The organism is Enterobacter sp. DVT3837 (assembly GCF_056238685.1).
In genome coordinates this window covers 1554977-2016349 of sequence record NZ_JBWDLA010000001.1, presented here as the reverse complement: position 1 = coordinate 2016349, position 461373 = coordinate 1554977, and the positions used below count along the sequence as shown (strand labels likewise).

At 54.0% G+C, this 461373-nt stretch carries 439 protein-coding genes, 11 tRNA genes, 10 rRNA genes, 2 pseudogenes and 1 riboswitch (1 of these 463 running past the window's edge); of the genes and pseudogenes, 163 read left to right on the top strand and 299 right to left on the bottom strand.

Translation table 11 applies throughout. The features are described 5' to 3' along the window. From lptB to npr, 6 genes are all read left to right on the top strand, one after another. Positions 1–600, top strand: the 3' portion of a protein-coding gene (lptB, locus tag AC0XWG_RS09850) for an LPS export ABC transporter ATP-binding protein (protein WP_025756692.1). Its footprint begins 126 nt before the window's first position; 600 of the gene's 726 nt are visible here — the last part of the coding sequence; the start codon falls outside the window, past its left edge; it ends in the stop codon at positions 598–600. Positions 601–647: 47 nt separating this feature from the next. Next, positions 648–2081, top strand: a complete 1434-nt coding sequence (gene rpoN, locus AC0XWG_RS09845) for an RNA polymerase factor sigma-54 (protein WP_128348191.1) — start codon at positions 648–650, stop codon at positions 2079–2081. A gap of 22 nt (positions 2082–2103) precedes the next feature. Beyond that, a complete protein-coding gene (gene hpf / locus AC0XWG_RS09840; protein ID WP_008501444.1) occupies positions 2104–2391 on the top strand; it encodes a ribosome hibernation promoting factor in 288 nt (95 codons plus the stop codon). 82 nt (positions 2392–2473) lie between these two features. Continuing rightward, positions 2474–2965, top strand: coding sequence for a PTS IIA-like nitrogen regulatory protein PtsN (gene ptsN / locus AC0XWG_RS09835; RefSeq protein ID WP_008501443.1), 492 nt, complete (start codon positions 2474–2476; stop codon positions 2963–2965). A 45-nt stretch (positions 2966–3010) separates the two neighbouring features. Next, a complete protein-coding gene (gene rapZ, locus AC0XWG_RS09830; protein WP_028017025.1) occupies positions 3011–3865 on the top strand; it encodes an RNase adapter RapZ in 855 nt (284 codons plus the stop codon). After that, positions 3862–4134, top strand: coding sequence for a PTS phosphocarrier protein NPr (gene npr / locus AC0XWG_RS09825; protein ID WP_003861872.1), 273 nt, complete (start codon positions 3862–3864; stop codon positions 4132–4134). The genes rapZ and npr overlap by 4 nt, the downstream gene beginning before the upstream one ends. Before the next feature lie 39 nt (positions 4135–4173). Here npr and mtgA read toward each other — a convergent pair whose 3' ends face one another. The 5 genes from mtgA to lptF all read right to left on the bottom strand — a co-directional run bounded on the left by mtgA (position 4174) and on the right by lptF (position 10433). After that, entirely contained in the window at positions 4174–4899 is a 726-nt protein-coding gene (gene mtgA / locus AC0XWG_RS09820; protein WP_128348192.1) for a monofunctional biosynthetic peptidoglycan transglycosylase, read from the bottom strand. Then, on the bottom strand, positions 4896–5549 hold the full coding sequence (gene elbB / locus AC0XWG_RS09815) for an isoprenoid biosynthesis glyoxalase ElbB (protein ID WP_128348193.1): 654 nt from the start codon (positions 5547–5549) through the stop codon (positions 4896–4898). The genes mtgA and elbB overlap by 4 nt, the downstream gene beginning before the upstream one ends. 232 nt (positions 5550–5781) lie before the next feature. Next, positions 5782–8115: an aerobic respiration two-component sensor histidine kinase ArcB gene (arcB, locus tag AC0XWG_RS09810; protein ID WP_028017022.1), complete on the bottom strand. Its 2334-nt coding sequence runs from the start codon at positions 8113–8115 to the stop codon at positions 5782–5784. Positions 8116–8250: 135 nt separating this feature from the next. Further along, positions 8251–9333, bottom strand: coding sequence for an LPS export ABC transporter permease LptG (lptG, locus tag AC0XWG_RS09805; protein WP_028017021.1), 1083 nt, complete (start codon positions 9331–9333; stop codon positions 8251–8253). Next, entirely contained in the window at positions 9333–10433 is a 1101-nt protein-coding gene (gene lptF / locus AC0XWG_RS09800) for an LPS export ABC transporter permease LptF (protein WP_028017020.1), read from the bottom strand. The genes lptG and lptF overlap by 1 nt, the downstream gene beginning before the upstream one ends. A gap of 267 nt (positions 10434–10700) precedes the next feature. Between lptF and pepA the strand changes: the two genes are divergently transcribed. From pepA to ahr, 5 genes are all read left to right on the top strand, one after another. Continuing rightward, positions 10701–12212, top strand: coding sequence for a leucyl aminopeptidase (gene pepA, locus AC0XWG_RS09795; protein ID WP_028017019.1), 1512 nt, complete (start codon positions 10701–10703; stop codon positions 12210–12212). Between the two features lie 86 nt (positions 12213–12298). Then, entirely contained in the window at positions 12299–12742 is a 444-nt protein-coding gene (holC, locus tag AC0XWG_RS09790) for a DNA polymerase III subunit chi (RefSeq protein ID WP_128348194.1), read from the top strand. After that, positions 12742–15597, top strand: coding sequence for a valine--tRNA ligase (locus AC0XWG_RS09785; RefSeq protein ID WP_108091088.1), 2856 nt, complete (start codon positions 12742–12744; stop codon positions 15595–15597). The genes holC and AC0XWG_RS09785 overlap by 1 nt, the downstream gene beginning before the upstream one ends. Before the next feature lie 123 nt (positions 15598–15720). Beyond that, positions 15721–16224, top strand: coding sequence for a GNAT family N-acetyltransferase (locus AC0XWG_RS09780; protein WP_028017017.1), 504 nt, complete (start codon positions 15721–15723; stop codon positions 16222–16224). An 83-nt stretch (positions 16225–16307) separates the two neighbouring features. Beyond that, the gene (gene ahr / locus AC0XWG_RS09775) at positions 16308–17327 is read left to right on the top strand and encodes an NADPH-dependent aldehyde reductase Ahr (protein ID WP_128348196.1); all 1020 of its coding nucleotides are present in this window, start codon (positions 16308–16310) and stop codon (positions 17325–17327) included. Positions 17328–17390: 63 nt separating this feature from the next. Here the strand turns inward: ahr and AC0XWG_RS09770 are convergent, their stop codons facing one another. Beyond that, positions 17391–19028 carry a dihydroxyacetone kinase subunit DhaK gene (locus tag AC0XWG_RS09770; RefSeq protein WP_128348197.1) on the bottom strand — a complete coding sequence of 546 codons (1638 nt, stop codon included), beginning with the start codon at positions 19026–19028 and terminating at the stop codon, positions 17391–17393. Between the two features lie 137 nt (positions 19029–19165). Here AC0XWG_RS09770 and AC0XWG_RS09765 point away from each other — a divergent pair, with 137 nt between their 5' ends. Then, positions 19166–20668 carry a helicase HerA-like C-terminal domain-containing protein gene (locus tag AC0XWG_RS09765; RefSeq protein WP_128348198.1) on the top strand — a complete coding sequence of 501 codons (1503 nt, stop codon included), beginning with the start codon at positions 19166–19168 and terminating at the stop codon, positions 20666–20668. Here the strand turns inward: AC0XWG_RS09765 and mnmL are convergent. Further along, a complete protein-coding gene (gene mnmL / locus AC0XWG_RS09760; RefSeq protein WP_134708514.1) occupies positions 20648–21589 on the bottom strand; it encodes a tRNA modification radical SAM protein MnmL/YtqA in 942 nt (313 codons plus the stop codon). The genes AC0XWG_RS09765 and mnmL overlap by 21 nt on opposite strands. 686 nt (positions 21590–22275) lie before the next feature. Here mnmL and gltB point away from each other — a divergent pair. Both gltB and gltD read left to right on the top strand, forming a co-directional pair. Next, positions 22276–26736, top strand: coding sequence for a glutamate synthase large subunit (gltB, locus tag AC0XWG_RS09755; RefSeq protein WP_128348199.1), 4461 nt, complete (start codon positions 22276–22278; stop codon positions 26734–26736). Between the two features lie 9 nt (positions 26737–26745). Next, the gene (gene gltD / locus AC0XWG_RS09750; RefSeq protein ID WP_023309377.1) at positions 26746–28164 is read left to right on the top strand and encodes a glutamate synthase subunit GltD; all 1419 of its coding nucleotides are present in this window, start codon (positions 26746–26748) and stop codon (positions 28162–28164) included. Between the two features lie 29 nt (positions 28165–28193). Here gltD and sspB read toward each other — a convergent pair whose 3' ends face one another. From sspB to zapE, 5 genes are all read right to left on the bottom strand, one after another. Next, a complete protein-coding gene (gene sspB, locus AC0XWG_RS09745; protein ID WP_024906337.1) occupies positions 28194–28691 on the bottom strand; it encodes a ClpXP protease specificity-enhancing factor in 498 nt (165 codons plus the stop codon). A 5-nt stretch (positions 28692–28696) separates the two neighbouring features. Next, positions 28697–29335 (bottom strand): stringent starvation protein SspA, encoded by a 639-nt coding sequence (gene sspA / locus AC0XWG_RS09740; protein WP_028017010.1) that lies wholly within the window; start codon positions 29333–29335, stop codon positions 28697–28699. Between the two features lie 309 nt (positions 29336–29644). Further along, positions 29645–30037, bottom strand: coding sequence for a 30S ribosomal protein S9 (rpsI, locus tag AC0XWG_RS09735; protein ID WP_003860436.1), 393 nt, complete (start codon positions 30035–30037; stop codon positions 29645–29647). 15 nt (positions 30038–30052) lie between these two features. Beyond that, positions 30053–30481: a 50S ribosomal protein L13 gene (gene rplM / locus AC0XWG_RS09730; RefSeq protein ID WP_003860434.1), complete on the bottom strand. Its 429-nt coding sequence runs from the start codon at positions 30479–30481 to the stop codon at positions 30053–30055. A 287-nt stretch (positions 30482–30768) separates the two neighbouring features. Beyond that, entirely contained in the window at positions 30769–31893 is a 1125-nt protein-coding gene (gene zapE / locus AC0XWG_RS09725; protein WP_049007554.1) for a cell division protein ZapE, read from the bottom strand. A gap of 189 nt (positions 31894–32082) precedes the next feature. On the opposite strand from zapE, the gene zapG reads away from it, so the two are divergent. From zapG to degS, 3 genes are all read left to right on the top strand, one after another. Then, positions 32083–32481 (top strand): Z-ring associated protein ZapG, encoded by a 399-nt coding sequence (gene zapG, locus AC0XWG_RS09720; protein WP_008502832.1) that lies wholly within the window; start codon positions 32083–32085, stop codon positions 32479–32481. 171 nt (positions 32482–32652) lie between these two features. Continuing rightward, positions 32653–34020 carry a serine endoprotease DegQ gene (gene degQ / locus AC0XWG_RS09715; RefSeq protein WP_128348201.1) on the top strand — a complete coding sequence of 456 codons (1368 nt, stop codon included), beginning with the start codon at positions 32653–32655 and terminating at the stop codon, positions 34018–34020. 92 nt (positions 34021–34112) lie between these two features. Next, complete coding sequence (degS, locus tag AC0XWG_RS09710) at positions 34113–35180, top strand: outer membrane-stress sensor serine endopeptidase DegS (protein WP_028017007.1); 1068 nt, start codon at positions 34113–34115, stop codon at positions 35178–35180. A 90-nt stretch (positions 35181–35270) separates the two neighbouring features. On the opposite strand, the gene mdh is transcribed toward degS, so the two are convergent. Then, a complete protein-coding gene (gene mdh, locus AC0XWG_RS09705; RefSeq protein WP_028017006.1) occupies positions 35271–36209 on the bottom strand; it encodes a malate dehydrogenase in 939 nt (312 codons plus the stop codon). Positions 36210–36606: 397 nt separating this feature from the next. Here mdh and argR point away from each other — a divergent pair, with 397 nt between their 5' ends. From argR to yhcN (AC0XWG_RS09690), 3 genes are all read left to right on the top strand, one after another. Next, positions 36607–37077: a transcriptional regulator ArgR gene (argR, locus tag AC0XWG_RS09700; RefSeq protein WP_003860428.1), complete on the top strand. Its 471-nt coding sequence runs from the start codon at positions 36607–36609 to the stop codon at positions 37075–37077. Positions 37078–37451: 374 nt separating this feature from the next. Continuing rightward, positions 37452–37715, top strand: coding sequence for a peroxide/acid stress response protein YhcN (gene yhcN, locus AC0XWG_RS09695; protein WP_032666799.1), 264 nt, complete (start codon positions 37452–37454; stop codon positions 37713–37715). 110 nt (positions 37716–37825) lie between these two features. Beyond that, positions 37826–38092 (top strand): peroxide/acid stress response protein YhcN, encoded by a 267-nt coding sequence (yhcN, locus tag AC0XWG_RS09690; protein WP_024906332.1) that lies wholly within the window; start codon positions 37826–37828, stop codon positions 38090–38092. A gap of 66 nt (positions 38093–38158) precedes the next feature. Here yhcN (AC0XWG_RS09690) and AC0XWG_RS09685 read toward each other — a convergent pair whose 3' ends face one another. From AC0XWG_RS09685 to aaeX, 5 genes are all read right to left on the bottom strand, one after another. Further along, on the bottom strand, positions 38159–38431 hold the full coding sequence (locus AC0XWG_RS09685) for a barstar family protein (protein ID WP_008502839.1): 273 nt from the start codon (positions 38429–38431) through the stop codon (positions 38159–38161). A 45-nt stretch (positions 38432–38476) separates the two neighbouring features. Further along, positions 38477–39931, bottom strand: coding sequence for an NAD-dependent succinate-semialdehyde dehydrogenase (locus tag AC0XWG_RS09680; protein ID WP_028017003.1), 1455 nt, complete (start codon positions 39929–39931; stop codon positions 38477–38479). Positions 39932–40021: 90 nt separating this feature from the next. Continuing rightward, positions 40022–41989, bottom strand: a complete 1968-nt coding sequence (aaeB, locus tag AC0XWG_RS09675; RefSeq protein ID WP_108091095.1) for a p-hydroxybenzoic acid efflux pump subunit AaeB — start codon at positions 41987–41989, stop codon at positions 40022–40024. A gap of 5 nt (positions 41990–41994) precedes the next feature. Beyond that, positions 41995–42927, bottom strand: a complete 933-nt coding sequence (gene aaeA / locus AC0XWG_RS09670; protein ID WP_028017001.1) for a p-hydroxybenzoic acid efflux pump subunit AaeA — start codon at positions 42925–42927, stop codon at positions 41995–41997. Between the two features lie 7 nt (positions 42928–42934). After that, positions 42935–43138 (bottom strand): p-hydroxybenzoic acid efflux pump operon protein AaeX, encoded by a 204-nt coding sequence (aaeX, locus tag AC0XWG_RS09665; RefSeq protein ID WP_003860416.1) that lies wholly within the window; start codon positions 43136–43138, stop codon positions 42935–42937. Positions 43139–43317: 179 nt separating this feature from the next. Between aaeX and aaeR the strand changes: the two genes are divergently transcribed. Together aaeR and AC0XWG_RS09655 are read left to right on the top strand one after the other, a co-directional pair. After that, positions 43318–44244: an HTH-type transcriptional activator AaeR gene (gene aaeR, locus AC0XWG_RS09660; protein ID WP_028017000.1), complete on the top strand. Its 927-nt coding sequence runs from the start codon at positions 43318–43320 to the stop codon at positions 44242–44244. A gap of 219 nt (positions 44245–44463) precedes the next feature. After that, positions 44464–45078: a YagU family protein gene (locus AC0XWG_RS09655; protein ID WP_049007549.1), complete on the top strand. Its 615-nt coding sequence runs from the start codon at positions 44464–44466 to the stop codon at positions 45076–45078. A gap of 47 nt (positions 45079–45125) precedes the next feature. Here the strand turns inward: AC0XWG_RS09655 and tldD are convergent, their stop codons facing one another. The 8 genes from tldD to csrD all read right to left on the bottom strand — a co-directional run bounded on the left by tldD (position 45126) and on the right by csrD (position 57395). Beyond that, a complete protein-coding gene (tldD, locus tag AC0XWG_RS09650; RefSeq protein WP_028016998.1) occupies positions 45126–46571 on the bottom strand; it encodes a metalloprotease TldD in 1446 nt (481 codons plus the stop codon). Between the two features lie 84 nt (positions 46572–46655). Continuing rightward, the gene (yhdP, locus tag AC0XWG_RS09645; protein WP_475680547.1) at positions 46656–50459 is read right to left on the bottom strand and encodes an AsmA2 domain-containing protein YhdP; all 3804 of its coding nucleotides are present in this window, start codon (positions 50457–50459) and stop codon (positions 46656–46658) included. A gap of 41 nt (positions 50460–50500) precedes the next feature. Next, positions 50501–51970: a ribonuclease G gene (gene rng / locus AC0XWG_RS09640; RefSeq protein WP_049007546.1), complete on the bottom strand. Its 1470-nt coding sequence runs from the start codon at positions 51968–51970 to the stop codon at positions 50501–50503. Beyond that, on the bottom strand, positions 51960–52553 hold the full coding sequence (locus AC0XWG_RS09635) for a Maf family protein (RefSeq protein WP_028016995.1): 594 nt from the start codon (positions 52551–52553) through the stop codon (positions 51960–51962). Before AC0XWG_RS09635 ends, rng begins: the two co-directional genes overlap by 11 nt. A 9-nt stretch (positions 52554–52562) precedes the next feature. Continuing rightward, positions 52563–53051, bottom strand: a complete 489-nt coding sequence (mreD, locus tag AC0XWG_RS09630; RefSeq protein WP_028016994.1) for a rod shape-determining protein MreD — start codon at positions 53049–53051, stop codon at positions 52563–52565. Then, on the bottom strand, positions 53051–54067 hold the full coding sequence (gene mreC / locus AC0XWG_RS09625; protein WP_023309400.1) for a rod shape-determining protein MreC: 1017 nt from the start codon (positions 54065–54067) through the stop codon (positions 53051–53053). The genes mreD and mreC overlap by 1 nt, the downstream gene beginning before the upstream one ends. A 61-nt stretch (positions 54068–54128) precedes the next feature. Then, positions 54129–55172: a rod shape-determining protein MreB gene (gene mreB, locus AC0XWG_RS09620; RefSeq protein ID WP_000913396.1), complete on the bottom strand. Its 1044-nt coding sequence runs from the start codon at positions 55170–55172 to the stop codon at positions 54129–54131. 282 nt (positions 55173–55454) lie between these two features. After that, positions 55455–57395 (bottom strand): RNase E specificity factor CsrD, encoded by a 1941-nt coding sequence (gene csrD / locus AC0XWG_RS09615; protein WP_129324203.1) that lies wholly within the window; start codon positions 57393–57395, stop codon positions 55455–55457. A gap of 182 nt (positions 57396–57577) precedes the next feature. Here csrD and acuI point away from each other — a divergent pair, with 182 nt between their 5' ends. The 13 genes from acuI (at position 57578) to AC0XWG_RS09550 (ending at position 69679) form a co-directional block, all read left to right on the top strand. Further along, on the top strand, positions 57578–58552 hold the full coding sequence (gene acuI, locus AC0XWG_RS09610) for an acrylyl-CoA reductase (NADPH) (RefSeq protein ID WP_475680546.1): 975 nt from the start codon (positions 57578–57580) through the stop codon (positions 58550–58552). Between the two features lie 77 nt (positions 58553–58629). Continuing rightward, the gene (gene msrP / locus AC0XWG_RS09605; protein WP_028016991.1) at positions 58630–59631 is read left to right on the top strand and encodes a protein-methionine-sulfoxide reductase catalytic subunit MsrP; all 1002 of its coding nucleotides are present in this window, start codon (positions 58630–58632) and stop codon (positions 59629–59631) included. After that, positions 59632–60231 carry a protein-methionine-sulfoxide reductase heme-binding subunit MsrQ gene (gene msrQ, locus AC0XWG_RS09600; RefSeq protein ID WP_407221073.1) on the top strand — a complete coding sequence of 200 codons (600 nt, stop codon included), beginning with the start codon at positions 59632–59634 and terminating at the stop codon, positions 60229–60231. Between the two features lie 234 nt (positions 60232–60465). Continuing rightward, positions 60466–60918, top strand: coding sequence for a type II 3-dehydroquinate dehydratase (aroQ, locus tag AC0XWG_RS09595; protein WP_028016989.1), 453 nt, complete (start codon positions 60466–60468; stop codon positions 60916–60918). Positions 60919–60939: 21 nt separating this feature from the next. Then, entirely contained in the window at positions 60940–61401 is a 462-nt protein-coding gene (gene accB, locus AC0XWG_RS09590; RefSeq protein WP_010436174.1) for an acetyl-CoA carboxylase biotin carboxyl carrier protein, read from the top strand. A gap of 10 nt (positions 61402–61411) precedes the next feature. After that, on the top strand, positions 61412–62761 hold the full coding sequence (gene accC / locus AC0XWG_RS09585) for an acetyl-CoA carboxylase biotin carboxylase subunit (protein ID WP_023333644.1): 1350 nt from the start codon (positions 61412–61414) through the stop codon (positions 62759–62761). Positions 62762–62869: 108 nt separating this feature from the next. Next, entirely contained in the window at positions 62870–63112 is a 243-nt protein-coding gene (locus tag AC0XWG_RS09580; protein WP_028016988.1) for a YhdT family protein, read from the top strand. Next, positions 63102–64553, top strand: a complete 1452-nt coding sequence (panF, locus tag AC0XWG_RS09575; protein ID WP_028016987.1) for a sodium/pantothenate symporter — start codon at positions 63102–63104, stop codon at positions 64551–64553. The genes AC0XWG_RS09580 and panF overlap by 11 nt, the downstream gene beginning before the upstream one ends. Before the next feature lie 11 nt (positions 64554–64564). Beyond that, entirely contained in the window at positions 64565–65446 is an 882-nt protein-coding gene (gene prmA / locus AC0XWG_RS09570; RefSeq protein ID WP_028016986.1) for a 50S ribosomal protein L11 methyltransferase, read from the top strand. A gap of 382 nt (positions 65447–65828) precedes the next feature. Next, a complete protein-coding gene (dusB, locus tag AC0XWG_RS09565; protein WP_014885445.1) occupies positions 65829–66794 on the top strand; it encodes a tRNA dihydrouridine synthase DusB in 966 nt (321 codons plus the stop codon). A gap of 23 nt (positions 66795–66817) precedes the next feature. Continuing rightward, positions 66818–67114 carry a DNA-binding transcriptional regulator Fis gene (gene fis / locus AC0XWG_RS09560; protein ID WP_000462905.1) on the top strand — a complete coding sequence of 99 codons (297 nt, stop codon included), beginning with the start codon at positions 66818–66820 and terminating at the stop codon, positions 67112–67114. A 179-nt stretch (positions 67115–67293) separates the two neighbouring features. Further along, positions 67294–67458, top strand: a complete 165-nt coding sequence (locus tag AC0XWG_RS09555; RefSeq protein WP_028016985.1) for a DUF2556 family protein — start codon at positions 67294–67296, stop codon at positions 67456–67458. A gap of 139 nt (positions 67459–67597) precedes the next feature. Next, positions 67598–69679, top strand: coding sequence for a putative bifunctional diguanylate cyclase/phosphodiesterase (locus AC0XWG_RS09550; protein WP_475680545.1), 2082 nt, complete (start codon positions 67598–67600; stop codon positions 69677–69679). Here AC0XWG_RS09550 and envR read toward each other — a convergent pair. Then, on the bottom strand, positions 69595–70311 hold the full coding sequence (envR, locus tag AC0XWG_RS09545) for an acrEF/envCD operon transcriptional regulator (protein WP_028016983.1): 717 nt from the start codon (positions 70309–70311) through the stop codon (positions 69595–69597). The genes AC0XWG_RS09550 and envR overlap by 85 nt on opposite strands. 386 nt (positions 70312–70697) lie before the next feature. Here envR and AC0XWG_RS09540 point away from each other — a divergent pair, with 386 nt between their 5' ends. From AC0XWG_RS09540 to AC0XWG_RS09510, 7 genes are all read left to right on the top strand, one after another. Next, positions 70698–71837, top strand: coding sequence for an efflux RND transporter periplasmic adaptor subunit (locus AC0XWG_RS09540; protein ID WP_475680544.1), 1140 nt, complete (start codon positions 70698–70700; stop codon positions 71835–71837). Positions 71838–71848: 11 nt separating this feature from the next. Continuing rightward, positions 71849–74962, top strand: a complete 3114-nt coding sequence (locus tag AC0XWG_RS09535) for an efflux RND transporter permease subunit (protein WP_475680543.1) — start codon at positions 71849–71851, stop codon at positions 74960–74962. Between the two features lie 303 nt (positions 74963–75265). Beyond that, complete coding sequence (locus AC0XWG_RS09530; protein WP_008502867.1) at positions 75266–75487, top strand: lipoprotein; 222 nt, start codon at positions 75266–75268, stop codon at positions 75485–75487. A 474-nt stretch (positions 75488–75961) separates the two neighbouring features. After that, positions 75962–76987 (top strand): amino acid ABC transporter substrate-binding protein, encoded by a 1026-nt coding sequence (locus AC0XWG_RS09525; RefSeq protein WP_049007526.1) that lies wholly within the window; start codon positions 75962–75964, stop codon positions 76985–76987. Positions 76988–77054: 67 nt separating this feature from the next. Further along, positions 77055–78236 carry an amino acid ABC transporter permease gene (locus tag AC0XWG_RS09520; protein WP_028018576.1) on the top strand — a complete coding sequence of 394 codons (1182 nt, stop codon included), beginning with the start codon at positions 77055–77057 and terminating at the stop codon, positions 78234–78236. Between the two features lie 9 nt (positions 78237–78245). After that, positions 78246–79349, top strand: coding sequence for an amino acid ABC transporter permease (locus AC0XWG_RS09515; protein ID WP_028018575.1), 1104 nt, complete (start codon positions 78246–78248; stop codon positions 79347–79349). 7 nt (positions 79350–79356) lie between these two features. Next, a complete protein-coding gene (locus AC0XWG_RS09510; protein WP_028018574.1) occupies positions 79357–80115 on the top strand; it encodes an amino acid ABC transporter ATP-binding protein in 759 nt (252 codons plus the stop codon). Positions 80116–80221: 106 nt separating this feature from the next. Here AC0XWG_RS09510 and rrf (AC0XWG_RS09505) read toward each other — a convergent pair. From rrf (AC0XWG_RS09505) to AC0XWG_RS09480, 6 genes are all read right to left on the bottom strand, one after another. Beyond that, a 5S ribosomal RNA gene (gene rrf, locus AC0XWG_RS09505) occupies positions 80222–80337 on the bottom strand. A gap of 43 nt (positions 80338–80380) precedes the next feature. Further along, positions 80381–80456, bottom strand: a tRNA-Thr gene (locus AC0XWG_RS09500). A gap of 14 nt (positions 80457–80470) precedes the next feature. After that, positions 80471–80586: ribosomal RNA gene (gene rrf, locus AC0XWG_RS09495) — 5S ribosomal RNA — on the bottom strand. A 70-nt stretch (positions 80587–80656) separates the two neighbouring features. Continuing rightward, positions 80657–83561, bottom strand: a 23S ribosomal RNA gene (locus AC0XWG_RS09490). Positions 83562–83753: 192 nt separating this feature from the next. Continuing rightward, positions 83754–83829: transfer RNA gene (locus AC0XWG_RS09485), tRNA-Glu, on the bottom strand. 85 nt (positions 83830–83914) lie between these two features. Next, a 16S ribosomal RNA gene (locus AC0XWG_RS09480) occupies positions 83915–85454 on the bottom strand. The 16S, 23S and 5S rRNA genes sit together here with 2 tRNA genes alongside, the layout of an rRNA operon. Before the next feature lie 476 nt (positions 85455–85930). Here AC0XWG_RS09480 and AC0XWG_RS09475 point away from each other — a divergent pair. Next, positions 85931–86485 (top strand): gamma carbonic anhydrase family protein, encoded by a 555-nt coding sequence (locus AC0XWG_RS09475; protein WP_028018478.1) that lies wholly within the window; start codon positions 85931–85933, stop codon positions 86483–86485. On the opposite strand, the gene AC0XWG_RS09470 is transcribed toward AC0XWG_RS09475, so the two are convergent. The 6 genes from AC0XWG_RS09470 to dprA are packed head-to-tail and all read right to left on the bottom strand — an operon-like array spanning position 86461 to position 90244. Continuing rightward, complete coding sequence (locus AC0XWG_RS09470) at positions 86461–86709, bottom strand: DUF1488 family protein (protein ID WP_028018479.1); 249 nt, start codon at positions 86707–86709, stop codon at positions 86461–86463. The two genes, AC0XWG_RS09475 and AC0XWG_RS09470, sit on opposite strands and share 25 nt — an antisense overlap. Beyond that, the gene (gene aroE, locus AC0XWG_RS09465; RefSeq protein WP_475680542.1) at positions 86706–87524 is read right to left on the bottom strand and encodes a shikimate dehydrogenase; all 819 of its coding nucleotides are present in this window, start codon (positions 87522–87524) and stop codon (positions 86706–86708) included. The genes AC0XWG_RS09470 and aroE overlap by 4 nt, the downstream gene beginning before the upstream one ends. 4 nt (positions 87525–87528) lie before the next feature. Continuing rightward, positions 87529–88101, bottom strand: a complete 573-nt coding sequence (tsaC, locus tag AC0XWG_RS09460) for an L-threonylcarbamoyladenylate synthase type 1 TsaC (RefSeq protein ID WP_028018481.1) — start codon at positions 88099–88101, stop codon at positions 87529–87531. Further along, positions 88094–88648: a DNA topoisomerase family protein gene (locus tag AC0XWG_RS09455; RefSeq protein ID WP_108091105.1), complete on the bottom strand. Its 555-nt coding sequence runs from the start codon at positions 88646–88648 to the stop codon at positions 88094–88096. Before AC0XWG_RS09455 ends, tsaC begins: the two co-directional genes overlap by 8 nt. Before the next feature lie 26 nt (positions 88649–88674). Continuing rightward, the gene (smg, locus tag AC0XWG_RS09450) at positions 88675–89148 is read right to left on the bottom strand and encodes a DUF494 family protein Smg (RefSeq protein ID WP_008503477.1); all 474 of its coding nucleotides are present in this window, start codon (positions 89146–89148) and stop codon (positions 88675–88677) included. Further along, the gene (gene dprA / locus AC0XWG_RS09445; protein WP_134708765.1) at positions 89120–90244 is read right to left on the bottom strand and encodes a DNA-protecting protein DprA; all 1125 of its coding nucleotides are present in this window, start codon (positions 90242–90244) and stop codon (positions 89120–89122) included. The genes smg and dprA overlap by 29 nt, the downstream gene beginning before the upstream one ends. A 127-nt stretch (positions 90245–90371) precedes the next feature. Here dprA and def point away from each other — a divergent pair, with 127 nt between their 5' ends. The 5 genes from def to mscL all read left to right on the top strand — a co-directional run bounded on the left by def (position 90372) and on the right by mscL (position 95147). Next, positions 90372–90881, top strand: a complete 510-nt coding sequence (gene def, locus AC0XWG_RS09440; RefSeq protein ID WP_475680541.1) for a peptide deformylase — start codon at positions 90372–90374, stop codon at positions 90879–90881. Between the two features lie 23 nt (positions 90882–90904). Next, positions 90905–91852: a methionyl-tRNA formyltransferase gene (gene fmt, locus AC0XWG_RS09435; protein WP_128348920.1), complete on the top strand. Its 948-nt coding sequence runs from the start codon at positions 90905–90907 to the stop codon at positions 91850–91852. 52 nt (positions 91853–91904) lie between these two features. Then, positions 91905–93191, top strand: a complete 1287-nt coding sequence (gene rsmB, locus AC0XWG_RS09430; protein ID WP_475680540.1) for a 16S rRNA (cytosine(967)-C(5))-methyltransferase RsmB — start codon at positions 91905–91907, stop codon at positions 93189–93191. 22 nt (positions 93192–93213) lie between these two features. Beyond that, a complete protein-coding gene (trkA, locus tag AC0XWG_RS09425) occupies positions 93214–94590 on the top strand; it encodes a Trk system potassium transporter TrkA (protein ID WP_013099016.1) in 1377 nt (458 codons plus the stop codon). Positions 94591–94736: 146 nt separating this feature from the next. Further along, a complete protein-coding gene (gene mscL / locus AC0XWG_RS09420) occupies positions 94737–95147 on the top strand; it encodes a large-conductance mechanosensitive channel protein MscL (RefSeq protein WP_028018487.1) in 411 nt (136 codons plus the stop codon). On the opposite strand, the gene AC0XWG_RS09415 is transcribed toward mscL, so the two are convergent. The 31 genes from AC0XWG_RS09415 to rpsJ form a co-directional block, all read right to left on the bottom strand. After that, on the bottom strand, positions 95148–95363 hold the full coding sequence (locus AC0XWG_RS09415) for an alternative ribosome-rescue factor A (RefSeq protein ID WP_028018488.1): 216 nt from the start codon (positions 95361–95363) through the stop codon (positions 95148–95150). It abuts the gene before it with no gap. Positions 95364–95420: 57 nt separating this feature from the next. Next, the gene (gene zntR / locus AC0XWG_RS09410) at positions 95421–95846 is read right to left on the bottom strand and encodes a Zn(2+)-responsive transcriptional regulator (protein ID WP_028018489.1); all 426 of its coding nucleotides are present in this window, start codon (positions 95844–95846) and stop codon (positions 95421–95423) included. Positions 95847–95848: 2 nt separating this feature from the next. After that, positions 95849–96217, bottom strand: coding sequence for a DnaJ family domain-containing protein (locus AC0XWG_RS09405; RefSeq protein WP_049006555.1), 369 nt, complete (start codon positions 96215–96217; stop codon positions 95849–95851). A gap of 107 nt (positions 96218–96324) precedes the next feature. Continuing rightward, positions 96325–96708, bottom strand: a complete 384-nt coding sequence (gene rplQ, locus AC0XWG_RS09400) for a 50S ribosomal protein L17 (RefSeq protein WP_001216368.1) — start codon at positions 96706–96708, stop codon at positions 96325–96327. 40 nt (positions 96709–96748) lie between these two features. Further along, positions 96749–97738 carry a DNA-directed RNA polymerase subunit alpha gene (locus AC0XWG_RS09395; protein ID WP_002919219.1) on the bottom strand — a complete coding sequence of 330 codons (990 nt, stop codon included), beginning with the start codon at positions 97736–97738 and terminating at the stop codon, positions 96749–96751. Between the two features lie 25 nt (positions 97739–97763). After that, the gene (gene rpsD, locus AC0XWG_RS09390; RefSeq protein WP_004868345.1) at positions 97764–98384 is read right to left on the bottom strand and encodes a 30S ribosomal protein S4; all 621 of its coding nucleotides are present in this window, start codon (positions 98382–98384) and stop codon (positions 97764–97766) included. A gap of 32 nt (positions 98385–98416) precedes the next feature. After that, a complete protein-coding gene (gene rpsK, locus AC0XWG_RS09385) occupies positions 98417–98806 on the bottom strand; it encodes a 30S ribosomal protein S11 (RefSeq protein WP_003863312.1) in 390 nt (129 codons plus the stop codon). A gap of 16 nt (positions 98807–98822) precedes the next feature. After that, complete coding sequence (rpsM, locus tag AC0XWG_RS09380; protein ID WP_003863308.1) at positions 98823–99179, bottom strand: 30S ribosomal protein S13; 357 nt, start codon at positions 99177–99179, stop codon at positions 98823–98825. Positions 99180–99325: 146 nt separating this feature from the next. Beyond that, entirely contained in the window at positions 99326–99442 is a 117-nt protein-coding gene (rpmJ, locus tag AC0XWG_RS09375) for a 50S ribosomal protein L36 (RefSeq protein ID WP_000868187.1), read from the bottom strand. Positions 99443–99473: 31 nt separating this feature from the next. Continuing rightward, positions 99474–100805, bottom strand: coding sequence for a preprotein translocase subunit SecY (gene secY / locus AC0XWG_RS09370; protein WP_003863305.1), 1332 nt, complete (start codon positions 100803–100805; stop codon positions 99474–99476). Between the two features lie 7 nt (positions 100806–100812). Beyond that, positions 100813–101247 (bottom strand): 50S ribosomal protein L15, encoded by a 435-nt coding sequence (gene rplO / locus AC0XWG_RS09365; protein WP_003863304.1) that lies wholly within the window; start codon positions 101245–101247, stop codon positions 100813–100815. A gap of 3 nt (positions 101248–101250) precedes the next feature. Further along, positions 101251–101430 carry a 50S ribosomal protein L30 gene (gene rpmD, locus AC0XWG_RS09360; protein WP_003863301.1) on the bottom strand — a complete coding sequence of 60 codons (180 nt, stop codon included), beginning with the start codon at positions 101428–101430 and terminating at the stop codon, positions 101251–101253. 6 nt (positions 101431–101436) lie between these two features. After that, positions 101437–101937: a 30S ribosomal protein S5 gene (gene rpsE, locus AC0XWG_RS09355; protein WP_003863299.1), complete on the bottom strand. Its 501-nt coding sequence runs from the start codon at positions 101935–101937 to the stop codon at positions 101437–101439. Positions 101938–101951: 14 nt separating this feature from the next. Beyond that, positions 101952–102305: a 50S ribosomal protein L18 gene (gene rplR / locus AC0XWG_RS09350; protein ID WP_013099023.1), complete on the bottom strand. Its 354-nt coding sequence runs from the start codon at positions 102303–102305 to the stop codon at positions 101952–101954. Between the two features lie 9 nt (positions 102306–102314). Beyond that, on the bottom strand, positions 102315–102848 hold the full coding sequence (gene rplF / locus AC0XWG_RS09345) for a 50S ribosomal protein L6 (protein WP_003863296.1): 534 nt from the start codon (positions 102846–102848) through the stop codon (positions 102315–102317). Between the two features lie 12 nt (positions 102849–102860). After that, positions 102861–103253, bottom strand: a complete 393-nt coding sequence (gene rpsH / locus AC0XWG_RS09340; RefSeq protein WP_006178918.1) for a 30S ribosomal protein S8 — start codon at positions 103251–103253, stop codon at positions 102861–102863. A 30-nt stretch (positions 103254–103283) separates the two neighbouring features. After that, a complete protein-coding gene (gene rpsN / locus AC0XWG_RS09335) occupies positions 103284–103589 on the bottom strand; it encodes a 30S ribosomal protein S14 (RefSeq protein ID WP_003863291.1) in 306 nt (101 codons plus the stop codon). A 14-nt stretch (positions 103590–103603) separates the two neighbouring features. Further along, the gene (gene rplE / locus AC0XWG_RS09330; RefSeq protein WP_001096202.1) at positions 103604–104143 is read right to left on the bottom strand and encodes a 50S ribosomal protein L5; all 540 of its coding nucleotides are present in this window, start codon (positions 104141–104143) and stop codon (positions 103604–103606) included. Between the two features lie 14 nt (positions 104144–104157). Further along, positions 104158–104472, bottom strand: a complete 315-nt coding sequence (rplX, locus tag AC0XWG_RS09325) for a 50S ribosomal protein L24 (RefSeq protein ID WP_003863287.1) — start codon at positions 104470–104472, stop codon at positions 104158–104160. 10 nt (positions 104473–104482) lie between these two features. Continuing rightward, positions 104483–104854, bottom strand: coding sequence for a 50S ribosomal protein L14 (gene rplN / locus AC0XWG_RS09320; protein WP_002919748.1), 372 nt, complete (start codon positions 104852–104854; stop codon positions 104483–104485). A 166-nt stretch (positions 104855–105020) separates the two neighbouring features. Continuing rightward, on the bottom strand, positions 105021–105275 hold the full coding sequence (gene rpsQ / locus AC0XWG_RS09315) for a 30S ribosomal protein S17 (protein WP_008503489.1): 255 nt from the start codon (positions 105273–105275) through the stop codon (positions 105021–105023). Continuing rightward, positions 105275–105466 carry a 50S ribosomal protein L29 gene (gene rpmC, locus AC0XWG_RS09310; protein ID WP_003863282.1) on the bottom strand — a complete coding sequence of 64 codons (192 nt, stop codon included), beginning with the start codon at positions 105464–105466 and terminating at the stop codon, positions 105275–105277. The genes rpsQ and rpmC overlap by 1 nt, the downstream gene beginning before the upstream one ends. After that, positions 105466–105876 (bottom strand): 50S ribosomal protein L16, encoded by a 411-nt coding sequence (gene rplP / locus AC0XWG_RS09305; RefSeq protein ID WP_002919759.1) that lies wholly within the window; start codon positions 105874–105876, stop codon positions 105466–105468. The genes rpmC and rplP overlap by 1 nt, the downstream gene beginning before the upstream one ends. 12 nt (positions 105877–105888) lie before the next feature. Next, the gene (rpsC, locus tag AC0XWG_RS09300; RefSeq protein WP_000529945.1) at positions 105889–106590 is read right to left on the bottom strand and encodes a 30S ribosomal protein S3; all 702 of its coding nucleotides are present in this window, start codon (positions 106588–106590) and stop codon (positions 105889–105891) included. A 17-nt stretch (positions 106591–106607) separates the two neighbouring features. Then, positions 106608–106940 (bottom strand): 50S ribosomal protein L22, encoded by a 333-nt coding sequence (rplV, locus tag AC0XWG_RS09295; RefSeq protein ID WP_002919773.1) that lies wholly within the window; start codon positions 106938–106940, stop codon positions 106608–106610. A gap of 14 nt (positions 106941–106954) precedes the next feature. Next, positions 106955–107233, bottom strand: coding sequence for a 30S ribosomal protein S19 (rpsS, locus tag AC0XWG_RS09290; RefSeq protein WP_001138117.1), 279 nt, complete (start codon positions 107231–107233; stop codon positions 106955–106957). Between the two features lie 16 nt (positions 107234–107249). Next, the gene (gene rplB / locus AC0XWG_RS09285) at positions 107250–108071 is read right to left on the bottom strand and encodes a 50S ribosomal protein L2 (RefSeq protein WP_000301859.1); all 822 of its coding nucleotides are present in this window, start codon (positions 108069–108071) and stop codon (positions 107250–107252) included. Positions 108072–108088: 17 nt separating this feature from the next. Then, a complete protein-coding gene (rplW, locus tag AC0XWG_RS09280) occupies positions 108089–108391 on the bottom strand; it encodes a 50S ribosomal protein L23 (RefSeq protein WP_000617546.1) in 303 nt (100 codons plus the stop codon). Next, complete coding sequence (gene rplD, locus AC0XWG_RS09275; RefSeq protein WP_000424395.1) at positions 108388–108993, bottom strand: 50S ribosomal protein L4; 606 nt, start codon at positions 108991–108993, stop codon at positions 108388–108390. Before rplD ends, rplW begins: the two co-directional genes overlap by 4 nt. A 10-nt stretch (positions 108994–109003) precedes the next feature. Continuing rightward, positions 109004–109633 (bottom strand): 50S ribosomal protein L3, encoded by a 630-nt coding sequence (gene rplC / locus AC0XWG_RS09270; protein WP_003863274.1) that lies wholly within the window; start codon positions 109631–109633, stop codon positions 109004–109006. A gap of 32 nt (positions 109634–109665) precedes the next feature. Beyond that, positions 109666–109977 carry a 30S ribosomal protein S10 gene (gene rpsJ / locus AC0XWG_RS09265; RefSeq protein ID WP_001181005.1) on the bottom strand — a complete coding sequence of 104 codons (312 nt, stop codon included), beginning with the start codon at positions 109975–109977 and terminating at the stop codon, positions 109666–109668. Positions 109978–110357: 380 nt separating this feature from the next. Between rpsJ and AC0XWG_RS09260 the strand changes: the two genes are divergently transcribed. Beyond that, entirely contained in the window at positions 110358–110831 is a 474-nt protein-coding gene (locus AC0XWG_RS09260; RefSeq protein WP_049006574.1) for a prepilin peptidase, read from the top strand. Here AC0XWG_RS09260 and bfr read toward each other — a convergent pair. The 11 genes from bfr to fkpA form a co-directional block, all read right to left on the bottom strand. Continuing rightward, positions 110815–111291, bottom strand: a complete 477-nt coding sequence (bfr, locus tag AC0XWG_RS09255; RefSeq protein ID WP_008503492.1) for a bacterioferritin — start codon at positions 111289–111291, stop codon at positions 110815–110817. The genes AC0XWG_RS09260 and bfr overlap by 17 nt on opposite strands. Before the next feature lie 72 nt (positions 111292–111363). Continuing rightward, positions 111364–111558: a bacterioferritin-associated ferredoxin gene (gene bfd, locus AC0XWG_RS09250; RefSeq protein ID WP_008503493.1), complete on the bottom strand. Its 195-nt coding sequence runs from the start codon at positions 111556–111558 to the stop codon at positions 111364–111366. Between the two features lie 179 nt (positions 111559–111737). Next, positions 111738–112922 carry an elongation factor Tu gene (gene tuf / locus AC0XWG_RS09245; protein WP_023326212.1) on the bottom strand — a complete coding sequence of 395 codons (1185 nt, stop codon included), beginning with the start codon at positions 112920–112922 and terminating at the stop codon, positions 111738–111740. A 69-nt stretch (positions 112923–112991) separates the two neighbouring features. Beyond that, positions 112992–115106 carry an elongation factor G gene (gene fusA, locus AC0XWG_RS09240; RefSeq protein ID WP_028017992.1) on the bottom strand — a complete coding sequence of 705 codons (2115 nt, stop codon included), beginning with the start codon at positions 115104–115106 and terminating at the stop codon, positions 112992–112994. A gap of 95 nt (positions 115107–115201) precedes the next feature. Next, positions 115202–115672, bottom strand: coding sequence for a 30S ribosomal protein S7 (rpsG, locus tag AC0XWG_RS09235; protein WP_004106370.1), 471 nt, complete (start codon positions 115670–115672; stop codon positions 115202–115204). A gap of 96 nt (positions 115673–115768) precedes the next feature. Next, positions 115769–116143: a 30S ribosomal protein S12 gene (gene rpsL / locus AC0XWG_RS09230; protein WP_000246815.1), complete on the bottom strand. Its 375-nt coding sequence runs from the start codon at positions 116141–116143 to the stop codon at positions 115769–115771. A 124-nt stretch (positions 116144–116267) separates the two neighbouring features. Beyond that, on the bottom strand, positions 116268–116555 hold the full coding sequence (tusB, locus tag AC0XWG_RS09225) for a sulfurtransferase complex subunit TusB (protein WP_128348342.1): 288 nt from the start codon (positions 116553–116555) through the stop codon (positions 116268–116270). Between the two features lie 7 nt (positions 116556–116562). After that, the gene (tusC, locus tag AC0XWG_RS09220) at positions 116563–116922 is read right to left on the bottom strand and encodes a sulfurtransferase complex subunit TusC (protein ID WP_028017994.1); all 360 of its coding nucleotides are present in this window, start codon (positions 116920–116922) and stop codon (positions 116563–116565) included. Then, entirely contained in the window at positions 116922–117308 is a 387-nt protein-coding gene (gene tusD / locus AC0XWG_RS09215; protein WP_028017995.1) for a sulfurtransferase complex subunit TusD, read from the bottom strand. The genes tusC and tusD overlap by 1 nt, the downstream gene beginning before the upstream one ends. Further along, the gene (locus AC0XWG_RS09210; RefSeq protein WP_003861697.1) at positions 117308–118030 is read right to left on the bottom strand and encodes a helix-turn-helix transcriptional regulator; all 723 of its coding nucleotides are present in this window, start codon (positions 118028–118030) and stop codon (positions 117308–117310) included. The genes tusD and AC0XWG_RS09210 overlap by 1 nt, the downstream gene beginning before the upstream one ends. A gap of 167 nt (positions 118031–118197) precedes the next feature. Then, positions 118198–119016 carry an FKBP-type peptidyl-prolyl cis-trans isomerase gene (fkpA, locus tag AC0XWG_RS09205; protein WP_028017996.1) on the bottom strand — a complete coding sequence of 273 codons (819 nt, stop codon included), beginning with the start codon at positions 119014–119016 and terminating at the stop codon, positions 118198–118200. A gap of 238 nt (positions 119017–119254) precedes the next feature. On the opposite strand from fkpA, the gene AC0XWG_RS09200 reads away from it, so the two are divergent. Next, positions 119255–119473: a protein SlyX gene (locus AC0XWG_RS09200; RefSeq protein WP_008503009.1), complete on the top strand. Its 219-nt coding sequence runs from the start codon at positions 119255–119257 to the stop codon at positions 119471–119473. A gap of 52 nt (positions 119474–119525) precedes the next feature. Here the strand turns inward: AC0XWG_RS09200 and slyD are convergent, their stop codons facing one another. The 4 genes from slyD to kefG all read right to left on the bottom strand — a co-directional run bounded on the left by slyD (position 119526) and on the right by kefG (position 122781). Beyond that, positions 119526–120116 carry a peptidylprolyl isomerase gene (gene slyD / locus AC0XWG_RS09195; RefSeq protein WP_014833521.1) on the bottom strand — a complete coding sequence of 197 codons (591 nt, stop codon included), beginning with the start codon at positions 120114–120116 and terminating at the stop codon, positions 119526–119528. Positions 120117–120210: 94 nt separating this feature from the next. Further along, positions 120211–120411: a YheV family putative zinc ribbon protein gene (locus AC0XWG_RS09190; RefSeq protein WP_128348344.1), complete on the bottom strand. Its 201-nt coding sequence runs from the start codon at positions 120409–120411 to the stop codon at positions 120211–120213. A gap of 13 nt (positions 120412–120424) precedes the next feature. Then, positions 120425–122230, bottom strand: a complete 1806-nt coding sequence (kefB, locus tag AC0XWG_RS09185) for a glutathione-regulated potassium-efflux system protein KefB (protein WP_475680539.1) — start codon at positions 122228–122230, stop codon at positions 120425–120427. Continuing rightward, positions 122230–122781: a glutathione-regulated potassium-efflux system ancillary protein KefG gene (kefG, locus tag AC0XWG_RS09180; RefSeq protein ID WP_014833523.1), complete on the bottom strand. Its 552-nt coding sequence runs from the start codon at positions 122779–122781 to the stop codon at positions 122230–122232. The genes kefB and kefG overlap by 1 nt, the downstream gene beginning before the upstream one ends. Before the next feature lie 138 nt (positions 122782–122919). On the opposite strand from kefG, the gene AC0XWG_RS09175 reads away from it, so the two are divergent. The 4 genes from AC0XWG_RS09175 to AC0XWG_RS09160 are packed head-to-tail and all read left to right on the top strand — an operon-like array spanning position 122920 to position 126984. After that, positions 122920–124824, top strand: coding sequence for an ABC transporter ATP-binding protein (locus tag AC0XWG_RS09175; RefSeq protein ID WP_049007349.1), 1905 nt, complete (start codon positions 122920–122922; stop codon positions 124822–124824). Between the two features lie 22 nt (positions 124825–124846). Continuing rightward, positions 124847–125869, top strand: a complete 1023-nt coding sequence (locus AC0XWG_RS09170; RefSeq protein WP_028017999.1) for a hydrolase — start codon at positions 124847–124849, stop codon at positions 125867–125869. Next, entirely contained in the window at positions 125866–126084 is a 219-nt protein-coding gene (locus AC0XWG_RS09165; RefSeq protein ID WP_008503016.1) for a YheU family protein, read from the top strand. The genes AC0XWG_RS09170 and AC0XWG_RS09165 overlap by 4 nt, the downstream gene beginning before the upstream one ends. 30 nt (positions 126085–126114) lie before the next feature. Beyond that, a complete protein-coding gene (locus AC0XWG_RS09160) occupies positions 126115–126984 on the top strand; it encodes a phosphoribulokinase (protein WP_028018000.1) in 870 nt (289 codons plus the stop codon). Between the two features lie 66 nt (positions 126985–127050). On the opposite strand, the gene AC0XWG_RS09155 is transcribed toward AC0XWG_RS09160, so the two are convergent. Then, a complete protein-coding gene (locus AC0XWG_RS09155) occupies positions 127051–127455 on the bottom strand; it encodes an OsmC family protein (protein WP_028018001.1) in 405 nt (134 codons plus the stop codon). Between the two features lie 311 nt (positions 127456–127766). Here AC0XWG_RS09155 and crp point away from each other — a divergent pair, with 311 nt between their 5' ends. Next, the gene (gene crp, locus AC0XWG_RS09150) at positions 127767–128399 is read left to right on the top strand and encodes a cAMP-activated global transcriptional regulator CRP (RefSeq protein ID WP_000242758.1); all 633 of its coding nucleotides are present in this window, start codon (positions 127767–127769) and stop codon (positions 128397–128399) included. 57 nt (positions 128400–128456) lie between these two features. After that, a complete protein-coding gene (locus AC0XWG_RS09145) occupies positions 128457–130544 on the top strand; it encodes a YccS/YhfK family putative transporter (protein WP_257247867.1) in 2088 nt (695 codons plus the stop codon). On the opposite strand, the gene argD is transcribed toward AC0XWG_RS09145, so the two are convergent. The 4 genes from argD to ppiA all read right to left on the bottom strand — a co-directional run bounded on the left by argD (position 130541) and on the right by ppiA (position 133703). Beyond that, positions 130541–131761 carry a bifunctional acetylornithine/succinyldiaminopimelate transaminase gene (gene argD, locus AC0XWG_RS09140; protein ID WP_028018003.1) on the bottom strand — a complete coding sequence of 407 codons (1221 nt, stop codon included), beginning with the start codon at positions 131759–131761 and terminating at the stop codon, positions 130541–130543. The two genes, AC0XWG_RS09145 and argD, sit on opposite strands and share 4 nt — an antisense overlap. A gap of 86 nt (positions 131762–131847) precedes the next feature. Continuing rightward, positions 131848–132411, bottom strand: coding sequence for an aminodeoxychorismate synthase component 2 (gene pabA, locus AC0XWG_RS09135; protein ID WP_128348347.1), 564 nt, complete (start codon positions 132409–132411; stop codon positions 131848–131850). Positions 132412–132441: 30 nt separating this feature from the next. Then, positions 132442–133026 (bottom strand): putative adenosine monophosphate-protein transferase Fic, encoded by a 585-nt coding sequence (locus AC0XWG_RS09130; protein ID WP_128348348.1) that lies wholly within the window; start codon positions 133024–133026, stop codon positions 132442–132444. 104 nt (positions 133027–133130) lie between these two features. Continuing rightward, a complete protein-coding gene (gene ppiA / locus AC0XWG_RS09125) occupies positions 133131–133703 on the bottom strand; it encodes a peptidylprolyl isomerase A (RefSeq protein ID WP_023309471.1) in 573 nt (190 codons plus the stop codon). A gap of 277 nt (positions 133704–133980) precedes the next feature. Between ppiA and tsgA the strand changes: the two genes are divergently transcribed. Then, positions 133981–135165, top strand: coding sequence for an MFS transporter TsgA (gene tsgA / locus AC0XWG_RS09120; RefSeq protein ID WP_475680538.1), 1185 nt, complete (start codon positions 133981–133983; stop codon positions 135163–135165). 17 nt (positions 135166–135182) lie between these two features. Here tsgA and AC0XWG_RS09115 read toward each other — a convergent pair whose 3' ends face one another. Next, entirely contained in the window at positions 135183–136484 is a 1302-nt protein-coding gene (locus AC0XWG_RS09115) for a cytosine deaminase (protein WP_049007356.1), read from the bottom strand. 239 nt (positions 136485–136723) lie between these two features. On the opposite strand from AC0XWG_RS09115, the gene nirB reads away from it, so the two are divergent. The 4 genes from nirB to AC0XWG_RS09095 all read left to right on the top strand — a co-directional run bounded on the left by nirB (position 136724) and on the right by AC0XWG_RS09095 (position 141386). Further along, positions 136724–139267 carry a nitrite reductase large subunit NirB gene (nirB, locus tag AC0XWG_RS09110; RefSeq protein WP_028018008.1) on the top strand — a complete coding sequence of 848 codons (2544 nt, stop codon included), beginning with the start codon at positions 136724–136726 and terminating at the stop codon, positions 139265–139267. Further along, positions 139264–139590: a nitrite reductase small subunit NirD gene (gene nirD, locus AC0XWG_RS09105; RefSeq protein WP_475680537.1), complete on the top strand. Its 327-nt coding sequence runs from the start codon at positions 139264–139266 to the stop codon at positions 139588–139590. The genes nirB and nirD overlap by 4 nt, the downstream gene beginning before the upstream one ends. Positions 139591–139699: 109 nt before the next feature. Then, positions 139700–141073 carry a siroheme synthase CysG gene (gene cysG / locus AC0XWG_RS09100; protein WP_475680536.1) on the top strand — a complete coding sequence of 458 codons (1374 nt, stop codon included), beginning with the start codon at positions 139700–139702 and terminating at the stop codon, positions 141071–141073. Between the two features lie 142 nt (positions 141074–141215). Beyond that, positions 141216–141386 carry a YhfL family protein gene (locus tag AC0XWG_RS09095; RefSeq protein WP_028018011.1) on the top strand — a complete coding sequence of 57 codons (171 nt, stop codon included), beginning with the start codon at positions 141216–141218 and terminating at the stop codon, positions 141384–141386. Between the two features lie 143 nt (positions 141387–141529). Here AC0XWG_RS09095 and trpS read toward each other — a convergent pair whose 3' ends face one another. The 12 genes from trpS to AC0XWG_RS09035 form a co-directional block, all read right to left on the bottom strand. After that, on the bottom strand, positions 141530–142534 hold the full coding sequence (trpS, locus tag AC0XWG_RS09090; RefSeq protein WP_028018012.1) for a tryptophan--tRNA ligase: 1005 nt from the start codon (positions 142532–142534) through the stop codon (positions 141530–141532). Continuing rightward, positions 142527–143288 (bottom strand): phosphoglycolate phosphatase, encoded by a 762-nt coding sequence (gene gph / locus AC0XWG_RS09085; RefSeq protein ID WP_028018013.1) that lies wholly within the window; start codon positions 143286–143288, stop codon positions 142527–142529. Before gph ends, trpS begins: the two co-directional genes overlap by 8 nt. Next, positions 143281–143958, bottom strand: coding sequence for a ribulose-phosphate 3-epimerase (rpe, locus tag AC0XWG_RS09080; protein WP_008503032.1), 678 nt, complete (start codon positions 143956–143958; stop codon positions 143281–143283). Before rpe ends, gph begins: the two co-directional genes overlap by 8 nt. 41 nt (positions 143959–143999) lie before the next feature. Next, a complete protein-coding gene (dam, locus tag AC0XWG_RS09075; RefSeq protein WP_108091118.1) occupies positions 144000–144812 on the bottom strand; it encodes an adenine-specific DNA-methyltransferase in 813 nt (270 codons plus the stop codon). A gap of 67 nt (positions 144813–144879) precedes the next feature. Then, positions 144880–146187: a cell division protein DamX gene (gene damX / locus AC0XWG_RS09070; RefSeq protein WP_475680535.1), complete on the bottom strand. Its 1308-nt coding sequence runs from the start codon at positions 146185–146187 to the stop codon at positions 144880–144882. A 92-nt stretch (positions 146188–146279) separates the two neighbouring features. Beyond that, the gene (aroB, locus tag AC0XWG_RS09065) at positions 146280–147368 is read right to left on the bottom strand and encodes a 3-dehydroquinate synthase (protein WP_028018016.1); all 1089 of its coding nucleotides are present in this window, start codon (positions 147366–147368) and stop codon (positions 146280–146282) included. Positions 147369–147425: 57 nt separating this feature from the next. Continuing rightward, positions 147426–147947: a shikimate kinase AroK gene (aroK, locus tag AC0XWG_RS09060; RefSeq protein ID WP_003861630.1), complete on the bottom strand. Its 522-nt coding sequence runs from the start codon at positions 147945–147947 to the stop codon at positions 147426–147428. Positions 147948–148233: 286 nt separating this feature from the next. Continuing rightward, complete coding sequence (gene hofQ / locus AC0XWG_RS09055; RefSeq protein ID WP_475680769.1) at positions 148234–149457, bottom strand: DNA uptake porin HofQ; 1224 nt, start codon at positions 149455–149457, stop codon at positions 148234–148236. Beyond that, positions 149384–149788, bottom strand: a complete 405-nt coding sequence (locus AC0XWG_RS09050) for a HofP DNA utilization family protein (RefSeq protein WP_049007364.1) — start codon at positions 149786–149788, stop codon at positions 149384–149386. The genes hofQ and AC0XWG_RS09050 overlap by 74 nt, the downstream gene beginning before the upstream one ends. After that, complete coding sequence (locus tag AC0XWG_RS09045; RefSeq protein ID WP_028018019.1) at positions 149778–150239, bottom strand: HofO family protein; 462 nt, start codon at positions 150237–150239, stop codon at positions 149778–149780. Before AC0XWG_RS09045 ends, AC0XWG_RS09050 begins: the two co-directional genes overlap by 11 nt. A 3-nt stretch (positions 150240–150242) precedes the next feature. After that, positions 150243–150737 (bottom strand): PilN domain-containing protein, encoded by a 495-nt coding sequence (locus tag AC0XWG_RS09040; RefSeq protein WP_475680534.1) that lies wholly within the window; start codon positions 150735–150737, stop codon positions 150243–150245. Beyond that, complete coding sequence (locus AC0XWG_RS09035) at positions 150734–151510, bottom strand: type IV pilus biogenesis protein PilM (protein ID WP_475680533.1); 777 nt, start codon at positions 151508–151510, stop codon at positions 150734–150736. Before AC0XWG_RS09035 ends, AC0XWG_RS09040 begins: the two co-directional genes overlap by 4 nt. Before the next feature lie 120 nt (positions 151511–151630). On the opposite strand from AC0XWG_RS09035, the gene mrcA reads away from it, so the two are divergent. After that, positions 151631–154183 carry a peptidoglycan glycosyltransferase/peptidoglycan DD-transpeptidase MrcA gene (gene mrcA, locus AC0XWG_RS09030; protein WP_164881346.1) on the top strand — a complete coding sequence of 851 codons (2553 nt, stop codon included), beginning with the start codon at positions 151631–151633 and terminating at the stop codon, positions 154181–154183. A 77-nt stretch (positions 154184–154260) separates the two neighbouring features. Here mrcA and nudE read toward each other — a convergent pair whose 3' ends face one another. Further along, positions 154261–154821 (bottom strand): ADP compounds hydrolase NudE, encoded by a 561-nt coding sequence (nudE, locus tag AC0XWG_RS09025; RefSeq protein ID WP_108091125.1) that lies wholly within the window; start codon positions 154819–154821, stop codon positions 154261–154263. 325 nt (positions 154822–155146) lie between these two features. Here nudE and AC0XWG_RS09020 point away from each other — a divergent pair, with 325 nt between their 5' ends. The 5 genes from AC0XWG_RS09020 to pckA all read left to right on the top strand — a co-directional run bounded on the left by AC0XWG_RS09020 (position 155147) and on the right by pckA (position 161284). Then, positions 155147–157282 carry an intracellular growth attenuator family protein gene (locus AC0XWG_RS09020; RefSeq protein WP_108091126.1) on the top strand — a complete coding sequence of 712 codons (2136 nt, stop codon included), beginning with the start codon at positions 155147–155149 and terminating at the stop codon, positions 157280–157282. Positions 157283–157348: 66 nt separating this feature from the next. Next, positions 157349–158032 (top strand): GMP/IMP nucleotidase, encoded by a 684-nt coding sequence (gene yrfG, locus AC0XWG_RS09015; RefSeq protein ID WP_028018025.1) that lies wholly within the window; start codon positions 157349–157351, stop codon positions 158030–158032. Further along, complete coding sequence (gene hslR / locus AC0XWG_RS09010; RefSeq protein WP_028018026.1) at positions 158029–158430, top strand: ribosome-associated heat shock protein Hsp15; 402 nt, start codon at positions 158029–158031, stop codon at positions 158428–158430. The genes yrfG and hslR overlap by 4 nt, the downstream gene beginning before the upstream one ends. Positions 158431–158453: 23 nt before the next feature. Next, entirely contained in the window at positions 158454–159332 is an 879-nt protein-coding gene (gene hslO, locus AC0XWG_RS09005) for an Hsp33 family molecular chaperone HslO (protein WP_023309492.1), read from the top strand. Positions 159333–159664: 332 nt separating this feature from the next. Next, positions 159665–161284 carry a phosphoenolpyruvate carboxykinase (ATP) gene (gene pckA, locus AC0XWG_RS09000; protein WP_028018027.1) on the top strand — a complete coding sequence of 540 codons (1620 nt, stop codon included), beginning with the start codon at positions 159665–159667 and terminating at the stop codon, positions 161282–161284. A 98-nt stretch (positions 161285–161382) separates the two neighbouring features. Here pckA and envZ read toward each other — a convergent pair whose 3' ends face one another. Together envZ and ompR are read right to left on the bottom strand one after the other, a co-directional pair. Then, a complete protein-coding gene (gene envZ, locus AC0XWG_RS08995) occupies positions 161383–162729 on the bottom strand; it encodes a two-component system sensor histidine kinase EnvZ (protein ID WP_023309494.1) in 1347 nt (448 codons plus the stop codon). Beyond that, a complete protein-coding gene (gene ompR / locus AC0XWG_RS08990) occupies positions 162726–163445 on the bottom strand; it encodes an osmolarity response regulator transcription factor OmpR (RefSeq protein ID WP_001157751.1) in 720 nt (239 codons plus the stop codon). The genes envZ and ompR overlap by 4 nt, the downstream gene beginning before the upstream one ends. Positions 163446–163673: 228 nt before the next feature. Here ompR and greB point away from each other — a divergent pair, with 228 nt between their 5' ends. The 5 genes from greB to feoC all read left to right on the top strand — a co-directional run bounded on the left by greB (position 163674) and on the right by feoC (position 169653). After that, complete coding sequence (gene greB / locus AC0XWG_RS08985) at positions 163674–164147, top strand: transcription elongation factor GreB (RefSeq protein ID WP_028018028.1); 474 nt, start codon at positions 163674–163676, stop codon at positions 164145–164147. 86 nt (positions 164148–164233) lie between these two features. Continuing rightward, positions 164234–166564 carry a Tex family protein gene (locus AC0XWG_RS08980; RefSeq protein ID WP_128348358.1) on the top strand — a complete coding sequence of 777 codons (2331 nt, stop codon included), beginning with the start codon at positions 164234–164236 and terminating at the stop codon, positions 166562–166564. A gap of 265 nt (positions 166565–166829) precedes the next feature. Further along, complete coding sequence (feoA, locus tag AC0XWG_RS08975; RefSeq protein ID WP_010436417.1) at positions 166830–167057, top strand: ferrous iron transporter A; 228 nt, start codon at positions 166830–166832, stop codon at positions 167055–167057. Positions 167058–167087: 30 nt separating this feature from the next. Then, positions 167088–169406 carry a Fe(2+) transporter permease subunit FeoB gene (gene feoB / locus AC0XWG_RS08970; RefSeq protein ID WP_128348359.1) on the top strand — a complete coding sequence of 773 codons (2319 nt, stop codon included), beginning with the start codon at positions 167088–167090 and terminating at the stop codon, positions 169404–169406. A 10-nt stretch (positions 169407–169416) separates the two neighbouring features. After that, positions 169417–169653, top strand: coding sequence for a [Fe-S]-dependent transcriptional repressor FeoC (feoC, locus tag AC0XWG_RS08965; RefSeq protein WP_028018031.1), 237 nt, complete (start codon positions 169417–169419; stop codon positions 169651–169653). 33 nt (positions 169654–169686) lie between these two features. Here the strand turns inward: feoC and AC0XWG_RS08960 are convergent, their stop codons facing one another. After that, complete coding sequence (locus AC0XWG_RS08960; RefSeq protein WP_128348360.1) at positions 169687–169956, bottom strand: YdgH/BhsA/McbA-like domain containing protein; 270 nt, start codon at positions 169954–169956, stop codon at positions 169687–169689. 111 nt (positions 169957–170067) lie between these two features. After that, positions 170068–170841, bottom strand: a complete 774-nt coding sequence (bioH, locus tag AC0XWG_RS08955) for a pimeloyl-ACP methyl ester esterase BioH (protein WP_028018033.1) — start codon at positions 170839–170841, stop codon at positions 170068–170070. Between the two features lie 37 nt (positions 170842–170878). Here bioH and gntX point away from each other — a divergent pair, with 37 nt between their 5' ends. The 3 genes from gntX (at position 170879) to gntT (ending at position 173823) form a co-directional block, all read left to right on the top strand. Then, complete coding sequence (gene gntX / locus AC0XWG_RS08950) at positions 170879–171562, top strand: DNA utilization protein GntX (RefSeq protein WP_128348361.1); 684 nt, start codon at positions 170879–170881, stop codon at positions 171560–171562. Between the two features lie 61 nt (positions 171563–171623). Then, on the top strand, positions 171624–172199 hold the full coding sequence (gene nfuA / locus AC0XWG_RS08945; protein ID WP_028018035.1) for a Fe-S biogenesis protein NfuA: 576 nt from the start codon (positions 171624–171626) through the stop codon (positions 172197–172199). 307 nt (positions 172200–172506) lie between these two features. Then, a complete protein-coding gene (gntT, locus tag AC0XWG_RS08940) occupies positions 172507–173823 on the top strand; it encodes a gluconate transporter (protein WP_014171973.1) in 1317 nt (438 codons plus the stop codon). Positions 173824–173859: 36 nt separating this feature from the next. Here gntT and malQ read toward each other — a convergent pair whose 3' ends face one another. Further along, positions 173860–175941, bottom strand: a complete 2082-nt coding sequence (malQ, locus tag AC0XWG_RS08935; RefSeq protein WP_028018036.1) for a 4-alpha-glucanotransferase — start codon at positions 175939–175941, stop codon at positions 173860–173862. A 9-nt stretch (positions 175942–175950) separates the two neighbouring features. Then, entirely contained in the window at positions 175951–178344 is a 2394-nt protein-coding gene (gene malP / locus AC0XWG_RS08930; RefSeq protein ID WP_028018037.1) for a maltodextrin phosphorylase, read from the bottom strand. 586 nt (positions 178345–178930) lie between these two features. Here malP and malT point away from each other — a divergent pair. Further along, the gene (gene malT, locus AC0XWG_RS08925) at positions 178931–181636 is read left to right on the top strand and encodes an HTH-type transcriptional regulator MalT (RefSeq protein ID WP_028018038.1); all 2706 of its coding nucleotides are present in this window, start codon (positions 178931–178933) and stop codon (positions 181634–181636) included. An 82-nt stretch (positions 181637–181718) separates the two neighbouring features. On the opposite strand, the gene AC0XWG_RS08920 is transcribed toward malT, so the two are convergent. From AC0XWG_RS08920 to glpE, 3 genes are read right to left on the bottom strand one after another with little or no spacing between them, the layout of a single operon-like run. After that, positions 181719–182477 carry a DeoR/GlpR family transcriptional regulator gene (locus AC0XWG_RS08920; RefSeq protein ID WP_008503060.1) on the bottom strand — a complete coding sequence of 253 codons (759 nt, stop codon included), beginning with the start codon at positions 182475–182477 and terminating at the stop codon, positions 181719–181721. A 16-nt stretch (positions 182478–182493) separates the two neighbouring features. Beyond that, positions 182494–183324 (bottom strand): rhomboid family intramembrane serine protease GlpG, encoded by an 831-nt coding sequence (gene glpG / locus AC0XWG_RS08915; RefSeq protein ID WP_028018039.1) that lies wholly within the window; start codon positions 183322–183324, stop codon positions 182494–182496. Between the two features lie 47 nt (positions 183325–183371). Then, a complete protein-coding gene (glpE, locus tag AC0XWG_RS08910) occupies positions 183372–183704 on the bottom strand; it encodes a thiosulfate sulfurtransferase GlpE (protein ID WP_014885552.1) in 333 nt (110 codons plus the stop codon). A gap of 188 nt (positions 183705–183892) precedes the next feature. On the opposite strand from glpE, the gene glpD reads away from it, so the two are divergent. After that, positions 183893–185401 carry a glycerol-3-phosphate dehydrogenase gene (gene glpD / locus AC0XWG_RS08905; RefSeq protein WP_028018040.1) on the top strand — a complete coding sequence of 503 codons (1509 nt, stop codon included), beginning with the start codon at positions 183893–183895 and terminating at the stop codon, positions 185399–185401. 88 nt (positions 185402–185489) lie between these two features. Here the strand turns inward: glpD and glgP are convergent, their stop codons facing one another. From glgP to asd, 6 genes are all read right to left on the bottom strand, one after another. Then, entirely contained in the window at positions 185490–187937 is a 2448-nt protein-coding gene (gene glgP / locus AC0XWG_RS08900) for a glycogen phosphorylase (RefSeq protein WP_049005380.1), read from the bottom strand. Between the two features lie 18 nt (positions 187938–187955). Beyond that, positions 187956–189389, bottom strand: a complete 1434-nt coding sequence (glgA, locus tag AC0XWG_RS08895) for a glycogen synthase GlgA (protein ID WP_028018042.1) — start codon at positions 189387–189389, stop codon at positions 187956–187958. Next, positions 189389–190684 carry a glucose-1-phosphate adenylyltransferase gene (gene glgC / locus AC0XWG_RS08890; protein ID WP_049005379.1) on the bottom strand — a complete coding sequence of 432 codons (1296 nt, stop codon included), beginning with the start codon at positions 190682–190684 and terminating at the stop codon, positions 189389–189391. The genes glgA and glgC overlap by 1 nt, the downstream gene beginning before the upstream one ends. Before the next feature lie 17 nt (positions 190685–190701). Next, the gene (gene glgX, locus AC0XWG_RS08885; protein WP_475680532.1) at positions 190702–192675 is read right to left on the bottom strand and encodes a glycogen debranching protein GlgX; all 1974 of its coding nucleotides are present in this window, start codon (positions 192673–192675) and stop codon (positions 190702–190704) included. Continuing rightward, positions 192672–194858, bottom strand: coding sequence for a 1,4-alpha-glucan branching enzyme (glgB, locus tag AC0XWG_RS08880; RefSeq protein ID WP_134708534.1), 2187 nt, complete (start codon positions 194856–194858; stop codon positions 192672–192674). The genes glgX and glgB overlap by 4 nt, the downstream gene beginning before the upstream one ends. 230 nt (positions 194859–195088) lie before the next feature. Beyond that, a complete protein-coding gene (asd, locus tag AC0XWG_RS08875) occupies positions 195089–196192 on the bottom strand; it encodes an aspartate-semialdehyde dehydrogenase (protein ID WP_028018046.1) in 1104 nt (367 codons plus the stop codon). 177 nt (positions 196193–196369) lie between these two features. Here asd and yhgN point away from each other — a divergent pair, with 177 nt between their 5' ends. Further along, entirely contained in the window at positions 196370–196963 is a 594-nt protein-coding gene (gene yhgN / locus AC0XWG_RS08870) for an NAAT family transporter YhgN (protein ID WP_025759646.1), read from the top strand. Between the two features lie 63 nt (positions 196964–197026). Here the strand turns inward: yhgN and tusA are convergent, their stop codons facing one another. Next, positions 197027–197269 (bottom strand): sulfurtransferase TusA, encoded by a 243-nt coding sequence (gene tusA / locus AC0XWG_RS08865; RefSeq protein ID WP_028018047.1) that lies wholly within the window; start codon positions 197267–197269, stop codon positions 197027–197029. Positions 197270–197436: 167 nt separating this feature from the next. Here tusA and AC0XWG_RS08860 point away from each other — a divergent pair, with 167 nt between their 5' ends. Together AC0XWG_RS08860 and AC0XWG_RS08855 are read left to right on the top strand one after the other, a co-directional pair. Continuing rightward, a complete protein-coding gene (locus tag AC0XWG_RS08860) occupies positions 197437–198102 on the top strand; it encodes a 7-cyano-7-deazaguanine/7-aminomethyl-7-deazaguanine transporter (RefSeq protein ID WP_028018048.1) in 666 nt (221 codons plus the stop codon). A 72-nt stretch (positions 198103–198174) separates the two neighbouring features. After that, positions 198175–198732 carry a DcrB family lipoprotein gene (locus AC0XWG_RS08855; RefSeq protein WP_028018049.1) on the top strand — a complete coding sequence of 186 codons (558 nt, stop codon included), beginning with the start codon at positions 198175–198177 and terminating at the stop codon, positions 198730–198732. 4 nt (positions 198733–198736) lie between these two features. Here the strand turns inward: AC0XWG_RS08855 and AC0XWG_RS08850 are convergent. Next, positions 198737–199989: pseudogene (locus AC0XWG_RS08850) on the bottom strand (MFS transporter). A gap of 109 nt (positions 199990–200098) precedes the next feature. Between AC0XWG_RS08850 and AC0XWG_RS08845 the strand changes: the two are divergent. Then, entirely contained in the window at positions 200099–201148 is a 1050-nt protein-coding gene (locus AC0XWG_RS08845) for an AI-2E family transporter (protein WP_108091139.1), read from the top strand. A 104-nt stretch (positions 201149–201252) separates the two neighbouring features. Next, the gene (gene acpT / locus AC0XWG_RS08840) at positions 201253–201855 is read left to right on the top strand and encodes a 4'-phosphopantetheinyl transferase AcpT (RefSeq protein ID WP_128348367.1); all 603 of its coding nucleotides are present in this window, start codon (positions 201253–201255) and stop codon (positions 201853–201855) included. Here the strand turns inward: acpT and arnF are convergent. The 8 genes from arnF to AC0XWG_RS08800 form a co-directional block, all read right to left on the bottom strand. Beyond that, positions 201806–202210 carry a 4-amino-4-deoxy-L-arabinose-phosphoundecaprenol flippase subunit ArnF gene (gene arnF / locus AC0XWG_RS08835; protein WP_128348368.1) on the bottom strand — a complete coding sequence of 135 codons (405 nt, stop codon included), beginning with the start codon at positions 202208–202210 and terminating at the stop codon, positions 201806–201808. The two genes, acpT and arnF, sit on opposite strands and share 50 nt — an antisense overlap. Further along, entirely contained in the window at positions 202207–202542 is a 336-nt protein-coding gene (gene arnE / locus AC0XWG_RS08830; protein WP_049005370.1) for a 4-amino-4-deoxy-L-arabinose-phosphoundecaprenol flippase subunit ArnE, read from the bottom strand. Before arnE ends, arnF begins: the two co-directional genes overlap by 4 nt. Next, positions 202542–204197, bottom strand: a complete 1656-nt coding sequence (gene arnT, locus AC0XWG_RS08825; RefSeq protein WP_028018055.1) for a lipid IV(A) 4-amino-4-deoxy-L-arabinosyltransferase — start codon at positions 204195–204197, stop codon at positions 202542–202544. Before arnT ends, arnE begins: the two co-directional genes overlap by 1 nt. After that, entirely contained in the window at positions 204194–205096 is a 903-nt protein-coding gene (gene arnD / locus AC0XWG_RS08820) for a 4-deoxy-4-formamido-L-arabinose-phosphoundecaprenol deformylase (RefSeq protein ID WP_028018056.1), read from the bottom strand. Before arnD ends, arnT begins: the two co-directional genes overlap by 4 nt. Then, positions 205093–207075 carry a bifunctional UDP-4-amino-4-deoxy-L-arabinose formyltransferase/UDP-glucuronic acid oxidase ArnA gene (gene arnA / locus AC0XWG_RS08815; RefSeq protein WP_134708531.1) on the bottom strand — a complete coding sequence of 661 codons (1983 nt, stop codon included), beginning with the start codon at positions 207073–207075 and terminating at the stop codon, positions 205093–205095. Before arnA ends, arnD begins: the two co-directional genes overlap by 4 nt. Further along, a complete protein-coding gene (gene arnC, locus AC0XWG_RS08810; RefSeq protein WP_028018058.1) occupies positions 207072–208055 on the bottom strand; it encodes an undecaprenyl-phosphate 4-deoxy-4-formamido-L-arabinose transferase in 984 nt (327 codons plus the stop codon). Before arnC ends, arnA begins: the two co-directional genes overlap by 4 nt. A 1-nt stretch (position 208056) precedes the next feature. Beyond that, a complete protein-coding gene (arnB, locus tag AC0XWG_RS08805; RefSeq protein WP_028018059.1) occupies positions 208057–209196 on the bottom strand; it encodes a UDP-4-amino-4-deoxy-L-arabinose aminotransferase in 1140 nt (379 codons plus the stop codon). Positions 209197–209646: 450 nt separating this feature from the next. Further along, the gene (locus AC0XWG_RS08800; RefSeq protein WP_028018060.1) at positions 209647–210153 is read right to left on the bottom strand and encodes a phenolic acid decarboxylase; all 507 of its coding nucleotides are present in this window, start codon (positions 210151–210153) and stop codon (positions 209647–209649) included. A 99-nt stretch (positions 210154–210252) separates the two neighbouring features. Here AC0XWG_RS08800 and AC0XWG_RS08795 point away from each other — a divergent pair, with 99 nt between their 5' ends. Continuing rightward, entirely contained in the window at positions 210253–211134 is an 882-nt protein-coding gene (locus tag AC0XWG_RS08795) for a LysR family transcriptional regulator (RefSeq protein WP_128348369.1), read from the top strand. Positions 211135–211166: 32 nt separating this feature from the next. Next, positions 211167–211961, top strand: coding sequence for an SDR family NAD(P)-dependent oxidoreductase (locus AC0XWG_RS08790; RefSeq protein ID WP_028018062.1), 795 nt, complete (start codon positions 211167–211169; stop codon positions 211959–211961). A 5-nt stretch (positions 211962–211966) separates the two neighbouring features. On the opposite strand, the gene AC0XWG_RS08785 is transcribed toward AC0XWG_RS08790, so the two are convergent. Then, positions 211967–212494, bottom strand: coding sequence for an NlpC/P60 family protein (locus AC0XWG_RS08785; RefSeq protein ID WP_049005363.1), 528 nt, complete (start codon positions 212492–212494; stop codon positions 211967–211969). A gap of 239 nt (positions 212495–212733) precedes the next feature. Here AC0XWG_RS08785 and AC0XWG_RS08780 point away from each other — a divergent pair, with 239 nt between their 5' ends. Further along, positions 212734–213393, top strand: coding sequence for an HAD family hydrolase (locus AC0XWG_RS08780; RefSeq protein WP_028018064.1), 660 nt, complete (start codon positions 212734–212736; stop codon positions 213391–213393). A gap of 44 nt (positions 213394–213437) precedes the next feature. Here the strand turns inward: AC0XWG_RS08780 and AC0XWG_RS08775 are convergent, their stop codons facing one another. The 3 genes from AC0XWG_RS08775 to AC0XWG_RS08765 all read right to left on the bottom strand — a co-directional run bounded on the left by AC0XWG_RS08775 (position 213438) and on the right by AC0XWG_RS08765 (position 216233). Then, positions 213438–214463, bottom strand: coding sequence for a TerC/Alx family metal homeostasis membrane protein (locus AC0XWG_RS08775; protein WP_028018065.1), 1026 nt, complete (start codon positions 214461–214463; stop codon positions 213438–213440). A gap of 68 nt (positions 214464–214531) precedes the next feature. Beyond that, positions 214532–214930, bottom strand: coding sequence for a potassium channel family protein (locus AC0XWG_RS08770; protein WP_108091141.1), 399 nt, complete (start codon positions 214928–214930; stop codon positions 214532–214534). 109 nt (positions 214931–215039) lie between these two features. After that, entirely contained in the window at positions 215040–216233 is a 1194-nt protein-coding gene (locus AC0XWG_RS08765) for a BaiN/RdsA family NAD(P)/FAD-dependent oxidoreductase (protein ID WP_128348370.1), read from the bottom strand. Positions 216234–216461: 228 nt separating this feature from the next. Between AC0XWG_RS08765 and pitA the strand changes: the two genes are divergently transcribed. Both pitA and AC0XWG_RS08755 read left to right on the top strand, forming a co-directional pair. Then, positions 216462–217961, top strand: a complete 1500-nt coding sequence (pitA, locus tag AC0XWG_RS08760) for an inorganic phosphate transporter PitA (RefSeq protein WP_028018333.1) — start codon at positions 216462–216464, stop codon at positions 217959–217961. Positions 217962–218045: 84 nt separating this feature from the next. Next, positions 218046–218453, top strand: a complete 408-nt coding sequence (locus AC0XWG_RS08755; protein WP_128348371.1) for a hypothetical protein — start codon at positions 218046–218048, stop codon at positions 218451–218453. 43 nt (positions 218454–218496) lie between these two features. Here AC0XWG_RS08755 and uspB read toward each other — a convergent pair whose 3' ends face one another. Further along, complete coding sequence (gene uspB / locus AC0XWG_RS08750; protein WP_028018336.1) at positions 218497–218832, bottom strand: universal stress protein UspB; 336 nt, start codon at positions 218830–218832, stop codon at positions 218497–218499. Positions 218833–219114: 282 nt separating this feature from the next. On the opposite strand from uspB, the gene uspA reads away from it, so the two are divergent. Next, complete coding sequence (gene uspA / locus AC0XWG_RS08745; RefSeq protein WP_003861223.1) at positions 219115–219552, top strand: universal stress protein UspA; 438 nt, start codon at positions 219115–219117, stop codon at positions 219550–219552. Between the two features lie 39 nt (positions 219553–219591). On the opposite strand, the gene rsmJ is transcribed toward uspA, so the two are convergent. Continuing rightward, complete coding sequence (gene rsmJ, locus AC0XWG_RS08740) at positions 219592–220344, bottom strand: 16S rRNA (guanine(1516)-N(2))-methyltransferase RsmJ (RefSeq protein ID WP_475680531.1); 753 nt, start codon at positions 220342–220344, stop codon at positions 219592–219594. A gap of 7 nt (positions 220345–220351) precedes the next feature. Beyond that, the gene (prlC, locus tag AC0XWG_RS08735; RefSeq protein WP_108091143.1) at positions 220352–222394 is read right to left on the bottom strand and encodes an oligopeptidase A; all 2043 of its coding nucleotides are present in this window, start codon (positions 222392–222394) and stop codon (positions 220352–220354) included. Positions 222395–222571: 177 nt separating this feature from the next. On the opposite strand from prlC, the gene AC0XWG_RS08730 reads away from it, so the two are divergent. From AC0XWG_RS08730 to AC0XWG_RS08720, 3 genes are all read left to right on the top strand, one after another. Next, positions 222572–223414, top strand: coding sequence for a 23S rRNA (adenine(2030)-N(6))-methyltransferase RlmJ (locus tag AC0XWG_RS08730; RefSeq protein ID WP_028018339.1), 843 nt, complete (start codon positions 222572–222574; stop codon positions 223412–223414). A 71-nt stretch (positions 223415–223485) separates the two neighbouring features. Then, positions 223486–224838 (top strand): glutathione-disulfide reductase, encoded by a 1353-nt coding sequence (gorA, locus tag AC0XWG_RS08725; RefSeq protein WP_128348372.1) that lies wholly within the window; start codon positions 223486–223488, stop codon positions 224836–224838. Positions 224839–225019: 181 nt separating this feature from the next. Then, positions 225020–226669 carry an alpha,alpha-trehalase gene (locus tag AC0XWG_RS08720; RefSeq protein WP_475680768.1) on the top strand — a complete coding sequence of 550 codons (1650 nt, stop codon included), beginning with the start codon at positions 225020–225022 and terminating at the stop codon, positions 226667–226669. Here the strand turns inward: AC0XWG_RS08720 and AC0XWG_RS08715 are convergent, their stop codons facing one another. Then, positions 226670–228259, bottom strand: coding sequence for an STY4199 family HEPN domain-containing protein (locus tag AC0XWG_RS08715; RefSeq protein WP_128348373.1), 1590 nt, complete (start codon positions 228257–228259; stop codon positions 226670–226672). Positions 228260–228407: 148 nt separating this feature from the next. Between AC0XWG_RS08715 and AC0XWG_RS08710 the strand changes: the two genes are divergently transcribed. The 3 genes from AC0XWG_RS08710 (at position 228408) to AC0XWG_RS08700 (ending at position 230134) form a co-directional block, all read left to right on the top strand. Beyond that, the gene (locus AC0XWG_RS08710; RefSeq protein WP_475680530.1) at positions 228408–228914 is read left to right on the top strand and encodes a GNAT family N-acetyltransferase; all 507 of its coding nucleotides are present in this window, start codon (positions 228408–228410) and stop codon (positions 228912–228914) included. A 28-nt stretch (positions 228915–228942) separates the two neighbouring features. Beyond that, a protein-coding gene (locus AC0XWG_RS08705; protein WP_223216367.1) for an IS1 family transposase occupies positions 228943–229640 on the top strand; the annotation gives its coding sequence in 2 pieces (ribosomal slippage) (positions 228943–229192 and positions 229192–229640; 699 coding nt in all). A gap of 155 nt (positions 229641–229795) precedes the next feature. Beyond that, positions 229796–230134 carry a lysozyme gene (locus AC0XWG_RS08700; RefSeq protein WP_049005586.1) on the top strand — a complete coding sequence of 113 codons (339 nt, stop codon included), beginning with the start codon at positions 229796–229798 and terminating at the stop codon, positions 230132–230134. Here the strand turns inward: AC0XWG_RS08700 and AC0XWG_RS08695 are convergent. Together AC0XWG_RS08695 and AC0XWG_RS08690 are read right to left on the bottom strand one after the other, a co-directional pair. Continuing rightward, entirely contained in the window at positions 230113–230715 is a 603-nt protein-coding gene (locus tag AC0XWG_RS08695; RefSeq protein ID WP_028018345.1) for a response regulator transcription factor, read from the bottom strand. The two genes, AC0XWG_RS08700 and AC0XWG_RS08695, sit on opposite strands and share 22 nt — an antisense overlap. A 172-nt stretch (positions 230716–230887) precedes the next feature. Next, the gene (locus AC0XWG_RS08690; RefSeq protein WP_128348375.1) at positions 230888–231646 is read right to left on the bottom strand and encodes an SDR family NAD(P)-dependent oxidoreductase; all 759 of its coding nucleotides are present in this window, start codon (positions 231644–231646) and stop codon (positions 230888–230890) included. Positions 231647–231765: 119 nt separating this feature from the next. Between AC0XWG_RS08690 and AC0XWG_RS08685 the strand changes: the two genes are divergently transcribed. From AC0XWG_RS08685 to AC0XWG_RS08675, 3 genes are all read left to right on the top strand, one after another. Then, complete coding sequence (locus AC0XWG_RS08685) at positions 231766–232665, top strand: LysR family transcriptional regulator (RefSeq protein ID WP_128348376.1); 900 nt, start codon at positions 231766–231768, stop codon at positions 232663–232665. A 50-nt stretch (positions 232666–232715) separates the two neighbouring features. Beyond that, entirely contained in the window at positions 232716–233741 is a 1026-nt protein-coding gene (yhjD, locus tag AC0XWG_RS08680; protein WP_128348377.1) for an inner membrane protein YhjD, read from the top strand. 261 nt (positions 233742–234002) lie between these two features. Beyond that, a complete protein-coding gene (locus AC0XWG_RS08675) occupies positions 234003–235325 on the top strand; it encodes an MFS transporter (protein ID WP_128348378.1) in 1323 nt (440 codons plus the stop codon). Positions 235326–235418: 93 nt separating this feature from the next. Here AC0XWG_RS08675 and AC0XWG_RS08670 read toward each other — a convergent pair whose 3' ends face one another. Both AC0XWG_RS08670 and pdeH read right to left on the bottom strand, forming a co-directional pair. Continuing rightward, entirely contained in the window at positions 235419–237461 is a 2043-nt protein-coding gene (locus tag AC0XWG_RS08670; RefSeq protein ID WP_028018350.1) for an AsmA family protein, read from the bottom strand. A 65-nt stretch (positions 237462–237526) separates the two neighbouring features. Then, positions 237527–238300 (bottom strand): cyclic-guanylate-specific phosphodiesterase, encoded by a 774-nt coding sequence (pdeH, locus tag AC0XWG_RS08665; protein ID WP_028018351.1) that lies wholly within the window; start codon positions 238298–238300, stop codon positions 237527–237529. Between the two features lie 229 nt (positions 238301–238529). Between pdeH and kdgK the strand changes: the two genes are divergently transcribed. Then, on the top strand, positions 238530–239459 hold the full coding sequence (kdgK, locus tag AC0XWG_RS08660; protein ID WP_108091151.1) for a 2-dehydro-3-deoxygluconokinase: 930 nt from the start codon (positions 238530–238532) through the stop codon (positions 239457–239459). A gap of 54 nt (positions 239460–239513) precedes the next feature. Here the strand turns inward: kdgK and AC0XWG_RS08655 are convergent, their stop codons facing one another. From AC0XWG_RS08655 to bcsR, 9 genes and pseudogenes are all read right to left on the bottom strand, one after another. Then, complete coding sequence (locus AC0XWG_RS08655; RefSeq protein WP_028018353.1) at positions 239514–241007, bottom strand: M16 family metallopeptidase; 1494 nt, start codon at positions 241005–241007, stop codon at positions 239514–239516. 227 nt (positions 241008–241234) lie between these two features. Then, the gene (locus tag AC0XWG_RS08650; protein ID WP_475680529.1) at positions 241235–242521 is read right to left on the bottom strand and encodes a dicarboxylate/amino acid:cation symporter; all 1287 of its coding nucleotides are present in this window, start codon (positions 242519–242521) and stop codon (positions 241235–241237) included. Between the two features lie 159 nt (positions 242522–242680). Next, on the bottom strand, positions 242681–244687 hold the full coding sequence (hmsP, locus tag AC0XWG_RS08645) for a biofilm formation regulator HmsP (protein ID WP_028018355.1): 2007 nt from the start codon (positions 244685–244687) through the stop codon (positions 242681–242683). A gap of 119 nt (positions 244688–244806) precedes the next feature. Continuing rightward, a complete protein-coding gene (gene bcsC / locus AC0XWG_RS08640) occupies positions 244807–248304 on the bottom strand; it encodes a cellulose synthase complex outer membrane protein BcsC (RefSeq protein ID WP_475680528.1) in 3498 nt (1165 codons plus the stop codon). Further along, positions 248286–249392 carry a cellulose synthase complex periplasmic endoglucanase BcsZ gene (gene bcsZ / locus AC0XWG_RS08635; RefSeq protein ID WP_475680767.1) on the bottom strand — a complete coding sequence of 369 codons (1107 nt, stop codon included), beginning with the start codon at positions 249390–249392 and terminating at the stop codon, positions 248286–248288. Before bcsZ ends, bcsC begins: the two co-directional genes overlap by 19 nt. Before the next feature lie 6 nt (positions 249393–249398). Continuing rightward, positions 249399–251819, bottom strand: a complete 2421-nt coding sequence (gene bcsB, locus AC0XWG_RS08630; protein ID WP_257247747.1) for a cellulose biosynthesis cyclic di-GMP-binding regulatory protein BcsB — start codon at positions 251817–251819, stop codon at positions 249399–249401. 10 nt (positions 251820–251829) lie between these two features. After that, positions 251830–254445 carry a UDP-forming cellulose synthase catalytic subunit gene (gene bcsA / locus AC0XWG_RS08625; RefSeq protein WP_257247748.1) on the bottom strand — a complete coding sequence of 872 codons (2616 nt, stop codon included), beginning with the start codon at positions 254443–254445 and terminating at the stop codon, positions 251830–251832. Then, positions 254442–255192, bottom strand: a pseudogene (gene bcsQ / locus AC0XWG_RS08620) (cellulose biosynthesis protein BcsQ). The gene bcsA and the pseudogene bcsQ overlap by 4 nt, the downstream one beginning before the upstream one ends. An 11-nt stretch (positions 255193–255203) precedes the next feature. Then, complete coding sequence (gene bcsR, locus AC0XWG_RS08615; RefSeq protein WP_008503237.1) at positions 255204–255392, bottom strand: cellulose biosynthesis protein BcsR; 189 nt, start codon at positions 255390–255392, stop codon at positions 255204–255206. A gap of 172 nt (positions 255393–255564) precedes the next feature. Here bcsR and bcsE point away from each other — a divergent pair, with 172 nt between their 5' ends. The 3 genes from bcsE to bcsG are packed head-to-tail and all read left to right on the top strand — an operon-like array spanning position 255565 to position 258990. Then, the gene (gene bcsE / locus AC0XWG_RS08610; RefSeq protein WP_475680527.1) at positions 255565–257127 is read left to right on the top strand and encodes a cellulose biosynthesis c-di-GMP-binding protein BcsE; all 1563 of its coding nucleotides are present in this window, start codon (positions 255565–255567) and stop codon (positions 257125–257127) included. Beyond that, positions 257121–257318 (top strand): cellulose biosynthesis protein BcsF, encoded by a 198-nt coding sequence (bcsF, locus tag AC0XWG_RS08605; protein ID WP_028018362.1) that lies wholly within the window; start codon positions 257121–257123, stop codon positions 257316–257318. The genes bcsE and bcsF overlap by 7 nt, the downstream gene beginning before the upstream one ends. Continuing rightward, complete coding sequence (gene bcsG, locus AC0XWG_RS08600; protein WP_128348977.1) at positions 257311–258990, top strand: cellulose biosynthesis protein BcsG; 1680 nt, start codon at positions 257311–257313, stop codon at positions 258988–258990. The genes bcsF and bcsG overlap by 8 nt, the downstream gene beginning before the upstream one ends. A 50-nt stretch (positions 258991–259040) precedes the next feature. Here bcsG and AC0XWG_RS08595 read toward each other — a convergent pair whose 3' ends face one another. From AC0XWG_RS08595 to pepQ, 11 genes are all read right to left on the bottom strand, one after another. Next, the gene (locus AC0XWG_RS08595; RefSeq protein ID WP_475680526.1) at positions 259041–260033 is read right to left on the bottom strand and encodes a family 8 glycosyl hydrolase; all 993 of its coding nucleotides are present in this window, start codon (positions 260031–260033) and stop codon (positions 259041–259043) included. Positions 260034–260040: 7 nt separating this feature from the next. Next, the gene (gene birA / locus AC0XWG_RS08590; protein WP_028018365.1) at positions 260041–261012 is read right to left on the bottom strand and encodes a bifunctional biotin--[acetyl-CoA-carboxylase] ligase/biotin operon repressor BirA; all 972 of its coding nucleotides are present in this window, start codon (positions 261010–261012) and stop codon (positions 260041–260043) included. Next, on the bottom strand, positions 261009–262037 hold the full coding sequence (gene murB / locus AC0XWG_RS08585; protein ID WP_128348979.1) for a UDP-N-acetylmuramate dehydrogenase: 1029 nt from the start codon (positions 262035–262037) through the stop codon (positions 261009–261011). The genes birA and murB overlap by 4 nt, the downstream gene beginning before the upstream one ends. A gap of 124 nt (positions 262038–262161) precedes the next feature. Next, positions 262162–262277, bottom strand: a 5S ribosomal RNA gene (gene rrf, locus AC0XWG_RS08580). 70 nt (positions 262278–262347) lie between these two features. Continuing rightward, a 23S ribosomal RNA gene (locus AC0XWG_RS08575) occupies positions 262348–265252 on the bottom strand. Between the two features lie 192 nt (positions 265253–265444). Beyond that, positions 265445–265520: transfer RNA gene (locus tag AC0XWG_RS08570), tRNA-Glu, on the bottom strand. Positions 265521–265605: 85 nt separating this feature from the next. Next, positions 265606–267145 (bottom strand): 16S ribosomal RNA (locus AC0XWG_RS08565). 355 nt (positions 267146–267500) lie between these two features. Then, positions 267501–268046, bottom strand: a complete 546-nt coding sequence (gene hemG, locus AC0XWG_RS08560) for a menaquinone-dependent protoporphyrinogen IX dehydrogenase (RefSeq protein WP_028018162.1) — start codon at positions 268044–268046, stop codon at positions 267501–267503. Positions 268047–268056: 10 nt separating this feature from the next. Next, entirely contained in the window at positions 268057–269508 is a 1452-nt protein-coding gene (gene trkH, locus AC0XWG_RS08555) for a Trk system potassium transporter TrkH (RefSeq protein ID WP_023309600.1), read from the bottom strand. 41 nt (positions 269509–269549) lie between these two features. After that, positions 269550–270164 (bottom strand): IMPACT family protein, encoded by a 615-nt coding sequence (locus AC0XWG_RS08550; protein WP_028018163.1) that lies wholly within the window; start codon positions 270162–270164, stop codon positions 269550–269552. Further along, on the bottom strand, positions 270164–271495 hold the full coding sequence (gene pepQ / locus AC0XWG_RS08545; RefSeq protein WP_475680766.1) for a Xaa-Pro dipeptidase: 1332 nt from the start codon (positions 271493–271495) through the stop codon (positions 270164–270166). Before pepQ ends, AC0XWG_RS08550 begins: the two co-directional genes overlap by 1 nt. Before the next feature lie 190 nt (positions 271496–271685). On the opposite strand from pepQ, the gene fadB reads away from it, so the two are divergent. Beyond that, complete coding sequence (fadB, locus tag AC0XWG_RS08540) at positions 271686–273875, top strand: fatty acid oxidation complex subunit alpha FadB (RefSeq protein WP_028018165.1); 2190 nt, start codon at positions 271686–271688, stop codon at positions 273873–273875. 9 nt (positions 273876–273884) lie between these two features. Further along, entirely contained in the window at positions 273885–275048 is a 1164-nt protein-coding gene (fadA, locus tag AC0XWG_RS08535; RefSeq protein WP_475680525.1) for an acetyl-CoA C-acyltransferase FadA, read from the top strand. A gap of 182 nt (positions 275049–275230) precedes the next feature. Here the strand turns inward: fadA and fre are convergent, their stop codons facing one another. Both fre and ubiD read right to left on the bottom strand, forming a co-directional pair. Further along, positions 275231–275932: an NAD(P)H-flavin reductase gene (fre, locus tag AC0XWG_RS08530; RefSeq protein WP_008501516.1), complete on the bottom strand. Its 702-nt coding sequence runs from the start codon at positions 275930–275932 to the stop codon at positions 275231–275233. A gap of 43 nt (positions 275933–275975) precedes the next feature. Beyond that, positions 275976–277469 (bottom strand): 4-hydroxy-3-polyprenylbenzoate decarboxylase, encoded by a 1494-nt coding sequence (ubiD, locus tag AC0XWG_RS08525; protein ID WP_164881352.1) that lies wholly within the window; start codon positions 277467–277469, stop codon positions 275976–275978. A 170-nt stretch (positions 277470–277639) separates the two neighbouring features. Here ubiD and rfaH point away from each other — a divergent pair, with 170 nt between their 5' ends. Beyond that, entirely contained in the window at positions 277640–278131 is a 492-nt protein-coding gene (gene rfaH, locus AC0XWG_RS08520; RefSeq protein WP_028018168.1) for a transcription/translation regulatory transformer protein RfaH, read from the top strand. Here rfaH and tatD read toward each other — a convergent pair. The 9 genes from tatD to udp all read right to left on the bottom strand — a co-directional run bounded on the left by tatD (position 278128) and on the right by udp (position 286042). Further along, the gene (gene tatD / locus AC0XWG_RS08515; protein WP_128348546.1) at positions 278128–278910 is read right to left on the bottom strand and encodes a 3'-5' ssDNA/RNA exonuclease TatD; all 783 of its coding nucleotides are present in this window, start codon (positions 278908–278910) and stop codon (positions 278128–278130) included. The genes rfaH and tatD overlap by 4 nt on opposite strands. A 41-nt stretch (positions 278911–278951) precedes the next feature. Next, positions 278952–279722, bottom strand: coding sequence for a Sec-independent protein translocase subunit TatC (tatC, locus tag AC0XWG_RS08510; protein ID WP_028018170.1), 771 nt, complete (start codon positions 279720–279722; stop codon positions 278952–278954). Between the two features lie 2 nt (positions 279723–279724). Then, the gene (gene tatB, locus AC0XWG_RS08505) at positions 279725–280267 is read right to left on the bottom strand and encodes a Sec-independent protein translocase protein TatB (RefSeq protein WP_028018171.1); all 543 of its coding nucleotides are present in this window, start codon (positions 280265–280267) and stop codon (positions 279725–279727) included. A 3-nt stretch (positions 280268–280270) separates the two neighbouring features. Continuing rightward, a complete protein-coding gene (tatA, locus tag AC0XWG_RS08500; RefSeq protein WP_028018172.1) occupies positions 280271–280525 on the bottom strand; it encodes a Sec-independent protein translocase subunit TatA in 255 nt (84 codons plus the stop codon). 76 nt (positions 280526–280601) lie between these two features. Next, a complete protein-coding gene (gene ubiB, locus AC0XWG_RS08495) occupies positions 280602–282242 on the bottom strand; it encodes a ubiquinone biosynthesis regulatory protein kinase UbiB (RefSeq protein WP_028018173.1) in 1641 nt (546 codons plus the stop codon). After that, the gene (gene ubiJ / locus AC0XWG_RS08490) at positions 282239–282844 is read right to left on the bottom strand and encodes a ubiquinone biosynthesis protein UbiJ (protein ID WP_028018174.1); all 606 of its coding nucleotides are present in this window, start codon (positions 282842–282844) and stop codon (positions 282239–282241) included. Before ubiJ ends, ubiB begins: the two co-directional genes overlap by 4 nt. A gap of 13 nt (positions 282845–282857) precedes the next feature. Beyond that, positions 282858–283613 (bottom strand): bifunctional demethylmenaquinone methyltransferase/2-methoxy-6-polyprenyl-1,4-benzoquinol methylase UbiE, encoded by a 756-nt coding sequence (gene ubiE, locus AC0XWG_RS08485; protein ID WP_008501525.1) that lies wholly within the window; start codon positions 283611–283613, stop codon positions 282858–282860. Between the two features lie 66 nt (positions 283614–283679). Next, complete coding sequence (gene rmuC / locus AC0XWG_RS08480; protein ID WP_475680524.1) at positions 283680–285137, bottom strand: DNA recombination protein RmuC; 1458 nt, start codon at positions 285135–285137, stop codon at positions 283680–283682. A gap of 143 nt (positions 285138–285280) precedes the next feature. Further along, a complete protein-coding gene (udp, locus tag AC0XWG_RS08475; RefSeq protein WP_003860792.1) occupies positions 285281–286042 on the bottom strand; it encodes a uridine phosphorylase in 762 nt (253 codons plus the stop codon). A 255-nt stretch (positions 286043–286297) separates the two neighbouring features. Here udp and AC0XWG_RS08470 point away from each other — a divergent pair, with 255 nt between their 5' ends. Beyond that, positions 286298–287104, top strand: a complete 807-nt coding sequence (locus AC0XWG_RS08470) for a dienelactone hydrolase family protein (protein WP_028018176.1) — start codon at positions 286298–286300, stop codon at positions 287102–287104. 47 nt (positions 287105–287151) lie between these two features. On the opposite strand, the gene metE is transcribed toward AC0XWG_RS08470, so the two are convergent. Further along, positions 287152–289413 (bottom strand): 5-methyltetrahydropteroyltriglutamate--homocysteine S-methyltransferase, encoded by a 2262-nt coding sequence (metE, locus tag AC0XWG_RS08465; RefSeq protein WP_475680523.1) that lies wholly within the window; start codon positions 289411–289413, stop codon positions 287152–287154. A 116-nt stretch (positions 289414–289529) separates the two neighbouring features. Here metE and metR point away from each other — a divergent pair, with 116 nt between their 5' ends. Beyond that, the gene (gene metR, locus AC0XWG_RS08460; RefSeq protein ID WP_028018178.1) at positions 289530–290483 is read left to right on the top strand and encodes an HTH-type transcriptional regulator MetR; all 954 of its coding nucleotides are present in this window, start codon (positions 289530–289532) and stop codon (positions 290481–290483) included. On the opposite strand, the gene AC0XWG_RS08455 is transcribed toward metR, so the two are convergent. The 3 genes from AC0XWG_RS08455 to pldB form a co-directional block, all read right to left on the bottom strand. After that, positions 290371–291270 carry a carboxylate/amino acid/amine transporter gene (locus AC0XWG_RS08455; protein WP_032666884.1) on the bottom strand — a complete coding sequence of 300 codons (900 nt, stop codon included), beginning with the start codon at positions 291268–291270 and terminating at the stop codon, positions 290371–290373. The genes metR and AC0XWG_RS08455 overlap by 113 nt on opposite strands. Before the next feature lie 82 nt (positions 291271–291352). After that, on the bottom strand, positions 291353–292153 hold the full coding sequence (yigL, locus tag AC0XWG_RS08450; RefSeq protein ID WP_028018179.1) for a sugar/pyridoxal phosphate phosphatase YigL: 801 nt from the start codon (positions 292151–292153) through the stop codon (positions 291353–291355). Between the two features lie 26 nt (positions 292154–292179). Then, a complete protein-coding gene (gene pldB, locus AC0XWG_RS08445) occupies positions 292180–293172 on the bottom strand; it encodes a lysophospholipase L2 (protein ID WP_028018180.1) in 993 nt (330 codons plus the stop codon). A 109-nt stretch (positions 293173–293281) separates the two neighbouring features. Between pldB and rhtB the strand changes: the two genes are divergently transcribed. Next, positions 293282–293902: a homoserine/homoserine lactone efflux protein gene (rhtB, locus tag AC0XWG_RS08440; protein ID WP_028018181.1), complete on the top strand. Its 621-nt coding sequence runs from the start codon at positions 293282–293284 to the stop codon at positions 293900–293902. Here the strand turns inward: rhtB and rhtC are convergent. The 3 genes from rhtC to pldA all read right to left on the bottom strand — a co-directional run bounded on the left by rhtC (position 293899) and on the right by pldA (position 297370). After that, positions 293899–294519, bottom strand: coding sequence for a threonine export protein RhtC (rhtC, locus tag AC0XWG_RS08435; RefSeq protein ID WP_010426287.1), 621 nt, complete (start codon positions 294517–294519; stop codon positions 293899–293901). The two genes, rhtB and rhtC, sit on opposite strands and share 4 nt — an antisense overlap. A gap of 61 nt (positions 294520–294580) precedes the next feature. Next, positions 294581–296410 (bottom strand): ATP-dependent DNA helicase RecQ, encoded by a 1830-nt coding sequence (gene recQ / locus AC0XWG_RS08430; protein WP_028018182.1) that lies wholly within the window; start codon positions 296408–296410, stop codon positions 294581–294583. A gap of 90 nt (positions 296411–296500) precedes the next feature. Further along, the gene (pldA, locus tag AC0XWG_RS08425) at positions 296501–297370 is read right to left on the bottom strand and encodes a phospholipase A (RefSeq protein ID WP_028018183.1); all 870 of its coding nucleotides are present in this window, start codon (positions 297368–297370) and stop codon (positions 296501–296503) included. A 163-nt stretch (positions 297371–297533) separates the two neighbouring features. On the opposite strand from pldA, the gene yigI reads away from it, so the two are divergent. Together yigI and rarD are read left to right on the top strand one after the other, a co-directional pair. After that, positions 297534–298001 carry an acyl-CoA thioesterase YigI gene (yigI, locus tag AC0XWG_RS08420; protein WP_028018184.1) on the top strand — a complete coding sequence of 156 codons (468 nt, stop codon included), beginning with the start codon at positions 297534–297536 and terminating at the stop codon, positions 297999–298001. Positions 298002–298052: 51 nt separating this feature from the next. Next, the gene (gene rarD, locus AC0XWG_RS08415; RefSeq protein WP_028018185.1) at positions 298053–298949 is read left to right on the top strand and encodes an EamA family transporter RarD; all 897 of its coding nucleotides are present in this window, start codon (positions 298053–298055) and stop codon (positions 298947–298949) included. Between the two features lie 43 nt (positions 298950–298992). Here the strand turns inward: rarD and corA are convergent, their stop codons facing one another. The 8 genes from corA to lptM all read right to left on the bottom strand — a co-directional run bounded on the left by corA (position 298993) and on the right by lptM (position 305925). Next, entirely contained in the window at positions 298993–299943 is a 951-nt protein-coding gene (gene corA / locus AC0XWG_RS08410; protein WP_008501540.1) for a magnesium/cobalt transporter CorA, read from the bottom strand. A 151-nt stretch (positions 299944–300094) separates the two neighbouring features. Next, positions 300095–300151: a YsgD/CorL family protein gene (gene ysgD / locus AC0XWG_RS08405; RefSeq protein ID WP_212743980.1), complete on the bottom strand. Its 57-nt coding sequence runs from the start codon at positions 300149–300151 to the stop codon at positions 300095–300097. A gap of 149 nt (positions 300152–300300) precedes the next feature. Next, positions 300301–302463, bottom strand: a complete 2163-nt coding sequence (uvrD, locus tag AC0XWG_RS08400; protein ID WP_049005108.1) for a DNA helicase II — start codon at positions 302461–302463, stop codon at positions 300301–300303. A 79-nt stretch (positions 302464–302542) separates the two neighbouring features. Then, the gene (gene yigB / locus AC0XWG_RS08395; protein WP_028018187.1) at positions 302543–303259 is read right to left on the bottom strand and encodes a 5-amino-6-(5-phospho-D-ribitylamino)uracil phosphatase YigB; all 717 of its coding nucleotides are present in this window, start codon (positions 303257–303259) and stop codon (positions 302543–302545) included. Continuing rightward, entirely contained in the window at positions 303259–304161 is a 903-nt protein-coding gene (xerC, locus tag AC0XWG_RS08390; RefSeq protein ID WP_028018188.1) for a tyrosine recombinase XerC, read from the bottom strand. Before xerC ends, yigB begins: the two co-directional genes overlap by 1 nt. Then, entirely contained in the window at positions 304158–304865 is a 708-nt protein-coding gene (locus AC0XWG_RS08385) for a DUF484 domain-containing protein (protein ID WP_028018189.1), read from the bottom strand. The genes xerC and AC0XWG_RS08385 overlap by 4 nt, the downstream gene beginning before the upstream one ends. Continuing rightward, positions 304862–305686, bottom strand: a complete 825-nt coding sequence (gene dapF, locus AC0XWG_RS08380; protein WP_108091171.1) for a diaminopimelate epimerase — start codon at positions 305684–305686, stop codon at positions 304862–304864. The genes AC0XWG_RS08385 and dapF overlap by 4 nt, the downstream gene beginning before the upstream one ends. A gap of 35 nt (positions 305687–305721) precedes the next feature. Continuing rightward, positions 305722–305925 (bottom strand): LPS translocon maturation chaperone LptM, encoded by a 204-nt coding sequence (gene lptM / locus AC0XWG_RS08375; RefSeq protein WP_028018191.1) that lies wholly within the window; start codon positions 305923–305925, stop codon positions 305722–305724. Positions 305926–306060: 135 nt separating this feature from the next. On the opposite strand from lptM, the gene cyaY reads away from it, so the two are divergent. After that, positions 306061–306381: an iron donor protein CyaY gene (gene cyaY, locus AC0XWG_RS08370; protein WP_028018192.1), complete on the top strand. Its 321-nt coding sequence runs from the start codon at positions 306061–306063 to the stop codon at positions 306379–306381. 42 nt (positions 306382–306423) lie between these two features. Here the strand turns inward: cyaY and cyaA are convergent, their stop codons facing one another. Beyond that, a complete protein-coding gene (cyaA, locus tag AC0XWG_RS08365) occupies positions 306424–308967 on the bottom strand; it encodes a class I adenylate cyclase (RefSeq protein WP_028018193.1) in 2544 nt (847 codons plus the stop codon). A 350-nt stretch (positions 308968–309317) separates the two neighbouring features. Between cyaA and hemC the strand changes: the two genes are divergently transcribed. The 5 genes from hemC (at position 309318) to AC0XWG_RS08340 (ending at position 314792) form a co-directional block, all read left to right on the top strand. Further along, the gene (gene hemC, locus AC0XWG_RS08360; protein WP_134708730.1) at positions 309318–310259 is read left to right on the top strand and encodes a hydroxymethylbilane synthase; all 942 of its coding nucleotides are present in this window, start codon (positions 309318–309320) and stop codon (positions 310257–310259) included. Next, positions 310256–310996: a uroporphyrinogen-III synthase gene (gene hemD, locus AC0XWG_RS08355; protein ID WP_108091174.1), complete on the top strand. Its 741-nt coding sequence runs from the start codon at positions 310256–310258 to the stop codon at positions 310994–310996. Before hemC ends, hemD begins: the two co-directional genes overlap by 4 nt. 20 nt (positions 310997–311016) lie before the next feature. Further along, entirely contained in the window at positions 311017–312207 is a 1191-nt protein-coding gene (hemX, locus tag AC0XWG_RS08350) for a uroporphyrinogen-III C-methyltransferase (protein ID WP_128348555.1), read from the top strand. A gap of 2 nt (positions 312208–312209) precedes the next feature. Continuing rightward, positions 312210–313409, top strand: coding sequence for a protoheme IX biogenesis protein HemY (hemY, locus tag AC0XWG_RS08345; RefSeq protein ID WP_028018197.1), 1200 nt, complete (start codon positions 312210–312212; stop codon positions 313407–313409). Positions 313410–313580: 171 nt separating this feature from the next. Beyond that, a complete protein-coding gene (locus AC0XWG_RS08340; protein ID WP_128348556.1) occupies positions 313581–314792 on the top strand; it encodes an MFS transporter in 1212 nt (403 codons plus the stop codon). Between the two features lie 505 nt (positions 314793–315297). On the opposite strand, the gene AC0XWG_RS08335 is transcribed toward AC0XWG_RS08340, so the two are convergent. The 17 genes from AC0XWG_RS08335 to trxA all read right to left on the bottom strand — a co-directional run bounded on the left by AC0XWG_RS08335 (position 315298) and on the right by trxA (position 330457). Then, positions 315298–315374 (bottom strand) — tRNA-Pro (locus AC0XWG_RS08335). A gap of 45 nt (positions 315375–315419) precedes the next feature. Then, positions 315420–315505 (bottom strand) — tRNA-Leu (locus AC0XWG_RS08330). A 21-nt stretch (positions 315506–315526) separates the two neighbouring features. Beyond that, positions 315527–315602: transfer RNA gene (locus AC0XWG_RS08325), tRNA-His, on the bottom strand. A gap of 67 nt (positions 315603–315669) precedes the next feature. Further along, positions 315670–315746 (bottom strand) — tRNA-Arg (locus AC0XWG_RS08320). Between the two features lie 102 nt (positions 315747–315848). Next, on the bottom strand, positions 315849–317234 hold the full coding sequence (thrP, locus tag AC0XWG_RS08315; RefSeq protein ID WP_128348557.1) for a bifunctional threonine/serine APC transporter ThrP: 1386 nt from the start codon (positions 317232–317234) through the stop codon (positions 315849–315851). Between the two features lie 197 nt (positions 317235–317431). Continuing rightward, complete coding sequence (gene wecG, locus AC0XWG_RS08310) at positions 317432–318172, bottom strand: lipopolysaccharide N-acetylmannosaminouronosyltransferase (RefSeq protein WP_028018200.1); 741 nt, start codon at positions 318170–318172, stop codon at positions 317432–317434. Positions 318173–318184: 12 nt separating this feature from the next. Further along, positions 318185–319537: an ECA oligosaccharide polymerase gene (gene wzyE, locus AC0XWG_RS08305; RefSeq protein WP_128348558.1), complete on the bottom strand. Its 1353-nt coding sequence runs from the start codon at positions 319535–319537 to the stop codon at positions 318185–318187. After that, complete coding sequence (locus tag AC0XWG_RS08300; protein ID WP_128348559.1) at positions 319534–320613, bottom strand: TDP-N-acetylfucosamine:lipid II N-acetylfucosaminyltransferase; 1080 nt, start codon at positions 320611–320613, stop codon at positions 319534–319536. Before AC0XWG_RS08300 ends, wzyE begins: the two co-directional genes overlap by 4 nt. Continuing rightward, positions 320610–321860: a lipid III flippase WzxE gene (wzxE, locus tag AC0XWG_RS08295; protein WP_128348560.1), complete on the bottom strand. Its 1251-nt coding sequence runs from the start codon at positions 321858–321860 to the stop codon at positions 320610–320612. The genes AC0XWG_RS08300 and wzxE overlap by 4 nt, the downstream gene beginning before the upstream one ends. Position 321861: 1 nt before the next feature. Further along, positions 321862–322992 (bottom strand): dTDP-4-amino-4,6-dideoxygalactose transaminase, encoded by a 1131-nt coding sequence (gene rffA, locus AC0XWG_RS08290; protein WP_128348561.1) that lies wholly within the window; start codon positions 322990–322992, stop codon positions 321862–321864. Positions 322993–322996: 4 nt separating this feature from the next. Beyond that, on the bottom strand, positions 322997–323674 hold the full coding sequence (gene rffC / locus AC0XWG_RS08285) for a dTDP-4-amino-4,6-dideoxy-D-galactose acyltransferase (RefSeq protein WP_028018205.1): 678 nt from the start codon (positions 323672–323674) through the stop codon (positions 322997–322999). Continuing rightward, positions 323671–324933: a UDP-N-acetyl-D-mannosamine dehydrogenase gene (gene wecC, locus AC0XWG_RS08280; RefSeq protein WP_128348562.1), complete on the bottom strand. Its 1263-nt coding sequence runs from the start codon at positions 324931–324933 to the stop codon at positions 323671–323673. Before wecC ends, rffC begins: the two co-directional genes overlap by 4 nt. Next, complete coding sequence (wecB, locus tag AC0XWG_RS08275) at positions 324930–326060, bottom strand: non-hydrolyzing UDP-N-acetylglucosamine 2-epimerase (RefSeq protein WP_028018207.1); 1131 nt, start codon at positions 326058–326060, stop codon at positions 324930–324932. Before wecB ends, wecC begins: the two co-directional genes overlap by 4 nt. A 56-nt stretch (positions 326061–326116) precedes the next feature. Then, on the bottom strand, positions 326117–327163 hold the full coding sequence (gene wzzE, locus AC0XWG_RS08270; RefSeq protein WP_108091181.1) for an ECA polysaccharide chain length modulation protein: 1047 nt from the start codon (positions 327161–327163) through the stop codon (positions 326117–326119). Positions 327164–327176: 13 nt separating this feature from the next. Beyond that, positions 327177–328280 carry a UDP-N-acetylglucosamine--undecaprenyl-phosphate N-acetylglucosaminephosphotransferase gene (gene wecA, locus AC0XWG_RS08265; RefSeq protein WP_128348563.1) on the bottom strand — a complete coding sequence of 368 codons (1104 nt, stop codon included), beginning with the start codon at positions 328278–328280 and terminating at the stop codon, positions 327177–327179. A gap of 242 nt (positions 328281–328522) precedes the next feature. Next, positions 328523–329782: a transcription termination factor Rho gene (rho, locus tag AC0XWG_RS08260; RefSeq protein ID WP_001054528.1), complete on the bottom strand. Its 1260-nt coding sequence runs from the start codon at positions 329780–329782 to the stop codon at positions 328523–328525. A gap of 345 nt (positions 329783–330127) precedes the next feature. Next, positions 330128–330457, bottom strand: coding sequence for a thioredoxin TrxA (gene trxA, locus AC0XWG_RS08255; RefSeq protein ID WP_006179218.1), 330 nt, complete (start codon positions 330455–330457; stop codon positions 330128–330130). A 144-nt stretch (positions 330458–330601) separates the two neighbouring features. Between trxA and rhlB the strand changes: the two genes are divergently transcribed. Both rhlB and gppA read left to right on the top strand, forming a co-directional pair. Beyond that, the gene (gene rhlB, locus AC0XWG_RS08250; protein WP_028018210.1) at positions 330602–331867 is read left to right on the top strand and encodes an ATP-dependent RNA helicase RhlB; all 1266 of its coding nucleotides are present in this window, start codon (positions 330602–330604) and stop codon (positions 331865–331867) included. 6 nt (positions 331868–331873) lie between these two features. Beyond that, positions 331874–333358 carry a guanosine-5'-triphosphate,3'-diphosphate diphosphatase gene (gppA, locus tag AC0XWG_RS08245; RefSeq protein ID WP_108091182.1) on the top strand — a complete coding sequence of 495 codons (1485 nt, stop codon included), beginning with the start codon at positions 331874–331876 and terminating at the stop codon, positions 333356–333358. 51 nt (positions 333359–333409) lie between these two features. Here the strand turns inward: gppA and rep are convergent, their stop codons facing one another. Beyond that, positions 333410–335434 carry a DNA helicase Rep gene (gene rep, locus AC0XWG_RS08240; RefSeq protein WP_028018212.1) on the bottom strand — a complete coding sequence of 675 codons (2025 nt, stop codon included), beginning with the start codon at positions 335432–335434 and terminating at the stop codon, positions 333410–333412. A 112-nt stretch (positions 335435–335546) separates the two neighbouring features. Here rep and ppiC (AC0XWG_RS08235) point away from each other — a divergent pair, with 112 nt between their 5' ends. Beyond that, complete coding sequence (gene ppiC / locus AC0XWG_RS08235) at positions 335547–335828, top strand: peptidylprolyl isomerase PpiC (RefSeq protein WP_049008154.1); 282 nt, start codon at positions 335547–335549, stop codon at positions 335826–335828. A gap of 50 nt (positions 335829–335878) precedes the next feature. Next, on the top strand, positions 335879–336160 hold the full coding sequence (gene ppiC, locus AC0XWG_RS08230; protein ID WP_023309650.1) for a peptidylprolyl isomerase PpiC: 282 nt from the start codon (positions 335879–335881) through the stop codon (positions 336158–336160). 85 nt (positions 336161–336245) lie between these two features. On the opposite strand, the gene ilvC is transcribed toward ppiC (AC0XWG_RS08230), so the two are convergent. Then, complete coding sequence (gene ilvC / locus AC0XWG_RS08225) at positions 336246–337721, bottom strand: ketol-acid reductoisomerase (protein ID WP_021242831.1); 1476 nt, start codon at positions 337719–337721, stop codon at positions 336246–336248. A gap of 152 nt (positions 337722–337873) precedes the next feature. Here ilvC and ilvY point away from each other — a divergent pair, with 152 nt between their 5' ends. Beyond that, positions 337874–338764: an HTH-type transcriptional activator IlvY gene (ilvY, locus tag AC0XWG_RS08220; RefSeq protein WP_028018214.1), complete on the top strand. Its 891-nt coding sequence runs from the start codon at positions 337874–337876 to the stop codon at positions 338762–338764. Here the strand turns inward: ilvY and ilvA are convergent. The 7 genes from ilvA to ilvL form a co-directional block, all read right to left on the bottom strand. Further along, the gene (gene ilvA, locus AC0XWG_RS08215; protein ID WP_128348564.1) at positions 338761–340305 is read right to left on the bottom strand and encodes a threonine ammonia-lyase, biosynthetic; all 1545 of its coding nucleotides are present in this window, start codon (positions 340303–340305) and stop codon (positions 338761–338763) included. The two genes, ilvY and ilvA, sit on opposite strands and share 4 nt — an antisense overlap. 2 nt (positions 340306–340307) lie before the next feature. Next, complete coding sequence (ilvD, locus tag AC0XWG_RS08210; protein WP_257247764.1) at positions 340308–342158, bottom strand: dihydroxy-acid dehydratase; 1851 nt, start codon at positions 342156–342158, stop codon at positions 340308–340310. Positions 342159–342219: 61 nt separating this feature from the next. Beyond that, entirely contained in the window at positions 342220–343149 is a 930-nt protein-coding gene (gene ilvE, locus AC0XWG_RS08205; RefSeq protein ID WP_023309654.1) for a branched-chain-amino-acid transaminase, read from the bottom strand. Between the two features lie 18 nt (positions 343150–343167). After that, positions 343168–343431, bottom strand: a complete 264-nt coding sequence (gene ilvM, locus AC0XWG_RS08200) for an acetolactate synthase 2 small subunit (protein ID WP_028018217.1) — start codon at positions 343429–343431, stop codon at positions 343168–343170. Further along, the gene (gene ilvG / locus AC0XWG_RS08195) at positions 343428–345074 is read right to left on the bottom strand and encodes an acetolactate synthase 2 catalytic subunit (RefSeq protein WP_049008149.1); all 1647 of its coding nucleotides are present in this window, start codon (positions 345072–345074) and stop codon (positions 343428–343430) included. Before ilvG ends, ilvM begins: the two co-directional genes overlap by 4 nt. Positions 345075–345076: 2 nt before the next feature. Further along, positions 345077–345127, bottom strand: a complete 51-nt coding sequence (gene ilvX, locus AC0XWG_RS08190; RefSeq protein WP_108091188.1) for a peptide IlvX — start codon at positions 345125–345127, stop codon at positions 345077–345079. Between the two features lie 86 nt (positions 345128–345213). After that, positions 345214–345312 (bottom strand): ilv operon leader peptide, encoded by a 99-nt coding sequence (gene ilvL, locus AC0XWG_RS08185; RefSeq protein WP_001311244.1) that lies wholly within the window; start codon positions 345310–345312, stop codon positions 345214–345216. 340 nt (positions 345313–345652) lie between these two features. On the opposite strand from ilvL, the gene AC0XWG_RS08180 reads away from it, so the two are divergent. Beyond that, entirely contained in the window at positions 345653–347173 is a 1521-nt protein-coding gene (locus AC0XWG_RS08180; protein ID WP_128348566.1) for a YifB family Mg chelatase-like AAA ATPase, read from the top strand. Positions 347174–347198: 25 nt separating this feature from the next. Here AC0XWG_RS08180 and AC0XWG_RS08175 read toward each other — a convergent pair whose 3' ends face one another. Then, complete coding sequence (locus tag AC0XWG_RS08175) at positions 347199–347537, bottom strand: MaoP family protein (RefSeq protein ID WP_008501577.1); 339 nt, start codon at positions 347535–347537, stop codon at positions 347199–347201. Between the two features lie 118 nt (positions 347538–347655). On the opposite strand from AC0XWG_RS08175, the gene hdfR reads away from it, so the two are divergent. Beyond that, positions 347656–348477, top strand: a complete 822-nt coding sequence (gene hdfR, locus AC0XWG_RS08170) for an HTH-type transcriptional regulator HdfR (protein WP_028018220.1) — start codon at positions 347656–347658, stop codon at positions 348475–348477. A 98-nt stretch (positions 348478–348575) separates the two neighbouring features. Here the strand turns inward: hdfR and AC0XWG_RS08165 are convergent. The 9 genes from AC0XWG_RS08165 to btuB all read right to left on the bottom strand — a co-directional run bounded on the left by AC0XWG_RS08165 (position 348576) and on the right by btuB (position 356947). Beyond that, positions 348576–348651 (bottom strand) — tRNA-Trp (locus AC0XWG_RS08165). A gap of 53 nt (positions 348652–348704) precedes the next feature. Beyond that, a tRNA-Asp gene (locus AC0XWG_RS08160) sits at positions 348705–348781 on the bottom strand. A 55-nt stretch (positions 348782–348836) separates the two neighbouring features. Further along, positions 348837–348952 (bottom strand): 5S ribosomal RNA (gene rrf / locus AC0XWG_RS08155). Positions 348953–349022: 70 nt separating this feature from the next. After that, a 23S ribosomal RNA gene (locus tag AC0XWG_RS08150) occupies positions 349023–351927 on the bottom strand. A gap of 180 nt (positions 351928–352107) precedes the next feature. Then, positions 352108–352183 (bottom strand) — tRNA-Ala (locus AC0XWG_RS08145). Positions 352184–352225: 42 nt separating this feature from the next. After that, a tRNA-Ile gene (locus AC0XWG_RS08140) sits at positions 352226–352302 on the bottom strand. A 69-nt stretch (positions 352303–352371) separates the two neighbouring features. After that, a 16S ribosomal RNA gene (locus AC0XWG_RS08135) occupies positions 352372–353911 on the bottom strand. Between the two features lie 386 nt (positions 353912–354297). Further along, positions 354298–355149, bottom strand: a complete 852-nt coding sequence (murI, locus tag AC0XWG_RS08130) for a glutamate racemase (protein WP_028018084.1) — start codon at positions 355147–355149, stop codon at positions 354298–354300. Then, positions 355094–356947, bottom strand: a complete 1854-nt coding sequence (gene btuB / locus AC0XWG_RS08125) for a TonB-dependent vitamin B12 receptor BtuB (RefSeq protein WP_475680522.1) — start codon at positions 356945–356947, stop codon at positions 355094–355096. Before btuB ends, murI begins: the two co-directional genes overlap by 56 nt. A 66-nt stretch (positions 356948–357013) precedes the next feature. Beyond that, a riboswitch (cobalamin riboswitch) is annotated at positions 357014–357189 on the bottom strand. A 104-nt stretch (positions 357190–357293) separates the two neighbouring features. On the opposite strand from btuB, the gene trmA reads away from it, so the two are divergent. Then, positions 357294–358394, top strand: coding sequence for a tRNA (uridine(54)-C5)-methyltransferase TrmA (gene trmA, locus AC0XWG_RS08120; RefSeq protein ID WP_049004893.1), 1101 nt, complete (start codon positions 357294–357296; stop codon positions 358392–358394). A 55-nt stretch (positions 358395–358449) separates the two neighbouring features. Here trmA and AC0XWG_RS08115 read toward each other — a convergent pair whose 3' ends face one another. Beyond that, positions 358450–358809 carry a YijD family membrane protein gene (locus AC0XWG_RS08115; RefSeq protein WP_008501783.1) on the bottom strand — a complete coding sequence of 120 codons (360 nt, stop codon included), beginning with the start codon at positions 358807–358809 and terminating at the stop codon, positions 358450–358452. Between the two features lie 9 nt (positions 358810–358818). Continuing rightward, a complete protein-coding gene (fabR, locus tag AC0XWG_RS08110; RefSeq protein ID WP_028018088.1) occupies positions 358819–359457 on the bottom strand; it encodes an HTH-type transcriptional repressor FabR in 639 nt (212 codons plus the stop codon). Positions 359458–359653: 196 nt separating this feature from the next. Between fabR and sthA the strand changes: the two genes are divergently transcribed. Continuing rightward, entirely contained in the window at positions 359654–361054 is a 1401-nt protein-coding gene (gene sthA, locus AC0XWG_RS08105; RefSeq protein ID WP_028018089.1) for a Si-specific NAD(P)(+) transhydrogenase, read from the top strand. On the opposite strand, the gene oxyR is transcribed toward sthA, so the two are convergent. The 4 genes from oxyR to argC all read right to left on the bottom strand — a co-directional run bounded on the left by oxyR (position 361028) and on the right by argC (position 365493). After that, positions 361028–361954: a DNA-binding transcriptional regulator OxyR gene (oxyR, locus tag AC0XWG_RS08100; protein ID WP_028018090.1), complete on the bottom strand. Its 927-nt coding sequence runs from the start codon at positions 361952–361954 to the stop codon at positions 361028–361030. The two genes, sthA and oxyR, sit on opposite strands and share 27 nt — an antisense overlap. A gap of 303 nt (positions 361955–362257) precedes the next feature. Next, the gene (gene argH / locus AC0XWG_RS08095) at positions 362258–363631 is read right to left on the bottom strand and encodes an argininosuccinate lyase (RefSeq protein WP_108091190.1); all 1374 of its coding nucleotides are present in this window, start codon (positions 363629–363631) and stop codon (positions 362258–362260) included. 74 nt (positions 363632–363705) lie between these two features. Next, a complete protein-coding gene (gene argB, locus AC0XWG_RS08090; protein WP_128348451.1) occupies positions 363706–364482 on the bottom strand; it encodes an acetylglutamate kinase in 777 nt (258 codons plus the stop codon). Positions 364483–364488: 6 nt separating this feature from the next. After that, the gene (argC, locus tag AC0XWG_RS08085; protein ID WP_128348450.1) at positions 364489–365493 is read right to left on the bottom strand and encodes an N-acetyl-gamma-glutamyl-phosphate reductase; all 1005 of its coding nucleotides are present in this window, start codon (positions 365491–365493) and stop codon (positions 364489–364491) included. Positions 365494–365581: 88 nt separating this feature from the next. On the opposite strand from argC, the gene argE reads away from it, so the two are divergent. From argE to AC0XWG_RS08070, 3 genes are all read left to right on the top strand, one after another. Continuing rightward, positions 365582–366733 carry an acetylornithine deacetylase gene (gene argE, locus AC0XWG_RS08080; RefSeq protein ID WP_128348449.1) on the top strand — a complete coding sequence of 384 codons (1152 nt, stop codon included), beginning with the start codon at positions 365582–365584 and terminating at the stop codon, positions 366731–366733. 246 nt (positions 366734–366979) lie between these two features. Further along, the gene (ppc, locus tag AC0XWG_RS08075) at positions 366980–369631 is read left to right on the top strand and encodes a phosphoenolpyruvate carboxylase (protein ID WP_128348448.1); all 2652 of its coding nucleotides are present in this window, start codon (positions 366980–366982) and stop codon (positions 369629–369631) included. Between the two features lie 54 nt (positions 369632–369685). Continuing rightward, on the top strand, positions 369686–370534 hold the full coding sequence (locus tag AC0XWG_RS08070) for a helix-turn-helix transcriptional regulator (RefSeq protein ID WP_128348455.1): 849 nt from the start codon (positions 369686–369688) through the stop codon (positions 370532–370534). On the opposite strand, the gene AC0XWG_RS08065 is transcribed toward AC0XWG_RS08070, so the two are convergent. The 5 genes from AC0XWG_RS08065 to AC0XWG_RS08045 are packed head-to-tail and all read right to left on the bottom strand — an operon-like array spanning position 370521 to position 375482. Then, positions 370521–370877, bottom strand: coding sequence for a PTS fructose-like transporter subunit IIB (locus AC0XWG_RS08065; RefSeq protein WP_108091193.1), 357 nt, complete (start codon positions 370875–370877; stop codon positions 370521–370523). The genes AC0XWG_RS08070 and AC0XWG_RS08065 overlap by 14 nt on opposite strands. Before the next feature lie 2 nt (positions 370878–370879). Beyond that, a complete protein-coding gene (locus AC0XWG_RS08060) occupies positions 370880–371755 on the bottom strand; it encodes a [formate-C-acetyltransferase]-activating enzyme (protein ID WP_128348447.1) in 876 nt (291 codons plus the stop codon). Then, positions 371721–374015, bottom strand: a complete 2295-nt coding sequence (locus tag AC0XWG_RS08055) for a formate C-acetyltransferase (RefSeq protein WP_128348446.1) — start codon at positions 374013–374015, stop codon at positions 371721–371723. Before AC0XWG_RS08055 ends, AC0XWG_RS08060 begins: the two co-directional genes overlap by 35 nt. 52 nt (positions 374016–374067) lie before the next feature. Then, positions 374068–374388: a PTS fructose-like transporter subunit IIB gene (locus AC0XWG_RS08050; protein WP_028018100.1), complete on the bottom strand. Its 321-nt coding sequence runs from the start codon at positions 374386–374388 to the stop codon at positions 374068–374070. A 14-nt stretch (positions 374389–374402) separates the two neighbouring features. After that, positions 374403–375482, bottom strand: a complete 1080-nt coding sequence (locus AC0XWG_RS08045) for a PTS fructose transporter subunit EIIC (protein WP_128348445.1) — start codon at positions 375480–375482, stop codon at positions 374403–374405. 306 nt (positions 375483–375788) lie between these two features. Here AC0XWG_RS08045 and ptsP point away from each other — a divergent pair, with 306 nt between their 5' ends. Genes ptsP through gldA form a run of 3 tightly spaced genes read left to right on the top strand, consistent with a single transcriptional unit; the run spans position 375789 to position 380083 of the window. Next, positions 375789–378290 carry a phosphoenolpyruvate--protein phosphotransferase gene (gene ptsP / locus AC0XWG_RS08040; RefSeq protein ID WP_128348444.1) on the top strand — a complete coding sequence of 834 codons (2502 nt, stop codon included), beginning with the start codon at positions 375789–375791 and terminating at the stop codon, positions 378288–378290. A gap of 14 nt (positions 378291–378304) precedes the next feature. Beyond that, positions 378305–378967 carry a fructose-6-phosphate aldolase gene (gene fsa / locus AC0XWG_RS08035; RefSeq protein WP_128348443.1) on the top strand — a complete coding sequence of 221 codons (663 nt, stop codon included), beginning with the start codon at positions 378305–378307 and terminating at the stop codon, positions 378965–378967. A gap of 12 nt (positions 378968–378979) precedes the next feature. After that, a complete protein-coding gene (gene gldA / locus AC0XWG_RS08030; RefSeq protein ID WP_128348442.1) occupies positions 378980–380083 on the top strand; it encodes a bifunctional L-1,2-propanediol dehydrogenase/glycerol dehydrogenase in 1104 nt (367 codons plus the stop codon). A gap of 52 nt (positions 380084–380135) precedes the next feature. Here the strand turns inward: gldA and katG are convergent, their stop codons facing one another. The 4 genes from katG to metB form a co-directional block, all read right to left on the bottom strand. Beyond that, positions 380136–382307 carry a catalase/peroxidase HPI gene (katG, locus tag AC0XWG_RS08025; RefSeq protein ID WP_108091199.1) on the bottom strand — a complete coding sequence of 724 codons (2172 nt, stop codon included), beginning with the start codon at positions 382305–382307 and terminating at the stop codon, positions 380136–380138. A gap of 207 nt (positions 382308–382514) precedes the next feature. Continuing rightward, positions 382515–383405 carry a methylenetetrahydrofolate reductase gene (gene metF, locus AC0XWG_RS08020; RefSeq protein WP_028018106.1) on the bottom strand — a complete coding sequence of 297 codons (891 nt, stop codon included), beginning with the start codon at positions 383403–383405 and terminating at the stop codon, positions 382515–382517. A gap of 203 nt (positions 383406–383608) precedes the next feature. Further along, entirely contained in the window at positions 383609–386041 is a 2433-nt protein-coding gene (locus AC0XWG_RS08015) for a bifunctional aspartate kinase/homoserine dehydrogenase II (RefSeq protein ID WP_475680521.1), read from the bottom strand. Between the two features lie 2 nt (positions 386042–386043). Beyond that, entirely contained in the window at positions 386044–387204 is a 1161-nt protein-coding gene (metB, locus tag AC0XWG_RS08010; RefSeq protein WP_049004901.1) for a cystathionine gamma-synthase, read from the bottom strand. A gap of 276 nt (positions 387205–387480) precedes the next feature. Between metB and metJ the strand changes: the two genes are divergently transcribed. Next, on the top strand, positions 387481–387798 hold the full coding sequence (metJ, locus tag AC0XWG_RS08005; RefSeq protein ID WP_003862042.1) for a met regulon transcriptional regulator MetJ: 318 nt from the start codon (positions 387481–387483) through the stop codon (positions 387796–387798). Positions 387799–387846: 48 nt separating this feature from the next. Here metJ and rpmE read toward each other — a convergent pair whose 3' ends face one another. Further along, positions 387847–388059: a 50S ribosomal protein L31 gene (gene rpmE / locus AC0XWG_RS08000; protein WP_003862040.1), complete on the bottom strand. Its 213-nt coding sequence runs from the start codon at positions 388057–388059 to the stop codon at positions 387847–387849. Positions 388060–388259: 200 nt separating this feature from the next. Between rpmE and priA the strand changes: the two genes are divergently transcribed. From priA to rraA, 7 genes are all read left to right on the top strand, one after another. Next, on the top strand, positions 388260–390455 hold the full coding sequence (gene priA, locus AC0XWG_RS07995) for a primosomal protein N' (RefSeq protein WP_475680520.1): 2196 nt from the start codon (positions 388260–388262) through the stop codon (positions 390453–390455). 119 nt (positions 390456–390574) lie between these two features. Next, positions 390575–391600, top strand: a complete 1026-nt coding sequence (gene cytR, locus AC0XWG_RS07990; RefSeq protein ID WP_316943014.1) for a DNA-binding transcriptional regulator CytR — start codon at positions 390575–390577, stop codon at positions 391598–391600. Between the two features lie 93 nt (positions 391601–391693). Beyond that, positions 391694–392686: a cell division protein FtsN gene (gene ftsN, locus AC0XWG_RS07985; protein ID WP_475680519.1), complete on the top strand. Its 993-nt coding sequence runs from the start codon at positions 391694–391696 to the stop codon at positions 392684–392686. A 94-nt stretch (positions 392687–392780) separates the two neighbouring features. Further along, complete coding sequence (gene hslV, locus AC0XWG_RS07980; RefSeq protein WP_014172194.1) at positions 392781–393311, top strand: ATP-dependent protease subunit HslV; 531 nt, start codon at positions 392781–392783, stop codon at positions 393309–393311. A gap of 9 nt (positions 393312–393320) precedes the next feature. Continuing rightward, positions 393321–394655: an HslU--HslV peptidase ATPase subunit gene (hslU, locus tag AC0XWG_RS07975; protein ID WP_475680518.1), complete on the top strand. Its 1335-nt coding sequence runs from the start codon at positions 393321–393323 to the stop codon at positions 394653–394655. A 62-nt stretch (positions 394656–394717) separates the two neighbouring features. Then, a complete protein-coding gene (gene menA, locus AC0XWG_RS07970; protein ID WP_152546600.1) occupies positions 394718–395644 on the top strand; it encodes a 1,4-dihydroxy-2-naphthoate polyprenyltransferase in 927 nt (308 codons plus the stop codon). A gap of 92 nt (positions 395645–395736) precedes the next feature. After that, positions 395737–396222: a ribonuclease E activity regulator RraA gene (gene rraA, locus AC0XWG_RS07965; protein WP_014172197.1), complete on the top strand. Its 486-nt coding sequence runs from the start codon at positions 395737–395739 to the stop codon at positions 396220–396222. Positions 396223–396789: 567 nt separating this feature from the next. Here rraA and zapB read toward each other — a convergent pair. Continuing rightward, a complete protein-coding gene (zapB, locus tag AC0XWG_RS07960) occupies positions 396790–397029 on the bottom strand; it encodes a septal ring assembly protein ZapB (RefSeq protein ID WP_010436935.1) in 240 nt (79 codons plus the stop codon). A gap of 398 nt (positions 397030–397427) precedes the next feature. Between zapB and AC0XWG_RS07955 the strand changes: the two genes are divergently transcribed. The 4 genes from AC0XWG_RS07955 (at position 397428) to fpr (ending at position 401756) form a co-directional block, all read left to right on the top strand. Beyond that, positions 397428–398273: an MIP/aquaporin family protein gene (locus tag AC0XWG_RS07955; protein WP_014885705.1), complete on the top strand. Its 846-nt coding sequence runs from the start codon at positions 397428–397430 to the stop codon at positions 398271–398273. Positions 398274–398294: 21 nt separating this feature from the next. Then, a complete protein-coding gene (glpK, locus tag AC0XWG_RS07950) occupies positions 398295–399803 on the top strand; it encodes a glycerol kinase GlpK (protein ID WP_028018115.1) in 1509 nt (502 codons plus the stop codon). A gap of 99 nt (positions 399804–399902) precedes the next feature. Then, positions 399903–400913, top strand: a complete 1011-nt coding sequence (gene glpX, locus AC0XWG_RS07945; RefSeq protein WP_028018116.1) for a class II fructose-bisphosphatase — start codon at positions 399903–399905, stop codon at positions 400911–400913. A gap of 96 nt (positions 400914–401009) precedes the next feature. Beyond that, a complete protein-coding gene (fpr, locus tag AC0XWG_RS07940) occupies positions 401010–401756 on the top strand; it encodes a ferredoxin--NADP(+) reductase (RefSeq protein ID WP_128348437.1) in 747 nt (248 codons plus the stop codon). On the opposite strand, the gene AC0XWG_RS07935 is transcribed toward fpr, so the two are convergent. Beyond that, positions 401757–402176 carry a DUF805 domain-containing protein gene (locus AC0XWG_RS07935; protein WP_023309691.1) on the bottom strand — a complete coding sequence of 140 codons (420 nt, stop codon included), beginning with the start codon at positions 402174–402176 and terminating at the stop codon, positions 401757–401759. 112 nt (positions 402177–402288) lie between these two features. Between AC0XWG_RS07935 and AC0XWG_RS07930 the strand changes: the two genes are divergently transcribed. Together AC0XWG_RS07930 and tpiA are read left to right on the top strand one after the other, a co-directional pair. Beyond that, the gene (locus AC0XWG_RS07930; protein WP_028018118.1) at positions 402289–402885 is read left to right on the top strand and encodes a DUF1454 family protein; all 597 of its coding nucleotides are present in this window, start codon (positions 402289–402291) and stop codon (positions 402883–402885) included. A gap of 111 nt (positions 402886–402996) precedes the next feature. After that, on the top strand, positions 402997–403764 hold the full coding sequence (gene tpiA, locus AC0XWG_RS07925) for a triose-phosphate isomerase (RefSeq protein ID WP_014172206.1): 768 nt from the start codon (positions 402997–402999) through the stop codon (positions 403762–403764). A gap of 44 nt (positions 403765–403808) precedes the next feature. Here the strand turns inward: tpiA and AC0XWG_RS07920 are convergent, their stop codons facing one another. The 9 genes from AC0XWG_RS07920 to AC0XWG_RS07880 all read right to left on the bottom strand — a co-directional run bounded on the left by AC0XWG_RS07920 (position 403809) and on the right by AC0XWG_RS07880 (position 411928). Beyond that, on the bottom strand, positions 403809–405113 hold the full coding sequence (locus AC0XWG_RS07920) for an SLC13 family permease (RefSeq protein ID WP_475680517.1): 1305 nt from the start codon (positions 405111–405113) through the stop codon (positions 403809–403811). Positions 405114–405186: 73 nt separating this feature from the next. After that, positions 405187–405930, bottom strand: a complete 744-nt coding sequence (locus tag AC0XWG_RS07915) for a CDP-diacylglycerol diphosphatase (protein ID WP_028018121.1) — start codon at positions 405928–405930, stop codon at positions 405187–405189. A 111-nt stretch (positions 405931–406041) separates the two neighbouring features. Beyond that, positions 406042–407031: a sulfate ABC transporter substrate-binding protein gene (locus AC0XWG_RS07910; protein WP_134708693.1), complete on the bottom strand. Its 990-nt coding sequence runs from the start codon at positions 407029–407031 to the stop codon at positions 406042–406044. Between the two features lie 134 nt (positions 407032–407165). Continuing rightward, positions 407166–408128, bottom strand: a complete 963-nt coding sequence (gene pfkA, locus AC0XWG_RS07905; protein WP_028018123.1) for a 6-phosphofructokinase — start codon at positions 408126–408128, stop codon at positions 407166–407168. Between the two features lie 174 nt (positions 408129–408302). Further along, positions 408303–409196 carry a CDF family cation-efflux transporter FieF gene (gene fieF, locus AC0XWG_RS07900; RefSeq protein ID WP_028018124.1) on the bottom strand — a complete coding sequence of 298 codons (894 nt, stop codon included), beginning with the start codon at positions 409194–409196 and terminating at the stop codon, positions 408303–408305. 244 nt (positions 409197–409440) lie between these two features. Next, on the bottom strand, positions 409441–410073 hold the full coding sequence (locus tag AC0XWG_RS07895; RefSeq protein WP_000720167.1) for a type VI secretion system-associated protein TagO: 633 nt from the start codon (positions 410071–410073) through the stop codon (positions 409441–409443). A gap of 11 nt (positions 410074–410084) precedes the next feature. Further along, positions 410085–410417, bottom strand: a complete 333-nt coding sequence (locus tag AC0XWG_RS07890) for a TFIIB-type zinc ribbon-containing protein (protein ID WP_001229865.1) — start codon at positions 410415–410417, stop codon at positions 410085–410087. A gap of 101 nt (positions 410418–410518) precedes the next feature. Continuing rightward, the gene (locus AC0XWG_RS07885; RefSeq protein WP_223814694.1) at positions 410519–410755 is read right to left on the bottom strand and encodes an Ogr/Delta-like zinc finger protein; all 237 of its coding nucleotides are present in this window, start codon (positions 410753–410755) and stop codon (positions 410519–410521) included. 54 nt (positions 410756–410809) lie between these two features. Then, on the bottom strand, positions 410810–411928 hold the full coding sequence (locus AC0XWG_RS07880; RefSeq protein ID WP_475680516.1) for a phage late control D family protein: 1119 nt from the start codon (positions 411926–411928) through the stop codon (positions 410810–410812). 157 nt (positions 411929–412085) lie between these two features. Here AC0XWG_RS07880 and AC0XWG_RS07875 point away from each other — a divergent pair, with 157 nt between their 5' ends. Genes AC0XWG_RS07875 through AC0XWG_RS07850 form a run of 6 tightly spaced genes read left to right on the top strand, consistent with a single transcriptional unit; the run spans position 412086 to position 417913 of the window. Next, positions 412086–413279 carry a phage tail sheath subtilisin-like domain-containing protein gene (locus AC0XWG_RS07875; protein WP_023063444.1) on the top strand — a complete coding sequence of 398 codons (1194 nt, stop codon included), beginning with the start codon at positions 412086–412088 and terminating at the stop codon, positions 413277–413279. A 12-nt stretch (positions 413280–413291) separates the two neighbouring features. Further along, positions 413292–413807, top strand: a complete 516-nt coding sequence (locus tag AC0XWG_RS07870; RefSeq protein ID WP_001207579.1) for a phage major tail tube protein — start codon at positions 413292–413294, stop codon at positions 413805–413807. A 14-nt stretch (positions 413808–413821) separates the two neighbouring features. After that, on the top strand, positions 413822–414157 hold the full coding sequence (locus AC0XWG_RS07865; protein ID WP_000047593.1) for a hypothetical protein: 336 nt from the start codon (positions 413822–413824) through the stop codon (positions 414155–414157). A gap of 8 nt (positions 414158–414165) precedes the next feature. Then, positions 414166–414282, top strand: coding sequence for a GpE family phage tail protein (locus tag AC0XWG_RS07860; protein ID WP_000763324.1), 117 nt, complete (start codon positions 414166–414168; stop codon positions 414280–414282). Next, entirely contained in the window at positions 414283–417453 is a 3171-nt protein-coding gene (locus tag AC0XWG_RS07855) for a phage tail tape measure protein (protein ID WP_475680515.1), read from the top strand. Between the two features lie 10 nt (positions 417454–417463). Beyond that, complete coding sequence (locus AC0XWG_RS07850; protein ID WP_000979934.1) at positions 417464–417913, top strand: phage tail protein; 450 nt, start codon at positions 417464–417466, stop codon at positions 417911–417913. Between the two features lie 137 nt (positions 417914–418050). Here the strand turns inward: AC0XWG_RS07850 and AC0XWG_RS07845 are convergent, their stop codons facing one another. The 16 genes from AC0XWG_RS07845 to AC0XWG_RS07770 form a co-directional block, all read right to left on the bottom strand. Then, positions 418051–418647, bottom strand: a complete 597-nt coding sequence (locus AC0XWG_RS07845) for a tail fiber assembly protein (protein ID WP_440698213.1) — start codon at positions 418645–418647, stop codon at positions 418051–418053. Beyond that, positions 418647–420038 (bottom strand): phage tail-collar fiber domain-containing protein, encoded by a 1392-nt coding sequence (locus AC0XWG_RS07840; RefSeq protein WP_475680514.1) that lies wholly within the window; start codon positions 420036–420038, stop codon positions 418647–418649. Before AC0XWG_RS07840 ends, AC0XWG_RS07845 begins: the two co-directional genes overlap by 1 nt. Continuing rightward, a complete protein-coding gene (locus AC0XWG_RS07835; protein ID WP_440698215.1) occupies positions 420028–420642 on the bottom strand; it encodes a phage tail protein I in 615 nt (204 codons plus the stop codon). The genes AC0XWG_RS07840 and AC0XWG_RS07835 overlap by 11 nt, the downstream gene beginning before the upstream one ends. Next, a complete protein-coding gene (locus tag AC0XWG_RS07830) occupies positions 420635–421546 on the bottom strand; it encodes a baseplate assembly protein (protein ID WP_016246759.1) in 912 nt (303 codons plus the stop codon). Before AC0XWG_RS07830 ends, AC0XWG_RS07835 begins: the two co-directional genes overlap by 8 nt. Next, entirely contained in the window at positions 421543–421905 is a 363-nt protein-coding gene (locus AC0XWG_RS07825) for a GPW/gp25 family protein (RefSeq protein ID WP_000108899.1), read from the bottom strand. Before AC0XWG_RS07825 ends, AC0XWG_RS07830 begins: the two co-directional genes overlap by 4 nt. Then, on the bottom strand, positions 421902–422531 hold the full coding sequence (locus AC0XWG_RS07820) for a phage baseplate assembly protein V (RefSeq protein WP_063408226.1): 630 nt from the start codon (positions 422529–422531) through the stop codon (positions 421902–421904). Before AC0XWG_RS07820 ends, AC0XWG_RS07825 begins: the two co-directional genes overlap by 4 nt. Positions 422532–422688: 157 nt before the next feature. After that, complete coding sequence (locus AC0XWG_RS07815; RefSeq protein ID WP_048275552.1) at positions 422689–423333, bottom strand: phage virion morphogenesis protein; 645 nt, start codon at positions 423331–423333, stop codon at positions 422689–422691. Next, the gene (locus AC0XWG_RS07810) at positions 423294–423788 is read right to left on the bottom strand and encodes a phage tail protein (RefSeq protein ID WP_000917105.1); all 495 of its coding nucleotides are present in this window, start codon (positions 423786–423788) and stop codon (positions 423294–423296) included. Before AC0XWG_RS07810 ends, AC0XWG_RS07815 begins: the two co-directional genes overlap by 40 nt. Beyond that, the gene (locus AC0XWG_RS07805) at positions 423788–424321 is read right to left on the bottom strand and encodes a DUF2514 family protein (RefSeq protein ID WP_074166069.1); all 534 of its coding nucleotides are present in this window, start codon (positions 424319–424321) and stop codon (positions 423788–423790) included. Before AC0XWG_RS07805 ends, AC0XWG_RS07810 begins: the two co-directional genes overlap by 1 nt. Before the next feature lie 101 nt (positions 424322–424422). Then, positions 424423–424863 carry a lysozyme gene (locus tag AC0XWG_RS07800; RefSeq protein WP_023309713.1) on the bottom strand — a complete coding sequence of 147 codons (441 nt, stop codon included), beginning with the start codon at positions 424861–424863 and terminating at the stop codon, positions 424423–424425. After that, complete coding sequence (locus AC0XWG_RS07795; RefSeq protein ID WP_422716955.1) at positions 424847–425182, bottom strand: phage holin, lambda family; 336 nt, start codon at positions 425180–425182, stop codon at positions 424847–424849. Before AC0XWG_RS07795 ends, AC0XWG_RS07800 begins: the two co-directional genes overlap by 17 nt. A 10-nt stretch (positions 425183–425192) precedes the next feature. Further along, on the bottom strand, positions 425193–425393 hold the full coding sequence (locus AC0XWG_RS07790; protein ID WP_001102549.1) for a tail protein X: 201 nt from the start codon (positions 425391–425393) through the stop codon (positions 425193–425195). Then, positions 425393–425881, bottom strand: a complete 489-nt coding sequence (locus tag AC0XWG_RS07785; protein ID WP_063408225.1) for a head completion/stabilization protein — start codon at positions 425879–425881, stop codon at positions 425393–425395. Before AC0XWG_RS07785 ends, AC0XWG_RS07790 begins: the two co-directional genes overlap by 1 nt. Before the next feature lie 102 nt (positions 425882–425983). Further along, the gene (gpM, locus tag AC0XWG_RS07780; RefSeq protein ID WP_063408224.1) at positions 425984–426832 is read right to left on the bottom strand and encodes a phage terminase small subunit; all 849 of its coding nucleotides are present in this window, start codon (positions 426830–426832) and stop codon (positions 425984–425986) included. Positions 426833–426874: 42 nt separating this feature from the next. Next, complete coding sequence (locus tag AC0XWG_RS07775; protein WP_001246220.1) at positions 426875–427921, bottom strand: phage major capsid protein, P2 family; 1047 nt, start codon at positions 427919–427921, stop codon at positions 426875–426877. Between the two features lie 40 nt (positions 427922–427961). Continuing rightward, positions 427962–428807 carry a GPO family capsid scaffolding protein gene (locus AC0XWG_RS07770; protein ID WP_032654168.1) on the bottom strand — a complete coding sequence of 282 codons (846 nt, stop codon included), beginning with the start codon at positions 428805–428807 and terminating at the stop codon, positions 427962–427964. Positions 428808–428973: 166 nt separating this feature from the next. On the opposite strand from AC0XWG_RS07770, the gene AC0XWG_RS07765 reads away from it, so the two are divergent. Together AC0XWG_RS07765 and AC0XWG_RS07760 are read left to right on the top strand one after the other, a co-directional pair. Then, positions 428974–430686 (top strand): terminase large subunit domain-containing protein, encoded by a 1713-nt coding sequence (locus AC0XWG_RS07765; protein ID WP_032654170.1) that lies wholly within the window; start codon positions 428974–428976, stop codon positions 430684–430686. Further along, positions 430687–431736, top strand: coding sequence for a phage portal protein (locus AC0XWG_RS07760; RefSeq protein ID WP_000014576.1), 1050 nt, complete (start codon positions 430687–430689; stop codon positions 431734–431736). It abuts the gene before it with no gap. A gap of 395 nt (positions 431737–432131) precedes the next feature. Here the strand turns inward: AC0XWG_RS07760 and AC0XWG_RS07755 are convergent, their stop codons facing one another. The 10 genes from AC0XWG_RS07755 to AC0XWG_RS07710 all read right to left on the bottom strand — a co-directional run bounded on the left by AC0XWG_RS07755 (position 432132) and on the right by AC0XWG_RS07710 (position 438672). Then, positions 432132–432770, bottom strand: a complete 639-nt coding sequence (locus tag AC0XWG_RS07755) for a hypothetical protein (protein WP_064106679.1) — start codon at positions 432768–432770, stop codon at positions 432132–432134. 3 nt (positions 432771–432773) lie between these two features. After that, positions 432774–433772, bottom strand: coding sequence for an ImmA/IrrE family metallo-endopeptidase (locus AC0XWG_RS07750; RefSeq protein WP_052929074.1), 999 nt, complete (start codon positions 433770–433772; stop codon positions 432774–432776). A 158-nt stretch (positions 433773–433930) separates the two neighbouring features. Beyond that, the gene (locus AC0XWG_RS07745) at positions 433931–436285 is read right to left on the bottom strand and encodes a replication endonuclease (protein WP_096148089.1); all 2355 of its coding nucleotides are present in this window, start codon (positions 436283–436285) and stop codon (positions 433931–433933) included. After that, a complete protein-coding gene (locus tag AC0XWG_RS07740; RefSeq protein ID WP_016246746.1) occupies positions 436282–436461 on the bottom strand; it encodes a hypothetical protein in 180 nt (59 codons plus the stop codon). The genes AC0XWG_RS07745 and AC0XWG_RS07740 overlap by 4 nt, the downstream gene beginning before the upstream one ends. Continuing rightward, positions 436461–437432, bottom strand: a complete 972-nt coding sequence (locus AC0XWG_RS07735) for a DNA adenine methylase (protein WP_060707433.1) — start codon at positions 437430–437432, stop codon at positions 436461–436463. The genes AC0XWG_RS07740 and AC0XWG_RS07735 overlap by 1 nt, the downstream gene beginning before the upstream one ends. An 8-nt stretch (positions 437433–437440) precedes the next feature. Beyond that, the gene (locus AC0XWG_RS07730; protein WP_060707431.1) at positions 437441–437689 is read right to left on the bottom strand and encodes a DUF7446 family protein; all 249 of its coding nucleotides are present in this window, start codon (positions 437687–437689) and stop codon (positions 437441–437443) included. Between the two features lie 15 nt (positions 437690–437704). After that, complete coding sequence (locus AC0XWG_RS07725; protein WP_060707430.1) at positions 437705–437917, bottom strand: PH domain-containing protein; 213 nt, start codon at positions 437915–437917, stop codon at positions 437705–437707. An 87-nt stretch (positions 437918–438004) separates the two neighbouring features. Then, on the bottom strand, positions 438005–438235 hold the full coding sequence (locus AC0XWG_RS07720) for a phage filamentation protein Fil family protein (RefSeq protein WP_016246743.1): 231 nt from the start codon (positions 438233–438235) through the stop codon (positions 438005–438007). Beyond that, entirely contained in the window at positions 438225–438428 is a 204-nt protein-coding gene (locus AC0XWG_RS07715) for a DUF4761 family protein (RefSeq protein WP_032654192.1), read from the bottom strand. Before AC0XWG_RS07715 ends, AC0XWG_RS07720 begins: the two co-directional genes overlap by 11 nt. A gap of 1 nt (position 438429) precedes the next feature. After that, positions 438430–438672 (bottom strand): hypothetical protein, encoded by a 243-nt coding sequence (locus AC0XWG_RS07710; protein ID WP_032654195.1) that lies wholly within the window; start codon positions 438670–438672, stop codon positions 438430–438432. Between the two features lie 217 nt (positions 438673–438889). Between AC0XWG_RS07710 and AC0XWG_RS07705 the strand changes: the two genes are divergently transcribed. Next, positions 438890–439587, top strand: a protein-coding gene (locus AC0XWG_RS07705) for an IS1 family transposase (RefSeq protein WP_223216367.1) whose coding sequence is annotated in 2 segments (ribosomal slippage) — positions 438890–439139 and positions 439139–439587 — 699 coding nt in all. Because the reading frame shifts where the segments join, the coding sequence is not laid out codon by codon here. An 82-nt stretch (positions 439588–439669) separates the two neighbouring features. Here AC0XWG_RS07705 and AC0XWG_RS07700 read toward each other — a convergent pair. After that, positions 439670–439951, bottom strand: a complete 282-nt coding sequence (locus tag AC0XWG_RS07700) for a Cox family DNA-binding protein (protein WP_021312625.1) — start codon at positions 439949–439951, stop codon at positions 439670–439672. A 100-nt stretch (positions 439952–440051) separates the two neighbouring features. On the opposite strand from AC0XWG_RS07700, the gene AC0XWG_RS07695 reads away from it, so the two are divergent. Together AC0XWG_RS07695 and AC0XWG_RS07690 are read left to right on the top strand one after the other, a co-directional pair. Beyond that, on the top strand, positions 440052–440372 hold the full coding sequence (locus tag AC0XWG_RS07695) for a helix-turn-helix domain-containing protein (RefSeq protein ID WP_000229411.1): 321 nt from the start codon (positions 440052–440054) through the stop codon (positions 440370–440372). 69 nt (positions 440373–440441) lie between these two features. After that, positions 440442–441422, top strand: coding sequence for a phage integrase (locus tag AC0XWG_RS07690; protein ID WP_023276977.1), 981 nt, complete (start codon positions 440442–440444; stop codon positions 441420–441422). A gap of 254 nt (positions 441423–441676) precedes the next feature. Here AC0XWG_RS07690 and AC0XWG_RS07685 read toward each other — a convergent pair whose 3' ends face one another. The 3 genes from AC0XWG_RS07685 to AC0XWG_RS07675 form a co-directional block, all read right to left on the bottom strand. Beyond that, a complete protein-coding gene (locus AC0XWG_RS07685; RefSeq protein ID WP_038253280.1) occupies positions 441677–442072 on the bottom strand; it encodes a hypothetical protein in 396 nt (131 codons plus the stop codon). 90 nt (positions 442073–442162) lie between these two features. After that, complete coding sequence (locus AC0XWG_RS07680; RefSeq protein WP_063452938.1) at positions 442163–442411, bottom strand: Ogr/Delta-like zinc finger protein; 249 nt, start codon at positions 442409–442411, stop codon at positions 442163–442165. Between the two features lie 45 nt (positions 442412–442456). Next, complete coding sequence (locus AC0XWG_RS07675) at positions 442457–443611, bottom strand: phage late control D family protein (protein ID WP_038253283.1); 1155 nt, start codon at positions 443609–443611, stop codon at positions 442457–442459. 151 nt (positions 443612–443762) lie between these two features. Here AC0XWG_RS07675 and AC0XWG_RS07670 point away from each other — a divergent pair, with 151 nt between their 5' ends. From AC0XWG_RS07670 to AC0XWG_RS07645, 6 genes are read left to right on the top strand one after another with little or no spacing between them, the layout of a single operon-like run. After that, complete coding sequence (locus tag AC0XWG_RS07670) at positions 443763–444944, top strand: phage tail sheath subtilisin-like domain-containing protein (protein ID WP_023307193.1); 1182 nt, start codon at positions 443763–443765, stop codon at positions 444942–444944. Further along, a complete protein-coding gene (locus tag AC0XWG_RS07665; protein WP_010835090.1) occupies positions 444945–445460 on the top strand; it encodes a phage major tail tube protein in 516 nt (171 codons plus the stop codon). It begins immediately after the preceding gene. Between the two features lie 54 nt (positions 445461–445514). Further along, positions 445515–445814 carry a phage tail assembly protein gene (locus AC0XWG_RS07660; RefSeq protein WP_268047041.1) on the top strand — a complete coding sequence of 100 codons (300 nt, stop codon included), beginning with the start codon at positions 445515–445517 and terminating at the stop codon, positions 445812–445814. 29 nt (positions 445815–445843) lie between these two features. Further along, complete coding sequence (locus tag AC0XWG_RS07655; protein WP_039268621.1) at positions 445844–445987, top strand: GpE family phage tail protein; 144 nt, start codon at positions 445844–445846, stop codon at positions 445985–445987. Then, the gene (locus AC0XWG_RS07650; RefSeq protein ID WP_475680513.1) at positions 445977–448916 is read left to right on the top strand and encodes a phage tail tape measure protein; all 2940 of its coding nucleotides are present in this window, start codon (positions 445977–445979) and stop codon (positions 448914–448916) included. Before AC0XWG_RS07655 ends, AC0XWG_RS07650 begins: the two co-directional genes overlap by 11 nt. A 9-nt stretch (positions 448917–448925) precedes the next feature. Continuing rightward, positions 448926–449414 (top strand): phage tail protein, encoded by a 489-nt coding sequence (locus tag AC0XWG_RS07645; protein ID WP_023307196.1) that lies wholly within the window; start codon positions 448926–448928, stop codon positions 449412–449414. A 7-nt stretch (positions 449415–449421) separates the two neighbouring features. Here the strand turns inward: AC0XWG_RS07645 and AC0XWG_RS07640 are convergent, their stop codons facing one another. Next, positions 449422–449991: a recombinase family protein gene (locus AC0XWG_RS07640; RefSeq protein WP_163219479.1), complete on the bottom strand. Its 570-nt coding sequence runs from the start codon at positions 449989–449991 to the stop codon at positions 449422–449424. Positions 449992–450192: 201 nt separating this feature from the next. On the opposite strand from AC0XWG_RS07640, the gene AC0XWG_RS07635 reads away from it, so the two are divergent. Together AC0XWG_RS07635 and AC0XWG_RS07630 are read left to right on the top strand one after the other, a co-directional pair. Next, positions 450193–450582 carry a tail fiber protein gene (locus AC0XWG_RS07635; RefSeq protein WP_475680512.1) on the top strand — a complete coding sequence of 130 codons (390 nt, stop codon included), beginning with the start codon at positions 450193–450195 and terminating at the stop codon, positions 450580–450582. After that, positions 450582–451181: a tail fiber assembly protein gene (locus AC0XWG_RS07630; RefSeq protein WP_268047046.1), complete on the top strand. Its 600-nt coding sequence runs from the start codon at positions 450582–450584 to the stop codon at positions 451179–451181. The genes AC0XWG_RS07635 and AC0XWG_RS07630 overlap by 1 nt, the downstream gene beginning before the upstream one ends. Here the strand turns inward: AC0XWG_RS07630 and AC0XWG_RS07625 are convergent. From AC0XWG_RS07625 to AC0XWG_RS07545, 17 genes are all read right to left on the bottom strand, one after another. Beyond that, positions 451153–451581 (bottom strand): tail fiber assembly protein, encoded by a 429-nt coding sequence (locus AC0XWG_RS07625; protein ID WP_411911200.1) that lies wholly within the window; start codon positions 451579–451581, stop codon positions 451153–451155. The two genes, AC0XWG_RS07630 and AC0XWG_RS07625, sit on opposite strands and share 29 nt — an antisense overlap. A 2-nt stretch (positions 451582–451583) precedes the next feature. Next, positions 451584–452795, bottom strand: coding sequence for a phage tail protein (locus AC0XWG_RS07620; RefSeq protein WP_475680511.1), 1212 nt, complete (start codon positions 452793–452795; stop codon positions 451584–451586). Then, positions 452785–453399 carry a phage tail protein I gene (locus AC0XWG_RS07615; RefSeq protein ID WP_268047038.1) on the bottom strand — a complete coding sequence of 205 codons (615 nt, stop codon included), beginning with the start codon at positions 453397–453399 and terminating at the stop codon, positions 452785–452787. The genes AC0XWG_RS07620 and AC0XWG_RS07615 overlap by 11 nt, the downstream gene beginning before the upstream one ends. After that, positions 453392–454288 carry a baseplate assembly protein gene (locus tag AC0XWG_RS07610; RefSeq protein WP_268047037.1) on the bottom strand — a complete coding sequence of 299 codons (897 nt, stop codon included), beginning with the start codon at positions 454286–454288 and terminating at the stop codon, positions 453392–453394. The genes AC0XWG_RS07615 and AC0XWG_RS07610 overlap by 8 nt, the downstream gene beginning before the upstream one ends. Next, positions 454275–454643, bottom strand: coding sequence for a GPW/gp25 family protein (locus AC0XWG_RS07605; RefSeq protein WP_010835080.1), 369 nt, complete (start codon positions 454641–454643; stop codon positions 454275–454277). Before AC0XWG_RS07605 ends, AC0XWG_RS07610 begins: the two co-directional genes overlap by 14 nt. Then, the gene (locus AC0XWG_RS07600) at positions 454640–455224 is read right to left on the bottom strand and encodes a phage baseplate assembly protein V (protein ID WP_268047036.1); all 585 of its coding nucleotides are present in this window, start codon (positions 455222–455224) and stop codon (positions 454640–454642) included. Before AC0XWG_RS07600 ends, AC0XWG_RS07605 begins: the two co-directional genes overlap by 4 nt. Next, the gene (locus AC0XWG_RS07595) at positions 455224–455865 is read right to left on the bottom strand and encodes a phage virion morphogenesis protein (protein ID WP_475680510.1); all 642 of its coding nucleotides are present in this window, start codon (positions 455863–455865) and stop codon (positions 455224–455226) included. Before AC0XWG_RS07595 ends, AC0XWG_RS07600 begins: the two co-directional genes overlap by 1 nt. Continuing rightward, positions 455862–456311, bottom strand: a complete 450-nt coding sequence (locus AC0XWG_RS07590; protein ID WP_032646275.1) for a phage tail protein — start codon at positions 456309–456311, stop codon at positions 455862–455864. Before AC0XWG_RS07590 ends, AC0XWG_RS07595 begins: the two co-directional genes overlap by 4 nt. Further along, entirely contained in the window at positions 456308–456499 is a 192-nt protein-coding gene (gene lysC / locus AC0XWG_RS07585) for an Rz1-like lysis system protein LysC (protein ID WP_423776951.1), read from the bottom strand. The genes AC0XWG_RS07590 and lysC overlap by 4 nt, the downstream gene beginning before the upstream one ends. Continuing rightward, on the bottom strand, positions 456453–456848 hold the full coding sequence (locus tag AC0XWG_RS07580; protein ID WP_268047034.1) for a DUF2570 domain-containing protein: 396 nt from the start codon (positions 456846–456848) through the stop codon (positions 456453–456455). Before AC0XWG_RS07580 ends, lysC begins: the two co-directional genes overlap by 47 nt. Beyond that, positions 456845–457396: a lysozyme gene (locus tag AC0XWG_RS07575; RefSeq protein ID WP_063928784.1), complete on the bottom strand. Its 552-nt coding sequence runs from the start codon at positions 457394–457396 to the stop codon at positions 456845–456847. Before AC0XWG_RS07575 ends, AC0XWG_RS07580 begins: the two co-directional genes overlap by 4 nt. Further along, entirely contained in the window at positions 457393–457674 is a 282-nt protein-coding gene (locus tag AC0XWG_RS07570) for a hypothetical protein (protein WP_000420349.1), read from the bottom strand. Before AC0XWG_RS07570 ends, AC0XWG_RS07575 begins: the two co-directional genes overlap by 4 nt. Continuing rightward, complete coding sequence (locus AC0XWG_RS07565) at positions 457665–457865, bottom strand: tail protein X (protein ID WP_000864915.1); 201 nt, start codon at positions 457863–457865, stop codon at positions 457665–457667. The genes AC0XWG_RS07570 and AC0XWG_RS07565 overlap by 10 nt, the downstream gene beginning before the upstream one ends. Beyond that, positions 457865–458362 (bottom strand): head completion/stabilization protein, encoded by a 498-nt coding sequence (locus AC0XWG_RS07560; RefSeq protein ID WP_023305074.1) that lies wholly within the window; start codon positions 458360–458362, stop codon positions 457865–457867. The genes AC0XWG_RS07565 and AC0XWG_RS07560 overlap by 1 nt, the downstream gene beginning before the upstream one ends. A 103-nt stretch (positions 458363–458465) precedes the next feature. Continuing rightward, positions 458466–459329: a phage terminase small subunit gene (gpM, locus tag AC0XWG_RS07555; RefSeq protein WP_010835072.1), complete on the bottom strand. Its 864-nt coding sequence runs from the start codon at positions 459327–459329 to the stop codon at positions 458466–458468. A gap of 46 nt (positions 459330–459375) precedes the next feature. After that, entirely contained in the window at positions 459376–460425 is a 1050-nt protein-coding gene (locus tag AC0XWG_RS07550) for a phage major capsid protein, P2 family (protein ID WP_023305076.1), read from the bottom strand. A 23-nt stretch (positions 460426–460448) separates the two neighbouring features. Continuing rightward, positions 460449–461282, bottom strand: a complete 834-nt coding sequence (locus AC0XWG_RS07545; RefSeq protein ID WP_010835070.1) for a GPO family capsid scaffolding protein — start codon at positions 461280–461282, stop codon at positions 460449–460451. Positions 461283–461373 lie beyond the last annotated feature (91 nt).

Sequence of the window (461373 nt, the reverse complement as noted above, 5' to 3'; positions counted from 1 at the left end):
ACCACAACCTTCTACATGGTCGTTGGCATTGTGCCGCGCGATGCCGGCAACATTGTTATTGACGATGAAGACATCAGTCTTCTGCCGTTGCACGCTCGCGCGCGTCGCGGAATCGGCTATCTGCCGCAGGAAGCCTCTATTTTCCGTCGTCTTAGCGTTTACGATAACCTGATGGCGGTTCTACAAATTCGTAACGACCTGACCAGCGAACAGCGACAGGATCGTGCCAACGAGCTGATGGAAGAGTTCCACATTGAGCACCTGCGTGACAGCCTCGGTCAGGCGCTCTCCGGGGGTGAACGTCGCCGCGTTGAAATCGCGCGTGCGCTGGCCGCAAACCCGAAATTTATCCTTCTGGATGAACCGTTTGCGGGCGTTGACCCCATCTCCGTTATCGACATTAAACGTATCATTGAACACCTGCGCGACAGCGGGCTTGGTGTACTGATCACTGACCACAACGTGCGTGAAACGCTGGCCGTGTGTGAACGCGCCTATATTGTGAGCCAGGGCAATCTGATCGCCCACGGTACGCCGCAGCAGATCCTCGAAGATGATCATGTTAAGCGCGTCTATCTTGGGGAAGACTTCAGACTCTGATAGGGTAGAGGTAACGTAACGCCGAACCGGAGAAAAATGCTCTGAACATGAAGCAAGGTTTGCAATTAAGGCTCAGCCAACAACTGGCGATGACGCCGCAGCTACAGCAGGCAATTCGCCTGTTGCAACTGTCCACGTTAGAACTCCAGCAGGAGCTCCAGCAGGCGCTGGACAGCAATCCGCTGCTGGAACAAACCGATCTTCATGACGAGGTAGATACCCAGCAGTCGCAGGAGACAGAAGCGCTCGATACCGCTGATGCACTCGAACAAAAAGAGATGCCGGACGAGCTTCCGCTGGATGCCAGCTGGGATGAAATCTACACCGCCGGAACCCCTTCCGGTACGCGTGCAGACTACCAGGATGATGAGCTACCGGTCTATCAGGGTGAAACCACCCAGTCGCTACAGGATTATCTGATGTGGCAGGTGGAACTGACCCCCTTCTCCGATACCGACCGCGCGATTGCCACGTCAATTGTCGATGCCGTTGACGACACGGGCTATTTGACCGTCACGCTGGACGATATTCTGGAAAGCATGGGCGACGACGAGATAGAGCTTGAGGAAGTTGAAGCCGTTCTGAAGCGTATCCAGCGTTTCGATCCGGTCGGTGTGGCGGCAAAAGATCTACGCGACTGCCTGCTGATCCAGCTTTCTCAGTTCAGCAAAGAGACGCCATGGATTGATGAGGCGCGCGTTATCATTAGCGATCATCTGGATCTGTTGGCTAACCACGATTTCCGCACCCTGATGCGCGTCACACGCCTGAAAGAAGATGTGCTGAAAGAAGCGGTGAATCTGATCCAGTCGCTCGATCCACGCCCCGGACAGTCGATCCAGACCAGCGAACCCGAGTACGTGATCCCGGATGTGCTGGTCAGAAAACACAATGGCCGCTGGGTCGTTGAACTGAACTCTGACAGCATCCCTCGCCTGCAAATCAACCAGCAGTATGCCTCCATGTGCACCAGCGCACGAAACGACTCTGACAACCAATATATTCGTAGCAATCTGCAGGAAGCGCGATGGTTGATCAAAAGTCTGGAGAGCCGAAATGATACGCTGCTCCGCGTCAGCCGCTGTATTGTCGAACAGCAGCAGGCTTTCTTTGAGCAGGGCGAAGAGTATATGAAACCGATGGTACTGGCAGATATTGCCCAGGCCGTCGAGATGCATGAATCAACCATTTCCCGCGTCACGACGCAGAAGTATCTGCACAGCCCACGCGGTATTTTTGAGCTTAAGTATTTCTTCTCCAGTCATGTGAATACCGAGGGCGGCGGTGAAGCGTCGTCAACGGCAATTCGCGCACTGGTGAAGAAGTTGATCGCCGCGGAGAACCCCGCGAAGCCACTGAGTGACAGTAAGTTAACCACCATGCTGTCCGACCAGGGTATTATGGTGGCACGTCGTACTGTTGCGAAGTATCGAGAGTCTTTATCCATTCCGCCGTCCAACCAGCGTAAGCAGCTGGTTTGACACAACCGATAAGGAAGACACTATGCAGCTCAACATCACTGGACAAAACGTCGAAATTACTGAGGCTTTACGCGACTTCGTGAACGCGAAGTTTGCAAAACTCGAGCAGTATTTCGAAAGGATCAATCAGGTCTATATTGTGTTGAAAGTGGAGAAAGTGACTCATATCTCGGATGCAACCCTGCACGTCAACGGGGGTGAACTCCATGCCAGTGCGGAAGGGCAAGACATGTATGCGGCTATCGACGGCTTGATTGATAAGCTTGCGCGACAGCTTAATAAACATAAAGATAAACTGAAACAACACTAATTGTCCGGGCAGTTAACGGGTGCAGGACGGCCTGTTGTGAAACACAACGGGCCATTTGTACAGTTAGCGCTTAGGTGAAATTATGATGAACAACGATTCCGCTCTTCAACTGAGCAATGTCCTTAACCAGGAATGTACCCGCAGTGCAGTTCACTGCCAGAGCAAAAAGCGTGCGCTGGAGATCATCAGTGAACTGGCCGCAAAACAGCTGGGCCTGCCGCCGCAGGTAGTGTTCGAAGCTATCCTGACCCGTGAAAAGATGGGCAGTACAGGCATCGGCAATGGCATCGCGATCCCGCATGGCAAACTGGAAGAAGACACCTTGCGTGCCGTCGGTGTGTTTGTGCAACTGGAAACCCCTATCGCCTTCGATGCCATTGATAACCAGCCCGTCGATCTCCTCTTCGCGCTGCTGGTGCCTGCTGACCAGACGAAAACCCACCTGCATACGCTTTCTCTGGTCGCAAAACGCCTGGCTGATAAAACCATTTGCCGTCGACTGCGCTCAGCCCAAAGTGATGAAGAGCTCTATCAAATTATCACTGAAGCAGAAGGCAATCAGGATGATGCATAACCAGGAGATGGCTTTCACATCTGTTGTCCTGAGGAGAAACGGAACATGGTACTGATGATTGTCAGTGGCCGTTCGGGGTCGGGGAAATCCGTTGCTCTGCGCGCGCTGGAAGACATGGGTTTTTACTGCGTAGATAACCTGCCGGTCGTGTTGTTACCCGATCTGGCTCGGACGCTTGCGGAAAGACAAACCTCTGCCGCCGTCAGTATCGACGTTCGTAATATGCCTGAATCGCCAGAAATTTTTGAGCAGGCGATGAGTAACCTGCCTGAGGAATTCTCACCTCAGTTGCTGTTCCTGGATGCAGATCGTAATACCCTGATCCGCCGCTACAGCGATACCCGCCGTCTGCATCCGCTTTCCAGTAAGAACCTCTCTCTGGAGAGCGCTATCGACGAAGAGAGCGATCTGCTGGAGCCGCTTCGTTCTCGTGCTGACCTGATCGTCGACACCTCTGAGATGTCCGTTCATGAGCTGGCGGAAATGCTGCGTACCCGTTTGTTGGGCAAGCGCGAGCGTGAACTGACGATGGTGTTCGAGTCCTTCGGCTTTAAGCACGGTATCCCCATTGATGCGGATTATGTTTTCGACGTGCGTTTCCTGCCGAACCCGCACTGGGATCCAAAACTGCGTCCAATGACAGGTCTGGATAAACCCGTCGCGGCCTTCCTCGACCGACACACAGAAGTTCACAATTTTATCTACCAGACGCGAAGCTACCTTGAGCTATGGTTACCTATGCTGGAAACAAACAATCGTAGCTACCTGACAGTGGCGATTGGCTGTACCGGCGGTAAACATCGTTCGGTCTACATCGCCGAACAGCTGGCCGATTATTTCCGTTCACGCGGAAAGAACGTTCAGTCCCGTCATCGCACGCTGGAAAAACGTAAAACATGACCGTAAAACAAACTGTTGAGATCACCAATAAGCTGGGCATGCACGCACGCCCGGCGATGAAGCTGTTTGAGCTGATGCAGGGGTTCGATGCAGAAGTTCTGCTGCGTAATGATGAAGGCACAGAAGCGGAAGCGAACAGCGTGATCGCACTGCTGATGCTGGACTCAGCCAAAGGACGCCAGATTGAAGTAGAAGCCACCGGCCCCCAGGAAGAGGAAGCGCTGGCGGCGGTGATTGCGCTGTTTAACGCCGGTTTTGACGAAGACTAACGTTCGTCCCTTCGGCGGGTGGCGTTGTGCTTACCCGCCCTACATGAGATTATTACGCTGCATAAACCCCTCCCCGCCCAGTTGATTCATCTGGCGCATAATCCACGCCTGTCGGCTTCGCACGTAGCCTGATGGGGCACTGGCTTTAAAACGGATGGGATTAGGTAAAACAGCGGCCAATAGCGCAGCTTCTGACATACTTAGACGGCTTGCAGGCTTATTGAAATAACGCTGCGCAGCGGCTTCCACACCAAATACGCCGTCGCCAAACTCAGCGATATTGAGATAGACGGTCAGAATGCGTCTTTTGCTCCAGACCGTTTCCATCCCCAGGGTCAACCCCGCTTCCAGCCCTTTTCGCACCCAGCTTCGACCATCCCATAAAAACAGATTTTTGGCCGTCTGCTGCGACAACGTCGACGCGCCGCGCACGCGGTTTTCGTGGCGTTCGTTATGAGCAAGCGCCTTCTCAATGGCCGCCACGTCGAACCCCCAGTGCTCCGGGAATTTCTGATCCTCTGCCGCGATGACTGCCAGCCCCATGAACGGTGAGATCTCGTCCATGCTTACCCAGTCGGAATGTGCAACATAGCGGAAATCCCCAGAGAGCCATGCGCCAATCTGGCGCTCAACCATCACAGCAGAGAAAGGGACCGGTACAATGCTGAATAAAGCAATCCCGCCGCCCCAGAAGACCGCCAGTACGAGCAGAGCTCTCAGCAGGAAACGCTTTAACCTTGCACCGGGACTGAACTTACGACTCATTCAGCAAGCACCAGCACTCTGTCCACCAGCTTTTCAATGCCCGTGGCTGCTTCAGCAATATTCTGCGCCAGCATGTATGCAGGCGCGGTAATAATTTTATTGTCTTCGTCCACCACGATGTCATCGACAGGACACGGCACATGTTCGCCGCCCATATCCTCAACAACTTCAGCAGTGTCGATGTCGGTCCCAATGGTCAGGCGCAGTGGGAAATCAAAAATTTTCGGCAGCATCGCCGGGGCAATACAGATAAAACCCAGCGGTTTACCCGCAGCGTGCATCGCACGTGACAGCGCTTTTAAATCCGGATCAACATGGCACTCTGCCCCCTGGGAAGCAAAGCTGCTCAGGTTTTTCGCTGCGCCAAACCCGCCTGGCACAATTAACCCATCAAGCTCTGAAGCATTAGCCTGATTAAGAGGGTGAATATCGCCGCGAACAATGCGTGCCGCTTCAATCAACACGTTACGAGTTTCCGCCATCGGCTCGCCGGTCAAATGATTAATTACATCAGTCTGGCTTTTATCCGGCGCGAAGCAGACAACATCAGCTCCGTTTCGGGAAAGCGCCAACAATGTGATGACGGCTTCATGTATCTCTGAACCGTCGTAAACACCACATCCGCTCAGCACGACACCAATCTTTTTCATCATCAGGTTCCTTCTTTGCAACTCGCTGAAGCACATTAATAATTTTGATTAAAACGCTATGCTTCACACATTTCACTGATTCATGTAACAAACCATTTAAGATTTGCTATCTTATCTGCGTGCGGCCTAAATTTTTCAGGCGGCGCCCATTCGAAAATAACTTGAAAAAACAGGCGCAGCCAAGATTTCCCTGGTGTTGGCGCAGTATTCGCGCACCCCGGTTAAGCCGGGGTCATTTTTTTCTGGCGTCGACCCAGGCTTTAAGTACCGCAACATCGTTTTGCCACTCTTGTTTCATCTCTTCGACCCAATCACCCACGTTATCTTCCCATGCAGGTAAATCAGGCGACTGAATCTGTTGTCCCAGCTGTTGCAGGTGACGCAGGCCAACCGAGCCGGCCGCACCTTTGATTTTATGCCCTTCTTCCACAATGCCTTTCTGGTCTCGTGCCGTCAGGTTTGATTCCAGCACACTCAGATAGCCAGGCATCATCTTTTCGAACACGGCCAGACCGTCGGTAATCAGTTTTGGACCAACCAGATCGATATACTGCTCCAGCATCGCGGTATCGAGTATCGTTTGGGCTTTTGCGCTATCAACAGACGTCATGGTGCTCTCCTCTTCATCACGGGTATCCCAGAACTTCTTGATCATGGCGGTCAGGGCAGGCACCGCCAGCGGTTTGCTAAGCACATCATCCATACCGGCATCGAGGTACTCTTTTTTGTCTTTCAGCACGTTCGCCGTCAGCGCGACCAGCGGCGGCAGATCGTCAGCGGCATACTTGCTCGTCAGTTCACGTGAGATATCCAGCCCGGTCATATCCGGCAGTTGAATATCCAGCAAGACGAGGTCATATTCACCCGGTTTAAACATCTCTAGCGCGGCTTTACCGGTCATTGCCACGTCCACACTGTTACCCAGTTTTTCCAGCACCGAGCGTGCCACAATTACGTTCAGCTCGATGTCTTCCACCAACAGGACGTGCAGCGCGGGCAGCGGCATATCGTCGTTTTCAAAGGTATCCTCAACCTCTTCAGCCACCGCTGGCGCATGTACCGTCAGCGTGAAGGTCGAGCCTTTGCCCGCCTGGCTGGTTACCGTAATGTCCCCGCCCATACTCTTCGCAAGCCGTTTAGATACCGCCAGGCCAATGCCTGTACCGGTGGCAGGTTTCCCGCCGTTGCTGTCTTTCACCTGGTAGTACATCGCGAAAATTTTGTCCTGCTCCTCCTGCGGAATGCCAATCCCGGAGTCTTCCACCTCGAAGTGCAGCATGTCACCTTCGTCATAGCGGATGCGCACCGCAACCTGCCCCTTCTGGGTAAATTTCACGGCGTTACTGATAAGGTTCCACAGGATCTGGCGCAGGCGGGTACCGTCCGTGACCACTTTATGCGGCAGTGGCAGGGAGGGTTCCATCACAAAACTCAGCCCTTTCTGCTGCGCCTGCAGACCGGACAAGTTTTCCAGATCGGCCATAAAGCTGGTGAAATCAACCGGCTGGTTATCCAGCTGGACTTTACGGCGCTCCATCTTATCCATGTCGATAATATCATTGAAGATATTCCCCAGCGTGACCGCCGAGACATGGATCGTTTTGAGGTATTTTTCCTGTTCCGCGGTCAGATCGGTATCCAGCAAAATACGGCTCAGACCGACAATGCCATTAAGCGGCGTACGCAGTTCGTGGCTGATGGTGGAAATAAAGGTGGTCTTATCGCGGCTGGCACGTTCCAGGGCATCCTGATAGCGCTTACGCTCGGTAATATCGCGACCAAAGCCCATCAGGCCATGACGTTTCCCGACGCGGTCGTAGTACGGCACTTTACGGATCTCAAAGCAGGCTTTGCGCCCGTCCGGGTAATCCAGCCACTGTTCATAGGTCAGCGAGACGTTGTGGCGGAAGACTTTTTCATCTGTCTCCATGACCTTGGCCGCCGCCTCCTCAGAATAGACATCCTGAGGTTTCAGGTGAATCAGCTGCTTTTCACTTTTCCCGGTCAGCAGCTCCATCGCCCGGTTACAGCCGGAGAATTCTTTGTCTTCGTTACGGTAGAAAACCAGATCCGGTGAAGCATCGAGGAACGAACGCAGGAAAGAGGATTGCTGCTCAAGCTGGATCTGCGTCACCTCACGCTCTTTCATTTCGATTTTAAGCTGCTCCAGTGTGGCCTGACGTTCGGCTTCCGCCTTCTCACGATCTGAAATCTCCTGGTTCAGCTGTGCAATGTTATCTTTTAGCTGAACATTGAGCTTCAGGTCGCGCTCGCGCATCTCTTCCAGTTTATCGACCAGTTTTGACAAACGCTGACGGGATTCTTCCAGCTGTTCAACCACCACGGAGAGGAAGTAGACCGCCCAGGGGGTAATGAGCAAGCCAAAGAAGATGGAGCGGATAACGTCGATACTCTCAACCTGACCATGCAAAACCATGGTGACGGCCATCTGCACAACGATGGCCAGAACGACCAGTGCCAGCGCAAGCAGCATGGAGAAACGCACCAGCCCGAGCTTCATCATCAGGTCGACGTAGTACTGGGCAAGCATTCGAATTTGCTTCATAGGGGATCCCTTCACGACTTTATCGCTCAATAATACTCAAATTCGCGGCGGGGCGTTGAAGGTTGTGAGAAAAAGTGCGGGGTGAAACAGGAGATTAGCCCCGCTCCCGGTTAACCGGAAGCGAGGAGAGGTCAATCAGGAGCGTTTCAGAAGCAGCCAGAGGCTGATCAGGAGGAAACTGGCGCTTGGCAGCAACGCACCAATAATCGGTGGGATGCCGTAAACCAGCGTCAGCGGGCCGAAGATCTGGTCGAGCACGTAGAATACAAAGCCAAAGCTGATACCGGTTACCACACGTACACCCATCGGCACACTACGCAGGGGGCCGAAGATAAACGACAGCGCCATCAGCATCATCACCGCCACGGACATTGGCTGGAAGATCTTGCTCCACATGTTGAGCTGATAACGTCCGGCATCCTGGCCGCTCGACTTCAGGTATTTCACATAGTTGTGTAAACCGCTGATAGAGAGCGCATCTGGATCCAGTGCCACAACACCGAGCTTATCCGGCGTGAGGTTCGTCTTCCACGTGCCGGAAACCGTCTGAGAACCGGTGATCTGTTTCGGGTCTGTCAGGTCAGACTCATCTACCTGTGACAAACGCCACTGCTTATGTTCGGGATCAAACTTCGCCGATGAGGCGTGTTTGACAGACAGCAAACGGCGCTGGTCGTTGAAGGAGTAGATACTCACACCGCCTAACTCATCGTTGCCTTTTACACGTTCAATGTAGACGAAGCTTTTTCCGTCTTTCGCCCACAGACCTTGCTGAGTGGAAAGCAGAGAGCCGCCGTACATCGCCTGAGCACGGTAGTTACGCGCCGTTTGTTCACCTTGCGGTGCCACCCACTCGCCAATCGCCATGGTCAGCAGCACCAGAGGGATCGCGGTTTTCATTACCGACAGCGCAACCTGCATACGGGTGAAGCCCGATGCCTGCATGACGACCAGCTCGCTGCGCTGGGCCAGCATCCCCAGCCCCAGCAGCGCACCTAACAGTGCTGCCATCGGGAAGAAGATTTGCACATCTTTCGGCACGCTGAGCAGGGTGTACATCCCCGCGCCCATCGCGTCATAGCTCCCCTGCCCGGCTTTTTTCAGCTGATCGACAAATTTGATAATGCCGGAGAGCGACACCAGCATGAACAACGTCATCATGATGGTGGTAAAAATGGTTTTACCGATATAGCGATCAAGAACGCCAAACGCCTGCATTAGATGGCTCCTTTACGCGAGAATCGGGCACGTATGCGGCGCACTGGCACCGTATCCCACAGGTTTAATCCCAGCGCCAGTAAGATGTACAAGCTGTTGACGACCCATGTCCAGACCATGGGATCCAGCTTACCCTTAGCGCCGTTTGAGCGAATCGAGGTTTGCAGCAGGAAGTAGATCAGGTACAGCAACATCGCCGGCAGCATGGAGAGCACACGTCCCTGGCGAGGGTTGACCACGCTCAGCGGAACCACAATCAATGCCATCATAAACACCGTAAAGACGAGAGTAATTCGCCAGTGGAACTCAGCGCGCGCTCTGTCGGTATCGGTATTCCACAGCGTACGCATGTCCATTTGTTCGGTATCCGATGGGTCGAGCGCCACAGCCTGATGACCAATAATGGCCTGGTAGTTCTGGAAGTCCGTGATACGGAAGTCCCGCAGCATCGCGGTACCTTCAAAACGGGTACCTGTATTCAGCGTCACAATCTGCGAACCATCTTTGCGTTGAGCAAGCTGGCCAGAGTCGGCGACGACCACCGACGGACGTGCGTTACCTTTCGTACGCAGCTGCGCCAGAAATACGTCGTTGAATTTACTGCCGTCTACGCTCTCAATAAACAGCACAGAGTTACCGTCAGTCGCCTGCTGGAACTGCCCCTGGGCTAATGCCGCCATGCCGGGGTTCGCTTTCGCTTCGGCCAGCACTTCGTCCTGATGACGGGAGGACATGGGACCTGCCCACATTACATTCACCGCAGCAACGATACCGGTGAACAGCGCCAGTATCATCGCGGCCTTCACCAGCACGGCTTTGCTCAGACCACAGGCATGCATCACCGTGATTTCACTCTCGGTGTAGAGCTTACCAAGCGTCATGAGCAGACCAAGGAAAAGACTTAGCGGCAGGATAAGCTGCGCCATTTCCGGGATCCCTAAACCAAGCAGGGAAAGCACCAGATTCGTTGGAATTTCGCCGTCAACGGCCGCACCGAGGATCTTAACCAACTTCTGACAGAAAAAAATCAGCAGCAGGATGAAGAGGATCGCCAGTTGGCTTTTGAGCGTCTCCCGCACCAGATATCTTATGATTATCACTTTAAATACGCCCGTAAAAACCCGTCTCTTTGCTGGAAAATCGCTTGTTTCATGGCTTAAACGTCATTTATTCTCTTGAGTCGTCGAAATCATCGCTAAGATTAAAACACCCGGCGGATTCACGCTTCAGGACTTTTTTCTGACGTGTCGAAACCGTAATAACGTAAGATTAACACGAAGTCACCACAACAGCGGACATGAGTTACGAAAGCTTTCAATTCTATCTGTAGCTGCCGCCGTTGTCTTTAAGATTCAGGAGCGTAGTGCATGGAGTTCAGTGTAAAAAGCGGTAGCCCGGAGAAACAGCGGAGTGCCTGCATCGTTGTGGGCGTCTTTGAACCACGCCGACTCTCCCCGATCGCCGAACAACTCGATAAAATCAGTGACGGCTACATTAGCGCCCTGCTGCGCCGTGGCGAACTGGAAGGCAAACCTGGGCAGACGCTGTTACTGCACCATGTTCCGAACGTACTGTCCGAGCGCATTCTGCTGATTGGCTGCGGTAAAGAGCGCGAGCTGGATGAACGCCAGTATAAGCAGGTGATTCAGAAAACGATCAATACGCTGAATGATACCGGTTCAATGGAAGCTGTCTGCTTCCTGACAGAACTGCACGTCAAAGGCCGTAATACCTACTGGAAAGTTCGCCAGGCTGTCGAAACAGCAAAAGAGAGCCTGTACAGCTTCGATCAGCTGAAGACCAATAAAAGCGAGCCGCGTCGCCCGCTGCGTAAAATGGTCTTCAACGTGCCAACCCGTCGCGAACTGACCAGCGGCGAACGCGCTATTCAGCACGGTCTGGCGATTGCGGCTGGCATTAAGGCGGCGAAAGATCTCGGTAACATGCCGCCTAATATCTGTAACGCCGCGTATCTGGCATCCCAGGCGCGCCAGTTGGCTGATACCTACAGCAAGAATGTCATCACCCGCGTTATCGGCGAACAGCAGATGAAAGAGCTGGGGATGCACTCATATCTGGCCGTCGGTAACGGCTCTCAGAACGAATCCCTGATGTCAGTCATCGAATACAAGGGCAACCCGTCCGAAGATGCACGTCCAATCGTGCTCGTCGGCAAGGGCCTGACTTTCGACTCCGGCGGTATCTCGATCAAACCTGCCGAAGGCATGGACGAGATGAAATACGACATGTGCGGCGCAGCAGCCGTATACGGCGTGATGCGTATGGTCGCAGAACTTCAGTTGCCGATTAATGTCACTGGCGTACTGGCAGGCTGCGAAAACATGCCTGGCGGTCGCGCTTATCGTCCGGGTGACGTCCTGACCACCATGTCTGGCCAGACGGTTGAAGTCCTGAACACTGACGCCGAAGGCCGTCTGGTGCTGTGTGACGTGCTGACCTACGTTGAGCGTTTCGAACCTGAAGCGGTCATCGACGTGGCTACTCTGACCGGTGCCTGCGTGATCGCGCTGGGCCATCACATTACTGGCCTGATGTCGAACCACAACCCGCTGGCACACGAACTGATTGGTGCCTCGGAACAAGCCGGTGACCGCGCATGGCGTCTGCCGCTGGGTGATGAGTATCAGGAGCAGCTGGAGTCTAACTTTGCGGATATGGCGAACATCGGCGGCCGTCCTGGCGGTGCTATCACCGCAGGTTGCTTCCTGGCACGCTTCACCCGCAAGTACAACTGGGCACACCTGGATATCGCGGGCACCGCATGGCGTTCCGGTAAAGCCAAAGGCGCAACCGGTCGTCCGGTCGCGTTACTCTCGCAGTTCCTGCTGAATCGCGCAGGATTTAATGGCGACGAGTAAGTCAAAACGGCAGTAAACCGTAGGCCGGGTAAGGCGAAGCCGCCACCCGGCTTAAGCATTTAAAGTGAGCACAAGAAGCCCCATATATGAAGAATGCAACGTTCTACCTTCTGGACAACGACACCCATCAGGATGGCCTGAGCGCCGTCGAACAGCTGGTGTGTGAAATTGCCACAGAACGTTGGCGAGCAGGCAAGCGCGTTTTGATTGCCTGCGAAGATGAACAGCAGGCTATACGGCTTGATGAAGCCTTGTGGGCACGCCCGCCTGAGAGTTTTGTGCCGCATAACCTGTCTGGCGAAGGTCCGCGCGGCGGTGCGCCAGTCGAAATTGCCTGGCCGCAAAAGCGCAACAGCAGCGCGCGCGATATTCTGATTAGCCTGCGGATAGATTTTGCAGATTTTGCCACCGCTTTCACAGAAGTGGTAGACTTTGTCCCTTACGAAGAATCTTTGAAACAACTGGCGCGCGAACGCTATAAAGCGTACCGCCTGGCTGGTTTTAACCTGAATACGGCAACCTGGAAATAATGGAAAAGACATATAACCCACGCGATATCGAACAGCCGCTTTACGAGCACTGGGAACAGCAGGGCTATTTCAAGCCTAACGGCGACGAAAGCAAAGAGTCCTTCTGCATCATGATCCCGCCGCCGAACGTCACCGGCAGTTTGCATATGGGTCATGCTTTCCAGCAGACCATCATGGACACCATGATCCGCTACCAGCGCATGCAGGGCAAAAACACCCTGTGGCAAGCGGGTACTGACCACGCGGGTATCGCGACCCAGATGGTGGTTGAACGTAAAATTGCCGCGGAAGAAGGTAAAACTCGCCACGACTACGGTCGCGACGCGTTCATCGACAAAATCTGGCAGTGGAAAGCGGAATCTGGCGGTACCATTACCCGTCAGATGCGTCGTCTTGGCAACTCCGTGGACTGGGAGCGTGAGCGCTTCACCATGGATGAAGGCCTGTCCAACGCCGTTAAAGAAGTCTTCGTCCGTCTGTATAAAGAAGACCTGATTTACCGTGGCAAACGCCTGGTAAACTGGGACCCGAAACTGCGCACCGCAATTTCTGACCTGGAAGTGGAAAACCGCGAGTCTAAAGGCTCCATGTGGCATATCCGCTATCCGCTGGCCGATGGCGCGAAAACCGCCGATGGTAAAGATTACCTGGTGGTCGCGACGACCCGTCCGGAAACCCTGCTGGGCGATACCGGCGTGGCTGTTAACCCGGAAGATCCACGTTATAAAGATCTGATCGGCAAATTCGTGGTGCTGCCGCTGGTTAACCGCCGTATTCCGATCGTGGGTGACGAACACGCCGACATGGAAAAAGGTACCGGCTGCGTGAAAATCACCCCGGCGCACGACTTTAACGACTACGAAGTCGGTCGTCGTCACGCCCTGCCAATGATCAACATTCTGACCTTCGACGGTGATATCCGTGAAAGTGCAGAAGTGTACGATACCAAAGGCGAAGAAACTGACGTTTACTCAAACGCTATCCCGGCAGAATTCCAGAAAATGGAACGTTTTGCCGCGCGTAAGGCGATTGTGGCTGCCGTTGACGCACTCGGCCTGCTGGAAGAGATCAAACCTCACGATCTGACCGTGCCGTACGGCGACCGTGGCGGTGTGGTTATTGAGCCAATGCTGACCGACCAGTGGTACGTGCGTGCTGACGTACTGGCGAAACCGGCTGTTGAAGCGGTTGAAAACGGCAGCATCCAGTTCGTGCCGAAGCAGTACGAAAACATGTACTTCTCCTGGATGCGTGATATTCAGGACTGGTGTATCTCCCGTCAGCTGTGGTGGGGTCACCGCATCCCGGCATGGTACGACAACGAAGGCAATGTCTACGTTGGCCGCACGGAAGAAGAAGTTCGTCAGGAAAATAACCTGAGCGCTGACGTTGCGCTGCGCCAGGACGAAGACGTGCTGGATACCTGGTTCTCTTCCGCGCTGTGGACCTTCTCCACCCTCGGCTGGCCAGAAAACACCGACGCGCTGCGTCAGTTCCACCCAACCAGCGTGATGGTTTCCGGCTTCGACATCATCTTCTTCTGGATTGCCCGCATGATCATGATGACCATGCACTTCATCAAAGATGAAGACGGTAAACCGCAGGTTCCGTTCCATACCGTCTATATGACCGGTCTGATCCGTGACGACGAAGGCCAGAAGATGTCTAAATCCAAGGGTAACGTTATTGACCCACTGGATATGGTTGACGGTATCTCCCTGGAAGAGCTGCTGGAAAAACGCACCGGTAATATGATGCAGCCGCAGCTGGCTGAGAAAATCCGCAAGCGTACCGAGAAACAGTTCCCGAACGGGATCGAGCCTCACGGTACTGACGCCCTGCGTTTCACCCTGGCGGCACTGGCTTCTACTGGCCGTGACATCAACTGGGACATGAAGCGTCTGGAAGGTTACCGTAACTTCTGTAACAAGCTGTGGAACGCCAGCCGCTTCGTGCTGATGAACACCGAAGATCAGGATTGCGGCTTCAACGGCGGCGAGATGACTCTGTCTCTGGCAGACCGTTGGATCCTCGCGGAATTCAACCAGACGGTGAAAGCGTTCCGCGAGGCGCTGGACAGCTACCGCTTCGATATCGCGGCAGGCATCCTGTACGAATTCACCTGGAACCAGTTCTGTGACTGGTACCTGGAGCTGGCGAAGCCAGTGATGAACGGCGGTTCTGAGGCGGAACTGCGCGGCACGCGCAACACGCTGATTACCGTGCTGGAAGGTCTGCTGCGTCTTGCGCATCCAGTCATTCCATTCATCACCGAAACCATCTGGCAGCGTGTGAAAGTGATTGCTGGCATCAACGCAGACACCATCATGCTGCAACCATTCCCGGAATTCGATGCGGCGAAGGTTGATGACGCTGCGTCAGCAGATACCGAATGGCTGAAACAGGCGATCGTTGCAGTACGTAACATTCGTGCAGAAATGAACATCGCCCCGGGTAAACCGCTGGAATTGCTGCTGCGTGGTTGCAGTGAAGCTGCTGTTCGTCGTGTCACCGAGAACAACACCTTCCTGAAAACCATGGCGCGTCTGGAAAGCATCACTGTGCTGCCTGCAGATGATAAAGGTCCGGTATCCGTGACTAAAATCATCGACGGCGCAGAGCTGCTTATCCCGATGGCGGGCCTGATCGACAAAGACGCCGAGCTGGCTCGTCTGGCGAAAGAAGTGGCGAAAGTCGACGTGGAAATCGGCAAAATCGAAAGCAAGCTGGCGAACGAAGGCTTTGTGGCCCGCGCGCCGGAAGCGGTCATCGCCAAAGAGCGTGAGCGTCTGGTTGCTTTCGCTGATGCGAAGACCAAACTGATTGAGCAGCAGGCAGTGATTGCCGCCCTGTAATGCTTTTACCCCTTACGCTTCAGGGCGTAAGGGGTAACCTTCCTGAAAACTCCTCGCTTGCACTCCCCTTTCTGCGGTGCTATTAACAGCAGTTATGTGTCAATTTTTGTAATGAGTAATGCTATGAGCGTGATTACCCCCGTCGCGACGACGATGCGTCGGATCACTGAGCAGGATAACCCGGCTATTGCCGCCGTTATCCGCACCGTTTCTGCCGAATATGGCCTGACGGCTGACAAAGGCTACACGGTTGCAGACCCAAATCTGGATGAGCTTTTTCAGCTCTACAGCCAGCCAGGGCATGCCTATTGGGTAATCGAGCAGAATGGTCTGGTTGTGGGCGGCGGCGGCGTGGCGCCACTCAGTTGTAGCGAGCCGGATATCTGCGAACTACAGAAAATGTATTTCCTCCCAACTGCACGCGGGCAAGGACTGGCGAAAAAGCTGGCACTGATCGCCCTGGAACACGCACGTAAGCAGGGTTTTACGCGCTGTTACCTCGAAACAACCGCCTTCCTCAAAGAGGCCATTGGCCTGTATGAACATCTGGGCTTTGAGCATATTGATGCACCGCTCGGTTGTACCGGCCACGTCGATTGCGAAGTCAGGATGCTGAAAAATCTGTAAATAATATTGCCGCCCTCTTCTGTTAAGCGGTGCTGAACTGAATGCTCTACACTCTCAGTTCACACCACAACGGGGGAAACACGATGTCGAAGATAAAAAGCTACGCCGCACCGCAGGCGGGTGCAGAACTTGAGCTTTACGAGTACGATGCGGGCGAACTAAAAGCAGAAGACGTCGAAGTACAGGTTGATTACTGCGGGATCTGCCACTCGGATCTCTCGATGATCGACAACGAATGGGGCTTCTCCAGCTACCCGCTGGTTGCCGGACACGAAGTGATTGGCCGCGTCGTGGCGCTCGGTAGCGCCGCGCAGGACAAAGGACTGAAAGTGGGTCAACGCGTGGGCATTGGCTGGACAGCACGCAGCTGTGGCCACTGCGATGCCTGTATCAGCGGTAATCAGATCAACTGCCTCGAAGGCGCCGTTCCTACCATACTTAACAAAGGTGGTTTTGCCGATAAGCTGCGCGCCGACTGGCAATGGGTCATTCCACTGCCGGACAGCATTGATATCGAATCCGCCAGTCCATTGCTGTGTGGTGGTATTACCGTCTTCAAACCTCTGCTGATGCACCATATCACTGCCACCAGCCGCGTGGGCGTCATCGGTATTGGCGGACTGGGGCATATCGCCATCAAACTGCTGCACGCGATGGGCTGTGAAGTCACAGCGTTCAGTTCAAACCCGGCGAAAGAGAAAGAAGTGCTGGCGATGGGTGCAGACAAGGTTGTGAACAGCCGAGATCCGCAAGCGCTGAACGCCCTGGCAGGTCAGTTTGATCTCATCATCAACACCGTCAACGTCGATCTCGACTGGCAGCCGTATTTTGAAGCGCTGGCCTACGGCGGAAACTTCCACACCGTAGGTGCCGTGATGAAGCCGCTGCCCGTTCCGGCGTTTACCTTGATTGGCGGGGATCGCAGCGTGTCCGGCTCTGCCACCGGTACGCCATTCGAATTGCGCAAACTGATGAAGTTTGCCGGACGCACCAAAGTGGCTCCGACTACTGAGCTGTATCCGATGTCAAAAATCAACGAAGCGATCCAGCACGTGCGTGACGGCAAAGCCCGTTATCGCGTGGTGTTGAAAGCGGATTTTTGATTTTCACGCGGACATCATGTTTGCAGGCCGGGTAAGGCGTAGCCGCCACCCGGCATTTCTACACTACCGAGCCAGCGCAGCAAACACCTCTGCCACCGCGACCGCCCCCGGATCCATTACTCCATCCAGATTCTCTTTATTCACATACGACGAACGCCCCGCTCCGGCTTTCTGCATTTTCGCGGTCGCTTCGGCACCCTGCCGCGCAGCCTGCGCCGCCGCGTGAAGATCGCCTTTCAGCAACGCCTCCAGCGCGGGCTGCAGCGCGTCGATCAGCGTACGATCGCCAAGATCAGCCCCACCGTACTGCTTCATCTGCGCCAGCCCACTCAGTAGGGCTTCCGGCAACGGCTTCCCGTCATGCAGCTTTTGTCCGGCCGCCGTAAAGAAGATCGACATCAGCACGCCACTCGATCCGCCCATCACCGTGGCCAACCGCTCGCCTACCAGCAACAGCAGCGTTGGGATATCATCCAGAGGCAGTTTGTGCTCCTCAAGGCGCTGCGCAATGTCTCGCGCTCCTTGCGCAAAGGTAGAGCCGGTATCGCCATCCCCCACTTTGGCATCCAGTGCATTGAGCCGATTTTCAAGCTTAATCAGCGTGGTTGTTACCTGGGAGACATACTCGCCCACCTCTGCGTTAGCAGATGGGGTATATTCCACGCGGTCATGCAGCGCGCTATGTTCCTGTACACGCAAGGGGGCAAACGCCACTGGTTTTTGCCAGCCCAGCGTCTCAACCTCTTCATGGAGCGCTTTTTCAAAGAGGTCGTTAAGCTTCAATAACGTCAGGGAAAAGCCCTTCATATCCAGGGCACTCACCAGCGGCGCGGGGCCAATCAGGTACGCGATATGCTCTTTCAGAGCCGAGTGCGCCAGCTCTTTGGTGAGCAGCGCCATCTCCAGCGCCGACACGCCGCCAAGATTGTTAATCAGCACTGCAAAGCGCCCCTCTCCCGCCTGCTCGCGTAACGGTGTTACCAGCGTGTCGATAATGGCTTTGCTGTTTTGCGTATCAACCACCGAGGCCCCCGGCTCCCCGTGAATACCGAGCCCCAGCTCCACATGACCTTGCTTAATTCGCCCTTCTTCATCATCACTGCCTGGCAAGTTACAGGTTTGCATCGCAACGCCCAGGCTCCAGAGATTATCGCAGGCCTGTTGCGCAATATCCCGCACTTCACTCAGTGATTTCCCGTGCTCCGCCGCATAGCCCGCAATCTTATGCACCAGCGCCGTACCGGCAATGCCGCGCGGCTGCTTGTTATCCGGCAGCGCGATGTCATCGGCAACAATCACCATCTCCACCTTCAGGCCATAGCGTTTGGCCTTTTCCGCTGCCAGACCGAAGTTCAGGCGGTCGCCGGTATAGTTTTTGACGATCAGCAGACAGCCGCGATCGCCCGTTACCGCCACAATGGCGTTCAGTACCGCATCCACGCTCGGCGAAGCAAACAGATCGCCGCACACCGCCGCCGTCAGCATGCCTTTGCCGACAAACCCGGCGTGTGCAGGCTCATGACCAGAGCCACCGCCGGAGATCACCGCCACGCGGCTTTTGTCCCAGTCGCCGCGCGCGACGATCCTGATGGCCGGATCGATATCAAGTTTGACGAGATTTGCATGTGGCGCAGAAAGCAGTATGCCTTCAATGGCATCGTTGACCAGCTGTTTGCGATCGTTAAAGAAGAATCTGGACATAGTTTCCCACTATTTTGTGAACCGTATGCAAAAGCATAGTCCGCGCTGGATAATGCGCCGCAAAGTCAGGAATTTACTCAACCAAATTGCGACCAGGTTGCCTATACTCCACCCAGGACTAAGAGAGGAAGCGCATTATGAGTACACCATTGTTAATTGCCAGGACGCTGGAAAAAGAGCTGTATTTACTGCCCGCGATGGCGAACCGCCACGGTCTGATCACCGGCGCGACCGGGACGGGGAAAACCGTGACCCTGCAAAAGCTGGCGGAGTCGCTTTCAGAGATTGGCGTGCCGGTCTTTATGGCTGACGTGAAAGGCGATTTAACCGGTGTCGCTCAGGAAGGGACGGCCTCTGAAAAACTGCTCGAACGGCTGAAGAATATTGGCATCACGGACTGGACGCCGCATAACAATCCGGTGGTGGTGTGGGATATCTTCGGTGAGAAAGGCCACCCGGTGCGCGCGACCGTCTCCGATCTCGGCCCGCTGCTGCTGGCCCGTCTGCTTAACCTCAACGACGTGCAGTCCGGCGTATTGAATATTATCTTCCGTATTGCCGATGACCAGGGGCTACTGCTCCTCGATTTCAAAGATCTGCGCGCCATTACCCAGTACATCGGCGATAACGCTAAATCCTTCCAGAACCAGTACGGCAATATCAGCAGCGCCTCGGTGGGCGCCATTCAGCGTGGGTTGCTGACCCTGGAGCAACAGGGGGCCGAACACTTCTTCGGCGAGCCGATGCTGGATATCAAAGACTGGATGCGCACCGACAGCAACGGCAAAGGCATCATCAACATTCTGAGTTCTGAGAAGCTCTATCAGATGCCGAAGCTTTACGCCGCCAGCCTGCTGTGGATGCTCTCCGAACTCTATGAACAATTACCCGAAGCAGGCGATCTGGAAAAGCCCAAACTGGTGTTCTTCTTTGACGAAGCGCATCTGCTGTTTAACGATGCACCTCAGGTATTGCTGGATAAGATCGAACAGGTTATCCGCCTGATCCGCTCCAAAGGCGTCGGCGTCTGGTTTGTCTCGCAAAACCCGTCGGATATCCCCGACAACGTGCTCGGGCAGCTCGGCAACCGCGTGCAGCATGCCCTGCGCGCCTTTACGCCGAAAGATCAGAAAGCCGTTAAGGCCGCCGCGCAAACCATGCGCGCCAATCCGGCCTTTGATACCGAAGCGGCGATTCAGGCGTTAGGCACCGGTGAAGCGCTGATCTCGTTCCTGGATGCGAAGGGCAGCCCGTCCGTGGTGGAACGCGCCATGGTGATCGCGCCCTGCTCGCGCATGGGGCCGGTGACCGACGATGAGCGTAACGGTCTGATTAACCACTCTCCGGTTTACGGGAAGTACGAAGACGAGGTGGATCGCGAGTCCGCATTCGAGATGCTACAAAAAGGGGTCCAGGCGACAACGGAATCGCAGGATGCGCCTGCCGCTAAAGGGCAGTCTGTCGCCGTGGATGACGGTATTCTCGGGGGGCTCAAAGACATCCTGTTCGGCAGCACCGGTCCGCGCGGCGGCAAGCGTGATGGCGTTGTACAAACCATGGCGAAAAGCGCCGCGCGACAGGTCACTAATCAGATAGTGCGCGGCATGCTGGGAAGCCTGCTAGGCGGCCGTCGCCGGTAGACGGGGAACCCACGGGCGGCCAAGCGCCGAACCCTGTACACCGTTCTCCTGTAGATAGCGGTCGATTTCCACCATCCCCGTCCAGCGGTTCTCACACCATAGCGGTGCCAGAAGCGTTGGACGGCGAGCGCTGGCCGAAATACGGTGGTAGACAATTTCCGGCGGTGTGTGGCGAATCATCTCCCCCGCCGTCACCGTATAGTCCTCAAGCTCAATACCGCTTAACCGCCCGGCCTCCCAGGCTTTCGCCATAATGCTGCCCTTCACGATATGCAGCGGGTGCAGCTTGATACCGTCCACGCCGGTCTCAACCACCTTTTCCAGCGTCTCCAGACCGTGCTGTCGCCCTTCCCCCGGTAAACCGACAATCAGGTGCGAACAGACCTTCAGCCCACGCTCACGGGCCAGCCGCGTGGTGCGCTGGTAGCAGGCGAAATCATGGCCGCGATTGATTCGGTGCAGCGTTTTGTCATGTGCGGTCTGCAAGCCCAGCTCCAGCCAGATCTCGTAACCTTGTTCTTTGTACTCGCTGAGCAGCTCCAGCACCGCCTCCGGTACGCAGTCCGGGCGCGTGCCCACGCACAGCCCAACGATGTTAGCCTGACTGACGGCCTGCTGATACATAGAGCGCAGTACCTGCACCTCAGCCCAAGTGCTGGTGTAGGCCTGGAAATAGGCCAAATATTGCTTTGCGCGGTTCACCAGGCTCGCCTGATGGGCAAGCTGTTCAGCGATAGATTTATGCTGCTGGGCTTCGTCAGCAAACGACGCAACGTTACAGAACGTGCAGCCACCACGCCCGATGGTGCCATCGCGATTCGGGCAGCTAAAGCCGCCATGCAGCGTCAGCTTATGAACCTTTTGCCCATAGCGTTGCAAAAGATCCCCACCAAACATATTGACTAATTTCTGTAACTGCATAATCTGATAGACCGTCCCGGAGAAAGGGGACAAGCCTGCCATTTTTAGCCTCTGTCGGCGATGACCTGGATCAATCGCCCTGGACGGCCTTTATCTATATGAATAAATACTCAGGATTACTGCAATTTCATTCACAACCCTCGTGATTACTTTTCCTTATGTTCTGATTGTTTTTTTCATTTATAGCGCCACCACTGAAAAACAGTGGCTTTATGCGGGTTTGCATTCAATGCCAGATTATTATTCTGCTATAAAACTGCTATTCAGCACGCTACATTGATAATACCGCTTTCATATAGTGAGTCAGATCACACTCCGCTGCGTCCTGCCAGGGCATGCAATCAATGTAAAAATAGTTAAATACCCTTTAATTACAATAAGATAAACTCTCTTTAGCACATTTTTGTATAAATAAGATTGCCATTTGACCTGTGTACCAATTCCCGATAAGTTGGAAATCCGCTGGAAGCTTTCTGGATGAGCGGCCTGCTCATCATATTTATGCAGTAATTGAGATTCCCTCTGAAGCAAGTCCTCAAACTTGTTTACCTGCGCGAAAGGATGAAAAGAGGGCGAATGCGAGGTCCGCGTATGAAACGCAAACCCCGTCGCCATGCTCTTTCTGTGCCTGTGCGCCACGGTAAAGTTCAGTGGGAAGCCCGACGAGCCTGGGGAGGTTCACTGATATGTTGTACGATAAATCCCTTGAGAAGGATAACTGTGGTTTCGGCCTGATCGCCCACATAGAAGGCGAACCTAGCCACAAGGTAGTGCGTACTGCCATTCACGCACTGGCCCGTATGCAGCACCGTGGTGCCATCCTTGCTGATGGTAAAACCGGCGACGGTTGCGGTCTGCTGCTGCAAAAACCCGATCGTTTCTTCCGTATCGTTGCGGAAGAACGCGGCTGGCGTTTAGCCAAAAACTACGCTGTCGGTATGCTGTTCCTGAACCAGGATCCTGAAAAAGCTGCCGCCTCACGCCGCATCGTCGAAGAAGAACTTCAACGTGAAACCCTGTCGATTGTCGGCTGGCGCAATGTGCCAACCAACGAAGGGGTGCTCGGTGAAATCGCCCTCTCCTCGCTGCCTCGTATTGAACAGATTTTTGTTAACGCGCCTGCGGGCTGGCGTCCACGCGATATGGAACGCCGTCTGTTCATTGCCCGTCGCCGCATTGAAAAGCGTCTCCAGGACGATAAAGAGTTCTACGTCTGTAGCCTCTCGAACCTGGTGAACATCTATAAAGGTCTGTGTATGCCGGCTGACCTGCCGCGCTTCTACCTGGACCTGGCGGATCTGCGTCTGGAATCGGCCATTTGCCTGTTCCACCAGCGCTTCTCCACCAACACCGTTCCACGCTGGCCGCTGGCTCAGCCGTTCCGCTATCTGGCGCACAACGGCGAGATCAACACCATCACCGGTAACCGCCAATGGGCCCGCGCCCGTACCTATAAGTTCCAGACGCCACTGATCCCTGACCTGCACGATGCCGCACCGTTCGTAAACGAAACCGGCTCGGACTCCAGCTCCATGGATAACATGCTGGAGCTGCTGCTTGCGGGCGGGATGGACATCGTTCGCGCCATGCGTCTGCTCGTGCCACCTGCCTGGCAGAACAACCCGGATATGGATCCGGAGCTGCGCGCGTTCTTCGACTTTAACTCCATGCACATGGAGCCGTGGGACGGCCCGGCGGGCATCGTGATGTCCGACGGCCGCTTTGCTGCCTGTAACCTGGACCGTAACGGCCTGCGTCCTGCGCGCTACGTCATCACCAAAGACAAGCTCATCACCTGCGCCTCTGAAGTCGGTATCTGGGATTACCAGCCTGACGAAGTGGTCGAAAAAGGCCGCGTCGGTCCGGGCGAGCTGATGGTTATCGACACCCGCGGCGGGCGTATTCTGCACTCAGCCGAAACCGATCACGATCTGAAAAGCCGCCATCCGTACAAAGAGTGGATGGAAAAGAACGTGCGTCGCCTCGTGCCGTTCGAAGATTTATCGGATGAAGAAGTGGGTCGTCGCGAACTGGACGACGATGCGCTTGCGAGCTTCCAGAAACAGTTTAACTACAGCGCGGAAGAGCTGGATTCCGTCATCCGCGTACTCGGTGAAAACGGCCAGGAAGCCGTGGGCTCCATGGGGGACGATACCCCGTTTGCCGTGCTCTCCAGCCAGCCGCGCATCATTTATGACTACTTCCGCCAGCAGTTTGCGCAGGTCACCAACCCGCCAATCGACCCGCTGCGTGAAGCCCACGTGATGTCGCTGGCGACCAGCATCGGCCGCGAGATGAACGTCTTCTGCGAAGCCGAAGGCCAGGCGCACCGCCTGACCTTTAAATCGCCGATCCTGCTGTACTCCGATTTCAAACAGCTCACCACCATGAAAGAGGAGCACTACCGCGCTGACACGCTCGATATCACCTTCGACGTGGCCGAAGCGAGCCTTGAAGAGACGGTGAATGCCCTGTGTGACAAAGCCGAACAGATGGTGCGTAACGGTACCGTTCTGCTGGTGCTGTCTGACCGAAATATCGCGAAGAATCGCCTTCCGGTGCCTGCACCAATGGCAGTCGGTGCTATCCAGACCCGTCTGGTAGAGAAGAGCCTGCGCTGCGACGCCAACATCATTGTTGAAACCGCAAGTGCACGTGACCCGCACCACTTTGCCGTGCTGTTAGGCTTTGGTGCGACGGCGATTTATCCATACCTGGCCTACGAAACACTGGCTCGTCTGGTCGATACCCGCGCGATCGACAAAGACTACCGTGCAGTGATGCTGAACTACCGTAACGGCATCAACAAAGGTCTGTACAAGATCATGTCCAAAATGGGCATCTCGACCATTGCCTCCTACCGCTGCTCGAAGCTGTTTGAAGCGGTCGGCCTGCATGACGAGGTCGCCAACCTCTGCTTCCAGGGCGTGGTCAGCCGCATCGGCGGTGCCGGGTTTGCTGACTTCCAGCAGGATCTGGTAAACCTGTCGAAACGCGCCTGGCTGGCACGTAAGCCATTGGATCAAGGCGGTCTGCTGAAATACGTTCACGGTGGCGAATACCACGCCTATAACCCGGACGTGGTGCGCACGCTGCAGCAGGCGGTTCAGAGCGGCGAATACAGTGATTATCAGCAATATGCTGAGCTGGTAAACAGCCGTCCGGCAGCGACGCTGCGCGATCTGCTGGCACTGAATCCTGGTGATGATGCGGTCAGTATTGATGACGTTGAGCCAGCCACTGAGCTGTTCAAACGCTTTGATACTGCAGCAATGTCTATCGGTGCTCTCAGTCCGGAAGCCCATGAAGCGCTGGCGGAAGCCATGAACAGCATCGGCGGAAACTCGAACTCCGGCGAAGGCGGCGAAGATCCTGCCCGTTACGGCACCAACAAAGTGTCCCGTATCAAGCAGGTGGCATCCGGTCGCTTTGGCGTCACGCCTGCGTACCTGGTCAACGCCGACGTTATCCAGATTAAAGTCGCTCAGGGTGCAAAACCGGGCGAAGGCGGTCAGTTACCTGGTGATAAAGTCACCCCGTACATCGCCAAACTGCGCTACTCCGTACCGGGCGTGACGTTGATCTCTCCGCCACCACACCACGATATCTACTCTATCGAGGATTTGGCGCAGCTGATTTTCGACCTGAAACAGGTCAACCCGAAAGCGATGATCTCCGTGAAGCTGGTTTCCGAGCCGGGCGTGGGTACCATCGCAACGGGCGTAGCAAAAGCCTATGCGGATCTCATCACCATCGCCGGTTATGACGGCGGTACCGGTGCAAGCCCACTCTCCTCCGTTAAATATGCGGGTTGTCCGTGGGAGCTGGGGCTGGTGGAAACTCAGCAAGCGCTGGTGGCTAACGGTCTGCGTCACAAGATCCGTCTGCAGGTGGATGGCGGTCTGAAAACCGGCCTCGACATCATCAAGGCGGCGATTCTGGGTGCGGAAAGCTTCGGCTTTGGCACCGGTCCAATGGTTGCACTCGGCTGTAAATACCTGCGTATTTGCCACCTGAACAACTGCGCAACCGGCGTTGCAACCCAGGACGAGAAACTGCGTAAGAACCACTATCACGGTCTGCCGTTCAAAGTGACCAACTACTTTGAGTTCATCGCCCGCGAAACCCGCGAGCTGATGGCACAGCTGGGCGTGAAGCGTCTGGTAGACCTGATTGGCCGTACCGACCTGCTGAAAGAGCTGGAAGGCTTCACTGCCAAGCAGCAGAAGCTGGAGTTGAGCAAGCTGCTGGAAACCGCGCAGCCGCATCCTGGCAAAGCGGTCTACTGCACCGAGAACAACCCGCCGTTTGATAACGGCGTGCTGAACGCGCAGCTGCTGCAGCAGGCGAAACCGTATGTTGACGACAAGCAGAGCAAAACGTTCTGGTTTGATATTCGCAACACCGACCGTTCTGTGGGGGCCTCCCTCTCCGGTTACATCGCGCAGACGCACGGTGACCAGGGGCTGGCTGCTGATCCGATTACCGCGCACTTCAGCGGTACTGCGGGCCAGAGCTTCGGCGTGTGGAACGCAGGCGGCGTTGAGCTGTATCTGACCGGCGATGCCAACGACTACGTCGGTAAAGGCATGGCGGGTGGTCTGCTGGCGGTGCGTCCGCCTGTCGGTTCAGCTTTCCGCAGCCACGAAGCCAGCATCATCGGAAACACCTGTCTGTACGGCGCGACCGGCGGTCGTCTGTTTGCAGCGGGTCGTGCGGGCGAGCGTTTTGCGGTGCGTAACTCCGGTGCAATCACCGTGGTGGAAGGCATTGGCGATAACGGCTGTGAATACATGACGGGCGGGATTGTTTGCGTTCTGGGTAAAACCGGCGTGAACTTCGGCGCAGGCATGACGGGTGGTTTTGCCTACGTCCTGGATGAAGACGGTGAGTTCCGCAAACGCGTGAACCCGGAGCTGGTGGAAGTGCTGGACGTTGACACGCTGGCTATCCACGAAGAACACCTGCGCGGTCTGATTACCGAACACGTGCAGCATACCGGTTCTTCGCGCGGCGAAGAGATCCTGGCGAACTGGCCGGCGTTCTCTGCGAAATTCGCGCTGGTTAAACCGAAGTCCAGCGATGTTAAAGCACTGTTGGGTCACCGTAGTCGTAGCTCAGCAGAGCTGCGTGTGCAGGCGCAGTAAGGAATTCAGATGAGTCAGAACGTATACCAGTTTATCGACCTGCAGCGTGTTGATCCGCCAAAGAAACCGCTGAAAATCCGTAAAATTGAATTTGTCGAAATCTATGAGCCGTTTTCAGAAGGCCAGGCCAAAGCACAGGCAGACCGCTGCCTGTCCTGCGGTAACCCTTACTGCGAATGGAAATGTCCGGTGCATAACTACATCCCGAACTGGCTGAAGCTAGCCAACGAGGGGCGTATCTTTGAAGCCGCCGAGCTGTCTCACCAGACCAACACCCTGCCGGAAGTGTGCGGCCGCGTGTGTCCTCAGGACCGTCTGTGTGAAGGCTCCTGTACGCTGAACGACGAGTTTGGCGCAGTGACCATCGGTAACATTGAGCGTTATATCAACGATAAAGCGTTTGAGATGGGCTGGCGTCCGGATATGACCGGCGTGAAGCAAACCGACAAGCGCGTGGCAATCATCGGCGCGGGCCCAGCGGGCCTGGCCTGTGCGGACGTGCTGACCCGCAACGGCGTGAAGGCGGTAGTCTTTGACCGTCATCCGGAGATCGGCGGTCTGCTGACCTTCGGTATCCCGGCTTTCAAGCTGGAAAAAGAGGTCATGACCCGTCGTCGTGAAATCTTTACCGGCATGGGTATCGAGTTCAAACTGAATGTGGAAGTAGGCCGCGATGTGCAGCTCGACGATCTGCTGAAAGATTACGACGCCGTATTCCTGGGCGTGGGCACCTATCAGTCCATGCGCGGTGGTCTGGAGAACGAAGATGCGCCGGGCGTTTACGACGCTCTGCCGTTCCTGATTGCTAACACCAAGCAGATCATGGGCTACGGCGAAACCGCCGATGAGCCGTTCGTCAGCATGGAAGGCAAACGCGTTGTCGTACTGGGCGGTGGTGATACGGCGATGGACTGCGTGCGTACCTCTATTCGTCAGAATGCCGCGCACGTGATCTGCGCCTACCGTCGTGACGAAGAGAACATGCCGGGCTCTAAACGCGAAGTGAAAAACGCGCGTGAAGAGGGCGTGGAGTTCCAGTTCAACATCCAGCCTCTGGGTATCGAAGTGAATGCCAACGGTAAAGTGAGCGGCGTGAAGATGGCGCGTACTGAGATGGGTGCGCCGGATGCGAAAGGCCGTCGTCGCGCCGAGATCGTAGCCGGTTCTGAGCATGTGATCCCGGCCGATGCCGTCGTGATGGCGTTCGGTTTCCGCCCTCACAGCATGGAGTGGCTGGCGAAGCACAGCGTGGAGCTGGACTCTCAGGGCCGCGTCATTGCACCTGAAGGCAGCGACAATGCTTTCCAGACCAGCAACCCGAAAATCTTCGCCGGTGGCGATATCGTTCGCGGTTCTGACCTGGTGGTCACCGCGATTGCCGAGGGTCGTAAGGCGGCAGACGGTATACTGAACTACCTGGAAGTGTAAAAAAAACAGGCCCGATTGGGCCTGTTTTTTTATTTGACGACGCGAAGAGCCGGACGACCACCGCGCGGAGGCGGATCGTCATCAGGATCATTGTCGTCATGATGATCGGGTTTATCGCCATCAATAAGCGACATCACCGTGTCGCTTTCGCGCTCATCGGATGCGTTGTCATCATTCAGGCTGGCAACATCCTCGTCGTATGCTGCTTCCGGCTCAAACATCGTGCCTGCGCCGTTTTCACGCGCGTAGATCGCCAGTACCGCAGCCAGAGGAACGGACACCTGACGCGGCACACCGCCAAAGCGTGCATTAAAGCGCACTTCGTCGTTGGCCAGTTCCAGGTTGCCCACCGCGCGCGGCGCGATGTTCAGCACGATCTGTCCATCACGCGCATATTCCATAGGAACCAGCACGCCCGGCAACGTCACATCCACAACCAGGTGCGGCGTGAGCTGGTTATCCAGCAGCCATTCATAGAAGGCGCGCAGCAGATACGGACGGCGTGGGGTAAGTTGTGACATTTCCACAGTCATTAGCCTCGGCCAAGACGCATTTCACGTTCAGGTTCAGTTAACGATGCCAGGAATGAATCACGTTCAAATACGCGAGTCATGTAGCCCTTCAGCTCTTTCGCACCCGGACCGCTGAACTCGACGCCCAGAGTCGGCAGACGCCACAGCAGCGGTGCCAGGTAGCAATCCACCAGGCTGAACTCATCGCTCAGGAAGAATGGCTTCTGACCAAACACAGGGGCAATTGCCAGCAGCTCTTCACGCAGTTGCTTACGCGCTGCGTCGGCTTCAGAAGAGGAACCGCTAACGATAACGTTCATCAGCGAGTACCAGTCTTTCTCGATACGCTGCATGTACAGGCGGCTTTCACCACGCGCGACAGGGTAAACCGGCATCAACGGCGGATGTGGGAAACGCTCATCCAGATATTCCATAATGATACGGGATTCCCACAGGGTCAGCTCGCGATCCACCAGCGTCGGTACGCTTTGGCTCGGGTTGAGATCGATCAGATCCTGAGGTGGGTTATCCTTTTCCACATGCTCGATCTCAAAACTGACACCCTTCTCGGCCAGCACGATACGAACCTGATGGCTATAAATGTCAGTAGGACCAGAAAACAGCGTCATTACCGAACGTTTGTTGGCAGCGACAGCCATGAAAACCTCCAGGTATATTCAGAATTTTTACTGCTACCGGCCCAACAGGGGCCAGCCAGATGTTGTATCGCCCATCCCAGAGAAAACACATTGTTCAAGAATCGAACAAAAATCGAGTATTCACCGATATTTGGGCAGAAAATTGGATGATAGTTTACCAGATTTTGATGGCTTTGTGGTGAGGGGATTCTGGAAATGTGGAAAAAGAGGAGATATATGAATTTATATTGTGGATAACCTGCACATTATCCATAAAAAAACCCGCCGAAGCGGGTTTTTCGCCAATCGTTCTGCGTAAGCAGAAAATGATTAACGTTTGGAGAACTGTGGACGACGACGTGCTTTACGCAGACCCACTTTCTTACGTTCAACCTGACGAGCGTCACGAGTAACGAAGCCAGCTTTACGCAGTTCAGAACGCAGGGATTCGTCGTACTCCATCAGAGCGCGGGTGATACCGTGACGGATCGCACCTGCCTGACCGGAGATACCACCACCTTTAACGGTGATGTACAGATCCAGTTTTTCTACCATGTCAACCAGTTCCAGCGGCTGGCGAACTACCATGCGGGCAGTTTCGCGACCGAAGTATTGTTCCAGAGAACGCTGGTTGATTACGATTTTACCACTGCCCGGTTTGATGAAAACGCGAGCTGCGGAACTTTTGCGGCGACCAGTGCCGTAGTATTGATTTTCAGCCATTGCCTATAATCCCGATTAGATGTCAAGAACTTGCGGTTGCTGTGCCGCGTGGTTGTGCTCGTTACCTGCGTAAACTTTCAGTTTACGGAACATAGCACGACCCAGCGGGCCTTTTGGCAGCATGCCTTTAACCGCGATTTCAATCACACGCTCAGGACGGCGAGCAATCATCTCTTCAAAGGTCGCTTCTTTGATACCACCGATGTGGCCGGTGTGGTGGTAGTACATTTTGTCAGTACGCTTGTTGCCGGTTACAGCAACTTTATCAGCGTTCAGAACGATGATGTAATCACCGGTATCAACGTGCGGAGTGTATTCCGCTTTATGCTTACCGCGCAGGCGACGAGCCAGTTCAGTAGCCAGACGGCCCAGAGTTTTACCGGTCGCGTCAACAACATACCAGTCGCGCTGTACGGTTTCTGGTTTAGCTGTAAAAGTTTTCATTAAAAGCTTACCCAAATAATAAGTTACACGTTGGTGAACACCCAAACGTTTAGTCAGTTGAGGTTCACACGACAAAGTCCGGCAAACCTACCCCTTCGAATAGCACATGCCGACACATAGAAAGTTTCGGGAAAAAAACCTTCTCGTAACGTGGGGTCGCAAGATTATAGAGAAGTTGAGGTCAAAGATCGACCCTTAAATGTGATTTGGAATGGGTTTTTCGGGGGGAGGTATTGCGCGGTCTGGTGCCCTCCCCCAGTTCCTCTCCCACAGGGAGAGGCTGGCATTTATGGCATATGCTCAAGCTTGAGGTATTCCTCGCTCTGCATCTCCTGCAGACGCGAGAGGCAACGCTGGAACTCGAACTTCAGCCGCTCTCCCTGGTAGATCTCATATAAAGGTACCTCAGCGCTAATCACCAGCTTGACGTGCCGCTCATAAAATTCATCCACCAGCGCAATGAAGCGTCGTGCTTCACTCTCCATCAACCGCGTCATGACCGGAACATCCAGCACCATCACGGTATGGAACAGGCGTGAAAGCGCAATATAGTCGTGCTGGCTGCGGGCATCCACACAAAGTGTTGTGAAGGAGACGGCCAGCGTTTGATTCTCTACGCCAAGCGTGGGCAACGGGCGATGGTTAATCTCAAGCTCCGGAGCGTTTTCACGTTTTGCCCCCGCCAGCGCCAGCCAGAGTTTATCCATTTGATGGGTTGTCTCGGCGTTCAGCGGTGAGAGCCACAGGTGCGCCTGGGTCAACGTACGCAGCCGGTAATCCACCCCGGCATCCACATTCATAATGTCACAATACTGCTTGATGGCGTCGATGGCAGGCAGGAAACGTGCGCGCTGCAAACCGTTGCGGTACAGCTCGTCCGGCGGGATATTCGATGTGGCAACCAGCGTAATCCCGCGTGCAAACAGCGCTTTCATCAGGCCGCCCAGCAGCATGGCATCGGTGATGTCAGAAACAAAAAATTCGTCAAAGCAAAGCACGTCCGTTTCCGCCTTAAACCTGTCGGCCACAATCTCAAGCGGATCGCTTTTGCCCTGCAGTGCAGTTAGCTCTTCATGAACCCGCAGCATAAAACGATGGAAATGCAGACGCTGCTTACGTTCGCCCGGCAGACTCAGATAAAACAGATCCATCAGCCAGGTTTTTCCGCGCCCTACGCCGCCCCACATATATAAGCCGCGTACAGGAGCATGAGCCTGTGGTGCTTTTTTACCGAGCAACCGCCCAAATGCCGCCTTTAGCCCACCATTCTGTTCGACTTCAGCGGGTTTTGCCGTGAGTTCCTGATAAATCATCTCCAGACGGCTTACCGCCTCACGTTGAACGTCATCAGCTTGATGAGTGCCGTCGTTAAGGGCCAGTTGATAACGCGATGCAGGGGACAGGTTTTGCATAATCTTATTGTTATTCCTTCAATTAAACCTCACCAGCAGCCGTGACTGATGAAAAAAAGGCCGTTCTACACTACGCGATGATACGTCAGGATTCCACTTCTACAGAAATAGCGGTTATAGTGGCATTATCAGGCACAGGCAGGAGCCGAGCCAACACCCTACGGAACAACAAGACAACGGGAGAAGTTCATGACCTGGGAATATGCGCTAATCGGTTTAGTCGTCGGCATCGTCATCGGTGCTGTGGCCATGCGTTTCGGTAATCGCAAATTGCGTCAGCAGCAGTCACTGCAGTACGAACTGGAAAAGAACAAAGCGGAACTGGAAGAGTATCGTGAAGAGCTGGTCAGCCACTTTGCCCGTAGCGCCGAGCTGCTGGACAACATGGCGACCGACTATCGTCAGCTGTATCAACATATGGCAAAAAGCTCCAGCAGCCTGCTGCCGGAAATGACCGCGGAAACCAATCCGTTCCGCAACCGTCTGGCAGACTCTGAAGCCGGTAACGATCAGGCGCCCGTCCAGATGCCTCGTGACTATTCAGATGGCGCGTCAGGCCTGCTGCGTGGCGGTGTAAAACGCGATTAATCGCACAACCTGAATTTATTTTACGGGCGCAGCGATTGCGCCCGTCCTTTCTTCATGACCCCAGCTATCATTTAGTTAAGCACCTCATTGTTCAGCGGTTTAAAATTCAATAACATCAACGTGTTTTTGGGGCCGTTTTTCCTTTATTCCAGGTTACGAGAGTCAACATCGATGAAGAAAAAAAACCAGCTGTTGAGCGCTATCGCGTTAAGTGTCGGGTTATCTCTCTCGGCGTCCTTCCCTGCCCTTGCCGCCATCCCCTCTCAGGTGCCCGGTCAGGCAGCCATTCCAAGCCTCGCACCGATGCTGGAAAAAGTGTTGCCTGCGGTCGTCAGCGTACAGGTTGAGGGTACGGCTGTACAAAGCCAACGCGTACCGGAAGAACTGAAAAAATATTTTGGCGATGAAGCTCCCGACCAGCAGGCTCAGCCTTTTGAAGGTCTGGGTTCAGGCGTCATTATTGATGCGGCCAAAGGCTATATTCTGACCAACAACCATGTCATCAGCCAGGCCGATAAAATCAGCGTACAGCTTAATGATGGACGTGAATTTGATGCCAAACTGATTGGCGGCGATGACCAGAGCGATATCGCGCTGTTGCAGGTGCTGAACCCGAGCAACCTGACTCAGATTACCATTGCGGACTCCGACAAACTGCGTGTCGGTGATTTTGCCGTTGCCGTGGGTAACCCCTTTGGTTTAGGGCAGACCGCCACCTCCGGGATCGTCTCGGCGCTGGGACGTAGCGGCCTGAATCTGGAGGGGCTGGAAAACTTTATTCAGACGGATGCCTCCATCAACCGTGGGAACTCCGGCGGGGCATTGCTCAACCTGAATGGCGAGCTGATTGGGATTAACACGGCTATTCTGGCCCCTGGCGGCGGCAGCATTGGAATTGGTTTTGCCATCCCCAGTAACATGGCCAAAACGCTTGCCCAGCAGCTGATCCAGTTCGGTGAAATCAAGCGCGGGCTGTTGGGGATCAAGGGAATGGAGATGAGCGCGGATATCGCCAAAGCGTTCAACATCAACGTGCAGCGGGGCGCATTTGTGAGTGAAGTCCTGCCAAACTCCGGTTCGGCAAAAGCCGGCGTGAAATCGGGCGATGTGATCGTCAGCCTGAATGACAAGCCGTTGAGCAGCTTCGCAGAGCTACGTTCACGCATTGCCACGACAGAACCTGGCGCCAAAGTGAAGCTGGGCCTGATTCGTGACGGCAAGCCACTGGACGTTGAAGTCACGCTGGATAAGAGTACCTCGTCATCTGCCAGTGCGGAGCTTATCGCCCCAGCGCTGCAAGGGGCAACGTTAAGCGATGGGCAGTTGAAAGACGGAACGAAGGGCATTAGCATCGACACCGTTGAGAAGAGCAGCCCTGCCGCGCAAGCAGGATTACATCAGGATGATGTCATCATTGGCGTAAACCGTAATCGCGTGCAATCCATTGCCGAGCTGCGCAAGGTGCTGGAAAGTAAACCGGCGGTTATTGCCCTGCAGGTTATGCGTGGCAATGAATCTATCTATATTCTGTTGCGCTAAGCATTTGCGATGCCGGACATCACCGCTGCGTGTGATGTCCGGATAACTCATGTTATGCTGCAAATCGTCCCTTTTTTAACGACACGCGCATCATGCTTTTAAAGCTCTTACGTTCAATTGTCATCGGTTTGATTGTCGCTGGCCTGCTGCTGGCGGCAATGCCGTCTTTACGTCAGTTTAATAAACTGACGGCTCCCCAGTTCGACAGTACGGATGAAACGCCGGCCACCTACAACCAGGCCGTTCGCCGTGCAGCACCTGCCGTGGTTAATGTCTATAACCGCGGCCTTAATAGCTCAACCCATAACCAACTGGAGATCCGCACCCTCGGCTCCGGGGTGATTATGGACGAGCGCGGCTACATTATTACCAACAAGCACGTGATTAACGATGCCGACCAGATTATCGTTGCCCTGCAGGATGGCCGCGTGTTTGAGGCGTTACTCGTGGGGTCTGACAGCCTGACCGACCTGGCCGTCCTGAAAATCAACGCCACGGGAGGTTTGCCGATCATTCCCATTAATCGTAAACGTACCCCTCACATTGGCGATGTCGTCCTGGCTATCGGTAACCCTTATAACCTGGGCCAGACGATTACCCAGGGAATTATCAGTGCGACGGGTCGTATTGGCCTCAACCCCTCCGGGCGGCAGAACTTCCTGCAAACCGATGCGTCGATCAACCGCGGTAACTCCGGCGGTGCGCTGGTGAACTCACTGGGTGAGTTGATGGGCATCAATACCCTCTCGTTCGACAAGAGCAACGACGGCGAGACACCGGAAGGGATCGGCTTTGCCATTCCGTTCCAGCTGGCGACCAAAATTATGGATAAACTGATCCGCGATGGACGGGTGATCCGTGGTTATATCGGAATAGGTGGCCGTGAAATTGCACCAATGCATAACCAGGGCGGCGGTATTGATCAGATTCAGGGCATCGTGGTCAACGAGGTATCACCTGGCGGCCCGGCAGACAACGCGGGAATTCAGGTTAACGATGTCATTGTGTCAGTTAATGGTACGCCAGCGGTCTCGGCACTGGAGACCATGGACCAGGTCGCAGAGATCCGACCGGGCTCTATTATCCCTGTTGAAGTCATGCGCAATGATAAGAAACTCACGCTGCAGGTGACGGTTCAGGAATACCCGGCAACAAACTGACAGCCATAAAAAAACCGAAGCCAGTGAGTGCTTCGGTTTTTTTTGCCGGGTGGCGCTAACGCTTACCCGGCCTACGAGAGACGGTTCGTTTTACTTGTTAACGAACTCTTCGCCCAGGGTGATATCTTTCTTCAGGGTATCCAGCATGCCTTCCATCGCGTGTTGTTCAAACGCGCTCAGTTTGCCGATAGGCTGACGTTCTTCGATACCATTTTTACCCAGCAGCAGCGGTTGAGAGAAGAAGCGAGCGTGTTCGCCGTCGCCTTCAACGTAAGCGCATTCAACAACGCCTTTCTCACCCTGCAGAGCGCGAACCAGTGACAGACCGAAACGTGCAGCCGCCTGGCCCATAGACAGAGTTGCAGAACCGCCACCCGCCTTCGCTTCCACCACTTCGGTGCCCGCGTTCTGGATACGTTTGGTCAGGTCAGCCACTTCCTGCTCGGTGAAGCTAACGCCAGGGATCTGCGACAGCAGAGGCAGAATGGTGACGCCTGAGTGGCCACCAATAACCGGAACTTCCACTTCTGTTGGCTGTTTGCCTTTCAGCTCAGCAACAAAGGTGTTGGAACGGATAATATCCAGCGTGGTCACGCCGAACAGTTTGTTTTTATCGTAAACACCGGCTTTCTTCAGCACTTCTGCCGCGATAGCAACAGTGGTGTTCACCGGGTTAGTGATGATACCGATGCACGCTTTCGGGCAGATTTCAGCGATCTGCTGCACCAGGTTTTTCACGATGCCAGCGTTGACATTGAACAGGTCTGAACGATCCATACCGGGCTTACGTGCCACACCTGCAGAAATCAGCACCACGTCGGCACCCTGCAGAGCAGGACGCGCGTCTTCACCGGAGAAGCCTTTGATTTTCACAGCTGTCGGGATGTGGCTCAGGTCAACCGCCACACCTGGGGTTACCGGAGCAATATCGTACAGGGAGAGTTCTGAGCCTGAAGGCAGTTGAGTTTTCAGTAGTAGGGCAAGCGCCTGGCCGATACCACCAGCAGCGCCGAGGACTGCGACTTTCATCCTAAACTCCTTATTATGGTTAACTTAAGTATCTGTAACTCCGTTGCGGCGACCATAATTCAGCGAGTAAATAATTACAATTTTCGTAGCTAAAGAATTTGAGGTCACGCGGCTTTATCTCTCACCAGAAGACTATCTGACGACAGACGGCAACGAATTAAGAGGTGGTTACAATACACCCTGCCCCGCCACCAAAACAACATCATTTTGATAACATTTAATTTACTTTTAAGCTTATTTGCGCGGCGTGACCCAGGCATGTTTTCTGATAACGAAATCTGATAAAATCACTCCCTTTCATAACATTATTTCAGACTACCTCCCGGTAGATAATTTGCATAAAAATTCATCCACATGCATAATAATGTTGTTTCTATCGTCATATTCCGGGTGACTTATGCGAAGCTCGTCTAAGCAAGAAGAATTAGTAAAGGCGTTTAAAGCGCTACTCAAAGAAGAGAAATTCAGTTCTCAGGGAGAAATTGTTCAGGCGTTACAGGAACAAGGTTTCGATAACATCAATCAGTCGAAAGTCTCCCGCATGTTAACCAAATTTGGCGCGGTGCGTACCCGTAACGCCAAAATGGAGATGGTCTATTGCCTGCCAGCTGAACTTGGCGTGCCGACGACCTCCAGCCCGCTGAAGAATTTGGTTCTGGATATCGACTATAACGACGCCGTCGTAGTGATCCACACCAGCCCTGGCGCTGCGCAGTTGATTGCTCGCCTGCTGGATTCCTTAGGTAAAGCGGAAGGTATTCTCGGTACAATCGCTGGGGACGACACCATCTTTACCACCCCGGCAAATGGTTTCTCCGTCAAAGACCTCTACGAGGCAATTCTGGTTCTGTTCGAACAGGAACTCTAATCCCCCCTCCCCGCAGCACCGCTGCGGGGATCGTTCTGCTCCCGCTGCGTTTCCCACTCGATTCCACTGCCCTGACTTTGACAAATAATGCTTTTTACCACCCATTAACATTCACCCAGTGAATGCTAAATCAAAAAATCGCACAAAAAATCAAAAGCTGATATCAATATGATTTTATTAGATATAACTGCACGAAGTGGACGATAAATAGCCAATATTATGCAATTTGGTTATAAAAAACGAACGGGTTAACACGTAATAACAATAGTAACAATTAGTCTGGTATTAATTTTTTTGGTTATTAGTGTATACTTGATTTTGTGATGAGGGTCACGAAACAAGACCCCACGAAAAAATTCGACGAGGTAAAAATCATGAACATTAAAACTACTGTAGCGGCGCTGAGCGTCCTGTCTGTCCTGTCATTCGGTGCTTTCGCTGCTGATTCAATCAATGCTGACCAGGCGCAATCCCGCCAGGCAATCGGTACGGTTTCTGTCGGTGCAATCGGTACGTCCCCGATGGACATGCATGAGATGCTGAACAAGAAAGCGGAAGAACAGGGTGCATCATCCTACCGCATCATTGAAGCTCGTTCAGGTGACCACTGGCACGCTACTGCTGAGCTGTACAAATAAGTTTTAGCAATAACTGAAGACATAAATCTCCACTCAACGGCACCAGGCATAAAAATAGCTGTTTAACCCTTCTCGCCGTTGAGCAACAACCCTATTCAGGAGTAAAGACTATGAAAACCAAATTGATCATCGCAACCCTCGGTCTGGCCTCAGTTCTCTCTTTCGGCGCAAGTGCAGCCGTACAGCAAGTGAATGCCGACCAGGCACAAAATCTGCAGCCTATGGGCAGTGTATCCGTAACGTCTGTCACTGGTTCACCAATGGATATTCGTCACGAACTGGCCGCAAAAGCTGAAAAAGCAGGTGCCAGCAGCTATCGTGTCACCGAACTGAATCAGGGTGACCACTGGCATGCTACGGCAGAACTGTATAAATAAACCCTCGTCGTATTTCATCATACGACTTGCCCCTGACCTGCTGGTCAGGGGCTTTTTTTATGTCATTCAATGGCGCGCGTTAAAACGCAGTTGCCCTTCCAGCTCTTCTTCCGCTTCATCGAACAGTAATATCAGTGCGCCAAAACGTCTGCGCAGCTTATCGGGTAAATGAATGAACTCAATCTCCAGCGGGAGTGGCAACAGACTGCCGGTCACCACGTCCCACAGGGTATCCAGATTCGTCACGCTTTCCCGTTCAAGATCAAACACCCGGATAAATTCACGATAGAAGTCTTCCTGACTGTCGATCTCGTCAAAATCAAACGTATAGGTTTTCATTGCCAGCCACCCAGTCCAGGCGAGCAGCAGTTGCCGCCCTGTCTATTATAATCCCCCAATATGCAGGGTTTTGACTTCCAGATACTCTTCCAGCCCCAGCACGGAGCCCTCGCGTCCAAGGCCTGACTCTTTTACCCCGCCAAAAGGCCCCAGTTCCGTAGAGACGGCGCACTCGTTAATGCCAATCATCCCGCTCTCGATGGCCTGAGAAACACGGAAAACGCGTGAAAGGTTTTGGGTGTAGAAGTAAGCCGCCAGGCCATAAGGCGTGTTGTTGGCACGCTGGATGACCTCATCTTCTGAAGTGAAACGGAAGCACGCCGCAACCGGTCCAAACGTCTCTTCTTCTGCCAGCTTCATGCCTTCATGGCAGTCACCCAGTACGGTTGGCATCCAGAAATTCCCGCCAAGCGAATGGGGTTTCCCCCCTGCCAGCACGGTTGCCCCGCGGGCAACGGCATCGTCGACATGCTCACGCACCTTGTTGACCGCAGCAGGTTCAATCAGCGGTCCGACGACAACCCCCTCTTCAAGACCATTCCCCACCTTCAGCGCCTTTACCGCATCGGCAAGTTTATTCACAAACTTGTCGTAGACGGTTTCCTGAATATAGAAACGGTTAACGCTCACGCAGACCTGCCCGGCATTGCGGAATTTGTTGGCGATAGCACCCTTAACCGCTGCGTCGATATCCGCATCCTCAAAAACGATATATGGGGCATTTCCCCCCAGCTCCATTGAGACTTTTTTCATGGTGTCTGCGGCATTACGCACCAGCGTTTTGCCGACGGAGGTCGAACCGGTAAAGGAGATTTTACGCACGTCACGGCTGGCCATGATCGCATCGCTGATTTCATGGGTATTCCCGGCCACGGCGTTGAGAACACCGTCGGGCACACCGGCCTGTTTAGCCAGGGTAAGCAGCGCAAAAGCACTGAGCGGCGTGTTATTGGCCGGTTTGATCACCCCGGTACAGCCCGCAGCAAGCGCCGGGCCTAATTTACGGGTGAGCATCGCCATCGGAAAGTTCCATGGTGTAATCGCCGCGACCACACCAATGGGCTCGCGGGTTGCCAGAATGCGGGAACCGGGTTTGATCGGCGGAATAATTTCCCCGTTAGCGCGCTTGGCCTCTTCGGCAAACCACTGGATAAAGCTGGCCGCGTACTCCACCTCTCCTTCCGCTTCTTTCAGAGGCTTGCCCTGCTCGGTGGTCATTAACCGCCCGAGCCAGCTTTTATTTTCAATAATCAGTTCGTACCAGCGGTAAAGGATGGCCGAGCGTTCTTTCGCGGTTTTGGCTCGCCATGCCGGGAAAGCGTTGGTGGCTGCGGCAATCGCAGCTTCGGTTTCCGCTTTACCCGCTTTCGCGACTTTAGCGATGACCTCGCCGGTCGCCGGGTTAAGTACATCAAACGTCGTGTCCAGCGTTTTCCAGATACCATTAACCAGATACCCGGTCTGAAAAAGGATGTGGTCCTGAAGCGTCTCAGTCGTCATGTGTCCTCCCTTTCTGAATGTAAGAACGTGCTGGAATTAAGTATAGCCACAAAAAAACCGACGCTTTTGGCGTCGGCTTTTTTACTTCAGTCAGTTATCTGTGAGGGCATTCTGGTAGCGGTGCAGCATAAACACCAGCCGCCCTACTGGCTCGGTTACCTGAGGCGGAGCTTCCCAGACTTTAAGCTTCTCCTGGTAGATATCGAGCTCTTCAAGCAGTTGCGTAAAGTAACGACGGCGTTTGTCATCGCTGGTCGCGGAAAGTACATGGTCGGCAGTGCGGCGTAGCTGACGGTGGAAAGCCGACAGATCGTCGTTGATCGGCACAGGCGCGTTACGCAGACGCTGGTGCGCGATGATCATGGTTAATGCCAGCCGGAACTTAGCGATGTCACCCGGGAACTTATTAAGCAGTAAAAACAGCTGCTGATAGAGCGCCGGTAAGTGGTTTTCTTTGCGGCGTGCGGTATTGGTGGTCATCGACGACACGGCAGCGGAAACAAACTGGTTCAACAATACACGGCCCGTTCTTGCCTGTGAGTTATCGCGCACCAGCAGAATAACCATCATTGCCAGGAAACACCCCACCAGCTGACCCAATGCGCTGTCGAGGAACTGGCTGAAATGGAAGGTCATCGGGTTATCCAGCACAATGATGTTAATCGTACTGGCCAGCGCCCCCAACGATCCCAGACGGCGCTTTTGCACTTCTATGCCAATAAAGAACGCCATCACCGCCAGGCTTATGCAGAGCAGCAACATGCTCTGTTGCGTGGACGGGATGATCACCAGGAAATAGAGCGCGCCTATCGGCAGGGCGGCAATGGTGCCGTACAGGAAATCAATGGCGACCATACGCGGGTTGGGCAGACGCATCGCCAGGGCAGTCACAACGGCAATCATCACCATTGCACCGCTGCCGGACGTCCAGCCTGTCCACAACCAGAACAGCGTACCGAGCATGCAGGCGAGCGTCGTGCGCCAGAAGTTGACCATCGCGTGATGACGCTCGGCAGATTCCGCCTTAATCACCACTTCTCCCTGCAGCACCTCTTCTTCCGTCGCGCTGATTTTGGTATTGCTAACCACGCCGCGTTTCAGCAGCAGGTAGCGCGTCGCGGACCCGACCCAGGTGTAGATGGTCACTGGTGTGTCGCGTTCCCCTGTCCAGGCAATGACCCGCCGCATGCGCTTAAGCTGCTTATGCACGTCCTGCACGGTTTCCACCGGCTCGGCAAACAGCTCGCGGAACGTATCGGTCACCACTTCCGGACGGGTGTTCTGGATCAGATAGGTTTCGCACGCCTGGGTAATCAGCGTTAAGGAGACCGTATTGAGGGCTTTGAGGCGACGGTTAGCCCGGGCCCAGCGCGAAGACTCTATATTAAGGTTACTGCGCATCCCTTCCAGCGCCTGCGTGCGACGTACCAGCCCGCTCCAGGCCTTATCCACCTCTTCACTGTCACCATGCTTGATGCAGAGCTGCATCAGCTGGTACTGGGCAACAATCAACGCATCCAGCTCGCGATCCACCTCTTGCTTGATAGAGCGAGGGGAGAAAAGCAGGTCAGCAACAATCGCGCAAACAATACCAATCACAATCTCACTGCAACGCTCCACGGCGAACTGTGGCGCAAGCAGCGGCTCGCTTTGGATAGTAATGACGATAATCAGCGCGGTGTAACCCGCCAGTCCCCAGGCGTAGGAGTTTTCCACTTTCACCAGAGACGAGACCCAGGTGCAGAAGCCCGCCCAGATACAGCACACCATCAGCATCAGCAGTGGGGTGCGGATCATCAAAATAATAATGGTCAGCGCCGCGAAACAGCCGATAAACGTCCCAATGATACGCAGCATCCCGCGATAGCGGATCGCACCAGAGTAAGGTTCACCACCGGCGGCAAATGCCGGACCAGCCGCGACAATTGCCGCCGTCAGCACCGCCCAGCGCGGGGTTTCAAGCTGGAAGTGGAAGCCAACAAACAGTGCCAGCACGATGGCACACGCCAGCTTCACGGCGAAGCGAATGTGTTGGTTGGCGATGGAGAAGATACCCATAGCGATTAGCCAAACTCGCGCAGACGGTGGGCAATTTTACGGAAGATCGACTCCTGGCTGGCATCCCGGTCTTTAGCGCCGGTAATCACCACCGTCGCCGTGGTACCCGCAGGCCACACATTCCCCTGCTGTTCGTCCAGATGGATACGCACCGGCACACGCTGAGCCAGACGCACCCATTCCAGGTTGGAGTCCACTGTCGCCATCCCTTTTGCATCCTTAGAACTGCTGGCGTTGGTCACCCCTGCGGCGACGCTGTCGACGGTACCTTTAAAGACGCGGTTACTGCCAAGCGGTGTAATTTCGGCACGATAACCCGGACGTACGCCTTCCAGTTTGGTCTCTTCCATATAAGCGAGCACGTAGAAGGAGTTCTGTTTAACCAGCGCCACGGCCGTTGAGCCACGGGTGATAAATTCACCGGCATAGACATTAAGGTTAGTGACCCAGCCATCGGCTGGCGCGCGGATCACGGTGCGCTCCAGATCGAGCTTTGCCAGATCGCGCGTCGCTTGCGCTTTGGCCATCTGGTGCAGCACGGTTTGCAGCACGTTATTGGACTGGTCGATCTCTTCGCGGGACATAGCCTGAATACCTAACTGGTTACGGCGGCCTGCCTCACGGCGTTTCTCTGCCGCCAGCGCCTGATAATAGGCCACGTCAGCTTCCGCTTCTTCCAGTGCTTTCTGGTAGCGAGGCTGGTCGATGGTGAACAGAACCTGATTTTTTTTCACCAGCTGGTTATCGTGAACGTTGACCGCCGTGATAAGACCGGCCACGTCGGGGGCTATGGCCACGACATCGGCGCTGAAACGCGCATCACGTGTCCACGGTGATTCCGTGTAATAGACCCAGGCCCGAAAAATAGCGATGAAGGCGAGGATAACCAGTGCCATGGTGATGGCGGTTCGGGAGATTTTTCTTGTTAGTGTTTTCACATCAACCTCAGACAAACATGCGCGATATCAGGTAAAACAGGCAGCAATACAGCGCGGTATTGAACAATGCAGGGTGCCAGACGAAATCGTAGATCCCGGTAGGAACCAGCACCTTGCGCACCAGCCAGAAGATCGCCAGTGATAAAAGAAGCTCGAAAAATATCGGTGGGAACGACAGACCGAACACCACGATAACGGGAAACAGACTCATGTTGACCTTGATAAGAGAGAGTGCAGGCTACAGAATTTTTTAGCGCACGCCATCGCAGAAGAGCAAGAAATGCCGGGCGAGAATGGCGCAGCCGTTAAGTAATTAATAATATATTAACGTAACTGTTATGCTGTTATCTATAATATGTGATCTAAATCACTTTTAAGCCAGAGTGAACAATGGAACGTTTAAAACGCATGTCAGTCTTCGCCAAAGTGGTTGAACTGGGCTCTTTTACCGCTGCTGCACGCCAGCTTCAGATGAGTGTCTCTTCAATCAGCCAGACGGTGTCCAAACTGGAAGATGAGCTTCAGGTCAAGCTGCTCAATCGCAGTACCCGCAGCATCGGGCTGACAGAAGCGGGTAAAATTTACTATCAGGGTTGTCGCCGCATGCTGCTTGAAGTGCAGGATGTCCACGAACAACTCTATGCTTTCAACAACACACCTATCGGCACACTGCGCATCGGTTGTTCTTCAACTATGGCACAAAATGTCCTCGCTGCCATGACAGCGGACATGCTGAAAGAGTATCCAGGATTAACCGTGAATCTGGTGACGGGTATCCCTGCGCCGGACCTGATTGCTGACGGGCTGGACGTGGTGATCCGCGTTGGGGCATTGCAGGATTCCAGCCTTTTCTCGCGCAGGCTGGGCAGTATGCCGATGGTCGTTTGCGCCTCGAAAAGCTATCTGGCGCAGTACGGTGTCCCTGAGAAACCCGCCGATCTCACCAACCACTCATGGCTGGAATACAGCGTTCGACCCGACAATGAATTTGAACTGATTGCTCCGGAAGGGCTCTCCACCAGACTGCTGCCAGAAGGCCGGTTTATCACCAACGATCCAATGACCATTTCGCGTTGGTTAGTGGCAGGAGCCGGGATCGCCTACGTGCCGTTGATGTGGGTGATCAACGAGATCAACAGCGGTGTACTGGAGATCCTGTTCCCTCGCTACCAGTCCGATCCGCGCCCGGTATACGCCCTGTACACAGAAAAAGACAAGCTACCACTCAAGGTGCAGGTGTGTATTAACTATCTGACAGACTATTTTGTGGACGTGGCGGAGCTGTTTCAGGGGATGCGAGGAAGAAGTAAGGAATAATTGATTATCGCGGATAAGCATATATTATATGAATATGTCCTGGATGAGATGCACATTCATTCAGGAATATTCCCTCACCACTATCAGTAATAGCTAATTGACACTTCCGTTACCCTCCCCTTACCTTATTAGAAGTCTGGCACTCAGACTGTTATTAATTTGTTACTAATATGAATAATAAAATGTATTCCGCAGGATGACATTAAACAAGGAAAAGAAATGAATATATTTGAACAAACACCACCTTCGCGCAGGCGCTATGGACTCGCCGCGTTCATTGGTTTGATTGCAGGGATTGTCTCTGCATTCGTGAAATGGGGAGCGGAGGTGCCACTTCCGCCACGTAGCCCTGGTGATTTATTCACTGCCGCATGCGGACCAGAGCAATTAATAAGAGCCGCAAGTCAGATTGACTGCTCGCGTAATTTTCTCAATCCGCCTTATGTATTTTTACGCGACTGGCTGGGCGTTGTCGATCCTAACGCGGCGGTTTATACATTCGCCGGACATATATTTAACTGGGTCGGCGTAACACATATTATTTTCTCAATCGTCTTCGCCGTAGGGTATTGTGTAGTTGCGGAAGTCTTCCCGAAAATTAAACTCTGGCAAGGTTTGCTGGCGGGTGCGTTAGCCCAGCTTTTTGTCCACATGATCTCCTTCCCGCTGATGGGTCTGACACCGCCGCTGTTCGAACTTCCATGGTACGAACACGTCTCAGAAATCGTGGGTCATTTAGTCTGGTTCTGGTCGATCGAAATCATTCGTCGTGATTTGCGTAACCGCATCACGCACGAGCCCGATCCGGAAATACCGCTGGGTAACTTACGTTAAAAAAAAGGCGCTACCTCTGTAGCGCCATTTTTTTATGCATCGTCAGATCAGGCAGTGCCGCCCACCGTCAAATTGTCGACTTTCAGCGTCGGCTGGCCTACGCCAACCGGCAGGCTCTGCCCCTCTTTACCGCAGACGCCCACACCGTTATCCAGCTTCAGATCGTTACCGACCATGGAAATCTGCTGCATGGCTTCAATACCGGAGCCAATCAGCGTCGCACCTTTCACCGCTTTGGTCACTTTACCCTTCTCAATCAAGTACGCTTCTGAGGTAGAGAAGACAAATTTACCGGAGGTGATATCCACCTGGCCGCCGCCAAAGTTTGGCGCGAAGATGCCGTAATCGACGGATTCGATAATCTCCTGCGGTGTGGATTTGCCCGGCAGCATATAGGTGTTAGTCATACGCGGCATCGGTAGATGTGCATAGGACTCACGACGGCCGTTACCCGTTGGCGCTACGCCCATCAGGCGCGCGTTGAGTTTGTCCTGCATGTAGCCTTTCAGCACACCGTTTTCGATCAGCACATTGTATTGGCCAGGCGTACCTTCATCGTCGATAGCCACCGAGCCACGGCGATCGCGCATGGTTCCATCATCCACCACCGTGCAAAGCTCAGACGAGACAAGCTGCCCCATCTGGCCGCTGAATACGGATGTACCACGACGGTTAAAGTCACCTTCCAGACCGTGGCCCACCGCTTCGTGCAGCAGAACACCCGGCCAGCCAGCCCCCAGAACGACCGGGAATGTCCCAGCCGGCGCCGCGACGGCATTCAGATTCACCAGCGCCATGCGCACGGCTTCTTTTGCCCACGCGTCAGCGCGTGCTTCACCGTCAACATCGCCCAGGAACCAGTCATAGCCGAAACGGCCGCCACCGCCGCTTGAGCCGCGCTCGCGTTTGCCGTCGTCATCGACCTGCACGCTGATGGAGAGACGGACCAGTGGACGAACATCCGCGGCCAGAGTACCGTCCGTCGCCGCAACGAGAATCAGCTCATAGACGCCGCTCAGGCTGGCAGAGACTTCCTGCACACGCTTATCGGCAGCACGCGCCACTTTGTCCACGCGGCGCAGGATATCCAGCTTCTCTTCGCGGCTCATGCTCTGCAGCGGATCAATGCTGGTATAGAGCGCAGAGTGCTGCACTTCACCCAGCGTTTTCACACGACCATCGCCGGTATCACGCACAATGGTACGCGCAGCCTGAGCACTCTGCTCCAGCGCGGCCAGGCTAATCTGATCGGCATAAGCAAAACCGGTTTTCTCGCCGCTAACGGCACGGACACCGACGCCCTGGTCGATGTTATAAGAGCCGTCTTTGATGATGCTGTCTTCTAAAACCCAGGATTCGTGATAGCTCGACTGGAAATAGAGATCGCCGTAGTCGAGACGGCGTTCGGTCAGTTGACCAAGAATGGAGAACAGGTCCTGATGGCTCAGGCCGTTCGCTGCGAGCAAATGTTCACTTACCAGGTTCAGACTCATCGTATTGCTACTCGTTCGTTGCCGCCTGTGGCGGTATAAAGATCGTATTTATTGAGAGTGAGGCAATTACCTGCCCACGTCAAATCATTGCTGTGCTTCTTTGCGCGGCTGGCGCAGCACTTCATTAATCTGCGGTTTATCTACCGGGCCGGTAATGTGGTAGCGCAGAATGGAAACCTTGCTCCATAGCGGACCCAGCACTTTACTGGCGGCAAACACCGCCGCACCAACAATCGGGTTCACCACAAAGGCCGCTGCCACGCCAACGCTCGCGGAAATTTCCGGTGCCACCACGGCTTCCATATCCAGCTCTCGACGCACGAGATTGACCGAGCCTTTCATCGCGATATCCGCTTCCAGGCCGTCCACCAGCGTGTCGTCCGTATGCAGAACGCCATCCTTGATCCACGCCGTGCTGCGAATGGAATCGTAGTAGAAACCTTCGCTGAATGTGTCACTGAAATCGAAGCGCAGCTTGCGCAGCAGCGCATCAAAACTCAGCAGACGCAGGATCTGCCCGGCGCGCCCCGTGCTCACGTCGGCGATTTCACCTTTACCGAAGCGGGTTTTCAGAATGCCATTGAGCGAGGCTTCATCCGGCGTCCACGGCGCGGCACGCCAGTGAAGATCGTAATCAACATCAAATGACGAACCGCGAAGCGGCGTGGTAATGCCAAAGAAATTGGCCGCGGCATCCAGCTTGTTGCCTTTAATGTCACCCTTCAGGGAGGTACGCTGCTCGCCCGGGTTATTCACCCATTCGCCTGCGGCCGTCATGCGTCCAAAACCGGTATCGACCAGGCCACCGGTGAGCGTGAGCGTATTTCCCTGAATAGCGAAATCACCGTCGATACGGCCATATTTTTGCCCCCACAGCCAGCATTCAGCACAGCGCAACTGGAGATCGGGCCAGCCGTTAAAATCGACGCGAGCGGTTTTACTCAGCGGTGACGTCTCTGCCGGTTTATCTTTCCCGATCGTGGTGCTTGCCGGGTTGTAGTAGAGATAGCGGATCGCCGCCTGCCACGGCGCATGATTGCGCATGGTCAGTGCGCCATTGATCTCTCTGCCCTGAGCCTCGACTTTCGTGCCGTTAAGCGTTGGCTGAGAGACAATACTCAGGTTGTTCCACTGCTGTCCCCCCAGCATTAGTGACGGCGTGCGTACGGTAATGGTCTGCGGGAACTGAGCGGTTTCATCAACGTTTTGTCCAACACCTTTCTGGAACAGCGCCAGCCACTCAGCACCGTCCAAAGGCGGGAGATTCAGCTCAATGCCAGTCTGCTCCGGCAGCGGCGGTGTCGAGCGGCTATCAGTTGTCCAGATGGCTTTGTCGAGAGTGAGTTTGCGGTTGAGCAGCCAGCGGCTGTTGAAGTGGTTTGTCCCGCCCGCGCTTCCGGTCAGCTCGAAGCTGTTCAGGTTACCATCGACGTTAAGCTTTACTGGCAGCGGCAGTCCGGCCTGCTTATCCAGCGGCGCAGGTAGCTGGCTATGAAGGTTTTTCAGGTCACCCGTAATGTCGACCTTATAATGCGCGCCAGCGTGATAAGGCAGTTCGATTGCCACGTTCCCCTTCCAGGATGCCGAGCCATCCACTGACCCTTCAATCGGTTTCGGCAGGACATCCATACGCGCTGGCTGCCAGTTACCGTCGAGATTGACAGCCACCTGATACGCCTTTTCACCCTCGGTGGTCGTAAAGTCGATATTTACGGGCTGATTAAACCAGCTGGCAGTGAGCGGCTCGCTCTTCAGGTTACCGTTCACAAAGCTGAACTGCCCACTGAGATTTTTCAGCGTACTTTCAAGAGGTTTGATATACAGGCTGTTATTCTTCAGACGGACATCACCTTTGGCGGTGGTCATCTCTCCGTCCAGCGGGATATCGAGATGTAAGCGAGCATTCACATCACCATCAAGCTGCAGTTGCTGAAGCGTCGCCGCCAGCGACTCTTTCAACGGCGTCTCCTCAAAGTACGGTCCTACCGCTTTCCCTGGACCGTTGATATCCGCATCAATGAGCAGTTTCTCTTTTGAATAATCCGGGATGTTTGCCGTCAGATTGCTGGCCGTCACACCGCCCAGCGCGACGCTGTCTGACTTCATCCATAATCCGTCATTGAGGAAGTTAAGTTCGATATCCAGGTTTTTCAGCGCGGGCCAGCCCGGCTGGAACGCAAAGGTGGCGTTGTGCAACGGCACCAGTACCTGGAACTGACCTTCATTATGTTTGTACGGGAAAAGATGCGGGTTACCGCCATAGACCAGCGTGGCGTTCTCCGCCTGTCCGCCCTGGATCGCGCCGCTCAGATAGTCCACAAGCGCTTTCCCCATCAGGTTTTCCGGGAAATAGCGCCAGGCCTGAGAACCATCGTTGGTACTGATCCCGGCCAGAATACCCAACCACGGCTCATCACCTTCTGGTTGCAGATAGCGAAAATCACCGCGCGCATGTACGGCTTTGGCTTTTACGTCGATATGGCGGCCATCAAGCTGGAAGCCCTTATCGTTCTTGAGCCAGTTAAGTACCGCACTGCCTTGTTCAATTTCCAGTGGCGCGCGGAAGACCGTCTCGTAAGGCATTTTGGCGTCATGCATATCGACCGTCAGCCTGCCGTTTTCTACGCTGCCTTCCAGCTTGCCGCTAAAGTGCTCCGCGCCCGGCAGTAACTTCCACTGCTTCCAGGCAAGATCTTTCCAGGTTGCCTGAAAACGGGTTTTTTCCGTCGCCTGGAGCGGAATATCCAGCGCCAGCGTATCGATCTTTCCGCTCGGCTGCGTGGCCAGCCAGATTTCCCCGAGATCTGAAGAGAGCTTCGTCGCCATTGAGCGCAGGCCTTCTATTGCGGCCAAATCCAGGTTACTGGCGCGAATACGCAACTCATCGCTGCGTTTACTTTCCACACCGCCGACATCCTGCTCAGGCATCCAGGCAAGCGTCAGCGCGCCGCGCGGCCACGGTTTGTTGTCCATGGTGATGCGCGTGTCTGGAATGGCAAACTGCCAGCCCCCTTTCTCCTGCGTCACGTGCGCGGTGAGGTTATCAACGGAAAGCTGATGCTGCTGTTTTTCTCCCTTCCAGCTCGCTCCCCCCTGCTTCAACCAGATATCACCGCTGGCAAATTCGCCTTTCGTCAGGGTCATCCAGCCTTCAAGGCTGAAACGGGCGGTTTCCAGCTGCATATTTTGCTGAAGCCAGTCTCCCAGCCACGGTTTTACATCCACATCGTCGGCCTGAAGCCATACCTTGCCGTTGTTGAGCAAGCCATCGTCGTCTCGCAGATCCATGCGTACCTGCATCACGCCGTGCTGACCGTTCAGACTGGAGAGATTCACCTGCCCCTCGGCGCGGTGTCGATCCTTGCCATTCAACCAGGTCAACTGGGGGATCGCCAGTTCAGCGCGCTGGCCAGAAAGGGTAATAAAGCTCACTTCGCTGTCACGAAGATCGAAATGATCGAACTGACGCAGGAAGAGATCGCTGAAACGGTTGGCTTCAAGACCCTGGCTACTGTCACCACCCGACAGCGGCGTATTGGTCAAAAACTGGAGTTGATAAAAGGTGAGATCGCGAAACTGCCAGCGAAGATGCAGCAGGCTTTGCCAGACGTCCAGCGCCAGGGTCACGCGTTTGATTTTCAGGTAGCCGCCATCTTTCAGGCTGGCGTTGATATCCCGGACATCGAGTGTCGGGCCAAAATTCTGCCAGTTAGCACTGATCTGGCTTACATCCACCGGCACCCCGGTAGTGGATTCGATTTTCGCCAGCAGCTGCGGACGCCAGCTGTCCAGATGCGGTAATACGAGGCGTAGCCCGCTCACGAGCAACGCGACAATCACGACCAGCGTTGCCCCTGTAAGCAATAAAATCCCCGGCAATCGCCTCACGCATCTCTCCTTGTCAGCATTCGTCACGCAGCGTACTGCGCTTACATCATCACGACGTCAAACTGCTCCTGGTTATAGAGCGGTTCAATTTGTACTTTTACCTGTTTGCCGACAAAGATTTCCACTTCCGCCAGCGCGTGCGACTCTTCGCCTTTCAACGCTTCAGCCACCGCAGGGGAAGCATAGACCAGAAAACGATCGGAGTCGTAGGCATGATGAACACGCACGACTTCGCGCATGATTTCGTAGCAGACGGTCTCAACCGTCTTTACCGTTCCGCGTCCATGGCAGGTTGGACATTCATTACACAGTACATGTTCAACGCTTTCACGGGTACGCTTACGCGTCATTTCCACCAGCCCGAGCTGCGAGAAGCCGTTGATGCTGGTTTTCACACGATCTTTACTCAGCGCCTGCTCCAGCGAGTGCAGCACGCGGCGGCGATGGTCTTCATTACTCATATCGATAAAGTCGATGATGATAATGCCGCCCAGGTTGCGCAGACGAAGCTGGCGCGCAATCGCCTGCGTCGCTTCGATGTTGGTATTGAAGATAGTGTCATCCAGGTTACGGTGACCAACAAACGCCCCGGTATTGATATCAACGGTGGTCATCGCTTCGGTCTGATCGATGATCAGATACCCACCAGACTTCAGTTCAACCTTGCGCTCAAGCGCACGCTGGATCTCGTTTTCGACATCATAGAGATCGAAGATCGGCTGACGCCCAGTGTAATGCTCCAGCAGGCCAGGCATCTCGGGGATATATTCAGCGGTAAACTCCAGCAGGGCTTCATAGGTCAGGCGGGAATCCACGCGAATACGGTCGAGCTGTGCATCGGCAAAATCACGCAGAACACGTTGAGCAAGCGCCAGCTCACCATAGAGCTGGTAGCGGGTCTGGTTGCGTTTTTTACGCTCCATCACCTTGGTCCAGACGCGCTTCAGGTAAGCCGCATCAGACGCCAGGTCTTCTTCGCTGATCCCTTCCGCTGCGGTACGGATGATAAACCCACCCTGTTCATCGCAGTAAGCGCTGACCACTTTCTTCAGACGCTCGCGCTCGGTTTCACTCTCAATACGCTGCGAAACGCCCACGTGCGATGCGCCGGGCATAAAGACCAGATAACGGGAAGGTAAAGTGATGTCGGTGGTCAGACGGGCACCTTTGGTGCCGAGGGGATCTTTCACCACCTGTACCATCAGATCCTGACCCTGACGCACCAGTTCAGAAATATCGCGGACGGCAAATTGCTTTTGCTCTTCACCTGCAACGCACTCGGTGTGCGGCATGATATCGGAGGCATGTAAAAATGCCGCCTTATCCAGTCCAATATCTACAAAAGCCGCCTGCATACCCGGTAGTACACGACTGACACGACCTTTGTAGATATTGCCTACTATTCCGCGTCGCGCTTCACGCTCAATATGAATTTCCTGAAGAATGCCACCATCAATGTAGGCCACACGGGTTTCCGATGGCGTTACGTTTACCAACAATTCAGCCGTCATAATTATCCCTTCCCTCACGCAGTGAGTTAAAATTGCTCAGCAACTCATACGTTTCCACCAGCGGTAAGCCGACTACGGCGTGATAGCTGCCATTAATCTTCCTGACAAAACAGCCACCCAGCCCCTGAATACCGTATGCACCTGCCTTATCCATCGGTTCACCGCTGGCAATGTAAGCGGTGATCTCGTCGTCGGTAAGTACTCTGAATGTCACATCCGTCACGACCAGGCAATCCAGCACGTTCTGGCTGTCTGCCAGTGCGACGGCCGTCATCACCTGATGCGTTTGCCCGGACATTTTGCGCAGCATACGCGCCGCATGATCGGCGTCGCGCGGTTTCTCAAGCACTTCACCGTTAAGAATAACGATGGTATCTGCCCCCAGCACCGGAAGGTCACGTGGCACACTGGCTACGCCAGCCTGCGCTTTCTCGCGCGCAAGGCGAGACACGTACTGTTGAGCACTTTCGCCCTCAGCACGTTTTTCTTCAATGCCGGTCACGATGCGTTCAAAAGATACCCCTAACTGCGTCAGGAGTTCCTGACGGCGCGGGGAGCCAGAAGCGAGATACAAAGACGTCATAGAAACCTTTTATTGCACGGCAAACTGCTGGCGAATCTTACGCATCAGCAGGAATAACCACGGCCAGAGCACACCGTTTACTACACTACTCCAGAACACTTCCGGTCGGAAAGAGACGTTGATCACTAAAAACTCTGCCCAGAAAACAACAATATCCGCAGCAAGCGACAACAACATCACCACCAGGGCCTGTTGCCAGAGCGCGAGGTTACGAAAGAGCTGGAATTTAAGTGCGACGAGGTACGCAATAATGCTCATGGACAACGCGCGCACGCCAAGCGTAGAGCCACTAATGAGATCCAGTATGGCACCCATCACAAAACCTGTTCCGACATTTACGCGATGCGGCAGGGCAAGGATCCAGTAGAGCAAAATGAGTAACACCCAGTTTGGCCGGAAAACAAGAATGTCATCCGGCCAGGGCATAACCTGCAGTAACAGCGCAATGAGAAACGAGAGCCAGATGACCCAGCGTCCCTGGCTACGATAACTTGCCACTACTGCCCTCCCGAAGAGAGTTTAGGCGGTGGTGGCGCATCCGGCAGCGGCTGCGTTAATCCTGTTGCTGGCGCCGGGACTGGCGCAGGCGGCCCCATGGAATCCGCAGGCGGGAGAACCTGCGGCATCATCTGCATCAGACGCTCATTCGCCACACGATGCACCTCTTCAGGCGTCATCGGATTAGCACCATTACGATCGGCGCCCCACAGCAGCAGCAGATAGCGCAGACGCTGTAAACCTGCGGTTGGACGCGCCTGAATCACGGTATAGGCACGCTGAGTATCGAGCTTCACCGAAGAGACCACCGCAACCGGATAGCCTTCAGGGAAACGTCCACCCAGACCGGAGGTCACCAGAACGTCACCGACACGGATATCCGTGTTCGCTGGCAGGTGTTCCAATTGCAGATCGTCCGTACAACCGTTACCGGCGGCGATCACGCGAATGTCATTACGCAGGACCTGAATCGGCAGCGCATGGGTAGCATCGCAAATCAGCAGAACGCGGCTGGTCAGTTTGGCCACGGCAACAACCTGGCCCACAACGCCTTTATCACTGATGACTGGCTGACCTTCATACACACCGTTCACGCTACCTTTGTCGATCACAACCTGATCGCTGTAAGGATCGTTTACGGTGGAGATCACCTGCGTCACCATCTTCTGCTCATCCTGACGCAGCGGCGAGCCGAGCAGTTCACGCAGACGCGCGTTTTCCTGCTTGTATTGCCCCAGCATCAGCAGCTCGCTGTTTTTCAGCAGCAGTTCCTGGCGTAGCGCCCGGTTTTCGAGTTCGAGTTGGTCACGCGAAGACAGCGTTTGAGAAACGGAGTCGAGTAGTTCACGGGGACCATTTGATACAAAGTAGAAAGGACTGACGGCGGTATCCATGTACGTTCTGATCTGACTGAACGTACCGAGGCGGCTATCGGCAATAATGACCCCAAGCGCCACCAGAACCGCCAGAATGAGGCGAAACTGTAGCGATGGGCCACGGCTAAAAATTGGCTTCATAGGCTATGCGTATTCTCGCGTCAGAGAGAAAGGGTAGCGATGCGCTACCCTTTCACAATGACTACTCTTCGCTGAACAAGTCGCCGCCGTGCATGTCGATCATTTCCAGCGCCTTGCCACCACCACGGGCGACGCAAGTCAGTGGATCTTCTGCAACTACGACAGGAATACCTGTCTCTTCCATTAACAGGCGGTCGAGGTTACGCAGCAGCGCACCACCACCGGTCAGAACCATACCGCGCTCGGAGATATCGGACGCCAGTTCTGGCGGGCACTGTTCCAGCGCAACCATTACCGCGCTTACGATGCCGGTCAGCGGTTCCTGCAGTGCTTCCAGAATTTCGTTGGAGTTCAGGGTGAAGCCACGTGGAACACCTTCCGCCAGGTTACGGCCGCGTACTTCAATCTCACGCACTTCATCGCCCGGATACGCAGAGCCGATTTCGTGTTTGATACGCTCTGCAGTGGCTTCACCGATCAGAGAGCCGTAGTTACGGCGCACATAATTAATGATGGCTTCATCGAAGCGGTCACCACCGATACGTACAGAAGAGGAGTAGACCACACCGTTCAGAGAGATAACGGCGACTTCAGTGGTACCACCACCGATATCCACCACCATTGAACCCGTTGCTTCAGACACAGGCAGACCTGCACCAATTGCCGCAGCCATTGGCTCTTCAATCAGGAACACTTCACGAGCACCTGCACCCTGGGCAGATTCACGGATTGCGCGACGCTCAACCTGGGTTGCGCCAACCGGCACACATACCAGAACACGCGGGCTTGGGCGCATGAAGCTGTTGCTGTGAACCTGCTTGATGAAGTGCTGAAGCATTTTTTCAGTCACGAAGAAGTCAGCGATAACGCCGTCTTTCATTGGGCGAATGGCGGCGATGTTGCCAGGGGTACGACCCAGCATCTGCTTCGCGTCATGACCCACTGCAGCGACGCTTTTCGGCGAGCCTGCACGATCCTGACGAATGGCCACAACAGAAGGCTCATTCAATACGATGCCTTGTCCTTTTACATAAATAAGGGTATTCGCGGTACCCAGGTCAATGGACAGGTCATTGGAAAACATGCCACGAAATTTTTTCAACATACTAAGGGATAATCCTGAAAGCTGGGGCGGAAAACAAAATCCGCTTACTTTACCAACCACACGCAGCAGCGACAAGGCGCAAAAATCATCTGCAACGGTGAAAATTTGTGCAGTACGTTTCCTGATGTTACAAAATTGATCCCTGATTCCCTCAGGACTGAGTCAACAGCAGCGTCCCTCACTGACATTTGTAACCCGTTAAAGGTCGTTCACTGGCTTTTTGCTCGACATACTCAAAGCTACAGGCGCGATATTCTACGTGAAAACAGCGTAAACGGCAGGTCAAACAGAGTATCTTTGCAAATATTTTTTCACGTTGGTGTCAAGCGGCTGAGAGGCGGCAAAAAAATCCCCCTGACCACCGGTAACACCGCGCTCTGTTAACATCTGCCATTCGCCTCTGGAGCGCACACCTGTGGCAAAAACTTGCGTTCGCGTTCCCTTGCACGCTTCAACCAGACTCTGTACCAGCAGCTGGTTTTCCGTGCGCTTCTCAATATTCCTCACCAACCCCGGATGTAGCTTTAATAACTCCACATCCAGCTCTTTGATCCAGTTAGTACTGACCAGCGTTAACCCGGCATGCGTAACGGCTACACGCGAGCCGAGCGCATTGATCAAACGTACCACCGGGCGCAACCGGCTGATGTGTTGACCTACATCCGCCTCAGCAAGTTCAAAAATAATATGTTTGCGTTGCGATTTTTCGCATTGCATTAATGTATCACGCAGCCAGCGCTGAAAACGTGGGCGTATTAACGACTCTACGGTGACCTGTAATGCCAGGGTTTCTTCAGGCCAGAAGGATAAAAAAGGAATCAAGCGGCTAATTTGCTGCCGGTCATACTCTTCGGATAGCCCAAACTGCAGTACCATCGGCAGATATTCCGCAGAGATGACTTCTTCTGTGCCGTCAAAAATACGGCACATCAATTCACGGTGATGGACATGACCGTTTTTCATGACTGCAGGTTTTTGATAAATACGTGGCCCGCCGCGGCTGAGCATTTGCTCGATCAGCGTTCGCCAGCGCACATTGCCACGCCCTTTTTCCGGCAGCGAGTCGTCATAAACCGCCCATCCGTTCGCCCCTTGTAACACGGCGTTGCGGGTCGCCGCTTCCGCGTGTTCCATCACTTGTTCTGTTGATTGCCCGCCGCGCCAGGCACAGATCCCCATATGCACCATATCGTCCCTGTCGAGCATTTTGCTCTGCGGCAGCGCATCCACCGCCTTCAGCAGCTGGCTGGCGATGCTTTCCGACTCTTTTAACGTGCGATGCGGCAACAATACGGCAAAATCGCTGCGGTGATATCGGGCCAGCAGTGCCCCCGGGTAACGCATAATAAAGGTGGAGAGCAGGTTGATTAGCGTAAAGAGATTTTCTTCCGCAACCCGCTGTCCCCAGGTGTCGCGCAGGAGATCGAAGTCAGGCAGGCGAATCATCATTACCACCCCGTGCGTCCCCACCTTTTCCGGGTCCTCAAGCAACGTGGCCAGTTGGTTGTCAAAGAACAGGCGGTTGTTAAGGCCGGTTTTATTATCCTGGGCGGCATAAGAGCGGATCAGCGTATCCATACGGCTGCGCTGGTCACTGGCGAACTGGATTTCTGAGAGCAGCGTATCCAGCGCGCTACTGGCGCGTGCAGGCCATTCATGGACTGAGCCACGCACCTGCGGACCGCGTTCACCGTTAAGGATCCGCACGGAGCGCACCTCCAGCAGTTCCTGACCGGAGAGCTGGCGGCGCAGCCAGCGGACAGCAAGAAAAATAAGCAGGACGATAAACGCAACAGCAACGGTGAGTGGCGCAGTGGTCATCATGGAGCGGAAATAACTGGCCATCGGATCAAGGTAGACCATGTGCAGAGTCATCCCAGGATTTTTAAGCGAGTGCACAGTCACTTCCCGATACTGGCTCACCACACCTGCCGGCCGATAACTTTCCTGCCGTATATGGCTAAAAACCCGATGCTTTCCCTGCTGAATGTCTATCTGAACAATATCAACAGGTGCCATCAACTCATCCAGTTCACGGGAAAGTGCCGGCAGCGGCGTCGTCAGCAGACGAACATCAATCACCGAAGCAACAGCCTGGACCCGGTTGACCAGCTTGTCCTGAATGGCGTTATAAAAGCTCAGAGAGCAGCCAAGCAGCGTGACAAAAATGGTAAGCCCCGTCAGCAAGGTAATAAAAGCTGAGAACTTCGTCGTTAATCGCATCCTTGAGATTACTCCGTAGGTTGATGGGGTAGCGAGTAAGCGCTAACTTGCATTTCAAATGCGGCATACTATCAAATCGGCTGTAACTGGCAATTTATTGCGTTAAATCGACATTGCTTTTCCCTGAGCGAGTATAGTCTTCAGAAATTATTTTCCAATCATCCGAGTCATGAGGACCCCGTATGCAGGCTTTGATCTTAGAACAGCAGGACGGCAAAACGCTTGCCTCAGTGCAACCCGTTGAAGAGAGTCGCTTACCGGAAGGCGAAGTCACCGTCGACATCGACTGGTCCAGTTTAAATTATAAAGATGCACTGGCTATCACCGGCAAAGGGAAAATCATCCGAAATTTCCCTATGGTACCCGGTATTGATTTTGCTGGCCGGGTTCATACCAGCGAAGATCCGCGTTTCCATACCGGCCAGCAGGTATTGCTCACTGGCTGGGGCGTAGGTGAAAACCACTGGGGTGGTCTGGCAACGCAGGCGCGTGTTAAGGGTGACTGGCTGGTCCCCATGCCGAAGGGGATGGATGGCCGCAAAGCAATGATCATTGGTACAGCAGGCTTTACCGCCATGCTGTGCGTGATGGCGCTGGAAGATGCGGGCATCCGCCCGGAATCGGGTGAAATTGTCGTGACCGGCGCCAGCGGTGGCGTGGGTAGCACAGCAGTCACGCTGCTGCATAAACTGGGTTATCAGGTCGCCGCTGTTTCTGGTCGTGAAAGCACCCACGATTACCTGCGCCAGCTCGGCGCTAACCGCATACTTGGCCGCGACGAGTTTGCCGAAACCCGCCCACTGGAAAAACAGGTCTGGGCAGGGGCGGTGGATACCGTCGGTAACAAAGTGTTGGCGAAAGTGCTGGCGCAGATGAATTATGGCGGCTGCGTGGCAGCTTGCGGCCTGGCAGGAGGATTTGCCCTGCCAACGACGGTGATGCCATTCATTTTGCGTAACGTTCGCCTGCAGGGGATCGATTCCGTGATGACGCCAGCGGCCCGTCGTCATGAAGCCTGGGAACGCCTGGTGCGCGATCTGCCTGAATCCTTCTATACCCAGAGCGCAACGGAAATTAGCCTCAGCCAGGCACCGGAATATGCCAGTAAGATCATGGACAACCAGTTCCACGGTCGCGCGCTGGTGAAAATTGCCTAATCTTCAAATTTTCGTGACATATTCGCGCGAATCCTTCTCCTCCGTCATGCTTAGAAAAACGCATGACGGAGGATGCCATGAAAAATAGAAAACTGACGGAAGCCGACGTAACGTCTGAATCTGTCTTTATGTTACAGCGCCGCCAGATCCTGAAAATGCTTGGTATCAGCGCTACCGCACTGACGCTTTCCCCAACGGCACACGCCGACCTGCTCGACTGGTTTAAAGGCAACGACAGGCCGAAAGCCCCTTCCGGCGCGCCACTCACCTTTACCAAACCGGCCCAGTGGCAAAACACGTTGACGCTCACACCGGAAGATAAAGTCACCGGATATAACAACTTCTACGAATTCGGCCTCGACAAGGCCGATCCTGCCGCCAATGCGGGAAGCCTCAAAACCGATCCGTGGACGTTGAAAATTGAAGGTGAAGTGGCAAAACCCCTGACGCTGGACCATCACGAACTCACCACCCGCTTCCCGCTCGAAGAGCGTATCTACCGCATGCGGTGTGTGGAAGCCTGGTCTATGGTGGTACCGTGGATCGGCTTCCCGCTGCATAAACTGCTGGCAATGGCGGAGCCCACCAGCAACGCAAAATATGTCGCTTTCCAGACACGTTATGCTCCTGACGAGATGCCTGGGCAGAAAGACCGGTTTATCGGCGGCGGGCTTGATTATCCTTATGTAGAAGGGTTACGCCTCGACGAAGCGATGCATCCGCTTACCCTGCTGACCGTTGGCGTTTACGGCAAAGCGCTTCCACCGCAAAACGGTGCCCCTATTCGTTTAACCGTACCGTGGAAATATGGTTTCAAAGGGATTAAATCTATTGTCAGCATTAAGCTCACCCGCGAACGTCCGCCAACCACCTGGAATCTGGCCGCCCCGGGCGAATACGGTTTCTTCGCCAATGTGAATCCGCATGTGGATCATCCACGCTGGTCCCAGGCAACCGAGCGTTTTATCGGTTCCGGCGGTGCGCTGGACGTGAAGCGCCAACCGACGCTGCTGTTTAACGGTTATGCGGATGAAGTGGCTTCACTTTACCGTGGTCTCAATTTACGGGAGAACTTCTGAGTGCGTTTAACAACAAAGCAGATAACCTGGCTGAAAGTGCTGCTCCACTTAGCCGGGTTGCTTCCTTTTATCTGGCTGTTCTGGGCCGTCAGCCAGGGACTCTTTAGTGCCGACCCGGCAAAGGATATTCAGCACTTTACGGGTAGGATGGCTCTGAAATTCTTGCTGGCAACCTTGCTCGTCTCGCCGCTGGCGCGCTACGCTAAACAGCCATTATTGATACGAACTCGTCGGCTTTTGGGGCTATGGTGTTTTGCCTGGGCGACGCTGCATCTCACCAGCTACGCCCTACTGGAACTGGGAATTAACAATCTGACACTGCTTGGCCGTGAACTGGTGACGCGTCCTTATCTGACGCTGGGTATCGTGAGCTGGCTGGTTTTACTGGCGCTAGCACTGACATCCACGCAGTATGCACAGCGAAAACTGGGCAGGCGCTGGCAACTGCTGCACAACTTCGTCTATCTTGTCGCGATCCTCGCACCCATCCATTATCTGTGGTCGGTGAAGATCCTCTCGCCCCAGCCAATCCTGTATGCGCTGGCGGCCGTGGCGCTTTTAGCATGGCGTTACAAGAAGTTCCGCCAGTGGTTGCGATAGTTCGCGAAACTGTGCGTTTTCCCGCAGATTCCCCGTCAACCGCAAATCTTTTTCGGATAGCGGTTGATAATCTTCCCTGATAAGACCAGTATTTAGCTGCCAAATGCTACGAAATCGTTATAATGTGCGACTTTGGTTCCCCCGACAGCAGGTTTAGGCCTCTGAAAAGGTGACAATTGCGTTTCGAAGGTATATTTTGTTTTTTACCGGAAAATCGCAGGAGATAGCAGCACAATGGCTGATAAATTCCATATCTTAGTTTTAAACGGACCGAACCTGAACATGCTCGGTACCCGCGAGCCTGAGAAGTACGGCACGCTGACATTGGGTGAAATTGTTAACCGTCTGGGAACGGAAGCCGCGTCGCTCAATGTGGATTTGGATCATTTTCAGTCAAACGCGGAGTACGCACTCATCGACCGTATTCATCAGGCTAAAGACAATGTGGACTATATCCTGATCAATCCGGCCGCGTTTACGCACACCAGTGTTGCTATCCGCGACGCACTGCTCGCGGTGAGTATCCCGTTTATCGAGATCCACCTGAGTAACGTGCACGCCCGAGAGCCGTTCCGCCACCATTCGTATCTGTCGGATATCGCTGCCGGCGTTATCTGCGGACTGGGTGCTGACGGCTATTCATACGCTTTACAGACAGCGGTAAAACGCTTGTCACAATCAAACTAAACAAGAGTACGGAACCCACTCATGGATATTCGTAAGATTAAAAAACTGATCGAGCTGGTTGAAGAATCAGGCATCTCCGAACTGGAAATTTCTGAAGGCGAAGAGTCTGTACGCATCAGCCGTGCAGCACCAGCCGCTAGCTTCCCGGTAATGCAGCAAGCTTATGCTGCGCCAGTGCAGCAGCCTGCGCTTTCCGCAGCCGTTGCGCCAGCAGCTGAAGCCGCACCTGCCGCTGCAGCAGAAATCAGTGGTCACATCGTACGTTCCCCAATGGTTGGTACTTTCTACCGCACCCCGAGCCCGGACGCGAAGGCGTTCATCGAAGTGGGTCAGAAAGTCAACGTAGGCGATACCCTGTGCATCGTTGAAGCGATGAAAATGATGAACCAGATCGAAGCAGACAAATCAGGTACTGTGAAAGCGATTCTGGTCGAAAGTGGTCAGCCGGTTGAATTTGACGAGCCGCTGGTCGTCATCGAGTAACGAGGCGAACATGCTGGATAAAATTGTTATCGCCAACCGCGGCGAGATCGCACTGCGTATTCTTCGTGCCTGTAAAGAACTGGGTATCAAGACTGTCGCTGTGCACTCAAGCGCGGATCGCGATTTAAAACACGTATTGCTGGCGGATGAGACGGTCTGTATTGGCCCGGCTCCGTCCGTAAAAAGCTATCTGAACATCCCGGCTATCATCAGCGCCGCTGAAATCACCGGCGCGGTGGCAATTCATCCGGGTTACGGCTTCCTCTCTGAGAACGCCAACTTTGCTGAGCAGGTTGAACGCTCTGGCTTCATCTTCATCGGCCCGAAAGCTGACACCATTCGCCTGATGGGCGACAAAGTGTCTGCCATCACCGCAATGAAAAAAGCCGGTGTTCCAACCGTACCAGGTTCTGACGGCCCTCTGACCGACGATATGGATGCTAACCGTGCTCATGCTAAACGCATTGGCTACCCGGTGATCATCAAGGCGTCCGGCGGCGGCGGCGGTCGCGGTATGCGCGTTGTGCGCAGCGACGCTGAACTGGCTCAGTCCATCTCCATGACCAAAGCTGAAGCGAAAGCCGCTTTCAGCAACGACATGGTGTACATGGAAAAATACCTGGAAAACCCACGTCACATCGAAATTCAGGTGCTGGCTGACGGTCAGGGTAACGCAATCTATCTGGCAGAACGTGACTGTTCCATGCAGCGTCGTCACCAGAAAGTGGTCGAAGAAGCACCCGCACCGGGTATTACCCCGGAACTGCGTCGCTACATCGGCGAGCGTTGCTCCAAAGCGTGTGTCGATATCGGCTATCGCGGTGCAGGTACCTTCGAGTTCCTGTTCGAAAACGGCGAGTTCTACTTCATTGAGATGAACACCCGTATTCAGGTTGAACACCCGGTTACCGAAATGATCACCGGCGTTGACCTGATCAAAGAACAGCTGCGTATCGCTGCAGGCCAGCCGCTTTCCATCAAGCAGGAAGAAGTTGTGGTGAAAGGCCATGCGGTAGAATGCCGTATCAACGCCGAAGACCCGAACACCTTCCTGCCAAGCCCGGGTAAAATCACGCGTTTCCACGCGCCGGGTGGCTTTGGTGTACGCTGGGAGTCGCATATCTACGCTGGTTACACCGTACCGCCGTACTATGACTCAATGATCGGCAAGCTTATCTGCTACGGCGAAAACCGTGACGTGGCGATTGCCCGCATGAAAAATGCCCTGCAGGAGCTGATCATCGACGGTATCAAAACCAACGTTGATCTGCAGATGCGTATCATGAGCGACGAGCACTTCCAGAATGGTGGAACCAACATCCACTATCTGGAGAAGAAACTCGGTCTGAACGAGAAGTAATACAGCATCTTTGCGAAAAGGCCGGATTATCCGGCCTTTTTTATTTCTGGGGCCTGGAAAGCCTCATCATGTACAATCCCCGCTTTCTTCATCCACAAGGGACAAAAAATGGACAAACGTTTTGTTCAGGCCCATAAAGAAGCGCGCTGGGCGCTGTGGCTGACCCTTCTTTATCTCGCAGCATGGTTAGTAACCGCTTACTTACCAGATTCAACAGCAGGTATTACCGGCCTGCCGCACTGGTTTGAAATGGCGTGCCTGCTGGTACCACTGATTTTCATTCTCCTCAGTTGGTTTATGGTGCGCTTTATCTTCCGCGATTTCCCGCTGGAGGATAGTGATGCAAACTGAAATCATCACCGTACTGGTTGTCTATTTGATCGTCGTGTTTGGCCTCTCTTTCTATGCCATGCGCAAACGCAGTACCGGATCGTTTCTGAGCGAATATTTCCTCGGCAGCCGTTCGATGGGCGGGTTTGTGCTGGCGATGACGCTGACCGCGACTTACGTGAGCGCCAGTTCGTTTATCGGCGGGCCAGGAGCCGCATACAAATATGGCCTGGGCTGGGTATTACTGGCCATGATTCAGGTGCCCACCATCTGGTTGTCGCTGGGCGTTCTGGGCAAAAAATTTGCCATCCTTGCCCGTCGCTATAACGCCATAACGCTGAACGACATGCTGCAGGCACGTTATCAAAGCCGCGCGGTGGTCTGGATTGCCAGTATCAGCCTGATTGTCGCCTTCGTTGGCGCCATTGCCGTTCAGTTTATTGGCGGCGCGCGCCTGCTGGAAACGGCAGCGGGTATCAAGTACGAGACTGGCTTGCTCATCTTCGGGATCACGATTGCGCTGTACACCGCGTTTGGCGGTTTCCGCGCCAGCGTGCTGAACGACACGATGCAGGGCATGGTGATGTTGATAGGCACTCTGGTGCTGCTGGTTGGCGTCATCTACGCGGCAGGCGGTTTACACAATGCGGTAGAAACGCTTGAGCAGATTGACCCGAAACTGGTCAGCCCCCACGGTGCTGATGATATTCTGACGCCCGCGTTTATGACCTCCTTCTGGGTGCTGGTCTGCTTTGGCGTGATCGGTTTGCCGCACACCGCCGTGCGCTGTATCTCCTATAAAGACAGCAAAGCCGTTCATCGGGGGATTGTGATTGGTACCGTCGTTGTCGCCCTTCTGATGCTGGGTATGCATCTGGCGGGCGCGCTCGGACGGGCCGTATTACCTCACCTGACCGTGCCGGATCAGGTGATCCCAACGCTGATGGTACAGGTTCTGCCGCCGTGGGCCGCCGGGCTGTTCCTTGCGGCACCGATGGCAGCGATCATGTCCAACGTTAACGCGCACCTGCTTCAGGCTTCCGCCACCATCATCAAAGATCTGTGGCTTAGCGCACGTCCGGCTAAAATGCATAATGAGCAGAAGCTGAAACGCATCTCAACCTGGACCACGCTGGTGCTCGGCATTCTGATGATGCTCGCCGCATGGCGTCCGCCTGAGATGATCATCTGGCTGAACCTGCTGGCATTTGGTGGGCTTGAAGCCGTATTCCTGTGGCCGCTGGTGTTAGGGCTCTACTGGGAACGTGCAAACGCGGCGGGCGCGCTGAGCGGCATGATTGTCGGCGGTGTGCTGTATGCCGTCCTCGCAACGTTTAAGATTCAGTACCTGGGCTTCCATCCGATTGTGCCTTCGTTACTGCTAAGTTTACTGGCGTTTGTGGTGGGGAACCGTTTTGGTCAGCCCGTCCCACAACCCGCTATGATTTCTACTGATAAATAAAGAGTTTTGCCATGCCGTGGATCCAACTAAAACTGAATACAACTGGCGCAAATGCCGAAGAGCTGAGCGATGCGTTGATGGAGGCCGGCTCGGTTTCCATCACCTTCCAGGACACGCATGACACGCCTGTCTTCGAGCCACTGCCGGGCGAAACCCGCCTGTGGGGTGATACCGACGTTATTGGCCTGTTTGATGCCGAAACCGACATGAAAGAGGTCGTCGCAATTCTGGAAAACCATCCTCTGCTCGGCGTAGGTTTTGTGCACAAAATCGAACAGCTGGAAGACAAAGACTGGGAACGCGAGTGGATGGATAACTTCCACCCTATGCAGTTCGGCAAACGTCTGTGGATCTGCCCAAGCTGGCGCGACGTTCCGGATGAGAACGCGGTTAACGTGATGCTTGATCCGGGCCTGGCATTTGGTACCGGCACTCACCCAACCACCTCCCTGTGCCTGCAGTGGCTGGATGGTCTGGATCTGGACGGCAAGACGGTGATCGACTTCGGTTGCGGATCCGGGATCCTGGCCATTGCGGCACTGAAACTGGGTGCAGCAAAAGCCATCGGGATCGATATCGATCCGCAGGCCATTCAGGCCAGCCGTGATAACGCCGAGCGTAACGGTGTCTCCGATCGTCTGGAACTGTATCTGCCGGATGCGCAGCCAGAAGCCATGAAAGCCGATGTGGTGGTCGCAAACATTCTGGCAGGCCCATTACGCGAACTGGCTCCGTTAATCAGCGTGCTGCCCGTTGAGGGCGGTCTGCTTGGACTTTCGGGTATCCTGGCAAGCCAGGCGGACAGCGTTTGCGAAGCCTATGCCGATCTCTTTGCGCTCGACCCGGTGGTGGAGAAAGAAGAGTGGTGTCGTATTACCGGCCGTAAAAAATAAGCCCCGGGCGTGGTCATCAGGCCACGCCTTATCTCGTTTTGCTGCATAAAACCGCCTCCCTCGTCTCTGAATATCTTGTTCTAAAATGAGAGCCAGATCTCAAAGATGGCGGTAAAACTGTTGCTAAAAACAGCAGATTATCCCGCTTCAGCGAGGCATTTATTCAGAAATGATGAGAAGTTACGGGAAATTGTAAGCGTACATAAAACAAGCATTATCGCATAACACAATGATTTACATGGTGAATAATTTTTAACAGAGCGATTGAGCGGCGATTCCTTGATCTACAACAGAGGATTGTTCAAAGTTTGGCCTTTCATCTCGTGCGAAAAATGCGTAATATACGCCGCCTTGCAGTCACAGTATGGTCATTTCTTAACTCATGCGCATCGGACACCACCAGCTTAGAAATCGCCTGATCGCAGCCCCTATGGCAGGTATTACCGACCGGCCGTTCAGGACGCTGTGCTATGAGATGGGAGCCGGTTTAACCGTATCCGAGATGATGTCGTCTAACCCGCAGGTATGGGAAAGCGATAAATCCCGCCTTCGGATGGTGCATATTGATGAACCAGGTATCCGCACCGTGCAAATTGCCGGAAGCGTGCCTGAAGAGATGGCAGATGCCGCGCGTATTAACGTGGAAAGTGGTGCCCAGATTATTGATATCAATATGGGTTGCCCGGCCAAAAAAGTGAATCGCAAGCTTGCAGGTTCAGCCCTTCTGCAATACCCCGACCAGGTGAAATCTATCCTGACGGCGGTTGTCAGCGCAGTGGACGTTCCTGTTACGTTGAAGATTCGCACGGGTTGGTCGCCGGAACACCGTAACTGTGTAGAGATTGCCCAACTGGCCGAAGACTGTGGCATTCAGGCCCTGACCATTCATGGACGCACTCGCGCCTGTTTGTTCAATGGTGAAGCTGAATACGACAGCATTCGGGCAGTTAAGCAGAAAGTTTCCATTCCGATTATCGCGAATGGCGACATAACTGACCCGCTTAAAGCCAGGGCTGTACTCGACTATACGGGAGCTGATGCTCTGATGATAGGACGTGCAGCTCAGGGAAGACCCTGGATCTTCCGGGAAATCCAGCATTATCTGGACACTGGGGAGCTGCTTGCCCCGCTGCCTCTGGCAGAGGTTAAGCGCTTGCTTTGTTCGCATGTTCGGGAACTGCATGACCACTACGGTCAGGCAAAAGGGTACCGAATTGCGCGTAAACACGTCTCCTGGTATCTCCAGGAGCACGCTCCAGATGACCAGTTTCGGCGCACATTCAACGCCATAGAGGATGCCAGCGAACAGCTGGAGGCGTTGGAGGCATACTTCGAAAATCTTGCGTAATGAAATAAAGAGCTGACAGAACTATGTTCGAACAACGCGTAAATTCTGACGTACTGACCGTTTCTACCGTTAACTCTCAGGACCAGGTAACTCAAAAGCCCCTGCGTGACTCGGTTAAACAGGCACTGAAGAACTATTTTGCTCAACTGAACGGTCAGGATGTTAATGACCTGTATGAGCTGGTACTGGCTGAAGTTGAACAGCCACTGTTGGACATGGTGATGCAATACACCCGCGGTAACCAAACCCGCGCTGCGCTGATGATGGGTATCAACCGTGGTACTCTGCGTAAGAAACTGAAAAAATACGGCATGAACTAATTCCGATTAGCGAAATGCATGTTTAAAAAGGCGCTACCTGGCATGGGGATGCGCCTTTTTTATTGCCCGCACCTGTGACCGTCAACGCTTTGTAAACCTTCACTTATCCCGCTTTTAAACCGCGACGTTTCGTGTATATTTCCACCACATTACTGACTCTCTTCTCGCGGAATGACACAATGATTCGTAAATACTGGTGGCTGGTTGTCTTCGCAATCTCTATTTTCATTTTCGATGCACTCCTGATGCAGTGGATTGAACTGATGAGCACCGAAACCGATAAGTGTCGTAATATGAACTCCGTCAATCCGCTGAAATTAGTGAACTGTTCAGAACTCGACTAAGCCTCTTTCCCCGCCAGCCTCCCTGTTATTACCCACTAAAAACAGGGATTTAAATCCCTTTGAGCCATTACCTTCCGATGATAATGTCTCGCCCTTCTCAACCGCTCTGGCGTAACGTCAAACTCGAGTAGAACCGACCATGCTGGTTAGCCAATACAACCATATCCTTGTAGTCCTCTCCTTTGTTGTTGCTATCCTTGCCGCGTATACCGCGCTGAATATGGCCGCGCGCGTTGCCGTGAGCCAGGGTGTCGCAGCCCGTATCTGGCTGGCTGGTGGCGGGATTGCCATGGGTATTGGCGTGTGGGCGATGCATTTCATCGGCATGCTGGCGATGGACCTCTCCATGAGCATGAGTTACAACGCCAATCTGACGGTGTTATCCATGATCATAGCGGTGGGTTCGTCACTGTTTGCGCTGTGGCTCGTCAGCTGCGAGCAATTGCGTTTGCGCCGTCTATTGCCCGGGGCGTTAGTGATGGGAAGTGGCATCGTGGCCATGCATTACACCGGTATGGCAGCGCTGGAGGTCACACCGGGTATTATCTGGGACAAGCTATGGGTCGCCATTTCGGTCGCCATTGCACTTGCCGCTTCACTCGCGGCATTGTGGCTGACGTTCCGCTTGCGCCAGGAAGCCGCTCAGGTCGTACTGATGCGCATGGGTGCTGCCATCACCATGGGGATTGCCATTGCCGGTATGCACTACGCCGGAATGAAAGCCGCACAGTTTCCAATGTCGACGATGGTGCACCATGACGGCATTAACGGGAGCTGGCTGGCGGTGCTGGTCAGCGTTGTTGCTCTCTCTATTCTTGGGATCAGCCTGCTGGTGTCGATGCTGGATGCCCGCCTTCAGGCACGTACCGCCCTTCTTGCCTCATCACTTGCAGAGGCTAACCGGGAACTCGCGCAGCTGGCGCTGCAAGATACGCTAACGCGTCTGCCCAATCGTGTACTGCTGGAAGACCGACTCGATCAGGCCATCTGCAAAGCCGCTCGTGAAGGCAGCAATTTTGCCTTGATGTTCATGGATCTTGACGGTTTTAAAGCCATCAATGACGCCTACGGCCATGATATCGGTGACAAGCTGCTGGTCGCCGTGACGCAGCGTCTGTTGCTTCCCCTGAAAGGCCAGTTCACCCTTGCACGTATCGGTGGTGATGAGTTTGTTCTGCTTGCAGAAGGAGAAGGTCCGGACGATGCGGCTTCTCTGGCAAACTCACTGGTTCACGCGATAGATAGCCCGTTCAATCTCGATCCCTATGAACTGATGGTGACACTCAGCATTGGTATCGCATTGTATCCTCACGACGGCAATACCGAGCGTGAGCTGATGTTTAATGCGGATGCAGCGATGTACCACACCAAACATATGGGACGAAATGGCTACCACTTCTTCCAGCCCTCCATGAACACTCTGGCGCAGACCCATCTCCAGTTAATGAACGACCTGTGGATGGCTATTAATCGTGATGAGCTCCGCCTTGTTTATCAGCCAAAATTTCACGCGCCAGCTGGCCCTGTCCTCGGTTTCGAGGCGTTACTGCGCTGGCAACACCCGAAACAAGGATTACTGACGCCAGACCTTTTTCTGCCGCTGGCGGAAAAAACGGGGCTCATCATTCCCATCGGTAACTGGGTAATCAATGAAGCCTGTCGCCAGTTGAGGGAATGGCATCTTCAGGGCCATCAAAGCTGGTCGATGGCCGTAAACCTCTCGATATTGCAGTTTGAACAACCGTCACTGGTAAAAACCGTTCTCGACTGTCTGGCGCACCACAATGTGCCACCGGAAAAGTTGATCCTCGAAGTGACGGAAACCACGGCAATGAGTAACCCGGATGAGAGTGTACGGGTGTTGACGGAGCTGACCGATGCGGGTGTGAAAGCCTCCATTGATGACTTTGGTACCGGATATTCGAGCCTGCTGTATCTCAAGCGTTTACCGGCCTGTGAATTGAAGATCGACAGAGCATTTGTGAAAGAGTTAAGTGGGGAAAGCGGAGATGCAACCATTGTCTCGGCGATTGTGGCTCTCGCAAAAACACTCAACCTGAAAGTCGTGGCTGAAGGTGTAGAAACCGAAGCACAGCAAACCTTTTTGACAGAGCTAGGCTGTAACACCCTTCAGGGTTATCTGTTAGGTAAACCTGTCAGCGCACAGACCATAGAGGCGCTTTGTGCCAGGGGAGAAATGTTACCTGACGCTGAGCAGTAAGCATCATCGGGCGATACTCGGATGACAGGGAGTGTCGCCAGAATGCTATCGACCAGTGCCGGAGCCTGCTGATATAGATTAAAACTGTCGTTATTCATTAACCAGTTTTTAATTATTCCGCTAAAAAAACCGTGAAATACAATCAAAGTAAGATCAACATTTACCTGTGCCGAAATGCTTTTTCGCGCAATACATGCCTCCAGCGTGGCACGTAAATAGTCATAATTGAATCCAATGCGCTTTCTGATTTCACTCTCTTGAGTCATATCATTGCTGAATTCACACTTATGATACAAAATTTGTAAAAGTGCACATTGTCGGGGCTCACGCGCAATATATTGCAATGCAGTAATAAATTGCTCACGAAGTATTAACAACGGATCATCATTTTCAGAAACAGAAAGTCTGTCGCGAATAATGTCCCGAAGTGGTAATTGCTGTTCCCAGATGGCATTAAATATTTCTGATTTACTGGTAAAGTGCCAGTAGATCGCACCGCGCGTAACCTTAGCAGCATCAGCGATATCCGTCAGCGTCGTGTTGGCCACGCCACGCATCGCAAACTGTTCAATAGCCGCTTCGATCAGCTGCTGTCGGGTTTGTTGAGCCTCTTCTTTCTTTTTACGCGCCATAGATAACTACTCGTTACTCACAAGATTTGTACGTCATACCGGGTTCAGTTGAAGGAAAGTATTCACCAAAATCAGTTTTAATTTTGCACAAAAAAAGTCAATTAACTTAATTTATAATTAAGGTAAATACATAAGCACAATTAAATTCACCAAATGAATAGCATGAGAAATTAAACCCTATTTATCTGATTAACACGCCAGAAGTATAACGCTGATTACACCGGGTCTGATTCTGATTTTTCCAACATAGTTGGTCATTCGCACTTATAAATTAAAAAACATTAAATACCCTCATTATTATACGCAGCTACATTTTATTTTTATCCCTCTGCCCCAGCTACCGAGCCACGGCAAATATCGGTTAATGGGTATTTAAAGGAACAGTAATGACAAATCATTTCAGACGCTTGCCCTTATCCGGTTTCATTGTCTGTGCGGTACTGCTCACTGGATGCGATGGACAGGAAAATCATCAACCACATCCACAGGCACCTCAGGTCAGCGTCCATATAGTGAAAAGCGCCCCTCTGGCTGTCACCACTGAACTCCCGGGCAGAACAGATGCATTTCGCGTTGCGGAGGTTCGCCCGCAGGTTAGCGGCATAATCCTCCGTCGCAATTTCACGGAAGGGAGCGATGTTAAAGCAGGTGAGTCACTTTACCAGATTGATCCCGCGACCTGGCAGGCGGCCTATGACAACGCCAAAGCCGACCTGTTGAAGTCTCAGGCAGCAGCGAATATCGCGCATCTGACGGTGAAGCGTTATCTCCCGCTGGTTGGCACACAATATGTGAGCAAACAGGAATACGATCAGGCAGTGGCGACGGCTCAACAGGCAGACGCCAGCGTTGCCGCCGCCCAGGCAGGTGTGGAATCTGCACGTATCAATCTTGCCTATACCAAAGTGACGTCACCTGTCGCTGGTCGCATCGGTAAATCCAGCGTAACCGAGGGAGCGCTTGTTACGAGCGGACAGGCCACCGCACTGGCAACAGTCCAGCAGCTTGATCCGATTTATGTCGATGTCACACAGTCCAGCAATGATTTCATGCGACTGAAACAGACCAGCCTGCTGAAAGGCGATGCCACCAGCACCGTTGAGTTGCTGATGGAGAATGGTCAGCCCTATCCGCTGAAAGGCACATTGCAATTCTCTGATGTTACCGTCGACGAAAGTACCGGTTCGATTACTCTGCGTGCCATTTTCCCTAATCCTCAACACCTGCTGTTACCCGGTATGTTTGTTCGCGCCCGTATTGATGAAGGCATACAACCGGATGCCATTCTGGTTCCACAACAAGGTGTGACACGCACACCACAGGGCGACGCTACCGTACTGCTGGTTAACGACAAAAACCAGGTGGAGTCGCGTACTGTTGTTGCGCCTCAGGCGATTGGCGATCGGTGGCTGGTGACAGGAGGTTTAAAAAACGGTGACCGTGTGATTGTCAGCGGTTTACAGAAAGTCAGACCGGGTGCTACCGTCGTCGCCACGCCGGATACCACCACGACACCAGCCGGTTAAGGGACGACGACATGGCTAATTTCTTTATTCAGAGGCCTGTTTTCGCCTGGGTACTTGCCATCATTTTGATGATTGCAGGCGGGCTGGCCATTCTCAAACTTCCCGTAGCACAGTATCCGACCATTGCCCCTCCCGCCGTGGCCATATCCGCAACTTACCCGGGAGCAGATGCTCAAACGGTGCAGGATACCGTGACCCAGGTTATCGAACAGAACATGAACGGTATTGATAACCTGATGTATATGTCCTCCACCAGCGATTCAGCGGGTAACGTCACTATCACCCTGACTTTCCAGTCAGGAACCGATCCGGACATCGCCCAGGTGCAGGTACAAAACAAGCTGCAGCTCGCCATGCCGCTGCTGCCGCAAGAGGTGCAGCAGCAAGGGATTGGCGTTGAGAAATCCAGCAGCAGCTTCCTGCTGGTCGCCGGTTTTGTATCAGACAATAAAAACCTTACGCAGAATGACATCTCCGACTATGTCGCTTCGAACGTCAAAGATGCCATCAGCCGAACGTCTGGTGTCGGTGACGTGCAGCTGTTTGGCGCCCAATATGCGATGCGCATCTGGCTCGACAGCAATGCGATGAACAAATACCAGCTGACGCCGCTGGATATTATCAACCAGTTGAAAACGCAGAACGACCAGATAGCGGCAGGCCAGTTGGGCGGGACGCCATCCATCCCAGGACAGCAGTTGAATGCCTCGATCATCGCACAAACCCGTCTGAAATCACCGGAAGAGTTTGGCCGCGTGACGCTCAAGGTGAACCAGGACGGTTCCATGGTTCACCTGAAGGACGTGGCTCGCATTGAGCTGGGTGGCGAAAACTACAATATGGTGACCAAAATCAACGGGCAGGCGGCAACAGGTCTGGGGATTAAACTGGCAACCGGGGCAAACGCGCTGGATACGGCAGCAGCCATCAAGAGCAAACTGGCGCAGTTGCAACAATTCGTCCCGCAAGGTCTGAAGGTTGTCTACCCGTATGACACCACGCCGTTTGTGAAAATCTCCATCCACGAAGTGGTGAAGACCCTGTTTGAAGCGATCGTTCTCGTCTTCCTGGTCATGTACCTGTTCCTGCAAAACCTGCGGGCGACGCTCATCCCGACTATCGCGGTGCCGGTCGTCCTGCTGGGCACTTTTGCGGTGCTGGCAGCATTCGGCTTCTCAATCAATACCCTCACGATGTTCGGGATGGTGCTGGCGATAGGTCTGCTGGTTGATGACGCTATCGTGGTTGTCGAGAACGTTGAACGTGTCATGGTTGAGGACAAACTGCCGCCAAAAGAGGCAACGCAGAAATCAATGGGGCAGATCCAGGGGGCACTGGTGGGTATAGCCATGGTGCTCTCGGCGGTCTTTATTCCAATGGCCTTTTTTGGTGGCTCGACGGGGGCGATCTATCGCCAGTTCTCACTGACTATCGTTTCGGCGATGGCGCTGTCTGTGCTTGTCGCGCTGATCCTTACGCCAGCGCTGTGTGCAACATTGCTTAAGCCAGTCTCCAGCGGCCACCATGAAAAAAAAGGGGGCTTCTTTGGCTGGTTTAATGCGCGCTTTGATCAGAGCGTGGAACACTACAGCAACAGCGTGAGCGGTATTTTGCGTAAGACCGGGCGCTATCTGGTGGTGTACGTCATTATTGTCGGTGGGATGGCGGTGCTCTTCCTGCGTTTACCCACCTCCTTCCTGCCCGAAGAGGATCAGGGGGTGTTTATGACGATGGTTCAACTCCCGGCAGGTGCGACCCAGACGCGGACTCAGCAGGTTCTCGATCAGGTTCAGGACTACTATCTGAACAAAGAGAAGGCAAATGTTGAGTCCGTCTTTACCGTTAACGGCTTTAGCTTCAGCGGCCAGGGTCAGAACTCCGGTATTGCGTTCGTCAGCCTGAAGCCCTGGGAGGAGCGCCCGGGGGAGAAAAATGGCGTCGAGGCCATTGTCGGTCGCGCGACGAAAGCCTTCAGTCAGATTAAAGACGGCCTTGTGTTCCCGTTTAACCTGCCTGCCATTATTGAGTTAGGTACCGCAACGGGCTTCGACTTTGAGTTGATTGATCAGGCTAACCTGGGGCATACCCAACTGACACAGGCACGCAATCAACTTCTCGGCATGGTGAAAAAGCACCCTGACCTGCTGGTGCGCGTGCGTCCTAACGGTCTGGAAGATACCCCTCAGTTCAAACTGGATGTTGACCAGGAGAAAGCCCAGGCGTTAGGTGTCAGCCTTTCTGACGTTAACCAGACGATCTCGACTGCGTTGGGTGGCACCTATGTGAACGACTTTATCGATCATGGTCGCGTGAAAAAGGTTTACGTGCAGGCCGATGCCCGATTCCGTATGTTGCCAGGGGACATTAACAGCCTCTACGTACGCAGCGCGAATGGGGAAATGGTCCCGTTCTCAGCCTTTAGCAACGCTCACTGGGTGTATGGTTCGCCTCGCCTGGAACGCTATAACGGGATGCCTTCCATGGAGATTCTTGGTGAATCGGCACCGGGTAAAAGTACCGGTGAAGCGATGGCTATGATGGAGAGCCTCGCGGCAAAACTGCCTTCCGGCATCGGCTATGACTGGACGGGAATGTCATATCAGGAGCGACTTTCCGGTAACCAGGCGCCTGCGCTATACGCCATTTCACTGATCGTGGTGTTCCTGTGTCTGGCAGCCCTGTACGAAAGCTGGTCCATTCCCTTCTCCGTCATGCTGGTAGTGCCGCTGGGTGTCATTGGGGCACTTCTCGCAGCATCATTGCGTGGGCTAAACAATGACGTCTATTTCCAGGTCGGCCTGCTGACGACGATCGGTTTATCGGCGAAAAACGCCATTCTGATCGTCGAATTTGCTAAAGACCTGATGGATAAAGAAGGTAAAGGCCTCATTGAAGCCACGCTGGAAGCCTCAAGAATGCGCCTTCGACCGATTCTGATGACGTCCCTTGCCTTTATTCTGGGTGTCATGCCGCTGGTGATCAGCACCGGGGCCGGGAGCGGCGCGCAAAATGCCGTCGGTACGGGCGTTATGGGAGGTATGCTTTCTGCAACCCTTCTGGCGATTTTCTTCGTGCCGGTCTTCTTTGTGGTTGTCCGGCGAAGATTTACTCGCCATAAGGATTAATGTTTCCCTGAAAGGCACCTCTGGTGCCTTTTTTATTTTTAACGTAAACAATGAATTAGGCATTAAAAAATAACCCTCTAAAAAAAACGATTATTTGCATTAAGTAAAAACAGCTTCTTGCAACTCCACAATTCCTCCATTAATTCACCTTGAAAATGACTTTTCTCCACGATTTTTACAAACTACATAATTTGAGATTATTCCTCGTGTAACGAGGGCTTACCCTGGTGGTAAAATAACCTCCAGTTCGTTAATAGCCCTCCTGGCTTTATAGCGGATGAGAAATAATACTGAGGTAACATCATGAAAAGATTCATTTCCGTTGCACTACTCGCTGCGCTGCTTGCTGGTTGCGCGCACGATTCTCCATGTGTACCGGTTTACGACGACCAGGGCCGACTGGTTCATACCAATACCTGTATGAAAGGCACCACCCAGGATAACTGGGAAACAGCAGGCGCTATCGCCGGCGGTGCTGCCGCAGTCGCGGGCTTGACGCTGGGTATTGTTGCCCTGACTAAGTAACATCTGTTCAAAAAGCGCGGCCAAAGCCGCGCTTTTGCTTTTAATTAGTGCACTATTTTCAAATAAGTAAAAAAATAGCCCTGTATTTATCCTCGCGATTAATTCAAGCCTGAAGGCAATCACATCTTTTTAGTGAATCTATTTAAATTGCACACCCTATCGTGATGATTTTCACATATTAATAGCATTTAATACCCTGCCAATATTCACCCCTGAAACTATCCACTCTTCCCATCCAAATAGCATTGAAACTTTTGCTCCGATTTGTGGCACAGGTTGTAATTTTGCACCGTTTCGGGGCGCTCGTTTTATTTAAGCCTGTCTACACTCAGCATTAAGCGTTCACTCGTCTCTTATTTTGTCGAACGCAAAACTGGCATTACGTTTGCTTTATAAACGTTGGCCAAAGCCACAGACAGGTAAAGCGTTTAAAAACGCCTCTATAACGATAAATTTCGCCACACAGGATGCATTATGAAAAAGACGATGATAGCCAGCATGGCCGCTGCAGGCATGATGTTTGCCGTAGCCGGTCAAGCCCATGCGGGAACGACACTGGATGCCGTTAAAAAGAAAGGTTTTGTTCAATGTGGTATCAGTGACGGTTTGCCTGGCTTCTCTTATGCCGATGCTAATGGCAAATTTACCGGGATTGATGTGGATGTCTGCCGTGGCGTCGCCGCCGCCGTTTTTGGCGATGACAGCAAAGTAAAATATACCCCGCTGACGGCGAAAGAACGCTTTACGGCGCTGCAGTCCGGCGAGGTCGACATGCTCTCCCGTAATACGACCTGGACCTCTTCCCGTGATGCAGGTATGGGCATGTCATTTACCGGTGTAACCTATTATGACGGCATCGGCTTCCTTACCCACAATAAAGCTGGCCTGAAAAGCGCGAAGGAACTGGATGGTGCCACGGTTTGTATTCAGGCGGGCACCGATACCGAGCTGAACGTCGCGGATTATTTCAAAGCCAATAACATGAAATACACCCCTGTCACATTTGACCGCTCCGATGAATCAGCTAAAGCGCTGGAATCTGGTCGTTGTGACACACTGGCCTCTGACCAGTCACAGCTGTATGCGTTACGTATTAAGCTGAGCAATCCAGCGGAGTGGATTGTCCTGCCTGAAGTAATCTCGAAAGAACCTCTTGGACCGGTTGTCCGCCGTGGCGATGAAGACTGGTTCTCTATCGTTCGCTGGACGCTGTTTGCCATGCTGAATGCGGAAGAGATGGGCATCAACTCGAAAAACGTCGATGAGAAAGCGGCTAAGCCATCCAACCCGGATATGGCACACCTGCTTGGTACAGAAGGTGATTTCGGCAAGGATCTGAAGCTGGATAACAAGTGGGCCTACAACATCATCAAACAGGTGGGCAACTACTCTGAGATCTTTGAACGCAACGTGGGATCGGAAAGCCCGCTGAAGATCAAACGCGGCCAGAACAATCTCTGGAACAACGGCGGTATTCAGTACGCGCCACCTGTACGTTAAGTCATAGCTGTAACGGGCACTGTTCCGGCAGTGCCCACTCCAGAGTCATGGTTACTGAGGTTTCTTTATGTCCCATCGCCGCTCAGCCGTAAAAGGATCGCTATCCTTTTCTCATCCCGCGGTCCGCGCCTGGCTATTCCAGATTATTGCTATTGTTGCGGTTGTTCTCATCGCCGTGTATCTCATCCATAACACCATCACCAACCTGAATAATCGCGGTATTACCTCCGGTTTCGCGTTTTTAGATCGCAGCGCGGGGTTTGGCATTGTTCAGCACCTTATTGATTACCAGGAAGGTGACACGTACGGACGCGTGTTCGTGGTCGGTTTACTGAATACTCTGTTGGTATCGGCGCTTTGTATCGTCTTCGCGTCGATACTGGGCTTCTTTATTGGTCTGGCGCGTCTTTCTGAAAACTGGCTCCTGCGGAAGCTTTCAACTGTCTACATCGAGACGTTCCGCAATATCCCCCCGCTGCTGCAGATTTTCTTCTGGTATTTCGCCGTACTGCGTAACCTTCCTGGTCCCCGCCAGGCCGTTGACGCGTTTGATCTGTTTTTCCTGAGTAACCGAGGGTTGTCTATTCCTTCTCCTCTGCCAGGCGAAGGACTTTACGCTTTCATTGGCGCGATAGTGATAGCGCTTGCCCTTTCTGTTGCAGTATTCCGCTTTAACCGCAAGCATCAGATCAAAACCGGCCAGCTTCGTAAAACCTGGCCAACGGCTGCTGCCTTGGTTATCGGCCTGCCGCTTTTGACACACTGGCTCTTTGGTGCCGCACTACACTGGGATGTTCCACATCTGCGTGGTTTTAACTTTCAGGGCGGGATGGTATTGATCCCTGAACTGGCATCCCTGACGCTGGCACTTTCGATTTATACGTCCGCATTTATCGCTGAGATTATCCGTTCAGGGATCCAGGCCGTACCGCATGGACAACACGAGGCAGCACGCTCTCTGGGGTTGCCCCATACCGTGACGCTTCGCCAGGTCATCATACCTCAGGCATTAAGGGTCATCATTCCACCCCTGACCAGCCAGTACCTCAACATTGTCAAAAACTCATCGCTGGCCGCTGCCATTGGTTACCCCGATATGGTGTCACTGTTCGCCGGAACCGTGCTTAACCAGACAGGGCAAGCCATTGAAACCATCGCCATCACCATGTCTGTCTATCTGATCATCAGCCTGGTGATTTCATTGCTGATGAACCTCTATAACCGTCGTATAGCACTGGTCGAGCGCTAAGGAACTATGATGACAAAAGCGATACTGTCGCACTCCTCGCGCCCTGCCCACTCGACAGGTGGACGCTTCATTCTCTGGGCGCGTAAGAATCTGTTCTCCAGCTGGAGTAACAGCCTGCTGACGATTGTCTGCCTGTGGCTCATGTGGGTGTTGATTCCTCCCTTGCTGAACTGGGCATTTTTACAGGCCAACTGGGTTGGTTCAACCCGAGCAGACTGCACAAAATCCGGCGCCTGCTGGGTGTTTATTCATGAGCGTTTTGGGCAATTCATGTATGGATTGTATCCGCACGAACAACGCTGGCGGATTAATCTGGCGCTGGTTATTGGCCTGCTATCAATCGCTATCATGTTCTGGAAAAAGCTGCCTCATCGTGGACGCTATATTGCCGTCTGGGCCGTGGTCTATCCGATTATTGTCTGGGTGCTGTTGTATGGCGGTTTCCTGGGGCTGGAACGCGTTGAAACCCGCCAGTGGGGCGGTCTAACGTTAACGCTAATTATCGCTTCAGTGGGAATAGCCGGTGCTCTGCCGTGGGGGATTTTACTTGCCCTGGGACGGCGTTCAAAAATGCCTGTCGTGCGTGTCCTTTCCGTTATCTTCATTGAGTTCTGGCGCGGTGTACCGCTCATTACCGTTCTGTTTATGTCCTCGGTCATGCTGCCGCTGTTTATGGCTGAAGGTACAACGATCGACAAACTGATCCGTGCCCTGGTCGGGGTAATTCTCTTCCAGTCCGCCTATGTCGCTGAAGTTGTGCGCGGTGGTCTGCAGGCGTTGCCTAAAGGCCAGTACGAAGCAGCGGAATCACTGGCGCTCGGTTACTGGAAAACGCAGGGGCTGGTCATTCTGCCCCAGGCACTCAAGCTGGTTATCCCGGGTCTGGTTAACACGATCATTGCCCTCTTCAAAGATACCAGCCTGGTAATCATTATCGGATTGTTCGATCTCTTTAGCAGCGTGCAGCAGGCCACCGTAGACCCCGTCTGGCTGGGGATGTCCACCGAAGGATATGTCTTTGCTGCCCTAATCTACTGGATCTTTTGTTTTAGCATGTCGCGCTATAGCCAGCATCTGGAAAAGCGCTTTAACACCGGGCGTACACCGCACTGAGGAAATTATGAGCCAAATTACTATGACACCCGCCGACGCGATGATTACGCTGGAAGACGTAAATAAATGGTACGGACAGTTTCATGTCCTGAAAGACATCAACCTGAAGGTTAAACAGGGCGAACGCATCGTACTTTGTGGACCTTCAGGTTCAGGTAAATCCACGACTATTCGCTGTATTAACCATCTGGAAGAACATCAACAGGGACGTATTGTTGTTGATGGTATTGAGCTGAATGAAGATATCCGCAATATCGAACGTGTTCGTCAGGAAGTAGGAATGGTGTTTCAACACTTTAATTTGTTCCCACATCTGACCGTCCTGCAGAACTGCACGCTGGCACCAATCTGGGTTCAAAAGTTGCCCAAAAAGGAGGCCGAAGCACTGGCGATGCACTATCTGGAACGCGTCCGCATTGCCGAACATGCCAATAAATTTCCAGGCCAGATATCGGGTGGTCAACAGCAGCGTGTGGCTATCGCCCGCTCGCTTTGTATGAAGCCCAAAATCATGCTGTTTGATGAACCTACCTCAGCACTGGACCCTGAAATGGTGAAGGAAGTCCTGGATACTATGATTGGGCTGGCACAATCCGGGATGACCATGTTGTGCGTGACACATGAAATGGGATTTGCCAGAACCGTAGCAGACCGGGTGATCTTCATGGATCGTGGCGAGATTGTCGAGCAGGCACCGCCAGATGAGTTCTTTGCTCATCCGAAGTCAGAACGCACACGGACCTTCTTGTCACAGGTGATTCATTAGTCGTTTTCTCTGCCGGGTGGGGGTTGCGCCTTGCCCGGCCTACCGTTTTTTCTGCACATAAACGCAAAAAGGCCATCCTTTCGGATGGCCTTTTCACTTGTTTGATGTCTGGCAGTTCCCTACTCTCACATGGGGAGACCCCACACTACCATCGGCGCTACGGCGTTTCACTTCTGAGTTCGGCATGGGGTCAGGTGGGACCACCGCGCTAAAGCCGCCAGACAAATTCTTTTACTTCTTGCCGAACTTTAACCTAAGTATAAAGTGGTGCTGATACCCAGAGTCGAACTGGGGACCTCACCCTTACCAAGGGTGCGCTCTACCAACTGAGCCATATCAGCACGCTAAATTTGATGCCTGGCAGTTCCCTACTCTCACATGGGGAGACCCCACACTACCATCGGCGCTACGGCGTTTCACTTCTGAGTTCGGCATGGGGTCAGGTGGGACCACCGCGCTAAAGCCGCCAGGCAAATTCTGTTAATCTGTATCAAAGCTGAAAATCTTCTGTCTCTCTTCGCCGAAACAGCTTCGGCGTTGTAAGGTTAAGCCTCACGGTTCATTAGTATCGGTTAGCTCAACGCATCGCTGCGCTTACACACCCGACCTATCAACGTCGTAGTCTTCAACGTTCCTTCAGGACCCTTAAAGGGTCAGGGAGAACTCATCTCGGGGCAAGTTTCGTGCTTAGATGCTTTCAGCACTTATCTCTTCCGCATTTAGCTACCGGGCAATGCCATTGGCATGACAACCCGAACACCAGTGATGCGTCCACTCCGGTCCTCTCGTACTAGGAGCAGCCCCCCTCAATTCTCCAGCGCCCACGGCAGATAGGGACCGAACTGTCTCACGACGTTCTAAACCCAGCTCGCGTACCACTTTAAATGGCGAACAGCCATACCCTTGGGACCTACTTCAGCCCCAGGATGTGATGAGCCGACATCGAGGTGCCAAACACCGCCGTCGATATGAACTCTTGGGCGGTATCAGCCTGTTATCCCCGGAGTACCTTTTATCCGTTGAGCGATGGCCCTTCCATTCAGAACCACCGGATCACTATGACCTGCTTTCGCACCTGCTCGAGCCGTCACTCTCGCAGTCAAGCTAGCTTATGCCATTGCACTAACCTCCTGATGTCCGACCAGGATTAGCTAACCTTCGTGCTCCTCCGTTACTCTTTGGGAGGAGACCGCCCCAGTCAAACTACCCACCAGACACTGTCCGCAACCCGGATTACGGGTCTACGTTAGAACACCAGCCATTAAAGGGTGGTATTTCAAGGGCGGCTCCACGCAGACTGGCGTCCACGCTTCAAAGCCTCCCACCTATCCTACACATCAAGGACCAGTGTTCAGTGTCAAGCTATAGTAAAGGTTCACGGGGTCTTTCCGTCTTGCCGCGGGTACACTGCATCTTCACAGCGAGTTCAATTTCACTGAGTCTCGGGTGGAGACAGCCTGGCCATCATTACGCCATTCGTGCAGGTCGGAACTTACCCGACAAGGAATTTCGCTACCTTAGGACCGTTATAGTTACGGCCGCCGTTTACCGGGGCTTCGATCAAGAGCTTCGCGTTGCCGCTAACCCCATCAATTAACCTTCCGGCACCGGGCAGGCGTCACACCGTATACGTCCACTTTCGTGTTTGCACAGTGCTGTGTTTTTAATAAACAGTTGCAGCCAGCTGGTATCTTCGACTGATTTCAGCTCCACCCGCAGGGGCTTCACCTACATATCAGCGTGCCTTCTCCCGAAGTTACGGCACCATTTTGCCTAGTTCCTTCACCCGAGTTCTCTCAAGCGCCTTGGTATTCTCTACCTGACCACCTGTGTCGGTTTGGGGTACGATTTGATGTTACCTGATGCTTAGAGGCTTTTCCTGGAAGCAGGGCATTTGTTACTTCAGCACCGTAGTGCCTCGTCATCACACCTCAGCGTTAATAAGGTACCGGATTTACCTGGAACCTCCGCCTACATGCTTAAACCGGGACAACCGTCGCCCGGCTAACATAGCCTTCTCCGTCCCCCCTTCGCAGTAACACCAAGTACAGGAATATTAACCTGTTTCCCATCGACTACGCCTTTCGGCCTCGCCTTAGGGGTCGACTCACCCTGCCCCGATTAACGTTGGACAGGAACCCTTGGTCTTCCGGCGTGCGGGCTTTTCACCCGCATTATCGTTACTTATGTCAGCATTCGCACTTCTGATACCTCCAGCACCCCTCACAGGACACCTTCAACGGCTTACAGAACGCTCCCCTACCCAACAACACATAGTGTCGCTGCCGCAGCTTCGGTGCATGGTTTAGCCCCGTTACATCTTCCGCGCAGGCCGACTCGACCAGTGAGCTATTACGCTTTCTTTAAATGATGGCTGCTTCTAAGCCAACATCCTGGCTGTCTGTGCCTTCCCACATCGTTTCCCACTTAACCATGACTTTGGGACCTTAGCTGGCGGTCTGGGTTGTTTCCCTCTTCACGACGGACGTTAGCACCCGCCGTGTGTCTCCCGTGATAACATTCTTCGGTATTCGTAGTTTGCATCGGGTTGGTAAGCCGGGATGGCCCCCTAGCCGAAACAGTGCTCTACCCCCGAAGATGAGTTCACGAGGCGCTACCTAAATAGCTTTCGGGGAGAACCAGCTATCTCCCGGTTTGATTGGCCTTTCACCCCCAGCCACAAGTCATCCGCTAATTTTTCAACATTAGTCGGTTCGGTCCTCCAGTTAGTGTTACCCAACCTTCAACCTGCCCATGGCTAGATCACCGGGTTTCGGGTCTATACCCTGCAACTTAACGCCCAGTTAAGACTCGGTTTCCCTTCGGCTCCCCTATACGGTTAACCTTGCTACAGAATATAAGTCGCTGACCCATTATACAAAAGGTACGCAGTCACACCACGAAGGTGCTCCCACTGCTTGTACGTACACGGTTTCAGGTTCTTTTTCACTCCCCTCGCCGGGGTTCTTTTCGCCTTTCCCTCACGGTACTGGTTCACTATCGGTCAGTCAGGAGTATTTAGCCTTGGAGGATGGTCCCCCCATATTCAGACAGGATACCACGTGTCCCGCCCTACTCTTCGAGTTCACAACCTGTGCATTTTCGTGTACGGGACTATCACCCTGTACCGTCGGACTTTCCAGACCGTTCCACTAACACACAAGCTGATTCAGACTCTGGGCTGCTCCCCGTTCGCTCGCCGCTACTGGGGGAATCTCGGTTGATTTCTTTTCCTCGGGGTACTTAGATGTTTCAGTTCCCCCGGTTCGCCTCGTTAACCTATGTATTCAGTTAACGATAGTGTGACGAATCACACTGGGTTTCCCCATTCGGACATCGCCGGGTCAAAGGTTCATATCACCTCGCCGGCGCTTTTCGCAGATTAGCACGTCCTTCATCGCCTCTGACTGCCAGGGCATCCACCGTGTACGCTTAGTCGCTTAACCTCACAACCCGAAGATGTTTCTTTCGATTCACCATCGACTTGCGAAAATTTGAGAGACTCGAACACACATAACATGTGTGTCGTTTCAATTTTCAGCTTGATCCAGATTTTTAAAGAGCAAATATCTCAAACATGACTCGCAAGTCAGTTTTGAGATATGACGGCAGGTGACTTTCACTCACGAACCAGCAAGTGGCGTCCCCTAGGGGATTCGAACCCCTGTTACCGCCGTGAAAGGGCGGTGTCCTGGGCCTCTAGACGAAGGGGACGTATAAGTCTCAATCGCAAGACGCCTTGCTATTTACTTTTCATCAGACAATCTGTGTGAGCACTGCAAAGGCAGGTTCTTTAAGGTAAGGAGGTGATCCAACCGCAGGTTCCCCTACGGTTACCTTGTTACGACTTCACCCCAGTCATGAATCACAAAGTGGTAAGCGCCCTCCCGAAGGTTAAGCTACCTACTTCTTTTGCAACCCACTCCCATGGTGTGACGGGCGGTGTGTACAAGGCCCGGGAACGTATTCACCGTAGCATTCTGATCTACGATTACTAGCGATTCCGACTTCATGGAGTCGAGTTGCAGACTCCAATCCGGACTACGACGCACTTTATGAGGTCCGCTTGCTCTCGCGAGGTCGCTTCTCTTTGTATGCGCCATTGTAGCACGTGTGTAGCCCTACTCGTAAGGGCCATGATGACTTGACGTCATCCCCACCTTCCTCCAGTTTATCACTGGCAGTCTCCTTTGAGTTCCCGGCCGGACCGCTGGCAACAAAGGATAAGGGTTGCGCTCGTTGCGGGACTTAACCCAACATTTCACAACACGAGCTGACGACAGCCATGCAGCACCTGTCTCAGAGTTCCCGAAGGCACCAATCCATCTCTGGAAAGTTCTCTGGATGTCAAGAGTAGGTAAGGTTCTTCGCGTTGCATCGAATTAAACCACATGCTCCACCGCTTGTGCGGGCCCCCGTCAATTCATTTGAGTTTTAACCTTGCGGCCGTACTCCCCAGGCGGTCGACTTAACGCGTTAGCTCCGGAAGCCACGCCTCAAGGGCACAACCTCCAAGTCGACATCGTTTACGGCGTGGACTACCAGGGTATCTAATCCTGTTTGCTCCCCACGCTTTCGCACCTGAGCGTCAGTCTTTGTCCAGGGGGCCGCCTTCGCCACCGGTATTCCTCCAGATCTCTACGCATTTCACCGCTACACCTGGAATTCTACCCCCCTCTACAAGACTCTAGCCTGCCAGTTTCGAATGCAGTTCCCAGGTTGAGCCCGGGGATTTCACATCCGACTTGACAGACCGCCTGCGTGCGCTTTACGCCCAGTAATTCCGATTAACGCTTGCACCCTCCGTATTACCGCGGCTGCTGGCACGGAGTTAGCCGGTGCTTCTTCTGCGGGTAACGTCAATTGCTGAGGTTATTAACCTCAGCACCTTCCTCCCCGCTGAAAGTACTTTACAACCCGAAGGCCTTCTTCATACACGCGGCATGGCTGCATCAGGCTTGCGCCCATTGTGCAATATTCCCCACTGCTGCCTCCCGTAGGAGTCTGGACCGTGTCTCAGTTCCAGTGTGGCTGGTCATCCTCTCAGACCAGCTAGGGATCGTCGCCTAGGTGAGCCGTTACCCCACCTACTAGCTAATCCCATCTGGGCACATCTGATGGCAAGAGGCCCGAAGGTCCCCCTCTTTGGTCTTGCGACGTTATGCGGTATTAGCTACCGTTTCCAGTAGTTATCCCCCTCCATCAGGCAGTTTCCCAGACATTACTCACCCGTCCGCCGCTCGTCACCCGAGAGCAAGCTCTCTGTGCTACCGCTCGACTTGCATGTGTTAGGCCTGCCGCCAGCGTTCAATCTGAGCCATGATCAAACTCTTCAATTTAAAAGTTTGATGCTCAATGAATTAAACTTCGTAATGAATTACGTGTTCACTCGTTGAGACTTGGTATTCATTTTTCGTCCGAGGACGTTAAGAATCCATGTCACTTTGAGTGCCCACACAGATTGTCTGATAAATTGTTAAAGAGCAGTTGCAACGCGGCTTTCAGCTCACCGTTGCGAGGTGGCGTATATTACGCTTTCCTCTTTCAGAGTCAACCCGTTATTTCAGGATTTTTTCTCTTCAACCGACCGGGTTGTTTGTGAAGTGATTCACATCCGCCGTGTCGATGGAGGCGCATTATAGGGATCCCATTTTTTAGCACAAGTACTTTTTGGATCTTTTTTTCCGACTGACGATTTTCCGCGCTTTTCGCTGAAAACCCACCCGATCTGCTTAAATATTGACGCATTTTACCTTGCCTCGATCCAATATTATGATCAAAGTCTTCTATATAGCGCTCATCCATAGAGGTAGATATGCCCTCAGTATTACGTCCCTATAAAGATCTGTTCCCCAAAAAAGGCGATCGCGTGATGATCGATGCCAGCAGCGTGGTCATTGGTGATGTGCGAATAGCCGCTGATGTCAGTATTTGGCCACTTGTCGCCATCAGGGGGGATGTCAACTATGTGTCGATTGGTGCCCGTACCAATATTCAGGATGGTAGCGTTCTGCACGTCACGCACAAATCCTCATACAACCCTGAGGGCAATCCGCTCATCATTGGAGAGGATGTCACTATCGGCCATAAAGTGATGCTTCACGGCTGCACTATCGGTAATCGGGTGCTTGTGGGGATGGGCTCGATTTTGCTGGATGGTGTGATAGTAGAAGATGATGTAATGATTGGCGCTGGAAGTCTTGTCCCGCAAAACAAACATCTGGAAAGCGGTTATCTCTATTTAGGTAGCCCGGTGAAACAGATCCGCCCCTTAAAAGAGGCGGAAATAGAAGGGTTGAGATACTCAGCGAATAACTATGTGAAATGGAAAGATGAGTATCTGGCTCAGGACAACCAGACCCAGCCCTGATCGTCTTCCTGCTGATCGCGGATCAAATCGCTGGCTTCCTCTTCGAGATCCCAGCGATTCTCACAAAAGACGTCTAGTGGATGAGAACCGCCAAAGCGACTCAGCAGCGTTTCTCCGCCGATCGCACAGGTCAATTGCATCCCGTGCACCAGCACCGGAAAGCAGACAGCCTGTTTGCTCTCATCCCAGACTTCTCTATCAGGAAAATGAATTGCCTGGTTCACTCAGTCAATTCCTGCTTCAGCTTTTCAATCACCGGTTCGACCGCAGGTAACACTCCGTGCCAGAGCAGCACCGCATGTGCCGCCTGCCCCACCAGCATACCCAGTCCATCCGCCAGATGCTTCGCGCCGTGTTGCTCACACCAGTTCAGGAAAGGTGTCTTCCCTTTCTGATAAAACATGTCGTAGAAATAGATGTGGTGACTCACCAGTACAGAAGGGATCGCCGGAACTTCGCCACCAATACCGCTAGAGGTGGCATTAATGATCAGATCGAACTCGTGACCCGCCAGATCATCAAGCGCAACTGCGCTTACACTGCCGGTATGTGCGAACAACCCCGCTAACGCTTCTGCTCTGGAAAACGTGCGGTTGGTAATTGTCACAGCACAATCAAAAGATAAGAGAGGAAGCAGTACGCCACGAGAAGCCCCGCCCGCACCTATCAGTAGAATTCGAAAACCCGGTTTAATAAATGACAGTCTTTCCAGGTCGCTAAGCAACCCGATACCATCCGTGTTATCGCCAAGTAACCGCCCATCCTCAAGCCGTTTTAGCGTATTCACGGCACCGGCAAGAGAAGCACGTTCAGTCAGTTCATCTGCGCGTTCAAAAGCTTCTTCTTTGAAAGGTACCGTCACATTTGCACCTTTACCGCCCGCGTCGAAAAAAGCATTCAGGGTCGGAACAAATGCGTCAACAGGTGCCAGCACGCGGCCATAGGGATGAACTATCTGGAGCTGGTCAGCAAACTGCTGATGGATCCAGGGTGACTTACTGTGCGCTATCGGATTACCAAAAACAGCATAAGCTTCCATCGTATTACCCCTGGCGAAAACGTTCGCCGGTCAAAGCGTCGCGGATTTCCGACGGATTCAGTCGACCACCCGTTTCACCCAATGCTACCGGGAAATCGCTCCCGAACTGCGCCAGTACTTCTTCAGTTGTTCGGCACGGAGGCAGCCCGGTCAGGTTGGCACTGGTGGAGACCAGTGGTTTGCCAAACGCCAGGCACAGTTCCACCACCAGCGGATGGTCGGTGACGCGGACGGCGAGGGAATCAAACTTTCCGGTTAACCAGCGCGGTGTCGAAGGTTGCGCCGGAAAAACAAAGGTCACAGGCCCTGGCCACGCGGAGAAGACAGTCTCCCGCTGAGCCGGTGTTAACATGGAATCATCAATATAAGGCTTTAGTTGTTCATAATTGGCAGCGATTAAAATCAGCCCTTTTTCGACGGGCCTCTGTTTGAGTGCCAGTAATCGGCCAACGGCCGTCTCGCTGTCAGGATCGCAACCGACCCCAAAGACAGCTTCAGTTGGATAGGCGATGACTTCTTCATTTTTCAGGACATCCACCGCATGCGCAATGGAGCCTGATGGCAGGTTATTATTCACTATTTTGATCCGCCGAAACCGGCTTTCCACATTGTTTACTGGCGCAAAAGCGTTTCATACCTTGCGCCGTTTTCTTCTCAATAAGTAGCGGATAATTGCAATGAGTGCAGACGCCCGCTACCGGTTTGAAATTGATAACGAACTGGCATTCAGGATAGCGATCGCAAGAATGGAAGGTCTTACCAAAACGAGAACGACGCTGTACCAGTTGCCCACGCTGGCATTGAGGACAAGCAATAGCCGTTTCATCCGGTTTATCAATTTGTTCTGTATGTTCGCATGCAGGGTAACGGCTACATCCAATGAACATGCCGAAACGCCCCTGACGCAGCGCTAACTCACCGCCGCAGAGAGGGCAAAGCTGCCCCTCCAGAATTTTAACGATATGTCCGTCCGCCTGGCTTTTCAGGGGACGGACATAATCACATTCCGGATACTGTGAACAACCGAGAAACGGGCCGTGTTTCCCGGACCGAATAACAAGTTCAGCCCCGCACTGCGGACAGGGCTCATTTTTATGCACCGTGAATAGTGCTGATTTGGCCATAACAACTCTTGGTGCTGCATATTGAATTAATGCAGCATACCTTCATTCACTTCAAAGAGTAATTCTTCCATCTGCTGATAGGCATTTTCACAGCCTGGAATATTAAACAGAACCATCAGGATCACCCATTTGAGGTCTTCCAGTTCAAATTCTGCTGTATCCAGCGCCATGACGCGCTCTATCACCATTTCTCTCGTTTCGAGGTTTAGCACCTGAATCTGCTCAAGGAATAAAATGAATCCCCGGCAGCTGGCGTCCAGCCTTTCACACTCTTCAGCGGTATAGATGCGTACAGACAATGGGTCAGAAGCAAGCTGCATAGGTTCGGCAAGGCCTTCCTGATAATCAGCTAACTTTTCCAGCCACATCAACGCATTATAGATATCTTCCCGCTCAAACCCCGCATCGGTAAGATCCTGTGTCAATTTGTCCTGATCCACTCGCATTTCTGCTTCGTTATGGATGTAAGTCTCAAACAAATACATCAGTACGTCGAACATGGCATGCCCTCCTTAATCGGACATAGCCGCCGGGTACAGCTGCGATCCACCCTGCTAACTCCAGTTCGAGTAGCTGTGCTACCGTTACTGGCACAGGTTGGCCGGCACGTTCAGCGACAACGTCAACAGGTGTTACCTCATCTCCTACGTTAGCCAGGAGCTTGGGAAATGGCAATGCCACCTTTCCCTGATCTGATGAATATTGTCGCTTTTCGGGATCTTCCTGCAGCCATTGCAACCCATATTGCAAATTTTCAAGAATGTCCCCGACTTCCGTTACCGGTGTTGCCCCTTGCTTAATCAGCCAGTGGGGCCCCTCGCATCCGGGATTGCCTATCGGACCAGGCAGGGCGAAGACTTCTCGCCCCTGTTCGAGCGCGCATCGAGCTGTGACCAGTGAACCGCTTCTCCGCGCCGCTTCAACGACCAGTACGCCTCTGCTAAGCCCGCTGATAATTCGATTACGACGCGGAAAGTTTGCTGGTCTGGGCTGCGCCGAAAGTGGGAACTCAGACACTATCGCACCGCCAGATTCGATGAGACGTATAGCCAAAGCCTGATGCCGACGGGGATAAATGCTAAAAAGACCGTTCCCCAACACGGCTACACTACGACCTTTTACTGACAGCGCAGCGTTGTGGGCAACGCCATCAATACCACAGGCCAGCCCGCTGGTGATCGTGAACCCGCTTTGAGAAAGCTGCTCGCACAGAATTTTCCCCCATCGCTCGCCGTACCATGACGGCGCACGGCTACCTACAACAGCCAACTGGATAGTGTTAAGCGCCTCTGGGTTGCCTTTTACAAATAACGCCCCCGGATAATCAGGAATAGTTCGAAGCAAGGGAGGATAAAGCGGATCATGTGCCGTTAATAATTGATTGTCCGGCTGCTCAAGCCACATCAGGCTGCGTTCCAGCTCATTTTCATCTGGAGCAAAGAACCTTTCAGCTTGCTTTGCTGTCAGCCCGGCGTTTCTGAGAACAGGAACATCTATGCTTTTCTGATTCTGTAGCCGTGCGACGGCGTCCAGCATTGCATCACCACAAAGAGACCCTGTATGTATTAACCGTAACCATATCTCGGTAGATGTCATCCTTTCCCCTGCCATAAGCGGCCTCCGCAATCATTGCGATTGGTCACTGATGCTGTCAATCAATGGGGGATTTGTCTAGAATAGAGGTATTATTGTTATCAACTCCTGAACACGACTCTGGAAATTTATGGCAGTTTTGCAAGTGTTACATATTCCGGACGAGCGCCTTCGCATCGTCGCTGAACCGGTTAAAGAAGTGAATGCAGAAATTCAGCGTATCGTAGATGATATGTTCGATACCATGTACGCCGAAGAAGGCATTGGCCTTGCGGCGACTCAGGTGGACATTCACAAGCGCATTATCGTGATCGACGTTTCTGAAAATCGCGATGGTCGTCTGGTGCTGATCAATCCTGAGTTGCTTGAGAAAAGTGGCGAAACCGGTATTGAGGAAGGCTGTCTGTCCATTCCGGAACAGCGCGCTTTAGTGCCGCGTGCCGAAAAAGTGAAAATTCGCGCTCTGGATCGTGCCGGTAATCCGTTCGAGCTGGAAGCAGACGACCTGCTGGCGATTTGTATTCAGCATGAGATGGATCACCTGGTCGGTAAACTGTTTATCGATTACCTCTCACCGCTGAAACAGCAGCGTATTCGCCAGAAAGTAGAGAAACTGGATCGTATGCGTTCTCGTGCATAACATCCCGGGATACAAGGAATAACGTGTCTAAATCGCTACGTATTATCTTTGCAGGAACACCTGATTTTGCAGCGCGTCATCTTGACGCGCTGTTGTCTTCTGATCACCAGATTGTGGGTGTATTTACTCAACCAGATCGTCCGGCTGGCCGCGGCAAAAAGTTGATGCCAAGCCCGGTAAAAGTGCTGGCAGAAGAGCATGGATTACCGGTATTCCAGCCAGCCTCCCTGCGTTCACCGGAAAATCAGCAACTTGTTGCTGACCTGAATGCCGACGTGATGGTGGTAGTGGCTTACGGTTTAATTCTGCCAAAAGCTGTGCTTGATATGCCTCGCCTGGGCTGTGTAAATGTGCACGGTTCTCTGCTGCCTCGCTGGCGTGGCGCCGCGCCTATCCAGCGTTCTTTATGGGCAGGTGATGCAGAGACTGGCGTCACTATCATGAAGATGGACGTAGGTTTAGACACTGGCGACATGCTCTATAAACTCGCCTGCCCGATTACCGCGGAAGACACCAGCGCAACGCTGTACGACAAGCTGGCGGACCTTGGCCCTCAGGGTCTCATCGAGACGCTGCAACAGCTTGCGGATAATACGGCGCAACCTGAAGTTCAGGATGAATCGCTTGTTACCTATGCCGAAAAGCTAAGCAAAGAAGAAGCGCGGATCGACTGGTCCCTGTCAGCTGCTCAACTCGAACGCTGCATTCGTGCGTTTAATCCATGGCCAATGAGCTGGATGGAGATCGATGAGCAGCCAGTGAAAGTCTGGAAAGCCTCGGTCATTAGCGGCAATACCACGGCTGAACCCGGTACGATTATTGATGTCAGCAAGAACGGTATCCAGGTAGCGACCGCCCAAGGGATCTTGAATCTTGAAGCGCTGCAACCGGCCGGTAAGAAAGCCATGAGTGCTCAGGATCTGTTAAATTCCCGTCGCGAATGGTTTATCCCAGGCAATCGCCTTGCCTGAACAAATTTATTCTTAAGGCCCGGAGTTTCCGGGCATTTTTATTTTTACGGTTATGAAAAAACAAAATCTACGCAGTATGGCGGCCCAGGCCGTTGAGCAGGTTATCGAGCAGGGCCAGTCACTGAGTAACGTCCTGCCTCCACTGCAACAAAAAGTCTCTGATAAAGACAAAGCCCTGCTTCAGGAGCTCTGCTTTGGCGTCCTGCGCACACTCTCTCAGCTTGAGTGGTTGATTAATAAGCTGATGTCGCGGCCAATGACCGGCAAGCAACGCACCGTACATTATTTAATTATGGTAGGTTTCTATCAGCTTCTTCATACCCGTATTCCACCTCATGCCGCGTTGGCTGAGACAGTGGAAGGTGCAGTTGCGATCAAACGTCCCCAACTGAAAGGTCTGATCAACGGAGTACTGCGTCAGTTCCAGCGACAGCAGGAAGAGCTTCTTACTGAGTTTGCTCAAAGTGAAACACGTTTCCTGCACCCGGAATGGCTTCTGAATCGCCTGAAAAAAGCTTATCCGCAGCAGTGGCAGGACATTGCCGAAGCCAATAACCAGCGCCCGCCAATGTGGTTGCGCGTGAATCGCAATCATCATTCTCGCGATGGCTGGCTGGCCTTGCTTGAAGAGGCTGGAATGAACGGCTTCACACATGACGCCTATCCTGATGCCGTACGTTTAGCATCGCCTGCACCGGTACATGCATTACCCGGTTTTGACGAAGGCTGGGTAACTGTACAGGATGCCTCTGCCCAGGGTTGCATGACCTGGCTTGAACCACAAAATGGAGAGCAGATCCTCGATCTCTGCGCCGCGCCAGGCGGCAAAACCACGCATATTCTGGAAGTTGCGCCTCAGGCCAGCGTATTGGCAGTGGACGTTGATGAACAACGTCTTTCACGCGTCTACGACAACCTGAAACGTCTGGGTATGAAGGCGCAGGTTAAGCAAGGTGATGGACGCAAACCCGCAGAATGGTGTGGCGAGACGAAATTTGATCGTATTTTGCTGGACGCCCCCTGCTCGGCAACCGGTGTTATTCGCCGTCATCCGGATATTAAGTGGCTGCGTCGTGACCGTGATATTAAGGAACTTGCCCAGCTGCAATCCGACATTCTTGACGCCATTTGGCCACATCTTAAACCAGGCGGAACGCTGGTCTATGCAACCTGTTCCGTACTGCCGGAAGAAAACAGTCAGCAAATCGCGGCCTTCCTTAAACGAACTCCGGGCGCTGCATTAAGAGATACGGGGACGCCTGAACGCCCCGGTCAGCAGAACCTGCCAGGTGCAGAAGAGGGTGATGGTTTCTTTTACGCTAAGCTAATCAAAGAGTGATGTTGAGAACAGGTCACGAGATATGAAAATTATCATTCTGGGTGCAGGACAGGTTGGTGGAACGCTGGCGGAAAACCTGGTTGGTGAAAACAATGACATCACTATTGTTGATACCAACGGCGATCGGCTGCGCGTGTTGCAGGACAAGTTTGACCTTCGTGTTGTGCAGGGTCACGGCTCGCATCCACGGGTCCTTCGTGAAGCGGGTGCCGATGATGCCGACATGCTGGTTGCTGTAACCAGCTCTGACGAAACCAATATGGTTGCTTGTCAGGTGGCTTACTCACTTTTCAACACACCAAACCGAATCGCGCGCATCCGCTCTCCTGATTATGTCCGCGATGCAGAGAAACTGTTTAATTCCGAAGCGGTCCCGATTGATCATCTCATCGCGCCAGAGCAACTGGTTATCGACAATATCTATCGCTTGATCGAATATCCTGGCGCACTGCAGGTGGTGAATTTTGCCGAAGGTAAAGTGAGTCTTGCAGTGGTTAAGGCCTATTACGGAGGGCCATTAATCGGCAATGCGCTCTCCACAATGCGTGAGCATATGCCGCACATTGATACTCGTGTCGCAGCCATTTTCCGCCACGACAGACCGATTCGTCCGCAAGGCTCCACCATTGTCGAAGCCGGTGATGAGGTCTTCTTTATTGCGGCCTCTCAGCATATTCGCGCAGTAATGAGTGAGCTTCAGCGTCTCGAGAAGCCATATAAACGTATTATGTTGGTCGGTGGTGGCAATATCGGTGCTGGCCTGGCGCGTAGACTGGAAAAAGATTACAGCGTGAAATTGATCGAACGCGATCAGCAACGAGCTTCTGAACTGGCAGAAAAGTTGCAGAACACGATCGTATTTTATGGCGATGCGTCGGATCAGGAACTACTGGCTGAAGAACATATTGATCAGGTTGATCTGTTTATTGCCGTCACCAACGACGATGAAGCAAATATCATGTCGGCCATGCTCGCCAAACGAATGGGGGCAAAAAAGGTGATGGTGCTTATTCAGCGCCGGGCTTATGTTGACCTTGTTCAGGGGAGTGTCATTGATATCGCCATTTCGCCACAGCAAGCGACCATTTCCGCTCTCCTGAGCCATGTTCGCAAAGCGGATATTGTCGGCGTTTCATCTCTGCGTCGCGGTGTGGCAGAAGCCATTGAAGCCGTAGCTCATGGTGATGAAACCACATCACGCGTTGTGGGACGCGCCATTGATGAGATTAAACTTCCCCCGGGGACAATTATCGGGGCCGTAGTACGGGGGAATGATGTCATGATTGCCAATGATAATTTACGTATCGAGCAAGGGGACCACGTTATTATGTTCCTTACCGATAAAAAATTTATTACCGATGTCGAACGCCTTTTCCAGCCAAGTCCATTCTTCCTGTAATCATTCAGGTGCTCCTCAAAGAGCACCTGAACATAATCCCTCTATTTAACATGCCTTTTATTTTTCATAACGATTATTTATCCCCAATGGCAAATAGCTAATCATTTGTTAAACTTATAATCGTCAGCTGGCACAAGGAGAGCATAATGAGTTTTATTAAAGAGTTTCGCGAATTTGCGATGCGCGGGAATGTGGTGGATTTGGCAGTGGGTGTCATTATTGGTGCGGCGTTCGGTAAGATCGTCTCATCATTAGTTGCCGACATTATCATGCCACCGTTGGGGTTATTAATCGGGGGCATTGATTTCAAACAATTTGCCGTCACGCTCCGGGATGCGCAGGGCGATGTCCCGGCGGTCGTAATGCATTACGGTGTGTTCATTCAGAACATATTCGACTTCGTGATTGTGGCGTTTGCCATTTTTATGGCCATAAAGCTTATCAACAAGTTAAATCGTAAAAAAGAAGAGCCTGCAGCAGCACCAGCACCAACAAAAGAAGAAGTATTGCTGGCAGAAATTCGCGATCTGTTAAAAGAGCAGAATAATCGCTCTTGATCAGAAACTAAAAGCAAGAAGGCCAGTGGTAAAAAAGCGATCCGCTTGTTTGCCACTGGCCTCCCAGTTACCCCGTTTTGCATGCTTGTCTTTACGCAGATAACTTCCTTTCCCTTTTTTACTTTTCTCGACGCGCTGTCTGAAGAGCGGGTCGTGTAGTAAAGCTTCAATAGCGTTATCTTTAATTTGTCCCTTCGTATGCTGATAGCGGCTCATCATTTCTCCTGAGCATGGTTTATGTCGACGGAAGTCTAGCCCCGGGCGGACAAAAAATCAACTGCCCTCCATTTCTCCACTGGCCCCCTGTTCAAGAGCTTCCAGAATTGAACAATAGATACTGCTGTGCGCCGTACCACAGCAGGCGTCATTCAGCCTTTGTAAAGAACGCTGCATAGTCTGCAACTCCTGAATGCGCGCTTCAACCTCATCCAGTCGGGCCTGAACAATACTCTTCGACTCCTGGCAGGTATGATGTTCCGGATCAATACGGATCGATAATAACTCGCGGATCGAATCCAGTGTGAAACCAAGCTGACGCGCATAACGAATAAAGCGCAGACGTTGTAGATCGTTATCGGTATAAAGGCGAAAACCGCCTTCAGTGCGTACTTCATGATCAATCATCTGCTGCTTTTCATAGTATCGGATGGTATCCGGCGTTACGTTCGCGAGCTTTGCAAGTTCACCGATACGGTACATAACTATTCCTCGTTTATTTTATGCATCAATCTTTCGCCGTATTCACCGCGCAGAAAGTCAGTATTCATTCCAGCCTGGCGAAGCTTGAGTTCAATCAGGGCGAGCCGACGGGAAAGTTCAGAATGTCGAGGATCGTCCTGACGGATACCTCTGAGTAGATCAGCAAGCTCAACCGCCTCCCTGCGCTGTTCGAGTTCAGGAGGAAGACAACCTGCATTTTTCAGTAATCGGTATCCTGCACGTAATTCTGGCGCGATGTGCGAATCGTCTTCCAGCACAAGGGGAGCGCCACTTCCTGGAAGATCATCAAATTCACCTTTTTTTTGGGCATCGCGAATATGGCGTTCTGCCCACTGATCGAGCAACCACATTATCAGCTCCAGGGAAAGAACAGATTTGATACAGACATTGTAGAGAAGTGAGGATATACCGGATATAAAAAAACCCGCCGAGGCGGGTTTTTTTACGTTACTGCAGATTACTCTGCAGCAGCTTCTGCTTTCTCTGAACGATCAACCAGCTCGATGTAAGCCATCGGCGCGTTGTCGCCTGCACGGAAGCCACACTTCAGAATGCGAGTGTAACCACCGGCACGGCTCGCGAAACGCGGGCCCAGTTCGTTAAACAGTTTTGCCACGATCTCGTTATCACGAGTACGGGCGAATGCCAGACGACGATTAGCAACGCTGTCAGTCTTGGCAAGAGTAATCAGCGGCTCAACTACGCGACGCAGCTCTTTCGCTTTAGGCAGGGTCGTCTTGATGATCTCATGACGAACCAGTGAACCTGCCATGTTGCGGAACATAGCCTGGCGATGGCTGCTGTTGCGGTTCAGTTGACGACCACTCTTACGATGGCGCATGACCTTATCCTTCTCAGTAAAACCTTAACCTGTGATCCGGTTACTCGTCAGCAATACTAGCTGGTGGCCAGTTTTCCAGGCGCATGCCCAGAGACAAACCACGTGAAGCCAGCACGTCTTTAATCTCAGTAAGAGATTTTTTACCCAGGTTCGGCGTTTTCAGCAACTCAACCTCGGTACGCTGTACCAGATCACCGATATAGTGGATAGCTTCTGCCTTGAGGCAGTTAGCAGAGCGGACAGTCAATTCGAGATCGTCAACAGGGCGCAGCAGGATCGGATCGAATTCTGGTTTCTCTTCTTTCACTTCCGGCTGACGTACATCACGTAAGTCAACGAAAGCTTCCAGTTGTTCTGCCAGGATGGTTGCCGCACGACGAATCGCCTCTTCAGGATCGATTGTGCCGTTGGTTTCCATTTCGATGACCAGCTTGTCCAGGTCGGTACGCTGTTCTACACGCGCTGCTTCAACATTGTAGGCAATACGCTCTACAGGGCTGTAGCATGCGTCGACCAGCAGACGGCCGATTGGGCGCTCATCTTCTTCCGAATGAATTCGGGCAGAAGCCGGCACATAACCACGACCGCGCTGAACTTTGATACGCATGCTAATCGCTGCGTTCTCATCGGTCAGGTGGCAGATCACGTGCTGCGGCTTGACGATTTCAACATCACCGTCGTGGGTGATGTCGGCTGCAGTCACAGGGCCAATGCCAGATTTATTCAGAGTAAGAATAACTTCATCTTTACCCTGAACTCTCACCGCCAGCCCTTTCAGGTTGAGCAGGATTTCAAGGATATCTTCCTGAACGCCTTCTTTGGTGCTGTACTCATGAAGTACACCATCAATCTCAACCTCGGTCACCGCGCAACCCGGCATCGATGAGAGCAGAATACGGCGCAGTGCGTTACCCAGAGTATGGCCAAAGCCACGCTCTAAAGGCTCAAGGGTCACCTTGGCGTGCGTCGAACTCACTTGCTCGATATCTACCAGGCGCGGTTTTAGAAACTCTGTCACAGAACCCTGCATTGTGTCCTCTCTTTGGTACTAAGCTTTACTTGGAGTAAAGCTCGACGATCAGGTGTTCGTTAATGTCCGCAGACAGATCAGAACGTTCTGGCTGACGCTTGAACGTACCTTCCATCTTGCCAGCATCAACTTCCAGCCAGGTTGGCTTTTCACGCTGCTCAGCCAGCTCCAGAGCGGCCTTCACGCGAGATTGCTTTTTCGCTTTCTCACGAATGCTAACAACGTCATTCGCTTTAACCTGATAAGAAGCGATGTTAACAACACGACCGTTTACCATGATTGCTTTGTGGCTAACCAGCTGACGTGATTCAGCACGAGTAGCGCCGAAGCCCATACGGTATACAACGTTGTCCAGACGACCTTCCAGCAGAGCCAGCAGGTTTTCACCCGTGTTGCCTTTCAGACGTGCTGCTTCTTTATAGTAGTTACGGAACTGACGCTCCAGCACACCGTACATACGGCGAACTTTTTGCTTTTCACGCAACTGCACACCATAGTCAGACAGACGCGGTTTACGCGCACCGTGCTGGCCAGGAGCTTGTTCAATTTTACACTTGGTATCGATCGCGCGAACGCCAGACTTAAGGAATAAGTCGGTGCCCTCACGACGGCTCAGCTTGAGCTTAGGACCCAAATATCTTGCCATTTTCTATCTCCAACTAACCTAAAAAACGAGCGTTATACGCGACGTTTTTTCGGCGGACGACAACCGTTATGAGGGATCGGAGTCACATCAGTAATATTCGTGATGCGGAAACCAGCGGCGTTCAGAGCGCGAACAGTAGATTCACGACCCGGACCCGGACCTTTAACCATAACTTCCAGATTCTTGATGCCGTATTCTTTTACGGCTTCAGCGCAACGCTCTGCTGCAACCTGAGCTGCGAACGGAGTGGATTTGCGAGAACCACGGAAACCGGAACCACCGGCTGTTGCCCAACCCAATGCGTTACCCTGACGATCAGTAATAGTAACGATGGTGTTGTTGAAAGAAGCATGGATATGAGCCACGCCGTCAGAGACTTGTTTTCTTACACGTTTACGTGCACGAACTGGTGCCTTTGCCATTATTCAATCACCCCGATTATTTCTTGATCGGTTTGCGCGGACCCTTACGGGTACGTGCGTTGGTCTTAGTACGCTGACCGCGCACTGGCAGACCACGACGATGACGCAAACCGCGATAGCAACCAAGATCCATCAGGCGCTTGATGCTCATGCTGATTTCACGGCGCAGATCACCTTCAACGACAAATTTGGCAACTTCGTCACGCAGCGTGTCGATTTGTTCTTCAGACAGCTCACTGATCTTAACATCTTCAGCGATACCCGCTGCAGCCAGAATGGCTTTAGAACGGGTCTTGCCGACGCCGTAGATCGAAGTTAATGCGATCACAGCATGTTTCTGATCAGGAATGTTAATGCCTGCTATACGGGCCACTATGCACTCCTACTATTTAATATGTACGCACCATGCTGAAAAGCCCGTTTTCAGGATACTCAAATGGAAACGTACAGACATACAAAAGATTGGCTGGCTAATCTAGCCAGCTCAACCCAACTTTGCAAGAAAAATATGCGAAATAATCAGCCTTGGCGCTGTTTATGCTTCGGCTCGGCACTGCAAATCACACGGATGACACCATCACGCTTAACGATTTTGCAGTTACGGCATAATTTCTTGACGGAAGCACGAACTTTCATTTTTACTCTCCGTAACTTCTCAGGCGACCAATTAGCGGCCGTAGCCTTTCAGGTTCGCCTTCTTCAATGCAGACTCATACTGACTGGACATCATCAGAGTTTGCACTTGAGCCATAAAGTCCATAATCACGACAACAACGATAAGCAGTGAGGTTCCACCGAAGTAGAACGGTACTTTCATTGCATCACGCATGAACTCCGGGATCAGGCAGATAAAAGTAATATAAAGCGCACCAACCAAAGTTAGGCGGGTCATTACCTTATCGATATACTTCGCCGTTTGCTCTCCCGGACGAATTCCTGGTACAAATGCACCGGACTTCTTCAGGTTATCTGCTGTTTCACGCGGGTTGAAGACCAACGCCGTGTAGAAGAAACAGAAGAAGATGATCGCAGACGCATAGAGTAACACATAAAGTGGTTGCCCAGGCTGCAAATACAGCGAAATTGTTGTCAGCCAGTTCCAACCAGTCCCGCCCCCGAACCATGACGCGATGGTCGCCGGGAACAGAATAATACTGGAAGCGAAGATCGCCGGGATTACCCCTGCCATATTCACTTTCAGCGGTAAATGTGTGCTCTGTGCAGCATAGACACGACGACCTTGCTGACGTTTAGCGTAGTTCACCACAATGCGGCGTTGACCACGTTCAACGAAGACAACAAAGAACGTCACTGCAAATACTAATACTGCAACCAACAGCAACAGGAGGAAGTGCAGGTCGCCTTGACGCGCTTGCTCGATAGTATGGGCGATGGCTGGCGGGAGGCCCGCAACAATACCGGCGAAGATAATGATCGAGATACCGTTACCGATACCACGTTCAGTAATCTGTTCGCCGAGCCACATCAGGAACATTGTCCCTGTGACCAGACTAACAACAGCGGTGAAATAGAATGCAAAGCCTGGGTTTAATACCAGGCCCTGCATACCAGGCATATTCGGAAGACCGGTAGCAATACCGATCGACTGGAATATTGCCAGCACCAGAGTACCGTAACGGGTGTACTGACTAATCTTACGACGTCCAGACTCCCCTTCTTTCTTCAACTCTGCCAGGGCCGGATGAACGACCGTGAGCAGCTGGATAATAATAGATGCCGAAATGTACGGCATAATACCCAGAGCGAAGATAGAAGCACGGCTGAGAGCACCACCAGAGAACATGTTGAACATTTCAATGATGGTGCCTCGCTGTTGCTCAAGCAGTTTGGCAAGTACAGCGGCATCGATACCAGGGATCGGAATAAAAGAGCCAATACGGAACACAATCAGCGCGCCGATAACAAACAGCAGTCTGCGTTTCAGCTCGCCAAATCCACCTTTGGCACTTTGAAAATCTAATCCCGGTTGCTTAGCCATCTGCTACTTATTCCTCAATTTTACCGCCAGCAGCTTCGATAGCAGCACGAGCACCTTTAGTAACACGCAGGCCACGAACAGTTACCGGAGTAGAAACTTCACCAGCCAGGATCACTTTCGCGAACTCGATCTGGATACCGATAATGTTTGCTGCTTTCAGCGTGTTCAGGTCTACAACGCCGCCTTCAACTTTCGCCAGGTCAGACAGACGGATTTCCGCTGTGATCGCTGCTTTGCGAGAGGTGAAGCCGAACTTCGGCAGACGACGGTACAGTGGCATCTGGCCACCCTCGAAACCGCGACGTACGCCACCGCCAGAACGAGAGTTCTGACCTTTGTGACCACGACCACCGGTTTTGCCGAGGCCAGAACCGATACCACGACCCAGGCGTTTACCCGCCTTTTTAGAGCCTTCGGCCGGAGACAGAGTATTTAAACGCATCTCTTACTCCTCAACTTTAACCATGAAGTAAACCGCGTTGACCATACCGCGAACAGCAGGAGTATCCTCGCGCTCAACGGTATGACCAATACGACGCAGACCCAGGCCAAGCAGCGTTGCCTTGTGTTTCGGCAGACGACCGATTGCACTGCGGGTTTGAGTGATTTTAATAGTCTTTGCCATGGTCAATTACCCCAGAATTTCTTCAACGGATTTACCACGCTTGGCAGCGACCATTTCTGGAGAATTCATATTTTCCAGGCCATCAATAGTTGCACGAACCACGTTGATCGGGTTGGTGGAACCATATGCTTTAGCCAGTACGTTATGAACCCCAGCAACTTCCAGAACGGCGCGCATTGCACCACCGGCGATGATACCGGTACCTTCTGAAGCTGGCTGCATGAATACACGAGACCCCGTGTGAACACCTTTAACTGGGTGCTGCAGGGTGCCGTTGTTCAGCGCGACGTTAATCATGTTGCGACGGGCTTTTTCCATCGCTTTCTGGATCGCTGCTGGAACTTCACGCGCTTTACCGTAACCAAAACCAACGCGACCGTTACCATCACCCACTACAGTCAGAGCTGTGAAGGAGAAAATACGACCACCTTTAACGGTTTTAGATACGCGGTTTACCGCGATCAGCTTTTCCTGCAGTTCGCCAGCCTGTTTTTCGATGTGAGCCATCTTACACCTCTACCTTAGAACTGAAGGCCAGCTTCACGGGCAGCATCTGCCAGTGCCTGGACACGACCATGATATTGGAACCCGGAACGGTCAAAGGAAACATTGCTGATGCCTTTTTCCAGAGCGCGTTCAGCAACAGCTTTACCTACAGCTGCAGCGGCGTCTTTGTTACCGGTGTACTTCAATTGTTCTGCAATAGCTTTTTCTACAGTAGAAGCAGCTACCAGAACTTCAGAACCGTTCGGTGCAATTACCTGTGCGTAAATATGACGCGGGGTACGATGTACCACCAGGCGAGTTGCACCCAGCTCTTTGAGCTTGCGGCGTGCGCGGGTCGCACGACGGATACGAGCAGATTTCTTATCCATAGTGTTACCTTACTTCTTCTTAGCCTCTTTGGTACGCACGACTTCGTCGGCGTAACGAACACCCTTGCCTTTGTAAGGCTCAGGACGACGGTAGGCGCGCAGATCTGCTGCAACCTGACCGATCAGCTGTTTATCAGCGCCTTTCAGCACGATTTCAGTTTGAGTCGGACATTCTGCAGTGATACCGGCCGGCAGCGGATGCTCAACAGGGTGTGAGAAGCCCAGAGACAGGCCTACTGCATTCCCTTTGATAGCTGCACGATAACCTACACCAACCAGCTGAAGCTTTTTAGTGAAGCCTTCGGTAACACCAACAACCATTGAGTTCAGCAGGGCACGCGCGGTACCAGCCTGAGCCCATCCATCCACGAAACCATCACGTGGACCGAAGGTCAGAGCGTTATCTGCATGTTTAACTTCAACAGCTTTGTTGAGGGTACGAGTCAGCTCGCCGTTTTTACCTTTGATCGTAATAACCTGACCGTCGATTTTTACATCAACGCCGGCAGGAATAACGACCGGTGCTTTAGCAACACGAGACATTCTTTCCTCCGATTAGGCTACGTAGCAGATAATTTCGCCACCAAGACCAGCCTGGCGCGCTGCACGATCAGTCATAACACCTTTAGAGGTAGAAACAACTGCGATACCAAGACCAGCCATAACTTTTGGCAGCTCATCTTTTTTCTTATAGATGCGCAGGCCTGGGCGGCTGACACGCTGAATGCTTTCTACAACAGCTTTACCCTGGAAATACTTGAGAGTAAGTTCCAGTTCCGGCTTGGTGTCGCCTTCAACTTTAAAATCTTCGATAAAACCTTCTTCCTTCAGCACGTTGGCAATTGCCACTTTCAGCTTGGCGGAAGGCATGGTGACCGCAACTTTGTTCGCGGCCTGACCGTTACGGATACGGGTCAGCATATCCGCGATCGGATCTTGCATGCTCATCTGTCTTTACTCCCGTGATTCAATTGGTAATTACCAGCTAGCCTTTTTCAAGCCTGGTACTTCACCGCGCATGGCGGCTTCACGCAGTTTGATACGGCTCAACCCAAACTTGCCCACATAACCATGTGGACGACCTGTTTGACGACAGCGGTTACGCTGACGAGACGGGCTGGAATCACGCGGCAGAGACTGCAGCTTGAGAACCGCATTCCAACGATCTTCGTCGGAAGCGTTCACATCAGAAATGATCGCTTTCAGTTCAGCGCGTTTAGCGAAGAATTTATCAGCTAAAGCTACGCGCTTTACTTCGCGTGCTTTCATTGATTGCTTAGCCATTCAGTAACCCTACCTTACTTGCGGAACGGGAAGTCAAAGGCAGCCAGCAGAGCACGGCCTTCTTCGTCAGATTTCGCAGTAGTGGTAATGGTAATATCCAAACCACGCACGCGGTCGACTTTATCGTAGTCGATTTCTGGGAAGATGATCTGCTCACGGACACCCATGCTGTAGTTACCACGACCGTCGAAAGACTTAGCGGACAAGCCACGGAAGTCACGGATACGTGGAACAGCAATAGTGATCAGGCGCTCAAAGAACTCCCACATGCGTTCGCCACGCAGAGTTACTTTACAGCCGATCGGATAGCCCTGACGGATTTTGAAGCCTGCAACAGATTTGCGTGCTTTGGTGATCAGCGGTTTTTGACCGGAGATTGCTGTCAGGTCAGCTGCTGCGTTATCCAGCAGTTTCTTGTCAGCGATCGCTTCACCAACACCCATGTTCAGGGTGATCTTCTCGACCCGAGGGACTTGCATGACAGAATTGTAGTTAAACTCAGTCATGAGTTTTTTAACTACTTCGTCTTTGTAGTAATCATGCAGTTTCGCCATCGTACTACTCCAAATTACTTGATAGTTTCGCTGTTAGACTTGAAGAAACGGACTTTTTTACCGTCTTCGAATCTAAAGCCTACACGGTCAGCCTTGCCGGTAGCCGCATTGAAGATTGCAACGTTAGAAACCTGAATAGCAGCTTCTTTTTCAACGATGCCGCCTGGTTGGTTCAGGGCCGGAACTGGCTTCTGATGTTTCTTAACCAGGTTGATACCTTCAACGACGAGTTTGCCGGAAGACAGAACATTTTTTACTTTACCGCGTTTACCTTTATCTTTACCGGTTAACACGATAACTTCGTCATCACGACGGATTTTCGCTGCCATGATTCGCTCCTTAGAGTACTTCTGGTGCCAGAGAGATAATTTTCATGAACTTCTCAGTACGAAGTTCACGAGTTACCGGCCCAAAGATACGCGTGCCGATAGGCTGCTCGCTGTTATTGTTTAAAATAACGCATGCATTACCATCGAAGCGAATGACAGAACCGTCAGGGCGACGAACACCCTTCTTGGTGCGCACCACTACCGCCTTCAGCACATCACCTTTTTTGACCTTACCACGTGGAATTGCTTCCTTGATGGTGATCTTGATGATGTCGCCTACGCCTGCGTAGCGACGGTGCGAGCCACCCAGAACCTTGATACACATTACGCGACGTGCACCGGAGTTGTCGGCGACGTTCAGCATAGTCTGTTCTTGGATCATTTTAGTGCTCCGCTAATGTCAACTACTACCTGAGACTCTAAAATCAGAGCCGTTAAAAAGCCCCATATCGAGGGCGCGGCATTATAACACCGCTTCTGCAATATGGGTAGAAAAAATAAACGGCTCATCGCTGAGCCGTTTATTCGTATTGAGAATGCGTACTGTATTACAGAACCGCTTTCTCTACAACGCGAACCAGCGTCCAGGACTTAGTCTTGGACAGTGGACGGCATTCACGGATTTCAACCTTGTCGCCGATACCACATTCGTTGTTCTCGTCATGTACGTGCAGTTTGGTCGTACGCTTGATGAATTTACCGTAGATCGGGTGTTTCACAATACGTTCGATAGCTACAACAATGGATTTCTCCATTTTGTCGCTAACAACACGACCTTGCAGAGTACGGATTTTATCGGTCATTACGCACCCGCCTTCTGAGTCAGTAAAGTCTTAACGCGTGCAACATTGCGACGCACTTGCTTCAGCAGGTGAGTCTGTTGCAGCTGGCCACTTGCAGCCTGCATACGCAGGTTGAACTGCTCACGCAGCAGGTTCAGCAGCTCAGCGTTCAGCTCTTCAACGCTTTTTTCACGCAGCTCTTTTGCTTTCATTACATCACCGTCTTAGTTACAAAGGTGGTTTTGATAGGCAGTTTCGCTGCTGCCAGGCCGAAGGCTTCACGGGCCAGCTCTTCCGGAACACCGTCCATTTCATACAGGACTTTGCCCGGTTGGATCAAGGCAACCCAGTACTCCACGTTACCTTTACCTTTACCCATACGAACTTCCAGCGGCTTCTCGGTAATTGGTTTGTCCGGGAATACACGGATCCAAATTTTACCTTGACGCTTAACTGCACGGGTCATTGCACGACGTGCTGCTTCGATCTGACGTGCAGTCAGACGACCACGGCCAACAGCTTTCAGACCGAAAGTGCCGAAGCTAACATCCGTACCCTGCGCCAGACCACGGTTGCGGCCTTTGTGCACTTTACGGAATTTTGTACGCTTTGGTTGTAACATCAGCGACGCTCCTTATTTACGGCCTTTACGCTGCTGCTTTTTAGGTTGAGCAGCCGGTTTTTCCGGTTGTTCAACAGCAGCCATACCACCCAGGATCTCACCTTTGAAGATCCATACCTTAACGCCGATTACACCGTAAGTGGTGTGCGCTTCAGAGGTGTTGTAGTCGATGTCAGCACGCAGAGTGTGCAGCGGTACGCGACCTTCACGGTACCATTCGGTACGTGCGATTTCCGCGCCGCCCAGACGGCCGCTAACTTCAACTTTGATACCTTTAGCGCCCAGACGCATTGCGTTCTGTACAGCACGCTTCATAGCACGACGGAACATAACACGACGTTCCAGCTGTGAAGTGATGCTGTCAGCAACCAATTTAGCGTCCAGTTCAGGCTTACGAACTTCAGCGATATTGATCTGTGCAGGAACGCCAGCGATATCCGCTACGACCTTGCGCAGTTTTTCTACGTCTTCGCCTTTCTTACCGATAACGATGCCAGGACGAGCAGTGTGGATAGTCACACGGATGCTCTTAGCTGGACGCTCGATAACGATACGAGATACAGACGCTTTAGCCAGTTCCTTAGTCAGGTACTGACGTACTTTAAAATCGCTGTCCAGGTTGTCAGCGAATTCTTTGGTGTTCGCAAACCAGGTAGAGTTCCATGGTTTTACAATACCCAGGCGAATACCATTAGGATGTACTTTCTGACCCATTGCTAGTCTCCAGAGTCTCAGCGATCGGACACAACCACAGTAATGTGGCTGGTGCGCTTCAGGATGCGATCTGCACGACCTTTCGCACGCGGCATAATGCGCTTCATGCTTGGGCCTTCATCTACGAAAATTTTCGCGACTTTCAGATCGTCGATGTCAGCGCCATCGTTGTGTTCAGCGTTAGCAATGGCAGATTCCAGTACTTTCTTGACCAATACCGCAGCTTTCTTGTTGGTATAGGTCAGGATGTCCAGGGCCTGCGACACTTTCTTACCGCGAATCAGGTCAGCAACAAGGCGAACCTTCTGTGCAGAAGAACGAGCATGGCGATGTTGAGCTAAAGTTTCCATCTCTTCCTCCTACCTTATTTCTTCTTCGCTTTTTTATCAGCAGCGTGGCCGCGATAAGTACGAGTCGGTGCGAATTCACCCAGTTTGTGACCAACCATTTCGTCGGTAACAAAGACTGGAACGTGCTGACGACCATTATGGACAGCGATGGTCAAACCGATCATGTTAGGAAAGATCGTTGAACGACGGGACCAAGTGCGCAGGGGCTTCTTGTCTCCGCTTTCCACCGCTTTCTCTACCTTCTTCAGCAAGTGCAGGTCAATAAAAGGACCTTTCTTGAGAGAACGTGGCATGGCTTATCCTCTAAAATTATTTGCTACGGCGACGTACGATAAATTTATCAGTACGCTTGTTGCTGCGGGTCTTCTTACCTTTGGTCTGAACGCCCCACGGAGTTACCGGGTGCTTACCAAAGTTACGACCTTCACCACCACCATGTGGGTGGTCGACTGGGTTCATCGCAGTACCGCGAACGGTAGGACGAACACCACGCCAGCGTGCAGCACCTGCTTTACCCAGAACGCGCAGCATATGCTCAGCATTGCCAACTTCGCCCAGGGTTGCACGGCAGTCTGCTTCGACTTTACGCATTTCACCAGAACGCAGACGCAGGGTGACATAAGCACCATCACGAGCAACGATCTGAACGTAAGTACCAGCGGAACGTGCCAGCTGACCGCCTTTACCTGGTTTCATTTCTACGTTATGAACGGTAGAACCAACCGGGATATTGCGCATCGGCAGGGTGTTACCTGCTTTGATTGCAGCATCAACGCCAGACTGAATCTGGTCGCCAGCTTTCAGGCCTTTAGGGGCCAGGATGTAACGGCGTTCGCCGTCTTTGTACAGAACCAGCGCGATGTTCGCGGAACGGTTCGGATCGTACTCAAGACGTTCAACAACTGCTGGGATACCGTCTTTGTTGCGTTTGAAGTCAACAATACGATAAGCCTGCTTGTGGCCACCACCGATGTGACGAGTGGTGATACGGCCATTGTTGTTACGACCACCGGATTTGCTGTTTTTTTCCAGCAACGGAGCAAAAGGTTTGCCCTTGTGCAGCTCAGGGTTAACCACTTTAACTACGTGGCGACGACCCGGAGATGTCGGTTTACATTTAACAACTGCCATTGTATTACTCCTCCGACTTACTCAGCGCCGCCAACGAAGTCCAGATTCTGGCCTTCTTTCAGGGTGACGTAAGCTTTTTTCCAGTCGCTACGACGACCGATACGCTGTCCGTGACGTTTAACTTTCCCTTTAACTACCAGGGTGTTAACGACTTCGACTTCGACTTCAAACAGTTTCTGCACAGCAGCTTTGATCTCTGCTTTGGTCGCGTCTTTAGCAACTTTGAGAACGATGGTGTTTGTTTTTTCCATCGCAGTAGACGCTTTTTCAGAAACGTGCGGTGCGCGAAGCACCTTCAGCAGACGTTCTTCACGAATCATGCCAGCATCTCCTCAACTTGCTTAACAGCATCAGCAGTCATTACGACTTTGTCGAAGGCGATCAGGCTAACCGGGTCGATACCAGTCGCATCGCGTACGTCAACCTTGTGCAGGTTACGTGCGGCCAGGAACAGGTTCTCGTCCAGCTCACCGGTGATGATCAGCACATCTTCCAGAGCCATGTCTTTCAGTTTCTGTGCCAGCAGCTTAGTTTTAGGCGCTTCTACAGAGAACTTCTCGACAACGATCAGACGATCCTGACGTACCAGTTCGGACAGGATGCTTTTCAGCGCGCCGCGGTACATCTTTTTGTTAACTTTTTGACTGTGGTCCTGTGGACGCGCAGCGAAGGTCACGCCACCTGAACGCCAGATCGGGCTCTTGATAGAACCTGAACGCGCACGGCCGGTACCTTTCTGGCGCCATGGCTTTTTGCCGGAACCAGTTACTTCAGCACGAGTCTTCTGAGCACGAGTACCCTGACGAGCACCAGCTGCATAAGCAACAACAACCTGGTGAACCAGCGCTTCGTTGAAATCACGACCGAAGGTAGTTTCGGAAACAGTCAGCGCGCTCTGCGCGTCTTTCAATACTAATTCCATTGCTATCCCCTTACGCCTTCACAGCTGGTTTAACGATCAGGTCGCTACCGGTTGCACCCGGAACTGCACCTTTAACCAGCAGCAGGTTGCGCTCAGCGTCAACACGTACTACGTCCAGGCTCTGAACGGTTACACGTTCGTTACCCAGCTGACCTGCCATTTTCTTGCCTTTGAACACTTTGCCCGGAGTCTGGTTCTGACCGATAGAACCCGGAACGCGGTGAGACAAGGAGTTACCGTGAGTAGCGTCCTGGGTACGGAAGTTCCAGCGCTTAACGGTACCAGCAAAACCTTTACCTTTAGAGGTACCGGTTACGTCAACTTTTTTAACGTCAGCAAACAGCTCAACGCTAATGTCCTGACCTACGGTGAACTCTTCGCCTTCAGCAAGACGGAATTCCCACAGACCACGGCCAGCTTCTACGCCAGCTTTAGCGAAGTGACCCGCTTCTGGTTTGGTTACACGGTTAGCTTTTTTAGCACCAGTGGTAACCTGAATAGCGCGGTAGCCATCGTTAGCCAGATCTTTAACCTGAGTAACGCGGTTTGCTTCAACTTCGATTACGGTTACTGGGATAGAAACGCCATCTTCAGTGAAGATGCGGGTCATACCCACTTTTTTACCGACTAAACCAATCATTGTTTCAACCTCTCAATCGCTCGATGACCTGATTAACCCAGGCTGATCTGCACGTCTACACCGGCAGCCAGATCCAGACGCATCAGAGCATCAACGGTTTTCTCAGTTGGCTCAACGATGTCAACCAGACGCTTGTGAGTGCGGATTTCGTACTGATCACGCGCGTCTTTGTTAACGTGCGGGGAGATCAGAACGGTGAAGCGCTCTTTGCGGGTCGGCAGCGGGATCGGACCACGGACTTGCGCACCAGTGCGCTTAGCAGTCTCGACGATTTCCGCGGTTGATTGATCGATCAGACGATGATCAAACGCTTTAAGGCGGATACGGATTCTTTGGTTCTGCATGAGACCAGAGCTCCAATTATTTTATAAACGAAAATGATTACTCCTCAAACCCATTACGATTGATGGGAGAGTGTAACCGTTCTTACGTAGCTCCCCAATTGGGAGCATTGTTGAGTAACAAAATGAGCTACTCTGGTTCTGATTGAACCCGCCGTCAATTACGACAAGCCCGCGCATTATACGTAAATCTGGGCAAGACGCAAGTGCCGTTTAGAAATTAAGCGCCAAAGACGCAGCTTGCGTAAGGGCGCGCAACTTTTTATGCAATGTATTCCTTGTCGAATCTTTGTCTGGACCCGCTACGCAATTGCTGCTTTTGTGTATTGCCGGTTAAGCAGGTTACAACGAGTATGCGCTCAAACCCCTTTGAGGCCTTTTCGATGTTAACCACCCTCACCTTTTTGCTGATCTATTCTTCGCTGACTGCCTTTCTTGTTCATGCTGATATTCGCTACGGACTGCTTCCCGATAAATTTCTCTGTCCGCTGCTATGGGTAGGCCTGCTCTTTCAGCTTTGTATCCATCCTGATTTTTTGGCGAGTGCGGTGATGGGGGCAATGGCAGGATATTTTGGCTTTGCCGTTATTTACTGGGGCTATCGATTTATCTGCCGGCGTGAAGGGATGGGATATGGCGATGTTAAATACCTGTCTGCGCTTGGCGCCTGGCATGGTTGGTGCGTGCTGCCAACCCTGGCATTACTCGCTGCGCTTATGGCATTACTTAGCATTCTTGTTTTTTCATTACTCACCTCTGATAAAGAGGCAATAAAAAACCCGCTGCCTTTTGGGCCATTTCTGGCAGCTGCGGGTTTATGCGTTGGCTGGAAGACGCTGGTTACTCTTCCACTTTAATCTGCGACTGAAGGTAGTTTTGCAGGCCAATCTTAGCGATGAGATCCAGCTCAGTTTCCAGCCAGTCAATATGACCCTCTTCGTCGGCCAGGATCTGGATCATCATGTCGCGGCTGACGTAATCATGGACGCTATCCGCATAGGCAATAGCTTCACGGAGATCTTTGGCGCCTTCAAGTTCGAGCCTGAGATCAGAACGCAGCATCTCTTCGACATCTTCTCCGATGCCCAGCTTTCCTAGATCCTGCAGGTTTGGAATGCCTTCAAGGAATAAAATACGCTCGATATATTTATCAGCGTGTTTCATCTCATCAATAGATTCATGGTACTCAACGTCGTTTAGACGTTTAAGTCCCCAGTTTTTAAACATTCTCGCGTGAAGAAAGTACTGGTTGATTGCGACAAGCTCATTTCCCAATAATTTATTGAGATAACTTATGATTTTAACATCACCTTTCATTATATAGTCCCTCCGCTTCCACTCATTGAAGCGTAGATCGGGCTACAGGGATGTCAAAAAAAAGATGGGCGCTTACGCGATCTCTTTGTATTCCGGGATCTGCATCAATTCGTCCTGCATGATCTCTCGCGCAGCACGTACACATTTACCACATTGATTTCCCACCGGAACAAATTTGCGTAGCTGCTGAAATGACTGAGGCTGAAACTGGCGAACGGCCTGGCGTATTTTTTTGTCACTGACACCATTACATAAACAAACGTACATAGAGACTCCCGTTCAAATTATGCGCAAAGTGTAAGTGAGAATGGTTATGATTACAATAGCACAAACACCACAATACGGGGCGGGAGCAGGCAAAAAATGCGAAATTTTGTGACAGTGCTTGAGTGGCAGAAAACAAAAAAGGACGCCGAAGCGTCCTTTTTTTATTCGGGGATAATTAATTAGCCCAGAACTTTAGCAACAACGCCCGCGCCAACGGTACGGCCGCCTTCACGGATTGCGAAACGCAGACCGTCATCCATCGCGATTGGGTGGATCAGAGTCACAACCATCTTGATGTTGTCGCCTGGCATTACCATCTCTACGCCTTCTGGCAGTTCGATGGTACCGGTCACGTCAGTAGTACGGAAGTAGAACTGTGGACGGTAGCCTTTGAAGAACGGAGTATGACGGCCGCCTTCGTCTTTGGACAGAATGTACACTTCAGATTCGAACTTGGTGTGTGGCTTGATTGAGCCTGGCTTCGCCAGAACCTGACCACGTTCGATTTCTTCACGTTTGATACCACGCAGCAGAACACCAACGTTCTCACCAGCACGGCCTTCGTCCAGCAGTTTGCGGAACATTTCAACGCCAGTACAGGTAGACTTCGCAGTCTCTTTGATACCAACGATTTCAACTTCTTCACCAACTTTGATGATACCGCGCTCTACACGACCGGTAACAACGGTACCACGACCGGAGATGGAGAATACGTCTTCGATTGGCAGCAGGAATGGCTTGTCAATCGCACGCTCTGGTTCTGGGATGTAAGAATCCAGGAAGCCAGCCAGTTCGATGATTTTCGCTTCCCACTCTGCTTCGCCTTCCAGCGCTTTCAGAGCAGAACCACGAACGATTGGAGTATCGTCGCCTGGGAAATCGTACTGAGACAGCAGTTCACGAACTTCCATCTCTACCAGTTCCAGCAGCTCTTCGTCATCAACCATGTCGCACTTGTTCAGGAACACGATGATGTAAGGAACGCCTACCTGACGACCCAGCAGGATGTGCTCACGAGTCTGAGGCATTGGGCCGTCAGTCGCAGCAACAACCAGGATCGCGCCGTCCATCTGCGCAGCACCGGTGATCATGTTTTTAACATAGTCGGCGTGGCCTGGGCAGTCTACGTGTGCGTAGTGGCGAGTCGGGGTGTCGTACTCAACGTGAGAGGTGTTGATGGTGATACCACGAGCTTTTTCTTCTGGTGCGTTATCGATCTGGTCGAATGCACGAGCAGAACCACCGTAGGTTTTAGCCAGAACGGTAGTGATTGCAGCGGTCAGGGTAGTTTTACCATGGTCAACGTGGCCGATAGTACCAACGTTGACGTGCGGTTTTGTACGTTCAAATTTTTCTTTAGACACGGCTATATTCCTTACTATAGTGCTCTCCCCTTTGGAGAGAGCACGGGACTTAGGTTTTAATCCTGTGGATTACTTACCACGGGCTTCAATAACGGCCTGAGCAACGTTGTTAGGCGCATCATCATACTTCAGGAATTCCATGGTGTATGATGCACGACCTTTGGTCAGAGAACGCAGCTGAGTTGCATATCCGAACATTTCAGACAGTGGAACTTCAGCGTGGATCTTAACGCCAGTTACTTCGGATTCCTGACCACGCAGCATACCGCGACGACGGCTCAAGTCACCGATAACGTCACCGGTGTTCTCTTCAGGAGTTTCTACTTCAACCTTCATGATTGGCTCAAGCAGAACTGGTTTTGCTTTCTTAAAGCCTTCTTTAAAGGCAATAGACGCAGCCAGTTTAAACGCCAGTTCAGAGGAGTCAACGTCGTGGTAAGAACCGAAGTGCAGACGGATACCCATGTCAACAACCGGATAGCCAGCCAGAGGGCCCGCTTTCAGCTGTTCCTGGATGCCTTTATCAACGGCTGGGATGTATTCACCAGGAATTACACCACCTTTGATGTCGTTGATGAACTCGTAACCTTTAGGGTTAGAGCCCGGCTCCAGTGGGTACATGTCGATCACAACGTGACCGTACTGACCGCGACCACCAGACTGCTTAGCGTGTTTACCTTCAACATCGGTAACTTTCGCGCGAATCGCTTCGCGGTAAGCAACCTGAGGTTTACCCACGTTCGCTTCAACGTTGAATTCACGCTTCATACGGTCAACGATGATGTCCAGGTGCAGTTCACCCATACCAGCGATGATGGTCTGGTTAGATTCTTCATCAGTCCATACGCGGAATGATGGGTCTTCTTTCGCCAGACGGCCCAGAGCCAGACCCATTTTTTCCTGGTCAGCTTTGGTTTTTGGTTCAACTGCGATGGAGATTACCGGCTCAGGGAATTCCATACGCTCCAGAATGATTGGGTGATCTGGGTCACACAGGGTGTCACCAGTGGTCACGTCTTTCAGACCGATAGCTGCAGCGATGTCGCCCGCACGAACTTCTTTGATTTCTTCACGTTTGTTAGCGTGCATCTGTACGATACGGCCAAAACGTTCACGCGCCGCTTTCACGGAGTTCAGGATGGTGTCACCGGAGTTAACCACACCAGAGTAAACGCGGAAGAAGGTCAGGTTACCCACGAATGGGTCGGTAGCAATTTTGAACGCCAGTGCAGAGAATGGCTCTTCGTCGCTTGCGTGACGCTCAGCCGGAGTATCTTTACCGTCGTCCAGGATGCCGTTGATCGCAGGAACGTCAACCGGGGATGGCAGGTAGTCAACTACCGCATCCAGCATCGCCTGCACACCTTTGTTCTTGAACGCAGAACCACAGGTTACCAGGATGATTTCGTTGTTCAGAACACGCTGACGCAGAGCTTTTTTGATCTCTTCTTCAGTCAGTTCTTCACCACCCAGGTATTTCTCCATCAGCTCTTCAGAAGCTTCAGCAGCGGATTCGATCAGGTTCTGGTGCCATTCGTCAGCCAGGTCCTGCATTGCAGCTGGGATATCTTCGTATTCGAAGGTAACGCCCTGGTCTGCATCGTTCCAGTTGATGGCTTTCATTTTCACCAGGTCGATTACGCCGGTGAAGCCTTCTTCAGCACCAATTGCCAGCTGCAGCGGAACAGGGTTCGCGCCCAGACGGGTTTTGATCTGGCCAACAACTTTCAGGAAGTTAGCACCCATACGGTCCATTTTGTTAACGAACGCGATGCGTGGAACTTTATATTTGTTCGCCTGACGCCATACGGTTTCAGACTGTGGCTGAACACCACCAACTGCGCAATAAACCATTACCGCGCCGTCAAGAACACGCATGGAACGTTCTACTTCGATGGTGAAGTCAACGTGCCCTGGGGTGTCGATGATGTTTACGCGATGCGGTTCGTACTGCTTAGCCATACCTGACCAGAATGCAGTAGTCGCTGCGGAGGTGATAGTAATACCACGCTCCTGCTCCTGTTCCATCCAGTCCATGGTGGCAGCGCCGTCATGAACTTCACCGATTTTATGGTTTACACCGGTGTAGAACAGAATACGTTCGGTAGTAGTGGTTTTACCGGCGTCGATGTGCGCACTGATACCGATGTTACGGTAGCGTGCGATGGGTGTTGTACGAGCCATTTGATTCCTCGTTATATCTTTAGGCGTTCAGTTAAGTTACCCAGAGCGGGCGGCTTCTCTGAAGCGCCCGCCTGGTGACTAATACTCCGAAGGGATTACCAACGGTAGTGTGCGAACGCCTTGTTGGCTTCTGCCATACGGTGAACGTCTTCACGTTTCTTAACTGCAGTACCTTTGTTGTCTGCAGCATCAGAAAGTTCGTTCGCCAGACGCAGAGCCATGGATTTATCACCGCGTTTACGAGCAGCTTCAACGATCCAACGCATTGCCAGAGCATTACGACGAACCGGACGAACTTCAACTGGAACCTGATAAGTAGAACCACCAACGCGGCGGGACTTAACTTCTACAGTCGGGCGAACGTTGTCGAGAGCGACTTCGAAAGCTTCCAGTTCATTTTTACCAGAACGCTGAGCCAGGGTCTCAAGCGCGCTGTATACGATTGCTTCTGCAGTAGATTTTTTACCATCTACCATCAGGATATTTACAAATTTTGCCAGCAGTTCTGATCCGAATTTCGGATCTGGAAGAATTTTACGCTGACCAATGACGCGACGACGTGGCATGGGAATACTCCGTTGTTAATTCAGGATTGTCCAAAACTCAAAGAGTTTAGTGTGACATTAAGATAAATCAGTTTGGCCTTACTTAACGGAGAACCATTAAGCCTTAGGACGCTTCACGCCGTACTTGGAGCGAGCCTGCTTACGGTCTTTAACACCTGAGCAGTCCAGCGCACCACGAACGGTGTGGTAACGAACACCCGGAAGGTCTTTAACACGACCGCCACGGATCAGGATCACGGAGTGTTCCTGCAGGTTGTGACCTTCACCACCGATGTAGGAAGTCACTTCGAAACCGTTAGTCAAACGCACACGGCATACTTTACGCAGTGCGGAGTTTGGTTTTTTAGGAGTGGTGGTATATACACGAGTACATACGCCACGTTTCTGCGGGCAGGCTTCCAGCGCAGGCACGTTGCTTTTCGCAACTTTGCGTGCACGTGGTTTGCGTACCAGCTGGTTAACTGTTGCCATTAAATAGCTCCTGGTTTTAGCTTTTGCTTCGTAAACACGTAATAAATCGACCTCATACAATATGAGGACGCGAAATTTTAGGGCTACGTCGAAAAGGTGTCAAGAAATATACAGCGATCTCAAATCACCAGTTCATTTGACTGGCATGCTTCACAGTAAGATTGACGAAATCAGTATAGCCAACCACGTCAATTTTGGTTGAAATTTGACCAGAAAGACCCCGCGCATCCAGATCGTCTTTCAGCGCAGAGACTGTTATGGGGGCATTCGTGAGAATTTCAACGAAACGACTGCCTTCCAGTGCGGCAAGTACGCCATCCTGAATCAGCAGCAGGTCATCACCTTCGCGCAGCATACTCAGTAACGCGTCGATATCACATTGCCACGGTGAATGGCTCAGAGTATGGAGCATGGCAGCCTCAGAAAGTCAGAACGGTGTCGTAGTGGGAAAGGTGCTCGCGCAGTGCGGTGGAAGACAGGCACGTCACATCCAGCACGAAAGGCGTTGCCTCGTTTAAACCACGCGCGGCCAGAGAGTCAGCACAGACATAGAACGTTTCTATATCGTACAGCGGTAACACTTTGAACGTCGCGATGTAATCGCGCGCCAGAATGGTTTGCGGCTGTTGCCCCGCAAGAAGCTGGAACACCCCATCTCCCAAAAAAAAGACGCCAATATCTTCGCTCAATGCTGATGTCGCGAGCAACGCATCCAGCCCTTCTCTGCCAGACGCACTACCGTGCGGAGCTGAAGAAAAAACAAACGCGATACGCTTCATCAGAATTGCACCACTCTGTCGCAGGTTAATGCTGCCTGTGCCAGTGCACCCAGACCACTCAACGAAAAACCGGGCTGCAAGTTAGAACCCGATAAACCCAGGCGCTCAGCTTCGGTTGCATCAGTCACGCCGCGGCGCAGGGCCGCCGCCACGCAGATATGCAGTTCTACGCCCTGCTTTTCGTTTAATGCCTGCCATGCGCGCACCAGATCAAACTCATCACTCGCCGGTGACGTAAACTGGTTCGCGTTATATACCCCTTCCCGATAAAAGAAGACGCTCGCCAGTTCATGTCCGGCTGCCAGTAGCGCATGCGCAAACTGCAACGCACTGCTGGCCTGCTGAGTACCGTACGCCGGGCCTGTCACCATTAACGCAAAACGCATTACTTGTCTTGCCCCAGGAAATCACCGCTCTTGAACTGGCGAATATAGAGGTAAACCGTATGCTTGGAGATATTCAGACGATCGGCAACCTGGTTGATGGCGTCTTTAATATCAAAAATCCCTTTCTCATAGAGATTCAGCACTATCTGGCGATTCTTGGCGTTGTTCGATACGTTGCGGTCGGCGTTCACCTCTTCAATGGTGAACTCAAGCGTCTGAGTCACAAGATCTTCAACAGAAGAGGCAAAGTTAACGGAAGAGCCAACATCTGGCGTTTCTGGTGGAATAAAGGTGCTCATGATTTGCGAGAATGGCACATCAAGGTTCATGTTGATGCACAGCAATCCAATCACACGATGCTCGCGGTTTCGAATCGCGATGGTTTCTGATTTCATCAGCACGCCACTTTTGGCGCGGGTGAAATAGCATTTGGAGACGCTGCTGTCCGCGCCGGTCATGTCATGCAACATACGCAATGCAAGGTCGGTGATTGGCGAACCAATTTTACGGCCAGTATGCTCACCATTAGCAATGCGGATGGCGGAACACTTCAGATCTTGCAGGGAGTGCAATACGATTTCGCAGTGGGAGCCAATGAGCATCGCTAACCCGTCCACCACCGCTTCATACGATTTCAGAATATCGAAGTCGGTCTGGTCAAAAGGACGTTGATCCAGCAAATCAAGTTCACTGGTTTCGTTGGTTAAAAGCGACCTGGACATGAAAAAAACACTCCTTTTCAGGAGCCTGTCGTTAGGTTTTCAGGGCAGGCTCATTATCTACACGGACAACTAAATTAATACAGCGGGTATAACGCTTTCCAGTGTTAATTATATCTGCCCCATAATAAAAAAACCGCCGCCTTAAAGGCGGCGGTTTATTTTCAGGATTACTTCTTAGCAGCAGCGGCTTTATCGTCAGCCGGTGCGTCTGCTTTAGCGTCCGCTTTCGGTGCCGGTTTGATATCCAGCAGCTCTACGTCAAAGACCAGTGTAGAGTTTGCAGGGATACCCGGGACGCCAGTTTTGCCGTACGCCAGATCTGGTGGGATAACCATCTTGATCTTGCCGCCTTTCTTGATGTTTTTCAGGCCTTCAGTCCAGCCAGGGATCACACCATCCAGACGGAAGGAGAGCGGCTCACCGCGGGTGTAAGAGTTATCGAACTCTTTACCGTCGATCAGCGTACCTTTGTAGTTCACGACTACAGTGTCGCTGTCTTTAGGTGCATCACCGGTGCCTTCTTTCTCAACTTTGTACACCAGGCCAGTAGAGGAGGTTTTCACACCTTTCTCTTTCGCAAAGGTATCGCGATAGGCTTTGCCTTTGGCTTCGTTTTCTTTAGCGTCCGCGTCCATCTTAGTCTGAGCGGCACCTTTCACACGCGCTTCGAACGCCTGCAGAGTCTGTTCGATCTCCTGGTCAGACAGCTTGCTCTTATCAGCAAATGCGTCCTGAACACCCGCGATCAGCTGAGCTTTATCCAGTTTGATGCCCAGTTTCTCTTGTTCTTTCAGAGAGTTTTCCATGTAACGACCCAGAGATGCGCCGAGTGCGTAGGCGGATTTCTGGTCGTCATTTTTGAACGCCGCTTTGCTGTCTGCAGTGGCAGCAGGCTTCGCAGCAGTATCAGCAGCGAATGACAGCGGCGCGTTCAGCGCAACAGCCATCGTCGTCGCCAGCAGCGTTACTTTAAACAGTGATTTCATCCATATCTCCAGGGCCTGGGGACTCTCACCCCAGCGTTAAACGTAAATGAGTTACGTACTATAAAACGTTGCGGAAGAAATCTACAGACAGACACTTCCAATTCTCGCCACTTTTCAGACTATTTTTGTTTAAATAAGTTTCCTGCCAAAGGGATGCAGACTGTACTTCAGGATAAACTCAGTTAAACTGCGCCGCCGCTGGGCCATTATGGTGAATCTGAAATAAACGAGGTGAATGATGAAGGATACAACAATAGAAGCGAGAATGGCTGAGCTGGAAAGCCGCCTGGCTTTTCAGGACATCACCATCGAAGAGCTAAACCAGACCGTGACTGCACATGAACTCGAAATGGCAAAACTGCGGGATCATATGCGCCTGCTAACAGAAAAGCTGAAAGCCACGCAGCCGTCGAACATTGCCTCTCAGTCAGAAGAGACGCCACCACCTCATTATTGAGGCGTAAAAAAAGCGGGATAATCCCGCTTTTTTTATTTTCCGCGTGGCGGAATTAGTGGCAACCGCAGCCACCGTTACCGCAACCACCTTTACCGTGGTCGTGACCATGGTCGTGATCGTGGCCGTGACCACCACAGCAGCCGTCGTGGCCGTGATCGTGGTCATGGTCGTGACCGTGCGCACCGTGAACGTGGCCATGAGCCAGCTCTTCTTCGGTTGCTTCACGGATCGCAACAACTTCTACGTTGAACTTCAGGTTCTGACCAGCCAGCATGTGGTTACCGTCAACCACAACGTGGTCGTCTTCCACTTCAGTGATTTCGACAGGAACCGGACCCTGGTCGGTTTCCGCCAGGAAGCGCATGCCAACCTGCAGTTCGTCAACGCCCATGAACACGTCTTTAGGAACACGCTGAACCAGGTTGTCATCATACTGACCATAAGCGTCGTTCGCGCCTACAGCAACATCAAATTTGTCGCCAACTTCATGACCTTCCAGCGCGTTTTCCAGGCCGGAAATCAGGGAACCGTGACCATGCAGGTAGTCAAGCGGCGCACTCACCGGAGACTCATCAACCAACACACCGTCTTCTGTACGTACCTGATAGGCCAGGCTGACCACCAGGTCTTTTGCTACTTTCATGATATCTCCTGAGCGTGGGAAAATTGCTGGCGCAGATTGTAGCGGAAATCTGCACCCGTGTACCCTTTAGCTTAAAAAAACTCAGGACATATCGCTAGTCCGGATGAAAAATCCCGATCACTTGCTCTTCTTTGCGAACGTGATCGCGGGCCTCTTTATCGGCCTCACGCATCTGGTGACCGCACTTAACACACTCAACAACATCAATATTATTTTCCCGCCACATAGCCAGAGTATCTTGCGCCAGGCAGGTCGGACATTTTGCACCCGCAATAAAGCGTTTACGTACAGCCATCTTTCGTTACCCTTTATTCAAATTCATCCCAGCCATCAAGCTGTCGTCGTTCCAGTTGCATCTCTCGCTGGAAAATCTCCTCCAGCTCGCGACGCGCTTCCCGCACGCGTGAGATCTGCGCGGTATCCGTATGTACCGGCATCAGCTCACGCAGCATTCGCATATCCAGCCGGCGGAAGTGCATTTGCGCACGCTGCGCCTGATGCGGATGCATACCGAGCGAGATCAACGCCTTGCGTCCCAGCTCCAGCGCACTGGAGAACGTCTCACGGGAGAAGTGTTTCACACCCGCCTGCAACAATTCGTGAGCTTCAACACGTCCCCGCGCACGCGCCAGAATATGCAGATGCGGGAAATGCTGCTGACACAGCTCCACCAGCTTCATCGTATCTTCCGGATCGTTACAGGTAATCACGATAGACTCTGCTGCCTCCGCTCCCGCCGAGCGCAGTAGCTCGAGCTGGGTCGCATCGCCGTAATACACCTTGTAGCCATATTTGCGCATCAGATTAACCGCGCTGATATCACGCTCCAGCACCGTAATGCGCATTTTGTTCGCCATCAGCAAACGTCCGATAACCTGTCCGAAACGGCCAAAGCCCACCACAATCACCTGCGGCTTATCGTCTTCCACCCACGGCGCTTCGTCTTCATCATCAGCGGGATTCAGGCGGCGTGACAGAAGTTTATCCACCAGCTTCATCAACAGCGGCGTGGTCATCATGGACAGCGTCACCGTCACCAGCAGCAGAGCCATCTGATCGTCTTTAAACAGCTTCTGGGAAGATGCAGTGGAAAACAGCACAAACGCGAACTCGCCTCCCTGGCTTAATACGCTGGCAAACTGCATACGTTCCGAACTGCGTAGCCCGTAAATGCGCGACATGACATACAGCACCAGTGTTTTCACCGCCACCAGAATGGCAACGCTCACGACAACCCACAGCAGATGGGTATAAAGAACGCCAAGGTTAAGCGCCATACCCACCGAAATAAAGAAAAGCCCTAACAGCAGCCCTTTGAAGGGATCGATGGCAATTTCCAGTTCGTGACGATATTCGCTCTCAGCAAGCAGCACCCCGGCAATGAAGGTCCCGAGCGCCATCGACAGCCCCAGCGCATCCATAAACAGCGCCGATCCCAGCACCAGCAGCAGCGTCGCAGCGGTGAACACCTCCCGTACGCCCGACGCGGCAATAAAGCGGAACACAGGGCGTAACAGGAAACGTCCGCCAATCAGCATACCGGCGAAGGCCAGCACCTTCATGGCGATTTTTGCCCAGTCAAAGTGATCGTCGCCGGAGCCTGCCAATAGCGGCACCAGAGCCATCGCGGGGATCACCGCCAGATCCTGAAACAGCAGCACCGAAAAACCCAGTTGCCCTGCTTCGTTGCGGTTCATCCCTTTGTCGCGCATTAACTGAAGCGCCATTGCCGTCGACGACATCGCAAGACCTATCCCACCGATCACCGCCGCCTGCCAGGAGAAGTTGGTCAGCATTAACAGGCCACCCAGAATCGCGGCGCTGAACAGCACCTGTGCAGCACCCACACCGAAGATAGAGCGTCTGAGTTGCCACAATTTAGAGGGGTTCAGCTCAAGGCCGATGATGAACATCAGGAACACCACGCCCAGCTCGGAGAAATGGAGAATCTCATCTACATCGCTGATGAATCCAAGTCCCCAGGGGCCAATCGCGATCCCTGCCAGCAGATAGCCCAGCACTGCTCCTATTCCAATACGTGCAGCAAGCGGAACCGCGACGACGGCCGCAAATAAAAACAGCACTCCGGCAAGGAGTAGATTCGATCCTTCCATTAACGTCCTCCTGCCGGAATCGGTGACGCCAGCCATTCACCATAAGCTCTGGCGTGGCTTGCCAGTTCTTTCGGATCCTGACGACGTGCCCAGTAGATAATAATCGGGCTCATCCAGTGCATACGACACATCGCTGCCGTCAGTTCGAATGGACGCAGGATGTCACTCATCGGATAGCGGTTCAGCCCGTCATAACGGTATGCGCTTTCCGGTTCACCGGTAGTAATAACGCTACGCCAGTACTTTCCCGCCAGTTGGTTGCCCCCTACCCCACTGGAGAATCCCCTGCTCAGCACGCGGTCCAGCCACTCTTTGAGCAGAGCCGGGCAGCTATAGGTATAAAGCGGATGCTGGAACACAATGACGTCGTGCTGACGCAGCAGTTCCTGCTCGTAAGGGATATCAATAAAGAAATCAGGATAGTGCGCGTAAAGATCGTGCACCGTCACGTTACTGAGCTGTGTGGCCGGCTTAAGCAGCACCCGGTTTGCCACCGAGTCCTGAGATTCCGGATGGGCATACAGCAGCAGCACTTTTGCTGTCTGAGACATCATTCCCCTCCCGGTCTTGTTTCTGTTTTTGTGTATCGTCGTTGTTTTGGGCTACCATGGCGGCCCGGTGCGGAAAATAGCCCACACCTTACATTATCATAATGACAAATTAACATAGTCGGAACATACGGCGCTTCTATGATTGTTTTCTCCTCGTTACAAATTCGTCGCGGCGTGCGCGTCCTGCTGGATAACGCCACTGCAACCATCAACCCTGGCCAAAAAGTGGGTCTGGTCGGCAAAAACGGCTGTGGTAAATCCACTCTGCTGGCGCTGCTGAAAAACGAGATTAGCGCGGATGGCGGTAACTTTACCTTCCCGGGGAACTGGCAGCTCGCCTGGGTGAACCAGGAGACGCCCGCCCTGAGCGAACCGGCTCTCGACTATGTTATCGACGGTGACCGTGAATACCGTAAGCTGGAAGCGGAACTTAACGCCGCCAACGAGCGCAACGACGGTCACGCCATCGCCACCGTTCACGGCAAGCTGGACGCCATCGACGCATGGACCATTCGCTCCCGCGCCTCCAGCCTGCTGCACGGCCTGGGCTTCAGCAATGAACAGCTGGAACGCCCGGTCAGCGACTTCTCGGGCGGCTGGCGTATGCGCCTCAACCTGGCGCAGGCACTGATCTGCCGCTCCGATCTACTGTTGCTCGATGAACCGACGAACCACCTGGATCTCGATGCGGTTATTTGGCTGGAGAAGTGGCTCAAGAGCTATCAGGGCACTCTGATTCTGATCTCCCACGACCGTGACTTTCTCGACCCGGTGGTGGATAAAATCATTCATATCGAACAGCAAACGATGTTCGAGTACACCGGCAACTACAGCTCCTTCGAGCGCCAGCGCGCGACGCGTCTTGCCCAGCAGCAGTCCATGTACGAAAGCCAGCAGCAGCGCGTGGCGCACCTGCAGAGTTTCGTGGATCGCTTCAAGGCCAAAGCGTCAAAAGCGAAACAGGCCCAGAGCCGCATCAAAATGCTGGAACGCATGGAGATGATTGCCCCGGCGCACGTGGATAACCCGTTCCACTTCAGCTTCCGCGCGCCGGAAAGCCTGCCAAACCCACTGCTGAAGATGGAAAAAGTCAGCGCGGGCTACGGCGAACGCACTATTCTCGACTCCATCAAGCTCAACCTGGTGCCGGGTTCGCGCATTGGCCTGCTGGGACGCAACGGTGCAGGTAAATCAACGTTGATCAAACTGCTGGCGGGCGAGCTTAACCCGGTCAGCGGTGAAATCGGTCTCGCGAAGGGCATCAAGCTGGGTTACTTCGCCCAGCATCAGCTGGAATTTTTACGCGCGGATGAATCCCCGATTCAGCACCTCGCGCGTCTGGCGCCGCAGGAGATGGAGCAGAAGCTACGTGACTACCTCGGCGGTTTTGGCTTCCAGGGTGATAAGGTCACCGAAAACACCGAGCGCTTCTCCGGTGGCGAAAAGGCCCGTCTGGTGCTGGCACTGATCGTCTGGCAACGTCCGAACCTGCTGCTTCTTGATGAACCGACTAACCACCTGGATCTCGATATGCGTCAGGCGCTAACTGAAGCGCTGATTGAGTTTGAAGGCGCGCTGGTTGTCGTCTCGCACGATCGCCACCTTATCCGCTCCACCACCGACGATCTCTACTTAGTGCATGACGGCAAAGTTGAACCATTCGACGGTGACCTGGAAGACTACCAGCAGTGGCTGACCGACGTGCAGAAGCAGGAAAACCAGCCGGAGGAGTCCGCGAAAGAGAACGCCAACAGCGCGCAGGCGCGTAAAGACCAAAAGCGCCGCGACGCGGAACTTCGCACCCAGACACAGCCGCTACGCAAAGAGATCGCCCGTCTCGAAAAAGAGATGGAAAAACTTAATGCGACACTCGCTACCGTTGAAGAGAAGCTGGGCGATAGCGGTCTGTATGACCAGAGCCGCAAAGCTGAGCTGACTGACTGTCTGCAAACTCAGGCCAAAACGAAATCCAGCCTCGAAGAGTGCGAGATGGCGTGGCTGGACGCTCAGGAACAGCTGGAAGCGATTATAGTAAATAACTGACAAGAATTAGCATCGCATCGTTATGACCCAAATCATTCCATCAGACTTCGACATAGCTACTGAAGAGAGCGCTGAGTTCGTGCCCATGCGCGGCGTGTCCAATCGCCACCTGCAAACCATGCTGCCACGGCTTATCCGTCGCAAGGTTCAGTTCACCCCGCACTGGCAACGGCTGGATTTACCGGACGGAGACTTTCTGGATCTCGCCTGGAGCGAGGAACCGGAACAGGCTCGCCATAAGCCGCGTCTGGTGGTCTTTCACGGTCTGGAAGGTAGCCTGCACAGTCCGTATGCGCACGGGTTAATTGAGGCGGCAAAAGCGCGTGGCTGGCTCGGTGTGGTGATGCATTTTCGCGGCTGTAGCGGCGAGCCAAATCGCCAGAAACGCATTTATCACTCGGGTGAAACCGAGGACGGTACGTGGTTTTTACACTGGCTGCGGGAAAACTATGGCACCGTGCCAACGGCAGCCGTGGGCTACTCGCTGGGCGGGAATATGCTGGCTTGTTTGCTGGCCAAAGAGGGCGAAAGCGTCCCGCTGGATGCCGCCGTCATTGTCTCTGCACCATTTATGCTGGAGCAGTGTAGCTACCATATGGATAAAGGTTTTTCCCGCGTCTATCAGCGCTACCTGCTTAACCTGCTGAAAGCAAACGCGGCGCGCAAACTGAAAGCCTACCCGGAGACGCTTCCGATAAGTCTGCGTCAGTTAAAAAAAGTGCGTCGCATTCGCGAGTTCGACGATCTGATCACCGCAAAAATCCACGGCTTTGCCGACGCGATTGACTACTATCGTCAGTGCAGCGCCATGCCGCTGCTCAGCAAGATTACGCAGCCGACGCTGATCATTCATGCCAAAGATGACCCGTTTATGGATCATCATTCTATTCCCGCTCAGGAATTCCTGCCCGACAACGTTCACTATCAGTTGACGGAGCATGGCGGCCACGTCGGGTTTATCGGTGGCACACTGCGTCGCCCGAAAATGTGGCTTGAGACGCGTATTCCTGACTGGTTAACCCCGTATCTGGACGGTGCAAAATGATCATTCCCTGGCAGGATCTGGCTCCCGAAACGCTCGATAATCTGATTGAAAGCTTTGTATTACGCGAAGGCACAGATTATGGTGAACAAGAACGCTCGCTCGAGCAAAAGGTCAACGATGTAAAGCGCCAGCTCAAAAGCGGCGACGTGGTGCTGGTATGGTCAGAACTGCATGAGACGGTCAATATCATGCCCCGCAACGCGTTTCACGGCTGATCTTTCAACCTTTCCAGTCAGGGAGTTGCTATGTCTGCCAGACATCCGGTTATTGCCGTTACGGGGTCGAGTGGTGCGGGAACCACCACCACCAGCCTCGCATTTCGCAAGATTTTCGCCCAGCTGAATCTCCGTGCGGCGGAGGTCGAAGGCGACAGCTTTCACCGCTATACGCGCCCGGAGATGGACATGGCCATCCGTAAAGCGCGCGATCTGGGTAAACACATCAGCTACTTTGGCCCGGAAGCCAATGACTTCGGCCTGCTGGAGCAAACCTTCGTCGAATATGGCAAGAGCGGCACAGGGCAATCCCGCAAGTATCTGCATACTTACGATGAAGCCGTGCCATGGAACCAGGTGCCGGGTACCTTTACCCCCTGGCAACCCCTGCCGGAACCCACTGACGTGCTGTTTTATGAAGGGCTGCATGGCGGCGTGGTAACTCCCCATCACGACGTAGCGCGCCATGTGGATCTGCTGGTTGGCGTGGTACCGATCGTGAACCTGGAGTGGATCCAGAAGCTGACGCGTGACATGAGCGAGCGCGGCCATTCACGAGAAGCGGTGATGGACTCCGTGGTGCGCTCCATGGAGGATTACATTAATTTCCTGACGCCGCAGTTCTCCCGTACCCATATTAACTTCCAGCGAGTACCGACAGTCGATACCTCCAACCCATTCGCGGCCAAAAGCATCCCGTCGCTGGATGAGAGCTTTGTGGTGATCCATTTCCGCAACCTCGAAGGCATTGATTACCCCTGGCTGCTGGCCATGCTGCAGGGCTCGTTTATTTCGCACATGAATACATTAGTGGTGCCGGGCGGAAAAATGGGGTTGGCGATGGAGCTCATCATGACGCCGCTGGTACAGCGGTTGATGGAAGGGAAGCAGATCGCGTGATCATATTCCCTCTCCCGGTGGGAGAGGGTTAGGGTGAGGGCATCAACACGCACGATGCCCCATCAATCACGCCTCGATCACTTCATACGAATGTGTAATTTTTACCGCTTTCTCCAGCATTAACGCCACAGAGCAGTATTTCTCCGCAGACAAGTCCACCGCGCGTGAAACGGCCGCGTCTTTCAGGTCTTTACCGGTGACCACAAAGTGCAGGTTAATATGGGTGAACAGGCGTGGCGCCTCTTCACGACGTTCCGATGTGAGTTTAACTTCGCAATCCGTTACATCATGACGGCCTTTTTGCAGAATCGAGACCACATCAATCGCGCTGCATCCACCGGCAGCCATCAATACCATCTCCATCGGGCTTGGTGCTTTATCGCCGGAGTTACCATCCATCAAAACCTGGTGCCCTGAAGCGGACTCGCCCAGGAACGTTAAACCTTCAACCCATTTCACGCGCGCTTGCATATTCATTAACTCCAACGTTGCATTTTTGGTGACAGATTACGCGTGCGTTACATTTCTCGCAATGGAAGGCGACCTGCATCATGCTGAAGCGAGACACCAGGAGACACGCGGCGAAAGCTATGCTAAAACACTCAGGATGCTACAGTAATACATTGACGTTACACATGTATGCAGAGGACATCAAACTTTACTGGCTGCGAAACGTTACGATAGCCGACTTCCCAGGGTATGGGTAAGAATTCGATTGCAACCCCAGAGTCCGGATGCATCTGATGACTCTGGTGACAGCTTATAACAGAGGATAACAGCGCATGGTGCTTGGCAAACCGCAAACAGACCCGACTCTCGAATGGTTCTTGTCTCATTGCCACATTCATAAGTACCCATCGAAGAGCACGCTGATTCACCAGGGTGAAAAAGCGGAAACGTTGTATTACATCGTAAAAGGCTCGGTGGCAGTGCTGATCAAAGATGAAGAAGGGAAAGAGATGATCCTTTCTTATCTGAACCAGGGCGATTTCATCGGTGAACTGGGCCTGTTTGAAGAAGGCCAGGAACGTAGTGCCTGGGTTCGTGCAAAGACAGCATGTGAAGTGGCTGAAATTTCTTACAAGAAATTCCGTCAGTTGATTCAGGTTAACCCTGATATCCTGATGCGTCTTTCTTCCCAGATGGCTCGCCGTCTGCAGGTTACATCTGAGAAAGTGGGTAACCTCGCCTTCCTGGACGTTACCGGTCGTATCGCGCAGACTCTGCTTAACCTGGCAAAACAACCCGATGCGATGACCCACCCTGACGGCATGCAGATTAAAATTACCCGTCAGGAGATCGGCCAGATCGTCGGCTGCTCCCGTGAAACAGTGGGCCGTATTCTGAAAATGCTGGAAGATCAGAACCTGATCTCCGCCCACGGTAAAACCATCGTGGTCTACGGAACGCGTTAATTCCACTCAAACGGCGTGCCATCGCAAGGTGTCACGCCGTTTTTGTCTCTCTTCCCCATGTGGCGCAGGCTGATTTATCACCCGGAAGTTAACTATGCACTGCGACAAACGCTGGTGTTGTGTCTTCCTGTGGCCATCGGTCTGATCCTCGGACATCTTCAGCAAGGTCTGCTGTTTTCTCTCGTGCCCGCCTGCTGCAACATTGCTGGCCTGGACACACCGCATAAGCGCTTTTTTAAACGTCTGATTATTGGCGGCTCGCTGTTTGCTGGCTGTAGCCTCGCCGTGCAGCTCTTACTCGCCCGCGATATTCCGCTGCCGTTAATCCTGACCGTGCTGGCGATGACGCTCGGCGTCACCGCTGAAATCAGTTCCCTTCATGCGCGCCTGCTTCCCGCCTCACTGATAGCGGCCATCTTCACGCTGAGCCTCGCGGGTAACATGCCGGTGTGGGAGCCGCTACTGATCTACGCCCTGGGTACGCTGTGGTATGGGCTGTTTAACTGGTTCTGGTTCTGGCTGTGGCGGGAACAGCCCCTGCGTGAATCATTGAGCCTGCTCTATGTGCAACTTGCGGATTACTGCGAGGCCAAATACACCCTGCTCACCCAGCATACCGATCCGGAAAAATCGTTACCGCCGCTGCTGACGCGCCAGCAAAAGGTGGTGGATCTGATAAGCCAGTGTTATCAGCAACTACACATGCTCGCCGCCAACAAGAATCACGAATACAAACGGCTGCTGCGTATCTTCCAGGTGGGGCTGGATCTGCAAGAACATATCTCCGTGAGCCTGCATCATCCTCAGGAGGTGCAAAAGCTGGTCGAGCGCAGCCATGCCGAAGCGGTGATCCGCTGGAATGCGCAAACCGTCTCTGCGCGTCTGCGGGTGCTGGCTGATGACATTTTATATCACCGCTATCCCACGCGTTTTAACATGGACAAACAACTCGGCACGCTGGAGAAAATCGCCCGCCAGCATGAGGACAACCCGGTGGGCCAGTTTGCCGCCTGGCATTTCAGCCGTATCGCCCGCGTGTTGCGCACCCAACGCCCGCTTTATCCCCGCGATCTCATGGCGGATAAACAAAAACGTCTGCCGTTATTGCCGGCGCTCAGAAGCTATCTGTCTCTTAAATCGTCCGCTCTGCGCAACGCCGCACGGATTAGCGTCATGCTCAGTACCGCCAGCCTGATGGGCATGGCGCTGCATCTACCTAAACCCTACTGGATCTTAATGACCGTGCTGTTTGTCACCCAGAACGGCTATGGCGCCACGCGCGTGCGTATTCTGCACCGGGCGGGGGGAACTATGGCCGGGCTGATTATTGCGGGCGTCACGCTGCACTTTCACGTGCCGGAAGGTTATACCCTGGCGGGAATGCTGATAATTACGCTGGTGAGCTACCTGATTATCCGCAAAAACTATGGCTGGGCTATGGTGGGCTTTACGGTAACGGCGGTATACACCCTGCAACTGCTCACGCTCAATGGCGAACAATTTATTGTCGCCAGACTGATCGATACCCTGATTGGCTGTCTGATTGCCTTTGGCGGCATGGTCTGGCTGTGGCCGCAATGGCAAAGCGGACTGTTGCGCCAGAACGCCCACGACGCGCTGGAGGCCGACCAGCAGGCCATTCGTCTGATCCTGAGCGACGATCCGCAACCCTCCCCGCTGGCGTATCAGCGGATGAAGGTCAACCAGGCGCACAATGCCCTGTTTAACTCGCTCAACCAGGCGATGCAGGAGCCGGGCTTTAACTCGCACTATCTGGCGGATATGAAGCTCTGGGTGACGCACAGCCAGTTTATCGTCGAGCACATTAACGCCATGACCACGCTGGCGCGCGAGCACACGATGCTGACGCCGGATCTGGCGCAGCGCTATTTGCAGTCGTGTGAAATTGCCTTACAGCGGTGTCAGCAGCGTCTGGAGTATGACGCGCCGGGCGAGTCGGGCGACTCGAATATTCTGGAAGCGCCGGAGACGTTAACCCACGGGCCAATGAGCACGCTGGAGCAGCATTTACAGCGCATTCTGGGGCATCTGAACACCATGCACACCATTTCGTCGGTGGCATGGCGTCAGCGTCCGCATCACGGGATTTGGTTAACGCGGATATTAAAGCGGACGGAGTATTAACCTTTTACGATTTTCTCGACTGCCGCGGCAAAACGGGTTAATCCATCTTCAATGTCTTTGTCTTCTACCACCAGCGACGGTGCAAAACGCATCACATCCGGTCCCGCGTTCAGCACCATCACCCCTTCGCGGGCGGCGGCATGCAGGAAATCGCGCGCGCGACCTTTGTACTGCGGTTTCAGCTCGGCACCGATCAGCAGCCCCATCCCGCGGATCTCGCTGAACACGTCAAACCGATCGTCAATCTGCTGCAGGTGTTTCACAAACAGCTCGCGCTTGGCGCTGACGCCGTTCAGAACCTCAGGTGTATTGATAATATCAAATGCCGCGCCCGCCACGGCACTCGCCAGCGGGTTCCCGCCATAGGTGGAACCGTGAGAACCAACGTGGAACGCGGAGGCAATCTCCTGAGTCGTCAGTACCGCACTCACCGGGAAACCACCGCCGAGCGCTTTGGCGCTGGTGAGAATATCCGGCGTCACGCCGTAGTGCATATAGGCAAACAGATCGCCGGTACGTCCCATCCCGCACTGCACTTCATCAAACACCAGCAGCGCCTGATGCTCATCGCACAGCGCACGCAGACCTTTCAGGAATTCTGGCGTCGCCGCCGTCACGCCGCCTTCACCCTGGATCGGCTCGACAACAACCGCGCAGGTGTGGTCGTCCATCACCGCTTTCACCGCATGCAGATCGTTAAACGGCACATGGACGATGTCGGCCGGTTTCGGGCCAAATCCGTCGGAATACTTCGGCTGGCCGCCGACGGAGACGGTAAAGAAGGAGCGTCCGTGGAAGGCATTGTGGAAGGCAATGATTTTGGTTTTGTACGGGCTGTGGCGCGTGGTTGCGTAGTAGCGCGCCAGCTTGAAGGCGGTTTCGTTGGCTTCGGTGCCCGAGTTCATGAACAGCACGCGCTCGGCAAACGTCGCATCAATAATCTTGCGGCCGAGGCGTAACGCCGGCTCGTTGGTAAAAACGTTGCTGGTGTGCCAGAGCGTTTCGCCCTGGGTTTTCAGCGCCTCAACCAGGGCAGGATGGCAATGGCCCAGCGCCGTCACTGCAATACCGCCCGCGAAATCAACATACTCTTTGCCCTGCTGATCCCAGACGCGGCTGCCTTTTCCTTTTACCGGGATAAACTCAGCCGGTGCATAAATCGGCAGAATCACTTCATCAAATGTTGCGCGGGTAATTGCAGGTTGTTCAGTTGCCATGTCATGCCCATCCATTTTATGTCACATTGATAGTGAAAATATAATCACAAAATATGCATAAAAAATCACGACAAGGCAATCAATATTCAGCGTTTAAGGAAATTTGCCAGCAGCGCGTGGCCCTGTTCGCTGAGGATGCTTTCCGGGTGGAACTGTACGCCTTCGAGATCCCATTCGCGGTGACGAATCCCCATGATCTCCTGCGTATCGCTCCAGGCGGTCACCTCAAAGCAGTCAGGCAGCGTCGACGGGTCAATCACCAGTGAATGGTAGCGCGTCACGGTTAACGGATTATTGAGCCCGGTGAATACCCCAACGCCAGTGTGGGTGACCGGAGAGGTTTTACCGTGCATCACTTTCGCGGCGCGCACGATAGTGGCACCAAACACCTGCGCAATGGCCTGATGGCCAAGACAGACGCCGAGGATCGGCAGCTTGCCGGCATAGTGCTGGATAACCTCCAGCGAAATACCCGACTCCGACGGGGTGCAGGGGCCGGGTGAAATCACGATTTTATGCGGAGCCAGTGTTTCAATATCCGCCAGGCTAATGTCGTCGTTGCGGCGGACAACCACCTCTGCACCCAGCTCACAAAAATACTGGTAAAGGTTCCAGGTGAAGGAATCGTAGTTATCAATCAGCAGAATCATGGCGGCTCCCGAAAAAAATGCCGCCCTATTCTACTCAGATTCCCGCGCTTCGCTCACTACTTTGGCAAAGATAGCGTTTAGCGCGGTTAAATCTCCCGTTGCGCCACTTCGGTTAGCCACCACCCACTGGTCGGGATCGATATCGCGCCAGTCCAGCGAGTAGCCCGCGTGGAGCGCCAGCTGCTCGAAGAAAACGCGTTGGGCAATACCGTTGCCGCGCATAAACGGATGCAGCATGTTGATTTCGCAGTAATAGTGGCTAACTCTGTCAACAAACGCCGCTTTCTCAAGACCCACGAGATACTTTTCGCTTTCCAGCGCCGCCATCAGCTCGTTACCCATCTTCTCGATGTATTCGAAATGGCAGAAAGGAATGTCGCCCTTAAAAATATCGTCGGTACGTAACTCGCCTGCCCGCTTCATCTCTCTGCGGTACAAATGGCGGTGAATATGGCACAGATGGGGCAAACCGGGGGCAGAAGGCCCCAGTTCCAGCGTCTCAATGTGGGGCTCTGAAGGACCATTACCTTTTTCAAGGAGGCAACTGGCCTGAAAATTGACGTTACGCTGCTGCTCCCAGAGACGGGATTTTCGCTTATCGGTGAGTTTTTTCACTTAACGCCTCCCTGAATAGTCCGTTTGCCACAAGTATAAGCAGCAAAACGCGCTTTCGCAGGGAGGGTCACAACACGGGCGAGCATTGCCCGTGTTGAAGAAGGTTATGGCAGAACTTTTGCAGAGAGGATCACGACAGGTTTTGACGGCACATTCTGGTACGGACCGACATCATGGGTAGGCACCTGAGAGATCTTGTCCGCCACATCCATCCCTTTCACAATTTTACCGAAGACGGCATAACCGAAGTCACGCTGGCCGTGGTCGAGGAAGGCGTTATCCGCCACGTTGAGGAAGAACTGGCTGGTCGCGCTATCTTTGTCTGCGGTACGCGCCATTGAGATAGTGCCGCGCTTGTTCAGCAGGCCGTTGTCCGCTTCGTTTTTAATAGGCGGGTTCGGCTGCTTCTGCTGCATTTGCTCATTGAAGCCGCCACCCTGAACCATAAAGCCCGGGATCACGCGGTGGAAAGTGGTGTTGTTATAGAAACCACTGTTCACGTAGTCGAGGAAGTTTTTCACGGAAACAGGGGCTTTCTGGCTATTCAGCTCCAGCTCAATGTTCCCGGCGGAGGTGGTCAGCAGGACGTGAGGATCTCCTTTTGCTGCCAGCGCAGCAGGGGAAACGGCAGAAAGAGCAAACACAGCTGCGACAGCCGCCAGTGTTGATTTGAGCATGAGAATTCCTTAACAAAGCGCAGTATAAAAAGCGAATGGCATGATTCTAAAGAGCAGTATGAACGGAGACCAGCCTTTTACCTAATTTTACGAATTTGAAACAGTTGTAACCACGCAAACGGTTGGCTTTAGCGCCATATTTTGTGATCGCTATCACACAAAATAATGCAATGAAGTTCTAATTTCTCTTAAAAGATATGAATGGATCACTTTAATGTCTAAAATCTGCCCGCTCTCAGCGCCCTCTGGGCGCTTTTCTTTTTTGAACAGGCCAGACATGACTAACAGCAATCGCATCAAGCTCACATGGATCAGCTTCTTCTCCTACGCCCTGACCGGCGCGTTGGTGATCGTCACCGGGATGGTGATGGGGAATATCGCAGACTACTTCCAGCTGCCCGTATCCAGCATGAGTAACACTTTCACCTTCCTCAACGCGGGGATCCTGATTTCTATCTTCCTGAATGCCTGGCTGATGGAAATTGTTCCGCTGAAAACGCAGCTGCGTTTTGGCTTTGTGCTGATGGTCACCGCCGTGGCGGGTCTGATGTTGAGCCACAGCATCGCCCTGTTCTCCGCCGCCATGTTTGTGCTCGGTCTGGTCAGCGGGATCACCATGTCGATCGGTACGTTCCTCATTACCCACATGTATGAAGGCCGTCAGCGCGGCGCGCGTCTGCTGTTTACTGACTCCTTCTTCAGCATGGCCGGGATGATTTTCCCGATGGTTGCCGCCGTTCTGCTGGCACGCAGCATTGAGTGGTACTGGGTCTATGCCTGCATCGGGCTGGTCTACGTGGCGATCTTTATTCTGACCTTCGGCTGTGAATTCCCGGTGCTGGGTAAAAAAGCGCAGACCACGGCAGAACCTGTCGCGAAAGAGAAATGGGGTATCGGCGTGCTGTTCCTCTCTATTGCCGCCCTGTGCTACATCCTGGGTCAGTTGGGCTTTATCTCCTGGGTACCGGAATACGCTAAAGGTCTGGGCATGAGCCTGAACGATGCGGGCAAACTGGTGAGCGATTTCTGGATGTCTTACATGTTCGGCATGTGGGCGTTTAGCTTCATCCTGCGCTTCTTCGACCTGCAGCGCATTCTGACCGTGCTGGCAGGCATGGCAACCGTGCTGATGTACCTGTTCATTAACGGGTCGCCGGAACATATGCCGTGGTTCATCCTGACCCTGGGCTTCTTCTCCAGCGCGATTTACACGTCCATCATTACCCTGGGCTCGCTGCAGACGAAAGTGGCCTCGCCAAAACTGGTAAACTTCGTGCTGACCTGCGGCACCATCGGCACCATGCTGACCTTCGTCGTCACGGGCCCGATTGTAGCGCACAGCGGTCCTCTGGCAGCGCTGCACACCGCGAACGGTCTGTATGCCGTGGTGTTTATCATGTGCCTCGTCCTGGGCTTCGTGACCCGCCACCGCCAGCATAACGTGGCGGCAGCTTCTCACTAATCGCCTTGCCCCTTTGCTTAATCAGAGGGGCTGTTTCTGGCAAAGCTCACCTCTTCCCCACCGCTGTCCATCTGGATCCACGTCTGCGCCAGCTGCGTGGTGGCAATAATCCGCCCCTGACGAATCGACCAGCGCACCGGCACCTGGCAGCGCACCGCTTCAAATCCGCTCTCTGCCGGCAGGATTATCAGGTTTGCCGGGTTCCCCGTTGCGATACCGTAATCACTCAGACCAAAGGTTCTGGCACTGTTGTGTGTAATCAAGTTCAGCCCGCTGTCGATTTGCGGATAGCCCATCATCTGGCAAACATGCAGTCCCATATGCAGCACCTGCAGCATGTTGCCGGTGCCGAGCGGGTACCACGGGTCAAACACATCATCATGGCCGAAGCAGACGTTGATGCCCGCTTCCTGCAGCTCCTTCACCCTGGTGATGCCGCGACGCTTCGGATAGTCGTCAAAGCGTCCCTGCAGATGAATGTTCACCAGCGGATTCGCCACAAAGTTAATGCCCGACATCTTCAGCAGTCGGAACAGCCGCGAGGTGTATGCACCGTTGTAAGAGTGCATAGCGGTGGTATGGCTGGCCGTTACCTGCGCACCAATACCGGCCTCATACGCCAGCGTGGCGACCGTCTCCACAAAGCGGGACTGCTCGTCGTCGATTTCATCACAGTGGATATCCAGCGGGCGGTCATATTTCTTCGCCAGCTCGAAGGCGATATGCAGAGACTGCACGCCATATTCCCGGGTGAATTCGAAGTGCGGGATCGCCCCCACCACGTCAGCCCCCAGTTTTAACGCCTCTTCCAGCAGCGCCGCGCCGTTCGGGTACGAAAGAATACCTTCCTGCGGGAACGCGACAATTTGCAGCGTCACCCACGGGGCAACCTCCTGTTTCACCTCCAGCATCGCCTTAAGAGCGGTAAGCGTCGGGTCGGAGACATCTACATGGGTGCGGACAAACTGAATTCCGTTGGCAATTTGCCACTTCAGCGTTTTCCAGGCACGCGCTTTGACATCGTCATGGCTGAGCAACGCCTTACGCTCCGCCCAGCGCTCAATCCCTTCAAACAGCGTGCCGGACTGGTTCCAGTTCGGCTCGCCTGCCGTCTGGGTTGTATCAAGATGAATATGCGGCTCAATAAACGGCGGGATCGCCAGCCCTCCACGGGCATTTAAGACTTCATAACTTTCGGCGTGGGTATCGTCCATTGGGGTAATGTCACCAAATCGCCCGTTCTCAATGGCGAGTTGCCACAGCCCTTCCCGACCCGGTAAACGAACATTCTGAACAAGCCATAACGGTGTTGTAGACATACCTTTCACCTAAAAAACGCAGCTGATATTCAGGCGTACCGATTTTTCAACGATCGTCCCTGAGTTGTACACAAATTCAACGACAACGAAAAGCCTTCGATTTCCGCCACTTATAAAAACCCTGACAAATCAGTCGCATACCACCTAAGGAGTAGGCGAAGACGTATTTGATTTGCATCAATAATCGCCATAGCTGAATCGTTAAGGTAGGCAGTAATAGAAAAGAAATCGAGGCAATAATGAGCAAAGTCAGACTCGCTATCATCGGTAACGGCATGGTCGGCCACCGCTTTATTGAGGATCTTCTCGATAAAGCTGACGCTGCCCAGTTCGACATTACCGTGTTCTGTGAAGAACCCCGCAAGGCGTACGACCGTGTGCACCTGTCTTCCTACTTCTCACATCATACCGCTGAAGAGCTCTCTCTGGTGCGTGAGGGTTTCTACGAGAAGCATGGCGTAAAAGTACTGGTGGGAGAACGCGCTATCACCATCAACCGCCAGGAAAAAGTGATCCACTCCAGCGCCGGACGCACGGTTTTTTACGACAAGCTGATCATGGCGACGGGCTCCTATCCGTGGATCCCGCCAATCAAAGGCTCGGAAACCCAGGATTGCTTCGTCTACCGTACCATTGAAGACCTCAAAGCCATTGAAAACTGTGCACGTCGCAGCAAACGCGGTGCAGTAGTTGGTGGCGGCCTGCTGGGTCTGGAAGCCGCAGGCGCACTGAAAAACCTCGGCGTTGAAACTCACGTCATCGAATTTGCCCCGATGCTGATGGCCGAGCAGCTGGACCACATGGGTGGTGACCAGTTACGTCGTAAAATCGAAAGCATGGGCGTGAAGGTTCACACCAGCAAAAACACCAAAGAGATCGTCCAGGAAGGCACTGAAGCGCGCAAAACCATGCGTTTTGCCGACGGCAGCGAGCTTGAAGTGGACTTTATCGTCTTCTCCACCGGTATTCGTCCGCGCGACAAGCTGGCTAACCAGTGTGGACTGGCCGTTGCTCAGCGCGGTGGTATCATGATTAACGATACCTGCCAGACCTCTGACCCGGACATCTACGCAATTGGCGAGTGCGCCAGCTGGAACAACCGCGTGTACGGGCTGGTCGCCCCCGGCTACAAAATGGCGCAGGTTGCCGTTGACCATATCCTTGGAACGGAGAACGCCTTCGAAGGCGCAGACATGAGCGCCAAGCTGAAGCTGCTGGGCGTAGACGTTGGCGGTATTGGCGATGCGCACGGTCGTACCCCGAACTCGCGCAGCTACGTCTACCTCGACGAAAGCAAAGAGGTCTACAAACGACTCATCGTCAGCCAGGATAATAAAACTCTTCTCGGCGCGGTGCTGGTGGGTGACACCAGCGATTACGGCAACCTGCTGCAACTGGTGCTGAACGCCATCGAGCTGCCGGAAAACCCGGACGCCCTGATCCTGCCTGCTCATGCCTCCAGCGGCAAGCCGTCTATCGGTGTCGATAAACTGCCGGACAGCGCGCAGATTTGCTCCTGCTTCGACGTCACCAAAGGCATGTTGATTTCCGCTATCAACAAAGGTTGCCACACCGTGGCGGCGCTGAAAGCAGAAACCAAAGCCGGTACCGGCTGCGGCGGTTGTATTCCACTGGTCACCCAGGTGCTGAACGCCGAACTGGCGAAACAGGGCATCGAAGTGAACAACAATCTGTGCGAACACTTCTCTTACTCTCGCCAGGAGCTTTACCATCTGATCCGCGTGGAGGGCATCAAATCCTTCGACGAACTGCTGGTAAAACACGGCCAGGGTTATGGCTGCGAAGTGTGTAAACCGACCGTCGGTTCTCTGCTGGCCTCCTGCTGGAATGAGTACGTTCTCAAACCAGAACATACGCCGCTTCAGGACACCAACGACAACTTCCTGGCAAACATCCAGAAAGACGGGACCTATTCCGTTATCCCACGCTCTGCCGGTGGTGAAATCACCCCGGAAGGGCTGGTCGCCGTAGGTCGCATCGCACGTGAATTTAACCTGTACACCAAAATCACCGGTTCCCAGCGTATCGGCCTGTTTGGTGCGCAGAAAGACGACCTGCCAGAAATCTGGCGTCAGCTGATTGAAGCGGGCTTCGAAACCGGTCATGCGTATGCCAAAGCGCTGCGTATGGCCAAAACCTGCGTGGGTAGCACCTGGTGCCGCTACGGCGTGGGCGACAGCGTGGGCTTCGGCGTGGAGTTGGAAAATCGCTACAAAGGCATCCGCACGCCGCACAAAATGAAGTTCGGCGTCTCCGGCTGTACTCGTGAATGCGCAGAAGCACAGGGTAAAGACGTGGGTATTATCGCTACCGAGAAAGGCTGGAACCTGTACGTATGCGGCAACGGCGGGATGAAACCCCGTCACGCAGACCTGCTGGCAGCGGATCTCGACCACGATACGCTGATTCAGTATCTCGACCGCTTCATGATGTTCTACATCCGTACCGCCGACAAGCTGACCCGTACCGCATCCTGGCTGGACAACCTGGAAGGCGGCATCGACTACCTGAAGTCAGTCATCATCGACGACAAACTGGGCCTAAACGAACAGCTTGAAGCCGAGATGGCTCGCCTGCGCGACGCGGTGATTTGCGAATGGACTGAAACCGTGAACACCCCGGCGGCACAGACGCGCTTCAAACACTTTATCAACAGCACCCAGCGCGACCCAAACGTACAGGTTGTGCCGGAGCGCGAACAGCATCGTCCGGCGACGCCGTATGAACGTATTCCGGTGACTCTGGTGGAGGAAAACGCATGAGCCAGTGGGTAAACATCTGCAACATTAACGACATCCTGCCAGCCACCGGCGTTTGCGCGCTGCTGGGTAAAGAACAGGTCGCGATTTTCCGCCCTCGCCATGATGAACTGGTTTTTGCCATCAGCAATATCGATCCGTTCTTCGAGGCCAGCGTGCTGTCCCGCGGGTTGATTGCGGAGCATCAGGGCGAGCTGTGGGTCGCAAGCCCGTTGAAAAAGCAGCGTTTCCGCTTAAGCGATGGCTATTGCATGGAAGATGAGAGCCGCTCTGTGAAGCACTACGACGCCCGCGTGAAGGACGGCATGGTGCAGCTGAAAGGCTAACCTCCGCCCTTTTAGGGATAACGGCAGGAAATTCGTATGTTCCTTACGATCCCTGCTGTTATCCTGACGTCAATTCTTACCCCTTCCATAAATGCTACGAGGTAACGTCGTGGATCACTTGCCGATTTTTTGTCAATTACGCAACCGCGACTGCCTGCTCGTGGGCGGCGGCGATGTGGCCGAACGCAAAGCGCGCCTGCTGTTAGAAGCGGGGGCCCGTTTGACCGTCAACGCCCTCGACTTTGCCCCACAGTTTGAGGTCTGGGCCCAGGCAGGAATGCTCACGCTGCAGCAGGGTGAGTTTAATGAATCCCTGCTGGATACCTGCTGGCTGACGATTGCCGCAACGGACGACGATGAAGTGAACCAACGCGTGAGCGATGCCTGTGAGGTACGCCGTATCTTCTGCAACGTGGTGGATGCGCCGAAAGAAGCCAGCTTCATCATGCCGTCGATTATCGACCGTTCCCCGCTGATGATTGCGGTGTCGTCCGGTGGCCGCTCCCCGGTACTTGCTCGCCTGCTGCGGGAAAAACTGGAGGCTGTGCTGCCACAGCATCTTGGTCAGATTGCGCATTATGCCGGGCAGCTGCGTTCACGCGTGAAGCAAACCTTCGCAACCGTAGCTGAGCGACGTCGGTTCTGGGAAAAATTCTTTGTCAACGACAGGCTGGCGCAGTCGCTGGCGAATCAGGACACGAAAGCCGTTGAAGAGACGACCGAACAGTTGCTGGCCGAACCGCTTGATCACCGCGGTGAAGTGGTGCTGGTGGGTGCAGGGCCGGGAGATGCAGGCTTGCTGACGCTGAAAGGTCTCCAGCAGCTCCAGCAGGCCGATACTGTGGTTTACGATCGCCTGGTCTCCGATGACATCATGAGCCTGGTTCGCCGCGACGCCGACCGTGTTTTCGTGGGCAAACGCGCGGGCTACCATTGCGTGCCGCAGGAAGAGATTAACCAGATCCTGCTGCGCGAGGCGCAAAAGGGAAAACGCGTGGTGCGTCTGAAAGGTGGTGATCCGTTTATCTTTGGCCGTGGCGGTGAAGAGCTGGAAACCCTGTGTGACGCGGGTATTCCGTTCTCTGTCGTGCCCGGCATTACGGCGGCATCCGGTTGCTCAGCCTACTCAGGCATTCCGCTGACACACCGGGACTACGCTCAGAGCGTGCGTCTGGTGACGGGCCATCTGAAAACCGGCAGCGAGCTGGACTGGCATAACCTGGCCGCAGAAAAACAGACGCTGGTGTTCTATATGGGGCTGAACCAGGCCGCCACAATTCAGGCGAAACTGCTTGAGCACGGCATGGATGCAGATATGCCTGTCGCACTGGTGGAAAACGGTACCGCCATTACGCAGCGCGTGGTAAATGGCGTGCTGACGCAGCTTGGTGAACTGGCGCAACAGGTTGAAAGCCCGGCGCTGATTGTAGTGGGTCGCGTGGTGGAACTGCGCGGTAAACTCAACTGGTTCTCCAACCACTGACGCATATTATTCCTTCCCTGAGTAGTCTTTAAGCGGACTACTCCCCTCTTACTGCTGTCGATAACATACCGCCCCGAAGTGGAACTTTCCCCTTTATTCCCTTGAGTTACATCTCATTTTCGTTTTCAGACAAGGAATGCGTATGTTTAAACTGGCAAAAGCCGCCGTTCTGGTCGGCCTGTTATCGACTCTGACGGCTTGCACCGGTCGTGTAGAAAACACGAAAAATAACTGCAGCTACGATTATCTGCTGCACCCGGCGATCTCCATTTCGAAGATCATCGGTGGTTGCGGCCCGGCGGCACAGCAGTAAGCGTTTTTCAGGCGTAAAAAAACCGGGAATCTCCCGGTTTTTTATTTAGGGAAGTGCGGCCTGATGCCCTCACCCTGGCCCTCTCCCACGGGGAGAGGGAACAAACCCTAAAAACGGTAACGTGGTTACCGTTTTGCTTTTACTTAAGGCTTACCCACAAACCCAATCGCTTCATACACCGCTTTCAGGGTTTCAGATGCGCGCGCACTGGCTTTTTCCGCGCCGTCTTTCATCACCTTCTGCAGGAAAGCTTCGTCGTTACGATAGCGGTTATAGCGCTCCTGCAGCTCAGTCAGCATGCCAGAAACAGCATCCGCCACTTCACCTTTCAGGTGGCCGTACATCTTGCCTTCAAAATGCTGTTCCAGCTCAGGAATGCTCTGACCAGTAACCCCGGAGAGAATATCCAGCAGGTTGGACACGCCCGCTTTGTTCTGCACGTCGTAGCGCACGACAGGCGGCTCGTCAGAATCAGTTACCGCACGCTTAAGCTTTTTCACGACCGATTTCGGATCTTCCAGCAGGCCGATAACGTTGTTGCGGTTATCGTCAGACTTGGACATCTTTTTGGTCGGTTCCAGCAGTGACATCACGCGTGCGCCAGATTTCGGAATGAATGGCTCTGGTACCTTGAACACATCGCCATAAATCGCATTAAAGCGCTGGGCAATATCACGGCTCAGCTCAAGGTGCTGCTTCTGGTCTTCACCAACAGGAACCTGGTTAGTCTGATACAGCAGAATGTCTGCAGCCATCAGTACCGGATAGTCAAACAGGCCGGCGTTGATGTTTTCAGAATAGCGTGCAGATTTATCCTTGAACTGAGTCATGCGGCTCAGCTCACCGAAATAGGTGTAGCAGTTCAGCGCCCAGCCCAGCTGAGCGTGCTCTGGCACGTGAGACTGAACGAAAATGGTGCTCTTCTCAGGATCGATGCCGCAGGCCAGATACAGCGCCAGGGTATCCAGCGTGGCTTTACGCAGTTTCTCAGGATCCTGACGCGCGGTAATCGCATGGAGATCGACGATGCAATAAATGCAATGGTAATCATCCTGCATGCTGACCCACTGACGTAACGCACCCATGTAGTTACCAATGGTCAATTCACCTGAAGGCTGTGCGCCACTAAAAACGATGGGCTTAGTCATTATTCAATTCCTGATGTTCACTGTGTGAAAGCCCGAGTACGGGCAACAAATCTTTGAAGTGGTCAAACACGACGTCCGGCTCACTTAGCGTGATGGCCTCACCGTAGTTGTAGCCGTAGGTTAACCCGACGGAAGGACACCCAGCCGCCCGGGCAGCCAGAATATCATTGCGTGAATCACCAACAAAGAGCAGCTCCGCAGGCGTTAAGGATAATTTTCCTGCCACCAGCAGAAGCGGTTCCGGATGCGGCTTTTTGTTTTGCACGTCATCACCGCCGACAATGACGGTGAAATACTTCGCGATATCCAGCGCTTCAAGCAGAGGTGCAACAAACGGCGTTGGCTTGTTGGTTACCAGTCCCAGCGGGATGCCTTTCGCATGCAGTGTGCTCAGGGTTTCCTGGACGTCCGGGAACAGGAAACTCCCTTCCTCGACGGTCTCTTCATAGAAACGATCGAACAGTTTGCGCAGAATACGCAGTTGCTCGTCCTTCGGGATGTCGGCATGATCGACGCTCGGTTTACCCTGCGCCGAACGCTGCGACGCACGCTCCTGGCGAGCCCACGTCAACGCACGCTCCATCAGCACGTCAGCGCCGTTGCCGATCCACGTTACCACGCGCTCTTCACCCGCAACGGGGAGTTCAAGCGCATACAGCGCCTGATCAACGGCGCTTGTTAAGCCCGGCGCGCTGTCGACCAGCGTGCCGTCGAGGTCGAATGCCACACCCCGAATTGTCTGCAATTTATCCATGACTTACCTTTGCCAGTTCACGGCGCATTTCATCAATGACTTTTTTGTAATCCGGTTGGTCGAAAATTGCCGAACCTGCAACGAACATATCCGCGCCCGCTGCCGCAATTTCACCAATGTTATTCACTTTCACACCGCCATCCACTTCCAGACGAATGTCGTAGCCTGATTCATCAATACGACGACGCACTTCACGCAGCTTATCCAGCGTGTGAGGAATGAACGACTGGCCGCCAAAGCCTGGGTTAACGGACATCAGCAAAATTACGTCCAGCTTATCCATCACATAATCAAGATAGCTCAGCGGCGTTGCCGGGTTAAACACCAGACCCGCCTTACAGCCGTTCTCTTTGATCAGCTGCAGCGTGCGATCCACATGTTCAGAGGCTTCCGGGTGGAAGGTGATGATGCTGGCTCCCGCTGCGGCAAAATCCGGCACGATGCGGTCAACCGGTTTCACCATCAGGTGTACGTCGATCGGGGCGGTAATGCCATAGTTACGCAGCGCCTTAAGCACCATCGGACCGATGGTCAGGTTAGGAACGTAGTGGTTATCCATCACGTCGAAATGGACGACATCCGCGCCTGCCGCCAGTGCGTTGGCAGTGTCTTCACCCAGGCGGGCAAAATCGGCCGACAGAATTGAGGGAGCAATCAAAAACTGTTTCATCCGCTTCTCCTTGAAATGTGATTACCGGCGGGCAAAACGGCTCAGGGGCGATAAAGAGCCAGGAGTTCGTCCACCTTTTTACGTGTGCCGCCGTTGCTGCTGATGCTACGCCGCACCTTAACCTGAAAATGCTTCGCGGCTTTGTACCATTCGCGCGTATCAGGCGTGTCGTGATTCGAAATTAACACCGGAATTCTTTTGCTGACCAGCTTTTCCGCCATCTCAGCCAGGCGCGCCTGCTCGGCAGGGCTGAAGCTGTTGGTGTGATAGGCAGTGAAATTCGCCGTCGCAGACAGCGGCGCGTAAGGGGGGTCACAGTAAACCACCGAGTTTACGCCTGCCAGTTCCATACACTCTTCATAGGAGAGGCAGTGAAACTCAGCATTCTGTGCTTTTTCAGCAAAGTGATACAGCTCGTCCTGTGGGAAATACGGCCGCTTATAGCGTCCAAAAGGCACGTTAAATTCACCACGAAGATTATACCGACACAGGCCGTTGTAGCCATGTCGGTTAAGATAGAGGAACAACAACGCCCGGCGGAACGAATCATCACTCTGATTGAACTCCGCGCGGAACTGGTAGTAAATGTCCGGGTTATTGTTCTCAGGCGTAAACAGTTTACGCGCCTCTGCGACATACTCATCGGTACGCAGTTTGACGATGTTATAGAGGCTGATAAGGTCGCTGTTGATATCCGCCAGGATATAACGAGAAAAATCGGTGTTCAGGAACACCGAACCCGCGCCCACGAAGGGCTCGATAAGACACTCACCTTTCGGCAGGTGCTTTTTAATATCATCGAGCAGGGGGTATTTCCCCCCTGCCCATTTCAGAAAAGCGCGATTTTTTTTCATGCTGACTAACTGATTACACCTTCTCCGGCTGTGGAGAAAGCTCCGACAGCATCCTGCGCTTTAAACATTACTTCAGATCGGCCTGAACCTGATGAATCGGCTTCGCCCACGGGTTTTTCGCCTGAACATCAGAAGGCAACGTCGCTACGGCACGCTTCGCTTCATCTTTAGACGTATAAACGCCGCTGACCAACACATACCACGGCTGACCGTTACGGGTCGTCTGATAAACCACGTAGTTTTTCAGATTCGATTTCTTCGCCCAACTGTTGAGGTTGTCATAGTTAGACGAACTGCTCAGCTGCAGCGTGTAGTTGCTGGAAGGTGCAGCTTTAAGCGAACCTACGTTACCTGCTGTTTTGCCTGCTGCAGCGCTGGAGGCTGTTGCAGATGCCGCAGGTGCAGCAGTCGTCGTCGGTGCTGTCGTGCTCGCCGTGGCTTTCGGTGCAGTCTGTGTAACTGGCGCTTTTGCTGGCTCGCTCACCGCAGCCGTTTCAGTATGTTTCGGCTGCGCCGGAACAGCTTTCACTTCAGGCGCTTTCACCACTGCCTGAGGTTTAGTTTCGCGTTTAGGTTCAATCACCGCCTGCTTACGTTCAGGACGTGTTGCAGTCTGCGTCTGGCGCGGCTTGGTTTCGGTCGCAGCAGTTTGCGGCTGAGCGTTACCACCGCGAACCGGGGCAACGGTTGCAGGTTCAGTTGGCAGCGTAGAGTTAACCACGGCGTTATCCATCTGCTGCTGGTTTTGCGGCTGCGTCAGTGCATTATTCAGGTCCCCCTGAACTTCTACACGCTGCTGACCTTCAGGCGTAACAGGTGCCTGGCTCTGAGCTGGGTTTGAGGAAACGGGCGGCAGAGAAACATCCTGTGGTGCTGGTGCTGTGGTGTTTCCTGCGGTCTGCTCTGCAGGGGTAGTACCCGGTGCAGGCTGCGCGCCATTTGCCTGATTAGCCGCATCGTTACCGGAGAGGTTGATGCTCTTCTCAGCGGAAGCGGTTTGCTCGGTTGAGTTCGTTGATGGTGCTTTAAGTGCAGAACCAATGCCGACAATCAGCAGCACAAGTACCAACACGCCAAGCCCCATCATAAGATACTGGCGGGAAGCCGGTTTTGGTGCAGCGGCTTTCTTACGTTTACGCGGGCGACGCTCTACAGGCTCTTCGTCCATTGAATCTTCTTCGGACTCATAATCCTCTTCTGCTCGCTCATCGTGCGCGTTGCGGCTGCGCGAGGGGCGACGATCGTCTGCATCCAGATCAACATCGTCAAAGTTGATCTGCGGCTCGTTATCACGTTCTGAAGATTGACGAGAACGACCAGTACGACGATCGCTGGGATCGGGTTTCAGCTCGTCTTCTGGTTTGAATTCATCCATTTAACACCCCACTCAAAGGCTTATGCCAACGACTTTGCATTTCACCTGAAGCTAAACGACCACCTGCAACAGTGGCCTGACCTTTCTAGTTGTTACGCCTGCTGACAATCAGCGATAGCGCCAAGAACGACATCGTGCGGCACTCCGCCGCGCACTTCACTCTTCCCTATTGCAAGCGGGAGTACAAGACGCATCTCACCTGCCAATACTTTTTTATCGCGCATCATGTGGGGTAAATACGCTTGTGCCGACATCTCTTGCGGCCCGGTCACCGGCAAGCCTGCACGCTCAAGCAGCGCGATGATGCGCGCCGTTTCATCCGGTTTAAACTGCCCCAGACGTTCAGAGGTGCGAGCAGCCATCACCATTCCGGCAGCAACCGCTTCGCCGTGAAGCCAGTTACCGTAACCCATTTCGGCTTCAATCGCGTGACCAAACGTATGCCCAAGATTCAGTAAAGCACGTAAGCCCGTTTCACGCTCGTCTGCTGCGACAACTTCCGCTTTCAGCTCACAACAACGACGGATGCAATATGCCAGTTTAGCCTCATCCAGGCGCAGCAACGCATCCATATTCTCTTCAAGCCAGTCAAAGAACTCGCCATCCAGAATAATGCCGTATTTGATCACTTCAGCAAGACCCGAAGCCAGCTCGCGCTTCGGCAGCGTTTTCAGACAGTCGAGATCCACCACCACCGATGCGGGCTGGTAGAATGCGCCAATCATGTTTTTGCCAAGCGGATGGTTGACCGCAGTTTTGCCGCCAACAGAAGAGTCGACCTGAGACAGCAACGTAGTCGGAATCTGAATAAAACGGACACCACGTTGATAGCTTGCAGCCGCAAAGCCGGTGAGATCGCCCACAACACCGCCGCCCAGGGCAAGCAATGTTGTATCGCGACCATGCGGTTTTTGCAGCAATGCGGTAAAGACGGTATCCAGTACCGTCAGACTTTTATACTGCTCGCCATCGGGCAGAATGACACTGTCGACTTTTACGCCCGCCTGCTCTAGCAGGTGGCGTACACGGTCAAGATAAAGCGGAGCCAGCGTCTCGTTGGTGACCAGCATCGCCTGATCACCCGCTTTCAGTGGTAAAAAGGAAGCTGGGTCGTTAAACAAACCAGCCGCGATGGTGATAGGGTAACTACGTTCCCCGAGAGTAACTGTAATCCTCTCCATGACGCGACATCCACCTTTAATGCTTTTACCCGCAGGCGAGTGTATATAAAGCCAGAATCAGTTGCTTTCCAGCATATGAATAATCTGGTTTGCAACCACTTTAGCGCTCTGATCGTCAGTACGAATGGTCACATCAGCAATCTCTTCGTACAGCGGATTGCGTTCATCGGCCAACGCTTCCAGAACTTCGCGTGGTGGCGTTTCAACCTGCAGCAGCGGGCGCTTTTTATCACGCTGCGTACGTGCCAGCTGTTTCTCGATGGTCGTTTCAAGATAGACCACTACGCCACGGGCGGAGAGACGGTTGCGGGTTTCGCGAGATTTTACAGAGCCGCCGCCTGTTGCCAGCACAATGCCCTGTTTTTCCGTGAGTTCGTTGATCACTTTTTCTTCTCGGTCACGGAAACCTTCTTCGCCTTCTACGTCGAAAACCCAGCCCACATCAGCTCCGGTTCGTTTCTCAATCTCTTGATCAGAATCGTAAAATTCCATATTGAGTTGTTGAGCTAACTGACGCCCAATAGTGCTTTTGCCGGCACCCATAGGCCCAACCAGAAAGATATTGCGTTTCTCTGCCATTTTATCGGTACTACTAAGACTATTCGTTAATGGTAATCCCCGCTTCGCAGACACCCAGCGTAGCAGGACATGAACTGAAACCTCATATGCAATAGAGCGAGAGTCAGACTAAAAATTATCTCAATACTCCGGCTTGTTTGGCAACTGATTAAATCACCGCGCCGGGCGCATAAGGTAATAAGACGTAAGTCCAACTCAAATCGGTACTCCTTGTATGCTAATTCATGCCCCACGTCAAACATCTGCAACAAACTGAATGCAAAATCATTGCGGGGATCGTTACCCGTCAGTGAATACCGACCAGACGTGGTGTAATAAACACCACTAACTCACGCCGTTCGTTGTCTTTTCCATCATGACGAAAAAGCTGCCCAATCCAGGGGATGCGACCCAATCCCGGCACGCTATCGCTGCCGGTTTTGTTCTTCTGCGAAAAAATTCCACCCAGCGCCAGTGTTTCTCCGCTTTTTACCTCCACCTGCGTTTCGATCTCCTGTTTGTCGATCGCCAGCGTTTCACCGTCAGCCTGCTGCAGCACCTGCCCCGGCATATTTTCACTGATGTGTAATTTCAGACGCACGCGTCCCCCCGGCAATACCACGGGCGTCACCTCCATCCCTAATACCGCCTCTTTAAACTCAACGGAGGTCGCCCCGCTTTCACCGCTTGAAACCTGATACGGGATCTCACTCCCCTGTTTGATGCTGGCCGGTTGCATGTGCGAGGCCAGCAGTCGCGGGCTGGCGATGATATCAACCTGCTGTTTTTGCTCCAGTGCTGACAATTCCAGATCCAGCAGCCGACCATTAATTCGCCCAATATTAAAACCCACGTGGCTGGTGGCGCTGGCTACGGAAAGATCGCTGCCAAGAGTGGTGAGCTGACCAACTTTGCCCGCGTCGGTGGCGTCGGCGAGATTCCACTTCACCCCTAGCTCACGCAGGCTTTTTTCATTGATGGTCACAATATGCGCCGCAAGCTCTACCTGCTCGACGGGAATATCCATCTGAGCGGCCCAGCGCTGCAGCGTATCCACCACCGTCTTATTATCCCGAACCAACAGGCGGTTAGTGCGCTTGTCGAGTGATAAACTTCCCTTTGGGCTCAGGAGTTTTTCGGCTGCTTTTTGTAGCTCCCCGGCATCGGCGTAAGAAAATGAGAGACTTTGTGAGACCAGCGGGGCATCCAGCTGCCGACGCGTCCGCTCCTGCTCTGAACGCTCCCGCTGTTCGCGCTGCCAGGCCGTAGTATGGACATAAAAAATGCCACCCTCCTCCCGTATAACAAGTCCGGCGCTGGTGACCACCGTCTGTAGCGCTTGTCGCCAGGGGACGCGCGTCAGGTTAAGTGAAAGCGAGCCGCTAACATCCGGTGATACCACCAGATTACGGTTCTCCTGCGCGACCAGTGCCTGTAGCACCTGAACCACAGGAACATCATCCACCACCAGCGTGACGGGTTTTGGTACGGTGGCCCACAGCGGTTGGCAGAACGCCAGCAGCAACAGCATTATCCTTAAGTTCATTTTTAATCGTTCCTTCTCGTTGCCACGTCCATTGTCCAGGTTCACATGTGTCACCCACATCAACAACCAGTGCTGACTCATTGATGGCTTTTACCTGCCAGCCCACCGGGAAGCGCTGATGCGTTTTCAGGCGATACCAGCGCTTTTGCCCATCCTGTAAGATGCCAACCGTTTCATGACCCGCCACCATACCGCGGTAGTGCCACTGCAACAGTTGACCACGACTGCAAGGATCGTCCGGCGGGCGAAACGGATCGCGCATACCGGTCAATGTCAGCACCGAACAAACCAGCAAGCAACGCACACTATTTCGCATGATCTGACTCCAGCTCCAGCCGCAGGCGTAACAACGCATCCTGTGGCGCAATCGCGAAAGCCGCGACCTGCACATCCCGCTGTGCCAGCAGGGAAAAAATGGTCGGGATCGCCGGCCATTCAGCATCCAGCGTCAGTTCTCCTCCCCTTTGCGACGGCTTCCAGTGAACCAATTTCATACCGTCCCCCTGAAAATCGAGCGGTGAAAAGGGCTGCATCTCCTGCACTTTCGGAGAGGCTGGGCTAAAAGGTATCTTACTGGCTGCGGGCCATAGCGATGCATTAGCCCGCGCATCCTGCATCAATTGCCGCTGGAGCTCAGCACACAGCCTGTCTACTGGGCGGAGCAACATGCTCCATGCGGCCAGCCCGGCAAAGAGAATACTCAGACACCAGCAAAGCACCCGATGCCATGGACGGTTTTCACACCAGCGTTCCAACAGGGTGTCCACACGTTACCTCTCACTTTTCAGATTAAATGTGAACATCCAGTGTCCCTGGCTATCCTGGCGGATCTCCCCTGCGGGTCCTGTCGTGAACCCGTCGAGTTGTCCAGGTACGTCACGCAGCGCAGAAAGAGCTGGCAGGGTAGTGGCATACCCGATAAGCATCAGAGCAGGAGGCTGGTAACGCAGTTCAGTCAGCCAGACCTGCGACGGCATGACGCTGGCAAGTGATTCCAGCACCGGTTGCCATGCGTGTCGTTGACGTTTCAGTGCAGGCATCGGTACCTCTGTGGTCAGCGTCTGGCGAGACATAAGCGCGTGATGCACGGACTGCATTCCCGCCAGTTCAGCTCGCAGAGCGTGCAGCCTCACCAGGTGGTTTATCCTCAGGCAGAAAATGACCATCAGCATCACCAGCCATGCGCCGACGAACATCGCGCCCCAGAAACGCAGACAACGCGCCCGCCGTTGCTGTCGCCACGGTATAAAGTTCGTCATGTTCACTCAGGGACCTCGCTCATGGCCAACGCCAGCGCGACGGTGTAATCAGCACCGCATTCCGGTAGCGGGGCATGGCAGCGCTCCAGGGTTTCCCATGGGTCACGTCGGCTATCAAACAGCGCGATATCGCCCGGACTCAGGGCCAGTAGCGCCGCCAGCTCCGTCACGTTTGCAGCTTCTGTGGTAAAGCGGCGTCCCCACTGATGACGCATAGCCCACAGCCACTGATGTTCATCTCGCCAGGCGACGCAATGCGCCGGGGCAACTGCGGGAAGAAGGTTCGCCAGTGCGCTGGCATCCGGGGTAATCGTAACCAGCCGCAAACGTAGCGTTTTCGCCAGCGCCAGGAGAGTTTCAACCTCTTTGTTTTGTGCGGCGGTAACATGAAATGTGTTGCTGAACGTGTCCTGCACGTAATCGAAACAGAGCGTTTCTGCTGGTATCTCCAGTTCGCGCGAGAGTGCCGCGCCCAGCCATGAAAGTTGCTCGCTGTCGCGCAGCGCAATGCCCGGGCGGGGAAGTGAGCGTTGCAGGGTGCGTGCTGCCGGGAAAGAGAGGAACACACGGTGCTGGAGTGGCAACGTCTTACGCCAGTCGCGCAACGCGTCAACCAGCTGTTCTGGCTGGCATATTTTACCTTCCCGAATGACGCCTTCGGTCAGAGGGATTGCCCACCAGCGACGCAAGCACCAGTCAGTTCTTTCCCGGGCCAATGCGACGATAAGCACCCTATCCTGTTGAATATGAACGCCCGTTTGCCATGTTTTGAAAGCCATGCTTCACGATCTCCTTATCGCCCGTCACCGTGACGGCTATATCAATGAATCAGGCTTGCCTTTATACTACCGCGCGATTGTTTAGAAACTGCCCAAGTGAAACCAAATGGGAAATCTCCGGTGAAGTTCGTAAAGTATTTATTCATCCTTGCAGTCTGTTGCATTCTGCTGGGAGCAGGCTCGATTTACGGTTTGTACAAATATATTGAGCCACAGCTACCTGATGTCGCTACGCTTCGCGATGTGCGACTCCAGATCCCGATGCAAGTCTATAGCGCCGATGGCGAGTTGATGGCGCAGTATGGCGAGAAGCGCCGTATTCCGCTGACCTTAAACCAAATTCCACCTGTTATGGTGAAAGCCTTTATCGCCACTGAGGACAGCCGTTTTTACGAGCACCATGGTGTCGATCCGGTGGGAATTTTCCGTGCCGCAAGCATTGCGTTGTTCTCCGGTCATGCCTCTCAGGGGGCGAGTACCATTACGCAACAGCTGGCACGTAACTTCTTCCTCAGTCCGGAAAAGACGCTGATCCGTAAGATCAAAGAGGTCTTCCTTGCGATCCGTATCGAGCAGCTGTTGAGCAAAGACGAGATCCTTGAGCTGTACCTCAATAAAATCTATTTGGGCTACCGCGCCTATGGTGTAGGGGCTGCCGCACAGGTGTACTTCGGTAAACCAGTTGAGCAACTCACCTTAAGCGAAATGGCAACCATCGCGGGTCTGCCGAAAGCGCCTTCTACGTTTAACCCGCTCTACTCGCTCGATCGCGCCACCGCGCGTCGTAACGTCGTTCTGTCCCGTATGTTGAGTGAAGGCTATATCAGCCAGAGCGAGTACGACCAGGCACGTAATGATGTTATTGATGCCAACTATCACGCCCCTGAGATCGCCTTCTCTGCCCCTTATCTGACCGAAATGGTTCGCCAGGAAATGGTGAATCGTTATGGTGATAAGGCCTACGAAGATGGTTATCGCGTTTACACTACTGTTACCCGCAAGGTTCAGCAGGCAGCACAGGAAGCGGTGCGTAATAACGTGATGGATTACGATATGCGTCACGGCTATCGCGGCCCGTCAAACGTGCTCTGGAAAGTGGGCGAAAGCGCGTGGGACAGCAAAAAAATCACCGGTACGCTGAAAGCGCTGCCAACCTATGGTCCGCTCCTTCCTGCCGTGGTCACTCAAGCCGATCCTCAGGAAGCCGTTGCGACGCTCGCGGACGGCACCTCAGTCTCCCTTCGTATGGATGGCATCCGTTGGGCGCGTCCGTACCGTTCAGATACCCTGCAAGGTGCAACGCCGCGTAAAGTGACCGATGCGGTACAAACCGGACAGCAAATCTGGGTGCGCAAGGTAGGTGAGGCCTGGTGGCTGGCGCAAGTTCCGGACGTTAACTCGGCTCTGGTCTCCATTAATCCTCAGAACGGAGCTGTAATGGCCCTGGTCGGTGGGTTCGATTTTAACCAGAGCAAATTTAACCGTGCTACCCAGGCACTGCGTCAGGTCGGTTCCAATATCAAGCCGTTCCTCTACACTGCCGCAATGGATAAGGGCCTGACCCTTGCCAGCATCCTTAACGACGTTCCCATCTCTCGCTGGGATGCCGGTGCCGGTTCCGACTGGCAGCCGAAGAACTCCCCGGCGGAATATGCCGGCCCTATTCGTCTTCGTCAGGGTCTGGGACAATCGAAAAACGTGGTAATGGTGCGTGCCATGCGCGCGATGGGCGTCGACTATGCTGCCGAGTATCTGCAACGCTTCGGTTTCCCGGCGCAGAACATCGTTCGCACCGAATCGCTGGCGTTAGGCTCAGCCTCCTTTACGCCGCTTCAGGTTGCACGCGGATACTCGGTAATGGCCAACGGTGGCTTCCTGATTGATCCGTATTTTATCAGTAAAATCGAGAACGATCAGGGCGGCGTACTGTTTGAAGCGAAGCCGAAAATTGCCTGTCCTGACTGCGATATTCCGGTCATTTACGGCAATACGCCGAAATCTGACGTGCTTGAGAACAAGGACATGGAAGACGTTGCCGTGTCTCAGGAGCAGCAGAATGGCGTTGTGCCACAGCCACAACTGGAACAGGCGAACCAGGCGCTGGTGGCGCAGACAGGTGCACAGGAGTATGCCCCGCATGTGATCAACACGCCGCTGTCATTCCTGATCAAAAGCGCGCTGAACACTAACATCTTCGGTGAACCAGGCTGGCAAGGTACCGGCTGGCGTGCAGGACGTGATTTGCAGCGTCATGACATCGGCGGTAAGACAGGGACAACCAACAGCTCGAAAGATGCGTGGTTCTCCGGCTACGGCCCGGGTGTGGTGACCTCAGTCTGGATCGGTTTCGACGATCATCGTCGCGACTTAGGCCGTACAACGGCATCTGGTGCGATTAAAGATCAGATTTCCGGCTATGAAGGCGGTGCGAAAAGTGCGCAACCTGCCTGGGATGCCTATATGAAATCTGTTCTTGAAGGTGTTCCAGAGCAGCCGCTGACGCCACCACCAGGCGTGGTGACAGTCAATATCGACCGCAGTACGGGCCAGCTCGCCAACGGCGGGAATAGTCGCGAAGAGTATTTCATCGAGGGCACGCAGCCAACCACACAGGCGGTGCATGAGGTGGGTACTGAGATTATTGATAACGGCGAAACGCACGAGCTGTTCTAAATAAAAATGCCCGATAAAAATCGGGCAAAGCATCGCAGGCCGGGTAAGGCGAAGCCGCCACCCGGCTTTTTTGTGGCCTACAGTCGCCCCTGCCCCTTCAACCACTCCCGTACCAGGAACAGTGCACTCACATTACGCGCTTCGTTAAAGTCCGGGTCTTCCAGCAAATCCATCAGGTGTGCTAGCGGCCAGCGAACCTGCGGCAACGGCTCCGGCTCGTCTCCTTCCAGCGATTCTGGATAGAGATCTTCGGCTACCACGATATTCATTTTGCTGGAAAAATAGGAGGGTGCCATGCTCAGTTTTTTCAGGAACGACAGCTCATTCGCGCCAAACCCCACCTCTTCTTTTAGCTCGCGGTTTGCCGCTTCAAAGACAGTTTCACCCGGGTCGATAAGCCCTTTCGAGAACCCAAGCTCGTAAGACTCCGTTCCCACAGCGTATTCGCGGATCAAAATCAGATGATCGTCGACAATAGGAACAATCATCACCGCTTCGCGCGCAGAGGGGCGCATACGCTCATAAACGCGACGCACACCGTTGCTGAACTCCAGGTCCACGCTTTCGACATTAAACAGGCGCGATTTTGCGACAGTTTCAACATTCAGAATGGTGGGTTTTTGTAGTGGTTTGCTCATCTTGATGGGTCTTAGCAGTGAGAACGGGCTTTATTGTGCGATATGCCGCACGGTTTCGGCAATGTCAATCGTTCTTTATTTACATTTATGCAACGTAATAAAGATCAATCCTCAATTCAAAACAAATGTCAAGAGGTTGAAATGTTTCCAGGAATTTGCTGATATCGCGCCATAACAAGCTTTGCTATCATCATCGGTCACTGGGATGCGCTTCAGAATGCTCAAGTTCGACTCCATACTTGCCGATAGCCAACCACAGACTCTCATTCAATATTAAAGGTGCTACAGACTACACCTGTAAGAAGATAAGTAAGATGGGGAAAGCATGAGCACCATTTTGATTGTTCTCGCTGCTATGCTGGCCGGCGCATTGTTTGCAGGATGGGTATACAGGCGTCGCATACAACGCCGTTACCGGTTGCCTTTTTTAAATGCGTTCGCTGGCGCAACGACGCGTAAACTCACGCAAGACGAGCGCGATGCAGTTGAAAACTATCTCGAAACGCTGAACCGTTCTCAGTTAACCCCTGGGCCGACGGGAGCTACTGCTGCGCCAGTCTCACTTAAGCTTAATGCGCAAAGTGATACCGTGCTGTGCCTGACGCGCTCCATCACGCGCTATGGCATCACCACCGATGATCCCAACAAATGGCGCTATTACCTTGATTCTGTCGAAGTGCATCTGCCCCCATCCTGGGAGCAATACATTACTGACGAAAACAGCGTTGAACTGATCCACACCGATTCATTACCTCTGGTCATCTCGCTTAACGGTCACACGCTGAGTGAATACCTTCAGGAAGCACCGCGCTTTGCGCTGGAACGTGCAAGTTCAACCCAGGCTTCCATCCGTGGCGAAGAGTCAGAGCAGATCGAACTGCTGAATATCCGCCAGGAGACGCATGAAGAATATGCCCTGAGCCGCCCGGATGGCATTCGTGAAGCCATCCTGATCGTTGCCGCTTTCCTGCTCTTTTTCTGCTGTCTGCTGACGCCGGATGTGTTTGTGCCCTGGCTGGCTGGCGGAGCGGTGTTACTGTTGGCTGCCGGGCTTTGGGGGCTTTTTGCCCCACCAGCAAAAACCTCGTTGCGTGAGATACACTGCCTGCGCGGTACGCCGAAGCGCTGGGGTCTGTTTGGTGAAAACGATCAGGAGCATCTCAACAATATCTCACTCGGCATTATCGACCTTATCTACCCGCGCCACTGGCAACCATGGATTGCGCAGGATTTAGGACAGAAAACCGATATTGATATCTACCTTGACCGCCACGTTGTGCGTCAGGGCCGATTTTTATCTCTGCATGATGAAGTGAAAAATTTCCCGCTCCAGCACTGGTTACGTAGCACGGTTATTGCCGGAGGCGCCGCGCTGGTCTTTGTCATGCTGCTGCTTTTCGTGCCGCTGGATATGCCCATCAAATTCACCCTTTCGTGGATCAAAGGGGCGCAAACCATCGAAGCGACCAGCGTCAACAAACTGGATGAAGCCGGTGTGCGCGTAGGAGACACGCTGCGCCTGAAGGGAACCGGGATGTGTAATATTCATACCCCAGGGGCGTGGAATACGCGCCAGAACTCACCGTTCATGCCGTTCGATTGCTCGCAAATCATCTGGAACGACGCGCCGCCGCTGCCGTTGCCGGAATCCGAAGTGGTGAATAAAGCTACCGCCCTCACTCAGACGGTCAACCGCCAGTTACATCCGAAGCCGGATGATGATTCGCGCGTCAGCCCTGCGCTGCGCTCAGCCATTCAGAAATCAGGCATGGTTCTGCTGGATGATTTTGGCGACATCGTTCTAAAAACGAAGGATTTATGCTCCTCGCAGGACGAGTGTGTGCGTCTCAAAAACGCCCTGGTAAACCTGGGGAACAGTAAAGACTGGGACGCGCTGGTGAAACGTGCCGAAGCGGGTCGGCTGGATGGCGTCAACGTGCTGCTGCGTCCGGTTAGCGCGGAATCGCTGGACAACCTGGTGGCCACTTCGACGGCACCGTTCATGATGCGCGAAACCACCCGTGCGGCTCAGGCGCTGAACAGCCCGGCACCGGGTGGCTTTGTCATTGTCAGTGATGAAGGTAGCGACCTGGTCGATCAACCTTATCCGCAGGTTGCGCTTTATGATTACCCGGCACAAGAGCAGTGGAGCCAATTTCAGCGCCTGGCGCAGATGCTGATGCAAACGCCGTTCAGTGCCGAAGGGATCGTCACGAGTATTTATACTGATGCCAACGGTACCCGTCATATCGTTCTGCACCGGATGCCGGATAGCGCAGGTTTGTGGCGCTACATTGGTACCTCGCTGCTGATGCTAGCCATGCTGTTCTCCATCTTCTGGAACGGTTTTATGGCCCTGCGTCGCTACCAGCGCTCACGCACCCGGCTGGCTGACATCCAGCAATATTACGAAAATTGCCTCAATCCTAAGCTGCTCCCCTCCTCTGAGAGCCTGATCTGATAACGTCCTTGCGCGACAAGATGTGCTACCCTGTCGCGCACGTTTCTTCTGGCTGGAGTACCCCTTATGCATCTTGATATCGCCTGGCAGGAGGTTGATACCGTTCTGCTGGATATGGACGGCACACTGCTCGATCTCGCCTTTGATAACTATTTCTGGCAAAAGCTGGTTCCGGAAACCTATGGCGAACAGCAGGGGATCTCCCCGGCAGAAGCGCAGGCATTCATTCGTTCGCAATATAGCGCGGTGCAGCATACGCTAAACTGGTACTGTCTTGACTACTGGAGCGAACGCCTCGGTCTGGATATTTGTGCCATGACTACCGCTCAGGGTCCACGCGCCGTGCTGCGTGAAGATACTGTACCTTTTCTGGATGCGCTGAAAACCAGCGGCAAGCGCCGTATTTTGCTGACCAATGCGCATCCTCATAATCTGGCGGTAAAGCTGGAACATACGGGTCTGGCTTCACACCTTGATTTATTACTTTCTACCCACACATTTGGTTATCCGAAAGAGGATCAGCGGTTGTGGCACGCGGTGAAGGAAGAGACAGGTTTGCAACCTGAACGTACGCTGTTTATTGACGACAGCGAGCCCATTCTGGATTCCGCAGCCACCTTTGGCATTCGCTATTGTCTGGGGGTTACGAATCCTGACTCTGGCCTGGCTGAAAAAAGCTATCTGCGCCATCCGGGGTTGAACGACTACCGCCAGATGATCCCCTCACTCACCGTGAAGGAGACGCCATGAAAGAAAAACCCTCTGATGGGGTAAGACTGGATAAATGGCTGTGGGCAGCGCGTTTTTATAAAACACGCGCCCTTGCCCGCGAGATGGTTGACGGCGGAAAAGTGCATTACAACGGCCAGCGCAGCAAACCGAGCAAGCTGGTTGAGGTGAATGCCACCCTGACGCTGCGTCAGGGCAACGATGAACGCACGGTGGTGATTAAAGCCATTACCGAACAACGACGGCCCGCAACCGAAGCCGTACTGCTTTATGAAGAGACGGCTGAAAGCATTGAAAAGCGAGAGAAAACCGCGCTGGCGCGCAAAATGAACGCGCTGACTATGCCACACCCGGACCGGCGGCCGGATAAAAAAGAGCGCCGCGATCTGATGAAATTTAAACACGGTGAGACTGAGTAACCTCACCCGCACGAGAGACTAAAATGGCCCAACACGACCAATTACACCGCTATCTGTTTGAACAATTCGCCGTGCGCGGCGAGCTGGTCACCGTATCCGAAACCTGGAAACAGATTCTGGAAAACCACAACTACCCGCTGCCGGTGAAGACCCTGTTGGGCGAACTGCTGGTTGCCACCAGCTTGCTGACGGCAACGCTGAAATTCGCGGGTGATATTACCGTACAATTACAGGGTGATGGCCCGATGACGCTGGCGGTGATCAACGGCAATAACCAGCAGCAGATGCGCGGCGTGGCACGCGTTCAGGGCGATGTACCTGAAAATGCAGATCTGAAAACGCTGGTGGGTAATGGCTACCTGGTGATCACCATCTCCCCTGAGGAAGGTGAACGCTATCAGGGCGTGGTCGGTCTGGAAGGCGATACGCTGGCGGCCTGCCTGGAAGATTACTTCATGCGTTCTGAACAGCTGCCAACCCGCCTGTTCATTCGCACCGGTGAAGTGGACGGCCAGCCTGCTGCGGGCGGTATGCTGCTGCAGGTTCTGCCGGCTCAGGACGCGCAGACCAATGATTTTGAACACCTGGCGACGCTGACTGAAACCATCAAAGCGGAAGAGCTGTTCAACCTATCGGCGACCGACGTGCTGTGGCGTCTGTATCACGAAGAAGAAGTGACCGTTTACGACCCGCAGTCAGTGGAGTTTAAGTGCACCTGTTCACGTGAACGCTGTGCCGGCGCACTGAAGACGCTGCCGGATGAAGAGATCGACAGCATCATGGCGGAAGATGGCGAAATTGATATGCACTGTGACTACTGCGGTACGCACTATGTGTTCAATTCGATGGATATTGCTGAGATCCGCAATAACGCCTCCCCGGCAGACCCACAGGTTCACTAATACTTTTCCCCTCTCCCCTTTGGGGGAGGGGTAAAATCCCCGCCCATGCTGAATCGTTTTCATAATGTAACTCTTACGTAATTTTCTTACGTGTATGCGATTACATTCACATTCCTTCCGATAATATCACCAGCCTTTAACCTTTTCGGAACATTTTCCCCAACCAAAAAGCGATTCCTGCGATAATCCGCCTGCCCTGTGACTGGAGTCGCAGCGTTTTCCGTTAGTAAGGGTTTTGTCCAGATGCGTAAATCTATGAGCCCCGTCGCGGTTAACAACCTCAGAAAAACCCTACAATTTCAGGCAGTACATATTGGCTAAGGAGCAGTGATATGCGTGTTACTGGTTTAACCCCGCAAGATCTCAAGGCTTATGGTATTCACGACGTCCAGGAAATCGTCTACAACCCCGACTACGATACGCTGTATCAGGAAGAGCTCAATCCAGCCCTGGAAGGATACGAGCGCGGTGTGTTGACGAATCTTGGTGCTATCGCCGTCGATACCGGTATCTTTACCGGTCGTTCGCCGAAAGATAAGTATATCGTCCGCGACGAAACCACCCGCGATACGCTGTGGTGGGCTGACAAGGGCAAAGGGAAGAACGATAACAAACCGCTCTCCCCGGAAACCTGGCAGCATCTGAAAGGGCTCGTAACCCATCAACTTTCCGGCAAGCGTCTGTTCATTGTCGATGCTTTCTGTGGCGCTAACGCCGACACCCGTCTCTCCGTACGTTTTATCACCGAAGTGGCCTGGCAGGCGCATTTCGTGAAAAACATGTTTATTCGTCCAACCGACGAAGAGCTGAAGAATTTCACCCCGGATTTCATCGTGATGAACGGTGCGAAATGCACTAACCCACAGTGGAAAGAGCAGGGTCTGAACTCCGAAAACTTTGTTGCCTTCAACCTGACCGAGCGTATCCAACTGATCGGCGGTACCTGGTACGGCGGCGAAATGAAGAAAGGGATGTTCTCCGTCATGAACTACCTGCTGCCGCTGCGGGGCATCGCCTCCATGCACTGCTCGGCTAACGTCGGTGAAAAAGGCGACGTGGCAGTGTTCTTTGGTCTTTCCGGTACCGGGAAAACCACCCTGTCCACCGATCCGAAACGTCGTCTGATTGGCGATGACGAACACGGCTGGGATGACGATGGTGTATTCAACTTTGAAGGCGGCTGCTACGCGAAGACCATTCGCCTGTCTGAAGAGGCCGAGCCGGATATCTTCCACGCTATTCGTCGCGATGCGCTGCTGGAAAACGTCACCGTGCGTGCCGATGGCTCCATCGACTTCGACGATGCGTCGAAAACGGAAAACACCCGCGTCTCTTACCCGATCTACCACATCGACAATATCGTGAAGCCGGTTTCAAAAGCGGGTCATGCCACGAAGGTCATTTTCCTGACGGCAGATGCGTTCGGCGTGCTGCCGCCGGTGTCTCGCCTGACCGCCAGCCAGACACAGTACCACTTCCTCTCTGGTTTCACCGCTAAGCTGGCGGGTACCGAGCGCGGCGTGACAGAACCCACCCCAACCTTCTCAGCCTGCTTCGGCGCGGCATTCCTGTCGCTGCACCCGACGCAGTACGCTGAAGTGCTGGTAAAACGCATGCAGGCTTCCGGCGCGCAGGCGTACCTGGTGAACACGGGCTGGAACGGGACCGGCAAGCGTATCTCCATCAAAGATACGCGCGCCATTATCGACGCCATTCTGGATGGTTCTCTGGATAACGCTGAAACCTTCACGCTGCCAATGTTTGATCTGGCGATCCCAACAGAGTTGCCGGGTGTGGATACGCATATCCTCGACCCACGCAACACTTACGGTTCGCCGGAACAGTGGCGCGAGAAAGCGGAATCGCTGGCGAAGCTGTTTATTGAGAACTTCGAGAAGTACACCGATACCCCGGCAGGTGAAGCGCTGGTGAGCGCGGGACCGAAGCTGTAGGTAAAAGCAAAAAGGCAACGAAAGTTGCCTTTTTTAATGTTTTCTCCCTCTCCCCGTGGGAGAGGGCCGGGGTGAGGGCATCAGGCCGCACCCTTTTGTCAACTCTCTTTCACCTGCCCGCGCGTCACCGGTACCGGCAACCAGGCGCGAATGCTCAACCCGCCCCGCTCGCTGGTGCCAATCTCCAGCAACCCGTTATGGTTATCGATGATACGCTGTACAATCGCCAGACCTAAACCTGTACCGCTGGTGCTGCGCGCGCTGTCGCCACGCACAAACGGCTGGAACAGATGCTTACGCTGCTCAGGCTTGATGCCCGGACCATCGTCTTCCACCTGGAACCAGGCGCGGTTAAGTTCAGACCCGCTGCTGACTTTAATCCAGCCATTACCGTAACGCGCCGCATTGACCACCATGTTGGCAACCGCACGTTTGATAGAAAGCGGATGCATGCGAACCTGGATCTCCCCCGCCTGAAGGTCGGTATCAATCTCGCGCTCGTAGCCGCTTTCCGCCGCCACCACTTCGCCCAGCACCGCGTTCAGATCCGCCATCTCCATTGGCATCTCCTGGCCGGTGCGCAGGTAGTCGATGAACTGCTCAATGATGGCATTACACTCTTCGATGTCCTTGTTGATGGACTCGGCAAGATAGCCGTCCTCTTCTCCCATCATCTCCGTCGCCAGACGGATACGCGTTAGCGGCGTGCGCAGGTCATGGCTCACACCGGCCATCAGCAGCGTACGGTCATCTGCCAGTTGCTTCACACCGGCCGCCATATGGTTAAACGCACGCGTCACCGAACGGACCTCAGAGGCACCATACTCACGCAATGGAGGAGGAATTATCCCTTTACCGACCTGCAGCGCAGCGTGCTCCAGGTCGACCAGCGGTCGGTTCTGTATACGAATAAACAGCCAGGCTCCGCCTATCGCCAGCAGCATAATCGCCAGGGTGTAGCGGAATAGCGGTGAGAAATCGCCCTGATGGATTTCGGTCAGCGGAACGCGCACCCAGATATTGGGTGACAGCCAGGTTTTCAGCCAGACAACAGGCGAGCTTTTGTTGACCTCGACGCGCACTTCCGTCGGGCCGCCGAGCTGCTGCGCCATCTGCTGGCTGAGGAATTCATAGTGCTGCGCCCAGCGCAGTCCCGCGTCTTCCGCCGCTTCGTTTGAGTAGAGCGAAATGCCCAGCTCACGGTAAATTTCACGACGGAAGGCAGGGGGGACAACCAGCTGCGTGCCATCCTCCAGCTGCAGTTTATCGGTCATCAGCATACGGACTTCGTAGGCCAGGACCTTATTAAACTGCTGGAGGCTCGGCAGGATCGCAAAGTTCAGCACCACCAGATAGGTCGTCACCAGGCTGACGAACAGCAGGGTGACGATCAGTAACAGGGTGCGGGCAAACGAGCTTCGCGGCGAGAAGCGCATTCGCCTCATGCTTTAGAGCCGTCCGGAACGAACACGTAGCCCAGACCCCAAACGGTCTGAATATAACGAGGATGCGCCGGATCTTCTTCCACCATGCGGCGCAGACGAGAGATCTGCACATCGATGGAGCGTTCCATTGCGGAGTATTCGCGGCCACGCGCCAGGTTCATCAGCTTGTCACGGGACAGCGGCTCACGTGGGTGGCTAACCAGTGCTTTGAGAACTGCGAACTCGCCGCTGGTGAGTGGCATAGGTTCGTCTTCACGGAACATCTCGCGCGTGCCGAGGTTCAGCTTGAACTTGCCGAAGGCAATGACGGCCTCTTCCTGCGACGGTGCGCCAGGCAGTTCATTTGCCTGACGACGCAGTACGGCGCGAATACGTGCCAGCAGTTCACGTGGGTTAAACGGTTTTGGAATGTAGTCATCCGCGCCGATTTCGAGGCCCACGATACGGTCAACTTCCTCGCCTTTCGCCGTCACCATGATGATCGGCATCGGGTTGCTCTGGCTACGCAGACGGCGACAGATAGAGAGCCCGTCTTCGCCAGGCAGCATCAGGTCGAGCACCATCAGGTGGAAAGATTCACGGGTCAGCAGACGATCCATCTGCTCAGCGTTCGCGACGCTACGAACCTGGAAGCCCTGCTCGGTCAGATAACGTTCCAGCAGCGCACGCAGGCGCATGTCGTCATCCACGACCAGAATTTTGTAGTTCTCTTGCATTGTATTTACTCCCAAAGGTTCGGATAGTCTTTGTAACAGCGTATTCTAAAAAAGTGCACGTGTTCGACCAGCTAATTCTGGTATAAATTCTAGTCGAAATTGTTACAAAGCATATTTAACAGCAGCTTATCTGCTCATTTCATCACATAAATCATTATTAATCCTGTCTGTTACACTGTGTGGTACGTATTGTGCGCAAGACAGAAAACCGGCAGCAAAGGCTTTACCATGAAAACGCCCCTGATCACCCGCGAAGGGTACGAAAAACTCAAAAAAGAGATGGATTACCTGTGGCGCGAAGAGCGTCCTGAAGTGACGAAAAAAGTCACCTGGGCCGCGAGCTTGGGCGATCGCAGCGAAAATGCTGATTATCAGTACAACAAGAAGCGGCTGCGTGAGATCGACCGTCGGGTACGCTATCTGACGAAATGCCTTGAGAACCTTAAAATTGTCGATTACTCCCCGCAGCAGGAAGGCAAAGTGTTCTTCGGCGCATGGGTGGAGATTGAAAACGATAACGGCGATACCCTGCGTTTTCGCATCGTCGGCTACGATGAAATTTTTGGTCGTAAGGATTACATCTCCATCGACTCCCCTATGGCCCGTGCGCTGTTGAAAAAGGAAGTGGGCGATTTAGCCGTCGTTCAGACACCCGGCGGTGAAGCCAGCTGGTACGTCAATGAGATCGAGTACGTAAAATAGTCCGAGAGCGCCCTCCCCGGCTGGCATTTTGCCGTGTCAGCCCGTATAACTATCCCCTGATTTTTGACCCACAAGATGATAAAGCCATGATGAAAGATTCGCTCTGCCGCATTATTGCGGGTGAACTTCAGGCCAGAGCCGAACAGGTAGAAGCTGCCGTTCGCCTGCTTGATGAAGGGAACACCGTGCCGTTTATTGCACGTTATCGTAAGGAAGTCACCGGCGGTCTGGATGACACACAGCTACGTAACCTGGAGACCCGTCTGGGTTATCTGCGCGAACTGGAAGAACGTCGTCAGGCGATCCTCAAATCCATCGGCGAACAGGGTAAACTGACCAGCGAGCTGGAAAGCGCTATTAACGGTACCCTGAGCAAAACCGAACTCGAAGACCTCTATCTGCCGTACAAACCAAAGCGCCGCACGCGCGGGCAGATTGCGATTGAAGCGGGTCTTGAGCCGCTGGCCGACCTGCTGTGGAACGAACCTTCCCACGATCCAGATACCGAAGCGGCGAAATTCATCGACGCTGACAAAGGCGTAGCGGACACCAAGGCCGCCCTCGACGGCGCGCGTTATATTCTGATGGAACGCTTTGCCGAAGACGCCGCCCTGCTCGCCAAAGTACGTGATTACCTGTGGAAGAATGCCCACATCGTCTCGACCGCCGTCGCGGGTAAAGAGGACGAAGGCGCGAAATTCCGCGACTACTTCGATCACCACGAACCGATTTCAACGACCCCGTCTCACCGTGCGCTGGCAATGTTCCGCGGCCGCAACGAAGGCGTGCTGCAGCTTTCCCTGAATGCCGACCCTCAGTTTGACGAGCCGCCGAAAGAGAGCCACTGCGAGCAGATCATCATCGATCACCTCGGCCTGCGTCTGAACAACGCCCCGGCGGACAGCTGGCGTAAAGGCGTGGTGAGCTGGACGTGGCGTATCAAAGTGCTGATGCACCTCGAAACCGAGCTGATGGGCACCGTGCGCGAGCGCGCCGAAGATGAAGCGATCAATGTGTTTGCCCGCAACCTGCACGACTTGCTGATGGCCGCCCCGGCGGGCCTTCGCGCCACCATGGGGCTCGATCCGGGTCTGCGTACGGGCGTAAAAGTGGCGGTAGTTGACGGCACCGGTAAGCTGGTGGCAACCGACACCATCTATCCACACACTGGCCAGGCAGCGAAAGCGGCTGTCGCAGTGGCGGCACTGTGCGAGAAATACAACGTGGAGCTGGTTGCTATCGGCAACGGTACGGCGTCCCGCGAAACCGAACGTTTCTACCTCGACGTGCAGAAACAATTCCCGAAAGTAACGGCGCAGAAAGTGATCGTCAGTGAAGCGGGGGCATCCGTCTATTCCGCATCTGAACTGGCGGCGCAGGAGTTCCCGGACCTGGACGTTTCTCTGCGCGGCGCGGTCTCTATCGCTCGTCGTCTGCAGGATCCGCTGGCAGAACTGGTGAAGATTGACCCGAAATCCATCGGTGTGGGCCAGTATCAGCACGACGTGAGCCAGACTCAGCTCGCCCGTAAGCTGGATGCGGTGGTGGAAGACTGCGTAAACGCCGTCGGTGTAGACCTGAATACCGCCTCAGTTCCCCTGTTGACCCGTGTTGCAGGCTTAACCCGCATGATGGCGCAGAACATCGTCGCATGGCGTGATGAGAACGGTCAGTTCCAGAACCGTCAGCAACTGCTGAAGGTGAGCCGTCTGGGACCGAAAGCCTTTGAGCAGTGTGCGGGCTTCCTGCGCATCAACCACGGTGATAACCCGCTGGATGCCTCAACCGTTCACCCGGAAGCGTACCCGGTGGTAGAACGCATTCTGGCTGCCACTCAACAGGCACTGAAAGACCTGATGGGTGATAACAGTGCGCTGCGCAACCTGAAAGCCGCGGATTTCACCGACGATAAATTTGGTGTGCCAACCGTCACTGACATCATCAAAGAGCTGGAAAAACCGGGCCGCGATCCACGTCCTGAGTTCAAAACCGCGACCTTTGCCGACGGCATCGAGACCATGAACGACCTGCTGCCAGGCATGGTGCTGGAAGGCGCGGTGACCAACGTCACCAACTTTGGCGCATTTGTTGATATCGGCGTGCATCAGGATGGCCTGGTCCATATCTCATCCCTTGCCGATAAGTTCGTTGAAGACCCGCACACCGTGGTCAAAGCGGGCGATATCGTGAAGGTCAAAGTGCTGGAAGTGGATTTACAGCGCAAACGAATTGCCCTGACCATGCGTCTGGACGAGCAGCCGGGCGAAACCAACGCGCGCCGTGGCGGCAATGGTGGTGGCCGCGAGCAGCAGCGCCCGGCCGCTAAAGCCGCGAAACCGCGTGGGCGTGATGCTCAGCCTGCAGGCAACAGCGCGATGATGGATGCGCTGGCGGCCGCGATGGGTAAAAAACGCTAACCTCTCACCCTCTCCCCACAGGGGAGAGGGGATCGCGCAGTACGGTTTATTCTCTCACTCCTTTATTTAAACCAATAATTAGCACGCCATTAACAAATAGGCCGCTTCTCTCGTCGCCGCATATTCAGCAAATATTGAGCAAGGTCAAACAGGCCGTAAATTAATCCCGCAAACAACATTCCGTCACAGTTTTATTATTGCTGATACAAACTATTCTCATTATCATCGCATAGTAGATTATTTAACCTTCGTGGGATCAGGCATTATGCAATTCACTCCAGACAGTGCATGGAAAATTACCGGTTTTACCCGTGAAATTAGCCCGGCCTATCGGCAAAAGCTGCTTTCACTGGGCATGCTACCCGGCTCGTCTTTCCAGGTCGTGCGCGTTGCCCCGTTAGGTGATCCCGTTCATATCGAAACCCGCCGCGTGAATTTGGTGCTGCGTAAGAAAGACCTCGCATTAATAGAAGTCGAAGCCTTATCTCAATAACAAGCCAGCGGTTTCAGTGAGTCTACTAAAATGAAAAAATTAACTATTGGCTTAATTGGTAATCCAAATTCCGGCAAGACCACGTTATTTAACCAGTTAACCGGAGCGCGTCAGCGCGTGGGTAACTGGGCAGGTGTGACGGTTGAGCGTAAAGAAGGCCAGTTCACGACAACAGACAACCAGGTCACACTGGTTGACCTTCCTGGCACCTATTCCTTAACCACGATTTCGTCGCAAACCTCGCTCGATGAGCAAATTGCCTGCCACTATATTCTTGGCGGCGACGCGGATCTCCTGATCAACGTGGTCGACGCTTCCAATCTTGAGCGTAACCTCTATCTGACGCTGCAACTGCTGGAACTGGGTATTCCCTGCATCGTGGCGCTTAACATGCTCGACATTGCCGAGAAACAGAAGCTGCGCATCGACGTCGATGCTCTCTCAGCGCGCCTGGGTTGCCCGGTGGTTCCGCTGGTGTCGACGCGTGCTCGCGGCATTGATGCCCTGAAGCTGGCGATTGACCGTCATACGGGGAATCGCGACGTTGAGCTGGTGCATTACGCGCAACCACTTCTGCGCGAAGCCGGTCTTCTGGCAGAGGAAATGGACAAAAGCATGCCCGAAAAACAGCGTTTGTGGCTCGGCCTGCAGATGCTGGAAGGGGATATCTACAGCCGTGCATACGCCGGGCATGCGGCAGATAAACTGGATGTCACAATCGCCCGTCTTAGCGACGAGCTGGATGACCCGGCTCTGCACATCGCCGATGCACGTTACCAGGCAATTGCCTCGATTTGCGACGTTGTCAGTAACGCCCTCACGGCGGAACCGAGCCGTTTTACCGCTGCGGTAGACAAGATTGTGCTTAACCGTTTCCTGGGTTTGCCGATCTTCCTGCTGGTGATGTACGTAATGTTCCTGCTCGCCATTAACATCGGTGGCGCACTCCAGCCTATTTTCGACGCCGGTTCCGTCGCGGTCTTCGTCCACGGTATTCAGTGGGTGGGTTACACCCTGCACTTCCCGGAATGGTTAACCATCTTCCTCGCACAAGGGATCGGCGGCGGTATCAACACCGTTCTGCCTCTGGTGCCACAGATCGGCATGATGTATCTGTTCCTCTCGTTCCTGGAAGATTCCGGCTACATGGCGCGCGCGGCGTTTGTCATGGACCGTCTGATGCAGGCTCTTGGTCTGCCGGGCAAATCCTTCGTCCCGCTGATTGTTGGCTTCGGCTGTAACGTACCGTCGGTGATGGGTGCACGTACCCTGGATGCACCGCGTGAACGTCTGATGACCATCATGATGGCGCCGTTTATGTCCTGCGGTGCGCGCCTGGCCATCTTTGCGGTTTTTGCGGCAGCCTTCTTTGGCCAACAGGGCGCGCTGGCGGTCTTTTCGCTGTATGTGCTGGGTATTGTGATGGCGATCCTCACCGGTCTGATGCTGAAGCACACCATCATGCGCGGTGAAGCGTCGCCGTTTGTGATGGAGCTGCCGGTGTATCACGTGCCGCATCTAAAAAGCCTGGCGATCCAGACCTGGCAGCGCCTGAAAGGCTTTGTGCTGCGCGCCGGTAAGGTAATTGTCATCGTCAGCATTTTCCTGAGCGCGTTGAACAGCTTCACCCTCAGCGGACAGGCGGCAGATAACATCAACGATTCTGCTCTTGCCTCCGTCAGCCGCGTCATCACGCCGGTCTTCAAACCGATTGGCGTGCATGAGGATAACTGGCAGGCGACGGTTGGCCTGTTCACGGGTGCAATGGCAAAAGAGGTGGTTGTCGGCACCCTGAACACGCTTTACACCGCTGAGAACATTCAGGAGCAGGAATTTAATCCGGCAGAGTTTCATCTCGGTAACGAACTGTTGGGTGCAGTAGAGGAAACCTGGCAGAGCCTGAAAGACACCTTCAGCCTGAGCGTGCTGGCAAACCCTATTGAAGCCAGCAAAGGCGACGGTGAAATGGCGACGGGGGCTATGGGCGTGATGAGTGAGAAGTTTGGCAGCGAGTCTGCAGCTTACAGCTACCTCATCTTTGTCCTGCTCTATATTCCGTGCATCTCCGTGATGGGGGCGATTTCCCGTGAGTCCAGCCGTGGCTGGATGGGATTCTCCATTCTGTGGGGGTTAAACATTGCTTACTCTCTGGCGACGCTCTTTTACCAGACCGTTAACTTTAGCCAGCACCCGCGTTACAGCCTGGTCTGTATTCTGGCAGTTGTCCTCTTCAACGTGTTAGTTATCAGTCTGCTACGCCGGGCACGCAGCCGCGTCGATATCGACCTGCTGGCAAACCGTAAAACCACCGCGACCTGCTGCAGCAGCCCGGCGGGTGACTGTCACTAAGGAGTAAGCCATGGCATCGTTGATTCAGGTTCGTGATCTGCTGGCATTACAAGGGCGGATGGAGGCGAAACAGCTGAGCCTCAGCCTGCATACGCCGCAACCGATGATCGATGCCATGCTGGAAAGGCTGGAAGCCATGGGGAAAGCCGTGCGGATTCAGGAAGACGCGGACGGCTGTCTCTCCGGCAGTTGTAAAAGCTGCCCGGAAGGTAAAGCCTGCCTCAAGGAGTGGTGGGCTTTGCGTTAATAAAGCCGGGCAGAAATGCCCGGCTTTATCGTATTACTTATAGACTTCCGCCGTTGCGCGCACGTTTTTTGTATCTTTATTCGCACTGGTCACCACGTAGTACGTCCCGCCCAGTTCATCCGCCTTTTTCGACAACTCTCTGCGAGCGTCCATCGGCGCGGTGGTGTCAGACGTAGAAATCTCACCAATTTTGGTCAGATTCATCCCGGCAACTTTATCTTTTTCCAGCTCTTTTGCCGCAAAGACGCCAAATGAAATTGACCCAATAACCAGAGAAATGACAATACCTGTAACAAGTTTCATAGCCTGACTCTCCTTAGGATTGTTGTTTTGATTGTCGTAGGCAGAACCACCGCAACGACATCTGGAGTATGGTTGCGGTGTAAGACTTTTTCCAGGCTGGATAGAAATTAATCAGTCTAAACGTTGACTTAACGCAATGAGCGCTGAGCAAAACTCCGCCGGATGAGAGATAAACGGGGCATGCGCCGCTTTGGCAATGATCTGCGATTCACTTTCCGGCCAGAGCGAATCCAGCAATGGAACTACTTTCCGCGGAACCAGTCCGTCGAGGTAGCCATAAATACGCAGATGCGGCATCGTCAGCGCAGACAGCGGTTCACGTAGGTCAACCGTTTTCAGGATCTCAAGACCACCGTTAAGCACCTCAACATCCGGCATCGGCAGGGAAAGCACGGTCTGCTTCAGCGCTCTCGCATCCTGACGCGCGGTTTCGGTCCCCATCGTTTGCAATGCGAGGAAACGTTCAACGGTCCGCTGAAAATCTTCACTCAGCTGTTGCTGGAAGCCCGCCAGCACATCCGGTTTTATACCCGGCCACGACGCCTGCGCACTAAAGCATGGCGACGAGGCCACGGTCACCAGCGCGCTCACGCGTTCTGGTCGGGAGAGCGCAATCTGGCTTGCCACCAGCCCGCCCAGGCTCCAGCCCAGCCAGATAGCGTTTTGTGGCGCGGCGGCCAGAACCTGCTGCGCCATCTCATCAAGCGACATAGGGCCAAAACCACGGCTGCGACCAAAACCCGGTAAATCCACCAGATGCAGCGTGAAATGCGAGGCCAATTCCTCGTTTATGCAATTCCATACTTCCGCATTCAGGCCCCATCCGTGCAGCAGCACAAGATGGCAATTTCCTGTCCCTACAGTCTGCCACCACAGCGTCTTCATCAGTTACTGTTCTCTTTATTTCACATGGAGGTTGCACATGCTAACAGTGCCTGGCTTGTGCTGGCTATGCCAAATGCCACTTACACTCAGTGGGTGGGGGATCTGTTCCGTCTGCACGCGGTCGCTGGAAGGACGTCTCACGGTCTGCCCACAATGTGGTTTACCGGCCACGAGCCGACATATACCCTGCGGACGCTGCCTGAAAAAATCCCCGCCCTGGAGCGCGCTGGTGGCGGTGGATGATTATGTTCCACCGTTGAACAGGCTCATTCACGCCCTGAAGTTTTCCGGTCAGAGTTCGCTGGCGCAACCTCTCGCCCGCCTGTTATTGCTGGCGGTGTTACAGGCTCGTCGTAGCCGCACCCTGCCGAAAATCGACAGGGTGGTGAATGTCCCCTTATACCGACGCCGACACTGGCGGCGCGGCTACAACCAGAGTGACCTGCTCTGTCGCCCACTCGCCCGCTGGCTCGGCTGTGAGTATGATGCCTCTGCGCTCACGCGTGTCCATGCCACCGCCATCCAGCATCAGCTCAACGCCCGGCTTCGCAAAAGAAACCTCAAAAATGCCTTTCGCCTTGAATTAGCGGTCAAAGGCCTCCATATCGCGATTGTGGATGATGTCGTCACCACAGGCAGTACCGTTGCTGAACTTTCCCGACTGCTTTTGCGAAGCGGCGCCGCGTCGGTTCAGGTATGGTGTCTGTGCCGTACCTTGTAGCCCTTCTTCAATGGGCGTATGATTATACCCAGGTAATTTAGTCAACTATTAGGCCAAAGCTATGATCCGTATTTCCGATTCTGCACAAGCGCACTTTGCCAAACTGCTGGCAAATCAGGAAGAAGGGACGCAGATCCGCGTGTTTGTGATCAATCCAGGCACTCCGAATGCAGAATGTGGTGTCTCTTATTGTCCGCCGGATGCGGTAGAAGCAACTGACACAGCCCTTAAATTTGAACAGCTCACCGCCTACGTTGATGAGCTGAGCGCACCGTATCTTGAAGATGCGGAGATCGACTTCGTCACCGACCAGCTGGGTTCTCAGCTGACTCTGAAAGCGCCGAACGCGAAAATGCGTAAAGTGGCAGACGATGCGCCGCTGATGGAGCGCGTAGAGTATCTTCTGCAGTCCCAGATCAACCCACAGCTAGCGGGCCACGGTGGTCGTGTTTCCCTGATGGAAATCACTGACGAAGGCTTCGCCATTCTGCAGTTTGGCGGCGGCTGTAACGGGTGTTCCATGGTCGATGTGACCCTGAAAGAAGGGATTGAAAAGCAGCTGCTGAACGAATTCCCGGAACTGAAAGGCGTGCGTGATCTGACCGAGCACCAGCGCGGCGAGCACTCTTACTACTGATTCAGTGCCCGTCTGTATCGCCCGGTGGCGCTGCGCTTACCGGGCCTCGCTTCTCCCCCTTCATTCCCTCCATATGTTGACCTGCGTCTCATAATTCAAATTTAGCCTCCCAGGGTGATTCTCAATCACATCATGTTACCCGTATCATTCTCGTGGGCACTAAGCACTCTCATAACAGCCGACTAAACTTATTGGTTTCCAAGGTATCAGTACTAGTGCCGTAATCACTCTGTTCCCAGTTGGGACAATCGGAATTTGTCGTTGAAACAATGACGTTACCCATAACAATTCAAAGGCCAGGTAAATCATGCCATTAGTCATCGTTGCTATCGGTGTTGTGTTATTACTGCTCTTGATGATCCGTTTCAAAATGAACGGATTTATCGCTCTGGTTCTGGTGGCACTTGCAGTCGGTCTGATGCAAGGGATGCCGCTGGTGAAAGTCATCAGCTCCATTAAAGCCGGTGTCGGCGGGACGCTCGGCAGCCTGGCGTTGATCATGGGCTTCGGTGCCATGCTCGGCAAAATGCTGGCGGACTGCGGTGGTGCTCAACGTATTGCCACCACGCTCATTGCCAAATTTGGTAAGAAGAACATCCAGTGGGCGGTGGTTTTAACCGGTTTTACCGTCGGTTTCGCGCTGTTCTATGAAGTGGGCTTTGTGCTGATGCTGCCACTGGTGTTCACCATTGCGGCGGCGGCAAACATCCCTCTGCTGTATGTCGGTGTACCAATGGCCGCTGCGCTGTCCGTGACGCACGGCTTCCTGCCACCGCACCCGGGTCCAACCGCTATCGCGACCATCTTCCACGCCGATATGGGTAAAACGCTGCTGTTCGGCACCATTCTCGCTATCCCAACAGTGATCCTGGCAGGCCCGGTGTATGCCCGTTTCCTGAAAGGCATTGATAAGCCAATCCCGGAAGGTCTGTACAGCGCAAAAACCTTCACCGAAGAAGAGATGCCTGGCTTTGGCGTCAGCGTCTGGACCTCTCTGGTGCCGGTTATCCTGATGGCGATGCGTGCCGTGGCAGAGATGATCCTGCCGAAAGGTCACCCGTTCCTGTCCGTTGCGGAGTTCCTGGGTGACCCGGTGATGGCAACCCTGATTGCGGTATTGATCGCGATGTTCACCTTTGGTCTGAACCGTGGTCGTTCAATGGATCAGATCAACGACACGCTGACCTCCTCCATCAAAATCATTGCCATGATGCTCTTGATCATCGGCGGTGGCGGTGCGTTCAAGCAGGTACTGGTCGACAGCGGCGTGGATAAATACATCGCGGCCATGATGCATGAAACTAACGTGTCACCGCTCCTGATGGCCTGGTCTATCGCCGCGGTTCTGCGTATTGCACTCGGTTCTGCGACCGTGGCCGCCATCACCGCCGGTGGTATCGTTGCGCCGCTGATTGCCACGACGGGTGTTAGCCCTGAGCTGATGGTTATCGCAGTCGGTTCCGGTAGCGTGATTTTCTCTCACGTAAACGATCCGGGCTTCTGGCTGTTCAAGGAGTACTTCAACCTGACTATCGGTGAAACCATCAAGTCCTGGTCTGCGCTGGAAACCATTATTTCAGTGTGCGGTCTGGTCGGGGTTCTGCTGTTGAATATGGTTATCTGATGTAAAAAAAGAACCCGCCAACTGGCGGGTTCTTTTTTATTTCTTCTTCACTACTGCTCTTCTGCGCTTATCCAAATCCTTAATCAGCTTGTTCACCCCATCATCGGCAAACATCTTCTCAAGACTCACGGACAACTTGCGACGCCAGTTCTTGTACTGATAGCTGGTTCCCGGAATGTTCACCGGCCCGGCCATATCAATCCAGTCTTCCGGTTGCAGACCCAGCAGGGCACTGTTGCTGTCAGCAATATAGCGCTGCAAGCCACGGTTGAGCGTCGGGGTCATCGCCATCAGCGACGCCTTATGCCCGGCACGTTTCGGCAGACAGCCATGCTTATGCAAGGCATCCAGCAAGCCCTGTTTCGCCAGCTCGCGATCCTGATACAGACCGCGTAACACCTCTTCATCAGGATACAGCCCCAGCGTTTTACCGAGCGTCAGATCACCGCTTTCCCAATAGCCACGCAGCGTAGGAAGATCATGCGTCGTCGCGACTGCCATTGACTGTTCAGGGTACGCTTTCGGCGCGCGGAAGGTTTTCTCATGGTCGTTTTCAAAATAGAGCACTTTATAGGAATACACACCGCTATCACGCAGTTTACTGACAATCTCCACTGGCACAGTACCCAGATCTTCACCGATCACCATGCACTGATGGCGCTTACTTTCCAGCGCCAGGATCGACAGCAGATCGTCAACCGGATACTGTACATACGCCCCGTGGTCCGCCGTTTCACCATATGGGATCCACCACAGACGCAGCACGGACATCACATGGTCGATACGCAGCGCCCCGCAGTTCTGCATGTTAGCGCGCAGCAGGTCGATAAACGGCTCGTAAGCACGCGCCGCCATCACGTGCGGATCCATCGGCGGTAAGCCCCAGTTCTGACCGAGCGGGCCAAGGATATCCGGTGGCGCCCCCACAGAGGCTTTCAGGCAGTAAAGTTCACGGTCACACCAGGTTTCCGCCCCGCCTTCAGCCACACCCACGGCCAGGTCACGATACAGGCCGATCGGCATCTTGTAGCCCTGGCTTACCTGCCAGCAGGCAGCAAACTGGCTGTACGCCAGCCACTGCAGCCACAGGTAGAAATCCACCTCGTCAGCATGCTTCTTACAGAACGCTTTCACTTCCGGGGTATCAACAGATTGATACGCTTGCGGCCATACCGGCCAGCCCCAGCGCATTTCATCCTCTTTCACCTGGTATGCGTGCAATGCGTCAAATGCCGCCTGCCAGTAAAGGCTTTCGCCCTCCTGGGTAACAAACTGACGAAAAGCCGCCATCTGCTCATCATCGCGCCGGGCAAAACCTTTCCACGCCAGGCGTAAAGCCGCCATCTTCAGCGAGGTAACCGTCGAGTAATCAACCCATTCCGCGTCACGAGCCTGTTTCAGCATCTGTTGGGTGGTCGGAAGTTTCCACCATGCCTGCGCTTCTTTGCTGTTTTTGAAGTCATCTAACGCGTTAACGTCGATATAGATGACGTTCAGCCAGCGACGGGACGACGGGCTATACGGGCTGGCGCTCTCCGGGTTGGCCGGATAGAGCGCGTGAATAGGGTTAAGACCAATAAATGCGCCGCCGCGCTCCCCCACCGATGCCAGCATTTTTTTCAGGTCGCCAAAATCGCCGATCCCCCAGTTGCTGTCGGAACGCAACGTGTAGAGCTGCACGCAGGCACCCCACAGCTTTTTACCTTCAAGCAACGCCTGCGGTTCATAGCAACGTTTTGGTGCCACAATCACCCGGCAAGGGTACCGCTGGTCGTCCTGGGTGAGCGTTAAGGTGTGATAGCCCTCCGGCAGTTTTGCCGGAAGGTTTAGCATTTTGCCGCCGGTGGCGTGGCCTTTGTGCTGATGCCCCTCTTCGGTGGTAAGCAGCCAGCTAAACTCGCCCTGCCCCTCCACCGCCAGAGGCATCTTTTTGCCTGCGGTGAATACCTTCACATTCGGCACTGGCGCAACCGACGCTTTCGCGTCGGTTTTTTGCATGGCATCCAGCAAACGTCTTTTGGTGTCGGCGCCAATAGACTGCGGTTTGCCGTGAGCATTAATGTAACTGAGGCTGATCCCCGCCGCCTGCGCGGCGCTGTCCAGACGTTTACTCTCCATCGCGCTTCCTTAGCGTTTTGCCTGCCAGATACGGGCCTGATAATCACGAATTGAGCGGTCAGAGCTGAACATACCGCAGCGGGCGGTATTCAGAATGCACGCCCGGGTCCAGGCTTCCTGGTCGCGATACAGAACATCAACCTGTTTTTGTGCGTCGACATAGGCTGTGAAGTCCGCCATCACCAGATACGGGTCACCGCCATGCTTGTCCATGCTGTGCAGCATCTGGTCAAACGCGTGCTTGTCGCCGTCGCTGTATTTACCGCTTTCCAGCTCTTTCAGCACCGCATCGAGCACTTTATCTTTCTTACGCCATTTCACCGGGTCGTAGCCCTTGGCCTTGATGGCTTTCACTTCTTCCACGGTATGACCGAAGATAAAGATATTCTCTTCACCCACTTTCTCGGCGATTTCGACGTTTGCACCGTCCAGTGTGCCAACCGTCAGCGCGCCGTTGAGCGCCAGCTTCATGTTGCCGGTACCGGATGCTTCTTTACCTGCCGTAGAAATCTGCTCGGAGATATCTGCCGCCGGGATCAGCATTTCAGCCGCCGAGACACAGTAATCCGGCAGGAACACCACTTTCAGCTTGTCGCCCACTTTCGGGTCGTTGTTTATAGCTTCAGCAACCTTGTTGATAGCCAGAATAATGTTTTTCGCCAGGTAGTAGCCCGGCGCCGCTTTCGCACCGAACAGGAACACGCGTGGAACGCGATCGGCTTTCGGATTCTCGCGGATCTCTTTGTACAGCGCCAGAATGTGCAGCAGGTTCAGGTGCTGACGTTTGTACTCGTGCAGGCGTTTGATCTGAATATCGAAAATGGCATTCGGGTTGATCTCAATTCCGGTACGCGCTTTGACAAACGCTGCCAGGCGAACTTTGTTTTCCCGCTTGATCGCACGGTACTGCTCGCGGAATTTCGCGTCGTCGGCGTATTTTTCCAGGTTGATGAGCTGGTCCAGATCGTTGGCCCACTCTTTTTTCAGGGTTTTGTCCAGCAGCCCTGCCAGCAGTGGGTTGCACTGCTTGATCCAGCGACGCGGCGTGATGCCGTTGGTCACGTTGTGGAATTTAGTCGGCCACAGCTGGTGATATTCCGGGAACAGATCTTTTACCACCAGATCCGAGTGCAGCGCTGCCACACCGTTTACGGCAAAGCCGCTCACCACGCACATGTTCGCCATGCGCACCTGTTTGTCATGAACCACTGCCAGCTTCGCCCAGACTTCTTTGTCGCCAGGCCAGGTCTTTTTCACCAGCACTTTAAAGTTGTCGTTAATCTTGTTGATGATCTGCATATGACGCGGCAGCAGTGTTTTCACCAGCTTCTCGTCCCAGCACTCCAGCGCTTCTGGCATCAGGGTGTGGTTGGTGTAAGCGAATGTGCGGCTGGTGATGGCCCATGCGTCATCCCAGCTCAGCTGATGCTCGTCGATCAGCACGCGCAGCAGTTCAGGGATTGCGATCGTCGGGTGTGTGTCGTTGAGCTGAATCACTTCGAAATCAGGCAGCTGCGCCAGCTTGCGGCCCGCCAGATGATGACGACGCAGGATATCCGCCACGGAACAGGCACACTGGAAGTACTGCTGCATCAGACGCAGTTTTTTACCCGCCAGGTGGTTGTCGTTCGGGTAGAGGACTTTTGTCAGTTTTTCGGCGTCGATGCCTTGCTGTTCAGCACGCAGGAAATCGCCATCGTTGAATTTGGTCAGGTTGAACGGATGCGCGTGCTTCGCCTGCCACAGACGCAGAGGCTGCGCCACGCCGTTACGGTAACCCAGCACCGGCAGATCCCAGGCTTCGCCAGTAATGGTGAATGCCGGTTCCCAGAGACCCTCCTTCGTGACTTTCCCACCAATCCCGACCTGCACATCCAGTTGCGCGTTATGGCGGAACCACGGGTAAGTATTGCGGTGCCAGTCGTCCGGCGCTTCCATCTGATGACCATCGGCAAATGACTGACGGAACAGGCCGTACTGGTAGTTGAGACCATAGCCAATTGCTGACTGGCCGACGGTTGCCATGGAGTCAAGGAAGCAGGCAGCCAGACGCCCCAGCCCACCGTTACCCAGCGCGGGGTCAATCTCTTCTTCAAGCAGGTCGGTCAGATTAATGTCATGCTCTTTGAGCACATCACCAACGTCCTGATACCAGCCAAGGTTCAGCAGGTTGTTGCCCGTCAGACGGCCAATCAGGAATTCCATCGAGATGTAGTTCACGTGTCGCTGGTTTTTCACCGGCTTTGCCAAAGGTTGAGCATCCAGCTGTTCCGCGAGCGCACCACTCACCGCCTGCCACCACTGGTGAGGCGTCATTTCGTTTGCCGCATGAAGGCCAAAACGCTGCCACTGACGCGTCAGGGCAGCCTGGAATTGAGCTTTGTTGAAGGTAGGCTGTGACATAGGGGATCGGCATCCTTTAGAAAGAAAACACAAGTTGGCGCTAGTGTGCCTGGCTCATTTCACCTCTTCCTCCTCCTGTGGGGGATTAGACAGGGAGGAGTAGCGGGGATGAGCATAAAAATGTGATCGAGGCCACTCTCAGAGCATAGTTCGAGTGTGCCCTGAAGATAAAAAAGTAACCGGGGAGAATGTCAAAGAAATGAAATGCAGTTTCGGGGGTTAATTAAACCCCTCTAAAATGATTACTTACGTAGAATAATATTTCTGCAATCGGGTAATAACTAAGGAGATTGTTAATCACTTATAATTTTACCCGAACTTTATTACATTTGACGTCACTATCCCTTTCTGAAACCAGTTTCAGCGCAGCCGTACCAGAACCATACAAGCCAGCATTGACGCGGTGTTAAAGCCCATTCCAGAAAGTTCCGTCATCTGTCTGAATGTTTTGTGACAGAGTGCAAATTCAGAGCCACCAAATCCAGACATAACTTGCAATAGTTCTCTTTCTGGCCGACCTTATATCGTATTAATTACGAAGCGCAAAAAAATAAAATCTCTCGTTCCCCACAGTGAAGTGAAACCTATGTTGATTCCGTCTAAATTAAGTCGCCCGGTTCGCCTTGACCATACAGTGGTCCGCGAGCGCCTGTTGGCTAAACTTTCCGGCGCGCATAATTTCCGACTGGCGCTGGTTACGAGCCCTGCAGGCTATGGAAAAACAACGCTCATTTCGCAATGGGCCGCAGGTAAGAGCGATCTTGGCTGGTACTCCCTTGATGAGGGCGATAACCAGCAAGAGCGTTTTGCCAGCTATTTGATTGCCGCTATTCAACAGGCCACCAATGGACACTGCGTCGCCAGTGAAGTGATGGTGCAAAAGCGCCAGTACGCCAGCCTGTCCTCCCTTTTCTCTCAGCTATTTATTGAACTGGCCGAATGGCATCGCCCGCTGTATGTGGTGATTGATGATTACCATCTCATCACTAACCCGGTAATTCATGAGTCGATGCGTTTCTTCCTGCGCCATCAACCGGAAAACCTGACCCTGGTGGTACTGTCACGCAACCTGCCGCAGTTGGGTATTGCCAACCTGCGCGTGCGCGATCAACTTCTGGAAGTGGGCAGCCAGCAGCTGGCTTTTACTCATCAGGAAGCGAAACAGTTCTTTGACTGCCGTCTGACCTCCCCCATTGAGGCATCAGAAAGCAGCCGGATGTGTGACGATGTCGCAGGCTGGGCCACTGCACTGCAGTTAATTGCCCTCTCTGCCCGGCAAAACAACAGCCCGGCGCATCAGTCAGCGCGTCGACTGGCAGGGATCAATGCCAGCCATCTTTCTGATTATCTTGTGGATGAGGTGCTGGACAGCGTCGATCCGTCTACCCGTAACTTCCTGCTGAAAAGCTCCCTGCTGCGTTCCATGAACGACGCGCTGATTGTGCGCGTGACGGGCTGCGAAAACGGCCAGCTACAGCTTGAAGAAATTGAACGTCAGGGCCTGTTCCTGACGCGTATGGACGATCCCGGCGAATGGTTCAGCTACCATCCGCTGTTTGGCAGTTTCCTGCGCCAGCGTTGCCAGTGGGAGCTTGCGGTTGAACTGCCGGAAATTCATCGCGCTGCCGCCGAAAGCTGGATGGCACAAGGCTTCCCGAGCGAGGCGATCCATCATGCGCTGGCCGCAGGTGATGCCAACATGCTGCGTGATATTCTCCTCAACCATGCGTGGGGCTTGTTCAACCACAGCGAGCTGACGTTGCTTGAAGAGTCCCTCAAAGCGCTGCCGTGGGAAAGTCTGCTGGAGAACCCGCGTCTGGTGTTGCTGCAGGCCTGGCTGATGCAGAGCCAACATCGCTATAGCGAAGTGAATACCCTGCTGGCACGTGCGGAGCAGGAGATGGAAAGCAACATGGACACGCCCCTGCACGGTGAATTTAACGCCCTGCGGGCCCAGGTGGCGATTAACGACGGCGACCCGGATGAAGCCGAACGCCTGGCGATGGTCGCACTGGATGAACTGCCGCTGGCCAACTTCTACAGCCGGATCGTTGCCACGTCGGTACACGGTGAAGTGCTGCACTGCAAAGGCGAGCTGACGCGCTCCCTTTCGCTGATGCAGCAAACGGAACAAATGGCACGGCGCCATGATGTCTGGCACTACGCGTTGTGGAGCCTGATCCAGCAAAGCGAAATTCTGTTCGCTCAGGGGTTCCTGCAGGCTGCCTGGGAAAATCAGGAAAAAGCCTTCCAGCTGATTCGGGAACAGCATCTGGAACAGTTGCCGATGCACGAGTTCCTGTTGCGTATTCGCGCTCAGCTCCTGTGGGCATGGTCACGGCTGGATGAAGCTGAAAGTTGCGCCCGCCAGGGTGTGGACGTGCTTTCTGGCTTCCAGCCGCAGCAACAGTTGCAGTGTCTGGCGCTGCTGGTGCAGTGTTCGCTGGCGCGTGGCGATCTCGATAACGCCCGTAATCATCTTAACCGTCTCGAAAACCTGCTGGGCAACGGTCAGTATCATAGCGACTGGGTATCGAACGCCGATAAGGTCCGGGTGATTTACTGGCAAATGACAGGCGATAAAAAATCCGCCGCCAACTGGCTGCGTCAGACGCCAAAACCGGAATTTGCTAACAACCACTTCCTGCAGAGCCAGTGGCGCAACATTGCCCGCGCGCAGATCCTGCTCGGTGAATTAGAGCCCGCGGAGATTGTGCTGGAAGAGCTGAACGAGAACGCGCGCGGCCTGCGTCTGATGAGCGATCTGAACCGCAACCTGCTGCTGCTGAACCAGCTCTACTGGCAGGCGGGTCGTAAAAATGATGCTCAGCGTGTACTGCTGGAAGCGCTGCAACTCGCGAACCGCACCGGGTTTATCAGCCACTTTGTGATTGAAGGTGAAGTGATGGCGCAGCAGCTGCGTCAGTTGATTCAGCTTAATACGCTGCCGGAACTCGATCAGCATCGCGCTCAACGTATACTGCGTGAAATCAACCAGCACCATCGCCATAAGTTTGCGCATTTCGATGAGAACTTTGTCGAACGTCTGTTGAACCACCCGGAAGTACCGGAGCTTATCCGCACCAGCCCGCTCACTCAACGTGAATGGCAGGTACTGGGGCTGATCTACTCCGGCTACAGCAATGAACAAATTGCGGGTGAACTGGCGGTTGCTGCGACCACCATCAAAACGCATATCCGCAACCTGTATCAAAAGCTGGGCGTGGCGCACCGTCAGGATGCGGTGCAGCATGCGCAGCGATTGTTGAAGATGATGGGGTACGGAGTGTAATTCATTGCCCGGCAGCGCTACGCTTGCACGGGCCTACGGAGTTTTGTAGGTCGGGTAAGCGCAGCGCCACCCGACACAATTCCTAGCACAATTCCAGCTGCAAATTATTATCTTTAATCACCTGCATGACGCCCGCCGGCGGCATCACGTCTGTATACACCGCATCCACCATGCTGATGCTGCCCATGTTTACCATCGCATTACGGCCAAACTTCGAATGGTCTACCACCAGCATCACATGACGTGAGTTTTCAATAATCGCGCGCTTGGTACGCACCTCGTGATAATCAAACTCCAGCAGCGAGCCGTCGCTGTCGATGCCGCTGATCCCGAGAATGCCAAAATCGAGGCGGAACTGAGAGATAAAGTCGAGGGTCGCTTCGCCGATAATCCCGCCGTCGCGGCTTCGCAGTTCGCCGCCCGCGAGAATAATGCGGAAATCGTCTTTCTGCATCAGGGTGTTGGCGACGTTCAGGTTGTTGGTGACCACGCGCAGGTTCTCATGATCCAGCAGCGCATGGGCGACCGCTTCCGGCGTGGTGCCGATATCAATAAACAGCGTCGCCCCGTTCGGGATCTGGCTGGCGACCTTACGGGCAATGCGTTCTTTCTCTGCCGTCTGCGTGGCTTTACGATCGTGCCAGGAGGTGTTGACCGAGCTGGACGGCAGCGCCGCCCCGCCGTGGTGGCGCAGAATACGGTTCTGATCGGCCAGATCGTTCAGGTCACGACGGATGGTTTGCGGGCTGACGGCAAACTGCTCAACCAACTCTTCAGTACTGACGTATCCCTGTTTTTTTACCAGTTCGATAATGGCGTCATGACGTTGTGTTTGTTTCATCAATTATCCCTGAGAATTATGTTCGTTTTCGCGCATGGAGCGTATCGGCAAAGGCCATTGCCAACCCGACAACCAGGCCAGTGACGTGTGCACCATTGGCGATAGACATACCAAACAGATCAAACCATCCGGCAATTAGCCATATTAACGCAAAGGTTATGAGTCCGCGTTGTAAATAGATGCCGCTTTCCGGGTCGCGCTCCCCGCGAAGCCAGACGTAGCCCATCAGGGCGTATACCACGCCAGACAGCCCACCGAACCACGGACCGCTGAATTTATGCTGCACATAGCCGCTCAGCAGGGCGCTAATAATGGTGATAACGATCAGCTTGCCGCTGCCGAGCCGCTTCTCAACGATACCGCCGAGATACCACCACCACAGCAGGTTAAAGAGGATGTGCATCACCGAGAAGTGCATCAGCGCGTGGGTAAAGTAGCGCCAGACATCAAACTCCAGAGAGGGGTCGTACGGCCACGCCAGAGCGATCATCACGCTCTGGTCACCCACCACGTTCATAATGATAAAGACGACAATACAGGCCGCCATCAGCAGTAGCGTAAACGGCCCTGCACGTTCACGCACGGTGGCGAAGAAAGGAAAACGACGATAATGCAACCCGCTGCCCGTCTGGCCAGATTGCCAGCTGGCAGCCAGATAGCGCGGGTCGCCGGGGTTCTCAAGAAAACGCGCCAGCTCCTCGTTTACCCGCCCTGCCTGGCTCTCGTCGGCCAGCCAGACATCGGTCTGAGTATGTTGCTGGATGGTCAGAATAACACCCTGCGTCGCCATGTAGTCGACAAACGCCTGGGCGACACGCGGGTTGGTAAAAGAGGTGATCATCAACATGGGTAGCGGTCGCTTATTTCCACACAAAAGGGGACAGTATAGCGGGATCAGCGCTCAAACGCGTACTCAACTTCTGCCGGGAAATGGCGATGCCAGGCATCGAATCCGCCGTCGACGCTGTATACCGCATCATAACCCTGCTGAAGCAGGTACTGCGCCGCACCTTTACTGCTGTTGCCGTGGTAGCACATGACCATCACCGGTGTGTCGAAGTCGTTATCGCGCATAAACGCGCCCAGCGTGTCGTTGGTAAGGTGGAACGCGCCCGGCGTGTGGCCCATCGCAAAACTCTGCGGATCGCGGATGTCCACCAGCACCGCCGTTCCCTGGTGCATTTTCTGATGGGCTTCTTCTACGTTAATACATTCAAACTGATCCATGGTGTTCTCTTTACATTGGTCAACGGCACTATTTTACCCCGTAGTGTACGTCCTGGCGGCGGGTAAACGCCATTATGTTATCCATATCACTCTAAATTGTTTTTTTGATGTTACCAAAAGCGCGTTCCTTTGCTATTATGAGCGATATCGAACATTTCTGAGCTTTAACGAAAGTGCATGAGGGTGTTATGGAAACCAAAGATCTGATTGTGATAGGCGGTGGCATCAACGGTGCCGGTATTGCGGTCGATGCCGCAGGACGCGGATTATCCGTACTGATGCTGGAAGCTAACGATCTCGCCTGCGCGACGTCGTCCGCCAGCTCCAAACTGATTCACGGTGGCCTGCGCTACCTGGAACACTACGAATTCCGCCTGGTCAGCGAAGCGCTGGCTGAACGTGAAGTATTGTTGAAAATGGCACCGCATCTGGCGATTCCGATGCGTTTCCGTCTGCCCCATCGCCCGCATCTGCGTCCGGCCTGGATGATCCGAATCGGTCTGTTTATGTACGATCACCTGGGTAAACGCACCAGTCTGCCGGGTTCGAACGGTTTGCGTTTTGGTTCAGAATCGGTCCTTAAACCTGAAATCGTGCGCGGATTCGAATATTCCGATTGCTGGGTAGACGATGCACGTCTGGTTCTGGCGAACGCACAGATGGTGGTGAAGAAAGGCGGCGAGGTGAAAACCCGCACCCGCGCGACCTCTGCTCGTCGTGAAAACGGTCTGTGGATTGTCGACGCGGAAGACATCGATACCGGCGAGAAATTCAGCTGGAAAGCACGCGGCCTGGTCAACGCCACCGGTCCGTGGGTGAAACAGTTCTTTGACGAAGGCATGCACCTACCTTCACCGTACGGTATTCGCCTGATCAAAGGCAGCCATATTGTGGTGCCGCGCGTACATACTCAGAAGCAGGCTTATATTCTGCAGAACGAAGATAAACGCATCGTGTTTGTGATCCCGTGGATGGACGAGTTTTCGATTATCGGCACCACCGACGTGGAGTACAAAGGCGATCCGAAAAACGTTGAGATCGACGAGAGCGAGGTCAACTACCTGCTGAAAGTGTATAACGCGCACTTTAAGAAACAGCTGTCTCGTAATGATGTGGTCTGGACTTACTCCGGCGTGCGTCCGCTGTGCGATGACGAATCGGATTCACCGCAGGCCATCACCCGCGACTATACGCTTGATATTCACGACGTAGATGGGCAGGCACCGCTGCTGTCGGTGTTTGGCGGCAAACTCACCACTTATCGTAAGCTGGCCGAGCACGCGCTGGAAAAACTGGTGCCGTACTATAAAGGCATTGGTCCGGCATGGACCAAAGGTGCCGTGCTCCCTGGCGGAGATATCGGGGATAACCGCGATGATTATGCCGCGAAGCTGCGTCGCCGCTATCCGTTCATCACCGAAGGGATGGCACGCCATTATGCCCGTACTTACGGTAGCAACACGGAGTGGATCCTGGGTGAAGCCAAAGAGATTGCCGATCTGGGCGAACATTTCGGCCATGAACTGTACGAAGCCGAGTTGCGTTATCTGGTTGAACACGAGTGGGTGCGCCGCCTGGATGACGCCATCTGGCGTCGTACTAAAGAAGGGATGTGGCTGGATGCCGAGCAGCAGTCTCGCGTGGCGCAGTGGTTACTGCAAAATGCGGGGAAGCGTGAGCTGTCGCTAGCGTCCTGATGTGAAAAAATGCCCGGTGGCACTACGCTTACCGGGCCTACGGGATCAAGTAGGCCGGGTAAGGCGAAGCCGCCACCCGGCTTTGTTTTTACAACCTCACCGGATCAATATGCCAGATCGTCTCGGCATACTCTTTGATGGTCCTGTCTGACGAGAAATACCCCATATTGGCGATGTTGTGCATCGCGGCAATGGTCCATTTCTCCTGCTGCCGGTACAGTTCGTCCACTTTATCCTGACAATCCACGTAGCTGCGATAATCCGCCAGCACCTGATAGTGATCGCCAAAGTTAATCAGCGAATCCACCAGGTCACGATAGCGGCCTGGCTCGTCAGGGCTAAACACGCCGGTGGCGATTTGCGTCAATACCTGGCGTAGCTCTTCATCCTCTTCGTAATATTTACGCGGCGAGTAACCCTGCTTACGCAGCGCTTCGACCTCTTCCGTTGTGTTACCGAAGATAAAGATGTTATCTGCACCGACATGCTCCAGCATCTCGACATTCGCCCCGTCCAGCGTACCAATGGTCAGCGCGCCGTTAAGGGCAAACTTCATGTTACTGGTGCCGGACGCTTCCGTACCTGCCGTGGAAATCTGCTCAGAGAGATCCGCCGCCGGGATGATCAGCTGCGCCAGACTGACGCTGTAGTTCGGGATGAACACTACCTTCAGCTTGTCACCAATTTCCGGATCCAGGTTGACCACCTTCGCCACATCATTGATTAGGTGAATGATATGCTTGGCCATGTAGTAGGCGGAAGCCGCCTTACCGGCAAAGATCTTCACCCGTGGCACCCACTCAGCCGTAGGGTCGGCCTTGATGCGGTTGTAATGGGTGATCACATGCAGCACGTTCATGAGCTGACGTTTGTACTCGTGGATGCGCTTGATCTGCACATCGAACAGCGCTTTCGGGTTGGCGACTACGTTCAGGTGTAGTGCAAGATATACTGATAAACGCTTTTTGTTCAGCAGCTTGGCTTCACGCACGGCTTTGTTGACCGTCGGGAAATCAATGTGCTGTTCAAGTTCGCTCAGTTGGCTCAAATCGGTACGCCAGGTGCGACCGATATTCTCATCCAGCACCTCAGAGAGCGGCTGATTGGCCAGCGCCAGCCAGCGTCGTGGCGTCACGCCGTTGGTCACGTTGCAAAAACGTGTCGGGAAGATCTTCGCGAAGTCAGCAAACAGCGACTGTACCATCAGGTTTGAGTGCAACTCGGACACTCCGTTAACCTTGTGGCTGATCACCACCGCCAGCCAGGCCATGCGCACACGGCGGCCGTTCGACTCATCAATGATCGACGTACGACTCAGCAGGCCGGTATCGTTCGGGTACTGCTCCTGCAACGTCTTGAGGAAGTAATCGTTAATCTCAAAGATGATCTGCAGATGGCGCGGCAGGATTTTGCCGAGCATATCCACCGGCCAGGTTTCCAGCGCTTCGCTCATCAGCGTGTGGTTGGTGTATGAGAACACCTGACAGGTCACTTCAAACGCATCATCCCAGCTGAACTTATGTTCGTCGATCAGCAGGCGCATCAGTTCTGGAATGGAGAGCACCGGGTGGGTGTCGTTGAGGTGAATCGCGGTTTTCTCCGCCAGGTTGGCGTAGGTTTTGTGCAGCTGGTAGTGACGGCTCAGGATATCCTGAATCGTCGAGGACACCAGGAAATACTCCTGGCGCAGACGCAGCTCACGCCCGGAGTAGGTTGAGTCATCCGGGTAAAGGACACGGGACACGTTCTCGGAGTGGTTTTTATCTTCCACCGCCGCGAAGTAGTCACCCTGGTTGAATTTACCGAGGTTAATTTCACTACTGGCCTGGGCGCTCCACAGGCGCAGCGTGTTGGTGGCGTCAGTGTCGTAGCCCGGGATGATCTGGTCATACGCCACGGCCAGGATCTCTTCGGTTTCCACCCAGCGGGATTTTTTCCCTTCCTGTTGGATACGTCCACCGAAGCGCACTTTGTAGCGCGTATTGTGACGCTTGAACTCCCACGGGTTGCCATACTCCAGCCAGTAGTCCGGCGACTCTTTCTGACGTCCGTCGACGATGTTCTGTTTGAACATGCCGTAGTCATAGCGAATACCGTAACCACGACCCGGCAACGCCAGCGTCGCCAGCGAATCCAGGAAGCAGGCTGCAAGGCGTCCCAGACCGCCGTTACCGAGACCCGGGTCATTCTCTTCGTCAATCAGTTCTTCTAAATCTAACCCCATCTCTTCCAGGGCGTTTTTGACGTCGTCATAAATACCGAGCGACAACAGCGCATTGGAAAGTGTGCGGCCAATCAAAAATTCCATCGACAGGTAATAAACCTGACGCGTTTCCTGTGAGAGCTGGGCACGGTTGGAGCGCAGCCAACGTTCAACTAAACGGTCACGCACGGCAAACAGGGTGGCGTTCAGCCACTCGTGTTTGTTCGCGATGACCGGATCTTTCCCGATGGTAAACATCAGCTTGTAGGCGATAGAGTGCTTTAACGCCTCAACGCTGAGTGTGGGTGAAGAGTAGCTAAAAGGTGCATTCATATCAGTGACTCCGCCTTGTTACATCAAGCGTTGATAAAGATCGCGGTATGACTGCGCCGCAACGTGCCAGCTAAAGTCCATGCTCATCGCCTGGCGCTGAACATAACGCCACAAGGAAGGGCGGGACCATAAAACAAAAGCACGCCGAATCGCCCGTAACAACGACCAGGCATTACTGTCTTCAAACACAAACCCGCTGGCGATACCGTCCGCCAGGTTTTCCAGAGAGCTGTCGGAAACCGTGTCAGCCAGCCCACCCGTGCGACGCACCAGCGGTAACGTGCCGTATTTCAGGCCGTAGAGTTGCGTCAGGCCGCAGGGTTCGAAACGGCTTGGCACCAGGATGACGTCCGCGCCGCCCATAATGCGGTGCGAAAACGCCTCGTGATAGCCAATCTGCACCCCAACCTGACCGGGATGTTCCGCCGCAGCAGCCAGAAAACCTTCCTGCAATACCGGGTCGCCCGCGCCGAGCAGCGCCAGTTGCCCTCCCTGCTCCAGTAAACCAGGCAGCGCTTCCAGCACCAGATCCAGCCCTTTCTGGCTGGTCAGACGGCTGACCACGGCGAACAACGGTACTTTGTCGTTCACCTTCAGACCCATGGCAATTTGCAGCTGGCGCTTGTTTTCGGCTTTGTCCTCGACCGAATCACGGCCATAGCGCGACGCCAGCAGGAGATCGGTTTCCGGGCTCCAGATCTTTTCATCCACACCGTTCAAAATACCCGACAGGCGCCCTTCACGATGCCGCTGTCGCAGTAGCCCTTCCAGACCATAACCAAACTCCGGCTGGGTAATTTCCCGGGCGTAAGTCGGGCTCACGGCGGTAATATGATCGGCATAGTAAAGCCCGGCTTTCAGAAACGAGATCTGCCCGTTAAACTCCAGCCCGTGCATGTTATAGAACGACAGTGGCAGATCGATTTCATGCATGTGATGGGCATAGTACATCCCCTGATATGCCAGGTTATGCACGGTAAAGACTGACCTTGCCGGGTGGCCGCGCGCGGCCAGATACGCCGGGGCAAGCCCGGCGTGCCAGTCGTGCGCGTGCACCACATCCGGACGCCAGAACGGATCCAGCCCCGTCGCCATTTCTGCACCGACCCAGCCGAGCAACGCAAAGCGCAGCACGTTGTCCGGGTAAGCAAACAGGTTGGTGTCGTGATACGGACTCCCGGGCCTGTCGTATAAGTGCGGCGCGTCAATCAGGTAGATCCCAACGCCGTTGTAATGTCCAAACAGCAGGGTGATGCGCCCGGCAAAAGTCTCACGACGCGTCACCACTTTTGCATCAGGGATACCACGCCGGATATCCGGAAATGCGGGCAGCAGGACTCGGGTATCCACCCCTCCGGCGATTTGCGCCGCCGGTAATGCACCAAGAACATCCGCCAGGCCGCCCGTTTTTAACAATGGAAACATCTCAGAACATACGTGTAAAACCTGCATCATCGCTCCTGTTTGATCTGCAGCTTCCGCAACATTTCCCGTGTTACTAACACGATTCCCTCTTCCGAACGGTAGAAGCGACGCGCGTCTTCTTCCGCATTTTCACCAATGACCATCCCCTCAGGAATGACACAGGCGCGGTCGATAACGCAACGACGCAGGCGACACGAACGTCCTACCCAGACATCCGGCAATAAGACTGCCGAATCAATATTACAGAATGAATTTATCCGCACGCGGGGGAACAGCACTGACTGCACCACCACCGACCCTGAAATAATGCATCCGCCAGAAACCAGCGAGTTCAGTGTCATACCGTGGCTACCCGAACGGTCCTGAACGAATTTGGCTGGCGGCAGCGATTCCATATGAGTACGAATCGGCCAGTTCTGATCGTACATATCCAGCTCAGGGGTCACCGAAGCCAGGTCGAGGTTCGCCTTCCAGTACGCCTCCAGCGTTCCCACATCGCGCCAGTAAGGTTCCGCATTTGGGTCGGATTGCACGCAGGACAACGGGAAGGGATGTGCATACGCCATGCCAGCTTGCGTAATTTTCGGGATGATATCTTTGCCAAAGTCATGGCTGGAGTTTTCGTCTTTGTCGTCTTCTTCGAGCAGTTCATAAAGGTAATCTGCATCAAAGACATAGATCCCCATACTGGCGAGTGACTTCGTATCATCTCCCGGCATGGTCGGTGGGTTTGCAGGTTTTTCGACGAAGTCGATAATTTTGTCGTCCGCATCCACGTGCATTACGCCAAACGCCGTCGCTTCAGCAACGGGCACCGGCAGACACGCCACGGTGCAACGCGCCCCTTTTTCGACATGGTCGATGAGCATGTGGGAGTAGTCTTGCTTGTAAATATGATCCCCGGCGAGGATCACGATGTATTCCGCGTTATAACGACGAATGATATCGAGGTTTTGCGTCACCGCATCCGCCGTGCCCCGGTACCAGTTTTCGCCGTGAACTCGCTGCTGGGCCGGAAGAAGATCGACAAACTCATTCATCTCTTCGCTGAAGAAGGACCAGCCGCGCTGGATATGCTGCACCAGCGTGTGTGATTGATACTGCGTAATGACGCCAATGCGGCGGATGCCAGAGTTGAGGCAATTGGAGAGTGCGAAATCAATGATACGGAACTTACCACCAAAGTGAACAGCCGGCTTGGCGCGTTTGATGGTCAAATCTTTCAGACGGGTACCACGCCCACCAGCGAGTATCAGGGCAACCGTTTTTAATGGTAGCTGGCGTGCCAACATTAAGGGATCGTTCTTCTCTAATCTAACCATGACTAACTCCTTTTTTATCATCTTTGGAATACACACACTCCGTGCGCAGGCCCGTGCCAGACAGCCATTACTACCGGATTATCCGCTCCGGCAAAGGGGGGAACGGCGCGCCATTCCCCTTCAGGTAAAACAATCTCTGCGACATCATCCGTCGCGTTCAGCGTAACCAGCCATTTATCCGAAAGCAGGATTTGCAGCCGTGGTACACCGTGTTGCCACTCTTGCGCGCTTAGTGGTTGCGCGTCTTTATTCAACCAGCGAACGTTTCCGTCCCCCTCTTCCCACCAGCGGTCGGTGGTCAGCGCGGGGATTTGCTGGCGAAGGTGGATCAGCGCAGCGGTAAAATGGATCAGCCCGCTGTTCGCCTCCCCCCAGTCAAGCCAGGTTAAGGTGTTGTCCTGGCAATACGCATTGTTGTTACCGTGCTGGCTGTGGCCGTGCTCATCGCCCGCCAGCAGCATCGGTGTCCCCTGCGACAACAGAAGCGTTGTCAGCAGAGCATGAACGCTGGCGCGCCGCCGCTCGATAACGTCAAGGCTTCCGCCTAACCCTTCTATACCATGATTGAAGCTATGGTTATTGTTAGTGCCATCGCGATTCTCTTCGCCGTTCGCCTCATTGTGTTTCTGATTGAAACAAACGCAGTCCCTGAGCGTAAAACCGTCGTGCGCCGTCAACAGGTTGACGGTGGCCGACGGTCGCTTACCGTCGCGCTTAAAGAGATCGCTTGACGCGGCAAAGCGCCCGGCAAATTCCCCCAGCGAGAGATTTCGCTCCAGCCAGAAGCGGCGCGCGGCATCGCGATAGTGATCGTTCCACTCGGCAAACAAGGGGGGAAAATTCCCGACCTGATATCCCCCTTCCCCAATGTCCCACGGCTCGGCGATGAGCTTCACCTGTGATAGCACCGGGCAGTTTTTTATCGCCTCAAACAGCGGCGCCTGCTGGCTGAACGCCGGCGTGCGCCCCATCACGGGCGCCAGGTCGAAACGAAAACCGTCCACGTGGAACGTTTCAACCCAGTATTTCAGGCATTCATAAGCAAAATGCGTGACCGCCGGATGGCTGAGATTGAGCGTGTTACCGCAGCCAGTCCAGTTCTCGTAATCGCCATCCTGCCTGATCCAATAATAGCTACGGTTATCAATTCCGCGCATGGAGAGCGTTGGACCATCGAGATCGCTTTCAGCGCTGTGGTTCAACACCACGTCCAGAATGACCTCAATACCCGCCGCATGGAGCGCCTTAACCGCATCGCGAAACTCGTCCCGCGCCTTTTCCGGATGGACGGCATAGCGGGGTTCGAGCGCGAACATCGCCAGCGGGTTGTAACCCCAGTAGTTGCTCAACCCCAGCCGCTGCAGACGCGGCTCGCTGGCAAAATGGGCGACGGGTAACAGTTCAAGAGCGGTGATGCCGAGGTGTTTCAGGTAGGCGATCATGGTCGGATGGCCAAGCGCCTTGTAGGTGCCGCGCATCTCTTTGGGGATGGACGGATGCAGATACGTCAGCCCTTTGACATGGGCCTCGTAAATGACGGTGTTGCCCCACGGCGTGGCCGGTGGCGCATCGTCCTCCCAGTCATAGAGATCGTGCACTACCACGCTTTTTGGCACCACATGGGCACTGTCGCGATGGTCAGGCTCACCATAACCAACATGGAAAATCGGGTCGTCTTTAAACTCACCGTCCACGCGGTGCGCACACGGATCAATCAACAGCTTTGCAGGGTTAAACCAGTGCCCTTGCGCAGGTTCCCACGGACCATGAACGCGAAAACCATAGTGCATACCTGGCCGTCCTCCGGCCAGGTAACCGTGCCAGGTATCCCCCGTGCGCGACGGTAAATCGTAACGGTGCTCGTTACCCTCACCGTCAAAAACACACAGTTCTACCCGCTCAGCGTGAGCAGAAAAGAGGGTGAAATTCACACCCTTTCCGTCAAAACTCGCCCCGAGCGGTTCGGGTTGACCTGCCGTAAGCTGCGTCATTCACCCTCCCTCATCAGCCAGATAGTGCCAAGCGGCGGTAGCGTGAGACTCAGGGAGTTTGGCCGCCCGTGACTTTCGATGGCATCGCTTTGCACCAGACCACCATTGCCGGTGTTGCTGCCGTGGTAGTGCATGGAATCGGTATTCAGGATTTCGCGCCATTTACCCGGCTGATTAATGCCAAAGCGATAGTGTTGACGCGGCACAGGCGTGAAGTTGCTGGCGACGATGATCTCGTTACCCGCTTTATCTCGCCGCACAAAGACAAACACCGAGCGCTCATGGTCATCCACCACCAGCCACTCAAAGCCGTACGGGTCAAAGTCGAGCTCATGCAGCGCTTTGTGATGACGATAGGTCAGGTTCAGGTCACGCACCAGACGCTGCACGCCGTGGTGCCAGTTGTCACCGCCTTCCAGCAGATGCCAGTCGAGGCTGGCGTCGTGGTTCCATTCGCGTCCCTGAGCGAACTCATTGCCCATAAACAGCAGTTTTTTGCCCGGGAACGCAAACATCCAGCCGTAGTAGGCGCGCAGGTTGGCAAATTTCTGCCACGCATCGCCCGGCATGCGGTCGAGAATGGATTTCTTGCCGTGCACCACTTCATCGTGCGACAGCGGCAGCATGAAGTTTTCGGTGTAATTGTAGAGCATCCCGAACGTCAGCTTATCGTGATGGTACTTGCGGTGAACCGGATCCAGCTTCATGTAGTCGAGCGTGTCATGCATCCAGCCCAGGTTCCACTTGTACCAGAACCCCAGGCCACCTAATGACGGCGGACGGGAGACGCCCGCAAAGTCGGTCGACTCTTCTGCCATTGTTACCGCGCCGTCCACCTGCTCACCGATAATGCGGTTGGTGCTGCGCAGGAACTCAATCGCTTCCAGGTTTTCACGGCCGCCAAACTCGTTCGGGATCCACTCCCCCTCTTTGCGGCTGTAGTCGCGATAGATCATGGATGCCACGGCATCAACACGCAGAGCATCAATGCCAAAGCGCTCAATCCAGTACAGGGCATTTCCAACCAGGTAGTTCGCGACTTCGCGGCGACCGTAGTTGTAGATCAGCGTATTCCAGTCCTGGTGATAACCTTCTCGCGGGTCGCTGTGCTCGTACAGATTCGTACCATCAAACTCTGACAAGCCAAAGTCATCCGACGGGAAATGGCCTGGTACCCAGTCGAGGATCACATTCAGCCCGGCGGCATGCGCGGCATGGATGAAATAGCGGAAGTCATCGCGCGTGCCGAAGCGGCGCGTAGGCGCATAAAGCCCGGTTGGCTGATAACCCCAGCTACCGTCGAACGGGTGTTCGTTGACCGGCAGCAGCTCAAGGTGAGTAAAGCCCATCCATTTGGCATACGGCACCAGCTGGTCGGCAAGCTCCCGGTAGCTGAGCCAGAAGTTGTTATCGGTGTGGCGGCGCCATGAGCCAAGATGCACTTCATAGACGGAGATAGGTGCATCGAAGCGGTTGGCCTGTTTGCGCTCTTCCGTCTGAGTGATCTTCTCTGGCAGGCCACAAATCAGCGATGCCGTATCCGGGCGCATCTGCGCTTCAAAGGCGTACGGGTCGGCTTTAATGCGCAGCTTGCCGTGGGCATCGATCATCTCGAATTTGTAGAGCTGTCCGTTGTGCGCCCCGGGGATAAACAGTTCCCAGATCCCCGTTTCCCGGCGCAGGCGCATCGGGTGGCGACGACCGTCCCAGTAGTTGAATTGTCCGACAACGGAGACGCGTTGGGCGTTGGGTGCCCACACGGCAAACCGCGTGCCGGTGATACCATCCATCGTGTCTGCATGGGCACCCAGCGTTTCATAAGGCCGCAAATGGGTTCCTTCAGACAGCAGCCATGCGTCCATCTCCTGCAAAAGAGGACCAAAGCTGTAGGGATCATCAATCAGATTTTGCTGGCCGTGCCAGATGACGGCGAGCTGATAACGGAAAGGGTTTTTACGACGGGGCATCACGCCAGAGAAGAAACCGCGCGAGTCGAGGCATTCCAGATTGCCCACTTTGCGGCCGGTTTTGGGTTCGATAACCCACACTTCTGTCGCATCCGGTAACAACGCCCGGACTTCCAGCCCGGCCTCTGTACGGTGCATCCCCAGCACGGAAAAGGGGTCGGCAAAATGACCCGCAATAAGCGCATTAATCACGTCTCTATCCACACGATCGGACATGGTATTCATCCTGTTTTTTATGTCGTCTTTTTTTAGCGCCTGGGACGACTTTAATGTGACCTGAACGAGCATCCTCACAGCCCGTCCTAACCTCAGGTAAGAAATGACTCTTCCTTAAAGCATAGCCAACGCTCTAAATGACTCCTGATAAAAAATAAGACATACGCGTTTTACTCCATGTAGTACGCAAAAAAAGGGGGTGAAAATCACCCCCGGTCGTTAACAAATTATTACGCCAGCTGGCGCAGCATGCGGCGCAGCGGCTCGGCGGCACCCCATAAGAGCTGGTCGCCAACGGTGAACGCGGAGAGGTACTCCGGCCCCATGTTCAGCTTACGCAGACGGCCAACAGGCGTGGTCAGCGTGCCGGTCACGGCTGCAGGGGTCAGTTCACGCATGGTGATATCGCGATCGTTTGGTACCACTTTCGCCCACGGGTTGTGTGCAGCCAGCAGTTCTTCCACGGTTGGAATAGACACATCTTTTTTCAGTTTAATGGTGAAGGCCTGGCTGTGGCAGCGCAGCGCGCCAATGCGCACGCACAGACCGTCTACCGGAATGGTATTCGCGGTATTGAGGATTTTGTTGGTCTCGGCCTGGCCCTTCCACTCTTCGCGGGTCTGGCCGTTATCCAGCTGTTTGTCGATCCACGGGATCAGGCCACCGGCCAGCGGTACGCCGAAGTTATCCACCGGCAGCTCGCCGCTGCGGGTCAGCTGGGTGACTTTACGCTCGATATCCAGAATCGCGGACGCCGGGTCTGCCAGCTCGGTCGCGACGCTCTGGTGCAGTTGGCCCATCTGGGTCAGCAGCTCGCGCATATGACGCGCACCGCCGCCGGAAGCTGCCTGGTACGTCGCCACGGAGACCCACTCCACCAGATCTTGCGCGAACAGGCCGCCCAGAGACATCAGCATCAGGCTGACGGTGCAGTTACCGCCAACAAAGGTTTTCACGCCGTTGTTCAGGCCGTCGGTGATCACGCCCTGGTTAACCGGGTCAAGAATGATGATGGCATCGTCTTTCATGCGCAGCGAAGAGGCCGCGTCAATCCAGTAGCCCTGCCAGCCGCTTTCACGCAGCTTTGGATAGATTTCGTTGGTATAATCGCCGCCCTGGCACGTGACAATAATGTCGAGTGCCTTCAGCGCTTCCAGATCGTAAGCATCCTGCAACGTGCCTGTGGTACCACCAAAGGACGGAGCAGCCTGGCCGAGCTGGGAAGTGGAGAAGAAGACCGGGCGGATAGCGTCGAAATCGCGCTCTTCAACCATGCGTTGCATGAGTACAGAGCCGACCATACCGCGCCAGCCGATAAAACCAACGTTTTTCATAGCATTTTTTTCCTGCAGAGGGTGTGTGCTGTTTGTGCAAGCCAGTATTGAACTGGGATATGCTTCACATTACAAAATGCTGCCAAAGTCGCAAGCGAAATTAATCGATGATTGCCCGGCAATCAGAAAAAGAGCTAATCATCATAATAACCATAGAGAGTTTCAGGGATAATTTACATGAGTGAAATCATTTCCGCGGCGGTTTTATTGATCCTGATAATGGATCCACTCGGAAACCTGCCGATCTTCATGTCGGTGCTGAAGCACACCGAACCAAAGCGCCGTCGGGCGATCATGATCCGCGAGCTGCTTATCGCGCTGCTGGTGATGTTTATCTTCCTGTTTGCGGGCGAAAAAATCCTCGCCTTCCTGAACCTGCGTGCCGAAACCGTGTCGATTTCCGGCGGGATTATCCTGTTCCTGATTGCCATAAAGATGATTTTCCCGAGCGCGGAAGGCAGCAGCAGCGGCCTGCCTGCGGGTGAAGAGCCATTTATTGTGCCGCTGGCGATTCCTCTCGTCGCCGGGCCGACCATTCTGGCGACGCTGATGCTGCTGTCACATCAGTATCCGAACCAGATGAGCCATCTGGTGATTGCCCTGCTGATCGCCTGGGGTGGAACATTTATCATCCTGCTGCAGTCGTCCCTGTTCCTGCGCCTTCTGGGTGAGAAAGGGGTGAACGCGCTGGAACGCCTGATGGGGCTGATTCTGGTGATGATGGCGACGCAGATGTTCCTGGACGGGATACGGACGTGGATGAAGGGGTGACGTTCTCCCTCTCCCGAAAGGAGAGGGTCGGAGTGAGGGCATCAGGCCGCAGGGGCTGCCCATCTATCCTTTACGAATCAAATACCGGTACGGCAGCGCTTCAGTCTGCTGAGCCACCAGCTCATGCTCCATAAAGGTACAAAATCCGGGGATATCGCGGGTGGTCGCCGGGTCGTCGGCGATGATCAGCAGCGTTTCGCCGGATTGCATGTTACGCACGGTTTTGCGCACCATCATTACCGGCTCCGGGCAGCGAAGGCCCTGGGCATCAAGAGTGTGGTCCGGGCTGGAAAACAGGTCGGTCATGATTTTCTCGGTCAGGTAAAAACGGCTGTAGTTTACGCCCCGTAGCGATCAATGCAAACCAGGTTAACGATTGCGTAAAAACTAACCATTGCAATGTCTGCCCAAAGCAGTATCATGCTGCGGTTTTTATTGGGTTCCCTCACCCCAACGTATAAAAAGGTCACAATATGACGCAGTTTTCTGAATCTCAGCGCGTAAAAGCGTTGTTCTGGCTTTCGCTTTTTCATCTGCTGGTGATCACCTCCAGCAACTATCTGGTACAGCTTCCCATCTCCATTTTTGGTTTTCATACCACCTGGGGGGCGTTCAGTTTTCCGTTTATTTTCCTCGCCACCGATTTGACCGTGCGAATTTTTGGCGCACCGCTGGCTCGCCGCATTATTTTTGCGGTCATGCTCCCGGCGCTGTTCGTGTCTTACGTGATTTCGTCCCTGTTCTATATGGGCAGTTGGCAGGGTTTTGAGGCGCTAACCCACTTCAACCTGTTTGTCGCCCGAATCGCCACCGCAAGCTTTATGGCTTATGCGCTGGGGCAGATCCTCGACGTGCATGTGTTTAACCGCCTGCGTCAGAATCACCGCTGGTGGATGGCCCCGACCGCCTCGACGCTGTTCGGTAACGTGAGCGATACGTTGGCCTTCTTCTTCATCGCCTTCTGGCACAGCCCGGATGCGTTCATGGCCGAGCACTGGATGGAGATCGCCCTGGTGGACTACTGCTTCAAGGTGCTCATCAGTATTGTCTTCTTCCTGCCAATGTACGGTGTGCTGCTGAATATGCTGCTGAAAAGGCTGGCAGATAAATCTGAAATCACGGCATTGCAGGCTGGTTAAGGGTTCGCTTTATCAGTTGTGATAAGATGAGCGAATGAGCCGTTATGGCCGTTTATCGAAAGGAAGAAGTCAATGCGCAATCTGGTTAAATATGTCGGGATTGGCCTGCTGGTTGTGGGTCTTGCAGCCTGTGATAACAGCGACACGAAAACGCCTGCTCAGGGTGCATCTGCAGAGAGCAATGCGACCGGTCAGCCGGTGAATCTGCTGGATGGCAAACTCAGTTTCTCTCTGCCAGCCGATATGACTGACCAGAGCGGTAAGCTGGGCACTCAGGCGAACAATATGCACGTTTATTCCGACGCAACCGGGCAGAAAGCCGTCATTGTGATTGTGGGTGACGACACCAGCGAAGATCTGAGCGTACTGTCAAAACGTCTGGAAGATCAGCAGCGCAGCCGCGACCCGCAGCTGCAGGTGGTGACCAATAAGTCCATCGAACTGAAAGGCCACACGCTGCAACAGCTGGATAGCATCATCTCCGCAAAAGGCCAGACCGCGTACTCGTCTGTGGTGCTGGGTAAGGTCGATAACAAACTGCTGACTATGCAGATCACCCTGCCAGCGGACGATCAGCAGAAAGCGCAGACTGCGGCTGAAAACATCATTAACACCCTCGTGATCCAGTAATCCTTCACGAGGATGACGTGGCCTCCGGTGCCTGCACCGGGGGCCATTTTTTTAGCCGCCATGTCAGCATCAAGGCGATAACCACCAGACCCGCCGCAGCAAGATAAATAACCGGGACTCCTGCCCAGGTCATCACCAGCCCTGCCAGCGGGCCGGTAATGCCCAAAGACATATCCATAAATACCGTGTAGGTTGCCAGCGCCGCCCCCTGATTCTGCTGCGGCACGGCTTTTACCGCCACCACCCCCAGCGCCGGGAAGACCAGTGAAAAACCTGCTCCCGCAAGGAAGACGCCCACTTTTGCGACCCATGGCACCATCGCTATGCCGGTCAACAGCAGCCCGACTATCTCTACCGCAAAGCAGATCATTGCCACGTTCAGCCCACCCAGACGGTTGATACCGTTCGGGAAAAGCAAACGCGCGCCAACAAACGCGCAGCTAAACAGGGTTAACGCGAAAGCTGCGCCGTCCCATCCTTTGGCGTCATAGAAAAGGGTAATGAAGGTCGCAATCACACCGAACCCCGTTGTCGCCAGCGCCAGGGCCATACCATACGGCCAGACGCGCCCGAGCACCGCCCGAAACGGCAGTGGCTTGCCCTTGCTGGCCTTCACTTTCGGGCGCGGCAGCGCAAAGAGGATCGCCAGAGCCGCAACCGCCATAATGGTAGTCGCCAGCCCATACAGACCACCAAACGCATAACAGGCCACACCAAGCGGCGCACCCAGCGCCATTGCGCCGTAGGTGACAATGCCATTCCACGAAATCACCCGACCAATGTGCGGCGCGCCTACCACCCCCACGCCCCACAGTGTCGAACCGGTTCCCGCCAGACTTTGACCGATACCCAGGATCACGCGACCCAGGCAGAGCAGTACCAGGCTAACCAGGGGCCAGTGGCTGGTGGTGGCGGCCAGAAAATAGCTCAGGCCACTCAGAAAGCAACCGCACAACCCTACAACCACGATGCTTTTTGGGCCGAAAAGGTCCGCGTAACGCCCGGCATGCGGACGGCTCAGGAGCGTGGCGAAATACTGCAGGCTAATCACCAGCCCCGCCCAGAAGGCGCTAAAGCCCATCACGTCATGGACATAGCCAGGCAAAACCGCCAGCGGCAGGCCAATGGTCAGATAACTGGCGAAATTGAAAATAACAACGGAGACGATGCGCAGATTGAGGCGCAGTCCGCTCAGCGCCGGTTCAGCGGCAGGTTCGGGCATGAGGTTCTACCTGGATTTTTACAACAGTGTTTCACTATTACCACGACACAATAAGAAAATCAGCACCGACTTTCAGATTAACAGCCCCAGACGAAGCGAACCGCGGACACTACACTTACCGGGTCATCATTTTAAGGAACGCGTATGATCGCTAACCCGTCCGACAAAGCTGGGCTCCACATCTTATTAAAACTCGCCTGCCTGGTGGTTATCCTTGCGGGTATCCATGCCGCGGCTGACATTATTGTGCAGCTCCTGCTGGCGCTCTTTTTTGCCATTGTGCTTAATCCACTGGTGAGCTGGTTTTTGCGTCGGGGCGTCAGTCGCCCGGTGGCCATCACCATCGTCGTCATCGTGATGCTAATTGCCCTGACGGCGCTTTTCGGCGTGCTGGCGGCTTCGCTGAGCGAATTCTCCACGATGTTGCCACAGTACAACAAAGCGCTGACGCGGAAGATCGTGGCGCTGCAGGAGATGGTACCTTTCCTTAATCTGCATATCTCGCCAGAACGGATGCTGCGTCGGATGGATTCAGAGAAAGTCATGACCTACGCCACCACCCTGATGACGGGACTTTCCGGCGCGATGGCCAGTATTCTTCTGCTGGTCATGACGGTGGTGTTTATGCTGTTCGAAGTGCGCCACGTCCCCTATAAGCTGCGCTTTGCGCTGAATAATCCACAAATTCACATCGCCGGATTACACCGCGCGTTAAAGGGCGTCTCCAAATATCTGGCGCTGAAAACGCTATTGAGCGTCTGGACCGGCGTGATTGTCTGGCTGGGGTTGATGTTGATGGGCGTGCAGTTTGCGTTGATGTGGGGCGTACTGGCGTTTTTGCTCAACTATGTGCCCAATATTGGCGCGGTACTCTCCGCCGTACCACCGATGATTCAGGCATTCCTGTTTAATGGTTTCTATGAATGCATGTTGGTCGGGGCACTTTTCCTCGTCGTGCATATGGTGCTGGGGAATATTCTCGAACCGCGCATGATGGGGCACCGGCTGGGCATGTCGACGCTGGTGGTATTCTTATCGTTACTGATCTGGGGATGGCTGCTGGGCCCGGTCGGGATGCTACTGTCGGTCCCGCTAACCAGTGTGTGTAAGATCTGGATGGAAACCACCAAAGGCGGAAGCAAGCTGGCGATCCTGCTCGGGCCAGGGCGACCGAAAAGCCGATTACCAGGGTGAGCATCCCTGTCTGGTTAGCAATTCAAGGGGGCAATGGATTATAGTAATAGTTTCGCCGCTCAACTTTACGGCTATCATCGTTTTAACTGAAGGCCAGACGCTATATGTACCAGGTTTTTCTGGGAAAAATTTCCTCGCTGAGCACAAACTGCTGGGCTGAAGCACTCTCCCGACACGCACCGGAAGGCGCTCAGCGTGCTCGCTGGCTGGCCGATCACGGGTTGCTTTCTCGGCTGTTGGCTCCAGAACAACTCCCGGAGATTATCTACAGCGAACAAGGGAAAGCCATTTTTGCTGGCGACTATCCACTGTGGTTCAGCAGTAGCCACTCGGGCGACGATATTGCGTTAATTATCAGTGATGAAGGCGATGTTGGCTGTTCACTGGAACACATTCGCCAGCAGGATAACTGGCGTACGCTTGCCAATGCCGTGTTCAGCAATGCCGAGCATGATGAGCTGGAAAAGGAAACGCCAGAAGGCCAGCTTACGGCATTCTGGCGCATCTGGACGCGAAAAAAGGCGATTCTTAAACAACGTGACGGTCATGCCTGGCAGATGGTCAGCATTGACAGTTCAGCCCGCGCGCTCCATTCATCAAGCCAGTGCCAGGTCGGTTTACTCAGCCTTGCCGTTTGCACCGCAACACCCTACGAACTCACTGCCGCGCGGATTCATTCGATTCACGACGCACTGGTCGGAAAATAGTCAACACGCCCAGAATAATAAACCCAACCCCCACCAGCCCGTGCCAGGAGAAATGTTCCTCCCAGCCTGGCAACAGGATTGCGGCGCCCCACACCAGGATATAACTGAGGCTCAGCAAGGCATACGCTTTGCTGAGCGCCATACGATGCAAGGCCAGATACCAGCAGCCCATAGAGGCTACATACCCCGTTAACCCCAGCAGCAGCGCACCGGTACCGGATGAGAAATGCCAGAGGGCAGAAATTAACGCCAGGACATCACTGACGGGGGGAAGCGCCTGCATGGCGCTTCGCAGCAGGAGCTGCGCGGCGCTGACTAACAGTACGCTGCATAGGGCCCAGAACGTTCCTTTCACAGGCTTCCTCCCAGCACAATAATGCCAATGATGATAAACCCAACACCCAGCCAGTGATGCGAAGCAACGTTCTCACGCCAGACGGTCTTCGCCGCCAGCGTCACCCAGACAAAATTGAGGCTTAACATAGGGTAAGCAATGCCCACAGGCATACGTTGTAAGACCACCAGCCAGACCAGCATCCCGCAGCCCAATGCCAACAGGGCCAGGCCAAGCCACAGCGCGATATGTACACCACGCCGCCCGGCTTTCGCCGGACGGGTGGCTTGTTTCTGGCAAAGTTGTCCCGCACAGCTGAGCAAGCTTGCCAGTATCAGCCAGAGCCAGGTCATCACTTCGGTAGATACTGAAGGTAGGCCAGACGACCCTGGATATACAGGCTATCCGGTTCTGGCAAATTAGCCCGCTTAAGATCGTCGCTTTTTGACAGCAGAATCACCAGCGATATGCGCCCCTGCTGTCGATGTTCCGCCAGCCACTCTGCGAAATCAGCTTTACCCACAAAACGGTCTTTCACATCAGGGTAATCCAGGCCATAGCGCAGTTCTCCACTCTGACCAAACAGAATGATGTCATTACGCTTAAGCTCCCACGCCAGGCCAGAGGCCACACCGACGTTATTGGCCAGCACAAACCGACTGTCCTGCAGCGGATCGCGCACGGTGTCGACCAGCGACTGCGGCTGTTTGGAATCCACCACCAGGTTAGGAATGGCAAAACCAATCAACAACGCCAGCCCGGCAGGACACAACGCCGCTAACCACCAGCGCTGCTGACTCTGCCTGAGCGTAAACCAGCCCACCACGGCCCAAATCAGGAACGCGACCACCGCGCAGAAGACTTTATACAGCTCAACCGACGTCCAGACCGGATGTTTAGACAGTCCCCACGGCGAGACGACCAGAGCGGCCACCACGCCAATGGCGCCAAATGCCAGGTTGATCCCCCCGTTAATGCGCAGCACGCGAGCACCTTTTTCCGCCGCGAGGCAGGCATAGCGCGCCATCAGAATCGCCAGCGGGGCGAAGCACGGCAGGATATAGGTCGGCAGCTTGCCTTTGGCAATGCTGAAGAACAGCAGCGGCATAACCACCCAGCCCAACAGATAGAACCCGCCAGCCGCGTTTTGTCTGTCATTCCAGCCAAGACGGAACGCGCCTGGCAACAACGCTAACCACGGCAGACTACCCGCGACCAGGAACGGCAGGTAATACCAGAATGGCGCTTTGTGCTGGGCATCGCTCTGGGCAAAACGCTGAATATGCTCAACCCAGAAGAAGTAACGCCAGAAATCAGGCTCACGATGGGCAATCGCCAGTGCCCAGGGAAGGACAATCAGCACACAGCTCAGGATTGCCAGCCAGCCAAAAATCAGCACCTCTTTCCAGCGCTTTTGGGCAATGACCCACGGCAGTACGCCAATCACCGGTACTGCCAGCGCCAGGAAGCCTTTGGTCATCACCCCCATACCGCAGGCCAGCCCAAGCAGCACGTACCCCCCTGCTTTTCCGGCAACCGTCTCAGCCTGGGATGCCAGCCAGAAGCTGCACATCGCCGCTACCAGCCACAGGGTGATGATGGGATCCAGCACGGCATACGTACCGATGCCATACACCAGGAACAGCGTCAGGAAGATCAGGCCGGAGAATATGGCAATACGTTTATCTCGCCACAGACGCCAGGCCATCCAGATGACCAGCAGCGCCGCAAACCCGGTGGAGAATATGGCACCGGCACGCACGGCAAGGTTCGTATCCCCAAACAACAATTGCCCGATACTGTTGATCCAGTAGCCCGCAATCGGTTTTTCAAAGTAACGCAGCCCCAGGAAATGCGGGACAACCCAGTCTCCTGATGCCAGCATTTCGCGGCTAATTTCCGCATAGCGCGTTTCATCAGGCTGCCACAGCAGGCGGATATCGACAGGGATGAGGTAGTAAACGATAAACAGTGCGAGAAGCGCTAAGCCATAACGGGCTGTTTTCATGGGGCCGGACTCACGGTTTGTTGATAGCCAAGCCAGCCTTCCCGGCCAGCCAGTTCATTACGTACTATTTTGCCCACGGGCAGGACGCTGAGATCGTCTGGCAGCAGTTCACTCAACGGACAGAACTGAATCCCCTCCTGAGCAGCCATCGTCAGCAGCTCATCGAAATCATGCTGATACGCAATCCCTTCCACTTCTGCGTGGATGGTATACACCGGCGTACCGGTATCGCGATGCATGCGGTCCAGAATGTAGCGATTGAAATCCTCTGCCTTCACCTCGCGGCCAACCACTTCATCCCAGGTGGGAAGCGTGACCGGGATCTGCACCGTCCCGTAGCGATTTTCCCCTAACAGCGGTAAAAATGGCCCGGTCCCGCGACAGTCGCTGTTGTAGCGGAATGCGAAGGATTCTTTAGCTTTCACAACACGTTGGTCCGCACGCCATCCCGCCACGGCGGAGCAGCGCACAGGCTGGCAGGTAATCGCCTCCAGCTCCAACATACCGCGCTCGACTTCACGGGTCAGGCGCGATATGTCCCAGACGCCAGCCCACGCTTGCCAGGCATGGTGATCCCAGGCATGCAGGCCGACCTCGTGTTGCCGTGTCGCTTCACGGATAATCGCTTCATTGCCCGCACCGATACGCCTGCCGGGCCATGCGGTCCCGGCCAGCAAAATATCCCAGCCATAGAGGGATGCTGCGCGTGAGCGCAGCATTTTGAACAGAAACGCCGGTTTAATCAGACGCCATAAATGGCGTCCCATGTTGTCAGGCCCCACGCTGAAGAAAATGCTTGAACGCACATCGTGCTTGCTCAGCAGTTCCAGCAGTTTGGGTACGCCGTCACGCGTCCCCCTGAAGGTGTCGACATCAATGCGTAAACCGACTTTTTTCATGAGTCCTGTTCCGACAGCTCCACAGTGCGCAGGAAGAAATCGAGCGTCTCATCAATAGTCAGCTCCATTTTCACCGTCGGCGTCCAGTTCAGGCAGCGTTTCGCATTGCGAATGCTTGGCTTACGGTGCTCAACGTCCTGATACCCTTTACCGTAGTAGCTGCTGCTTTCCACTTCACGGAAACCGGCAAACGGCGGGAATTTATCGCGCAGTGGATGGCGCTCAAAGCTTGCCAGCAACATCTCTGCCAGTTCACGAATGCTCGCTTCGTTGTCCGGGTTACCGATGTTGATGATCTCACCGTTGCAGCGGTTATCTTTGTTTTCGATGATGCGGAACAGCGCTTCGATACCATCGCTGATATCAGTAAAGCAGCGTTTCTGTTTGCCGCCTTCGATAAGCTTGATTGGGGAGCCCTCAACCAGGTTGAGGATCAGCTGCGTGATCGCACGTGAGCTACCGATACGCGCCGCGTTCAGGTTATCCAGACGTGGACCCATCCAGTTAAACGGACGGAACAGGGTAAAGCGCAGGCCTTCTTTCTCACCGTAGGCCCAAATCACGCGGTCCAGCAGTTGTTTGGAGACGGAATAAATCCAGCGCTGTTTGTTGATCGGTCCGACCACCAGATTGGAGGTGTCTTCATCGAAGTTTTTGTCGGTACACATGCCGTACACTTCAGAGGTGGACGGGAAGATGATGCGTTTGTCGTATTTTACGCAATCGCGGATGATCTTCAGGTTCTCTTCGAAGTCCAGCTCGAACACGCGCAGTGGGTTACGGGTGTACTCAATCGGCGTAGCAATGGCAACCAGCGGCAGCACCACGTCGCATTTTTTAATGTGATATTCGATCCATTCGGAATGGATGCTGATATCCCCTTCCACGAAGTGGAAACGCGGGTTATCAAGGAAACGGCTGATCGCATCAGAGCCGATATCCAGACCATAGATTTCGTAGTTATCGTCTTTGAGCAGACGTTCGGTCAGGTGGTTCCCGATAAAGCCGTTCACGCCGAGGATCAACACGCGAGTGCGGCGTTTGATGGCAACAACTGGCGCACTGGTAATCAGCGCCCCGGTCACCAGACCTAAAGACTGTGCCAGCTGAGTACCCTGAACATACAGACCGTTATCGGTTTGTCCGGTAACGATCTCCAGAGCTTGCTCACCACAGCTCACGATCAGCGGGGAGACAGAGATAACGGTACCCGGTTTTGCCGCTGGAATGTCGTCGCGCACGCGGGATTTCCAGACGATAAATTTGCTGACACCCGCAAAACTGTAAGCGCCCGGCCATGGATCGGTCACCGCACGCACCAGGTTGTGCAGCTGGCGAGCGGGTTTGTTCCAGTCCAGACGACCATCTTCCGGTGCGCGGCGGCCAAAGGTGCTCGCTTTGCTCTCATCCTGCGCAGTCTCGCTGAACGTACCGCCAAGGATCGCTGGCAGTGCATCACGCAACAGCGTCTGCGCGGTTGCATTCAGCTTTTGATGCAGCTGCAGCGCCGTCTCGTCGGCATCAATAGCCACTTTCTGCTGTGCCACGATAGCGCCCGCATCCGCACGATGCACCATACGGTGCAGGGTCACGCCGGTTTCGGTTTCACCATTGACCAGTACCCAGTTCAGCGGCGCGCGGCCACGGTAGGCCGGCAGCAGGGAGCCGTGAAGGTTGAATGCCCCTTTGGCGGCCAGACCTAAGATCTCGTCGGAAATCAGGTTACGGTAGTAGAACGAGAAGATAACATCAGGCGCGAGCGCGCGGATGCGATCCACCCACAGCGGGTGGTTTACATCGTCCGGTGCATAAACCGGAATACCACGCTCAGCGGCGATACGCGCTACAGAGCCGAAAAAGTTGTTCTCTCCCGCCGTGTCCGGATGAGTAAAGATTGCAGCAATGTCGTAGCCCGCTTCCAGCAGGGCCAGCGTGCCCGTGCACCCCATATCGTGATAGGCAAATACAACAGCTTTCATGGGTGGATTTCCTCTTGAGATGCTTTGTGTTCCTGACGGACAACACGTTGAATAAAGTAGCGCGGACGTGCGCGAACATCGTTATAGATACGGCCAATGTATTCACCCAGCAGGCCCATTCCGACAAACTGGGCGCCGATGAACATAAACAGTACGGCAAAGAGCATGAAGACCCCTTCCGCCGCCCACTGCGGGCCAAAGACCAGGCGCAGCACGACCAACAGTACGGACAGCGCAAACCCGGCCACGGCGATGATGCTGCCGAAAACGCTCAGCAGGCGCAGCGGTGTGGTGGTCAGGCAGGTGATGAGGTCGTACATCAGGTTGATGAGGCGCATAAAGCTGTACTTCGACTCCCCATGCTCGCGCTCGGCATGCATAACCGGGATTTCCGTGGCCTTGCGGGCAAAGGTGTTAGCGAGAATCGGAATAAAGGTGCTGCGCTCATGGCAATGAAGCATGGCGTCGACAATATGGCGGCGGTAGGCGCGCAGCATGCAGCCATAATCGCCCATCGCTTTACCGGTGGTGCGCTGGATAAGGCGGTTGATGGTGCGTGAGGCCAGCTTACGGAACATACTGTCCTGACGGTTTTGACGCACCGTGCCGACGACGTCATAGCCTTCATCGGCTTTCGCCACCAGGCGCGGGATCTCTTCCGGCGGGTTTTGCAGGTCAGCGTCCAGGGTGATGATCAGATCGCCCGTGACGTGGCTGAACCCGGCCATAATGGCGGAGTGCTGGCCGTAATTACGGTTGAGCAACACGGCCACAACATGGCTGCCTTCTACCTGTGCGGCTTCGGTCAGCATCAGAGCGGAATTATCACTGCTGCCATCATCCACCAGCAGAATTTCATACGCTTTGCCCATGGTGTCGCAGGCGGCGGTTGTGCGGCGGATCAGTTCAGGCAGGCTCTCCTGCTCGTTATAAACAGGGATCACCACAGAAACTTTTTGTACAGGCGGTGCACTGAACATATCAATTTCCTGCAAGCTGATGGAGCGCGGTAATGACGCGGGTTGTGTCGTCATGAGTCATGTCCGGGAAAAGAGGGAGAGAACAAATACGCGCGCTATTCCATTCTGAATTCGGGAGCGATACATCAGGAAAACGCTCGCGGTAGTATTTTTGCGTATGCGCCGCGCGGAAGTGCAGGCCAGTACCGATGCCTTTCTCTTTCAGCGCTGCCATCAGGTTGTCGCGTGAAATCCCGCAGCGCGCTTCATCAACGCGAATGATAAACAGGTGCCAGGCGTGCACATGCGGCCATGACGGAATGGTGAGCGGCTGGAACGGCGTATCGGCAAGCTCCCGCAGGTAGCGTTCAGCAATTTCCTGGCGTCGTTTGTTGGCTTCTTTCAGTTTGCCCAACTGCACCAGCGCCAGCGCGGCGTTGATATCCGCCAGGTTGTATTTATAGCCCGGGGAAATCACTTCTGCCTGCGGCGCACGACCGTGCGTCTGGCGGTCATACGCGTCAACACCCAGACCGTGGAATTTCAGGCTGCGGATCCGCGCAGCAAGTTGCGCGTTATCCGTCACCACGAGACCGCCTTCTGCACAGGTCATATTTTTAATGGCGTGGAAAGAGAAAATCGCCGTTCCCTTCCAGCCGACATGACGGTCTTTATAGTAAGTACCGGCAGCATGCGCCGCATCTTCAATCACCGGAATACCGTGGCGTTCACCAATGGCGTGGATGGCGTCGATTTCACATGGTGCGCCGGCATAATGAACGGGGATAATCGCTTTGGTACGCGGGGTGATGGCAGCTTCAACCGCTTCGGGTGTCACCATCAAGGTATCTTTGTCCACATCAATCATTACCGGCGTTGCGCCCAGTAAAACGATCATATTCAGAGTGGAGACCCAGGTCTGGGAGGGGGTAATGACTTCATCGCCCGGGCCAATATCCAGCGCCATCAGCGTGACATGCATTCCTGCTGTTGCAGAACAAACGGCAATTGCATGCTGGTTCCCGGTAAGTTGACAGAATGCCTCTTCAAGTTCCTGATTCTTAGGCCCCGTGGTGATCCAGCCCGACATCAAAACGTCCTGAAGCGCCGCAATTTCCTCAGCGCCCATCGACGGTCGCGAAAAAGGCAGAAAATCACTCATTATTAATTTCCTTGCTGTATTAAAGGCGTCATCTTTTACTGCGCTGTCGTAATGGGCAGCTCAATGGGATCATGCAAGATGGTTATTAAATAAAGACCAAATAAAATTAAGTCGCTATAACAGTTATGTCAACAAACCATCAACTGAAACAAAGTAGCGGTGTTTTCTTAGGAAAAAATTAAGACAGGTGAGAAGCAGAAGGGGGACAGCACATTAAGAATGACAAGAAGTCTTTTTACAACAGCAAGATAGCTGTCATGTTAAATTTTTCACGTTTTTGTGGGAAGCCTCACAACACTTACGACAATATTTCATTTCTTTTACATTGAGATTATAAGAAAAGTAAATGAATACTCAACCAAAATTAAAATCCCGGCGGTTTCGGCGGAAATAGACCGTCCTCCGGGAACTTTTTATTAATATGAATTGTCGCGGAATCAACTGTCGCGCTTAGTTAAGATTAGCAGGGAAATCATTTGGTAATTCACTGGCTGCGCAGGCAATAACGCTTTCATTATCCGCACCGCAATCGCGTACAAAGGTGATCGTAGCAAACTCATCAATCACTTCAGTTGGATAGGCCGGACCTGCATCGCGATAGCTATTCATAAGAGGAATATGATCGTTCTGGAAGCAGACGGTTTTTTCCGGATTGTTCATGACCCAGCGCGGGAAGAAGATGGTGCCGTGAAACAGTTTATCGCCCAGGTTTACAATCAGGCTCACATCCGTCCCGGTTGGCTCTGTCCAGGAAATTTTATAGATACTCTCCCCTACCCGTACGATATAGGCCTGCTGATCTTTTACCCAACGGTTTGCCACAAGACCGCTATGAATACGGTAATCAAGGGTGGTCTCATTTTTTACGTAAATCTCGTAGTTCCAGCCATTGTCATAGGTATAAACAAGGTGTTTGCCAACGAAGCCGCTTAAGTCGTGTTTGTCGAAGGTGTTCATAAGATGTCTCCTTTGTTTTGATGAGACGATCGTACCCCTTCAAAAAATGGATGAATAACGCTATGTTTTAATCAAATTCATCTAAAATTTAGATATGTCATGCACAAGACGACGCTGGAACAATGGTCTTTACTGCTGAAAGTGGTTGAGGCCGGTAGCTTTGCCAAAGCAGCGGAAGAAACCCATCGCAGCCAGTCCTCCGTCAGCTATAACCTGGCGTTGTTGCAGGAGAGGCTGGGCGTGGCGCTGCTGGCGCCGGAAGGACGACGAGCGGTGCTAACCCCAGCCGGAGAACTTCTTCTCAACCAGGTGAAACCGTTGCTGAAAGCGTTTTCGTATGTTGAGACGCGCGCAGGTACCCTTCGCAACGGCACGCGCACACGGTTGGATCTGGTCGTAGACACGGTTTTCCCGCGCCGCCGCCTGTTCGCCATTCTGCGTCAGTTCCAGCAGCAGTATCCACAAACCCACGTACGCCTCACCGAAGTGCTTGAAACGTCCCGTGCCGATGCCATAAATGACGAAGCCGATATCATGGTTCTGACGCGCCGCCAGGACATGACAGGGCTCGGCGAATGGCTGATGAATATCGACTTTGTCGCCGTGGCGCATCATCAGCATCCCCTTTTCACCCTCGACGTACCGCTTAACGATGACATGCTGCGCCCGTGGCCGCTCATTCAGATTGCGGACAACCAGACTACCGCGCGCGCTGCCGGCGAGTCGTGGACGTTTTCCACCATTGATGCCGCCATTGAAGCCGTTGTCTCTCAGGTTGGCTACGGCTGGCTGCCAGAAGAACGCATCCAGCCCCAGCTGGATCAAGGTGTACTGAAACGTCTGCCGCTGAGCCACGGCGCGCGCAGAGCAACGCCGCTTCACCTGATTGTTAAACGCTCCCTCACCCCGCTTGATGAGCAGGTTGAGACGCTGGTGCACCTTTTTAGCCATGAGCCATCATCACCACCTGCTACGCTTTAAGGTCCGAACGTTAAAACGATAAGGAGTGGATGATGAAAATCGACTTTGCGGGGAAAGTGGCGCTGGTGACGGCCTCAACCGGCGGGATCGGGTTCGCTATTGCCAGAGGTCTGGCGGAAAGTGGTGCGGAAGTAATCGTCAATGGCCGCAGCACGGAATCGGTGAATAAAGGTATTCAACAGCTTCAGCAGGTAGTGCCAGGCGTGCAGGTGCGTGCCGCGATCGCCGATCTCAGTACGGCAGAAGGGGTCGAGTCGCTTGTGAAGGTCGCGGGCCACGTTGATATCCTGGTCAACAACGCCGGAATTTACGGACCGCAGGATTTCTATGCCACCGACGATGGTACCTGGGAGCGTTACTGGCAGACCAACGTGATGTCCGGCGTACGCCTCTCCCGAGCCTTGCTGCCGGGCATGGTGCAGAAAGGCTGGGGACGCGTTGTGTTTATTTCCTCCGAGTCGGCCTGCAATATCCCGGCGGATATGATCCACTACGGCGTGACCAAAACGGCGCAGCTTTCGCTCGCACGCGGCCTGGCGAAGTTCGTGGCGGGAAGTGGTGTGACGGTCAACAGCGTGTTGCCAGGACCGACGATGTCTGATGGTTTCGCCGAAATGATGAAGGATGAAATCGAAAAAACCGGCAAATCGCTGGAACAGCTGGCGAAAGAGTTTGTGATGGCCAACCGCCCCAGCTCGGTTATCCAGCGCGCGGCCACGGTTGAAGAGGTGGCCAATATGGTGATTTATGTCTGTTCGACCCAGGCCTCCGCCACCTCGGGCGCGGCATTGCGCGTCGATGGCGGCGTCGTGGATGACATCATTTGATATCGTCAGGCTGCACTGCCCGCGACCCGACGGGCAGTAATGTAGTGCTCTTGCCAGTAGTCGTCCGTCAGGGTTGAGACCGTTACCCCCTGGCTACTTGAAGCATGAATAAACTGGCTATTGCCAATATAAACGCCTACGTGCTTGCGGTTCGGTCCCGTCTGGAAGAACACCAGGTCTCCTGCCTTCAGGCGATATTGCGCCACCTGCACGCCGCGGTGGATCTGTTCGCTCGTCGTGCGCGGTAAATTAAGGTGTACCGCATCGCTGAACAGATGTTGCATCAGTGCCGAGCAATCCACCCCGCGATGCGTGGTTCCGCCCCACTGATACTGGGTCCCCTTCCACTTCTGGTATTGATCGAGGATGCGCGAGCGTAGCGGGCCTGTTTCGTGGTGAAACAGAGCCGATTTCGCTGGCGATACTGCAAATGCACTGTTCATCGAGATCATGGATGCAGGCAGCTCAAAACTGAATGCGGAAAATGAAGCAAAACTTAACGTGAGGATTGAAATAAGCGATCTGAACGTCATATCAAAAAAGGATCTGAGAGTGAATTATTCCTTACCTGTGGGGGCCAATGTTCCCCCGAAAAGTCTTTCAATGCGGCGATAATATAGACAGGGCATTTTTTAACCAATCTTTATCGAGGCCAAAAATGGACTCACTTTCAGATCGCAAGATCGATAAAAAAATGGTTGTGATGTAAGGACTGTCCAGGTAAAGCAGGTAAACTAATCAACAGAATGTGTATTTCAGCTAAGACGTATTTATGACCAATATGATTGCCGACGAGACGGTGGCAAAATCCAACGTGCTCTCTGTCTTTGACTTTGATGGAACATTAACGCACCACGACAGCTTTATCCCTTTCCTGCGTTTTGCCTTTGGTAAACGTTACTTCGCGGGCCGCCTGGTGCGTATGGCGCTGCCAACGCTCCACTGCGTGCGCCGCAAGCTGACGCGCGATGAGCTGAAAGAAGTGCTGATTAAAACGTTCCTGACAGGCGTGGATGAACACTGGTTACGCCAGCAGGCGGAAGCCTTTTGCGAAAAGTACTGGGATAAACTGATGCGTCCGGCTGGCGTGCTGGCCGTTGCTGCAGAGGTGAACTCCGGCGCGGAAGTGACAATCTGTTCCGCTTCTCCTGCCCTGGTGCTACAGCCGTGGGCTGACAAACTCGGCATTAAGCTGATTGGCACACAGCTGGAAGTGAAAAACGGTAAACTGACAGGACGTATCACGGGCAATAACTGCCGCTGTGCTCAGAAAGTGGCAAGGCTGGAAAAGGTGTATGGCGATCTCAACGCGTATCACCTGCGCGCCTGGGGAGACACTCGCGGCGATCACGAACTGCTGGCAGCCGCGCAGGATCCACACTGGCGGCATTTCCATCACCCGCGTAAGCGTCGGAATTCACCGATTAAATAGCCTTTTCACCCTCTCCCCACGGGGCGAGGGTGAAAAGCGGTGCATCAGGCCTCACGTTTCCCAGGGAACATCACACTCGCAATAATGCCCAGCGCCAGCACGCCTAATACCACAAACAGGCTGGCCGTCGCGCCAATGCTGTAACCATGATGCCAGAAGTGGTCGGTTGCATTCAGACCCAGCTTGAAGGCCACGAAGAACAGTAACAACACCACGGCTTTCTCAAGGTGCACCAGATACTGTTTCAGCGCTTCCAGTACGAAATAGAGCGTACGCAGGCCGAGAATGGCGAACATCATGGCGCTATAGATAATCAGCGGTTCGCGACTCACGGCAATAATCGCCGGGACCGAGTCAAACGCGAACATCACGTCAGAAAGCTCCACAACCGCCACGCAGAGCAGCAGTGGTGTTGCGTAGCGCTTCGCCTTCTTCACGCGTCCAACCATCACGTCCTGGTTTTCCGGTTTTTCAAGCTCAGCATCGACCTCTTTCTGGGTCAGAATAAAGGCATTGCTGCTGATTTTCGGCCAGACAGGATAGAAACGTTTCACCAGGCGATAAGCGAGATGACCAGAGTAATCTTCCACTTCGTCACTCTCTTCATTGCGTTTGAGCATCATCACCGCTGTCCAGCCAACGACCAGCGCGAAAATCACTTCGACGTAAGGCCCCAGACTCAGCAGGCTTGTCCCAATGGCCACAAAGATGCCACGGAAAACAATCGCGCCCAGCACGCCCCAGTAAAGTACGCGGTGACGATACTTATCCGGCACACCAAACCAGGCAAAAATGGCCATCATTACAAACAGGTTATCGACAGAAAGCACCTCTTCAAGCGCGTAACCCGTGAGGAACAGACTTGCCATCTCGGCGCCGTGGTGAACATACAGGAATCCGGCGAACGCCATTGCCATCATGACCCAGAACAGGGACCACATGGCGGCACTTTTGAGCGAGATCGGTTTATCGTGACGGTGCATAAAGAGGTCGATAAACATCGCCCCTACGGCCATCACAACAAAGACAACAACGGTTTCCGTCGGGAAACCGAGATGAGCAGCAGACATACACAACACCATACAAACTGACATAAGCCAGTAACAGAAAAAGATCGTTACTTTAGCACACCCGTCGTTCAGGCGCTCATGCCACGCAAACGCTGCAGTACCGCCACCAGAACCGCCACAGACCAGCCCACCATTAGCGCGCCCACTAGCCCTTCCACACCGCCGATGAGCCGCCAGTTCTCGGGTAACGTGACGTCGCCGTACCCGACAGTGGCATAACTGACCAGTGAAAAGTAGAAACTGGTGTTCCAGTCATTAAATGCATCAATGACGAAATAAAACGCCGCAAATAGCCCGGCTTCAAGAAGATGGGCGAAAATCATGGAGATAACGATGCCGACATTACGTAAAACAATACGTACCGCAGAATCGACTTCTAATTTAATGAATTTTAAAACGCCAAACATCCACAGTGAATGGATCACCACGGTTAGGGTAAGCAAAATAATAATACTGAGTAGTTGCATGACGTGTGCTCTGACCAAAAAGAGTATGGCCCCGCGAACGCGGCGGGGCATCTGGTCGAAGCTTAGTTGAATGGAGAGAAAAAGTTGGTGCAATAATTGCGGGGCGTGATTATTTCTCTGCCAGCGCCTGAGCACATGCCCAGGCACTTGCCCATGCCCACTGGAAGTTGTACCCGCCAAGCCAGCCGGTGACGTCCATCACTTCGCCAATAAAATAGAGCCCCGGCACGTTGCGCGCTTCCATGGAGCGGGAAGAGAGTTCATTCGTGTCGACCCCGCCCAGCGTGACTTCTGCGGTGCGGTAGCCTTCCGTGCCGTTTGGCTGCACGCGCCAGTTTGTCAGCGTCTCCACCAGCGTCTCCTGCTCGCGGCTGTTAAGCTGCTTGAGCGAAACATCCGGGATCTGCCCCAGCACCTGCAAACATTCCACCAGACGCTTCGGCAGCTGCATTGCCAGGGTGTTTTTCAGGCTCTGATTCGGGTGCGCCACACGCTGCTCGTTGAGGAAGGCATCCAGATCGCAATCGGGAAGCAGGTTAACCGTGACAAACTCCCCCGGCTGCCAGTAGCTGGAGATCTGCAGTACCGCCGGGCCAGAGAGGCCGCGGTGAGTGAAGAGCAGGTTTTCGCGGAATACCGTACCATCTTCGGCGGTGATGACCGACGGAACCGAGACGCCAGAAAGTGTCTGGAGTTGTTCCAGCAGAGGTTTATGCAGCGTAAACGGCACCAGCCCCGCACGCGTTGGCAGCACCTTCAGGCCAAACTGCTCGGCAATCTTGTAGCCAAATGGCGAGGCACCCAGACCCGGCATAGAAAGACCACCGCTGGCGATCACCAGGCTGTCGGTGCTGACGGTTTCACCGTTGAGTTGCAGCGTGTAACCTTGCTCATCACGCGCAACGTCCAGCACTTCCGTGCGCAGGCGCATCGTTACACCGCCCTTCTCGCACTCGGCCACCAGCATATCGACAATCTGCTGCGCGGAATCGTCGCAGAACAGCTGACCCAGCGTCTTCTCATGCCACGCAATACCGTGTTTACCCACGAGGTCGATAAAGTCCCACTGGGTGTAACGCGCCAGCGCAGATTTGCAAAAATGACGGTTTTGGCTCAAATAGGCCGCGGGTTCAACATACAGATTAGTAAAGTTGCAGCGCCCACCGCCAGACATCAGGATCTTACGGCCTGGTTTTTTACCGTTATCCAGTAACAGCACGCGACGACCCGCTTGTCCGGCCATCGCCGCACAAAACATACCCGCCGCACCGGCGCCAATGACCACGGCATCAAACCTTTCCACGTCAAAACCCTCTTTGTTCACTGCCGCGGATTGTAAAGTTTCCTCTGTGGTCACACCAGCGTAAAAAGATATTACAAAGCCATTTCATTGAAATTTAAAGAATATCCTTTCAGGCACTTTTCCCAAATCAGGTGGTATGTCAAAAAAAGTCTATATTTCACTTTGCCCGCCGTGCATTTGTCCTGGATAATGCGCCGCGTTCATGTCCTCAAAATGGCGTAACGTCCTATGCTACATTTGTTTGCCGGCCTGGATTTACATACCGGGCTTTTATTATTGCTTGCTCTGGTTTTTGTACTGTTTTACGAAGCGATCAACGGCTTCCACGACACTGCAAACGCAGTAGCAACGGTTATTTACACTCGCGCAATGCGATCGCAACTGGCGGTTGTTATGGCGGCGGTATTTAACTTTTTTGGTGTCCTCCTGGGCGGACTGAGCGTTGCGTATGCCATTGTGCATATGTTGCCAACGGATCTGCTGCTTAACGTAAGTTCTGGCCATGGCCTCGCTATGGTGTTCTCAATGCTGCTTGCTGCAATTATCTGGAACCTCGGTACCTGGTATTTCGGCCTGCCTGCATCCAGTTCTCACACTCTCATCGGCGCGATTATCGGTATCGGGTTAACCAATGCCCTGATGACCGGTACATCGGTTGTTGATGCGTTAAACATCCCGAAAGTGCTGGGGATTTTTGCCTCGCTTATCGTCTCCCCAATTGTGGGTCTGGTGGTTGCAGGTGGATTAATTTTCATCTTGCGTCGTTACTGGAGCAACACGAAAAAGCGCTCCCGTATTCACCTGACTCCGGCAGAGCGTGAGAAGAAAGACGGTAAGAAAAAACCGCCATTCTGGACACGTATCGCTCTGATCATTTCTGCAATCGGCGTGGCTTTCTCACACGGTGCGAACGATGGTCAGAAAGGCATTGGTCTGGTGATGTTGGTTCTGATTGGCGTTGCGCCAGCAGGTTTCGTGGTTAACATGAATGCCTCCGGATACGAAATCACCCGTACCCGTGATGCGGTGAATAACGTCGAGATCTATTTCCAGCAGCATCCTGATCTTCTCAAGAAAGCGACCGGCGTTGACCAGTTGATTCCTTCTCCGGAAGCGGGCGCTACCACCGTACCAGGCGAGTTCCACTGCCATCCGGCAAACGCGATTAACGCGCTGGAACGTGCGAAAGGCATGCTGGGCACTATCGAGAGTTATGACAAACTGACCGTTGAACAGCGTGGTCAGCTGCGTCGCATTATGCTGTGCATCTCTGATGTGACGGATAAAGTGGCGAAGCTGCCTGACGTGAATGCTGATGACCAGCGTCTTCTGAAGAAACTGAAAGGCGATATGCTCAACACCATCGAGTACGCGCCAATCTGGATCATCATGGCGGTCGCGCTGGCGCTCGGTATCGGTACGATGATTGGCTGGCGTCGCGTGGCGACCACCATCGGCGAGAAGATCGGTAAGAAAGGCATGACCTATGCGCAGGGTATGTCCGCGCAGATGACGGCAGCCGTGTCTATCGGTCTGGCGAGCTATACCGGTATGCCAGTGTCTACCACCCACGTACTCTCCTCGTCCGTGGCAGGTACCATGATTGTTGACGGTGGCGGTCTGCAGCGCAAAACCGTGACCAACATTCTGATGGCCTGGGTATTCACTCTCCCGGCCTCTATCCTGTTGTCTGGCGGTTTGTACTGGATTTCGCTGAAGCTGATCTAATCAGTTGAAGGCGACAAAAAAGCGGGTCAGGAAACTGACCCGCTTTTTTTTGGAACCAACGCAATACCCTGGAAGGAATAGACTATGCCATTCAAAACGGCTATTAAATGGATTCATCGCCTTGTTACCGTTTCGCTTCTGGCTCTGGTCATTGGTTTTCTCTGGCTAAACCACCAACCTAATCAGCGAAACAACGATGAACTTCAGCGCGTTTATAAATTATCTGATAGCGTCTGGCTCTATATGACCGTGAACAATCAGGGTGGCGCAACCGTGCCAACAATCTACCGTGACTACCTCTCGGGGGAAATATCAGGGAATGATGCCGACGTTATCCATCAGCTTGCTATGAAGCATCCTGTTATTGAAGGTACAGGCACGATTACCACTGCCAGTATGGATACAAACGGGGAAGTGAAAATTACCTATAGCGGGAAAGTTATCTCAATTCAGGGCAATATCTCAAATCTCCGGTTCTCAGTTACGCCCTGAACCAGATGAAATCAGGCGGGGCTTACCCCGCCTGCTGTGAAGCTCAATGCCAAATCATCAATGCAACCATACTGACCACGACCAGACCACATAAGGCGCTGGTCAAAATGAACTGACGACGCAGGCGCTCGCAACGACGGATAAACTCTTCATCGTGATGATCGCGGTAGCGCTGGTAGTAGATGTATCCCACCAGACGCATCTGTTTGCTGGGCTGTCCATGCGAGGTGAAGAAACCTCCACCGTCCACATACTGATAAAGCAACGGATCGCAACCACGAAGTACCACCAACAGCGCACGTAACGATGAGAAGTAGCGCGCCATATTCACTATGCAAACCACACATAGCGCCCAAAACAATGCGACGGTGCTAATCATACATCCTCCCCGGCGTCCGCCCACGAAGCAAGGCTTCTGAGCTACCGCACCCCAATGCCCTGACAGACAGTTCAGTGAAAGAATGACCAAAATCGATCCGGTTCGCATTTTAAAATCCGAACGGCTCATTAAATAGTGTAGGAGATCCGTTAATTTTTTTGCCACAAGGTTAATCGTTATCAACACCAAAGCTTGAAAAATATGTTTAACTGGGCCGTAATAAAGTATCAGACGGCGGCATTCTCGTAATAGTCATCGATAACTTAAGGAAGGAGTAACACTATGGCTTACAAACACATTCTCATCGCGGTAGACCTCTCCCCGGAGAGCAAAGTACTGGTTGATAAAGCAGTATCCATGGCACGTCCCTACAACGCGAAAGTTTCTCTGATTCACGTTGATGTGAATTACTCCGACCTCTATACCGGTCTGATCGACGTCAATCTCGGCGATATGCAGAAACGCATCTCCGAAGAGACTCACCATGCTCTGAGCGAACTGTCGACTAACGCAGGTTATCCGATCACCGAAACCTTAAGCGGTAGCGGCGACCTGGGACAGGTGCTGGTCGATGCAATTAAGAAATACGATATGGATCTGGTGGTATGCGGTCACCATCAGGACTTCTGGAGCAAGCTGATGTCTTCAGCGCGCCAGCTGATTAACACCGTTCACGTGGATATGCTGATTGTTCCACTGCGTGACGAAGAAGACGAATAAGTGCAAAATGCCCGGTAGCGCTAGCGCCACCGGGCTTTGTTACTCCGGCGTACCGGCATAAATATCAAACCGGTGCCCTTTGGTAGTCACCGCATTGGTCGTCGCAACGTCCGCCAGCGGCGGCGCATAGTCCGGGCGTTTCACTACCACACGCTTCGTCGCTAACTGGCGAGCAGGCCCCAGCAAACCATCTGCATCCAGGTCCGGACCCACCAGCGACTGAAACACACGCATCTCTTTTTTCACCAGCGCGCTTTTCTGCTTATGCGGGAACATCGGATCAAGATAGACCACCTGCGGGCGCGGGGTAATATCGGTCAGCGCCGTCAGGCTGGAGGCGTGGATCAGCTGCAAACGCTCCTGCAACCACGGGCCGATTTCCGGATCTGCATAGCCACGCACCAGACCGTCGTCGAGCAGTGCGGCCACCACAGGATTCCGTTCCAGCATCCGCACATGACAACCCACGGATGCCAGCACAAACGCATCACGCCCTAACCCCGCCGTGGCATCCACCACATCCGGCAGATAGCTTCCCTTGATGCCGACCGCTTTAGCAACCGCTTCACCACGACCGCCACCAAACTTACGTCGGTGTGCCATTGCACCGCCAACAAAGTCGACAAAAATACCGTCGAGTTTTGGTTCGTCGCGCTTACGTAATTCGAGATGCTCTGGCGTCATCACCAGCGCCATCAGGTTTTCATCATCATGCTCCAGCCCCCAGCGGGCGGCCAGAACAGATAAGGCGCCGTCTCCGGCGCCTGTTTCATCAACTAAGCAGATCTTCACGTAGCAATCAGCCTTTGATCCCGTAATGCTCCAGCATCGCATCCAGCTGCGGCTCGCGGCCACGGAAGCGTTTGAACAGCTCCATCGGCTCTTCTGAACCCCCGCGGGTCAGGATGTTATCGAGGAACGACTGGCCCGTTTCGCGGTTAAAAATCCCTTCCTCTTCGAAACGAGAGAAGGCATCTGCCGCCAGCACGTCGGCCCACAGGTAGCTATAGTAACCTGCCGCGTAGCCGCCCGCGAAGATGTGGCTGAACGCGTGCGGGAAGCGGCCCCAGGTTGGCCCAGGAATGACGGCAACCTGCTTTTTAATCTCAGCCAGGGTCTCGAGGATTTTAGCCCCCTGTTCCGGGCTGAACTCGGCGTGCAGGCGGAAATCAAACAGGCCGAACTCCAGCTGACGCAGGATAAACATCGCCGCCTGGTAATTTTTCGCTGCCAGCATTTTATCCAGCAGTTCTTTCGGCAGCGGTTCGCCGGTCTCATAGTGACCAGAGATAAACGCCAGTGCGTCCGGCTCCCAGCACCAGTTTTCCATAAACTGGCTTGGCAGTTCGACCGCATCCCACGGCACACCGCTGATCCCGGCCACGCCAGCGGTTTCGATGCGGGTCAGCATATGGTGCAGACCGTGGCCGAACTCGTGGAACAGGGTGATCACTTCGTCGTGGGTAAACAGCGCAGGTTTGCCATTCACCGGACGGTTGAAGTTACAGGTCAGATAAGCGACCGGCTTCTGCAGAGAACCGTCGGCTTTACGCATCTGGCCCACGCAGTCGTCCATCCACGCCCCGCCGCGTTTGTTCTCACGCGCGTAGAGATCGAGGTAGAAACTGCCTCGCAGCTCGTTCTTCTCGTCATACAGCTCGAAGAAACGTACGTCCGGATGCCAGACGTCAATGTCGGTACGTTCTTTTGCGGTGATGCCATAGATGCGTTTAACCACTTCGAACAGACCGTTAACGGCTTTGTTTTCCGGGAAGTACGGGCGCAACTGCTCGTCGCTGATGCTGTAGAGGTGCTGCTTCTGTTTTTCGCTGTAGTAAGCGATGTCCCACGGCTGCAACTCGTCCACGCCGAACTCCGCCTTCGCGAAAGCACGCAACTGAGCCAGCTCTTTCTCACCCTGTGGACGGGCGCGTTTGGCCAGGTCGGTCAGGAAATCGAGTACCTGCTGTGGATTTTCCGCCATTTTGGTAGCGAGGGATTTATCAGCATAGTTTTCAAAGCCCAGCAGTTGCGCCAGCTCGTGACGCAGAGCCAGAATTTCAGCCATCACCGGGCTGTTGTCCCATTTACCGGCATTCGGCCCCTGGTCGGAGGCGCGGGTGCTGTAAGCGCGGTACATCTCTTCGCGCAACGCCTGGTTGTCGCAGTAGGTCATTACTGGCAGATAGCTCGGAATATCCAGGGTTAACAGGAAACCTTCCTGCTCTTTCGCTTCGGCCTGCGCTTTTGCCGCCGCCAGCGCGCTTTCCGGCATCCCGGCCAACTGCGCTTCGTCGGTAATCAGCTTCGTCCAGCCCATGGTGGCGTCGAGCACGTTGTTGCTGTACTGATTACCCAGTTCAGACAGGCGCGCGGCAATTTCACCGTAGCGGGTCTGCTTCTCTTTTGGCAGACCAATCCCGGACAGCTCAAAATCACGCAGGGCGTTATCGACCGATTTTTTCTGCGCCGTGTTCAGTTCAGCATAGTGGTCGCCGTCGCGCAGGTCGCGATACGCTTTGTAGAGCCCTTCGTGCTGGCCGACCCAGGTGCTGTACTCAGAGAGCAGCGGCAGAGTCTGTTCATAGGCTTCACGCAGTTCCGGACTGTTTTTAACCGAGTTCAGATGGCTCACCGGGGAGAAGATACGTCCCAGCACGTCGTCCACTTCGGCCAGCGGCTGACACAGATTTTCCCAGCTGTACGGCGCGCCCTGCGCTACCACGCTTTCTACCGCCGCGCGGCAGTTGTCCAGCGATTGCGTAACGGCTGGAACCACATGCTCAGGGAGGATTTTAGAAAATGGTGGCAACGAAAAAGGCGTCAGTAATGGATTGGTCATAAACGCTGTCCTGTTGAATAAGATGAATGAAGCGCGCATCCGGCGCTGTGCATATGGTCCAGTAATGGGGTTAAGTGTAGAGGATTTCAATGCCTGCGCTTACCGGGCTGACGGGTAATCTGTGCCGTTCTGCTGTAAACTGTGGCAAATCGTCATTTCAGCGGAATTTCATTACTCATGCTCAGTTATCGCCACAGCTTTCACGCAGGCAACCACGCCGATGTCCTCAAACACACCGTTCAGAGTCTGATCATCGAATCACTCAAAGAGAAAGAGAAGCCGTTTCTCTATCTGGACACCCACGCGGGCGCGGGGCGCTATCAGCTGAGCGGCGAACACGCCGAGCGTACCGGTGAATATCTGGAAGGAATCGCCCGCATCTGGCAGCAGGATGACCTGCCAGCAGAACTGGAACCCTACATCGGTGTAGTGAACCATTTCAACCGCAACGGCCAGCTGCGTTACTACCCAGGTTCTCCGCTGATTGCCCGTCAGCTGTTGCGCGAACAGGACAGCATCCAGTTGACCGAGCTGCACCCAAGTGATTTCCCACTGTTGCGCGCTGAATTCCAGAAAGATAACCGCGCTCGCGTGGATAAAGCCGATGGATATCAGCAGCTGAAAGCCAAATTACCGCCGGTTTCCCGTCGTGGCCTGGTGCTGATCGACCCGCCGTACGAAATCAAAACCGACTATCAGGCGGTGGTGACCGGCATCCACGAAGGTTACAAGCGCTTTGCGACCGGTACCTATGCCCTGTGGTATCCGGTAGTGCTGCGCGCGCAAATCAAACGCATGATCAAAGACCTGGAAGCGACCGGCATCCGTAAAATTCTGCAGATTGAACTGGCGGTACGCCCGGATAGCGACCAGCGCGGCATGACCGCCTCCGGTATGATTGTCATCAACCCGCCGTGGAAGCTCGAAGCGCAGATGAATAACGTGCTGCCGTGGCTGCACAAAACGCTGGTGCCAGCAGGTACAGGCCACGCCACCGTCAGTTGGATCGTGCCTGAGTAATCACAGCCATCGGTGGAACCTATTGATTTCAGGTATACAATCGCGGCAATTCACGATTAAGGATAAAAGCTATGACTAAGCATTATGACTACATCGCAATCGGCGGCGGCAGCGGCGGCATCGCCTCCATCAACCGTGCGGCCATGTATGGCCAGAAATGTGCGCTGATTGAAGCCAAAGAACTTGGCGGCACCTGCGTGAACGTGGGTTGTGTACCGAAGAAAGTGATGTGGCATGCGGCGCAGATCCGTGAAGCTATCCATATGTATGGCCCGGACTACGGCTTTGACACCACCATCAACCACTTCGACTGGGACAAACTGATCGCCAGCCGTACCGCCTACATCGACCGTATTCACACCTCGTACGACAACGTACTGGGTAAAAATAACGTCGACGTGATCCGTGGTTTTGCCCGCTTTGTGGACGCGAAAACGATCGAAGTGAACGGCGAGACGATCACTGCCGATCACATCCTGATCGCCACCGGCGGCCGTCCGAGCCACCCGAATATCCCGGGTGTGGAATACGGTATCGACTCCGACGGCTTCTTCGAACTGCCAGCCCTGCCAAAACGCGTTGCCGTGGTGGGCGCGGGTTACATTGCGGTTGAGCTTGCCGGCGTGATTAATGGTCTGGGTGCCGAAGCGCATCTGTTCGTGCGTAAACACGCACCGCTGCGTAGCTTTGACCCGCTGATCGTCGACACGCTGGTCGAAGTGATGAACGCCGAAGGCCCAACCCTGCACACCAACGCCGTACCAAAAGCGGTAGTGAAAAATGCAGGCGGCAGCCTGACCCTGGAGCTGGAAGATGGCCGCAGCCAGACCGTCGATTGCCTGATCTGGGCGATTGGCCGTGAACCAGCGAACGATAACTTCAACCTGGCCGTCACAGGCGTGAAAACCAATGATAAAGGCTATATCGTCGTTGATAAGTTCCAGAACACCAGCGTACCGGGCATTTATGCTGTCGGTGATAACACCGGTGCGGTTGAGCTGACCCCGGTTGCCGTTGCAGCGGGTCGCCGTCTCTCCGAGCGTCTGTTTAACAACAAGCCGGAAGAGCATCTGGACTACAGTAATATCCCGACCGTGGTCTTCAGCCACCCGCCAATCGGCACCGTCGGCTTAACCGAGCCGCAGGCGCGCGAGCAGTATGGCGACGATCAGGTGAAAGTGTATAAATCCGCGTTTACCGCGATGTATACCGCTGTTACCTCTCACCGTCAGCCGTGTCGTATGAAGCTGGTGTGCGTTGGGCCAGACGAGAAGATTGTCGGTATTCACGGCATTGGCTTTGGCATGGATGAGATCCTGCAGGGCTTCGCGGTGGCGCTGAAGATGGGCGCAACGAAGAAAGACTTCGACAACACCGTGGCGATCCACCCGACGGCTGCGGAAGAGTTCGTTACCATGCGATAATCCTGAAGCCCCTCTCCGGAGGGGCTTTTTTTTAACATTCATACACCGTTGCAAAACGAATGCTCCGAAAATAGTGATCTAGCGCACATATTCCTCCCCATCTACCGAAGCGAATGTCTACGCTTTAAAGACACCCGGAAGAACAATCTCTTTGAACACACAACCGGAGGTCCTTATCACCATGTTCAACCAGAAGACACAGGCTACCGAGAACATCGAATTCGGGATTGAAGAAGAGCTGCGCTACGAGACCGATCCCTGTGAGTTGAAACTGGATGAAATGATTGAAGCGGAGCCGGAACCCGAGATGATCGAAGGGCTACCCGCCTCTGATGCCCTGACGCCCGCCGATCGCTATCTTGAACTGTTCGAACACGTGCAGTCTTCACGGCTGTTTGCAGACAGCAAAACCTTCCCCGACTGCGCGCCGAAGATGGACCCACTGGATATTCTGATCCGCTACCGCAAGGTCAAACGCCACCGGGATTTCGACCTGCGCCAGTTTGTGGAGAACCACTTCTGGTTGCCTGAGACTTACAGCACAGAATATGTCTCCGACCCCGGCCTTTCGTTAAAAGAGCACATCGACAGTCTGTGGCCAGTGCTAACGCGTGAGCCACAGGATCATATTCCCTGGTCATCCCTGCTGGCACTGCCGCAAGCGTATATCGTGCCTGGCGGCCGATTCAGCGAGACCTATTACTGGGACTCTTATTTCTCCATGCTGGGGTTGGCCGAGAGTGGCCGGAACGATCTGCTGAAATGTATGGCGGATAACTTCGCCTGGCTAATCGAACGCTACGGTCATATTCCGAACGGCAACCGCACCTATTATCTCAGCCGCTCCCAGCCCCCCGTTTTTGCCCTGATGGTGGAGTTGTTTGAAGAGGACGGCGTACGCGGGGCAAAACGTTACCTTGAACACCTCAAAATGGAGCACGCCTTCTGGATGGACGGCGCTGAGTCATTGCTGATTAATCAGGCCTATCGGAGTGCGGTACGTATGCCGGACGGTTCGCTGCTCAACCGCTACTGGGACGACCGTGACACACCGCGCGACGAATCGTGGATTGAGGATGTGGAAACGGCCCGCCACTCGGGTCGTCCGCCCAATGAGGTGTATCGCGATCTGCGTGCGGGAGCGGCGTCAGGTTGGGATTATTCGTCCCGCTGGCTGCGCGATCCGTCACGACTCGCCAGCATCCGCACGACGCAGTTTATCCCCATCGATCTGAACGCCTTCCTGTTCAAGCTGGAAAGTGCAATTGCCAATATCTCAGCATCGAAAGGAGATAAAGAAACCGCCGACCTGTTCCGCCAGAAAGCCAGCGATCGCCGCGAGGCAGTGAACCGCTATCTATGGGATGAGGAGAGCGGCTGTTTCCGCGATTATGACTGGAGACGCGAGGAAAAGGCGCTGTTCTCAGCAGCCAGCATTGTGCCTCTGTATGTGGGTATGGCAACCCATGAGCAGGCCGAACGCCTGTCTGATGCGGTCAAAGCGCGGCTCCTGACCCCTGGCGGTATTCTCGCCACCGAGTATGAAACCGGCGAACAGTGGGATAAACCCAACGGCTGGGCCCCGCTGCAATGGATGGCAATTCAGGGGTTCAAGCAGTACGGAAATGATTCGCTAGGGGATGAGATCGCCTGGAGCTGGTTGCAGACGGTGAACCATTTTTATAATCACCACCATAAGCTCATTGAGAAGTACCACATCGCCAGCAGTACACCACGCGAAGGGGGCGGTGGTGAATACCCCCTGCAGGATGGCTTTGGCTGGACGAACGGCGTGGTGCGACGGCTGATTGGGTTGTATGGGGAACCTTAATCAGCGAATCACCTCATAAATGGCGGTCTGGATGGACTGCCATTTTTTCGTGGTGGCATCCGGTTGTGACTGCGCACGACGGGTCGCCATATCAAGATCGTGCTGCTGGCGTTTCACCACGGCCGGCACAGTACAGAATGCTTTCAGATACTCTTTACGTTTTGACGTCAGAGGCTCGCCATTCGACATGGCGTGGCTGAGCGTATTGATAAAGCGACGGCACGGCTTCTCTTCGACCATGTTCTGCCGGTAGCGTAACATCAGCTCCAGCACGTCGTCATAACCTGCCGACATCGCCTCTTCGGTCCATGACAGCTTCCAGTCCATGCCGCCCTGTAAAAAGAGCTGAACCACGCGGGTATCGTTGCGGTTAATGGCCGAACGGAAGTTATTTTCGTCCCAGGTTACGCCCATGCGCGTCAGCGTTTCACGCGAGGAAGGCGTCTCACGCATTTCCTGTGGTGGCGCTGTTTCTGCGACACTGACGGTTGCAGGCTGTGGTTTACCACTGGTCACCAGCCAGAAGCCCCCTGCCACGATGGCAATCACCATGACGCCAACCGCCCCCCATAACGCACCAGAAATAAGCTGCTCGCGTTGTTCTGGGGTGCGCGGTGCGCGCTGGGTCGGCTTTTCAATGGTGTCACGAACTTCAAACAGATCACCGCCAGTGACCCGATCCATTTTCTGCGCCTTTTCCCAGAAGGTATGCAATTCGCTGGCATCTACCGCCATTAACCCGGTCGGATTAACGCGGGTTCTCCCCTCTTCAAACGCACGCTGAACCGGTCGGCTGATCTGCGTGTAATAGTTATCCAGCAGCTGAATTTGCGCCGAACTTAATGTTTTCTGAACCGTGATGTTGTTGCGGATTTGCCGAATGTCATCGAGGAAGGTTTGCAGGGTTTTACGCGGTTCCACCAGCAGCGTCAGCATGGACGGGTCACTGAATAGCGAAGCGTAATAGCGGCTGAACTCTTTTTTATCCACCAGCATCTGCGCCAGTTCACTGAACATCATGCCGCTCAGGACATCGTTAATCTCGCCAAGCTTCAACCAGCGTCTTACCCGGTCGGCGTTAAAAAGCGTCTTAAGATGGTTATTCAACCGCACCTGATCGGGCCAGGCCTGCTGGATGAGCCCTTTTAACATCAGCTCGATCGCACGCACCTGTTTGTGCGCCTGTTGCTGCTGGAGTTCACTGCCCGGTGCCAGCTCTGTGCTGTAGGTCAGAAGCGGCTGCTGCAGACGAAGGTGTTCCAGCGCAGTCACAAACCGCATTGCCGCAATCAGCTGGTTTTCACTCACATCCTGTCCGCTTTCATACTGCGGCACGCGCTGCTGCAGCAGGCGCAATTGCAGCGTAAATTCCGACATCTCGGCATCATTCAGATTGAGCTTCTTCGCAACGGCTCCCCAGCCCCCCAGAGCTAATCGCGCGCTGTCCAGTTGTTCAAGAAACCAGCGTGGATCTTTGCCCTCCGAAGCATGTACATTCAGAAGAAGCAAAATTTCCACAGACGCCTGGCGAATGACCGCCAGACAGTGTTCGAACTGTTCGCGAACGTGATGTGATGTACTGAGAGCCATTGTTTTCCTTAAGCGCCAACGAAGACATCCGGAATGGGCACGTAACTGCCGTTTTTCTTTTTATTTATACGAGGTTAACCATACCTGACTTTCTATTGAAATAAAGTGACAACCCTAAAATCATTTAAAAAGTGTCAGGAGAATCTGAATGCCTGTTTTAAACACCCCACGCCTTAGCTGCTCGCCCCTGCAGGAACATGACTGGCCCTTTTTTCTGGCATTACAGCAACATCCTGATGTCATGCGCTTTGTTGCGCAAGATCGCCCTGTAGCAGAGATCCGCGAGGCTTTTGACGCTCGTCTGACGCCATGGACACCTGGCAGCACACACTGGCTTTGTCTCGTCGTACGTGATGCCACCACCCGAACGGCGCTGGGCGTCACCGGGTATATTCATCGGGAGGAGGATTGTGCTGAAGTGGGTTTTCTTTTTGTGCCCGCGGCGCAGGGGAAAGGTTACGGCTTCGAATCCCTGCAGGCACTTTGTGACTATGCCTTCCGTCAAGGGGGGATTCGCCGGCTGACCGCGACCGTCACTGCGGGGAATGTCGCCTCAAGGCGCCTGCTGGAAAAAGCCCATTTTCGTCTGGAAGGTGAGTTACGCGAGAGCTATTACCTTGCCGGATGCGGTAATGGTGCCAACTTACTGATTTAGTGTACGATGGTGTTTTTGAGGTGCTCCCGTGGCTTCCATCTCCATCAGTTGTCCCTCCTGCTCAGCTACTGAAGGCGTGGTGCGTAACGGTAAAAGTACTGCCGGACATCAGCGCTATCTCTGCTCTCACTGCCGTAAAACATGGCAACTGCAGTTCACTTACACCGCTTCTCAACCCGGTACGCACCAGAAAATCATTGATATGGCCATGAATGGTGTTGGATGCCGGGCAACCGCCCGCATTATGGGCGTTGGCCTCAACACGATTTTACGTCACTTAAAAAACTCAGGCCGCAGTCGGTAACCTCGCGCATACAGCCGGGCAGTGACGTCATCGTCTGCGCGGAAATGGACGAACAGTGGGGCTACGTCGGTGCTAAATCACGTCAGCGCTGGCTGTTTTACGCGTATGACAGGATACGGAGGACGGTTGTGGCGCACGTCTTCGGTGAACGCACTCTGGCCACACTGGAGCGTCTTCTGAGCCTGCTGTCGGCCTTTGAGGTCGTGGTATGGATGACGGATGGCTGGCCGCTGTATGAATCCCGCCTGAAGGGAAAGCTGCACGTAATCAGCAAGCGTTACACTCAGCGAATTGAGCGGCATAACCTGAATCTGAGACAACATCTGGCAAGGCTGGGACGGAAGTCACTGTCGTTCTCAAAATCGGTGGAGCTGCATGACAAGGTCATCGGGCATTATCTGAACATAAAACACTATCAGTAAGTTGGAGTCATTACCGCCGGATGCTGGCATAATGACTGGTTGTTCGGTTTATTGAGGCAGGACTACCTGAGCAATAACGCCTGATCAACAGCCATTTGGCGGATATTTCTCTGACGTTGATTCCTCTACAGTGTCGCTATTAAGAGGACACAAATATGAAAGGTCATGCACTGAAAATATCGGATGCCGCCATTGCGCTAATAAAAAACCATCAGGGACTTTCACTGGCGAAATATCGTGACGAATACGGCTTATGGGTTATTGGTTATGGCCACGTTATCCGCGACCGGGAAACATTTAACGGTCTGATCACCCCTTCTGAGGCAGAATATTTGCTTCATAAGGATATTCAGTTATGTGAGAGGCTGCTGCGGGAAAATATGGCTCGGCCATTAACCCAACAGCAGCATGACGCGCTGGTGCTAATGCTATTCAGCTTCGGTGAGACGTCCTCGCTCCCGCAAGCGGTTCTTCAGACCGTCGCTCGCGTATAATACATAGCCGCCTGCGTTCTGTTTTTAACATCCAGCCGACGGAAGAGCGCTTCCAGATGCGCTTTTACCGTGGCCGCGCTGATGTTGAGATTGCGTCCAATCTCTTTGTTAGATTCCCCTGCGGCCAGCAATTTCAGAACTTCGCGCTGGCGTTCGCTCAGAGATAATAAGGCCTGAGATGACGACGGCTGTTTAACCCACTCTCCGGGAAAACAGACCATCCCTCTGGACACCGAATCCAGCACGGCGGAAAACCGTTCTGGGCTCGCCTTGCGGGGAATAATGGCCATGACGTTTCGCTGCAACAACTGCTCAACCCATCGGGCCTCTTTTTTCGCTAACACCATGACCACGGATATCGCCGGGAAGCGAGTCATGAGCGCTTCCAGCCACGCGATCTCGTCATCCTGAATTAAATTTCCGTCAATCATGACAATAGCAGACGGTGACGCGGACACCTGAGCCCATAAATCTTCTGCCTGACAGGTTCCTGTTATATTTATTTCTGGAATTAACGTCTGAAGACTGTGTATCACTCCATGAATAAATATTGACTGCCTGTCAAACATGATCACTCGCATCGTTTTTCCCCTCTGAGAATAGCGAAGGGGGATTCTACAGAGGCGTTATTTAAGAAAAAACTCAATGAATGGGGACGTTACAAATCCACCCGTGTTCTTTATATCTGTCAGTATTTGGACACATTAATGTTGAGGATTTCCTTAAGAGGTTCCTTCCTCTTAAGAATAGGCATCACAGGAACATTCCGCCTGATACTTCAATACGTTGTGCGTTCATCCAGCCCAGTTTATCGCTAAGCAGGGCCGCAATGGCATCGCCAATATCATCCGGTAGCCCCACCCGACCCAGGGCGGTCTGTGAAGCCAGCATCTGATTCAACTGCGCGTTGTCACGTACGCGTCCACCGCCAAAGTCCGTTTCTATCGCGCCGGGAGCAATGATGTTGACGGTGATCCCGCGCGCGCCCAGCTCTTTCGCCTGATAACGGGTCAGCACTTCCATCGCCCCTTTCATGGCAGCATAGGTCCCTGAACCTGGCTGAGTAAAACGAGCCAGTCCACTGGAAACATTGAGGATCCGTCCCCCGTCATTAAGCAATGGCAGCAGGCGCTGTGTCAGGAAAAACGGCCCTTTGAAATGGATGTTTAACGCCTCATCAAACTGAGCTTCCGTCGTGTCGGTATAGGGCGCGTATAACCCCGTCCCGGCATTGTTTAATAAATAATCAAAGGTGTCACGCTGCCAGACGGTGTTAAGGGTTTCCTGAAACTGCCGGGCAAAATGGTCGAAACTGGCGATATCCCCGACGTTGAGCTGTAATGCTGCCGCTCTGACACCTTTTCCCTGAATTTCGCGTACAACATCCTGTGCTTCCTGCTCACTGCGGTGATATGTCAGGATAATTCCCGTCCCCTCTGCCGCCAGCTTCAAAGCCGCGTTTTTACCCAATCCACGGCTACCACCCGTCACTAATGCGATACGTTCAGTCATCATAAACCTCGTTTTGGCTGTTATGGAGATTGAGAAAGAGCTTATTAGGTGATAGAAAATCAATAAAGATGGAATAAAACGCTTCACTGTTTCAACCGCAACAACAATGAGCTTCGTCTATGGATAAAATTCACGCAATGCAGTTGTTTGTCCGCGTCGCGGAACTGGAGAGTTTTACCCGCGCGGCAGAAACATTAACACTGCCAAAAGGCAGCGTTTCGCGGCAGATTCAGGCGCTGGAAAACCGGCTTGGCACCCGGCTGTTGCACCGTACCACGCGTCGCGTGAGCCTGACTCAGGACGGCATGGTCTATTACGAACGAGCAAAAGATCTGCTGGCAAACCTGGATGAACTCGACGGAATGTTTCAGCACGACCCCTCCAGCATCAGCGGGCGGTTACGCGTGGATATGCCCGTCGCCGTTGCGCGAAATTTAGTCATCCCCAAACTGCCTGTTTTTCTGCAGCACTATCCCGGTATCGAACTGGAACTCAGCAGCAGCGATCGTCTTGTGGATGTGATCCGCGAAGGGTTTGATTGTGTCGTCCGCGTCGGCACACTGAAGGATTCAGGGCTTATCGCGCGTCCGCTGGGCAAACTGTCGGTGATTAACTGCGCCAGCCCGGATTATCTGGCGCGTTTTGGCTACCCGGAAACGCTGGACGATTTAGGCTCACATGCCGTCATTCATTACGCTGCCATGCTGGGCAACCGTCCCCAGGGCTTTGAGTTTTATAGCGGCAGTGCGACGCAGTGGATAAAAACGGGCGGGGTGTTAACCGTCAATAGCACGGAAACTTACCAGGCTGCCTGCCTCGCCGGGTTGGGCATTATTCAGGTTCCGCGGGTTGGCGTACGCGATTTATTGCGCGCGAAGAAACTGATTGAGATCCTCCCGCAATACAAGGCCGAACCGATGCCTGTCTCTCTTATTTATCCCCATCGCCGTAACCTCTCTCGCCGGGTACATCTGTTTATGGAGTGGCTTACCGAACTTACAAAAGCTTATGTGGATTAGTCGCAAGCTATAATTCAATTACATCCAGCCAAACGAAAAGGAAAAGAAGCGTGACGCCGGAAAACAACCCGCAACGACCCACCCAACAGTTAGAATATGATCCCATCAAAAAGATGGAAACCAGGCCCGAAGAGGCCAAATCGCCAGGCACCGCCAGCAAAGCGCTGGGAACCGTCACCGGTATCGCCGCAAGAATTCAGCAGTTTCCCATGGTGGCGCATCTGATACGTGCGGCCGAACGCTTCAATGACCGCATGGGAAACCAGTTTGGTGCCGCCATCACCTATTTTTCCTTCCTGTCGATGATCCCGATCCTGATGGTGTCGTTTGCGGCGGCCGGTTTCGTGCTCGCGTCGCACCCGACGCTACTGCAGGATATCTTCGCTAAGATCCTGAATAATGTCAGCGACCCGACTCTTGCCAGTACGCTCAAAAGCACCATCAATACAGCCGTCCAACAGCGTACCACGGTCGGCATCGCGGGTTTGCTGATTGCCCTTTACTCCGGCGTTAACTGGATGGGCAACCTGCGCGAGGCCATTCGCGCCCAGTCGCGCGAGGTGTGGGAGCGTAAGCCTCAGGATCAGGAAAAAATTTGGATTAAGTATATTCGTGACTTTGTTTCGCTGATTGGCCTGCTTGTCGCACTCATCGTCACGCTCTCGATTACTTCTGTTGCAGGCTCCGCGCAGCAAATGATTATCTCCGCGCTTTATCTCGATTATATCGAGTGGCTGAAACCCGCCTGGCGCGGCATTGGTCTGGCGATTTCCATCTTCGCTAACTACCTGCTGTTCTTCTGGATCTTCTGGCGCCTGCCGCGTCATCGTCCGCGCAAGAAGGCGCTGATCCGTGGAACATTGATTGCGGCGATAGGCTTTGAGGTGATCAAAATTGTGATGACCTGGACCCTGCCGGCGCTGGTTAAATCCCCTTCTGGCGCGGCGTTTGGTTCAGTACTGGGGTTGATGGCGTTCTTCTACTTCTTCGCCCGCCTGACGCTGTTCTGCGCAGCGTGGATTGCCACCGCTCAGTACAAAGATGACCCAAGGATGCCGGGGAAAACGCATCGGTAATCCCTCTCCCGGGCTGAAATCTCAGCCCGATTCATCATTTCAGCATATAAATCCAGTCCGTAACTTTTATTTAACCGAAAACCAGTTTAATTGACTGATATTTAAAATCTGTGAAGCATTTCATAGACGTGTTTTGGCTGGTCTGAAAATTATCCGCTTTTTGTTGCTTTTATCACCAGCCAACAGCTTTGTTACAGATTGAAATGTCGCTTTTGCTGTGCGTAATATGGCCTTTCGTTCGACAAAAAATAAGAAAATATTATGCAAGCAACAGCCACAACACTCGACTCTGGTGCAGAAAACGTTCCGGTAAATTCGCGCAATAAAGTTGTCGTCGCATCGCTGATTGGCACCGCCATCGAGTTCTTCGACTTTTACATTTATGCCACCGCTGCGGTCATCGTCTTCCCGCATATTTTCTTCCCACAGGGAGACCCGACGGCAGCCACGCTACAATCTCTGGCTACCTTTGCTATCGCGTTTGTTGCCCGTCCGATTGGCTCTGCCCTGTTTGGGCATTTTGGCGATCGCATTGGGCGTAAAGTCACCCTGGTGGCCTCATTGCTGACGATGGGGATCTCCACCGTGGCCATCGGTCTGCTGCCAACTTACGAAACTATCGGCATTCTGGCCCCGGTTCTGCTGGCGCTGGCGCGTTTTGGTCAGGGTTTGGGGCTGGGGGGTGAATGGGGTGGCGCTGCGCTGCTGGCGACCGAGAACGCACCGGCGCGTAAACGTGCGCTGTATGGTTCATTCCCGCAGCTTGGCGCACCCATTGGCTTCTTCTTTGCCAACGGGACGTTCCTGCTGCTCTCCTGGCTGCTCACAGATGAACAGTTCATGAGCTGGGGCTGGCGTATCCCGTTTGTGTTCTCTGCCGTACTGGTGCTGATTGGTCTGTATGTCCGCGTTTCTTTGCATGAAACCCCTGTTTTCGCGAAAGTTGCCGCCGAGAAAAAACAGGTGAAAGTACCGCTGGGCACGCTGCTGACCAAACACGTCCGCGTGACCGCCCTGGGCACGTTTATCATGCTGGCGACTTATACCCTGTTCTACATCATGACCGTTTACTCCATGACGTTCAGTACCGCCGCCGCGCCGGTTGGGCTGGGTCTGCCGCGTAACGAAGTGCTGTGGATGCTGATGATGGCGGTGATTGGGTTTGGTGTGATGGTACCGATTGCGGGTCTGCTGGCGGATAAATTTGGTCGCCGCGCAAGCATGATTGTGATCACCACGCTGATCATTCTGTTTGCACTGTTCGTCTTCCCGCCGCTGCTGGGTTCCGGTAGTCCGGCGCTGGTGATGGCCTACCTGCTGATTGGCCTGAGCCTGATGGGGCTTACCTTCGGCCCGATGGGTGCGTTGCTGCCGGAGCTGTTCCCGACGGAAGTGCGTTATACCGGCGCGTCGTTCTCTTACAACGTCTCCTCCATTCTGGGCGCGTCCGTTGCGCCGTACATCGCGACCTGGTTACAGGCAAACTATGGTCTGTTCTATGTCGGTGTCTATCTGGCAGCTATGGCAGCGCTGACGCTGATTGCACTGCTGCTGACGCACGAGACGAAGCACCAGGCTCTGTAAGCTAATGCCGGGTGGCGGCTACGCCTTACCCGGCCTACGATTCAAATGTAGGCCGGGTAAGCGCAGCGCCACCCGGCAATAACAGGCTGCACCTTACTTCTTCATCTGTGACAAAATGGTCCGACACTGATTCGCCTCGCCCTCTGACGGCGATATCAACGCCAGTAGCGCTGCGGCTGGGGTAACCAGCGTCGCGAGGGCTGCAGCCACCGCACCGCGCGCAATCAACGGCCCTGGCTTCACACCCGCCTGGGGGTTTTTGAAGGTGCCGCGCACATAAAGCGGCGAGCGCAGGGTGATGATACGAATCCCCTTACTTTCCGGATCGATCGTCAAATCAAGCTGCTCGGAGGCCATGCTGGCAGTACCGGTCACGTTAATGACTGCATTTTCCGTGTCGAAGGCAAAAATCTGCGGGCGTGCCACGCCGTTAACCAGATCCAGATTAGCCGCCGCGCAGTTCACCCGCACCTCGTCGTCACCGAAGATTTGCCCGATAACGTAGTTACCGACGTTCAATCCCAGGATCTCCATCAGGTTGCGGCTCACCAGCCCGTCGTTCATCAGAAGCTTCAGATTGCCATTACTGCTTCCCAGCAGGGCCGCCACGGAATTCCCTACCCCGCGAATGTCGGCATCACCATTCATTTCGCCGAGGGTTTTCTGCATTAACTCCACGTTCGGCATCAGCGCTTTCAGCTTAAGCCTGCGGGCCTGAATATCGGCTCGTCCCTGCATCGGCTTTTTATCGCCTTCCAGGTGAATGTTCGAGGAAATTGTCCCGCCTGCCATGCCAAACTTCAGCGGCTGCAGGCGCAGGTCGGCATTCTGGAGGAGAATATGGGTCGAAAGATTGCTGATCGGCAGCGTGCTGCCGTGTTCAATTTTGCCGCCTTTGAAGCGTACATCCGCATCCATTGCATTCCACTTGTCGGTCTCAAAGCGGTCGTAGGGCAGCACTTTCCCCGCGGGCTGGAGGTCCTTCTTCACCTCTTTTGACTTCGTACCTTTACCGGAATCAATACCTATCAGCGGGCCTAAGTCGGCCAGACGCAGCTGGCGGGACTCAACATCCCCTTCCAGTTTCGGACGCGGTTTTCCGGTGGTGTAAGTCAGTGAGCCGTGAATATCACTATCACCAATACGACCGTTGAAACCCCGGTAATCAAATACCGACGATTTTTCCGCGCCGATTTTCGCCACCAGATGGCCGTCGGTCTCAAACGGCGGCGTATCCGGCAGTAATACGCCAGTGAGCTGATACAATTCGCCCAGCGAATCGCCGGCAAACTTCAGCTGCAGATCGACGCCCCCCATGTTCATCGGATCGTTGACCGTCCCCACGAACGCCACGCGGGTGTTACCGGAACGGAAATCCGCCTGCACCGGGAACGGCGTGCCTTCGCTCCGGAGTGCCAGCATGCCGCCTATTTTCCCTTTACCGCTGAGAGGTTGATCGTTGTAGCGTCCCTTTGCCGTCAGGCCGAATACGTAATCACCCACGCTGGCGTTGTCGCCTTTCGCTTTGCTGCCAGTCACTTCGCTAAACGGTAATGGTTTGCCCAGCGGATCAACCAGGATCTCCACCTCCGCCCTGCTGACCTTATCGTCGATGGCGATCCGCCCGCGATCGAAAAGAATATTGTCGAGACGGAATGACCAGGAAGAAGGCTGGGCATTCGGATCTTTTTCGCTGTCGCTGGCAAGGTTGAACGTCCAGTTGTTGTTTTTTTCAGAGAGGCGAATCAGCCGCGCATCGGGCTGCTGAAGCTTGATCCACGGCAGATAGACCGTTTTGGACAATAGCGCTAACGGGGCCAGTGTGGCTTCAACGCGGGGCAGATGCACCATGGTGACATCCGGGATATCTGGCGGGTTGCCGAGGATGATGTCGTCGGCGTGAACATGTGGCCAGGGGATCCAGCTTCGCCAGCCGGTCTCCTCTTTCTGACGTTCCCAAACCACCCCTAAATCACCGCGTATGGCGAAGGGGCGGTTCAGCTCGGTTGAGACTTTCTGGTTGATGGTCGGCTTAAGACGGTTCCAGTCAAACGTCGCAACAATGACGACGAAAACCACGATCAACAACAAGAAAATCCCTGCTACCCAGGAGATTACCCTGGCTGTTTTTGTCATTGTTTTCCCCTTTCCTGATGACCTGTCCTGTAAAACTATAGTTCAGACAAAGGGAAGCGGGCTTATCAGAGGGTCGTTATCACGTTATCGAGGTGATCCATGGGGACCGGGCGAGAGAGGAAATAGCCTTGCGCCGCCGCTGCAGGAGAGTTTTGCACATCACGCCACTCTTCCAGCGTTTCCACGCCTTCAACAATCACCCCCTGGCAATAGCGGTTCATCAGCTGTAATAACAGCGTAAACAGATTCCGCCCTTCAGAGGTCTGGCGCAGCATAATGAACAGCTCGCGGGCCACTTTAATGTAGTCATAATGCACTTCACTCAGGGCAGAGAAGTTCGCCATGCCAGTGCCAAAATCATCCAGCCACAACGGGCCATACTCACATATTGAAGCAAACGAAGAGTCCTGCGGCAGCCGGACATGCTCGACCAGCTCAAAGCGCATCCATGGCAGGGTGGCGATCAATTCCTGCAATTTCGCATTCTGACGCAGCGCCAGCAGAGTTGGGCCATCAACGTTCACCGAGGCGAGGATATCATTCTGCTCGAAAAAGGCCTGCTTCGTCGCCAGCATACGGAGCTGTTCTTCCAGCACATCCAGGCGCTGGCGAACGGCAACTTCGGCAAAATAGCGATCCGGTGCGATACGCTGAGAAGGGTTTGATGGATGCGTGACGACGGTCAAAATTTCAATTGCCATCAGCCGACCATCAGTCCGGTAGATCGGCTGATAGGTGTACGCGCGCTCACATTGCAGCCAGTAGCGATGCTCCTGCAAGTTCTCAATACTTGCCTCAGGCGTAGTGCTCAGCCGCTGGATAACCTGCTCTGACTTCATTTCAGATGTCCTGTTGTTGGGATAGCCTTTCTGGACTCGTCACAGGATTATCGGCGCAACAATTGAGAACTTTATGTTCAATTCACGGGGAAAATGAAATTAAGATGACAGAAATGAACAGGAACACGCGCTGGCTCAAACAAAATAATGGAACGTTGTTTTAATATAGTTGACCAGTTAATTCACTCAGCGCAAACTACCGATAATTACTCTGTTCAGGTTCACGACTATGTCCAAAAAAATTGCCGTGATTGGCGAATGCATGATTGAGCTGTCACAAAAAGGCGCGGAAGTCAGCCGCGGATTTGGTGGCGATACGTTAAACACATCCGTTTATATTGCCCGTCAGGTTGCACCTGAGGCACTCGCCGTGAACTACGTCACCGCACTGGGCACGGATAATTTTAGCCAGCAAATGCTGGACGCCTGGCAGAGTGAACACGTTGAAACCTCGCTGATCCAGCGTATGGAGAACCGCCTCCCGGGGCTCTACTACATCGAAACCGACAGCACCGGCGAGCGTACGTTCTATTACTGGCGTAACGAAGCCGCGGCCAAATTCTGGCTTGAGAGCGATGCAGCCGCGGCCATCTGTGAAAAATTGGCCACGTTTGATTATCTCTATCTGAGCGGGATCAGCCTGGCGATCCTGAGCCCCACCAGCCGTGAAAAGCTGCTTTCGCTGCTGCGCGAATGCCGCGCCAACGGCGGGAAGGTCATTTTCGATAACAACTACCGTCCGCGCCTGTGGGCCAGCCGCGAAGAGACGCAGCAGGTCTATCAGCAGATGCTGCAGTGCACCGACATCGCGTTCCTGACGCTCGACGATGAAGACGCCCTCTGGGGTGAGAAACCGGTAGAAGACGTGATTGCGCGCACGCAGGCGGCTGGCGTAAGCGAAGTGGTGATCAAGCGCGGCGCAGATTCATGCCTGGTCGCAGTTGCGGGTGAAGCGGTGATTGACGTCCCGGCGGTGAAGCTTGCCAAAGAGAAAGTGATTGATACCACGGCGGCGGGAGACTCATTCAGCGCGGGCTATCTGGCGGTACGTTTGACGGGCGGAAGCCCGGAAGCGGCGGCACAGCGTGGGCATCTGACGGCCAGCACCGTGATTCAGTATCGCGGGGCGATTATTCCGCGTGAGGCGATGCCTGTTTAAGTAAGGCGCGGGCTGACACCCTCTCCACAGTGAGAGGGTGTGTTAACGTATTAATTACTGCCCCTGCGGTATATCCGTCGCATCCTGATGTAAATCATCAGTCGTGGTAGCCTGCACCGGCTGCGGTGCGGTAGCCATAATGGAATCCCAGGTCGTCTGAAGTTCCTTCATGTCATATTCCGGCTCGCCTTTTGGCTGCAGCAGGACCAACGCCATTTCCTGCGACAGCTGCTGACGCAAGTCCTGATTTAACATATCGACGGTCAGACCGTTAAGGAAATCCTGGCGAAGTTTCTGGTACTGTTCTGGCGCAATATCCACCACCTGATTTTGCAGGGAGCGAATACGCTGACTGATCAGGATATCGGTATCGGCGCGAGCGTAGGTTGCAAACAGCTTCTGCAGCTCGAGTTTTTTCTGCGCCACGAGAGCATTGAACTCGTCTTCAGAGAGACCCTCTTTGCGCACTTTCGCCAGCTCTTTCGCAACCACACCCAGATTCGCATTCAGCTTATCGCCCGGCGATTCAACGTTAATGGCACACTGTGCACGCTGGAACAGCACACGACAGTCAAAACCAAGACCGATATTCTTCACACTGTTCTTACTGAGCGTCTGCTGAACGTGCCAGAACAACGCTTCACGCGCCAGATCGGCACGCCAGTAGCGCAACAGCGCCGCGGACTCACGAATTGGCTGCCAGGCGTTATCCCACATGACGGAAAGTCGGTCCTGACGGACGGTGTCCGTCATAATGCTGACGGGTTCTGTGCGCAGTGGAGAGAGCGTCGGGACAGGTGCTGGCGTTTCACGTTTGCCTTTCAAATCACCAAACGCTTTGTTGATCTGCTCAACCACCGCGCGGCTGTCCACGTTACCCACTACGATCAGCGTCATCGCATCCGGGGTATACCATTTCTGGTAGAACGATTTTACCTGTTCAGCATCCACCGGTTGTTTCAATGGTTCGGCCGGATCATGCCCAAGCAACGTGGAGCCTTTCAGGCGATAACGCCACCAACCCTCTTTGGTATCCACAGGCCAGGTCGCCACCATGTCACTGTTGCTCAGGGCATAGTTAACGGTATCCGGCGTAATCGCCAGATTGCCAGAGGCATCGGAGAGATACGTCAGGGCTTCTTTGAGCAAATCGTTGCGGTTATTTGGCAGGCTCAGGTTAAACATGGTGTAGTCATACGAGACAACAGCCGGAGGAAGTGGGCGTTTCGGATCGATGGCCTGTTGCCAAAGAGAACGCACCTGAACCGCTTGCAGACTGCCGCTCTGAGTGAGCGCCAGCCGGGGAATAAAGTGGCTAAACCCAGTTTGCTGGGTGCTCTCCGCGAGAGAGCCGGTATTGACGGACAGACGGATTTCAATACGGTCGCTGGGACGTTGTGGGGTGGCTAAAACCTGCCACTGAAAACCGTTCGCTAATGTCCCTTGTTGCCAGGCCGGGTCTGGCTGGAGCGCATCTGCCTGCACATAACTGGCTGCTGCCATCATCAGCAAACCGCCGGTTAAGAGTCGAATTTTTGTGCCCTGCATGTGAACCCCTGATCAACATTCCTGGTTAAAAAAGAGTGCCTCGCGACGCGCCACACTCTTAAAGATGACGATGAAAATACGTCAATTAGACCGCGCGTTCGGCAAAACGTCACGGTCAGAAGTGAAATATACCCAAAAAAAATCTTGTCGAATTATGACAGGTATGAACAGTTATTATGCGCAGGAGCCCGCATTCCGACAAGGGAATACGGGCATTTGTGACAAGTTTAAGAGGTTAAGCTAGGATTTTTGCTGTCGGTTGAACGGTTATTCAGAGTGTCGTCGAGCTTTTTGTGATCCAGCTCTTTCACCCATTTCGCCACGACCACCGTGGCTACGCCGTTACCCACCAGGTTGGTTAACGCACGCGCCTCGGACATGAAGCGGTCAATACCCAGAATCAATGCCAGACCCGCCACCGGCAGGTGGCCCACTGCGGAAATGGTGGCTGCCAGCACGATAAAGCCACTGCCGGTTACGCCCGCCGCACCTTTAGAAGAGAGCAGGAGCACCACCAGCAGGGTAATCTGATGGAAAATATCCATGTGACTGTTGGTCGCCTGAGCGATAAACACAGCCGCCATCGTCAGGTATATCGAGGTTCCATCAAGGTTGAAGGAGTAACCCGTCGGGATCACCAGACCGACCACCGATTTCCGGCACCCCAGTTTCTCCATCTTATCGAGCATACGCGGCAGCGCCGATTCTGAAGAAGAAGTCCCCAGAACAATCAGCAGCTCTTCACGGATGTAGCGGATGAATTTGAAAATACTGAAGCCTGTCGCGCGAGCGATAGAACCCAGTACCACGACCACGAAAAGGATACAGGTGATATAGAAGCAGATAATCAGCTGACCCAGCTGCACCAGCGTACCGACGCCATATTTACCGATGGTAAAGGCCATCGCACCGAAAGCACCAATCGGCGCCAGGCGCATGATCATATTGATGATGCCGAAGATCACCTGCGAGAAGCTTTCAATCACATTGAAAATAAGCTGACCTTTGCTGCCAAGACGGTGCAGGGCGAAGCCAAACATGACCGCAAACAGCAGCACCTGCAGGATGTTTCCGCTGGCGAACGCGCCGATGACGCTGCCAGGTATTACGTCCAGCAGGAAGGCGACGACGCCCTGATCCTTCGCCTGCTCGGCATAAACCGCGACTGCTTTGGCATCCAGCGTTGATGGGTCAACGTTCATTCCCGCGCCTGGCTGCACCACGTTAACAATAATAAGACCGATAATCAGCGCGAGGGTACTGACCACCTCGAAATACAGAAGTGCCACAGCGCCGGTACGCCCCACCGCCTTCATGCTTTCCATGCCAGCGATGCCCGTCACTACCGTACAGAAAATCACCGGGGCGATGACCATTTTGATGAGCTTAACGAACGCGTCGCCAAGCGGTTTCATTTGTGCGCCCAGTTCAGGGTAATAGTGACCCAGCAGAATACCGATGGCGATGGCTGTCAGGACCTGGAAATAAAGACTTTTAAAGAGAGAGGTTTTCATAAGGTGTCCTTGGGAAGAAAAACCACAGGCTTTGTAAGGTTATGGTTAACCTGCGGCTTTAAAATAACACCCACATAACAGGACAGAAATAAACTCAGTTCAAATTTGAAACACAAATGTTAAGAACTTTGAGCTGACTCGCACAAGCCAGCAACAAAATTACACTTTTGCGTTATTGTCAGGGCCAGAAAGGTATCGTTGTTCAAAGACATCCGAAGGAACAGCAGGGGCAAAAAGGAAGCCTTGTCCGCTCTCCACGCCCGCTTCTGCCAGCCAGACGCGTTGCGCTTCGGTTTCAATTCCTTCGGCAATAAGATGCAGATTCAGGCTGCGCGCCATCTGGATAATGGCCTGCACCATGCTGCTGTCGCCCGGCAGGCCGTCGACAAACGCTTTGTCAATTTTTAGCACATCCACCGGGAGGGTCTTCATGTGCTGAAGCTGACGTAGCCCGGCGTATCCCATGCCAAAATCGTCCAGCGCAATGCGAATGCCGGCATTGCGCAGCGGTTTCAGGATCGCGACCGCCTCATTAGGGTCGTCAATGCGTCGGCTCTCAGTGACTTCCAGGGTTAACGTATCAGGCTTGATTCGGTAACGATGGATCAGCTCCAGCATCTCTGAAACCATGGTCGGGTGCATAAGCTGCAGGGCTGACAAATTGACCGACAGCGGCAGCGTTACCCCGCGCTCCTGCCAGGCAGCTAGCTGACGGCAGGACTCTTCAAGCACCCAGTAACCGACGGTGACCATCAGACCACAGGATTCGATCCGCTCAATCAGCCCCTCCGGCAACTCCCATGAGCCATCCGGCTGCTGCACACGCAGTAACGCCTCAGCGCTTTTCACTTCTCCCGTCAGCAAGTTCACCTGCGGCTGTAACCAGAGGGCAAACTGGCGGTTATCCAGCGCGGTCAGAATGTCGCTCTCTTCGGTCAGGCGCTGTTGCGCCTTTTCCATCTGTTCCGGGTCGAAGAACTGGATCTGATTTTTCCCTTTGCGCCGGGCGGTAAACGCCGCCGAGAACGCGCGACGATATAGCTGTTCCGCGGTCAAGTCGCCATAGTACATCGCGATGCCGATGCTGGCGCTTGGACGAAGCTGGATACCCTGAACAGGCAACCGTTCATTAATGACAGTGAGTACTTGCTGACCTAATGTGATCGCATGCCAGGGCTCTTTCACACCGTTGGCAATAATGACCAGGTCATAACCGCTGACCTGGGTCAGTACCATGCGAGGAGCAATAACAGACTTCACTTTTTCCACCAGCGTCAGGAGCAGTATTTCGCGCTGGCTCTCCTTGAGCACGCCAGCCGTGTCCTGCAGGGTCTCGCAGGCGACGACCATCAGCGCCGTGGTTTGCTGACGCGCAACGGTCTGCTCCAGCATCGCCATCAAAAAGGCTTTATTGGGAAGCTCGGACACCGGGAAGCGGGTGGCGCTGTTGCTTAACTCATCCTGTTGGCGCTGGATTCGCTGCTGATTGAGGTTATAACTGCGCACCAGCATACCAATTTCATCGTCATGATGAAGACGCGGTACTTTCAGTTGATGACCCATCTGGTCCTGTGGAGAGAGCGTGTTCAGCTCCCGGGCAATATGGCGCAACGGATGGACGATCAGCCGGTTGATACACCAGGTCAGCGCGACGCTCAGAATGAGTGTCATAAGTAAGCAAGTGGTCACTAACGTAACTACCCAGCTCATGACGAACTTATACATGCGGTATGAGTCCGCCTGTAAAACCAGATAGGCCAACGGCTGCGGATTAGCAGGACGCTCAAGCGAATAGACTGGCAGTGAAATCTGCACCGGCAGTTCAAACAGGCGCATCACCATCATTGGGACCGGGCGTTCCGGGATAAAGCTCATCCGCAGCGCCTGGAACTGGTTGGGCAATACAACATCGGCCCGGCTCACAATACCGGCCGGCTGAATGCGTTTCAGAATGGTTTCCGCTTCGGGAATATCCCCTTTCAGAATAGAGGCGGAGAGTGGGCCTCGCACCGAGCGGGCGATACTTTCTAACTGCGAAGCCGTGTTATAGCGATTCTGCTGTACAGAATGAAACAGCAAAATTACGCAAAAGAGCAGGACAAACAGCATGGTGACGGCAGACACCATCGCCATCTGTTTGATCGTTAAAGAACGGCTGACACGCAAAATGACTCTCCACAAAACTCGAAGCGCAGGGCGCACCAGGGTGTAAACCTGGCGCGCCTGAGTATACCCGATTGCTACGCTATTAAGAGAGACTTACAAATGGATTAAGGAAAATCCGATTACCAGTCCGCGTAAGGGATAAGCGGCTGCGGCGGTAAGTCCATATCGCCCTGCCAGCCTGCAGCAGAGTAGCGTACATACAGCAGCGCATGGCTTGGGGTATAGTCTTTCGCTTGCTGAATATCCACGCCCATGCCTACAAACCAGTTGGAGGTCACCCGGCGTTCGATAATGGCTCGTGCGGTATAACCCGTACCCGAAGAGCTGCTGCCCGTTTCAGGATTATGCTTATCGGTATACATCGGGTCACCATTAGCATCCACCTGGTTATCCGGGATGAGACTCTGGATAGGGTAACGCATGCCGTCTTTGGTTTTTGAGTGAGACCAGGATACCGAGCCACCCAACTCCCAGGACCAGTTTTCCGTGCGTTTACGCCAGGTCACTGGCAAGGCGAAGGAGACATACTCCTGCGGGCTGTAGTAGCCGCCCTGACCCAGAGAGTATCCGCTCAGATCTTTATCGTAGTGCCACAGCATGTTGGAGACACCGACCGTCAGGCGCTCATTGTTTTGATTAATCAGCTTGTAGTAGTAACCCGTCATCCAGCGGACGCGCCAGTTATCTTCCACATTTTTCCCCGTCAGCGTTTCCGCATTCAGGCTCGACCAGACGCCGTTCGCCTCACCTTTGTCATAGCTGATACTCACACCACCACCCGTAGCGCGTACGCCACCCCACGTGGTGCCGGTATTTGTGTCCTTTTGCCCACCAAAGGCCAGCAGAGAGCTGGAAATTGGCCGGCGATGGGCGTTAACGGTATAGCCGATAGGCCCCAGATCGCTGCTGTAACTGACACCGCCCACCACGTCGACGACATCAAAGCCCATTGGCGTGGTACCAATATCCATCGCCCAGGTTTTATTCTGCCAGCCAACGGCGACGCTCGCGCCATTGTCTGACTGATGGGTGTTGCCACTACACGGTGTTGCAGAACAGGTACCCCAGGTCGGATCGTACTTCCCGTCCTTCGTCTCAAACGATCCGGCGTCCATATTGACCAGATCGCTGCGGAAGAACATACGCCCATCAGAGAGCGGGGCATCAACCTGCAGCATGGTGGTGTGCGCTTTCAGATCGGAATAACCGCCCGTACCGCTGGAGCCCCAGTAATCATGTTGCAGCGTGACGTTAACATCCTGCTGGCGGTACAAATCACCGGCATCACTACGCACGCCGCGCTTCAGCCAGTCATCTTTTTCGTCATTACGCGTCAAACGGGTGAAGCTGTCGTTGTCGGTCGGGCGCGTCGTCGTGATACCAGACGAGACCATCGCATCTTTATAGGTATCCAGCGCCTGCTGAGGTTGGCCGTTTTGTGCCTGGAAACGCGCAGCATCACGTAATACCAGCGCGTTTTCCATGGAACCGGGTTGCGATTTGGCCTGCGGGATGATTTTGTTGAATGTTTGTTCTGCGGCAGCGGAATCACCCAGACCGGCCTGCGCCATCGCAATCCGGCGTTGCATATTGAGCGATAACGGCTGACCATTTTGTGCGGCTGGCAATTTTGCCAGCTCGGCGCGCGCGGCATCCTTATCACCTTGCGCACTGTAAATTTCAGTCAGACCGAGAAGCGCATCTTCGTTCTGCGGCTCACGCTGCAACACGGCACTGTAAGCCGTTTTTGCCTCATTAAGATCGCCGCGCTGCTGTGCCCAGTCTGCCAGGGTTAAGTCAATTCGAGTGGAGGTCGGTTGCTGGCGAAGGAGATTTTCTGCCTCCTGCTCTTTGCCGCTGTCGCGCAGGCGGTTGGCGGTTTCCAGCACCTGGTTACTTTGCAGGCGGTCGGCCAGTTCCTGAATGTTACTATTCCACTGGTTACGCGGAAGCGTGTCCAGATGCACCAGGGCAGCCCGGTCCTGATCGTTTCCGGAAAGATACAGTCCGCTGGCATACACCTGATCCGGGTCAGACGGTTTCTGGCTGGCAAGCTGACGCATCAGGGTATCCGCCTGGCTACGCTGGCCCGCGCTGTAGAGATCGCGCGACAGTCGGTATGTTATCCACACGTCGCCAGGAGAGAGTGCCAGACGGCGACGCTGAATTTCTGCTGCCTGGGCGTATTTACCCTGATTCTCCAGCTGTTCTGCCTGGGCCGAAAGCTGCTCGTTGGTCAGGCTACGTTCAATATCATCAATGCTCCGGCGCTGGCTGGCAGACAGCGACTGGATAAACTGCGAGGCTTTCTCCGGCGACTGCGCGCGGTAAATATTGGCCAGTCCGCGAACCGCATTGCTGTTGCCGCTATCCATACGTAACGCCTGGCGATAATAACGTTCTGCCGCGTCGTTATCTTTACGCGCGGCTGCGGCATCTCCCAGCCCCAGTACGGCATAACTGTCGGTATTGTCTATATTACGTGCCTGCTGATAGTAACGCTCTGCCTGCGCCGGGTTATTCGCCTTCAGCGCCGCATCCCCCTGCTGGATCAGCAGCCAGTAACGGTTGACCTTCAGCAAACTGTCCCATTTACCCCGGTTATCACTCTGCGGATCGAGCGCAATCGCCTTTTCAAACTGTGCCACTGCGCGGGCGCGATCGCCTTTCTGGGAATAAGCCTGCCCCAGGGCCCCCACCGCCTCACTGTCGGCATGGTTGGCGCTGACGGCTTTTTGCAGCTCAGCTACCGCCTTACCGCTCTGTCCGGCATCCACCGCGGCCAGCCCTTCCGCTTTCGCACGGAACGCCGGGTCAGCAAGCTGTTTTTGTTGTGCTTCAAGCTGTGAGCGTGCCGCCGCGACATTATCACCGTCGCTGAACACGCTCAGATATTTTTGCAACGCGCTCACGCTGGCGCTGCTGGCAGGCTGGCCTTTTATCTGCTCATACCACAAATCTGACGCCTGATTACGGCCATTGGTGGATTTGGCCATTTCCTGCAACACCGCAAAGCCTTCATCGCGCCGTCCGCTCTGGAACAGAAGCTGAGACAGCGTCGCCTGCAGCTGCGTATTTCCGGGGCTGCTGGTATTTATTTTCTTGAGCTGGTTAATCGCTGCATTACGGCGGGCAGGATCTTTCGCCACGACATTCCAGTATTCCGTCGCCAGATCGCCACTCGGTGGGTTGCCGTCAAACAGCTTGTCATAGGCGGCAATCGCCTCCTGAGTGTGCCCCGTCGTAGCAAGCAATCTGGCCTGCTGTAGCTGCTGGCGGCCATCAGGGGTGGAGAGCAACATCGTATTACGTGATGACTGATAAACACTGGAGCCCGGTGCGATCCCTTTCAGACGATCAAGCTCTTTTTGCGCACCAGCGGTATCACCCTGACGAAGCAGGTAACGAAAGCGTGCGGCGATGACGTCAGGGTTGTTCGGGTCAATCAGCTCAAGGCGATAGAGTGACTGTCGAACCAAATCCTCACGCTGAGTTGATTCACCCAGCCGAACCTGTTCCAGCAGTTGTCTCTGCTGCGGAGAGTTAGCGGCCTGAGCCAACGGCATCAATGCCAGGCCAAGCGATAAACTGAGTAGATTTACTGTGAACTTGCGCATTCCTGGCCCAAATCCGGTATTAATTCACCTTTAGCGGTGAAGCGAAAACGATGCTGATCCCATCCTTGCCCAAAGAGGGTCAGTACGTAACTGTAATAGGCATTATTATCGGGAAAATGGTCTGCAACGCGCTGGCGCTGAACCGCCTGGGCATCACGCTGTTGTAAAAAAGGTAGCATAGCGGCAGAGAAACCGACCGGGCCTTTACCCGTGCGTTTTCCACTCGCCACATCCATTTTCTCCGGCGGCACACCGTGTTTCGTTGTCATTGCCGCCATTGGCTGGAAGCGCGTCAGGAGCCGGGCCTTCTGGGGATCGTTATCACTCATCATCCCCACCCAGAGGTAGACGCGAATAGCGTCGTAGCCTCCTACCAGCGTCTTATCCTGCTGTAACCGCCAGCCTTTGTTTTTCTGATACTGCACCCAGTCCGGCGAAAAACCTTTCGGCGCACTCTCCAGCAGCAAACGGAGATTGGTTTCACGAAGGGTCGTCCACGGAGCACCGAAGCGCGTGAAATAGCTCGCTAACTGCGGAGGTAAATAACTGGGGTTGAAGCGCCAGCTTTTCTCTTCGGCAAACCCCACTTTGCCGGGAAGCAACATCGCGCCGAGACCGGGCACTTTTACCACTTCCTCGCTGGCAATGCGTTTAAGCAGTGCTTTACCCGTGCGGGTATACTCCGGATGCTTCCACAACCGGCCCGCTTCGAGCAGTGACCATGCTATCCAGACATCGGCATCTGAGGCGGAATTGGTATCAATAACGGCCCAGTTTTCTTTGTCTTTCTGTCCCCATAGCCAGGCCGGCAGGTGGTCATTGAGAGTGCCACTGGCAAGGTTATCGCGCGTCCACGTCAGCAACAGGTCAAACGCTTTGCGATCGTTAGCGGCCAGGGCAAAGAACAAGGCGTAGCTTTGCCCTTCCGACGTCGTAATTTTGCGCGTGTCACTGGGATCAATGACACGCCCGCCCTCACTGATGTAATCCTTTTTAAACTGCTCCCAGGCAGGCCAGGTACAGGCGGCGCGAAGAGGAAGCGCCGCCAGCATCAACGCTGCTAATGCACACCAGCGAAAGGCTTTCATCACATCTTACTCATCCGGGTTCAGGCGACGACGGCTAATGATACGCAGCAGACGCCACAGCACCCACGCCAGCAGAACCACACTGACCGCGGCCAGGATGGCGAGCAGAACCGGATGGTTAGCCAGCGCATACCACAGACGTTCGAACCATGGCAGATGACCGACGTAATACACATCACCTACGCGCAGGCTATTGACGCCAGACTCACGTATTACCGATACCGAACCAAACATCGCGGCACGTTTACCGCTGTCGTTCATCGCGGTATTGAGCAGTTCATACCCACGCGGGCTGTCCGCGAGGAGAGCCACAACGCTACGCTGCTCGTTGTAAGGTGACTGGAAGCCCACCACTGCAGCCATGGCTCCCTGAGACGTTACGGCCGTCTTCACGCTGGCCTGGCGATCGTTAACATCCGGCATGATGCTCGGGAACTCGGTCTGGCGCATCGGGGTGTTAACCCACGACTGAGCCGCTTTCACCAGCAGATCGATACGTTTGTCATCCTTCAGCTTATCCGGGATGGTACCGATCAGCATGATGTCAGCATCTTTGTTTTGGATCTGGCTACCATCATCAGTCAACGTGACGTTAATTGCCGGTAAGCCCGTCTGTGCGCCGACGGTCGCCATGGTATCCAGCAGCGTTGTCACCTGCCCTTCATTTGGCGCTTTTGGCATAACGACAATGGATTCAGAGAGATCGGCCATACGGCTGAACGGGAAGCCCGCATTAGCAAATGCACGCAGATCCGGCATCGCCAGGAAGTGATAATACTTCGAGAAGTCGATGGTCGACTCATCACCAATCACGACGTGGTTCTGTACAGGCTGGAAGGTCACGCAGTTATCTATCGAACCACCAGGCATCGGGTTCATGTACTGGAAATCAAAGCGCAGCTGGTTTACCGCACCCAGCTTCAGCGCCGGGATAGAGACATCCGTTTTACCGTCCAGCAGCCCCTGCAATACCGGCAGACGAAGCATCAGTCGGTTTGTATCCTGCGTGCTTTGCAGGCTGAACGATTGCAGGAACTGGTTGTTCAGGCTGATGTCCATGCGCGAGCTATCTTTCGTTACCGGCGCGGTGTAACGGTAGTTCAGATTGATATCAATCCCGTTGGTACGCAGCAGGTACAGATCTGGCGGCAGATTCAGTGACAGGCTAATTGGCGCAGGCTCAAGCCCGGTCGCCTGCAGCTGTTCTTCATACGTTTTCAGCTCACCAAACGTCACTGCGCGGTCGGTACGTACCCAATTTGGCGCATCATAAGGTTTACGCGCCAGCAGTGGTTTAACTTCATCCACAACAACACTGCTACCGCGGAACAGGACATTGCCCTGGGCAATCGCTTTTGCAGCCTGTACCAGATCTTTATCATCACGACCAAAGACCACCAGCAGCTTCACGTACGGGTTATCCGGGTGGCTTACCATTTCAATGGTTGGCGCTTTGACGTCTGGATGCTCGCGCAGGAAAGCGGGTCGTTTGGCATTGGTCGCAAAGACGATCGCGTTTCTGTCCGGCATTTTATCGTACATCACCGGGAAGCTCTGCCCGCGCCAGCCGGAACGCGAACCAAACCAGGATGCCACAATCGTGGCCGCGAGTTGCTCGGTCACATCCGGGGAAGAGGCAAAGACCATCGGCAGGGTTAGCGGACGGTTGTCGCGCGGGTCAAAGAACGGAATGGGGAACGCTGAGAGATCGTTTTTCAGCGCCAGTGACTGGTAGGTCATCTGCAGCGAGGAGTTGCGTCCCACATCCATCCACAGCGTGTTGCTGGCCGGGTTTTCACAGACATCACGGTAATGACCGACAAACTCCAGACGGATACGGTTAAAGTCGGTGATAAACAGCGGATTGATCGGCACCTGAGCCTGTGTTTTTTTACCCAGCTGCTCTTTCGTGACGGGCAGAACGTCCATCAGCTCATCATTCAGGTAAACCTTCAGCTGAGACTGCACCGGCAACAGCGACGGCGATGGGGTGTATTCCAGGTTCAGCACCGCATTAGAGATGACCTCATCGCTGCGCATACCAAATTCAATACCGCCGTTAGGGTTGATGCCGCGCAGCACCATACTTCCCGGAGGGGGCGCAATTTGCGCAAAGGTCAGCTTCACGTCCCGTGACGGGGCATTGTCCGCTACAACGGGCGCATTCGCTCCCCGAACGCCCGGCATCACCTGCCCAATGACCTGGCTGTCTGCCGGCAGGGTGTTCCCCTCCATTGGCTGGTTAGGAGTGATATTTTCTGTTTGACCGGGTGCCGCAGTGACAACCGCATCGGTTGCTTGCGCGACGACAGGCACCGTTGGCGCAGGCGTTGCCGCTGCGTTATCAGGTGCTGCATTAGCCATTGTTGCGGGGATTGCACTCATCCCCATTGCCACTGCACATAACCAGGAAAGTTTTGTTTTCATCGCGTTATCATCATTGTTGAGCCATAACCGGGTCCGCCTGCTTCGCCTCATCCCGCTCAGGACGACGAGGAATGAACGACACGACCCAGGAAACCAGCGAAGTAAGTGACCGGAAAATTATTTTCACCGACGACGGGGCAAATTCTGCAAGGTGACGATAGCCACGGAACCCCAGCTTCAGAATATCCAGCAGGCTTTCCAGAGGTTTATCTTCCGGGAAGCTGTCCTGCCAGAGAGCCCACGTATCCGCGCGGGCAAACGTACACTGCACAAAATCAATATGCTGCTTTTTGGTCAACGGCATCAGCTGCAGACCGACTTCATCCCCGGCCACACGAACAACTTGCGTCGGGAAGACATACTCCTGCTGGCCGCGTTTAAGCAGCAGGTTAACTTTTTGCCCTTCCAGCACTTTCGCCTGACCGTTGATTTTGATCCCAAGACCACCGTCAGAGAAGTCGTGCACGGTACAGGAGAAGAGATGTCCATCTTCACGGGCAAGCGCTGCAGGCATACAGATTTCAACACGATGCGCACGACGTACCTGCTTGCTCTCTACCGACACGGCAACTGCGCCACCGAGGATAATCAGGTTGTAGAACACCCATGCCATACTCACGAACACGGTCAGGATCTCGTTTTCCGGGCCATAGAAGTAACGCCAGATACCCGCGATAACGCCAACAATGTTCAGCAATACCAGGAAGATATACGGACGGGAGATCACCCAGTCGACATACTCCTCTTCCACCAGACCACCCTTCGCGGTGACGTTAAATTTACCTTTGTGCGGGTTAATCAGCGCCACCATCGTTGGCGGGGCGATATACCAGGCCAGCACCGTTTCGTAGATCTCACTCCAGAATGAATGGCGGTATTTACCCTGAATCTTCGAGTTCGTCAGGCTCGCGTGGATCATGTGCGGCAAAACAAACAGCGCAATCATCAGCGCCGGGGCGTAGATGATGTAAGCGTGAAGAAGCAGGAAGGCCAGTGGCGCAGTCAGGAAGATCAGCCGCGGGATACCGGACAAGAAGTGGAACATGGCGTTGACGTAGCAAAGACGCTGCGCCAGCTTGAGCCCTTTCCCAATCAGTGGGTTATCGAGACGGAATATTTGCACCATGCCGCGTGCCCAGCGAATACGCTGACCAATGTGCGCCGAGAGTGACTCCGTTGCCAGACCGGCAGCCTGTGGAATACGCATATAGGCAGAGGTATAACCACGACGGTGCAGACGCAGCGAGGTATGCGCATCTTCGGTGACCGTTTCAACCGCAATACCCCCAATTTCATCCAGCGGTTTGCGGCGGATAACCGCACAGGAGCCGCAGAAGAAGGTGGCATCCCACATGTCGTTCCCGTCCTGTACCAGGCCATAGAACAGCGTGCCTTCGTTCGGGGTTTTACGGAAACGGCCGAGGTTACGTTCAAACGGATCTGGCGAGAAGAAGTGGTGCGGCGTCTGCATCATCGCCAGCTCTTTCTCTTTCAGGAACCAGCCCATGGTCATCTGCAGGAACGAGCGCGTCGGCACGTGGTCGCAGTCAAAGATCGAGACAAACTCGCCTGTGGCATACTTCAGCGCGTTGTTGATGTTCCCGGCTTTAGCATGCTCGTGAGTTGGACGGGCGATGTACTCGACGCCCACCTCTTCCGCAAACTGGCGGAACGCCGGACGGTTGCCGTCGTCGAGGATCCAGACTTTGAGTTTATCTTTTGGCCAGTCGATACCCAGCGCGGCATAAATGGTGTTTTTCACCACGCTCAGATCTTCGTTGTAGGTGGGCACAAAGAGATCAACCGACGGCCACTGCGCGGTATCTTTTGGCAGCGGAACCGGCTGGCGGTTGAGCGGCCAGATCACCTGGAAATAGCCCAGCACCAGTACAATCCACGCGTAGGTTTCTGCAAACAGCAGTATCAGACCGCACACCAGGCTGACCGGATCGTCCCAGTTCAACGTTGAGGTATAACGCCACCAGATGTAACGGCAGGAGACGGTCAACGACAATACAATCAGCATCAGGGCTGAGAAACGCCCCGGAATACGGCGAACCAGCAATGCCACGCCCCACAGCAGGATCAGGAAGGTGAACTGTGCCAGCGGGTTAAAGGGTTGCGTAATACAGACCAGCGCCAGGATGAGCGAGAAGACGACGATCACGCCGAGAATAAAACGCCGCAAGCCCGGGTGGAGATGCCCGAGCTCTTTATGGTTGTCCAGATGGCTGGTCTTATCGGTAACGCTATCGGGCAATCTATCCAGCCACTGATGGTACCGCTCACGTAACTGCTGAACGCGAGAGAAGCTGCGCCAGTGCGGCACTTTTTTCTCCGACCGGGGGGACGTTGCCACCAGCCAGATGGCCTGAATAAGATATCGCGCCGGATCCAAAGGCCGTGGCCGGTCTGGGTTAATATGCGGGTATAACTCACTGTGCCGTGCACGTATGCGCTGCCAGCGCGGGTGTTCGAGTGGAATGAACATCCAGGCCAGAATCATCCAGAAACAGCCGAGCGCGGCGCTAAATGGCGAAGCACCATGCCGACGAAAATGCCGGTAATGTTCGCTCAAACGCGAACTGACCGGCGGGATGAGTAACCAGCTGGCGAGACGACTCATACCGAACTCCCCGCAGGCTCCGCCGCGTTGGCGAAGTTCAGCAGACACCAGTTAGCCAGTGTCAGAATTTCTTCTGCCGCCAGTGAATCGCTGCGGTATTCCCCGAGCGGTTGCTTAGAGGCAAGGCATTCCGCCATTCCCTCATCACGATGGATGACAATCGGAAGCAAGCGGCGCTGGCTTTGCAGCCACACCTGATACAGATCGTCCTGGATCTGGCTGCCAATGCGTAAATCGTTAATCAGAATATGTCCATTCTGAGGCAGCCCTTGCTGATGCAAACGGATATGGCAATTCGCATCGACGTTCACGATCGAGAGGACATGATCGCACTGCGCGATAAGCTGTCGGGTCAGCGTGCCGGAGCCATGCGGCAGATCCAGCAGGATCCATTTATAGTGCCCTTTTTCTTTCAGGCTCTGCAGCGCAAGAGTGAATTGCGAAAACAGACGCTGATAAGCCGCCTCATTTTCGCGTTCCGCAGTGGTCAATTGACCAAAAGGCAGTAAATCAAGCTGGGAGGTATAACGCATACCCGCATCCCGCCAGTCTTTATCATCGAGCAGCGCGCGGGCCCACCCCTCCTCACGTGTAAAGTCGACGTTAAACGACATACGCAGCAAATTATCGGCAGGCGTCAATAACCAGCACCGACTCACCTAAAAGCTGTAATGACCACGCCAGCGCCGCAGTCACGGATGTGGTACCCACCCCGCCACGGATGCCTTGTAATCCGAGTATGGCCATCAATGGCTCCCTTATTGTTGATGGGCAAATTCAGCTAATAACGGCCAACGTTTAATAGCCGCAGCCAACTGTTCCCGCTGGGAAATATCGGTGTAATCTATTTCAGGTAAAGAAAAGGCCTGCGTAAGCGCCAGAAAATCATTCTGGAATGTGTAACCCAGGGTTGAGTCGACTGGGGTACCGGGTTCATTATTATCCATTCTCTTCCATCCCTTTGAGTAAAATCGCATGTTCAGAAGTCGCGAGGCATCCTGCCTATCAAATTTCATTTACATGCTAAATCTGATGTTCTTTAATTTCAATGTTAGGTTTATTTCTACGCTTTCGCTAGTAAACTGAGATACAGATAAATTAGACGAAAAGAGGGACACCGTGGACTCCATATTTTCTATTGGCATCCAGTCATTATGGGACGAATTGAGCCACATGCCAGTCGGAGGAGTCTGGTGGATTAATACGGACCGAAATGAAGATGCTATCAGTCTGGTAAACCAGACAATTGCCGCGCAGGATAAGGATTCCCGCGTAGCCGTCATTAGCATGGGCGAAGACCCGAAGAAAATTATTTCGCTCGAAAGTGACCGCGGACCGCAGTCTGTGCGATTATTTTCCATGTCAGCGGAAGTTGATAGTCTATACTTTTTGTCCCGCGACGTTCAGTGCACTATTGATCCGGATCACCATTTAGTGATTCTTAAATGTGCAAATAACGTCCTGCAAAATATCCCCGCAGAAAAACTGCTGGCCTGGCTGGAAAAAATCAATAAATGGACAAAATTTCAAAATTGCACGCTATTGATAATCAATCCTGGCAGTAATAACGACAAGCTCTTCTCACTTTTAATGGGTGAATATCGTTCCCTGTTCGGTCTGGCAAGTGTGCGCGATCAGGTGGGCAGCTATCTCTACGACATTGCATTCTGGTGTAATGAAAAAGGCGTGAGCGCCAGGCAACAGCTGACCCTTAAACATATCGAGGGTAAGTGGCACCTGGCAAAGCAGGAAGAAACCGTGGTGCAACCACGTAGTGATGAAAAACGTATTTTGAGCCATATTGCGGTTTTAGAGGGAGCACCTGCTCTGTCAGAAAACTGGTCACTGTTTGAATCTAACGAAGCGCTTTTTCATGAAGCCCGCACAACGCAGGCAGCAACGATTGTGTTCTCGTTGATGCAGAATAACCAGATTGAGACGCTGGCCAGGCAAATCCATACCTTACGCCGCCAGCGCGGAAGCGCATTAAAAATAATCGTGCGTGAAAACAATACCAGCCTGCGCGCCACCGATGAGCGTCTGCTTTTGGGCTGCGGTGCAAATATGGTCATTCCATGGAATGCGCCGTTGTCGCGCTGCCTGATGCTTATCGAAAGCGTTCAGGGCCAGCAGTTCAGCCGCCATGTCCCGGAAGATGTAGCCACATTGCTCTCAATGACGCAGCCGATGAAACTGCGTGGATACCAAAAATGGGATACTTTCTGCGACGCCGTCAGCAACATGATGAATAACACGCTGCTTCCGGCAGACGGAAAAGGGGTCATGGTTGCCCTGCGCCCTGTACCGGGTATTCGCGTTGAACAGGCTCTCACGTTATGCCGCCCGAACCGCACTGGGGACATCATGACCATTGGCGACAATCGTCTGGTACTGTTTTTATCCTTCTGTCGGGTAAACGATCTTGATACCGCGCTTAACCACATCTTCCCCCTGCCAACCGGGGATATTTTCTCTAACCGTATGATCTGGTTCGAAGATAACTCTATCAGTGCAGAGCTGGTGCAGATGCGCGCCCTCAAGCCTGAACAATGGGTTAAACCACTCGTTATCAAGAGTGAGGTTAAACCGATTCTCAATGCCAGACATGATGGACACGTCTGGCGTCGGGTTCCGGAACCCCTTCGCTTATTAACTGAGAATGGGGAGAACGCACCATCATGAGTATCAGCGATATCATTCAACTGGTCGTTTTCTGCGCGCTGATCTTTTTCCCGCTTGGCTACTACGCGCGCCATTCACTGCGTCGTATCCGCGATACGGCCAGAATACTGTTTGTAAAACCTCGCTATGTAAAACCAGCCGGAACACTGACACGGGCATCACACGTCAAGGCAGACCGAAAACATGACTAATTCTACCTATACCGCTTCGTCACCCTCGCCGCTGTGGCAATACTGGCGCGGCCTTTCTGGCTGGAACTTCTACTTTCTGGTGAAGTTTGGTCTGCTTTGGGCAGGCTATCTGAATTTCCATCCTCTTCTCAACCTGGTGTTTATGGCCTTCCTGCTGATGCCTATGCCAAATATCAGGCTGCATCGCTTACGCCACTGGGTGGCCATTCCTGTCGGCTTTGCACTGTTCTGGCATGATACCTGGCTACCGGGGCCAGACAGCATTATGAGCCAGGGATCGCAGGTGGCCGGGTTTAGCGCCAGCTATGTCCTTGACCTGACCGAGCGCTTTATTAACTGGCAGATGATTGGTGCCGTCTTTGTGCTGTTGGTTGCATGGCTATTTCTGTCACAGTGGATCCGCGTCACGGTGTTTGTCGTCGCCATTATGATCTGGCTTAACGTGCTGACGCTTGCAGGCCCCGGTTTTTCTCTGTGGCCTGCGGGTCAACCGACAACAACCGTCACCACCACCGGCGGCAGTGCGGCGGCAACCGTCGCGACGGCGAGCGAGACGCCTGTGGTGGGAGATATCCCTACTCAGACCGCACCGCCGACCTCCACTAACCTGAATGCCTGGCTTTCCAGCTTCTATACCGCGGAAGATAAGCGACAGACTAAGTTCCCGGATGCGCTACCGGCAGATGCTCAGCCCTTTGAACTGCTGGTGATCAACATCTGTTCACTCTCGTGGGCAGATGTGGATGCTGCAGGTTTGATGTCGCATCCGCTGTGGTCACATTTCGACATTCAGTTTAAAGATTTCAACTCTGCAACCTCGTACAGCGGCCCAGCGGCAATTCGTCTGCTGCGCGCAAGCTGCGGCCAGCCATCACATAAAAACCTGTATCAACCGGCCGGAAACCAGTGCTATCTGTTCGATAACCTGGCAAAACTGGGCTTTACACAGCATCTGATGCTGGGTCATAACGGTGTGTTTGGTGATTTCCTGAAAGAGGTACGTCAGGAAGGGGGAATGCAGGCTCCGCTGATGGATCAAACGGGTCTGCCGGTTTCTCTGTTGGGCTTCGACGGTTCACCTGTTTATGACGATACCGCCGTGCTGCAACGCTGGCTGCAGACCATCGAAAAGGATAATAATCCTCGCAGTGCGACATTCTTTAACACCCTGCCGCTTCACGACGGTAACCATTTCCCGGGCGTGAGCAAAACGGCAGACTATAAGGTGCGTGCGCAGAAACTCTTCGACGAGCTGGACGCATTCTTTACGGAGCTGGAAAAATCAGGCCGTAAAGTGATGGTGGTTGTGGTACCTGAACACGGTGGCGCGCTGAAAGGCGACAGGATGCAGGTGTCAGGTCTGCGTGATATCCCAAGCCCGTCCATTACCAACGTGCCTGCAGGTATTAAATTCTTTGGTATGAAGGCACCCCATCAGGGCGCACCGATTGAGATCACCCAGCCAACCAGCTATTTGGCTATCTCAGAACTGGTTGCCCGTGCCGTTGACGGGAAGCTGTTTGTGGAAGATAGCGTGAACTGGGATCAGCTCACCAGCAATCTGCCGCAAACGGCAGAAGTCTCTGAGAACGCCAACGCAGTGGTGATTCAGTATCAGAACAAACCGTACGTTCGCCTGAACGGCGGAGATTGGGTACCTTATCCGCAGTAAGATGCTAATGGCATTGTTTCCCTCTCCCGCCGGGAGAGGGAATGCTCAGATTATTGTTGGGCAATCCATACCAGCATCTTCAGGCTTGCTGAATAGTAATCATCATTTGAGGTGATTTCGGGTTCTGTGGAAGACTGTCCCATCGTTAAATCACGTACTGCCAGCAGGCCCCCTTCCATCATGTAGGGTGCATACTCGTTAGTGGTGACGTTAACCCAGGCGGGAGTTTGTTCCCGGGGAAATTGACCGAACCAGACTCGCCACGGTGTCAGCAGTGGGCTTTGCTTATCAACCCAGGCCACATACAGCGGAATACGAATCGCATCGTAGCTCATCCTCGGTGCCCAACCTTTGGCCGGAGCCAGCTTGCCACCCGAAGCCAGAGAGACCCAGTCAGTGGGCAGATTCGCTTTACCCGAGCCCATTTTCCCCAGCAGGCGTTCTCCATCCTTAATCAATTCACGCCAGACAGCTAAATGACTACGCCCGGCAAAGGCCTGCCATGCCGGAAACACGAAATAAGAAGGGTTCAGTACCACTTCACCATCAAGGTTAAACCCCTGGACACCGGGTAGCATCACCCGGTAACCCGCATAGCGGATCACGTTGTGCTCAATCAGTGCTTTTGTAATTGCATCCGATGCAGCGCTATAGCGTTTGTCATGCCAGCGCGCGTCGGCTTTTAACAGTGCCCAGGCAATCAGCACATCGCCATCTGAGGCATTGTTCTTGTCGGTGACCGGGTTGGATTCTGCGGGGTTATAACGCCAGTAAAACAGGCCGTTCTCTTTGTTTTTAAGCTGACTGTCTGTCCATTGCCAGAGCTTATCGAACGTGGGTTTATCGTTGTTGGCCACCGCCATCAGCATGGCGAAACCCTGGCCTTCCGTATGCGAAACGTCACCATTGCCGGTATCGACAATGCGGCCTTCCGGTTTGAAAAAGCGTGCCTTATAACTTTCCCAGGCCTGACCCGCCTGAGAGAGAGGAGAGAAGAGCAAACTCATCATCACAGCCAGCGTAGCGCAGACGGGTTTTCGCATAATTAACTCATTCCGGTTGTTCAGCACTTCGCAGTGAAATTTCACCGCCCACCCACGGCTTGATCACGCCATTCTGCTCCAGGAGCAACGCCCCCTGTGCGTCAATGCCACGGGATGTTCCGTAGATCTCTTTATCACCAATCAGTAATTTCACCGGGCGGTTGATAAAGTTATCCAGCTTTTCCCAACGAGACAGGAAGGGTGCCAGCCCCTCCTGTTCAAAGAGGATGAGTGAGCTGCGCAATTCCTTAATCATACGCACGGCAAGGGTGTTACGATCGATGACGATCCCCGCTTCCTGAAGATTAGTCCAGGCCTGATTCACCACATCATTTTGTACATTGCGCATCACCATGTTGAGGCCTGCGCCAATAACGATCTGCGCAGCATCGCCTGTTTTTCCTGTCAGTTCGACCAGGATACCTGCAAGCTTACGATCGTTCAGATACAGATCATTAGGCCATTTAACGCGCACTTTATCAGCACCCAGATCGTGCAGAACTTCTGCCATGACAATGCCAATGACCAGACTCAGGCCAATAGCGGCAGCAGGCCCCTGCTCAAGACGCCAGTACATGGACAGATAGAGATTGGCGCCAAATGGCGAGAACCATTTGCGGCCACGACGACCACGACCGGCCTGCTGATACTCCGCAACACAGGCATCTCCGGATTTCAGCTCAGGCAGACGATCCAGAAGATACTGGTTCGTCGAATCAATCACTGGCAGCACTGCAACATTGCCATATCCAATCTGGTTACGGATCGCTTCTTCATTCAGCAATTGGATTGGCTCCGGCAGGCTATATCCTTTTCCGGGAACCGTGAAGACATCCACACCCCAGTCACGGAGGGTCTGGATGTGCTTGTTAATGGCGGCACGGCTCATGCCGAGTTGCTCACCCAGCTGCTCGCCAGAATGAAACTCACCGTCGGCAAGAATGCCAATCAGTGTTAACGGGATGGTATTATCCTTCACGCGATGGTCTCCACGGCATTCACTTCACCAGTGCGGCCAATGAAGCGGACTTCTGGCTCCAGCCAGACGTTAAATTTTTCGCCCACGCACTGACGGACATGGTGTGCCAGCTGCACAACATCGCTGCCAGTCGCATTGCCCTGGTTAATCAGAACCAGAGCCTGCTGGCGATGCACTGCAGCCCCGCCCTTCGTGGCACCTTTTAACTGGCACTGATCGATGAGCCAGCCCGCTGCCAGCTTCACGCTGCCATCAGCTTGCGGATAATGTGGTGCAGCAGGCCATCCAGCGAGAAATGCTTTTGCATTTTCACCACTAATGACTGGGTTTTTGAAGAAACTCCCGGCATTTCCATTCACTTTTGGATCGGGAAGTTTGGTCATTCGCATATGGCAAACAGACTCAAACACCTCACGTGCGGTTGCAGTTGCTGGGTCAAGACGTGTTAAATCACCATAGGTGAGGATAGGTTTCCAGTTTTTCGCCAGACGCAGACCAACGGCCACAATCACATAGCGATCCTGGTATTCATGTTTGAAAATACTGTCGCGGTAGCCAAAACGGCACTGTTCGGCCGTCAAGCGCTGAGCCGTTCCGGTCGCCAGTTCAATACAATCGACATATTCGCAGACGTGTTTCAGTTCGATGCCGTAGGCACCGATGTTTTGAATGGGTGACGATCCGGCACAACCTGGGATCAGTGCAAGATTTTCGAGGCCTGGCATCCCCTTCTCAAGGGTAAATTGCACCAGATGATGCCAATTCTCTCCGGCCCCTACCTGCAAATGCCAGCTATCAGCGTGCTCTTCCACATCAATTCCCATGATGCGGTTGACGATCACCGTTCCGGCAAAATCGTCGAGAAACAGGACATTACTTCCTTCGCCCAGAATCAGTACGGGTTCGTTATTTTCTGTTGCGCTTTGCCATGCATCCAGCAACTGCTGTGCAGTATCGGCACGTACAATTTGTTTAGCATTCCGTTGAATGCCAAAGGTATTCCAGGGTTTAAGGGAGTGGTTCATAGACGCTATCCTGATGCAAAAACGGAGGTAGTTTACCGTATAAGCAAGGAGTTGGGGGATTTGTTTGTGCGCCGTAGAAACGCAAAAAGGCCATCCTTCCGGATGGCCTCTTCACTTGTTTGATGCCTGGCAGTTCCCTACTCTCACATGGGGAGACCCCACACTACCATCGGCGCTACGGCGTTTCACTTCTGAGTTCGGCATGGGGTCAGGTGGGACCACCGCGCTAAAGCCGCCAGGCAAATTCTGTTAATCTGTATCAAAGCTGAAAATCTTCTGTCTCTCTTCGCCGAAACAGCTTCGGCGTTGTAAGGTTAAGCCTCACGGTTCATTAGTATCGGTTAGCTCAACGCATCGCTGCGCTTACACACCCGACCTATCAACGTCGTAGTCTTCAACGTTCCTTCAGGACCCTTAAAGGGTCAGGGAGAACTCATCTCGGGGCAAGTTTCGTGCTTAGATGCTTTCAGCACTTATCTCTTCCGCATTTAGCTACCGGGCAATGCCATTGGCATGACAACCCGAACACCAGTGATGCGTCCACTCCGGTCCTCTCGTACTAGGAGCAGCCCCCCTCAATTCTCCAGCGCCCACGGCAGATAGGGACCGAACTGTCTCACGACGTTCTAAACCCAGCTCGCGTACCACTTTAAATGGCGAACAGCCATACCCTTGGGACCTACTTCAGCCCCAGGATGTGATGAGCCGACATCGAGGTGCCAAACACCGCCGTCGATATGAACTCTTGGGCGGTATCAGCCTGTTATCCCCGGAGTACCTTTTATCCGTTGAGCGATGGCCCTTCCATTCAGAACCACCGGATCACTATGACCTGCTTTCGCACCTGCTCGAGCCGTCACTCTCGCAGTCAAGCTAGCTTATGCCATTGCACTAACCTCCTGATGTCCGACCAGGATTAGCTAACCTTCGTGCTCCTCCGTTACTCTTTGGGAGGAGACCGCCCCAGTCAAACTACCCACCAGACACTGTCCGCAACCCGGATTACGGGTCTACGTTAGAACACCAGCCATTAAAGGGTGGTATTTCAAGGGCGGCTCCACGCAGACTGGCGTCCACGCTTCAAAGCCTCCCACCTATCCTACACATCAAGGACCAGTGTTCAGTGTCAAGCTATAGTAAAGGTTCACGGGGTCTTTCCGTCTTGCCGCGGGTACACTGCATCTTCACAGCGAGTTCAATTTCACTGAGTCTCGGGTGGAGACAGCCTGGCCATCATTACGCCATTCGTGCAGGTCGGAACTTACCCGACAAGGAATTTCGCTACCTTAGGACCGTTATAGTTACGGCCGCCGTTTACCGGGGCTTCGATCAAGAGCTTCGCGTTGCCGCTAACCCCATCAATTAACCTTCCGGCACCGGGCAGGCGTCACACCGTATACGTCCACTTTCGTGTTTGCACAGTGCTGTGTTTTTAATAAACAGTTGCAGCCAGCTGGTATCTTCGACTGATTTCAGCTCCACCCGCAGGGGCTTCACCTACATATCAGCGTGCCTTCTCCCGAAGTTACGGCACCATTTTGCCTAGTTCCTTCACCCGAGTTCTCTCAAGCGCCTTGGTATTCTCTACCTGACCACCTGTGTCGGTTTGGGGTACGATTTGATGTTACCTGATGCTTAGAGGCTTTTCCTGGAAGCAGGGCATTTGTTACTTCAGCACCGTAGTGCCTCGTCATCACACCTCAGCGTTAATAAGGTACCGGATTTACCTGGAACCTCCGCCTACATGCTTAAACCGGGACAACCGTCGCCCGGCTAACATAGCCTTCTCCGTCCCCCCTTCGCAGTAACACCAAGTACAGGAATATTAACCTGTTTCCCATCGACTACGCCTTTCGGCCTCGCCTTAGGGGTCGACTCACCCTGCCCCGATTAACGTTGGACAGGAACCCTTGGTCTTCCGGCGTGCGGGCTTTTCACCCGCATTATCGTTACTTATGTCAGCATTCGCACTTCTGATACCTCCAGCACCCCTCACAGGACACCTTCAACGGCTTACAGAACGCTCCCCTACCCAACAACACATAGTGTCGCTGCCGCAGCTTCGGTGCATGGTTTAGCCCCGTTACATCTTCCGCGCAGGCCGACTCGACCAGTGAGCTATTACGCTTTCTTTAAATGATGGCTGCTTCTAAGCCAACATCCTGGCTGTCTGTGCCTTCCCACATCGTTTCCCACTTAACCATGACTTTGGGACCTTAGCTGGCGGTCTGGGTTGTTTCCCTCTTCACGACGGACGTTAGCACCCGCCGTGTGTCTCCCGTGATAACATTCTTCGGTATTCGTAGTTTGCATCGGGTTGGTAAGCCGGGATGGCCCCCTAGCCGAAACAGTGCTCTACCCCCGAAGATGAGTTCACGAGGCGCTACCTAAATAGCTTTCGGGGAGAACCAGCTATCTCCCGGTTTGATTGGCCTTTCACCCCCAGCCACAAGTCATCCGCTAATTTTTCAACATTAGTCGGTTCGGTCCTCCAGTTAGTGTTACCCAACCTTCAACCTGCCCATGGCTAGATCACCGGGTTTCGGGTCTATACCCTGCAACTTAACGCCCAGTTAAGACTCGGTTTCCCTTCGGCTCCCCTATACGGTTAACCTTGCTACAGAATATAAGTCGCTGACCCATTATACAAAAGGTACGCAGTCACACCACGAAGGTGCTCCCACTGCTTGTACGTACACGGTTTCAGGTTCTTTTTCACTCCCCTCGCCGGGGTTCTTTTCGCCTTTCCCTCACGGTACTGGTTCACTATCGGTCAGTCAGGAGTATTTAGCCTTGGAGGATGGTCCCCCCATATTCAGACAGGATACCACGTGTCCCGCCCTACTCTTCGAGTTCACAACCTGTGCATTTTCGTGTACGGGACTATCACCCTGTACCGTCGGACTTTCCAGACCGTTCCACTAACACACAAGCTGATTCAGACTCTGGGCTGCTCCCCGTTCGCTCGCCGCTACTGGGGGAATCTCGGTTGATTTCTTTTCCTCGGGGTACTTAGATGTTTCAGTTCCCCCGGTTCGCCTCGTTAACCTATGTATTCAGTTAACGATAGTGTGACGAATCACACTGGGTTTCCCCATTCGGACATCGCCGGGTCAAAGGTTCATATCACCTCGCCGGCGCTTTTCGCAGATTAGCACGTCCTTCATCGCCTCTGACTGCCAGGGCATCCACCGTGTACGCTTAGTCGCTTAACCTCACAACCCGAAGATGTTTCTTTCGATTCATCATCGACTTGCGAAAATTTGAGAGACTCGAACACACATAACATGTGTGTCGTTTCAATTTTCAGCTTGATCCAGATTTTTAAAGAGCAAATATCTCAAACATGACTCGCAAGTCAGTTTTGAGATATGACGGCAGGTGACTTTCACTCACGAACCAGCAAGTGGCGTCCCCTAGGGGATTCGAACCCCTGTTACCGCCGTGAAAGGGCGGTGTCCTGGGCCTCTAGACGAAGGGGACGTATAAGTCTCAATCGCAAGACGCCTTGCTATTTACTTTTCATCAGACAATCTGTGTGAGCACTGCAAAGGCAGGTTCTTTAAGGTAAGGAGGTGATCCAACCGCAGGTTCCCCTACGGTTACCTTGTTACGACTTCACCCCAGTCATGAATCACAAAGTGGTAAGCGCCCTCCCGAAGGTTAAGCTACCTACTTCTTTTGCAACCCACTCCCATGGTGTGACGGGCGGTGTGTACAAGGCCCGGGAACGTATTCACCGTAGCATTCTGATCTACGATTACTAGCGATTCCGACTTCATGGAGTCGAGTTGCAGACTCCAATCCGGACTACGACGCACTTTATGAGGTCCGCTTGCTCTCGCGAGGTCGCTTCTCTTTGTATGCGCCATTGTAGCACGTGTGTAGCCCTACTCGTAAGGGCCATGATGACTTGACGTCATCCCCACCTTCCTCCAGTTTATCACTGGCAGTCTCCTTTGAGTTCCCGGCCGGACCGCTGGCAACAAAGGATAAGGGTTGCGCTCGTTGCGGGACTTAACCCAACATTTCACAACACGAGCTGACGACAGCCATGCAGCACCTGTCTCAGAGTTCCCGAAGGCACCAATCCATCTCTGGAAAGTTCTCTGGATGTCAAGAGTAGGTAAGGTTCTTCGCGTTGCATCGAATTAAACCACATGCTCCACCGCTTGTGCGGGCCCCCGTCAATTCATTTGAGTTTTAACCTTGCGGCCGTACTCCCCAGGCGGTCGACTTAACGCGTTAGCTCCGGAAGCCACGCCTCAAGGGCACAACCTCCAAGTCGACATCGTTTACGGCGTGGACTACCAGGGTATCTAATCCTGTTTGCTCCCCACGCTTTCGCACCTGAGCGTCAGTCTTTGTCCAGGGGGCCGCCTTCGCCACCGGTATTCCTCCAGATCTCTACGCATTTCACCGCTACACCTGGAATTCTACCCCCCTCTACAAGACTCTAGCCTGCCAGTTTCGAATGCAGTTCCCAGGTTGAGCCCGGGGATTTCACATCCGACTTGACAGACCGCCTGCGTGCGCTTTACGCCCAGTAATTCCGATTAACGCTTGCACCCTCCGTATTACCGCGGCTGCTGGCACGGAGTTAGCCGGTGCTTCTTCTGCGGGTAACGTCAATTGCTGAGGTTATTAACCTCAGCACCTTCCTCCCCGCTGAAAGTACTTTACAACCCGAAGGCCTTCTTCATACACGCGGCATGGCTGCATCAGGCTTGCGCCCATTGTGCAATATTCCCCACTGCTGCCTCCCGTAGGAGTCTGGACCGTGTCTCAGTTCCAGTGTGGCTGGTCATCCTCTCAGACCAGCTAGGGATCGTCGCCTAGGTGAGCCGTTACCCCACCTACTAGCTAATCCCATCTGGGCACATCTGATGGCAAGAGGCCCGAAGGTCCCCCTCTTTGGTCTTGCGACATTATGCGGTATTAGCTACCGTTTCCAGTAGTTATCCCCCTCCATCAGGCAGTTTCCCAGACATTACTCACCCGTCCGCCGCTCGTCACCCGAGAGCAAGCTCTCTGTGCTACCGCTCGACTTGCATGTGTTAGGCCTGCCGCCAGCGTTCAATCTGAGCCATGATCAAACTCTTCAATTTAAAAGTTTGATGCTCAATGAATTAAACTTCGTAATGAATTACGTGTTCACTCGTTGAGACTTGGTATTCATTTTTCGTCCGAGGACGTTAAGAATCCATGTCACTTTGAGTGCCCACACAGATTGTCTGATAAATTGTTAAAGAGCAGTGCCGCTTCGTTTTCGCTGCGGCGCGGGGTGTGCATATTACGCTTTCCCGCTACAGAGTCAAGCGTTTATTTTGCTTTTCTCTGCTGACCCGGCGGCGTGTGTGCCGTTGTTCCGTGTCAGTGGAGGCGCATTATAGGGAGTTATTCCGACGTGACAAGAGGAAATTTAAAAAAACTTTTCGTTCGCTCACTTTTCAGACTCAACGCTTATTTAACCCGCGAATCGCCCGATAAATGCGCGATTTCCCGCGCAAAACTGGCCACCTGCGACCAGTCGGTATAAACCACTTCTTTACGCGTATCGGTTTCGCCCCCCGTCATCTTCATAATCAGACGGATCATGAAGCGGTCATACCAGCGATAGCGAGGATAACGCAGCGCACCAGCAAAGACGGCACAAAGGTCTGGCTGCCATGGAGAGTTCAGCAAGAACTTGCGCGTGTAGCTGTTGGTCTGCGGCGTACGCTTCTCTGCTTTACGAGCAACCAGATTGACCGAGTAGAACGCGCCAGGCAATTTGTTGAGCACCGCGGTGTGCTTTTTCACGAAGCGATCGAGTGCCGGATGAAAATGACCGTAACGAATTGACGCGCCAATCACCACGCGATCGTAATCCTGCCAGGTAATCTGTCCGACACGATTCAGGTTCACCACATCAGAGTAAATTCCCAGCTCTTTTAATTCGGAAGCCAGATACGCAGCAATCTCACGCGTTTGCCCGTCTCGCGTAGAGAAAAGGATAAGTGTTTTCATCAACGGCTCCTTATTCGCGCCAGAACGTTGGGGTGAACAGCACCAGCAGCGTAAAGACCTCAAGACGGCCAAACAGCATATTGGCGATGAGGATCCATTTCGCGACCGGGTTCATGCTGGCAAAGTTATCCGCCACAACCCCCAGGCCTGGCCCAAGGTTATTTAATGTTGCTACGACGGATGCAAAAGCAGAGAAATCATCCACCCCCGTCGCGATGATCGCCAGCATACTGACGATAAAGACCAGCGCATACGCCGAGAAGAAACCCCACACGGCTTCGAGGATACGTTCCGGCAGTGCCCGGTTTCCCAGTTTGATACTGTAGACCGCGTTCGGGTGGACCAGACGCTTCAGCTCACGGTTGCCCTGCTTGAACAGCAGCAGAATACGAATCACCTTCAGGCCACCGCCCGTGGATCCCGCGCAGCCGCCAATAAAGGCGGAGCATAACAGTAACACCGGCAAGAATAGCGGCCAGCGTGCAATGCTGTCCGTGGTGAATCCGGCCGTCGTCGCCATCGACACCACCTGGAAAAACGCCTGGTTTAACGTGGTCAACGCGGAGTTATAGACATCATGGAACCACAGCACCAGGGTACAGATGATAACCAGCGTAAGCTGAACGCCAATGAACATGCGGAACTCGGGGTCACGCCAGTACACTTTCAGGCTGCGCCCGCTGAGTAAAGAGAAGTGCAAACCGTAGTTACAGCCGGAAATCAGCAGGAAAATAGCAATGATGGTGTTAATCGTAGGACTGTCAAAGTAGCCCACGCTGGCATCGTGGGTGGAAAACCCGCCGATAGCAATCGTCGCAAAGCTGTGTCCGATAGCGTCAAATGCAGGCATCCCGGCAAACCATAATGCCAGCGCACAGGCCACAGTAAGCAGGACATAAATCAGCCACAGGGTTTTCGCCGTCTCGGCAATACGCGGGCGCATCTTGTTATCTTTCAGCGGTCCGGGCATTTCGGCACGATAGAGCTGCATCCCACCGACGCCCAGTATAGGCAGGATAGCCACCGCCAGGACGATGATCCCCATACCGCCGAACCATTGCAGCATCTGGCGATAAAAGAGAATAGCGTGCGGTAACGAATCCAGTCCCACCAGCGTCGTCGCTCCGGTTGTTGTTAAACCAGAGAACGATTCAAAAAATGCGTCCGTGATGCTCAGATTCGGTTGTTCAGAGAAGATAAAGGGCAAAGAACCGACACTTCCCAGTACCGTCCAGAACAGGACGACAATCAAAAATCCTTCGCGTGATTTCAGCTCGCCCTTCTGACGACGGTTAGGCCACCACAACAGAGAGCCGATCGCCAGCGCAACAAAGAAAGTCTGGGTAAATGCCCGCCCCGCGCCGTCCCGGTAGATAAGCGCCACCAGCCCAGGGAGAATCATCGTCCCGGAAAAGAGTATGACCAGCAGTCCAACGATTCGGGTTATGGCACGAAAATGCATCTCTGCCGCTTCCTTTGGTATTCAAAAAAGTGAGGTGGGGATTATTCTTCAATCGGCAGCAATTGCAACGAACCACGACTAAAATCAGCCAGTTTTGCTGAAAAAGCAGCCAGTTCCGCCTGAGGAAGCGCCACGCGTAATTGCACCATTGCCTGATATTCACTGTGCGCGATAACGCCGTTAAACTGCTTCAGCAACGCTTCGATACCGGATAACTGTCCGTAATCGCACAGTAAAGTATATTCTGTGAGTGGTGTTTTGCGGGTAGTTATCAGCAAATTCAGTGCCTGCTGAACTCCGCCGCCATACGCTTTAACCAGCCCACCCGTGCCTAACAGGATCCCGCCGTAGTAGCGCACCACCACGGCGGTAATTTCACCCACACCGCTGCCCATCAGCTGCGAAAGCATGGGTTTTCCGGCTGTGCCAGCCGGTTCACCGTCGTCGGAAAAGCCCAACTGCTGCGAATCGTCCGGAGGCCCCGCGACCCACGCCACACAGTGGTGACGTGCGTCAGGATGCTCCGCCCGAACAGATTCAACAAACGCCTTTGCCGCCTCTACGCCATCGGTATGTGCCAGCAGCGTAATAAAGCGGCTTTTCTTGATTTCCTCAACAAAGGTGACCGGTTCAGCCGGTATCAGCCAGCTTTCCATCAGGCCAGCTTCAGATCTCGCGTCATATTCTCGATACCGTTTTCGTGAACGACCACGTTATCTTCAATACGAATACCACCAAACGGTTTCAGCGCTTCAATTTTTTCCCAGTTGAAGTGTTTGCTGAACTGACCTTCACGCCAGGGTGCTAACAGCGATTCGATAAAGTAGATCCCCGGTTCAATCGTCAGCACCATACGTGGTTCAAGAATGCGGGTGCAGCGCAGGTAAGGATATTTAGACGGTGCCGCCAGGTGCGTGCCGGTATCATCCTGCATAAAGCCTGCAACATCGTGAACCTGCAGACCCAACGGGTGACCGATCCCGTGCGGCATGAATGGCCCGGTCAGATCGTTCTCGACCATCGCCTCTTCGCTCATGTCTTTCACAATCTGGTGCTTACGCAACAGCTTCGCGATGCGCTGATGGAACTGGATGTGGTAATCCACGTAACTGGTTCCCGCTTTCATGGTACTGATAAGGGCCAGCTGTTCGTCATTGACGTCTTTGATCAGATGCGCAAAGTCAGTATCCGCGTTTGCCGCCCATGTACGGGTCAGGTCAGCCGCATAACCGTTGTACTCCGCACCCGCATCCAGCAGGAAGCTGCGCATATCCGACGGCACATGGTGATCGAGTTTGGTGTAGTGCAACACGGAAGCGTGTTCATTCAGCGCGACGATGTTGCTGTACGGCACGTCCGTATCACGGTGCCCGGTCGCGGTCAGGTAGGCCTGGTTGATGTCGAACTCGCTCATGCCAGACTGGAATGCTTCATGCGCGGCGCGGTGGCCGTTCACTGCCGTTTTTTGCGCTTCACGCATGCAGTAAAGTTCGTAGTCGGTTTTATATGCGCGATAGTAATGCAGGTAATCCAGCACCCCTTTCGGGTTAAGCTTGTCAGCCGGAATATCCAGGCCCAATGCACGCTCCGGAACAGGGCCAATATAGGCGATGTTGCCGCGTGCGGCAGGCAGTTGACTGCCAATGCCGTCGGCTTTTGGTAATGCAATGATATCCACTTCTTCCGTCCAGAAGCTGGTCGGCAGCGGTTCCACGTTGTGCCAGTAATCGACAGGCAGATAGAACCACAATTTTGGCTTATTCACGCCATCCACCAGCAGCCAGCAATTTGGAACCTGGGTTACCGGCACCCAGGCCTTAAACTGCGGGTTGACCTTAAACGGATAAGCATGGTCATCCAGAAAAGTATTCAAAAGCTCGCCAGAGTGGATTAACAGCGCATCCAGCTTAAAGCGGGCCAGTACATCGCGGGTACGTTCCTGTAGGGTAACGATATGATTTTTATAAAGCGAAGCCAGTGAGTCCATCATTCTTCCTTTCGTTTTATTGACCTCAAGTCATCGCATCTTAGCACACCTCACTCCGGCTGCGTGATTTACACCGACCGTGATCAATGCAGCAATTTCTTAATGAGTAATTTGCATTTTATTAACATAAATTCCACACTCCGATTCATCTGGTATGACCAGATCCAATTGCTGGATTCAGGAGACTGACATGCTCTACAAAGGCGACACCCTGTACCTCAACTGGCTGGAAGATGGCATTGCCGAACTGGTGTTCGATGCCCCCGGCTCAGTGAATAAGCTTGATACCGCGACGGTGGCCAGTCTTGGCCAGGCGCTGGATGTACTTGAAAAACAACCTGAATTAAAAGGGCTGCTGCTGCGTTCGAACAAAGCGGCCTTTATTGTCGGTGCCGATATCACCGAATTCCTTTCTCTGTTCCTGGTCCCGGAGGAACAGCTGAGCCAGTGGCTGCACTTTGCTAACAGCGTCTTTAATCGTCTGGAAGATCTGCCTGTCCCGACCATTTCCGCCGTTAATGGCTACGCGCTGGGCGGTGGCTGCGAATGCGTATTAGCAACTGATTACCGTCTGGCGACGCCGGACCTGCGCATCGGCCTGCCGGAAACCAAGCTGGGTATCATGCCGGGCTTTGGGGGTTCAGTGCGTATGCCGCGTATGCTGGGTGCCGACAGTGCACTTGAGATCATTGCCGCAGGTAAAGATGTTGGCGCAGAACAGGCGCAGAAAATCGGTCTGGTCGACGGCGTTGTGAAACCTGAGAAGCTTGTTGAAGGCGCACTCGCCATTCTGCGTCAGGCGATTAACGGCGATCTCGACTGGAAAGCCAAACGCCAGCCGAAGCTGGAACCATTAAAACTCAGCAAAATTGAAGCCGCCATGAGCTTCACCATTGCCAAAGGCATGGTGATGCAGACTGCAGGTAAACACTACCCTGCCCCCATCACCGCGGTGAAAACCATTGAAGCTGCGGCCCGCTTTGGCCGCGATGAAGCCCTGAAACTGGAAAACCAGAGTTTTGTCCCGCTGGCACACACCAATGAAGCTCGCGCGCTGGTTGGCATCTTCCTCAACGATCAGTTCGTGAAAGGTAAAGCGAAACAGCTGACCAAAAATGTGGAAACGCCGAAACATGCGGCGGTACTCGGTGCCGGCATTATGGGTGGCGGCATCGCTTATCAGTCAGCCTGGAAAGGCGTACCGGTGGTAATGAAGGATATCAGCGAGAAATCCCTGACGCTGGGCATGACCGAAGCGGCCAAACTGCTGAATAAACAGCTGGAACGCGGAAAAATTGACGGACTTAAGCTCGCAGGCGTGATCTCCACCATTCAGCCTGTGCTGGAATATACCGGCTTCGACCGTGTTGACGTGGTAGTCGAAGCCGTCGTTGAAAACCCGAAAGTTAAAAAAGCGGTGCTGGCGGAAACGGAAGACAAGGTTCGCCCGGATACCGTGCTGGCCTCTAACACCTCTACCATTCCTATCAGCGAACTGGCGAGCGTGCTTAAGCGTCCGGAAAACTTCTGTGGGATGCACTTCTTCAACCCGGTACACCGGATGCCGCTGGTCGAAGTGATCCGTGGGGAAAAAACCTCAGACGAAACCATCGCCAAAGTAGTGGCGTGGGCAAGCAAGATGGGCAAAACGCCGATCGTGGTTAACGACTGCCCGGGCTTCTTCGTCAACCGCGTACTGTTCCCTTACTTCGCCGGTTTCAGCCAGCTGCTGCGAGACGGTGCAGACTTCCGCAAAATCGACAAAGTGATGGAAAAACAATTCGGCTGGCCGATGGGCCCCGCGTATCTGTTGGATGTGGTCGGCATTGATACCGCGCATCACGCCCAGGCGGTGATGGCGGCGGGCTTCCCGCAGCGCATGCAGAAAGATTACCGCGACGCCATTGACGCTCTGTTCGACGCTAACCGCTTCGGTCAGAAAAACGGTCTTGGCTTCTGGCGTTATAAAGAAGACAGCAAAGGCAAACCGAAGAAAGAAGAAGACGCGGCGGTGGATAGCCTGCTGGCCGAAGTTAGTCAGCCAAAACGTGACTTCACTGACGATGAGATCATCGCCCGCATGATGATTCCGATGGTCAACGAAGTGGTGCGTTGCCTGGAAGAAGGCATCATTGCCAGCCCGGCAGAAGCAGACATGGCGCTGGTGTACGGACTGGGCTTCCCTCCGTTCCACGGCGGCGCGTTCCGCTGGCTGGACACGCTCGGCAGCGCCCGCTATCTCGATATGGCTCAGCAATATCAGCACCTTGGCCCGCTTTATGAGGTGCCGGAAGGGCTGCGTAACAAAGCGCGCCATAACGAACCCTACTATCCAGCAGTTGAGCCAGCCCGTCCGGTTGGCGAGCTGAAAACGGCTTAAGGAGTCACAATGGAAAAGGTTGTCATTGTTGATGCGATTCGCACCCCGATGGGCCGTTCAAAAGGCGGTGCATTCCGTAACGTGCGTGCGGAAGACCTCTCCGCGCACCTGATGCGTAGCCTGCTGGCGCGTAACCCGGTGCTGGACCCAACCGCGCTCGACGATATCTACTGGGGCTGCGTACAGCAGACCCTGGAGCAAGGCTTCAACATCGCTCGTAACGCCTCGCTGCTGGCGGAGATCCCACATTCGGTTCCGGCAGTCACCGTCAACCGTCTTTGCGGTTCCTCAATGCAGGCGTTACATGATGCAGCACGTATGATCATGACCGGCGATGCTCAGGCCTGCCTGGTCGGCGGCGTGGAGCACATGGGGCACGTGCCGATGAGCCATGGGGTCGATTTCCACCCGGGTATGAGCCGCAACGTAGCAAAAGCGGCGGGGATGATGGGCCTGACCGCAGAGATGCTCTCCCGCCTGCACGGTATTAGCCGTGAAATGCAGGATACCTTTGCCGCACGCTCTCACGCTCGCGCATGGGCGGCGACACAGTCCGGTGCGTTTAAGAATGAGATCATCCCAACCGGTGGTCATGATGCAGACGGCGTTCTGAAGCAGTTCAGCTACGACGAAGTGATCCGCCCGGAAACCACGGTCGAAGCCCTTTCCACGCTGCGTCCGGCATTTGATCCAGTCACAGGAACAGTAACGGCAGGTACTTCTTCCGCGCTGTCCGACGGGGCTGCCGCGATGCTGGTGATGAGCGAAAGCCGTGCCCGCGAGTTAGGTTTAACCCCTCGCGCCCGGGTACGTTCAATGGCGGTCGTGGGTTGCGATCCTTCCATCATGGGTTACGGCCCGGTTCCAGCTTCGAAGCTGGCGCTGAAAAAAGCAGGATTAACCGCCAGTGATATCGACCTGTTTGAGATGAACGAAGCCTTCGCCGCGCAGATCCTGCCGTGCATTAAAGATCTGGGACTCATGGAGCAGATCGACGAGAAAATTAACCTCAACGGCGGCGCGATCGCCCTCGGTCACCCGCTGGGCTGCTCCGGGGCGCGTATCAGTACCACGCTGATTAACCTGATGGAGCGCAAAGATGCCCAGTTTGGCCTGGCAACGATGTGTATCGGGCTGGGTCAGGGTATCGCGACGGTGTTTGAGAGAGTGTAAATCAGGAAAAGTATCTCAAAGCCAATGCCGTCAGAACAAGGCGGCAAGCGAGCGAATCCCGATGAGCTTACTCAAGTAAGTGATTCGGGTGAACGAGCGCAGCCAACGCAGTTATGGCGTCATTGGCGAAGAGAGACAGTTTAGTTGCCGTTCTTCCCGCCTGTCAGGGGCGGGTTTTTTATTTAGATGAAGGCAAAAGCATCGCCGAAGAGACGGTCTTCACGCGCATCACGTTCGTTACAGAACAAGTCACGGGCAATTTTCGCCATCTCAAAACGGCCAGCGATATAGATATCGTGCCCTGCCAGTGTGCCATGATCCTGTAGCACCGCCGTCAGTACCGTACCGCTGCGTCCACGCCAGCCTTCTTCCGGCTGCTCAACCACCGGCTCTATGCGCAGGTTAGGATGGGTTACGCTCAGCGCTTCCAGTTCAGACAGGTCATAGAGATGTTTCTCTTCACGGCCACCCCAGTAAATGGTGATGTCACGGTCTGGGTTACGCGCCAGTGCGGTCAGCAGAATAGAGCGCACATAAGAGAAGCCCGTACCGCCCGCGATCAGGATCAGCGGACGGTCTTCGTCATCGCGCAGCCATGCATCACCATGAGGAATGTCGACCACAATCTCACGCTCTTTAAGAATGCGGTCCATGACGGCCATCGCATACAGGTTAAGCTCTGACGCACCAATATGAAGCTCAATAAATTCCTGCTCCGCTGGCGTTGAGGCCATAGAGAAAGGACGCTTATCACGCTCATCCATCACGACCATCAGGTACTGACCCGCGCGGAAAGAGAATGGCGCTTCTGGCACTAAACGGACGCGATATACGGTGTCGGTGATGGCATCTACCGAGGTCACTTTACAGCTTAAGGTTGTCATTCGCTCTCTCTGTCGGGAAGTCTATAGGGCTTAACGGTCAAGCTCAGGGTTTACCGTTATTCATTATGGCCAGCTCGTCCCAGATCGCGTCAATTCGCGCGGTCACTGCAGGATCTTTTTTGATCGGGCGACCCCATTCACGATCGGTTTCGCCAGGCCATTTATTGGTGGCATCCAGTCCCATTTTTGAGCCAAGACCGGAAACCGGCGAGGCAAAATCCAGGTAATCTATCGGCGTGTTTTCGACTAACACCGTATCGCGCGCCGGGTCCATTCGCGTGGTAATGGCCCAGATTACGTCATTCCAGTCGCGGGCGTTAACATCATCATCGCAGACAATAACAAACTTGGTATACATAAACTGGCGCAGGAAAGACCATACGCCCATCATCACGCGTTTCGCGTGACCAGGATACTGTTTCTTCATCGTGACCACCGCCATGCGATATGAGCATCCTTCAGGCGGCAGATAAAAATCAACAATTTCCGGGAACTGCTTTTGCAGGATCGGCACAAACACTTCATTCAGCGCCACTCCCAGTACCGCCGGTTCGTCCGGTGGACGTCCGGTATAGGTGGAGTGATAGATCGCATCTTCACGCTGTGTAATGTGCGTAACGGTAAACACCGGGAAGTTATCCACTTCGTTGTAATAGCCGGTATGGTCGCCGTAAGGGCCTTCTGGCGCCATTTCACCCTGCTCAATGTAACCTTCCAGCACAATTTCCGCACTGGCCGGAACTTCGAGATCGTTAGAAATACACTTCACGACTTCGGTTTTGGTTCCGCGCAGCAGGCCTGCAAACGCGTATTCAGAGAGTGTATCCGGCACGGGGGTCACCGCACCCAGAATGGTGGCCGGATCGGCACCTAACGCGACAGAGACAGGGAAACGTTCACCCGGATGCTCAGCACACCACTCCTGGAAATCCAGCGCGCCGCCGCGATGCGACAGCCAGCGCATGATGAGTTTATTCTTGCCAATTAATTGCTGACGGTAAATACCGAGATTTTGCCGCTCTTTGTGAGGGCCGCGCGTAACCGTCAACCCCCAGGTGATCAGCGGAGCAGCATCTTCAGGCCAGCACTGCATAATAGGGATTTTGGTCAGATCAACCACATCGCCTTCCAGCACTTTCTGCTGGCACGGCGCGCCGCGCAGGCGTTTAGTTGGCATGTTCAATACTTGCTTAAACTGTGGCAGTTTGTCGAACAGATCGCGGAAGCCTTTCGGCGGCTCTGGCTCTTTCAGAAACGCCAGCAGTTTACCCACTTCACGCAGCGCCGTAACGTCTTCCTGCCCCATCCCCAATGCAACACGACGTGGAGTACCAAACAGGTTGCACAACACCGGCATGGCGTACCCTTTCGGATTTTCAAACAGTAATGCGGGGCCACCGGCACGCAGGGTGCGGTCAGCAATTTCTGTCATCTCCAGATAAGGATCAACAGGAAGTGTAATGCGTTTGAGTTCACCCTGCTTTTCCAGCAGCGTCAGGAAGTCGCGGAGATCGTGGTATTTCATGCAGTTAGTCATGGCCTCTCTGTAAGCGCTTCATTATACGGCGTAAGCCTGCTTGATGCTGTAATTTTGTTAAATTAGCGTGAACTTATGCGTTCTGTTCCATTTTCCCCCATTATAATCAACTTAGCGATCCCGCCAGGGTTTTGATATGCTTGCGCCCCGAACTAAGGGAAAGAGTGATTATGCAGGCCTGGTATTTACTTTATTGCAAACGCGGGCAGCTTCAGCGCGCGCAGGAACATCTTGAACGTCAGTCTGTAAATTGCCTGACACCCGTGATCACGCTTGAAAAAATGCAGCGCGGGAAGCGCACAACCGTCAGTGAACCCTTATTTCCGAACTATCTGTTCGTGGAGTTCGACCCGGAAGTCATCCACACCACCACCATCAGCGCCACACGCGGTGTCAGCCACTTTGTACGCTTTGGTACCAGCCCGGCGATGGTTCCGTCAACGGTGATCCATCAACTTTCGGTTTATCAACAACCCGAAGGTATCACCGACCCGGAAACACCTTACTCAGGGGACTGCGTCGTCATCACGGAAGGTGCTTTCGAAGGGTTGCAGGCGATTTTCGCTGAACCGGACGGCGAAGCACGCTCCATGCTGTTGCTCAACCTGCTGAACAAACAGGTTCTGCAAAGCGTTAAAAACACCGACTTCCGCAAAGTTTAAAAATCGATCCCAAACAGGTGACGCACGTTGTCATCCGTCTGCGCGGAAAGCCAGTGGGGATCTTCTCCGCGCCATTTCGCCACGCTTTCAACGATGTGCCCAAGATGTGCAGGTTCATTTCGCCGCGACGTCGGTTTGGGTTGCATGTCTCTCGGCAGCAGATAAGGCGCATCCGTTTCCAGGAGCAAACGATCAGCCGGGATTACCGGCAACAGCTCGCGAAGCTCAAGCCCGCGGCGCTCATCACAAACCCAGCCAGTGATCCCCAGAAAGAGCCCACGTTCCAGGCAATCCAAAGCCTCCTGTCGCGAACCGGTAAAGCAGTGCAGCACCGCACCGGGTATTTTATCCAGCCACGGGTTCAGAAGGGCAAGAAAACGCTCATGCGCGTCGCGGCAGTGCAAAAACACCGGCATTCCAAGCTCAGCTGCCAGCGCAAGTTGTGCCGTGAACGCTTTTTCCTGCTCTTCAGGCGTGGAAAAGTTACGGTTGAAATCGAGACCGCATTCGCCGATCGCCACCACTTCTGGCATCTTCGCCAGCTTGTACAGGGTATCGCCACTTTCCGCAGTCCACTGGCTGCTGTCATGAGGATGTACACCAGCGGTCGACCAGCAGCGCTCGTAGCGTTGCGCCAACAGCTGCGCCTGCTCGCTTTCATGCAGGTTGGTTCCTGTCAGCAACAGTCCTTTCACTCCGGCAGCAAACGCACGTGCAACGACCTCATCACGATCTTTCGCAAACTGCGAGCTGGTCAGGTTGAGTCCAATATCAAACATGCGAATCTCCATATAACAACCGCCCTGACGGGCGGTTGATTTTACTCTTCAGTGGTCTTGTCTGACGTATCGTCTTCGTCATCTGTTCGACGTCCTTTACCCACGTAGAAACGCGAGAAGAAGACACCGACCTCGAACAGGCAATACATCGGTATGGCCAGCAGCGTCTGGGAGAACACATCCGGCGGTGTCAGCAGCATGCCAACCACAAATGCACCGACCAGGATATACGGACGCTTCTTACGCAGATCATCAGGGGTAGTCACCCCTACCCAGCAAAGCAACACAATGGCCACCGGCACTTCGAATGCCACGCCAAAGGCCATAAACAGTGCCATCACAAAGCTGAGGTAGCTAGCGATATCCGTCGACACCTGGACACCTTCCGGCGCGGTATGCGTCAGGAAGCCAAAGGCCAGCGGGAAGACAACGAAATAGGCAAACGCCATGCCGATATAGAACAGCAGCGAGCTGGATACCAGCAGCGGGATCACCAGCTTGCGTTCGTGTTTGTACAGTGCCGGCGCCACAAATGCCCACACCTGGTAAAGAATGATCGGCGCAGACGCAATCAACGATACCCAGAAAGTAAGCTTAATAGGGGTGAAAAACGGTGATGCAACATCTGTTGCAATCATCGTTGCCCCCAGCGGCATCTGCTTGATCAGCGGCGCAGAGACCACTTGATAGATGTCATTGGCGAAGTAGACCAGACACAGGAATATGAGTAAAACTGCAATAATGCAGTTTAACAGTCGCTTACGCAGCTCTATAAGGTGCGTAATAAGCGGTTGAGTATCATCTACTGCCATGTTTACGCTTTATCACTCGACGATGGGGATGATTCGGAAACAGGTGCTACGGGCTTAACTTCAGCCGCTTTTACCGCTGGCTCTTCCGGCTGCGCCTGTTTTTTCGGTTCAGGTTCCTGCGGCGTTTGTTCAGGCGCTACAGCCTGATGTTCAGCGCTAGCAGGCGTTACGCCCTCGCGCTGCTCCTCGCTGCCCTTCACCACCGGGTTATGGATGGTGTTCGCTTCATCACTCGCTTTTTCAGGATCGTTAATGCTATAGGAGCGCTTCATTGATTCCGCCGCTTCGCGCAGCTCATCCATTGAGGCTTTCAGTTCCGGCGTCAGGTTATCCATGCTCGCCTTCTCTACCTTTTTCAGGCTTTCCTGAAACTCCTGCAACTTAAGTTCCTGTGCCAGCTCATTCTGAACGGTCGATGCAAGCGATCTCAGCGCACGAACCCAGCCCGCAACAGTTTTCACCGCCACCGGCAGACGCTGCGGCCCCAAAACGATCAGGCCAATCACAAAGACCAGCAGCAGCTCACTAAAACCAATGTCGAACACGACTTACACCTGCTCTTTATCGTGGCGTTTAGCGTCTTCCTTTTTGGTTTCGTCTTGCTTGTCGGAGATGGATTTAGCAGTAAAGTCAGCGTCCTGGCTGGTTTTATCCTGCTTGCTCTCATCATCGCTCATCGCTTTCTTGAAGCCTTTGATAGACGCGCCCAGATCGGAACCGATAGAACCGAGCTTTTTGGTGCCGAACAGCAGCACGACGATGACGGCAATGATCAACAATTGCCAGATACTGATACCACCCATACAAGTTCCTCAGGGATAGATGATTAATTAGTCAGGTCGTATTATACGTATGCAACCTGTCGATAGCGACGCAAAATCAGCGCGTCTTTCTCCAGCCAACGAGCCAGACAACCACGCCACCAGCCATCAACCAGGCGGGCATCATCTGCCAGTCCGGACGGTTGATCAGAAGCAGCGTACCACTTAGCAGCAGCGTTGCTCCAATCCCAAAAAGATAGCGTGACTGACCCTGACGAGCACGGCTGGACTGAAGTTCGCGGGCGATTTTATCCATGCTGTGCTGAAGGTTCTTGCTCTGACGCAAACTGTCGTAAACCAGTTCAGGAATTTCAGGCATTTTTTCGATCCAGAACGGGCCTTTCTCTTTCAGTGAACGCACCAGCGCCGGAATGCCAACCTGATCTTTAATCCAGGATTCAAGGAAAGGTTTCGCAGTCTTCCACAAGTCTAACTGAGGATAGAGCTGTCGGCCTACACCCTCAACGTAAAGTAATGTTTTCTGAAGTAAAACTAGCTGTGGCTGAACTTCCATATTAAAACGGCGAGCCGTGTTGAACAGGTTTAACAGCACATGCCCGAAGGAAATTTCCGCCAGCGGTTTTTCAAAAATCGGTTCGCAGACGGTTCGAATGGCAAACTCAAACTCTTCGACGTTGGTATCCGGCGGGACCCATCCGGAATCGACGTGCAGCTCGGCCACCTTACGGTAGTCGCGGTTGAAGAAAGCGATGAAATTCTCAGCAAGATAGCGTTTATCTTCTTTGTTCAACGACCCCACAATCCCACAGTCGATACCGATATACTTCGGATTCTCAGGATGTTCGTAGCTCACGAAGATATTGCCCGGGTGCATGTCCGCATGGAAGAAGCTATCGCGGAACACCTGGGTAAAGAAGACCTGTACGCCACGTTCGGCCAGCAACTTCATGTTCGTTCCCTGTTTCTCCAGGGCCGTCACATCCGAGACGGGAATACCGTAAATACGCTCCATTACCATCATATTCTGGCTACAGTAGTCAGAATAGACTTCGGGTACGTAGAGCATCGGGCTGTTTTCAAAGTTGCGACGCAGCTGAATGGCGTTTGCCGATTCGCGCAGCAGATTAAGCTCATCAATCAGGGTTTTTTCATATTCCCGCACCACTTCCATCGGGCGCAGACGACGTCCATCAGGCAGCAAACGGGGCACCCAACGGGCCAACCGGTAAATCAGCTTCATGTCCGCTTTGATGATCGGCAGGATGTCCGGGCGAATAACCTTAATGACAACTTCTTTCCCGTTTTCTTTCAGACGTGCTGTGTGGACTTGTGCGATAGAGGCCGACGCCAGAGGCTGGATGTCGAAATCGTCAAACCAGGTTTCGACGGGAATGTTGCCCATCGCCTCTTCGATCTGCTTTTTCGCGCGTGCCCCGTCAAACGGTGCGACGCGATCCTGCAGCATCGCCAGCTCATCCGCAATCAGAGGCGGGAAGAGATCGCGGCGAGTCGAAAGCATCTGACCGAATTTAATCCAGACCGGACCGAGCTCCTGCAGCGCCAGACGCAGACGTTCACCCAGCGGCTGTCCCTTATGTCGATTAGGCATCCAGAACAGCATCCGCCGCCAGATACGAAGCGGCAGCGTGATACGCATTTTGGGGATAAGCTCGTCGAGCCCGTAGCTCAAAAAGATGCGAATAATGAAATAGAGGCGCCGCATTTCACCAGGCGTCATTTGCCCTCCAGTTTTTCCAGCCGTTTGGTTAACGCATCAACCGCACGTTCAACAGCAGCGGTCTCTTCCGCAAACCACGCCACTTCCAGTGGTCCAGGGGCCATACGCCACTCTTCCGTCAGCACTTCCGCCGCATAGCGTTGTTGCCGTTGCAGGTTTTTACGCAAAAAAGCCGCCCCACCATGAATAGCTTTACCGACCCCTTCGGCGGCAATGTCACCAACAAAAGGTGCAAGCAGCTCTGCGGGGTCGAACTCGGCAAGGTCACTGAGCGCAACGAAATTCTGTACAACCTGAATGTCGCCTTCCACTTCCAGCTCACCGCTGCGGATCAGTGCAGTTAATTGCTGGCGGTCGCGTAATTTTGGCAACACGCTCATGTGCGTGATAACAGAGCAGTCGGCTTCACCCTCCCACTCACCCAGAACGTCAAGCTGGCGTTCGCTGAAAACCAGCACCAGCGGCGTCGAGAACTCTTTTAAAACAATGCGTAATACCTTCCCGTTAAGCCGCTGACGTGCAGCTTTCAGCGCCGGGGCGCGATACAGAAAGGCATTCAGTACATTCTCGATGCCAGCAGTGACCAGGGGTTTAAAGGGCACAAGACACCTCCACTCAGAATTTGTAACCGCGATGCAGCGCGACGACACCCGCCGTCAGGTTGAAATATTCAACGTTCTCAAATTCCGCATCCTGCATCATGGCTTTTAATGTGTCCTGATCCGGGTGCATACGAATAGATTCAGCCAGATAACGGTAGCTTTCCGCGTCGTTTGCCACCAGCTCACCAATGCGAGGGAGCACGTGGAATGAATAAGCGTCGTAAGCTTTGCTCAGTGGTTCAATAATCGGTTTAGAGAACTCAAGCACCAGCAGACGTCCACCCGGCTTCAGCACGCGATACATAGAGCGCAGCGCTTTCTCTTTATCAGTGACGTTACGCAGACCGAAGGAGATGGTAATGCAGTCAAAAGTGTTGTCCGGGAATGGCAGCGCTTCGGCGTTCGCCTGCACATATTCCACATTCCCCACCACGCCGATGTTACGCAGCTTTTCGCGTCCCATTTTCAGCATTGAATCATTAATATCTGCCAGAACGACACGGCCAGTTTCGCCTACCAGGCGAGAGAATTTCGCGGTTAAATCGCCCGTACCGCCAGCTAAATCAAGCACCGTTTGTCCACGACGCACACCGCTGCAGTCGATGGTGAAGCGCTTCCACAAGCGATGAATACCGAATGACATCAAGTCATTCATCACATCGTACTTCGCCGCCACAGAGTGAAATACGTGGGCCACCATGTCAGCTTTCTGCGCTTTGGCAACAGTCTGAAAACCAAAGTGCGTCGTGTCTTGTGAATCGTCAACCATCTCAGAGCCTGCTTATCAGTAAAATGTTTGTGAAGTGTACCAGATTGGACGCGTTTGCCCTACGATTCAACCACCGCGAAACAAACGCGTCGGCTGCTCATCTGGCGATAATTCCGCTGCTAAATCGTTGTCTTCACTGTTTGTCATTTGTTCAGCACTGCCTTCACGCAGGCGGAACTCCTCGTCCTGCGACGTGGCCTGTTCAACCAGTTCCGGATTAATCTCGCGTTTTACTTCGACGCCCAGACTACGGAATGCCTCAGCTTGTGCCAGTAAGTTGCCACGTCCGGAGGAGAGTTTTTTCATTGCCTGACGGTAGTTATCCTGCGCGCGGTCAAGGCTTTGCCCGACCGAGGACATATCGTCCACGAACAGACGCATTTTGTCGTACAGCTTGCTGGCTCGATCGGCAATCTGTTGCGCATTGCGGCTCTGGTGTTCATAGCGCCACAGGTTCGCAATGGTTCGCAAGGCCACCAGCAACGTGGTCGGGCTGACCAGCATAATGTTATTTTTCAGCGCTTCGGTGATCAGTTCAGGCTGCCTGTCGAGTGCCAGCAGGAAGGCCGGTTCAACCGGAATGAACATCAGCACGTAATCCAGTGAGCGCAGGCCCGGCAGTTGCTGGTAGTCTTTTCTGCCCAGCAGACGGATATGGTTACGCACGGAAGCAATATGCTCCTGCAATGCCGACTCTCGGGTGTAATCATCTTCCGCATTAAAGTAGCGCTCATATGCCACCAGCGTCATTTTGGCGTCGATGACAACGTCTTTGCCCTGAGGCAGACGCACTATGACATCGGGCTGCATGCGCGAGCGAGCATCATTTTCGATGCTGACCTGAGTCTCATACTCATAACCTTCACGCAGGCCTGAGGCCTCGAGCACGCGGGTCAGGACCACTTCCCCCCAGTTTCCCTGGGTTTTGTTATCCCCTTTCAGCGCGCGAGTCAGGTTGACCGCCTCCTGTGCCATCTGTGCATTCAGTTGCTGAAGATTGCGAATCTCATGCGCCAGCGTGTGCCGCTCGCGAGCCTCCTGACCAAAACTGTCCTGCACCTGACGACGAAAACCGTCCAGCTGTTCACGCAGAGGCGTCAGAAGGCTGTTCAGGCTCTGGCGATTCTGTTCATCAACGCGGCGGTTGCTGTGCTCGAAAATGCGGTTGGCGAGGTTTTCAAACTGTTCGCTGAGGCGTTGCTCGCTGTTGATCATCTGACGGATTTTGTCTTCCGCATGCAGTTGGGTGGATTCAAGACGGGTGGTCACTTCGCGGAGATCAGCTTCCAGCGAGGTGTTGATATCCCGCAGGTTGCGTAGTTCGTTGTTGAGCAACTCGCACTCATCGCGCCAGTGCTCGCTCAGAGCAACTTGCTGTTTTGCCGCGCTTAAATCGGCGACTATCTCTTCTCGCTCGGCCAGTTGGTCGGCCTTCTGCTGTGCATGCTGGTAGCTGGAAATGAGCCAGCCAATCCCTAAGCCCACCAGCGCAATCACCGCGTAAATCAGGATCGAGATATCCACAATGCCCCCTGCATCAACGTATTACCCGCACAAAATAGAATTGTGCTGTATAAACGTCCAGTTTGAAAGGGTTTTCCTGCGAGGCGCTACGCAAAAAATAAAGGCCGAACGTGTCGGCCTTTTATTGTATGCAGAAGAGAGGACTAGATCAGGCGACGCGCCGCTTCAACCACGATTTTCACAGCATGACTTTCAGTCTGCTTCATGGTTTCGGCATTCGGGATCTCCTGCTGCGTACGGTTGACGATAACGCCCGCCACCATACCGGCACGCAGACCCTGGCTTGCGCACATGGTCAGCAGCGTGGCGGATTCCATTTCGTAGTTCATCACGCCCATGGACTGCCACTCTTCCATAGAACCTTTGAAACGGCTCACCACGCGACCAGAGAAGGTGTCATAGCGCTCCTGGCCTGGGTAGAAAGTATCGGAAGAGGCAGTTACACCCACGTGCGTGGTCGCGCCCACAGATTTCGCCGCTTCAACCAGCGCAGTGGTACATTCGAAGTCTGCCACTGCCGGGAATTCCATTGGCGCGAAGTGCAGGCTTGCCCCGTCCAGACGCACAGATGCGGTGGTGACCAGCACGTCACCGACATTGATATGCGGCTGAATAGCGCCGGTGGTACCGATACGCAGGAAAGTACGAATGCCCAGTTGCGCCAGCTCTTCAACAGCAATGGAGGTCGACGGGCCACCGATACCGGTAGAACACACGATCACGGCTTTGCCATCCAGCTCTGCACGCCAGGTGGTGAATTCACGATGGGCTGCCAGCTTAACCGGCTTATCCATCAGCGCGGCGATCTTTTCCACACGCTCAGGATCACCCGGGACGATAGCGAGCGTAGCCCCTTGTAAATCGTTTTTGGTGAGGCCGAGATGAAAAACATCAGACTTAGACATAGGTGACTCCTCTGTGGGTCGGTTAGTCAGAAGAAGTAAAATGGTACTTTACAGAAGCAATACGCATAATTTCGTGATGCACTTCACCATGAATGAAAATGATTGCAGTAAATTTCCATGGAAAAGTGATTCACATCACATTAACAAGTTTTATCGTGGTGTGCTGCACAAAAGATAGACCGTTTAAGGCACTGTGGGTTGTTAACCTGGTGTCTATATTTACCTTTGCGCTAACTCATTGGTACGGAGAATGCCATGACTGAAAAAATCGGTTTTGCACCTGCTGCAGCCCCGCATGCTTCAACCATCGTTTCAACGCCCGAAGAGGCCATAACGGCGGGTGAGACCTCCATCCCCTCGCAGGGGGATAATATGCCGGCTTACCACGCGCGGCCAAAATCGGCAGAGGGTCCGCTGCCCATCGTCATTGTGGTTCAGGAAATTTTTGGTGTTCACGAACATATCCGCGACCTCTGCCGCCGGCTGGCGCTGGAAGGGTATCTGGCCGTTGCGCCAGAGCTCTACTTCCGTCAGGGCGATCCGAACGACTACAGCGATATTCCAACATTACTCAGCAACCTGGTCAGCAAAGTCCCTGACGCGCAGGTCATGGCCGATCTCGACCACGTTGCCAGTTGGGCAGCACGTAACGGTGGTGATGCACATCGTCTGATGGTGACGGGTTTCTGCTGGGGAGGGCGTATCAGCTGGCTGTATGCCGCCCATAACCCGCAGCTCAAAGCCGCTGTCGCCTGGTACGGCAAACTGGTGGGTGAAAAAACGCTGAATTCACCGAAACATCCGGTTGATATCGCCACCGAGTTGAATGCCCCCGTGTTAGGGCTTTACGGCGGTCAGGACACCGGTATTTCACTGGATTCGGTAGAAACCATGCGCCATGCGCTCCGCGCGGCAAATGCGAAGGCGGAGATCGTGGTATACCCGGATGCCGGGCATGCATTTAATGCCGACTATCGTCCGAGTTATCACGAGGAATCTGCAAAAGACGGATGGCAGCGAATGCTGGCGTGGTTCAGCCAGTACGGCGGTAAAAAAGGGTAAAAGCAAAAAGCCCGGCGGCGATGACGCCTTACCGGGCCTACAACTTATTACGCCTGACGCAAATTCTGCGCCGCCTGCACCATGTTCGCCAGTGCAGCGCGGGTTTCCGGCCAGCCGCGGGTTTTCAGTCCGCAGTCCGGGTTCACCCACAGACGCTCTGCCGAAATGCGCTGGGCCGCTTTTTTCAGCAGAGCTTCGATCCACTCCACGCTCGGCACGTTCGGAGAGTGAATGTCGTACACCCCCGGTCCTATTTCGTTCGGGTAGTCGAACTCTTCAAATGACTCCAGCAGTTCCATGTCTGAACGCGATGTCTCGATGGTGATCACGTCGGCATCCAGCGCGGCTATCGAATCCATGATGTCGTTAAATTCGCAGTAACACATGTGGGTGTGGATCTGGGTGTCGTCCTTCGCGACCGCGGCGTTGATGCGGAAAGCCTCCACGCCCCATTTCAGATAGGCATCCCAGTCGCTACGACGCAGCGGCAGACCTTCGCGCAGCGCCGGTTCGTCGATCTGAATAATGCCAATGCCTGCGGCTTCCAGATCCGCCACTTCATCACGCAGTGCCAGCGCGATCTGTTTGGCGATGGTTTCGCGGCTCACATCTTCACGCGGGAAGGACCAGCAGAGAATCGTTACCGGACCCGTGAGCATTCCTTTCACCGGTTTATCTGTCAGAGACTGGGCATACTTCGCCCATTCAACGGTAATCGCTTCTGGACGGCTGATATCACCAATCACCACCGGCGGCTTCACGCAGCGGGAACCGTAACTCTGCACCCAGCCATTTTGGGTAAACACGAAACCGTCCAGGTGTTCACCAAAGTATTCCACCATGTCGTTACGCTCGGCTTCACCGTGCACCAGAACATCCAGACCTAAACGTTCCTGCTCGATAATCGCCTGTTTAATGTGTTCAGCGATACCGGTGCGGTAATGATTCGCATCCAGATTGCCCTTTTTGAAGTCCAGACGCAGGCCGCGGATCTCGGTAGTCTGCGGGAAAGAACCGATCGTCGTGGTTGGCCAGGCTGGCAGGTTAAAGCGAGCGCGCTGGGCTTCAGCGCGCACTTCATAGGCGCTCTGGCGCTGACTGTCCTGAGCCGTGATGGCTGCCAGACGTTTTTCGACTGCCGGGTTGTGTACGCGAGCCGAGTCACGGCGCGCCTGGATCGGTGCGCTCCATTCGGTAATCGCTGCCGTGTCCCCCGTGTTCAATGCATCACGCAGCAGCGTCAGCTCCTCACATTTCTGCAAGGCAAAGGCAAACCAGCTCTTCACTTCTGCGTCCAGACGGGTTTCAGCGCTGAGATCAATTGGGCTGTGCAACAGTGAACAAGACGATGCCACCCACAACTCACGTTTGCCGACGATGTCTTTAACCTGAGCGTATTTCTCAGTGAGATCGGCACGCCAGACGTTACGGCCATTCACCACACCGGCCGAGAGCAGCCAGTCCGCAGGCAGGCGTTTGTGCAGCTCCGCGACATCATCTTTACCGTGTACAAAGTCAACATGCAGACCCTGCACTGGCAGCGCGGTGATGGTCTTCAGGTTTGGCGTCACGCCTTCGAAATAGGTAGTCAGCAGCAACTTCACCTGTCCGGCAAGTGCGTCATACGCCGGTTTGAAGGCATCGAGCCATTCCTGCGACAACTCGAGCACCAGAGCAGGTTCGTCGATTTGCACCCACTGGATGCCGCGTTTGCCCAACTCAATCAGCACCTGTTTGTAGACCGGAAGAATGTCGTTCAGCAGGCTGAGGCGATCAAACTGCTCACCCTTCACTTTGCCAAGCCACAGGTACGTAACCGGCCCCAGCAGCACAGGCTTCACCTGGTGACCCAGCGCCAGCGCTTCGTCCACCTCATCCAGTAATTGCGTCCAGGTCAGTTTGAACTGCTGACCTTTAACGAACTCCGGCACCATGTAGTGATAGTTGGTATTAAACCACTTGGTCATTTCAGCCGCTGCCGCTGGCTCACCTGTTGGCGCGCGACCACGGCCGATGCGGAACAGGGTGTCGATATCTACCGATCCATCTTTGTTCTGATGACGAGCCGGCACATTGCCAAGCAGCAGGCTTGTCGTCAGAACATGGTCGTACCAGGCAAAATCGCCCACCGGCAGCAGGTCAATGCCCGTCTGTTTTTGCTGATCCCAGTGACGCGCACGCAGTTCGCGTCCAACGGCCAGCAGTTCTTCACGGGTGGTACTACCCGCCCAGTAGCTTTCTTGCGCTTTTTTCAGCTCGCGACGCAGGCCAACGCGAGGGAAACCGAGAGTGTGATTGCGGATTGTCATGTCATGCCCCTTGTCAATTTTCGGTATTTAGACGTCCAGATGTTTACACATCCATAATTGGCGGTTACTGTATATTCCTCAAGCGCAAAATGTTCATGGCGAAGTGAAGGACTTTCATGATCGAGATAAAACACCTGAAAACGCTACAAGCGTTGCGGAACTGCGGTTCTCTTGCGGCGGCGGCAGCCTCGCTGCACCAGACCCAGTCCGCCCTTTCTCACCAGTTCAGCGATCTGGAACAACGCCTCGGCTTTCGTCTTTTTGTACGCAAGAGCCAGCCGCTACGCTTTACGCCTCAGGGTGAGATTTTGCTGCAGCTGGCAAATCAGGTGCTGCCGCAAATTGCCAGCGCCCTGCAGTCCTGTAACGAGCCGCAACAGACCAAACTGCGTATCGCCATTGAATGTCATAGCTGCATTCAGTGGCTGACCCCCGCACTTGAGAATTTCCGCCAGAAGTGGCCGCAGGTGGAGATGGACTTTACATCCGGGGTGACGTTTGACCCGCAGCCCTCGCTCCAGCAGGGCGAGCTGGATCTGGTCATGACCTCTGATATTCTGCCGCGCAGCGGCCTGCACTACTCCCCAATGTTTGATTATGAAGTGCGTCTGGTGCTGGCGCCGGATCATCCGCTGGCGGCCAAAACGCGCATCACACCGGAAGACCTGGCGACGGAAACGCTGCTGATTTACCCGGTTCAGCGTAGTCGTCTGGATATCTGGCGTCACTTCCTGCAACCGGCAGGCATTAGCCCGCAGCTGAAAAGCGTGGATAACACTCTGCTGTTGATTCAGATGGTGGCGGCCAGAATGGGTATCGCGGCACTGCCGCACTGGGTGGTAGAGAGTTTTGAACGCCAGGGCCTGGTGGTGACCAAAACCCTGGGCGAAGGACTGTGGAGCCGGCTGTACGCCGCCGTGCGCGATGGCGAGCAGCGCCAGCCGATTACGGAGGCGTTTATTCGCTCAACGCGGAACCACGCGTGCGACCATCTTCCGTTTGTGCGGAGCGCGGAGCGACCCAGCGGCGATGGACCCACAGTGAAGCCAGGATCACCGTTCCCCCAATAAGGAAACTCGGCCAGTGGGGTTGCTGCTGCCAGATTGCAAGGTTAACCAGCAGACCCGCGGGCACATGCACGTTGTTCATGATCCCCAGCGTACCGGCGTCGACCTGGGTCGCGCCGTAGTTCCACATGAAGTATCCCAGCCCTGAGGCCACCACACCCAGCCAGACCAGAACGCTCCATTGCACCGTAGTGGTCGGCAGTTTTTGCGGGTTACCGAGCATGAACCACGCCGCTACCGCGACAATCGCGGCCCCCATATAGAACCAGGCGAACGCGTTATGCTGCGGCATCGGACGGGTTTCCATCAGACGTTTGTAACCCACCATACCGATGGCGAAACTGATGTTGGCGAGCTGGACGAACATCAGCCCGGTCCAGAAGTGGTCGCTGACTTTGTCATAGCGAATAATCGCCGCCCCAATAACTGCCAGTGCCGCGCTCAGCAAGTATCCCCAGCGTAAACGGCGCTTGCTGAGCAGATCGTAAATCAGCGTGATATAGAGCGGCGTGAGTACGGTAAAAAGCAGAAACTCCGAAACAGACAGGTAGACGTAGGCCCGAAAGCTGAACAGATACATGATGCCGAGCTGCATCGCCCCCACCAGCATATACAGCACAATGGTTTTCAGCGATTGCCCGCGCGTACGCAGAAACGGCAGGAATACCAGCGCCGCCAGCCCAACACGCATCAGCACCGAGAAATAACTGTCGACCGAACCAGCAAGATATTCGCCAATCAGGCTAAAGGAGAAGGCCCACAGGATAGTGGTGATAATGAGTAGCGCCACAATGCTTGTCTCTCAGAAAGAAGGACAGGCATTGTAGCGAACTCTTTAGTTGACAACTGAGCAATAAATAACCAAATGAAGATTATTCAAGGAACAACTTGCGCAGATATTTTGGTACCGCGTTGTCGCCGTTGGTGCCGATCACTTCCAGCTCCGGGTGCAGGTCTTTCAGACGCTGGTGCGCGTTCTCCATAATGCAGCCCTTGCCTGCCATCGAAAGCATTTCGGCATCGTTCATACCGTCACCAAAGGCGATACAGTCTTTCAGCTCGAAGCCCAGACGCTTCGCAACCGCTTCCAGCGCATGGCCTTTGGATACGCCCCCGGCCATCACTTCCAGACAGGTCAGCGTTGAGAAACTCACGTTAACACGGTCGCCCCAGCGAGCGTTGATCGCCTGCTCCAGCGGCAGCAATTCTTCGTGGCTTTCGCAGGTGAAGAACACCTTGCTGATACCTTCAGGTTCAAGCAGGGCTGGCTCGTACAGGGTGTAGTTGAATACCGCTTCCTTGAAGAAACGCATTTCGTCAGGGCGGTGGCGGTTCATAAACCACTCATCATCACGATAGACGTTAGTCACGATATCCGGGTTGTTGTGCACCACGCCGAACAGATCGGCGGCGATATCGCGATCAAGGTTATGCGCGAAAATCAGGTTGCCGTCCGTATCGTGTACGCGCGCACCGTTAGAGGTGATCATGTACGATTTGATTTCCAGATTATCGCGGATCTGCCCCACGTCTACGTGGTGGCGGCCGGTGGCAAACACAAAGTTCACGCCACGGGCAGTCAGAAGCTTTAAGGTCTCTTTCGCGTAAGGCGACAGGGTGTGGTCGGGGGAAAGCAGCGTGCCATCTAAATCAGATGCAACAACCTGGTACATAGGGAAATTTAACCTCAATAAAAAAATCAGTTATGCCTGTTGAAAAATTCAACAATGGCGTTGAGCGCGACTGAGCGCATAGCGTCCTTTTCAAAAAGGATCTCATGGTACGCGCCGTTGATGACCAGCGGTTTTCCCCCTTCACAGGGGTGACCGGCAGCAGCGCGGAGTTCACAAAAACGATCGTGCATGCGGTTATCCACCACACGCTCTTCTTCAGCCTGAATCAGAAGTGTTGGCGTGTCATCATCACCCGCGCCAGCAAGCACCTGTTCCCCGGCAAGAATACCTTCCCGCACCCAATGATAGGTCGGACCGCCAACGCGCAGGCGTGGTTCATCGGCATAAAAACGCAGGTTACGACGATAACGCTGTCGGCTGTGGGTTAACACGTTCATTGCAAACGGCAATGCACGCCAGCGCCCCGTCCCGATGGCATAGCCTTCACGAATGCGCTGATGGCCCTCAGCCCAATCGAGAATATGGCGCACCATCCAGTCAGGAAAACGCATGACGATGCCATACATTGGCGCAGTAAGCGCAATGGCATCGCACTGGTGCTCATAGCGCTGCAAAAATAGCGTAGAGATGGCCCCACCCATAGAGTGCGCCAGAATATAGCGCTTACGCCATGGACCAGGTTCAACTTCCTGCTGCCAGAATGCGGCAAGATCGTCGACATAATCGCTGAAATTATCCACATGACCGCGGTGCGTGTCCGATAACAGACGACCAGAAAGCCCCTGCCCACGATGGTCGATTATCAACACATCAAAGCCAAGATGGACAAGATCATAAGCCAGTTCGGCGTATTTGATGTAGCTCTCAATGCGCCCAGGGCAGACGACGATCACCCGATCGTTCTTCACATTGCGGAAACGCACGAAGCGTACCGGAATATCACCGACGCCCGTAAACTCATCTTCCTCACGCTGCCGCCAGAAATCGGTCAGCGGCCCCATAGAGAAAGCAGCAAATGCGTTTTCTCGTGTTTCCCAGTCCTTTTTCTGCTGAAACATCGGGTTTCCACTCACGTAAGCCAAGGAATATCGTTTTTTCGTAACAGGTCACAAAATGACTCAACAATAGCGTATTGTGGCATAAAAATAGACGGTTCGGGAGCGTCAAATGACCTTCGAGTGGTGGTTCGCCTACCTGCTGACATCCATTATCCTCAGCCTTTCACCGGGCTCAGGTGCTATTAACACAATGACCACCTCCATCAACCACGGTTATCGCGGTGCGGCGGCGTCGATCGCCGGTTTGCAGACCGGGCTGGGCATTCATATTGTGCTGGTCGGGATTGGTCTGGGGACGCTGTTCTCCCGCTCTGTGCTGGCGTTCGAAGTACTGAAATGGGCCGGTGCAGCGTACCTGATTTGGCTGGGTATTCAGCAGTGGCGCGCGGCAGGTTCGATTAATCTCAACACGCTTGCCCAGTCGCAAACCCGTGGTCGTCTGTTCAAACGCGCGGTGTTCGTAAACCTGACCAACCCGAAAAGCATTGTTTTCCTGGCTGCCCTGTTCCCGCAGTTTATCGCACCACATCAACCACAGGTGATGCAGTATGTGGTGCTGGGCGCGACCACCATTATCGTCGATATCATCGTGATGATTGGTTATGCGACGCTGGCACAGCGAATTGCGGCGTGGATTAAAGGGCCTAAACAGATGAAGGCCCTGAATAAAGTGTTTGGTTCGCTGTTTATGCTGGTGGGCGCGCTGCTTGCATCAGCGCGTCACGCTTAGCGAGAAATGATGAGATGAATACCAAAGCCGGCGAACAGCGCGCCGGCAAAGCCGTCGATCCACTTCGCGATGCGCTGATAGCCACGGCGCATCGCCGGTAAGGCAAACAGGCTTGCAACGATGGTGAACCACGCAAACGTCTCAACGACGATCAGCAGGAAAATACCCCAGCGTGCGCCCGCACCAACGCTATCACCCACAAACAGCGAGAAAACGGAGCCGAAATAGATAATCGCTTTTGGGTTTGCCAGATTGGTCAGCAGCCCCTTCACAAAGCTGCGGCCGCCCGTTGCCAGCTCCACCTTTGGCTCTTCCGGTTTTTTCTCTTCTTTCTTCAGCGCCCCGCGCAACATCTGGTAGCCCATCCAGCACAGATACAAGCCACCGCCGACCATAATGATGTTATGCAGCCAGGCCATCTTTGCCAGGATCAGGTTCAGACCGAGCAGTGCCACCGCCGCCCAGACCATCACGCCCATGGTGATACCCAGTACTCCCATCATCGCCTCTTTGCGGGAGCGGCTGACGGCCGTTTGTGATACGAAGAAAAAGTCAGGGCCAGGGCTCATCAGCGCAACGATGTGCACTAACGCCACGGTGAGAAATAGCATTAACATAATTAACTCGCGGGGAAATAATTTAGTGAGTCACCATCCTGGCACTTTTTAGCCCGGCTGACTACTCCTCATCATCACCGTCGGCGTGAGAGCGAATGAGTGCCATAAACTCCTTACCAAAGCGCTCGAGCTTACGTGTGCCAACACCGTTGACGCTGAGCATTTCGCTGGCGGTCAGCGGCATCTGTTCGGCCATCTCAATCAGCGTCGCGTCGTTGAAGACGACATAAGGCGGGATATTCTCTTCATCGGCAATGGCTTTTCGCAGCTTGCGCAGTTTGGCGAACAGCTTACGGTCGTAATTGCCACCGTAGGATTTCTGCATCACGCGCGGTTTGAGGGCGATGACGCGTGGTACGGCAAGCTTGAGTTCGATATCACCGCGCAGCACCGGACGCGCGGCTTCGGTAAGCTGCAGTGCGGAGTGCTGGGCGATATTCTGTGTGGCAAAGCCAAGGTGAATTAGCTGACGAATAATACTGACCCAGTGCTCGTGGCTCTGGTCTTTGCCAATACCGTACACCGGCAACTTGTCGTGGCCCATGTCGCGGATACGCTGGTTATTGGCGCCGCGCAGCACTTCAACCACGTAGCCCATGCCGAAGCGTTGATTGACACGGTAAATGGTCGAGAGCGCCTTACGCGCATCCATCAGACCATCGTACTGTTTAGGAGGATCAAGACAGATATCGCAGTTACCGCACGACTCCTGACGCCCTTCACCAAAATAGTTGAGCAACACCAGACGGCGGCAGGTTTGCGCTTCGGCAAAGGCCCCCATCGCGTTGAGCTTATGGCGCTCGATATCCTGCAGCTGTCCCTGCGGTTTCTCTTCCAGACAGCGGCGCAGCCATGCCATATCGGCCGGATCGTAAAACAGCATTGCTTCCGCAGGCAGGCCGTCACGCCCGGCGCGGCCGGTTTCCTGATAGTAGGATTCAATATTTCGCGGGATGTCGAAGTGCACAACAAAGCGCACGTTGGGTTTATTAATCCCCATCCCAAATGCCACCGTCGCGACAACAATTTGCAAGTCATCACGCTGGAATTTCTCCTGCACGTCGGCGCGGATGTGGTTTTCTAACCCGGCATGATAAGCCGCAGCGCTAAAGCCACGGTTTTGCAGACGCGCAGCCGTGTCTTCCACTTTTGCGCGGCTGTTGCAGTAAATAATGCCTGACTTGCCGCGCTGTTCCTGCACATAGCGCAAGAGCTGATCCAGCGGTTTGAATTTTTCCATCAGCATGTAGCGGATGTTCGGGCGATCGAAACTGCTGACCTGAATCAACGGGTCGTTCAGCCCCAGCAGACGGACAATATCCAGCCGCGTGGTGTCGTCCGCCGTGGCGGTAAGCGCCATAAACGGAAGCTCGGGGAAGCGCTGACGGAGCTGGCCGAGGGCCGCGTATTCCGGGCGGAAATCGTGTCCCCACTGGGAAATACAGTGTGCTTCATCTACCGCCAGCAGCACCGGATTCCAGTGCGCGAGATGGTCGAGGAAGTTATCCAGCATCAGGCGTTCCGGCGCGATATACAGCAGGCGGATCTGCCCGGTGCGGCACCCGGCCATCACCTCTTGCTGCTGCTCGCGGGTCTGCGTGGAGTTAAGACAGGCCGCCGCCACGCCGTTGGCAAGCAGCTGGTCAACCTGGTCTTTCATCAGAGAAATAAGAGGCGATACCACGACCGTCAGGCCGTTAAGCACCAGCGCGGGCACCTGATAACAGAGTGATTTACCGCCACCGGTCGGCATCACCACCAGGCAATCACGACCTTCCAGCACGGTTTCAATGATGGTTTCCTGGCCAGGGCGGAACTGCTGGTAGCCAAAGGTTTCATGCAAAACCTGTTTAGCCAGCGACTCCTGATTCAATACTTCCGCCTGCGCCACATTAACCCCATATGCCAGAAATGAAACAGGCGCTATTTTCAGCGCCTGAGAGAGAAACTTCAACGTTTAACGCAAAAACATTCGAGCAGTCTAGAAAATATCGTTCAGCATCACGCCCACACCCACGCGGGTCTGGTTGAAGTTATAGTCGATAAGCGACTCGCCGTAACCGCTGTAGACCTGGGTATAAATACGCACATGTTTGGTCATCGGGTAGCTTAAGCCCAGCTCTGCGCCGCCGTAGCCGGTATTCCAGTTGTACTGGCCTTTGGCGCTCAGCACCGCATCACCCAGTTGATAACCAATCTTGAGCTGATAGTAGCCCATATATTTGGTGATATCCGGGTTGTCATCGGTGCTCCCCACCACGTACCACGGCTTCACTTCCACCATCAAATTGCCATTCTGCGCCATCAGGCGTGTATAGGCGCGGTTCCAGCTACGTGACGTTGGATCGGAACGACCGTTTGAATCGTGGTTGAAACCTACCTCGACGTCACGCAACGTCCAGCCGGCGAACTCGTAATCCGTAGCAAAACCGAGGAACAGCTGCGGCTCATAGTTAGTTTCACGGAACGGCGATGACTCCCCGCTGTTAGATAACTGCCACCAGGATTTCTGCGTATAAGACGCGCCGAATACCGAGTTTGGCCCCAGAATGCCGCGCCAGAACGGGAATGCGAGGCTGAGCTGATACTTCACTTCATCTTTACGCGCATTATCAGCCCAGTTATAGGAGCTTATCGCCTCTTTATTGAGATCGCTGGTCTGAGTGTAAATCACGTAGTTGGTGTCATAAGGATAGAGCGTGAACGGATTGTCATGCTCCTGAAGAAGGTTCGCGATAATGCTGCCGTGAACGGCAGGTTGATCATGCACCTCTTTAATCGTCGCTTCCTGCGCAATTGCTGTGAAGGGCAGCGCAACTGCCACCAGTAACCAGGCCAGATACGTCCGCATCGGTGGTGTTCTCCTGCAAAAAATTAAGATGACTTGAATAGTTATGTGGCGGACATTCTACAGACTTCTGCGACAACTGCTGCATCCTCGTTTCTGAAAGTGGAATTCCTTATTGCCACGGCATAAAATCAACATTTCGTTAACAATAAGGATGTGATGTCTCATGTCAGCCATGCTTACCGCCGAAGAAGTTTTAAAACTCGTGGGCGAGATTTTTGTCTACCATATGCCGTTTAACCGTGCGCTGGGGCTGGAACTGGAGCGTTACGAGAAAGACTTTGCCCAGCTGAGTTTCAACAACCAGCCGATGATGGTGGGCAACTGGGCACAAAGTATTTTGCACGGCGGGGTGATTGCCTCCGCGCTCGACGTGGCGGCAGGCCTGGTCTGCGTGGGCAGTACGCTGACGCGTCATGACACCATCAATGAAGATGAACTGCGCCAGCGCCTGTCGCGCATGGGCACTATTGATTTACGTGTCGACTATCTTCGTCCTGGGCGCGGAAATCGTTTTACCTGCACCAGCAGCCTGCTGCGCGCGGGGAATAAAGTTGCCGTGGCGCGCGTTGAATTACACAACGAAGAACAGGTTTACATTGCCAGCGCAACCGCCACTTATATGGTGGGTTGAGACGATAAAATCGGGTAAAATTAATTCACTTTTTTGTAACGGATTTTCCCGATGGATGCTAAACAGACGCGGCAGGGCGTTTTACTCGCTCTTGCCGCTTATTTTATTTGGGGTATCGCCCCGGCGTATTTCAAGCTTATTGCCTACGTTCCGGCTGATGAGATCCTCACTCACCGCGTCATCTGGTCGTTCTTCTTTATGATCGCGCTGATGAGCCTCAGCCGTCAGTGGTCGGGTGTCAAAACGCTGCTGCAAACACCGAAGAAAATTTTCCTGCTGGCGCTCTCTGCGGTGCTGATTGGCGGTAACTGGCTGCTGTTTATCTGGGCCGTGAATAACCACCATATGCTTGAAGCGAGCCTCGGTTACTTTATTAACCCACTGGTGAACATTGTGCTGGGGATGATTTTCCTCGGTGAACGCTTCCGACGTATGCAGTGGCTGGCGGTGATCCTTGCATTCTGCGGTGTACTGGTGCAGCTATGGACCTTCGGTTCACTGCCGATCATCGCGCTGGGGCTGGCGTTCAGCTTTGCGTTCTACGGTCTGGTGCGTAAGAAAATCGCGGTGGAAGCACAAACCGGGATGCTGTTTGAAACCCTGTGGCTGCTGCCGGTCGCGGCAATTTACCTGTTTGGTATCGCTGACAGCGCCACCAGCCACATGGGCAGCAACCCATGGTCGCTGAACCTGATGCTGATGGCAGCAGGCGTGGTGACCACCATTCCATTGCTGTGCTTTACCGGAGCGGCAACGCGCCTGCGTCTCTCCACGCTGGGCTTCTTCCAGTATATTGGCCCGACGCTGATGTTCCTGCTGGCAGTGGTGTTTTACGGCGAAGTGCCGGGGGCGGATAAGATGGTGACGTTCGCCTTTATCTGGGTGGCGCTGGCGATTTTCGTTGCCGATGCCATTTATACCCAGCGCAGGACCCGCAGAGGAATGTAGGTGTTTTGTAGGGCGGGTAAGCGTAGCGCTACCCGCCAGATTTTTACAGCCAGTTACGACGCTTAAAGTACAGATACGGCGCCAGCCCGGCGAGGATCATAAAGATAATCGCGCCAGGGTAACCAAAACTCCACTTCAGCTCTGGCATAAACTCAAAGTTCATCCCGTAGCTCGACGCCACCAGCGTCGGTGGCAGGAACACCACGGAAACCACCGAGAAGATCTTGATAATGCGGTTCTGCTCGATGTTGATAAAGCCCATCGCTGCCTGCATCAGGAAGTTCACCTTCTGGAACAAGGATTCGTTGTGCGGCAGCAGGGATTCGATATCACGTAAAATCTCACGCGCCTGCTCCAGCTGACCACCCGGCAGACGCGCTTTACGCACCAGGAAGTTCAGCGCACGCTGGGTATCCATCAGACACAAACGCACCTTCCAGCCGATATCTTCCAGCTCCGCCAGCGTGGAGAGTGCTTCGTCGTACTCATCGCCCTGATGGCCCTCCATGATCACGCGGCTCAGCTTTTCCAGATCGCTGTAGATGTTTTCAATCTCATCCGCCAGCTGTTCAATTTTGGTTTCGAACAGGTCAAGCAGCAGCTCATAGGCATTGCCGTCCACCATCGCCTGGCTACGGGCGCGCATGCGATAGAGACGAAACGCAGGCAGTTCGCGTTCGCGCAGCGTAAACAAGCGACCATCGCGGATGGTAAATGCCACGGTGGAGTTGCCCGCGTGGTCTTCGGCGTCTTCAAAGAAGAAGAAGGAGTGGATGTGCAGACCGTCTTCATCTTCAAAAAAACGCGCAGATGCTTCGATATCTTCCAGTTCCGGGCGAGTCGCCAGGCTTTGTCCCAGCTCAGATTGTACGCGAAGGCGTTCATCGTCGTCCGGCTCGACCAGATCCACCCATACGGCATCAATGAGGGGCTGTGACTCTTCGGCTTCAAGCCGAGTCAGTCGGTTATTTTCGAGTTGAAATGCGCTCAACATGACCGGGACTCCCAATGCAAAAAATATCGGACAGTTCGGTGGGCACACAGAAACAAATTGGGTTTCAGACCATTAAACAGCCTGACTCAGCGCGACGGGAATAATACAGGTCGCTGACAACCACTAAGGCCATCAGCAAGAGGAGATAGCCTTAGGAGTTGTTCCTGGATGACAGGGAATTGAGCCAGTATCTACTGGGTGTGTCCAAGGCGAATGTCCTCTTAGCGTAATCGTGCGCGCATGTTACGCCAGCAATAACTGTGGCGTCAACACGCAACGGGACGCTGAAGGGCATTAATTGACCTTCAATGTATAAGGCTAGCAGATTATTACAAAAAAATTATATTTTTCTGAATGTTAGACTGTTTCCAGCTTCGCATAGGCCGCCACCAGCCATTTGATCCCCTGTCCCTGGAACGCCACCTGCAGGCGGCTGTGCTCGCCGCTGCCTTCCAGATTCACAATGGTACCTTCGCCAAACTTCGAATGGCGCACGCGCTGGCCCAGCTTGTAGCCGGTGTCGGTTTCCGCAATCGGCGAGCCCATACGCTGATGGCTGACCGGACGGCTGATGCTCGCACGCAGACGCACCTCTTCCACACACTCTTCCGGCAACTCGCCAATAAAGCGCGATGGACGGTGATACACCTCTTTACCGTACAGACGTCGGGTTTCGGCGTAGGTCAGCGTCAGCTTTTGCATCGCACGGGTGACGCCCACATAGGCCAGACGACGCTCCTCTTCCAGGCGGCCGCCTTCATCCAGCGACATCTGGCTCGGGAACATCCCCTCTTCCATGCCGACGATAAACACCTGCGGGAATTCCAGACCTTTTGCGGAGTGCAGGGTCATCAGTTGAACCGCATCCTGCCAGGTATCCGCCTGCCCTTCCCCCGCCTCCAGCGCGGCGTGGGAGAGGAACGCCTGCAGCGGCATCAGGTCTTCGTCTTCTTCGTTGTAGCTGAACTGGCGCGTCGCCGTGACCAGTTCCTCTAAGTTCTCAATACGGGTCTGGCCCTTCTCGCCCTTTTCCTGCTCGTACATGGTTCTCAGGCCGGAGTCTTTAATCACCCGGTCGGTCTGCACGTGCAGCGGCATGTCGGCCGTTTCCTGCGCCAGAGCGTCAATCAGCTCAAGGAAGCGCTGCAGGGCGCTGGCGGCACGGCCGGCGAGCGCTTTTTCCTGCAGCAGCTCGCGGCACGCCTGCCACAGTGTCAGCTGGCGGTCGCGCGATGCCTGACGTACGACGTCCAGCGTACGGTCACCGATACCACGGGTTGGCGTATTCACCACACGCTCAAAGGCCGCGTCGTCGTTACGGTTCGCGATCAGGCGCAAATACGAGAGCGCATCTTTGATTTCCTGGCGTTCGAAGAAGCGCATACCACCATAAATGCGGTACGGCATGCTCACCTGCAGCAGCGCCTCTTCCAGCACGCGCGACTGGGCGTTGCTGCGGTAAAGAATAGCGCACTGCTCCAGCGCACCGCCGTTGTCCTGCCAGGTTTTGATGCGATTCACCACGAAGCGGGCTTCGTCGAGTTCGTTGAAGGCGCAGTAAATCGAAATGGGTTCACCGTCAACACCGTCGGTCCACAGCTTTTTACCCAGACGCCCGTTGTTGTTTTCAATCAGGGCGTTGGCCGCGCTCAGAATGTTGCTGGTTGAGCGGTAGTTCTGTTCCAGACGGATGGTCTGTGCACCGGGGAAATCGTTGAGGAAGCGCTGGATGTTCTCCACTTGCGCCCCACGCCAGCCGTAGATGGACTGGTCGTCATCGCCAACGATCATCACCTTACCGGTATCACCGGCCAGCAGGCGGATCCACGCATACTGGATGTTGTTGGTATCCTGGAATTCGTCCACCAGGATATTGGTAAAGCGTTCACGGTAGTGCTGCAGGATGTGTGGTTTGTTAAGCCACAGTTCGTGAGCGCGCAGCAGCAGCTCCGCGAAGTCCACCAGACCGGCGCGATCGCACGCTTCCTGATAGGCCTTGTAGACGTTCTGCCAGGTCTGCTCGACCGGGTTGCCGAAGCTCTGAATATGGTGCGGGCGCAGCCCCTCGTCTTTCTGACCGTTGATGTACCACATCGCCTGACGCGGCGGCCACTGCTTCTCGTCGAGGTTCATCGCCTTGATCAGGCGCTTCAGCAAACGGAGCTGATCTTCGCTGTCGAGGATCTGGAAATCCTGCGGCAGGTTGGCATCCATATGGTGCGCGCGCAGCAGACGGTGCGCCAGGCCGTGGAAAGTCCCCACCCACATGCCGCCCTGGCTGGTGCCCATCAGCTGTGCGATACGGTGGCGCATCTCTGCCGCCGCCTTGTTGGTAAAGGTTACCGCCATGATGGAGTATGGCGAACAGTTCTCCACGCTCTGTAACCAGGCGATACGGTGAACCAGCACGCGCGTCTTACCACTGCCCGCCCCAGCCAGCACCAGCAGGTTAGTACGCGAGGCCGCTACGGCTTCACGCTGTTTGTCATTAAGGCTGTCGAGCAGGTAAGAAACGTCCATTGGCACCGTCACGTCGTGTCGGGCAGGCGAATATTTCTACTCGCCAAAACCCTGTTAATTTATACAGAACAATTGATGATTATATCAGCGTCGTGAGGGATGCCAACCGCGAAATTTCCACGTGCGGCAGAAGACGGCTATCGGAGGCGATCATCAGGTCAGCGTTTTCCGGCTTGATCCAGCAGGCCTGCATACCGCAGCGGATTGCACCGGCCACGTCAGTGGTCAGGTCATCGCCTACGTGCAGAATTTCACCCAACGACAGATTCAGTTTTTCTGCCGCCAGATGATACATATCGCTGAATGGTTTGGAGCGCCCATGCGGGCCGGCACGCAGCACAAATTTGAAGTAATCGCCAAGGCCAAACAGCTCCGGCTGGGCATTACCATTGGTGATCGCCACCAGCGGCCATTTTTCGGCCAGAGCAGCCAGCGTGTCGTGAGTTTCCTGTGGCACGTCGATACGGCTACGCCATTTGGCAAAGTTTTCCATCGACGCTTCAGCGCCAATCGCGGCATCACGCGCACTCATGCCGACGTTGAGCATGGCTTGCTCTACCGCACGGCGACGCCATTCGGTCACGTCGTGGTAAATGTCGGGTTCGGTCTCCCGCAAGGATTGGCGCAGCTTCTGGAAATCCTTGTTCTGCATCGTCTTCAACGCCGGATGGTAGTTCTGCACAAACGCCAGTGACTCCTGCTCAGTACGCAGAATTACCTCGCGGTTGTCATAAAGGGTGTCATCCAGGTCAAAGGTCAGAGCTGAGATCTGCCCGAGTGGGCGGTAAAAACGCATTATTTCCCCCGTTTGGCGCGTGGATGCGCCGCGTCATACACCGAGGCAAGGTGTTGGAAGTCTAAGTGGGTATAGATCTGAGTGGTCGACAGATTCGCGTGGCCGAGCAATTCCTGCACGCCGCGCAGATCACCGCTCGATTCAAGCATATGTGTCGCGAATGAATGGCGCAGCTTGTGCGGGTGAACATGGCTGTTCAGCCCCTGCTTGATGCCCCACTCCGCAAAGCGCTTCTGCACGTTACGCGCTGAGATCCGCTTACCGAGTTTCGACAGGAACAGCGCATCTTCTTCCGCGCCAAACAGCCCGCGCAGATCCAGCCAGTGCTCAATCCAGGAGACCGCATTGCGGCCAATCGGCAGACGGCGCTCTTTGCTGCCCTTACCCATCACCCACACTTCGCCGGTGTCCAGGTCGAGATGTTTTAAATCAAGATTGACCAGCTCAGATAGACGCAGACCGGCGCCGTACATCACCTCCAGCATTGCGCGGTCACGCACGGCCAGCGGATCGTTAAGATCAATATCCAGCAGGCGATTCACATCGTCAACGTCAATATTTTTAGGTAAATGGCGCGGCGCTTTTGGTGTGGCAATTCCTTTTGCCGGGTTGGCTTTTAACCCACCCTGGCTGACCAGCCAGTCGAAGAAACTGCGTAATGCAGAGAGCCTGAGTGCCAGACTCGCCGGGCCTAGTCCCTTGCGGCGACTACGCACCACAAAGGCTCGCACGGTTGCAGCGTCACATTGTTGCCAGCTTTTCAGGCCGATCTCTTCGGCAATCTGCATGATGGCATCAAGCTGACGCTGATAGTTCAGTAGCGTAATCGGGCTAAGCTGACGCTCCACGCCCAGATAGCGCAGAAAGCGCGTGACGTCAGTGGTGAGTAGTCCGTCCGTCATACGCGCTCAATCCAGCGCTCCAGCAGCTCAGGCAGCATCAGAGCGATCTCTTGTAACAGGTGCGTAGCTTGCCCCTGCTCATAATGATGCGCATCGCGGCTGGTAAATAACATCACGCCCAAATCGCCATCGCGCCCCATCAGCGACATCGCCACCGAGCCAATCGCTTTGGCTTCCGGTAATACCACCAGCAGCTCAGGTCCGTTTAGCGGCCCCAGGTAGTGGTGCTCGTGGCCCAGACGCTGAATACGCAGCGGCTCAAACGCCTGACGGCTGAGAGCCAGATGGGTAAAACCGGACGGCGCGCCAATACGCCAGCGGTCAGGGAAAAGACGAATCGTTGCGCCCGCCAGCCCAAGCTCGCGCGCCCAGCGGTGGAAGCGACTCAGGAACTCTTCAAGGCTGTGCGCCGAGGCCAGACGCGCCTGCAGATGCAGCAGACGATAGAACAGGCTTTCGTTGGTACTGGCCTGTTCCATCAGCAGCGTCATGTTCTCTTCGAGCTGATTGATGTGGTTACGCGAGCGCGCCATGTGCCATTCGACCAACGACACGGTCTCACGAACCGGATGCGGCACGCGCATCTGTTCGACGACGCGTGCATTGCGAATAAAAAACTCAGGATTGCGCAGCAGATAATCAACAACAGCTCTGTCGTCCAGTTCCGTCGCTGTTTCCTGCAGTTCTTCCCCTGGTTGTTTCATAGATGGATAAACCCGTCATAGACATGTGCCGCCGGGCCAGTCATATACAGTGGATGACCCGGTCCTTTCCAGGCGATATCAAGCCGACCACCTGGTAACTCCACGCGAACTTCTTCTGCCAGTAACCCTTGCGAGATGCCAACGGCCACAGCAGCACAGGCACCGCTTCCGCAGGCCTGAGTTTCGCCCGCGCCGCGCTCGTAAACCCGCAGACGGATGTGCTCACGCTTCACCACCTGCATAAAACCGATGTTCGCGCGCTCCGGAAAACGCTCGTGGCTTTCCAGCACCGGGCCGAGCGTTTCGACGGCGGCGGTTTCCACATCATCAACCTGAATCACGCAGTGTGGGTTACCCATCGAGACGACGCCGCACAATACTGTCTGCTCGGCCGCACGCATAATATAGGTCTTTTCCGCTTTGTTTGCGCGGAACGGTACTGCCGAAGGCTCGAAGTTAGGTTCACCCATGTTAACGCGAACCAGCTCGTCATCAGTCACGCTGAGCACCATGCGACCATTGGCGGTGCTGACGCGGATATCACGTTTGTTGGTTAGCCCCTTCAGGCGAACAAAGCGAGCAAAACAGCGCGCGCCATTACCGCACTGGTTAACCTCACTGCCGTCCGCGTTAAAAATACGGTAGTGAAAATCGAGGTCGGGATCGTACGGCGGCTCAACAACCAGCAGCTGATCGAACCCCACGCCCAGATGCCGATCCGCCAGGCGACGGATCAGTTCCGGGGAGAAAAACACATTCTGCGTTACCGCGTCGACGACCATAAAATCGTTGCCAAGGCCATGCATTTTAGAGAACTGCATCATTTGCTCCATTGCGCGGGTACAGAACGTTGTCGTCAGAGATTAACCTGAGTCGGGCCACCGTTGTCGCCACGATCGTTAGTATCTGGCGTAGAAGACTCAATGCCGCTTTGCACAGGTTTCGTCGGCGGCGGTGCGGTTTTATCCGCTGGCGGGAAATACAGTGGTCCTTTCAGTCCACAGCCAGTCAGGCTAAACAGCGTGATGAGAACGGCAAGCGTTCGAAAAGCGTTTTTCATTATAAAATTGCCCGTAAGTTCAAATCTGGTTCTATCATCGCAGGAGAAGACACAAAAGCAAGAGTTTGCCGCTTTCCTGCAACGGGAATTATTTAGCGTTATACTGCCGCCATCACGAAAAACAGGAACAAAACTATGAACGACAGTGAATTCCATCGCCTTGCCGACAACCTGTGGATGACCATTGAAGAACGTCTTGACGACTGGGACGGCGACAGCGATATCGATTGTGAAATCAACGGCGGTATCCTGACCCTGAGCTTCGAAAACGGCAGCAAAATTATTATTAACCGTCAGGAGCCGCTTCACCAGGTATGGCTGGCAGCCAAACAGGGCGGCTACCATTTCGACCTGAAAGACGGTGAATGGGTTTGCGACCGTAGCGGCGTCACGTTCTGGGATCTGCTGGAGCAGGCGGCGACCGCGCAGGCGGGTGAGGTCGTGAGTTTCAGGTAGTTTTGTTGCCCGGTGGCTCTTACGCTTACCGGGCGAAAAGACTCAGGAGAAATACTGCTGCAACAGCGGCGTAGTGTCCTGATTTGCAGGCACCGCAGGCGTGACGGCCTGGGTCCGGAACGGGATCACCTGCACGCGGCCATCGACGTTCACAATCTGGTAGAACTGCGGCAGGTTGAAGTTGATAAAGCTTGAGCCGTAGGTGAAGCGGTCGTGTGAAGAGGAATAGAAGCGGCTGACGTCGCGCACCAGTTCCTCTTTACTGCCTTCACAGTGGTGATAGACCTCGGCGCGGTTGGTCTCATCCAGAATGTAGATGTTGAAACCGGCATCGTCGCCCGACTCTTCAAAGAAGAACTGAATAATCCCTTCGCTGGCAAAACCATCCACCACCTGCGGCAGTTTGACGTGGTTGGTTTCCACCTGCACGGACAGGCCATGCAGCTTGTTGTGCGAAATTGCGCCATAAAATTCGATAGCGTTTTCCAGTTTCTGTACCGACACATTCAGACGTTCAAAGAACAAGCCCCAGGTCTGACCGGAGACGCGCAGCGCTTTAAAGCGCCCGGTTTCCTGGCGAGTACTGGAGAGACGCAGTTCAATACATTCAGAGACCAGCTGCTGCACACGAGTACGAATCAACCCGCGCAGATGCTGGCTGTAGCAGAACACTTCTACGCTGTCCGGTGGTGCGGCATCCTGGTGCATCTTGCCGAGAATGGTTTTCAGCGCTTCGATCATCGCCTGCTCGCCGTTGAAATGCAGGGTACGCACTTCGTTCCACGAGTTGCGATAAAGCAGGTCAACGCTGCCCACCAGGCAGTTTTGCTGCTCGCCAAAGCTAAAGACGTCCAGCTTGCGGAAATCAAAATGGACCACCTGATTGCGGAAAGCCGCCGTCGGGTCGTATTCCAGGTTGACGATAATCGCCAGATGGCGGATTTCACACGGGCTGTAGAGCGCTTTTGGCGTTGGCGCAGGCAGGCGCAGCGGGAAGTGATGGGACACATCCGCTACCATCTCCTGCAGTTTGGCTAAATCGACGACCTCGTTACCCTTGATGAACAAACGGGTACGTGAAGTCAGCAGGCCGTTAAACCAGGCCCAGGCCACCAGCTTGTTCAGGTAGCGGTTATACTCCAGCGGCTGATGGCTGATGATCGAATCCATGCTTGGCGCACGGTTGTACAGATACCACCCGGTGCGGTTCGCGCGTCCCGGCGGCACATAGATAAACGTCAGATTCGGTTCAGACAGGTCAGGCGAAATCTGCGGGTTAACCAGCGTGACTTTACCTGGCAACGCTTCAAACGCAGCGTACAGTTTACGGGTCAACACCCCGATATCCTGCGGGCTGGCGGAGACACTGAGATTATTGCGGCGCGCAAAGCGGATCAGGTTACGGTAGCTTTGCATCATCGCATCAAGCAATTCGTTGTGCGCTTCACGCACCTGGTCGATTTTCCAGTTGGCGCGGTTGTCGAGCATGGACAGACGCTCTTCGTCCCATCCCCACTCTTTGACTAACTGACTGACCACTTCACGACGCCAGCCAACGCAGGCGCGTTCGCGGCTCAGTTTTTCACAGACTTTGAGATAGAAACATCGACGCACCAGGTCAAGACGCGTGGTGTCCTCAATGGCATTCAGGTATTCGGTGACGCGTTCGAGCATCATGCAGTAGGCATCAAGTCCGAAGGAGACAATCTCGCCATCGTGCAGACGCTGTTTGATGTCTTTCGCCAGCAGGCGCGGCGTAGGGTATTCCCAGGAGTAGGCTTCGAGCAGCAGCGTTTTCAGCACCGCTTTATACGGGGAGTCAATGCTCTTATAGAGCTGCCAGAGGCTCGCGCCAAAGTACTCTTCGGCCGAGAGAGAGCTCAGGCCGCCCAGGTCCAGCCATTCGTTTGGCGTCAGCACGCCCTGCGCATACAGCGACATGACGTAATCGTCGTAATGCTCTTCTTCTTCGCACGGCACCATATTCCAAAGAATACGCTTACCGGCCAGACGAACGGCAGTACGGTAAAATTCATCCAGCAACAAAATGTGCTGGGTCGAGCCGCAGTCCTCACCACCCAGACTGCCGCTTTCGTTATGACGGAAACGGTTTTCATCAATCAGGAAGAAACTCACTTCCACGCCGAGCGACGCAGCCCAGCTCTCCAGCAGGCTGCATTTACGCTGCAGCAGCTGACGCTCTTCGTTATCGAGCCAGGACTGATGGCAGACCCAGATGTCCAGGTCAGAAGAACAGCTTTGCCCTACCGATGAGGTACTTCCCATAGAGTAAACGCCGGTAATCGGCAGTTCACCTTTCGGGGACTCCTGCGGCGGCATGCCACGGTAGAGTTCCAGCTCATTCAGATAATGCTGTTGGGTTTCATCAGGCGTGAAAAGGCAAATGCCCTGGGGAACGTTACCGTCGAGGTAACCCGGCATCAGCGGATGGTGATAGTGCAATAATGTCGGCAGCAGACTGTATACCTGCTGGAAAGCAGGGCCCATAGCAGCAAGCGCGCGATCCACACGCAGTTGATTTATGGCATCCAGTCTCTGTTTCAGAGTCTCAATATAGAGGTACAAGACGTATCGCCTGATGTTTCCGGGTGTCGCAAACTATTCAAAACACGAATAACAGCGGACCCGCAGTATTTCAAAAAGATAACCGTTACCCTTTTTCGCCCTTATCATTTTTGGTGGTACCGACGAAAAAATGGTCTAAAACGTGATCAATTTAACACCTTGCCGATTGACCGTAAAGAAAGATGCGCTACATACAAGTGTAGCACCGTTCTGTACGTGTAAATTCCTGAATACGGCTATGGCTGACGAATACGCCGCCTTGTCCCTCTCACTCTTCATCAACCGTAAAACTGCCATCCCAGAGTCAACAATGTTAGGATGGTTAGCGATTGATAATGACGGTAACAAGCATGTTAGACAATGTTTTGAGAATTGCCACACGCCAAAGCCCTCTTGCGCTCTGGCAGGCACATTATGTGAAGCAGCGCCTTGAAGCCTGCCACGGTGGATTGCGCGTCGAGCTAGTGCCGATGGTCACGCGTGGTGATGTGATCCTTGATACGCCGCTGGCGAAAGTGGGCGGCAAAGGCCTGTTTGTCAAAGAACTGGAACTGGCATTGCTTGAGAACCGCGCTGATATTGCCGTACATTCGATGAAAGACGTACCCGTCGAGTTTCCGGAAGGGCTGGGTCTGGTGACGATCTGCGAGCGCGAAGACCCGCGTGACGCGTTTGTCTCTAACCACTATGACTCGCTTGATGCGCTGCCTGAGGGCAGTGTGGTTGGCACGTCCAGTTTACGCCGTCAGTGTCAGTTGGCAGAGCGTCGTCCGGACCTGATCATCCGCTCGCTGCGCGGTAACGTCGGCACGCGTCTGAGCAAGCTGGATAACGGCGATTACGATGCCATTATTCTTGCGGTGGCGGGTCTGAAGCGTCTGGGGCTGGAGTCGCGCATTCGTGTGGCGTTGCCACCGGAGCTGTCGCTGCCCGCCGTGGGTCAGGGTGCGGTCGGCATTGAGTGCCGTCTGGACGATGCGCGAACCCGCGCACTCCTTGCCCCTCTGAACCATGACGAGACCGCTATTCGCGTAAAAGCCGAACGTGCGATGAATACCCGCCTCGAAGGGGGATGCCAGGTGCCGATTGGCAGCTATGCTGAATTAATTAACGGTGAGCTGTGGTTGCGTGCACTGGTTGGCGCACCGGACGGTTCGCAGATGGTACGCGGTGAGCGTCGCGGCAAAGCACAGGATGCCGAGCAGCTTGGCGTGTCGCTGGCAGAAGAGTTACTGGATAACGGCGCCCGCGAGATTCTGGCTGACGTTTATAATGGAGAACCCCCTGCATGAGTATTCTTGTCACCCGCCCTTCTCCCGCAGGAGAGCAATTAGTGAGCCGTCTGCGCGCACTGGGGCAGGTGGCCTGGAGTTTTCCGCTTATTGAATTCTCCCCGGGTCGGGAACTGTCTGTGCTCGCCGACCAGATGAATACCCTTCAGGAAGGCGATCTGCTGTTCGCGCTGTCGCAACATGCCGTGGAATATGCCCACGCACAGCTGCAACAGCAAGGTCTGACCTGGCCAACCGCCCCCCGCTATTTCGCGATTGGCCGCTCGACGGCGCTGGCTTTACATACCATCAGCGGTGCGAATGTGCGTTACCCGTTAGATCGGGAAATCAGCGAAGTCTTGCTACAATTACCTGAATTACAAACTATTGCCGGCAAGCGTGCGCTGATTTTACGCGGTAACGGCGGACGTGAACTGTTGGGTGAAACGCTGCTGGAGCGTGGAGCTGATATCACGTTCGTTGAGTGTTATCAGCGTTGTGCAAAACACTACGATGGCGCGGAAGAGGCGATGCGCTGGCACGCGCGAGGCATCAATACGCTGGTGGTGACCAGCGGTGAAATGTTACAACAGCTTTGGGCACTGATACCGCTTTGGTATCGCGAAAACTGGTTACTCCGCTGTCGACTTCTGGTCGTCAGTGAGCGTCTGGCGAACAAGGCCCGGGAACTGGGCTGGCAGGATATTCGGATCGCTGATAACGCCGACAACGATGCGCTGCTGCGCGCATTACAATAACTCTCAAATGGGAAGCCATAATGACGGAACACGATAAATCCTCCGCCGTGGTTGAAGAGACCAGGGAGACTGTGGACGCGACGCCACAGCCAGAGACGAAAGAGAACATCGCTGAGAAGAAAAACGGCAGCAACAAAAAAAGCCTCGCGCTGAGCGCGATTGCCATCGCTATTGCGCTGGCGGCCGGCGTTGGCCTGTACGGTTTGGTGAAACAACAGAGTGCTAACCAGACGGCTACCAGCGACGCACTGGTGAATCAGCTTACGGCTCTGCAAAAAGCGCAAGAGACACAGAAAACCGAACTGGAAGCGGTGATTAAACAGCAGGCAACCGCACTGGCCGATGCGAACAGTAAACAAGAAGAGTTGACCAAACAGCTGGGCGACGTGCAGCAGAAAGTGGCGACGATCTCCGGCACCGATGCTAAAACCTGGCTGCTCTCCCAGGCTGACTTCCTGGTGAAGCTCGCCGGGCGTAAGCTCTGGAGCGATCAGGATGTCACCACTGCCGCCGCACTGCTGAAAAGTGCCGATGCGAGCCTGGCGGACATGAACGATCCAAGCCTCATCACCGCACGTCGTGCGATCACCGAAGACATCGCCAGCCTCTCCGCCGTCTCACAGGTGGATTACGATGGCATTATCCTCAAAGTGAACCAGCTTTCGAATCAGATTGATAACCTGCAGCTGGCAGATAACAACGACGACGACTCCCCGATGGATTCCGACGGCACCGAGCTTTCCAGCTCCCTGAGCGAATGGCGTGTGAACCTGCAAAAAAGCTGGCAGAACTTTATGGACAGCTTTATCACTATCCGCCGTCGCGACGAAACCGCCGTTCCGCTGTTAGCGCCGAATCAGGATATTTATCTGCGCGAAAACATTCGTTCCCGCCTGCTGGTTGCCGCCCAGGCCGTGCCGCGTCATCAGGAAGAGACCTACAAACAGGCGCTGGATAACGTCTCTACGTGGGTACGCGCTTACTACAATACCGATGATGCGACCACCACCGCCTTCCTCGAAGACATTGATAAACTGAGCCAGCAGAACATCACCATGAACGTGCCAGATAAGCTGGAAAGCCAGCCGATTCTGGAGAAGCTGATGCAGACGCGAGTGCGTAATTTGCTGGCACAGCCAGGTGTACCGGCTGAGCAAACTGGCGGAGCCGCTCCTGCTCCTGCACCTGAAAACGCGCCGCAAGGAGAGTAATGATGCTAAAAGTCCTCTTACTCTTCATCCTGCTGATCGCCGGGATCGTGCTGGGTCCAATGCTTGCCGGTCATCAGGGTTACGTCCTGATCCAGACCGATAACTACAACATCGAAACCAGCGTAACGGGTCTTGCGATCATTCTGATCCTCGGTGTGGTCGTGCTGTTTGCTGTCGAGTGGGTCCTGCGCCGTATTTTCCGCACCGGCGCGCATACGCGTGGCTGGTTCGTGGGTCGTAAGCGCCGTCGCGCCCGTAAGCAAACCGAACAGGCACTGCTGAAACTTGCGGAAGGTGACTATCAGCAGGTTGAAAAGCTGATGTCAAAAAACGCCGATCATGCCGAACAGCCAGTAGTGAACTATTTGCTGGCCGCGGAAGCCGCGCAACAGCGGGGTGACGAAGTCCGCGCTAATCAACATCTGGAACGTGCGTCTGAACTGGCGTCTAACGACCCGATTCCGGTGGAAATTACGCGTGTTCGTCTGCAACTGGCACGCAATGAAAATCACGCCGCACGTCACGGCATCGACCGCCTGCTGGAAATTGCGCCACGTCACCCGGAAGTTCTGCGTCTGGCTGAGCAGGCGTATATTCGGACCGGTGCATGGGGTTCACTGCTGGACATCATTCCATCAATGGCGAAGGCCGAAGTGGGTGATGATGAACATCGTGATGAGCTTCAGCGCCTGGCATGGATTGGCCTGATGGATCAGGCTCGCGCCGATTTGGGCAGCGACGGTCTGAAAACCTGGTGGAAGAATCAGAGCCGGAAAACGCGTCAGCAGATCCCACTGCAGGTGGCAATGGCAGAACATCTTATTGAATGTGACGATCATGACACCGCGCAGGAGATCCTTCTCGACGGTCTCAAACGCCAGTATGACGATCGGCTGGTGATGGTGATCCCACGCCTGAAAACCAACAATCCAGAACAAATTGAAAAAGTGCTGCGTCAGCAGATTAAAACCGTCGGTGACCGTCCGCTGCTGTGGAGCACGCTGGGTCAGTCGTTGATGAAGCATGGCGAATGGCAGGAAGCGAGCCTCGCCTTCCGCGCGGCACTGAAACAGCGTCCGGATGCGTTTGACTACGCATGGCTTGCCGATACGCTGGACAAACAGCATAAGCCCGAAGAGGCAGCCGCCATGCGACGTGATGGGTTGCTGTTGACGCTGCAAAACAACGGTACCCAGCAATAAATAAACAGGAGGCCAAATGGCCTCCTTTTTTTATCGCCCATCTCCTGCTACATTCTTTGTACCCATATCTGCAAACGCACCCGCCAATGTAACGATGTCTTTTCATTAACCTTTTTCACACACGCGCACATTCTGCAGCGTGGACTAAATTGTTTTTGAAAGGAAATCTTCATGAACTCGCTTTTGTATGCGCTTATTGAAGCGCTGCGCGGCCACCGCTGGCTGCGCCTGCTTGCCTGTGCTTTTATCTTTACTTCGCTGGGAAATGGTTTAACCCAGGTTGTGGTCTCCGGTTTGCTGTTAGCGTGGTCAGCCTCGCCAGCGCTGCTAACCCTCGCTTTTCTTTTCGCTACGGTACCAGGATTTGTCGGTAGCCTGATCGGTGAAAAGCTGTGCTCGAGCTATTCTCCAATATCTCTGCTGATACTGACCGAAGGACTGGGCTTGCTCGCCCTGCTCTTTCCCTTGTTTGGCGTGGGTTATCACAGCATTGCCGCTTTACTCGCCGTGCAATCCACCGAAGCGCTGCTCAGCGGGATGAGTTGGCCCGCGCTGACGTTGCTCTTTAAGCGCGGGCTCAGTGAAGCGGAGTTACCTGCGGCAACCTGTCTGGAAACTGTGATTTTTGCTTCTCAGGTGTTGTTAGGAACCGGACTGGGCGTAGTGCTGTTCCAGAAGACATCCGTGTTTACACTGCTGGCTGTTGATGCCGCCAGCTTTCTCGGGTCACTGTTAATGCTATGGCTGGCTGAGCGCCAGTTTTCTGCACCATCACTCCCGCCCCCTGATGAAGAGAAAGCGCCTGCGGCGTTACGCTGGCGAGCGTTGACCAGTCGGCAAAAACGCAGCCTGCTCATCCTCCCAGCGCTGGCAGCCGTCGGTTCACCGGCGATGGCGCTCCTTCCGGCACTCGCGCAACAGATCCATCCTCAGAATGCGGCGGGTCTTGCGCTGCCTCTGCTTTTCGCGAGGAGTATGGGACAGCTTTGCGGCCCCATGCTGCTAAAAAGAGACAGCCTGGCGCACTTTGCTGCCCACACATCGCGAATCATCGTTTGTCTCGGTATCTTTCTGGCCGCTTATGGCATGCTTCCGTTTTTATCCGGATGGGTGGCCTGTGCGCTGGGGATGATCTTTATCGCACATCTGGCTTCGAATGTTCTCTTTGCGGCTGGCACGTTTGCTGTTCTTAGTAGCTTTGATGACACGCAAACCGCTTCAGCCAGCGGTAAAGCCTGGCGCTGGCAAACGCTCAGCGCCTCTCTTTTCACCGGCATCGCAGCGATGGTGGCAACCGGATTTGGCTCAGTACAGGCACTCTATACCGTCTCGTCAGTGGCTCTACTGATCGTTGCTCTGATCATGTGCTTTTATCGGGAGTAAGACATAAAAAAACGCCTGCTATAAAAGCAGGCGTTAAAACAGGTCTATAAGACAACATATTTGGTGCTTCACTCAACGTTGTGTCCATGGTGTTTGATGAGGCCGAAGCGACATCTGTCAGTGGACGATAAGCACCGTAAATGGCTCTGCGTCATTCCTGAGTTTATGAGGCACTAAGGCGAACATAAGAGATGGAATGAGCATCTACACGCATATTATTGCACGTAACGTGCCAACATAACACTCCGAACTTTTACACCGCGCAACATTTTAAGATAAAAGGAAATTATGCTGTTAAGCACCCTCTGAGGCCCGACAATAATCCGGCAAACACAACAATATGTCTCCTGGAGGAGACAGTAAAATCAGCAAAGGATTTTTTTCTATTTTTTCAATGAATTGCATGTCGCTAAATCGCGACAATAAATGTAGGTGCTGTCGGGGGATTGCTACAGGATGAAAAGGAGCAGAAAACAAAAAACCCCGCCGAAGCGGGGTTCAAAATTGGTCGGCGAGAGAGGATTCGAACCTCCGACCCACTGGTCCCAAACCAGTTGCGCTACCAAGCTGCGCTACTCGCCGATGTACTGCTTTTTGAATTTTTAGTTCAATTCATTTAAAAAGTCGTGGTGCGAGGGGGGGGACTCGAACCCCCACATCCTAAGGACACTAACACCTGAAGCTAGCGCGTCTACCAATTCCGCCACCTTCGCAATTCACAACTCTTTCAATAATGGGGTGGCTAATGGGATTCGAACCCACGACAACTGGAATCACAATCCAGGGCTCTACCAACTGAGCTATAGCCACCACTGTATTCTTAACTCACGCGGTACTGACTACTTCTCAGACCACCGCAGCTCCAGCACCGGGTAAATGGTGCGCCCGACAGGATTCGAACCTGAGACCTCTGCCTCCGGAGGGCAGCGCTCTATCCAGCTGAGCTACGGGCGCTTAGCGCCGTTGCGGGGCTGGATATTACGTACCTCCGTCCCCGCTGTCTAGTGCTTTTTTGAAAAAAATGCGCGTTTGGTTATGGTTTGCACATTTTGCCGCTTATTCCTCCACTTTCTGCGTGGTGGCACGGTTACCCAGGCCAAAAAGCTTATACGCAGCTGTCACTGCCGCCAGGAAGATCACCCCGACAAACAGCGACATGCGGGTATCTTCATTAAAGTACATTCCGATTAATACGCAAACCAGGAACGCCATCGTTAAATAGTTCGCATACGGGAACAGAATTGAGCGGAACGGATGGCTTTCAATCGCCTTTTTATGCGCATGGCGGAAACGCAGCTGGCTTATCAGGATAACAAACCACGGCACCATGCCTGGCAGCACGCTGGCGCTATAGACGTAAACAAATACGCGCTGCGGGTTAGGAATGATGTAATTCAGACAAGAGCCAACCAGCAGTATCGCAATGGAGACCGCCACGCCCGCAACCGGAACGCCAGCACGTGAGACTTTACTCATCGCCGCAGGCAGCTGGTTATTCTTCGAGAGTGCATAAAGCATACGACCACAGCTGTACATTCCACTGTTACAGCCTGACAATGCCGCCGTCAGTACCACAAAGTTGATGATACCTGCCGCCGCCGTGATGCCAATTTTCGCGAAGGTTAAAACAAACGGGCTACCGGTCGTGCCAATTTCGTTCCACGGGAAGATGGTCACGATGACGAAGATCGCGCCCACATAGAAAATCAGGATACGCCACAGCACCTTACCCACCGCACTACGCAGCGTGACTTGCGGGTTTTTCGCTTCACCGGCGGTAATACCGATAAGCTCCACGCCCTGATACGAGGCCACAACGATACACAGCGCCGTCAGGAAGCCCTTCCAGCCGCCAGCGAAGAAGCCGCCGTTTTCAGTCAGGTTACCAAAGCCGATAGCGTGTCCGCCGTTGCCAAAGCCGAAGAAAATCACGCCCAGGCCAACGACAATCATCACGATAATCGTGGTGACTTTAATCATTGCGAACCAGAACTCAATTTCACCGTAAAGGCGCACGGCGGCCAGATTTGCCAGCGCCACCAGCCCTACGGCAATGAGCGCGGGTATCCACTGAACCATGTCCGGGAACCAGAACTGGACGTAGACCCCTATCGCGGTGATCTCTGAGATGCCTACCGCCATCCACATAAACCAGTATGACCACGCCGTCAGGTAGCCGAAGAACGGGCTCATATAGCGATGCGCGTAAACGGCGAAAGAACCGGTCACTGGCTCCAGGAAGAGCATTTCGCCCATCGAACGCATAATGAAGAAAACAAACAGCCCGGCGATAATATACGCCAGTAATACGGAAGGGCCTGCCCATTTGAGCGTACTTGCGGAGCCCATAAACAGGCCGACGCCGATAGTGCCGCCCAGCGCTATCAGTTCAATATGACGAGCTTCCAGCCCACGCTGTAGCTCCGGTTTTTTCTCTGCCATAGATCCTCGATTGTGTTTGCTGTTTCCCGACTTAAGACCGGGTATTGTTTTTTAGGGGTACTAAAATACGGAGCGAATGGTTTCTTAAAATCTGCCAAATGGCAAACGATGCATTAAAAAAATGAATGCATTGCACAGATTATCAGCAGTTTTGCAGGGGAGTTGCAGCGCGAATAGCATATCGCGCTACATTTTGATTACATTTTCCCGGTGTAATGCCAGGCGAGGTAGCGAAGCAGGCGAATCTGTCGTTTAATGCGCGTCGGTTGCGATAGCAGGCGGTACAGCCACTCAAGGCCCAGATTTTGCCAGACCTTGGGCGCACGCTTAACGTGGCCAGTAAAGACGTCGTACGTGCCGCCGACGCCCATGTACAGGGCATCCGGGCAGACCAGACGGCAGTCACGCATCAGGATCTCCTGGCGCGGGGAACCCATCGCCACGGTGACAATTTTCGCCCCGCTGTCGCGAACGCGCGCAAACAGCGCCTGCCGATCTTCCGGTTTGAAGTACCCATCCTGGCTGCCGACAATATTAACATTCCATTGACGACGCAGTTTCTCCTCCGTCTGGACCAGTATCTCCGGCTTCCCGCCAATCAGGAACACGGGCGTGCCCTGCGCACCTGCGCGGGCCATAAGCTGCTCCCAGAGATCGGCACCCGCCACGCGGGAAACATTAGCGTCAGGATACTTTTTACGGATTGAGCGAACCACGCTGATACCGTCCGCGTATTTAAACTCAGCGGCTTCAATCAGACTTTTGACTTCCGCATTATCCTCAACTGCCAGCATTTTTTCCGCATTGATGGCCACCAGCGTCCCGGATTTCATTTGGCCGTCGGCAAAAAGAAAATCCAGTGCGTGCTGCATGTCGCGCCAGCCAATAAGCTGCAAACCACGTAGCGCATAGCGCGGTGCAGACGTTTTATCAGTCATTACTATCCTTACTCAGACTTGCGACAGCGTTGTGCTGCCCTGCGGCTCGCGCTTGTGCACAAGCCCTGCACTGTCAAACAGCCAGTACAACAATTTAGCCAGTAACAGGCAGACGCCGAAAATGACCATGAAGAACACCACGCGCGAAACGAATGAGTCCAGCCCTTCGCGCGCCAGAACGATCATATTGAAAATGGCACCAAAGCAGAAACTGTGCAAAATGGCCGCTTTATAGCGGTTGGTCTCTTCGTTACCACGCACGTAAAGCCAGTCGAACCACTTAATAATCAACCCTACGGCAACGGCCCCGGGCAGAATGAACCACGCCCCACCCATCACGACCAGAGAGCCAATCAGCGTTGGCGAGATGGCCAGTCCGGAATGGTTGTTCAGTACTTCCCAGGTAAAATAGTTCGCGGTATTGAGCACCACGCCAGGACGGTCCGGCCATAGCCAGGAAGGGATAAAGACGTAGAAGTCGCGAACGATTGGCGCCAGGCCCTGGAAATCAATCTTGTCGTAGTTTTGCAGCAGTAATGCCAGGTTTTCCCACGGCGAGAAGGTATCACGCGTCAGGTAGAGGAACGTGTAAAACGCTTCATCACCCGCCACATTCATTCCGTAGCGCTTCAGTGCCAGCCAGAACATCCCCACAATGCCAAACGCGCCAGCCGCCACCAGCATCCACAGCGAGATCCAGCCGCGAATAATGCCGATAAACAGGAAGATCGCGAAGGCGATAATGATGTTCGCGCGCGTCCCCCCCACAATCATGTAGGTCAGAATGCCGAACGCGACGGTGCTGACCAGGAAGAACAGCCACGCTTTGCTGTCCTGGCGCAGGAAGAAGATCACCAGCATTGCCGGAATGAAGAAGTAGAAGAAACGCTTAAGCGCCACGCCTGAGACTTCGGCCGAAAAAATCTGGCTGTAGGAGTGCAGCTTAAACAGCAGGAAGCCGTTATGCATGAAGAAAATGCCGACACTGACCAGGGCGATGGTCATTAGCATCACCCATGTCAGGTGGGTCTCCACCCTGTTCATGGTAAAAAGCGCCCGGCGTGGTGCGGTTGCCTGCGTTGAACGCAGCCGCGTTTTATAGGTGACGTAGTAAACTGCATAGAAACAGGTTGCAGCCAGAAGTGCCTGGAGCAAAATTTCTGGTGGCGCGACGCTCACGTCGAAGCGGAAGACCAGAATGCTGGTCAGTGGGAAGCCAAAAAAGAACGTCAGCAAAAACAGTAACGAGAAGAACACGTTAAAGTTGAAACGCACGCGGCGGAATTCGAACCAGGTGAGCGTAGCGATAAACAGCGTGCTCAGAAGCCAAACGACCAGCAAACCGCTGAATTGCAACTGGCTCATGCTTTGCCTCCTGCAGCGATACGCAGCGCACGGTGCCACGGCGAGAGGTAATTCGGGCTAAAGAAGTCGATGGAATTTTTGTCCACCAGCGCCAGTTGTCGCTGTGCTTCCCGAACAACTTCTTCATTAAGCACATCGGTGGTAAACAGCACCGGCAGATTCTGCTCGACCATATCTTGCCAGAACGGATTATCGCGATTAAGTACACAGGGGATCCCGGCCTGAATCAGCAGACACAGTGTGCCAATCCCCTGCTGGCGGGCAAAGATAAAATACCCGAGATCGCATTTCCTCAGCAGCGCAAGGTACTCATCAAATTCCAGCTTGTTATCGAGAATTTGCAAATTCCCGGCGCTGAATAACGCCAGCCCCTGTTGGCGAACCTCGTCGATATAGGCGTCGTTGTTGAGGGGGTAACCCATCGGGACAACCACATTGACGGTATCGCCAAATTGCTGATGAACAGCCCTGAGCGCGGCAGCATGTTCGTTGCTGCGATCGCCAGAGTTACCGACCAGAATCGTCAGTTTCCCCTCCCGTGGCGTGCCGGTCCCCATGGTGTTAAGCGCCGGGTTCATTCGGGTCGGGAAATAGAGCAATTCGCCGCGCACATCAGGATGCTGTTTCGCAAAATAATTCAGATCGCCACGGGTGGCAAAAACACAGCCCACGCGTCCCTGCGCCATGCGACGCAGCGGGTAGAAAAGCCGGAATTTCCAGCCGCGGGAAACCTCGTAAAGATCGGCCCCCCAGATATGCCAGCTGCACTGGGAGGGTTTAATTACGCCGCTTAACAATGCCAGCCACAGACCGGTATTAAACTGCCCGTGGAAGAAGAAGCGTTGCTCACGATCCGCTTTGGCTTTGGCAACGACCGCCTTCGCCAGCGTAGCCTTATCCGGCCAGAATGCGATCCTCAGCGCCGGAAACGCCTCGCTCAGGCCCTTATCCTGACCTGCAACCATAAATTCACGCGCATCAGGATCGTCCGATGCCAGCTCATCGTTAAAGAACCGCAATACGGTCTGGTTATGGTGTGGGATATCCGATCCCAGGATGTGAATCAGTGCAGTCATGCGCGTTTACGCCAAAGTAAAAATACGCCGCAACAGGCAGCAAAATAAACGATATAGGTTGCCATGTAGGCCTGAGCCGCCCCCAGCGCCCCGTGTGCGGGGATCAACCAGTGCGAGAACGCCGTCAGGAGCGTAAACTGGCTAATCTCAGCCAGGATATACAGCCGCAGCGAGGCTTTCGCAATCACCAGATAGCCAAAAACGTAAGCACCCACTTTCAGCACATCACCCACCAGCTGCCAGGCGAAGAGATCGCGCATGGCGGTGAACTTCGCCGAGAACAGCAGCCAGATGGCAACATCGCGCAGTAACCAGACGGTAAAGCTGGCCGCCGCGACGGCCGGCAACACAAAGCGCAGAGATCGAAAAATCTCACGGGTAATATCCTGTCTGGACGTCAGGCGCGATAAGGTTGGCAGTAAATAAACGCTAAAGGAAGCCGTTATAAACTGGAGGTAGGCGTCGGAAATACTGCTTACGCCCTGCCAGATCCCCACTTCATCCCAGCTATAATGCGCCGCCAGCAGGTTTCGCATCATCACGTAGGCCACCGGCAGCGTGACGGAGGTGATGAGCGCCATCAGGGTAAATTTACCCAGCTGGCTGGCAATCATCGTGTCCCATTGCGGTTTCAGGTAGCTCAGAGGGATGACGCCCCGACGCATCAGCATAAACGCCGCTGGCACAACAACCAGCGCCGGGACCAGCGCCAGCCCCAGAAGTGCGCCTTCATAGCCGCCCAGGCGAAAGCAGAAGTAATAGGCAATCACGCCGATGACGCTGCCCAGGATTAAGGCAAGCGCGTTCCCGGCAGCATCACGAAACCCTTTCATCAGCGCCAGCAGCAGGTTAGCCCAGGCAATTCCCATCTGGACCAGCGCAACCAGACGCACCAGCCCCTGGTAATGGGTGTGCCCGAACAACCCCTGGCTGATGGGCGCCGCCGCCAGCAGAAAAATCATCGCCATCAGGGTCGAAAAACCCGTGACCATCGCCGAAGAGGTGCCCACCACTCTGCGCAGCTGAGGCGCATCATCGTGATACTGCGCAACGTATTTGGTCACGCCGTTGAAGATGCCGGCACCGGCCAGCACCCCAAGGACGGTGACAAGCTGGCGGAAATTACCCGCCAGCCCCACGCCAGAGGGGCCAAATGAGACGGCCAGCAGCTTGACGACCAGCAGCCCGGCGCCAATTTTTACAAGCGTGGACGCGGCGGTCCACACCGATGCTTTTGCCAGAGACATATCAGCCGAAATAACTCAGAAGGGTATTAATCACCGTACGCTGGTTAACAGGCGCGAGGTTGTAGAACAGTGGCAGGCGAAGCAAACGCTCACTTTCTTTCGTGGTGTAACGATCTTCACCCGCGAACGTGCCAAACGCTTCTCCGGCCGGGCTGGAGTGCAGCGGGATATAGTGGAACACCGCCATAATCTCGGCCTCTTTCAGCCAGGCGATAAGCTCGCTGCGGTCGTCGTTATCGCGCAGCTTGATGTAGAACATATGCGCATTGTGGACGCAATCTGCCGGGATGGTCGGCAGTTCAATACGCCCGGCTTTGGCCAGAGGCTCAAGCGCATCGTAATAGGTTTGCCACAGGGAAAGACGCTGAAGGTTGATACGTTCCGCCGCTTCCAGCTGCGCCCACAGATAGGCCGCCTGCAGATCCGCCATCAGATAGCTTGAGCCAATATCGCGCCAGGTATATTTGTCGACCTGGCCACGGAAGAACTGGCTACGGTTGGTGCCTTTTTCGCGGATCACTTCCGCACGCTCCACCAGCGCCCGGTCGTTAATCAGCGTCGCACCACCTTCTCCACCCGCCGTGTAGTTTTTAGTTTCGTGGAAACTAAAGCAGCCAATATGGCCGATCGTGCCCAGCGCGCGTCCCTTGTAGGTCGACATCACGCCCTGGGCGGCATCTTCCACCACGAACAGATTATGTTTTTTGGCGAGCGCCATGATGGTGTCCATTTCACAGGCCACACCCGCGTAGTGAACCGGCACGATCGCGCGCGTTTTGTCGGTGATAGCCGCTTCAATCAACGTCTCGTCAATGTTCATGGTATCCGGGCGGATATCCACAAAGACGATTTTCGCCCCGCGCAGGACAAACGCGTTCGCTGTGGAAACGAAGGTATAGCTCGGCATGATGACTTCATCGCCGGGCTGGATATCCAGCAGCAGCGCCGCCATTTCCAGCGATGCCGTACAGGACGGGGTCAGCAGCACTTTGGCGCTGCGAAAACGCTGTTCCATCCACTGCTGGCAGCGACGGGTAAAACCGCCGTCACCACAAAGTTTGCCGCTGCCCATGGCAGACTGCATATAGTCGAGTTCCGTTCCGACGACGGGTGGTGCGTTAAATGGAATCATCTTGTCACCTGTATAACCAGTAGGCGGTGGCGTCGATGTTGGCACCACTCGCAATATAACGTTTAAGCGCAGCGGTGTTGCCCACCTGGGTCGCCACCCGCAGCGTCGAAACCTGCTGCTGTTGCGCCCAGTGCATCGCCGCCTGCATGAGTTTTTCACCCATGCCACGCCCGGCTAATAAGCCAATACGCGCCTCACGCTCGTTGAGCTTACGCAGAGAGACGAACCCCTGGATTTGACCGTCTCCAGCACGAAAAACCAGGCAGACGTGGTCAAAGGTGCCTTTGACCGCATTCTCCACCCACTGCGCGTAGAAACGACCGCTGTCGTCAGGCGCGTACCAGGGCGTGCGAAAACGGCTCTGAGCAAACGCCCGAACCGCCATCTGACGCAGCACGGGAATATCCTGTTCGGTTGCAAATTCCGCGCCTGACGCATCATGCCGGGTGAGCGTTATAGAAAGATCGACCTCACCTTCAACCAGCTTAAAGCCGTGTTGCTGGAGCGCATCAAGCAGGTCAGCACGGTCTGCTGGGATCTTAGCCTGAACCCTCTGCCAGGCAGTAAAGTCAGATTCCGTCAGTGCCGGCGCATTATCGCGCAGACGCACAATAGCCGAAGGTAGACCGAAAAAGGTACTCTCCCAGTTCAGGGGTTCAAGCACCCCATTCAGGCTACTCAACGCCAGACACCTTTGGTATCAACAATATACTGCTGACGAACAGCTGCGCCGGACGTCGCTTTAAATTCTTTATGATCCACCAGCAGCACCAGCACATCCGCCGTCGCCAGCGCATCCTCCAGCACGGTCAGCGTACAGTGTCCTGCCAGTTTTGCCGGCAACTCATGAATATTCGGTTCGACCACCAGCGTTTCGCCCTTGTGCCATCCGGCAATCATCTCAGCAATTTCCATTGCCGGGCTTTCACGCAAATCATCAATGTTCGGTTTAAATGCCAGACCAAAGCAGGCAATTTTCAGTTCACTGGCGCGCTTGCCGCTCTCTGCCAGACAATCCGCAACCGTGGTTTTAACCTGATTGAGTACCCAGTGAGGTTTGCTGTCGTTCACTTCACGCGCGGTGCGAATCAGACGTGCCTGCGCCGGGTTTTGCGCCACGATAAACCACGGATCGACGGCGATACAGTGACCGCCCACGCCAGGGCCTGGCTGCAGAATGTTGACGCGCGGATGGCGATTCGCCAGGCTGATTAACTCCCAGACGTTAATCCCCTGATCGGCGCAGATCAGCGACAACTCATTCGCAAACGCGATATTGACGTCACGGAAGCTGTTTTCCGTCAGCTTGCACATCTCGGCGGTGCGGGAGTTAGTCACCACACACTCACCTTCCAGGAAAATCTTGTACAGCGCGCTGGCACGTTCGGAACAGACTGGCGTCATACCGCCAATCACGCGGTCGTTTTTAATCAGTTCGACCATGACCTGCCCCGGCAGCACGCGCTCCGGACAGTAGGCAATATTGACATCGGCCTGCTCACCCGCCTGCTGCGGGAAGCTGAGATCGGGACGCGCTTCAGCCAGCCACTGCGCCATCTGCTCGGTTGCCCCAACCGGAGAAGTTGATTCCAGGATCACCAGCGCCCCTTTCTTCAGCACAGGCGCAATGGATTTCACCGCCGACTCGACGAAGGCCATGTCGGGCTCGTGGTCGCCTTTAAATGGCGTTGGAACAGTAATCAGGTACGCATCAGCTTCAACAGGCGTCGTGCTGGCTCGCAGGAAGCCCCCCTCAACCGCCTCTTTCACCACGCGATCAAGATCGGGCTCCACAATATGAATTTCGCCACGGTTAATGGTTTCTACCGCACGCGCGTTGATATCCACCCCGACAACCTGCTTTTGACGGGAGGCAAACGCTGCCGCAGTAGGCAAGCCAATATAGCCAAGACCAATGACAGAGATGGTAGTAAAACTCATAGCGATATCCGATTGTGTTTAAGTGCATGCAAAATACGACCACAAGCCTGCCCGTCTCCGTACGGATTATGGGCCCGGCTCATCGCCTGATACTCTTCATCGTCGTGCAGCAGGCGCGTGACCTCTTCGACGATCAACTGTGTGTCGGTGCCGACCAGGCGTACCGTTCCCGCTTTGACGGCTTCCGGACGCTCGGTCGTTTCACGCATCACCAGAACGGGCTTGCCAAGGGACGGTGCTTCTTCCTGAATGCCACCAGAATCGGTGAGGATCAGCCAGGCATGATTCATCAACCAGACAAACGGCATGTAATCCTGAGGTTCAATGAGAAGGACATTTTCGACATGACCCAGGATGCGGTTGACGGGCTCGCTAACATTTGGGTTGAGATGCACCGGATAAACTATCTGTACATCGTCGTTCTGCGCGGCAATTTCAGCCAGTGCATGACAGATTTGCTCAAAGCCCCGACCAAAGCTTTCACGACGGTGACCAGTGACCAGAATGGTTTTTTTGCCATTGTGCAGGAAGGGGTAACGGGCAGCGAGGTCCTTCTGCAGATCGTTGTTTGCCAGTACACGGTCGCGTACCCAGATCAACGCATCAATGACCGTATTGCCGGTTACAAAGATTTTGTTATCAGCGATATTTTCACGCAGCAAGTTCTGACGCGAGTTTTCGGTTGGCGCAAAGTGGTACATGGCCAGATGACCGGTGAGCGTGCGGTTGGCCTCTTCCGGCCATGGGGAATATAGGTTTCCGGTACGCAGACCCGCCTCAACATGACCGACGGGAATACGCTGGTAAAACGCAGCCAGACTTGTCGCCACGGTGGTGGTGGTGTCACCGTGAACCAGTACAACGTCAGGTTTGAATGACTCCAGAATCGGCTTGAGCTCTTGCAGAATCCGGCAGGTTATCTCGGTCAACCCTTGCCCCGGCTTCATAATATTGAGGTCATAATCCGGGACGATGGAAAAGAGCGTTAAGACCTGATCGAGCATCTCACGGTGTTGGGCTGTGACGCACACTTTCGCTTCAATATCAGGATCATTGGCCAGCGCGTGAACCAGAGGTGCCATCTTAATGGCCTCCGGCCTGGTGCCAAATACGGTAAGTACTTTCACATCGATTCTCTTCGATTAGACGATGAAGGCCTTAGCCTTCATCGTAGACGGCGTTCTTAGTTTGTGCGACGACGCGTTAACGCCACGCCAGCGCCCGTCAGTGCGCCTACAATCCCCCACATGATCATCAGGAATGCACGACGCGGACTATCGCGTTTTACAGGTTCTTCAGGCGTTCGCAAATAACGATAGGTCTGAAAACGCGGGTCCAGCGTTGGACCAACATTCAGGGTAGTGAGCATCGCGCGGTTTTGATCGTAGTCGAGGTCAAAATCAGGGCCAACGGCCTGGAGGTTTTCCAGACGGGCCTGCAGCATTGGGCGACCAAGCAGGAACATCTCAGAATCAGGCAATTCATCAGCCGGGACATCTGTCTCAGTGCGGGAAATATTGCGCTGCTCCGCAATTTTCAGCGCCTGTTCAATATTGTGTACACGGCGAGAGAAAATGGCTTTTGCCACCTCTTCCTGACGTTTTACCTGGGCTTTCATCTGGATGGTACGAGCCGCCCAGGCACCTTTAAGCTCTTCATTCAGATGGCTTGCGGCACGCTGGCTGGCAAACGCGACATACTGGCGCAACAGGTTGTTGGCATCCGGTGCCGTTTCTGCAATCAGCTTAACGCTGTCGTTAACGTTACGCAGCGCATCACCCGGCGTAAACTGGATGTTGTTTATCAGGTCATCCAAAAACGCGGCATCCGCTTTGCTGTTGCCCACCATACGCTGCTTGTAATAATCCGTCTGACTCCAGAAATCGCGGCGTGTATCCCACGAGGCCAGTTGCATCACAAACTCTTTGTATGCCTCATCCATGACGGAAGCCTGATCGGGTGTCGCCAGATTCGCCTTGATATCCAGATTACGCAGGAACTGCTGCTGGGAATAAAACCCGCCGAGCATGTTAACCGTTGGTCTGTCTGTAATTGCTGTGGCGCTCCACTCTTGTTTTGCAAAGAAGGTGTAGGCCAGCGCTAACAGTGCGAACCCCAGCGCGATCCCAGCAATCCAGAGTTTGCCTGCCCATAACACGCGAAACAAACCCCGAATATCCAGTTCATTCTCAGTTACCACTGATTTCGCTCCCGCCAACGGTTGAGTCATCATAGTCCCGGTTTTACTTAGTTAATGTTGTGTTTTTGTCATTGTTACGACGCATCCTGCGTTTCAGACGTTTAATGAATCGCGCCACTTTCCATGCGCGCTTAATACAGTAGCCATACAGGAAGAATGCCAGCAAGAATAATGCCAACATAACCCACTCAGGAAAAATATGAGAATATTCCGCAGCTACGCCAATTGCTGCCAGAATAGCGGCGGCCAGGGTGATCAGAACAAACGCCTGACGTGAAGTAAAACCCGCGCGCATGATGAGATGATGAATATGCTGACGATCAGGAGAGAAAGGACTCATCCCTTTACGCAGACGACGATACATAATCGCCACCATATCCATTAATGGAATGGCAATAATCCACAGTGCTGTTACCGGGCTAATTGGGTGGGTTTCACCCTGTGTGGTTTCCAGCAAAATCCAGATAACGGTAAAACCGATCAACGTACTGCCCGCATCGCCCATAAAGACTTTATAGCGGCGGCCAAGCGCACCAAGGTTTAAAAGGATATAAGGGAGGATGGCGGCAATCATGGCAAAACACCACATTGCCAGACTGTACTGGCCATCAAACCACAAAATAATGCCGATAGCGGCGAACGAGACGGAAGACAATCCACCGAGCAGGCCGTCAATCCCATCTACCATGTTGAAAGCATTGATCGCCGCCCAGACGGCAAAGAGTGTCAGGAAGAAGCCAAATGGACCCAGGACTAACTCCCAGGGACCAAACACATAGCCGAGACTCCGGAGATACAGCCCACCGACAACCATCATAATTACGCCAATCCCCGCCTGAACGGTGGCGCGTATTTTTACCGCGATATCAAATCGGTCATCAAGGGCCCCGATCAGCACCAGAACACCGGCACAGGCGATGTAGAGAGCGGCATGCGGGATATAATAATCGGCAATGCCAAACGTGAAGCAAATCCCTGCATAAACAGAAATCCCGCCGACCAAAGGAATAAGTCCCTGATGACGTTTACGAAAATTAGGTTTATCCACCAACCCTATTCGCTTTGCCACCTTACGGGCGATGAACAAAAAACAGGTTGTGAATAAAAAAATACTGATCAGTTCAGTAACGGCGGTGAATAGATTCACAATGGATTGCTCTCAACAAATGTTAGTCCCGGAAGTATAACCATGAAGCCACTGCCTCAGAAGTAATAAAGATGGCCTCTTACAACTCCCTTTGTATATTTTTCAATCAATTATTTATTTGACTGCACAAACGGTTCTATTGTCGCACCGACCGGTCAAAATTGGGAGTAGGTGATACTAGCGTATAGTCCATAAAAGAAAAACGCCACGTAAAAACGTGGCGTTCACTGGCTTTATTTGCGTTACGAGCGTTTCATCATGTCGAAGAAATCGTCGTTGGTTTTGGTCATCGCCAGTTTATTAATGAGGAACTCCATTGCATCGATTTCACCCATTGGATGGATGATTTTGCGCAGGATCCACATTTTCTGCAGCTCTTCCTGTGTGGTGAGCAGCTCTTCTTTACGGGTACCGGAACGGTTGTAATCGATAGCCGGGAAGACGCGTTTTTCTGCAATCTTACGAGAGAGGTGCAGTTCCATGTTGCCTGTGCCTTTAAACTCTTCGTAGATAACTTCGTCCATTTTAGAGCCGGTATCGATCAGCGCCGTCGCGATGATGGTCAGGCTGCCGCCCTCTTCCACGTTACGTGCAGCACCGAAGAAACGCTTCGGACGATGCAGGGCGTTGGCATCCACACCACCGGTCAATACTTTACCGGAAGCCGGAACCACAGTGTTGTACGCACGGGCCAGACGCGTAATGGAGTCGAGCAGGATGATCACGTCTTTCTTGTGCTCAACCAGGCGTTTCGCCTTCTCGATAACCATTTCCGCAACCTGAACGTGACGAGATGCAGGTTCGTCAAAGGTAGAAGCCACAACTTCACCTTTAACCAGACGCTGCATTTCCGTTACTTCTTCCGGACGTTCGTCAATCAGCAGCACCATCAGCACACAGTCTGGGTGGTTATAGGCAATGCTCTGCGCGATGTTCTGCAGCAGCATGGTTTTACCCGCTTTTGGCGGTGCCACAATCAGACCACGCTGACCACGACCAATTGGTGATGCCAGGTCCAGAACACGCGCAGTTAAGTCTTCGGTAGAACCATTACCACGCTCCATGCGCAGGCGAGAGTTCGCGTGCAGCGGCGTTAAGTTCTCAAAAAGGATCTTGTTACGTGAGTTTTCTGGTTTGTCGTAGTTAACTTCATTAACTTTCAACAGCGCAAAGTAGCGTTCACCCTCTTTAGGAGGACGAATCTTACCTGAAATGGTGTCACCAGTGCGGAGGTTGAAACGGCGGATTTGGCTAGGGGATACGTAGATGTCGTCAGGGCCGGCGAGGTAGGAGCTGTCTGCAGAGCGGAGGAAACCAAATCCGTCTTGCAATATCTCCAGCACACCGTCGCCAAAGATATCTTCGCCACTCTTCGCGTGCTGCTTCAGGATGGCGAAAATGATGTCCTGCTTGCGCATACGAGCCTGGTTTTCCAGCCCCATATTTTCGCCGAGAGTGATCAGCTCAGAAACCGGCGTATTCTTTAATTCGGTAAGATTCATAATGGTGTGGGTTCTTAAACTCGGGGTGATTCTCGAACTTAATGTTGTGAATGGTATGGCAGGGTCATCCATGCCTGTTTAGCGGCCATCAACTCATGTCTGTTCGCTGTCTGGTCACAGGGAAAGAACGCAGAACTGAAACGACAAGACGGATTGAGTGACAAGCCCGGAATTTAGCCACTTCACGCACTGTATAAGTCAACAACGGGAAGTATCGGGTAAAACAAGATTCAAACAACAAGATATGTTTAAAACGAAGTCATAGCTAACTTAGCACGACTTCAGCCGGGCGTCCAGAGTTCCTCATCATTTAGCCGGGAGCTCTGAACGCACAGCGGAGAAACCTTACGCCAGGTTAGCGTCGAGGAACTCTTTCAGTTGACCTTTGGACAGCGCGCCCACTTTGGTCGCCGCCACTTCGCCGTTTTTGAACAGCAGCAGGGTCGGAATGCCACGGATACCGTATTTTGGTGCGGTGCCCGGGTTCTGGTCGATGTTCAGCTTGGCAACGGTCAGTTTGCCCTGATATTCGTCGGCGATCTCATCCAGAATCGGGGCGATCATTTTGCAAGGACCACACCATTCAGCCCAGAAATCGACGAGGATCAGCCCGTCAGCCTTAAGTACGTCCGTGTCAAAACTGTCGTCAGTCAGGTGAATAATTTTATCGCTCATATATAACTCCACAGGAATAAGCCTGGTACGTTGGTTTTGTCTCCACCAACGACGTGTTGATGTCGCATTAACCAACTAAAGGTTGACTTTATTTCACCGGATACGCTTTCGTAAAGCAATAGTAAGCTGATATTCTACCACACTATGAGCAAAACACATTTAACAGAACAGAAGTTTTCCGACTTCGCCCTGCACCCAAAGGTGACGGAAGCCCTTGAAAAAAAAGGGTTTCATAACTGCACGCCCATTCAGGCCCTCGCGCTGCCGCTAACGCTGGCCGGTCGCGATGTTGCAGGGCAGGCGCAAACCGGTACTGGCAAAACGATGGCGTTCTTAACGTCAACGTTTCATTATTTACTTTCTCATCCAGCGATTGCAGACCGCAAAGTTAACCAGCCGCGTGCGCTAATTATGGCCCCAACGCGAGAACTGGCGGTACAGATCCATGCAGACGCTGAGCCCCTGGCACAGGCTACCGGCTTGAAGCTTGGCCTGGCCTATGGCGGCGACGGCTACGATAAACAGCTTAAAGTGCTGGAAAGCGGTGTGGATATCCTGATCGGTACCACGGGCCGCCTCATTGATTACGCTAAACAGAACCACATTAACCTCGGTGCCATCCAGGTTGTGGTGCTGGATGAAGCTGACCGTATGTACGATCTGGGCTTCATTAAAGACATCCGCTGGCTGTTCCGTCGCATGCCTCCGGCAAATCAGCGTCTGAACATGCTGTTCTCCGCGACCCTTTCTTATCGCGTACGTGAGCTGGCGTTCGAGCAGATGAACAACGCCGAATACGTGGAAGTGGAGCCCGAGCAGAAAACAGGTCACCGCATTAAAGAAGAGCTCTTCTATCCATCTAATGAAGAGAAAATGCGTCTGCTGCAAACGCTGATCGAAGAAGAGTGGCCAGACCGCGCCATTATTTTCGCGAACACCAAACACCGCTGCGAAGACATCTGGGGTCATCTGGCTGCAGACGGTCACCGTGTTGGCCTGCTGACCGGCGATGTGGCGCAGAAAAAACGCCTGCGTATTCTTGAAGAATTTACCCGTGGCGATCTCGATATTCTGGTCGCAACCGACGTGGCAGCACGTGGTTTACACATTCCAGCCGTGACGCACGTCTTTAACTATGACCTGCCAGATGACTGCGAAGACTATGTTCACCGTATCGGTCGTACCGGTCGTGCGGGCGCAAGCGGTCACTCTATTAGCCTTGCGTGTGAAGAGTATGCGCTGAATCTTCCAGCCATTGAGACCTACATCGGTCACTCTATTCCGCAGAGCAAATACAATCCGGAAGCGCTGCTAAGCGAACTGCCGCCGCCTAAGCGCCTTACCCGCGCCCGCTCCGGCAATGGCCCGCGTCGCTCTGGCGCACCGCGTAATCGTCGTCGTTCAGGTTAAGAAAATATGCTCAGTTCCACCTCGCTTTATGCGGCAATTGATCTCGGTTCGAATAGTTTTCATATGCTGGTTGTGCGCGAGGTGGCGGGAAGCATACAAACGCTGACGCGTATTAAGCGCAAGGTCCGCCTCGCGGCGGGCCTGAGCAGCGATAACCACCTATCCCATGAAGCCATGGAACGTGGCTGGCAGTGTCTACGGCTCTTTGCTGAGCGTCTGCAGGATATCCCGCATTCCCAAATTACCGTTGTCGCCACGGCGACGCTCCGCCTGGCAGTTAACGCCGTAGATTTTATTGCTAAAGCGCAGGAAATTCTGGGGTGTCCGGTTCAGGTTATCAGCGGTGAAGAAGAAGCCCGCCTGATCTATCAGGGCGTTGCCCATACGACAGGAGGTGACGATCGCCGTCTGGTCGTGGATATCGGCGGTGCCAGCACCGAACTCGTGACCGGCACCGGCGCCCAAGCAACGTCACTGTTCAGCCTGTCGATGGGCTGCGTGACCTGGCTTGAGCGCTACTTCACTGACCGGAATCTGGGGAAAGAAAACTTCGACGAGGCGGAGAATGCCGCACGCGAGGTGTTGCGTCCGGTCATGAATGAACTTCGTTATCACGGCTGGAAAGTCTGCGTGGGTGCTTCTGGCACTGTGCAGGCCTTGCAGGAAATCATGATGGCGCAGGGAATGGATGAGCGGATCACGCTTGCCAAGCTCCAGCAGCTTAAACAGCGCGCTATTCAGTGTGGGCGGCTGGAAGAGCTTGAAATTGAAGGCCTGACGCTTGAACGTGCGCTGGTTTTCCCGAGCGGGCTGGCCATTCTGATTGCGATTTTCACCGAGCTAAACATTCAGTGTATGACGCTGGCTGGCGGCGCACTGCGAGAAGGCCTGGTCTATGGGATGTTGCATCTGTCGGTTGATCAGGACATTCGCAGCCGTACTCTGCGCAACGTGCAGCGTCGTTTTCTGGTTGATATCGACCAGGCGGGTCGTGTGGCGCAACTGGCATCACGCTTCGCCGATCAGGTTGCCACCGGCTGGGATCTTGACCCTTTGAGCCGTGATTTATTGCTGAGCGCCTGCGCGCTACATGAAGTGGGGCTGAGCATTGATTTCAAACAGGCCCCTGTTCATGCGGCCTATCTGGTACGTAACCTCGATTTACCGGGCTACACGCCTGCACAGAAAAAGTTGCTGGCAACCCTGCTGCTGAACCAGACCAACGCCGTTGACCTCTCCTCTTTACATCAACAAAACGCCGTACCGCCACGCGTGGCCGAGCATCTTTGCCGACTGCTACGTCTGGCGATTTTGTTTGCCAGCCGCCGCCGCGATGATTTGCTACCTGCCATCAATCTGGTCGCTGATGGCGAGAAGCTTTCGCTGACGTTACCGGAAAACTGGATTGATAATCATCCACTTGGGGCAGAGATGATCGAACAGGAGTGCCAGTGGCAGAGTTATGTACACTGGGTTCTTGAAGTGAAGTAATACCCTGAGCATTGCCGGGTGGCGGTTTCGCCATACCCGGCCTTCGAATAATTATCCTTTCTCTTTGGCTTTCGCGAGCATCGCGCGAATGTTCGCCACGTTAGCCTGCCCCTTGTGCATCCGCTCTTCTGCCGTAATCACTTTGCGCTCCTGCTCCCAGATCAGATCGTCCTGCGGTAGCTCCAGCAGAAAACGACTCGGTTCCGGACGCACCAGTTCGCCATACTGACGACGCTCTTTGCACAGTGTAAATGTCAGCTCCTTCTGCGCACGGGTGATCCCGACATAGGCCAGACGGCGTTCCTCGTCGACGTTATCTTCATCAATGCTGCTCTGGTGCGGCAGCAAACCTTCTTCCATACCGACCAGATATACATACGGGAACTCCAGTCCTTTTGACGCGTGTAACGTCATCAGCTGAACCTGGTCAGCCTCTTCCTCGCTCTCGCCACGCTCCATCATGTCGCGAAGGGTAAAGCGGGTGACCACCTGAGTCAGGGTCATTGGCTCATCTATCTCCGAGCCTTCCAGCATTTCGGTCATCCAGCTGAAGAGCTGGTTAACGTTTTTCATCCGCATCTCAGCCGCCTTCGGGCTGGCGGAGGTTTCGTACAACCAGGATTCGTAATCAATACCGTGAATGAGATCGCGCACTGCCGCGACAGGTTCACGTTCCGCAAGGCGCTGCACTTCACCCAGCCAGTGGGTGAAACGGGTTAACGAATCGTAACCACGTCCGGTCAGCGTCTGACTCAGCCCCATATCAAAGCTGGCGGTAAACAGGCTTTTGTTGCGGGTCATCGCCCATTCGCCAAGCTTTTGTAGTGTCGCCGGGCCGATCTCACGTTTCGGGGTGTTCACGATGCGCAGAAACGCGCTGTCATCATCCGGGTTGGTGAGCACGCGCAGATAGGCCAGCAGATCCTTGATTTCAGGACGCGAGAAGAACGACGTACCACCCGAAATTTTGTAGGGGATGCGGTTTTGCATCAGCATCTTTTCAAAGACGCGCGACTGGTGGTTACCGCGATACAGGATGGCGTAATCCTTGTACTCGGTTTTATTCACGAAGTGGTGGGCAATGAGCTCGCCGGTAACGCGTTCAGCCTCATGCTCTTCATTATTGGCACTGAGCACTTTCAGCTCGGTGCCGTAACCCAGTTCGGAGAACAGACGCTTCTCAAACACATGCGGGTTATTGGCGATCAGGATATTCGCCGACTTGAGGATACGCCCGGAAGAACGGTAGTTTTGCTCCAGCTTAATCACCTGCAACGCAGGAAAATCTTTGCTTAACAACACCAAGTTTTGTGGACGTGCACCGCGCCAGGAGTAAATTGACTGGTCATCGTCACCCACCACGGTGAAACGCGCGCGCTGCCCCACCAGCAGCTTCACCAGTTCGTACTGGCTGGTGTTGGTATCCTGATATTCATCCACCAGCAGGTAGCGGATCTTGTTCTGCCAGCGTTCACGTACCTCTTCATTACGCTGAAGCAGCAGCGTTGGCAGGAGGATCAGATCGTCGAAATCCAATACGTTGCACGCTTTCATATGCGCGTCGTACAGACCATAACAGTGCGCGAAGATCCGATCCCGTTCGCCCTTCGCACTCGCTGCCGCCTGTGCAGGCGTCATCAGATCGTTTTTCCAGTTTGAGATCGTCGAGATCAGCTGTTGCAGCAGAACTTTGTCGTCTTCGATCAGGCCTTCGGTGAGCTCTTTGAGCAACGCCACCTGGTCAGTGTCATCGAAAAGAGAGAAGTTAGACTTCATCCCCAGTGCGGCGTATTCGCGTTTAATGATATCCAGCCCCAGGGTATGGAAGGTGGAGATCATCAGCCCGCGCGCCTCTTTGCGCCCCAGCGTCTGGCCAACACGCTCTTTCATCTCGCGCGCTGCTTTATTGGTAAATGTCACCGCCGCAATGTGGCGTGCCTGATAGCCACACCCACGAATTAAGTGGGCGATTTTATTCGTGATCACGCGGGTTTTACCGGAACCCGCCCCTGCCAGCACCAGGCATGGTCCAGTAACGAATTCGACCGCTTGTTGTTGTCCAGGGTTTAAACGCATGGGAATATTGCTCAATCTTCGAACGGGGTGTGGATTGTAGCAGAAAGCCGGGCGCAGATTTACCGGCTAATGATAAAGTGGAGAAATCGCGTTTAACCCGTAGAGCAGAACCATGAAAAAGAGCGCAGCAGCCCTGCATATTCTGGTAAAAGAAGAGAAACTGGCCCAGGAGATCCTTGCCAAGCTGGAGCGCGGCATCAGCTTTGATCATCTGGCAAAGCGCTACTCTAAATGTCCGTCCGGACGCAATGGCGGGGATCTCGGGGAATTTCAACAAGGTGCGATGGTCGGCCCGTTCGATCAGGCAGTCTTTAGCTGCCCGCTCCTGAAGCCCTACGGCCCGGTAAAAACCAAATTTGGCTACCATATCATTAAGGTGCTGTATCGCCGCTGACGCGTGGTATATTGCGCCCCGATTTATTTCAACCAATTCAAGGCACGATCATGGCAAAAACAGCAGCAGCAGTGCACATCCTCGTTAAAGAAGAGAAACTGGCTCTGGATCTTCTGGAGCAAATTAAGAACGGTGCCGACTTCGGTAAGCTGGCGAAGAAGCACTCTATCTGCCCATCAGGCAAACGCGGTGGTGACTTAGGTGAATTCCGTCAGGGTCAGATGGTTCCGGCGTTCGACAAAGTGGTCTTCTCTTGCCCGGTACTGGAGCCAACCGGCCCGCTGCACACGCAGTTCGGTTATCACATTATTAAGGTTCTGTATCGCAAATAAAAAGCCGGGTAGCGGCTGCGCCTTACCCGGCTTACGTCTTAGCGTTTTGTAAGTCGGGTAAGCGAAGCGCCACCCGACAAGGTTGTTAACCCGCTACCGCAATACGTTTCATATCGGTCATGTAGCCACGCAGTTTATGACCCACTTTCTCGATCTGATGGCTGCGAATCGCTTCGTTTACATCACGCAGCTGCGCGTTATCCACGGCTCCTTCTGCAATCGCTTTACCCAGATCGCCTGTCTGCAGCGTAGTCATGAACTCTTTCAGCAGCGGTACGCAAGCGTAAGAGAACAGGTAGTTACCATACTCAGCGGTATCAGAGATCACTACGTTCATTTCGTACAGACGCTTACGGGCGATGGTGTTCGCAATCAGCGGCAGCTCGTGCAGTGATTCGTAGTACGCAGACTCTTCGATGATGCCGGAATCCACCATGGTTTCGAACGCCAGCTCAACGCCTGCTTTCACCATGGCAATCATCAGTACGCCTTTATCGAAGTACTCCTGCTCGCCGATTTTACCTTCATACTGTGGCGCGGTTTCGAACGCGGTTTTACCGGTCTCTTCACGCCAGGTCAGCAGTTTCTTATCGTCATTCGCCCAGTCAGCCATCATGCCGGAAGAGAACTCACCGGAGATGATGTCGTCCATATGTTTCTGGAACAGCGGTGCCATGATGGTTTTCAGCTGTTCAGACAATGCGTAAGCACGCAGTTTCGCCGGGTTAGACAGACGGTCCATCATCAGCGTAATACCGCCCTGCTTCAGGGCTTCAGTGATGGTTTCCCAGCCGAATTGAATCAGTTTTTCAGCGTATGCAGGGTCAGTACCCTCTTCCACCAGCTTGTCGAAGCACAGCAGAGAGCCAGCCTGCAACATGCCGCACAGAATGGTCTGCTCACCCATCAGGTCAGATTTCACTTCTGCAACGAAGGAAGATTCCAGCACGCCCGCACGGTGACCACCGGTTGCGGCAGCCCATGCTTTGGCAATCGCCATACCTTCGCCTTTCGGATCGTTTTCCGGGTGAACCGCGATCAGGGTCGGCACGCCGAAGCCACGTTTGTACTCTTCACGGACTTCCGTACCCGGGCACTTCGGAGCCACCATCACAACGGTGATGTCTTTACGGATCTGCTCGCCCACTTCAACGATGTTGAAACCGTGGGAATACCCCAGCGCCGCGCCATCTTTCATCAGCGGCTGTACGGAACGCACAACGTCAGAGTGCTGTTTGTCTGGCGTCAGGTTAACCACCAGATCCGCCTGCGGGATCAGCTCTTCGTAGGTACCCACTTTAAAGCCGTTTTCGGTCGCTTTACGCCAGGAAGCACGCTTCTCGGCAATCGCTTCTTTACGCAGGGCGTAGGAGATATCCAGACCGGAGTCACGCATGTTCAGGCCCTGGTTCAGACCCTGTGCGCCACAGCCGACAATGACCACTTTTTTACCCTGAAGGTAGCTCGCGCCATCGGCAAATTCGTCGCGCGCCATGAAGCGGCATTTGCCCAGCTGCGCCAGCTGCTGGCGCAAGTTCAGTGTATTAAAGTAGTTAGCCATGGGTGATACCTCGTGATGTTGTGTGTCTTATTGTTCGGTTCGCTGTTCAGCGAGAATGTACCCACATTACAACAGGAAATTCATTGCGGAAATTGATATATTCACAACGTCACGTTGCAATATCTGCAATGTAAAAAAGGGGAGTGACATCAGTGGATTTACGCGATCTGAAAATGTTCCTGCATCTTGCGGAAAGCCGCCACTTTGGCCGCAGCGCCCGGGCGATGCACGTCAGCCCCTCTACGCTTTCGCGGCAAATCCAGCGCCTTGAGGAAGATCTCGGCCAGCCGCTGTTTGTGCGTGATAACCGTACCGTTACCCTCACGGAAGCGGGTGAAGAACTGCGCATTTTTGCCCAGCAGACGCTGTTGCAGTACCAGCAGCTGCGGCACTCGATTGACCAGCAGGGGCCGTCACTTTCCGGCGAGCTGCATATTTTCTGCTCCGTGACCGCCGCCTATAGCCATCTGCCGCCCATTCTCGACCGCTTCCGCGCGGCGCATCCGTCGGTTGAAATTAAGCTCACTACCGGCGACGCCGCCGACGCAATGGAAAAAGTGGTGACTGGCGAAGCGGATCTCGCCATTGCCGGGAAACCCGAAACCTTGCCGGGTGCGGTGGCATTTTCAATGCTGGAGAACCTGGCGGTAGTGCTGATTGCCCCGGCACTGCCCTGCCCGGTGCGTAATCAGGTATCGGTGGAGAAACCGGACTGGTCAACGGTGCCGTTTATCATGGCCGATCAGGGACCGGTACGCCGCCGTATTGAGCTCTGGTTCCGCCGTCAGAAGATCAGCAATCCGTCGATTTACGCAACAGTTGGTGGCCATGAGGCGATGGTCTCAATGGTGGCGCTCGGCTGCGGCGTGGCGCTGCTGCCGGAAGTGGTGCTGGAAAACAGCCCGGAGCCGGTACGTAACCGCGTGATGATTCTGGAACGCAGCGACGAGAAAACACCGTTTGAGCTTGGCGTGTGTGCACAAAAAAAGCGGCTGCATGAGCCGCTTATTGATGCGTTCTGGCAGATCCTGCCAAACCATTAACCCGCGAGGAAGAACCTGAACGCCGGGTTATGCGTCTCATCGTGACAGTCATAGCCCAGTTCGTTCAGCCGCGTTTCGAAATCAGGCTCATGTTCGCCCAGCTCAAACGCGGCCAGCACGCGTCCATAGTCCGTGCCGTGGCTGCGGTAGTGGAACAAAGAGATGTTCCAGTGCGTACCCAGCGTATGCAGGAACTTAAGCAGTGCGCCCGGAGATTCCGGAAACTCAAAGCTGAACAGACGTTCCTTGAGCGGTTTCGATGGACGGCCGCCCACCATATAGCGCACATGCAGTTTCGCCATTTCATCATCAGAGAGGTCAACAACGCTGTAGCCACCTTCGTGCAGCAGATTGAGGATCTCTTTGCGCTCCTCCACGCCACGGCTCAGACGTACGCCGACAAAAATGCACGCATCTTTGGCGTCAGCAAAACGGTAGTTAAATTCCGTCACTGAGCGGCCGCCGAGTAGCTGGCAGAATTTCAGGAAGCTGCCCTTCTCTTCCGGGATGGTCACCGCCAACAGTGCTTCTCGCTGTTCACCCAGCTCGCAGCGCTCTGAAACATAGCGCAGACCGTGGAAATTAACGTTAGCACCGGAGAGCACGTGCGCCAGGCGTTCGCCGCGAATGTTGTGCTGAGCGATGTATTTTTTCATCCCCGCCAGCGCCAGCGCGCCGGACGGTTCCGCCACCGCGCGAACATCCTCGAACAGATCTTTCATCGCCGCGCAGATCGCGTCGCTATCAACCGTGACAATATCGTCAAGATACTCCTGGCACAGGCGGAAGGTCTCATCGCCGATGCGCTTAACCGCCACACCTTCCGCAAACAGCCCGACGCGCGGCAGGTCTACCGGATGACCGGCATCCAGCGCCGCTTTCAGGCAGGCAGAATCTTCCGCTTCAACGGCAATGACTTTGATCTGCGGCATCAGCTGTTTGATCAGCACCGCCACGCCCGCCGCCAGCCCGCCGCCGCCGACCGGTACAAACACGCGGTCAAGATGGGCATCCTGTTGCAGCAGCTCCAGCGCCAGCGTGCCCTGCCCGGCAATCACCATCGGGTGATCGAACGGCGGTACCCAGGTAAACCCCTGCTGCTGCGCCAGCTCAATCGCTTTGGCTTTGGCTTCGTCGAAGTTAGCCCCGTGGAGCAGCACTTCACCGCCAAAACCTCGCACCGCATCGACTTTGATGTCTGCGGTAGCGACTGGCATCACGATCAGCGCTTTCAACCCTAAGCGAGCAGAGGAGAATGCGACGCCCTGAGCGTGGTTACCTGCAGAGGCGGTAATTACGCCGCGTGCTTTTTGCTCGTCGGTTAACCCGGCCATCATCGCGTAGGCCCCGCGCAGCTTAAAACTGTGTACTGGCTGACGGTCTTCGCGCTTCACCAGGATCACGTTATCAAGGCGCGAAGAGAGTTTTTCCATTTTCTGCAGCGGGGTGACCTGCACCGCTTCATAGACCGGCGCGCGTAGCACCGCTCTTAAATATTCCGCCCCCTCAGGGGCGGCAGATAAGGGTTGTGATTCGGCCATCATTAGCCCCCAAGTTTCGATTTATCGCGCACCGCGCCTTTATCTGCACTGGTGGCAAGGCTCGCGTAAGCACGCAGGGCGAAGGAGACTTCACGCTGACGATCTTTCGGCGTCCAGGCTTTGTCGCCGCGCGCTTCTTGCGCCTCACGACGAGCCGCAATTTCCTGGTCGCTGAGCTTCAGCTGAATACCGCGATTTGGAATATCGATTTCGATCAGGTCGCCATTTTCGATAATGGCGATATTGCCGCCACTCGCTGCTTCAGGGGAAACGTGGCCGATGGACAAGCCGGACGTACCGCCAGAGAATCGACCATCAGTGATCAGTGCGCAAGCTTTACCGAGTCCCATGGATTTCAGGAAGGTGGTTGGGTAAAGCATCTCCTGCATACCCGGCCCGCCTTTCGGACCTTCGTAGCGGATCACCACCACATCACCTTCCACCACTTTGCCACCGAGAATCGCCTCTACCGCCTCGTCCTGGCTTTCATACACTTTTGCTGGGCCGGTGAATTTCAGGATGCTGTCGTCCACGCCTGCGGTTTTCACGATGCAGCCGTTTTCCGCAAAGTTACCGTACAGCACAGCCAGACCACCGTCTTTGCTGTAGGCGTGTTCCAGCGAGCGGATGCAGCCTTCGGCGCGATCGTCATCCAGGGTGTCCCAGCGGCAGTCCTGCGAGAACGCCTGGGTGGTGCGAATACCCGCTGGACCCGCGCGGAACATCTTTTTCACCGCGTCGTCTTTGGTCAGCATCACGTCGTACTGGTCCAGCGACTCCGGCAGCGACAGGCCAAGCACGTTTTTCACGTCACGGTTCAGCAGCCCGGCGCGATCCAGCTCGCCCAAAATACCGATTACGCCACCGGCACGGTGCACGTCTTCCATGTGGTACTTCTGGGTACTCGGCGCGACTTTACACAGCTGAGGCACTTTGCGGGACAGCTTGTCGATGTCGCTCATGGTGAAGTCGATTTCGGCTTCCTGCGCGGCGGCCAGCAGGTGCAGCACAGTGTTGGTGGAACCGCCCATGGCGATATCCAGCGTCATAGCGTTTTCGAACGCCGCTTTGCTGGCGATATTGCGCGGCAGCGCGCTGGCGTCGTCCTGCTCGTAGTAGCGTTTCGTCAGCTCAACAATGCGTTTACCAGCGTTGAGGAACAACTGTTTACGATCGGCGTGGGTCGCCAGCAGCGAGCCGTTGCCCGGCTGCGACAGGCCGAGCGCTTCGGTCAGGCAGTTCATGGAGTTGGCGGTGAACATCCCGGAGCAGGAGCCGCAGGTCGGGCACGCGGAGCGTTCCACCTGCTCACTCTGCTCATCAGAGACTTTCGGGTCCGCGCCCTGAATCATCGCATCAACCAGGTCGAGCTTGATGATTTTGTCGGAAAGCTTGGTTTTTCCAGCTTCCATAGGGCCGCCGGAGACGAAGATCACCGGAATGTTCAGACGCAGGGAAGCCATCAGCATCCCTGGGGTGATTTTGTCACAGTTGGAGATACAGACCATCGCATCCGCGCAGTGGGCGTTAACCATGTATTCCACTGAGTCGGCGATCAGTTCGCGAGATGGCAGTGAATAGAGCATGCCCCCGTGACCCATCGCAATACCGTCATCCACCGCAATGGTGTTGAACTCTTTCGCCACACCGCCAGAGGCTTCGATTTGCTCGGCAACCAGTTTACCGAGATCGCGCAGGTGCACGTGACCCGGCACAAACTGGGTAAAGGAGTTCACCACGGCGATAATTGGCTTGCCGAAATCGGCGTCGGTCATTCCGGTGGCGCGCCACAGTGCGCGAGCACCCGCCATGTTACGGCCGTGGGTGGTGGTGGCTGAACGATACTTAGGCATGCTTTATTTACTCCCGTCTGACTATTTAAATGGGACGGTGCGTGCCGTCCCATATTTATACTTAGTGATTAACCTGATCCAACCAGCCGTATTTATCTTCTGTTTCACCGGTGAAGAGGCCAAAGAAGGCTTGCTGAATACGTTTGGTGACCGGGCCGCAGCGGCCTTCGCCCACCTGGATACCGTCTACGCTGCGTACCGGCGTAATTTCAGCCGCAGTACCGGACATAAAGACTTCATCCGCCAGGTAGAGAGATTCGCGGGACAGTACCTGCTCGCGCACTTCGATACCCAGATCTTTCGCCAGCTTGATGATGGCGTCACGGGTGATGCCCGGCAGCGCGGACGAGGTAAATGGTGGCGTGAACAGAATGCCATCTTTTACTTCAAACAAGTTTTCGCCCGCACCTTCTGAGATGTAGCCATTCACGTCGAGGGCAATACCTTCCTGATAACCGTGACGGCGCGCTTCGCTACCGACCAGCAGTGAGGAGAGGTAGTTACCGCCCGCTTTAGCCGCGGTCGGGATGGTGTTCGGCGCCACGCGGTTCCAGGAAGAGACCATTGCGTCGATCCCCTGCTCCAGGGCTTCCGCTCCCAGGTAAGCACCCCATGGGAACGCGGCAATGATCACATCGGTGGTATAGCCTGCTGGTGGGTTAACGCCCATGCCCACATCACCCACAAACACCAGCGGACGAATATACGCGCTGGTCAGGTTGTTTTTACGGATCACGTCACGGCAGGCTTCCATCAGCTCATCAACGCTCTGGGAAACCGGGAAACGATAAATTTTGGCTGAGTCATGCAGACGCTGCATATGTTCACGATGACGGAACACCACTGGCCCTTTGTGAGAATCGTAGCAACGGATCCCTTCAAAGACTGAAGTACCGTAGTGCAGCGCGTGGGACATCACGTGAACCTTCGCGTCCTCCCAGCGAACCATCTCACCGTTGAACCAAATGTAATCAGCTTTTTTTGTCGTCATTTTTTCGTCCTGTCACGCTTAAGCGCGGATTTGTTGTGATGTGGTTGTGCTCTGGCAGATGGCTACATGGGCAACGTCTACCAGCTTTGATAACTGACTAAACAGTAAGTCGACCGGGCGCGGACTGGCAACGGTTAATTCGATACTGATATTTTCAGCATCAGTGGCCGTCTCCATATTCATAGAGCAAATCTGAAAACCACGATGACGGACCACACGCAAAACGCGTTCTAAGGTTTCTGGATTGAAGCGAGCCTGCACGGCGACCTGATGTTGCATCATGATAATTTCTCCAGCATTTGTGAGTTACTGGCACCTGGCGGTACCAACGGCCAGACATTCTCAAGCTCGTCGATTGAGACATGAAGCAGGTAAGGCCCTTCGCTTGACAGCATGGTGTCGAGTGCCGCTTCAACCTGGTCTTTACGGGTAATGTGCTGGCCAGGGATGCCAAAGGCGCTGGCCAGAGTGAGGAAATCGGGGTTATCGGTCAGGGTGGTTTCGCTGTAACGCTCCTGGAAGAACAACTGTTGCCACTGACGAACCATCCCTAAACGCTGGTTATCGAGTAACACGATTTTCAGCGGCAACTGCTTACGCTTCACGGTGCCCAGCTCCTGAACATTCATCATGAAGGAGCCGTCACCGGAGATACAGATAACGGTATCGTTCGGTCGGGCAACCTGCGCGCCCACGGCTGCTGGCAGACCGAAACCCATCGTCCCTAACCCGCTGGAAGTGATGAAATTTTCCGGGCGAGTGTAGGTCATGTGCTGGGCTGACCACATCTGATGCTGGCCCACGTCGGTGGTAACGACGCTGTCTGCGGGTTTACGATCGGACAACTGTTTCAACAGCAGCGGTGCGTAGATGGCCTCACCGGGGTGGTCGTAACGCCAGGCATGCTCAGCGCGCATGTCTGCAGCATGCTGACGCCATGCGTGGATATCTAACGGTTGCTGCAAAGCGGGTAACAATGCGTTGAGATCACCCTGCAGGGCGACGTGTGCCTGACGCAATTTGTTCATTTCTGCCGGGTCGATATCCATATGGATGACTTTGGCATTCGGCGCGAAGGTGTTCAGCTTGCCGGTGACGCGGTCATCGAAACGTGCCCCTACGGCGATGAGCAGATCGCACTCCTGCACCGCCAGGTTTGCGGCTTTGGTGCCGTGCATCCCCAGCATGCCGAGGTAGTACGGATAGTCGGCATCTACCGCGCCCAGACCTTTCAGCGTGCAGGTCGCTGGCATCTGCGTTGTTGCGATAAATTCGCGCAGGGCTGGAACGGCCTGTGCCATGCCTACGCCACCGCCGACGTACAGCATCGGCTGTTTCGCCTGCGCCAGCATCTGGCGCGCCTCTGCAACGTCCTCATGTGGAAACACATCGTCGCTTTCAACGGTGGAGAAGTGCGGCTCCAGATCGCCGAGAGCCACCTGGATATCTTTTGGGATATCCACAAGAACCGGGCCAGGACGGCCAGAACTGGCAACAGCAAATGCTTCAGCCATCACACGCGGCAACTCTTCCAGAGACTGGACGAGGAAACTGTGTTTGGTGCAAGCCAGCGATAAACCAAGTACATCCACTTCCTGGAAGGCATCGGTACCGATAAAGGGAGAAGCGACCTGACCAGTGATTGCCACGACAGGAACAGAGTCGAGCAGTGCATCAGCCAGACCGGTGATCAGGTTGGTTGCACCCGGTCCTGAGGTTGCCATGCAAACCCCAGTTTTGCCGGTAGCGCGCGCATAACCAATGGCTGCCATTGCTGCGCCCTGCTCGTGTCGGCACAACAGGTGTTCCACGCCGCCGTCATACAATGCATCGTAAATCGGCATAATTGCGCCACCCGGATAACCGAATACTGTCTCGACTCCCTGCGCGCGCAACGCATGTACTACCCACTGTGCCCCATTCATAGTTAGTTCCCCGTCATAAATCGGGAGAAACAGAATTTTGTGCTAGTGTTCATTCTCTGCTCCTCGCTTAAGTTTTTTAGTCATAAAAAAACCCCCGGACCTTTCGGTGCGGGGGTCTTAGTTCGTTAAGGCTTGATTTCTAAGCCTTTCCTCGTCCAAGTGCAGCCCCGCACGGTGGGATAATAATCACCACCACGCTAATCACGACCAGGCTAATCACTCGTAGAAGGGCTGTCATTTTCAGTTCTTTTTGCATCTTGTTCGAAGGAATACCTAAAGAGTTATCACAGTTTTTAAATCAAACACAAGATTTATTTATGACCATTTTGATTAGCACACAAATCATATTCCGAAAAATCATTGTTTTATATGAGAAAAACAGAGTGTGAATATTTTTCATAATTTCAAGCGTACTCAGGCCATCAAAACGAACCGCTCTTTTTCTGCGAGAATGCTTCCGCCAAGACGTAATGGTTACATTTTGTCGTCAAAAGCCTGGAACAGGCGTCGTAAAATACAGAACTGACACTAAAGGTGTGATCGAGATACTGGCATAGTCGGCCCTCAAGGAGGTGCTTATGTCACTGTCAGTTGTTTATACGCGTGCGGCTATTGGAGTCAAAGCACCGCTGATTTCCGTAGAGGTCCATCTGAGCAATGGGCTTCCCGGATTAACGCTCGTCGGCTTGCCGGAAACAACGGTGAAAGAAGCCAGAGATCGGGTACGCAGCGCAATCATCAATAGCGGTTATACCTTCCCCGCAAAGAAGATCACTATCAACCTGGCGCCTGCGGACCTGCCCAAAGAGGGAGGTCGATATGATTTACCTATCGCTATAGCGCTTCTCGCGGCCTCAGAACAGCTTAATGCGTCCAGGCTAGGCTCGTATGAGTTCATCGGTGAACTGGCGCTTACAGGCGCATTGAGGGGCGTTCCTGGCGCAATCTCAGGTGCGCTGGAAGCCATTCGTGCTGGTCGACAAATCATTGTTGCCAATGAAAATGGTTCCGAGGTGAGCCTGATAGCCGAAAAAGGATGCCTGATAGCAGGGCACTTGCAGGAGGTCTGTGCATATCTTGAGGGGCGACATGAGTTAGCAGAACCTGAAGAAACAGGGGATCTCCTACCTGAAAGCCTGGACGATCTCAGCGAGATTATCGGTCAGGAGCAGGGGAAACGGGCACTGGAGATTACCGCTGCCGGAGGGCATAACCTGCTGTTGATTGGTCCGCCGGGTACAGGGAAAACGATGCTGGCGAGCAGATTAAATGGTCTGCTTCCCCCACTCAATAACCATGAGGCACTTGAAAGCGCTGCGATATTTAGCCTGGTGAGTTCTGTGTCGTTACAAAAACAGTGGCGACGTCGCCCCTTCCGCTCTCCGCACCACAGTGCCTCACTAACAGCCATGGTAGGGGGAGGTACTATACCGGTGCCGGGAGAGATCTCATTGGCCCACAATGGCATTCTGTTTCTTGATGAGCTGCCTGAGTTTGAAAGGCGAGTGCTGGATGCTCTGAGGGAGCCTATCGAATCGGGTGAAATTCATATCTCCCGTACACGTGCCAAAATAAGCTACCCCGCGCAGTTCCAGCTGGTTGCAGCAATGAACCCCAGCCCGTCAGGACATTATCAGGGTAATCATAATCGCTGTACGCCTGAGCAGACGCTGCGATATCTGGGGAAACTCTCTGGCCCTTTTCTGGATCGTTTCGATTTATCCCTGGAGATCCCTTTGCCTCCTCCTGGCCTGCTCAGCCAGAGTAGCGTCAGAGGGGAGAGCACGGTAGAGGTTCGCGAGCGGGTTATCGCCGCTCAGGCCCGACAGTATATACGTCAAAATAAACTGAATGCCCGTCTGGATAATGCTGAGATTCGGCAGTTTTGCCAGCTAAAGGCTGAGGACGCAAACTGGCTGGAAGAAACATTGACGCGATTTGGGCTCTCAATTCGTGCGTGGCAGCGTCTCTTAAAAGTCGCCCGAACTATCGCCGATGTGGAAAGGTGTAATGAAATTGAGAGACAACATCTGCAGGAAGCGTTGAGCTATCGTGCAATCGATCGTCTGCTTTTGCACCTGCAAAAGTTACTGGCGTAAAAAAGGGGCCGTAGCCCCTTTCTTATTAGTCGTCAGACTCGGTGTAGTCTTCTGCACCTTCCATCTGCGGCTTACCGCCAGACAGCGTATGGAAGCGCTTTGGACGCTTAATGCGCGCCATGTACTTGATCCATACACGTTCCGCTTCAGACTGCGGCTCACGCTCGCCACGGCAAACAGAAACAAACTGTTTTTCGTCTTCAGTTGCAGGTTCACGCTTACCCAGATCCAGCTCGTTAAAGGCATAACCATGGCGCTCAAGCAGTTGAGCTTCTTTGATGGTGAAATCGCCGTGACGAGAGAACCCGCGCGGATAATGTTTATTGTCGAAAAAACGATTAGTCGTCGTAAAGCTTTCCGCCATCCTACACGCTCCTAATTCTTTGGCCGAGCTATTTATGGCGCGGAGTATTAGTTACGCTTGACAGAGTGTAAAACAAAACATTTAAATCATAACGACAAATAATTTTGCGGAGAAAGATGTGGATACGGAATTGCTAAAAACTTTCCTTGAAGTGAGCAGAACGCGCCACTTTGGGCGAGCAGCTGAAGCCCTTTACCTGACGCAGTCAGCAGTCAGTTTTCGTATTCGACAGCTGGAAAACCAACTGGGCGTGAATCTTTTTACCCGCCATCGCAACAACATACGTTTAACCCCTGCCGGAGAGAAACTGCTCCCGTACGCAGAAACGCTGATGAATACCTGGCAAGCTGCCCGCAAAGAGGTTGCACATACTTCCAGGCATAATGAGTTTTCAATAGGGGCCAGTGCTTCACTGTGGGAATGCATGCTAAGTCAATGGCTTACCCGGCTGTATCATTCTCATGGGCATTTGCAATTTGAAGCCAGGATTGCACAACGGCAGTCGCTGGTTAAACAACTTCATGAGCGCCAGCTTGATCTTCTGATCACAACCGAAGCCCCCAAGATGGACGAATTTAGCAGCCAGATTGTGGGTCAGTTTGGCCTGGCGCTTTATGCTTCTGAACCTTCAATGATGAAGGCAGACTTGACCTATTTGCGACTGGAGTGGGGGCCTGATTTTCAGCAGAACGAGACGGGGTTGATTGCAGCTGATGATGTTCCGCAGTTAACGACCAGCTCTGCAGAGATCGCCTGCCAGCAACTTTCCTTGCTGAAGGGTTGCACCTGGTTACCTGTCCGCTGGGCTGATGCTAAAGCCGGGCTTCACACTGTATTGGATTCCACAACGCTTACCAGGCCACTATATGCGATTTGGCTGCAAAACAGTGATAAACAATCACAGATAAAAGATCTATTAAAAATCAATGTAATAGATTGATACATCAGCCAGCATTCCTGCTGGCTGAAAATTAAGAAGAGAGTTTTCCGCAGTGTTTCAGGCAAAAAAAATCCTTTGCCGGAGCAAAGGATTATATATGGCAGGGGCGGAGAGACTCGAACTCGCGACACCCGGTTTTGGAGACCGGTGCTCTACCAACTGAGCTACGCCCCTAAAGTTTTTTGCCATTAAGCCTGCCAATAAGGCAGGCTTAATGTCTTAATAAGTGGCGGAACGGACGGGACTCGAACCCGCGACCCCCTGCGTGACAGGCAGGTATTCTAACCGACTGAACTACCGCTCCACCGAAGACTGCTGTAACCACCGGATTTATGCACCGGCTTACTACTTAATTTGATGCCTGGCAGTTCCCTACTCTCACATGGGGAGACCCCACACTACCATCGGCGCTACGGCGTTTCACTTCTGAGTTCGGCATGGGGTCAGGTGGGACCACCGCGCTAAAGCCGCCAGGCAAATTCTGTTAATCTGTATCAAAGCTGAAAATCTTCTGTCTCTCTTCGCCGAAACAGCTTCGGCGTTGTAAGGTTAAGCCTCACGGTTCATTAGTATCGGTTAGCTCAACGCATCGCTGCGCTTACACACCCGACCTATCAACGTCGTAGTCTTCAACGTTCCTTCAGGACCCTTAAAGGGTCAGGGAGAACTCATCTCGGGGCAAGTTTCGTGCTTAGATGCTTTCAGCACTTATCTCTTCCGCATTTAGCTACCGGGCAGTGCCATTGGCATGACAACCCGAACACCAGTGATGCGTCCACTCCGGTCCTCTCGTACTAGGAGCAGCCCCCCTCAATTCTCCAGCGCCCACGGCAGATAGGGACCGAACTGTCTCACGACGTTCTAAACCCAGCTCGCGTACCACTTTAAATGGCGAACAGCCATACCCTTGGGACCTACTTCAGCCCCAGGATGTGATGAGCCGACATCGAGGTGCCAAACACCGCCGTCGATATGAACTCTTGGGCGGTATCAGCCTGTTATCCCCGGAGTACCTTTTATCCGTTGAGCGATGGCCCTTCCATTCAGAACCACCGGATCACTATGACCTGCTTTCGCACCTGCTCGAGCCGTCACTCTCGCAGTCAAGCTAGCTTATGCCATTGCACTAACCTCCTGATGTCCGACCAGGATTAGCTAACCTTCGTGCTCCTCCGTTACTCTTTGGGAGGAGACCGCCCCAGTCAAACTACCCACCAGACACTGTCCGCAACCCGGATTACGGGTCTACGTTAGAACACCAGCCATTAAAGGGTGGTATTTCAAGGGCGGCTCCACGCAGACTGGCGTCCACGCTTCAAAGCCTCCCACCTATCCTACACATCAAGGACCAGTGTTCAGTGTCAAGCTATAGTAAAGGTTCACGGGGTCTTTCCGTCTTGCCGCGGGTACACTGCATCTTCACAGCGAGTTCAATTTCACTGAGTCTCGGGTGGAGACAGCCTGGCCATCATTACGCCATTCGTGCAGGTCGGAACTTACCCGACAAGGAATTTCGCTACCTTAGGACCGTTATAGTTACGGCCGCCGTTTACCGGGGCTTCGATCAAGAGCTTCGCGTTGCCGCTAACCCCATCAATTAACCTTCCGGCACCGGGCAGGCGTCACACCGTATACGTCCACTTTCGTGTTTGCACAGTGCTGTGTTTTTAATAAACAGTTGCAGCCAGCTGGTATCTTCGACTGATTTCAGCTCCACCCGCAGGGGCTTCACCTACATATCAGCGTGCCTTCTCCCGAAGTTACGGCACCATTTTGCCTAGTTCCTTCACCCGAGTTCTCTCAAGCGCCTTGGTATTCTCTACCTGACCACCTGTGTCGGTTTGGGGTACGATTTGATGTTACCTGATGCTTAGAGGCTTTTCCTGGAAGCAGGGCATTTGTTACTTCAGCACCGTAGTGCCTCGTCATCACACCTCAGCGTTAATAAGGTACCGGATTTACCTGGAACCTCCGCCTACATGCTTAAACCGGGACAACCGTCGCCCGGCTAACATAGCCTTCTCCGTCCCCCCTTCGCAGTAACACCAAGTACAGGAATATTAACCTGTTTCCCATCGACTACGCCTTTCGGCCTCGCCTTAGGGGTCGACTCACCCTGCCCCGATTAACGTTGGACAGGAACCCTTGGTCTTCCGGCGTGCGGGCTTTTCACCCGCATTATCGTTACTTATGTCAGCATTCGCACTTCTGATACCTCCAGCACCCCTCACAGGACACCTTCAACGGCTTACAGAACGCTCCCCTACCCAACAACACATAGTGTCGCTGCCGCAGCTTCGGTGCATGGTTTAGCCCCGTTACATCTTCCGCGCAGGCCGACTCGACCAGTGAGCTATTACGCTTTCTTTAAATGATGGCTGCTTCTAAGCCAACATCCTGGCTGTCTGTGCCTTCCCACATCGTTTCCCACTTAACCATGACTTTGGGACCTTAGCTGGCGGTCTGGGTTGTTTCCCTCTTCACGACGGACGTTAGCACCCGCCGTGTGTCTCCCGTGATAACATTCTTCGGTATTCGTAGTTTGCATCGGGTTGGTAAGCCGGGATGGCCCCCTAGCCGAAACAGTGCTCTACCCCCGAAGATGAGTTCACGAGGCGCTACCTAAATAGCTTTCGGGGAGAACCAGCTATCTCCCGGTTTGATTGGCCTTTCACCCCCAGCCACAAGTCATCCGCTAATTTTTCAACATTAGTCGGTTCGGTCCTCCAGTTAGTGTTACCCAACCTTCAACCTGCCCATGGCTAGATCACCGGGTTTCGGGTCTATACCCTGCAACTTAACGCCCAGTTAAGACTCGGTTTCCCTTCGGCTCCCCTATACGGTTAACCTTGCTACAGAATATAAGTCGCTGACCCATTATACAAAAGGTACGCAGTCACACCACGAAGGTGCTCCCACTGCTTGTACGTACACGGTTTCAGGTTCTTTTTCACTCCCCTCGCCGGGGTTCTTTTCGCCTTTCCCTCACGGTACTGGTTCACTATCGGTCAGTCAGGAGTATTTAGCCTTGGAGGATGGTCCCCCCATATTCAGACAGGATACCACGTGTCCCGCCCTACTCTTCGAGTTCACAACCTGTGCATTTTCGTGTACGGGACTATCACCCTGTACCGTCGGACTTTCCAGACCGTTCCACTAACACACAAGCTGATTCAGACTCTGGGCTGCTCCCCGTTCGCTCGCCGCTACTGGGGGAATCTCGGTTGATTTCTTTTCCTCGGGGTACTTAGATGTTTCAGTTCCCCCGGTTCGCCTCGTTAACCTATGTATTCAGTTAACGATAGTGTGACGAATCACACTGGGTTTCCCCATTCGGACATCGCCGGGTCAAAGGTTCATATCACCTCGCCGGCGCTTTTCGCAGATTAGCACGTCCTTCATCGCCTCTGACTGCCAGGGCATCCACCGTGTACGCTTAGTCGCTTAACCTCACAACCCGAAGATGTTTCTTTCGATTCATCATCGACTTGCGAAAATTTGAGAGACTCGAACACACATAACATGTGTGTCGTTTCAATTTTCAGCTTGATCCAGATTTTTAAAGAGCAAAACTTCGCAGTGCACCTTTTCAGGTTCACTCTGAAGTTTTCTTGGGTTCGCAGTAAAGGATGGTGGAGCTATGCGGGATCGAACCGCAGACCTCCTGCGTGCAAAGCAGGCGCTCTCCCAGCTGAGCTATAGCCCCATCGTTTGCAATCTCTGTACCGCTCATCCTTTAAAAGGAGTTTGGTAGGCCTGAGTGGACTTGAACCACCGACCTCACCCTTATCAGGGGTGCGCTCTAACCACCTGAGCTACAAGCCTGCAGAAATTTTTACTGCTGTTTTTCATCAGACAATCTGTGTGAGCACTGCAAAGGCAGGTTCTTTAAGGTAAGGAGGTGATCCAACCGCAGGTTCCCCTACGGTTACCTTGTTACGACTTCACCCCAGTCATGAATCACAAAGTGGTAAGCGCCCTCCCGAAGGTTAAGCTACCTACTTCTTTTGCAACCCACTCCCATGGTGTGACGGGCGGTGTGTACAAGGCCCGGGAACGTATTCACCGTAGCATTCTGATCTACGATTACTAGCGATTCCGACTTCATGGAGTCGAGTTGCAGACTCCAATCCGGACTACGACGCACTTTATGAGGTCCGCTTGCTCTCGCGAGGTCGCTTCTCTTTGTATGCGCCATTGTAGCACGTGTGTAGCCCTACTCGTAAGGGCCATGATGACTTGACGTCATCCCCACCTTCCTCCAGTTTATCACTGGCAGTCTCCTTTGAGTTCCCGGCCGGACCGCTGGCAACAAAGGATAAGGGTTGCGCTCGTTGCGGGACTTAACCCAACATTTCACAACACGAGCTGACGACAGCCATGCAGCACCTGTCTCAGAGTTCCCGAAGGCACCAATCCATCTCTGGAAAGTTCTCTGGATGTCAAGAGTAGGTAAGGTTCTTCGCGTTGCATCGAATTAAACCACATGCTCCACCGCTTGTGCGGGCCCCCGTCAATTCATTTGAGTTTTAACCTTGCGGCCGTACTCCCCAGGCGGTCGACTTAACGCGTTAGCTCCGGAAGCCACGCCTCAAGGGCACAACCTCCAAGTCGACATCGTTTACGGCGTGGACTACCAGGGTATCTAATCCTGTTTGCTCCCCACGCTTTCGCACCTGAGCGTCAGTCTTTGTCCAGGGGGCCGCCTTCGCCACCGGTATTCCTCCAGATCTCTACGCATTTCACCGCTACACCTGGAATTCTACCCCCCTCTACAAGACTCTAGCCTGCCAGTTTCGAATGCAGTTCCCAGGTTGAGCCCGGGGATTTCACATCCGACTTGACAGACCGCCTGCGTGCGCTTTACGCCCAGTAATTCCGATTAACGCTTGCACCCTCCGTATTACCGCGGCTGCTGGCACGGAGTTAGCCGGTGCTTCTTCTGCGGGTAACGTCAATTGCTGAGGTTATTAACCTCAGCACCTTCCTCCCCGCTGAAAGTACTTTACAACCCGAAGGCCTTCTTCATACACGCGGCATGGCTGCATCAGGCTTGCGCCCATTGTGCAATATTCCCCACTGCTGCCTCCCGTAGGAGTCTGGACCGTGTCTCAGTTCCAGTGTGGCTGGTCATCCTCTCAGACCAGCTAGGGATCGTCGCCTAGGTGAGCCGTTACCCCACCTACTAGCTAATCCCATCTGGGCACATCTGATGGCAAGAGGCCCGAAGGTCCCCCTCTTTGGTCTTGCGACGTTATGCGGTATTAGCTACCGTTTCCAGTAGTTATCCCCCTCCATCAGGCAGTTTCCCAGACATTACTCACCCGTCCGCCGCTCGTCACCCGAGAGCAAGCTCTCTGTGCTACCGCTCGACTTGCATGTGTTAGGCCTGCCGCCAGCGTTCAATCTGAGCCATGATCAAACTCTTCAATTTAAAAGTTTGATGCTCAATGAATTAAACTTCGTAATGAATTACGTGTTCACTCGTTGAGACTTGGTATTCATTTTTCGTCCGAGGACGTTAAGAATCCATGTCACTTTGAGTGCCCACACAGATTGTCTGATAAATTGTTAAAGAGCAGTTGCAACGCGGCTTTCAGCTCACCGTTGCGAGGTCCCGTATATTACGTTTTCCTCATTCAGAGTCAAGCGATTATTTTCACTTTTCTCTGTTGGTGTTCATCTCTGAACCCCGCTAACCCGGCGGCTTGTAAGCCGTTGTTCCGTGTCAGTGGAGGCGCATTATAGGGAGTTCTCAGACGTTGACAACCCCTCTTTTGAAAAAAACTTTCAACCGCCTCTTTTTTGCTCAAAACCGTGCTACAACGCCAGTTTTTCGAGCGTTTCAAAGCCGTAACGATGTAAAACGGGTAAAAGTTGTTCAGTTTCTTTTGTGATCGCCATACAAAAAGCGATATTTGCATCGGTAGATTTTGCATCTGGCGCTTCATGTTCCAGCAACCAGGCAGTACGACGCGCAATTGCCGCACCGGAATCCACCAGACGAGTCCCCTCTGGCAGAACAGCCAGAAGCTCTTCCTGTAAAAGAGGGAAATGGGTACATCCCAGAACAACGGTGTCTGGCGGCTCCGGCATCCGCAACCACGGGCGCAAAATGCGGCGCAGCTCTTCCAGCGAAACAGCGTGTCCATGCAACTTCGCTTCAGCCATTTCGACAAGCTCCGCCGATCCGAGCATTGCTATCTGGCATTCATTAGCAAAGCGGTCGATCAGTTCACGCGTATAAGGACGCTTCACGGTGCCACGTGTTGCCAGCAAACCAACGATACCGTTCGCCGTCAGACGCGCGGCTGGCTTTATTGCAGGAACGACGCCCACAACCGGGAACTGGAATTTTTCACGCAAGGCAGGAAGGGAAACCGTACTCGCCGTATTGCAGGCGATAACCGCCAGCGCAAGGGGGTAACGCTTTTGTACCGCGGTAACAATTTCAACCACACGCTCAACAATAAACTCTTCGCTTTTTTCCCCGTACGGAAAAGCGACGTTATCAAAAGCGTAGATGTAATGGAGATTCGGCAGGAGATGCCGAATCTCATCATAGACCGAAAGCCCACCAACGCCGGAATCAAACACCAGTACAGTGGGACGCGGATCAGAAGGTGTAGCTGCCAGACAAGGTGTATTCCCGTCCTGCAGTTTGATAGCCATAAACTGTCTCGTAATCTTTATCGAACAGATTGGCTATTTTACCACGAACTGTGAGGTGAGAGGTGACAGGATATGAAACTGCGATATCCCACAAACTTACGCCACCCATTTTCACACGTTCTGACGCATAGGTATTCGGATCGATCGCAACGTCGTAACGAGTTCCCAGATAACGGTACGCCAGATTCCAGTCGAGATCCCAGACCTGCCAGTCAAGCTGATACTTAACCTGCTGCTTAGAGCGGCGAGCCAGGACTTCGTTGGTTTTCGCATTACGTGGGTCAACATAATCGTAAGAGATCTGATGGCCTACCGGGCCAGTGTCAAACTGCGCCGTGGCTTCCACGCCTTTGATACGCGCTTCATCAACGTTGTAGTAACGGTATGTATGCGGATCGCTGCTGATCAGATTATCAATATCATTACGATAACCTGTAATACGCCAGTTAACCGGTCCCGTCAGGCCTTCAAAACCTCCTTCCCACTGCTTACTCTCTTCCGGTTTAAGGTCTGGATTACCATAGTTTGCACTGTGGATCTGACTCATCGTAGGCGCTTTAAATGCGGTACCGTAGGAGGCTATCACGCGATAACCATCCACAAACTCCCACGCTGCGCTGGTTTGCCATGTTCCATAGTTACCAAAGTTGGAGTTGTCGTCATTACGCGCCGCCGCTTCCAGCGTCACGCTGTTGAACTGCTGCATCGCTGAAACGAAAACGCCGGTATTACGCTGCTCGTAACCTTTATCCAGGTAGCCCGTTCCGGCCTGCGTCTTCTGCTTTTGCCAGTCCAGTCCTGCACCAATGTTGCCGTGACCGACTTCAACAGTATTAAGCCACTGGGTGGTGTACTGCTTCACATCATCCATCGTTGCGGAATCAGCATAGCGCCCTTTCTTCGGGTCATAGTTCTGATCTTTACTGCGACCGTAACCCGCCACCAGTTGTGACTGGAAAATCCCCTGGTTGTAACGTAGTCCCGTATCCCAGTTCTGGCTGTAGAGCTGGCGAGTATCCGGTCGCCCATCCACCATAAAGTTGGCGTCATAGTGATCGTAACCGTCATACGCCGTGCGGTTGTCATAACCAAAACCACGGAAGAAGCCGCTCACGCTGTCGGTAATCTGCTGTTCCACAGAGCCGTACAGTGACTTACTCATAAAGCCATCGCGGTCAGGCTGACGCGGTGCATCCTGGGCTGCAATATCAAAACCACGGGTATAGGTATAGTTACCCGCCATCGTGATCCTGGTTTTATCAAGAACCTGCTGGAAAGAGCCATCATAGGTTTGGTAACCCTTAGACCCCACACCTGCAGAAATTTCCGCACCCGGTTTATCGCGTCCGGTAATGATGTTGATCACACCGCCAATCGCGTCGGAACCATACAGAGCCGAACGTGGGCCACGAATGTATTCAATACGCTGAATCAGGGAAGTCGGGATCTGGCTCAGGTCAGGTACGTTGCTGATCCCGGCGTTATTCAAAGGAATACCGTCAATCAGCACCAGCACATGGCGAGATTCAGTTCCGCGAATAAATGTCGAAGAGTTCGAGCCCATTCCACCGCTTTGCGCGATATCCACGCCAGGCAGACGTGACATGATTTCCACCACACTCTTTGCCTGCCAGCGTTCAATATCTTCACGCGTCACAACAGATGTCGGAGCCAGAACGGTTTTTGCCGGTTGTTCAAAACGGTTTGCAGTCACCACCAACGAGTCTGCGCTATCCTGCGCCCAGCCCGAAAATGCCGTGACGGACAACGCCGTCAGCAGCGATACTTTTTTAATCATTGTTAAAGCATCCACAATATAAGAAGGATGCCGCAGGATTCATCTATAGCACGCGATGATGAAACCAAATGCGACGTGATCCCGGCAGGTCTTCGGGCTAGGTGGCTTTAGAAGGATGAAGACTTCCCATTTTCACAGTGTCTACAACGCTCATCCCGCCAGTCTTTACCGCTGCGCGTCAGCTCCAGATTTACACTGGATTCCCTTTTCACTCTCAGGAGACCGGAAACAGAATGCTACAATTAGACACGTATAGATGTCCAGATAGCTATTAGCCATTAAATCTGGACATCCCCTGAACAATGCCTACAATCCCCGCGTAATTCTTTATCACTCAGGACGCATCATGACCCCAGAACACCTCCCGACAGAACAGTACGACGCGCAGCTGGCAGAGAAAGTTGTCCGCCTGCAAAGTATGATGACGCCTTTCAACGCGCCCGTTCCCGAGGTGTTCCGCTCTCCTGTCAGCCACTACCGCATGCGCGCCGAGTTCCGCATCTGGCACGACGGTGACGACCTGTACCACATCATTTTTGATCAGCAGACAAAATCCCGTATCCGCGTAGACAGTTTTCCGGCGGCGAGCGAGCTGATTAACCAGCTAATGACCCTCATTATGGACGGTGTGCGCACCAACCCAGTGCTGCGCAATAAGCTGTTCCAGATTGACTACCTGACTACCCAAAGTAACCAGGCGATTGTCTCTCTGCTGTATCACAAAGCGCTGAATGACGAGTGGCGCGAGCAGGCAGAAGCCCTGCGCGATGCGCTGCGCGCGCAGAACATCAATGTTCATCTGATTGGCCGTGCTACCAAAACCAAAATCATGCTGGATCAGGATTACATCGACGAGCGTCTGCCGGTGGCGGGTAAAGAGATGGTGTATCGTCAGGTAGAGAACAGCTTCACCCAGCCGAACGCCGCGATGAACGTGCAGATGCTTGAGTGGGCGCTGAAGGCGACGGAAGGATCGACGGGCGATCTGCTTGAGCTGTACTGCGGTAACGGCAACTTCTCGCTGGCGCTGGCGCGTAACTTCGAGCGCGTGCTGGCCACAGAAATCGCAAAACCATCGGTTGCTGCGGCACAGTACAACATCGCGGCTAATCATATCGACAACGTGCAGATCATTCGTATGGCCGCAGAAGAGTTCACGCAGGCCATGAACGGCGTACGCGAGTTTAATCGCCTGCAGGGCATTGATCTGAAGAGCTACCAGTGTGAGACGATTTTTGTCGATCCGCCGCGCAGTGGCCTGGACAGCGAAACCGAGAAGATGGTGCAGGCGTACCCGCGTATTTTGTACATCTCCTGTAATCCGGAGACGCTATGCAAGAACCTCGAAACATTAAGCCAGACGCACAAGGTTGAACGTCTGGCGCTGTTCGATCAGTTCCCGTATACGCACCATATGGAGTGTGGTGTACTGCTCACGGCGAAGTAATTATCTGGCATTTTTGGCAGGTGGAGCTTCGCTCACCTGCCTTACAAATAATTCATTACTCTGGTAACTGGCTCTTACGGCTACGCATGCGCGAGCCAATCCAGAACACCAGCGCCACAGACAGTACCGCAGGGAAGAAGTTAGAGCCGATATCCGGATACTCGGCACGCACCACTGTGCTATACAGCAACACACCCAGAATAAAGCAGGCGGCAGCCAACCCCGGTAACCCGACCGGCATAGTGCGGTTCAGGTAACGTTGATGCAGACAGTAAACCGTCAGCACCAGTGCAATTAGCGGGAAAATCGAAAAAGGTACGATTGAGCTAAAAATAGCGGCAAACGTACCATTAATGGATAAGCCAGCGATCAATGCCAGCAACAGCGTCCCTTTATCCTGACCTGACTGTTTCATTACTCACCTTCACTCTTCGGTTTGATGTGCCAGTTTCTCTTGTTCACGGCGATACCAGTAGTACGCACCTTTAGAAATCATGCGAAGCTGTAATACCAGTCGCTCTTCGAGCTGCTTGCGTTGTTCAATGCTGATATCCAGCGCTTCGGCACCCGCGCTGAAAACAATCGTCACCATCGCCTCAGCCTGTGCTTCAGTAAACGCACGCGGCATATGGTTTTCGAGTTCAAGATAGTCGGCAAGTTCCGCGATGAAATGCTGAATTTCACGCGCGACGGCAGCACGAAACGCCGCAGAGGTTCCGGAACGCTCGCGCAGAAGCAGACGAAACGCGTTGGGGTTATTGCCGATAAATTCCATAAAGGTCGACACGGAGGTGCGGATCACGCTGCCGCCTTTTGCGATACGCTGACGCGCCTGGCGCATGAGCTGACGCAGCATCAGACCACTTTCGTCGACCATGGTCAGACCCAGTTCATCCACATCACGGAAGTGACGATAGAAGGACGTTGGCGCAATCCCGGCCTCGCGCGCAACTTCACGCAGGCTCAAACTGGCAAAACTACGCTCGGCACTCAGTTGACTGAATGCGGCTTCCACCAGCGAACGCCGGGTTTTCTCTTTTTGTTGTGCTCTTACGCCCATCACGATAGTTGAATCCTTCCAAAGGCCTGATGGCACTATACCAGAGAATAAAATTAATCTGTTTGCCTGGCTTTGTGAATGATTGTTTACGCGCGGTTTGTGCTTCACTGCCCGAAAAAAGCACAACGATAATTGGGTTACTCTGGCAATGATGTTATGATTCTGTTGCTTTTATGTATAAGAACAGGTAAGCCTTGCCATGCCACATTCCTACGATTACGACGCAATAGTTATTGGTTCCGGCCCCGGCGGCGAAGGTGCTGCTATGGGTCTGGTGAAACAGGGAGCCCGAGTAGCGGTCATTGAGCGCTACCATAATGTTGGCGGCGGTTGCACCCACTGGGGCACCATCCCTTCGAAAGCCCTCCGCCACGCCGTTAGCCGCATTATCGAATTTAACCAGAACCCTCTCTACAGCGACCACTCCCGACTTCTTCGTTCATCCTTTGCCGACATCCTGAATCACGCGGATACCGTCATTAACCAGCAGACACGTATGCGTCAGGGGTTTTATGAGCGTAACCACTGTGAAATTTTGCAGGGTAACGCGCATTTTGTTGATGAGCACACCCTGGCGCTCGAATGCCACGACGGTTCGGTTGAAACCATCACCGCTGAAAAATTCGTTATTGCCTGCGGCTCACGCCCGTACCACCCGGCCGATGTAGATTTCTCGCACCCACGCATCTACGACAGTGACTCCATCCTCAGCCTGCACCACGAACCACGCCACGTGATTATCTATGGCGCTGGGGTGATTGGCTGCGAATATGCGTCGATCTTCCGGGGCATGGAGGTCAAAGTTGACCTGATCAACACCCGCGATCGCCTTCTGGCCTTCCTCGACCAGGAGATGTCGGATTCCCTCTCGTATCACTTCTGGAACAGCGGTGTCGTCATTCGCCACAACGAAGAGTACGAGAAAATCGAAGGCTGCGATGACGGTGTGATTATGCACCTGAAATCCGGCAAAAAGCTGAAAGCCGACTGTCTGCTGTATGCCAACGGCCGTACCGGTAACACCGATTCGCTGGCGCTGGAAAACATTGGTCTGGAAACCGACAGTCGCGGTCAGTTGAAGGTCAACAGTATGTACCAGACCGCCCTGCCGCACGTTTATGCAGTCGGTGACGTTATTGGCTATCCAAGTCTCGCGTCAGCAGCCTACGACCAGGGACGCATTGCGGCTCAGGCGCTGGTGAAAGGCGAAGCAACGGCGCATCTGATTGAAGATATTCCGACAGGGATTTACACCATCCCGGAAATTAGCTCAGTCGGGAAAACCGAACAGCAACTGACAGCCATGAAAGTGCCTTACGAGGTAGGTCGTGCGCAGTTTAAACATCTGGCGCGCGCGCAAATCGTGGGGATGAGCGTGGGAACGCTGAAGATTTTGTTCCATCGCGAGACGAAAGAGATCCTCGGTATTCACTGCTTTGGTGAACGCGCCGCGGAAATCATTCATATCGGCCAGGCGATAATGGAGCAAAAAGGGGGTGGTAACACCATCGAGTACTTCGTTAACACCACCTTTAACTACCCGACCATGGCAGAAGCCTATCGGGTAGCGGCACTAAACGGTCTGAACCGCCTGTTTTAACGCGCTGTCAAAATGGCCATCCATTGAACTCCGGATGGCCTCTGCCAGCTGCTCATAGCGGCTGCGCAGCGGCGAACCCGGGCGATATACCAGGCCAATCGTACGGCGCGGCTCTGGCTTAATGCACGGCAGGTACACCACGCCATCTCGCGTGCGTTCACGAGGTACGGCCAGCGCAGGCAGCAGTGTAATACCACTTCCCGCAGCCACCATATTACGCAGCGTTTCCAGGCTGGTTGCGCGGAAATGGGTATCTTCATCAGCACCCGCTTCAAAGCAAAAACCCATCGCCTGATCGCGCAGGCAGTGGCCATCTTCCAGCATCAGCAGCTTCTCGCCGGCCAGATCGGCCATCGGCACGCGATCGCGGTTCGCCCACGGGTGATCTTGATAGATCGCCAGCATCATCGGCTCATCAAACAGCGGCACCTCAATAAAGGCTTCGCTCTCTTTGACCAGCGCCAGAATGGCACAGTCGAGCTTACCGCTATCTAACTGCGCCAGCAGCTGATGGGTCTGCGCTTCATGCAGGTACATTTCAAGTTTCGGGAACGTCTGGTGCAGCATCGGAATGATGTGCGGTAACAGGTACGGGCCAACGGTTGGGATCAGGCCAATATGCAGTGGGCCTGACATCGTTTCCCCCTGCTGGCTTGCCATTTCCTTGAGCACTTTGACCTCGCGCAGCACGGTGCGCGCCTGATCAACCAGCAAAAGACCTGCCTGGGTGAACAGTACCTTACGACTGGTGCGCTCCAGCAGCATCACACCCAGCTCATCCTCCAGCTTGCGGATCTGACCGCTCAGTGTAGGCTGGCTGACGTGGCAGGAATCTGCCGCGCGGCGAAAATGACGGTGCTCGGCTAACGCTACCAGGTATTCAAGATCACGAATATTCATTATTCATCCTCCGTCGCCACGATAGTTCATGGCGATAGATAGCATAGCAACGAACGATTATCCCTATCAAGCATTCTGTTGAATAATACACCACATAGACGAGGCGGCACGTGTTTGACCCAAAACGACCCCGCTCCGTCAGCGAGTTTCTCTCAAAACTCGAACAACTAAAGCCAACGTGAACTTTTGCGGACCCCGTGGTCCGCTTTTTTTTGCGTAAAAAAGCCTGGCGTTAAGCCAGGCTCCGTTTTTCTCCCACTCCCCGTGGGAGAGGGCCGGGGTGAGGGCACCCGCCCGCACAGTTTAAACTAAGCGGTTTTTCGCATCCGCAATCGCCTGCGCGACCTGCTTAGGTGACACGCCGCCTTTCGCCGCACGCTTATCCAGGCAAGACTGTAATGCCAGAATCGGATAAACATCATCCCCGATAACCGCACTGAACTTCTGCAGCTCGGCAAGCGCCAGATCTTCCAGCGGTTTACCCTGGCGAATCGCTTCCACTACCGCTTCGCCCACAATATGGTGCGCTTCACGGAACGGTACGCCTTTCGCAACGAGGTAATCCGCCAGCTCAGTGGAGTTTGCATACCCCTGCTGCGCCGCTTCCTGGCAACGCGGGCGTTTCACCTGAATACCATCCAGCACCAGTGCGCCCATATGCAGACAGTCCAGCCAGGTGTCGAGCGCGTCGAACAGCCCTTCTTTGTCTTCCTGCATATCTTTGTTATACGCCAGCGGCAGCCCTTTCAGGGTCATCATCATGCCGGTCAGCGCGCCCTGGACGCGGCCACACTTGCCGCGGATAAGCTCCAGCGCATCCGGGTTTTTCTTCTGCGGCATCAGGGAAGAACCTGAAGTCACACGGTCAGACAACTCGACAAACCCGGCCTCACCGGAGTTGAAGAAGATCAGGTCTTCTGCGAAACGCGACAGGTGAACCATGCCGATAGAAGCATTTGAGAGCAGTTCCAGCACGTGGTCACGGTCAGACACGCTGTCCAGGCTGTTACGGGTGGCAGAGGCAAAGCCCAACCAGCCTGCCAGCTGTTCACGGTCAATTTCATACGCCGTACCGGCCAGCGCGCCGCTACCCAGCGGACTCACGTCCAGACGTTTCAGAGTATCCTGCAGACGGCTTTCATCACGCGCCAGCATCTCGACATAGGCCAGGCACCAGTGCGCAAACGTCACTGGCTGCGCACGCTGCAGATGGGTGTAACCCGGCATGACCGCGTCCTGGTTATTCTGAGCGGTTTCCACCAGCGCACTCTGCAGTTGACGGTTAGCGGCCAGCAGTTCGCCAACGGTATCTTTACACCACAGCTTCAGATCGGTTGCGACCTGGTCGTTACGGCTACGGCCAGTGTGCAGCTTCTTACCCAACTGACCGACTTTATCGATCAGTTTGCCTTCTACCCAGCTGTGAATGTCTTCGGCATCACTCTGGAGAATTTGCTCCGGGTTCAGACGCACTTCTTCCAGCAGGTTGTTCAGCGCTTCTTCCAGCTGCTGTTGCTCATCTGCGGTCAGTACCCCCACGGTAACCAGCGCTTTGGACCAGGCCACAGAGCCGACAATATCCTGTTCGGCCAGGCGGTAGTCGAAGCGCAAAGAGTCGTTGAACTGTTTGAACCGCTGATCCGCTGCCTGTGTAAAACGCCCACCCCAAAGTGCCATAACATCGTTCCTTTATTCGTTAGTTCCGCCGGGTAGCGATACGCTTGCCCGGCCTGCGGTCATTCAAAAAAAACTTACGCTAAAATACGCGTGCCAATCGGCGTGCCGTTAAACAGCGCCGGGAGTTGCTCCGCGTGACGCCAGGAGGCGATATCTACCGGGCGGCCGAGCGTGCGCGCGGCATCCAGTGCAGCGTTCACTTTGACGATCATACCGTCGGTAATAATGCCCTGCGCAATCAGCTGCTCGGCTTTCGCCGCCGTCATTTCCGCAATGCGCTGACCTTTGCCGTCCAGAATACCGCTCACGTCGGAAAGCAGGATCAGGTCTGCGCCCAGCGTTGCCGCCAGTGCAGTTGCCGCCTGGTCCGCGTTCACGTTCATCAGCTCGCCCTCTTCGGTGACACCGATAGAACTGACCACCGGCAGGAAACCGCCATCCAGCAGCGTGTTAATCAGCTTAGGCGAACCTGGCTGTGCCAGTCCAACATGGCCGAGCTCTTCATCGAGCTGGGTCACTTTTACACTATCGCCATCGCCCAGATAGAGGCCGACAGAGGCAATATGGTGCTTCTTCGCCCATGCCAGCAACGTTTTGTTCGCCGTTCCCGCCAGTGCACCGGTAATGATGCCAATCTGATCGGCAGGCGTGACGCGCAAGCCATTTTTCTTTTTCACCGGCAGGTTGAGCCCTTTCATCAGCTCATCCACCACGCAGCCGCCACCGTGAACAATCACCAGCGGACGTTGGTGCGATTCGCGATAGTTAACCAGCGCGGTAAAAAGACGCTCCAGCGCTTCTTCGCTGTCCAGCAGTACACCACCGAGTTTGATAATTAATGGGTTCATCATCACACCTTAAATAAGAGCCTGCGTTTCAGGGAAGCCGAAACGAATATTTGCGCACTGCATGGCCTGAGCGGCAGCGCCTTTGAGTAAGTTATCTTCTGCGGCGACCACAATCAGGTGTTCGCCCTGCACAGCAAAGCCGATATCGCAGAACGGCAAACCGACCACGTTTTTCAGCGCCGGGACGCCTTTATCGTACAAACGCACCAGCGGTTTATCCGCGTATGCCTGAGTGAAGACCTCGTTCACCTGTTCTTTGGTTACGCCCGGTTTCAGGCGGCAGGTAATGGTTTCGAGGATCCCACGCGGGAAGCTGCCCAGGTGCGGGGTGAAAATCACCTCCGCGCCCAGATGGGTGGTAATTTCAGGGTGATGACGGTGGTTAAACACACCATACGGCTGAAGGCTCACTTCGCAGAAGCTGTTGGAGATAGCAGCCTTGCGCCCGGCACCGCTCACGCCACTGGTGGCGTTGATCACCGGCCACTGATTCAGATCCAGCAGACCTGTGTCGATCAATGGCTTAAGTGAAAGCTGCGCCGCCGTCGGGTAGCAACCCGGGACAGCAATCAGATCCGCTTCTTTCAGTTTGTCTGCGCTCCACTCCGCCAGGCCGTACACCGCTTTTTCAAGCAGATCCGGGTGCTGATGGGTAAAACCGTAATATTTTTCATAGAACGCGCCATCGTTAACACGAAACGCGCCAGAGAGGTCGAACACCACACAACCGGCCGCCAGAAATTGCGGTGCCAGGTCGTGGCTGACTTCGTGCGCAGTGGCCAAAAACACCACGTCGACGCCTTCGGTGAACTCACTGATGTCAGACATTGGCTGCAACGGCAGATCAACAATGCCCTTAAGTTGCGGATGCAAATCAGAAATTAACTTTCCTGCATCATTGCTTTGCGCTGACACGGTCAAAGCGGTTATGGTCATATGTGGATGGCGATTCACGTAGCTTACAAGCTCTGCGCCCGCATAACCGCTAGCGCCTACAATCAGCGTATTCAACATCGGGTTCCTTTATGCTCAACGTTAATGTATTTTTATTCACATTTATTGCATGAATATTGATACTATCACGACCTAAGGTGTGTCAACAATGAAAATGAACTTACCGCCATTTATCGAGATCTACCGCGCTCTGATTGCCACACCGTCCATCAGTGCAACCGAAGAAGCGCTGGATCAGAGCAATGAGTCTTTAATCAATCTGCTGGCGGGTTGGTTTAGCGATCTTGGGTTTAACGTTGAGGTTCAGCCCGTCCCCGGAACCCGCCACAAATTTAACCTGCTCGCCCGCACCGGAACCGGTGCGGGCGGCCTGCTGCTGGCCGGTCATACTGACACCGTACCGTTTGACGACGGTCGCTGGACGCGCGATCCGTTCACCCTGACCGAGCATGACAACAAGCTCTACGGTCTGGGCACCGCCGACATGAAAGGATTCTTCGCCTTTATCCTCGACGCGCTGCGTGACGTGGACGTGACGAAACTGAAAAAACCGCTCTACATTCTGGCGACCGCCGATGAAGAAACCAGCATGGCGGGCGCTCGCTACTTCTCTGAAAACACGTCGATTCGCCCGGATTGCGCGATCATCGGCGAGCCAACGTCTCTGCAACCGATTCGTGCGCACAAAGGCCATATCTCGACGGCAGTACGCGTGCTGGGCCAGTCCGGCCACTCCAGCGACCCGGCGCGCGGGGTGAACGCCATTGAGCTGATGCACGATGCCATCGGCCACATCATGCAGCTGCGTGATTCCCTGAAAGAGCGCTACCACCATGATTCGTTCACCGTTCCTTATCCGACGCTGAACCTCGGCAGCCTTCACGGCGGCGATGCCTCCAACCGTATCTGCGCCTGTTGCGAGCTGCACATGGATATCCGCCCGCTGCCGGGTATGACGCTGAGCGATCTGAACGGATTACTGACAGAAGCCCTTGCACCGGTGAGTGAACGCTGGCCTGGTCGCTTGACAGTTTCCGATCTTCATCCGCCAATTCCGGGCTACGAGTGCCCGCCGGATCACCAGTTGGTCGACGTGGTGGAAAAACTGCTCGGCGAGAAAACCGATGTGGTGAACTACTGCACCGAAGCGCCGTTTATTCAAACGCTCTGCCCGACGCTGGTCCTTGGCCCTGGCTCCATCAACCAGGCCCACCAGCCGGATGAGTATCTGGAAACTCGCTTTATCAAGCCAACCCGCGAACTGATTACTCAGGTTGTGCATCACTTCTGCTGGCATTAATGACCTTTCCCCTCTCATCTGAGAGGGGAAAATCTCGCGATCTCCGTCACATTCCCATAAGCATCACTTATCTGACGCGAAGCGAATTAAATTTCGTAAATTACCCACATTTATTCGTTTGCTGAACCGTTTTCGCAGCAATTGACGACGGGGGTTTTACGTGGCTTTATAAAGGGAGATGACAAAATAATGTCCAGAAGATTTTCGACTGGGCATAAACAAAAATGATGGGGTGACTGGGTTTTTATGAACGAACAATATTCCGCGTTGCGTAGTAATGTCAGTATGCTCGGCAAAGTGCTTGGAGATACCATCAAAGATGCGTTGGGGGAGAACATCCTCGAGCGTGTTGAAACCATCCGCAAGCTATCGAAATCTTCTCGTGCAGGTAATGAGGCCAATCGTCAGGAGCTGCTAACCACGTTGCAGAACCTCTCTAACGATGAGCTGTTACCCGTTGCACGCGCATTCAGCCAGTTCCTTAACCTGGCAAACACCGCTGAGCAATACCACAGCATTTCGCCAAATGGCGAAGCTGCCAGCAACCCGGAAGTCATTGCCCGTACGCTTCGTAAACTCAAAGATCAGCCAGGCCTCAATGAAGACACCATCAAAAAAGCGGTGGAGTCCCTTTCGCTGGAGCTGGTACTGACCGCGCACCCAACCGAAATCACCCGTCGTACCCTGATCCATAAAATGGTGGAAGTGAACAACTGCCTGAAGCAGTTGGATAACAAAGACATCGCTGACTACGAGCGCAACCAGCTGATGCGCCGCCTGCGCCAGCTGATTGCCCAATCCTGGCACACCGATGAAATTCGTAAGCATCGCCCAAGCCCGGTTGATGAAGCCAAATGGGGCTTTGCGGTGGTAGAAAACAGCCTGTGGGAAGGGGTTCCTAACTACCTGCGCGAGCTGAACGAACAGCTGGAAGAGAACCTGGGCTACCGCCTGCCGGTGGATTTTGTTCCAGTGCGCTTCACCTCCTGGATGGGCGGAGACCGCGACGGCAACCCGAACGTGACCGCAGAGATCACCCGTCATGTCCTGTTGCTGAGCCGCTGGAAGGCCACCGACCTGTTCCTGAAAGACATTCAGGTACTGATTTCCGAACTGTCGATGGTTGAAGCAACACCGGAACTGCGCGAGCTGGCTGGTGAAGAAGGTGCCAGCGAGCCGTATCGTTTCCTGATGAAAAAACTGCGCAGTCAGCTGATGGCTACTCAGGCCTGGCTGGAAGCTCGTCTTAAAGGCCAGCGCCTGCCAAAACCCGAAGGTCTTCTGAGCCAGAACGAACAGCTCTGGGAGCCCCTGTACGCCTGTTATAAATCTCTGCAGGCCTGTGGGATGGGCATCATCGCGAACGGTGAGTTGCTTGATACCCTGCGCCGCGTGAAGTGTTTTGGCGTACCGCTGGTGCGTATCGATGTGCGTCAAGAGAGCACCCGTCATACCGAAGCCCTGGGCGAACTGACCCGCTATCTCGGCATCGGCGATTATGAAAGCTGGTCCGAAGCCGACAAGCAGGCCTTCCTGATCCGCGAACTGAACTCCAAACGTCCTCTGCTGCCTCGCAACTGGGAGCCAAGCAACGACACCCGCGAAGTTCTCAACACCTGTAAAGCGATCGTTGATGCGCCGAAAGGATCGGTGGCGGCCTATGTGATCTCCATGGCAAAAACGCCGTCCGACGTGCTGGCCGTTCATCTCCTGCTGAAAGAAGCCGGTATCGACTACGCCCTGCCGGTCGCGCCGCTGTTTGAAACCCTCGATGACCTGAACAATGCCAATGATGTCATGACCCAGTTGCTGAACATCGACTGGTATCGTGGCTTTATTCAGGGCAAACAGATGGTCATGATTGGCTATTCTGACTCCGCAAAAGATGCGGGCGTAATGGCAGCATCATGGGCCCAGTACCAGGCGCAAGATGCACTGATTAAAACCTGTGAGAAAGCCGGTATTGAGCTGACCCTGTTCCACGGACGCGGCGGTTCCATTGGCCGTGGCGGTGCACCTGCTCATGCCGCACTGCTGTCACAACCGCCGGGAAGTCTGAAAGGCGGCCTGCGCGTGACCGAACAGGGCGAGATGATCCGCTTCAAGTACGGTCTGCCAGAAGTCACCATCAGCAGCCTGTCGCTTTACACCAGCGCTATTCTGGAAGCGAACTTGCTACCGCCGCCGGAGCCAAAAGCGTCCTGGTGTCATATTATGGACGAGCTGTCAGATATCTCCTGCGATCTGTACCGCGGCTACGTGCGTGAAAACAAAGACTTCGTACCTTACTTCCGTTCAGCGACGCCTGAGCAGGAACTGGGTAAACTGCCGCTGGGCTCACGTCCTGCGAAGCGTCGCCCAACCGGTGGCGTAGAATCCCTGCGTGCTATCCCGTGGATCTTCGCCTGGACGCAGAACCGTTTGATGCTGCCAGCCTGGCTGGGTGCCGGTGCCGCGCTGCAGAAAGTGGTAGAAGATGGCAAACAGAGCGAGCTGGAAACCATGTGCCGCGACTGGCCATTCTTCTCAACCCGCCTGGGTATGCTGGAGATGGTCTTCTCGAAAGCTGACCTGTGGCTGGCGGAATACTACGATCAGCGCCTGGTGAAACCTGAGCTATGGGCACTGGGTAAAGAGCTGCGCGAACTGCTGGAAGGTGACATCAAAGTGGTGCTGGATATCGCCAACGACTCACACCTGATGGCGGACCTGCCGTGGATTGCCGAGTCTATTCAGCTACGTAACATCTATACCGACCCGTTGAACGTCCTGCAGGCAGAACTGCTGCACCGTTCGCGTCTGGCGGAAGAAGAAGGTAAAGAGCCGGATCCACGCGTTGAACAGGCGCTGATGGTGACGATTGCAGGCGTTGCGGCAGGTATGCGTAACACCGGCTAATGCTTTATGCCCGGCAGCGCTGCGCTTGCCGGGCAATACCTCGGTATTCACATCATGCACCACGATATCACCCACATCCTGACTGACCTGATAAACGGCACGTTGCCGCTACGTCAGGTGCATTTTGCAAACTCAACATCCTCCGTTCCCGCACTTGCCTTGCAGGTCGATTTTCCTCGTCTGGAGATCGTGCTCGAAGGTTCGGTGAAAGACCTGGCTGCTTCCGTTTTACAGCAGGGTGATGTTTTATACGTTCCTGCTGGCGGCTGGAATGATCCGCAATGGCAAAAGCCCGCAACGACGTTGAGCATTCTGTTTGGCAAACAACAACTTGGGTTTAGCCTCCTGCACTGGGATGGTGTTGAGGTCCGTAACCTGGCAAAACGGCATGTTGCCCGCAGAGGTCCTCGTATTGGCTCATTCCTGCTGCAAACGCTCCATGAAATGCAGATGCAGCCGCATGAGCAGCAAACCGCGCGGCTGATTATCGCCAGCATGCTTAGCCACTGCGTCGACCTGCTGGGCAGCCAGATCCAAACCGCCTCGCGTAGTCAGGCTCTGTTTGAAGCGATTCGGGTCTATATTGACGAGCACTACGCCGCGCCGCTAACCCGTGAATCCGTGGCGCAGGCGTTTTACATCTCCCCCAACTATCTGTCGCATCTCTTCCAGAAAACAGGTGCAGTGGGTTTCAATGAATACCTGACGCATACCCGGCTGGAACACGCGCGTCAGTTGCTGAAAGGGTATGATTTAAAAGTGAAAGAGGTGGCACATGCCTGCGGGTTTGTTGACAGTAACTATTTCTGCCGGTTGTTCCGTAAAAACACAGAGCGATCCCCGTCAGAATACCGTCGCCAGTATCACAGCCAGCTAACAGGGAAAGTGGCTAGTCCAGAATGAGCTGAGTATGCTGCGGTGCGGAAAACATTTTACGCACCGCTCCCATCACCCTTTGCGGGTCACGTAAAAAAGCGTTAATCCCGCACTTCACGTAGCGGGTATGTTCGAAGCGTTCACTGCCAGCCAGTTCGATATCCGCGATCAGTAGAACAACATCGGCGCGACGAATATCGTCATCTGTGAGCTCGTTTTCAACGCCCAGAGCTCCCTGCGTCTCAATGTGAACGCTCCACTTCTCGTGCTGGCAGAGTTTTTCAAGCCGTTCCGCCGCCATATAGGTATGTGCAACGCCACTGACACAAGCGGTCACCGCCACCAGGTGACGTTCCGTTATCACTGCCATACTTAACCTCCTACGGTGACATGGAAACCTTCGCGCTCAGCCATTTGACGCATCGCCGCAACCTCACTTTCTGTTGGCGGAACCACTTGCCGCATCCCCCACTCCTGACCAAGGAGACGATACTTTGGTTCCCCGTACTGATGGAACGGCAGTAAATGCAGTTGCCGTATTCCAGAAGGTAACAGAAACGCCAGCACGCGAGCCATGTTCGTTTCATTGAGCGTAAAACCCGGAATAAGCGGTACGCGAGGGATCACATTTACTCCGTCAGCCACCAGTTGCATAAAATTATCGAGCACTCTGGGCAGATTCATTGCTACCACTGAACGCGCCTGCTCCGTATCCATTATTTTCAAATCAAACAGCACTTCATCACACTGGTGCGCCAGTGGCAGTAAGCGAGATAAAGGCGCATCTCCTGCCGTTTCGATGGCTGTATGCACGCCATATCGACGCAGCCTCTGCAAAAGCAGTGTCGCAAAAGGTGCCTGCATCAACACCTCCCCTCCGGAGAGGGTGACGCCACCACCCGAAGAACGGAAGAACACATCGTCTTTCATTACCTCACGTTCGAGCACATCGAGCGTAACGTCTCTTCCAATATGCTCGAACGCGCCAGAAGGGCACTCATTAGCATCCCGCAGACAGGGGCTACAGTGCAAACATTTGCTCACGCGGCGCACTGTCTCGATTTTCGGTGAGATCGACTCAGGATTAGCACACCAGGGGCAGCGGTGAGGACAACCTTTAAAAAACACTACCGTACGAATGCCACGCCCATCATTCAACGAATAGCGCTGAATGTTGAAAATACGCGCCGCATTGGCGCGCGTTTCAACCTCGTCACAGCTGATGTGCTGTGCGACGGATAATGTCATCCTGGATCTCCTTCGATAACTCAACAAAGAAGGCGCTGTATCCGGCAACCCGGACGACCAACCCGGCAAAATCCTGTGGGCGCTGCTGTGCTTCGCGTAGCGTGTCCGCGTTAACGACGTTGAACTGGATATGTTGCAGTTTAAGCTGGGTGAACGCGCGCAGAAAATCCGCCAGCTTTTGCAGCCCGGCATCGCCTTCCAGCGTCGCAGGCGTGAATTTAACGTTCAAAAGTGTACCGTTAGATAATAAATAGTTATCCAGCTTACTCACCGATTTCAGTACCGCCGTCGGGCCCTGCATATCTTGCCCGAGCATAGGAGAGAGCCCACCGTCTGCCAGCTGCTCACCTGCCAGGCGACCATCCGGTGTGGCACCCACGACTGCGCCCAGCGGTACGTGTGCCGACACGGTATATGAACCGGGGGTAAATTGCCCACCACGCGGGTTGCGGTATTTTTCGACCTCTTTACAGTAATGGCGCAGCAATTCAGCGCTGATATTGTCGACATCATCAATATCATTGCCGTATTTTTCGAAGCGGTTGATCAGCCTTGCACGCACTTTCTCGCCTTCAGGGGTGGCAAAATTGGCTTTTAACACGGCTAATAGCTCATCAAAACTTAAGCGTTGCTGTTCAAAAACCAGCCCTTTCAGAGCATGCAATGAGTCACTCAAATTCGCTATCCCTATCCCCTGCACGCCAGAGAAGTTATAGCGTGCACCGCCGTCGGTAATATCTCTCCCCGTAACCAGGCAATCACTGATAAACGAAGAGAGAAGCGGCACGGGCGCCCAGTCGCGGTGGCCGATATCGCAGATATTGCTCCCCTCGACCATCAGCGCAATGTAGTGATTAATTTTGGCGCGAATATGCCTCAGCAACTCTTCATAACTGAGATCCGCATTACCTTCGTTCTCCTGCATCGCGATTTCCATGACTTTCAGCAGGTTAAACATCGCGATATCGTGAAGGCCGTAGGTTTTACCCGGAATGGATAGTTCAACGCAGCCGACAACAGCGTAATCACGTGCATCTTCAAGTGACACACCACGATTCAGGAAAGCTGGCACCACCACTTCATCGTTAAATATCTGCGGAATACCGGTTCCCAGGCGGATCGTCTCTGCAGTTTTGAGCAGGAAAGGTCGATCAATAAGTTCGTTCACTCGCACGCCAAGGTTGGGCTGCGGAAGCTGAACGCTCTGGTAGGCATCCAGGCACAGGAAGGAAAGCACATTCACCGCACTGCGACCACTCTCCGTCAGGCCGCCCAGCAGTGCAGTATATCCCGTCGGAAATCCGGCAAAATAACGTGCGCTGCTGGTCGAACGTAATAACACCACGTCATTGCACTTCACCCACAGTGATTCCAGAAGTTCTTGCAGAAACGCGGGATCGTCACCTTGCGAGAGCGAAGCCTGATAAAACGGCAACATATACTGATCAAAGCGCCCGATGGAGAGCGAGCTGGCGTTAGATTCGTACTGTAAAATAACGTTCATGTACCAGAATAGCTGACACGCCTGCCAGAACGTTTGCGGTTTATGCTGAACGTTATGACGAGAGTTTTCCGCAATCTTGAGTAATTCCTCGCGTCGAGAGCCATGGCTGATGGCAGCGACGTCTTCAGCCAGCACTGCATAGCGCAGAATGTGGCGCTGCGAGGCTTCAAGCAGAATCAGCGCCGCGGCATAGAAGGTGTTCTCCGTATCGCGGGTGCAGTGTTCACGCATTTCCTCTACCAGCGCACCCAGACCATTATTCAGCAGGCGTGGGTAATCAATGATGATATGCCCCTGCCCTTTATCCGTCTGATTGACGCTAAAAATCTGTGTCCCCACGGCGGCTTTCACTTCATCCGTCATCTGGCTGTTGATGAAATCTTTCATCGACCGTTTTTCCCACCAGGGATACAGCACTTCACGGTAGATCCGCTTATCCTCGTCGCTAATGTCGAAGCGATCCTGGGGTCGTGTGGCAAACTGATCCAACTCCTTAAGCAGCCAGTACGGGTCCATCTCAGGGGACATAATCCCTGCGCGCGGTTTAACGGTGCGGTTTCCGGCAATCAGTTCCTCATCACGAATCGCGATATTCACATGGTCGAGAATGTACGCCGTGGCTTTCGCGCGCCTGAGCATAACCGGCTCGCCTTCCGTCTGCTGATAACTGGCGGTATAGAGCAAAGCACGCTCAAGTGAGATTTCGCGCGGGTTAGCAAAGAGTGCGTCTTTCAGACGCTGGGTACGATTCGTCATGAGGTAACTCCTGTAACGGAAAAACGAGCCCGCCCCGAAGGGCGGGAGAGCATCAGGCAGTTTGTGTCAGGTGGGCATCAATTTTGTTCATGATGGCGTCAGCACGCTTTACCGCGTCGCTAATGTTGACGCGCACGATGGTTTTCCCGCTAAAACGCTCTTCGAATTTAATGCCGATATCTTTAGTCAGGATCACCATATCCGCTGCGGCGATATCCTCAGCCGTCAGTTCGTTCTCAAGACCTATCGACCCCTGCGTTTCAACTTTCACTTCCCAGCCTTTGGCTTTAGCGGCACTTTCCAGTGCTTCGGCCGCCATATAGGTATGCGCAACACCTGACGGGCATGCCGTTACTGCGATAATTCGGGCCATGTTCTCTTCCTCATTCAGTTAATTTCGAAATCCAGATCCAGGTCGTCCTCTTTTTCTTCGACCTGTTTTGCATTCTTGCGGGCAATACTTTTCAGCACGTTAACGCTGATGGCGGTAATCACCGCACCCACGGCTACTGCCGCGATGTAGCCCAGTTTGCCCTCCACCACAGGGAGAACGATAAGCCCGCCCCATCCGGCATAACATTGTGCGCCCATCACGGCAGCCGTCACTGCACCGCACGCGGAGCCCAACATGATGGAAGGGATCACGCGCAGAGGATCGGCTGCAGCAAATGGAATCGCCCCTTCTGTGACCCCAACGCAGCCCATCACCAGTGCCGCTTTACCCGCTTCACGCTCTTCACCAGTAAAATTCTTGCGATTAATGAGCGTCGCCAGGCCTAACCCCAGCGGAGGCACACAGATACCCACCGCTGCGATTGCCACAACGGTGTAGACGCCCTGGGCAACACAAATCAACATAAAGGCATAGGCCACTTTGTTAATTGGCCCTCCCATATCGAAGGCAAGCATCAGCCCCATGATGACGGCCAGCACAACGATGCTGCCCTGCTGCATTCCTTGCAGCCACTGAGTTAACCCTGTGGTCAACGCCCCGACAGGCTCACCCAGGCCCCACATCATGATGCCCGCGGTAAGAAAAGTGCCGATGATAGGGATGATGAAGATAGGCATGACTGAGCGCAGCACTTTCGGAACCGGCAGTTTCTTCAGATACCAGACGACTATCCCACCGAGTATCCCGGCAATAATGGCGCCGAAGAAACCCGCACCGAAACTGTTACCAACCCAGGCCGCAATGGCGCAAGGTGCAAGCGCGGCACGTTCGGCAATGGAATAGCCAATATAGGCGGCGAGGAAGGGGACCATCAGCGTTAACCCGGCCACGCCGATATCGAACAGTTTTTTCAGGTTGGGATCGGTTGCTGCATCCGGTACCGCGCCTTTGCCGTACAACATGACTGAAACCGCCAGCAAAATTCCGCCTGCAACCACGAACGGAATCATGTGCGACACACCTGTCATCAGATGCTGCCGCGTGTTCTTGAGAATATGCACCAACTCTTTCATATGTCGCTCCTGGCCTAAAACCCTAAAGGTGTTGTGGCAAACAATAGGCAATCAGAAAGTCGGCGGACAGGAGACAAAAAGGCCATTTACTGGATTTTTGTAATGTTGAAATGAAAATGCGATCCGCCTCGACATTTCGCACAGACGGAAGGGTAAGACAAACCATCACAACCTGTGAGTCAAATCTCACTTTTCGAGTGATATTACATTTGTCCAGTTTTTGGCAGATTTGTCACATGGCGCGCGTCATCACCGCACTCGTATGCTGTTCCCCAATTAATGATGATTGGTTTGAGGAGTGTGTGTATGGCTCTGGTAGTGGAATTTACCTGTGAATTACCCAACGGGGTTCACGCGCGTCCGGCAAGTCATGTGGAAACGCTGTGCAATACGTTTAGCTCACAAATCGAATGGCACAACCTGCGCACTGGCCGTAAGGCCGATGCCAGAAGCGCACTGGCTCTTATTGGTACCGATACGCTGGCAGGTGATGCATGTCGCCTGGTGATTCAAGGGGAAGATGAGCAAAACGCCCATCAACAACTGGAACACTGGATCCGGGAAGAGTTCCCGCACTGTGATTCACCACTCGCAGAAACCATCACTACCGAGCTTGATCCATTACCAGAATCCCTCACGCGCCTTAACCCAACGCTGTTCCGCGCCATGCCTGTTTGCAGCGGTAGCGCCCAGGGTATTCTGACATTACTGACCTCGTTGGATCTCAATGCACTGACTGATTTACCCGATGCGAAAAATGTTGAAGAAGAGCAGTCTGCGCTGAATAACGGTCTCACCCTGCTGGTGAAAAACATTGAGTTGCGTGCGATGGACAGCGAGAGTACCGCCAGCGCCATTCTCGATGCGCATCGATCGCTGGCGACGGATACCTCACTGCGCCAGCATCTTCTTGCAGGCGTGAGCCAGGGACTGAGCTGCGCGCAAGCAACAATCGCTACTGCAAACCATTTCTGCGATGCGTTTTCTCGTTCCAGTAGCAGCTACCTGCAGGAGCGGGTACTGGACGTGCGCGATGTCTGCTATCAACTTTTACAACACATTTATGGAGAACAACGCTTCCCGGCGCCAGGCCAGTTGACGCAGCCGACCGTCTGCCTTGCAGACGACCTCACTCCCGGTCAGTTCCTGGAACTGGATAAAACATTACTCAAAGGGCTGCTGTTAAAGAGCGGCGGAACCACTTCGCACACCGTTATTCTTGCGCGCTCCTTCAATATTCCCACGCTGGTCGGCGTCGATAGCGAAGGTCTTCTTCAATGGCGCAACCAGCCTGTCTTCGTAGATGGCAATGCGGGCGTGGTTGTGGTCAATGCCAGTGATGCGGTGGTGCGCTACTATCAGCAGGAAGCACGAGTACAACAGGCGATCCGCGAGCAGCAACGCATCTGGCTTGATCGGGAAGCCAGAACATCAGATGGCCTGCGCATTGAGATTGCCGCGAACATCGCTCATGCAGTGGAAGCCGTGGCGGCATTTTGTAACGGTGCCGAAGGCGTTGGCCTGTTCCGCACCGAAATGCTGTATATGGATCGCACCAGCGCCCCCGGTGAAAACGAGCTGTACAACATTTTCTGCCAGGCACTTGAAAGTGCAAATGAGCGCAGCATTATCGTGCGTACTATGGATATCGGCGGCGATAAACCGGTGGAGTACCTGAACATACCGGCAGAAAACAACCCCTTCCTCGGCTACCGCGCAGTACGTATCTACGAAGAGTATGCAACGCTTTTCACCACCCAGCTTCGGGCGATCCTGCGCGCCTCTGCTCACGGCAACCTGAAGATCATGATCCCGATGATCTCCTCCATGGAAGAGATCCTGTGGGTTAAAGAGAAGCTTGCCGAAGCGAAGCAGCAGCTTCGTACTGAACATATTCCATTTGATGAAAAAATCCCGCTCGGCATCATGCTGGAAGTGCCCTCGGTGATGTTCATCATCGATCAATGCTGCGAAGAAATTGATTTCTTTAGTATCGGCAGCAATGACCTGACGCAGTATCTCCTGGCCGTCGACCGCGACAATGCCAAAGTCACGCGCCATTACAACAGCCTGAACCCGGCTTTCCTGCGCGCTCTGGATTACGCGGTACAGGCCGTCCATCGCCAGGGAAAATGGATTGGCCTGTGCGGTGAGCTGGGTGCAAAAGGTTCTGTGTTGCCATTGCTGGTAGGTTTGGGCCTGGACGAGCTCAGTATGGGGTCGCCTGCTATCCCGGCGACCAAAGCGCGCCTGGCCCAGCTTGATAGCCGCGCCTGCCGCCAGTTGTTGAACCAGGCCATGGCGTGTCGCACCTCGCTTGAAGTGGAACACCTGCTCGCCCAGTTCCGCATGAATCAGCAGGATACGCCGCTGGTGACGCCACGCTGCATTTCTCTGGATAACGACTGGAACAGCAAAGAAGAGGTCATGAAAGGCATGACCGATAACCTTTTGCTCGCTGGGCGTTGCCGCTATCCGCGCAAGCTGGAAGCCGATCTGTGGGCGCGCGAAGCCGTATTTTCTACCGGGCTGGGTTTTAGTTTTGCCATCCCACACAGCAAATCGGAGCACATTGAGCAATCCACCATCAGCGTTGCACGCCTGAAAGCCCCCGTCATGTGGGGAGATGAGGAAGCGCAATTCATCATCATGCTGACGCTGAACAAACACGCCGCAGGCGACCAGCACATGCGAATTTTCTCACGCCTGGCACGTCGCATCATGCATGAAGATTTCCGCAATGCGCTGGTGAACGCCAGCTCCGGGGAGGCTATTGCTTCTCTGCTGCAACACGAATTAGAACTTTAATACGAGGAAGAGTGATGGAACTGTATCTGGATACCGCCAATGTGGCGGAAGTCGAACGCCTTGCACGCATTTTTCCCATTGCGGGCGTGACCACTAACCCAAGCATTATCGCTGCCAGCCGTGAATCCATCTGGGACGTGCTGCCGCGCCTGCAAAAGGCCATCGGGCCGGACGGCACGCTGTTTGCCCAAACCATGAGCCGCGATGCAGAGGGCATGGTGGCGGAGGCTAAACGCATGAGTAATGTCATACCGGACATCGTGGTCAAAATTCCGGTGACGGCTCAGGGGCTTATCGCGATTCAGGCCCTGAAAAAAGAGGGCATTACCACGCTGGGTACCGCCGTATACAGCGCAGCACAGGGGTTACTCGCCGCACTGGCAGGAGCAAAGTATGTGGCCCCGTATGTCAACCGCGTTGACGCTCAAGGCGGTGACGGTATTCGCATGGTGCAAGAACTGCAATCCCTGCTTGAAATGCATGCGCCAGAGAGCAAGGTACTTGCCGCCAGCTTTAAAACTCCGCGACAGGCGCTGGACTGCCTGCTTGCCGGCTGTGAAGCAATCACGCTTCCTTTAGATGTAGCGCAACAAATGCTCGGCACCCCGGCGGTAGAGTCAGCAATAGAGAAGTTCGAGCAAGACTGGAAAAACGCGTTTGGTAACCTCAACCTCTAAGGGAGAACTGTTATGGACCGTATCATTCAATCGCCGGGGAAATACATCCAGGGCGCTAATGTGTTAACCCGTCTCGGCGACTATCTGAAGCCACTTGCACAGCGCTGGCTGGTGGTTGGCGATAAATTTGTGCTGGGCTTTGCTGAAGAGACTTTACGCAAGAGTTTTAAAAACGCAGAACTGCATGCTGAAATCGTGCCGTTTGGCGGCGAATGTTCGCAAAATGAAATCGATCGACTGAAAAAACTGGCAGACAGTGCCGACTGCATGGCGGTACTGGGTATCGGCGGCGGAAAAACGCTGGATACCGCCAAAGCGCTGGCACACTTTATGGACGTGCCGGTCGCCATTGCACCGACTATCGCCTCCACTGATGCGCCGTGCAGCGCGCTTTCCGTGATTTATACCGACAACGGCGAGTTCGATCGCTACCTGATGCTACCGCACAACCCGAACATGGTTATCGTCGACACCAATGTGGTTGCAGGAGCACCGCCGCGTCTGCTGGCTGCGGGGATTGGCGATGCACTGGCCACCTGGTTTGAAGCACGAGCCTGTTCCCGCAGTGGCGCAACCACCATGGCAGGAGGCAAATGTACGCAGGCTGCGTTAGCGCTCGCCGAGCTGTGCTACAACACGCTGATTGAAGAGGGTGAAAAAGCGATGCTGGCGGCGGAACAGCACGTCGTAACACCGGCGCTGGAACGCATCATTGAAGCCAATACGTATCTCAGCGGCGTCGGTTTTGAAAGCGGCGGGCTGGCTGCAGCACACGCCATTCACAACGGCATGACGGCAGTGCCGGACGCACATCACTTCTATCATGGTGAAAAAGTCGCATTCGGTACGCTGACGCAGCTGGTACTGGAAAACGCCCCGGTAGAAGAAATAGAGACCGTCGCGGCGCTTTGTCACAGCGTTGGTTTGCCCATCACGCTGGCACAGCTGAACATCAAAGAGGATATCCCGGCTAAAATGCGTCTGATTGCGGAAGCCTCCTGCGCGGAAGGCGAAACCATTCATAACATGCCGGGCGGCGTGTCGCCGGACCAGGTTTACGCGGCACTGTTGGTTGCCGATCAGTACGGACAGCGGTTCTTACAGGAGTGGGAATAGTCGCAGCCCACATGGTGTTAAAAAAATCCCCGCCGAAGCGGGGATTTTTTATTTACTGCAGGTCGAAACGATCCAAATCCATCACTTTCGCCCATGCTGCAACGAAGTCACGGACAAACTTCTCGCTGGCATCGCTGCTGGCATAAACTTCTGCCAGCGCGCGCAGGACGGCATTAGAGCCGAAGACCAGATCGGCACGGGTCGCGGTATATTTCACTTCACCGCTGGCGCGGTCGCTACCGGCAAACAGTTCGTTTGACTCATCGGTCGCTTTCCATTGGGTATTCATATCCAGCAGATTGACGAAGAAGTCATTACTCAGCACGCCCTCGCGGTCGGTGAACACGCCATTCTTGCTGCCATCGAAGTTAGCACCCAATGCACGCAAGCCACCCACCAGCACCGTCAGTTCAGGCGCGGTCAGCGTCAGCTGTTGGGCCTTATCAATCAGGAGTGATTCCGTGGTCGAGGCATTAACCTGGGCACGATAGTTGCGGAAGCCATCAGCAATCGGTTCGAGCAGGTTAAACATCTCGATATCCGTCTGATCCTGACGTGCATCCACACGGCCTGGTGTGAACGGTACAGTGACATATACGCCTGCCGCTTTCGCGGCTTGCTCCACGCCTACTACGCCCGCCAGCACGATAATATCTGCCAGGGAAGCTTTGTTAGTGGTGCGCTGAATAGCTTCCAGAGCAGGAAGTGCACGAACCGCTGCGGCGTTCACATCCCAGTCACGCTGAGGCGCCAGCGCCAGACGTGCGCCATTGGCACCGCCACGCTTATCGCCGCCGCGGAAGGTTGAAGCAGACGCCCAGGCAACAGAAACCAGCTCGCTTACGGAGAGACCTGATGCCGCAATTTCCGCTTTCAGACTTTCAATATCTTCCTTCGAAGGGTTGAACACCGACTGTGGCAGCGGATCCTGCCAAATCAGATCTTCTTTCGGCACTTCCGGACCAATGTACCGCGCTTTTGGCCCCATATCACGGTGGGTCAGTTTGAACCATGCACGTGCGAAAGCTTCGTTGAAAGCCTGCGGATCGTTCAGGAAACGACGGGAAATTTTTTCGAATTCCGGGTCAAAACGCAGCGTCAGGTCGGTGACCAGCATGGTTGGTTTGCGTTTTTTCGACGGGTCGAACGGATCAGGCATAATGTCCGGCGCATTTACGGCTTCAAACTGAATGGCACCGGCCGGGCTACGTGTCTGCACCCACTCATATTTGAACAGGTTCTCGAAGAAATAGTTGCTCCACTGGGTCGGGGTTTGTGACCAGATGACTTCCAGACCAGAGGTGATAGCATCTTCGCCAACGCCAGAGCCGTGCGTGCTATGCCAGCCAAGACCCTGCGCCTCAATCGGTGCGGCTTCCGGATCAGCACCTACATGGGTCGCTTCTCCTGCACCGTGGGTTTTACCGAGAGTATGCCCCCCTGCAATCAACGCGACGGTCTCTTCGTCATCCATACCCATGTTACCAAAGGTGGCGCGAATCGCCGCTGCCGCTGACAGCGGTTCGCCGCTGGCATTTGGCCCTTCCGGGTTAACGTAAATCAGGCCCATTTCGGTTGCGCCGAGTGGACGCTTCGCCAGCTCTTCCGGATCGCGGTGCTTCAGCCAGGTCGTTTCGTCGCCCCAGTTAACGTCCATATCCGGTTCCCAGACGTCTTCACGCCCGGCACCAAAACCAAAGGTGCGGAAACCCGAGTTTTCCAGCGCCACGTTACCCGCGAGGATAAACAGGTCAGCCCAGGAGATTTTTTGCCCGTATTTTTGCTTAATTGGCCACAGCAGGCGGCGTGCTTTATCCAGGCTGACGTTATCAGGCCAGGAGTTCAGCGGCGCAAAGCGCTGTTGACCGCGTCCTGCACCACCGCGCCCATCAACGGAGCGATAGGTGCCTGCACCGTGCCAGGCCATACGAATAAACAGACCTGCATAGCTGCCCCAGTCGGCTGGCCACCACGGTTGAGAGTCGGTTAAAAGTGCTTTGAGGTCGCCTTTAAGCGCAGAGTAATCAAGTTTGCTGAATTCTTTGCGGTAGTCGAAGTCTTCACCCAGAGGGTTCGAACGGTTGGAATGTTGGTTAAGAAGGTCGACACGGAGTTGTTTTGGCCACCAGTCACGGCTGCTGGTACCTGCCCCCGCGCTCTGATCGTGACCGCCCTGATGGAACGGGCATTTGCCGACTTTATTGGTATCGTCTGACGTGCTCATCGCTATGCTCCCTTTTACAGTGTTACCGTTACGATATACGCCCTTATTGATAAGGTACAGTTGGGATAACCCACAGATTCGATAGTTAATTCCGTTTAATTACACTTTGAAAATTTGTGACTTTTGTACGTCTTTGGCAGAATTACCGATATGACAGGAAAATAAAACCCTTATAAATCAAAAAACCCTCCGAAGAGGGCTTTTTAGTTACACGCCTGGTCTAACACCGAGCGTGTGGCATATGGCGTAACTCATCTCCGCACGGTTCAGCGTGTAGAAGTGGAAATCCTTCACCCCTTCACGACTTAAAATCTTCACCATGTCCATCGCGATATTTGCGCCCACCAGCTTGCGTGTTTCCGGGTCATCGTCCAGCCCTTCGTACATTTTAGACATCCAAAGCGGAATGCGCACATTCGTCATGTCAGCAAATTTCTTCGCCTGTTTGAAGTTAGAGACCGGCAGAATACCTGGGATGATTTCAACGTCGATGCCTGCGGAAACACAACGGTCACGGAAGCGCAGGTAGCTTTCCACATCAAAGAAGAACTGGGTAATCGCGCGGTTTGCACCGGCTTCCACTTTACGCTTCAGGTTAAGCAGATCGGCCTGGGCGCTTTTCGCTTCCGGGTGAACTTCAGGATAAGCGGCAACGGAGATATCAAAATCGGCCACGTCTTTCAGCAGCGCGACCAGGTCGGCAGCATACATTTCCGGCTTACCGCTACCCGGCGGCAGGTCACCGCGCAGGGCAACAATATGACGAATGCCGTTGTTCCAGTAATCCTGAGCGATAGCACGCAGTTCATCACGGGTTGCGTCAATACAGGTAAGGTGCGGAGCCGCTTCCAGACCGGTACGATCTTTAATGCCTTTAATGATGCTGTGCGTACGGTCACGCTCGCCGGAGTTTGCACCGTAGGTTACGGAGACAAACTTCGGTTTCAGGCTGCTCAGGCGATCGATAGAGCTCCACAGGGTTTGCTCCATTTCACTGGTGCGCGGCGGGAAAAATTCAAAAGAGACGTTAATCTGGCCGTTTACTTCGGCCAGGCTCTGATTCAGGGCTTCCCGCTGGTTGGCGTGAAAAAAGCTCATACCGTACCTCTATCAATCGCGTGTCGTTGTGTGTTGTTTTGTGAACTTCTATACGTTTAGACGTCCAGATGTAAAAATGACGGAAAAGCGGGGGGACGTCAACAGAAATAATCAACAATAACGGTGAGGTTTGCTCAGGGAATATGAGGAAAATTCATGATGAGGGTAATTCCCTCTCCCGGAGAGAGAGGGAAATTCAGGCGTTACAGTAACTTAGCCAGGCGGTTGATGTCGGACTGGATCGCGCCGGCGGTCACATCGCGCCCCGCCCCCGGACCGCGGATCACCAGTGGGTTATCACGATACCAGCGGCTTTCGATCGCGAAGACGTTATCGCACGGCAAAAGTGCTGCCAGCGGATGTTCAGGACGCACCGCCTCAACACCCACACGCGCTTTTCCGTTGGCCTCAAAACGCGCCACATAGCGCAGTACCAGCCCCATCTCGTTCGCCGCTTCCAGACGCTGTACCATCTGCTCGTTAAGCTCTTCGCCATTTTCAAAGAAATGGTCTATAGAACCTTCTTCACAGCCAGCAGTCACCAGTGATTCGACGCGCACGGAATCCGGTTCGATGTCGTAACCGGCTTCACGCGCGAGGATCACCAGCTTACGCATTACATCTTTACCGGAGAGGTCAACGCGCGGATCGGGCTCGGTTAAGCCCTGCTGCCACGCCTGATCCACCAGGTCGGTGAACGGTACGGTGCCGTCAAACTGCAGGAACAACCAGGAGAGCGTGCCGGAGAAGATACCGCTCAGCGCCAGAATACTGTCGCCGCTTTCAATCAGATCACGCACGGTGTGGTTAACCGGCAGGCCCGCGCCCACGGTGGCGTTATAGAGCCAGTGACGCCCTGTTTTTTCAAACGCGTCGTGGATCTGACGGTATTTATCGGTACTGCTTGCCCCCGCCAGCTTATTGGCGCTAATGACGTGGAACCCATGGCTGGCGAAATCAAGATACTGATCGGCCAGTTGTTCGCTGGCGGTGACGTCCAGCACTACCAGATCGTCATACGGGTGCGCACGCATCCACAGGAACAGCGACTCTTCATCCTGCTCGACGGCTTCATCATTAAAGAAAGCAAGCGCACGGCTGGCGTCCAGCCCTTCGTAGTTCAGCAGGCTGCGGCGGCTGTCCACCACGCCAGCGAGAATAAATTCAAACCCGGTACGTGCAGAGAGAGTGACCTGTTCGCGGGCAAACAGCTCCAGCCAGCGGGAACCGATGTTGCCTTTACCGAACAGCACCAGGCCAATGCGTTTTTCTGCGCGGAACAGAGAGGTATGCAGACCCTGAATCAGGCTATCGGTAGGCCCTTTACGCAGCACGGCGACCAGGCTGATGCCCTCTTCGGACTGCCAGGTAAACTCAACCGGCTGTCCCTTCAGTTGCTGCCAGAAACGGTGGCAGTGCAGAGGGTTACGGGTGACACCCGCCCCCACCATCGCCACCAGCGCCAGCCCCTGACGCAGGCGAAGCTCGCCCGGCAGGCCCGCTTCATCCAGAATTTTCAGCGCGCTGTCCGCCACTTCTGCGGTATAGCAGAACTGCAGCAGCTGGCGGTCGTTATGCACGCCAACGGCCAGCGGACGCACCTGAGCACGCTTTAACACCAGGTCGATGTCCTTATGTGCCATTTTGAAATCCTGTCCTGCCGGAACCTGGAACTCAATCAGACAGATGTCGTCGTGGCTGGTAACAATACGCGCTCCGGTACCGGAAGCCAGCACGCGCTCAATGCGCGTGGAGCCCTGATCCGGGGTGTAACTGCAGCGCAGCTGCAGGTCAATATCGCTGCCGGAGACTGGCTGCAGCGTGCGCGCGTGCAGTACCGGTGCCGCCAGACGTGCCAGTTCGCTGGCTTCGTCGAGACGCAGCAGCGGCAGTAAACAGGCATCTTTCACTTTGCGCGGGTCGGCGCTGTAAACACCAGCCACATCACTCCAGATGGTGACGCGGGACACGCCCGCCAGAGCACCGATTTGCGTTGCAGAGTAGTCGGAGCCGTTACGCCCCAGCAGCACCGTTTCGCCCGCATTGCTGCGGCTGATAAAGCCGGTGACGACAATGCGTTTACCTGGATGTTGCACCAGCAGCTGTTGCAGTAACGGGTAAGACAATCCTTCGTCGACCTGCGGCTGTGCAGCACGCTCAGCGCGCAGGAAATCGCGCGCGTCGAGCCAGGCGGCTTCAACACCAAGATGTTGCAATACGGCAGCCATCAGACGCGCAGACCACACTTCCCCGTGGCCGACCACTTCGGCATACACCGCTTCGGTAATGCCGCTGTCCAGCAGGGCAGCAAGACGCTCAAGGTCATGGGTGAAGGCACTGATCAACCCGTCCGCTACGTCTGCAGGCAGCAGGCCGGCAATCAGCTCGCTCTGATAACGACGTAAGGACTGTTGCACCTGATGCGCAGAAAGGCGATCGGTCTGGCTCAATTTCAGCCAGCTAATCAACTGGTTGGTGGTGCTGCCCGCCGCGGAGACAACCATCATGTCCCCCGGCTGCGAATACTCTGTCATGATCCCTGCGACACGCAGATAACATTTCACATCAGCAAGACTACTACCACCAAACTTGTGCAGCTGACGACCCTTCGCCCCTGCCTGCGCTATCACACTCATGATTACCCCTTGGCTGCGACCCGGAAGCCATTTTCCAGATCGGCAATTAAATCTTCAGAATCTTCAATACCGGTTGAGATTCGCAGCAGCGTCTCGGAAATACCGGCGGCGGCACGTGCTTCAGGTGCCATACCTGCGTGCGTCATGGTCGCGGCGTGGGAGATTAAGCTTTCAACCCCACCTAAGGATTCCGCCAGCGTAAACAATGACAGCCCGCTCAGGAAGCGACGCAGCGTTTGCTCGTCACCGTCCAGTTCAAAACTTAACATCGCGCCAAATCCCTTCTGCTGGCGCGCGGCGATCTCGTGCCCCTGGTTTTCCGGCAGCGACGGGTGATAGAGCTTCTTCACCAGCGGCTGCGTTTTCAGGAAATCGACAATCGCCTGAGCATTGCGCTGCGCCACTTCCATGCGCGGCGACAGCGTACGAATGCCACGTAACAGCAAGTAGCTGTCGAAGGCACCCGCGGTGACGCCAATGTTATTGGCCCACCATGCCAGTTCCGTGACAACCTCGGGATCTTTTGCAATCACCACACCCGCGACCACGTCAGAATGGCCGTTCAGATATTTAGTGCATGAATGCAATACCAGATCAGCACCCAATGCTAATGGGTTCTGAAGGGCCGGACTGAGGAATGTATTATCCACTACACTTATCGCTCCCGCATCCCTTGCGAGCTGACAAATTTTCGCAATGTCGACAACGCGCAACAATGGGTTGCTTGGACTTTCCACCAGTACCAGCTTCGGTTTCTCTGCCAGCGCCTGTTTCAGCGCCTGTTCGTCGTTTTGATCGACAAACAGCACGCGATAACAGCCGCGCTTTGCCAGACTATCAAACAGACGATAGCTGCCGCCGTAGCAGTCGTGCGGCGCAACCAGCAGATCACCCGGTTTCAGGAACACCGTTGTCACCAGGTGAATGGCGGACATACCGGTATTGGTTAATACTGCACCTGCGCCACCTTCCAGCTCAGCCAGCGCGCGCTGGGTCACATCACGCGTAGGGTTGCCACGACGCGAGTAATCATGCGCGCGGGGTTCATTAAATCCGGTGAAATTATAGGTACTGGAAAGATGAATCGGCGGGACAACGCAGCCGTACTGCTCGTCATCATTTAATCCGCTACGCACTGCAATAGTGGCCTGTTTACGCGTCATGGTGAAGGCTTCCTGGCGAATGAGGTGAAAAGTCAGGCACCAGAGTAAACATTGAATGTATGGACGTCAATACATCTGGACATCTAAACTTCTTTGCGTATAGATTGAGCAATGCGCAAATAGCCGTTAAAATTATATGCTTTAGTGCACGCTGCAGCGGCAATATCCGTGCCACGGTATCGTCTCTACGGTAAACTAGGCAAGATTACGGTTCAAAACCCAGAGTTACAGGTTTTGCACCCTTAGATAAATGACTGAGAGGATTAAAGGTATCTCATGGCTGAATGGAGCGGCGAATATATCAGCCCATACGCTGAGCACGGTAAGAAGAGTGAGCAAGTAAAGAAAATTACGGTTTCCATTCCTCTGAAGGTGTTGAAGATCCTCACCGATGAACGTACGCGTCGTCAGGTGAACAACCTGCGCCACGCAACCAACAGCGAACTGTTGTGCGAAGCGTTTCTGCATGCGTTTACCGGTCAACCGTTGCCGAACGATGACGATCTGCGCAAAGAGCGTAGCGACGAAATCCCGGAAGAGGCGAAGGTGATCATGCGTGAACTGGGTATTGACCCGGAGACGTGGGAATACTGAAAAGCGGATACAAAAAAGGCACCTTGCGGTGCCTTTTTTTCGGGAAACTTATTTAGCGCCCGGGATGCTGAAACGCTTGTTGAAGCGGTCAACACGGCCACCGGTTGCAACATCACGCTGCTTACCAGTGTAGAACGGGTGGCATTTGCCGCACACGTCCAGGTTCAGATCGTGACCCACGGTAGAGCGGATCTGGATAGAGTTACCGCAAGAACAGTTTGCAGTAATCATTTCGTATTTCGGGTGAATATCTTTTTTCATGGGAGAACCTCAGTTAAGGCCGCGTCGCTCTTCCAGCCCTAACGCCAGACACCACGCGATGTTGATTGTAAGTTCTTTGGCGTAAAGTACACCAAAGGCGGCGAATCATACAGAATTTGACCAACGTATGCAAACTGATCCGCACGCCGCTTTTACTAATGTGTATACTAACGCGCCACTTTTCAAGTCAGGAAGATTAGATGCCCGTCGCTCACGTTGCCCTGCCCGTTCCGCTTTCCCGCACCTTTGACTATCTGCTGCCTGACAGCATGAGCGCCAAAGCGGGCTGTCGCGTGACCGTGCCCTTTGGCAAGCAGCAGCGCGTGGGGATTGTGGTTTCGGTCAGCGATAAGAGCGAGTTACCGCTTAATGAACTGAAATCGGTTGTTGAGGTGCTGGACAGTGAGCCGGTTTACTCCAGCAGCACCTGGCGACTTCTGCTGTGGGCGGCGGATTACTACCACCATCCCATCGGCGACGTCCTGTTCCACGCCCTGCCCATTATGCTGCGTCAGGGTAAGAGCGCCAGCCATGCGCCGATGTGGTACTGGTTTGCCACCGAAGAAGGTCAGGCTGTCGACATCAACAGCCTCAAACGCTCGCAGAAACAGCAGCAGGCGCTGGCGGCGCTGCGCCAGGGGAAAATCTGGCGTCATCAGGTCGACGAACTTGAGATCAGCGAAACGGCGCTACAGGCCCTGAGAAAGAAAGGGCTGAGTGAACTGGGCAGCGAAGCGCCTGCGCTTTACGACTGGCGAGAGAGTTTCTCCGTTTCAGGTGATCGCCTGCGTCTGAATACCGAGCAGGCCACCGCCGTCGGCGCGATCCATAGCGCCTCCGATCATTTCTCTGCCTGGCTGCTGGCGGGAGTTACCGGTTCCGGCAAGACCGAAGTCTACCTGAGCGTGCTGGAAAACGTGCTCGCACAGGGCAAACAGGCGCTGGTGATGGTGCCGGAAATTGGCCTGACGCCGCAAACCATCGCCCGATTCCGCGAGCGCTTTAACGCGCCGGTTGAGGTGCTGCACTCCGGCCTGAACGACAGCGAGCGCCTCAACGCCTGGCTGAAAGCGAAAAACGGTGAAGCGGCGATTGTGATCGGCACCCGCTCGTCGCTGTTTACGCCGTTTAAAAATCTTGGCGTTATCGTGATCGACGAAGAGCACGACAGCTCCTATAAACAGCAGGAAGGCTGGCGCTATCACGCCCGCGATCTGGCGGTCTATCGCGCGCACAGCGAGCAAATTCCTATTATTCTCGGCTCCGCCACGCCGGCGCTCGAAACGCTGCACAACGTGCGCCAGCGTAAATACCATATGCTGCGCCTGACGCGTCGCGCGGGAAATGCGCGCCCGGCCATTCAGCACGTACTGGATCTGAAAGGACAGCAGGTTCAGGCGGGGTTAGCACCCGCGCTTATCACCCGGATGCGCCAGCATTTGCAGGCCGGGAACCAGGTCATTCTGTTTCTCAACCGGCGCGGATTTGCGCCAGCCCTGCTGTGCCACGACTGCGGCTGGATTGCCGAGTGCCCGCGCTGCGATCATTACTACACCTTCCATCAGGCCCAGCGTCATTTGCGCTGCCACCACTGCGACAGTCAGCGCCCTGTTCCGCGCCAGTGTCCATCGTGTGGTTCAACGCACATTGTGCCGGTGGGTCTGGGGACTGAACAGCTGGAACAAGCTCTTGCGCCCTTCTTCCCTGACGTCCCCCTGTCCCGCATCGACCGGGACACCACCAGCCGCAAAGGCGCGCTGGAACAACAACTGGCGGAAGTGCATCGTGGCGGTGCCCGCATTTTGATTGGCACCCAGATGCTGGCGAAAGGACACCATTTCCCGGATGTAACGCTGGTTGCCCTGCTGGATGTCGACGGCGCACTCTTCTCAGCAGACTTCCGTTCCGCGGAACGTTTTGCCCAGCTTTATACCCAGGTCGCCGGTCGTGCCGGACGCGCGGGCAAACAGGGCGAAGTGGTTCTGCAAACGCACCACCCTGAACACCCGTTACTCCAGACCCTGCTACACAAAGGCTACGATGCTTTTGCTGAACAGGCGCTGGCAGAACGCCAGACCCTGCAGCTGCCGCCGTGGACCAGCCACGTGATCATTCGTGCAGAAGATCATAACAACCAGCAGGCCCCACTTTTCCTGCAGCAGCTGAGAAACCTCCTGCAGGCCAGTCCACTGGTGGATAACCAGCTGTGGATTTTGGGCCCGGTTCCGGCACTGGCACCAAAGCGCGGCGGACGTTTTCGCTGGCAAATTTTGCTCCAGCACCCTTCGAGAATTCGTCTCCAGCATATCGTCAGCGGCGCGCTGGTACTGATTAACACCCTTCCGGAAGCGCGAAAAGTGAAGTGGGTGCTGGACGTCGATCCCATCGAAGGCTGAAGACGGATCGAAAAATTTAACGTTCCTCACACTTTTTATGAAAATTCTGTAACCGATTCCATTAACTATCTGTAAAAATGGTGATGTCAGAAGTTCGGTGTTCAGGCGAGGAGAAGACGTTGAAGTCCAGCAAAGAGGTTGCACCGGCGACCATGAAAGACGTTGCCCAGAAAGCACAGGTCTCTACGGCAACAGTATCCCGCGCATTAATGAATCCGGATAAAGTCTCCCAGGCGACCCGTAACCGGGTTGAGCAGGCTGCGCTGGAAGTGGGCTATTTTCCACAGGCGATGGGCCGTAACGTCAAACGCAATGAGTCGCGCACCATCCTGGTGATTGTGCCGGACATCTGCGATCCCTTTTTCAGCGAGATTATCCGCGGTATTGAAGTGACCGCGGCTGAACAGGGTTATCTGGTACTGATTGGCGACTGCGCGCACCAGAACCAGCAGGAAAAAACCTTTATCGACCTCATTATCACCAAGCAGATCGACGGTATGTTGCTGCTTGGCTCTCGCTTGCCGTTTGATGCCAGCATTGAAGAGCAGCGTAATTTACCGCCGATGGTCATGGCCAACGAGTTTGCGCCAGAGCTGGAGCTGCCGACGGTCCATATCGATAACCTCACCGCCGCATTCAACGCCGTCAACTATCTCCAGGAACTGGGGCATAAACGTATTGGCTGCATTGCCGGGCCGGAAGAGATGCCACTGTGCCACTACCGTCTGCAGGGTTACGTTCAGGCGCTGCGCCGTACCGGCGTCACTGTCGATCCGCACTATATTGCTCGTGGTGACTTCACCTTCGCTGCGGGTGGACAGGCGCTGGAAAAACTTCTGGACCTGCCTGAGCCACCAACCGCCGTTTTCTGTCACAGCGACGTAATGGCGTTGGGCGCATTGTCGTATGCCAAACGTCGTGGCCTGCGGATACCGAAAGATTTATCGATCATCGGATTCGATAATATTTCGCTTTCAGAATTTTGCGATCCGCCGCTCTCAACGGTCGCTCAGCCGCGTTATCAAATTGGCCGCGAAGCGATGCTTCTTCTGCTGGATCAGCTTCACGGTCAAACAGTTAGCAGCGGCTCGCGGTTGCTGGACTGCGAACTGATTGTTCGTGGTTCTACCCAGGCATTGACTTAAAGTAAACGTCTTTCGGACACCCTTATCTGGTCAAAGCCCCGCCGCTTAAGTAACATGGCGGACTGACGAACGAATAAATACAGCGAAACGATAGTGGCACAACGAGATTATGTACGTCGCGGCCAGCCGGCACCTTCGCGACGCAAAAAGAGTAGCTCAAGGAAAAAGCAGAGTAACCTGCCTGCTGTCTCGCCAGCAATGGTCGCTATTGCTGCGGCTGTAGTCGTCGCCTTTATTGGTGGACTGTACTTTATTACGCACCATAAAAAAGAAGAGTCTGAGGCGCTTCAGGCCAGCAAAGTGGCCGGAAACGGTCTTCCTCCGAAGCCTGAAGAACGCTGGCGCTATATCAAAGAGCTGGAAAGTCGTCAGCCTGGCGTACGTGCGCCAACCGAGCCTTCCGCAGGCGGAGAAGTGCAGAATGCCAATCAGTTGACGGATGAACAGCGTCAGTTGTTGGCACAAATGCAGGCTGATATGCGCCAGCAACCCACGCAGTTGAATGAAGTCCCGTGGAATGAACAGACTCCGGCACAGCGTCAGCAAACGTTACAGCGACGTCAGGCGCAACAACAAATTCAGCAACAGCAACAACAGTGGGCGCAAACCCAGCCGGTACAGCAGCCGAAAGCACAGCCGCGGGTAACGGAACAACCTTACCAGCAGCAGACGCGTACGGTGCAGTCCCAGCCGGTTCAACAACAGCCGAAGGTTCAGCCACAGAAGCAGACGGCTCAGCCATATCAGGATCTCTTGCAGACGCCAGCGCATACCACCGCTCAGCAGCCGAAAACGCAGCAGGCAGCGCCGATCACTAAAGAGACCGATGCACCGAAGCAGACAGCGGAGAAGAAAGATGAGCGCCGCTGGATGGTTCAGTGCGGTTCGTTTAAAGGTGCAGAGCAGGCGGAAACGGTGCGCGCACAACTGGCCTTTGAAGGGTTTGATTCACGGATTACCACCAACAATGGCTGGAATCGCGTGGTGATTGGCCCGGTTAAAGGCAAAGAAAATGCTGATGGCACCATTTCACGTTTGAAAGTCGCCGGTCACACAAACTGTATTCGACTCGCATCCGGGGGTTGAAACCCCCAATTTCCCCCCCATCTATCATTCTATTCAGCCCTGAGCACAGGCTCAGGGCTTCTGTTTCCCGATTCTGTAACCAGGGGGTCTGCTCGTGACAACAATAGTAAGTGTACGCCGTAACGGCCATGTGGTAATCGCCGGTGATGGCCAGGCCACGCTGGGTAATACCGTCATGAAAGGCAACGTGAAGAAAGTACGTCGTCTCTATAACGACAAAGTGATCGCCGGTTTTGCTGGCGGCACCGCTGATGCCTTCACGCTGTTTGAACTTTTTGAACGCAAACTGGAAATGCACCAGGGTCATCTGGTGAAAGCCGCTGTTGAGCTGGCGAAAGACTGGCGTACCGACCGCATGCTGCGCAAGCTCGAAGCGCTGCTGGCCGTAGCCGACGAAACCGCGTCTCTGATTATCACCGGTAACGGTGACGTCATTCAGCCGGAAAACGACCTGATTGCCATCGGCTCTGGCGGCCCTTATGCCCAGGCTGCAGCCCGCGCGCTGTTGGAAAATACCGACATGAACGCGCGAGATATCGCGGTGAAGGCGTTGGATATTGCAGGTGATATCTGCATTTATACCAACCACAACCACACCATCGAAGAATTACCGTCTAAAGCGTAAGGATCTCCCATGTCTGAAATGACCCCACGCGAAATTGTTAGCGAACTGAACAAACATATTATCGGCCAGGATAACGCCAAGCGCTCCGTGGCGATCGCCCTGCGTAACCGCTGGCGTCGTATGCAGCTTGACGAAGAGCTGCGCCATGAAGTGACGCCGAAAAACATTCTGATGATCGGCCCGACCGGCGTCGGTAAAACCGAGATCGCCCGTCGTCTGGCGAAGCTGGCTAACGCACCGTTCATCAAAGTTGAAGCCACCAAGTTCACCGAAGTGGGTTATGTCGGTAAAGAAGTGGATTCTATCATCCGCGATCTGACCGATTCTGCTATCAAAATGGTGCGCGTTCAGGCGATTGAGAAAAACCGCTACCGCGCGGAAGAGATGGCCGAAGAGCGCATTCTCGACGTGTTGATCCCACCGGCAAAAAACAACTGGGGCCAGGCTGAACAACAGTCTGAACCTTCAGCCGCACGTCAGGCGTTCCGCAAAAAACTGCGTGAAGGCCAGCTGGATGATAAAGAGATTGAGATCGATCTCGCGGCCGCACCGATGGGCGTGGAAATCATGGCCCCTCCAGGTATGGAGGAGATGACCAGCCAGCTGCAGTCCATGTTCCAGAACCTGGGCGGCCAGAAGCAGAAAGCGCGTAAGCTGAAAATCAAGGACGCGATGAAGCTGCTTATCGAAGAAGAAGCGGCAAAACTTGTGAACCCGGAAGAGCTGAAACAGGATGCTATCGACGCGGTTGAGCAGCACGGTATCGTGTTTATCGACGAAATCGATAAAATCTGTAAACGTGGCGGCAACAGCTCCGGCCCGGATGTGTCCCGTGAAGGCGTTCAGCGCGACCTGCTGCCGCTGGTTGAAGGCTGCACCGTTTCCACTAAGCACGGCATGGTAAAAACGGACCACATTCTGTTTATCGCCTCCGGTGCATTCCAGGTTGCCAGCCCGTCTGACCTGATCCCGGAACTGCAGGGTCGTCTGCCCATCCGCGTTGAGCTGCAGGCGCTGACCACTGAAGATTTCGAGCGTATCCTGACCGAGCCAAATGCCTCTGCTACCGTACAGTACAAAGCGCTGATGGCGACCGAAGGTGTGAACCTCGAGTTCACCCATGACGGTATCAAACGTATCGCCCAGGCCGCATGGCAGGTGAACGAAACCACCGAGAACATCGGTGCGCGTCGTCTCCATACCGTGCTGGAACGCCTGGTGGAAGATATCTCTTATGATGCGAGCGACCTTAACGGTCAAACCATCACCATTGACGCAGAATATGTGAGTAAACATCTGGATGCGTTAGTGGCAGATGAAGATCTGAGCCGTTTTATCCTATAATCGCGGTTACTGGATTCTCATCACGTTTAATGGGGGCTAATGCCCCCATTTTTATTGGCTAAATAACTATGACTGATATCAGCCGTACTCAGGCGTGGCTCGAAAGTCTGCGCCCTAAAACACTTCCTCTGGCCTTTGCTGCGATTGTCGTCGGTACGGCTCTTGCCTGGTGGCAAGGTTATTTTGACCCGCTGGTCGCGGCACTGGCATTGATTACCGCCGGTCTGCTGCAAATTCTCTCCAATCTCGCCAACGATTACGGTGACGCGGTAAAAGGCAGCGATAAACCTGACCGTATCGGGCCACTGCGCGGGATGCAGAAAGGGGTGATTACTCAGGCGCAGATGAAACGCGCATTGATTATCACCGTGGTGCTGATTTGTTTATCGGGTCTGGCACTGGTGACGGTGGCGTCTAAAACCACCAGCGATTTTATTGGCTTCCTGGTGTTAGGTTTATTGGCCATCGTCGCGGCCATCACCTACACCGTCGGCACGCGTCCTTATGGTTATATTGGTCTGGGTGATATTTCCGTGCTGGTGTTCTTCGGCTGGTTGAGCGTGATGGGAAGCTGGTACTTACAGGCGCATACCCTTATCCCTGCGTTGTTCCTGCCTGCAACCGCCTGCGGACTGCTGGCAACGGCGGTGCTCAACATCAACAACCTGCGCGATATCGACAGCGATCGTGAGAACGGTAAGAACACGCTGGCGGTACGTCTGGGTCCGGTTAACGCGCGCCGCTACCACGCCTGCCTGCTGATGGGTGCGCTGGTCTGCCTGGCACTGTTTAACCTGATCTCGCTGCACAGCGTATGGGGCTGGCTGTTTGTACTTGCCGCACCGCTGCTGATTAAGCAGGCGCGATTTGTCATGCGCGAACTGAGCCCTACAGCCATGCCACCAATGCTGGAACGCACGGTAAAAGGCGCGCTTCTGACTAACCTGTTGTTCGTCATCGGGATTGTTTTAAGCCAGACGCTTCGTTAGCTGACAAATATCAATTAACAATTGATGATTTTGCCAACAACGCATTTCGCACGATATACTGAACACATTCGCAGCAACTGAGCGTTAAACCTATGAAATACGATACCTCCGAGCTTTGTGACATCTACCAGGAAGATGTCAACGTCGTTGAACCGCTGTTCTCCAACTTTGGTGGGCGGTCGTCGTTTGGCGGACAAATCGTCACGGTGAAATGTTTCGAGGACAACGGGTTGCTGTACGATCTGCTCGAACAGAATGGCCGTGGCCGCGTTCTGTTAGTTGACGGCGGGGGTTCCGTGCGTCGCGCGCTTATTGATGCTGAGCTGGCTCGCCTTGCCGTGCAAAACGAGTGGGAAGGGATTGTGGTTTACGGTTCCGTGCGCCAGGTGGACGATCTTGAAGATCTGGATATTGGTATTCAGGCCATTGCCGCCATTCCGGTTGGTGCAGCGGGTGAAGGCATTGGTGAAAGCGATGTGCGCGTTAACTTCGGCGGCGTGACCTTCTTCTCCGGTGACCATCTGTACGCCGATAACACCGGCATAATCCTTTCCGAAGATCCGCTGGATATCGAGTAATAAAACCGTAAGCGTGGGCCATAAAAAAACCGCCAACAGCAATGTGGCGGTTTTTTTGTCCCTCGGGATTCGCGGTCCGTTGGGTTATCTTGCAACCTTTAACCAGGATTTTTATCTTACCCTGGTTCATCCCTCTGGTAACCCCCGTCGACCCTTTATAAATTCCTAATCTCCTCTGAAGGCCTTAACTACGCTGCTGCTGCTCATTATGATGCATCGTCCCTTTCCGCCATCTCGCACATGGGCATCGGTCCAGGGAAAGGTGTATTCACAACCGTAAAGCAACCTTTAACCGGGCTTGTGTCCACCGACTTCTCACCGGTGATGAACGGTGGAGCGGTTAGCTGCAGGGACCGCATAATGAAACGCTATTTATGTATCGCGTTCATTGTCGCCAGCGTACTCGTTGTAAAGAGTGATGAACCGAATGTGTTCGTTGCTTTTGCTATGACAGCGCAGGACAAGTAGCGTTAAGGCCGCCTCTGGCGGCCTTTTTTATAATTGGCATAAAAAAAGCCGGGTAGCGGCATCGCCTTACCCGGCCTGTTCAGTTCATTCCAATGGGAATCAGACTTCTTCCATTCGTCCCAGCAGCGCCTGCAGGCGATCCTGCCAACCGTTCTGCTGTTCGCGCAGTTGGTTGTTTTCGCGCTCCAGTTCTTCGCGGCCGTGCTGAGCGTTCTGAACTTCCTGCGCCAGGCTGTTGTTCTTCTCTTTCAGCTCTTCAATTTCCATCTGCAGCAGGGTGATGGTGTCAATCGCCTGCTGTACTTTCGATTCCAGTTTCTCAAACACTTCTAAAGACATGATGCTACCTCTCCTGAATTGCAAGGCGACGCTTTAACGTAAACGCGCACGACATATACCGTCGATTGTATGGAGCACGGCGCTCTGTGTCCAGCGACACACCGCGCAGATCGCGGTTTGCAACACTTTTAGGTCTGGTCCTGGTGCGTTCGCGTCATATCACCCTAAATTGTTAACTCATTCGTTAATGAAATGATTCAGCTCACATTCCGCCACTGATGCAAAAATGTGCTTTATGGCGCGAAAACGCTCATTTTATGACGAAGACCACACATTTTGATTTCGATATTTCTCGTTTTTGCTCGTTAACGATAAATTAACACTATGTCTACAGGGCATCGTGGCTGTCACGGGCGGCCATGCTAACAATAAACATCAATTTCTTCAGGATTCCGATTATGAGTCAGACATCAACCTTAAAAGGCCAGTGCATTGCCGAGTTCCTTGGTACCGGGTTGTTGATATTCTTCGGAGTGGGCTGTGTCGCTGCACTGAAAGTGGCGGGTGCCAGTTTTGGTCAGTGGGAAATCAGTATTATCTGGGGTCTGGGCGTGGCGATGGCCATCTACCTGACTGCAGGTGTTTCTGGTGCACATCTTAACCCGGCGGTGACTATCGCACTGTGGCTGTTCGCGTGCTTCGACGGACGCAAAGTTGTTCCTTTCATTCTTTCTCAGTTTGCCGGCGCGTTTTGCGCAGCGGCGTTAGTTTACGGGCTTTATTACAATCTTTTCATCGACTTCGAACAGACGCATCATATGGTGCGCGGCAGTGTCGAAAGTCTGGACCTGGCAGGCATCTTCTCAACCTACCCTAACCCGCATATCAATTTTGTGCAGGCGTTCGCAGTTGAAATGGTGATTACCGCTATCCTGATGGGCGTTATCCTGGCGCTGACTGACGACGGAAACGGCATTCCGCGCGGCCCGCTGGCACCCCTGCTGATTGGCCTGCTGATTGCGGTGATTGGCGCATCAATGGGCCCGCTGACTGGGTTTGCGATGAACCCGGCACGTGATATCGGACCAAAAGCGTTCGCCTTTATCGCAGGCTGGGGCGACGTCGCCTTCACCGGTGGCAAAGACATTCCTTACTTCCTGGTTCCGCTGTTTGCGCCGGTTGTCGGGGCTGCGCTGGGTGCATTTAGCTACCGCAAATTAATTGGTCGCCACTTACCGTGCGACACCTGTGTGGAAGAGGAGAAGGAAACGACTTCTACCGCACAACAAAAAGCTTCGCTGTAATCTGACTACGGGACACATACCATGACCGAAAAAAAATATATCGTTGCGCTCGACCAGGGCACTACCAGCTCCCGCGCTGTCGTAATGGATCATGACGCGAACATCGTCAGCGTGTCACAGCGCGAATTTGAGCAAATTTATCCTCGTCCAGGCTGGGTAGAGCACGACCCGATGGAGATCTGGGCATCACAAAGCTCCACGCTGGTCGAAGTACTGGCGAAAGCCGATATCAGTTCCGACGAGATTGCCGCGATTGGTATTACTAACCAGCGTGAAACGACGATTGTCTGGGAGCGCGAAACTGGTAAACCTATTTACAACGCCATCGTCTGGCAGTGCCGCCGCACATCAGAAATCTGCGAACAGCTGAAGCGCGATGGCATGGAAGAGTATGTGCGCAGCGCCACCGGTCTGGTTGTTGACCCGTATTTCTCCGGTACCAAGGTGAAGTGGATCCTCGACCACGTGGAAGGGTCGCGCGAGCGTGCAAAACGTGGCGAGCTGCTGTTCGGTACCGTCGATACCTGGCTTATCTGGAAGATGACCCAGGGACGTGTCCACGTCACCGACTATACCAACGCCTCACGTACCATGTTGTTCAACATCAACACCCTGGAGTGGGATGACAAGATGCTGGACGCGCTGGATATCCCACGCGCGATGCTGCCTGAAGTACGCAAGTCTTCTGAGGTATACGGCCAGACCAACATCGGCGGTAAAGGCGGTACGCGTATTCCTATCGCCGGTATCGCGGGTGACCAGCAGGCGGCGCTGTTCGGCCAGCTGTGCGTCAAGGAAGGGATGGCGAAGAACACCTATGGCACTGGCTGCTTCATGCTGATGAACACCGGCGAGAAAGCGGTGAAATCAGAAAACGGCCTGCTGACCACCATTGCCTGCGGCCCACGCGGCGAAGTGAACTACGCGCTGGAAGGTGCAGTGTTCATGGCGGGTGCGTCTATTCAGTGGCTGCGTGATGAGATGAAACTGATCAGCGATGCGTTCGACTCCGAGTACTTCGCGACCAAAGTGAAAGACACCAACGGCGTATACGTGGTGCCTGCATTCACCGGTCTGGGCGCACCGTACTGGGACCCGTATGCACGCGGCGCGATTTTCGGTCTGACGCGTGGTGTGAACTCTAACCACATTATCCGCGCCACGCTGGAATCCATCGCCTACCAGACGCGCGACGTGCTGGAAGCGATGCAGGCTGACTCCGGTATTCGTCTGCACGCCCTGCGCGTGGACGGCGGTGCAGTCGCGAACAACTTCCTGATGCAGTTCCAGTCGGACATTCTGGGTACCCGCGTTGAACGCCCTGAAGTGCGTGAAGTCACGGCGCTGGGTGCGGCGTACCTCGCCGGTCTGGCAGTAGGTTTCTGGCAGAACCTGGACGAGCTGCAGGAAAAAGCGGTGATCGAACGCGAATTCCGCCCAGGTATTGAAACCACCGAACGTAACTTCCGCTACAGCGGCTGGAAAAAAGCGGTGAAACGCGCCCTGGCATGGGAAGATCACGAAGAGTAATTCCCCTCACCCTAACCCTCTCCCCACAGGGGAGAGGGAACTCGTCTCCCCACTCTGTGATAAACTTCGTGCAATTCCTTTTGATTGCACGAGTACCTCATGAAACGTGAACTTGCTATCGAGTTTTCCCGCGTCACCGAAGCGGCCGCCCTCGCAGGCTATAAATGGCTGGGTCGTGGCGACAAAAATACCGCAGACGGTGCGGCTGTCCATGCCATGCGCATCGTCCTTAACCAGGTCAACATCGACGGCACCATCGTGATCGGCGAAGGCGAGATCGACGAAGCGCCAATGCTCTACATTGGTGAGAAAGTCGGCACCGGCAAAGGCGATGCCGTAGATATCGCCGTCGATCCGATCGAAGGCACGCGCATGACGGCAATGGGTCAGGCCAACGCCCTTGCGGTGCTGGCAGTGGGCGATAAAGGCTGCTTCCTCAACGCGCCAGATATGTACATGGAAAAACTGATTGTCGGCCCGGGTGCCAAAGGCGCAATCGACCTCAGTCTGCCGCTGGAAGAGAACCTGCATAATATCGCCAAAGCATTGGGTAAACCGCTCAGCGAGCTGACCGTCACCATTCTGGCGAAACCGCGCCACGATGCCACGATTGCGCAGATGCAAAAACTCGGTGTGCGCGTGTTTGCCATTCCGGATGGTGACGTTGCGGCCTCGATTCTGACCTGTATGCCGGACAGCGAAGTCGATGTGCTTTATGGCATCGGTGGCGCGCCGGAAGGAGTCGTATCCGCAGCAGTGATCCGCGCCCTGGACGGCGACATGCAGGCGCGCCTGCTGCCACGTCATGATGTCAAAGGCGACAGCGAAGAGAACCGTCGGATTGGCGAAGAGGAGCTGGCACGCTGCGAAGCAATGGGCATCGAAGCTCATAAAGTTCTCGCTCTGGACGAAATGGCCCGCAGCGATAATGTTATCTTCTCGGCGACCGGCATCACGAAAGGCGATCTGCTGGACGGCATTACCCGTAAGGGCAACATGGCAACCACTGAAACGCTGCTGATCCGCGGTAAATCACGCACCATTCGTCGCATTCAGTCTATCCACTATCTCGACCGTAAAGACCCGGACGTACAGACGCACATTCTGTAAAACCGTTTGATCGATAGAGCTTTCCGGCCCAAATGGGCTGGAAATCTTCACGACAAGACAGGAAGATAGACCAGAGAAACAGCACAGGAGAAGATCATGGCGGACTGGGTAACAGGTAAAGTCACAAAGATACAGTTCTGGACCGATACGCTATTTAGTCTCACCCTGCATGCTCCCGTTCACCCGTTTACGGCCGGGCAATTTGCGAAGCTGGGGCTGGATGTCGACGGTGAACGCGTACAGCGCGCTTACTCTTACGTTAACGCGCCAGATAACCCGGATCTCGAGTTCTATCTGGTCACGGTTCCGGACGGCAAACTCAGCCCGCGTCTCGCCGCTCTTAAGCCCGGTGATGATGTGCAAATTGTGAGTGACGCTGCCGGCTTCTTTGTGCTCGACGAAATTCCTGATTGTGACACGCTATGGATGCTGGCAACCGGTACGGCCATCGGTCCGTATCTCTCCATTTTGCAATATGGCAAAGACCTTGAACGCTTTAAAAACATCGTGCTGGTTCATGCCGCGCGCTACGCTGCAGACTTAAGCTATTTGCCGCAAATGCGCGATCTGGAACAGAAGTATGACGGTAAGCTCAAAATTCAAACGGTGGTCAGTCGTGAAACGGCAGAAGGTGCGCTGACGGGCCGTGTGCCGGCATTAATTGAAAGTGGAATTCTGGAAAAGGCAGTGGGTTTGCCGATGACGGCGGAAACCAGCCACGTCATGCTGTGCGGTAATCCGCAGATGGTTCGTGACACGCAACAACTTCTGAAAGATACCCGGCAGATGACGAAACATCTTCGCCGCCGGCCGGGCCATATGACCGCCGAACACTACTGGTAATCAGCGGTACTTCACCTCAAGGGTGTCTTTACCGTATTTGTTTTCGCTCTGGGTGCCAATAAACGCGCCCAGATCGACAATCATCATCACGAAGATAACTGACGGTAGCAGCCTGCCGACGACCCAGGGAAGAATGGACGGAAGCATCGCCCAGTTCCCTGCCACCAGCATCCACGCCAGAATAATCAGAAATGCCCACGCCCCGGAACGCCCGCGATCGTGCAAACGTTTTACCACCACGGCCGCTGTTGGCCATAGCAGACAGACCAGCGCAAAGGCCGCCGTTTGCGTACTCAGCCACGCGTTGTAAGCAACAAAAAACAGAAGCAGCATGGCGACAACCCACGTCACCATCCAGATCCAGAAATCACGGCGTCCAATACGCCCTTTGAATGAAAACAGCCACTGCTGTATGGTCATGTAAGGTTCCTTATTATCGTATAGCGCGCATTTTACCCTGGAGTTGTGACCTTTTGACAAGCCGACCAGATATCGTTTTAATCATGAGCACTTACGGCCAGGGGCAATGTTGATGAAAATTTCGGCGCGTTCTCTTTTCCTGTGTTTAACGCTGCTTATCGCGGGCTTTCCCCTGCATGCAGCCGAAACCACCGCCCCGACAACGGCGCCGTATCTGCTTGCGGGCTCCCCGTCTTTCGATCAGTCCATCAGCCAGTTTCGTGAAGCCTTCAATCAGGCCAACCCAACGCTGCCGCTGGATGAATTTCGCGCCATTGATGGTTCTCGCGATACCCCTACGCTGACCCGTGCGGCAAGCAAGATTAACGAGAACTTGTATGCCTCAACGGCGCTGGAACGCGGCACGCTAAAAATCAAAAGCATGCAAATCACCTGGCTGCCAATTCAGGGGCCAGAGCAGAAAGCTGCGAAGGCGAAGGCGCTGGAGTATATGAGCGCGGTGTTACAGGCCTTTACCCCGGCACTGACGAAAAAGCAAAGCCAGCAAAAGCTGCAAAAACTCCTCGCCGCCGGTAAAAACAAGCGCTACTACGCCGATACCGAAGGTGCGATTCGCTATGTTGTCGCAGACAACGGCGAAAAAGGACTGACCTTCGCAGTTGAACCGATTAAGCTGGCACTATCTGACACACTCGGAGGGGCGAATTAATGACAAAAAGCAAAGCCTTTCGAGGGAAAATCTCTATACTGATTCACAGACCATGCTGCCCGACAGGGTGGCCATATTCCTTAATTCGCTTATTTAGCGTGGAGAATTGAAATGCGACATCCTTTAGTGATGGGTAACTGGAAACTGAACGGCAGCCGCCACATGGTAAACGAACTGGTTGCGAACCTGCGTAAAGAGCTGGCTGGCGTGACGGGCTGTGCGGTTGCTATCGCTCCGCCGGATATGTACCTGGATCTGGCTAAACACGCCGCTGACGGCAGCCACATCATTCTGGGTGCACAGAACGTTGACGTTAACCTGTCTGGCGCATTCACCGGTGAAACCTCCGCTGAAATGCTGAAAGATATCGGCGCGAAATACATCATCATCGGCCACTCTGAGCGTCGTACCTATCACAAAGAATCCGACGAGTTCATCGCGAAGAAATTCGCGGTGCTGAAAGAGCAAGGTCTGATCCCAGTTCTGTGCATCGGTGAAACCGAAGCTGAAAACGAAGCAGGCAAAACGGAAGAAGTGTGTGCTCGCCAGATCGACGCAGTGCTGAAAACTCAGGGTGCAGCAGCATTCGAAGGCGCGGTCATTGCTTACGAGCCAGTCTGGGCGATCGGTACCGGCAAATCAGCAACCCCTGCGCAGGCTCAGGCAGTTCACAAGTTCATCCGCGACCACATTGCTAAAGCCGACGCGAAAGTGGCTGAACAAGTCATTATCCAGTACGGCGGTTCCGTAAACGCATCCAACGCTGCTGAGCTGTTCACCCAGCCAGACATCGATGGCGCGCTGGTTGGCGGTGCATCCCTGAAGGCTGACGCTTTCGCGGTGATCGTTAAAGCAGCAGAAGCGGCTAAACAGGCTTAATGCTGTTGTGGCGGGTAGCGCTTGCGCTTACCCGCCTTACTCCGCTACAAACGACCCAATACGCTAAACCACAAGTAATCCAGCGGCAACAGCACCAGATAGGTCGCTATCGCCAGCGCCAGACAGAGCACCATCCCCGCCTTTGCAGGCACCTTCCCGAGCCCCATCGCCACCACAATTGGCGACGCCTGATACGGCAGCAGCGGTGTGGAATAACCCAACACCTGGATCAGGATCACCGACAGCAGCGGGAAACCCGTCGCGTCGGAAAAACTCTGTGCCAGCGTGGTATACAGCGCAGGAACACCGTTGGCGGTCATAATGAAGTTGAGCGCGGTGGTAATACCGGTCAGCGCCAGGAAACTGGTGAAGGGGTTATCAGCGTCCAGCGGCATTATCCGCAGCAATGCTTCACCTACGGCTGCACCAATCCCGGTCTGCGTCACCACAATCGCCAGACCAAGAATACCCGCGACATAAATACAGGTACGCATATTCACCCCCGCAGAAAACTCTTCTCCGGTGATAAAACCGATGCGCGGTAGCATGACGATGACGGAGGCCGCAAGCCCCGTCCACGCGGGCCCCACACCGTGCCAGCTCTCCGTCACCCACATCCCCAGCACCACCGCCAGCAGCCAGGCGAGACGCTTTTCATCCCGCCCCATCGGTTCAGACGGTGCCAGATCCTTCGGTGGTTTTGGATTACCGGGAAAGAGCCAGCAGACCAGGCCAATCAGAATCAGACCTTTGAGAATGCCCAGTACGGGGGTGTGCAGCAGCAGATACGGGACGTAACTCAGGTGGATGCCGTACGAACCTTCCGCCGCACCGCTCATCACCAGGTTAGGGACGTTTGCAGGCAAAATAGTTGCCGAGAGCTGGAAAGTACCGAACCCCACAGCCAGCGCCAGGCCAAACCACGCCCGCGAACCGTCTGCGATACTCGCCCTTTTCGCCATCGCAGCAACGATAGGCATCAGTAGCGCAATACGTCCCATATTCGACGGCATCACAAACGCCAGCGCATAGCTCAGCAGCACCACGCTCGCCACCATCAACACCCAGGAGTCGGTGAGCTTTGCCGACAGCGCACGCGCAGCCCTGTCCGCCAGGCCGGTTTTACGGATCGCCACGCCGAGCACAAAACCGCTAAACACCAGCCAGAACGCCGACGAGGCAAAACCACCGAAGATCACCTCCGGCGGGGCGATTCTGGCGGTCATCGCGGCCGTGAAGAACAACAGCGCGGTGATAAATTCCGGTAATAGCGACGTCGCCCACAGCACAATGGTGACGCCAACGATCAGTGAGGGCAGCAGTAGAGGGTGAGCTAACCAGAGCGACATACCTGTCTCCCGTAGATTTTTTCAGCAAGTCTACGGTGACAGGCAGCCGGAGTAAACGCGATTTATAGTGGGGTCAATTCAGGATAGTGCATTGATGATCCTGCAGTTCCTCAGCCGATGCGCGATTAAGGGTAAGCAGGTTACGTTCCGTTGCCAGTAAAACAAAAGAGCCATCTGACTGCTGCGCCATCGCCAGCGCAAAGCGTCCCATATGGTCGCGTGCTTCCGGCAGCTCTTCCGCCAACATCATAAACGGACTGCGCTGCACCAGCTCATTCTCCGTTACCCGACGGGCAAGATACTCATGCCCTTCCAGCCCACCCGGAAGAGGCAGCCACTGGGTGCTAATTTCGCCCTGAGCCGCGTTCAGCTTCTCGCGCACATCCGGGCGCAGGCAGGAGATATGAATATGAAAATGGTTCTGCGTACGGCCTGTCGGGGAGTTAATCGTCAGTGAAATGGCGCTGTCAGGCACCTCGGTTCCCCGCTTCAGGGTCATAAAACTGCGTGACTGCCACGCCAGCCAGAAAAAATTCGGCGTATGAGGCTCGGTCAAAAGCGGACTTTCTGTGCCGTTGATACGGTAGGTTGGCATCAGCAGATACTGCAGCGGTCCATTGCGGTCTTTAAACACCACATAACCTGCATCTGTTTTCACCTGCGCACACGGCGCCGGGTTACGGTTCTGGATTTGATTCGGCACACACTGGTCGAGAACGATATGTCGCAGCGCATCCGGATTACCCGCTTTCATCCAGTACCCGCCGCCAGCGGCAAGAGCGATGACAATCAGGATCAATAAGATAATTTTTTTCACAGCGCGTTCCCTGTATCCATTTGAAGTGAAAGAGTAACGCAAAATGATGACCAAATAAAAAACCCGGTGGATTTCTCACACCGGGTCACCGTGTCGTTCTTTGCGAAATACTTAGCGTTTGCTGATCTGGTCGAAGGTACCGCCGTTAGAAAAGTGCTCTTTCTGTGCTTTGGCCCAGCCACCAAACTCGTCATCAATGGTGAAGAGCTTCAGTTTCGGGAAGACGTTTTCGTATTTCTTCGCAACCGCCGGGTCACGTGGGCGATAGAAGTTTTTCGCTGCAATTTCCTGGCCTTCTGGCGAGTAGAGATACTTCAGGTAGGCTTCCGCCACTGCTTTGGTCTCTTTCTTCTCTACCACTTTGTCGACCACAGAAACGGTTGGTTCCGCGAGGATAGATTCGCTTGGGGTCACAATCTCGAATTTGTCTTTACCCAGTTCGTTGGTGGCCAGCAGGGCTTCGTTTTCCCATGCGATCAGCACATCACCAATACCGCGCTCGACAAAAGTGTTGGTTGCGCCACGCGCGCCGGAATCCAGCACCTCAACGTTTTTATACAGCGCTTTCACAAATTCCTGAGCTTTAGCCTGGTCACCGTTGTTGTGGTGCAGCGCGTAACCCCACGCCCCCAGGTAGTTCCAGCGAGCGCCGCCGGAGCTTTTCGGGTTCGGAGTAATCACAGACACGCCCGGTTTGATCAGGTCATTCCAGTCATGAATTTGTTTTGGGTTGCCTTTACGCACCAGGAAAACAATGGTCGAGGTGTAAGGCGCGGAGTTGTCCGGCAGGCGTTTGATCCAGTTTTTATCTATACGCCCACGTTCGGCGATGGCGTCGACATCGTAAGCCAGTGCCAGAGTGACCACATCGGCTTCAATACCGTTGATCACAGACGTCGCCTGCTTGCCGGAACCGCCGTGAGACTGGCGAACCACAACGTTGTCGCCGGTTTGCTGCTTCCAGTGTGCGGCAAACGCTTTGTTGTACTGCTCGTAAAGTTCACGCGTCGGGTCGTATGACACGTTCAGTAACTGGATGTCCTTAGCCAGAACGCTGGTCGATGCCAGCAATAATGTTAAACCCACGCCCCATTTATTCATCGCCCAGCTCTCTTGTGTAGTGTTTTGATGAATGCAGCGTGCCAGAAAGCGAATCGAGGATTAAAGAATAAAAAAAGATTGGCTATAACTTAGAGGAATAAAAGCCCTCTCCGCAACGGAGAGGGCTTGAGGGATCAGTACAGTTTTTTCGCGCAGTCCAGCCAGTCACCTTTGAACGGACGTTTCATGTTTTCAATGGCGTCGATGATGTCATGGTGCACCAACTGCTCGTTCTGAATACCGACGCAGCGGCCGCCGTGACCCTGCAGCAGCAGTTCAATAGCGTATGCCCCCATACGGGACGCCAGAATACGGTCGTACGGGCCAGGGGAACCGCCACGCTGGATGTGACCCAGTACGGTCGCGCGGGTTTCGCGTTTGGTTTCGGTTTCGATGTACTTCGCCAGTTCGTCAACATCACAGATGTGCTCGGTGATGGCAACAATCGCGTGTTTTTTACCTTTCGCGATGCCCGCTTTGATTTCAGCAACCAGATCTTCACGGCTGAATTCCACTTCCGGCACAACCACGAACTCACAACCACCCGCAATCGCGGCGGCCAGAGTCAGGTCACCACAGTAACGCCCCATCACTTCAACGATAGAGATACGCTGGTGAGAAGAAGAGGTGTCACGCAGGCGGTCAATCGCTTCCACAACGGTACCCAGCGCGGTGAAGTAACCGATGGTGTAGTCAGTGCCTTTGATGTCGTTGTCGATAGTGCCTGGCAGACCGATGCACGGGAAGCCCATTTCAGTCAGACGTTTTGCACCCATGTAAGAGCCGTCACCACCGATAACCACCAGGGCGTCCAGACCACGTTTCTTCATGTTCTCGATAGCCACTTCACGAACGTGTTCATCACGGAATTCCGGGAAGCGTGCAGACCCAAGGAAGGTACCGCCACGGTTGATCATGTCAGACACGCTGTAACGGTCGAGCTGAACCATACGGTCTTCGTACAGACCCAGGTAACCATCATAGATACCAAAAACTTCCAGACCTTCCGTCAGCGCTGCACGGACAACCCCACGAATTGCCGCGTTCATGCCCGGCGCATCACCGCCGCTTGTCAACACACCGATTTTCTTAATCATGACTACCTCTGAACTTAGGAATGCAAAATTGAAATCTGTTGCCGGAAGAAACTTATCGACCAACGAATACTGCAAATAGTATATCAATCACTTCCAGCTGAATTGATTCAGGTCAGACCAAATGGCGGTAATTTATACACAAAATGCTGGCCTGGCTCACTTTTTTACAACGAATTACGAAAGCCCAACATGTCCAGGTACTACCGAGCAGGGATCCTGGTGAATGATGACGTCTGAACCAGGAAAACGCTGCAAAATCGCCTGCTCGACCTGCTCAGCAATAACGTGAGCCTGAACCAGTGGCAGGTTGTCTTCCATTTCAATGTGAATCTGAATAAAGCGGGTCGGCCCTGACTGCCGCGTTCGAAGATCGTGAGCACCGCTGACGCCAGGCCAGGAGGTCACAATAGTAAAAATTTCATTACGTTCTGAGTCCGGGAGAGCGCGATCGAGCAGCGATTGCACCGCTTCATACCCCATCCGTAAGGCACTATATAAAATATAGATACCAATCCCTAACGCGAACAACGCATCGGCCCGATGCCAGCCGTACCAGGCCAGACCGAGCGCAATAAGAATAGCCCCATTCATCATAACATCAGATTGATAATGAAGCATATCCGCCCGTACTGCCTGACTTTGCGTTTTGCGAACGACCCAGCGCTGGAACGTTACCAGAACAAGTGTGCATATAAGTGCAACGACTGTCACAACGACGCCCACGCCGGGATCGTTCATCGGGGTCGGCGAGACGAGATGCTGAATGCCGGTTAAAAACAGGAACAGTGCAGACCCGGAAATGAACATGCTTTGCGCCAGCGCGGCCAGTGACTCCGCTTTGCCGTGCCCGAACGTGTGCTCTTCATCCGCCGGTTGCAGCGAGTAACGCACCACCAGCAAGTTGGTCAGTGAGGCTGCAATGTCCATCAATGAGTCTACCAGCGCCGCCAGAATACTGACCGAGCCGGTATACCACCAGGCAAAGATTTTGATCAGTAGCAGGCTAGAGGCCATGACGGTTGCCGCAATGGCGGCCCGGCTTACCAGCCTTCCATAGGATTGATTCATAAACACTCCTGTCATGTCATGCCGCTAGTATAACGGAAGCGTGAGGAGTCAAAGGATGAATAAACGGTTAACAAATTAGAATGAAGGCAAAAAAAACCCCCACATCATGTGGGGGAAGACAGGGATGGTGAAGAAATCCGGCCAGTAACACAATGGAATAAAAGGATTTATTCTAATCTTCGTCTACATTTTGACTACACTTCGACAAAAAAAGGCCCCGTGCATTACGGGGCTGCACACCGCATTACTTCCATCCACACGCTTTTTGAAGTGGCTTCAATGCCTCTGACAGACCAGCAACATCAAATGTCGCACTCACGGGACTTTCATTGTAAGGCGTGATCTGAGTAAACATTGAGTTAGCCTGGCTCAGCGCCTTGACGAACTCGATGACATTGCCGCGATAAAATACCGATTTGGTATCGCTAGATATGTCCCATGTTTTCGTTTTTGCCTTCTGTTTATCCAAGCGAGATAACATCTGTGTTTCGTTCAACCCAAGATAGGTATCCCAATTGAGGAAAAGCTCTGTTTTTTTCTCGCGGCAAGTGATGTAAAGACTTGGTGTGATCGATTCCCCAAACTGCGACCGGAAAGAATCATTAGCAGAAAGGCTAACATAAACATTCTCTGAATCATCCACGGGTGAAGTTTTCGTGGATACCTGCCATTTTCCAACACCTACTACTGGCTTAGCCTCTTCGGCTACTTTGGGTGGAAGAACCTTATCGTAACAAGCTAAACGCGCATCACTTTTTGCCTCGGATTGGCATTTCATTAATGCGTCATTGTTAATATCGGCTTTAACTGGTTCTACCGCATACGCTGTTGATACAGCAGAAGAGCAAAGCGCCATAGCAATGATTATCTTTTTCATACCATTACCTTTCATGATTTCGGGCGAGTAAAGAAAACAAACATTCCGATAATGATATCGCCAATAACCCAGATGGTTCCCAGCATCATCATCCCCAGCCCCGTACCAATTGCGGCTCCGGCCCGTTCTGCGTCTGAGGCTGCGTTATTGATAACGTCACTACTGCCGCCAGCCCCGGCAAAAATGCAATAGATCATAAAGATGTTAAACAGGATAAATATCCACTTAACGATCTTGCCAAAAAATGAGCGCTTCGGCTTTCTGACCTGATGGCCGCAAGACGGACATTTAAACGCTGAATCACTAATTTCTTTACTGCATTCCGGGCAGTTTACTAATGCCATTTTCCTAGACTCCATAGACATGGTTACATAACCGCCATAAAGCCTATCAGTTGATTTTGTTTGAATAAATAAAAATTAACCCGCCATATAGGCGGGTTATTTTAGAGTGCCAGCGATAACTGATCTTCGCCGTGGTGACTTCGTGGAAAAGCTTCTTGTGGCACCATCGCGCCGGGCGCTGGCTGGGTCTGATTTAGTGAACCGTCTATTTCCGTCATGCTGGTGAAACAGTACCCGCACAACATATTTTGACACTGGTGATAGCTGCGCCGTACAAGCAAACTCAGCTCAACGCTGGTTCTGGTTTTTGCTATTGCACGGCAGCGAGGACAGCGCATTGCCATACGCGGGCCTCCTTTCAGGACTGGTTAATATCAACGCAAGTATAACGCTTAAGACGTTGAATCGTCACTCTCCGCTGTCCAGTCGTCGATTTTTACTTCCAATTCCAGCGACGTGGTAAACCCTCCCCCGCCAATATCGTGAACGCACCGCGTTATCGTCCAGTTCCCACTGTCGATCGTGGACTTAAAGCCGTAGACGCTGGCGGGCTGTTCCGGGTACAAATCTGCGCGGCCACGCTCCAGGGTGATGCTGAACGTAGCCGCACCGCGCTGCAACTCCCGCCATTTAGCCGCAGCGGCACGCTTCGCCGCCTTTTCTGTCTTGAAGGTTTTACGTATAACAAAAACGTTACCTTCGGCCCCAGCCAGATAATCACCCTCTTTTTTGCTGGATGCAGGCTCTTTCTTTTTGGCCTGGCTGGTTCGTCGTCTGCGGGTTGTTTTCTTCACGGTAGTGGATGGTTTCTTGCCAAAGTTGAGATCAAGCCAGTATGCCGTTACGCCCGTGTACGCGTCGCGGTCAGCTACGTTAAAGCTATGTTTATCACCGCTTGACCGGACTATCTCGATCACCGGCAGCGGCTTGCCGCTCTGCGTCACTCCCTTGCCCGGCGTGATAAACAGAAGCATACCGTTTTTAATGGTTGCCACCGCGCCCAGCATTTCGGCCATGCGCGTTAAGAAGCTGATATCTGATTCACTCGTCTGATCGGCGTGGTCTATCTCAATCTTCGCCAGTTCTTCGCTGACACCCGCACGCAGATCGTAGCGACTGGCAATGCTGGCGACCACATCCCCCACGGTAATATCGTGCCAGCTATATTCCCTTTTCACGTTGAAGGTATCGCGGAAATCTGCGCTTCTGGCACTGATCGTTAGCTGGTCAGGCGGGCCTGAATGACCTATCTCATCAACCGTATACACGCCCTTAAAAACCAATGGATCATTATCCCAGCCCAGCGCCACCGATATCTTTGCGCCGCGTGGTGGTAATGCTACCTGCCCGTCTGCATCATCCAGAGTCAGATCCAGCGTGTCCGCTTCAAATCCCCGGTTATCTGTCAGGGAAAGAGAGATCAACCGGTTATCCAGCGCCGTAAGCTGATTACCTTCAATTTCAATACTGAACGCCGGGCGCGGCGAATATCGGTTTTCTGTCGTGTCCATATCAACCCCTTCATCATGATGGGGTACATCGTCGCCACGCGCGCGCGCATGAACAACGCCCCGTCATTGTTGCAGGTTGCTGACAACCCTTATTCATCGCATCAGCCTGCCATTGCCGCAATGATATTCGCAGTCATTAAACTGGCGAGGCAAATACATGGCCACTAACTACCATCACGGTGTAACCGTCACGGAAACCACCGACCTTAGCACGATGATCACCGACATTGATTCGGCGGTGATCGGCGTTGTCTGCACCGCTGATGATGCGGACGAAACAGCGTTCCCGCTGGATACCCCTGTACTGATCACCCGCGTGGCTAACATGCTGGGCAAGGCAGGTAAAACCGGCACCCTGTTTACCACCCTGAAAGCGATTTCAGACCAGACCAGCCCGCAAACCATTGTGATCCGCGTTGCTGATGCTGCAAATATCGAACCGCCAGAAGGCGGCACCGCACAGACACAGGATCAACTGGTTATTGGCGGCACCGATGCAAACGGACGCTTTACCGGCATGTACGCGCTGCTGTCTGCCGAAATGCGCGTAGGCGTGCGCCCGCGTGTGCTGGCTGTTCCCGGTCTTGATACGGAAGCGGTGGCCGCACAACTCGGCGTCATTGCCGAAAAGCTGCGCGCGTTTGCTTACGTGGCAGCGAACGGCTGCAACAGCATCGCCGAAGTGAAGGAATACCGCGAACAGTTCTCCCAGCGTGAAATGATGGTTATCTGGCCTAATTTCATCTGCTACGACACCAACGCCGGGGCGAATGCCACCGTGCCCGTGGGTGCCCATGCGGTTGGGATGCGCGCCAAAATCGACGCAACGCAGGGCTGGCATAAAACCATTTCCAACGTGCCCGTTAATAACGTGCTGGGGATGGATCGGGATATCTATTTCACGTTGCAGGGCACCGATACCGACGCCGACGAACTTAACGCAGCAGGCGTTACCACGCTGATCAAGCAGGACGGCTACCGCATCTGGGGATCGCGTACCTGCGACGCGGAAACGTATATCTTCGAAAGCTATACCCGAACCGCGCAGATCGTTGCGGATACCGTCGCCGAAGCACATTTCGCCTATGTTGATAAACCGCTTACCCCGTCGCTGGTAAAGGACATTGTGGACGGCATCAATAAGAAGCTGACCTCATATGTGACGGCTGGCAAGCTGCTGGGCGCCCGCTGCTGGTATGACCCGGAACCGAATACCTCGGAAACCCTGCGCAATGGTCAACTGACCATTAAGTACAACTACACCCCTGTTCCACCGCTGGAAAATCTCAGCCTGGTACAGGAGTTCACCGACGAATATTTCGCTACGTTTTCCAGCGCAGTGAATAACTAACCGGGGGCGCTTATGGCACTGCCTAAGAAACTCAAATATTTCAATATGTTCTTTGACGGGGATAACTACTTCGGCATGGTGCCGGAAATCACCCCCGCCAAACTCACCAAAAAAACCGAAGACTACCAGGCGGGCGGTATGCCGGGTTCGGTTGCGGTGGATCTGGGCTTCGACGCTGGCGCCCTGGATATGGATATCACGCTGGGCGGCATGGATGCCGGGCTAATGAAAAAATGGGGCGTTACCACTGCGGACGGAATGCAGGTGCGCTTTGCTGGCTCTTACCAGGACGATGCGACCGGCGACGCCGTACCGTGCGAAATCCAGACGCGTGGCCGCTTCACTGAACTGGATCCCGGTTCGGCAAAGGTTGGGGATGATACTTCGCATAAGTACACCCTGAAAAACACCTATTACAAGCTGACCATCAATAGCGAAGAAATTATCGAAATTGATGTGCTCAACATGATCTACAAAGTTGCCGGTGTGGATGTGCTGGAAAAACACCGCGCTAACATCGGCTTATAAGGAAACCCGGCACCATGAGCAAGACCAAAGAAAACACCGTTATTCTTACCGCCCCTATTACGCGCGGTAAGACCAAAATCACCGAAGTGGCGATCACTTCCGTGCTTAAACAGGCTGGATCACTGCGCGGCTTAAAAGCCTATGACGTGCTGACGTCCAACTATGACGCGCTGGTTATTCTGCTGCCCCGCGTTACCGCTCCGGCATTAACCGCCGATGAGATTGCCCGAATGGATACCTGGGATTTTTGCCAGTTAGCCAACGCGGTGGTTGATTTTTTGCAACCCTCTTCGGATCTGACCGCGACGGATACGGGCAACGAATCATCCGATGCCCCTGCGAACGCATAGAAGACCTGATGGCAGATATCGCCGTCATATTCCACTGGCGGCCGGTAGAGATGGACGCCATGACGGTACAGGAAATACTGTTATGGCGTGATCAGGCGGCTGCGCGCAGTGGTGGAGATCACTAAATGGCAGACCGCAATTTAAATATCAGGGTGGCATTCAGCGCCCTGAATAATATGTCCCGCCCTGTCAACGCGGCGCGCCAGAGTGCCGCCGCGTTGGCGTCTCAAATCAATCAGACCAAAACCAGCATTAAAGGGCTTGAGCGTCAGGCAACCAGCTTTGACCGCCTCACCGCAGCCAATAAAAAAACCACCGAACAACTGGCCCAGGCGAAAGAACAGGCCCGGCAAATGGCGGCGGCTTATGGCCCGTTACGCCAGCGCAGCGCCGAACAGGTTTCCGCCCTCAATCAGCAACGTGCAGCCATTCGCCAGTTAACCCAGCAGCAGAAAGGCGAGCAGACGCAGCTTAACCAGTTGCGCGCCAGCTTCTACAGCGAAGGCATTGCGATCAGCAGCGCCAGCCGGGCGACGGAACAGATCAACCAGCGCACCGCGCAATACAACCGCCAGCTTGCCGAACAGCAACGACGGCTTGACGCTGTTAACCAGGCGCAGGCCCGTTACAGCCGCGCCAAAGAAACCGGCGAAAAGATGATGAGCGGGGGGATGAAAACCGCCGCAGTAGGGGCGGCAACCCTCGCACCTGTCGCCGCTGCGGTGAAATCCTACAGCAGCCTTGAAGACGCGATGAAGGGCGTAGCCAAACAGGTAAACGGCTTGCGTGACGACAGCGGCAACCGCACCCCGCAGTATGAAGAAATGCAGCGGGCGATCATGGATGCCAGCGAAAAGCTACCAATGGCTAACGGCGCTGTTGACTATGCCGCCCTGGTCGAAGGTGGCGCGCGCATGGGCGTGGCAAACAGCGATGATCCGTGGGAAAAACAAAAAGCCGATCTGCTGGCTTTCGCCAGCATGGCGGCAAAAGCTTCGGTAGCCTTTGAACTGCCCGCCGATCAGCTTTCTGAAAGTCTCGGTAAGATTGCCGGGCTGTATAAAATCCCTACCCAGAATATTGAACAGTTAGGCGACGCCATAAACTACCTGGACGATAACGCGAAGTCGAAAGGCTCCGATATTATCGACGTGCTCCAGCGCGTTGGCGGACTTGCCAGCCAACTGGATTACAAGCAAGCCGCCGCGCTGGGTTCCACCTTCCTGACGCTTGGATCACCTGCCGAAGTTGCCGCCAGCGCAACCAATGCAATGGTGCGCGAACTATCGATCGCCACAGTACAAAGCGATAAATTTTTGGGTGCGCTGGATGAAATCGGCGTCAATGCTGAAAAAGTCCAGAAAAGCATGTCAGTGGACGCGATGGGCACGATCATTTCAGTGCTGGAAGCGTCCAAAAAACTTGCACCAGATAAGCAGGTAGCCAACCTTACTCAGATTTTCGGTAAAGAGTTCGGCGATGATGCGCAGAAACTTGCGAACAACCTGCCCGAACTACGCCGCCAGATAGAACTGACGCAGGGCGCAGCCGCTAAAGGTTCCATGAATCGGGAATCTGATATCAATAAAGCTTCCCTTTCAGCTCAGTGGCAACTGACCAAAACCGGCGCGGTTAACGCATTGAGTTCAGCAGGGGAAACGCTCCGCGAACCGCTGATGGATATCATGCTTACCGTCAGTAAGGTGGTTGGCAGCGTCCGCCGCTGGGTTGAGGCAAACCCGGCTCTGGTTGGCTCAATCATGAAAGTCACCGCAGCCATAGGCGCGTTGCTGGTTGTCGTGGGTGGCCTGATGCTGACCATCGGCGCAGTGCTCGGCCCGATGGCACTTGTTCGCCTCAGCTTCACCACGCTGGCTGGCTCCGGTGGGGTAACTCCCCTCATAGGCTCGCTGGGAAAATTATCCAGCACATTACGCGGGCTGATCCCCTCACTATCTGGCGTGGGCCGAAGTATTAAAGACTGGCCTGCCCTCTTCCGAGCTGCTGCGTCTGGCATTACCCAATTTAGTAAACAAGCTATTGGCGGGTTAAACACAGCGTTAATGGCACTTTCACGCGGTGCTGTTGCTGCCGGACAGGGGCTATTTACCCTATTCACAAGGCCTATGACGGCTATAACCTGGCTTGGTAATGGCCTCAGAACTCTGGCGACCTCCGGTTTCGGCGCTTTGCTGAACGTTGGACGCACCGTAATGATGGCGTTGGGTGGCGGGTTATCATTACTTCTTAGCCCTATTGGAATACTGGTAATCGCTTTATCAGCAGCAGCGATCGCCGTTATTAAATTCTGGGAACCTATAAAAGCCTTTTTCACTGGCTTTTACACCGGGTTAATGAGTGGCTTACAGCCTTTAACCTCAGCATTTAGTACAGCCTTTGCACCACTAGCCCCACTCTTTGACTCTATCGGTAATGCTGTCGGTGGCGTCTGGGAGTGGTTCACAAAACTATTCGAACCTATCCAGTTCTCCAGCGAAGCGCTAGCCTCCTGCACCAGTGCCGGGGAAACGTTCGGTAAGGTTGTCGGTAACGCTCTATCTGCATTAACACCAATAATCGAAGGAATAGCGCGCGGTATAGGATGGGTACTGGAAAAACTCGGCGCCATCCCCGACGCAACAAAAGCAGCGCAGCAAGCTGCGGAAAGTATGCACAAAGACCCTGTTGTCTGGGAGTGGGATCCGCAGCAAAAGAAAATGGTTAAAAAGGGTTGGAACTGGTCGCCGAAAGACGATCAGCAGAAGAAAACCAACCAGAAGCAACAGCAGGCCATTGACCAGCAGAAAAAGCAGGAAAGCTTAATTAACTCGCTCAAGGGCCCGGCCAACATCGTGCCGAAGATGAGCAGCAGCCTGGACAAGATCGCCACCAATACCACGGAGAAGAAAGACGGCCCCGGCGAAATTGTCTTCAAGAATAAGCAGCCCTATATCCCGATCCGGGGCGGATATTCGGAACCACTTAAGCAGGCGCAGCGCCAGCTACCATCCCTTACCGATTGGGTGACGCAGCAGGCCGGATCGCTGATCGCTTCCGTTACGCCGTGGCAGGTTGAGAAGCCCGCTGCACGGGTGCCCGTTTCGGCGTCGCCGTCTGCGGCTTCCGTCGCTGCGCTGATGCCTGCACCGGGTGGCGATGTATATAACCTTAACTTCGACTTTAGCGGCCAGAAACTGGATGAAGAAACCATTATCAGGCGCGTGCGCGAAGAACTTGCGTTAGCGAAGCAGCAGGCCGACCGGCGCAAGCGTTCCCAACTGACCGATCACGTCTAAGGGCAATATCATGATGATGATTCTGGGGATGTTCCCCTTTTCACTGCAAACCACGCCTTACCAGAGTGCGAATAAAACCAACTCCTGGCGGCACGTCAAAAACGATCGCGTGGGGAAATCCCCGCGCTATCAGTTCATTGGTGCAGATGAAGAACCGTTCGTACTCAGCGGCACGCTGTACCCCGAAATAAGCGGCGGTGATGTGTCGCTTGTCATGCTGGAAACTATGGCTTTTTCCGGGCGCCCGTGGCCCCTGATAGAAGGCACAGGCAGGATCTACGGCATGTATGTAATTGAGCAGATCACGCAAAACCGGACGGAGTTTTTTAAGGACGGGAAGGCAAAGAAAATTGATTTCACGCTCAACCTGAAACGGGTAAGCGAGGACATACGGGAAAAGCTGGCTGAAACCACCACCGACGATCTCTTCTCTCTGGTGAAAACCAACCTTTCGATATAAGAAAAGCGGGCTCTTGCCCGCTTCCCCTCCTGGCGGCACCGCCATAACTGACCGTGCTACAGCACCGTTAAAAACGACTGTACTCGATACGCACGGCCAGCACGGTTAGAACCGGCCATGCGTGCCGGAATGAAAACTTATTCCGGCTTATCCGGCCAGGTGATATCCGGCGCTTTCGACGTGTCAACCGCCTGCACTGCTTTGATGTAGTTCATCCAGGCGATCAGGCTGGCTTTATCTTCATCGCTGATAATGCCTAACTGTAGCTCCGTCTGCCAGAGACTGATCGTTGCCTGCGCCTCAAGGAGTAGCGCAGCTTTCTGTTGCTCGGCCGCTTCCACTTCCGCAGCTTGCTGCACTTCCGTATCCGTCACCCACTCGCTACCGTTCCACGTATCATAAGGCGTCGAAGGTGCCAGCGTGGTGGTTCCCTCCGGGTAATCACCCGGCGCAGTAATAATAACCGCTTCATGTGTTTCAGTGTTGTATACCGTTTCACCACGATGATCGGCGACGTATTCCCATGCGGTAAAATCTTCTGTCCGGCAAATAGAGAAACCTACTTTGCTTTCGCCTGGCGCGTCAGTGCAGGAGTTGGCTGGAATACCAACCCCCAAGGCCAGAAACTCGACTGATGACGTAAGATATTCATGCGTTACGCCGTCATAGTTATAAACGGTAATATCACCGGCCTTTGCGGCAATCCCGCTTTTGTTCAATATTGCTTTCGCCATTATGCCGCCCTCACAATGTAGTTAAATGCGATGTTACGTGGTCGGGTTTCGGTGCCCCCTGCATTTTCAATCGCCTGAATTTGCCCGCCGTCTGGTTGGTTAATGCCGTAAGTGAGCGTTCCATTTAAACTACTATCAATACCAATAACATTGCCGCTCCCTGTGCTACCTGCGCTCATGAGCAATCGGTGCGAGTGGCTTTGATAGGCATGACCCTGAGCGCTTAACAGGCCGCGGCCTGCATCAACTCCGCGTCCATCATCCCATCCGCGCATAAACTCACCGCGCATATCCGGCAGCACCCCAGATTGATAAGTAACCCCCAGCTTGCTGTATTTATTTTTATCAAATGGCGCACCATTCACTTTCAGGAATACCATGTTTTTCATGTCATCAAACACGTCGCTCGGCATCTGCGCCAGAGGCCATGCGAAAGGAGAACCAATCACCGGCGCACCGCTTCCCATCCCCAGATAAGCCGCAATACTGGCTGCATCCCCTTTCCCCAGCATCACGCGCATAAACTCACTGATCGCGGTCACTGCCGCCTGTTTATCACCAGTAAAATAAGGCAGGGTGTTCTGTTGCATCACCAGCCCGGCAAAGGTTGTCAGCACATCGTTCAGCGGCTGCTTACCGTCCAGCAGAACATCAAGACCAAGATTTTTTCTGGCATCCTCTGCGGTTGTTGCCCCGGTGCCCCCCGAAACCACAGGCAGCGCTATCACCTGACCGTTATTGACTACCCTTGCCCCCCATGTCCCGTCCTCACGGATGACCAGACATTTTTTCATGTCCGGGGTATAAAGTACGGTCTGGTTTGGACTTGCTGGGTTAACGATATTGAAAAGCCCGATATTCTGTAAAAACTTCTGTTTATCAGTAATATCAGCACCATTCTCGCTTTTTTTAAGCATCCCTGTAGCAATCTGATCGACATATTGACGGGTTGCAAGCACCACGGACGGATCGATTTTCAGCGTCACGGCGGCGGTGCTGCTGACGATCAGGATCATGCGGACAATCTGAACGCGCCCGCTCCCCTCCTGCAACTGCGGCTTATAGGTTTCCGCACAGTTGGCTGCGGCAATCATATCGCCGTCTTTATCGAATAAACCGATTTCACGGATCCACCACCCGCCCACGTCTTCGGGGATCACCTGTTCGGCAATAATCTGGTTGGCGTTGTTCGGGTCAATGCTCAGGCTATTGAGCGGTGCGCGTCGCAGCTCATGAATCAGCGCCGTTTGTGCCGGGTTCGGCGTCGGCAATACGCCGTTACCATCGCCTACAGCCATCTGGGTGATCTCAACCTGCGCACCCAATGCCGTGGCATTTGCCAGTTTCGCCGCGCCCACATTGGTTAGCACGGCATAATATTTAGTCGCCACTTGCGATCTCCACGGTGTCAATTAAATGGATTGCCGCCCCGGTGTAATCATCACCGCCCACGGCTATGGTTTCAGGAAAATACGGGTACACGGTTAGCGTATCGCCGGAATAACTGCCCGCGCCGATAGACAGATCGCCGGTTGTTTGCAGGTGAAGAGACATTCCCAGCATATGACGGCTGCACGGCTTCACATCGGCGATCAGGCGTTCAAGTTCCTGATAGGTTTCTTCACTAATGCCCTGGTCTTCCACGCCAATATCCAGCGTGAAGGTGCCCGGTGCGGTGTCGATGTTCCACCACTCGTTAACCCGGATGAAGAAGCCGAACGGCTCCACAACCCGGCGCATGGCGCCCGTTGTACCCTTGTACTTATGCAGGTAAAACGCATCGGCCACCGCCTTTCGTTTTGTGCTTATCGGCCAGGCCTCATCCCAGCGATCAACGGAGAAGGCCCACGCCAGATAGGGCAACAGATCAGCCCGACACGTCCACGGGTTCCACAACTGGCGCAGCGGCACGGGCACTTCACCCAACGACGCACAGACGCGCGCGGCGACGCGCTCCATTCGGCTGGCGCTGGGTGGTAACAGGTCATTACTCATCGTAACCACCCACCGTTATGGTGTATTCGGTGCAGTGCGATGCCTGGTAGTCACTCAGCACAATATCCGCAACAGGCTGCGCCAGTTCCACGCGCTGGACGCCTTCGACGTGCAGGGCGGCGTAGATAGCTGAAAGACGGATATCGCGCCCTAAGCGATTCTGCGCGGCAATATACGCCTGTAACTGCTGTTCCGATGCCTGCCGGACGGGTTCAGCTTCCGGCCCCGGATAGATGTAAAGCGTTGCATCAATCTGATACGGCACGATCTCCGCAGACTGCACCGTTACCCTGTCGGCCACCGGGCGCACTTCTTCATCGTTCAGGGCAGCAGCGACCACGGAAAGCAGATCATCGCTGGCCGTTCCGTCACCTTCGCGCGACAGCACCGAAATGGTGACGCAGGCAGGCGTAGGACTCACCGCCGAAATATCAGCTACGCGCCCGTCTGCTGAACGCCCCCAAAATTCATACGCCGCAGTTGGCCCGGCCACGCTCAGACCTTCAAAAGCCTGCTGGGTACGCGTGCGTAAATCTGGGTCTGACTCCATCACGGCTTCAATTGGCGGTGTAACGCTGTCGTCTTCTTCCTGAATGGTCAGACGTTCAACGTTGAAATTGACCGCCAGATTATCCAGATCGCTATCCGTGGAATAAGCCAGCATCACCGCGCGGGCTGCTTCATTCACCCGCTGGCGCAACAGCAATTCGCGATAGCAATTCTCTTCCAGCAGCATGGTGATCGGCTCCGATTCAAGCTCAAGCGTGCGGGCGATCTCTTCCTGCTCGTCTTCCGGGTACATCGCAATAAATGCCGCCTTGCGCTGCGCGAAAAGCGTTTCGAAGTCCAGCGGTTCAACCACCACGGGCGGCGGTAGCTGCGATAAATCGATCGTGCCGCTCATGCCTGGCCCCTCAATGTAATATCAGCGTTAAATGGCGTCTGATTGTCGGTGCGATTGGCCTGGATAGTGGCAACCAGCCGACCGGCACCCGGCGCGCTCAGGGTGATACTGGTCAGAGAGATCCGCGGTTCCCATAAATACAGGGCGCTGTAGATGGCAGACATAACGCGCAGCTTCGTTATGGCGTTATCGACCGGCTGATCTATCAGGTTGAAAAGCTGCGAACCGTAAGCGCGGCGCATTACACGGGAACCGATCGGCGTTAACAGAATATCGCCGATAGACTGCGCTATATGCTCGTTGTCGGTGATGGCATGGCCTGAACTGGCATTCATGCCGCTGTAACGGACTGTACTCATACCGGGCCACCTGTATTACTACCACCGGACTGGACGCCGCTATGTTTGTGAGAATGGACAACGACACCATTAGACGAAAGCGATCCGCCTGAATGGGTAATATTGCCCTTCATTTCCCCGCCCTTTTGCACTTCCAGCGTGGCGGTGATCAGCTTGTTGGTGCAGACCACTTCCGGCGTGTCCAGGGTAACGCGCGTATCTGCCTTGACCGTTACCACTGGCACGGTGGCTGTAATAGATTCCGACGCGGTTACGCTTGCCGTTTTAACCCCACTGACAACCAGCGCGCTGGCCTCCGGGTCATATGAGATACGGGCGCCATCCGGGTGCAGGATCACGCAGGTGGTAGCGCCAGCATCTGGCGGTGGTGCGGCTTCGCTGTAAAGGCTTCCGGCAATGAATGCCGTTTCCATCTCACCGCAGGGGCACAAAATATAAACCTGTTCGCCCACTGTCGGCGCCCACCACGTCACGGCTTCACCGGCACGCGGCACTGCCCAGCGGATCCAGTCGGTTTTGTTCTCGCCGGTTTCGACGCGTGCAAGATACTTTTCTGTATCCACTTCCAGCACGGTGCCAATGCGGGCGAGATTGCAGATAAGGCGATAGAGTTCGTTTAAATTCATAATGCTGACTGTTTCCCGTGGTGCCGGTTACGCTGTCCGGCGTCGCTTCCACCCGGTAGCAGGCTTTACGACCGTTTCGGCTTTTGGGTTATGCAGTCAGTATCAGGAGTCGCGCGCGCGCAAACAACGCGGCGCCATTGTGGCGGGTTGGTGACAATCAAATCTCTTGCATGAAGGTAACAACTGTATCGGCCAGCCAGTCTAAATCCCCCTCGGTCATGCCCAGGAGTTCACGCACCGGGTAACGCGCACGGGCACCCGGCACCACGTTATCAACTTCACCGTACTGGTGAACGCTGGCAATTTCGGCGGTATGCCCCTGAAAACCAACCACGGCCATGCCGCCCGTACCGTAAGCCTTAAGAAAGCGTGCGGTACGCAGCTTGCGGAACATCGGATCCTTTCTGGTGCGGTTTTGCTTGGACTGGTTGAGATTGATTTCAATATAGCGCTGAATATCACGCTTATAGAATGTACGCAGGGCACCGCGATCCACGTCATAGCCGGTGATTGCGCGGTGCTCACCCCTGCCCGTGGTTCGCCAGTTGCGTAACTCCCTGGCCTCATCATTCCATATGAACTTTATCCCGCCCTGGGTGCGCAGGATTTTGCGGCGGCGGGCCTGATAGCTTTCACCGCTGGGGTTCTTCTGGCTGGCGATACGCTTTTGCTGGCGCTTACGCAGCCCGATCGCAACGTCGCGCGTCAACTTGCGACGGTGCCCCGGCGAAAGCTGCGCGGCCACACTGGCTAGCCAGTCGTCTAACTGCTGGAAGAGGGGATCGGTTTGTTGTCCTGCCATGTTTCGCCGCTGACCTCATCAACAAATACCAGTGACCACGCGCCAATTTCTGGCCCCGGTGCAGGGTCAGCACGGTGACGGGTGACGATCTCGCCATCTTCACGGGTGACGATCACCGCTTCATCAGCCTGAATCTGGATCAGCACGTCCATTGTACTGTTACTCAGGATATCGGCTTCGAATGTTATGCCGTTCTGCTGCCTGTCCGGGTTAAACAACAGATCAGGCTGATATAAGCGCGCCCATGCCAGCACCGGCACGCTGATAGTATCCAGCGATTCAGGGTAATCCATCACCAGCACTTCCAGCGTATAGCGATACTCAAACGCAGCAGCACGCTGGCCGGTGCTGACCATACGGCCTTTACGCAGGTAAACCGCCAGATTATCGGGATTCTCGCGCAGCCAGGGCACATGCTGGCTTATCATCTGGCGCAGCAAATCGGGTTTAAGCATTACTTATCCCTCCCGGACTTAACCGCATCATATGCAGCCTCACAGGCTAATCCTCTGGCTCTTGCTTCATCAGCATCTTTTGCCAGTTGCCCCGCTCGATCATCAGCGCGGCGGAACAGGTCGGCGAGCAGTACGGCGCCGCTGGTTTCTGCCTCGCTTCTGCCGGGAGTTCCGGCACCGCAGGCGCGTTCACGGTCTGCCAGTTGCCTGGCGAGTTTGTCGGCCCTGTCGTGCAGCCCACGAGAAGCAGCACGGGCACGATCGGCATCAGCCTGCACGCCAGCAAGCTGCTGGCTGACTTGTTTTCTGATCGCATCAATTTCACCTTGTCGGCGTTGTTCTTCTGCCCTGGCATCAGCCTGTCTTTGCGCCAGCGCGGTGGCGTCGCGTGCATCACGTTGCGCCCACTTTTCACGCCAGTGCTGATCGGCATCACCGTAACCGGCGCTGTAACGCCAGTGGCTAAAACCCCATACAGCAGCAGCGGCCAGCACAAGACAAACGATCACTTTCCAGCGTGATAACAGCCCCATTTCAAAACCTCTCGCCAGCTCGCACCGTCAATACCGGACGTGCTGGAGCACTGTCAAAAATGACCGCGCTCGATACGCACGACCAGCACAGTTAAAAATGATCAGGCCAGAAATAACGTGCGCTCGGCTTCCCGGCGCTTAACCAGCCCCGGCAACACCTTGCCACCTGCTTTATTCCATTTCGGAAACTCGGCCGCAGCCCCGGTGAAATCGCCAGCATTCAGCTTTTTCAGCAGTGTGGAACCTTCCAGCGCCTTTACGCCCAGGTTGTAGGCAAAATCAACCAGCGCATCGAACTGATTTTGATTGATAGTGACTTTAACCAGCCCCGTAACGCCTTTTTCATACTGCACCAGACCGCTACGCAACAGGCTATCGGCAGTTTCCTGCGTGATGGTCATGCCCTTGCCAACCGGCACGCCGTTGACGGGTTGAGTCCATCCATAACCGATCGTCCAGACGCCTACAGAATCCTGATAAGCGGCCAACCTGCACCCTTCAAAGCCTTTCAGCATGTTGATGCCGTTATTGCTCATCTCCACCTTTCATCCCTCCGATTCGGTTTTCGATAAACCCGGTAACTTTGTTGCGGACTTTATCCGCTCCCATAAATCCGATTGAGGCGCCTACGAACGTTACTGCGTTGTACGGAAGCCCCAGATATTCCAGCGAACCGGCCACAGCAAGCGTGACAATCCCACATACCAGCGATCCGGTGGCGGTTTTAAGCAAAGACTGCCCATCGTAAAGGCTCATTAGCGCCGAAATACTCAGCGCCGCACCAGCCGCAAACAGTGTCGGCAGATAAGTAGCGATCCATTTCATTGTTTGTTCGAGTAATCCCGGTGGTGTGTCGTGCATACCCTCCCCCTTAATCCCATAGCTGCACGGTTTCCCGCTGGGCTGGCGGCTGGATCTCTGGCAGGTAGACAATCTGCCCGGCCTGCAACTCAGTGGCGGCGGAAATGCCCTTATTGGCATCGATCACCGCCTCGGTAACGCCTGCTGTTCTGCCGTAATAGCGCCAGCAAAGCAGGTCGATCGTGTCGTTTTGCTGCGCCTGAACGTTCATTACACCAACTCCGCCAGGCCCCGGCTTTCGTCCTGGATATCACGGATTGACCAGCGCACATCCCGCCACAGCGTATCGATCTGCGTGCTCAATGCCGCCGCGTGGTCTTCGCCTTTACTGGTGGTGTCAATATCGCGGTAGCCTTCAATCAACAGCGCCTTAGTGAGTGAATACACGGCGTTTTTATAGCGCCATACCTTCACGGAAATGCCATTCACCGGACTGGCCGGAATTTCTGCCAATGACTCATAGCCCGCATCAATCTGCACCTGGCGCCACAGGAAAAGCTGATCATTAACATGGGCCACCGCTTCCACCGTTCGCGACATCAGGCGATCGGTTGTCACCTGCCCATCAAGACGCATCGCGCGGCGTAGTTCAGCCAGCGAAATGACCGGCCAGAATGGCAGGCTTTCAACTTTCGCGCCGCCATCATCAGGCACAGGATCGGATGGTGGCCGTACTGGCTCAGTGGCTACCAGACTCATGATCTCTACTCCGTATAAGTCAGGCGGTGGACGGCAGGACGAAGACGCGGCGTTGCCTGTTTTCGCCTGCCGTGCCGCCTGGGTGCGCGGGGGCACGTTCGGTTATGACGCCGCCTTCTGGCGGGCTGTCGTGGTTCTTTTCTTCGCTGCCGGCTTGCTTTTAGCAGCGGGCTTTTTGGCTTCCCGCTTCGCTTTTGGCTGGGCTGGCGGCGTTGCCGTCTGGGTTTCGGTGCTGTTTGCTTCTGGCTGGCCGTCTGCGCCGTCACCGTCAGCAGGTTGCCCGGACTTCTTAAGCGCACGTTGCAGAAGCTCAATATCACGGGTTACACCTGCTTTTTTCGGGTTCAACACTGCCGCCTGGCGCAGGTATTCAACCGCAGCGGTAAGCGATTCAACGTTGTCAGTCAGGCGCAGCGTATACCCCAGCGCCTTAAGCAGCTTTGAACGCACCTCATCCGGCATATCTTCGTTCAGGGTCAAGCCCCGTAATGCTTCCAGCAGGTCAGCGGCGACCGGCGCAACAGCCGGGTTAGCTTTGAATGCAGCCAGGACGGGATCGCAAATTTCTTCCACCAGTACGGTGGCAGTGGTGCGGCGATACTGATCCGGCATCGGCAACTTATGGCGCAAGACATACTGACCAATGCGCAGGGCTTCAGCGATGTTTCCGCAGTCACAGCACCAGATCATGACGGTGGTTAACACGTCGTCAGACTGGCCGGAATCTGCCGTAAGTACGCCTTCGATCCACGGCTGGTAGTCCGGCAGCAGTTCGCGTTTTAAATCCGCTTTAGCCTTCTGGGACTGGACACGGCTTAAACGGGCTTTATCCAGTCGCAGGCGGTGAAGCATGGTTTCGTAGGCCGTCATTTCAAGCTGCGACGGCTCACGGCTGGCGTGGCGGCGTTCAGCCATCACGCGGTTAAAATGTTGTTGAGCAGGTGTCAACATGATGCCCCCAAAGCGGCCAGCAGTTAGCTGGCCTGCGCTGATTTATGGTGCCGGTGCTGGTTCGGCGGCGGTAATGCCTTCGATCAGACAGCCGAAGCCGTAATCTTCAACAACATAGGCATCATTTGACGAACTGTAGGTAGAGACGCGGTTATATTCCGGCTCTTCCACAATGCGGCGACGGTGCGCACCTTCCTGCCAGTAAATCGACAGGTTTTCCCACGAAGTGATAAACATGCTGCCATCAGGGAAGAAAGGCGCGATGAACGAAGGCAGGTTGCCGATCGTCTTACGCGATGCGATCAACTGACCGGCCAGCGCTTCGGAGTTCGGGTTATTGGTGCTGACAGCGTTGATGATCGGGAACGAACGGCTAACCGTCAGGTTACGACCGGTGATCACCACCAGATTGGGCGAATCTTTGTACCACTCGTCCATCAGTGAGTTAACCGCGTCATAAACCAGCGAGTCGTAGTTACCGTAATCACCTTTAGCGATCACCTGGTTGGAATCGTCGCGGCTGGTCACGGTGATATCTTTCATTACACGTTGCGGCGCGTTTGCGCGGTACTGTTGCAGCCAGCCGATGCCACAATCCTGCAAAAGCGGGTTGGCGTTGCGGTCTGACTTATCCGCGTAGCTGGTTCCGTTAAAGCCGATCATGATGCGATCAAGCGCGATACGCTGGATGATCTGATTGCTCAGACGCTGCTGGAAATCGGGGAATTTAGCCCAGGCATCAAGCTGCGCATAAGAGGCGAAAGTATCCGCGTTCACCTTATTACAGGTGTACTTGTTTGAATCCAGCGCCGTGACGGAAACAGGCTGGCGGCGATCGGTGGTGGAATTGTTGGTGCTGGAGATCGGGCCGCTCACACCCAGACCGATTTTTTCACCGGACTGATCGTTAACGCCGTAGATATTAATCTTCTTCAACATTTCGGAAGACTGCTGCACCTTGTCTTCAAGCGTCTGCTCAACGCTCGGATCAATGCTGAACGCCTTTGTTACGTGGGACTTATTGATGTGATTCAGTTCAGCTTGTCGCTCAAGATACGCATCAAACAATTCACGGGTAGAATTACGCATAGTTATATTTCCTGTACTGTTCCTTCGTTACTGGCGGCGATCAGCAGTCAGCAAGCTGGGCGTTAGATTTTTCAGTTGCGCCGGTCGCTTCCGGGCGGCGGTATTTACTGGCGTCCTGGGTAGAAAGCTGCGCTTTCATCTCGTCGAACTCAGAGCGCAACTTATCCACCGCTTCGGCGGTCTGCTTGTTCTTAAGCTGCCCTGCGCTCAGTTTTTCCATCTTGTCCAGCAATTCACCCTGACTTTCCGCTACCAGTTCAACCGCCTGGCGGATATCGCCATTTTCACGATCGAAGTGCTGGCGGGTTCCGGTCAGCATTTCCTTGATACGGGAAAAGAAATTCTTCCCGGCGTCGGACGCTGGCGGCTCTTCCTGCGCAAATTCGAGGGATGATTCCAGGGTTTCAGTGAAGAAGCATTCAGGTGCGTAGTGACGCGCTGCCAGTGGGTTGGCGCTGGCGTTCTGGGTGCAAAACTTCATCATTTCGGTGCCCAGGCTCGCCGGGTTATCGGTACAGGCCAGCCCCATAAGGTAGGCTTTTCCGGTGTCGGCAAAGGACGGATGCACCTCAATGCTATGGTAGATTTTCTGGCGTTTGCCTTTCAGTTCTACCAGTTCGTCCGTGGCGTCCACCTTCACCAGAAGCGCCAGTTTGCCCTTTAACGGGCCCTCGGCAATCTCTTCGGCTTTGGCTTCAACCACGTCACCATACGCGCGGAAATCGCTTGTCGGCGACCAGCCTAAAATGTGTTCCAGATTGACGCGGGCGCCATATACCTGGGGATCATACTGTTCGGCCATTTCGGTGATGTGCTGACGTTCCAGTACTCGACCGTCACAGGTTGCGCCCTCTACTGCGGCGCGGAAAAAATTTGTCATTGGCATGGTGACAAAGCTCCGGGTTGGTAAGCGATTGATATTAACGATTGATATTAACCAGTGCCCCAATCATTCCCTTTGCAGCCGGAAGGCGCAAAGCCTTCACTTTGTCGGACTCAGGCGACAACCAGCGGCGATATTGTTGCGCGCGCGAGCGCGATAGCCTGTTGCCATGAATACAGCCGAAGACCTCAGCACAAAAGCCAAAAGCCTCTACTGGCAGGCGTTTAGCATCACTCAGATTTCTAAGGAAATCGGGGTGAGCATTAACACGATCTACAGTTGGCGCCGCCGCTATGAGTGGGATAAAGCCACCCCCATGCAGCGGGTGCAGGATCGCACGCACGTTCGTTACCTGCGCCTGGTGGAAAAGGACGACAAAACACCGAAGGACTTCAAAGAAATTGACCTGCTGGCGCGCCAGCTTGACCGCTTTGAACGGCATGAGCGACGCGACCAGGAGAAAGAGAAGAAGGCAAAGACCCCGAAAAACCATTTCACCGAAGAACAGATAACCCAGCTTCGCGCCCTGATCTTTGATTCGCTATACGAGCATCAAAAACGCTGGTTCAAACAGTGGAACCGGCGTAACCGCTTTATCCTCAAATCGCGCCAGATTGGTGCCACCTGGTACTTTGCACGCGAAGCGCTGTTGCGTGCGCTGGAAACCGGAAATAACCAGATATTCCTGTCAGCCAGCCGCGCCCAGGCGTTCCAGTTCAAGCGGTTCATTCAGAAGCTGGCAAGGGAAATAGGAGTAGAACTTAAGGGCGGTGATGCCATTGAGTTAAGCAACGGTGCGATCCTGTATTTTCTCGGCACCTCCGCCGCGTCGGCACAGAGCTACACCGGCGATCTGTACCTGGATGAAGCCTTCTGGATTAGTAACTTCATCAAACTGCGTTCAGTGGCCGCAGGCATGGCGACGCAAAAAGGGCTGCGCCGCACCTATTTTTCGACGCCTTCCAGTGAAGAACATGAAGCCTATCCTTTCTGGACTGGCGAGCAGTTCAATAAACACCGCCGCCGTTCCGATCGGGTGGATATCGACACCAGTCATAAAGCATTGAAAAACGGCAAGCTATGCGGGGATAACATCTGGCGCCAGATAGTCACGCTGGAAGACGCAATGAAGCTCGGTTTCGATCGGGTTGATATTGATGAAATCCGTAGCGAAAACTCCCTTGATGAATACGCCAACCTGTACGGATGTACCTTCGTTAAAGCAGGGGAACGCGCCTTCGACTACAACGCAATTCTGGGCTGCGGCGTTGATGGCTACATGCCGGACGCATGGCCGGACTGGAACCCGTTTGCACCCCGCCCGCTGGGTAATCGCCCTGTCTGGGTTAGCTATGACCCCAACGGCAGCAGCGGCAAAGGCGACAGCGCCGGGCTGGTTGTGCTGGCCCCGCCAGCCGTGCCGGGTGGTAAGTTCCGCGCGGTAGAACGCCACCAGTTACGCGGCATGGAGTACGAAGAGCAGGCCAAATTTATTAAAGAGATCACCACCCGCTACAACGTGCAGCACATTGCTATCGACGGCACGGGGATCGGCGATGCGGTTTATCAACTGGTGATCAAGTTCTTCCCGCAGGCGGTTAAATACAACTATTCACCGGTTCTTAAGCGGTCGATGGTGCTCAAAATGTTGATGGTCATTCGTGCCGGGCGCTTTGAGTTCGACGCAGGAATGATGGATCTCGCACAGTCGTTTATGACCGTGCGTAAAGTCACCGCAGGCGGCGTTATTACTTACCAGTCTGATCGCGCCCGTGGCAGCAATCACGGCGATCTGGCATGGGCAACTATGCAGGGCATTTACAACGAACCAATCGGCGCGGAAGTGACCGGCGATAACGGCAGTTTTGTGGAGGAGTTTTAATTGAGCGGCAAAAAGAAATTCAGGGCGCCAACTGCTGCGCCAGCCAGCACGGCCAGCAACGCAGCCACCCCGCTGGAAAGCGTGGAATCTTTCAGCTTTGGCGACCCGATCGCAGTCAACGATCGCGCGTCTCTTATGGAGTGTCTCGAATGCCATAACAATGGCCGCTGGTATGAACCACCGATCAGCCCCTACGGACTGGCGCGCATGTTCGACGTTGCCGCATACCACCAGTCACCACTGATATTTAAGCGTAATGTTATCGCCAGTTGCTACATACCGCACCCGCTGCTAACCCGGCAGGAGTTCACCGCCTGGGTGCAGGATTATTTAATTTTCGGTAACTGTTACATGGAATGCCGCCGCAACCGACTCGGCCAGCCGATTGAACTGCGGCACAGCCAGGCGAAATATACGCGGCGCGGCATAGACCCGGCTCAATTCTGGTTTGTTCCACGCTACGTTGACGATCACGCGTTCGAACCGGGCAGCGTCTGCCAGATCAAGAACCCCAGCCCGCACCAGGAGATCTACGGCGCGCCGGAATATCTGGCCGCGCTACAAAGCGCCATGCTGAACGGTGAAGCAACGGTGTTCCGCCGCAACTACTACATTAACGGCAGTCATGCGGGGGTGATCGTCTACCTCACTGACCCGGTGGCGAATAATAACGATGTGGAAAAGCTTAAGAAGTCGCTGAAAGATGCACGTGGCAACGGTGCTTTTAAAAACCTGTTTGTCTACGCGGCGGGCGGGAAAAAAGACGGCCTGCAAATTATGCCGTTCAGCCAGGTGGCGGCGAAGGATGAGTTTACCGGCATCAAAGACGCCACCCGCGACGACCTGTTAGCCGCGCACCGCGTGCCGCCCGTTCTGATGGGGGTAATGCCGAATAACTCCGGTGGCTTCGGCGACGTAGAGAAAGCGGCAAAGGTGTTTTCCATCAACGAACTGGCCCCGATACAAGAAAGCCTGAAAGAATTAAACGACTGGCTGGGGATCGACGTGGTGCGCTTCAACCCTTACGCACTGTTGCAGGCAGCAATCTGACGCCAGCCCGGACACACCCACCACCACCGTGGAACGGCCAGCACGGCCGCAACTGACCACACCGCACGTAAGCCCCTCAGCAGCCCGCTGGCAGGGGCTTTTCTTTTGCCTAAAACCACCACGGCGAACCGAAAACGACGCAGCAGCGAGGCGCAGCGGCGCGAAAATCGGCGCAGATAATACCGACCCTATCCCACCCCTCAGCGCGCGCTCATTCCCCCGCCTCGCCCGCACGCAGAAACCCCGCTTTTTTGTGCAAATGTGCAGACCACCGGAAGGCCCGCCCCGTCTGGTCTGCACTGACAATACGAATGCCGAAATTTTTGTGCATTTACGTGCAATTTTTTGCATTGTTTTTTACGCAATAAAAAAGGGCTTTGTTAGCCCTTAATTTTTTATCTTCCCCACTCCCGATCAGGAAGTCGATCTTTGAAGGCAAGGTAATCGTAAAACTCACGAGTATGGGAAAAAATACATTCGCACATTGCAGCGCCTGCGTTTGAAAGAGCCAATTTCAACATGCCGTCAGGTTTAGGATTACTCACCAAATTTTCATAAACTTGAGCCCGATCTGTACCGTGGACACATAGCAAAAGTGACGACTCAAATGTAACAACGGCATCCAATAAGCGCTGATGCACTACGGCAAGGGCTGGTTGGTTTGCAACAATTGCATTCAAACAGCGGCGATCACCTGTCATGAAGATGGCTTCCGGGTTCTCTATGCACGATGCAAGCAATAGCTGTTCGCCTACATCAATTCCGGGCACACTCCCCAAAAGCTCAATAAGCTGTGAGTCCTGAACTTCCGGGATATCCTGCACAGATTCGATGAAGGCACCCACCTGCTCGTAAACAACCTGACTACCACACTTCCTGATTGCTTTATCAGGATTTTTTGGCAGAAGCTGAAAACGAGCAGCAGGGTTAATGAAGATCTGTTCGGGGGGTTGATTAAAAACCACTGGCAGTTGTGATAACAGATTGCACTGGGCCAGCTTCAAAATGACATCATTGTCAGAAAGAACAATCACTTATTATTCCCCGATTAGATTTTCTAAAACCTTAAGATCATCTTCGTGAATATTTTCTAAATCCATCCCGCTTTTCATCATGGCCCTCACAAAATCCTGATCTGAGTCTTCACCAGCGCAGAGTGATTTAACAGCGTTAACAGCAACGCCCCAGCAGTTCTGCGCGAAACCATAATTTAAAGCGATGTGAGTTGGGTCAATGTGATTATCACTTCCAAACTTTTGAGCCGCGCGAGCCAAGCCTGGCCCATTCAACCTGCCAGCGGTAGGAACAATACGTAAAGACTTCTGCCCCGAAATGACCTGGAAGGCGAACTCGTTGGCTTCTTTCTCTACGTTGTCCGTCGAAGCATTCTCAATTTTTGCATCAATATGGCACTGCCCGTTTTCTGCGTTCAGATGCCCTCTGGCGATATGGCCTAACTCATGCGCGAGATCAAACAGCATATAGCCGTATTTCTGAGGCTGAGTAAGAACAATCACCGGGCGCCCATGACTCATTAGCGCCAGCCCGGCCATTTTTTTGGCAGCTTGAGGGAAGCATTTTAGATAAACAACAGGAATGCCAATCGAATGACAGTATGTTACCAGGCTATCTAGCGACACCCATGATTCCTTAGTAAGAATCTGGGTTCGTATCGCCAAAGGATCCAGCACTGCACTGGCATCGTAAGGGACTTTAAAATTAGACGCGACAATACCGGCCGCAGTATAGGCAACAGCAGTAGCGATATCTAAATCGTTCTCGGCTACATTTTGGCGATGTTTATATTTATGGTTTCCACCAAAGTTAAAGCATACCCCTTCGCTACCATCTTTCAGGCTATCCGGGAGAATGCTAAACATACGCGCAAGGTGCAGGCACGCATACTGGCGCCCTGATGGGGTGTCAGCAAGCTTCTCATCCCACCAGTCAGGCAACAACCTGCGGATGTAAGAGAGATTAAACCCGGCCCGGCCGAATTTAGAATATATCTGACTCATCTGATTATGGTTCGTCATAAGAGCCTCCTAACTGCGTGTGTAAGCGAAATGCCATTTATTATTAGCTTAGTTATGACACAAAAGCGCGCACACTATAAGCAGAAAACGGCGAAAGTCATAACTATTTCGGTTGTGTGGAAAATGGGTAATTGCTTCTTAGAGCGTCTTATATCGGCTTAGTTCCGCGAAAATGCTGCTTTCATCCTGTTCACAAGATCGCTTGTTTTTTGCTTCGCCGCCATCACTTGCGACGGCAGCTTATCCAGCCCCGACGCGGCGCGGTTGCGCGATACCAGCCGCCCGTCCTGCACGGTCATAACAAGATCGCCGCACGCCACTGACGCACCGGCCATCATCGATCTGACCATTCCGGCGCTGGCATCAATCCCACGTAGCGCCAGCAGTTCACTAATCTGCTGCTCTTTCACGGATAGCCCGGCCCCGTCTTCCCGTTCCGGTGGCCGCGTTTTCCGCTTGGCGCGTACATCGTCACTTAACCGCTGCGCCAGTTCCCGCTTTTCTTGCCGTGAAAGAGCATCAAAATTCACCGTCTCTCCCACTTCGTGATCGGCATGTTCAAGACCGTCTGCACCTGTCGCGGGATCCCGCGTACAGTTATTGACAGAACTCCGAGGGGCGGCGTTGCCGCCTGAAAAACCAACGTCAACGGCCACACCGTCAGCGCTCTGGCGCTTCGGCACGATTTTGTATTGAGTGGTGCGGGTGAAGATCAAAGAGTCATTGCCCGTAATCGGGCAGTAAATACCAGTGATTCGCTGGACGTTATCGCCGTAGGCGTTGCCGTTTTCAGTGGTTTCATAATTCAGACGGATGCGCAGCTTATCGCGCTCAACCAACGGGCCACCCTGGGCTAATACGTAGTTATCCCATTCGCCACCGTTAGCGGCCTGCCGGGCGGTTTCCAGTTCAGGGTGTAACACCAGTTCGCGATCGCCCAAGCGGCGAAGTTCGCGATATACCGTGACCGGCGCACCGCCGATCTGCTGAAACTGACGAATAGCCCAGCGCGATGCCCACGCGCTAACGCGGAGTGACATTTCTTTCAGGTCTTCCCCGGTTTCGTCGTCCTTCTCACCATCCAGCGCGAAGCCGTCGATATTCTTCGAAATGTATTTCGCTATGTAGCCAGTTGCGCTGCCGTGGGCATCGTCGATCGGCACGACCTGAAAGCGGTTTTCCTGCGCTCCCGGTTCGTTGCCGTCTTCTTTCAGGGCATATTTACGGAAGATTTCGCGCGCCTGCTCGACGCATTCCGGGCGCATAAAAAGAAGCAAATGCCAGTGTGGCGTTGCATCGTGGTGCGGTTCGACCACGCGGAAACCAAAGACGCGGATCCCTTTTCTCTTCCATGCGGCGCGGGTTCTCGCCCAGACTTTGCAAAGATATTGCTGTGTCTCACGCGGCGACGCGCCACAGTATTTGTTATTACGGCGCCCGTTATGCTGCATAGCGTGATAGCGGGAAGGCGCTGTCAGCGTGTAGAAGTCACCGGCCAGCCCTTCCAGCTTCGCCAGATCTTCAAATCCGCGCATTCTCGTCATGAGTTCGCGGCGACGGTTGGCCGGATTGGCAACACTGCCGGCGACTTTATCGATCAGCGAAATGCGCTCGCCCGTGTCCTGGTCTTCCAGTTCCATAGCCTTGAGGTATTCACGGTTAGCTTTTTTCTGGGCCAGCCATTCCGTAAGGCACGGGGCGCTACTGTATGGGGAGGATTTTTTCTGGACGTATCCCGCTGCGATCATCAAATGCTCACGCCACCGGGCATGGATACGGCGCAGGCGGTTTAACCACCACTGCGGTGACTCAAGACGGAGAACTGCGCGTAACGCGTCCTCCGCTTCAAGTTCTTCATTGCAATAAGCTGTCCAACCGGGGATCGGCGTTTTCAGATGCACTGCCAGCGATGCAATACGGCCATAGCCAGAAAGCGCCGCGAACTCAGGATCGCCGGTGCGCACCAACTGGTGATCGGACTCGCGTATAAACTCGCTCGTAAAGATATCGGCAAGCGTATAAGCCAGTCTTTTTAACTCTTTTTTCCCTGCCCAGAGCATACGGAAAAGCTGATCGCGAATTGGCAGCAGAATGCCTGGCATCACAGTATCAGGCTGGTAAACACTGTTCACGCTATCAATACGCGTTAATACGTGGCGCTCAAAGGTGTTAAGCAGCCAGTGATCTGCCGCTTTGCGGTCTTTCACATCCAGCGCATCAAGCTTCGCTGCAAAGTGGCGGCGGACATATTGCGGAAGAGAAGCCAGACGGCGACGCAGCAGCTTACTGCGTTCCGGCTTTTCGTCCTCCGCTACCAGTTCACTGAACGCAATATGCTTACGCGTGCCGTCCGGCGTGAGATAGTCGAAACCATCCAGCCCCGGCGCTACATCAACGCCAATCGGCTGGTATGGTTTGTTCCCGCCATAAGCGTAAGGGATAGCATTGTCAGTGCTGCCCGGATACGGTGGAGGTGGAGAAGGGGCGCGACGGCCACGGGTTGCCGTGGTCATATTTGAACTACATCCCCTACTTTAACGGCTTTGGCTTCCTCTTCTGATTTCTTCAGAATTGTGGTTATTGACTCCCTTCCATAAGCTGTTACTTTCGCCTCAACCAACCAATACGGCACAATCTCGCCACGACTCACGCTTATGATTTCAACGATCCAGGCGTCTACAAGATTCATTAAAACGCCTCCAGATCGTCAAACGTGCCTGCCGCAACCATCGCGTTGTAAGTCGCATCACCCATCACGGCGCCACAATCAGGGCAACCGCCGCCGTAACGCCCGCAGCAGTCGCAGACAGGCAGCACGCCGATCACTTCTTTGGCCTTCTGGCGGTTGTCTTTGTCAGTGCTGACGGAACGTTGCACGCTGATTTCGTGCATCTTGAAAGGCTGATAAATCGCGCGGGTGGCTTCGGTGTCGCTGTTGGAAATGACAACCTTCACGCCATGCTTACGGTTAACTTCCAGCAGTGCCTGGACTAACTGGCGGTGGTTGTCTTCCGTGAATGGTTCGGTGTGGTATTGGGTAAAATCGGCTGTTTTGCTTTCAGGCAGGTAAGGCGGATCGCAGTAAACGAGAACATCGCCACCCGTGACGACCTGTAGAGAACGCTGGAACGGCGCGCAAAGAAATATTGCCTTTGTATCGTTGGCCTTTTCGGCAAACAGGCGGATTTCATTTTCAGGAAAGTAGACGCTCTTATACTTGCCAAACGGCACGTTAAAGCCGGTCTTACGGCTGTAACGGCATAAGCCGTTATAACCGTGGCGGTTCAGATACAGGAATTGAGCAGCACGCATGATGCGCGCCATTTCGACGCCATAACGCAACCCACCGCTTTTTACCGTACATACCTGCTTATTGAACGCGGCGCGGACTTCGTTGTACCCCTGCGGGCTGTTCTTGCTGTTGAACAGTTCGCGGGCCGCATCGATCACTAAGTCCGGGTAACGGGTGACTTCCCGATAAAGGTTAATAAGATCCGGGTTGATATCAGCCAGCACATAGCGGCGGTACTCAGTCGCCAGAAATACCGATGCGCCGCCTACGAACGGTTCGATCAGGCAGTCGGCTTTAGGAAGGTGCGGCAGCAGGTCAGGAAGGACACGGGTTTTACCCCCTGCCCATTTGATGAACGGGCGAATAATAGGGCTGCTCATGATGCGTGCCCCACTTTCTCAGCTTTCAAAACCATGCGGCTACCGTCCGACAGGTTCCAGCCGATTTCCCCTCCCTCAGACATAACCAACTGCCAAACTAATTGCGCAGCTTCGTTAGTCACATCACGACCAGGATCACTACCAACGCGAAGGCGGCGCCCTTCCCCATCATCGCGCATCTTTGCCAACTGGATTTTTTTAGTCAGCGGTGAAAAACCTAATTGAAGTTTCGCTACGTTACTCATATAAAAGACCTCTATTTATAAATAACCGTAAGGAGAAGAAGGAATGGAAGGGCGCTGCAATTCTTCAATGCAGTGCTGGCGCAGGTTGCTGATAAAATTAGTGGTTACTGATCCAGTGGCAGAAAGGGTTAACTCACCATCACGGCGGGTTTTAATGGTTAAGCCTTCATTTTCGATAGCAGGTAAAAGAACATGCAAAATGAAGCTATATTGATCACGTCTGGTCATAATCTCTTCCTCAAAAAAAGAATGAGTTGAACCGCCGCCACTTAATAAAAAGGCGGAGAAAACATAGTTGATTTTTTTAAAACCGAATTACTTAATTAGCTTTTTAAATAATTCAGCCAGTGTAAGCAGGAAGCCTTTATTTATTCTTTGGGTATAAATAAACGGTTTATTTTTACCTTTGATAAATTGAACCTTCGCCGGTTCGGGTTTAAAAAATCTTCCGTCCGGCGTTTCCAGCCAGCCGCGTGAGTTCTTGAAGTGCGTGACCTGGCACCCGTGCTTAAGCAGGCTTGCCAGTGATGGGCCTTCATCGTGCATTACTGCCCCCTTGCTTATACATCTGATCAACCGTGCGCATGGCTTCCGCTAAAGCAAAGTCACGCCCGTAATAATCGCCATTGCTGGAAATACGATAAGAGTGCTTAAACGTAAATGGATTACGCGGGCACTTTTGAATCGTGAAGCCACGATATAAATAAGAGTGGCGGCTTAATTGCACTAACTGGCTCATATCATCTTCCTGTGATAGCCACTTTAAGATCAGCAATTAAACGGTTTAATTGCTCGCGCCCTTCTTCGTTCAGTGCTTCAATGCCGTAATCGTAAGCAGCAAGAATAGATATTTCCTGCTCACGCGAATCAATGGCAACCGTTACTTTAGTGCCCGGCTTTATATATGTCGGCACATCATAGGTATTGTTATCAGAAAAAGGGTTGATAACTGCCGTGTAGCTTTTATTCAGTGGATTGAACATATCGCCCTCACATTCCCAGCTTAAGCAATTCACCATCAACATGGCGGGCCACGTCTTTGGTTATTTCCTTAATCAGCTTTTTATCCCTGATCATGAACTCGCCGCTATTGGTGCGAATCATGAAGCCCGTTTGCATATCTTTTAAATGGGTGTCCAGAATGTGGTAATGGTGCCAACTTACTGATTTAGTGTACGATGGTGTTTTTGAGGTGCTCCCGTGGCTTCCATCTCCATCAGTTGTCCCTCCTGCTCAGCTACTGAAGGCGTGGTGCGTAACGGTAAAAGTACTGCCGGACATCAGCGCTATCTCTGCTCTCACTGCCGTAAAACATGGCAACTGCAGTTCACTTACACCGCTTCTCAACCCGGTACGCACCAGAAAATCATTGATATGGCCATGAATGGTGTTGGATGCCGGGCAACCGCCCGCATTATGGGCGTTGGCCTCAACACGATTTTACGTCACTTAAAAAACTCAGGCCGCAGTCGGTAACCTCGCGCATACAGCCGGGCAGTGACGTCATCGTCTGCGCGGAAATGGACGAACAGTGGGGCTACGTCGGTGCTAAATCACGTCAGCGCTGGCTGTTTTACGCGTATGACAGGATACGGAGGACGGTTGTGGCGCACGTCTTCGGTGAACGCACTCTGGCCACACTGGAGCGTCTTCTGAGCCTGCTGTCGGCCTTTGAGGTCGTGGTATGGATGACGGATGGCTGGCCGCTGTATGAATCCCGCCTGAAGGGAAAGCTGCACGTAATCAGCAAGCGTTACACTCAGCGAATTGAGCGGCATAACCTGAATCTGAGACAACATCTGGCAAGGCTGGGACGGAAGTCACTGTCGTTCTCAAAATCGGTGGAGCTGCATGACAAGGTCATCGGGCATTATCTGAACATAAAACACTATCAGTAAGTTGGAGTCATTACCCAGAATGTCGTTACATTCACGCACCCGGTTTTCGTGGTTGGCTGTTTTCTGGCTCATCGCGATAACCTCAAAGACCGATCCACAACAACCACGCGTCGCGCTGTTCTCTCGGACGGTTGTAATAGGCGTCACGCATTGCGCGGTTGAACTCAGGAATATAGATCCAGTTCTCAGCGCGGGCGCCCAGGCTTTCCGGGTTCTTCCACGGGATGATCGGCAACTTACCGTCTTCAATCATGCTCTTAACCGTGGCGGGCTTCTTACCGATTAACTCGGCAAATTTAGGGTATGGAACCGCGTCAACGGCGTGACGCACTTCAATGAACCCCTCTAACTCTTTCTCTGTCATGTGTCATAATCCCCATCGGCGCTAGGCGCTTATTTCGGCTTGTAACTGCTTATATTGGCGGTTGCTCATGGTAGAGATTACCACCCTTAAGGAGAATGTTATGGTAGAGATCCCTACCCCGTCAAGCGGCGTGGGTGAAAAAATCAGAGCTATCAGGGATGCGGAGGGGTTAACAAGGCAGCAATTCTTTGAATTAACTGGAATACCTGCTGGCACGCAGAAGTATTACGAGACAGGAAGAGTGGAGAGTATTGGTAGCGATATCTTGCTTAAGATCACTCAGCATTCACGTTTCGCAAAATACACGCTCTGGCTTATGACTGATAAGACCGCCCCTCAAGCTGGTCAAATCGCACCGGCCCTCGCACACATTGGGCCAGAGTCAACTGGATCAGACCGCTCCGAGAAACAAACTGGTTAACTGTTTATAAACATTACATTTTCACTATCTGTTATCAGGATGGGGAAAAAAACGCCGGAGGGCTTTCTTATGTCGATTAAGAAGCTCGAAGGTGGTCAATATGAAGTGGACGTATGGCCGCGCGGACGTAACGGAAAACGTATCCGCAGGCGATTTGAGAAGAAACAAGAGGCAGTTCTTTTTGAGCGTTATGTATTAGCCAACGCCGACAAAAAAGAATGGCTGGGCGCGAGCGTTGACCGCCGCACCTTAAGCGAGTTGTTAGATACCTGGTGGCTGCTATATGGACAGACTCAGGAAAATGGCGAGATTGAAAAGCGGCACCTGAATAAAACAATCAGGGCGCTTGGTGATCCAGCCGTTAACCGACTGAACAAGCGAATGATTGCACAGCACCGAAGCCAACGGCTGGAAGACGGTATCAGCGCAGCAACGATCAACCGGGATATTTACCGTTTGTCCGGGATGTTCAGCACGTTGATAAAGCTGGAAGAGTTCAGAAAGGAAAACCCCTGTAAGGGTCTGGAACCACTGAAAGAAGCGCCGCCAGCTATGACTTATCTCGCCAAATCAGAGATCAGCAAATTGCTGGATACTCTGACCGGCGACGATCGACGTGTAGCACTGCTATGCCTCAGCACTGGCGCACGCTGGGGTGAAGGTAGCACGCTGCGAGGTGAGCAGGTTAATCACGGGCGTGTGACGTTCCTTAAGACCAAAAATGGGAAAAAGCGCACGGTGCCGATATCGGAAGAACTGGAGAAAGAGATCAAGACCAGCGACACCGGGCCACTGTTCAAAGTTGACTATGAAAACTTCTGCGAACGGCTCAGGCTGGTTAAGCCTGACTTACCACGCGGGCAGGCCACGCATGTGCTTAGACATACGTTCGCAAGCTGGTTCATGATGAACGGGGGGAACATTATTGCGTTACAGCAAATTCTGGGGCACGCCAGCATACAACAGACGATGGTTTATGCTCACCTTGCACCTGATTACCTGCAACACGCAGTAACGTTAAACCCTCTTGGCGGCGGGCTGATGGTGTGACAATGTTGTCTACATCTTGTCTACACCCGTAGCGCTATATCCTTCTTGTAACTGCTTATGGCTGTTGCAATGAGGATTGATTTATAAGGGATTTTTTCTAAGTGCCTGATAAAAAAAACCCCCACATCATGTGGGGGAAGACAGGGATGGTGCGCCAAGCTTGCTGCCATCCAACTGATAAAAAAGGATTTTTATCAGACAGTGTCCACACTGTGACCATATCGACATTTAAATGCCACTGTAACAGTGGCCTTCTATTGTGCGGCCGACTCTTCTGGGCCGCACAATTTCTCGTAATCTTTTGGCGTCGTTCTATCTAAACCTGTGTAAATTTCTTTTCTTAAGATTGAGTAGGTTACACCCTTTGAGAATGCGCCCTTAGGAACCATGTTTATTTCGACCAGGAAGGGAGAAAAACCAGCGTAAGCCCCAAACCCATTTTTCGCATTCAGCTGCCCGCATACGATCCCCTTAACCTCACCATCTTTTGTTTCTTCTGTTTGCACAAAACGCATATATCGAAATTTTGCGCTATCTGGATCTCTTGTATCCGCGGCAACCTCTTTCTGCGCCAGTTCAATAGCCTTATCAACACTAGGCTTACACCCTACGAGCCCGATTAATGCCAGTAAAACCATGGTTTTTCTCATTTTCGTTCCCCACTTCCATTGGTAAGAGCGGTAATTATCATTTTCTGCTGATTGCTTCTCAAGCAAAACCCCGCAAATGCGGGGTTTTCTTCATACTGCGAGGCTGAGTTGACTGCTTCCATAATGCGAAGCGGGGAAGGCATCTGATGGGATGAAATCAGCCGGTAACTTTTCGCGGGGGGCGCGTTTGGTTACCAGTTTCTCAACGCTGTTGAGCGTAGTAAACGTAATACTGCATTCGAAATTCTGGCACTGGTGATAATGCCGGACTGTCATTTCACTAAGAGGGCGACTGGTGCGCGTACGAGCGACGGCACCACAAACAGGACACTTAAACATAATGGCCTCCCATGGCGGGAGTTGAACTCGCTCATATTATGGCCGCTATGATTCGGTTTCTGCAATCCATTCAGGTATTTTTGCTTCCAGCTCCAGACGTGTTTTAAACCCACCATCGTCAATAGTGTGGCTTGCCTTCGCTATTATCCAGTCCTGGCCGTCAATGACGTCTTTGAACTCTGTTACCGTTCCGTGCATCTCCGGATACAGATCCGCGCGCCCGTAAGCCAGGGTTAAAGAGAACTCAGCAGCTCCGCGCTGGAGTTGTTGCCATTTTGCAGCTGCTGCACGTTGTGCGGCCATCTCACTGCTGTACGTCGTACGGAGTACAAAAACGTTACCATCTTCACCGGCAATATAGTCCCCTTCCCGGCTGCTGCTGCGCGGCTTTTTGTCTGCGGTTTTCTTCCGCTTTTTAACAGTGACCTTTTTCTTTTTCCCGAATTCCATATCAAGCCAGTACGCCTGCACGCCAGTGTATGCGTCGCGATCTGCAATCCGGAAAGAATGGCGGTCTCCGCTGCTGCGCGTGATGGAAAACTCCGGCAACGCTCTGCCGTTTGCGCTGACACCGCCACCAGGCAGGATGAAGAGCAGGTAACCATTTTTCACAGTTGCAATAGCGCCCAGCATTTCCGCCATGCGCGTCAGAAACGACATATCGCTTTCCTGCGTCTGATCTGCATGATCGATCTCGGCGGACATCAGTTGCTCTGAGATAAGGGGTTTAAGTTTGTACCGGTGAGCTATAGCAGAGACGATGCGCTCTACTGTAACGTCATGCCACGACACCTCCCGCTTAACGTTAAATTCATCGCGGAAATCTGCACTTCTGGCCGTAATCTCGATACGGTCCGGCGGCCCTGAGTGCGCAATTTCATCCACGATGAAAATCCCTTTGTGTACCAGTTTTTCTCCCTGCCAGCCTATCGCTACCGATAATTCAGCGCCACGTGGCGGTAACTCAATATCTCCCTGGCTGTCATCAACAGTGATAGTCAGTTCATCAGCATTAAAGCCCCTGTTATCTGTTAATTCTAAGGAGAGTATTTTCTCATCCAGCATGATCAGCGCCTTGCCGCCAAGCATGACGTTAAACGCTGGCACACGTGACAGGTCGCCAGGATAATTTTTGAATTTCTCAGCACCTGCATTCAGCAGGCTTTTTGCGCTCTCTATTGCGTCAGTTGTCAGTGCCATCGCTTTCTCCTCCCGCAAATATTTCCATGCGCGCGCGATAGGACAAACAGCCTTTTGTTGTCGCCTTTCTGCTACATCCATCGCAACGTGTCTGCCGCCCGGAATTCAGCGAATATCACCATGAACTCACTAAACATGATGGCGGTAGAGTATGACCGACAACTTTTTCCACGGGGCGCGCACCAAAGAAAACACCGACCTCCAGACCGCGATCAATGACATTGATTCAACGGTCATTGGTCTGGTTGCGGTGGCCGATGACGCCGATCCCCTCACCTTTCCACTTGATACGCCAGTCCTGATCACTCGCGTGATTAGCGTGCTGGGTAAGGCGGGCAAAACAGGCTCACTTTATAAATCTCTCAAGGCTATTTCCGACCAGGTCAGCACACGTGTAATTGTTGTTCGTGTCGCCGAAGCAAAGGAAGGAGAAAATGCCAAAACTCAATCCCAGCTCATTATCGGTGGCACACAGGCTGACGGAAGCTATACCGGGATGTTTGCCCTGCTGACCGCAGAGCAGAAAACCGGTTATCGCCCTCGCATCCTCGGCATTCCGATGTACGACACGCAGGAAGTAACCGCACAGCTGCGCGTAATTGCGAAGCAGCTGCGTGCATTCTCTTACAGTTACTGCGATAGCTGCGAGACTATTGCCGAAGCGAAAACCTACCGCGAGCAGTTTGCCGAACGTGAAGGGATGATGATTTGGCCTAACTTCATCGCCTACAACCCGCAGACCGGCGTTAATGAAGAATTCCCGGCTGTTGCCTATGCGCTTGGCCTGCGGGCACTGATTGACAATGAGCAGGGCTGGCACAAGTCACTTTCTAACGTTGCGGTGAAAAACGTCCTGGGTATATCCAAAGACGTGTTCTGGGCGTTACAGGCGGAGGACTCCGACGCTAACGAGCTGAACGCCAACGAGATTACCACGCTGATCAAACGCGACGGCTTCCGGTTCTGGGGGAACCGCACCACCGACACCGAAGAGTATATTTTCGAGGTGTTTACCCGTACGGCCCAAATTCTGGCGGACAGCATTGCGGAAGCACAGTTCACCACCGTGGACAAACCGCTTACCCCGGCTAACGTCAAAGACGTCGTGAGTGGGATCAATGCCAAACTTCAGGCGCTGGTCACTGCTGGCAAACTGATTGGTGCTGCATGCTGGTTTGATATTGTCGATAACCCGACCACCGGTATTCGCCAGGGTAAAGCCGTTGTTCGCTACAACTACAGCCCCGTACCACCGCTGGAAAACTTGACGCTGATCCAGACGTTTACCGATCAGTATTACGAACCAGCCTTTGCATCGCTGGGAGGTGCATAAATGGCTATTCCGAAGAAACTCCGCCTGTTCACGATGTTTGTCGATGGTGACAATTACATCGGGAAAATCCCCAGCGTCACGCTCCCCAAAATTACCCGTAAAACGGAAGATTACCAGGGTGGCGGGATGCTTGGCTCCGCTGCTGTCGACCTCGGCCTTGATTCAGGTGCACTGGATGCATCAATGGTTGTTGGCGGCATGGTCGAAGAGCTGATCCTGAAATGGGGCGGGGACATTGACGAACTACGCACGCGCTTTGTCGGTGAGATCTACAGCGGTGGAACAAGTTCCCTGCTTGAGGTCGAGATGCGCGGACGTATTACCGAAGTTGACCAGGGCGAAGCCAAGCAGGGTGATGACACCAGCCATACTTATGCGCTCAAAAATACGTATTACAAGCTCTCCGTGGATGACAAGCCTTTGCTGGAAATCGACCTGCTGAACTTCATCTACAAGCGCAACGGCAAGAGTCTCTACCCGGACCGCATTGCGTCCGCCCTGGGTCTCGGCCAGTAATCATTTTTTAACCACCACCAATGGCGGCCAGCCTGGCCGCCCGGAGAAAATATAATGTCAGTAACTCTCAGCCAACCCATTAAACGCGGCGACCAGGAAATCAAATCCGTCGCAATCACCGACACAATCAAGCAGGCTGGCTCACTGCGCGGGCTGCGGCTGGTTGATGTTCTCAACTTCGACTATGACGCGGTATCAACTCTGCTGACACGCGTCACCGCGCCTCAGCTGACAACCACTGATATTTCCTCAATGGCGACCGGCGACTTTACGGCGCTGTGCGAAGAAATTACGCCTTTTTTGACGAAAGCGGCGCCTTCCGCACCGGGCGAGGCGGCGACGGCGAGCAAGTAAGAGAGGCAGTATTCAGTGATGTCGACGATCTGATCGCCGACATCGCTGTGATATTTCACTGGCCGCCCTCCGAAATGCACAGCATGGAGTTGCGCGAGCTGATGGCCTGGCGCGAACGGGCGGCCATCAGAAGCGGTAACCATGAGAAGGAGGATGACGACGATGGATCTTAGTATTCGCGTTGCGTTCAGTGCAATTGACAAGCTCACCCGCCCGGTCAGCGCCGCCAGTAAAGCCATTGGCGGCCTTTCCGACTCCCTCAAAAAAACACAGTCCTCCATCAAAGACCTGGAAAAAAGCGCAACGTCATTTGATAAGCTGCGCTCGCAAGCCAATGACACTGCGCAGAAGCTGAAACGCACCCAGCGGGCCTTTGACGGTCTCAACCAGAAACAACGCGAAGGCGGCCAGCTTACTGAAGCCCAGACGGCGCGACTTGAGTCACTTCGCACCAAACTTTCCCGGCTGACTGAAACCTACGGCAGGCAAACGACGCAGCTACGCACAGCTGCGCAGGCAGTGCGCCAGCATGGAGTTAACCTCACCACCGGCAGCGGCGCCATCCAAAGTGCCATCAGGCGTACGGAGCAATACAACCAGACGCTTGAGCGCGAACGTCGCCAGCTGGCCGCTACCCAAAAAGCCCAGGCCAGATACGACCGGGCCAAAGAGACTGCGGGCAAACTTCGCGGGGCAGGCATGGGGATGATGCTTGGCACTGCTGCTGCGGGCTATGCTGGCGGATCATTCCTGGCGCCTGCGATTGGTTTCGATGAGGAAATGTCACGCGTCCAGGCATTAACCCGCCTTAATAAAGACTCTTCTCAAATGGGAGATCTGCGCGCGCAGGCTAAAAAACTCGGTGCAGAAACCGCATTCACCTCACGCGATGCAGCCAGCGGGCAGGCGTTTCTTGCAATGGCTGGCTTTACCCCAGAAGCTATTCAGGCGGCATTGCCCGGCGTTCTGAATATGGCGCTGGCCGGCGGCATGGATCTTGGTGAAAGTGCCGACATCAGCTCCAACATTCTTTCGCAGTTCCGTCTCGATCCAAAGGAAATGGATCGGGTCAGTGATGTTTTGACCGCAGCATTTACCCGTACCAACACCGATTTAATGAACATCGGTGAGGCGATGAAGTATGCAGGAACCGGGATGGCCGGTCTTGGCGTTGATGTTGAACGCACAACCGCCATGATCGGTGTAATGGCGAACGTTGGCCTGCGCGGCAGTATTGCAGGTACGGGACTGCAAACCACCTTCTCGCGCCTGGCCGCGCCAACAGGTAAAGCTCAGGCAGCCCTGAAAGAATTGGGCGTTTCTGTTGCCGATGCCACCGGAAAAATGCGACCGGCCGAAGTGGTCCTGTCTGATATTTATAAATCTATCAAAAAGTACGGTGACACAGACCAGCTGTCATTCTTCAAAGACATAGCAGGTGAGGAAGCAGCAAAGTCATTTCAGGCGCTGGTTAGATCGGCTGGTAGCGGTGAGCTGCAAAAACTCCTTGCCGATTTGCGCGGCTCTCAGGGTGAAGCTCAGAAGGCAGCGAAGGTCATGGCTGACAACCTCAGCGGTGATCTGAAAAACCTGGACAGCGCATGGGAGGGTTTCCGCATTCAGGTTGAGGAGACTGCCGACGGCCCTCTGCGCTCTCTCGCTCAGGGGCTTAGCGATATGATCACCGCTGCCAGCACCTGGGTAAAAGAAAACCCCCGCCTGACACAAACAATCATTCTGGTTGTCGGTGGAGCACTCGCACTGGTTGCGGCAATTGGCGCTGCGTCACTGGCGATGGGTATTCTTATTGGCCCCCTCACCAAACTTCAGCTCGGTTTTTCACTGCTGACCGGTGGTCGCGGGCTACTCGGTACCATTGCAGCTTTTCGCACTCTCAGCACTGTCGCGGGCCCGGCTATGGCGAACGTCAGAGGATGGTCCGTCGTACTGTCAGGTATCGCCCCTAACCTGGGAAGAATTTCAGCTATTCTCCCTGCCGTTCGCTCTGGTCTGCTTACCGCATTCCTGTCTCCTAGCGTACTTTTGGGATCGCTGACTAAAAACATTGGCATGTTGCTGTTGCGCCTCACTGGCTTGCCAGCAATCTGGGGCATGATCACCGGTGCGGTATCTATTCTTGGTGGGGCTTTATCTTTCTTACTCAGTCCAATAGGCCTGATTGGCGCCGCATTTGTCGCTGCGGGATTGCTAATCTGGCGATACTGGGAACCCATTAAGGCGTTTTTCCTCGGTATGTTTACCGGAATCATGCAGGCGATTTCCCCTCTCAGGGATACCTTTGCCACCTTTTCTCCCATCTTTGACATGATCAGCAATGGGGTTAAATCCGTCTGGCAGTGGTTTACGAACCTCTTATCTCCAGTGCAGACCAGCAAGGAGACGCTTGATAAATGCACAAGCGCTGGTGAGATCTTCGGTAACGTGCTCGGCGGTGCAATAAATCTCGTCCTGACCCCAGCCAAGATGCTTCTTGATACCCTGGGCTGGATACTTGAAAAACTTGGTGTATTACCCGATGAAGCAAAGAGGGCGCGCAAGAAAATTGAAGATGCGCAACGCTCCGCCCTCCTTCAGGATAAAGTGGCTTTCCTTGCCGGTGATATGGCTAAAGTCGCCCCCAAAAAAGCAGAGTCGCCAGTTACTACCGGCGCACCACCTGCGGCCTCGCCGCTGTCAGGAAATACCGGTACGCAACGACGTCTGCAAAGCATCGCAGACAATACAAAAGCAACCGCTGACAACACCAAGAAAGTCGGGCCGGGTGACATTATTTTCAAAAACCTGCCGCGTGCTCTGGCTTTGCGTGGCGCATATCAGGAAGCGCGCGTTACACCGCAATCAGTACCGCGAGTGGCTACGCCCGCAGCTGGCGGCATTATTTCAGCGACAGCAGCCACACAGGCCCCGGTATCAGCTCCCGTTATCGCTCCGACCGGCGGCGCCCCAATTTTTAACATTACCTTTAATGATGTTGGTAAGCGCACGGATCAGGAGCTGGAAAGAATGATGCGCAATGTTGTGCGTGATGCAATGGCCAGCACCGGCAGAATTAACCGTGGTTCTTTCCGCGACAGAGATTAGGTGACGATTATGATGATGGTTTTTGGAATGTTCGTTTTTATGCTGCGCACCACCCCTTACCAGCAACTCCAGCACTCGCAGGAGTGGAGGCACGTAAAAAACGAGCGGGTTAACCAGTCAGCTGGCTGGCAGTACATTGGCGCTGGTGATGACAATATAACGCTGTCAGGCGTCCTTTACCCGGAAATCACCGGTGGAAATCTCTCGCTGTCAGCCCTTGAAACTATCGGCTACGCAGGGCGCCCATGGCCCCTTATTGAGGGTACGGGGCGTATTTATGGTATGTACGTTTTAACACGTCTGGAGCGGGGCAAGTCCGAGTTCGACCGATTTGGGAATCCAAAAAAAATCGAATTTACCCTCAGCCTGAGCCGTGTCGATGCGGATTACAGGGAGAAGCTGCAAAGCTCGACCGTCAGCGATGCCCTGGCCGGGTTAAAGACGAGTGCAAATAATGCGATAAACCAGGTGAAAGACTCGCTCAACGGTCTGTTTTAGTGATGCCTTAAGCCCCTTCATGTTCCCTTCTTGCTGAAGGGAACTTTTTATAAAGCGTCGACATTCCGACATCAAAAATAATAGCCACCCGCTGTCGTTTCTCCCCTGCGGCTATCAGTCTTCCCGCCTGTTCCCATTGCTGCTTTGTCAGTTTTGGTCGCCTCCCGCCTATCCTTCCTTCTGCACGAGCTGCAACCAAACCGGCGCGGGTGCGCTCAACGATTAACTCTCTCTCCATTTCTGCCAGCGCCCCCATGACGTGAAAGAAAAAGCGCCCCATAGGTGTTGAGGTATCAATGCTGTCTGTCAGGCTGCGGAAGTTAACACCGCGATTGCGTAGCTCTTCGATCATGGTCACCAGGTGGCGCATGCTCCGCCCGAGACGATCAAGCTTCCAGACAACCAGCGTATCACCCTCCGATAAGGTTCGTAATAAACGCTTAAGCCCCGGCCTCTCCGCTTTTGTGCCGCTTATTTTGTCTTCAAATATTTGTTCACATCCTGCGCTTTCCAGTGCGTTTCTTTGCAGCGCGGTGTTCTGGTCATTTGTTGACACCCTTACATACCCGATCAGCATAAAAATCCCCTTTATTTAGATGCCATAGTCCCTCGCATTGTATCGAGCATCGTCATTTCTGGCTGTACTGCAGGTTAGGTACCGCACCGTCAGAAGTAACCATGTCTTCCGGCAAACGTTGGTTTAGGGGAAGGCTCGCCAGTCATCGGTTCTCCGCTCCCATGGCCTCATTCAAAAATGCCAAATGAGCTATTCCCATCGATGGCTAATATGGTCTTCCTGAAAAGCAATGGCGCGACCTTTTCTGCATCACAATACCCAATGCTGGCATTGGCCTATCCAGCGCTCAGATTGCCTGATTTACGCAGTGAGTTTATTCGTGGATATGACGATGGCCGTGGAGTTAATCCATCACAGGCACTACTTGGTTGGGCTGCTGACGAATTTAAAACCCATAATCATCCCTTCAGGGGATCAGGTGGTGCGACAGGGAACAATACCGTGTTTGGTGTCGAATCCGGTATCAAGGGAATTTATACCAATGGTATTAACCAGCCTGACGGAACGGTTGCCCCAGCATTCCAAGATCCAGGCGGGTCAGAAACTCGCCCGCGCAGCGTGGCATTTAATTACATCGTGAGGGCAGCATAATGTCTCAGGCACAATTAGACAGCGAGCTTATTGCCATAGTGGCAGGTGATATCACCGTATTTAATTATGATGGAAAGACGCGCGAATATTTTTCTTCCTCGGTTGAGTTTTTACCCGTGGGTGTTGGTATTCCCGCCAATTCTTGCGTTGATGCTCCAGGAGAAATCAAGGAAGGTTTTACTGTTTGCAGAACAGAGGATGGCAAAGCCTGGATGGTCGTTGTCGACCATCGCGGCGAGACGGTATACAGCACAACGACAGGTGAGAAAGTTATCATCACCATGCCGGGGGAGTATCCGAAAGATACCACCACGCTGGCACCGGCCACACCATACGATAAGTGGAGCGGTAGCCAGTGGGTGACTGACTTGAAAGCGCTGCACGCTGCGGACGTGATGGCAGCAGAACAGATGAAAACCGCATTATTATCGGAGGCGACGGCAATCATCTCTCCGCTGGCAGATGCTCAGGCTGGAGGTTATATCGACGATGACGATGTGTCACGCCTGGCTGAATGGCAACGATACCGCTACAAACTGACTAAAGTTGATACCAGCACCGCGCCAGGCATTACCCTTCCACCGAAGCCGGGGGTGTAGGCCATTTAATATCTGGGGCGCTGGCCGTATCTATCGGCTCAAGCGCATCCAGATAGTCCAGCCACAGATTGTACTGCGCCAGCTCATCACCCTTTAGTCGACCTATAGCGGCTTTGCCGGGCCACTGTTTTCTGCTGATGTAATCATTTGCATCATTAACCCGCCTGTTTTTCTCGGCTTCAGCTGCTGCCACCTGTTCGGCATGTGTTGGTGGCGGAAGATCAACCCATACGAGATGACCATTAATCACGTCAACCATTTTCCCTGGAATGCTGACTCCATGAAACTCTTTAACTTCCTGTTCCGTAAGTTTGATGGCATCCGTTGGCACCGGGTTATAGGTACCATCTTCCATCCACTGATCAGGAATAAACCCGTTCACTGATTTGCTGTAATACATGATTAATATCCCAATGATATGTAAACACCTGCGCCCGTTGCGGTAGTCACTCCAGGAAGGTTGTTATACACCTGAAATGATGCTCTGTTGTTACCACCACCACCGGCCAAAATTGAGTTTGCACATGCTGCTGACGAGCCCGCGATGGGAATAGTCGCTAAAAAACCATTTGGGTAAGCAAAGCCATAGGTCACTACGATTGAACCTCCAGCCGGGATTGCAGGAACAGGCCCCCATTGCAGTATTAACCCACCGGGCTGATTAGGAATTCTGATGTAACCTGCCGTGTTAAATCCACGGGCAGGGAAATACGAATTTAACCCTGCCGCATCAACAAGTTTTTTTTGCGTGCCAGCGGTAATATCGGCAGCACTTGCGATTTCCCCTAAACCAAGGTTTTGGAGAAACTTCGCCACGTCAGGAATATCCCCGCCGTTTTGGCCTTTCTGCATCGCCCCGGTAATTCGAGCATCATCCCCCGAGGCTACCGTTCCGGCAGTTGTTCCAACATTTCGCGTCGAGCTGTCACCCAGCTCTAAATTCTGCCGTGCTAATGCGGTATTGGGTAAGTCCGACAGGTTGCGATCTTTTGCCAGCCGTGCGCTCCCGTTATCCATCGCAATTTTAACGGCCTTCGGTGTTGCCGCCTGCGATTCGCTGTCACTGGTCACACTGCTGCTGAGCTGCACAAACCCTTTCTCTGTCGTTGACGCATCCGGGTGATTACGTGACTGCTCATGCGCGCGCAGCTGGCTGTCAACATACTGGCGGGTTGCCAGTACAACAGCCGGATCAATCTTCAACGTAACGGCTTCGGTGCTGCTGACAATCAGGATCACGCGAATAACCTGAACGCGCCCGCTCCCCTCCTGCAACTGAGGCTTATAGGTTTCAGCGCAATTGGCAATCGCCACCATATCACCATCTTTATCGAAAAGGCCGATCTCACGAATCCACCACCCGCCGACGTCTTCCGGTATGACCTGTTCCGCAATGATCTGGCTGGCGTTCGCCGGGTCCACCGTCAGCATATTCAGAGGGGCGCGGCGTAACTCATGTACGAGGGCAGTCTGTGCCGGATTCGGTGTAGGCAGTACACCATTGCCATCACCAACGGCCAGCTGGGTAATCTCAACTTTCGTACCCAACGCCGTGGCTTTTGCCAGTTTTGCCGCCCCGATATTGGTCAACAGGGCAAGATATTTAGTCGCCACTTGCGATCTCCACGGTATCAATTAAATGGATTGCTGCGCCGGTGTAGTCACTGCCACCCACAGCGATAGTTTCAGGAAAATAGGGATATACCGTCAGCGTATCGCCCACGTAACACCCCGCCCCTATCTCGATATAACCCTGAGACTGAAGCGAAAGCGAAAGGCCGGTGAGGTGACGGCTTCGGGGTTTTGCATCGTCGATCAGGCGCTCAAGCTCCCGATAAGTTTCCTCGGTGATCCCCTCATCCTGAATGCCGATTTCAAGCCGGAAAGTGCCTGGCTCCTCGCCGTTCTGCCACCACTCAATCACCCTCAGCAAATAGCCGAAAGGTTCAACAACGCGCCTCAACGCCGAAATCGTGCCTTTATGGCGATGGACGAGCCAGGAAGCTTTTATTACCTGCCTCTTGGTCTGCTCAGACCAGCGCTTATCCCAGCGATCAACAGACAGCGCCCAGGCCAGATAGGGTAAAAACTCCACGGGGCATTCATCCGGATTCCAGAGCTTTCGAAGGTCGACAGGAATACTGCTGATCCGCGCCGCCGGTTTCTCCGCATTCCGCATGAAAGTGCTGGCCGAAGGTGGCAGGAGGCTGTTATTCATCCGTTCCTCCTACGCCGATGGTGTGCGAAATACACCGTGCCGCCTGGGTATCATCGATCACGATGTCTTCCTGAGGGTTCAGCAAGACTACACGCTGCACCCCCTGCACATGCAGAGCGGCCATAATGGCCGAACGCGCAACATCGCGACCGATTTTCCCCTGCTCTCCCAGCCATGCCCGCAGTGCATCATCTGCCGCACTCAAAATCGGCTCAGATTCCGGCCCCGGGTAGAGATAAAGCAGAGCGTCAATTTCATAATTCACAATCTCCGCTGACTGGACGGTTAGCCGGTCGGCGACAGGCCGCTTATCATCCGCTGAGAGCGTGTCGTTTACCGTTGCGATCAGCTCGTCGCTCGCCGTGCCATCCCCTTCTGTAGACAGAATGGACACGACGACAACAGCGGGTGAAGGGCTGGTTGCCCTGGCATCTGCAACTTTACCGCTGGCACTCTTCGCAAAATATTCGTATGCCCCGGTAGGGCCAGCAACGCTCAACCCTTCAAAAGCGGATTGCGCACGCAGACGCAGTGCGGTATCGCTTTCCATCTCTGCATCGGTGGTTTCGGTAGCCGGAATGCGAACCAGGCGCTCGGTGTTCAGGTTACCCGCAAGGTTATCAAGATCGGTGGAGACGGAATGGCTCAACATGCAGGCCGCAGCACCCTCATTGATCCGCTGGCGCAGCATTAATTCCCGGTAGGCAATCACCTGCGCCAGTATGGTCAGGGGTTCAGACTCAAGTTTTAACGCAGCGGCAACAGAGGCCTGTTGTTCATCAGGGAAAGCCGCGATCATGACGGCTTTGACATCCGTCAGAATCACTTCAAAATCCAGCACCTCAATAATTTGCGGCGGCGGTAGCTGCGCCAAATCAACTGTTGCCATTGCTGCTTTTCCTGAGTGTTAAGGTTGTCGTCTGCTGTTCCATAGATTCCGTCAGAGCCCCTGACAATCCCGCCTCCACTGCTCCGGATTGCGAATAACGCACATCCACGATGCTCAGCGTGATCCGCGGTTCCCATGTCGCCAGCGCAATAACCACCGCGCTCATCAGCTGCATGCGTGTAACGTCGTTTTGCGGACCATCAATCAGATCAGGGACAAGAGAGCCGTAGTCACGGCGCATGACCCGCGAGCCAATCGGGGTGTTAAGAATGTCACTGGCTGACTGCCACACGTGGGCGGCATCCGTCAGCGTCCCTGTGCCATCAGGATTCATCCCGGTATAGCGCACCGTCATCGCGTGCCCTCCGTCCAGCTTCCGCCACGCTGCACAGCACCATGCCCATGATCATCAACCTGGATACCGTTTGAGATGAACGCACCGCCATTGTGCGTAAAGTCCCCCTGCATTTTGCCGCCTTCCGTAACGGTGAAATTTTTGGTTTTCAGCATCTCGGTACACTCGACCAGCGGCGTTTTCAGCAAGACCTTAACCGACGCCTCAATCGTTGCTGATTTAATACCGCTGACCTGCAAAGCCCCTGCTTCTGCGTCATAGCGAAACTTCGCCCCATCCGGCGCGGTCATGATCATTTCTTTTGCCGATATACCTGGCGCCGGATTGTCGTTGCTGTAAAGACTTCCCCCAATGATCGCGGCGGTAGTGTTACCCCCAAGGCACAGGAACCATACCTGCTCGCCAACAGACGGCGGCACCCAGAAGCTGAAAGCTCCTGCACGCTGTGCATTCCAGCGCAGCCAGGTGGAATCCAGCTCTCCGCTTTTTACCCTTACCCGCCACTTTTCCTCGTCAATCTCCGTCACCGTACCGGTGCGAACGATGTTTTCCAGCAGGCGAATGACTTCAGCCAGGTCCATCAGCTCACCCCCAGAGAATCAATGACCTGCCGGGCAATAGCCATGCGGTCCTCCTTGCTCAGGCCGAGCAACTCACGGCGCGGGTAGCTTGCCATCGCGCCACTGTCGTTTACCCGGTCCCGCAGTCCGTACTGGTGAACGCGGGCAATGCGGGCAGCTGCACCAGAAAAACCAACTACAGCCCCCTCAGAAGTGGCGCTTGCTTTCAGAAAACGAGCTGAGCGCAGTCGGCGAAACATAGGATCGCTTTTCGTGGTATCGCGGCGCGTCTCGCTGGCGTTGAGCTCAAGGTAACGCTCAATATCCGCACGATAGAACGAACGTACGGCACCTTTCCCTTCATCAAATCCGGTCAGCATACGCCCGCGACTTCCACGGGTTGCCCGCCAGTTGCGCAGATGGCGCTCTTCCCCTTCCCAGATAAAGCCGATCTCAGCGCGTGACTTCAGTACGCGACGGCGGCGCTTCGGGTATTTCGTACCATCCGGAGCCGTCTGCTTACCGATGCGCTGGCTCTGGCTTCGACGTATGGCAGTCGCTATTCCGCGCGCTGTACGCAACCGGCGTGCTGGCGCCATTGCGGACAGGATGTCTGCAAAAACCTGATCGAGTTGATGAAACAGCGCTGCATCATCGGTCATGCCAGCTCTCCTCCGCCAAATACCACTTCCCACTCACCGCCATAGATGCGCGGGCGGTCTTCACTCAGGTGCTTCGCGACGGGCTTCCCGTCAACGGTTTCCACCATGACGCGCTCCCAGACCGGCACCTTGAACAGAAGATCGGCCAGGTCGTCGCTGATAATGTCGGCGTCAAACTCAACCTTGCGGTTATTGTCAGGGTTCAGCAGTAAATCCGGCTGATATTGCCAGGCCCAGGCCATGATCGGCAGCATCAGGTCATCAACCGCCCCGGGGAATTCCACGGCGAGAATATTGATGGTGTAGAGGTACATGAAAGACGGTTCGCCGGTCGCTTCAATCCCGATATTGCCTTTTTCCACCCAGACGGTGATTTGCTCCGGGTTGGCCTTACACCAGGTGTTACCGGCTATCAGGGCTTCACGCATCAACTCTGCTTTTTTCACTTTATCCCCCTGGCGATTCGCCGCAGTTCCAGCTCTCTGATACCCGCCTTATCGGCGTTGCATGTGTCCAGCGCATCCAGCAGCGCATCGGACCACGGAGCGAGGCTCCCGTATGTCATTGGTTGTGGCGGTGCTGGCGTTTCAGTTTTTGCCGTCAGGCTTTCCGGTAAAGGTTCCTGAATAATCACCGGCGCCAACTTCGGCGGCTCGCCGGTACAGGCTGTCAGCCACACGGTCAGGCACAGGCACAGCGGCGCATTTATCACCGGCCAGCTCAGTTTTGATATTTTCACGGCGCTTTTCCCCTGTATCGCTACGCTTCTGAGTCAGTGTTTTCAGACCAGCGGCCACTTCGTTCACGTCGTTACGTAACGCCCTGACCTCGGCCAGCACATCACCGGTTTGCTTAAGCTTCTGGTTGGCTTCTCCAAGGGCCGTCTCTGCGGCCTCTCGCTTACTGCTCTCCAGCGTCAGCCTGACGCCTGCGATGACCAGCAGAAGGGAAATAAAAACGGTAAACACACCCAGCGCTTTCATTTCGCCCCCTTCAGCTCAGGCTCTGAGAGGCACCAGTCCCGAAACTCTTCCCGGCGCTTTACCAGCCCCGGCAGGCGTTTTCCGCCGGAGTTGACAAAGTCTGTGAGTCGCTCGCAAACACCCTGCCAGTTACCATCCTGCGCATTGCGCCAGATTGTTGTTCTGACCTTCTGGCCCTTTTTGTTGGTGTACCAGCCAAGACCACCACAACCGACGTTAAATGCGCCGTCAGTCAGCGCTTCGAAAACCCGTTGTGGTGCAGCGGCGCCATTAAACTCGCGGTTTACGCATTTCTCAGCACGAAACAGGTCATTCACCCATCGCTCGGCTATCTCGCGCTCGGCGTATTCGCGGTTCTGCACGTTGCTGGTCGACCCCATGCCTACGGTCAGCACACCTGCCGGGCAGTAATACGGCGTCTTTCGGCAATCCTCGTATTTCGCCATCTTCAGCTGCGCTTCAGGACTTGTGCGCAGCGTCTGCGGCCAGAGTGCCGCTGCGAGAGAGACAATCGCCGCAACAGAACAGGCAATAATTCCTCTTTTCATCGCGGTGACTCCCTGATAGTCCGGATTAACTCCTTCACGTCCTGCCGGTTCTCGGTATCGTCCCGAATCGCATCGATCAATTCATTCAGCAGAACATTATTGGTTTCATGGATGCGGGACATCCGGCGGCGATGGAGCTCACCCAGCACGGCAACCACGATCCCGGTGAGCGCAGCAATGAAAGCCAGCCAGTCCTTCTGCGTCATCATGCCGACGCCCGTCAGCAGCATCGACCAAAGGTACACCGTCCAGTTCCAGAGGCGGTTTATCAGCTCCATAATTGAACAGTCTCCTTTGTCGCAGAGGTGTCGACGTCAGGCAGCTCAACTTCCTGCCCGGCATCAAGGAAGATCTGACCGGCCAGCGCATGATTCGCAGCCAGTACGATCTCGGTCACGCCCTGGGTGATGCCGTAGTGACGCTGACACAACAAATCCACTGTATCGCCCTGCAATGCCTTCACTTTCATCAGAACGCCTCCGCAGAGTTACGGACCACGCCCTGAATATCCGAGATAGCCCAGCGCGCATCACGCCAGTGATCATTCGCCTGGGTTGCGAGTGCGGCGGCGCGCTTCTCGCCCGCGTCACCCGTGGTGTCAACATCGCGGAAAGTCTCGATCAGAAGGGCCCGCGAGATGCTGTAAACTGCGCGGCGCCAGCGATATACCTTTACGCTCTCGTCGTTAATCACCATGGCCGGTACGGCGGCCAAACTGGCATATCCGGCCCCAATCTGTTCAGCCTGCCATTGCTTCAGCTGATCAGCTGTGTGGGCTACGGCTTCAATGACCACCTGCTTTAAACGCGAAGTGGTAACCGCACCGGTGATCCGCATCTCCTTACGGACGTTGCTCAGCACTATCTCGGGCCAGAACTCCCCGGCGGTGACTTTCTCTCCGCCGTCATCCACGTCCGGCACATCCTCCGCAGAGGAGGTAACTGTGCGAGGGGCCACAAGGCTCATCGTGTAGTCTCCAGAAAAGGTTGGCGGTGAGCGGACGGAGAAAAGCTAACGCGATGCGTTGCAGATTTCCGCCCGCGCCGCCAGCGCACGGGGCGCAAGTCGGTTATTTTTTATCGGCGGTGGGCTTTTTCGTCGTTGTTTTGCGGGCCGCCGTTTTACGTGTTGTGCTTCCGGGGTTGTTTTTGGTGGCTGGCTTTTTGGCAGCTGGCACCGTCACTTCCGGCGTTGCTGCAGCCTGATTATTGCCCCCTTCGCCCCCGCTCTGGTCTGCACCCTCACTGCCTGATGCATTTTCCGCAGAGGCTTTTTTTACCTGCCTGGCAAGCTTATCGATCAGCTTTTTCACCCCGGCGCCGGAGTCGAGGTTCAGCGCGCGACGCAACAACTCCAGCGCAGTCGCCTGTTCATCCGCAGTACCGTTGCATAATGCAAAAGCGCGGGCTTTATACAGCTTGGCCCGAACGACGTCTGGCATGTCGCTGTTTTCAGTGATCTCCTGGACCTCATCGAGCACCGCCAGATATGGCTTAACATCAGTGCTGTCATCCGCCTTGACCTGCACCAGAATGGGATCGCAAATCTCATCGACCAGCGCTGTCGCTGCCGTGCGGTTAAACCGGTCTGGCATTGCCAGGTTGTGCGCGATGACATACCGTCCGATGCGCACGGCCAGCGGATAATCCCGAATATCAATCGCCCAAATCATCAGGCGCGTGATCACTTCATCCTGTCGCCCGCTGTCTCCCTCCAGCGTTCCTTCAATCCACCCCTCGTAATTGGGTAGCAGCTGGCGTTTAAGCGCGGCTTTTGCCTGTTCGCCCTGAATTTTCTTCAGCGCACTCATATCCATACGCATGCGGTGCAGAATTTGCTCGTGCGCAGTACGCGCCGTTTCTGACAGATCGTCTGCCTTGCCATGGCGTTCAGCCATGACGCGTTGAAAATGTCGTTGTGCCGGTGTCAGCATTGTTTCTTCCCCGATGAACGGCGGGCCGAAGCCCGCCAGTGTGCGGTTATGCGCCGCCTGCCGGCGCCTCGGCAAAGGTAATGCCGTCAATGAATGCGACGTTGCCGTAGTCCTCGATCACAAAGTCATCATTCGATGACTGATAGGTCGCAATACGGTTGTATTCCGGCTCTTCCTTGATCGTCCGGCGCATTCCACCACGCTGGTAGTACACGGAAAGGTTTTTAAACGGCGTGATCAGTACGCCATTGACCGGGAAGTACGGCGCGATAAAGGTCGGCATGTTGCCGACACGCTCCTGCGCGACAATCAGCTGACCGGCCAGCATTTCGGTGTTCGGGTTGGTCTGGCTCATGGCGTTAATCGCCGGGAAGTTGCCGGTAGTCAGCAGGTCGCCCGCCAGGATCACCACGTTGTCAGGATTACGTTTGTGCCATTCATCCATCAGGCTGTTTTTGGCGTCGTACACCGCCGCGCCCAGGTTGCCGTAAGTCCCTTTCGCAATAACCTTGTTATCTTCATCACGGGATGTGATCGTGACGCCGGAAATCACGCGGTGTGAGGCTTCGGTACGGATTTTCTCCAGCCAGCCAATACCGCAATCCTGCAACAGCGGGTTAGCCGCGCGGTCTGATGGATCGCTGTATTTGGTGCCGTTGAAACCAATCATGATGCGGTCAAGTGACATCTGGCGAGCCATCGCCTTGCTGATCAGGGGCTGGAATTCCGGCATATGCGCCCAGGCATCAAGCTGTTCATAGCTGATCCCGTAGTCGTAGTTGACCTTGCGGCACATATAATCAAACGGCTCCATTGAATGGTTAGCCCCTGGATTACGACGGTTGGTGGTGCTGTTGTTAACGCCAGCCATCGGGCCTTTGCTGCCAATCAGCACTTTCTGACCAATCTGCTGATTAACGCCAAATACGTTAATTTTGCTCAGGAAAGAATCACTCTCCTGTGCGGCCTGCTCCATGCGCTGCTGGCGCGCAGGGTCTACCGCAAATTTCGCAGCGACTGCCGCAGTCGATACGCCGTTTAAGCGCGCCTGTTGCGCGATGTACTGATCAAACAGCTGGCGGGTATTGTTTTCCATGTTCTCTGCTCTCGTAGTGGATATCAGTAATCAGCCAGCTGCGCGTTGGCGCCGCCGTTCGCAGGTGGTCGCTGACTGAAGGAAGCTTCAGTGCTCACCAGCTTCTGGCGCAGCTCTGCAAGCTCAGTGGTCAGCTTCTGGATAGCGGCCTTGTCCTCCTGGCGCTCCTGTTCTGCGGCACTGAAGCGATCAATTTGCTCAGATTGCGATTGCGCCACGGCCTCAACGACCTGATGCATCTGACTGAAGCGCTGATCGTCCGTTTTCTGACCTTTGCCAATAATGCTCATCACGCGATTAAACCACTTAGCACCTTCATCGCTGCGCTGGGCAGTCAGCTCGATCACCTCTGCTTCAAGCGCTTCGGTGAACATCGGCGCCTCGCCCTGCTGGTTATTGAAGGCCATCACCGATGCACGCTGCTGTGAGGCAAATTTAAGACGCTCAGTGCCCAGGCTCGCCGGGGTATCGGTCATTGCCAGCCCGACAACATAGGCTTTGCCGTTGAGGGCAAACTGCGGATGCAGCTCAATACTGGAATAGACTTTTTGCCCTTTGTCGGTCATCTGCACCATGCGCTCGGATGGTTCGATTTCGGCATAAAGCGCGGTGCGCCCCGCCAGTGCACCTTCGGTGATGTCTTCAGTGCTGAGGGCTACCACATCCCCCATCGCCCCAAAATCGCTATTCGGGAACATAGAGAGATAGTGCTCAATGTTGACCCGCGCGCCATACACCTCAGGGTTGTAATTTGCTGCTGCATCGCGAAGGTGCTGCGGTTGAATTTCGCGCCCGTCAACGGTATTTCCGGAGACGGCCACGCGAAACTTCTTACGTGGTTTTGCTGTGCCTGCCATGTTCGTTTACTCGCTTGTTTTCTGAGTTCCCGGAGATGATGGCAGGGGGACGCATCCCCCCTCAACGCGTTGTTGTTGTGAGCGGAGCACT

What these genes read in the sequence shown, in the direction of transcription:
- rpsL (WP_000246815.1), bottom strand. Translation starts at nt 116,143, where the DNA reads ATGGCAACAGTTAACCAGCTGGTACGCAAACCACGTGCACGCAAAGTT.
- arnD (WP_028018056.1), bottom strand. Translation starts at nt 205,096, where the DNA reads ATGAAAAAAGTCGGTTTACGCATTGATGTCGACACCTTCAGGGGGACG.
- AC0XWG_RS09510 (WP_028018574.1), top strand. Translation starts at nt 79,357, where the DNA reads ATGAGCCAAATTACTATGACACCCGCCGACGCGATGATTACGCTGGAA.
- ilvA (WP_128348564.1), bottom strand. Translation starts at nt 340,305, where the DNA reads ATGGCCGAATCACAACCCTTATCTGCCGCCCCTGAGGGGGCGGAATAT.
- corA (WP_008501540.1), bottom strand. Translation starts at nt 299,943, where the DNA reads ATGTTGAGCGCATTTCAACTCGAAAATAACCGACTGACTCGGCTTGAA.
- AC0XWG_RS08670 (WP_028018350.1), bottom strand. Translation starts at nt 237,461, where the DNA reads ATGACAAAAACAGCCAGGGTAATCTCCTGGGTAGCAGGGATTTTCTTG.
- fusA (WP_028017992.1), bottom strand. Translation starts at nt 115,106, where the DNA reads ATGGCTCGTACAACACCCATCGCACGCTACCGTAACATCGGTATCAGT.
- ilvL (WP_001311244.1), bottom strand. Translation starts at nt 345,312, where the DNA reads ATGACAGCCCTTCTACGAGTGATTAGCCTGGTCGTGATTAGCGTGGTG.
- AC0XWG_RS09115 (WP_049007356.1), bottom strand. Translation starts at nt 136,484, where the DNA reads ATGTCTACAACACCGTTATGGCTTGTTCAGAATGTTCGTTTACCGGGT.
- dusB (WP_014885445.1), top strand. Translation starts at nt 65,829, where the DNA reads ATGCGCATCGGACACCACCAGCTTAGAAATCGCCTGATCGCAGCCCCT.
- degS (WP_028017007.1), top strand. Translation starts at nt 34,113, where the DNA reads ATGCTTTTAAAGCTCTTACGTTCAATTGTCATCGGTTTGATTGTCGCT.
- rhlB (WP_028018210.1), top strand. Translation starts at nt 330,602, where the DNA reads ATGAGCAAAACACATTTAACAGAACAGAAGTTTTCCGACTTCGCCCTG.
- ubiE (WP_008501525.1), bottom strand. Translation starts at nt 283,613, where the DNA reads ATGGTTGACGATTCACAAGACACGACGCACTTTGGTTTTCAGACTGTT.
- damX (WP_475680535.1), bottom strand. Translation starts at nt 146,187, where the DNA reads ATGGATGAATTCAAACCAGAAGACGAGCTGAAACCCGATCCCAGCGAT.
- AC0XWG_RS07890 (WP_001229865.1), bottom strand. Translation starts at nt 410,417, where the DNA reads ATGGCATTAGTAAACTGCCCGGAATGCAGTAAAGAAATTAGTGATTCA.
- AC0XWG_RS07875 (WP_023063444.1), top strand. Translation starts at nt 412,086, where the DNA reads ATGGCCACTAACTACCATCACGGTGTAACCGTCACGGAAACCACCGAC.
- AC0XWG_RS07570 (WP_000420349.1), bottom strand. Translation starts at nt 457,674, where the DNA reads ATGGAGCTGATAAACCGCCTCTGGAACTGGACGGTGTACCTTTGGTCG.
- lptM (WP_028018191.1), bottom strand. Translation starts at nt 305,925, where the DNA reads ATGAAAAACGCTTTTCGAACGCTTGCCGTTCTCATCACGCTGTTTAGC.
- AC0XWG_RS07880 (WP_475680516.1), bottom strand. Translation starts at nt 411,928, where the DNA reads ATGGACACGACAGAAAACCGATATTCGCCGCGCCCGGCGTTCAGTATT.
- tsgA (WP_475680538.1), top strand. Translation starts at nt 133,981, where the DNA reads ATGACTAACAGCAATCGCATCAAGCTCACATGGATCAGCTTCTTCTCC.
- AC0XWG_RS09155 (WP_028018001.1), bottom strand. Translation starts at nt 127,455, where the DNA reads ATGCAAGCGCGCGTGAAATGGGTTGAAGGTTTAACGTTCCTGGGCGAG.
- AC0XWG_RS09580 (WP_028016988.1), top strand. Translation starts at nt 62,870, where the DNA reads ATGGACAAACGTTTTGTTCAGGCCCATAAAGAAGCGCGCTGGGCGCTG.
- AC0XWG_RS07825 (WP_000108899.1), bottom strand. Translation starts at nt 421,905, where the DNA reads ATGAGTACAGTCCGTTACAGCGGCATGAATGCCAGTTCAGGCCATGCC.
- mtgA (WP_128348192.1), bottom strand. Translation starts at nt 4,899, where the DNA reads ATGAGTCGTAAGTTCAGTCCCGGTGCAAGGTTAAAGCGTTTCCTGCTG.
- AC0XWG_RS09685 (WP_008502839.1), bottom strand. Translation starts at nt 38,431, where the DNA reads ATGAAAACCTATACGTTTGATTTTGACGAGATCGACAGTCAGGAAGAC.
- rplE (WP_001096202.1), bottom strand. Translation starts at nt 104,143, where the DNA reads ATGGCGAAACTGCATGATTACTACAAAGACGAAGTAGTTAAAAAACTC.
- smg (WP_008503477.1), bottom strand. Translation starts at nt 89,148, where the DNA reads ATGTTCGACGTACTGATGTATTTGTTTGAGACTTACATCCATAACGAA.
- ilvE (WP_023309654.1), bottom strand. Translation starts at nt 343,149, where the DNA reads ATGACGACAAAAAAAGCTGATTACATTTGGTTCAACGGTGAGATGGTT.
- kefB (WP_475680539.1), bottom strand. Translation starts at nt 122,230, where the DNA reads ATGGAAGGATCGAATCTACTCCTTGCCGGAGTGCTGTTTTTATTTGCG.
- pdeH (WP_028018351.1), bottom strand. Translation starts at nt 238,300, where the DNA reads ATGAAGTCAGAGCAGGTTATCCAGCGGCTGAGCACTACGCCTGAGGCA.
- ilvC (WP_021242831.1), bottom strand. Translation starts at nt 337,721, where the DNA reads ATGGCTAACTACTTTAATACACTGAACTTGCGCCAGCAGCTGGCGCAG.
- arnT (WP_028018055.1), bottom strand. Translation starts at nt 204,197, where the DNA reads ATGAAAACAGCCCGTTATGGCTTAGCGCTTCTCGCACTGTTTATCGTT.
- AC0XWG_RS08045 (WP_128348445.1), bottom strand. Translation starts at nt 375,482, where the DNA reads ATGAAAGAGTTGGTGCATATTCTCAAGAACACGCGGCAGCATCTGATG.
- rffA (WP_128348561.1), bottom strand. Translation starts at nt 322,992, where the DNA reads ATGATTCCATTTAACGCACCACCCGTCGTCGGAACGGAACTCGACTAT.
- envR (WP_028016983.1), bottom strand. Translation starts at nt 70,311, where the DNA reads ATGGCGCGTAAAAAGAAAGAAGAGGCTCAACAAACCCGACAGCAGCTG.
- AC0XWG_RS08800 (WP_028018060.1), bottom strand. Translation starts at nt 210,153, where the DNA reads ATGAACACCTTCGACAAACACGACTTAAGCGGCTTCGTTGGCAAACAC.
- mdh (WP_028017006.1), bottom strand. Translation starts at nt 36,209, where the DNA reads ATGAAAGTCGCAGTCCTCGGCGCTGCTGGTGGTATCGGCCAGGCGCTT.
- AC0XWG_RS08470 (WP_028018176.1), top strand. Translation starts at nt 286,298, where the DNA reads ATGACTGAAAAAATCGGTTTTGCACCTGCTGCAGCCCCGCATGCTTCA.
- AC0XWG_RS09780 (WP_028017017.1), top strand. Translation starts at nt 15,721, where the DNA reads ATGAGCGTGATTACCCCCGTCGCGACGACGATGCGTCGGATCACTGAG.
- AC0XWG_RS07610 (WP_268047037.1), bottom strand. Translation starts at nt 454,288, where the DNA reads ATGGCAACAGTTGATTTGGCGCAGCTACCGCCGCCGCAAATTATTGAG.
- AC0XWG_RS07785 (WP_063408225.1), bottom strand. Translation starts at nt 425,881, where the DNA reads ATGAGTCTGGTAGCCACTGAGCCAGTACGGCCACCATCCGATCCTGTG.
- AC0XWG_RS08715 (WP_128348373.1), bottom strand. Translation starts at nt 228,259, where the DNA reads ATGGCTCTCAGTACATCACATCACGTTCGCGAACAGTTCGAACACTGT.
- feoA (WP_010436417.1), top strand. Translation starts at nt 166,830, where the DNA reads ATGCAATTCACTCCAGACAGTGCATGGAAAATTACCGGTTTTACCCGT.
- yhgN (WP_025759646.1), top strand. Translation starts at nt 196,370, where the DNA reads ATGAGTGAAATCATTTCCGCGGCGGTTTTATTGATCCTGATAATGGAT.
- btuB (WP_475680522.1), bottom strand. Translation starts at nt 356,947, where the DNA reads ATGATTAAAAAAGTATCGCTGCTGACGGCGTTGTCCGTCACGGCATTT.
- AC0XWG_RS07815 (WP_048275552.1), bottom strand. Translation starts at nt 423,333, where the DNA reads ATGGCAGGACAACAAACCGATCCCCTCTTCCAGCAGTTAGACGACTGG.
- AC0XWG_RS07935 (WP_023309691.1), bottom strand. Translation starts at nt 402,176, where the DNA reads ATGACCATACAGCAGTGGCTGTTTTCATTCAAAGGGCGTATTGGACGC.
- csrD (WP_129324203.1), bottom strand. Translation starts at nt 57,395, where the DNA reads ATGCGATTAACGACGAAGTTCTCAGCTTTTATTACCTTGCTGACGGGG.
- elbB (WP_128348193.1), bottom strand. Translation starts at nt 5,549, where the DNA reads ATGAAAAAGATTGGTGTCGTGCTGAGCGGATGTGGTGTTTACGACGGT.
- AC0XWG_RS09475 (WP_028018478.1), top strand. Translation starts at nt 85,931, where the DNA reads ATGCCCTCAGTATTACGTCCCTATAAAGATCTGTTCCCCAAAAAAGGC.
- AC0XWG_RS08775 (WP_028018065.1), bottom strand. Translation starts at nt 214,463, where the DNA reads ATGTCTGCTGCTCATCTCGGTTTCCCGACGGAAACCGTTGTTGTCTTT.
- AC0XWG_RS08960 (WP_128348360.1), bottom strand. Translation starts at nt 169,956, where the DNA reads ATGAAACTTGTTACAGGTATTGTCATTTCTCTGGTTATTGGGTCAATT.
- fpr (WP_128348437.1), top strand. Translation starts at nt 401,010, where the DNA reads ATGGCGGACTGGGTAACAGGTAAAGTCACAAAGATACAGTTCTGGACC.
- sspA (WP_028017010.1), bottom strand. Translation starts at nt 29,335, where the DNA reads ATGGCTGTCGCTGCCAACAAACGTTCGGTAATGACGCTGTTTTCTGGT.
- argR (WP_003860428.1), top strand. Translation starts at nt 36,607, where the DNA reads ATGCGAAGCTCGTCTAAGCAAGAAGAATTAGTAAAGGCGTTTAAAGCG.
- bcsB (WP_257247747.1), bottom strand. Translation starts at nt 251,819, where the DNA reads ATGAAAACAAAACTTTCCTGGTTATGTGCAGTGGCAATGGGGATGAGT.
- nirB (WP_028018008.1), top strand. Translation starts at nt 136,724, where the DNA reads ATGAGCAAAGTCAGACTCGCTATCATCGGTAACGGCATGGTCGGCCAC.
- pepQ (WP_475680766.1), bottom strand. Translation starts at nt 271,495, where the DNA reads ATGGACTCACTGGCTTCGCTTTATAAAAATCATATCGTTACCCTACAG.
- metJ (WP_003862042.1), top strand. Translation starts at nt 387,481, where the DNA reads ATGGCTGAATGGAGCGGCGAATATATCAGCCCATACGCTGAGCACGGT.
- pepA (WP_028017019.1), top strand. Translation starts at nt 10,701, where the DNA reads ATGGAGTTCAGTGTAAAAAGCGGTAGCCCGGAGAAACAGCGGAGTGCC.
- AC0XWG_RS07685 (WP_038253280.1), bottom strand. Translation starts at nt 442,072, where the DNA reads ATGAGAAAAACCATGGTTTTACTGGCATTAATCGGGCTCGTAGGGTGT.
- AC0XWG_RS09405 (WP_049006555.1), bottom strand. Translation starts at nt 96,217, where the DNA reads ATGTGGTTGCTCGATCAGTGGGCAGAACGCCATATTCGCGATGCCCAA.
- pldA (WP_028018183.1), bottom strand. Translation starts at nt 297,370, where the DNA reads ATGCGGACGTATCTGGCCTGGTTACTGGTGGCAGTTGCGCTGCCCTTC.
- AC0XWG_RS07810 (WP_000917105.1), bottom strand. Translation starts at nt 423,788, where the DNA reads ATGCTTAAACCCGATTTGCTGCGCCAGATGATAAGCCAGCATGTGCCC.
- argE (WP_128348449.1), top strand. Translation starts at nt 365,582, where the DNA reads ATGAAAATGAACTTACCGCCATTTATCGAGATCTACCGCGCTCTGATT.
- AC0XWG_RS08845 (WP_108091139.1), top strand. Translation starts at nt 200,099, where the DNA reads ATGATCGCTAACCCGTCCGACAAAGCTGGGCTCCACATCTTATTAAAA.
- AC0XWG_RS07885 (WP_223814694.1), bottom strand. Translation starts at nt 410,755, where the DNA reads ATGCGCTGTCCTCGCTGCCGTGCAATAGCAAAAACCAGAACCAGCGTT.
- nudE (WP_108091125.1), bottom strand. Translation starts at nt 154,821, where the DNA reads ATGAGCAAACCACTACAAAAACCCACCATTCTGAATGTTGAAACTGTC.
- AC0XWG_RS07830 (WP_016246759.1), bottom strand. Translation starts at nt 421,546, where the DNA reads ATGAGCGGCACGATCGATTTATCGCAGCTACCGCCGCCCGTGGTGGTT.
- nirD (WP_475680537.1), top strand. Translation starts at nt 139,264, where the DNA reads ATGAGCCAGTGGGTAAACATCTGCAACATTAACGACATCCTGCCAGCC.
- ubiB (WP_028018173.1), bottom strand. Translation starts at nt 282,242, where the DNA reads ATGACGCCTGGTGAAATGCGGCGCCTCTATTTCATTATTCGCATCTTT.
- secY (WP_003863305.1), bottom strand. Translation starts at nt 100,805, where the DNA reads ATGGCTAAGCAACCGGGATTAGATTTTCAAAGTGCCAAAGGTGGATTT.
- AC0XWG_RS07710 (WP_032654195.1), bottom strand. Translation starts at nt 438,672, where the DNA reads ATGTTCAATCCACTGAATAAAAGCTACACGGCAGTTATCAACCCTTTT.
- AC0XWG_RS08340 (WP_128348556.1), top strand. Translation starts at nt 313,581, where the DNA reads ATGAACTCGCTTTTGTATGCGCTTATTGAAGCGCTGCGCGGCCACCGC.
- AC0XWG_RS09525 (WP_049007526.1), top strand. Translation starts at nt 75,962, where the DNA reads ATGAAAAAGACGATGATAGCCAGCATGGCCGCTGCAGGCATGATGTTT.
- metF (WP_028018106.1), bottom strand. Translation starts at nt 383,405, where the DNA reads ATGAGCTTTTTTCACGCCAACCAGCGGGAAGCCCTGAATCAGAGCCTG.
- rplW (WP_000617546.1), bottom strand. Translation starts at nt 108,391, where the DNA reads ATGATTCGTGAAGAACGTCTGCTGAAGGTGCTTCGCGCACCGCACGTT.
- AC0XWG_RS07870 (WP_001207579.1), top strand. Translation starts at nt 413,292, where the DNA reads ATGGCACTGCCTAAGAAACTCAAATATTTCAATATGTTCTTTGACGGG.
- rho (WP_001054528.1), bottom strand. Translation starts at nt 329,782, where the DNA reads ATGAATCTTACCGAATTAAAGAATACGCCGGTTTCTGAGCTGATCACT.
- fadB (WP_028018165.1), top strand. Translation starts at nt 271,686, where the DNA reads ATGCTCTACAAAGGCGACACCCTGTACCTCAACTGGCTGGAAGATGGC.
- AC0XWG_RS08770 (WP_108091141.1), bottom strand. Translation starts at nt 214,930, where the DNA reads ATGCAACTACTCAGTATTATTATTTTGCTTACCCTAACCGTGGTGATC.
- thrP (WP_128348557.1), bottom strand. Translation starts at nt 317,234, where the DNA reads ATGGCAGAGAAAAAACCGGAGCTACAGCGTGGGCTGGAAGCTCGTCAT.
- AC0XWG_RS07700 (WP_021312625.1), bottom strand. Translation starts at nt 439,951, where the DNA reads ATGACAGAGAAAGAGTTAGAGGGGTTCATTGAAGTGCGTCACGCCGTT.
- AC0XWG_RS07820 (WP_063408226.1), bottom strand. Translation starts at nt 422,531, where the DNA reads ATGAATTTAAACGAACTCTATCGCCTTATCTGCAATCTCGCCCGCATT.
- AC0XWG_RS07615 (WP_268047038.1), bottom strand. Translation starts at nt 453,399, where the DNA reads ATGAATAACAGCCTCCTGCCACCTTCGGCCAGCACTTTCATGCGGAAT.
- cyaY (WP_028018192.1), top strand. Translation starts at nt 306,061, where the DNA reads ATGAACGACAGTGAATTCCATCGCCTTGCCGACAACCTGTGGATGACC.
- argC (WP_128348450.1), bottom strand. Translation starts at nt 365,493, where the DNA reads ATGTTGAATACGCTGATTGTAGGCGCTAGCGGTTATGCGGGCGCAGAG.
- AC0XWG_RS08695 (WP_028018345.1), bottom strand. Translation starts at nt 230,715, where the DNA reads ATGCGAGTGATCATGTTTGACAGGCAGTCAATATTTATTCATGGAGTG.
- bcsG (WP_128348977.1), top strand. Translation starts at nt 257,311, where the DNA reads ATGACTAATTCTACCTATACCGCTTCGTCACCCTCGCCGCTGTGGCAA.
- AC0XWG_RS07660 (WP_268047041.1), top strand. Translation starts at nt 445,515, where the DNA reads ATGTCAGTAACTCTCAGCCAACCCATTAAACGCGGCGACCAGGAAATC.
- rpsI (WP_003860436.1), bottom strand. Translation starts at nt 30,037, where the DNA reads ATGGCTGAAAATCAATACTACGGCACTGGTCGCCGCAAAAGTTCCGCA.
- AC0XWG_RS08655 (WP_028018353.1), bottom strand. Translation starts at nt 241,007, where the DNA reads ATGCAGGGCACAAAAATTCGACTCTTAACCGGCGGTTTGCTGATGATG.
- AC0XWG_RS07775 (WP_001246220.1), bottom strand. Translation starts at nt 427,921, where the DNA reads ATGCGTAATTCTACCCGTGAATTGTTTGATGCGTATCTTGAGCGACAA.
- AC0XWG_RS09530 (WP_008502867.1), top strand. Translation starts at nt 75,266, where the DNA reads ATGAAAAGATTCATTTCCGTTGCACTACTCGCTGCGCTGCTTGCTGGT.
- AC0XWG_RS07895 (WP_000720167.1), bottom strand. Translation starts at nt 410,073, where the DNA reads ATGAAAAAGATAATCATTGCTATGGCGCTTTGCTCTTCTGCTGTATCA.
- argH (WP_108091190.1), bottom strand. Translation starts at nt 363,631, where the DNA reads ATGGCACTTTGGGGTGGGCGTTTTACACAGGCAGCGGATCAGCGGTTC.
- rpe (WP_008503032.1), bottom strand. Translation starts at nt 143,958, where the DNA reads ATGAAACAGTTTTTGATTGCTCCCTCAATTCTGTCGGCCGATTTTGCC.
- hemC (WP_134708730.1), top strand. Translation starts at nt 309,318, where the DNA reads ATGTTAGACAATGTTTTGAGAATTGCCACACGCCAAAGCCCTCTTGCG.
- def (WP_475680541.1), top strand. Translation starts at nt 90,372, where the DNA reads ATGGCAGTTTTGCAAGTGTTACATATTCCGGACGAGCGCCTTCGCATC.
- argD (WP_028018003.1), bottom strand. Translation starts at nt 131,761, where the DNA reads ATGGCAACTGAACAACCTGCAATTACCCGCGCAACATTTGATGAAGTG.
- AC0XWG_RS09395 (WP_002919219.1), bottom strand. Translation starts at nt 97,738, where the DNA reads ATGCAGGGTTCTGTGACAGAGTTTCTAAAACCGCGCCTGGTAGATATC.
- AC0XWG_RS08700 (WP_049005586.1), top strand. Translation starts at nt 229,796, where the DNA reads ATGAAAGGTCATGCACTGAAAATATCGGATGCCGCCATTGCGCTAATA.
- fkpA (WP_028017996.1), bottom strand. Translation starts at nt 119,016, where the DNA reads ATGAAATCACTGTTTAAAGTAACGCTGCTGGCGACGACGATGGCTGTT.
- AC0XWG_RS08175 (WP_008501577.1), bottom strand. Translation starts at nt 347,537, where the DNA reads ATGGCGGAAAGCTTTACGACGACTAATCGTTTTTTCGACAATAAACAT.
- AC0XWG_RS07575 (WP_063928784.1), bottom strand. Translation starts at nt 457,396, where the DNA reads ATGAAAAGAGGAATTATTGCCTGTTCTGTTGCGGCGATTGTCTCTCTC.
- hofQ (WP_475680769.1), bottom strand. Translation starts at nt 149,457, where the DNA reads ATGCTGTTGCTGCTGGCGTTCTGCCAACCGCTGTGGGCCACCGTACCA.
- AC0XWG_RS07930 (WP_028018118.1), top strand. Translation starts at nt 402,289, where the DNA reads ATGAAAATTTCGGCGCGTTCTCTTTTCCTGTGTTTAACGCTGCTTATC.
- argB (WP_128348451.1), bottom strand. Translation starts at nt 364,482, where the DNA reads ATGATGAACCCATTAATTATCAAACTCGGTGGTGTACTGCTGGACAGC.
- priA (WP_475680520.1), top strand. Translation starts at nt 388,260, where the DNA reads ATGCCCGTCGCTCACGTTGCCCTGCCCGTTCCGCTTTCCCGCACCTTT.
- uspA (WP_003861223.1), top strand. Translation starts at nt 219,115, where the DNA reads ATGGCTTACAAACACATTCTCATCGCGGTAGACCTCTCCCCGGAGAGC.
- trmA (WP_049004893.1), top strand. Translation starts at nt 357,294, where the DNA reads ATGACCCCAGAACACCTCCCGACAGAACAGTACGACGCGCAGCTGGCA.
- AC0XWG_RS07605 (WP_010835080.1), bottom strand. Translation starts at nt 454,643, where the DNA reads ATGACGGTGCGCTATACCGGGATGAATCCTGATGGCACAGGGACGCTG.
- AC0XWG_RS08685 (WP_128348376.1), top strand. Translation starts at nt 231,766, where the DNA reads ATGGATAAAATTCACGCAATGCAGTTGTTTGTCCGCGTCGCGGAACTG.
- hslO (WP_023309492.1), top strand. Translation starts at nt 158,454, where the DNA reads ATGGCCCAACACGACCAATTACACCGCTATCTGTTTGAACAATTCGCC.
- tusC (WP_028017994.1), bottom strand. Translation starts at nt 116,922, where the DNA reads ATGAAGCGTATCGCGTTTGTTTTTTCTTCAGCTCCGCACGGTAGTGCG.
- bfd (WP_008503493.1), bottom strand. Translation starts at nt 111,558, where the DNA reads ATGTACGTTTGTTTATGTAATGGTGTCAGTGACAAAAAAATACGCCAG.
- AC0XWG_RS09210 (WP_003861697.1), bottom strand. Translation starts at nt 118,030, where the DNA reads ATGTCCAGGTCGCTTTTAACCAACGAAACCAGTGAACTTGATTTGCTG.
- kefG (WP_014833523.1), bottom strand. Translation starts at nt 122,781, where the DNA reads ATGTCTCAGACAGCAAAAGTGCTGCTGCTGTATGCCCATCCGGAATCT.
- tpiA (WP_014172206.1), top strand. Translation starts at nt 402,997, where the DNA reads ATGCGACATCCTTTAGTGATGGGTAACTGGAAACTGAACGGCAGCCGC.
- ppiC (WP_023309650.1), top strand. Translation starts at nt 335,879, where the DNA reads ATGGCAAAAACAGCAGCAGCAGTGCACATCCTCGTTAAAGAAGAGAAA.
- AC0XWG_RS08755 (WP_128348371.1), top strand. Translation starts at nt 218,046, where the DNA reads ATGCCATTCAAAACGGCTATTAAATGGATTCATCGCCTTGTTACCGTT.
- AC0XWG_RS08070 (WP_128348455.1), top strand. Translation starts at nt 369,686, where the DNA reads ATGCACCACGATATCACCCACATCCTGACTGACCTGATAAACGGCACG.
- wzxE (WP_128348560.1), bottom strand. Translation starts at nt 321,860, where the DNA reads ATGTCTCTGGCAAAAGCATCGGTGTGGACCGCCGCGTCCACGCTTGTA.
- asd (WP_028018046.1), bottom strand. Translation starts at nt 196,192, where the DNA reads ATGAAAAACGTTGGTTTTATCGGCTGGCGCGGTATGGTCGGCTCTGTA.
- wzzE (WP_108091181.1), bottom strand. Translation starts at nt 327,163, where the DNA reads ATGACTCAACCGTTGGCGGGAGCGAAATCAGTGGTAACTGAGAATGAA.
- bcsR (WP_008503237.1), bottom strand. Translation starts at nt 255,392, where the DNA reads ATGGATAATAATGAACCCGGTACCCCAGTCGACTCAACCCTGGGTTAC.
- AC0XWG_RS07680 (WP_063452938.1), bottom strand. Translation starts at nt 442,411, where the DNA reads ATGTTTAAGTGTCCTGTTTGTGGTGCCGTCGCTCGTACGCGCACCAGT.
- trxA (WP_006179218.1), bottom strand. Translation starts at nt 330,457, where the DNA reads ATGAGCGATAAAATTATTCACCTGACTGACGACAGTTTTGACACGGAC.
- ompR (WP_001157751.1), bottom strand. Translation starts at nt 163,445, where the DNA reads ATGCAAGAGAACTACAAAATTCTGGTCGTGGATGACGACATGCGCCTG.
- rpsD (WP_004868345.1), bottom strand. Translation starts at nt 98,384, where the DNA reads ATGGCAAGATATTTGGGTCCTAAGCTCAAGCTGAGCCGTCGTGAGGGC.
- gltB (WP_128348199.1), top strand. Translation starts at nt 22,276, where the DNA reads ATGTTGTACGATAAATCCCTTGAGAAGGATAACTGTGGTTTCGGCCTG.
- gph (WP_028018013.1), bottom strand. Translation starts at nt 143,288, where the DNA reads ATGGATAAATTGCAGACAATTCGGGGTGTGGCATTCGACCTCGACGGC.
- tusB (WP_128348342.1), bottom strand. Translation starts at nt 116,555, where the DNA reads ATGCTCCATACTCTGAGCCATTCACCGTGGCAATGTGATATCGACGCG.
- rpsQ (WP_008503489.1), bottom strand. Translation starts at nt 105,275, where the DNA reads ATGACCGATAAAATCCGTACTCTGCAAGGTCGTGTTGTTAGCGACAAA.
- AC0XWG_RS09050 (WP_049007364.1), bottom strand. Translation starts at nt 149,788, where the DNA reads ATGCGAAATAGTGTGCGTTGCTTGCTGGTTTGTTCGGTGCTGACATTG.
- ubiD (WP_164881352.1), bottom strand. Translation starts at nt 277,469, where the DNA reads ATGACTAACTGCATGAAATACCACGATCTCCGCGACTTCCTGACGCTG.
- ilvD (WP_257247764.1), bottom strand. Translation starts at nt 342,158, where the DNA reads ATGCCTAAGTATCGTTCAGCCACCACCACCCACGGCCGTAACATGGCG.
- fieF (WP_028018124.1), bottom strand. Translation starts at nt 409,196, where the DNA reads ATGAATCAATCCTATGGAAGGCTGGTAAGCCGGGCCGCCATTGCGGCA.
- accC (WP_023333644.1), top strand. Translation starts at nt 61,412, where the DNA reads ATGCTGGATAAAATTGTTATCGCCAACCGCGGCGAGATCGCACTGCGT.
- rplR (WP_013099023.1), bottom strand. Translation starts at nt 102,305, where the DNA reads ATGGATAAGAAATCTGCTCGTATCCGTCGTGCGACCCGCGCACGCCGC.
- tatD (WP_128348546.1), bottom strand. Translation starts at nt 278,910, where the DNA reads ATGTTTGATATTGGACTCAACCTGACCAGCTCGCAGTTTGCGAAAGAT.
- ptsP (WP_128348444.1), top strand. Translation starts at nt 375,789, where the DNA reads ATGGCTCTGGTAGTGGAATTTACCTGTGAATTACCCAACGGGGTTCAC.
- AC0XWG_RS08790 (WP_028018062.1), top strand. Translation starts at nt 211,167, where the DNA reads ATGAAAATCGACTTTGCGGGGAAAGTGGCGCTGGTGACGGCCTCAACC.
- ppc (WP_128348448.1), top strand. Translation starts at nt 366,980, where the DNA reads ATGAACGAACAATATTCCGCGTTGCGTAGTAATGTCAGTATGCTCGGC.
- ilvM (WP_028018217.1), bottom strand. Translation starts at nt 343,431, where the DNA reads ATGATGCAACATCAGGTCGCCGTGCAGGCTCGCTTCAATCCAGAAACC.
- AC0XWG_RS07630 (WP_268047046.1), top strand. Translation starts at nt 450,582, where the DNA reads ATGTCTCAGGCACAATTAGACAGCGAGCTTATTGCCATAGTGGCAGGT.
- AC0XWG_RS07595 (WP_475680510.1), bottom strand. Translation starts at nt 455,865, where the DNA reads ATGACCGATGATGCAGCGCTGTTTCATCAACTCGATCAGGTTTTTGCA.
- rpsC (WP_000529945.1), bottom strand. Translation starts at nt 106,590, where the DNA reads ATGGGTCAGAAAGTACATCCTAATGGTATTCGCCTGGGTATTGTAAAA.
- AC0XWG_RS07790 (WP_001102549.1), bottom strand. Translation starts at nt 425,393, where the DNA reads ATGAACGTTCAGGCGCAGCAAAACGACACGATCGACCTGCTTTGCTGG.
- feoC (WP_028018031.1), top strand. Translation starts at nt 169,417, where the DNA reads ATGGCATCGTTGATTCAGGTTCGTGATCTGCTGGCATTACAAGGGCGG.
- rplD (WP_000424395.1), bottom strand. Translation starts at nt 108,993, where the DNA reads ATGGAATTAGTATTGAAAGACGCGCAGAGCGCGCTGACTGTTTCCGAA.
- AC0XWG_RS09035 (WP_475680533.1), bottom strand. Translation starts at nt 151,510, where the DNA reads ATGGCTTTCAAAACATGGCAAACGGGCGTTCATATTCAACAGGATAGG.
- rpsK (WP_003863312.1), bottom strand. Translation starts at nt 98,806, where the DNA reads ATGGCAAAGGCACCAGTTCGTGCACGTAAACGTGTAAGAAAACAAGTC.
- gldA (WP_128348442.1), top strand. Translation starts at nt 378,980, where the DNA reads ATGGACCGTATCATTCAATCGCCGGGGAAATACATCCAGGGCGCTAAT.
- AC0XWG_RS09170 (WP_028017999.1), top strand. Translation starts at nt 124,847, where the DNA reads ATGACCCAAATCATTCCATCAGACTTCGACATAGCTACTGAAGAGAGC.
- AC0XWG_RS09260 (WP_049006574.1), top strand. Translation starts at nt 110,358, where the DNA reads ATGTTAACCACCCTCACCTTTTTGCTGATCTATTCTTCGCTGACTGCC.
- AC0XWG_RS08720 (WP_475680768.1), top strand. Translation starts at nt 225,020, where the DNA reads ATGTTCAACCAGAAGACACAGGCTACCGAGAACATCGAATTCGGGATT.
- tldD (WP_028016998.1), bottom strand. Translation starts at nt 46,571, where the DNA reads ATGAGTCTGAACCTGGTAAGTGAACATTTGCTCGCAGCGAACGGCCTG.
- pckA (WP_028018027.1), top strand. Translation starts at nt 159,665, where the DNA reads ATGCGTGTTACTGGTTTAACCCCGCAAGATCTCAAGGCTTATGGTATT.
- glgX (WP_475680532.1), bottom strand. Translation starts at nt 192,675, where the DNA reads ATGACGCAGCTTACGGCAGGTCAACCCGAACCGCTCGGGGCGAGTTTT.
- xerC (WP_028018188.1), bottom strand. Translation starts at nt 304,161, where the DNA reads ATGACGGACGGACTACTCACCACTGACGTCACGCGCTTTCTGCGCTAT.
- AC0XWG_RS08015 (WP_475680521.1), bottom strand. Translation starts at nt 386,041, where the DNA reads ATGAGTGTGATAGCGCAGGCAGGGGCGAAGGGTCGTCAGCTGCACAAG.
- arcB (WP_028017022.1), bottom strand. Translation starts at nt 8,115, where the DNA reads ATGAAGCAAATTCGAATGCTTGCCCAGTACTACGTCGACCTGATGATG.
- AC0XWG_RS07750 (WP_052929074.1), bottom strand. Translation starts at nt 433,772, where the DNA reads ATGACGAACCATAATCAGATGAGTCAGATATATTCTAAATTCGGCCGG.
- AC0XWG_RS09555 (WP_028016985.1), top strand. Translation starts at nt 67,294, where the DNA reads ATGATTCGTAAATACTGGTGGCTGGTTGTCTTCGCAATCTCTATTTTC.
- hslR (WP_028018026.1), top strand. Translation starts at nt 158,029, where the DNA reads ATGAAAGAAAAACCCTCTGATGGGGTAAGACTGGATAAATGGCTGTGG.
- rpsS (WP_001138117.1), bottom strand. Translation starts at nt 107,233, where the DNA reads ATGCCACGTTCTCTCAAGAAAGGTCCTTTTATTGACCTGCACTTGCTG.
- mnmL (WP_134708514.1), bottom strand. Translation starts at nt 21,589, where the DNA reads ATGCAGTTACAGAAATTAGTCAATATGTTTGGTGGGGATCTTTTGCAA.
- rng (WP_049007546.1), bottom strand. Translation starts at nt 51,970, where the DNA reads ATGACGGCTGAATTGTTGGTAAACGTAACGCCATCGGAAACCCGTGTG.
- rpsN (WP_003863291.1), bottom strand. Translation starts at nt 103,589, where the DNA reads ATGGCTAAGCAATCAATGAAAGCACGCGAAGTAAAGCGCGTAGCTTTA.
- aaeB (WP_108091095.1), bottom strand. Translation starts at nt 41,989, where the DNA reads ATGGGTATCTTCTCCATCGCCAACCAACACATTCGCTTCGCCGTGAAG.
- gppA (WP_108091182.1), top strand. Translation starts at nt 331,874, where the DNA reads ATGCTCAGTTCCACCTCGCTTTATGCGGCAATTGATCTCGGTTCGAAT.
- AC0XWG_RS07645 (WP_023307196.1), top strand. Translation starts at nt 448,926, where the DNA reads ATGATGATGGTTTTTGGAATGTTCGTTTTTATGCTGCGCACCACCCCT.
- AC0XWG_RS07560 (WP_023305074.1), bottom strand. Translation starts at nt 458,362, where the DNA reads ATGAGCCTTGTGGCCCCTCGCACAGTTACCTCCTCTGCGGAGGATGTG.
- AC0XWG_RS07720 (WP_016246743.1), bottom strand. Translation starts at nt 438,235, where the DNA reads ATGCACGATGAAGGCCCATCACTGGCAAGCCTGCTTAAGCACGGGTGC.
- zapE (WP_049007554.1), bottom strand. Translation starts at nt 31,893, where the DNA reads ATGCAAAACCTGTCCCCTGCATCGCGTTATCAACTGGCCCTTAACGAC.
- glpX (WP_028018116.1), top strand. Translation starts at nt 399,903, where the DNA reads ATGAAACGTGAACTTGCTATCGAGTTTTCCCGCGTCACCGAAGCGGCC.
- mreB (WP_000913396.1), bottom strand. Translation starts at nt 55,172, where the DNA reads ATGTTGAAAAAATTTCGTGGCATGTTTTCCAATGACCTGTCCATTGAC.
- hemG (WP_028018162.1), bottom strand. Translation starts at nt 268,046, where the DNA reads ATGAAAACACTTATCCTTTTCTCTACGCGAGACGGGCAAACGCGTGAG.
- hemD (WP_108091174.1), top strand. Translation starts at nt 310,256, where the DNA reads ATGAGTATTCTTGTCACCCGCCCTTCTCCCGCAGGAGAGCAATTAGTG.
- aroE (WP_475680542.1), bottom strand. Translation starts at nt 87,524, where the DNA reads ATGGAAGCTTATGCTGTTTTTGGTAATCCGATAGCGCACAGTAAGTCA.
- AC0XWG_RS07580 (WP_268047034.1), bottom strand. Translation starts at nt 456,848, where the DNA reads ATGAAAGCGCTGGGTGTGTTTACCGTTTTTATTTCCCTTCTGCTGGTC.
- fre (WP_008501516.1), bottom strand. Translation starts at nt 275,932, where the DNA reads ATGACAACCTTAAGCTGTAAAGTGACCTCGGTAGATGCCATCACCGAC.
- holC (WP_128348194.1), top strand. Translation starts at nt 12,299, where the DNA reads ATGAAGAATGCAACGTTCTACCTTCTGGACAACGACACCCATCAGGAT.
- aaeR (WP_028017000.1), top strand. Translation starts at nt 43,318, where the DNA reads ATGGAACGTTTAAAACGCATGTCAGTCTTCGCCAAAGTGGTTGAACTG.
- prlC (WP_108091143.1), bottom strand. Translation starts at nt 222,394, where the DNA reads ATGACCAATCCATTACTGACGCCTTTTTCGTTGCCACCATTTTCTAAA.
- rplV (WP_002919773.1), bottom strand. Translation starts at nt 106,940, where the DNA reads ATGGAAACTTTAGCTCAACATCGCCATGCTCGTTCTTCTGCACAGAAG.
- AC0XWG_RS07835 (WP_440698215.1), bottom strand. Translation starts at nt 420,642, where the DNA reads ATGAGTAATGACCTGTTACCACCCAGCGCCAGCCGAATGGAGCGCGTC.
- AC0XWG_RS09190 (WP_128348344.1), bottom strand. Translation starts at nt 120,411, where the DNA reads ATGGCTGTACGTAAACGCTTTATTGCGGGTGCAAAATGTCCGACCTGC.
- AC0XWG_RS08690 (WP_128348375.1), bottom strand. Translation starts at nt 231,646, where the DNA reads ATGACTGAACGTATCGCATTAGTGACGGGTGGTAGCCGTGGATTGGGT.
- rpsG (WP_004106370.1), bottom strand. Translation starts at nt 115,672, where the DNA reads ATGCCACGTCGTCGCGTCATTGGTCAGCGTAAAATTCTTCCAGATCCG.
- aroB (WP_028018016.1), bottom strand. Translation starts at nt 147,368, where the DNA reads ATGGAGAGGATTACAGTTACTCTCGGGGAACGTAGTTACCCTATCACC.
- AC0XWG_RS08795 (WP_128348369.1), top strand. Translation starts at nt 210,253, where the DNA reads ATGCACAAGACGACGCTGGAACAATGGTCTTTACTGCTGAAAGTGGTT.
- AC0XWG_RS07795 (WP_422716955.1), bottom strand. Translation starts at nt 425,182, where the DNA reads ATGCACGACACACCACCGGGATTACTCGAACAAACAATGAAATGGATC.
- metE (WP_475680523.1), bottom strand. Translation starts at nt 289,413, where the DNA reads ATGACAATCCGCAATCACACTCTCGGTTTCCCTCGCGTTGGCCTGCGT.
- rplM (WP_003860434.1), bottom strand. Translation starts at nt 30,481, where the DNA reads ATGAAAACTTTTACAGCTAAACCAGAAACCGTACAGCGCGACTGGTAT.
- rplC (WP_003863274.1), bottom strand. Translation starts at nt 109,633, where the DNA reads ATGATTGGTTTAGTCGGTAAAAAAGTGGGTATGACCCGCATCTTCACT.
- AC0XWG_RS09535 (WP_475680543.1), top strand. Translation starts at nt 71,849, where the DNA reads ATGGCTAATTTCTTTATTCAGAGGCCTGTTTTCGCCTGGGTACTTGCC.
- rplF (WP_003863296.1), bottom strand. Translation starts at nt 102,848, where the DNA reads ATGTCTCGTGTTGCTAAAGCACCGGTCGTTATTCCTGCCGGCGTTGAT.
- yigL (WP_028018179.1), bottom strand. Translation starts at nt 292,153, where the DNA reads ATGTACCAGGTTGTTGCATCTGATTTAGATGGCACGCTGCTTTCCCCC.
- AC0XWG_RS08595 (WP_475680526.1), bottom strand. Translation starts at nt 260,033, where the DNA reads ATGCGAAAACCCGTCTGCGCTACGCTGGCTGTGATGATGAGTTTGCTC.
- rpoN (WP_128348191.1), top strand. Translation starts at nt 648, where the DNA reads ATGAAGCAAGGTTTGCAATTAAGGCTCAGCCAACAACTGGCGATGACG.
- arnC (WP_028018058.1), bottom strand. Translation starts at nt 208,055, where the DNA reads ATGTTCAGTGCACCGCCTGTACAAAAAGTTTCTGTGGTGATCCCTGTT.
- AC0XWG_RS07845 (WP_440698213.1), bottom strand. Translation starts at nt 418,647, where the DNA reads ATGGCGAAAGCAATATTGAACAAAAGCGGGATTGCCGCAAAGGCCGGT.
- yhcN (WP_032666799.1), top strand. Translation starts at nt 37,452, where the DNA reads ATGAACATTAAAACTACTGTAGCGGCGCTGAGCGTCCTGTCTGTCCTG.
- rhtB (WP_028018181.1), top strand. Translation starts at nt 293,282, where the DNA reads ATGACCTTCGAGTGGTGGTTCGCCTACCTGCTGACATCCATTATCCTC.
- AC0XWG_RS07650 (WP_475680513.1), top strand. Translation starts at nt 445,977, where the DNA reads ATGGATCTTAGTATTCGCGTTGCGTTCAGTGCAATTGACAAGCTCACC.
- arnE (WP_049005370.1), bottom strand. Translation starts at nt 202,542, where the DNA reads ATGACCTGGCTCTGGCTGATACTGGCAAGCTTGCTCAGCTGTGCGGGA.
- glgA (WP_028018042.1), bottom strand. Translation starts at nt 189,389, where the DNA reads ATGCAGGTTTTACACGTATGTTCTGAGATGTTTCCATTGTTAAAAACG.
- AC0XWG_RS09765 (WP_128348198.1), top strand. Translation starts at nt 19,166, where the DNA reads ATGAGTACACCATTGTTAATTGCCAGGACGCTGGAAAAAGAGCTGTAT.
- AC0XWG_RS08980 (WP_128348358.1), top strand. Translation starts at nt 164,234, where the DNA reads ATGATGAAAGATTCGCTCTGCCGCATTATTGCGGGTGAACTTCAGGCC.
- AC0XWG_RS08675 (WP_128348378.1), top strand. Translation starts at nt 234,003, where the DNA reads ATGCAAGCAACAGCCACAACACTCGACTCTGGTGCAGAAAACGTTCCG.
- AC0XWG_RS07855 (WP_475680515.1), top strand. Translation starts at nt 414,283, where the DNA reads ATGGCAGACCGCAATTTAAATATCAGGGTGGCATTCAGCGCCCTGAAT.
- AC0XWG_RS09175 (WP_049007349.1), top strand. Translation starts at nt 122,920, where the DNA reads ATGATTGTTTTCTCCTCGTTACAAATTCGTCGCGGCGTGCGCGTCCTG.
- pitA (WP_028018333.1), top strand. Translation starts at nt 216,462, where the DNA reads ATGCTACATTTGTTTGCCGGCCTGGATTTACATACCGGGCTTTTATTA.
- bcsA (WP_257247748.1), bottom strand. Translation starts at nt 254,445, where the DNA reads ATGAGTCGTCTCGCCAGCTGGTTACTCATCCCGCCGGTCAGTTCGCGT.
- msrP (WP_028016991.1), top strand. Translation starts at nt 58,630, where the DNA reads ATGAAAAATAGAAAACTGACGGAAGCCGACGTAACGTCTGAATCTGTC.
- rraA (WP_014172197.1), top strand. Translation starts at nt 395,737, where the DNA reads ATGAAATACGATACCTCCGAGCTTTGTGACATCTACCAGGAAGATGTC.
- wecG (WP_028018200.1), bottom strand. Translation starts at nt 318,172, where the DNA reads ATGACTGATAAAACGTCTGCACCGCGCTATGCGCTACGTGGTTTGCAG.
- yigB (WP_028018187.1), bottom strand. Translation starts at nt 303,259, where the DNA reads ATGCGTTTTTACCGCCCACTCGGGCAGATCTCAGCTCTGACCTTTGAC.
- rhtC (WP_010426287.1), bottom strand. Translation starts at nt 294,519, where the DNA reads ATGTTAATGCTATTTCTCACCGTGGCGTTAGTGCACATCGTTGCGCTG.
- tatA (WP_028018172.1), bottom strand. Translation starts at nt 280,525, where the DNA reads ATGGGTGGTATCAGTATCTGGCAATTGTTGATCATTGCCGTCATCGTC.
- yigI (WP_028018184.1), top strand. Translation starts at nt 297,534, where the DNA reads ATGTCAGCCATGCTTACCGCCGAAGAAGTTTTAAAACTCGTGGGCGAG.
- aroQ (WP_028016989.1), top strand. Translation starts at nt 60,466, where the DNA reads ATGGCTGATAAATTCCATATCTTAGTTTTAAACGGACCGAACCTGAAC.
- rplN (WP_002919748.1), bottom strand. Translation starts at nt 104,854, where the DNA reads ATGATCCAAGAACAGACTATGCTGAACGTCGCCGACAACTCCGGTGCA.
- AC0XWG_RS08115 (WP_008501783.1), bottom strand. Translation starts at nt 358,809, where the DNA reads ATGAAACAGTCAGGTCAGGATAAAGGGACGCTGTTGCTGGCATTGATC.
- acpT (WP_128348367.1), top strand. Translation starts at nt 201,253, where the DNA reads ATGTACCAGGTTTTTCTGGGAAAAATTTCCTCGCTGAGCACAAACTGC.
- gorA (WP_128348372.1), top strand. Translation starts at nt 223,486, where the DNA reads ATGACTAAGCATTATGACTACATCGCAATCGGCGGCGGCAGCGGCGGC.
- rplX (WP_003863287.1), bottom strand. Translation starts at nt 104,472, where the DNA reads ATGGCAGCGAAAATCCGTCGTGATGACGAAGTTATCGTGTTAACCGGT.
- murB (WP_128348979.1), bottom strand. Translation starts at nt 262,037, where the DNA reads ATGAACCACTCCCTTAAACCCTGGAATACCTTTGGCATTCAACGGAAT.
- AC0XWG_RS08180 (WP_128348566.1), top strand. Translation starts at nt 345,653, where the DNA reads ATGTCACTGTCAGTTGTTTATACGCGTGCGGCTATTGGAGTCAAAGCA.
- feoB (WP_128348359.1), top strand. Translation starts at nt 167,088, where the DNA reads ATGAAAAAATTAACTATTGGCTTAATTGGTAATCCAAATTCCGGCAAG.
- glgC (WP_049005379.1), bottom strand. Translation starts at nt 190,684, where the DNA reads ATGGTTAGATTAGAGAAGAACGATCCCTTAATGTTGGCACGCCAGCTA.
- crp (WP_000242758.1), top strand. Translation starts at nt 127,767, where the DNA reads ATGGTGCTTGGCAAACCGCAAACAGACCCGACTCTCGAATGGTTCTTG.
- AC0XWG_RS07910 (WP_134708693.1), bottom strand. Translation starts at nt 407,031, where the DNA reads ATGAATAAATGGGGCGTGGGTTTAACATTATTGCTGGCATCGACCAGC.
- AC0XWG_RS07725 (WP_060707430.1), bottom strand. Translation starts at nt 437,917, where the DNA reads ATGACCAGACGTGATCAATATAGCTTCATTTTGCATGTTCTTTTACCT.
- AC0XWG_RS09655 (WP_049007549.1), top strand. Translation starts at nt 44,464, where the DNA reads ATGAATATATTTGAACAAACACCACCTTCGCGCAGGCGCTATGGACTC.
- rpsJ (WP_001181005.1), bottom strand. Translation starts at nt 109,977, where the DNA reads ATGCAGAACCAAAGAATCCGTATCCGCCTTAAAGCGTTTGATCATCGT.
- zapB (WP_010436935.1), bottom strand. Translation starts at nt 397,029, where the DNA reads ATGTCTTTAGAAGTGTTTGAGAAACTGGAATCGAAAGTACAGCAGGCG.
- AC0XWG_RS07865 (WP_000047593.1), top strand. Translation starts at nt 413,822, where the DNA reads ATGAGCAAGACCAAAGAAAACACCGTTATTCTTACCGCCCCTATTACG.
- arnA (WP_134708531.1), bottom strand. Translation starts at nt 207,075, where the DNA reads ATGAAAGCTGTTGTATTTGCCTATCACGATATGGGGTGCACGGGCACG.
- ahr (WP_128348196.1), top strand. Translation starts at nt 16,308, where the DNA reads ATGTCGAAGATAAAAAGCTACGCCGCACCGCAGGCGGGTGCAGAACTT.
- AC0XWG_RS07665 (WP_010835090.1), top strand. Translation starts at nt 444,945, where the DNA reads ATGGCTATTCCGAAGAAACTCCGCCTGTTCACGATGTTTGTCGATGGT.
- bcsZ (WP_475680767.1), bottom strand. Translation starts at nt 249,392, where the DNA reads ATGAAAGCCTTTCGCTGGTGTGCATTAGCAGCGTTGATGCTGGCGGCG.
- AC0XWG_RS08785 (WP_049005363.1), bottom strand. Translation starts at nt 212,494, where the DNA reads ATGACGTTCAGATCGCTTATTTCAATCCTCACGTTAAGTTTTGCTTCA.
- dprA (WP_134708765.1), bottom strand. Translation starts at nt 90,244, where the DNA reads ATGACATCTACCGAGATATGGTTACGGTTAATACATACAGGGTCTCTT.
- metR (WP_028018178.1), top strand. Translation starts at nt 289,530, where the DNA reads ATGATCGAGATAAAACACCTGAAAACGCTACAAGCGTTGCGGAACTGC.
- AC0XWG_RS09160 (WP_028018000.1), top strand. Translation starts at nt 126,115, where the DNA reads ATGTCTGCCAGACATCCGGTTATTGCCGTTACGGGGTCGAGTGGTGCG.
- gpM (WP_063408224.1), bottom strand. Translation starts at nt 426,832, where the DNA reads ATGTTGACACCTGCTCAACAACATTTTAACCGCGTGATGGCTGAACGC.
- ptsN (WP_008501443.1), top strand. Translation starts at nt 2,474, where the DNA reads ATGATGAACAACGATTCCGCTCTTCAACTGAGCAATGTCCTTAACCAG.
- AC0XWG_RS09635 (WP_028016995.1), bottom strand. Translation starts at nt 52,553, where the DNA reads ATGACGTCTTTGTATCTCGCTTCTGGCTCCCCGCGCCGTCAGGAACTC.
- greB (WP_028018028.1), top strand. Translation starts at nt 163,674, where the DNA reads ATGAAAACGCCCCTGATCACCCGCGAAGGGTACGAAAAACTCAAAAAA.
- AC0XWG_RS08650 (WP_475680529.1), bottom strand. Translation starts at nt 242,521, where the DNA reads ATGAAAACCTCTCTCTTTAAAAGTCTTTATTTCCAGGTCCTGACAGCC.
- ppiA (WP_023309471.1), bottom strand. Translation starts at nt 133,703, where the DNA reads ATGCTCAAATCAACACTGGCGGCTGTCGCAGCTGTGTTTGCTCTTTCT.
- oxyR (WP_028018090.1), bottom strand. Translation starts at nt 361,954, where the DNA reads ATGAATATTCGTGATCTTGAATACCTGGTAGCGTTAGCCGAGCACCGT.
- slyD (WP_014833521.1), bottom strand. Translation starts at nt 120,116, where the DNA reads ATGAAAGTAGCAAAAGACCTGGTGGTCAGCCTGGCCTATCAGGTACGT.
- tatC (WP_028018170.1), bottom strand. Translation starts at nt 279,722, where the DNA reads ATGGCAGTAGATGATACTCAACCGCTTATTACGCACCTTATAGAGCTG.
- hslU (WP_475680518.1), top strand. Translation starts at nt 393,321, where the DNA reads ATGTCTGAAATGACCCCACGCGAAATTGTTAGCGAACTGAACAAACAT.
- uvrD (WP_049005108.1), bottom strand. Translation starts at nt 302,463, where the DNA reads ATGGACGTTTCTTACCTGCTCGACAGCCTTAATGACAAACAGCGTGAA.
- nfuA (WP_028018035.1), top strand. Translation starts at nt 171,624, where the DNA reads ATGATCCGTATTTCCGATTCTGCACAAGCGCACTTTGCCAAACTGCTG.
- rpsE (WP_003863299.1), bottom strand. Translation starts at nt 101,937, where the DNA reads ATGGCTCACATCGAAAAACAGGCTGGCGAACTGCAGGAAAAGCTGATC.
- AC0XWG_RS07740 (WP_016246746.1), bottom strand. Translation starts at nt 436,461, where the DNA reads ATGAATCTTGTAGACGCCTGGATCGTTGAAATCATAAGCGTGAGTCGT.
- AC0XWG_RS09145 (WP_257247867.1), top strand. Translation starts at nt 128,457, where the DNA reads ATGTGGCGCAGGCTGATTTATCACCCGGAAGTTAACTATGCACTGCGA.
- AC0XWG_RS07635 (WP_475680512.1), top strand. Translation starts at nt 450,193, where the DNA reads ATGGCTAATATGGTCTTCCTGAAAAGCAATGGCGCGACCTTTTCTGCA.
- fis (WP_000462905.1), top strand. Translation starts at nt 66,818, where the DNA reads ATGTTCGAACAACGCGTAAATTCTGACGTACTGACCGTTTCTACCGTT.
- yhcN (WP_024906332.1), top strand. Translation starts at nt 37,826, where the DNA reads ATGAAAACCAAATTGATCATCGCAACCCTCGGTCTGGCCTCAGTTCTC.
- glgB (WP_134708534.1), bottom strand. Translation starts at nt 194,858, where the DNA reads ATGTCCGATCGTGTGGATAGAGACGTGATTAATGCGCTTATTGCGGGT.
- glpD (WP_028018040.1), top strand. Translation starts at nt 183,893, where the DNA reads ATGGAAACCAAAGATCTGATTGTGATAGGCGGTGGCATCAACGGTGCC.
- wzyE (WP_128348558.1), bottom strand. Translation starts at nt 319,537, where the DNA reads ATGAGCCAGTTGCAATTCAGCGGTTTGCTGGTCGTTTGGCTTCTGAGC.
- arnB (WP_028018059.1), bottom strand. Translation starts at nt 209,196, where the DNA reads ATGAGTGATTTTCTGCCTTTTTCGCGACCGTCGATGGGCGCTGAGGAA.
- murI (WP_028018084.1), bottom strand. Translation starts at nt 355,149, where the DNA reads ATGGCTATCAAACTGCAGGACGGGAATACACCTTGTCTGGCAGCTACA.
- bfr (WP_008503492.1), bottom strand. Translation starts at nt 111,291, where the DNA reads ATGAAAGGTGATGTTAAAATCATAAGTTATCTCAATAAATTATTGGGA.
- AC0XWG_RS07600 (WP_268047036.1), bottom strand. Translation starts at nt 455,224, where the DNA reads ATGGACCTGGCTGAAGTCATTCGCCTGCTGGAAAACATCGTTCGCACC.
- hemY (WP_028018197.1), top strand. Translation starts at nt 312,210, where the DNA reads ATGCTAAAAGTCCTCTTACTCTTCATCCTGCTGATCGCCGGGATCGTG.
- mreC (WP_023309400.1), bottom strand. Translation starts at nt 54,067, where the DNA reads ATGAAGCCAATTTTTAGCCGTGGCCCATCGCTACAGTTTCGCCTCATT.
- trkA (WP_013099016.1), top strand. Translation starts at nt 93,214, where the DNA reads ATGAAAATTATCATTCTGGGTGCAGGACAGGTTGGTGGAACGCTGGCG.
- trkH (WP_023309600.1), bottom strand. Translation starts at nt 269,508, where the DNA reads ATGCATTTTCGTGCCATAACCCGAATCGTTGGACTGCTGGTCATACTC.
- panF (WP_028016987.1), top strand. Translation starts at nt 63,102, where the DNA reads ATGCAAACTGAAATCATCACCGTACTGGTTGTCTATTTGATCGTCGTG.
- AC0XWG_RS08860 (WP_028018048.1), top strand. Translation starts at nt 197,437, where the DNA reads ATGACGCAGTTTTCTGAATCTCAGCGCGTAAAAGCGTTGTTCTGGCTT.
- AC0XWG_RS09680 (WP_028017003.1), bottom strand. Translation starts at nt 39,931, where the DNA reads ATGACGACTGAGACGCTTCAGGACCACATCCTTTTTCAGACCGGGTAT.
- metB (WP_049004901.1), bottom strand. Translation starts at nt 387,204, where the DNA reads ATGACGCGTAAACAGGCCACTATTGCAGTGCGTAGCGGATTAAATGAT.
- accB (WP_010436174.1), top strand. Translation starts at nt 60,940, where the DNA reads ATGGATATTCGTAAGATTAAAAAACTGATCGAGCTGGTTGAAGAATCA.
- mscL (WP_028018487.1), top strand. Translation starts at nt 94,737, where the DNA reads ATGAGTTTTATTAAAGAGTTTCGCGAATTTGCGATGCGCGGGAATGTG.
- AC0XWG_RS08710 (WP_475680530.1), top strand. Translation starts at nt 228,408, where the DNA reads ATGCCTGTTTTAAACACCCCACGCCTTAGCTGCTCGCCCCTGCAGGAA.
- AC0XWG_RS07805 (WP_074166069.1), bottom strand. Translation starts at nt 424,321, where the DNA reads ATGGGGCTGTTATCACGCTGGAAAGTGATCGTTTGTCTTGTGCTGGCC.
- AC0XWG_RS09415 (WP_028018488.1), bottom strand. Translation starts at nt 95,363, where the DNA reads ATGAGCCGCTATCAGCATACGAAGGGACAAATTAAAGATAACGCTATT.
- AC0XWG_RS08055 (WP_128348446.1), bottom strand. Translation starts at nt 374,015, where the DNA reads ATGACGAATCGTACCCAGCGTCTGAAAGACGCACTCTTTGCTAACCCG.
- uspB (WP_028018336.1), bottom strand. Translation starts at nt 218,832, where the DNA reads ATGATTAGCACCGTCGCATTGTTTTGGGCGCTATGTGTGGTTTGCATA.
- fsa (WP_128348443.1), top strand. Translation starts at nt 378,305, where the DNA reads ATGGAACTGTATCTGGATACCGCCAATGTGGCGGAAGTCGAACGCCTT.
- katG (WP_108091199.1), bottom strand. Translation starts at nt 382,307, where the DNA reads ATGAGCACGTCAGACGATACCAATAAAGTCGGCAAATGCCCGTTCCAT.
- bioH (WP_028018033.1), bottom strand. Translation starts at nt 170,841, where the DNA reads ATGAAGACGCTGTGGTGGCAGACTGTAGGGACAGGAAATTGCCATCTT.
- tusD (WP_028017995.1), bottom strand. Translation starts at nt 117,308, where the DNA reads ATGCGTTTTGCGTTAATGGTGACAGGCCCGGCGTACGGTACTCAGCAG.
- zapG (WP_008502832.1), top strand. Translation starts at nt 32,083, where the DNA reads ATGACCTGGGAATATGCGCTAATCGGTTTAGTCGTCGGCATCGTCATC.
- AC0XWG_RS08920 (WP_008503060.1), bottom strand. Translation starts at nt 182,477, where the DNA reads ATGAAACAAACACAACGTCATGACGCCATTATCGAACTGGTAAAAAAA.
- rsmB (WP_475680540.1), top strand. Translation starts at nt 91,905, where the DNA reads ATGAAAAAACAAAATCTACGCAGTATGGCGGCCCAGGCCGTTGAGCAG.
- AC0XWG_RS07860 (WP_000763324.1), top strand. Translation starts at nt 414,166, where the DNA reads ATGGCAGATATCGCCGTCATATTCCACTGGCGGCCGGTAGAGATGGAC.
- AC0XWG_RS08300 (WP_128348559.1), bottom strand. Translation starts at nt 320,613, where the DNA reads ATGACTGCACTGATTCACATCCTGGGATCGGATATCCCACACCATAAC.
- glgP (WP_049005380.1), bottom strand. Translation starts at nt 187,937, where the DNA reads ATGAATGCACCTTTTAGCTACTCTTCACCCACACTCAGCGTTGAGGCG.
- ppiC (WP_049008154.1), top strand. Translation starts at nt 335,547, where the DNA reads ATGAAAAAGAGCGCAGCAGCCCTGCATATTCTGGTAAAAGAAGAGAAA.
- fadA (WP_475680525.1), top strand. Translation starts at nt 273,885, where the DNA reads ATGGAAAAGGTTGTCATTGTTGATGCGATTCGCACCCCGATGGGCCGT.
- rpsH (WP_006178918.1), bottom strand. Translation starts at nt 103,253, where the DNA reads ATGAGCATGCAAGATCCGATCGCGGATATGCTGACCCGTATCCGTAAC.
- hpf (WP_008501444.1), top strand. Translation starts at nt 2,104, where the DNA reads ATGCAGCTCAACATCACTGGACAAAACGTCGAAATTACTGAGGCTTTA.
- AC0XWG_RS07675 (WP_038253283.1), bottom strand. Translation starts at nt 443,611, where the DNA reads ATGGCACTGACAACTGACGCAATAGAGAGCGCAAAAAGCCTGCTGAAT.
- rep (WP_028018212.1), bottom strand. Translation starts at nt 335,434, where the DNA reads ATGCGTTTAAACCCTGGACAACAACAAGCGGTCGAATTCGTTACTGGA.
- AC0XWG_RS07850 (WP_000979934.1), top strand. Translation starts at nt 417,464, where the DNA reads ATGATGATGATTCTGGGGATGTTCCCCTTTTCACTGCAAACCACGCCT.
- gltD (WP_023309377.1), top strand. Translation starts at nt 26,746, where the DNA reads ATGAGTCAGAACGTATACCAGTTTATCGACCTGCAGCGTGTTGATCCG.
- AC0XWG_RS09520 (WP_028018576.1), top strand. Translation starts at nt 77,055, where the DNA reads ATGTCCCATCGCCGCTCAGCCGTAAAAGGATCGCTATCCTTTTCTCAT.
- aaeX (WP_003860416.1), bottom strand. Translation starts at nt 43,138, where the DNA reads ATGAGTCTGTTTCCCGTTATCGTGGTGTTCGGTCTGTCGTTCCCACCG.
- AC0XWG_RS09020 (WP_108091126.1), top strand. Translation starts at nt 155,147, where the DNA reads ATGAGCACCATTTTGATTGTTCTCGCTGCTATGCTGGCCGGCGCATTG.
- AC0XWG_RS09540 (WP_475680544.1), top strand. Translation starts at nt 70,698, where the DNA reads ATGACAAATCATTTCAGACGCTTGCCCTTATCCGGTTTCATTGTCTGT.
- AC0XWG_RS09095 (WP_028018011.1), top strand. Translation starts at nt 141,216, where the DNA reads ATGTTTAAACTGGCAAAAGCCGCCGTTCTGGTCGGCCTGTTATCGACT.
- degQ (WP_128348201.1), top strand. Translation starts at nt 32,653, where the DNA reads ATGAAGAAAAAAAACCAGCTGTTGAGCGCTATCGCGTTAAGTGTCGGG.
- ilvG (WP_049008149.1), bottom strand. Translation starts at nt 345,074, where the DNA reads ATGAATGGGGCACAGTGGGTAGTACATGCGTTGCGCGCGCAGGGAGTC.
- AC0XWG_RS08385 (WP_028018189.1), bottom strand. Translation starts at nt 304,865, where the DNA reads ATGAAACAACCAGGGGAAGAACTGCAGGAAACAGCGACGGAACTGGAC.
- AC0XWG_RS09455 (WP_108091105.1), bottom strand. Translation starts at nt 88,648, where the DNA reads ATGGCCAAATCAGCACTATTCACGGTGCATAAAAATGAGCCCTGTCCG.
- dam (WP_108091118.1), bottom strand. Translation starts at nt 144,812, where the DNA reads ATGAAAAAAAATCGCGCTTTTCTGAAATGGGCAGGGGGGAAATACCCC.
- udp (WP_003860792.1), bottom strand. Translation starts at nt 286,042, where the DNA reads ATGTCTAAGTCTGATGTTTTTCATCTCGGCCTCACCAAAAACGATTTA.
- zntR (WP_028018489.1), bottom strand. Translation starts at nt 95,846, where the DNA reads ATGTACCGTATCGGTGAACTTGCAAAGCTCGCGAACGTAACGCCGGAT.
- AC0XWG_RS09770 (WP_128348197.1), bottom strand. Translation starts at nt 19,028, where the DNA reads ATGTCCAGATTCTTCTTTAACGATCGCAAACAGCTGGTCAACGATGCC.
- AC0XWG_RS08550 (WP_028018163.1), bottom strand. Translation starts at nt 270,164, where the DNA reads ATGGAAAGCTGGCTGATACCGGCTGAACCGGTCACCTTTGTTGAGGAA.
- rplB (WP_000301859.1), bottom strand. Translation starts at nt 108,071, where the DNA reads ATGGCAGTTGTTAAATGTAAACCGACATCTCCGGGTCGTCGCCACGTA.
- AC0XWG_RS08060 (WP_128348447.1), bottom strand. Translation starts at nt 371,755, where the DNA reads ATGACATTATCCGTCGCACAGCACATCAGCTGTGACGAGGTTGAAACG.
- AC0XWG_RS09165 (WP_008503016.1), top strand. Translation starts at nt 125,866, where the DNA reads ATGATCATTCCCTGGCAGGATCTGGCTCCCGAAACGCTCGATAATCTG.
- malQ (WP_028018036.1), bottom strand. Translation starts at nt 175,941, where the DNA reads ATGGAGAGTAAACGTCTGGACAGCGCCGCGCAGGCGGCGGGGATCAGC.
- AC0XWG_RS08730 (WP_028018339.1), top strand. Translation starts at nt 222,572, where the DNA reads ATGCTCAGTTATCGCCACAGCTTTCACGCAGGCAACCACGCCGATGTC.
- AC0XWG_RS07770 (WP_032654168.1), bottom strand. Translation starts at nt 428,807, where the DNA reads ATGCCAATGACAAATTTTTTCCGCGCCGCAGTAGAGGGCGCAACCTGT.
- bcsC (WP_475680528.1), bottom strand. Translation starts at nt 248,304, where the DNA reads ATGCGCAAGTTCACAGTAAATCTACTCAGTTTATCGCTTGGCCTGGCA.
- glpG (WP_028018039.1), bottom strand. Translation starts at nt 183,324, where the DNA reads ATGTTGATGATCACCTCTTTTACCAACCCGCGTGTCGCCCAGGCGTTT.
- AC0XWG_RS07695 (WP_000229411.1), top strand. Translation starts at nt 440,052, where the DNA reads ATGGTAGAGATCCCTACCCCGTCAAGCGGCGTGGGTGAAAAAATCAGA.
- AC0XWG_RS07955 (WP_014885705.1), top strand. Translation starts at nt 397,428, where the DNA reads ATGAGTCAGACATCAACCTTAAAAGGCCAGTGCATTGCCGAGTTCCTT.
- hemX (WP_128348555.1), top strand. Translation starts at nt 311,017, where the DNA reads ATGACGGAACACGATAAATCCTCCGCCGTGGTTGAAGAGACCAGGGAG.
- AC0XWG_RS09550 (WP_475680545.1), top strand. Translation starts at nt 67,598, where the DNA reads ATGCTGGTTAGCCAATACAACCATATCCTTGTAGTCCTCTCCTTTGTT.
- gntX (WP_128348361.1), top strand. Translation starts at nt 170,879, where the DNA reads ATGCTAACAGTGCCTGGCTTGTGCTGGCTATGCCAAATGCCACTTACA.
- AC0XWG_RS09785 (WP_108091088.1), top strand. Translation starts at nt 12,742, where the DNA reads ATGGAAAAGACATATAACCCACGCGATATCGAACAGCCGCTTTACGAG.
- aroK (WP_003861630.1), bottom strand. Translation starts at nt 147,947, where the DNA reads ATGGCAGAGAAACGCAATATCTTTCTGGTTGGGCCTATGGGTGCCGGC.
- rpmD (WP_003863301.1), bottom strand. Translation starts at nt 101,430, where the DNA reads ATGGCAAAGACTATTAAAATCACTCAAACCCGCAGTGCAATCGGTCGT.
- yrfG (WP_028018025.1), top strand. Translation starts at nt 157,349, where the DNA reads ATGCATCTTGATATCGCCTGGCAGGAGGTTGATACCGTTCTGCTGGAT.
- rpmE (WP_003862040.1), bottom strand. Translation starts at nt 388,059, where the DNA reads ATGAAAAAAGATATTCACCCGAAATACGAAATGATTACTGCAAACTGT.
- wecC (WP_128348562.1), bottom strand. Translation starts at nt 324,933, where the DNA reads ATGAGTTTTACTACCATCTCTGTCATTGGTCTTGGCTATATTGGCTTG.
- rpmC (WP_003863282.1), bottom strand. Translation starts at nt 105,466, where the DNA reads ATGAAAGCAAAAGAGCTGCGTGAAAAAAGCGTTGAAGAGCTGAACGCT.
- trpS (WP_028018012.1), bottom strand. Translation starts at nt 142,534, where the DNA reads ATGACTAAGCCCATCGTTTTTAGTGGCGCACAGCCTTCAGGTGAATTG.
- AC0XWG_RS07565 (WP_000864915.1), bottom strand. Translation starts at nt 457,865, where the DNA reads ATGAAAGTGAAGGCATTGCAGGGCGATACAGTGGATTTGTTGTGTCAG.
- glpE (WP_014885552.1), bottom strand. Translation starts at nt 183,704, where the DNA reads ATGGATCAGTTTGAATGTATTAACGTAGAAGAAGCCCATCAGAAAATG.
- rplO (WP_003863304.1), bottom strand. Translation starts at nt 101,247, where the DNA reads ATGCGTTTAAATACTCTGTCTCCGGCCGAAGGCTCTAAAAAGGCGGGT.
- AC0XWG_RS09515 (WP_028018575.1), top strand. Translation starts at nt 78,246, where the DNA reads ATGACAAAAGCGATACTGTCGCACTCCTCGCGCCCTGCCCACTCGACA.
- rplP (WP_002919759.1), bottom strand. Translation starts at nt 105,876, where the DNA reads ATGTTACAACCAAAGCGTACAAAATTCCGTAAAGTGCACAAAGGCCGC.
- sthA (WP_028018089.1), top strand. Translation starts at nt 359,654, where the DNA reads ATGCCACATTCCTACGATTACGACGCAATAGTTATTGGTTCCGGCCCC.
- glpK (WP_028018115.1), top strand. Translation starts at nt 398,295, where the DNA reads ATGACCGAAAAAAAATATATCGTTGCGCTCGACCAGGGCACTACCAGC.
- npr (WP_003861872.1), top strand. Translation starts at nt 3,862, where the DNA reads ATGACCGTAAAACAAACTGTTGAGATCACCAATAAGCTGGGCATGCAC.
- AC0XWG_RS07550 (WP_023305076.1), bottom strand. Translation starts at nt 460,425, where the DNA reads ATGGAAAACAATACCCGCCAGCTGTTTGATCAGTACATCGCGCAACAG.
- tusA (WP_028018047.1), bottom strand. Translation starts at nt 197,269, where the DNA reads ATGACCGACCTGTTTTCCAGCCCGGACCACACTCTTGATGCCCAGGGC.
- AC0XWG_RS08780 (WP_028018064.1), top strand. Translation starts at nt 212,734, where the DNA reads ATGACCAATATGATTGCCGACGAGACGGTGGCAAAATCCAACGTGCTC.
- AC0XWG_RS07625 (WP_411911200.1), bottom strand. Translation starts at nt 451,581, where the DNA reads ATGTATTACAGCAAATCAGTGAACGGGTTTATTCCTGATCAGTGGATG.
- rplQ (WP_001216368.1), bottom strand. Translation starts at nt 96,708, where the DNA reads ATGCGCCATCGTAAGAGTGGTCGTCAACTGAACCGCAACAGCAGCCAT.
- kdgK (WP_108091151.1), top strand. Translation starts at nt 238,530, where the DNA reads ATGTCCAAAAAAATTGCCGTGATTGGCGAATGCATGATTGAGCTGTCA.
- gpM (WP_010835072.1), bottom strand. Translation starts at nt 459,329, where the DNA reads ATGCTGACACCGGCACAACGACATTTTCAACGCGTCATGGCTGAACGC.
- pfkA (WP_028018123.1), bottom strand. Translation starts at nt 408,128, where the DNA reads ATGATTAAGAAAATCGGTGTGTTGACAAGCGGCGGTGATGCGCCGGGC.
- AC0XWG_RS08065 (WP_108091193.1), bottom strand. Translation starts at nt 370,877, where the DNA reads ATGGCAGTGATAACGGAACGTCACCTGGTGGCGGTGACCGCTTGTGTC.
- gntT (WP_014171973.1), top strand. Translation starts at nt 172,507, where the DNA reads ATGCCATTAGTCATCGTTGCTATCGGTGTTGTGTTATTACTGCTCTTG.
- lptG (WP_028017021.1), bottom strand. Translation starts at nt 9,333, where the DNA reads ATGCAGGCGTTTGGCGTTCTTGATCGCTATATCGGTAAAACCATTTTT.
- pldB (WP_028018180.1), bottom strand. Translation starts at nt 293,172, where the DNA reads ATGTTTCAGCAGAAAAAGGACTGGGAAACACGAGAAAACGCATTTGCT.
- AC0XWG_RS07715 (WP_032654192.1), bottom strand. Translation starts at nt 438,428, where the DNA reads ATGAGCCAGTTAGTGCAATTAAGCCGCCACTCTTATTTATATCGTGGC.
- AC0XWG_RS09200 (WP_008503009.1), top strand. Translation starts at nt 119,255, where the DNA reads ATGAAGGATACAACAATAGAAGCGAGAATGGCTGAGCTGGAAAGCCGC.
- pabA (WP_128348347.1), bottom strand. Translation starts at nt 132,411, where the DNA reads ATGATTCTGCTGATTGATAACTACGATTCCTTCACCTGGAACCTTTAC.
- AC0XWG_RS07730 (WP_060707431.1), bottom strand. Translation starts at nt 437,689, where the DNA reads ATGAGTAACGTAGCGAAACTTCAATTAGGTTTTTCACCGCTGACTAAA.
- prmA (WP_028016986.1), top strand. Translation starts at nt 64,565, where the DNA reads ATGCCGTGGATCCAACTAAAACTGAATACAACTGGCGCAAATGCCGAA.
- acuI (WP_475680546.1), top strand. Translation starts at nt 57,578, where the DNA reads ATGCAGGCTTTGATCTTAGAACAGCAGGACGGCAAAACGCTTGCCTCA.
- AC0XWG_RS07745 (WP_096148089.1), bottom strand. Translation starts at nt 436,285, where the DNA reads ATGACCACGGCAACCCGTGGCCGTCGCGCCCCTTCTCCACCTCCACCG.
- AC0XWG_RS07690 (WP_023276977.1), top strand. Translation starts at nt 440,442, where the DNA reads ATGTCGATTAAGAAGCTCGAAGGTGGTCAATATGAAGTGGACGTATGG.
- AC0XWG_RS07670 (WP_023307193.1), top strand. Translation starts at nt 443,763, where the DNA reads ATGACCGACAACTTTTTCCACGGGGCGCGCACCAAAGAAAACACCGAC.
- AC0XWG_RS08050 (WP_028018100.1), bottom strand. Translation starts at nt 374,388, where the DNA reads ATGGCCCGAATTATCGCAGTAACGGCATGCCCGTCAGGTGTTGCGCAT.
- AC0XWG_RS07640 (WP_163219479.1), bottom strand. Translation starts at nt 449,991, where the DNA reads ATGCTGATCGGGTATGTAAGGGTGTCAACAAATGACCAGAACACCGCG.
- malT (WP_028018038.1), top strand. Translation starts at nt 178,931, where the DNA reads ATGTTGATTCCGTCTAAATTAAGTCGCCCGGTTCGCCTTGACCATACA.
- rfaH (WP_028018168.1), top strand. Translation starts at nt 277,640, where the DNA reads ATGCAGGCCTGGTATTTACTTTATTGCAAACGCGGGCAGCTTCAGCGC.
- AC0XWG_RS07765 (WP_032654170.1), top strand. Translation starts at nt 428,974, where the DNA reads ATGAATACAGCCGAAGACCTCAGCACAAAAGCCAAAAGCCTCTACTGG.
- rpmJ (WP_000868187.1), bottom strand. Translation starts at nt 99,442, where the DNA reads ATGAAAGTTCGTGCTTCCGTCAAGAAATTATGCCGTAACTGCAAAATC.
- AC0XWG_RS07545 (WP_010835070.1), bottom strand. Translation starts at nt 461,282, where the DNA reads ATGGCAGGCACAGCAAAACCACGTAAGAAGTTTCGCGTGGCCGTCTCC.
- malP (WP_028018037.1), bottom strand. Translation starts at nt 178,344, where the DNA reads ATGTCACAGCCTACCTTCAACAAAGCTCAATTCCAGGCTGCCCTGACG.
- envZ (WP_023309494.1), bottom strand. Translation starts at nt 162,729, where the DNA reads ATGAGGCGAATGCGCTTCTCGCCGCGAAGCTCGTTTGCCCGCACCCTG.
- AC0XWG_RS08855 (WP_028018049.1), top strand. Translation starts at nt 198,175, where the DNA reads ATGCGCAATCTGGTTAAATATGTCGGGATTGGCCTGCTGGTTGTGGGT.
- dapF (WP_108091171.1), bottom strand. Translation starts at nt 305,686, where the DNA reads ATGCAGTTCTCTAAAATGCATGGCCTTGGCAACGATTTTATGGTCGTC.
- rapZ (WP_028017025.1), top strand. Translation starts at nt 3,011, where the DNA reads ATGGTACTGATGATTGTCAGTGGCCGTTCGGGGTCGGGGAAATCCGTT.
- rarD (WP_028018185.1), top strand. Translation starts at nt 298,053, where the DNA reads ATGGATGCTAAACAGACGCGGCAGGGCGTTTTACTCGCTCTTGCCGCT.
- AC0XWG_RS07920 (WP_475680517.1), bottom strand. Translation starts at nt 405,113, where the DNA reads ATGTCGCTCTGGTTAGCTCACCCTCTACTGCTGCCCTCACTGATCGTT.